The 452568-nt window shown below is 62.9% G+C and carries 445 protein-coding genes, 6 tRNA genes, 1 other RNA gene and 3 pseudogenes (2 of these 455 only partly in view); 239 read left to right on the forward strand and 216 right to left on the reverse strand.

Translation table 11 applies throughout. From position 1 onward, the window contains the following. A protein-coding gene (locus tag SVXhr_RS05590; RefSeq protein WP_275740222.1) for a hemolysin family protein crosses the window boundary here: on the reverse strand, window positions 1-928 show its 5' portion. It extends 395 nt beyond the left edge of the window; only the first 928 of its 1323 coding nucleotides appear in the window; the start codon lies at window positions 926-928; its stop codon lies off the left edge, out of view. Between the two features lie 148 nt (window positions 929-1076). Then, window positions 1077-2033 carry an L-lactate dehydrogenase gene (locus tag SVXhr_RS05595; RefSeq protein ID WP_275740224.1) on the reverse strand — a complete coding sequence of 319 codons (957 nt, stop codon included), beginning with the start codon at window positions 2031-2033 and terminating at the stop codon, window positions 1077-1079. A 610-nt stretch (window positions 2034-2643) separates the two neighbouring features. Between SVXhr_RS05595 and SVXhr_RS05600 the strand changes: the two genes are divergently transcribed. Together SVXhr_RS05600 and SVXhr_RS05605 are read left to right on the forward strand one after the other, a co-directional pair. Further along, window positions 2644-3534, forward strand: coding sequence for an NAD(P)H-binding protein (locus SVXhr_RS05600; protein ID WP_275740226.1), 891 nt, complete (start codon window positions 2644-2646; stop codon window positions 3532-3534). Further along, window positions 3531-4265, forward strand: a complete 735-nt coding sequence (locus tag SVXhr_RS05605; RefSeq protein ID WP_275740227.1) for a hypothetical protein — start codon at window positions 3531-3533, stop codon at window positions 4263-4265. The genes SVXhr_RS05600 and SVXhr_RS05605 overlap by 4 nt, the downstream gene beginning before the upstream one ends. Window positions 4266-4271: 6 nt before the next feature. Here SVXhr_RS05605 and SVXhr_RS05610 read toward each other — a convergent pair whose 3' ends face one another. Further along, a complete protein-coding gene (locus SVXhr_RS05610; RefSeq protein ID WP_275740228.1) occupies window positions 4272-4502 on the reverse strand; it encodes a UPF0058 family protein in 231 nt (76 codons plus the stop codon). A 135-nt stretch (window positions 4503-4637) separates the two neighbouring features. After that, a complete protein-coding gene (locus SVXhr_RS05615) occupies window positions 4638-4994 on the reverse strand; it encodes a thioredoxin family protein (protein WP_275740230.1) in 357 nt (118 codons plus the stop codon). A 133-nt stretch (window positions 4995-5127) separates the two neighbouring features. On the opposite strand from SVXhr_RS05615, the gene mutS reads away from it, so the two are divergent. Both mutS and SVXhr_RS05625 read left to right on the forward strand, forming a co-directional pair. Next, the gene (gene mutS, locus SVXhr_RS05620; RefSeq protein ID WP_275740232.1) at window positions 5128-7725 is read left to right on the forward strand and encodes a DNA mismatch repair protein MutS; all 2598 of its coding nucleotides are present in this window, start codon (window positions 5128-5130) and stop codon (window positions 7723-7725) included. 251 nt (window positions 7726-7976) lie between these two features. Continuing rightward, window positions 7977-8801, forward strand: coding sequence for a hypothetical protein (locus tag SVXhr_RS05625; protein ID WP_275740234.1), 825 nt, complete (start codon window positions 7977-7979; stop codon window positions 8799-8801). 18 nt (window positions 8802-8819) lie between these two features. On the opposite strand, the gene SVXhr_RS05630 is transcribed toward SVXhr_RS05625, so the two are convergent. After that, window positions 8820-9092, reverse strand: coding sequence for a hypothetical protein (locus SVXhr_RS05630; RefSeq protein ID WP_275740236.1), 273 nt, complete (start codon window positions 9090-9092; stop codon window positions 8820-8822). Between the two features lie 141 nt (window positions 9093-9233). Between SVXhr_RS05630 and SVXhr_RS05635 the strand changes: the two genes are divergently transcribed. The 8 genes from SVXhr_RS05635 (at window position 9234) to hisD (ending at window position 17469) form a co-directional block, all read left to right on the forward strand. Beyond that, window positions 9234-9494: an AbrB/MazE/SpoVT family DNA-binding domain-containing protein gene (locus SVXhr_RS05635; RefSeq protein WP_275740238.1), complete on the forward strand. Its 261-nt coding sequence runs from the start codon at window positions 9234-9236 to the stop codon at window positions 9492-9494. 1 nt (window position 9495) lies between these two features. Next, the gene (locus SVXhr_RS05640) at window positions 9496-9903 is read left to right on the forward strand and encodes a PIN domain-containing protein (RefSeq protein WP_275740240.1); all 408 of its coding nucleotides are present in this window, start codon (window positions 9496-9498) and stop codon (window positions 9901-9903) included. Window positions 9904-9980: 77 nt separating this feature from the next. Beyond that, a complete protein-coding gene (locus SVXhr_RS05645) occupies window positions 9981-12689 on the forward strand; it encodes an AAA domain-containing protein (protein ID WP_275740242.1) in 2709 nt (902 codons plus the stop codon). 44 nt (window positions 12690-12733) lie between these two features. Continuing rightward, complete coding sequence (locus tag SVXhr_RS05650; RefSeq protein ID WP_345799504.1) at window positions 12734-13417, forward strand: TIM barrel protein; 684 nt, start codon at window positions 12734-12736, stop codon at window positions 13415-13417. A 62-nt stretch (window positions 13418-13479) separates the two neighbouring features. Continuing rightward, window positions 13480-14703: a lactate racemase domain-containing protein gene (locus SVXhr_RS05655; protein ID WP_275740246.1), complete on the forward strand. Its 1224-nt coding sequence runs from the start codon at window positions 13480-13482 to the stop codon at window positions 14701-14703. Window positions 14704-14766: 63 nt separating this feature from the next. Then, window positions 14767-15396, forward strand: a complete 630-nt coding sequence (gene fer / locus SVXhr_RS05660; RefSeq protein ID WP_275740248.1) for a ferredoxin Fer — start codon at window positions 14767-14769, stop codon at window positions 15394-15396. A gap of 79 nt (window positions 15397-15475) precedes the next feature. After that, entirely contained in the window at window positions 15476-16108 is a 633-nt protein-coding gene (locus SVXhr_RS05665) for a helix-turn-helix domain-containing protein (RefSeq protein ID WP_275740250.1), read from the forward strand. Between the two features lie 86 nt (window positions 16109-16194). Further along, window positions 16195-17469, forward strand: coding sequence for a histidinol dehydrogenase (gene hisD / locus SVXhr_RS05670; RefSeq protein ID WP_275740252.1), 1275 nt, complete (start codon window positions 16195-16197; stop codon window positions 17467-17469). A gap of 17 nt (window positions 17470-17486) precedes the next feature. On the opposite strand, the gene SVXhr_RS05675 is transcribed toward hisD, so the two are convergent. Genes SVXhr_RS05675 through SVXhr_RS05685 form a run of 3 tightly spaced genes read right to left on the reverse strand, consistent with a single transcriptional unit; the run spans window position 17487 to window position 21490 of the window. Continuing rightward, window positions 17487-18449 carry a 3-hydroxyacyl-CoA dehydrogenase family protein gene (locus SVXhr_RS05675; protein WP_275740254.1) on the reverse strand — a complete coding sequence of 321 codons (963 nt, stop codon included), beginning with the start codon at window positions 18447-18449 and terminating at the stop codon, window positions 17487-17489. A 42-nt stretch (window positions 18450-18491) separates the two neighbouring features. Further along, a complete protein-coding gene (locus SVXhr_RS05680; RefSeq protein WP_275740256.1) occupies window positions 18492-19208 on the reverse strand; it encodes a bacteriorhodopsin in 717 nt (238 codons plus the stop codon). Beyond that, window positions 19205-21490, reverse strand: a complete 2286-nt coding sequence (locus SVXhr_RS05685; RefSeq protein ID WP_275740258.1) for a methyl-accepting chemotaxis protein — start codon at window positions 21488-21490, stop codon at window positions 19205-19207. The genes SVXhr_RS05680 and SVXhr_RS05685 overlap by 4 nt, the downstream gene beginning before the upstream one ends. Before the next feature lie 159 nt (window positions 21491-21649). Between SVXhr_RS05685 and SVXhr_RS05690 the strand changes: the two genes are divergently transcribed. Beyond that, window positions 21650-23134: a serine/threonine protein kinase gene (locus SVXhr_RS05690; protein ID WP_275740260.1), complete on the forward strand. Its 1485-nt coding sequence runs from the start codon at window positions 21650-21652 to the stop codon at window positions 23132-23134. A gap of 69 nt (window positions 23135-23203) precedes the next feature. After that, on the forward strand, window positions 23204-23935 hold the full coding sequence (locus SVXhr_RS05695) for a hypothetical protein (protein ID WP_275740262.1): 732 nt from the start codon (window positions 23204-23206) through the stop codon (window positions 23933-23935). Here SVXhr_RS05695 and SVXhr_RS05700 read toward each other — a convergent pair. Next, entirely contained in the window at window positions 23932-24594 is a 663-nt protein-coding gene (locus SVXhr_RS05700) for a glycerophosphodiester phosphodiesterase (RefSeq protein WP_275740265.1), read from the reverse strand. The two genes, SVXhr_RS05695 and SVXhr_RS05700, sit on opposite strands and share 4 nt — an antisense overlap. 128 nt (window positions 24595-24722) lie before the next feature. Here SVXhr_RS05700 and SVXhr_RS05705 point away from each other — a divergent pair, with 128 nt between their 5' ends. Further along, window positions 24723-25700 carry a permease gene (locus tag SVXhr_RS05705; RefSeq protein WP_275740267.1) on the forward strand — a complete coding sequence of 326 codons (978 nt, stop codon included), beginning with the start codon at window positions 24723-24725 and terminating at the stop codon, window positions 25698-25700. Between the two features lie 166 nt (window positions 25701-25866). Then, entirely contained in the window at window positions 25867-26931 is a 1065-nt protein-coding gene (locus tag SVXhr_RS05710) for a hypothetical protein (protein WP_275740269.1), read from the forward strand. 100 nt (window positions 26932-27031) lie between these two features. Here SVXhr_RS05710 and SVXhr_RS05715 read toward each other — a convergent pair whose 3' ends face one another. Then, the gene (locus tag SVXhr_RS05715; protein ID WP_275740270.1) at window positions 27032-27367 is read right to left on the reverse strand and encodes a hypothetical protein; all 336 of its coding nucleotides are present in this window, start codon (window positions 27365-27367) and stop codon (window positions 27032-27034) included. Between the two features lie 86 nt (window positions 27368-27453). On the opposite strand from SVXhr_RS05715, the gene SVXhr_RS05720 reads away from it, so the two are divergent. Further along, the gene (locus tag SVXhr_RS05720; protein ID WP_275740272.1) at window positions 27454-28254 is read left to right on the forward strand and encodes a hypothetical protein; all 801 of its coding nucleotides are present in this window, start codon (window positions 27454-27456) and stop codon (window positions 28252-28254) included. On the opposite strand, the gene sucD is transcribed toward SVXhr_RS05720, so the two are convergent. Together sucD and sucC are read right to left on the reverse strand one after the other, a co-directional pair. Then, the gene (gene sucD, locus SVXhr_RS05725; protein ID WP_275740274.1) at window positions 28251-29120 is read right to left on the reverse strand and encodes a succinate--CoA ligase subunit alpha; all 870 of its coding nucleotides are present in this window, start codon (window positions 29118-29120) and stop codon (window positions 28251-28253) included. The genes SVXhr_RS05720 and sucD overlap by 4 nt on opposite strands. Beyond that, on the reverse strand, window positions 29117-30262 hold the full coding sequence (sucC, locus tag SVXhr_RS05730; RefSeq protein ID WP_275740276.1) for an ADP-forming succinate--CoA ligase subunit beta: 1146 nt from the start codon (window positions 30260-30262) through the stop codon (window positions 29117-29119). The genes sucD and sucC overlap by 4 nt, the downstream gene beginning before the upstream one ends. A 157-nt stretch (window positions 30263-30419) precedes the next feature. Here sucC and SVXhr_RS05735 point away from each other — a divergent pair, with 157 nt between their 5' ends. From SVXhr_RS05735 to purM, 5 genes are all read left to right on the forward strand, one after another. Further along, the gene (locus SVXhr_RS05735; protein WP_275740278.1) at window positions 30420-30989 is read left to right on the forward strand and encodes a methyltransferase domain-containing protein; all 570 of its coding nucleotides are present in this window, start codon (window positions 30420-30422) and stop codon (window positions 30987-30989) included. Between the two features lie 67 nt (window positions 30990-31056). Continuing rightward, window positions 31057-32559, forward strand: a complete 1503-nt coding sequence (locus tag SVXhr_RS05740) for a TraB/GumN family protein (RefSeq protein ID WP_275740280.1) — start codon at window positions 31057-31059, stop codon at window positions 32557-32559. Beyond that, complete coding sequence (locus SVXhr_RS05745) at window positions 32556-33194, forward strand: metalloprotease (protein ID WP_275740282.1); 639 nt, start codon at window positions 32556-32558, stop codon at window positions 33192-33194. The genes SVXhr_RS05740 and SVXhr_RS05745 overlap by 4 nt, the downstream gene beginning before the upstream one ends. Window positions 33195-33231: 37 nt before the next feature. Further along, entirely contained in the window at window positions 33232-34416 is a 1185-nt protein-coding gene (locus tag SVXhr_RS05750; protein WP_275740284.1) for a GNAT family N-acetyltransferase, read from the forward strand. 116 nt (window positions 34417-34532) lie between these two features. Then, a complete protein-coding gene (gene purM, locus SVXhr_RS05755; protein WP_275740286.1) occupies window positions 34533-35564 on the forward strand; it encodes a phosphoribosylformylglycinamidine cyclo-ligase in 1032 nt (343 codons plus the stop codon). A gap of 28 nt (window positions 35565-35592) precedes the next feature. On the opposite strand, the gene SVXhr_RS05760 is transcribed toward purM, so the two are convergent. Both SVXhr_RS05760 and SVXhr_RS05765 read right to left on the reverse strand, forming a co-directional pair. Then, complete coding sequence (locus SVXhr_RS05760; RefSeq protein ID WP_275740288.1) at window positions 35593-36027, reverse strand: universal stress protein; 435 nt, start codon at window positions 36025-36027, stop codon at window positions 35593-35595. A gap of 83 nt (window positions 36028-36110) precedes the next feature. After that, window positions 36111-37973 carry a threonine--tRNA ligase gene (locus tag SVXhr_RS05765; protein WP_275740290.1) on the reverse strand — a complete coding sequence of 621 codons (1863 nt, stop codon included), beginning with the start codon at window positions 37971-37973 and terminating at the stop codon, window positions 36111-36113. A 184-nt stretch (window positions 37974-38157) separates the two neighbouring features. On the opposite strand from SVXhr_RS05765, the gene SVXhr_RS05770 reads away from it, so the two are divergent. After that, window positions 38158-38385 (forward strand): DUF2892 domain-containing protein, encoded by a 228-nt coding sequence (locus SVXhr_RS05770; protein WP_275740882.1) that lies wholly within the window; start codon window positions 38158-38160, stop codon window positions 38383-38385. Between the two features lie 54 nt (window positions 38386-38439). Here the strand turns inward: SVXhr_RS05770 and SVXhr_RS05775 are convergent, their stop codons facing one another. Continuing rightward, window positions 38440-39261 carry a PspA/IM30 family protein gene (locus tag SVXhr_RS05775; protein ID WP_275740292.1) on the reverse strand — a complete coding sequence of 274 codons (822 nt, stop codon included), beginning with the start codon at window positions 39259-39261 and terminating at the stop codon, window positions 38440-38442. Between the two features lie 100 nt (window positions 39262-39361). On the opposite strand from SVXhr_RS05775, the gene SVXhr_RS05780 reads away from it, so the two are divergent. The 5 genes from SVXhr_RS05780 (at window position 39362) to SVXhr_RS05800 (ending at window position 43573) form a co-directional block, all read left to right on the forward strand. Continuing rightward, on the forward strand, window positions 39362-40204 hold the full coding sequence (locus SVXhr_RS05780; RefSeq protein ID WP_275740294.1) for a hypothetical protein: 843 nt from the start codon (window positions 39362-39364) through the stop codon (window positions 40202-40204). A gap of 63 nt (window positions 40205-40267) precedes the next feature. Then, window positions 40268-41926, forward strand: a complete 1659-nt coding sequence (locus SVXhr_RS05785; RefSeq protein ID WP_275740296.1) for a CTP synthase — start codon at window positions 40268-40270, stop codon at window positions 41924-41926. Then, complete coding sequence (gene guaA, locus SVXhr_RS05790; protein WP_275740298.1) at window positions 41926-42843, forward strand: glutamine-hydrolyzing GMP synthase; 918 nt, start codon at window positions 41926-41928, stop codon at window positions 42841-42843. Before SVXhr_RS05785 ends, guaA begins: the two co-directional genes overlap by 1 nt. Then, window positions 42843-43169 carry an NAD-binding protein gene (locus tag SVXhr_RS05795; protein ID WP_275740300.1) on the forward strand — a complete coding sequence of 109 codons (327 nt, stop codon included), beginning with the start codon at window positions 42843-42845 and terminating at the stop codon, window positions 43167-43169. Before guaA ends, SVXhr_RS05795 begins: the two co-directional genes overlap by 1 nt. Window positions 43170-43276: 107 nt before the next feature. Continuing rightward, entirely contained in the window at window positions 43277-43573 is a 297-nt protein-coding gene (locus tag SVXhr_RS05800; RefSeq protein ID WP_275740302.1) for a hypothetical protein, read from the forward strand. Between the two features lie 70 nt (window positions 43574-43643). Here the strand turns inward: SVXhr_RS05800 and SVXhr_RS05805 are convergent, their stop codons facing one another. Next, on the reverse strand, window positions 43644-44255 hold the full coding sequence (locus SVXhr_RS05805; RefSeq protein ID WP_275740304.1) for a molybdopterin-binding protein: 612 nt from the start codon (window positions 44253-44255) through the stop codon (window positions 43644-43646). A 128-nt stretch (window positions 44256-44383) separates the two neighbouring features. On the opposite strand from SVXhr_RS05805, the gene SVXhr_RS05810 reads away from it, so the two are divergent. Beyond that, window positions 44384-44632: a hypothetical protein gene (locus SVXhr_RS05810; RefSeq protein WP_275740306.1), complete on the forward strand. Its 249-nt coding sequence runs from the start codon at window positions 44384-44386 to the stop codon at window positions 44630-44632. Between the two features lie 54 nt (window positions 44633-44686). Then, complete coding sequence (locus tag SVXhr_RS05815) at window positions 44687-46390, forward strand: histidine kinase N-terminal 7TM domain-containing protein (RefSeq protein WP_275740308.1); 1704 nt, start codon at window positions 44687-44689, stop codon at window positions 46388-46390. On the opposite strand, the gene SVXhr_RS05820 is transcribed toward SVXhr_RS05815, so the two are convergent. The 4 genes from SVXhr_RS05820 to SVXhr_RS05835 all read right to left on the reverse strand — a co-directional run bounded on the left by SVXhr_RS05820 (window position 46387) and on the right by SVXhr_RS05835 (window position 50032). After that, the gene (locus SVXhr_RS05820) at window positions 46387-46584 is read right to left on the reverse strand and encodes a heavy metal-associated domain-containing protein (protein ID WP_275740310.1); all 198 of its coding nucleotides are present in this window, start codon (window positions 46582-46584) and stop codon (window positions 46387-46389) included. The genes SVXhr_RS05815 and SVXhr_RS05820 overlap by 4 nt on opposite strands. A 139-nt stretch (window positions 46585-46723) precedes the next feature. Next, window positions 46724-47287, reverse strand: a complete 564-nt coding sequence (locus SVXhr_RS05825) for an NUDIX domain-containing protein (protein WP_275740312.1) — start codon at window positions 47285-47287, stop codon at window positions 46724-46726. A 71-nt stretch (window positions 47288-47358) separates the two neighbouring features. Continuing rightward, window positions 47359-49416, reverse strand: coding sequence for a PKD domain-containing protein (locus tag SVXhr_RS05830; protein WP_275740314.1), 2058 nt, complete (start codon window positions 49414-49416; stop codon window positions 47359-47361). 202 nt (window positions 49417-49618) lie between these two features. Then, the gene (locus SVXhr_RS05835; RefSeq protein WP_275740316.1) at window positions 49619-50032 is read right to left on the reverse strand and encodes an Lrp/AsnC family transcriptional regulator; all 414 of its coding nucleotides are present in this window, start codon (window positions 50030-50032) and stop codon (window positions 49619-49621) included. A gap of 102 nt (window positions 50033-50134) precedes the next feature. Here SVXhr_RS05835 and carA point away from each other — a divergent pair, with 102 nt between their 5' ends. Further along, window positions 50135-51181 (forward strand): glutamine-hydrolyzing carbamoyl-phosphate synthase small subunit, encoded by a 1047-nt coding sequence (carA, locus tag SVXhr_RS05840; RefSeq protein WP_275740317.1) that lies wholly within the window; start codon window positions 50135-50137, stop codon window positions 51179-51181. A 10-nt stretch (window positions 51182-51191) separates the two neighbouring features. Here carA and SVXhr_RS05845 read toward each other — a convergent pair whose 3' ends face one another. The 4 genes from SVXhr_RS05845 to SVXhr_RS05860 form a co-directional block, all read right to left on the reverse strand. After that, on the reverse strand, window positions 51192-51818 hold the full coding sequence (locus SVXhr_RS05845) for a hypothetical protein (protein WP_275740319.1): 627 nt from the start codon (window positions 51816-51818) through the stop codon (window positions 51192-51194). Between the two features lie 207 nt (window positions 51819-52025). Beyond that, window positions 52026-52874: an isoaspartyl peptidase/L-asparaginase gene (locus SVXhr_RS05850; protein ID WP_275740320.1), complete on the reverse strand. Its 849-nt coding sequence runs from the start codon at window positions 52872-52874 to the stop codon at window positions 52026-52028. 5 nt (window positions 52875-52879) lie between these two features. After that, window positions 52880-53332 (reverse strand): UPF0179 family protein, encoded by a 453-nt coding sequence (locus SVXhr_RS05855; RefSeq protein ID WP_275740322.1) that lies wholly within the window; start codon window positions 53330-53332, stop codon window positions 52880-52882. Between the two features lie 26 nt (window positions 53333-53358). Further along, window positions 53359-53745: a DUF5820 family protein gene (locus tag SVXhr_RS05860; protein ID WP_275740324.1), complete on the reverse strand. Its 387-nt coding sequence runs from the start codon at window positions 53743-53745 to the stop codon at window positions 53359-53361. A gap of 453 nt (window positions 53746-54198) precedes the next feature. Here SVXhr_RS05860 and SVXhr_RS05865 point away from each other — a divergent pair, with 453 nt between their 5' ends. From SVXhr_RS05865 to SVXhr_RS05910, 10 genes are all read left to right on the forward strand, one after another. Then, window positions 54199-56271 (forward strand): serine protein kinase PrkA, encoded by a 2073-nt coding sequence (locus SVXhr_RS05865; RefSeq protein ID WP_275740325.1) that lies wholly within the window; start codon window positions 54199-54201, stop codon window positions 56269-56271. Then, window positions 56268-58592, forward strand: coding sequence for a kinase anchor protein (locus tag SVXhr_RS05870; RefSeq protein ID WP_275740327.1), 2325 nt, complete (start codon window positions 56268-56270; stop codon window positions 58590-58592). The genes SVXhr_RS05865 and SVXhr_RS05870 overlap by 4 nt, the downstream gene beginning before the upstream one ends. Continuing rightward, window positions 58583-59893, forward strand: a complete 1311-nt coding sequence (locus SVXhr_RS05875; protein ID WP_275740329.1) for a YeaH/YhbH family protein — start codon at window positions 58583-58585, stop codon at window positions 59891-59893. The genes SVXhr_RS05870 and SVXhr_RS05875 overlap by 10 nt, the downstream gene beginning before the upstream one ends. Further along, window positions 59890-61908 (forward strand): SpoVR family protein, encoded by a 2019-nt coding sequence (locus SVXhr_RS05880; protein ID WP_275740331.1) that lies wholly within the window; start codon window positions 59890-59892, stop codon window positions 61906-61908. The genes SVXhr_RS05875 and SVXhr_RS05880 overlap by 4 nt, the downstream gene beginning before the upstream one ends. Before the next feature lie 40 nt (window positions 61909-61948). Continuing rightward, window positions 61949-62335, forward strand: a complete 387-nt coding sequence (locus SVXhr_RS05885; RefSeq protein WP_012795472.1) for a secondary thiamine-phosphate synthase enzyme YjbQ — start codon at window positions 61949-61951, stop codon at window positions 62333-62335. Window positions 62336-62403: 68 nt separating this feature from the next. Next, on the forward strand, window positions 62404-63243 hold the full coding sequence (locus SVXhr_RS05890; RefSeq protein WP_275740335.1) for an NOP5/NOP56 family protein: 840 nt from the start codon (window positions 62404-62406) through the stop codon (window positions 63241-63243). Then, window positions 63240-63866, forward strand: coding sequence for a fibrillarin-like rRNA/tRNA 2'-O-methyltransferase (locus SVXhr_RS05895; RefSeq protein WP_275740337.1), 627 nt, complete (start codon window positions 63240-63242; stop codon window positions 63864-63866). The genes SVXhr_RS05890 and SVXhr_RS05895 overlap by 4 nt, the downstream gene beginning before the upstream one ends. Before the next feature lie 80 nt (window positions 63867-63946). Then, window positions 63947-65029 (forward strand): glutamate--cysteine ligase, encoded by a 1083-nt coding sequence (locus tag SVXhr_RS05900; protein ID WP_275740339.1) that lies wholly within the window; start codon window positions 63947-63949, stop codon window positions 65027-65029. Window positions 65030-65093: 64 nt separating this feature from the next. After that, entirely contained in the window at window positions 65094-65609 is a 516-nt protein-coding gene (locus SVXhr_RS05905) for an ArsR family transcriptional regulator (protein ID WP_275740341.1), read from the forward strand. Window positions 65610-65737: 128 nt separating this feature from the next. Next, window positions 65738-66226 carry a phosphopantetheine adenylyltransferase gene (locus SVXhr_RS05910; RefSeq protein ID WP_275740343.1) on the forward strand — a complete coding sequence of 163 codons (489 nt, stop codon included), beginning with the start codon at window positions 65738-65740 and terminating at the stop codon, window positions 66224-66226. On the opposite strand, the gene SVXhr_RS05915 is transcribed toward SVXhr_RS05910, so the two are convergent. Then, window positions 66227-66535, reverse strand: coding sequence for a transcription initiation factor IIB family protein (locus SVXhr_RS05915; protein WP_275740345.1), 309 nt, complete (start codon window positions 66533-66535; stop codon window positions 66227-66229). 83 nt (window positions 66536-66618) lie between these two features. Here SVXhr_RS05915 and SVXhr_RS05920 point away from each other — a divergent pair. Further along, window positions 66619-66702 (forward strand) — tRNA-Leu (locus tag SVXhr_RS05920). Between the two features lie 148 nt (window positions 66703-66850). Here SVXhr_RS05920 and SVXhr_RS05925 read toward each other — a convergent pair. Beyond that, window positions 66851-68263, reverse strand: a complete 1413-nt coding sequence (locus SVXhr_RS05925; RefSeq protein WP_275740347.1) for a PQQ-binding-like beta-propeller repeat protein — start codon at window positions 68261-68263, stop codon at window positions 66851-66853. A gap of 161 nt (window positions 68264-68424) precedes the next feature. Between SVXhr_RS05925 and SVXhr_RS05930 the strand changes: the two genes are divergently transcribed. From SVXhr_RS05930 to SVXhr_RS05940, 3 genes are all read left to right on the forward strand, one after another. Further along, entirely contained in the window at window positions 68425-69180 is a 756-nt protein-coding gene (locus SVXhr_RS05930; RefSeq protein WP_275740349.1) for a DUF2797 domain-containing protein, read from the forward strand. An 81-nt stretch (window positions 69181-69261) separates the two neighbouring features. Beyond that, a complete protein-coding gene (locus tag SVXhr_RS05935) occupies window positions 69262-69660 on the forward strand; it encodes a hypothetical protein (protein WP_275740351.1) in 399 nt (132 codons plus the stop codon). 143 nt (window positions 69661-69803) lie between these two features. Beyond that, a complete protein-coding gene (locus SVXhr_RS05940) occupies window positions 69804-70946 on the forward strand; it encodes an outer membrane lipoprotein carrier protein LolA (protein WP_275740353.1) in 1143 nt (380 codons plus the stop codon). Between the two features lie 334 nt (window positions 70947-71280). Here SVXhr_RS05940 and SVXhr_RS05945 read toward each other — a convergent pair. Further along, window positions 71281-71354, reverse strand: a tRNA-Lys gene (locus SVXhr_RS05945). A 145-nt stretch (window positions 71355-71499) separates the two neighbouring features. Here SVXhr_RS05945 and SVXhr_RS05950 point away from each other — a divergent pair. Continuing rightward, entirely contained in the window at window positions 71500-72957 is a 1458-nt protein-coding gene (locus SVXhr_RS05950; protein ID WP_275740355.1) for a DHH family phosphoesterase, read from the forward strand. Window positions 72958-72972: 15 nt separating this feature from the next. Here the strand turns inward: SVXhr_RS05950 and SVXhr_RS05955 are convergent, their stop codons facing one another. After that, the gene (locus SVXhr_RS05955) at window positions 72973-73284 is read right to left on the reverse strand and encodes a PRC-barrel domain-containing protein (RefSeq protein ID WP_275740357.1); all 312 of its coding nucleotides are present in this window, start codon (window positions 73282-73284) and stop codon (window positions 72973-72975) included. A 107-nt stretch (window positions 73285-73391) separates the two neighbouring features. Here SVXhr_RS05955 and SVXhr_RS05960 point away from each other — a divergent pair, with 107 nt between their 5' ends. The 4 genes from SVXhr_RS05960 (at window position 73392) to SVXhr_RS05975 (ending at window position 78097) form a co-directional block, all read left to right on the forward strand. Beyond that, the gene (locus tag SVXhr_RS05960) at window positions 73392-74291 is read left to right on the forward strand and encodes a 1,4-dihydroxy-2-naphthoyl-CoA synthase (RefSeq protein ID WP_275740359.1); all 900 of its coding nucleotides are present in this window, start codon (window positions 73392-73394) and stop codon (window positions 74289-74291) included. A 254-nt stretch (window positions 74292-74545) separates the two neighbouring features. Then, entirely contained in the window at window positions 74546-75499 is a 954-nt protein-coding gene (locus tag SVXhr_RS05965; protein ID WP_275740361.1) for a 1,4-dihydroxy-2-naphthoate polyprenyltransferase, read from the forward strand. Further along, a complete protein-coding gene (gene menC / locus SVXhr_RS05970) occupies window positions 75499-76539 on the forward strand; it encodes an o-succinylbenzoate synthase (protein ID WP_275740364.1) in 1041 nt (346 codons plus the stop codon). The genes SVXhr_RS05965 and menC overlap by 1 nt, the downstream gene beginning before the upstream one ends. 61 nt (window positions 76540-76600) lie before the next feature. Then, on the forward strand, window positions 76601-78097 hold the full coding sequence (locus SVXhr_RS05975) for an AMP-binding protein (protein ID WP_275740365.1): 1497 nt from the start codon (window positions 76601-76603) through the stop codon (window positions 78095-78097). Window positions 78098-78172: 75 nt separating this feature from the next. Here the strand turns inward: SVXhr_RS05975 and SVXhr_RS05980 are convergent, their stop codons facing one another. From SVXhr_RS05980 to SVXhr_RS05995, 4 genes are all read right to left on the reverse strand, one after another. Next, complete coding sequence (locus tag SVXhr_RS05980) at window positions 78173-79195, reverse strand: AIR synthase-related protein (protein ID WP_275740366.1); 1023 nt, start codon at window positions 79193-79195, stop codon at window positions 78173-78175. Window positions 79196-79261: 66 nt separating this feature from the next. Further along, the gene (locus SVXhr_RS05985; protein WP_275740367.1) at window positions 79262-80317 is read right to left on the reverse strand and encodes an ABC transporter ATP-binding protein; all 1056 of its coding nucleotides are present in this window, start codon (window positions 80315-80317) and stop codon (window positions 79262-79264) included. Then, window positions 80310-82103 carry an iron ABC transporter permease gene (locus SVXhr_RS05990; protein WP_275740368.1) on the reverse strand — a complete coding sequence of 598 codons (1794 nt, stop codon included), beginning with the start codon at window positions 82101-82103 and terminating at the stop codon, window positions 80310-80312. The genes SVXhr_RS05985 and SVXhr_RS05990 overlap by 8 nt, the downstream gene beginning before the upstream one ends. 2 nt (window positions 82104-82105) lie before the next feature. Further along, on the reverse strand, window positions 82106-83185 hold the full coding sequence (locus SVXhr_RS05995; RefSeq protein ID WP_275740369.1) for a thiamine ABC transporter substrate-binding protein: 1080 nt from the start codon (window positions 83183-83185) through the stop codon (window positions 82106-82108). A gap of 190 nt (window positions 83186-83375) precedes the next feature. Here SVXhr_RS05995 and SVXhr_RS06000 point away from each other — a divergent pair, with 190 nt between their 5' ends. From SVXhr_RS06000 to SVXhr_RS06010, 3 genes are all read left to right on the forward strand, one after another. Further along, window positions 83376-83726 carry a MarR family transcriptional regulator gene (locus tag SVXhr_RS06000; protein ID WP_275740370.1) on the forward strand — a complete coding sequence of 117 codons (351 nt, stop codon included), beginning with the start codon at window positions 83376-83378 and terminating at the stop codon, window positions 83724-83726. Window positions 83727-83824: 98 nt separating this feature from the next. Continuing rightward, a complete protein-coding gene (locus SVXhr_RS06005; RefSeq protein ID WP_275740371.1) occupies window positions 83825-84271 on the forward strand; it encodes a hypothetical protein in 447 nt (148 codons plus the stop codon). 436 nt (window positions 84272-84707) lie between these two features. Beyond that, window positions 84708-84914, forward strand: coding sequence for a cold shock domain-containing protein (locus SVXhr_RS06010; protein WP_008527278.1), 207 nt, complete (start codon window positions 84708-84710; stop codon window positions 84912-84914). 75 nt (window positions 84915-84989) lie between these two features. Here the strand turns inward: SVXhr_RS06010 and SVXhr_RS06015 are convergent, their stop codons facing one another. The 16 genes from SVXhr_RS06015 to SVXhr_RS06090 form a co-directional block, all read right to left on the reverse strand. Further along, complete coding sequence (locus SVXhr_RS06015) at window positions 84990-86105, reverse strand: hypothetical protein (protein WP_275740372.1); 1116 nt, start codon at window positions 86103-86105, stop codon at window positions 84990-84992. A 243-nt stretch (window positions 86106-86348) separates the two neighbouring features. Beyond that, window positions 86349-87296: a DUF4268 domain-containing protein gene (locus SVXhr_RS06020; protein WP_275740373.1), complete on the reverse strand. Its 948-nt coding sequence runs from the start codon at window positions 87294-87296 to the stop codon at window positions 86349-86351. A 795-nt stretch (window positions 87297-88091) separates the two neighbouring features. Next, the gene (locus SVXhr_RS06025; protein ID WP_275740374.1) at window positions 88092-88751 is read right to left on the reverse strand and encodes a SprT family zinc-dependent metalloprotease; all 660 of its coding nucleotides are present in this window, start codon (window positions 88749-88751) and stop codon (window positions 88092-88094) included. 80 nt (window positions 88752-88831) lie between these two features. Next, window positions 88832-91801: a type I restriction endonuclease subunit R gene (locus SVXhr_RS06030; protein WP_275740375.1), complete on the reverse strand. Its 2970-nt coding sequence runs from the start codon at window positions 91799-91801 to the stop codon at window positions 88832-88834. 50 nt (window positions 91802-91851) lie between these two features. Continuing rightward, window positions 91852-93117, reverse strand: a complete 1266-nt coding sequence (locus tag SVXhr_RS06035) for a Fic family protein (RefSeq protein WP_275740376.1) — start codon at window positions 93115-93117, stop codon at window positions 91852-91854. A 190-nt stretch (window positions 93118-93307) separates the two neighbouring features. Then, window positions 93308-94657 (reverse strand): restriction endonuclease subunit S, encoded by a 1350-nt coding sequence (locus SVXhr_RS06040; protein ID WP_275740377.1) that lies wholly within the window; start codon window positions 94655-94657, stop codon window positions 93308-93310. Then, the gene (locus SVXhr_RS06045; RefSeq protein ID WP_275740378.1) at window positions 94654-96216 is read right to left on the reverse strand and encodes a class I SAM-dependent DNA methyltransferase; all 1563 of its coding nucleotides are present in this window, start codon (window positions 96214-96216) and stop codon (window positions 94654-94656) included. The genes SVXhr_RS06040 and SVXhr_RS06045 overlap by 4 nt, the downstream gene beginning before the upstream one ends. Before the next feature lie 821 nt (window positions 96217-97037). After that, a tRNA-Gln gene (locus tag SVXhr_RS06050) sits at window positions 97038-97110 on the reverse strand. Window positions 97111-97188: 78 nt separating this feature from the next. Beyond that, the gene (locus tag SVXhr_RS06055) at window positions 97189-97620 is read right to left on the reverse strand and encodes a metal-dependent transcriptional regulator (RefSeq protein WP_275740379.1); all 432 of its coding nucleotides are present in this window, start codon (window positions 97618-97620) and stop codon (window positions 97189-97191) included. Further along, complete coding sequence (locus SVXhr_RS06060; RefSeq protein WP_275740380.1) at window positions 97617-98096, reverse strand: ferritin-like domain-containing protein; 480 nt, start codon at window positions 98094-98096, stop codon at window positions 97617-97619. Before SVXhr_RS06060 ends, SVXhr_RS06055 begins: the two co-directional genes overlap by 4 nt. 330 nt (window positions 98097-98426) lie before the next feature. After that, a complete protein-coding gene (locus tag SVXhr_RS06065; RefSeq protein WP_275740381.1) occupies window positions 98427-100025 on the reverse strand; it encodes a carbohydrate-binding protein in 1599 nt (532 codons plus the stop codon). A 110-nt stretch (window positions 100026-100135) separates the two neighbouring features. Continuing rightward, window positions 100136-102100 carry a glycosyl hydrolase family 18 protein gene (locus SVXhr_RS06070; RefSeq protein WP_275740382.1) on the reverse strand — a complete coding sequence of 655 codons (1965 nt, stop codon included), beginning with the start codon at window positions 102098-102100 and terminating at the stop codon, window positions 100136-100138. A 287-nt stretch (window positions 102101-102387) separates the two neighbouring features. Then, window positions 102388-103599, reverse strand: coding sequence for a Fe-S cluster assembly protein SufD (gene sufD / locus SVXhr_RS06075; RefSeq protein ID WP_275740383.1), 1212 nt, complete (start codon window positions 103597-103599; stop codon window positions 102388-102390). Next, on the reverse strand, window positions 103596-105023 hold the full coding sequence (sufB, locus tag SVXhr_RS06080; RefSeq protein WP_275740384.1) for a Fe-S cluster assembly protein SufB: 1428 nt from the start codon (window positions 105021-105023) through the stop codon (window positions 103596-103598). Before sufB ends, sufD begins: the two co-directional genes overlap by 4 nt. A 12-nt stretch (window positions 105024-105035) precedes the next feature. Continuing rightward, entirely contained in the window at window positions 105036-105950 is a 915-nt protein-coding gene (locus tag SVXhr_RS06085; protein WP_275740385.1) for an ABC transporter ATP-binding protein, read from the reverse strand. 174 nt (window positions 105951-106124) lie between these two features. Next, window positions 106125-108839: a DNA-directed DNA polymerase gene (locus SVXhr_RS06090; protein ID WP_275740386.1), complete on the reverse strand. Its 2715-nt coding sequence runs from the start codon at window positions 108837-108839 to the stop codon at window positions 106125-106127. A gap of 95 nt (window positions 108840-108934) precedes the next feature. Between SVXhr_RS06090 and SVXhr_RS06095 the strand changes: the two genes are divergently transcribed. The 3 genes from SVXhr_RS06095 to SVXhr_RS06105 are packed head-to-tail and all read left to right on the forward strand — an operon-like array spanning window position 108935 to window position 109966. Further along, on the forward strand, window positions 108935-109120 hold the full coding sequence (locus SVXhr_RS06095) for a hypothetical protein (RefSeq protein ID WP_275740387.1): 186 nt from the start codon (window positions 108935-108937) through the stop codon (window positions 109118-109120). A 44-nt stretch (window positions 109121-109164) separates the two neighbouring features. Then, window positions 109165-109467, forward strand: coding sequence for a hypothetical protein (locus SVXhr_RS06100; protein WP_275740388.1), 303 nt, complete (start codon window positions 109165-109167; stop codon window positions 109465-109467). Window positions 109468-109519: 52 nt separating this feature from the next. Then, window positions 109520-109966 (forward strand): hypothetical protein, encoded by a 447-nt coding sequence (locus SVXhr_RS06105; RefSeq protein ID WP_275740389.1) that lies wholly within the window; start codon window positions 109520-109522, stop codon window positions 109964-109966. On the opposite strand, the gene rad50 is transcribed toward SVXhr_RS06105, so the two are convergent. From rad50 to SVXhr_RS06120, 3 genes are all read right to left on the reverse strand, one after another. Next, window positions 109963-112635, reverse strand: a complete 2673-nt coding sequence (gene rad50 / locus SVXhr_RS06110; protein WP_275740390.1) for a DNA double-strand break repair ATPase Rad50 — start codon at window positions 112633-112635, stop codon at window positions 109963-109965. The two genes, SVXhr_RS06105 and rad50, sit on opposite strands and share 4 nt — an antisense overlap. Then, window positions 112632-114017, reverse strand: a complete 1386-nt coding sequence (mre11, locus tag SVXhr_RS06115; RefSeq protein WP_275740391.1) for a DNA double-strand break repair protein Mre11 — start codon at window positions 114015-114017, stop codon at window positions 112632-112634. The genes rad50 and mre11 overlap by 4 nt, the downstream gene beginning before the upstream one ends. Window positions 114018-114100: 83 nt before the next feature. Then, the gene (locus SVXhr_RS06120; RefSeq protein WP_275740392.1) at window positions 114101-114367 is read right to left on the reverse strand and encodes a winged helix-turn-helix domain-containing protein; all 267 of its coding nucleotides are present in this window, start codon (window positions 114365-114367) and stop codon (window positions 114101-114103) included. Window positions 114368-114604: 237 nt separating this feature from the next. On the opposite strand from SVXhr_RS06120, the gene SVXhr_RS06125 reads away from it, so the two are divergent. The 4 genes from SVXhr_RS06125 to SVXhr_RS06140 all read left to right on the forward strand — a co-directional run bounded on the left by SVXhr_RS06125 (window position 114605) and on the right by SVXhr_RS06140 (window position 118069). Continuing rightward, a complete protein-coding gene (locus tag SVXhr_RS06125) occupies window positions 114605-115816 on the forward strand; it encodes a proteasome-activating nucleotidase (RefSeq protein ID WP_275740393.1) in 1212 nt (403 codons plus the stop codon). Window positions 115817-115891: 75 nt separating this feature from the next. Further along, a complete protein-coding gene (gene hisC, locus SVXhr_RS06130) occupies window positions 115892-116959 on the forward strand; it encodes a histidinol-phosphate transaminase (RefSeq protein ID WP_275740394.1) in 1068 nt (355 codons plus the stop codon). A gap of 1 nt (window position 116960) precedes the next feature. Next, the gene (locus tag SVXhr_RS06135) at window positions 116961-117464 is read left to right on the forward strand and encodes an adenylate kinase family protein (protein ID WP_275740395.1); all 504 of its coding nucleotides are present in this window, start codon (window positions 116961-116963) and stop codon (window positions 117462-117464) included. Further along, window positions 117461-118069 (forward strand): CDP-alcohol phosphatidyltransferase family protein, encoded by a 609-nt coding sequence (locus SVXhr_RS06140; RefSeq protein ID WP_275740397.1) that lies wholly within the window; start codon window positions 117461-117463, stop codon window positions 118067-118069. Before SVXhr_RS06135 ends, SVXhr_RS06140 begins: the two co-directional genes overlap by 4 nt. 27 nt (window positions 118070-118096) lie before the next feature. Here the strand turns inward: SVXhr_RS06140 and SVXhr_RS06145 are convergent, their stop codons facing one another. Both SVXhr_RS06145 and SVXhr_RS06150 read right to left on the reverse strand, forming a co-directional pair. Next, on the reverse strand, window positions 118097-120289 hold the full coding sequence (locus SVXhr_RS06145) for an LUD domain-containing protein (RefSeq protein WP_275740399.1): 2193 nt from the start codon (window positions 120287-120289) through the stop codon (window positions 118097-118099). Next, window positions 120286-120801 carry an LUD domain-containing protein gene (locus tag SVXhr_RS06150; RefSeq protein WP_275740401.1) on the reverse strand — a complete coding sequence of 172 codons (516 nt, stop codon included), beginning with the start codon at window positions 120799-120801 and terminating at the stop codon, window positions 120286-120288. The genes SVXhr_RS06145 and SVXhr_RS06150 overlap by 4 nt, the downstream gene beginning before the upstream one ends. 107 nt (window positions 120802-120908) lie before the next feature. Here SVXhr_RS06150 and SVXhr_RS06155 point away from each other — a divergent pair, with 107 nt between their 5' ends. Next, window positions 120909-121454: a multiprotein bridging factor aMBF1 gene (locus tag SVXhr_RS06155; protein ID WP_275740403.1), complete on the forward strand. Its 546-nt coding sequence runs from the start codon at window positions 120909-120911 to the stop codon at window positions 121452-121454. 23 nt (window positions 121455-121477) lie between these two features. Here the strand turns inward: SVXhr_RS06155 and SVXhr_RS06160 are convergent, their stop codons facing one another. After that, entirely contained in the window at window positions 121478-122029 is a 552-nt protein-coding gene (locus SVXhr_RS06160; protein WP_275740405.1) for a response regulator, read from the reverse strand. A 119-nt stretch (window positions 122030-122148) separates the two neighbouring features. Between SVXhr_RS06160 and tpiA the strand changes: the two genes are divergently transcribed. After that, complete coding sequence (tpiA, locus tag SVXhr_RS06165) at window positions 122149-122796, forward strand: triose-phosphate isomerase (RefSeq protein ID WP_275740407.1); 648 nt, start codon at window positions 122149-122151, stop codon at window positions 122794-122796. A gap of 107 nt (window positions 122797-122903) precedes the next feature. Here the strand turns inward: tpiA and SVXhr_RS06170 are convergent, their stop codons facing one another. After that, window positions 122904-123461 carry an FAD-dependent oxidoreductase gene (locus tag SVXhr_RS06170; RefSeq protein ID WP_275740409.1) on the reverse strand — a complete coding sequence of 186 codons (558 nt, stop codon included), beginning with the start codon at window positions 123459-123461 and terminating at the stop codon, window positions 122904-122906. 280 nt (window positions 123462-123741) lie between these two features. Here SVXhr_RS06170 and SVXhr_RS06175 point away from each other — a divergent pair, with 280 nt between their 5' ends. Next, window positions 123742-126777, forward strand: a complete 3036-nt coding sequence (locus tag SVXhr_RS06175; RefSeq protein WP_275740411.1) for a DUF1349 domain-containing protein — start codon at window positions 123742-123744, stop codon at window positions 126775-126777. A gap of 22 nt (window positions 126778-126799) precedes the next feature. On the opposite strand, the gene SVXhr_RS06180 is transcribed toward SVXhr_RS06175, so the two are convergent. Beyond that, entirely contained in the window at window positions 126800-127810 is a 1011-nt protein-coding gene (locus SVXhr_RS06180; RefSeq protein WP_275740413.1) for a patatin-like phospholipase family protein, read from the reverse strand. Window positions 127811-128351: 541 nt separating this feature from the next. Here SVXhr_RS06180 and SVXhr_RS06185 point away from each other — a divergent pair. Next, window positions 128352-128762 (forward strand): PH domain-containing protein, encoded by a 411-nt coding sequence (locus tag SVXhr_RS06185; RefSeq protein WP_345799508.1) that lies wholly within the window; start codon window positions 128352-128354, stop codon window positions 128760-128762. Window positions 128763-128764: 2 nt separating this feature from the next. Then, window positions 128765-130225, forward strand: a complete 1461-nt coding sequence (locus tag SVXhr_RS06190) for a PH domain-containing protein (protein ID WP_275740417.1) — start codon at window positions 128765-128767, stop codon at window positions 130223-130225. A gap of 30 nt (window positions 130226-130255) precedes the next feature. Here SVXhr_RS06190 and SVXhr_RS06195 read toward each other — a convergent pair whose 3' ends face one another. After that, the gene (locus SVXhr_RS06195) at window positions 130256-131884 is read right to left on the reverse strand and encodes a potassium channel protein (protein WP_275740419.1); all 1629 of its coding nucleotides are present in this window, start codon (window positions 131882-131884) and stop codon (window positions 130256-130258) included. 164 nt (window positions 131885-132048) lie between these two features. Here SVXhr_RS06195 and SVXhr_RS06200 point away from each other — a divergent pair, with 164 nt between their 5' ends. The 4 genes from SVXhr_RS06200 (at window position 132049) to SVXhr_RS06215 (ending at window position 135449) form a co-directional block, all read left to right on the forward strand. Beyond that, window positions 132049-132825: an ABC transporter ATP-binding protein gene (locus SVXhr_RS06200; protein WP_275740884.1), complete on the forward strand. Its 777-nt coding sequence runs from the start codon at window positions 132049-132051 to the stop codon at window positions 132823-132825. Continuing rightward, window positions 132822-134195, forward strand: a complete 1374-nt coding sequence (locus tag SVXhr_RS06205) for a hypothetical protein (protein WP_275740421.1) — start codon at window positions 132822-132824, stop codon at window positions 134193-134195. Before SVXhr_RS06200 ends, SVXhr_RS06205 begins: the two co-directional genes overlap by 4 nt. A gap of 147 nt (window positions 134196-134342) precedes the next feature. Beyond that, window positions 134343-134747, forward strand: coding sequence for a hypothetical protein (locus tag SVXhr_RS06210; RefSeq protein WP_275740423.1), 405 nt, complete (start codon window positions 134343-134345; stop codon window positions 134745-134747). Window positions 134748-134888: 141 nt separating this feature from the next. Next, entirely contained in the window at window positions 134889-135449 is a 561-nt protein-coding gene (locus tag SVXhr_RS06215) for a DJ-1/PfpI family protein (protein ID WP_275740425.1), read from the forward strand. 94 nt (window positions 135450-135543) lie between these two features. Here the strand turns inward: SVXhr_RS06215 and SVXhr_RS06220 are convergent, their stop codons facing one another. Next, window positions 135544-135909: a hypothetical protein gene (locus tag SVXhr_RS06220; RefSeq protein ID WP_275740427.1), complete on the reverse strand. Its 366-nt coding sequence runs from the start codon at window positions 135907-135909 to the stop codon at window positions 135544-135546. 113 nt (window positions 135910-136022) lie between these two features. Beyond that, window positions 136023-137000 carry a Gfo/Idh/MocA family oxidoreductase gene (locus SVXhr_RS06225; RefSeq protein WP_275740429.1) on the reverse strand — a complete coding sequence of 326 codons (978 nt, stop codon included), beginning with the start codon at window positions 136998-137000 and terminating at the stop codon, window positions 136023-136025. A gap of 126 nt (window positions 137001-137126) precedes the next feature. On the opposite strand from SVXhr_RS06225, the gene SVXhr_RS06230 reads away from it, so the two are divergent. Next, window positions 137127-138173 (forward strand): polymer-forming cytoskeletal protein, encoded by a 1047-nt coding sequence (locus tag SVXhr_RS06230; RefSeq protein WP_275740431.1) that lies wholly within the window; start codon window positions 137127-137129, stop codon window positions 138171-138173. Between the two features lies 1 nt (window position 138174). Here the strand turns inward: SVXhr_RS06230 and SVXhr_RS06235 are convergent, their stop codons facing one another. Then, window positions 138175-138930: a GNAT family N-acetyltransferase gene (locus SVXhr_RS06235; RefSeq protein WP_275740432.1), complete on the reverse strand. Its 756-nt coding sequence runs from the start codon at window positions 138928-138930 to the stop codon at window positions 138175-138177. Between the two features lie 264 nt (window positions 138931-139194). On the opposite strand from SVXhr_RS06235, the gene SVXhr_RS06240 reads away from it, so the two are divergent. Further along, the gene (locus SVXhr_RS06240) at window positions 139195-139884 is read left to right on the forward strand and encodes an HD domain-containing protein (RefSeq protein ID WP_275740434.1); all 690 of its coding nucleotides are present in this window, start codon (window positions 139195-139197) and stop codon (window positions 139882-139884) included. A 43-nt stretch (window positions 139885-139927) separates the two neighbouring features. Here the strand turns inward: SVXhr_RS06240 and SVXhr_RS06245 are convergent, their stop codons facing one another. Together SVXhr_RS06245 and SVXhr_RS06250 are read right to left on the reverse strand one after the other, a co-directional pair. After that, window positions 139928-140647 carry a LysE family translocator gene (locus SVXhr_RS06245; protein ID WP_275740436.1) on the reverse strand — a complete coding sequence of 240 codons (720 nt, stop codon included), beginning with the start codon at window positions 140645-140647 and terminating at the stop codon, window positions 139928-139930. A 76-nt stretch (window positions 140648-140723) separates the two neighbouring features. After that, window positions 140724-141461 carry a PAC2 family protein gene (locus SVXhr_RS06250; protein WP_275740438.1) on the reverse strand — a complete coding sequence of 246 codons (738 nt, stop codon included), beginning with the start codon at window positions 141459-141461 and terminating at the stop codon, window positions 140724-140726. A 109-nt stretch (window positions 141462-141570) separates the two neighbouring features. On the opposite strand from SVXhr_RS06250, the gene SVXhr_RS06255 reads away from it, so the two are divergent. Beyond that, window positions 141571-142479 (forward strand): RsmB/NOP family class I SAM-dependent RNA methyltransferase, encoded by a 909-nt coding sequence (locus SVXhr_RS06255; RefSeq protein ID WP_275740440.1) that lies wholly within the window; start codon window positions 141571-141573, stop codon window positions 142477-142479. Continuing rightward, a complete protein-coding gene (locus tag SVXhr_RS06260; RefSeq protein WP_275740442.1) occupies window positions 142476-143012 on the forward strand; it encodes a hypothetical protein in 537 nt (178 codons plus the stop codon). Before SVXhr_RS06255 ends, SVXhr_RS06260 begins: the two co-directional genes overlap by 4 nt. A gap of 3 nt (window positions 143013-143015) precedes the next feature. Here SVXhr_RS06260 and SVXhr_RS06265 read toward each other — a convergent pair whose 3' ends face one another. Both SVXhr_RS06265 and SVXhr_RS06270 read right to left on the reverse strand, forming a co-directional pair. Next, window positions 143016-144527 carry a DUF790 family protein gene (locus tag SVXhr_RS06265; protein ID WP_275740444.1) on the reverse strand — a complete coding sequence of 504 codons (1512 nt, stop codon included), beginning with the start codon at window positions 144525-144527 and terminating at the stop codon, window positions 143016-143018. A 57-nt stretch (window positions 144528-144584) separates the two neighbouring features. Then, window positions 144585-145934: a DEAD/DEAH box helicase family protein gene (locus SVXhr_RS06270; RefSeq protein ID WP_275740446.1), complete on the reverse strand. Its 1350-nt coding sequence runs from the start codon at window positions 145932-145934 to the stop codon at window positions 144585-144587. 110 nt (window positions 145935-146044) lie between these two features. Here SVXhr_RS06270 and grpE point away from each other — a divergent pair, with 110 nt between their 5' ends. From grpE to SVXhr_RS06290, 4 genes are all read left to right on the forward strand, one after another. Continuing rightward, the gene (gene grpE / locus SVXhr_RS06275; protein ID WP_275740448.1) at window positions 146045-146737 is read left to right on the forward strand and encodes a nucleotide exchange factor GrpE; all 693 of its coding nucleotides are present in this window, start codon (window positions 146045-146047) and stop codon (window positions 146735-146737) included. Window positions 146738-146896: 159 nt separating this feature from the next. Further along, a complete protein-coding gene (gene dnaK / locus SVXhr_RS06280) occupies window positions 146897-148822 on the forward strand; it encodes a molecular chaperone DnaK (protein WP_275740450.1) in 1926 nt (641 codons plus the stop codon). Window positions 148823-149027: 205 nt separating this feature from the next. Then, window positions 149028-149828 carry an aldo/keto reductase gene (locus SVXhr_RS06285; RefSeq protein ID WP_275740452.1) on the forward strand — a complete coding sequence of 267 codons (801 nt, stop codon included), beginning with the start codon at window positions 149028-149030 and terminating at the stop codon, window positions 149826-149828. Window positions 149829-149894: 66 nt separating this feature from the next. Next, a complete protein-coding gene (locus tag SVXhr_RS06290; RefSeq protein WP_275740454.1) occupies window positions 149895-150929 on the forward strand; it encodes a phosphate uptake regulator PhoU in 1035 nt (344 codons plus the stop codon). Window positions 150930-151020: 91 nt separating this feature from the next. Here SVXhr_RS06290 and uvrA read toward each other — a convergent pair whose 3' ends face one another. Next, window positions 151021-153996: an excinuclease ABC subunit UvrA gene (uvrA, locus tag SVXhr_RS06295; RefSeq protein ID WP_275740456.1), complete on the reverse strand. Its 2976-nt coding sequence runs from the start codon at window positions 153994-153996 to the stop codon at window positions 151021-151023. Window positions 153997-154127: 131 nt separating this feature from the next. On the opposite strand from uvrA, the gene SVXhr_RS06300 reads away from it, so the two are divergent. Further along, window positions 154128-154883, forward strand: a complete 756-nt coding sequence (locus SVXhr_RS06300) for a bacteriorhodopsin (RefSeq protein WP_275740458.1) — start codon at window positions 154128-154130, stop codon at window positions 154881-154883. An 88-nt stretch (window positions 154884-154971) separates the two neighbouring features. Here the strand turns inward: SVXhr_RS06300 and SVXhr_RS06305 are convergent, their stop codons facing one another. The 4 genes from SVXhr_RS06305 to SVXhr_RS06320 form a co-directional block, all read right to left on the reverse strand. After that, complete coding sequence (locus SVXhr_RS06305) at window positions 154972-155730, reverse strand: lycopene cyclase domain-containing protein (protein ID WP_275740460.1); 759 nt, start codon at window positions 155728-155730, stop codon at window positions 154972-154974. Window positions 155731-156309: 579 nt separating this feature from the next. Continuing rightward, window positions 156310-158349, reverse strand: a complete 2040-nt coding sequence (locus SVXhr_RS06310; protein ID WP_275740462.1) for a bacterio-opsin activator domain-containing protein — start codon at window positions 158347-158349, stop codon at window positions 156310-156312. A 74-nt stretch (window positions 158350-158423) separates the two neighbouring features. Continuing rightward, on the reverse strand, window positions 158424-160004 hold the full coding sequence (crtI, locus tag SVXhr_RS06315) for a phytoene desaturase family protein (protein ID WP_275740464.1): 1581 nt from the start codon (window positions 160002-160004) through the stop codon (window positions 158424-158426). Beyond that, a complete protein-coding gene (locus SVXhr_RS06320; protein WP_275740466.1) occupies window positions 160001-161077 on the reverse strand; it encodes a Brp/Blh family beta-carotene 15,15'-dioxygenase in 1077 nt (358 codons plus the stop codon). The genes crtI and SVXhr_RS06320 overlap by 4 nt, the downstream gene beginning before the upstream one ends. A 128-nt stretch (window positions 161078-161205) precedes the next feature. Here SVXhr_RS06320 and brz point away from each other — a divergent pair, with 128 nt between their 5' ends. Continuing rightward, window positions 161206-161388, forward strand: a complete 183-nt coding sequence (brz, locus tag SVXhr_RS06325; protein WP_012795384.1) for a transcriptional regulator Brz — start codon at window positions 161206-161208, stop codon at window positions 161386-161388. 23 nt (window positions 161389-161411) lie between these two features. On the opposite strand, the gene SVXhr_RS06330 is transcribed toward brz, so the two are convergent. Further along, window positions 161412-162149, reverse strand: coding sequence for an SDR family NAD(P)-dependent oxidoreductase (locus SVXhr_RS06330; protein WP_275740470.1), 738 nt, complete (start codon window positions 162147-162149; stop codon window positions 161412-161414). A 79-nt stretch (window positions 162150-162228) separates the two neighbouring features. Between SVXhr_RS06330 and SVXhr_RS06335 the strand changes: the two genes are divergently transcribed. Next, on the forward strand, window positions 162229-162936 hold the full coding sequence (locus tag SVXhr_RS06335) for a TIGR00266 family protein (protein ID WP_275740472.1): 708 nt from the start codon (window positions 162229-162231) through the stop codon (window positions 162934-162936). 18 nt (window positions 162937-162954) lie between these two features. Here SVXhr_RS06335 and SVXhr_RS06340 read toward each other — a convergent pair whose 3' ends face one another. After that, window positions 162955-164349, reverse strand: coding sequence for a DUF402 domain-containing protein (locus tag SVXhr_RS06340; RefSeq protein WP_275740474.1), 1395 nt, complete (start codon window positions 164347-164349; stop codon window positions 162955-162957). A gap of 183 nt (window positions 164350-164532) precedes the next feature. Continuing rightward, window positions 164533-164691: a preprotein translocase subunit Sec61beta gene (locus SVXhr_RS06345; RefSeq protein WP_012795389.1), complete on the reverse strand. Its 159-nt coding sequence runs from the start codon at window positions 164689-164691 to the stop codon at window positions 164533-164535. Between the two features lie 109 nt (window positions 164692-164800). Between SVXhr_RS06345 and SVXhr_RS06350 the strand changes: the two genes are divergently transcribed. Further along, window positions 164801-165067: a thioredoxin family protein gene (locus SVXhr_RS06350; protein WP_275740476.1), complete on the forward strand. Its 267-nt coding sequence runs from the start codon at window positions 164801-164803 to the stop codon at window positions 165065-165067. A 27-nt stretch (window positions 165068-165094) separates the two neighbouring features. On the opposite strand, the gene npdG is transcribed toward SVXhr_RS06350, so the two are convergent. Both npdG and SVXhr_RS06360 read right to left on the reverse strand, forming a co-directional pair. After that, window positions 165095-165763: an NADPH-dependent F420 reductase gene (npdG, locus tag SVXhr_RS06355; RefSeq protein ID WP_275740478.1), complete on the reverse strand. Its 669-nt coding sequence runs from the start codon at window positions 165761-165763 to the stop codon at window positions 165095-165097. Window positions 165764-165787: 24 nt separating this feature from the next. Beyond that, window positions 165788-166687 carry a TIGR01548 family HAD-type hydrolase gene (locus SVXhr_RS06360; RefSeq protein ID WP_275740480.1) on the reverse strand — a complete coding sequence of 300 codons (900 nt, stop codon included), beginning with the start codon at window positions 166685-166687 and terminating at the stop codon, window positions 165788-165790. Window positions 166688-166792: 105 nt separating this feature from the next. On the opposite strand from SVXhr_RS06360, the gene SVXhr_RS06365 reads away from it, so the two are divergent. Together SVXhr_RS06365 and SVXhr_RS06370 are read left to right on the forward strand one after the other, a co-directional pair. Then, window positions 166793-167314 carry an archaemetzincin family Zn-dependent metalloprotease gene (locus SVXhr_RS06365; protein WP_275740482.1) on the forward strand — a complete coding sequence of 174 codons (522 nt, stop codon included), beginning with the start codon at window positions 166793-166795 and terminating at the stop codon, window positions 167312-167314. A 111-nt stretch (window positions 167315-167425) separates the two neighbouring features. Further along, window positions 167426-169759: a response regulator gene (locus SVXhr_RS06370; RefSeq protein ID WP_275740484.1), complete on the forward strand. Its 2334-nt coding sequence runs from the start codon at window positions 167426-167428 to the stop codon at window positions 169757-169759. A 14-nt stretch (window positions 169760-169773) separates the two neighbouring features. Here the strand turns inward: SVXhr_RS06370 and SVXhr_RS06375 are convergent, their stop codons facing one another. The 6 genes from SVXhr_RS06375 to SVXhr_RS06400 form a co-directional block, all read right to left on the reverse strand. Beyond that, window positions 169774-171465, reverse strand: coding sequence for an L-lactate permease (locus SVXhr_RS06375; RefSeq protein WP_275740486.1), 1692 nt, complete (start codon window positions 171463-171465; stop codon window positions 169774-169776). 91 nt (window positions 171466-171556) lie between these two features. Then, window positions 171557-172321 carry a PHP domain-containing protein gene (locus SVXhr_RS06380; RefSeq protein WP_275740488.1) on the reverse strand — a complete coding sequence of 255 codons (765 nt, stop codon included), beginning with the start codon at window positions 172319-172321 and terminating at the stop codon, window positions 171557-171559. Window positions 172322-172386: 65 nt separating this feature from the next. Beyond that, window positions 172387-172947, reverse strand: coding sequence for a stage II sporulation protein M (locus tag SVXhr_RS06385; protein ID WP_275740490.1), 561 nt, complete (start codon window positions 172945-172947; stop codon window positions 172387-172389). A 37-nt stretch (window positions 172948-172984) separates the two neighbouring features. Further along, window positions 172985-173134 carry a hypothetical protein gene (locus tag SVXhr_RS06390; protein ID WP_275740492.1) on the reverse strand — a complete coding sequence of 50 codons (150 nt, stop codon included), beginning with the start codon at window positions 173132-173134 and terminating at the stop codon, window positions 172985-172987. Between the two features lie 114 nt (window positions 173135-173248). Next, window positions 173249-175081: a ribosome biogenesis/translation initiation ATPase RLI gene (locus SVXhr_RS06395; RefSeq protein WP_275740494.1), complete on the reverse strand. Its 1833-nt coding sequence runs from the start codon at window positions 175079-175081 to the stop codon at window positions 173249-173251. Between the two features lie 24 nt (window positions 175082-175105). After that, entirely contained in the window at window positions 175106-175399 is a 294-nt protein-coding gene (locus SVXhr_RS06400; protein WP_275740497.1) for a hypothetical protein, read from the reverse strand. A gap of 137 nt (window positions 175400-175536) precedes the next feature. Between SVXhr_RS06400 and SVXhr_RS06405 the strand changes: the two genes are divergently transcribed. Further along, on the forward strand, window positions 175537-175806 hold the full coding sequence (locus SVXhr_RS06405; protein WP_275740499.1) for a helix-turn-helix domain-containing protein: 270 nt from the start codon (window positions 175537-175539) through the stop codon (window positions 175804-175806). 27 nt (window positions 175807-175833) lie between these two features. Here the strand turns inward: SVXhr_RS06405 and SVXhr_RS06410 are convergent, their stop codons facing one another. After that, window positions 175834-176490, reverse strand: a complete 657-nt coding sequence (locus SVXhr_RS06410) for a dienelactone hydrolase family protein (RefSeq protein WP_275740501.1) — start codon at window positions 176488-176490, stop codon at window positions 175834-175836. A gap of 60 nt (window positions 176491-176550) precedes the next feature. On the opposite strand from SVXhr_RS06410, the gene SVXhr_RS06415 reads away from it, so the two are divergent. Then, window positions 176551-176703 carry a hypothetical protein gene (locus SVXhr_RS06415; protein ID WP_275740980.1) on the forward strand — a complete coding sequence of 51 codons (153 nt, stop codon included), beginning with the start codon at window positions 176551-176553 and terminating at the stop codon, window positions 176701-176703. Here SVXhr_RS06415 and SVXhr_RS06420 read toward each other — a convergent pair whose 3' ends face one another. Beyond that, window positions 176704-177132 carry a DUF5799 family protein gene (locus tag SVXhr_RS06420; protein ID WP_275740503.1) on the reverse strand — a complete coding sequence of 143 codons (429 nt, stop codon included), beginning with the start codon at window positions 177130-177132 and terminating at the stop codon, window positions 176704-176706. 62 nt (window positions 177133-177194) lie between these two features. Here SVXhr_RS06420 and SVXhr_RS06425 point away from each other — a divergent pair, with 62 nt between their 5' ends. Continuing rightward, a complete protein-coding gene (locus tag SVXhr_RS06425) occupies window positions 177195-178115 on the forward strand; it encodes an NAD(P)-dependent oxidoreductase (RefSeq protein ID WP_275740505.1) in 921 nt (306 codons plus the stop codon). Window positions 178116-178131: 16 nt separating this feature from the next. Here SVXhr_RS06425 and SVXhr_RS06430 read toward each other — a convergent pair whose 3' ends face one another. Together SVXhr_RS06430 and SVXhr_RS06435 are read right to left on the reverse strand one after the other, a co-directional pair. Next, complete coding sequence (locus SVXhr_RS06430) at window positions 178132-178410, reverse strand: C2H2-type zinc finger protein (protein WP_275740506.1); 279 nt, start codon at window positions 178408-178410, stop codon at window positions 178132-178134. A gap of 2 nt (window positions 178411-178412) precedes the next feature. Continuing rightward, window positions 178413-179831 carry a hypothetical protein gene (locus SVXhr_RS06435; RefSeq protein WP_275740508.1) on the reverse strand — a complete coding sequence of 473 codons (1419 nt, stop codon included), beginning with the start codon at window positions 179829-179831 and terminating at the stop codon, window positions 178413-178415. Between the two features lie 155 nt (window positions 179832-179986). Here SVXhr_RS06435 and SVXhr_RS06440 point away from each other — a divergent pair, with 155 nt between their 5' ends. Both SVXhr_RS06440 and SVXhr_RS06445 read left to right on the forward strand, forming a co-directional pair. After that, a complete protein-coding gene (locus SVXhr_RS06440) occupies window positions 179987-180838 on the forward strand; it encodes a heme-copper oxidase subunit III (RefSeq protein ID WP_275740510.1) in 852 nt (283 codons plus the stop codon). Window positions 180839-181873: 1035 nt separating this feature from the next. Next, window positions 181874-182017, forward strand: a complete 144-nt coding sequence (locus SVXhr_RS06445) for a hypothetical protein (RefSeq protein ID WP_275740512.1) — start codon at window positions 181874-181876, stop codon at window positions 182015-182017. Window positions 182018-182078: 61 nt separating this feature from the next. Here SVXhr_RS06445 and SVXhr_RS06450 read toward each other — a convergent pair whose 3' ends face one another. Continuing rightward, window positions 182079-183422 carry a cellulase family glycosylhydrolase gene (locus SVXhr_RS06450; RefSeq protein WP_275740514.1) on the reverse strand — a complete coding sequence of 448 codons (1344 nt, stop codon included), beginning with the start codon at window positions 183420-183422 and terminating at the stop codon, window positions 182079-182081. Between the two features lie 442 nt (window positions 183423-183864). On the opposite strand from SVXhr_RS06450, the gene dacZ reads away from it, so the two are divergent. Together dacZ and SVXhr_RS06460 are read left to right on the forward strand one after the other, a co-directional pair. Further along, the gene (gene dacZ / locus SVXhr_RS06455) at window positions 183865-184671 is read left to right on the forward strand and encodes a diadenylate cyclase DacZ (RefSeq protein WP_275740516.1); all 807 of its coding nucleotides are present in this window, start codon (window positions 183865-183867) and stop codon (window positions 184669-184671) included. Then, on the forward strand, window positions 184671-185453 hold the full coding sequence (locus SVXhr_RS06460; protein ID WP_275740518.1) for a mechanosensitive ion channel domain-containing protein: 783 nt from the start codon (window positions 184671-184673) through the stop codon (window positions 185451-185453). Before dacZ ends, SVXhr_RS06460 begins: the two co-directional genes overlap by 1 nt. On the opposite strand, the gene SVXhr_RS06465 is transcribed toward SVXhr_RS06460, so the two are convergent. The 4 genes from SVXhr_RS06465 to SVXhr_RS06480 form a co-directional block, all read right to left on the reverse strand. Then, window positions 185430-185987 (reverse strand): acyltransferase, encoded by a 558-nt coding sequence (locus tag SVXhr_RS06465; RefSeq protein ID WP_275740520.1) that lies wholly within the window; start codon window positions 185985-185987, stop codon window positions 185430-185432. The genes SVXhr_RS06460 and SVXhr_RS06465 overlap by 24 nt on opposite strands. 72 nt (window positions 185988-186059) lie before the next feature. Next, window positions 186060-188462 carry a DUF2309 domain-containing protein gene (locus SVXhr_RS06470; RefSeq protein WP_275740522.1) on the reverse strand — a complete coding sequence of 801 codons (2403 nt, stop codon included), beginning with the start codon at window positions 188460-188462 and terminating at the stop codon, window positions 186060-186062. Continuing rightward, window positions 188452-189933 carry a proton-conducting transporter membrane subunit gene (locus SVXhr_RS06475; RefSeq protein WP_275740524.1) on the reverse strand — a complete coding sequence of 494 codons (1482 nt, stop codon included), beginning with the start codon at window positions 189931-189933 and terminating at the stop codon, window positions 188452-188454. The genes SVXhr_RS06470 and SVXhr_RS06475 overlap by 11 nt, the downstream gene beginning before the upstream one ends. A 251-nt stretch (window positions 189934-190184) precedes the next feature. Continuing rightward, window positions 190185-190670 (reverse strand): AsnC family transcriptional regulator, encoded by a 486-nt coding sequence (locus SVXhr_RS06480; protein ID WP_275740526.1) that lies wholly within the window; start codon window positions 190668-190670, stop codon window positions 190185-190187. A gap of 189 nt (window positions 190671-190859) precedes the next feature. Between SVXhr_RS06480 and SVXhr_RS06485 the strand changes: the two genes are divergently transcribed. After that, window positions 190860-191540 (forward strand): carbonic anhydrase, encoded by a 681-nt coding sequence (locus SVXhr_RS06485; protein WP_275740528.1) that lies wholly within the window; start codon window positions 190860-190862, stop codon window positions 191538-191540. Between the two features lie 34 nt (window positions 191541-191574). Here SVXhr_RS06485 and SVXhr_RS06490 read toward each other — a convergent pair whose 3' ends face one another. Both SVXhr_RS06490 and SVXhr_RS06495 read right to left on the reverse strand, forming a co-directional pair. After that, entirely contained in the window at window positions 191575-192003 is a 429-nt protein-coding gene (locus tag SVXhr_RS06490; protein WP_275740530.1) for a CopG family ribbon-helix-helix protein, read from the reverse strand. A 132-nt stretch (window positions 192004-192135) separates the two neighbouring features. Continuing rightward, window positions 192136-194081 (reverse strand): annotated as a pseudogene (locus SVXhr_RS06495) (3-hydroxyacyl-CoA dehydrogenase NAD-binding domain-containing protein). Between the two features lie 272 nt (window positions 194082-194353). On the opposite strand from SVXhr_RS06495, the gene cysE reads away from it, so the two are divergent. Together cysE and SVXhr_RS06505 are read left to right on the forward strand one after the other, a co-directional pair. Next, window positions 194354-194908: a serine O-acetyltransferase gene (gene cysE, locus SVXhr_RS06500; RefSeq protein ID WP_275740532.1), complete on the forward strand. Its 555-nt coding sequence runs from the start codon at window positions 194354-194356 to the stop codon at window positions 194906-194908. 37 nt (window positions 194909-194945) lie between these two features. Then, window positions 194946-195518, forward strand: coding sequence for a DNA-3-methyladenine glycosylase 2 family protein (locus tag SVXhr_RS06505; protein ID WP_275740534.1), 573 nt, complete (start codon window positions 194946-194948; stop codon window positions 195516-195518). A 22-nt stretch (window positions 195519-195540) separates the two neighbouring features. On the opposite strand, the gene dnaJ is transcribed toward SVXhr_RS06505, so the two are convergent. The 7 genes from dnaJ to SVXhr_RS06540 form a co-directional block, all read right to left on the reverse strand. Beyond that, entirely contained in the window at window positions 195541-196704 is a 1164-nt protein-coding gene (gene dnaJ, locus SVXhr_RS06510) for a molecular chaperone DnaJ (protein WP_275740535.1), read from the reverse strand. 274 nt (window positions 196705-196978) lie between these two features. After that, complete coding sequence (locus tag SVXhr_RS06515; RefSeq protein WP_275740537.1) at window positions 196979-197674, reverse strand: molybdopterin-binding protein; 696 nt, start codon at window positions 197672-197674, stop codon at window positions 196979-196981. A 102-nt stretch (window positions 197675-197776) separates the two neighbouring features. Continuing rightward, window positions 197777-198541: a DUF5803 family protein gene (locus tag SVXhr_RS06520; RefSeq protein WP_275740539.1), complete on the reverse strand. Its 765-nt coding sequence runs from the start codon at window positions 198539-198541 to the stop codon at window positions 197777-197779. Then, complete coding sequence (locus SVXhr_RS06525; protein ID WP_275740541.1) at window positions 198538-199227, reverse strand: DUF2110 family protein; 690 nt, start codon at window positions 199225-199227, stop codon at window positions 198538-198540. Before SVXhr_RS06525 ends, SVXhr_RS06520 begins: the two co-directional genes overlap by 4 nt. Next, entirely contained in the window at window positions 199227-199751 is a 525-nt protein-coding gene (gene tfe, locus SVXhr_RS06530) for a transcription factor E (RefSeq protein ID WP_275740543.1), read from the reverse strand. Before tfe ends, SVXhr_RS06525 begins: the two co-directional genes overlap by 1 nt. 100 nt (window positions 199752-199851) lie before the next feature. Beyond that, entirely contained in the window at window positions 199852-200388 is a 537-nt protein-coding gene (locus SVXhr_RS06535) for a tRNA (cytidine(56)-2'-O)-methyltransferase (RefSeq protein WP_275740545.1), read from the reverse strand. A 43-nt stretch (window positions 200389-200431) separates the two neighbouring features. Beyond that, complete coding sequence (locus SVXhr_RS06540) at window positions 200432-201049, reverse strand: thioredoxin domain-containing protein (protein WP_275740546.1); 618 nt, start codon at window positions 201047-201049, stop codon at window positions 200432-200434. A gap of 195 nt (window positions 201050-201244) precedes the next feature. Here SVXhr_RS06540 and icd point away from each other — a divergent pair, with 195 nt between their 5' ends. The 6 genes from icd to SVXhr_RS06570 all read left to right on the forward strand — a co-directional run bounded on the left by icd (window position 201245) and on the right by SVXhr_RS06570 (window position 205965). Further along, entirely contained in the window at window positions 201245-202522 is a 1278-nt protein-coding gene (gene icd, locus SVXhr_RS06545; RefSeq protein WP_275740548.1) for an NADP-dependent isocitrate dehydrogenase, read from the forward strand. Window positions 202523-202782: 260 nt separating this feature from the next. After that, on the forward strand, window positions 202783-203463 hold the full coding sequence (locus SVXhr_RS06550) for a helix-turn-helix domain-containing protein (RefSeq protein WP_275740550.1): 681 nt from the start codon (window positions 202783-202785) through the stop codon (window positions 203461-203463). Beyond that, a complete protein-coding gene (locus tag SVXhr_RS06555; RefSeq protein WP_275740552.1) occupies window positions 203460-204146 on the forward strand; it encodes a hypothetical protein in 687 nt (228 codons plus the stop codon). Before SVXhr_RS06550 ends, SVXhr_RS06555 begins: the two co-directional genes overlap by 4 nt. A 101-nt stretch (window positions 204147-204247) precedes the next feature. Beyond that, a complete protein-coding gene (locus SVXhr_RS06560; RefSeq protein ID WP_275740554.1) occupies window positions 204248-204715 on the forward strand; it encodes a GNAT family N-acetyltransferase in 468 nt (155 codons plus the stop codon). 5 nt (window positions 204716-204720) lie between these two features. After that, window positions 204721-205245 carry a DUF5817 domain-containing protein gene (locus SVXhr_RS06565; RefSeq protein WP_275740556.1) on the forward strand — a complete coding sequence of 175 codons (525 nt, stop codon included), beginning with the start codon at window positions 204721-204723 and terminating at the stop codon, window positions 205243-205245. A 306-nt stretch (window positions 205246-205551) separates the two neighbouring features. After that, window positions 205552-205965 (forward strand): hypothetical protein, encoded by a 414-nt coding sequence (locus tag SVXhr_RS06570; RefSeq protein WP_275740558.1) that lies wholly within the window; start codon window positions 205552-205554, stop codon window positions 205963-205965. Window positions 205966-206009: 44 nt separating this feature from the next. On the opposite strand, the gene hmgA is transcribed toward SVXhr_RS06570, so the two are convergent. Genes hmgA through SVXhr_RS06585 form a run of 3 tightly spaced genes read right to left on the reverse strand, consistent with a single transcriptional unit; the run spans window position 206010 to window position 208335 of the window. Continuing rightward, complete coding sequence (hmgA, locus tag SVXhr_RS06575) at window positions 206010-207221, reverse strand: hydroxymethylglutaryl-CoA reductase (NADPH) (RefSeq protein WP_275740560.1); 1212 nt, start codon at window positions 207219-207221, stop codon at window positions 206010-206012. Window positions 207222-207275: 54 nt separating this feature from the next. Further along, window positions 207276-207524 (reverse strand): flagella cluster protein, encoded by a 249-nt coding sequence (locus SVXhr_RS06580; protein ID WP_275740562.1) that lies wholly within the window; start codon window positions 207522-207524, stop codon window positions 207276-207278. 34 nt (window positions 207525-207558) lie between these two features. Continuing rightward, window positions 207559-208335 carry a fumarylacetoacetate hydrolase family protein gene (locus tag SVXhr_RS06585; protein WP_275740564.1) on the reverse strand — a complete coding sequence of 259 codons (777 nt, stop codon included), beginning with the start codon at window positions 208333-208335 and terminating at the stop codon, window positions 207559-207561. 122 nt (window positions 208336-208457) lie between these two features. On the opposite strand from SVXhr_RS06585, the gene SVXhr_RS06590 reads away from it, so the two are divergent. The 3 genes from SVXhr_RS06590 (at window position 208458) to surE (ending at window position 211498) form a co-directional block, all read left to right on the forward strand. Next, the gene (locus SVXhr_RS06590) at window positions 208458-209219 is read left to right on the forward strand and encodes a prephenate dehydrogenase/arogenate dehydrogenase family protein (protein ID WP_275740566.1); all 762 of its coding nucleotides are present in this window, start codon (window positions 208458-208460) and stop codon (window positions 209217-209219) included. Beyond that, entirely contained in the window at window positions 209212-210630 is a 1419-nt protein-coding gene (locus SVXhr_RS06595; RefSeq protein WP_275740568.1) for a methyltransferase domain-containing protein, read from the forward strand. Before SVXhr_RS06590 ends, SVXhr_RS06595 begins: the two co-directional genes overlap by 8 nt. Window positions 210631-210697: 67 nt before the next feature. Continuing rightward, window positions 210698-211498, forward strand: coding sequence for a 5'/3'-nucleotidase SurE (gene surE / locus SVXhr_RS06600; RefSeq protein WP_275740570.1), 801 nt, complete (start codon window positions 210698-210700; stop codon window positions 211496-211498). 20 nt (window positions 211499-211518) lie between these two features. Here the strand turns inward: surE and SVXhr_RS06605 are convergent, their stop codons facing one another. From SVXhr_RS06605 to SVXhr_RS06615, 3 genes are all read right to left on the reverse strand, one after another. Next, window positions 211519-211692, reverse strand: coding sequence for a DUF5786 family protein (locus SVXhr_RS06605; RefSeq protein ID WP_275740572.1), 174 nt, complete (start codon window positions 211690-211692; stop codon window positions 211519-211521). A gap of 65 nt (window positions 211693-211757) precedes the next feature. Beyond that, window positions 211758-212591 carry an HD domain-containing protein gene (locus SVXhr_RS06610; RefSeq protein ID WP_275740574.1) on the reverse strand — a complete coding sequence of 278 codons (834 nt, stop codon included), beginning with the start codon at window positions 212589-212591 and terminating at the stop codon, window positions 211758-211760. A gap of 47 nt (window positions 212592-212638) precedes the next feature. Continuing rightward, window positions 212639-213115 carry a redoxin domain-containing protein gene (locus tag SVXhr_RS06615; protein ID WP_275740576.1) on the reverse strand — a complete coding sequence of 159 codons (477 nt, stop codon included), beginning with the start codon at window positions 213113-213115 and terminating at the stop codon, window positions 212639-212641. A 140-nt stretch (window positions 213116-213255) separates the two neighbouring features. On the opposite strand from SVXhr_RS06615, the gene tatA reads away from it, so the two are divergent. The 3 genes from tatA to SVXhr_RS06630 all read left to right on the forward strand — a co-directional run bounded on the left by tatA (window position 213256) and on the right by SVXhr_RS06630 (window position 215523). Next, complete coding sequence (gene tatA / locus SVXhr_RS06620) at window positions 213256-213540, forward strand: twin-arginine translocase TatA/TatE family subunit (RefSeq protein WP_275740577.1); 285 nt, start codon at window positions 213256-213258, stop codon at window positions 213538-213540. 73 nt (window positions 213541-213613) lie between these two features. Then, window positions 213614-213686 (forward strand) — tRNA-Arg (locus SVXhr_RS06625). Between the two features lie 304 nt (window positions 213687-213990). Further along, entirely contained in the window at window positions 213991-215523 is a 1533-nt protein-coding gene (locus tag SVXhr_RS06630; protein WP_275740579.1) for a cryptochrome/photolyase family protein, read from the forward strand. A 21-nt stretch (window positions 215524-215544) separates the two neighbouring features. Here SVXhr_RS06630 and SVXhr_RS06635 read toward each other — a convergent pair whose 3' ends face one another. Further along, window positions 215545-216579 (reverse strand): sulfite exporter TauE/SafE family protein, encoded by a 1035-nt coding sequence (locus tag SVXhr_RS06635; protein ID WP_275740581.1) that lies wholly within the window; start codon window positions 216577-216579, stop codon window positions 215545-215547. Window positions 216580-216582: 3 nt separating this feature from the next. Continuing rightward, entirely contained in the window at window positions 216583-216732 is a 150-nt protein-coding gene (locus SVXhr_RS06640; RefSeq protein WP_275740583.1) for a hypothetical protein, read from the reverse strand. 386 nt (window positions 216733-217118) lie between these two features. Here SVXhr_RS06640 and SVXhr_RS06645 point away from each other — a divergent pair, with 386 nt between their 5' ends. Then, a complete protein-coding gene (locus SVXhr_RS06645; protein WP_275740585.1) occupies window positions 217119-217958 on the forward strand; it encodes a universal stress protein in 840 nt (279 codons plus the stop codon). A 66-nt stretch (window positions 217959-218024) separates the two neighbouring features. Then, a complete protein-coding gene (locus SVXhr_RS06650) occupies window positions 218025-219998 on the forward strand; it encodes a PAS domain S-box protein (RefSeq protein ID WP_275740587.1) in 1974 nt (657 codons plus the stop codon). Between the two features lie 13 nt (window positions 219999-220011). On the opposite strand, the gene SVXhr_RS06655 is transcribed toward SVXhr_RS06650, so the two are convergent. From SVXhr_RS06655 to SVXhr_RS06685, 7 genes are all read right to left on the reverse strand, one after another. Next, a complete protein-coding gene (locus SVXhr_RS06655) occupies window positions 220012-221184 on the reverse strand; it encodes an inorganic phosphate transporter (protein WP_012795325.1) in 1173 nt (390 codons plus the stop codon). A gap of 21 nt (window positions 221185-221205) precedes the next feature. Continuing rightward, window positions 221206-221655, reverse strand: a complete 450-nt coding sequence (locus SVXhr_RS06660; RefSeq protein WP_275740591.1) for a YeeE/YedE family protein — start codon at window positions 221653-221655, stop codon at window positions 221206-221208. Next, window positions 221655-222146 (reverse strand): YeeE/YedE thiosulfate transporter family protein, encoded by a 492-nt coding sequence (locus tag SVXhr_RS06665; RefSeq protein ID WP_275740593.1) that lies wholly within the window; start codon window positions 222144-222146, stop codon window positions 221655-221657. Before SVXhr_RS06665 ends, SVXhr_RS06660 begins: the two co-directional genes overlap by 1 nt. A gap of 9 nt (window positions 222147-222155) precedes the next feature. Further along, window positions 222156-223349, reverse strand: coding sequence for an MBL fold metallo-hydrolase (locus SVXhr_RS06670; protein WP_275740595.1), 1194 nt, complete (start codon window positions 223347-223349; stop codon window positions 222156-222158). Window positions 223350-223653: 304 nt separating this feature from the next. Further along, a complete protein-coding gene (gene rpl12p, locus SVXhr_RS06675) occupies window positions 223654-224001 on the reverse strand; it encodes a 50S ribosomal protein P1 (RefSeq protein WP_275740597.1) in 348 nt (115 codons plus the stop codon). Between the two features lie 15 nt (window positions 224002-224016). Next, window positions 224017-225072 carry a 50S ribosomal protein L10 gene (locus SVXhr_RS06680; RefSeq protein WP_275740599.1) on the reverse strand — a complete coding sequence of 352 codons (1056 nt, stop codon included), beginning with the start codon at window positions 225070-225072 and terminating at the stop codon, window positions 224017-224019. Further along, window positions 225073-225711 (reverse strand): 50S ribosomal protein L1, encoded by a 639-nt coding sequence (locus tag SVXhr_RS06685; RefSeq protein WP_275740601.1) that lies wholly within the window; start codon window positions 225709-225711, stop codon window positions 225073-225075. A gap of 207 nt (window positions 225712-225918) precedes the next feature. Here SVXhr_RS06685 and SVXhr_RS06690 point away from each other — a divergent pair, with 207 nt between their 5' ends. After that, entirely contained in the window at window positions 225919-227688 is a 1770-nt protein-coding gene (locus tag SVXhr_RS06690; RefSeq protein WP_275740603.1) for a sensor histidine kinase, read from the forward strand. Window positions 227689-227824: 136 nt separating this feature from the next. On the opposite strand, the gene SVXhr_RS06695 is transcribed toward SVXhr_RS06690, so the two are convergent. Both SVXhr_RS06695 and SVXhr_RS06700 read right to left on the reverse strand, forming a co-directional pair. Further along, window positions 227825-228313, reverse strand: a complete 489-nt coding sequence (locus tag SVXhr_RS06695; RefSeq protein WP_275740605.1) for a 50S ribosomal protein L11 — start codon at window positions 228311-228313, stop codon at window positions 227825-227827. Between the two features lie 88 nt (window positions 228314-228401). Then, window positions 228402-228602, reverse strand: a complete 201-nt coding sequence (locus tag SVXhr_RS06700; RefSeq protein ID WP_275740607.1) for a hypothetical protein — start codon at window positions 228600-228602, stop codon at window positions 228402-228404. 116 nt (window positions 228603-228718) lie between these two features. On the opposite strand from SVXhr_RS06700, the gene SVXhr_RS06705 reads away from it, so the two are divergent. The 5 genes from SVXhr_RS06705 to artA all read left to right on the forward strand — a co-directional run bounded on the left by SVXhr_RS06705 (window position 228719) and on the right by artA (window position 232597). Then, window positions 228719-229831, forward strand: coding sequence for a GTP-binding protein (locus tag SVXhr_RS06705; protein ID WP_275740609.1), 1113 nt, complete (start codon window positions 228719-228721; stop codon window positions 229829-229831). Between the two features lie 9 nt (window positions 229832-229840). Beyond that, window positions 229841-230290: a TIGR04206 family protein gene (locus SVXhr_RS06710; protein ID WP_275740611.1), complete on the forward strand. Its 450-nt coding sequence runs from the start codon at window positions 229841-229843 to the stop codon at window positions 230288-230290. Between the two features lie 67 nt (window positions 230291-230357). Then, the gene (locus tag SVXhr_RS06715) at window positions 230358-231161 is read left to right on the forward strand and encodes a VOC family protein (protein ID WP_275740613.1); all 804 of its coding nucleotides are present in this window, start codon (window positions 230358-230360) and stop codon (window positions 231159-231161) included. Window positions 231162-231288: 127 nt separating this feature from the next. Beyond that, on the forward strand, window positions 231289-231528 hold the full coding sequence (locus SVXhr_RS06720; protein ID WP_275740615.1) for a hypothetical protein: 240 nt from the start codon (window positions 231289-231291) through the stop codon (window positions 231526-231528). 70 nt (window positions 231529-231598) lie between these two features. After that, window positions 231599-232597 (forward strand): archaeosortase A, encoded by a 999-nt coding sequence (gene artA / locus SVXhr_RS06725; protein ID WP_275740617.1) that lies wholly within the window; start codon window positions 231599-231601, stop codon window positions 232595-232597. 23 nt (window positions 232598-232620) lie between these two features. Here artA and dph5 read toward each other — a convergent pair whose 3' ends face one another. Then, complete coding sequence (dph5, locus tag SVXhr_RS06730; protein ID WP_275740619.1) at window positions 232621-233412, reverse strand: diphthine synthase; 792 nt, start codon at window positions 233410-233412, stop codon at window positions 232621-232623. Window positions 233413-233516: 104 nt separating this feature from the next. Between dph5 and SVXhr_RS06735 the strand changes: the two genes are divergently transcribed. The 4 genes from SVXhr_RS06735 (at window position 233517) to SVXhr_RS06750 (ending at window position 236678) form a co-directional block, all read left to right on the forward strand. Then, complete coding sequence (locus SVXhr_RS06735) at window positions 233517-234497, forward strand: class I SAM-dependent methyltransferase family protein (RefSeq protein WP_275740621.1); 981 nt, start codon at window positions 233517-233519, stop codon at window positions 234495-234497. A 99-nt stretch (window positions 234498-234596) separates the two neighbouring features. Further along, window positions 234597-234671 (forward strand) — tRNA-Thr (locus SVXhr_RS06740). Window positions 234672-235592: 921 nt separating this feature from the next. Next, window positions 235593-235841 carry a hypothetical protein gene (locus SVXhr_RS06745; RefSeq protein ID WP_275740623.1) on the forward strand — a complete coding sequence of 83 codons (249 nt, stop codon included), beginning with the start codon at window positions 235593-235595 and terminating at the stop codon, window positions 235839-235841. 6 nt (window positions 235842-235847) lie between these two features. Continuing rightward, on the forward strand, window positions 235848-236678 hold the full coding sequence (locus SVXhr_RS06750; RefSeq protein WP_275740625.1) for a hypothetical protein: 831 nt from the start codon (window positions 235848-235850) through the stop codon (window positions 236676-236678). Window positions 236679-237153: 475 nt separating this feature from the next. Here SVXhr_RS06750 and SVXhr_RS06755 read toward each other — a convergent pair whose 3' ends face one another. Then, entirely contained in the window at window positions 237154-237441 is a 288-nt protein-coding gene (locus SVXhr_RS06755; protein ID WP_275740627.1) for a DUF5789 family protein, read from the reverse strand. A gap of 141 nt (window positions 237442-237582) precedes the next feature. Here SVXhr_RS06755 and SVXhr_RS06760 point away from each other — a divergent pair, with 141 nt between their 5' ends. The 4 genes from SVXhr_RS06760 to SVXhr_RS06775 all read left to right on the forward strand — a co-directional run bounded on the left by SVXhr_RS06760 (window position 237583) and on the right by SVXhr_RS06775 (window position 239946). Further along, window positions 237583-238449 carry a hypothetical protein gene (locus tag SVXhr_RS06760; protein ID WP_275740629.1) on the forward strand — a complete coding sequence of 289 codons (867 nt, stop codon included), beginning with the start codon at window positions 237583-237585 and terminating at the stop codon, window positions 238447-238449. A gap of 53 nt (window positions 238450-238502) precedes the next feature. Further along, window positions 238503-238823, forward strand: coding sequence for a transcription factor S (locus SVXhr_RS06765; protein ID WP_275740631.1), 321 nt, complete (start codon window positions 238503-238505; stop codon window positions 238821-238823). Between the two features lie 3 nt (window positions 238824-238826). Next, a complete protein-coding gene (locus SVXhr_RS06770; RefSeq protein ID WP_275740633.1) occupies window positions 238827-239495 on the forward strand; it encodes a hypothetical protein in 669 nt (222 codons plus the stop codon). A gap of 67 nt (window positions 239496-239562) precedes the next feature. Beyond that, window positions 239563-239946, forward strand: coding sequence for a type IV pilin N-terminal domain-containing protein (locus SVXhr_RS06775; protein ID WP_275740635.1), 384 nt, complete (start codon window positions 239563-239565; stop codon window positions 239944-239946). Between the two features lie 141 nt (window positions 239947-240087). On the opposite strand, the gene SVXhr_RS06780 is transcribed toward SVXhr_RS06775, so the two are convergent. From SVXhr_RS06780 to SVXhr_RS06790, 3 genes are all read right to left on the reverse strand, one after another. Further along, window positions 240088-240819, reverse strand: a complete 732-nt coding sequence (locus tag SVXhr_RS06780) for a methyltransferase domain-containing protein (RefSeq protein WP_275740637.1) — start codon at window positions 240817-240819, stop codon at window positions 240088-240090. Further along, on the reverse strand, window positions 240816-241202 hold the full coding sequence (locus SVXhr_RS06785) for a nascent polypeptide-associated complex protein (RefSeq protein ID WP_275740640.1): 387 nt from the start codon (window positions 241200-241202) through the stop codon (window positions 240816-240818). Before SVXhr_RS06785 ends, SVXhr_RS06780 begins: the two co-directional genes overlap by 4 nt. A 71-nt stretch (window positions 241203-241273) precedes the next feature. Beyond that, window positions 241274-241735, reverse strand: coding sequence for a PUA domain-containing protein (locus SVXhr_RS06790; RefSeq protein ID WP_275740642.1), 462 nt, complete (start codon window positions 241733-241735; stop codon window positions 241274-241276). Window positions 241736-241886: 151 nt separating this feature from the next. Between SVXhr_RS06790 and SVXhr_RS06795 the strand changes: the two genes are divergently transcribed. Beyond that, on the forward strand, window positions 241887-242066 hold the full coding sequence (locus tag SVXhr_RS06795; RefSeq protein ID WP_275740644.1) for a hypothetical protein: 180 nt from the start codon (window positions 241887-241889) through the stop codon (window positions 242064-242066). A gap of 2 nt (window positions 242067-242068) precedes the next feature. Here SVXhr_RS06795 and SVXhr_RS06800 read toward each other — a convergent pair whose 3' ends face one another. Further along, on the reverse strand, window positions 242069-242566 hold the full coding sequence (locus SVXhr_RS06800; protein ID WP_275740646.1) for an NYN domain-containing protein: 498 nt from the start codon (window positions 242564-242566) through the stop codon (window positions 242069-242071). A gap of 307 nt (window positions 242567-242873) precedes the next feature. Between SVXhr_RS06800 and serB the strand changes: the two genes are divergently transcribed. The 3 genes from serB to SVXhr_RS06815 all read left to right on the forward strand — a co-directional run bounded on the left by serB (window position 242874) and on the right by SVXhr_RS06815 (window position 245388). After that, window positions 242874-243506, forward strand: coding sequence for a phosphoserine phosphatase SerB (gene serB, locus SVXhr_RS06805; protein WP_275740648.1), 633 nt, complete (start codon window positions 242874-242876; stop codon window positions 243504-243506). 74 nt (window positions 243507-243580) lie between these two features. After that, window positions 243581-244603 (forward strand): alpha/beta hydrolase, encoded by a 1023-nt coding sequence (locus SVXhr_RS06810; RefSeq protein WP_275740650.1) that lies wholly within the window; start codon window positions 243581-243583, stop codon window positions 244601-244603. Between the two features lie 74 nt (window positions 244604-244677). After that, window positions 244678-245388: a hypothetical protein gene (locus SVXhr_RS06815; RefSeq protein ID WP_275740652.1), complete on the forward strand. Its 711-nt coding sequence runs from the start codon at window positions 244678-244680 to the stop codon at window positions 245386-245388. 44 nt (window positions 245389-245432) lie between these two features. Here SVXhr_RS06815 and SVXhr_RS06820 read toward each other — a convergent pair whose 3' ends face one another. The 4 genes from SVXhr_RS06820 to SVXhr_RS06835 all read right to left on the reverse strand — a co-directional run bounded on the left by SVXhr_RS06820 (window position 245433) and on the right by SVXhr_RS06835 (window position 248574). Beyond that, window positions 245433-246629, reverse strand: coding sequence for an acetylxylan esterase (locus SVXhr_RS06820; RefSeq protein WP_275740654.1), 1197 nt, complete (start codon window positions 246627-246629; stop codon window positions 245433-245435). Window positions 246630-246659: 30 nt separating this feature from the next. Continuing rightward, entirely contained in the window at window positions 246660-247274 is a 615-nt protein-coding gene (locus tag SVXhr_RS06825; protein WP_275740656.1) for a class I SAM-dependent methyltransferase, read from the reverse strand. A 177-nt stretch (window positions 247275-247451) separates the two neighbouring features. Then, window positions 247452-247982 (reverse strand): hypothetical protein, encoded by a 531-nt coding sequence (locus tag SVXhr_RS06830; protein WP_275740658.1) that lies wholly within the window; start codon window positions 247980-247982, stop codon window positions 247452-247454. Then, a complete protein-coding gene (locus SVXhr_RS06835) occupies window positions 247975-248574 on the reverse strand; it encodes a hypothetical protein (RefSeq protein ID WP_275740660.1) in 600 nt (199 codons plus the stop codon). The genes SVXhr_RS06830 and SVXhr_RS06835 overlap by 8 nt, the downstream gene beginning before the upstream one ends. A 425-nt stretch (window positions 248575-248999) precedes the next feature. Here SVXhr_RS06835 and SVXhr_RS06840 point away from each other — a divergent pair, with 425 nt between their 5' ends. The 6 genes from SVXhr_RS06840 to SVXhr_RS06865 all read left to right on the forward strand — a co-directional run bounded on the left by SVXhr_RS06840 (window position 249000) and on the right by SVXhr_RS06865 (window position 252001). Further along, window positions 249000-249635: a hypothetical protein gene (locus tag SVXhr_RS06840; protein ID WP_275740662.1), complete on the forward strand. Its 636-nt coding sequence runs from the start codon at window positions 249000-249002 to the stop codon at window positions 249633-249635. A 60-nt stretch (window positions 249636-249695) separates the two neighbouring features. Next, entirely contained in the window at window positions 249696-250253 is a 558-nt protein-coding gene (locus SVXhr_RS06845; RefSeq protein ID WP_275740664.1) for a DUF1102 domain-containing protein, read from the forward strand. Window position 250254: 1 nt separating this feature from the next. Next, the gene (locus tag SVXhr_RS06850; RefSeq protein ID WP_275740666.1) at window positions 250255-250392 is read left to right on the forward strand and encodes a hypothetical protein; all 138 of its coding nucleotides are present in this window, start codon (window positions 250255-250257) and stop codon (window positions 250390-250392) included. Window positions 250393-250669: 277 nt separating this feature from the next. Further along, on the forward strand, window positions 250670-250948 hold the full coding sequence (locus SVXhr_RS06855) for a ubiquitin-like small modifier protein 1 (RefSeq protein WP_275740668.1): 279 nt from the start codon (window positions 250670-250672) through the stop codon (window positions 250946-250948). A gap of 74 nt (window positions 250949-251022) precedes the next feature. Next, entirely contained in the window at window positions 251023-251508 is a 486-nt protein-coding gene (moaC, locus tag SVXhr_RS06860) for a cyclic pyranopterin monophosphate synthase MoaC (RefSeq protein ID WP_275740670.1), read from the forward strand. 160 nt (window positions 251509-251668) lie between these two features. Further along, complete coding sequence (locus SVXhr_RS06865) at window positions 251669-252001, forward strand: hypothetical protein (RefSeq protein WP_275740672.1); 333 nt, start codon at window positions 251669-251671, stop codon at window positions 251999-252001. A gap of 19 nt (window positions 252002-252020) precedes the next feature. On the opposite strand, the gene SVXhr_RS06870 is transcribed toward SVXhr_RS06865, so the two are convergent. Further along, a complete protein-coding gene (locus SVXhr_RS06870) occupies window positions 252021-252707 on the reverse strand; it encodes a helix-turn-helix domain-containing protein (protein WP_275740673.1) in 687 nt (228 codons plus the stop codon). A gap of 237 nt (window positions 252708-252944) precedes the next feature. Between SVXhr_RS06870 and SVXhr_RS06875 the strand changes: the two genes are divergently transcribed. The 13 genes from SVXhr_RS06875 to SVXhr_RS06935 all read left to right on the forward strand — a co-directional run bounded on the left by SVXhr_RS06875 (window position 252945) and on the right by SVXhr_RS06935 (window position 266081). After that, on the forward strand, window positions 252945-253520 hold the full coding sequence (locus SVXhr_RS06875; protein WP_275740675.1) for a hypothetical protein: 576 nt from the start codon (window positions 252945-252947) through the stop codon (window positions 253518-253520). After that, window positions 253513-254142: a Rieske (2Fe-2S) protein gene (locus tag SVXhr_RS06880; RefSeq protein ID WP_275740677.1), complete on the forward strand. Its 630-nt coding sequence runs from the start codon at window positions 253513-253515 to the stop codon at window positions 254140-254142. Before SVXhr_RS06875 ends, SVXhr_RS06880 begins: the two co-directional genes overlap by 8 nt. Next, window positions 254142-255548 (forward strand): cytochrome bc complex cytochrome b subunit, encoded by a 1407-nt coding sequence (locus tag SVXhr_RS06885; RefSeq protein WP_275740680.1) that lies wholly within the window; start codon window positions 254142-254144, stop codon window positions 255546-255548. Before SVXhr_RS06880 ends, SVXhr_RS06885 begins: the two co-directional genes overlap by 1 nt. Then, complete coding sequence (locus SVXhr_RS06890) at window positions 255541-255726, forward strand: hypothetical protein (RefSeq protein WP_275740682.1); 186 nt, start codon at window positions 255541-255543, stop codon at window positions 255724-255726. The genes SVXhr_RS06885 and SVXhr_RS06890 overlap by 8 nt, the downstream gene beginning before the upstream one ends. Then, entirely contained in the window at window positions 255723-258578 is a 2856-nt protein-coding gene (locus SVXhr_RS06895) for a molybdopterin-dependent oxidoreductase (RefSeq protein ID WP_275740684.1), read from the forward strand. Before SVXhr_RS06890 ends, SVXhr_RS06895 begins: the two co-directional genes overlap by 4 nt. Then, window positions 258578-259627 (forward strand): 4Fe-4S dicluster domain-containing protein, encoded by a 1050-nt coding sequence (locus tag SVXhr_RS06900; RefSeq protein ID WP_275740686.1) that lies wholly within the window; start codon window positions 258578-258580, stop codon window positions 259625-259627. Before SVXhr_RS06895 ends, SVXhr_RS06900 begins: the two co-directional genes overlap by 1 nt. Then, complete coding sequence (locus SVXhr_RS06905; RefSeq protein ID WP_275740688.1) at window positions 259620-260468, forward strand: ethylbenzene dehydrogenase-related protein; 849 nt, start codon at window positions 259620-259622, stop codon at window positions 260466-260468. The genes SVXhr_RS06900 and SVXhr_RS06905 overlap by 8 nt, the downstream gene beginning before the upstream one ends. Further along, a complete protein-coding gene (locus tag SVXhr_RS06910; RefSeq protein WP_275740690.1) occupies window positions 260468-261202 on the forward strand; it encodes a molecular chaperone TorD family protein in 735 nt (244 codons plus the stop codon). Before SVXhr_RS06905 ends, SVXhr_RS06910 begins: the two co-directional genes overlap by 1 nt. Then, window positions 261202-262077 carry a hypothetical protein gene (locus SVXhr_RS06915; protein ID WP_275740692.1) on the forward strand — a complete coding sequence of 292 codons (876 nt, stop codon included), beginning with the start codon at window positions 261202-261204 and terminating at the stop codon, window positions 262075-262077. Before SVXhr_RS06910 ends, SVXhr_RS06915 begins: the two co-directional genes overlap by 1 nt. Then, window positions 262070-262855 (forward strand): HEAT repeat domain-containing protein, encoded by a 786-nt coding sequence (locus SVXhr_RS06920; RefSeq protein ID WP_275740694.1) that lies wholly within the window; start codon window positions 262070-262072, stop codon window positions 262853-262855. The genes SVXhr_RS06915 and SVXhr_RS06920 overlap by 8 nt, the downstream gene beginning before the upstream one ends. 48 nt (window positions 262856-262903) lie before the next feature. Further along, window positions 262904-263146, forward strand: a complete 243-nt coding sequence (locus tag SVXhr_RS06925) for a hypothetical protein (RefSeq protein WP_275740696.1) — start codon at window positions 262904-262906, stop codon at window positions 263144-263146. 236 nt (window positions 263147-263382) lie between these two features. Further along, window positions 263383-264615 carry an FG-GAP repeat protein gene (locus SVXhr_RS06930; protein WP_275740886.1) on the forward strand — a complete coding sequence of 411 codons (1233 nt, stop codon included), beginning with the start codon at window positions 263383-263385 and terminating at the stop codon, window positions 264613-264615. Window positions 264616-264962: 347 nt separating this feature from the next. Then, the gene (locus SVXhr_RS06935) at window positions 264963-266081 is read left to right on the forward strand and encodes a TIGR04053 family radical SAM/SPASM domain-containing protein (protein ID WP_275740698.1); all 1119 of its coding nucleotides are present in this window, start codon (window positions 264963-264965) and stop codon (window positions 266079-266081) included. 275 nt (window positions 266082-266356) lie between these two features. On the opposite strand, the gene SVXhr_RS06940 is transcribed toward SVXhr_RS06935, so the two are convergent. From SVXhr_RS06940 to SVXhr_RS06950, 3 genes are read right to left on the reverse strand one after another with little or no spacing between them, the layout of a single operon-like run. Further along, window positions 266357-266590, reverse strand: coding sequence for a DUF2249 domain-containing protein (locus tag SVXhr_RS06940; protein ID WP_275740700.1), 234 nt, complete (start codon window positions 266588-266590; stop codon window positions 266357-266359). 59 nt (window positions 266591-266649) lie between these two features. Then, window positions 266650-267426 carry an MOSC N-terminal beta barrel domain-containing protein gene (locus SVXhr_RS06945; protein ID WP_275740702.1) on the reverse strand — a complete coding sequence of 259 codons (777 nt, stop codon included), beginning with the start codon at window positions 267424-267426 and terminating at the stop codon, window positions 266650-266652. A gap of 48 nt (window positions 267427-267474) precedes the next feature. Further along, entirely contained in the window at window positions 267475-267708 is a 234-nt protein-coding gene (locus SVXhr_RS06950; RefSeq protein WP_275740703.1) for a DUF2249 domain-containing protein, read from the reverse strand. A 193-nt stretch (window positions 267709-267901) separates the two neighbouring features. Here SVXhr_RS06950 and nirK point away from each other — a divergent pair, with 193 nt between their 5' ends. Then, complete coding sequence (gene nirK, locus SVXhr_RS06955) at window positions 267902-268990, forward strand: copper-containing nitrite reductase (RefSeq protein ID WP_275740704.1); 1089 nt, start codon at window positions 267902-267904, stop codon at window positions 268988-268990. A 45-nt stretch (window positions 268991-269035) separates the two neighbouring features. Here the strand turns inward: nirK and SVXhr_RS06960 are convergent, their stop codons facing one another. The 10 genes from SVXhr_RS06960 to SVXhr_RS07005 form a co-directional block, all read right to left on the reverse strand. Beyond that, window positions 269036-270877 carry a molybdopterin biosynthesis protein gene (locus SVXhr_RS06960; RefSeq protein WP_275740707.1) on the reverse strand — a complete coding sequence of 614 codons (1842 nt, stop codon included), beginning with the start codon at window positions 270875-270877 and terminating at the stop codon, window positions 269036-269038. Then, entirely contained in the window at window positions 270874-272076 is a 1203-nt protein-coding gene (locus tag SVXhr_RS06965) for a molybdopterin molybdotransferase MoeA (protein ID WP_275740709.1), read from the reverse strand. Before SVXhr_RS06965 ends, SVXhr_RS06960 begins: the two co-directional genes overlap by 4 nt. 96 nt (window positions 272077-272172) lie before the next feature. After that, window positions 272173-272826 (reverse strand): molybdenum cofactor guanylyltransferase, encoded by a 654-nt coding sequence (locus tag SVXhr_RS06970; protein WP_275740711.1) that lies wholly within the window; start codon window positions 272824-272826, stop codon window positions 272173-272175. Further along, entirely contained in the window at window positions 272823-273641 is an 819-nt protein-coding gene (locus tag SVXhr_RS06975) for a molybdopterin synthase (RefSeq protein ID WP_275740713.1), read from the reverse strand. The genes SVXhr_RS06970 and SVXhr_RS06975 overlap by 4 nt, the downstream gene beginning before the upstream one ends. A 66-nt stretch (window positions 273642-273707) precedes the next feature. Further along, window positions 273708-274211 (reverse strand): MogA/MoaB family molybdenum cofactor biosynthesis protein, encoded by a 504-nt coding sequence (locus SVXhr_RS06980; RefSeq protein WP_275740715.1) that lies wholly within the window; start codon window positions 274209-274211, stop codon window positions 273708-273710. Between the two features lie 103 nt (window positions 274212-274314). Beyond that, the gene (locus SVXhr_RS06985) at window positions 274315-274584 is read right to left on the reverse strand and encodes a hypothetical protein (protein WP_275740717.1); all 270 of its coding nucleotides are present in this window, start codon (window positions 274582-274584) and stop codon (window positions 274315-274317) included. A 270-nt stretch (window positions 274585-274854) separates the two neighbouring features. Next, the gene (locus tag SVXhr_RS06990; RefSeq protein WP_275740719.1) at window positions 274855-276615 is read right to left on the reverse strand and encodes a cbb3-type cytochrome c oxidase subunit I; all 1761 of its coding nucleotides are present in this window, start codon (window positions 276613-276615) and stop codon (window positions 274855-274857) included. 106 nt (window positions 276616-276721) lie between these two features. After that, complete coding sequence (locus SVXhr_RS06995; RefSeq protein ID WP_275740721.1) at window positions 276722-279541, reverse strand: HAD-IC family P-type ATPase; 2820 nt, start codon at window positions 279539-279541, stop codon at window positions 276722-276724. 425 nt (window positions 279542-279966) lie between these two features. Next, window positions 279967-280239, reverse strand: a complete 273-nt coding sequence (locus SVXhr_RS07000; protein ID WP_275740723.1) for a DUF6684 family protein — start codon at window positions 280237-280239, stop codon at window positions 279967-279969. Between the two features lie 62 nt (window positions 280240-280301). Further along, window positions 280302-280691 (reverse strand): cox cluster protein, encoded by a 390-nt coding sequence (locus SVXhr_RS07005; protein WP_275740725.1) that lies wholly within the window; start codon window positions 280689-280691, stop codon window positions 280302-280304. A gap of 221 nt (window positions 280692-280912) precedes the next feature. Here SVXhr_RS07005 and SVXhr_RS07010 point away from each other — a divergent pair, with 221 nt between their 5' ends. Continuing rightward, window positions 280913-283474 carry a hypothetical protein gene (locus SVXhr_RS07010; protein ID WP_275740727.1) on the forward strand — a complete coding sequence of 854 codons (2562 nt, stop codon included), beginning with the start codon at window positions 280913-280915 and terminating at the stop codon, window positions 283472-283474. 75 nt (window positions 283475-283549) lie between these two features. Here SVXhr_RS07010 and SVXhr_RS07015 read toward each other — a convergent pair whose 3' ends face one another. Beyond that, a complete protein-coding gene (locus SVXhr_RS07015) occupies window positions 283550-283855 on the reverse strand; it encodes a hypothetical protein (RefSeq protein WP_275740729.1) in 306 nt (101 codons plus the stop codon). A 162-nt stretch (window positions 283856-284017) separates the two neighbouring features. Here SVXhr_RS07015 and SVXhr_RS07020 point away from each other — a divergent pair, with 162 nt between their 5' ends. Continuing rightward, window positions 284018-285397, forward strand: a complete 1380-nt coding sequence (locus tag SVXhr_RS07020) for an adenylosuccinate synthase (RefSeq protein ID WP_275740731.1) — start codon at window positions 284018-284020, stop codon at window positions 285395-285397. Between the two features lie 16 nt (window positions 285398-285413). Here SVXhr_RS07020 and SVXhr_RS07025 read toward each other — a convergent pair whose 3' ends face one another. After that, window positions 285414-286511 carry a Gfo/Idh/MocA family oxidoreductase gene (locus tag SVXhr_RS07025; protein ID WP_275740733.1) on the reverse strand — a complete coding sequence of 366 codons (1098 nt, stop codon included), beginning with the start codon at window positions 286509-286511 and terminating at the stop codon, window positions 285414-285416. Window positions 286512-286628: 117 nt separating this feature from the next. Between SVXhr_RS07025 and SVXhr_RS07030 the strand changes: the two genes are divergently transcribed. The 6 genes from SVXhr_RS07030 to corA all read left to right on the forward strand — a co-directional run bounded on the left by SVXhr_RS07030 (window position 286629) and on the right by corA (window position 290712). Then, window positions 286629-286823 carry a methytransferase partner Trm112 gene (locus tag SVXhr_RS07030; RefSeq protein WP_275740735.1) on the forward strand — a complete coding sequence of 65 codons (195 nt, stop codon included), beginning with the start codon at window positions 286629-286631 and terminating at the stop codon, window positions 286821-286823. A 33-nt stretch (window positions 286824-286856) separates the two neighbouring features. After that, the gene (locus SVXhr_RS07035) at window positions 286857-287414 is read left to right on the forward strand and encodes a hypothetical protein (RefSeq protein WP_275740737.1); all 558 of its coding nucleotides are present in this window, start codon (window positions 286857-286859) and stop codon (window positions 287412-287414) included. A gap of 51 nt (window positions 287415-287465) precedes the next feature. Beyond that, entirely contained in the window at window positions 287466-287942 is a 477-nt protein-coding gene (locus tag SVXhr_RS07040; RefSeq protein ID WP_275740739.1) for a hypothetical protein, read from the forward strand. Window positions 287943-288009: 67 nt separating this feature from the next. Further along, the gene (gene cysS, locus SVXhr_RS07045) at window positions 288010-289500 is read left to right on the forward strand and encodes a cysteine--tRNA ligase (RefSeq protein ID WP_275740741.1); all 1491 of its coding nucleotides are present in this window, start codon (window positions 288010-288012) and stop codon (window positions 289498-289500) included. Window positions 289501-289570: 70 nt separating this feature from the next. Then, entirely contained in the window at window positions 289571-289738 is a 168-nt protein-coding gene (locus SVXhr_RS07050) for a hypothetical protein (RefSeq protein WP_275740744.1), read from the forward strand. After that, window positions 289735-290712, forward strand: a complete 978-nt coding sequence (gene corA / locus SVXhr_RS07055; RefSeq protein ID WP_275740746.1) for a magnesium/cobalt transporter CorA — start codon at window positions 289735-289737, stop codon at window positions 290710-290712. Before SVXhr_RS07050 ends, corA begins: the two co-directional genes overlap by 4 nt. A gap of 684 nt (window positions 290713-291396) precedes the next feature. On the opposite strand, the gene SVXhr_RS07060 is transcribed toward corA, so the two are convergent. Next, window positions 291397-292638 (reverse strand): tripartite tricarboxylate transporter permease, encoded by a 1242-nt coding sequence (locus SVXhr_RS07060; RefSeq protein WP_275740748.1) that lies wholly within the window; start codon window positions 292636-292638, stop codon window positions 291397-291399. Window positions 292639-292750: 112 nt separating this feature from the next. On the opposite strand from SVXhr_RS07060, the gene pdxS reads away from it, so the two are divergent. Both pdxS and SVXhr_RS07070 read left to right on the forward strand, forming a co-directional pair. Continuing rightward, window positions 292751-293656 carry a pyridoxal 5'-phosphate synthase lyase subunit PdxS gene (gene pdxS, locus SVXhr_RS07065; protein WP_275740750.1) on the forward strand — a complete coding sequence of 302 codons (906 nt, stop codon included), beginning with the start codon at window positions 292751-292753 and terminating at the stop codon, window positions 293654-293656. Between the two features lie 112 nt (window positions 293657-293768). After that, window positions 293769-294956, forward strand: coding sequence for a mechanosensitive ion channel family protein (locus tag SVXhr_RS07070; protein ID WP_275740752.1), 1188 nt, complete (start codon window positions 293769-293771; stop codon window positions 294954-294956). A 30-nt stretch (window positions 294957-294986) separates the two neighbouring features. Here SVXhr_RS07070 and SVXhr_RS07075 read toward each other — a convergent pair whose 3' ends face one another. Beyond that, window positions 294987-295862 (reverse strand): homoserine kinase, encoded by an 876-nt coding sequence (locus SVXhr_RS07075; protein ID WP_275740754.1) that lies wholly within the window; start codon window positions 295860-295862, stop codon window positions 294987-294989. Between the two features lie 104 nt (window positions 295863-295966). Here SVXhr_RS07075 and SVXhr_RS07080 point away from each other — a divergent pair, with 104 nt between their 5' ends. Both SVXhr_RS07080 and SVXhr_RS07085 read left to right on the forward strand, forming a co-directional pair. Further along, window positions 295967-298156, forward strand: coding sequence for a histidine kinase N-terminal 7TM domain-containing protein (locus SVXhr_RS07080; RefSeq protein ID WP_275740756.1), 2190 nt, complete (start codon window positions 295967-295969; stop codon window positions 298154-298156). An 85-nt stretch (window positions 298157-298241) separates the two neighbouring features. Next, complete coding sequence (locus SVXhr_RS07085) at window positions 298242-299555, forward strand: NAD(P)/FAD-dependent oxidoreductase (RefSeq protein ID WP_275740759.1); 1314 nt, start codon at window positions 298242-298244, stop codon at window positions 299553-299555. Window positions 299556-299611: 56 nt separating this feature from the next. Here the strand turns inward: SVXhr_RS07085 and SVXhr_RS07090 are convergent, their stop codons facing one another. The 3 genes from SVXhr_RS07090 to SVXhr_RS07100 form a co-directional block, all read right to left on the reverse strand. Beyond that, on the reverse strand, window positions 299612-300019 hold the full coding sequence (locus SVXhr_RS07090; RefSeq protein ID WP_275740761.1) for a hypothetical protein: 408 nt from the start codon (window positions 300017-300019) through the stop codon (window positions 299612-299614). Between the two features lie 85 nt (window positions 300020-300104). Next, window positions 300105-300386 carry a hypothetical protein gene (locus SVXhr_RS07095; RefSeq protein WP_275740763.1) on the reverse strand — a complete coding sequence of 94 codons (282 nt, stop codon included), beginning with the start codon at window positions 300384-300386 and terminating at the stop codon, window positions 300105-300107. Between the two features lie 132 nt (window positions 300387-300518). Next, window positions 300519-301127 carry a DUF6149 family protein gene (locus tag SVXhr_RS07100; protein WP_275740765.1) on the reverse strand — a complete coding sequence of 203 codons (609 nt, stop codon included), beginning with the start codon at window positions 301125-301127 and terminating at the stop codon, window positions 300519-300521. A 567-nt stretch (window positions 301128-301694) separates the two neighbouring features. Here SVXhr_RS07100 and SVXhr_RS07105 point away from each other — a divergent pair. The 8 genes from SVXhr_RS07105 to map all read left to right on the forward strand — a co-directional run bounded on the left by SVXhr_RS07105 (window position 301695) and on the right by map (window position 311002). Then, window positions 301695-302936, forward strand: coding sequence for an FAD-dependent oxidoreductase (locus tag SVXhr_RS07105; RefSeq protein WP_275740767.1), 1242 nt, complete (start codon window positions 301695-301697; stop codon window positions 302934-302936). Window positions 302937-302988: 52 nt separating this feature from the next. Next, complete coding sequence (locus SVXhr_RS07110; protein WP_008525277.1) at window positions 302989-303405, forward strand: hypothetical protein; 417 nt, start codon at window positions 302989-302991, stop codon at window positions 303403-303405. Window positions 303406-303483: 78 nt separating this feature from the next. Further along, entirely contained in the window at window positions 303484-304014 is a 531-nt protein-coding gene (locus SVXhr_RS07115; protein WP_021029663.1) for a DUF5815 family protein, read from the forward strand. 160 nt (window positions 304015-304174) lie between these two features. Continuing rightward, the gene (locus SVXhr_RS07120; protein ID WP_008525271.1) at window positions 304175-304429 is read left to right on the forward strand and encodes a hypothetical protein; all 255 of its coding nucleotides are present in this window, start codon (window positions 304175-304177) and stop codon (window positions 304427-304429) included. A gap of 59 nt (window positions 304430-304488) precedes the next feature. Then, window positions 304489-306219, forward strand: coding sequence for a flippase activity-associated protein Agl23 (locus SVXhr_RS07125; protein ID WP_275740771.1), 1731 nt, complete (start codon window positions 304489-304491; stop codon window positions 306217-306219). A 77-nt stretch (window positions 306220-306296) separates the two neighbouring features. Beyond that, window positions 306297-309518: a carbamoyl-phosphate synthase large subunit gene (gene carB, locus SVXhr_RS07130; protein ID WP_275740773.1), complete on the forward strand. Its 3222-nt coding sequence runs from the start codon at window positions 306297-306299 to the stop codon at window positions 309516-309518. A gap of 7 nt (window positions 309519-309525) precedes the next feature. Next, window positions 309526-310047 (forward strand): hypothetical protein, encoded by a 522-nt coding sequence (locus SVXhr_RS07135; protein ID WP_275740775.1) that lies wholly within the window; start codon window positions 309526-309528, stop codon window positions 310045-310047. A gap of 58 nt (window positions 310048-310105) precedes the next feature. Then, window positions 310106-311002: a type II methionyl aminopeptidase gene (map, locus tag SVXhr_RS07140; protein ID WP_275740777.1), complete on the forward strand. Its 897-nt coding sequence runs from the start codon at window positions 310106-310108 to the stop codon at window positions 311000-311002. 44 nt (window positions 311003-311046) lie between these two features. Here map and SVXhr_RS07145 read toward each other — a convergent pair whose 3' ends face one another. Further along, window positions 311047-311247 carry a hypothetical protein gene (locus SVXhr_RS07145; RefSeq protein WP_275740779.1) on the reverse strand — a complete coding sequence of 67 codons (201 nt, stop codon included), beginning with the start codon at window positions 311245-311247 and terminating at the stop codon, window positions 311047-311049. Window positions 311248-311570: 323 nt separating this feature from the next. On the opposite strand from SVXhr_RS07145, the gene SVXhr_RS07150 reads away from it, so the two are divergent. Beyond that, complete coding sequence (locus SVXhr_RS07150; RefSeq protein WP_275740780.1) at window positions 311571-312113, forward strand: HIT domain-containing protein; 543 nt, start codon at window positions 311571-311573, stop codon at window positions 312111-312113. A gap of 36 nt (window positions 312114-312149) precedes the next feature. On the opposite strand, the gene SVXhr_RS07155 is transcribed toward SVXhr_RS07150, so the two are convergent. Beyond that, window positions 312150-312293 carry a hypothetical protein gene (locus SVXhr_RS07155; RefSeq protein WP_275740782.1) on the reverse strand — a complete coding sequence of 48 codons (144 nt, stop codon included), beginning with the start codon at window positions 312291-312293 and terminating at the stop codon, window positions 312150-312152. Between the two features lie 121 nt (window positions 312294-312414). On the opposite strand from SVXhr_RS07155, the gene SVXhr_RS07160 reads away from it, so the two are divergent. The 3 genes from SVXhr_RS07160 (at window position 312415) to SVXhr_RS07170 (ending at window position 315856) form a co-directional block, all read left to right on the forward strand. Beyond that, window positions 312415-313356, forward strand: coding sequence for a cation diffusion facilitator family transporter (locus SVXhr_RS07160; protein WP_275740784.1), 942 nt, complete (start codon window positions 312415-312417; stop codon window positions 313354-313356). A 275-nt stretch (window positions 313357-313631) separates the two neighbouring features. Continuing rightward, window positions 313632-314399 (forward strand): SDR family oxidoreductase, encoded by a 768-nt coding sequence (locus tag SVXhr_RS07165; RefSeq protein WP_275740786.1) that lies wholly within the window; start codon window positions 313632-313634, stop codon window positions 314397-314399. Window positions 314400-314473: 74 nt separating this feature from the next. After that, complete coding sequence (locus tag SVXhr_RS07170) at window positions 314474-315856, forward strand: phosphoglucomutase/phosphomannomutase family protein (protein WP_275740788.1); 1383 nt, start codon at window positions 314474-314476, stop codon at window positions 315854-315856. A 38-nt stretch (window positions 315857-315894) separates the two neighbouring features. Here the strand turns inward: SVXhr_RS07170 and SVXhr_RS07175 are convergent, their stop codons facing one another. After that, entirely contained in the window at window positions 315895-316341 is a 447-nt protein-coding gene (locus tag SVXhr_RS07175) for a metal-dependent transcriptional regulator (protein ID WP_275740790.1), read from the reverse strand. A 170-nt stretch (window positions 316342-316511) separates the two neighbouring features. Here SVXhr_RS07175 and SVXhr_RS07180 point away from each other — a divergent pair, with 170 nt between their 5' ends. The 3 genes from SVXhr_RS07180 (at window position 316512) to SVXhr_RS07190 (ending at window position 319120) form a co-directional block, all read left to right on the forward strand. After that, window positions 316512-317501, forward strand: coding sequence for a 5-methyltetrahydropteroyltriglutamate--homocysteine methyltransferase (locus SVXhr_RS07180; RefSeq protein WP_275740792.1), 990 nt, complete (start codon window positions 316512-316514; stop codon window positions 317499-317501). After that, window positions 317498-318550, forward strand: a complete 1053-nt coding sequence (locus tag SVXhr_RS07185) for a methionine synthase (protein ID WP_275740794.1) — start codon at window positions 317498-317500, stop codon at window positions 318548-318550. Before SVXhr_RS07180 ends, SVXhr_RS07185 begins: the two co-directional genes overlap by 4 nt. Window positions 318551-318679: 129 nt before the next feature. Then, complete coding sequence (locus SVXhr_RS07190) at window positions 318680-319120, forward strand: hypothetical protein (protein ID WP_275740796.1); 441 nt, start codon at window positions 318680-318682, stop codon at window positions 319118-319120. A 20-nt stretch (window positions 319121-319140) separates the two neighbouring features. On the opposite strand, the gene SVXhr_RS07195 is transcribed toward SVXhr_RS07190, so the two are convergent. Together SVXhr_RS07195 and SVXhr_RS07200 are read right to left on the reverse strand one after the other, a co-directional pair. Further along, window positions 319141-319614, reverse strand: coding sequence for an NUDIX domain-containing protein (locus SVXhr_RS07195; protein WP_275740797.1), 474 nt, complete (start codon window positions 319612-319614; stop codon window positions 319141-319143). An 80-nt stretch (window positions 319615-319694) separates the two neighbouring features. Next, window positions 319695-320666 carry a transcription initiation factor IIB gene (locus SVXhr_RS07200; RefSeq protein WP_275740799.1) on the reverse strand — a complete coding sequence of 324 codons (972 nt, stop codon included), beginning with the start codon at window positions 320664-320666 and terminating at the stop codon, window positions 319695-319697. Window positions 320667-320836: 170 nt separating this feature from the next. Between SVXhr_RS07200 and gatC the strand changes: the two genes are divergently transcribed. From gatC to SVXhr_RS07215, 3 genes are all read left to right on the forward strand, one after another. Continuing rightward, window positions 320837-321115 carry an Asp-tRNA(Asn)/Glu-tRNA(Gln) amidotransferase subunit GatC gene (gene gatC, locus SVXhr_RS07205; RefSeq protein ID WP_275740801.1) on the forward strand — a complete coding sequence of 93 codons (279 nt, stop codon included), beginning with the start codon at window positions 320837-320839 and terminating at the stop codon, window positions 321113-321115. Then, window positions 321112-322422, forward strand: coding sequence for an Asp-tRNA(Asn)/Glu-tRNA(Gln) amidotransferase subunit GatA (gene gatA / locus SVXhr_RS07210; RefSeq protein WP_275740802.1), 1311 nt, complete (start codon window positions 321112-321114; stop codon window positions 322420-322422). The genes gatC and gatA overlap by 4 nt, the downstream gene beginning before the upstream one ends. Before the next feature lie 120 nt (window positions 322423-322542). Next, the gene (locus tag SVXhr_RS07215; RefSeq protein WP_275740804.1) at window positions 322543-323178 is read left to right on the forward strand and encodes a hypothetical protein; all 636 of its coding nucleotides are present in this window, start codon (window positions 322543-322545) and stop codon (window positions 323176-323178) included. Window position 323179: 1 nt separating this feature from the next. On the opposite strand, the gene SVXhr_RS07220 is transcribed toward SVXhr_RS07215, so the two are convergent. Continuing rightward, complete coding sequence (locus SVXhr_RS07220; RefSeq protein ID WP_275740807.1) at window positions 323180-324289, reverse strand: glycosyltransferase; 1110 nt, start codon at window positions 324287-324289, stop codon at window positions 323180-323182. 97 nt (window positions 324290-324386) lie between these two features. On the opposite strand from SVXhr_RS07220, the gene SVXhr_RS07225 reads away from it, so the two are divergent. The 3 genes from SVXhr_RS07225 (at window position 324387) to SVXhr_RS07235 (ending at window position 325915) form a co-directional block, all read left to right on the forward strand. Continuing rightward, on the forward strand, window positions 324387-324680 hold the full coding sequence (locus tag SVXhr_RS07225) for a ribonuclease P protein component 4 (RefSeq protein ID WP_275740810.1): 294 nt from the start codon (window positions 324387-324389) through the stop codon (window positions 324678-324680). Between the two features lie 96 nt (window positions 324681-324776). Further along, a complete protein-coding gene (locus SVXhr_RS07230; protein ID WP_275740812.1) occupies window positions 324777-325025 on the forward strand; it encodes a YhbY family RNA-binding protein in 249 nt (82 codons plus the stop codon). Then, window positions 325022-325915: a mechanosensitive ion channel family protein gene (locus SVXhr_RS07235; RefSeq protein WP_275740814.1), complete on the forward strand. Its 894-nt coding sequence runs from the start codon at window positions 325022-325024 to the stop codon at window positions 325913-325915. Before SVXhr_RS07230 ends, SVXhr_RS07235 begins: the two co-directional genes overlap by 4 nt. A gap of 35 nt (window positions 325916-325950) precedes the next feature. Here the strand turns inward: SVXhr_RS07235 and SVXhr_RS07240 are convergent, their stop codons facing one another. From SVXhr_RS07240 to SVXhr_RS07250, 3 genes are all read right to left on the reverse strand, one after another. Continuing rightward, entirely contained in the window at window positions 325951-326967 is a 1017-nt protein-coding gene (locus SVXhr_RS07240) for an SGNH/GDSL hydrolase family protein (protein ID WP_275740815.1), read from the reverse strand. A 121-nt stretch (window positions 326968-327088) separates the two neighbouring features. After that, window positions 327089-327401, reverse strand: an RNA gene (gene ffs / locus SVXhr_RS07245) — signal recognition particle sRNA. A 62-nt stretch (window positions 327402-327463) separates the two neighbouring features. Next, complete coding sequence (locus tag SVXhr_RS07250; RefSeq protein WP_275740817.1) at window positions 327464-327847, reverse strand: hypothetical protein; 384 nt, start codon at window positions 327845-327847, stop codon at window positions 327464-327466. A gap of 89 nt (window positions 327848-327936) precedes the next feature. Between SVXhr_RS07250 and SVXhr_RS07255 the strand changes: the two genes are divergently transcribed. Beyond that, the gene (locus tag SVXhr_RS07255; RefSeq protein WP_275740819.1) at window positions 327937-328275 is read left to right on the forward strand and encodes a DUF5798 family protein; all 339 of its coding nucleotides are present in this window, start codon (window positions 327937-327939) and stop codon (window positions 328273-328275) included. A 58-nt stretch (window positions 328276-328333) separates the two neighbouring features. Here SVXhr_RS07255 and SVXhr_RS07260 read toward each other — a convergent pair whose 3' ends face one another. Then, the gene (locus SVXhr_RS07260) at window positions 328334-328747 is read right to left on the reverse strand and encodes a CoA-binding protein (protein ID WP_275740821.1); all 414 of its coding nucleotides are present in this window, start codon (window positions 328745-328747) and stop codon (window positions 328334-328336) included. 134 nt (window positions 328748-328881) lie between these two features. On the opposite strand from SVXhr_RS07260, the gene SVXhr_RS07265 reads away from it, so the two are divergent. Then, window positions 328882-328956: transfer RNA gene (locus tag SVXhr_RS07265), tRNA-Arg, on the forward strand. Between the two features lie 354 nt (window positions 328957-329310). Here SVXhr_RS07265 and SVXhr_RS07270 read toward each other — a convergent pair. Next, window positions 329311-329541 (reverse strand): hypothetical protein, encoded by a 231-nt coding sequence (locus tag SVXhr_RS07270; protein WP_275740823.1) that lies wholly within the window; start codon window positions 329539-329541, stop codon window positions 329311-329313. 259 nt (window positions 329542-329800) lie between these two features. Here SVXhr_RS07270 and SVXhr_RS07275 point away from each other — a divergent pair, with 259 nt between their 5' ends. After that, a complete protein-coding gene (locus tag SVXhr_RS07275) occupies window positions 329801-329986 on the forward strand; it encodes a TIGR00366 family protein (protein ID WP_275740825.1) in 186 nt (61 codons plus the stop codon). 159 nt (window positions 329987-330145) lie between these two features. After that, window positions 330146-330664 (forward strand): DUF21 domain-containing protein, encoded by a 519-nt coding sequence (locus SVXhr_RS07280; protein ID WP_275740827.1) that lies wholly within the window; start codon window positions 330146-330148, stop codon window positions 330662-330664. A 6-nt stretch (window positions 330665-330670) separates the two neighbouring features. Here the strand turns inward: SVXhr_RS07280 and SVXhr_RS14645 are convergent. From SVXhr_RS14645 to SVXhr_RS07290, 3 genes and pseudogenes are all read right to left on the reverse strand, one after another. Then, window positions 330671-330869 (reverse strand): annotated as a pseudogene (locus tag SVXhr_RS14645) (MFS transporter); the annotation flags it as partial. Between the two features lie 57 nt (window positions 330870-330926). Continuing rightward, window positions 330927-331802 (reverse strand): SDR family NAD(P)-dependent oxidoreductase, encoded by an 876-nt coding sequence (locus SVXhr_RS07285; protein WP_275740829.1) that lies wholly within the window; start codon window positions 331800-331802, stop codon window positions 330927-330929. A gap of 68 nt (window positions 331803-331870) precedes the next feature. After that, window positions 331871-332908 (reverse strand): FAD-binding oxidoreductase, encoded by a 1038-nt coding sequence (locus SVXhr_RS07290; protein WP_275740831.1) that lies wholly within the window; start codon window positions 332906-332908, stop codon window positions 331871-331873. Window positions 332909-333189: 281 nt separating this feature from the next. Between SVXhr_RS07290 and SVXhr_RS07295 the strand changes: the two genes are divergently transcribed. The 3 genes from SVXhr_RS07295 (at window position 333190) to SVXhr_RS07305 (ending at window position 336198) form a co-directional block, all read left to right on the forward strand. Further along, window positions 333190-334377, forward strand: coding sequence for a redox-regulated ATPase YchF (locus tag SVXhr_RS07295; RefSeq protein ID WP_275740833.1), 1188 nt, complete (start codon window positions 333190-333192; stop codon window positions 334375-334377). Between the two features lie 540 nt (window positions 334378-334917). Then, window positions 334918-335559 (forward strand): hypothetical protein, encoded by a 642-nt coding sequence (locus SVXhr_RS07300; RefSeq protein ID WP_275740835.1) that lies wholly within the window; start codon window positions 334918-334920, stop codon window positions 335557-335559. 204 nt (window positions 335560-335763) lie between these two features. Beyond that, entirely contained in the window at window positions 335764-336198 is a 435-nt protein-coding gene (locus SVXhr_RS07305; protein WP_275740837.1) for a hypothetical protein, read from the forward strand. Between the two features lie 533 nt (window positions 336199-336731). Here SVXhr_RS07305 and SVXhr_RS07310 read toward each other — a convergent pair. The 3 genes from SVXhr_RS07310 to SVXhr_RS07320 form a co-directional block, all read right to left on the reverse strand. Beyond that, complete coding sequence (locus SVXhr_RS07310) at window positions 336732-337841, reverse strand: DNA topoisomerase IV subunit A (protein ID WP_275740839.1); 1110 nt, start codon at window positions 337839-337841, stop codon at window positions 336732-336734. Next, window positions 337838-340270: a DNA topoisomerase VI subunit B gene (locus tag SVXhr_RS07315; RefSeq protein ID WP_275740841.1), complete on the reverse strand. Its 2433-nt coding sequence runs from the start codon at window positions 340268-340270 to the stop codon at window positions 337838-337840. Before SVXhr_RS07315 ends, SVXhr_RS07310 begins: the two co-directional genes overlap by 4 nt. Before the next feature lie 69 nt (window positions 340271-340339). Beyond that, window positions 340340-341410, reverse strand: a complete 1071-nt coding sequence (locus tag SVXhr_RS07320; protein ID WP_275736567.1) for a TrmB family transcriptional regulator — start codon at window positions 341408-341410, stop codon at window positions 340340-340342. A 261-nt stretch (window positions 341411-341671) separates the two neighbouring features. On the opposite strand from SVXhr_RS07320, the gene gyrB reads away from it, so the two are divergent. Both gyrB and gyrA read left to right on the forward strand, forming a co-directional pair. Further along, complete coding sequence (gyrB, locus tag SVXhr_RS07325; RefSeq protein ID WP_275736568.1) at window positions 341672-343585, forward strand: DNA topoisomerase (ATP-hydrolyzing) subunit B; 1914 nt, start codon at window positions 341672-341674, stop codon at window positions 343583-343585. Further along, the gene (gene gyrA, locus SVXhr_RS07330) at window positions 343582-346053 is read left to right on the forward strand and encodes a DNA gyrase subunit A (RefSeq protein WP_275736569.1); all 2472 of its coding nucleotides are present in this window, start codon (window positions 343582-343584) and stop codon (window positions 346051-346053) included. The genes gyrB and gyrA overlap by 4 nt, the downstream gene beginning before the upstream one ends. Window positions 346054-346074: 21 nt before the next feature. On the opposite strand, the gene SVXhr_RS07335 is transcribed toward gyrA, so the two are convergent. Further along, window positions 346075-346545 carry a hypothetical protein gene (locus SVXhr_RS07335; protein WP_275736570.1) on the reverse strand — a complete coding sequence of 157 codons (471 nt, stop codon included), beginning with the start codon at window positions 346543-346545 and terminating at the stop codon, window positions 346075-346077. A 208-nt stretch (window positions 346546-346753) separates the two neighbouring features. Continuing rightward, on the reverse strand, window positions 346754-347332 hold the full coding sequence (locus SVXhr_RS07340; RefSeq protein ID WP_275736571.1) for a hypothetical protein: 579 nt from the start codon (window positions 347330-347332) through the stop codon (window positions 346754-346756). Window positions 347333-347418: 86 nt separating this feature from the next. Here SVXhr_RS07340 and SVXhr_RS07345 point away from each other — a divergent pair, with 86 nt between their 5' ends. Both SVXhr_RS07345 and SVXhr_RS07350 read left to right on the forward strand, forming a co-directional pair. After that, window positions 347419-347706 carry a DUF211 domain-containing protein gene (locus tag SVXhr_RS07345; protein ID WP_275736572.1) on the forward strand — a complete coding sequence of 96 codons (288 nt, stop codon included), beginning with the start codon at window positions 347419-347421 and terminating at the stop codon, window positions 347704-347706. Window positions 347707-347709: 3 nt separating this feature from the next. Further along, window positions 347710-348291, forward strand: a complete 582-nt coding sequence (locus SVXhr_RS07350) for a VIT1/CCC1 transporter family protein (protein ID WP_275736573.1) — start codon at window positions 347710-347712, stop codon at window positions 348289-348291. Between the two features lie 31 nt (window positions 348292-348322). Here the strand turns inward: SVXhr_RS07350 and SVXhr_RS07355 are convergent, their stop codons facing one another. Further along, window positions 348323-349720, reverse strand: a complete 1398-nt coding sequence (locus SVXhr_RS07355) for a PQQ-dependent sugar dehydrogenase (protein WP_275736574.1) — start codon at window positions 349718-349720, stop codon at window positions 348323-348325. Between the two features lie 100 nt (window positions 349721-349820). Then, the gene (locus SVXhr_RS07360) at window positions 349821-350324 is read right to left on the reverse strand and encodes an RNA-binding protein (RefSeq protein ID WP_275736575.1); all 504 of its coding nucleotides are present in this window, start codon (window positions 350322-350324) and stop codon (window positions 349821-349823) included. Window positions 350325-350403: 79 nt separating this feature from the next. Here SVXhr_RS07360 and SVXhr_RS07365 point away from each other — a divergent pair, with 79 nt between their 5' ends. From SVXhr_RS07365 to sepF, 3 genes are all read left to right on the forward strand, one after another. After that, window positions 350404-351723 (forward strand): ribonuclease R family protein, encoded by a 1320-nt coding sequence (locus SVXhr_RS07365; protein WP_275736576.1) that lies wholly within the window; start codon window positions 350404-350406, stop codon window positions 351721-351723. Window positions 351724-351908: 185 nt separating this feature from the next. Then, window positions 351909-352883 carry a phytoene/squalene synthase family protein gene (locus tag SVXhr_RS07370; RefSeq protein ID WP_275736577.1) on the forward strand — a complete coding sequence of 325 codons (975 nt, stop codon included), beginning with the start codon at window positions 351909-351911 and terminating at the stop codon, window positions 352881-352883. Between the two features lie 96 nt (window positions 352884-352979). Next, complete coding sequence (gene sepF / locus SVXhr_RS07375; RefSeq protein WP_275736578.1) at window positions 352980-353339, forward strand: cell division protein SepF; 360 nt, start codon at window positions 352980-352982, stop codon at window positions 353337-353339. A 20-nt stretch (window positions 353340-353359) separates the two neighbouring features. On the opposite strand, the gene SVXhr_RS07380 is transcribed toward sepF, so the two are convergent. Both SVXhr_RS07380 and SVXhr_RS07385 read right to left on the reverse strand, forming a co-directional pair. Then, the gene (locus SVXhr_RS07380) at window positions 353360-353752 is read right to left on the reverse strand and encodes a DUF5611 family protein (protein ID WP_275736579.1); all 393 of its coding nucleotides are present in this window, start codon (window positions 353750-353752) and stop codon (window positions 353360-353362) included. Between the two features lie 48 nt (window positions 353753-353800). Continuing rightward, on the reverse strand, window positions 353801-354562 hold the full coding sequence (locus tag SVXhr_RS07385; protein ID WP_275736580.1) for a hypothetical protein: 762 nt from the start codon (window positions 354560-354562) through the stop codon (window positions 353801-353803). Between the two features lie 87 nt (window positions 354563-354649). Here SVXhr_RS07385 and SVXhr_RS07390 point away from each other — a divergent pair, with 87 nt between their 5' ends. After that, window positions 354650-354943 carry a DUF6432 family protein gene (locus tag SVXhr_RS07390; protein WP_275736581.1) on the forward strand — a complete coding sequence of 98 codons (294 nt, stop codon included), beginning with the start codon at window positions 354650-354652 and terminating at the stop codon, window positions 354941-354943. 5 nt (window positions 354944-354948) lie between these two features. Here the strand turns inward: SVXhr_RS07390 and SVXhr_RS07395 are convergent, their stop codons facing one another. Further along, on the reverse strand, window positions 354949-355311 hold the full coding sequence (locus SVXhr_RS07395; protein ID WP_275736582.1) for a hypothetical protein: 363 nt from the start codon (window positions 355309-355311) through the stop codon (window positions 354949-354951). 250 nt (window positions 355312-355561) lie between these two features. Continuing rightward, window positions 355562-356368 carry a molybdopterin-synthase adenylyltransferase MoeB gene (moeB, locus tag SVXhr_RS07400; protein WP_275736583.1) on the reverse strand — a complete coding sequence of 269 codons (807 nt, stop codon included), beginning with the start codon at window positions 356366-356368 and terminating at the stop codon, window positions 355562-355564. An 83-nt stretch (window positions 356369-356451) separates the two neighbouring features. Between moeB and SVXhr_RS07405 the strand changes: the two genes are divergently transcribed. Continuing rightward, window positions 356452-357057 carry a YIP1 family protein gene (locus SVXhr_RS07405; RefSeq protein ID WP_275736584.1) on the forward strand — a complete coding sequence of 202 codons (606 nt, stop codon included), beginning with the start codon at window positions 356452-356454 and terminating at the stop codon, window positions 357055-357057. A 35-nt stretch (window positions 357058-357092) separates the two neighbouring features. Here the strand turns inward: SVXhr_RS07405 and SVXhr_RS07410 are convergent, their stop codons facing one another. The 7 genes from SVXhr_RS07410 to SVXhr_RS07440 form a co-directional block, all read right to left on the reverse strand. After that, the gene (locus SVXhr_RS07410) at window positions 357093-358586 is read right to left on the reverse strand and encodes a carboxypeptidase M32 (RefSeq protein ID WP_275736585.1); all 1494 of its coding nucleotides are present in this window, start codon (window positions 358584-358586) and stop codon (window positions 357093-357095) included. 155 nt (window positions 358587-358741) lie between these two features. Beyond that, a complete protein-coding gene (locus SVXhr_RS07415) occupies window positions 358742-359560 on the reverse strand; it encodes a hypothetical protein (RefSeq protein ID WP_275736586.1) in 819 nt (272 codons plus the stop codon). Continuing rightward, window positions 359557-360462 carry a metallophosphoesterase gene (locus tag SVXhr_RS07420; protein ID WP_275736587.1) on the reverse strand — a complete coding sequence of 302 codons (906 nt, stop codon included), beginning with the start codon at window positions 360460-360462 and terminating at the stop codon, window positions 359557-359559. Before SVXhr_RS07420 ends, SVXhr_RS07415 begins: the two co-directional genes overlap by 4 nt. Then, the gene (locus SVXhr_RS07425) at window positions 360459-361493 is read right to left on the reverse strand and encodes an ABC transporter ATP-binding protein (protein ID WP_275736588.1); all 1035 of its coding nucleotides are present in this window, start codon (window positions 361491-361493) and stop codon (window positions 360459-360461) included. Before SVXhr_RS07425 ends, SVXhr_RS07420 begins: the two co-directional genes overlap by 4 nt. Then, window positions 361494-362492, reverse strand: coding sequence for an ABC transporter permease subunit (locus SVXhr_RS07430; RefSeq protein WP_275736589.1), 999 nt, complete (start codon window positions 362490-362492; stop codon window positions 361494-361496). It abuts the gene before it with no gap. Beyond that, window positions 362489-363502: an ABC transporter permease subunit gene (locus SVXhr_RS07435; protein ID WP_275736590.1), complete on the reverse strand. Its 1014-nt coding sequence runs from the start codon at window positions 363500-363502 to the stop codon at window positions 362489-362491. Before SVXhr_RS07435 ends, SVXhr_RS07430 begins: the two co-directional genes overlap by 4 nt. A gap of 4 nt (window positions 363503-363506) precedes the next feature. Next, entirely contained in the window at window positions 363507-364682 is a 1176-nt protein-coding gene (locus tag SVXhr_RS07440) for an extracellular solute-binding protein (protein WP_275736591.1), read from the reverse strand. 1913 nt (window positions 364683-366595) lie between these two features. Between SVXhr_RS07440 and SVXhr_RS07445 the strand changes: the two genes are divergently transcribed. Both SVXhr_RS07445 and SVXhr_RS07450 read left to right on the forward strand, forming a co-directional pair. Then, on the forward strand, window positions 366596-367003 hold the full coding sequence (locus tag SVXhr_RS07445; RefSeq protein ID WP_275736592.1) for a DUF5805 domain-containing protein: 408 nt from the start codon (window positions 366596-366598) through the stop codon (window positions 367001-367003). After that, window positions 367000-368061, forward strand: a complete 1062-nt coding sequence (locus SVXhr_RS07450) for a tyrosine-type recombinase/integrase (RefSeq protein ID WP_275736593.1) — start codon at window positions 367000-367002, stop codon at window positions 368059-368061. Before SVXhr_RS07445 ends, SVXhr_RS07450 begins: the two co-directional genes overlap by 4 nt. Before the next feature lie 73 nt (window positions 368062-368134). On the opposite strand, the gene SVXhr_RS07455 is transcribed toward SVXhr_RS07450, so the two are convergent. The 4 genes from SVXhr_RS07455 to SVXhr_RS07470 all read right to left on the reverse strand — a co-directional run bounded on the left by SVXhr_RS07455 (window position 368135) and on the right by SVXhr_RS07470 (window position 375624). Beyond that, window positions 368135-370402 (reverse strand): glycoside hydrolase family 3 N-terminal domain-containing protein, encoded by a 2268-nt coding sequence (locus tag SVXhr_RS07455; RefSeq protein ID WP_275740888.1) that lies wholly within the window; start codon window positions 370400-370402, stop codon window positions 368135-368137. Window positions 370403-370546: 144 nt separating this feature from the next. Then, entirely contained in the window at window positions 370547-373801 is a 3255-nt protein-coding gene (locus SVXhr_RS07460; RefSeq protein WP_275736594.1) for a family 78 glycoside hydrolase catalytic domain, read from the reverse strand. Window positions 373802-373859: 58 nt separating this feature from the next. Then, a complete protein-coding gene (locus SVXhr_RS07465; RefSeq protein WP_275736595.1) occupies window positions 373860-375341 on the reverse strand; it encodes a tagaturonate epimerase family protein in 1482 nt (493 codons plus the stop codon). Between the two features lie 133 nt (window positions 375342-375474). Then, window positions 375475-375624, reverse strand: coding sequence for a hypothetical protein (locus SVXhr_RS07470; protein WP_275736596.1), 150 nt, complete (start codon window positions 375622-375624; stop codon window positions 375475-375477). Between the two features lie 149 nt (window positions 375625-375773). Between SVXhr_RS07470 and uxaC the strand changes: the two genes are divergently transcribed. Together uxaC and SVXhr_RS07480 are read left to right on the forward strand one after the other, a co-directional pair. Then, window positions 375774-377138 carry a glucuronate isomerase gene (gene uxaC / locus SVXhr_RS07475; RefSeq protein WP_275736597.1) on the forward strand — a complete coding sequence of 455 codons (1365 nt, stop codon included), beginning with the start codon at window positions 375774-375776 and terminating at the stop codon, window positions 377136-377138. A gap of 77 nt (window positions 377139-377215) precedes the next feature. Next, on the forward strand, window positions 377216-378649 hold the full coding sequence (locus SVXhr_RS07480; protein WP_275736598.1) for a glycoside hydrolase family 4: 1434 nt from the start codon (window positions 377216-377218) through the stop codon (window positions 378647-378649). Window positions 378650-378660: 11 nt separating this feature from the next. Here the strand turns inward: SVXhr_RS07480 and SVXhr_RS07485 are convergent, their stop codons facing one another. From SVXhr_RS07485 to SVXhr_RS07500, 4 genes and pseudogenes are all read right to left on the reverse strand, one after another. Then, complete coding sequence (locus SVXhr_RS07485; RefSeq protein WP_275736599.1) at window positions 378661-379488, reverse strand: ABC transporter ATP-binding protein; 828 nt, start codon at window positions 379486-379488, stop codon at window positions 378661-378663. Beyond that, a complete protein-coding gene (cbiQ, locus tag SVXhr_RS07490; protein WP_275736600.1) occupies window positions 379485-380279 on the reverse strand; it encodes a cobalt ECF transporter T component CbiQ in 795 nt (264 codons plus the stop codon). Before cbiQ ends, SVXhr_RS07485 begins: the two co-directional genes overlap by 4 nt. Then, window positions 380266-380520: a PDGLE domain-containing protein gene (locus SVXhr_RS07495; RefSeq protein WP_345799509.1), complete on the reverse strand. Its 255-nt coding sequence runs from the start codon at window positions 380518-380520 to the stop codon at window positions 380266-380268. Before SVXhr_RS07495 ends, cbiQ begins: the two co-directional genes overlap by 14 nt. 69 nt (window positions 380521-380589) lie before the next feature. After that, window positions 380590-381198 (reverse strand): annotated as a pseudogene (locus SVXhr_RS07500) (energy-coupling factor ABC transporter permease); the annotation flags it as partial. A gap of 106 nt (window positions 381199-381304) precedes the next feature. On the opposite strand from SVXhr_RS07500, the gene nikR reads away from it, so the two are divergent. Continuing rightward, a complete protein-coding gene (gene nikR / locus SVXhr_RS07505) occupies window positions 381305-381787 on the forward strand; it encodes a nickel-responsive transcriptional regulator NikR (RefSeq protein ID WP_275736601.1) in 483 nt (160 codons plus the stop codon). Between the two features lie 45 nt (window positions 381788-381832). On the opposite strand, the gene SVXhr_RS07510 is transcribed toward nikR, so the two are convergent. After that, window positions 381833-382606, reverse strand: a complete 774-nt coding sequence (locus SVXhr_RS07510; RefSeq protein ID WP_275736602.1) for a helix-turn-helix domain-containing protein — start codon at window positions 382604-382606, stop codon at window positions 381833-381835. Window positions 382607-382778: 172 nt separating this feature from the next. Here SVXhr_RS07510 and SVXhr_RS07515 point away from each other — a divergent pair, with 172 nt between their 5' ends. Continuing rightward, window positions 382779-383438, forward strand: coding sequence for a hypothetical protein (locus tag SVXhr_RS07515; RefSeq protein WP_275736603.1), 660 nt, complete (start codon window positions 382779-382781; stop codon window positions 383436-383438). Between the two features lie 57 nt (window positions 383439-383495). Here the strand turns inward: SVXhr_RS07515 and SVXhr_RS07520 are convergent, their stop codons facing one another. The 4 genes from SVXhr_RS07520 to SVXhr_RS07535 all read right to left on the reverse strand — a co-directional run bounded on the left by SVXhr_RS07520 (window position 383496) and on the right by SVXhr_RS07535 (window position 385978). Beyond that, entirely contained in the window at window positions 383496-383747 is a 252-nt protein-coding gene (locus SVXhr_RS07520; RefSeq protein ID WP_275736604.1) for a hypothetical protein, read from the reverse strand. Between the two features lie 44 nt (window positions 383748-383791). Next, window positions 383792-384802, reverse strand: coding sequence for an FAD-dependent oxidoreductase (locus SVXhr_RS07525; protein ID WP_275736605.1), 1011 nt, complete (start codon window positions 384800-384802; stop codon window positions 383792-383794). A 76-nt stretch (window positions 384803-384878) separates the two neighbouring features. Further along, window positions 384879-385586, reverse strand: a complete 708-nt coding sequence (gene nucS / locus SVXhr_RS07530) for an endonuclease NucS (RefSeq protein ID WP_275740892.1) — start codon at window positions 385584-385586, stop codon at window positions 384879-384881. Between the two features lie 59 nt (window positions 385587-385645). Next, window positions 385646-385978, reverse strand: a complete 333-nt coding sequence (locus SVXhr_RS07535) for a hypothetical protein (protein ID WP_275736606.1) — start codon at window positions 385976-385978, stop codon at window positions 385646-385648. Between the two features lie 335 nt (window positions 385979-386313). On the opposite strand from SVXhr_RS07535, the gene moaA reads away from it, so the two are divergent. The 3 genes from moaA (at window position 386314) to SVXhr_RS07550 (ending at window position 389138) form a co-directional block, all read left to right on the forward strand. Beyond that, entirely contained in the window at window positions 386314-387417 is a 1104-nt protein-coding gene (moaA, locus tag SVXhr_RS07540; RefSeq protein ID WP_275736607.1) for a GTP 3',8-cyclase MoaA, read from the forward strand. 334 nt (window positions 387418-387751) lie between these two features. After that, window positions 387752-388666: a hypothetical protein gene (locus tag SVXhr_RS07545; RefSeq protein WP_275736608.1), complete on the forward strand. Its 915-nt coding sequence runs from the start codon at window positions 387752-387754 to the stop codon at window positions 388664-388666. A 319-nt stretch (window positions 388667-388985) separates the two neighbouring features. Beyond that, window positions 388986-389138 (forward strand): hypothetical protein, encoded by a 153-nt coding sequence (locus SVXhr_RS07550; protein WP_275736609.1) that lies wholly within the window; start codon window positions 388986-388988, stop codon window positions 389136-389138. A 32-nt stretch (window positions 389139-389170) separates the two neighbouring features. Here the strand turns inward: SVXhr_RS07550 and nasA are convergent, their stop codons facing one another. From nasA to SVXhr_RS07570, 4 genes are all read right to left on the reverse strand, one after another. Beyond that, window positions 389171-391258, reverse strand: coding sequence for an assimilatory nitrate reductase NasA (gene nasA / locus SVXhr_RS07555; protein ID WP_275736610.1), 2088 nt, complete (start codon window positions 391256-391258; stop codon window positions 389171-389173). Between the two features lie 136 nt (window positions 391259-391394). Then, the gene (locus SVXhr_RS07560) at window positions 391395-391694 is read right to left on the reverse strand and encodes a DUF6360 family protein (protein ID WP_275740894.1); all 300 of its coding nucleotides are present in this window, start codon (window positions 391692-391694) and stop codon (window positions 391395-391397) included. 1 nt (window position 391695) lies between these two features. Next, window positions 391696-393462, reverse strand: coding sequence for a ferredoxin--nitrite reductase (locus SVXhr_RS07565; protein ID WP_275736611.1), 1767 nt, complete (start codon window positions 393460-393462; stop codon window positions 391696-391698). Window positions 393463-393534: 72 nt separating this feature from the next. Continuing rightward, window positions 393535-394857, reverse strand: coding sequence for an MFS transporter (locus SVXhr_RS07570; RefSeq protein WP_275736612.1), 1323 nt, complete (start codon window positions 394855-394857; stop codon window positions 393535-393537). Between the two features lie 409 nt (window positions 394858-395266). On the opposite strand from SVXhr_RS07570, the gene lysW reads away from it, so the two are divergent. After that, window positions 395267-395431, forward strand: coding sequence for a lysine biosynthesis protein LysW (gene lysW, locus SVXhr_RS07575; protein ID WP_012795235.1), 165 nt, complete (start codon window positions 395267-395269; stop codon window positions 395429-395431). A gap of 37 nt (window positions 395432-395468) precedes the next feature. Here the strand turns inward: lysW and SVXhr_RS07580 are convergent, their stop codons facing one another. From SVXhr_RS07580 to SVXhr_RS07595, 4 genes are all read right to left on the reverse strand, one after another. After that, a complete protein-coding gene (locus SVXhr_RS07580) occupies window positions 395469-395732 on the reverse strand; it encodes a DUF2249 domain-containing protein (protein ID WP_275736613.1) in 264 nt (87 codons plus the stop codon). Beyond that, window positions 395729-396241: a hypothetical protein gene (locus tag SVXhr_RS07585; RefSeq protein WP_275736614.1), complete on the reverse strand. Its 513-nt coding sequence runs from the start codon at window positions 396239-396241 to the stop codon at window positions 395729-395731. The genes SVXhr_RS07580 and SVXhr_RS07585 overlap by 4 nt, the downstream gene beginning before the upstream one ends. 88 nt (window positions 396242-396329) lie before the next feature. Then, window positions 396330-397667 carry a hypothetical protein gene (locus SVXhr_RS07590; RefSeq protein WP_275736615.1) on the reverse strand — a complete coding sequence of 446 codons (1338 nt, stop codon included), beginning with the start codon at window positions 397665-397667 and terminating at the stop codon, window positions 396330-396332. Window positions 397668-397804: 137 nt separating this feature from the next. After that, window positions 397805-398092, reverse strand: coding sequence for a hypothetical protein (locus SVXhr_RS07595; RefSeq protein WP_275736616.1), 288 nt, complete (start codon window positions 398090-398092; stop codon window positions 397805-397807). 308 nt (window positions 398093-398400) lie between these two features. Between SVXhr_RS07595 and SVXhr_RS07600 the strand changes: the two genes are divergently transcribed. The 6 genes from SVXhr_RS07600 (at window position 398401) to aroC (ending at window position 405082) form a co-directional block, all read left to right on the forward strand. Further along, entirely contained in the window at window positions 398401-399258 is an 858-nt protein-coding gene (locus SVXhr_RS07600; protein WP_275736617.1) for a HAMP domain-containing sensor histidine kinase, read from the forward strand. 485 nt (window positions 399259-399743) lie between these two features. Continuing rightward, window positions 399744-402125 carry a rhodanese-like domain-containing protein gene (locus tag SVXhr_RS07605; protein ID WP_275736618.1) on the forward strand — a complete coding sequence of 794 codons (2382 nt, stop codon included), beginning with the start codon at window positions 399744-399746 and terminating at the stop codon, window positions 402123-402125. Continuing rightward, on the forward strand, window positions 402115-403389 hold the full coding sequence (locus SVXhr_RS07610; RefSeq protein ID WP_275736619.1) for a Coenzyme F420 hydrogenase/dehydrogenase, beta subunit C-terminal domain: 1275 nt from the start codon (window positions 402115-402117) through the stop codon (window positions 403387-403389). Before SVXhr_RS07605 ends, SVXhr_RS07610 begins: the two co-directional genes overlap by 11 nt. Before the next feature lies 1 nt (window position 403390). Then, window positions 403391-403537 (forward strand): hypothetical protein, encoded by a 147-nt coding sequence (locus tag SVXhr_RS07615; RefSeq protein WP_275736620.1) that lies wholly within the window; start codon window positions 403391-403393, stop codon window positions 403535-403537. Window positions 403538-403611: 74 nt separating this feature from the next. Next, window positions 403612-403818: a YMGG-like glycine zipper-containing protein gene (locus SVXhr_RS07620; protein ID WP_012795244.1), complete on the forward strand. Its 207-nt coding sequence runs from the start codon at window positions 403612-403614 to the stop codon at window positions 403816-403818. A gap of 64 nt (window positions 403819-403882) precedes the next feature. Further along, entirely contained in the window at window positions 403883-405082 is a 1200-nt protein-coding gene (gene aroC / locus SVXhr_RS07625) for a chorismate synthase (protein WP_275736621.1), read from the forward strand. 12 nt (window positions 405083-405094) lie between these two features. Here the strand turns inward: aroC and SVXhr_RS07630 are convergent, their stop codons facing one another. Then, entirely contained in the window at window positions 405095-405307 is a 213-nt protein-coding gene (locus tag SVXhr_RS07630; RefSeq protein ID WP_275736622.1) for a hypothetical protein, read from the reverse strand. Between the two features lie 102 nt (window positions 405308-405409). On the opposite strand from SVXhr_RS07630, the gene SVXhr_RS07635 reads away from it, so the two are divergent. Both SVXhr_RS07635 and SVXhr_RS07640 read left to right on the forward strand, forming a co-directional pair. Then, window positions 405410-406042 carry a uracil-DNA glycosylase family protein gene (locus SVXhr_RS07635; RefSeq protein WP_275736623.1) on the forward strand — a complete coding sequence of 211 codons (633 nt, stop codon included), beginning with the start codon at window positions 405410-405412 and terminating at the stop codon, window positions 406040-406042. Between the two features lie 144 nt (window positions 406043-406186). Beyond that, entirely contained in the window at window positions 406187-406927 is a 741-nt protein-coding gene (locus SVXhr_RS07640; protein WP_275736624.1) for a hypothetical protein, read from the forward strand. 12 nt (window positions 406928-406939) lie between these two features. Here the strand turns inward: SVXhr_RS07640 and SVXhr_RS07645 are convergent, their stop codons facing one another. The 3 genes from SVXhr_RS07645 to panB all read right to left on the reverse strand — a co-directional run bounded on the left by SVXhr_RS07645 (window position 406940) and on the right by panB (window position 410371). Beyond that, window positions 406940-409204, reverse strand: coding sequence for a CDC48 family AAA ATPase (locus SVXhr_RS07645; protein WP_275736625.1), 2265 nt, complete (start codon window positions 409202-409204; stop codon window positions 406940-406942). After that, window positions 409201-409428, reverse strand: coding sequence for a hypothetical protein (locus SVXhr_RS07650; protein WP_275736626.1), 228 nt, complete (start codon window positions 409426-409428; stop codon window positions 409201-409203). The genes SVXhr_RS07645 and SVXhr_RS07650 overlap by 4 nt, the downstream gene beginning before the upstream one ends. Before the next feature lie 136 nt (window positions 409429-409564). Beyond that, window positions 409565-410371, reverse strand: coding sequence for a 3-methyl-2-oxobutanoate hydroxymethyltransferase (gene panB, locus SVXhr_RS07655; protein WP_275736627.1), 807 nt, complete (start codon window positions 410369-410371; stop codon window positions 409565-409567). 77 nt (window positions 410372-410448) lie between these two features. On the opposite strand from panB, the gene SVXhr_RS07660 reads away from it, so the two are divergent. Then, a complete protein-coding gene (locus SVXhr_RS07660; RefSeq protein ID WP_345799477.1) occupies window positions 410449-410721 on the forward strand; it encodes a DUF5822 domain-containing protein in 273 nt (90 codons plus the stop codon). A gap of 19 nt (window positions 410722-410740) precedes the next feature. Here SVXhr_RS07660 and SVXhr_RS07665 read toward each other — a convergent pair whose 3' ends face one another. After that, entirely contained in the window at window positions 410741-411277 is a 537-nt protein-coding gene (locus tag SVXhr_RS07665; RefSeq protein ID WP_275736628.1) for an HAD family hydrolase, read from the reverse strand. Between the two features lie 44 nt (window positions 411278-411321). Then, window positions 411322-411930 (reverse strand): undecaprenyl diphosphate synthase family protein, encoded by a 609-nt coding sequence (locus tag SVXhr_RS07670; protein ID WP_275740897.1) that lies wholly within the window; start codon window positions 411928-411930, stop codon window positions 411322-411324. 102 nt (window positions 411931-412032) lie between these two features. On the opposite strand from SVXhr_RS07670, the gene SVXhr_RS07675 reads away from it, so the two are divergent. Continuing rightward, window positions 412033-413376, forward strand: a complete 1344-nt coding sequence (locus SVXhr_RS07675) for a DUF92 domain-containing protein (RefSeq protein ID WP_275736629.1) — start codon at window positions 412033-412035, stop codon at window positions 413374-413376. 3 nt (window positions 413377-413379) lie between these two features. Further along, window positions 413380-413823 carry an N-acetyltransferase gene (locus tag SVXhr_RS07680; protein ID WP_275736630.1) on the forward strand — a complete coding sequence of 148 codons (444 nt, stop codon included), beginning with the start codon at window positions 413380-413382 and terminating at the stop codon, window positions 413821-413823. Here the strand turns inward: SVXhr_RS07680 and dnaG are convergent. Then, the gene (gene dnaG / locus SVXhr_RS07685; protein ID WP_275736631.1) at window positions 413820-415334 is read right to left on the reverse strand and encodes a DNA primase DnaG; all 1515 of its coding nucleotides are present in this window, start codon (window positions 415332-415334) and stop codon (window positions 413820-413822) included. The two genes, SVXhr_RS07680 and dnaG, sit on opposite strands and share 4 nt — an antisense overlap. A 293-nt stretch (window positions 415335-415627) precedes the next feature. Between dnaG and SVXhr_RS07690 the strand changes: the two genes are divergently transcribed. The 3 genes from SVXhr_RS07690 (at window position 415628) to SVXhr_RS07700 (ending at window position 418458) form a co-directional block, all read left to right on the forward strand. Further along, window positions 415628-415840: a DUF3311 domain-containing protein gene (locus tag SVXhr_RS07690; protein ID WP_275736632.1), complete on the forward strand. Its 213-nt coding sequence runs from the start codon at window positions 415628-415630 to the stop codon at window positions 415838-415840. Between the two features lies 1 nt (window position 415841). Then, on the forward strand, window positions 415842-417320 hold the full coding sequence (locus SVXhr_RS07695; RefSeq protein ID WP_275736633.1) for a sodium:solute symporter family protein: 1479 nt from the start codon (window positions 415842-415844) through the stop codon (window positions 417318-417320). A gap of 220 nt (window positions 417321-417540) precedes the next feature. Further along, a complete protein-coding gene (locus SVXhr_RS07700) occupies window positions 417541-418458 on the forward strand; it encodes a DUF6293 family protein (RefSeq protein ID WP_275736634.1) in 918 nt (305 codons plus the stop codon). On the opposite strand, the gene SVXhr_RS07705 is transcribed toward SVXhr_RS07700, so the two are convergent. Continuing rightward, window positions 418455-418790, reverse strand: a complete 336-nt coding sequence (locus tag SVXhr_RS07705; RefSeq protein WP_275736635.1) for a glutaredoxin family protein — start codon at window positions 418788-418790, stop codon at window positions 418455-418457. The two genes, SVXhr_RS07700 and SVXhr_RS07705, sit on opposite strands and share 4 nt — an antisense overlap. A gap of 107 nt (window positions 418791-418897) precedes the next feature. Further along, a complete protein-coding gene (locus tag SVXhr_RS07710) occupies window positions 418898-419137 on the reverse strand; it encodes a BolA/IbaG family iron-sulfur metabolism protein (RefSeq protein WP_275736636.1) in 240 nt (79 codons plus the stop codon). Between the two features lie 274 nt (window positions 419138-419411). Between SVXhr_RS07710 and SVXhr_RS07715 the strand changes: the two genes are divergently transcribed. From SVXhr_RS07715 to SVXhr_RS07730, 4 genes are all read left to right on the forward strand, one after another. Further along, window positions 419412-422129, forward strand: coding sequence for a valine--tRNA ligase (locus tag SVXhr_RS07715; protein ID WP_275736637.1), 2718 nt, complete (start codon window positions 419412-419414; stop codon window positions 422127-422129). 238 nt (window positions 422130-422367) lie between these two features. Beyond that, complete coding sequence (locus SVXhr_RS07720) at window positions 422368-423819, forward strand: hypothetical protein (protein WP_275736638.1); 1452 nt, start codon at window positions 422368-422370, stop codon at window positions 423817-423819. Beyond that, on the forward strand, window positions 423816-425018 hold the full coding sequence (locus SVXhr_RS07725) for a hypothetical protein (protein ID WP_275736639.1): 1203 nt from the start codon (window positions 423816-423818) through the stop codon (window positions 425016-425018). The genes SVXhr_RS07720 and SVXhr_RS07725 overlap by 4 nt, the downstream gene beginning before the upstream one ends. Window positions 425019-425059: 41 nt before the next feature. Continuing rightward, a complete protein-coding gene (locus SVXhr_RS07730; RefSeq protein WP_275736640.1) occupies window positions 425060-426340 on the forward strand; it encodes a P-loop NTPase in 1281 nt (426 codons plus the stop codon). A 29-nt stretch (window positions 426341-426369) separates the two neighbouring features. Here SVXhr_RS07730 and SVXhr_RS07735 read toward each other — a convergent pair whose 3' ends face one another. From SVXhr_RS07735 to SVXhr_RS07745, 3 genes are all read right to left on the reverse strand, one after another. Then, window positions 426370-427065, reverse strand: coding sequence for a P-loop NTPase (locus SVXhr_RS07735; RefSeq protein ID WP_275736641.1), 696 nt, complete (start codon window positions 427063-427065; stop codon window positions 426370-426372). 396 nt (window positions 427066-427461) lie between these two features. Then, the gene (locus SVXhr_RS07740; protein WP_275736642.1) at window positions 427462-428829 is read right to left on the reverse strand and encodes a PGF-CTERM sorting domain-containing protein; all 1368 of its coding nucleotides are present in this window, start codon (window positions 428827-428829) and stop codon (window positions 427462-427464) included. Between the two features lie 929 nt (window positions 428830-429758). After that, complete coding sequence (locus SVXhr_RS07745) at window positions 429759-430238, reverse strand: hypothetical protein (protein WP_275736643.1); 480 nt, start codon at window positions 430236-430238, stop codon at window positions 429759-429761. A 78-nt stretch (window positions 430239-430316) separates the two neighbouring features. Here SVXhr_RS07745 and SVXhr_RS07750 point away from each other — a divergent pair, with 78 nt between their 5' ends. The 9 genes from SVXhr_RS07750 to SVXhr_RS07790 all read left to right on the forward strand — a co-directional run bounded on the left by SVXhr_RS07750 (window position 430317) and on the right by SVXhr_RS07790 (window position 442109). Then, complete coding sequence (locus tag SVXhr_RS07750; protein ID WP_275736644.1) at window positions 430317-431420, forward strand: DUF87 domain-containing protein; 1104 nt, start codon at window positions 430317-430319, stop codon at window positions 431418-431420. Window positions 431421-431593: 173 nt separating this feature from the next. Next, complete coding sequence (locus SVXhr_RS07755) at window positions 431594-432082, forward strand: hypothetical protein (protein ID WP_275736645.1); 489 nt, start codon at window positions 431594-431596, stop codon at window positions 432080-432082. Between the two features lie 84 nt (window positions 432083-432166). Continuing rightward, window positions 432167-434101, forward strand: coding sequence for an ATPase, T2SS/T4P/T4SS family (locus SVXhr_RS07760; RefSeq protein WP_275736646.1), 1935 nt, complete (start codon window positions 432167-432169; stop codon window positions 434099-434101). Next, window positions 434101-435807 (forward strand): secretion system protein, encoded by a 1707-nt coding sequence (locus SVXhr_RS07765; RefSeq protein ID WP_275736647.1) that lies wholly within the window; start codon window positions 434101-434103, stop codon window positions 435805-435807. Before SVXhr_RS07760 ends, SVXhr_RS07765 begins: the two co-directional genes overlap by 1 nt. Before the next feature lie 55 nt (window positions 435808-435862). Then, window positions 435863-436315 carry a hypothetical protein gene (locus SVXhr_RS07770; RefSeq protein ID WP_275736648.1) on the forward strand — a complete coding sequence of 151 codons (453 nt, stop codon included), beginning with the start codon at window positions 435863-435865 and terminating at the stop codon, window positions 436313-436315. After that, window positions 436312-437307, forward strand: a complete 996-nt coding sequence (locus SVXhr_RS07775; RefSeq protein ID WP_275736649.1) for a hypothetical protein — start codon at window positions 436312-436314, stop codon at window positions 437305-437307. Before SVXhr_RS07770 ends, SVXhr_RS07775 begins: the two co-directional genes overlap by 4 nt. Window positions 437308-437390: 83 nt before the next feature. After that, complete coding sequence (locus SVXhr_RS07780) at window positions 437391-440915, forward strand: hypothetical protein (protein ID WP_275736650.1); 3525 nt, start codon at window positions 437391-437393, stop codon at window positions 440913-440915. Window positions 440916-440921: 6 nt separating this feature from the next. After that, entirely contained in the window at window positions 440922-441437 is a 516-nt protein-coding gene (locus SVXhr_RS07785) for a hypothetical protein (protein WP_275736651.1), read from the forward strand. Window positions 441438-441581: 144 nt separating this feature from the next. After that, window positions 441582-442109 (forward strand): hypothetical protein, encoded by a 528-nt coding sequence (locus tag SVXhr_RS07790; RefSeq protein ID WP_275736652.1) that lies wholly within the window; start codon window positions 441582-441584, stop codon window positions 442107-442109. Between the two features lie 39 nt (window positions 442110-442148). On the opposite strand, the gene SVXhr_RS07795 is transcribed toward SVXhr_RS07790, so the two are convergent. Both SVXhr_RS07795 and SVXhr_RS07800 read right to left on the reverse strand, forming a co-directional pair. Continuing rightward, window positions 442149-442895 carry a DUF1405 domain-containing protein gene (locus SVXhr_RS07795; protein ID WP_275736653.1) on the reverse strand — a complete coding sequence of 249 codons (747 nt, stop codon included), beginning with the start codon at window positions 442893-442895 and terminating at the stop codon, window positions 442149-442151. 81 nt (window positions 442896-442976) lie between these two features. Beyond that, window positions 442977-443120: a hypothetical protein gene (locus SVXhr_RS07800; protein ID WP_275736654.1), complete on the reverse strand. Its 144-nt coding sequence runs from the start codon at window positions 443118-443120 to the stop codon at window positions 442977-442979. A gap of 92 nt (window positions 443121-443212) precedes the next feature. Here SVXhr_RS07800 and mutL point away from each other — a divergent pair, with 92 nt between their 5' ends. Then, window positions 443213-445309 (forward strand): DNA mismatch repair endonuclease MutL, encoded by a 2097-nt coding sequence (gene mutL / locus SVXhr_RS07805; protein ID WP_275736655.1) that lies wholly within the window; start codon window positions 443213-443215, stop codon window positions 445307-445309. 128 nt (window positions 445310-445437) lie between these two features. Beyond that, on the forward strand, window positions 445438-446376 hold the full coding sequence (locus SVXhr_RS07810) for a sugar kinase (protein ID WP_275736656.1): 939 nt from the start codon (window positions 445438-445440) through the stop codon (window positions 446374-446376). Window positions 446377-446406: 30 nt separating this feature from the next. On the opposite strand, the gene SVXhr_RS07815 is transcribed toward SVXhr_RS07810, so the two are convergent. Continuing rightward, a complete protein-coding gene (locus SVXhr_RS07815) occupies window positions 446407-447489 on the reverse strand; it encodes a geranylgeranyl reductase family protein (RefSeq protein WP_275736657.1) in 1083 nt (360 codons plus the stop codon). A 105-nt stretch (window positions 447490-447594) separates the two neighbouring features. On the opposite strand from SVXhr_RS07815, the gene SVXhr_RS07820 reads away from it, so the two are divergent. From SVXhr_RS07820 to SVXhr_RS07830, 3 genes are read left to right on the forward strand one after another with little or no spacing between them, the layout of a single operon-like run. Next, window positions 447595-447777, forward strand: a complete 183-nt coding sequence (locus SVXhr_RS07820; RefSeq protein ID WP_275736658.1) for a hypothetical protein — start codon at window positions 447595-447597, stop codon at window positions 447775-447777. Between the two features lie 37 nt (window positions 447778-447814). Beyond that, window positions 447815-448039, forward strand: coding sequence for a hypothetical protein (locus SVXhr_RS07825; RefSeq protein ID WP_275736659.1), 225 nt, complete (start codon window positions 447815-447817; stop codon window positions 448037-448039). Between the two features lie 36 nt (window positions 448040-448075). Beyond that, window positions 448076-448501, forward strand: a complete 426-nt coding sequence (locus tag SVXhr_RS07830) for an SRPBCC family protein (protein WP_275736660.1) — start codon at window positions 448076-448078, stop codon at window positions 448499-448501. Window positions 448502-448706: 205 nt separating this feature from the next. On the opposite strand, the gene SVXhr_RS07835 is transcribed toward SVXhr_RS07830, so the two are convergent. Then, on the reverse strand, window positions 448707-450806 hold the full coding sequence (locus SVXhr_RS07835; RefSeq protein ID WP_275736661.1) for an AAA family ATPase: 2100 nt from the start codon (window positions 450804-450806) through the stop codon (window positions 448707-448709). Window positions 450807-450908: 102 nt separating this feature from the next. On the opposite strand from SVXhr_RS07835, the gene SVXhr_RS07840 reads away from it, so the two are divergent. After that, on the forward strand, window positions 450909-451043 hold the full coding sequence (locus SVXhr_RS07840; RefSeq protein ID WP_275736662.1) for a hypothetical protein: 135 nt from the start codon (window positions 450909-450911) through the stop codon (window positions 451041-451043). A 75-nt stretch (window positions 451044-451118) separates the two neighbouring features. On the opposite strand, the gene SVXhr_RS07845 is transcribed toward SVXhr_RS07840, so the two are convergent. After that, window positions 451119-451556: a DUF5796 family protein gene (locus SVXhr_RS07845; protein ID WP_275736663.1), complete on the reverse strand. Its 438-nt coding sequence runs from the start codon at window positions 451554-451556 to the stop codon at window positions 451119-451121. Window positions 451557-451642: 86 nt separating this feature from the next. Between SVXhr_RS07845 and SVXhr_RS07850 the strand changes: the two genes are divergently transcribed. Together SVXhr_RS07850 and SVXhr_RS07855 are read left to right on the forward strand one after the other, a co-directional pair. After that, the gene (locus SVXhr_RS07850; RefSeq protein ID WP_275740899.1) at window positions 451643-452494 is read left to right on the forward strand and encodes a shikimate kinase; all 852 of its coding nucleotides are present in this window, start codon (window positions 451643-451645) and stop codon (window positions 452492-452494) included. Beyond that, window positions 452452-452568: the 5' end (the start) of a chorismate mutase gene (locus SVXhr_RS07855; RefSeq protein ID WP_345799478.1), read on the forward strand. It continues 189 nt past the right edge of the window; the window shows 117 of its 306 coding nt (coding positions 1-117); it begins with the start codon at window positions 452452-452454; its stop codon lies beyond the right edge, outside the window. Before SVXhr_RS07850 ends, SVXhr_RS07855 begins: the two co-directional genes overlap by 43 nt.

Consider the following 452568-nt stretch of genomic DNA (forward strand, 5'->3'; position numbering starts at 1 on the left):
GTCGCTCGCGCAACTCCGTCAACAGTTCGTCGACGTCTTTGGTTTCCGGGACGACGAGCGGCTCGCTGGCAACGGAGCGAACTGCCGAATCCTCGCGATTGAATCGCGCGTCAACCAGATCCCGAACGTGAACGGTCCCGACGACCGTATCGAGGACTCCCTCGTACACCGGAAGCTCGTTGAACTCGCTCTCCAGACACGTCTCGATCGCCGTTTCGACGTCCGTCTCGGCGTCGATAGCGACGACATCCAGCCGTGGAACCATCGTTTCCTTCACGATCCGATTGTGAAAGCGAAGCAGCCGCTGGAGCATCCGGTGTTCGGCTTCGGTGAACACGCCCGCCCGTTGCCCGGCCGTAACCACTTCCCGGACTTCCGATCGCGTGACGTACGCCCGCTCGAAGTCCTCTTTGCTCCCCATGAGTCGGTTGACGCCGTCCGTGAGCACGTCGAAGACCGCCACGAGCGGGTACATCAGTTGCTGTAAGCGGCGCAGTGGACGGGCGATCCGCAGAGCCCACGATTCGCTGTGGTCGACGGCGTAGGATTTGGGCGCGCTCTCGCCAAACAGCAACACGATCGACGTCACGCCGAACGTGGCGATCAACACCGACTGACCGGGATCGACGTACAGTCCCAGCAATCCAGTCGTGATGGCGGACATCCCGATGTTGGCGATGTTGTTCCCGACGAGAATCGTCACCAGCAACCGACGCGGATCGGATTTCAAAACGGATAGCGTCTTCGCGCCGCGAACCTCGTCCTCGACCAGCGTCGCGATCCGGTGGTCGGCCAGCGAGAAGATGGCGATCTCCGAGGACGCGAAAAACGCCGAGAACACCACGAGGATCACGACGGCAAGCGCTCCGACGCCAGTGATCATCCCCCGGGATACGTCGACCATTGCCACCAGCCCCCCGAGACTCATTGGGGACAGCATCGGTGTGTACATACAGGGGGATAGGGGACAGCCCTGAAAAGGACAGGGTGCGCGCTGCTGTGACGGTGCATCGGACCCACAATGTGCTCGATCTCCGTTGACTGGCGGCGACAAACGAGCGGAGGCGGATCGACAATCAGATGTCGAGTTTGGCGATCTCTTCGCTGAGTAGTTCGCCGGACTCGATGAACTGTTCGCGCTCGTGGTCGTTGAGGTCGAGGTCGACGACCCGTCGGATACCGCCGCGATTGACGACGGCGGGGAGACTCAGGTAGACGTCTTCGAGGCCGTACTGGCCGTCCATCAGTGTCGACACTGTCAGGATCGAGTTCTCGTCACGGATGATACTCTCGACGATCTCGGTCGTCGCCAGTCCGATCGCGTAGTACGTTGCCCCTTTGCGTTCGATGATCTCGTAGGCCGCACCCTGCACTTCCTCGGCGATCAGGTCCCGGTTGTTGAGGTCACAGTCCTGCTCACAGACGGGACAGTAGTCGTCGAATTTAACGCCGGCCATGTGGGTCGCACTCCAGACGAGCACCTCGCTATCGCCGTGTTCGCCGATAACGTAGGCGTGGATGTTCCGGGCGTCGACGTTGCAGTTCTTGCTGAGGACGTTCCGGAACCGGGAGGTGTCCAGTACCGTCCCGGTTCCGATGACTCGGTGTCGGGGGAGATCAGAAATCTTCCAGGTGACATACGAAAGCACGTCGACGGGGTTGGCGACCACGAGAACGACGGCGTCATCGGCGAGCCCGTCGGTGATGCGGGGCACCATGTCGTGGAAGATGTCGACGTTCCGTTCGAGCAGTTCGAGCCGGGTCTCGCCCGGCTTCTGACTCGCGCCGGCCGCGATGATGACGACGTCTGCATCGTGTGCATCCTCGTAATCACCGGCGTAGATGTTGACCGGCTTGACGAAGGCAGCGCCGTGACGCAAGTCCATGGCTTCGCCTTCGGCCTTTTCGTGGTCGATATCGACGAGTGCGATCTCGGAGACCGAGCCACTCATCATGAGTGCATAGGCGGTCGTCGCACCGACGTCGCCGGCCCCGATGATCGCAACTTTTCCCTTGACTGCTTGGTTCGCCATGATGATCTGGTCCGGGTTTGTTGACAGGCGGGGATAAAGATTCGGAGGTTGATCGACCGGGCCGGAGGGGTTTCCCCACCGCTGTACCGTTCCCGTCCAGTGTCCCGACCGGAGAAGCCATCAAGTAGCTGCCGCCCGCAGTCGCTGTTGAGGGCTGCGTGACACGAACTACCCATATCTGTGACGGCTGCGGGGCGACACTGGACAACGAAAAAGACCTCACACGGAATGAGGGCACAATGGCACCGGCCTGGAAGTGTACCCGTTGTCAGACGACCGTGCCGTCGATCGTCGCCGAGCGGATCAGCCACCAGTCCCAGCGCCCCCGCAAGTGAACTGGTCGCGTGGCGGTGTTCAGATAAGCACTCAGCAAGGAGTCAGTTTCTGCCCGCCAATTAGCCGAATCCTGGTGGACTGAAAGGGCGAGACAGTTCCGGGAACCCCGACGAAGTAAGCACTGCAGAGCCTGAAAGGCTCGAAGCGCACAACGAGTCGCGGGACCGGAACTGGCGAGGGCTTTTAGAGGAGTCTCACTCAGCTCAAATCCTTATCTGAACACTACCGGTCGCGTCGCCCGACAACTTATCCACTGTCGGCCCCGAACTCATCTATGCGCGTACTGGTCACCGGAGCGACTGGATTCGTCGGTAGCTCACTCGTCCCTGCGCTCCGTGAGGCGGGCCACGATGTCGTCGCGATGACGCGAGACGCGAGTACGTACGCTCCCCCCGACGGCGTCGATGTCATCGAGGGTGATCTGCTCGAACCCGAGTCGCTGTCGCTGCCCGATGGGATCGACGCTGCCTACTACCTCGTTCACTCACTGGAGACCGGCACTTCCTTTGCGGACCGTGATCGGCGGGCCGCGGAAAACTTCGTCGAGGCCGCCGACGGAGCCGACATCGCTCGTACTATCTATCTCGGCGGACTCGGCGAGGCCGGCGACGAACTCTCGGAACATCTCAAGTCACGCCAGGAAGTCGAGGCTGTCCTCGACAGCGGTGACTTCGACCTCACGACGCTGCGAGCGGCGATCATCGTCGGTGACGGCAGTGCGAGTTTCCGGATGGTGCGCCAACTCGTCGACCGATTGCCGGTGATGATCGCACCCCGGTGGCTCCACACCGAGTGCCAACCCATCGCAATCGACGACGTGGTCGCGTACCTGGTTGGCGTGCTCGAACGGCCCGAAACGGCGGGCAACACCTACGAGATCGGTGGCCCCGAGATATTGACCTACCGGGACATGCTCGAAAAGACCGCGGATATCCTCGGCAAGCGCCGGTACATCGTCCCGGTACCCGTTTTGACGCCGCGACTTTCCTCCTATTGGGTGGAGTTCGTCACTGACGTCCCGAAAGCGATCTCCCGGCCACTGATCCTGGGACTGAAAAACCCCGTCGTCGTCACCGATGCCAGCATCGAAGAGATTATCACTCTCGACAAAACCTCCTTCGAGGACGCCGTCCGGCGGGCGTTCGCCAGTGAGTCCGGCGAATGACGCCCCGGCAACCGGACGGCCGGGACGTGAGTGATCCCCGGAGCAACCAGCGGTGGGTGTACGAGAGCATCGTCGGATCGATCCCCGGTGTTTCACTCTCCAGGGGTGCTGCGCTGGTGCTCCAGCTCGTGATTTTCGAGGCCGGCGTGGTGGCGCTGGCGGCTGGGTACGGGCGCTGGGGCAGTCTGCCGGCCGGGACAGTGGCTGTGGTCGTCGCCTCGGCCGGGAGTGTCTTCATGCTGACTATCGGGCGGCGGACGCGTCGGCTCGACGTTCCCGAACAATACACGCACACACTGTTCGGTACCGGGATCGAGATCGTCCTCGGGTTGGTCGCCTTTTTCGCCCTCGTCACGTATCTGTTCGTGCTCGATCCCGGATCGGGCGGGGAGACGGTACTCACCGGCTTGCTCGGTGAGCCGCTTCCGGCACCAGCGGTGTTTTTCACGCTCGTGGTTCTCTGGGACGTGTGCTATCGCATCGGCACCGGCTGGTGGGCGAGCCTGATCGGGCTCTGGCGGAGTCTGTGGTTGTCCGAAGCGCTTGACCGGGAAACGGTCGACGAACTCCGACGGATCGACGCGATTACGATCGGCTTCGCCTGGATCCAACTCTCGCTGGTCCCGTTCGTTGTGGGCCATCCGATCCTTGTGGCTGCGGTCGTCGGCCACGTCGTTGCGATTACACTCGTCTCCGGTGCCTCGATCCTTGTGTTGCGCCGGCTGAAGTGACCGGGATCACTCAGTCGCCATCACGACTGTCTGTGTGTCTTCGAATTCCTCAGTGAGTGCTTCGGCCAGTGCAAATACCGCCGACCGATGTTGGTCTCTACCCTGGTGGATTGAGGCCTCGTCCGTGCCCAGCGACTCGTATTTCGAGAGATCGATCTGACGGTGGCCGTCCTGCTCACAGTACCGGCGTACCTCCGCGAGGAGGCCATGCAGGTGAACGAGCTCCTGTTTTCGCATAGAATATTTGAATTTCTTTCCAGTCGAGCATATCTGTTAAGCCTGGCACGCCAGGGATCTCTTATAGCTGTACGGCTCGACATTGTATCCGATTAGTGCCCGCTGAAACACCGCTCTGATTCGCTGCACCGATGCTTATCTCGCGCTTTCGAGCAACTGCATGACATCCTCGGCTGGCTGGAAGCCGTCGGCGACGCGCTCGACTGGTTCGCCGTTCCGGAACACGACCAACAGTGGGACGCTGCGCACGTCGAAACGCTCGACGAGCGGCGGATCGTCTCGCGGGTTGATCGTCCCGACCACGGCGTCGCTGTCTTGGGCGACGATCCCCAGGATCGGCTCCATCGACGCACAGACCCCACAACCGTCGGTGTAGAATTCGACGAGAACGGTATCGTACGTTTCGATGAGGGCGTCGAGATCAGCACCGTCGTCGAGTGCGACCGGCCGCTCGGGCGGATCTGTGGCGTCATACTGACTGGCGGCTGTCATTGTCTTCTTTCAGGCCTGGAGGTTCAAAGACCACTCGATATTGTCTGGTTAGAACAAGACCGCGGACCGCCAGCGGATCCCCGTCAGCCGACGACCAACGGGTATTTGTCCGCCGGCCCACACCCACTCTGGCATGGACGCGGCCCTGGGACCGCCGGCGAAGATGACCGACCGGCGCGAGGATCTCACGCCGATGTTGCGCCAGTACGTCGAGTTGACCGAGCGCTACGACGATGCCCTGGTGCTGTTTCAGTCGGGTGACTTCTACAAGGCATTCTGCGAGGCCGCCGAGGTACTGGCCCGGATCTGTGAGGTGACGCTGACCGAACGTGAAGACTCGACCGGGACGTACGCGATGACCGGTGTACCGGTCGAAAACGCCGAATCCTACGTCGAGAAACTTCTGGACGCGGGCTATCGCGTCGCGATCGCCGATCAGGTCGAAGACCCTGACGAGGTCAGCGGCGTCGTCGAGCGTGCGGTCACGCGGATTATCACGCCAGGGACGCTCACCGAGGACGAACTGCTCGGTGGTGCCGAGAACAACTACGTCGCCGCGCTGGCCGCTGACGATGGTCGATTTGGCCTGGCTGTCCTCGACGTTTCGACGGGGGACTTCTACGCGACCAGCACCGACGACCGGGAGACGGTCAGGGACGAACTCGGTCGATTCTCGCCCGCTGAGGGAATCCTCGGCCCCGACGTCCCGAACCTCTTCGATGGGGCGTGTACCGTCAGCCCCGTGGAGGGGACGTACTTCGCCACTGACCGGGCAGCCGAGCGCGTCAGCGAGTACTTCGGGACGCCTGATCGACTCCTCGCGACCGGTGCCGAGGTCCGGGCCTGTGGCGCGTTGTTGGCCTACGCCGAGTACGCCCGCGGCGGGGAGGACGGTCGGCTCGACTATCTCAATCACCTCACGCGATACGATCCGCGGGCGTACATGGTACTCGACGCGGTCGCGCTCGAAAGCCTAGAGATCTTCGAACGCCGGAGTGTCACCGGCGGCGCGGACCTGACGCTCGTGGACGTGATCGACGAGACGGCGTCTGCCCTCGGCCGTCGTCGGCTGACCGAATGGCTTCGCCGTCCGCTCATCGACCGCGACCGGATCGAGGCGAGACAAGCGGCCGTGGGCGCGCTCGTCTCGGAGCTCCAAACCCGCGAACGGCTCCACGAGCTACTATCCGACGTCTACGACCTCGAACGACTCATCTCACGCGTTTCCCGCTCGCGAGCCGACGCCCGTGACCTCCGCTCGTTGAAAGACACACTCGACGTGATCCCGGAGATCAAAGCGGCGTTGGACGGCATCGATGCCCCGCTGTTGACCGACCTTCGAGACCGTCTCGACGAGATGGACGACGTCCGCGGGTTGATCGACGACGCGATCGCGGCGGACCCACCGACCGAAATCACCGAGGGTGGGATCATCAGTGAGGGCTACGACGACCGACTCGACGAGTTGCGCGCGACCGAACGGGAGGGCAAGGAGTGGATCACCGACTTGGAGGAAAGCGAACGCGAGCGGACCGGCATCGACCCGTTGAAGGTCGGCCACAACGCCGTCCACGGCTACTACATCGAAGTGACCGACGCGAACCTCGATCGGGTCCCCGAGGATTACCAGCGCCGACAGACGCTGAAGAACGCCGAGCGCTACTACACGCCCGAACTCAAGGAGCGGGAAGACGAGATCCTTCGGGCGGAAGGGCAGGCCGACGATCTGGAGTACGAGTTGTTCGTGGAAGTGCGAGACGATGTCGCCGCCGAGTCCGAGCGCGTCCAGGCAGTCGCCGACGCTGTGGCAAATCTCGACGTGCTTGTTGGCTTTGCCACCGTCGCGGCCGAGCGGGATTACTGCCGCCCCTCGGTCGGTGGGGACGGAATCGACATCGAGGGAGGTCGCCACCCGGTCGTCGAGCGCACCGAGGACGGGTTCGTTCCGAACGACACCCATCTCGACGACGACGCCTTTCTCGCGGTGATCACCGGGCCGAACATGAGCGGGAAGTCGACCTACATGCGCCAGGTCGCGCTGATCGCGATCCTCGCCCAGGCTGGGAGTTTCGTGCCCGCCGAATCGGCCGACCTGCGGATCGTCGACCGCGTGTTCACCCGCGTCGGCGCGAGTGACGACATCGCCGGCGGGCGCTCGACGTTCATGGTCGAGATGAGCGAACTCGCGACGATTCTGGCGCAAGCGACCGACGAATCACTGGTGCTGCTGGACGAAGTGGGCCGTGGCACCAGTACGACCGACGGCCTGGCGATCGCCCAGGCAGTGACGGAGTTCATCCACGACGAGGTCGGCGCGACGACGCTGTTCGCGACTCACCACCACGAGTTGACTGACGTGGCAGCAGCACTGGATAGCGCACGGAATTTCCACTTCCGGACCGAACAGGCGGGCGAAGAGGTCTCCTTTCCCTACGATGTCGCTCTCGGGCCGGCAGCAGCCTCCTACGGTGTCGAGGTGGCCGGGGTGGCCGGCGTGCCGGACCCGGTCGTCGACCGCTCGCGAGAACTGCTCGGTGACAGTGACGCCGACGGCCGGGAACCGGGTCAAGAGCCCGATCGAACCGCGACGGAACGTGAAAGTGAAACGCTCGGGGAACCCGATCGAGACGATGTCGTCGCCGAACTCCGATCGCTTTCCGTCGCTGAGATGACGCCCATTCAGGCGCTGAACGCGTTGGCCGACTTACAGCGTCAGGCCAATCGGGAGTAGCGAGATGTCACGTTCCGCTTGTCCGTCCGGGTGAAGCTTGTCCCCAAACATAATGTTCTATTGCCATAGTTAGTATGTACCGGAAACACTTACAGGTAAGTATGGCATCGTATACGCGCCGAACCGTCCTGGGGTTCAGTGCGGCTGCAGTGGCTGGACTTGCGGGTTGTGGCGATGATACCGCTTCGTCGACGGATACGACGACGGAACCGGGAGGGACTCCGACGCCGACCCCGGAACCGACGCCGACAATGCCCTCGTCACTCGCAATCGAACACGTCCGGTTCTGTACGGAGCAGCCCACAGGCTACCGGCAGTACACCGAACAGCCCGGCCAGACCTACACACCGGACGACGTCGTCTGGGTGTACTTCGAACCGTCCACTGTGGGAACGGAACCCGCTGGCGAGGGTGAACGTCGGTTCGCCTACGAACTGAACTGGACGATCTACACGCCGGACGGGGACGCACTGGACACGATCACTCGGACGGTCGAACGAACCGTCGTCGAATCGGCGGACTTCTCCGAGGTGTTTCTGGTACTCAACTTCTCGCCGTCGATGGCGTTCGAGCCGGGTTCCCACCGCGTCGAGATCAACGTTCGGGACACGATCGCCGGCAACGAGGCTTCCGAGACGGCGACCTTCGACGTCGAACCCGCGCTGAAACAGGCCACCGCGTTCGAGGTGCCGGAGCTTGTTTTCACTGATGGGGAGGCCACAGGGTACGACGAGTACACGCCACAGCCCGACGCCGAGTACGGACCGACCGAGACCGTCTGGTACTACTACGAGATCCACGGGATGCACTACCGGGAGACCGAGGACACGATACGGACGAACGTCTCGATCTTTGAGACCCTTACTGGTCCTGCGGGAAGCGTCTGGGCCGAAAACGAGATCCCGGTCAACAACGAATTCCCGGCGGACACAGACCCATCGATGCTGTATATCGCCGATCGGCTGTCTCCCGCTGAGCAATGGGATCCCGGCACCTACACGATCACGCTCGAAGTGACCGACGGCTACGTCGACGAGACGATCGAACGGACGGGGACGTTCACCGTCGTCGAGTGACGGGCAGCCGGTTTCGGGCTACTCCTCGTCCAATTCGGCGGCGACGATTTCGAGCTCCGCCTTCCGGAACGGTCGTTCCTGATCGCGGTCGTCGTCGAGCCCGTCGATCCGGTGGGCGATCGCTTTGCGCATCTCGGCTTTGGCGGGGAGCTGTCCCGGAGCGACGTCCCCACCGACGGCCTCGCTGATCGCGGCGAGACTCTCCTTGGTGAACCCGACCGATCCCCGGCGCTCGAAGCGGTCGACTGCCAGCCTGATCTCGTTGCGGAGTTCGTCGACAGTTTTCGCCATATCCTCCGGGACGGGCGGCCGTGTCCTGTAGATTGCGGTCGTGGGGCCGATGATCCCCTGGATTGTGGGTGTGCGCGTAGTCCGTGTGTCTGCGTCGTCTCGCCCCGCAAAACTAAGGTATTACGGTGCGTATTACCACTCATGAGCGAGGCCACGCGTGTCACGGAGAAGGGGCAGGCGACGATCCCGAAGGAACTCCGTGAGAAGTACGATCTCGAACCGGGCGACGAGGTCGTCTGGTTGGACACCGACGACGGCATCGTCGTCAAAAAGCGAACGCGAACAACCGGCCGCGGGCTGCTCGTCCCCGATGAGACTTCCGAGGAAAAACGCACGGAGATCTCCGCGGAGCTACAGCAGCGTCTCCGCAATCGCCGCGACCGCAACTACGAGGATGCCTGAAATGGCGACCTACACCGCTGATGCCGTTTCGTTGCTGGTGTATCTCGTCGACGCGCTCCCGGCGCGAGCCGACCGTCTCTTTGCTGAGGCCGAAGCCGGTGAGACAGTCATCCACGCCCCGAGTACAGCCCTTACAGAAGTTCTCTACGCCGTCGCCCACGATAAGAACGTTCGAGGCGTCAGGCTCACAGGAACGCCGGAGGAAACGAGAGAGGCACTGGTGGGGAGCGGCCCGATCTCGATCGCACCGATTGACGAACCAGCGTTGAGCGAGTACACCCGGATAGTAGACGAAGTCAGTATCCACGATGGGCTGGTAGTTGCGAGCCATCGAGCGAGTGACACTGAAGCCATCATCACGACGGACGGAGCCATCCGTGAAGCTGGATGTGACACCGTCTGGGAGTGACGTCCTCCGCCGATCGGCTCGGTCTTGAGCCGCGGCCCACCGACAGCGTTTTTCCCACTCCAGCCCAGTCAATCGATGTGCATCTCCGTGGGCCAGTCCTCGAGGTAGGCGAGACGAAAACCGTCAGCACGGACTACGGCGAGCGGGACCTCGCCGAGGTCACGATCCGCCCCGAGGACGGCCGCGCGGAGCCAGTCACGGTCACGCTGTGGGGCAAGTGGACCGAGACGGCCGACGTCCTCGAGGCCGGCATGGATATCGCCGTCTTCGACGCAGAGGAGCGCGAGTATCGCGGCGAGACCACCTATCAGACCGGCGAGGACACGATGGTCGTCGTCGAACCCGATTTCATCGTCGACGTGACCGACGTCCGGTCGTGGGTGCAGTGTCCCCGGATGTACTACCTGAACAAGCTCTCGGGGACGCCACTGGCCTACCCGGTCGTCAAAGGGACGATCGTCCACGAAGTCTTCGGCGATCTCCTTCGCGGTCGGGACGTCGAGGACGCCGTCGCCGAACGCGTCGAGGAGGTCGGCCTCGAACTCGGCCTTCTGGGACGGGACGCCGAGACAGTCCGCCAGGACGCCCTGGATCACGCCAGCGCGATCGAGGGCTGGCTCCAGCAGGGCCACCTGACCGACGGCGGCCAGACCACCTTCGGTCCGACGGAAGGCGAGTGGCGCTCCGAACAGACGCTGATCAGCCAGCGCTACGGGCTGAAAGGGCGGGCCGACGCCGTCCGGCGGGGGATGCCCGTCGAACTCAAGACGGGCAAGAACACGAACCGCGAGCCCCGCTTTCAGGACAAGATCCAGGCCGCCGCCTACGCCCTCATTCTGGGCGAACACGGCGACGAACCGCCGAATACCGGGACGCTTCTCTACACCAAGAACGCCGCCGTCGAGCGGACCGAGGAGGGCGGTGACCTCTCGCCGGCCAAGGAGTTCTCCATCGGGTCGGGCCTGCTCGAGTTCGTCCTCCGGACGAGAAACGAGATCGCCGCGATGGAACACGGCATGGATGTTCCGACCGGCTACGAGGCCGACGCCAAGTGCGAGTACTGCTTCGAACAGGACACCTGCATGGCCGTCTCGGGGCGACTCGACCAGGAGTCAAAGGCCGGCCAGATCGGGAATCCCATCCCCGAGGACGAACGCGACTATTTCGAGCGTAACTATCGCGCGATCGAGGCCGAACGCCGGGCCGCTCACCGGGAGTACGCCAAGCTCTGGGACCAGGACAAAGAGGAGCGGGCCGACGACGACCGCGCGTTGATCGACCTCGAACCGGTGGGCCAGCAGGAACTCGACGACGGCAGCTGGGAACTGCGAGCCAAAGCCACGGGCGCGACCTCGAAGATCCGCGAGGGCGACGTCGTCCTGGCAAGTGACGGCGATCCGATCGAAGGTGAGGCGGAGCTGGCTCGCGTCCAACGGCTAGCAGATGAAATCGTCGTCACTGCCGACGAACCCGTCGAACTCCGGCGGCTCGACGTCTATCCCTCGGAACTCTCGACCGATCGCATGCTGACCGCCATCCACGACGCGCTCCTCCGGCAATCGAGCGACGAAAAGGCCGTCCTCTTCGGCCGACGGGAACCCGAATTCCGCGAGGCCGGGGAGACGTTCGTCGAGAACAACCCGGCACAGGACCGGGCTGTCAGGCGAGCAGTCGGCGCGGAGGACTTCGCGCTCATCCACGGGCCGCCGGGGACCGGCAAGACCTACACGCTCGCAACCCTCGTCGACGCGCTGGTCGAACGCGGCGAGCGCGTCCTCCTCTCAGCGTTTACGAATCGCGCAGTCGACAACGCCGTCGAGGCCCTGCTGGAGCAGGGCGTCGAGAGTGTCGTCCGGGTGGGGACCGAGACCGGTGTCCGTGATGACCTCCAGGACGTCAGGCTCGATCCGGCGGGCGATCCCGACGAGCGGGCGGCCGAGTTGACGGACGCCCCTGTCGTCGCGGGGACGACGGCAACCTGCGGCTCGCGGATCATGCGCGAGCAGGACTTCGACGTGGCGGTCATCGACGAGGCGGGGCAGTTGACCGAACCGGGCGCGCTCGCGGCGGTCGCCCGCGCTGATCGGTTCGTCCTCGTCGGCGACCACCAGCAACTCCCGCCGGTCGTCCGTGCGGAGGATGACATCGCCGACCGGGAGGCGACCGCCGACCTCTCGACATCGCTGTTCGAGCGCCTGATCGACGCCCATCCCGACGCCGGCGTGTTGCTCGATCGGCAATACCGGATGGCCCAGCGAATTCAGGCGTACTCCTCCCGGGAGTTCTACGACGGGCAGTTGCGGCCCGCGACCGGCGATATCGCGGGCCAGGTGCTCGCTGAACTCGACGGCGTCGACCCGGCCGCACTGCCCGACCGCCTCCAGGGCCGGGTGACGTTCCTCGACCCGGATGGGCAGGCAGTGGGGAACACCAATCCCGACGAGGCCGCGGCGGTGGCCGAAACCGTCGAATCGTACCTCGATGCTGGCGTCGATCCGGGAGACGTTGGCGTGATCGCGCCCTACCGCGCCCAGGTCGCCGAGATCGGCCAGCGCGTGCCCGACGGGGTGACCGTCGACACCGTCGATCGCTTCCAGGGGTCCAGTAAGGAGGTCGTTCTCGTCTCCTTCGTCGCCACAGGAAGCCTCGACGGGCCGATCTTCGAGGACTATCGGCGGATCAACGTCGCGCTGACGCGAGCGAAGCGTGCGCTCGTGTTGATCGGCGACGCCGAGGCACTCTCGACCGACGACCGCTACCGGCGGATGGTCGAGTGGGCGCGTTGAGAAAGACCGATACCGAAAAGGGCCATCCGACGCAATCGGTCGGCGTGTCACCTGCCACGGACGGACCGACGGTCGCCGGGAAGTGCGCACCCGAACCAGCGGCGCTCGCGGCCGCCGCTGATCGGGGGTTCGACGCCGTCGAACTCTATCTCGAACGCCAGCATCTCGACGCGCTCGAGGAGACGGTCGAGGTCGTCGAAGACGCGGCCGTCTCGGCTGCCTCGGTCCACACGCCCCACGTCACACCGGAAGAGCACGAGTACTACGAACTGACCGACCGCCTCGCGGTCGAACTCGATGCCTACCTCGTGCTCCACTCGAAGTACGTCATGCACGTCTTCGCGCCGGACGTGGAGGCGATCGGCTTCGATGCGGCCCACGGCCACGAGAACAACACCGGCGCGAGCGTCATGCACCTAGAGGAGATGATCCTCGCACGCGAGAACGATCTGGTGCTCGATACGGCCCACCTCTACACGGCCGAGCGCGAGTATCAGGATGCTCTGGAATATCTCCTCTCGACGTATCCCGACCAGATCGGACTCATCCATCTCACGGACAGCACGCGCCGGGACGACGGGCTTCCGTTCGGTGACGGCGAGATCGATCTGGCGGCGACAGTGAGAGCGATCCGCGAGTCGTCCTTCGACGGCCCGATCGTGCTGGAGGTCAGCCAGGACGCCCAGGCCGACGCGCTGGCGGTGTTCGAGGACTGCTGGGCGGACTGATCGGCCTCGGGCCGTCGTGGGCAATCCATTTGTGGCCCGCGTCCGTCTCGACACCCGAACAGATGACATTCGAAGTCCCACGCGGAGACGGCTACGTCGAGGTCGATCTCCCCGACTGTGACGTGACGATCGCGGAACTCCCCGGCGGCGAACCGGTCGACGTTCGCGAGGCAGCCGAGGAAGCCGTGGCGAATCCTCACGGACCGCTGCTGTCCGAACGCGCGAACGCCGACGACCAGGTGGCCATCGTCGTCACGGACGTTACGCGGGACGCCCCGGACGGGATTCTGGTGGACGTGCTCTTCGACGAACTCGAAGCCGCGGGCGTCGATCGCGACCAGGTCACCATCGTCCTCGGCCTCGGCCTCCACCGACCGATGGACGAGGCGGAGATCGAGGCCGAACTCGGCGAGTACGCCGACCTCGCGGAGAATCACGATCCTGACGACGTCGTCACGCTCGGCGAGGTGAACGACATCCCGATCGAGATCTATCGACCCGTCGCCGAGGCCGATTTGGTGCTCACGACGGGCCAGAGCGAACCCCACCAGTACGCGGGCTTCTCCGGCGGGGCGAAGACCGTCATCATCGGCGCGGGCGGCGAGTCCTTCATCAAGTACACCCACGGCCCGGACATGCTGGGCCAGGAGTCGGTCAAGCTTGGCAAGATCGACGGCAACCCCTTCCGCGAGGCCGTCGAGGAAGCGGGCGAACTGGTCGGCCTGGACTTCTGTCTGAACGTCACACCCGGCCCCGACGGGTTTCTGGATGCTTCCGCGGGTGACTCCGGCGCGGTGGTCCGGGACCTCGCCGAGACCGCCCGCGAGGCGCTGGCCTTCGAGGTCGACGGCAAGTACGACGCCGTCGTCTCGGGCGTCGGCGCACCTAAGGACGCCCAGCTCTACCAGACGACCCGCGGGATTACCTACGTCGTGCTCTCCGATGGCGCACCGGTCAGGGAGGGCGGTCGCGTGGTCGTCCCCGCCGTGCTCGACGAGGGCTACGGTGCGGGTCGGGGCGAAGAGCGCTTCTACGAGTGGCTCTCGGGTGCCGAGGACGCCGAGTCGGCCTACCAGGCGATGCTACAGGGCTACGAGCCGGGTGCCCAGCGCGGGTTCGTCACGGTGCGCTCGCTGCGTCACGCGGACGCCTACATCACGAACAGCGAGGACCCGGAACTCGTCGAGGAGTGTCTCATGCACGCCGAAGAGTCCGTCGAGGACGCGATCGAACCCGGAAGTGATGTCCTCGTGGTCCCGAAAGCACCGAAGACGCTGCTTGTCTGATAGTCCGGGGCCGACGTTACCGCCAAGCGAACGTTTAACCGCGAATTTTGGCTAGCTCCGCGCGTGCCGTCGCCGTACCAGATCCTGGAAATCGACCGGGCTGCGAGCGAAGATGCCATCCACCGTGCGTACCGCCGTCGCGTCAAGGAAGCCCATCCGGACCAGGGTGGCTCGGCAGCCGAATTTCGGGCGGTCCAGTCCGCCTACGAAGCGTTGCTCTCACAGTGCCGCGAGGACGGGGACAAACAGGCCCGCTCGGATCAGTCAGTCGCACACGTCACTGTCGAGTATCTCGATTACGATGTCCTGGACGATCACGGCTGGGATCTCGATGACGAGGATCTTTTCAGCAAGGCCGCCGGTGCGGATCTCGGTGGGGCTGAGCACGGGACGTTTTCAGTGACGTCCGAACGAACCCTGCTGGAATCCGCCGAAGCGACCGGTCACGAGTGGCCGTACTCCTGTCGCGGTGGGGCCTGTGCCAACTGTGCCGTGGCCGTACTTCGGGGGGAACTCTCCCAGCCGGTTAATCACATTCTGCCGGCCGACGCCATCGACCGCGGGATCCGCCTCTCGTGTGTCGGCGAACCGATCACCGACGAACTCACAGTCGTCTACAACGTCAAGCACCTGCCGTCGATCGCCGACCTCCGACTCCCGCCGCGGCCCGCCGACAGTCGCGGAATCGACTGACTCGACAGGGGCCGGGCCGATAAAATCCGCATTTGACCCATCGGCACACCCTTTACAGTGGCCGTTTTATCGATCGATCATGGGGAAGTTACTGCCACGCCGTGGTGAGCGGGCCGAGACCGCCGAGGAGCCGCGGGTGCTCGGCCTCAACGAGGGTGCTGCTGACGAGGCGTTTGCCGCCCTCTCCTCGGAGACGGCTCGTCGAGTCCTCTCACTGGTCTATGAGGAGCCCCGAACACCTGTCGAGATCCGCGAAGAGATCGGCACGTCGCTGCAGAACGTCCATTATCACATCGAGAAACTCGAGTCTGCGGATCTGATTGAGTCCGTCGGTACCGATTATTCAGTGAAGGGCAACGAGATGAACGTCTACGCGCCGACCAGCGAGGCGCTCGTCCTCGTCGCGGGTGAGAAAGCCGACGAATCGCTGCTAAAGAGAGCCGTCAGTCGACTGCTGGCTGGTGTGGGCGTCCTCGCCGCCGGGGCACTGGCGTTCGGATTCGCCGCCCAGCAGTTCCTGGCCGAGTCTGGGGTGGACGGAACTGATGGACAAAGCGGGACCGTCGGTGCGATGGACGCCGAAGCGACCGAATCAGCCGCTGAAGCCGCCGACCCGTCGACGCTGCTGACTGAGCCTGCTGTCGCCTTCTTCCTCGGCGGCGCGTTCGTCCTCGCTGTCGTCGGTGTCTGGTGGTACGCACGCAGGCGTTGACGGGTTCAGTGAGTCCTTCACTGTCGATAATCGCCATAGCGACGGATAGCAAGTAGTTTGTGACCTCGTCTGGAAGGCTACGGCGTATGGACGTACAGTCCATTTCCGACCTTTCGGACCGACGGCGGCGAGCGCTCTTCGAGCGAGATTCCGGGATCGGCGAGATCCGCGAGGACGTCCAGGGGATCGTCGAGACGGTCCATCATGACGGCGACGAGGCCCTCCGGGAGTTCAGTCGCCGATTCGACGGTGTCGAGCTTTCGGACTTCGACGTCACCGAGGCGGCCGCCGCGGCATACGAGTCGATCGACGACGAGATTCGGGAGGCCATCGAGACGGCCGCCGACAACATCCGCGCGTTTCACGAACGCCAGGTACCCGAGGACTGGGCGGTCGAACCGAGCGAGGGGCGGGAACTCGGTCGGAAGTACTACCCGCTCGATTCGGCAGGGGTCTACGCACCTGGCGGTACGGCCGCCTACCCCTCCAGCGTGTTGATGGGCGTCGTGCCCGCGAAGGTCGCCGGCGTCGAACACGTCGCCGTGGCGACCCCGCCCGCTGAGGAGATCAACCCGGTCACGATGGCGGCGATGCACGCCGCCGGCGCGGACGCCGTCTACCAGATCGGCGGCGCACAGGCGATCGCCGCGCTCGCCTACGGCACCGAGTCGATCGACCCCGTCGACGTGATCGTCGGCCCGGGAAACCGATGGGTGACTGCCGCAAAGGCCGAAGTACGGGGCGACGTCCGCATCGACATGCTCGCCGGCCCCAGCGAGGTGCTGACGCTGACTGACGCGACGGCAGATCCCGAGATCGTCGCTGCCGAAGTGGTCGCACAGGCCGAACACGATCCCAACGCCGGCGTCGTCGCGGTGACGCCCGACGCTGCCCACGCCGAAGCGGTCGCCGATGAGATCGATCGCCAGGCACCCGAGCGCGAACGCGAGGAGATCGTCCGTGAGGCCCTTGCAAACGACGCCAGTGGCGTTTTTCTCGCCGATTCGATGGACGAGGCGGTCGCGTTCAGCGAGGACTACGCGCCCGAGCACATCTTCGTCCACGCGGCGAACGAGCGCGATCTGCTCGACCGGATCACGAATTACGGGAGTGCGTTCGTCGGCGAGTTCACGCCGGTTGCCGCGGGTGACTACGCTAGCGGTACCAACCACGTGCTCCCGACAGGCGGCTCGGCAGCGATCGCCAGCGGACTCTCGGTTGACAACTTCGTCCGTCCGGCAACCTATCAGCAACTCTCCGAAGAAGGGCTCGAAACGCTCCGGGAGACGATCACGACACTGGCCGAGGCTGAAGGACTCGAAGCCCACGCCCACAGCGTCGAAACGCGCTTTGAGGACTGAGCCGGGGACCACGCCACTTACCGAACCGTAGAGTCGGCTTCGTCGACCGGTTGATCGTCCTCCCACTCGCGGAACCCGGACCCTGTTTTTTCGCCGAGTTCGCCGGCTTGGACTTTTGCCCGGAGAATCGCCGGGGGCTCGAAGCGCTCGCCGAGTTCAGCGGCGAGTCCGTCGAGTGTTTCCAGACGATTGTCCAGTCCGGCCCGGTCGGCGGCGGCCAGCGGTCCCTCGGCGTGCCCGAATCCCCCTTCGATGACAGCGTCGATCGCTGCGGGCGCGGCCACGTCAGCTTCGACGGCGCGCATCGCCTCGGCTTCGAGCGCGAGTTGGAGCCGACTCGATATTCGCCCCGGTGCGTCGTTGACGACGACGGGTGTCCACCCCAATCCGTCGAAAAACCCGGTCGTGGTGTCGACGGCTGCGTCATCGGTCTGGACAGCCCGGACCACCTCGATGACGGCACTAGCTTGCGTATCCGCCTGCGCCGGAGAACCGGGGACGACCATCGAGAGCCCGATCGCGCGCTCGGGGTTTTCCAGCGCGGCTGCCGCGGCGGTCGGGTCAGCGACGTCAGCCTGGATCGCGATGGTGGTCCCGTCGTCGAGGCGCTCTTCGACGCCGGCGAGGCGACGGCGGACCGTTTCGAGGTCGTCTGCCCGTGTTTCGATCACGATGTCCGCGTCGCCGACGGCGGTGTCGAGATCGGTTGTTCCATCGACGCGGTCGAGTCGGTCGGTCAATTCCGACTCGACCTGATTGTGGAGCGCGTCTTCGAGCGCGTCGACCGCATCCATCACTGCGCTGGCATCGGACCCATACAGCGTGACAGCCGGCGACTGGCCGGCGGCGTCCGAATCCCCAGTGTCTACCGTGCCTGTTTCGCCCGGTCCTGTATCGGACGACTCTTTGCCATCTCCAAAAAGACACGCGCGGGCGAATCGCTGACCCACCGCACCCGTTCCAAGGATCGCAACGTCCATGGGAAGTGGATCGACGGCGGGGCCGATAAGCGTTTGTCCCGGTCAGTCGTCGCCGGACCCGTATCCGGTCGCGTCGGCGACATCGAACGTTTCCAACGTCCCCAGGCCGTTCAGCGCGATCAGGCCGAAGCCGACCTTGGCCACCACGTCGATGTAGGTGATGACCAGCGACGCGGTTTCGTTGTCCATGAATCCGTAACCGGTCGGCGCGAGCAGCCAGATGATCGGATAGACGAGCCAGAGCACGATCACGAAGTTCCGGAGCTTCCGGTAGAGGCCCGCCGTCACGTCGTCGCGCTCCGCTGCGTCCTTGGCGGCCTCGATCACCAACAGGTAGACGACGCCGACGAACGCCAGGCTGCCGGCGATGAAGAACAGTTCCTTCAACGGCGTCGCGAAGACTGCGCCGAGAAAGCCCAGCACGATCGTCGCTGCCTGCAGCGCCGCGGCTTTCGCGATCAGCCGCCGCCCGGCCCCCGCGATGAGTGCGATGAAGACCACGTGCAGCGGCGTCGTCAGCAACCAGTCGACGTATCGCGGGACGAAGAGCTCCGCCCCGCTCGCCGTCGTGATCTCGCCGATGCCGAGGGCCATCAGTCCGTAGGCGACAGTCGCGATCAGCGTGACCACGACGACGTCGGCGTACTCGCGGTGCCGATCGCTCGAGAGAGTGACGAACCCGTAGGCGAGGCCGACGCTGCCAAGCGCCATTCCGAGCGTTCCGAGCGTAAACCAGAGTGTGATGTCGATGTCGATCATGCGTTATCCACCGTTGTTGCTTTTCCGCTGATTCCCGCATCCCCTGTCGATTGCTCGACCTCGAAGCGGTCAAGCAGCGACTGGAGTTCGTCGGCCCGATCGAGCAGGTCACCGGCCGAAGCCGTCACTTCCGCGATGGAGTCCGTCTGCTCGTCGGCTGCACTCGCGACCGTGTCTGCTTCCGTGACAGTCTGCTGGCTAATCGCCGTCAGGTCGTCGACCATCGCCATGACCTGCTGGGCCGTCTCCGCCTGGTCGCCCGTGGCGGCGTCGATCTCCTGGATCCCCTGGTCGGCCTCCTCGGCGCGCTCGACGATCGTCTCCAGGGAGTCGACCGTCTCGGTCACCGTTTCGACGCCGGCGGCCATCCGCTCGCTGGTCGCCTCCATCGTCTCGACGGTCTCGCCGGCCTGGGCCTGGATCTGTTCGATTCGCGCCTCGATGTCGCCGGCCGCTTCTTTGGTCTCTTCGGCGAGGTTCTTGACCTCGTCGGCGACGACAGCGAACCCTTCGCCGCCGTTCGAATGGGCGGCCTCGATCGAGGCGTTGATCGCGAGCATGTTCGTCTGCTCGACGATCTCGGTGATCACGTCGACGATCTCGCCGATTTCGTCCAAGTCGGCGTCCAGGTCGTTGATCGCCTGTCTGGTTCGCTCGGTTTCTTCCTCGATCGCATTCATCTCCTCGATCGCATCCTCGGCCGCCTGGCGACCGGTCTCACCGACTTCGGCCGCCTGCTGGGAGGTCTCGGCGACCTCCTGGGCCGAGCTGGCGACCTCCTCGGCCGAGGCCGAAAGCGTCTCCATCTCCGCGGCGATGTCCTGGAGGCGCTCGCTCTGCTCGCTCGCACCGTCGAAGATTTCGTCGATGGACTGGCTGACCTGGCGGCTGGCTTCACCGACGCGATCGGCGTTCCGGCGGACGCTATCACTCGATCGGGAAACCTCGTCGGCGAACGCTTCGACATCGGCGACGGTCGTCTCCAGGGCCTCAAGTGCGGCGTTGAGTTCCTCGCCGACAGTTGCCATCGCGTCGTTTTCGCTGTCGGGGTCGACCCGCTGGGTCAGATCGCCGTCGGCGACCCGATCGAGCACTTCACCGTAGGCAGTCGCCTTCGCTTCCAGATGCGTCGAAAGATCTTCCATCTCAGCGCGCTCGCGCTCTGCATCTTCTCGTGCTGCTTCGGCTTCTTCCTGGGCTGTCTCGGCCTCGTCGATCTTGGCTCTGAGCGAGTCGCGCATCTCCCCGAAGGAACGATACAGCGTTCCGATCTCGTCCTCCCGCTGGGTCGTGAGATCGACCTCGAGATCGCCCGCACCCATCTCACTCGCGCGGCTTGCGAGTCGACGCAGGGAGAGGGCCGTGTTCGAGCCGATCGTGACGCCGATCAGTCCCAGGTTGATGATCGCGAGCAACACCAGACCCAGCAGATCGGAATTGATCTGCGCCGAGAGGGCGTAGGCCGCGTCGGCCGGCTGCTGGGTCAGCACCGTCCAGTCGTGGCTATCCATCGCTGTCACCCCCATCACAGTGTCCCCCTGGCGGAGAAACGACCCGTTGGTCGCGTTGGCCGAATCGATCGCCTCGCCGTCGTACGATTCGAGGATCTTACTCGCGTTGGGATGGGCGACGTATTGCCCGTTGCCGTCCACCACGACGGTCGATGTCTCCTCGCTCGTCGAGAGGCCCGCCGCCCGAGATTCGAGATCGATCATATAGACCAGCGCGCGATCCTCGGCACCCTCGATCGGCGAGAGGACAGCCACGATCGGATGGTCGACGATGGGTACTGAGAACGGCTGGGAAATGTAGACGTCGTTTGGGCTGTCGAAGGTCGGCGGATCAGTCGCAAATGCCGCGCCCTGATCGGCCGGATTGACGCCCTCCATGGCGTCGCTCGAACTGGCCAGGAACTGCATGTCGGCCGTATCGAGATAGTGGGCGGCGACGACATCGCCGGGCAGGTCGCCGTCCGCGATCATCCCATCGAGTTCTCGACCTATCTGATCGGCGTCACCCGAAGCGAAGACGGGGAGTTTCGTCGTCGTTCTGACGTCTCCCTCGACGGCTGATAGCCACGTTTCGAGTTGATCGGCCTGTGCATTCGACTGTGTCATCAGCTCCCGTTCGACGTCGTTGCGCAGTTCACCCGACGTCTGGGCACTGATGACCCCACCGAAGGCGATCATGATGATCACTGCGAACGCGAGGGCCACCCCGAGCCGTGCGGTGTACCGTTCGCGCACGAACGAAGGGAGAGCTCCGTTGCGTTTCTCTGGCATTGTGCAACGCGACGATTCGAATTACCGTAAATGGTGACTTCCTATTCTCAGGCCTGATAACTTGGGGCTGGCCAGGCTCCCTTCGACCGTGTTGAACATACCGAAACGCTGATATTCCTCCCCGATGAGATTCAGCTAACACACACTACGTGGTACCATATGGCGGACGCCGGCGATACGCGGAGTCCAATCGAGACAGTCCAGTCGGTCCTTGCTGAGCCAGCGGACAGCGCCGATCTCCTGCCGTATCTGGTCGGGTTACTTGACGAAGACGAGTCAGCGGTCCGACTCGCCGGCGCGTTCGCACTCTGCGTGATCGCCGTTGCCGACCCCGACTCAGTTACGTATGTCACCGGTCGCCTGTCCGATCGCCTCGATACCGACAACGCGGAGGCGGAACTCGTCTTTGAGTACCTCGCCACGACGTTCCCGCGACGGGTCGATGCGGGACTGGGGGACGGCACCCGCCAGGAGCGTGACGGTCGGGAGAAGACCCAGGGGGACGCGGATGTGCCTCCGTCCAGGGACTCGCCGACGGACGAAGTCGGGCGGGTTCGGCCGCCGGGTGTTGGCTTCGATCCCCGAAACGTCGAGCCGAACCCGAGCGTCATCGATCCGGCGGATCCACAGCGTCACGACGATCCATCCCGCGAACAGACTGGGGGTGGATCGGACACCGGTGAGGCGGCGTCGGCCGATGTGGGGGGCCGATCGCCACAGCTGAGTACCGCGGATCGGCAGCGATGGAACGAACTGTTCGAACAACTGTCCGATATCGTCGCGTACAGTCGGTTCGACGAGTTGATGATGCTGTCGGGCCAGCAACGCGGTCGGTACGCCGATGTGGCACGCGTCCTGACGGTTGCCGACGGGAGCGAGCGTGCCCTTGGGATGCGGTTGTTCCACCGGCCGCCGTCGGACGCCCCGGAGTCGTTCCGTACCGAACTCGGGAACGCACTCGATCGTTGGCAAGGGATCGATGAGCACCCCCACATCGCCACCGTCTTCGACTGGAACCGCGCGCCACAGCCCTGGGCGGCGACTGAACTCTTCGAGGCGACGGTCGCCGATCGTGTCGAGCCGGTCGCTCCCGCCGCTGCGTTCGCGATCGCGATCGACATTGCCGACGCACTCGCATACGCTCATAGCCACGGGGTGGTCCACGGCGGACTCGATCCGCACACGGTTGGGCTTCCGGGCGTCGCGGACGAGCGAACCGAGAATACGGGAGCGACACTCCTCAACGTTGGCCTGCTCGAAGTGTATCGCTTTCACGTCACGCCGGCTTCGTGTCTCGATCCGCGATACGCGGCCCCCGAGTACTACGATCGGCAGTTCGGCCGGATCGATCACACGACCGACGTCTATCAGCTGGGGGCACTCCTTTACCGACTCCTCACTGGTCGACCCCCGTTTCTCGGCGAGTTCGACGCAGTTCGTGACGACATCTTGAACGCAGCCCCACCGACGCCGTCGCTCCAGACCGACGTCCCGGAGGCCGTCGACAGCGTGGTCACCAAGGCGATGGCCAAACGCACGCTCCGGAGATACGAAACGATAAATGACTTGCGGCAGGATCTGGTGCGTGTGCACGACGAGTTAACCGGACGTGGCGGCGATCGTAAACGGAGTGACCTGTCGTGACTGAGCGGGCGGGGTGGCAACGATGACCGATCGAGTGATCGCGTCGGACTTCAGGATCGGTGACTGGACATGATCGGCGGCGGGAACCTCTCGCTGCAGGAGATCGCCGGGAACCCGAACCTGACCTTTATCTATTTCGTCGGGTTCGTACTGATCGGTGTGCTCGGCATCCGGTTCGGGGTGTATGCCCTCTGGAACCGGCGGGCGAGTCAACTACCGTCCCAGGCGTCGATCTGGACGCATCTCACTGGTGTGGGCGCGGCGGCCTCCCTCTATGGTCTGGTCGGTGTCCTCCAGATCATCACGCCGGAGATGCCGGCCATCCGGCGGCCGATCCTGCTCGCATTCGTCTTCCTGCTTGCGTTGACGATGCGGCTCATCGCCCGCCAGGGGACGCCGGCGAACGACGAGGCTGACGACGAAGTGACCGCTCGCCAGCCGGCAGTCGCGTTCTCGCTCGTCGTCGTTGCGGTATTGGTGGCCGAACTCGCGGGCGTCAAGGAGGGGATCGTCGTCGGGATTGCGGGGATCGGCGCGGTGGTTTTCGCCGGATACGGCTTCTGGCACGGCCGAACACAGCTATCCCGGTCGATGGTCCAGGGGACGATGCTCGATACGCTGTTGCGTCATCTTCTGCCGGTGCTGGCGTTCGGTGCCTTCGTCCCGGCAGTCGAACTCGTGACCCTCGTGGGGATCGACCGCGCGATCATCCTCCACGTCCAGATCGTCTTCGTGATCATGGCCGCGACGGCGCTGATGACTGCGAACATCAAGCTCCGGCAGAACCTCGCGCGGCTCTAATGGCCGGGACAGGCCGTCGGTTCCTCGGCGACGATCCCGTCGACGTCCATCTTTTCCAGTGACTCCGCGCGTTCGATGTCGTTGATCGGCCAGGCATAGACGGACAGGTCCGACCGATGGGCGCGTTCGATCAGCGCGAAGTCGATGAGTCGCCAGTGGGGAGCGATCCCCGCACATCCGATGCCGGCCGCGCGCTCGATCGCGGCTTCGGAGGCGTCCTCGACGATCAACACGACCGGCCAGTCGGTCGTCTCCGCGGCGGTCCCAACCACGTCCGTGTCGAACGACGAGAGCCAAACATCGACGTCCGTCCCCGCGACGGCCGCCTGGATGTCCTCGATCAATCCTGACTCCTTGAGTTCTAAGTTCAATCCGACGGCCGGCGGCACAGCGTCAAGAACAGCAGACAACGTCGGCACACCTTCCCCGGAGCCGTCGACGTTCATGGCCGCGAGTTCCTCGACCGAATAGTCCGCAACCGCGCCCGTCTCGTCGGTGAGCCGATCGACGGCCTCGTCGTGAAAGACGACCAGTTCGCCCGACCCACATCGTCGGACGTCGACCTCGATCATGTCCGCCTGCGCGGCCGCTTGCCGGACGGCTGTCAGGGTGTTCTCGGGGTAGAGCCCGGCGAAGCCACGGTGAGCGATACAGCGCATACTGTCCGTTCCGCGCCCACCCTGAAAGGGCTTTTCGGGGTGGGTCCCGCGAGTGCGATCGATCGTCTCGGCGAGATGGCCCACAATAAATACCTATAATCCTGGCGCTTGAACCAACGCATGAACATATGAGTGGGGACGGGCCATCGACGAACACTGAGGAACCAGCACCCGGCGACGAGAACGGGTTGGTCGCAACGTACCGGCGATACGTCCGATCCGACGTCAGTCGCAGGGAGATCTACAGCGGCTTCGGGTTGTTCTTTGCCGGCGTGACGCTCGGTATTGCCGCGTTCGTCGTGTTTCTGTACAGTGGGACCTATCCCACCGGATCCGAGCCCTACTGGTACATTCGCGAGGTTGCGATCGTCGCCGGGTCACTGATGGTTCCCGCCGTCTCGTTGAGCGTCGTCATCCTGCTGCCGGTTGGACGTCGAACGCGCGCGGTCAGCGCGGTCGGAACGATCATCATCCTCCTGTCGGTCGTGTGGTTCACGCAGGTCTATCCCTGGCAGTGGAGCTCGGCCAACGACATGAGTGTGATCAGCCTCTACGCCGCGGGGGTCGCGTTACTCGTCGGGGCGACGGGGGCTGCGTTAGTTGCCCAGTACGTCGATCGGGTCACCGAACAGCCGGGCGAGGATGCCCAGGCCGGCGGCCAGGAGTCCTCGACAGACGACGTCAGCGATGAGGACGTCCGTGCGGACATCGACGACGCGATGGCTGATTCCTCGTTGACGTGGGGCGGCGTCGAGACTGAACCGACCACGAAACGGCTCAAATTCGACATGCCTGATGCCGCGGAGGTGGGCAACGTCGACGAAACTGTCGATGCTGTCACGGAGACCAGATCCGCCAGTGGATCCGTCGACGACGCAGTCGACGGGTTGCGAAAGCTCCAGGGTGGAGAGGATGCGACGGCACGGGCGGAGAGTCCTGACGAGCAGGTCTCCGCGCTTGCAGCGATGCGCGAGCAACAACAGGCCGAGGCCGACGTCGAGACTGGGGTCGAGCGCCCGGGCCTGATTGCTCGCCTCCGAGAACGAGTGTTTGGCGGTGACGGCGAAGGGCGACTCGCGGCACTCCGGCGACGACTGTTCGATTGATTTTCGGGCTCCGCTTATCGGTCAAATCCGACGCGGTACGACGAGACCGCCACGGACGCCCCTGTCGGGGGAACTTGGATCAGGTCGGCAGGACCGGGTTCACTGTTTCGTCATGCGAAATGAAAGTATGATAAATTATTTCTAACCCCTGGTGCAATGTCCCCTCATGGCAAAGGGACTTGACGTGGGGACGATGAATCTCCTGTCCGCCAGACAGGAAGGGAACGAAACGGTCTTCGTGCAACAGCGTAACTCGTTCGTCGAGATCGACTACAGCGACATGGCCGATCAGATGCTGTCTCGCAGCGACGTGTTGCACATCCGAAAGGACGATAAGGTGTATATCGTCGGGGACGACGCGCTCAACTTCGCGAACATCTTCAACGAGGAGACGCGCCGGCCAATGCAGGCGGGGATTCTTTCGAGCGACGAGAAGTCGGCGATTCCGATGATCAAGCTCATCACCGAACAGGTGGTCGGTGATCCCCAGTATTCAAGCGAGCGACTGTTCTTCTCGGTGCCGGCCGATCCGATCGACGACGACACCTCAACGTTGTATCACCAGAAGACCGTCGAGTCGCTGCTCAGCGACATGGGGTACGATCCCGAGCCGATCAACGAGGGGATGGCGGTCATCTACTCGGAACTGGCCGACAAGGAGTTCACCGGGCTGGGCATCAGCTTCGGGGCCGGCATGACCAACGTCTGCCTGTCGTACTACGCGGTGCCGGTCATGAAGTTCTCGATCGCCCGGGGTGGCGACTGGATCGACGAGAAGGCGGCCCAGGCGACCGGCACGCCCGTCGACAAGGTCACCTCGGTCAAGGAGGAGGACTTCGCGCTCGACTTCGAGACCGACGTGGGCGGGATCGAAGGTGCGTTGAGCATCTACTACGACAACCTGCTCGATTACGTCATCGAGAACATCATCAACGAGGTCGACGAGGAGGACATCGAGGAGGGGCTTGACGTCCCAGTCGTCGTCACCGGCGGGACCTCGACGCCGGACGGCTTCGAGGAACTGTTCGCCGAACGGCTCTCGGAAGCGGACCTGCCGTTCTCGATCCAGGGCGTCGATCGGGCCGATAACCCGCTGTACAGCGTTGCCCAGGGTGCCCTGGTGGCTGCCCGCTCGGAGGAAGAGCGCGACGGCACGAGGGCCGCAGTCGAGGCTGACGACGAAGTGGAAGACGAGCCAGAAGCGGAGGCGGAAGCCGAAACCGACGACTGAGGTCTCTTCACAGTTCGGTTTTTTGACCCGAGACGTAGCGATGCGTCCACGGACGAGACAGAGGCGGACGCGGACGCCGAAAGTGACGACTACGGTCTCGTCACGCTTCGTTTTCTGACTCGGTATGGAGCGACGCGGCTACGGTCACCGTCTCTTCGAAGTCGTCGATTTCGACTCGGGACTCCGTCTCGAAATCCGGATCGTCGACCGGGACTCGAACGCCTTCTTCCCGGACGACCAGACAGGTGTGCTCCGCCGAGAGATTCTCATTCTCGAACCGTTCCATCGCCCGATCCCAGCTTTCGGGGGCGGCCCCTTCATACCGGTGTGATGCTGGAACCCCACTGAACCCACAGGAATCACAGACCACAGCCGTCGCTTCGGTTCCTCCGACAGCGAAAGTCTCCAGGTTCCCCCCGCAACGTGGACACTCCATACGAACACTTAGGACTGTATGGTAATGAATGTGATGCGACCGTAGCAGGGACGGTATTATGGCTCAGGACTTCGTTGACTCCGAGTATGGCTGAGTTGTCCATTACCGAACGTCAACACGACCGACTGGAAGACGTGCGCCAGGAGGTCGAAGCCGCGTACGTCGAGTCCTACGGCGAGACCCGACCGCAGGATGCCATCGAGTACCTGCTCGATACCTACACGCCACCCGAGGAACGGGCGATCGTCGCCGCCTACGAGAAAGTCGCCACCGCCACGTACCCGACGCTACAGCAGATCGCGAGCGACGTCGAGGACGTCCCGGGCAGCGGCATCGAGGCCGCGGAGATGCGCGGGCGCTTGCTGGCGGCACTAGGCCCGGAGGCACTTGCCGAACGACTCCGGGCGGCGGAGACGGAGACTGACGAGGACGAGAGATCGCCCGCCGGCGAATCCGCGTCGGATAGGGAGCCAGATGTCGACAGTACGCCGACCAAGCAAGCGGGACCACCAGCCGAGAAGGGGTCGCCAGCCACGACCGAGGCATCAACGCAAGCGGGGACCGAGACGGACACCAGCGGGGCTGACAAGTCGACCGTCGACGGGGATGACGGGGACGGATCGCTGTCAGCAAGCCAGACCGGCTCGTCCGCCGAAAGCCACACCGAATCGGCGTCGGATGGCCAAGCTGAATCGGCATCGGACGATCAAACTGACGCTCCCTCGACGTCACCGCTCGCATCGGTCAACAAACTCCTGGATGACCACAGCGAGAAGTGGCGCAAGGGGCAAGGCGATGCCCCGTACGAGGTTGATCTGCCCGATGGGACGACGAAATCGGCCCGGACGAAGGACGACGTGCGCCAGTTACTGTTTCGCCATTACTAAGCGATGTCTTCGACCAGGTCGGCGACGTCGCTCGGCGTCTCGCCGACTTCGACACCCGCGGCCTCCAGGGCGTCGATCTTGCTCTGGGCCGTTCCGGTTCCGCCGCCGGAGACGATCGCGCCGGCGTGGCCCATGCGCTTGCCCGGCGGGGCGGTCCGGCCCGCGATGAACCCGACGACGGGGGTGTCCATGTGTTCGGCGATGTATTTGGCAGCCGCTTCCTCGTCCTCGCCACCGATCTCGCCACACATCACGACGGCCTCGGTCTCGGGATCGGCCTCGAAGAGTTCCAGCGCGTCGATGAAGCCCGTCCCGACGATCGGGTCGCCGCCGATGCCGACGGCGGTCGTCTGGCCGATCCCGCGCTCGGTGAGGCTATCGACGATCTGGTAGGTCAGGGTGCCGGACCGCGAGACCAGACCGACCGACCCCTCGCTGAAGATGTTGCCCGGCAGGATGCCGAGTTTCGACTCGCCGGGGGTGATCACGCCGGGGCAGTTCGGCCCGACCAGATGGGTGTCAGTGTCTTCGAGTTCGGCGTACACCTCGCTGACGTCCTGGGTCGGGATGCCTTCCGTGATCGCGACCACAACATCAAGTGGTGCATCGAGCGCTTCGAAGAGTGCGTCCGCAGCGAAGGCGGGCGGGACGAACACGACCGAGGCGTCGGCGTCCTCCTCGCGTGCTGCCCGATCGACGGTGTCGTAGACGGGGACGCCGTGGACTTCCTGGCCGCCTTTACCCGGCACGGCGCCGGCGACGACGTTCGTCCCGTACTCGATCATCTGCTCGGCGTGGAACTCGCCCTCCCCGCCGGTGATTCCCTGAACGATGACGCGGGTGTCCTCATCGACTAGGATGCTCATTGTGCCACCTCCTCGGCGTCGGCGACAGCACGCTGGACGGCTTCCTCGAGCGTTTCCTCGACGGTCACGAGATCGGTGTTGAGTATCTCCATGCCTTGCACGCTGTTGGTCCCCGCCAGTCGAACAGTGACTGGGTTGGGAATCGTGTCGAACTCTTCGAGGGCCTCGTTGATGCCGCGGGCGACCTCGTCGCCGCGGGTGATCCCGCCGAAGATGTTGAACACGACGCTGTCGACGTTGTCGTCGGCGAAGACGACCTCCAGGGCGTTGCGGACGCGGCCGGCTTTGGCGCCGCCGCCGATGTCGAGGAAGTTCGCCGGCGCGCCGCCGTAGTGATCGACGAGGTCCAGCGTCGTCATCACCAGGCCCGCGCCGTTGCCGATGATCCCGACGTTGCCCGAAAGCCGGACGTAATCGAAGCCGTACTCGTTGGCCATCGCCTCGAGGTCGTCGTCGGTCGTTTCCCCTTCCAGTTGGGCGATCTCGGGCTGTCGGAAGAGCGCGTCGTCGTCGACGTTGAAGACGGCGTCGGCCGCGATCACCTCCCCCTCGTCGGTGATCATCACCGGATTGATCTCGGCGTCGCTGCCGTCTTTCTCGTCCCAGAGGTCGTACAGCGTCGAGAGGATCGAGGCGACATCACCGGCCACCTCGCGGTCGACGCCCGCGTCGTAGACAGCCTTGCGAGCCTGGTAGGGGTGGAGGCCGTAGGCCGGATCGACGTGTTCGCGCGCGATGGCGTCGGGGTTCTCGGCGGCGACCTCCTCGATGTTGACCCCGCCCTTCGTCGAGACCATCGCGACCGGCTTGCCGGCCCCGCGGTCCATCGTCACGCCGACGTAGAGTTCGTTCACGAAGTCGACTGCCTGCTCGACGAGTACCCGGTCGACGGTGAAGCCTTTCAGATCCATGCCGAGGATGTCTTCGGCTGCCGCGCGGGCTTCCTCGGCGTCCTCGACGAGTTTGATCCCGCCGGCCTTGCCCCGGCCGCCGACGTGTACCTGCGCCTTGATCGCAACGGGGAATCCGATCTCCCCGGCGGCGTCGACCGCTTCCGCGACGGTCGTCGCGAGCGTCGCATCGGGGACCGGAATCCCGGCGTCGGCGAAGACGCGCTTGGCCTGATATTCGTGGAGTCGCATATCACGACCGGGGAGCGGCGGACGCTTAAATCCCGCTTTTTGCTACCGTTTCACATAGTCGCGGAGAGATCTGCCGGTACTGGCCGAAATGATGGGTTCCGGGTGGCATAGCAACCGCCGGCCGTCAGCTTTTGCGTCCACGGGGCAAAGGGGCCGTATGGGCCATCACACGTTCGACGCCGACCGGGCGGACGCGCTGGAAGACGACTCTCGGTACGCGTACCTCTCGGTCGACGAACTGCTGGGACTGTTCGACTTCGAAGAGACCGACTGCGTCGTCGACCTCGGCAGCGGGACCGGGTTTTATACCCGGTCGGTCGCCGCCCACGTCGATGCGGTGCTGGCGATCGACATTCAACCCGCCATGCACGCCGCCTTCGAGGCGTTCGGCCGCCCGGGCAACGTCCACCGGGTCACTGCCAGCATCGACGGGTTGCCGGTCGATACGGACGCCGTCTCGGCCGCGTACTCGACGATGACCTACCACGAATTCGTGAGCGAACGGGCACTTGATGAACTCACCCGGGCGATCGAACCGGGTGGCCGGGTCGCGATCGCCGACTGGTCAGCCGACGGGACTGGCGATCGCGGCCCGCCGCTTGCCGAACGATACGACGCGGCGACGGTCGCCGAGCATCTCCGCGAACACGGCTTCGCGATCGACACCGCGGACGAGCGTCGGGAGACGCTGGTGGTGTCGGCACGGTACGTCCCGCCGTCGGCATGATCTGCAGGACAGCCCCCGCAGGCGCGTCCCGACAATCGTAAGGATGCCCCGTGGTGTAACCTATACAATGAGCGACACGGTCGACCCACCGGAACCGTCTGAGACCGGTGGCGAGGGGTCGATACAACTCGTCGGGACGGCACACGTCTCGGCGGAGAGTGCCGAGCGCGTCGAGCGGACGATCGAGGACGAACAACCCGACGTCGTCGCCGTCGAACTCGACGAGGGACGCTTTCGCCAACTCAAAGGCGAATCGCCCGACGACATCGAGGCGAGCGACCTCTTGCAGGGCAATACGGTCTTTCAGTTCCTGGCGTACTGGATGCTTTCGTACGTCCAGGCGCGTCTCGGCGACCGTTTCGACGTGACGCCCGGCGCGGACATGATGGCCGGTGTCGAAACCGCCGAGGCCGAGGGAATCGACGTCGCCCTGGTTGACCGGGACATCCAGACGACGATCCAGCGGTTCTGGAAGCGCCTGACGGGCGTCGAGAAGGCGAAACTCTTTTTCGGCATGCTCGTCGGGATTGCCGGTCCGTGGACGGCGGCCTGGACGATCGGACTGATGGTCGGGATGTTCGCCGGCATACTCGGGTCTGCACTCGGGTTCTCCATTCTCGGGATACTCGGACTCACTGTGCCATACGCGTCAATCCTTGATGTATTCCTCTTGGCTGGAGCCGTCGGAACGGTGATCGCCCTGCCGCTGGTGGCCGCGTTTTCGGGCTTCGACGAGGACGAGGACCCCGAGGAGTTCGACATCGAGCAGTTAACTGACACGGATGTCGTCTCCGCGATGATGGAGGAGTTTCGGCGGTTCTCGCCGGGCGGTGCCGAAGCATTGATCGACGAACGCGACGCCTACATCGCCCACCAGCTCGTCGGCCTGCGCGAGGAGGGCTATCACGTCGTCGCCGTGGTTGGGGCCGGCCACCGCGCCGGGATTCAGGGGTATCTCGATCGTCCCGCGGAACTTCCGCCGATGGACTCACTCACCGGCACGATCTCCGGTCGGCGGTTTTCGCTGTACAAGCTTTTGGGGTATCTGTTCACGCTCGGCTTCGCCGCGTTCTTCGTCCTGCTGTTGCTTGGTGGAGCTGAACAGGGATGGTTGCTCAGACTCTTCGCAGCGTGGTTCCTCGTCAACGGCGTCATCGCGGCTGCACTGGCAAAGGTAGCCGGCGCACACTGGAGCAGTGCGGGCGTCGGTGGTGCGGTCGCCTGGCTGACGAGCGTCAACCCGCTGCTCGCCCCGGGCTGGTTCGCCGGCTACGTCGAGTTGCGCTATCTCGATGTCAACGTCTCGGACATCAGCCGGCTCAACGAATTGCTCGACGATCAAGAGCTACCGATTCCCGAATTGGTCGCCCGGATGCGGGAAGTGCCGCTATTCAGACTCATCCTGATCGTCGCGCTCACGAACATCGGGAGCTTCATCGCGAGCATGCTGTTTGCGAGCACGATCCTGCCACTCATGTCCAACGAGGTCGGCGGTGTCGCCGAGGTCGCCGAACTCCTGATAATGGGTGCGCAGAACGGGGCCGAAATGCTCTGGAACCTCCTCGGATGAGTGGACTGCGTTCGATTCGGTTTTCCCGGAAAGAGCTGTTCGATCTCCTCGCCGCGTGGCTCATCTTGAGCGTCGCCTTTACGCTGTTTTTGAACCCGGGGTTGCTCGATAGGTGGTCCTACGCCCCCGACCCGTCGGTCGTGATCGCGGCGTTCGGCGAATCCCTCGTGACGAGCCTTCTGACGGTCGGCGTCGGGTTCATGCTTCACGAACTCGCCCACAAGGTGGTCGCGATTCGATACGGTCAGGTCGCCGCGTTCCAGGCCGACTACGGCATGTTGTTTCTCGCACTCGTCTCGGCGATGGCGGGCTTTCTCTTCGCCGCCCCGGGCGCGGTCGTCCACCGCGGCCGGCTCACGCTCCGGGAGTCCGGACTCATCGCGCTGGCTGGCCCGGTGACGAACCTGGCGTTGGCGAGTTGCTTTGCGCCGTTCGCCCTCCTTGCCGGTCCGGGACTCGCGTCAGTCGCTTCCTTCGGCGTGACGATCAATTTGCTGTTGGCCGGGTTCAACATGATTCCCTACGGCCCGCTCGACGGACGCACCGTTCTCAAGTGGAACCGTGGTGTCTACCTCGCTGTCGCGGTCCCGTCGATCGCGCTCGCGATCGTCGGGTTGTTCGGCCTGGGCTTCTGAACGATACGCTCTTTTTCCCCGGGTGAGATCCTCGATCATGTGCGAGTTTCGCCCGATTTCCCCGGCGGAGATGACGGCGTTTGACCGGGTTCGGCAGTACGCCTTCCATCCGGAGGATGGGCCGCTCCCACAGGAAGACAGCGATGACGCCGACCCGCCGCTGGGCACCCGATATGGGCTCTTCGATGGCGGGGATCTGGCGAGCATCTGCATCCACTACACCTTCGAGACGCGAGTACGGGGGTCCTGGATCGACCTGGGAGGACTCGGTGCCGTCGCGACGCCGCCGGAGCGTCGCCGGGCGGGCAACGTTCGGCGGCTGCTCCGGGAATCCCTCCGGAGGTTCGACGACGATATCCCGCTCGTCGCACTGTGGCCGTTTTCGACGGCGTTCTACCGGCAGTTCGGCTGGGCAAGCGCAAACGAGATCACGCGATACGAAATCATGCCGGAAACGCTGACCGATTTCTCAACGGAAGGTGGTCAATTCCGGCCTGTCGATCCGGACGACTGGCGGGATCTCCGGAAATGCCACCTGGCCAGTGGCCGCGGGGAGACGCTGTCGATGCGTCGCAGCGAGCAGTGGTGGCGACGCCGGATCTTCCACAAGTGGGGTGAGGATCGGCGTCATGCCTACGCCTATTACCGGGACGAGACGCCCGCTGGATACGTCATCTACGATATCGAACAGGACGGCGACCGCAAACTCGATGTCAACTATCTCGGCGCGCGCGATCACGAAGCCTTCCGGTCACTGCTTGGATTTCTCGGCGATCACGATTCACAGGTCGACCGCGTGACCCTCGACCGCCCAGGTGATTCGGCGCTCTTCGACGTTCTCGGAGATCCTCAGGCCGCCGACGCCGAACTCCGACCGGGGCCGATGGTTCGTCTCACCGACGTCACGACGGCACTCCAAGCGGTTCCGTATCCCGACGACGTCGAGGGGGATGTCACGCTTTCAGTTCGCGATCCCCTTCTCGAAGACAACGACCGAACGTATCGGCTGGTCGTCGAGGGTGGCGAGGGTCACTGTCGATCGACACCCGATGGTTCACCCGATGCAACCCTCGATGTCGGGTCCCTGTCGCGGCTCGTCGCCGGCGCGCGATCGGTCGAATCCCTCGCGACGGTCGGCAACCTCTCGGCGGAGTCGGACGCGCGCGGGACGCTCGCCGAGTTGTTCCCGCCTGAGCGGGTGTTTCTTCGGGAGTTCTTTTGAGAAGAGCGAGGTCTCCCTCCGGTCGACCGGAGAGACCTCGGAACGGCGAGCGGGGAGGCCTCGAACCAGGCGAGCGGAGCGGTGGGCTTTTGGCCTCACCGGACGGCCACTCGGGTATGGCCGAACACGAGGCGGACGACGGCGACGAAGGGTCGTCGTCGGACGCGACTGACGAACCTGACGAGGGACTTACGTACGCGGACTCCGGCGTCGATATCGACGAGAGCGAAGCGGCGACCGACGCGCTGCTCGACGCGGCGGGCGAGTTCGCCGGCGACTTCGCCGGACTCGTCGACATCGGCGATCGATACCTCGCGCTGGCGACCGACGGCGTCGGGACGAAACTGCTCGTCGCCGAGGCCCTGGATGACTACTCGACGGTCGGCATCGACTGCATCGCGATGAACGTCAACGACCTGGTCGCGGCGGGCATCGAACCCGTCGCGTTCGTCGACTATCTCGCCATCGAAGCGCCCGACAGCACGACGACCGGCCAGCTCGGCGAGGGACTCCAGATCGGCGCTGAACTCGCAGATATCGCGCTGATCGGCGGCGAAACCGCGGTCATGCCGGACGTCATCGATGGCCTCGACATCGCCGGCACCGCGGCCGGACTGGCTCCTAAAGACGGCCTCTTTTCCGGGGAGGCCGAGGCGGGTGACGCCATCGTCGGGTGGCCCTCCAGTGGCATCCATTCGAACGGTCTGACGCTCGCCCGGGAGGCTGTCACGCGCGATCACGAGTACGACGACCCGTTCCCGCCGGATCCCTCGAAAACGATCGGCGAGGAACTCCTCGCGCCGACGCGGATCTACACCGACCTGCTCGATCCGCTTCGCGAACACGGCGCGCATGCGGCAGCCCACGTCACGGGCGGTGGGTGGCGCAACCTCACCCGCATGGGCCCCTTCCACTACGAAATAGAGGAACCGTTCGACGCTCAACCGATCTTCGAGTTCGTCCAGACGATGGGTGCGGTCAGCGACGAGGAGATGCACCGCACGTTCAACATGGGGACGGGGTTCGTCGCAACTTTCGATCCCGCCGACGCGATGAACGTCGTCGAGGCGACCGAGGACGGACGGATCATCGGCCGCGTCGTCGACGGCGAGGAGGGCGTCTCGATCCGCGGGCTGGAACTGGCCTAAGCGCGGGCTGATAACGTCGACAGCGTGCTCAGTTCTCGATATTGACGACGAACACCGGCACGTCGGCGTTCTCGATGACTCGCTGGGTGACGCTTCCCAGGTTGGCAAGTCGGTCCCGACCGGTCCGACCGTGGGTCCCCATGACGATCAGGTCAGCCCCGATGTCTTCGGCGTACGAGAGGATACCACGGTGTGGGATCCCCTCCTGGAGTTCCGTTTCGACGGTGACGCCCGCATCCTCGACCTGTTCACGGAGGCGAGCCAGGGCCTTCTCGCCGTCGCTCTCGAGGGACTCCATGACTTCGTCCTGGGCATCGTCTTCCGCAGCGAGGTACATTCGGCGGTCGAGAACGTATAGCCCGTGGATCGTCGCGTCGTTGTCACCGGCGATCGAGATCGCGTGGTCGAGCGTCTTGGCCGTCCCGCTGCTGCCGTCCGTCGGTGCGAGGATGGTCTCGTACATGCTCCGTCCGAAAATTGAATCGCCAGGCAAATAGTTGTATGTGCCAGTCTGACACGCCGGCCTGTCACCGCCTCAAGCGTCGATCACCGTCCGGTGAAGTTCGGATGGTTGCTGACGTGCCGGGGCAGATACCGGCTTTTCTGGGGGAGGCCGTCGACGTCGTCGAGGACCGCCTCGCGGAGTTCCGCGGGCGTCATGTCGATCTCGTCGTCGTCTGCGCGCACGTTGACGCCGATCGTCTCGCCCTCGATCTCTCGATCGCCGACGACGACGTAGTAGGGCACCCAGTCAGTCTCGGCTTTGGCGATACGCTTGCCGACGGACTCGTCGCGGTCGTCGATGTCCGCCCGTACGTCAGCGTCTTCGAGTTCGTCGACCAATCCTTCGCAGTAGTCCAAATGCGAATCAGGATTGACCGGGATGAACCGGACCTGGGTCGGCGAGAGCCACGTCGGCAACTGGGGGGTATCCATCGAGGCGGTGTCCTCGAGCAGGGCAGCCAGCACACGCTCGATGCCGCCGGAGGGCGAGTAGTGCAGGATCGGGGGGTGGTGGCTGTCGGTGCCGTCGGTGTACTCGATGTCGAAGCGCTCGGCGCTCTCGACGTCGATCTGGACCGTCGGGTTCTCGATCGGGCGGCCCAGGCCGTCGATCGCGGCGAAGTCGATCTTGGCCGACCAGTAGTGGTGGCGTTCGGGAATGATCTCGATGAGCGAGGGCTTGCCGAGTTCCGCGACCACGTCCTCGACCCACGCCTCGTTGTCTTCATAGAATTCCCGGGTCATCCGGATTGCCGGTTCGTAGTTGAGGTCGAGGTCCTCGGAGGTCTGGAGCGCGAGTTCGGCCTGCTTGCGGAGTTCCTCGCGGGCTTGCTCCATGCTCTCCGTGGCGGTGTGCATGTCCGGCATCGTGAACGCGCGCAAGCGCTTGAGGCCGGTCACCTCGCCGCGCTGCTCCCGGCGGAACGAATAGGTCGACATCTCATAGACCCGCAGCGGGAGGTCGTTGACCGAGATGTGCATGTCCCGCATGATCGAGAACTGCCCGAAACAGGCCGCAAAGCGCAGCATCATCCGACGATCGCCCGACTCGAAGCGATACTGGCGCTCGCCGAACTTCCCGGCGTGCTCGTCGATCGATCGCGCGCCGAGGTCGTACATGATCGGCGTCTCGACCGGCATCCCGCCGTAGTCGACGACGAGGTCGTTGACGTACTCCATGAGGGCGTCACGGACGAGTTTGCCGCGGGGGTACCACCGGAGGTTGCCGACGTCGCTCAGATCGTCGTAGCCGACCAGTCCCTTCTCCTGCATGAGATCGACGTGGGGTGGCTGCTCGCCCTCGTTGCTGGTGATCCCCTCGACCTCGTCTTCGATGAAGGCGACGAGATCCTCGCCAACCGACTCTTTGGCATCGACGGCGTTCGTTACGTCTCCGTCGGGCGTCATGACCTTCCACTCGCTGGGTTCGCGGTCGGGCTCTCCTTCGGATTCGGCTTCGTCGTCGTCCTCGTCGCGGTGGGCCGCGACGTGTCGGGAGAGTTCCGAGAGCGGGTGGCCCTTACACGAGACTTCGAAGGCCTTGTACCAGCCGAATGGTGCCCGGAGAATCTCGTAGCCGGCCGACTCCATCTCCGCTTCGAGTCGTTGCATGACTTCCTTTGCGGCGTCAGGGCCGGCGAGATCCTCGCTGAGGTGAGCGTAGGGATAGAGGACGACGTCGTTGGTGTTGAGCTGGCCGGCGACGTCTTCGAGCTCCGTCAGGGCGTTTTCGACGACGCCATCGAGGTCCGCCTCGTCGTCGCTCTCGACGGTGATGAATACCGTCACACAGTCCTCCATGCGGCCTTCCATCGGGACGCCTTCGGTCTCGGCGAGGCCGTCGGGACCCGCTTTATCGGTCGTCTCGAACTCCAGGTGGTCCGAGTGGACGAACAGTAGTTTCATAGCAAAACCGTTCCGGCGGCCGGTAAAAAGGGTGCCGAATGCGGTTACGTGACTTCCCCCTGATCGGGTTTCTTTGGCGGGGATTCCCTGCCATCATCTACTGATCTCTCCTGCCACGATACACGTCAACGAGCACCAATCCATAAGTAGACGGGGTGAGAGACCTTTTTCCGAGGTAATACAAATAGAAAAGAATTCTGGTAGAATGGACCGCATCGTCCGGCTCGTGGTCGCGATCGTGTTGCTCGCCGTCGCGCTTGCAGGCTTCGCCGAACTGATCACCTACGAGATCGGGCCGATCACCACGATGATCGGATCGGCAGTCCTCGCCGTCCTCGGCCTCGTCCTGATTGTCACTGGCGCGCTCAGACAGTGTGTCATCAATCAGGTGTTGGGAATCAACACCTACTGAATTGCCGAAATCACAACGCGTCCAGGTTTTTTCCGATACCGGGCGACGATATCCTCAGTTCTCCTCGTCTTTGAGCGTTTCCAGTTCCTCTTCGACCGCCTGACCGTCGACATCTTCGAGTTCGGTGTCGGCTGCGTCAGTTTCTGCGTCGGTGGAAGCGTCGGATTCGCTCGTCGATTCCGCCCCCACATCGGCCTTCAGGGTTTCCAGTTCGGCATCGACTTCACCCGAAGTGCGCACTTCTTCGAGCTCGCGGTCGAGTTGATCCTGATCGCCGATAGCGTCCTCGATCGCTCCCGTATCGCGAAGTTCGTCCATCGCTGCCGACCGCGCTTCCATCTCTTCGGTCTGCTCCTGGGCTCGCTCGATCGCTCGCCCGACGTCCTCGAACTGGTCGCCGGCACCTGTCATCGCCTCTGAGACGCGCGAGGAGGCTTCGGCTGCCTGATACCGTGCTTTCATCGTCTCCTTTTTCGTCCGGAACTGCTCGACCTGGCTCTGGAGTTCGTTTTTCTGCTCGATCAATCGATCCTGTTGGCCCTGGAGGTCGGCGATCTGGGTCTCCAGGTCCTCGATCTGGTTCATCTTCTGCTTTTTCTTCTCCAGCGCGCGGCGGGCGAGGTCGTCTCGCCCCTGCTCGACCGCCTCACGGGCCTGGTCGTTGTGTTTCTCGACGTTCTCCTCGAGGCGGCGCTTCTGGATTTCCAGGCGCTTTTTCTGGGTCGTCAGGTCGGCGATCCCCTGTTTGACGTCCTGGAGCTCGTCCCGGAGCTGTTCGTAGGAGTAATCCAGCGACTCCGAGGGGTTCTCCGCCCGGTTGAGCAGCGAATTGACCTTCGAGCGGATGACGTAGGAGGCGCGTGAGAGGATTCCCATATGTCTCCGTTGGTGGCTCCGGCCTTAATTTCTTTTATGGGGGTGGTGACCCACGAACACGGGCGAAAATTAAATTTGGTGTCCGCCGGCATTCCAAACGATGGGCCTCGCTGAACCGTTCGGCACGCAGGAACCAACTCATCAACTCGTCGTCCGCGAGCGTGATGCCATCGACGATGCTGACCCTGCAGGCGGTCTCGCCGTCGAGAATCGCGTCATCAACGTGTCCATGCGGCAAGCCACCGCCATCCACCTCTGTATCGACGACACGCTGAACGCGGATCGGCTCGCACATCTTCGAGAGACGCTCCCTGGGGTCGAGGACGACCGCGTTCTCGAAAACGCCACTCCCGAATACCGTGCCGAACTCCCTGCCGACGCAGATATCGTCACCACCGCACTTTCACTCCCGGAATCGGACACGGCTGTCTGGCTGGATCGGCTGTTCGGACTCGCAGAACTCGCCGTCGTGACCCACGATTCGTGGCTCTATCGATCCGTCCCACACGAGACGCATATCCGGGAGATCAACGCCGAGGCGGTCGAGGGGTATCTCGGGACACTTCACCGGGAACTCAGTGACATCCCGGGAACAGCGATCGTCCCCCATGGCCCACTCGCATCCTGGCATACGGACGGCTACCGCTACGAACTGACCTGGGACGCGCTTCGGGAACGCCGAAACGAGGATCAGTGGCGCTCGATCAGCCTCGAACGACTACGCCGGGTCAAGCCCGAACCCGAGCGATCGGAGATTGTCTTCCAGTGGGACCTTCCCACAGGCGGGTCCCGCGTGGTCCGTGGGCTTCGGCGCGCGTTCGGTCGTGAAGCGGACATCTCACCGATGCGAGTTTCGATCGCGACAGCGGAGGTTGCAACGGTTCTGGACGCGCTTGAAGATCTCAACGGCCGCCTCGGTTACGAGTACGAGATCATCGAGTGAGATAAACGAGCGATTCCGAATCGGTCCCGAAACGGTTTAGGTTCGCGCCCGCCCACCGTCGGTATGCCGAACGAGCCTGCAACCGACTACGACCCGGAACTGGGTCGGAAGTTCATTTTCGTCACTGGCGGCGTGATGTCCGGACTGGGGAAGGGGATCACCGCCGCGAGCACCGGCCGCCTGCTCGCCAACGCCGGCTTCGACGTGACCGCGGTCAAGATCGACCCGTATCTCAACGTCGACGCCGGGACGATGAACCCCTACCAGCACGGCGAAGTGTACGTCCTCAAGGACGGCGGCGAGGTCGACCTCGATCTTGGGAACTACGAACGCTTCCTCGACATCGACATGACCTCCGATCACAACGTCACCACTGGAAAGGTCTACCGCGAGGTCATCGAGAAGGAGCGCGCCGGCGACTACCTCGGCCGGACGGTCCAGATCATCCCGCACATCACCGACGACATCAAGCGCCGGATCCGCGAGGTCGCCGAAGGCAGCGACGTCTGCATCATCGAGGTCGGTGGCACTGTCGGCGACATCGAGGGGATGCCCTACCTCGAGGCGCTCCGGCAGTTCGCCCACGAGGAAGACGAGGACGACATTCTCTTTACCCACGTCACGCTCGTCCCCTACTCGAAGAACGGCGAACAGAAGACCAAGCCGACCCAACACAGCGTCAAGGAACTCCGATCGATCGGCCTCCAGCCGGACATCCTGGTTGGTCGGTGTGAGGACAGACTCGACCCCGATGTCAAGGAGAAGATCGCGCTGTTCTGTGACGTGCCGACCGAGGCCGTCTTCTCGAACCCCGACGTCGCGGACATTTATAAAGTGCCACTGGTCGTGCAGGACGAGGGCCTCGATCAGTACGTGATGGACGAACTCGGACTCGCGGACGAGGCGCTTCCCGCGAGCGAGCGCAGGAACGAGTGGCGCGACCTCGTCACTCAGGACACGACCGGATCGATCAACGTCGCACTCGTCGGGAAGTACGGCCTGGAAGACGCCTACATCTCGATTCACGAGGCGTTGAAACACGCCGGCCTCGAGACCAACGTCGAGGTCGAGACGACCTGGATCCACTCCGAGGACCTCGCCGAGGGCCACGACGGCCAACTCGACGACGTCGACGCCGTCGTCGTCCCCGGCGGATTCGGTTCCCGGGGAACCGAGGGCAAGATCGAGGCGACGCGGTACGCACGCGAAAACGACGTGCCCTTCCTCGGACTCTGTCTCGGCTTCCAGATGGCGGTCGTCGAGTACGCCCGCAACGTGCTGGACCTCGATGGGGCACACTCGGCGGAGATGGAGCCCGAGACGCCCCATCCGGTCATTGACATCCTCCCTGAACAGGAGGGCGTCGAGGACATGGGCGGGACGATGCGACTGGGGGCACAGGACACCGAGATCGAACCGGGGACGCTGGCCCATGACCTCTATGAAGACACCACGTGCCGGGAACGCCATCGGCACCGCTACGAGGTCAACCCAGAGTACATCGACGACATCGAGGCCGCCGGGATGACGTTCTCGGGCGTCTCGAACCGTCGGATGGAGATCCTGGAACTCGATCCGGACAGCCATCCGTACTTCATCGGCACCCAGTTCCACCCCGAGTTCCGGTCGCGACCCACGCGCGCCTCGCCACCGTTCGTCGGCCTCGTCGAGGCCGTGCTGAACAGTTCTGAATCGGACGAACCGAAGGAGGTCGAGTACTGATGGTCGACGTCGAGACGTTCATCCCCGAGGCGAAAGCCGAGATAGCCGAGGCGATCGGTGACGACAACGCCGTCATCGCCCTCTCGGGTGGCGTCGACTCCTCGACGGCTGCCGCGCTGGCCTACGACGCGATCGGCGATCAACTGACGCCCGTCTACGTCGACACGGGCTTGATGCGCAAGGGCGAGACCGAACAGATCCGCGAGACCTTCGAGTACATGGACAGTCTGCGGATCGTCGACGCCACGGACCGCTTTCTCGACGAACTCGAAGGCGTGACCGACCCCGAGGAGAAACGCCACGCGATCGGCGAGCAGTTCATCCGGGAGTTCGAGACGGTCGCCCGCGAGGTCGAGGCCGAGTACCTCGTTCAGGGGACGATCTATCCCGACCGCATCGAGAGCGAGGGGACGATCAAATCCCACCACAACGTCGGCGGACTGCCCGACGTCGTCGACTTCGACGGGATCGTCGAACCTATGCGGGACCTCTACAAGGACGAGGTCCGGGAGGTCGCTCGCGAACTCAATCTCGAGGAGATCATCTCAGAACGGATGCCGTTCCCCGGTCCCGGCCTCGCGGTTCGGATCATCGGCGAAGTCACCGCGGAGAAACTCGACGTGGCCCGGGAGGCCAACCACGTCGTCGAGGAGGAACTCGAAGAATACGAGCCCTGGCAGGCCCTGGCGGCGGTCATCGGCAAGGCCACCGGCGTGAAGGGGGACAACCGCGTCCACGGGTGGGTTGTCGCCGTCCGATCCGTGGAATCCCGGGACGGGATGACCGCCCGCGCCCAGGAGATCGACTGGGAGACGCTCCAGCGCATCCAGAGTCGCATCACCGGCGAGAACGACACCGTCTCGCGGGTCGTTTACGACGTAACTCACAAACCGCCCGCGACCATCGAATACGAGTGATGCGGGTAATTGTTGCTGGAGCCGACGAACGCGGGATCGGCGAGGCGATCAGCGCCGAAGGTCACGAGGTCACGGCCGTCGATGTCGCCGATGGTGAGTCACTGGAAGCCGCCGGTATCGAGGAGATGGACGCGTACGTGCTGACCGAGATGGCACAGGCCACCTCGATCGCCGTCGCCAAGGACCACAACCCCGAGATACGGGTCGTGGTGTACGCCGAGGGGTCGCTGCCCGATTTCGCCACCCGACAGGCGGATCTCGTCGTGGATCCGTCGTTGCTCGACGCTGACGCCGTCGCCGCGGAGTTCGATGCGGGTGCCAACTAATCGGCCGAACTCACACCGGCTCTGTGTGTCACTCGTCTCGACAGCCCGGTCGTGAAAGTCGCCTCATTCATAATCTTTTTTCATGATGGACTTGTACGCCCATACAGATGCGCCACTCAGAAACGAGACAGTTGTTCGAACAGACGTTTGAGTTCCCGGCCGACCACGACACGGTTGTCGAGCAGTTAGGTGACGTGGAGTTGACGTCGCCGGTCGGCGACGTTGTCACGATTCGGAGTATCTTAGATCGAACGAACGAAACAGCCTACCACTCGGCAGATGGGCTCTATACGACGCTTTTGGGCGGTCTCGAAGACGGATTCATCGGCCGGAAGTACTACGACGACCGCGGCGGGACGGCCATGGATTCGGACACGTTCGGCGGCGAGGCGGAATCGTTTTGACCAAGCGTCCGTCGTCAGCGACACGCTTGATGTGTCCCGCAGGGCCGGCGCGCGGTGACTGACTGCGCGCCTACGGGTCAGTGGCTTGGGCGACGAGTGAGTCGAGCGTGTCCGCGAGGATGGTTTCGACGGCAAAGCGCGCCGCGTCCGCGTCGCCGGGGAGACAGAACACGGGCGTCTCGTCGCTGACACCCGCTGTGGGTCGCATTCCGACGACGTTCGGTCCAGCGCGGTCGAAGTACTGCACTCGAAATAGTTCGCCAAACCCCGGCATCGACGTATCGAGTAGGGGCTCGATCGCTTCGACTGTGACATCCGATGGACCGATGCCGGCGCTGCCGACGGTCACGACTGCCGAGACTGCTCGCCTGCCGAGGGTCCGATCGACGGTCCCCTGGACGGCGTCGTAGGTACTGTCAGCTGTCTCGTGGGCGACGACGGTCCAACCGGCACGCTCGATCGAGCCCGCGACCGCGTCACTCGCCGAGTCGCTGCTTTCGGAGTCGCCATTTTCGCCGATGGCGACGATCGCCACGCCGAGTTCGACTTCGGTCTCGTCCGTCTCTTGGATGTCCCTCGCGTCAGCAGTGTCCGCTGCCTGCTCGTCGGCTGTCGATGACTCGTCCGATTCGTCGTCGGTCAGCGAGCCACGAGTGGTGTCACGTGACTGGAAATCGACCATGGTGGGGACGGGTCGCCCTGCCTCAAAAACCCGGTGGAGGCCCACGCCGGCACGGCTCGGATCTTTCCGTCCTCGATTCGATGCCCCAACCCCGAGGTTTTTGTCCAGCCCACCCCGACCCGCTGGGCATGGGTAACCCCTCGAGCCGATCGGAGAGCGAGACAACGTCCGCACGCGAGGGCTGGCTCATCGTCGTCGCACTGGCGATCGCGCTGGTCGTGATCCCGTGGTCGTTGATCGTTTTGCCGTCGGCGCAGGGGGTCGTCGAAGCCCTCGGGTTCACTCTCAGGGATGCGTATCTGGTCGTACCACTCGTGCCGGCGATCGGGCTGGGACTGGTCGGGGTCTGGACGGCGCTTCGATCCCGGCGCTCATGATGACGCCGATCGGTCGCCAATCCTTTTGCTCGCCCCGATGATGGTTCGAGTGTAATGGCGGTTATCTATCTGGCACTGGTCCTGTTTGCCGGGATACTCGGCACCGGCGTTGCGATGTACGCGCTCTTGCATCGGGATACTCCCGGTGTTGGGCCACTCGGCCTGCTGTTGCTCGCTGCCGCGATGTGGTCGTTCACCGAAGGGCTCAGCCTGGCGGCCAACGGCTTGGGTAGCACAGTGTTTTGGGCCAAGTTTCGGCTGTCGATCTCGACGATCATCCCTCTGGCCTGGCTGCTGCTGACGGTCGAGTATACCGGCAACGACCGCCATATCACACGCAACCATCTGATCGCGCTCTTGGTCGAACCGATCGTCTTTATTGCGATGGTCTGGACGAACGGCGTCCACAAATTGGTCTGGCAGTCGCGGGATCTCGTCTTCACTGCTGGTGGCTCTGGGGTGGTCGCGAACAGGGGCATCGCCTTTTGGGGCCACGTGAGTTACTCGTATCTGCTGGTTGCCCTCGGTGCCTTCCTGCTCGTCAGGCTATCGATGCGGACCGATCAGCTCTTTCGGTCCCAAAGTACGGCACTGCTCGCCGCGATCACCGTCCCACTTCTCGCCAACGCGGCGTTCCTGTTTCAGTTCACGCCACCGGGGATCGATCCGACGGGCGTCGCCTTTGTTGCAACCGGGACGATCATCACGGGCGCGATCCTGCGCCGACAGTTGCTCGCTGTCACGGCCGGCACGCGTGAGCACGGCCGGGACGAAATCCTGGCCGAACTCGAGGACCTAGTCTTCATCGTCGATACACGGGGCGTCGTCGTCGATTGTAATCAGTCGGCACTCCAGGCGCTTGAGACGACGGCTGATGACGTGATCGGACAGCAACTTGCGACAGTCGCCCCGTCACTCACGGAGCCCCTTCCGGACGACGCCACCGAGTATCATCGCGTCGAGGCGGTCAATCTTGACGGCTCCGTCCGAAAGTTCGACGTCCAACAGTCGCTTATCGAGCGGCCGTTTGGCGATTCGGAGACGAGAATTCTCAGCCTCCGGGACGTGACCGACCGGACGCGCAGAGAACAGCAACTCGACGTGCTCAATCGACTGTTGCGTCACAACCTGCGCAACGAAATGAACGTGATCCGTGGTCACGCCGAGTTACTTGCCGAAGCCGCCGACGGTCCGGCCGTTGATCGCCATCTCGACCGGATCTTCGACACCATCGATACTGTCACCGAACGCAGCGACAAGGTCGGGACGCTCACGCGTGCTTTCGACGCCGCTGGCCCTCAATCCGTTGACCTTACGCTCACACTCCGTGATGCGATCGGCACGGTACGGGAAGCGCATCCCTCGGCAACGATTCAGTTCGACCCCGACGAGGCGAGCGGCTTACGGGTCAACAGCGGCGCGTCTATCGGCCTCGCCTTCGAGGAATTGCTGTCCAACGCGATCGAGCACAACGACGGTGGTCCCACGGTTACAGTCGGTGTCGACTCCGACGCGACCGGCGTAACGGTGCGGATCGCCGACGACGGCCCCGGCATCGGTGAGCAGGAGCGAACGGTGATCGAGCGGGGACGCGAGACACCGCTCGCACACAGCAGCGGCATCGGACTCTGGCTGGTCGCCTGGATCGTCCGGACCGTCGGCGGGACCATCCGCTTCGAGACGACTGACGACGGGACGACTGTCGTCGTCCGGTTACCACGGGACGGGGATTCCGACCACGCCGCCACGGAGCGTTAGGCTTTGGCTTCGTAACCGGCGTCTTCGACCGCTTCGATGAGTGTATCCGGTTCGGCGTCGCCGTCGACGGTGGCCTGTTCGGACTCGTGATCGGCCGTCGCGCTCGCCACGCCGTCGACGGCCTCGAGCGCTTCTTGGACGGTCTGTTCACAGTGTTCACAGCTCATGCCGGTGACGGTCAAGGTCTGTGGCATACACCGACGTATGTACTGGTGGTTTTTCGGGGTTGCGACTATCATTCCACGCCTGGTTCGCCGGCACACGTTTGGAAAAGAAAATCAGATGCCGGTCAGGGCTGTAATTCGAACCTGGATCCGGATACTGACGATGCGCTTAGTCGAGATCCCGGCGCATTGCGATCTCGAACCACGGACACAACCGGAGTTGGCGGTACCAGCGCGGGTTCTCGTAGAGGCGGTCGTATGGGACCCACATCAGGCCGGCGACTTCCGCGGGATCGGGGTCGAGTGATCGGTCCGTCAGCGTCGCCTGCAACACCGAGCAGACCTCGTATTCGAGGCCCTCGTCCATGTAGTAGCGCTTGTACTCGAACCGGTCGGTCACCTCCAGACTGTCGTACTGGTCGGGCGTGACGCCGAGTTCTTCCTCTAACCGCTGGCGGGTCGCCTCGACCTGTGTCTGCCCCTGGACGGGATGGGAGGCGACGGTCCCGTCCCAGTAGGTGTCCCAGAGTCGTTTCTCGGGTGAGCGTTGGGCGAGTAAGATGTTGCCCTCGGTGTCGAACAGCAACGCCGTGAACGCCCGGTGGCGAATCCCCTCGCCGGTATGGGCGTCGAGTCGGTTGACGAGACCCTCCGGATTGTCCTCACCGTCGACCGCGATGACGTCCTCGCCCGCGTTCTCGTGTGCCACCGTCGAATCAGCGTCCGTACTCATTAGCTACCACGTAGGAAGGCTGGTTCAAACAGTCTTCGACTTCTCTACCGTCACTGTCAGTTAGACGTTGGTCACCTGAGCAACGCGAGGGCGCGATCCACGAGTGAGCCGATCGCTGCGAGCAGGCGTCTGAACTGTCCCGATGACGTGCCTTCGGCCCTGGCGGCCGGCGTCCAGACGACAACGTGCCGTGTCTGTTCGGCACCGTACTCGTCGGTCACCGTTACGTTGACGATACTCGGTGACTGTTCGAACGCGAACGCGACCGAACGGCCGGTATGAACGCTGCCGTTGGGAAGCCGCCAGGTCACAGTCGCGGTCCCGACGTCGTTCTCGACGGTCGCATTGAGTCGCGCCCGGGCCCGGTCCTGGGTCCGCCAGGCCGCAACGTCGGTCCTCACGTGGGGCCTGTCGTTCGAACAGGTCTTGATTGCGACGGTAGTCACGTTCCGGTTGCCGGCTGCGTCGACAGCTCCGATGCCGACTGAATAGGTGTGGTTACGTCGATCGAACCGGTAGCGTGTTGTCGGTTCGTCGGTCGTCCGGTCGACCGTCCCGTCGCCGTCGAAATCCCACAGATATCGTTCGATCCGTCCGTTGTCAGTGCTCGCACTCGCGTCGAGCAGGGTTGGACCGGTCGTCGCAGCCAGCCCGTTTGACGGATCGGCAAGCCCCACGGTGGGGGCCGTCCGATCGGCGAGTGTGATGGTGCTCGCGTTCGCCCGGTCGGCGTTCCCGGCTGCGTCGACGACGGTGACTGTCGGCGTGACCGTTCCCGTCTCGGTGTAGACGTGCGTGACAGTCGGCGTCGAGGTCGTCCGGTCAACGTTTCCGTCGCTGTCGAAATCCCAGCGGTAGGTCTCAATAGCCGTGTTGTCCGTACTCCCGTTGGCGGTGACTGCAACTGGAGTCCCGGTCGTTCGGACTCCCCCGGTCGACATCTGTACGGTCGCGTTCGGCGGCGTGTAATCGAGCGCGACGGCGAACGGGTCCCGATTGGTCGTCGGCCGCGACCCAGCCGTGACGTACGTCCCTGCTTCCGTCCGGATGACGTCCCGCAAGACATAGCCGTACTGCGCGGTCGATATCACCGTTCCGTCGTGATCGAAGCGCCAGACTCGGCCCGATTGATTGCCGGACTGTCCGACTGCGACGACCCCATCGGGGCCGGCGGCGACGCCGAGCACCCGAGTGTCCGCCGGGAGGGAATGCGTCCAGTCCACTGAACCCGTTTCGTTCGTCGCGATCACCCAGCCCCGACGGTCCTCGCCGTCGGATCGCGTGCCGCCGAACACGAACCCGTCATCCGCCGGCGTCGCCGCGTACAGCCGACTCGCTGTGGCATTGAATCCAGCAGCGAGACCGAACGTTTGTGTCCACTCGCGTTCGCCGGAGTGATTGACCAGCCGGATGCGCGCGGCGTCGCCGAACCCACCCGCCTGACGAGTAACCGTCCAGCCCGCCAGGACGTATCCATCAGCTGCCCGCGCACCGGCCCGATAGACGCTCCCGATGTCGGGCATCGAGTGTCGCCAGTGAATGGTACCGTTGGCTCCGATCCGGATGACGGCGCGGCTCCCGATTGCCACCACGCTCTCCTCAACCTCAAGCAGGTCGAAGAACGCACCGTCGCCCGACCTGATCTGCCAGGTATGGACGTTCCGATCGGAATCCGCGAGCCAGTAGGTTCCCGGTTCGAACCGGGACGGCGCGTTGATCGTCCCGCCGAAGACGTAGGTTTGCGGGCCGAGCTTGACCCCGTCGTGATAGACGCGGTGGTGCGTTCCCGCCGGCAAGACCGACCGTTCCCACACCAGCGATCCGTCGGTCCGGGTTTCCACGACGGAGGCTTTCACCTCACCGCCCGTCCCCACCAGCGAGTCCCGGCCGGATCCGACAAACAGATACCCCGCAGCCGTCTCCTCGACGCCATAGAATGATCGATTTCCACCGTCGTCCGCCGGATAGTTCAGGTAGGTCCGGTTCCAGATGCTCCGGTCGCTCGACACGTTCGTGTCGTTTTCATCACCCGGGTTTACAGCCTCGCCGTCCGCTGTCGTCACAGCGACGAGTCCCCACGAGGCGATCAGTAACAGAGCGACCACCAGTACCGTCCGACCCCCTCTCATTGACACGATTTCGGGAGCGGGAGTAAAGTAGCTTCTGCCGGTCATCTGGGCGATCGATCACGACTTTGTTACACAACCTGAAAATCATTCATCAGCCATACTCGGCGGATCCTCGATACATCCGACAACCGCTCACTATCCAACCCGCTCTTCGAGGATCAGCCATACTCGACGGATCCTCGACATCTCCGACAGCCGCTCACTACCCCACTCGCTCCTCAAGGATCAACCGCGTCTTCGTCCCCATGACTTCCTCCCGCTCCCGGGCCCGCGTGATCAGGTCGTTCACCTCTCCGGTGTCGGCACAGTCGACGATCAACACGACGTCTTCCTCGCCGCTGACCTCCCAGACGAAGTCGACCTCGGCCCACTCGACGAAGTCGTCCGCCAAGGCGTTGTGGTCGACGTCGACGTCGACGGCGATCTCGATCATCGCCTTGACATTACCCGTCCGAGTCGCGATCGTGAACCGTTCGATGACACCCTCCTCGGTCAGGCGTTCGACGCGGTTGCGGACCGTCCCCTCGGAGGTACCCACCTCGTCGGCGATCTCCGTGTAGGGCGTGCGGGCGTCCCGCCGGAGGATGCTCAGGATCTTGCGGTCGAGGTCGTCCATCGAGATGTGTGGCTACCGCGGGTCGGTACTTGAGAATTACGAATTTCGTAACTCTGCTTCGAAAGCAACGCTTATCTGCCGACCTTTCATACGGATCTCGTAATGACAGACGCCTATGTGGCCCTGGAAGGTGAGCGCGTCGTTCAAGCGCGTGCTCGCGCACCGGGAACGACCCGCGGCGAACTCGTCTTTACGACTGCCTACACCGGCTACGAGGAGAGCCTGACGGATCCCTCCTACGAGGAGCAGATCCTCACCTTCTCGTACCCGCTGATCGGTAACTACGGCGTCCGGGAGGAACGCTTCGAGTCCGATCACGTCCACCCGAAGGGCGTCGTCGCGCGTGAGTTGACCGACGACGTCGCCGAGTGGCTCCAGGCAGAAGGGCGGCCCGCCGTCGATCATATCGACACGCGCGAACTCGTCACGGAGATCCGGGACGAGGGCGCGATGAAATGTGGCATCGCGGCCGGCGAGGACGTCACCGAAGAGGACGCACTGGCCGAACTCCGCCAGTGCAAGCACATGAGCGATCACGCGGACATCGGGAGCCAGGTCAGTGTGAGCGAGCCGACGGTGTACAACGCCGATGGCGACGGCCCCGACGTCGCGCTGATCGACTGTGGTGCGAAGGGTTCGATCCAGGAATCACTGGTCGAACGCGGCGCGGTCGTCCACGTCCTGCCCTACGATACGACGCCTGCCGAGGTCGAAGAGCTCGATCCCGACCTCCTGTTTATCTCGAACGGGCCGGGCGACCCCGAGAACTTCGAAGCGGCGGCCGATCTCGTCGACGAGTACGTCGGTGAAACGCCGCTGGCTGGTATCTGTCTCGGCCAGCAAGTCGTCGCCAACGCGCTGGGTGGCGAGACCGAGAAGATGGAGTTCGGCCACCGCGGCGTCAACCAGCCCGTCCGGGACCTCCGGACCGACCAGGTCGTGATGACGACCCAGAACCACGGCTATACGGTCGCCGAACCCGGCGACACGCTCGAAGTGACCCAGATCAACGTCAACGACGACACGCCGGAGGGCTTAGAGAACGACGACCTGGGGATCATCACGCGCCAGTACCACCCCGAAGCGAACCCGGGACCCAACGACTCGCTGTCCTTTTTCGACGACGTGCTCGACCTGGTCGAGGGGTAGGACTCGCCGATCAGGAATCCTCGACCGGCTTTCCGCGATAGGTCACGGTGCGATCGCTGTCCGACTCTCCGGAACTCCCGGTCAACTGGTCGCGGTTTACAGGCCGCCCGCGGTACATGACCCGGCTCGCGTCGTCGCCGTCGGTCGGCTCCGGGTCCTCGGGCTGTCGCTCCTCGATGAACTCGGTCGTCGCATCCAGCAGCGCTTCCGTCGTTTTTCGGTGAATCCAGCAGTGATACTGCTGACGAGGCGTCCGGAGGGCGATCCGATTGGCACGCAGGCCTGTGCTGTAGGCGGCTTTGGCAACTGATTCGTGGGGGATCTCGATCACTTCGTCGTCGGATTCTCCCCCGACCAGACATAGCGTTCGCCGCCCAGTTACCAGGATCACTGTCCGGCGCTCGCCCGTCGGTGACGTCGTGTTTCGCTTCGATCCGAGTCCGATCCCTCGCTTCTTGTTCGTCAGAACGTACGCCGGGGCTTCCGTGTCTTGGAGGTATGTCACCGGCGGTGCGGCGAGCGGTGTCGTCGTCGAGAACCGCCCTTCCCGGCCAGCCAGTACTTCCGCAGTCACTGAGTCGTCCGGCGCCATCTTCGCGAGCGTTTCGGCTTTCTCGACGATCCGCTGGTCGATCATTCCGGCTCCCACCTGACCCGTCTCCCGGTCAGCCGTTGCATGACAGATCGATCCGGCGTCACTGATATTAGCGTTACGAACGTGTCGGTATTATCCGCTCAGGAGATTTATTATGGGGGTTTTCACCGGAAACAGAAACGTAATCGTCGGCATCACTCCGGGATTTCTTGAAACATCTGCAGTTTTACCTCCGCGGTCCGGCTTCGATCACCGCCGCGCCGTCGCTGTCTGCATCGCGTCACTGCTGTACGCACTGCCGGCGGTTCCATCCTCAGCCAGGACGATGACGCCCGCGGTGCCCTCGGCACGTTCCTCGAACGATTCGATCGCTTCCCGGGCTGCGGTTTGCGGGGTTCCCCCTGATTCAAGGCGTTCGACTGCGGCCCGCGCAAGCGCCTCGCGGGCGATGTCCTCGCCGGCCCCGGTCGCGCTCGCGCCGCCCGCCGAAGACGTATAGAAACCCGCGCCGATCTGTGGCACGTCACCGACACGGCCGGCGAGTGCGCCCCACCGCCCGCCAGTCGACGTCCCGGCGGCGATTCGTTCGCCGTCGGTTGCGACCGCGCCGACGGTGTCGTGGCCCCCGAAGTGGTCGGCGAGCCACGCGAGGTGGTCGCTGACTGACTCCCCTGGTGAGGCGTCCTGCCAGCGATTTCGTGTCCGTTCCGTCCAGAGGTTGCCGTCCGTCTCGATCCCGTGGGCGAAAGCGAAGTCCCTGGCCGGCTCCCCGGCCAGGAGGACGTGGGGCGTCTCTTCGAGGACGGCACGCGCGACGTCGACGGCGTGTTCGACGCCCCTCATCGCACAGGCCGCGCCGACCTCGCCGTCGTCGGTCATCAGCCCCGCGTCGGTCCGAATGTCCCCGTCGCTCTGGACTGCGCTCCCGACGCCGGCGTTGAACGCGGGGTCGGATTCGAGGACGTTGATGGTCGCGACGACAGCGTCGAGCGGGGTCGCCGCGTCGAGTCCGCGTGCGGCGGCATTGTCGAGAACGGTCTGGCGTGAGGACGGGTCGTCCGGCGGTGAACCGGCCCCGCCGTGAGCGATTACATCCACGGGCGTCACTCCGACTCGGGGGGTGCGAGTTCGACCTGTGTGAGATCGCGATCCAGCATGCAGTACTCGTGTGGTGGATCGCCGATCACGCTGTCGATCCGGTAGGTCGTCTCGAAGTCGGCCCCCGCCGGCTCACAGAGGCCGTGGCTCGGACACTCCTCGTGGGGACAGGGGCCGTCGAGTTCAACCTTACTGCCGGCGTAGGCACTTTGCTTCGGGACGTTCGCCTGGATCGGTGCCGGTTCAACCTCGACGGCGGTGACGCCGTCGTCGTGGACGGCACATTCGAGGGTGTTGGCCCCCTCGCGGATTGACGTGACCCGGTACCGTCGGCCGATGTCGAGATTGAGACACTGCTCACGGTAGGGACAGCCGTCGCAGGCGGGTGATTCTCCCTGATACACAAATTCCGTGTCGGGTTCGGCGAGACGGGTTCCGAGAAGCGTGATCTGAGCCATTACGGCGACTTACGCCGGCACGCCGATTAAGTCCCTCGGCCCGTAAGTTCGTCGAGACGATCGAGGTACGCCGATCGGGGCACCTGATACCACGAGCGATAGTCCAGATCGCCGGCGTCGAACGCCTTCGCGAGCTCGAGTGTACCGGAGAGCGCCCCCTCGCGATCGTCGTAGACTTCTCTGGCTCCCTCCACCTCGGGTTCGAGATAGAGCGTCACGTACCACGGATCGTCAGCGTCGGGATCCGGGCGACCGGGACGGCGGTCTCGTGATCCTTTTGTCACGTACAGCGTCGGCAGACACGGGGCAGGAAACGCCTCGGTGTCGAAAATGTCGGGTCGGTACACGACGACGAGTCTGGTCGGCTCCTCGCTCCAGACCTCCCACCCGGTCGGTAGCTCTGCAATGGTCACAGGTCCCGTTTGGCCCCTCGATGCAAGAACGTCTCGTTTGGAGTCGTCTCCCCGAGTGTACCGCGGCATGGTCCAAGACACTGTCCCCGGTCTCTGTCCCCGCCACCGATCCGCCGGTGATATCGTCGTCGGTTGTGGCCCCGCTCAGGTTTCCATCGAAGCCGATGCGACTTTCCGGCCCATCTCAGCGCAGTATCGATGTGCCCGGTCTGCTGGGGTTCTCGTGTGGGTCACGTCTCCCGTGCCAGGACAACGTTTAAGTACTTAAAAAACTTCTAGCATAAAACGTCGGTGGTTTCCTGCTATCGTCGCTCTGCCGGGATGCGTCTCTCTCGGGCCGGCCTTGGTATGCATTCGCATAACAATATATGCGCCCGCATCAATACCCGGCCCCGGACAGGTCGCTGGCGTGTCCCGGAAACAGGCGAGGTGGGATGAACCGATCGTGATAGCATGAATGGCACCAGAAACACCCTCGAAACGCTCAACGAACACTACCGGGATTCGATCCCGGCCGACCTGCGGGAAACCCGTTCGTTCCAGTGGTATCTGGACGAACTCCAGGCATCACCGAAGATCGCCCGCAACGCCCACCAGCGGGTCGCGGACATGTTCGACCATTACGGGACGACCTACGACGAGGACGAGGGCGTCGTCGAGTATGCACTCGCCGCGACAGACCCGCTCGACGACGGTGAGAACACCTTCTACGGCCGGGTGATCCACGAAGCGATCCACGAGTTCGTCAACAAGGTCAAGAGTGGCTCGCGGGGACTCGGCCCCGAGAAACGGATCAAACTCCTGTTGGGTCCCGTCGGGTCCGGCAAATCCGACTTCGACCGACAGGTTCGGCGGTACTTCGAGGATTACACCATGCGGGACGCCGGCCGGATGTACACCTTCCGGTGGACGAACCTCCGGGACGTCATCCCCGACCAGGACCCTGACGACGATACCGTGCGATCGCCGATGAATCAGGACCCACTGGTCCTGTTGCCCCAGGAACAGCGCGACCGGGTTCTCGAGGATCTCAACGAAGCCCTGGAGGCACCGTATACGATCCGTAACGAGCAGTCTCCCGATCCCGCCAGTGAGTTCTACATGGATCGACTGCTCGCCCACTACGACGATGACCTCCAGGCCGTCCTTGAGAACCACGTCGAAATCATCCGGCTGGTCGCCGACGAGAACATGCGCCAGGCGATCGAGACGTTCGAGCCCAAGGACAAGAAAAACCAGGACGAGACCGAACTCACTGGCGACGTCAACTACAGCAAGATCGCCGTCTACGGTGAAAGTGATCCGCGCGCGTTCGACTACTCCGGGGCGTTCTGTAACGCCAATCGCGGGATCTTCTCCGGCGAGGAACTCCTGAAACTCCAGCGGGAGTTCCTCTATGACTTCCTCCATGCGACCCAGGAGCAGACGATCAAGCCACGCAACAACCCCCGGATCGACATCGATCAGGTGATCGTCGGCCGGACGAACATGCCCGAGTACCGCGAGAAGAAGGGCGACGAGAAGATGGAGGCGTTCAACGATCGGACCAAGCGCATCGACTTCCCGTACGTCCTCTCCTACGCGGACGAGTCGATGATCTACCGGAAGATGCTGCACAATGCCGACTTGCCGGACATCCACGTCGAACCCCACACCCTGGAGATGGCCGGCCTGTTCGGCGTGCTCACCCGCATCGAGGAACCCGACGAGTCCGCCGTCTCGATCCTCCAGAAGGCAAAGGCCTACAACGGCGAGATCGAGGAGGCCGATGACGTCGACCTCAAGAAACTCCGCGAGGAAGCCGCCGAAACGGCCGACATCGGCGAGGGCATGGACGGCGTCTCGCCGCGGTTCATCGGCGACGAGATCGCCGAGGCGATCATGGACTCGATGCACCGCGATCGGGATTTCCTCTCGCCGTTGACGGCGTTCAACCACTTCGAGGCCAACCTCGAACACCACGGGTCGATCCCCGACGATCGCTTCGAGACCTACTACCGCTACCTCGAACTCACCCGCGAGGAGTACCGCGACCGGGCGATCGACGACGTGCGCCACGCGCTCGCCTACGATGTCGAGGAGATCCAGCGCCAGGGCGAGAAGTACATGGACCACGTCATGGCCTACATCGACGACGACACCGTCGAGGACGAACTCACCGGCCGGGAGGCCGAACCCGACGAGCAGTTCCTCCGTAGTGTCGAGGAGCATCTCGACATCCCCGAGGATCGCAAGGACGACTTCCGCCAGGAAGTGTCCAACTGGGTCTCCCGACGTGCTCGTGAGGGGGACACGTTCAGCCCGCAGGACAACGAACGGCTGCGCCGCGCCCTCGAACGAAAGCTCTGGGAAGACAAGAAACACAACATCAACTTCTCCGCGCTGGTCGCCAGTTCGGAGATGGACGACGACGACCGCAACGCCTGGATCGAGGCCCTGCTCGAACAGGGCTACTCCCGGGACGGCGCCGTCGAGGTCCTGGAGTTCGCGGGCGCGGAGGTCGCCAAGACCGAACTCGAAGAATGAGTCCCGAACGTAGCACTGACGGCGACCCGGGAAAGACGCGAACGGTCGCGGAGAGCTACGTCACCGCCGCTGACCGCCATCTCGCCGAGACCTACGAACCCCCGATGAGTCTCGAGGCCTACGTCGAGACGATCCTCGAACAGCCCCACCTGGCTGCCGGCGCGAGCACGTATCTCCTCGATGCGATCGAGGCCGCCGGGACCCGGACTGTCGTCGAGGAGGGCGAGGAGCGCGAGCGCTACTGCTTCTTCGACGATCCCTACAACGACGGCGAGCACGCCATCCTCGGGAACACGGACGTACTCAACGGATTAGTCGAGGACCTGCGGATGATCGCCGCCCGCCGCGGGAAGGCCGAGAAGATAATCTGGCTGGCCGGCCCGACCGCGACCGGCAAGTCCGAACTCAAACGGTGTCTGATCAACGGGCTACGGGCGTACTCCCGGACCGACGCGGGCAGACGCTACACTGTCGAATGGAACGCCTCGGGTGCCGACAGTTCGGGCGGCGGGCTGACCTACGGCGACGTGCCCGAGAGTGACGAGGAGGACTGGCTGGAGAGCCCGGTCCAGACCCATCCCCTCGCCACGTTCCCGCGGGAGATCCGCACCGACCTCCTCGCGGATCTCAACGACCGACTCGGCGACCATCCCGACGTGACCGTCGAAACCGACCTTGATCCGTTCTCGCGGGAGGCCTACGAGTACCTCGAAGAGCAGTACCGCCGGGACGGCATTGAGGGCCTGTTCTCGGCCGTGACCGACCCGCACCACCTCCGGGTGAAGAACTACGTCGTCGACGTCGGGCAGGGCATTGGCGTCCTCCACGCCGAGGACGAGGGCACACCGAAAGAACGCCTGGTCGGCTCCTGGATGGGCGGCATGCTCCGGGAGTTGAACTCCCGGGGCCGGAAAAACCCCCAGGCCTTTTCCTACGACGGCGTCCTCAGCCAGGGCAACGGCGGGCTGACGGTCGTCGAGGACGCCGCCCAGCACGCCGACCTCCTGCGGAAGTTGTTGAACGTGCCGGACGAACGCTCAGTCAAGCTCGATCGCGGGATCGAGATGGACATCGACACCCAGCTGTTGATCATCTCGAATCCCGACCTGGAGGCACAGCTCGACCAGCACGCCGAGCGCGGGGGCTCGGACCCGCTGAAGGCCTTGAAGCGCCGCCTGGACAAACACCGCTTCGCCTATCTCACGACGCTCTCCCTGGAGGCCGAACTCCTCCATCGGGAGTTGACCGGCGAGACGGCCGTCTGGCGGGCCGACTCCTACGCCGACCTCGCAGATCGCATCCGCGAACCCGTCCACGTCGAGGTCCGGGAAGCCGAGGGGACGACCGACGTCGAACTCGCACCCCACGCGATCGAGGCCGCGGCGCTGTATGACGTCGTCTCGCGGCTCTCGACGGCGGACCTGCCCGACGCGCTGGACCTGGTCGACAAGGCCCTGCTGTTCGATCAGGGCTACCTGGAGGAAGGTGACGAGCGCATCGACGCCGCGGAGTTTGCCTTCGAGGAGAACGCCGAGGACGGCGAGCGCGGCATCCCCGTCACCTACACCCGCGACGTGATCGCCGACCTGCTGTACGCCGACCGCGACCGTCACCACCCCGATCTGGACGTCGGATCGGTGATCATGCCCCGGGACGTGCTGGAAGCGATGGCCGAGGGCCTGTCGGTTGCGCCCGTCTTCGGCGAGAGCGAGGTCGAGACGTTCGAAGAGCGAGTAAATCAGGTCCGGACCCACGTCAGTTCTCGCCAGGAGGAGGACGTGCTGGCGGCGATGCTCAAGGAGAAGCGCGTCGAGCGCGAGACGGTCGCCGAGTACGTCGAAGCCGTCTACGCCTGGGCGACCGACGGCCGCGTCGAGAACGACCGCGGCGAGGAGGTGCCCCCGGATCCCCTGACGATGCGGGTCTTCGAGGTCGAACACCTCGGGCGCTTCGACGAGAGCCACTACGACGGCGACCAGCCGGGTGAAGCCGTCCGCGCATTCAGGAACGACAAGATCGTGACGGCGATCAACCGCCACGCCTGGGAGTCCCGCGACGAGGGCTTCGCCGTCGAGGCGTTCGACCCCGAGTCGATCCCGGTCATCGAGTCGATCCTCGGCAGTCACGACTGGGACGCCGTCCGGCGCACCTTCGAGGACTTCGATCCCCACCAGTGGGCCGACCCGCCGGCGGGAACCGAGACCGAGCGCGTCAAGGAGCGGACGATCGACGTGCTGGTCGGAGATTACGGCTACAGCCCCGCCTCGGCGGAGTTGACCAGCCGGTACGTCTTGGCGGAGGTGGCCCACCGATGGGACTGAGGGAGGACCTCGAGCGCTACCGCGAGGTGGGCGAGCAGCGCCGCCAGGACCTCGCTGAGTTCATCCAGTACGGCGACCTCGGGGAGAGTCGCGCCGACGCGGTGCGGATCCCCATCAAGATCGTCGACCTTCCGGAGTTCGTCTACGACCGCCGCGACCGGGGCGGCGTCGGCCAGGGCCAGGGCGAACAGCCCGATGTCGGCGATCCCGTCGGTCAGCCCGAACCCGGTGACGGCGACGAGGAGGGGGATCCAGGTGAGGAAGGTGGCGAGCACGACTACTACGAGATGGATCCCGAGGAGTTCGCCCAGGAACTCGATGAGGAACTCGGCCTCGACCTCGAACCGAAGGGCAAGACCGTCGTCGAGGAGACCGAGGGCGAGTTCACCGACGTCGCCCGGACGGGCCCCTCCTCGACACTGGACTTCGAGACGCTGTTCAAGCGCGGGATCACCCGCAAGCTGGCGATGGACTTCGACGGCGAGTACGTTCGCGAGGCGCTGAAAGTCGAGGGCTGGGGGCCCGAGGCGGTCTTCGAGTGGGCTCGGGAGTCGGGCATTCCCGTCTCGCTGGGCTGGATCGAGGGCGAATACGACGACCTGCCGGCGGGCGAACGCGGCAAATGGGACTCGATCGAGGCGATGGAGGCGGCCGTCGAGCGCGAAGGGGCGGTCGAGCGGGTCCGCCGGGAGGGGATCGACGACGTGCCCTTCCGCCGGCAGGACGAGCGCTACCGCTACCCCGAGACGATCGAACGCAAGGAGCGCAACGTCGTCGTGGTCAACATCCGGGACGTCTCGGGAAGCATGCGTGAACGCAAGCGCGAACTCGTCGAGCGGACGTTCACGCCGCTTGATTGGTATCTCCAGGGGAAGTACGACAATGCCGAGTTCGTCTACATTGCCCACGATGCCGAGGCCTGGGAAGTCGACCGTTCGGAGTTCTTCGGTATCCGCTCGGGTGGCGGCACCAAGATCTCAAGTGCCTACGAGCGAACCAGGGAGATCCTCGACGCCGAGTATCCCTTCAGTGAGTGGAACCGCTACGTGCTGGCCGCCGGCGACAGCGAGAACTCCAGCAACGATACCGAGGATCGCGTGATCCCGCTGATGGAGGAGATCGATGCCAACCGCCACGCGTACGTCGAAACCCAGCCGGGCGGGGAGGCGATCAACGCGACCCACGCCGAGGAGGTCAAGCGCCACTTCACCGCGAATGAGGACGTGGCCGTGGCGTTCGTCAACGAGCCGGGTGACGTCACCGACGCCATCTACGAGATTCTCAGCACGGAGGAATCATGAGCACCATCGACAACCGCACCGACGCAAAAGAGACTGCACGGCGACTCCGGGAGCCAGTCGAGGAGGCCCGAAAGCTGGCTCGCAGCCTCGGACTCGATCCCTACCCCGTCAACTACTGGATCGTCGATCACGACGAGATGAACCGCCTGATCGCCTACGGCGGCTTCCAGGAGCGCTATCCCCACTGGCGGTGGGGCATGGCCTACGACCGCCAGCGAAAGCAGGGGCAGTTCCTCGGCGGAAAGGCCTTCGAGATCGTCAACAACGACAACCCGGCCCACGCGTTCCTCCAGGAGTCCAACGCCCTGGCCGACCAGAAGGGCGTCATCACGCACGTCGAGGCCCACGCCGACTTCTTCGCCAACAACGAGTGGTTCGGGCTGTTCACCGACGGGACCGACCAGCGGGCCGCCGCCGACCGCCGCGGACCGGACGCCACGGCGATGCTCGCCCGTCACGCCGACCGCATCCGGGAGTTCATGGAGGGCCCCGAGATCGACCGGGAGGCCGTCGAGCGCTGGATCGACCACGTACTGTGTCTCGAGGACACGATCGACCAGCACGCCGCCTACGCGCCCGTCGAACCGACAGAGGAGGACGGAGAGATCGATGGCCCCGATCCCGAGGCGGCCATCGAGGAACTCGACCTCTCGGCGGAGGTCACGGGCCAGGTGTTCGACGAGGCGTTCTTCGACGAGCGGGCGGACGAGGACGCGGGCTTCCCGCCCGAACCCGTCGAGGATCTCATCGGTTTCCTGGCTGTCCACGGCAAACAGTACGACGAGGAGACCGACAGAGCCCTCGAGATGACCGACTGGCAGCGGGAGATCCTCGAACTACTGCGCCGGGAGGCCTATTATTTTGCCCCGCAGAAAATGACAAAAGTAATGAATGAAGGGTGGGCGGCCTACTGGGAGTCGATGATGATGGGCGAGGAGGCCTTCGCCGGCACTGACGAGTTCCTGACCTACGCCGATCACCAGGCTCGCGTGCTGGGATCCGGCGGGCTGAACCCCTACAAACTCGGCAAGGAACTCTGGGAGTACGTCGAGAACCGGACCAACCGCCGGGAAGTCCTCGAACGCCTGCTCCGGGTCGAGGGGATTACCTGGCGGAACCTCGAAAGCGAGGTCGACTTCGCGGCCGTCCGTGAGCGACTCGAACCGCCGGCCTGGGTGCAGAACGTCCCCGGGTGGCTGGAATCGATCGATCCCGACGATCCGCGTGTCGATGATGACGCGCTCTCCCGTGCTCGCGACGGTGACATCGATGTCGACCGCTACCCTTGGAAAGTCCTGACGTACGAAGGACTGGCCCAACGCCACTACTCGCTGGTGAAGCCCCAGCAACGGGGCTTTCTCGAACGGGCGAGCAAGTCGGACCTGGAGTCGATCGCCCGGTATCTCTTCGACGACCAGCGCTACGACACCGTCGAGGCGGCCTTCGGAGACGTCGATTACACCCGTGGCTGGGACCGCATGCGGGAGATCCGTGAAAGTCACAACGACGTGACGTTCATCGACGCGTTCCTGACCGGCGAGTTCGTCTCGGCCAATGACTACTTCGCGTACGAGCACAGTCAGAAGACGGGCGACTTCAGGGTTTCAAGCGTCGACCCCGAGGACGTCAAACGCAAGCTCATGCTCGAGTTCACCAACTTCGGGAAGCCGACGATCGTCGTCGAGGACGCAAACGAGGACAACAGCGGTGAACTCCTGCTCGCTCATCGGTACAACGGTGTCATGCTCGATATCGAGGAGGCAACCGACGTATTGAAGCGGGTTTTCGAGCTATGGGGTCGGCCAGTCAATCTGCTCACGATCGCGAAGGAATTCGACGATCGCGAGGTCGACCGGGCCCGACATGGCGATCGGGAGCCGGATCCCGTCGAGGTCGGCAAGCGACTCCGGTACGACGGCACGCAGGTGACGAAGGAAACTGTCGAGTGGGAGACTGTCGAACACCTTGCGGCCGACGACGTGGACTACGACACCAAGCCCGAGGAGTGGCTCTGATGGGGCAAGCGTTTTTGTCGGCAATCGCCCACAGTGAGGTATGGCGACAACGCTGTCTGTCAGTACTGACGAACGGCTCTCGGTCGTCGACGTGACCGACCAGGTCGCAACCGCGGTGCCGGCGAATGCGGACGGAACGGCAACCGTGTTTGTCCCCCATACGACGGCGGCAGTGACGATCAACGAAGGCGAACCCCGGCTCATCGGTGACCTCGAAACGGCACTCGACGGACTGGTCGAGGACGATGGCTGGGCACACGATCAGATCGACAACAACGCGGACTCTCACATCCGCGCGTCGCTGATCGGGCCGAGTGTGACGGTCCCCGTCAGCGACGGCACCCTGGAACTCGGGACCTGGCAGTCGATCCTCTTCGTCGAGTGTGACGGACCGCGAACCCGGTCGCTCACTGTCACGACCAGTTGATCGAGGGGGTGGGCCCGGAGTGTTTCGGCAGTCGCGTGCTTTTTCGCCGTGGGGGCCAACGGACGACCATGAACACTGAAGGCGCCTGGTTTCACGATGTTTCTGCCGGGGACGATTCGACCGCCCAGGCCCGAATCAGGGACGGTGAGACCGACGACCTCGCCGACTGGCCGGGACTCGCCGTCGAGACGGGCTATGCCGACGACGTCGACGCGTATTACGATGAATTACATTCGATCACGACAGCGGCGGCCGAGACAGCAGTCCGGGAGCGCGAGCGGGCCGACGATCAGCAACTCAAACACGCGGTTCGGGCGATGGACGACTGTGAACGAACCGCCAACGAACTCGCCGAGCGTGTCGCCGAGTGGGCCGGAACCAGACTCGCGGATGCCGGTTCCGGGGTCGGGTACGCTCGTGAGTTAGTAACCGGCGAGACCAGCGACCGGGCAGAAGCTGACCTCGTCTCGCTGGCCCAGCGCGTCGTTGCCCTCGACGACGAGGCTGCCGAACTCCGTCGAACGATCGAAACGACAGCGCCGGATGTCGCGCCCAACCTCTCGGCGCTCGCGGGACCGGTGCTCGCTGCCAGGCTCATCTCGCTCGCCGGCGGCCTCGAACCGCTGGCAAAAAAGCCGAGCGGGACTGTCCAGGTGCTCGGCGCGGAGGACGCGCTGTTCGCCCATCTGCAGGGCTCGGCCCCCTCGCCGAAACACGGCATCATCTACACCCACGAGTACGTCAGCGGAACGGACCCAGCCCAGCGTGGGTCGGCCGCCCGTGCACTGGCTGGCAAACTCACTATCGCCGCACGGATCGATCACTACAGCGGCGACCGACGACCCGAGCTCGACGCTGAACTCGACGACCGGATCGAGACGATCCGCTCGCGGGGTGAAACGGAATGAGTCTGCCCGACGGCGTCACGCGTCGGTCCTTCGACGGAACGCAATCGCTGGCAACAACGGGTGAACCGGTCTACGGCGAGTCGACCAGCGAGGGGTGGCGCCAGTGGGTGCCGGATCGATCGAAACTCGGGGCGATGTTCGAGCTCGGTGTCGACACTGGGCTGGCGGGCGGCGAGACTGTGCTCTATCTCGGTGCGGCGAGCGGGACGACTGTCAGCCACGTCGCTGACTTCGCCGGGCCGACCTATGCGGTCGAGTTTGCCCCCCGCCCGATGCGGGATCTGCTTGAGGTGGCTGCCGACCGCGATCGACTCTTTCCCCTCCTGAAGGATGCACGTGCTCCCGAGACGTACGCTCACGTCGTCGAGCCGGTCGATGCGATCATCCAGGACGTGGCGACGCGGGGGCAGGCGGACGTGGCCTTGGCCAACCGGCGATTTCTCACCGACGACGGGCGGCTCATCATGGCAATCAAGGCCCGAAGCGAGGACGTCACCCGGGAGCCGGATGCCGTCTTCGCGGACGTGATCGACCGGCTGGAGACCGGCTACGAGATCCTCGACCGCCAGTCTCTGGAGCCCTATCACGACGATCACCTGGCCGTGATCGCTCGTCCCCGCTGAGTTGCTGCCGTACCGATTCGATACGCCGTTCCGTCGGGGAACAGAACCCTTTAGCCGGCCCGAATCTAACGCTCGTAGCGATGGAGACGGCTTCGGAGAGTCCGTTTACGGAGCTGGGAACGCTGGGTATCGAAGAGGAGTTCTTCGTCGTTGATGAGTCCGGCCGGCCGGTCTCTGGAACTGACACACTCGTCTACGACACCGAACCGCCGGCGATCCTCGAGGACCGCCTCGACCACGAGCTGTTCAAGTTCGTGATCGAGTCACAGACGCCGATCATCGAGGAGCCGGGGGACGCTGCAGCCATGCTCGCCGCTGTCCGCGGGGCGCTCGTCGAGCACGCACGCGAGCACGGATTCGGTATCGCCGCGGCTGGATTACACCCCGGTGCCAGATGGCGGGAGCTCGAACACGCCGAAAAGCCCCGATATCAGTCACAACTCGATCGAATCCAGTACCCACAACACCGGAATACCACCGCAGGCCTTCACGTTCACGTCGGCGTCGATGACGCCGAGAAGGCGGTGTGGATCGCCAACCAACTCCGGTGGCATCTGCCGATCATCCTCGCGCTATCCGCTAATTCGCCGTACTGGAACGGGTTCGATACTGGGCTGGCTTCGGCGCGGGCAAAACTTTTCGAGGGGCTGCCCAACACCGGCATGCCGACGGCGTTTGATTCGTTCGCGGCCTTCCAGCGGTTCGAACGACGGATGATCGAGACAAACTCGATCAGCGATCGGGGGGAACTCTGGTTCGACGTGCGCCCACACACGGAGTATGGGACTGTGGAGGTGCGCACGGCCGATGCCCAGGCCGACATCGACCGCGTGCTGGCGCTCGTTGAGTACGTCCACGAACTCGTCCTCGATTTCGCCGCGCGATACGAGGACGGCGAGCGCGGCCAACCGATTCGCCGAGAACTGCTGGACGAAAACAAGTGGCGCGCGATCCGGCACGGCCGGGACGCCTCGTTCATTACTCGCGATGGTGCGGACACGATCGATCTCACAACGGCCATCGAACGTGATGTTTCACGCCTCACTCTGGACCGCGTCGCGCCGTTCTTGGCCGGCGAGAGCGGTGCAACCCGTCAGCGTCGTCGACATGAAGAGGGTGTCGACGCGCTGTACTCGTCGTTGCTGGTCGAAGATCCCCGGTGAGCCGAGCTATCTGAGGCGAGGACTTTTCACTTTCTGGACCTCCCGTCCTTATAGAGGCAACAGTATGGAGGACGACACCACCGACGAGGAGCACACTGATAGCGACGTTCGGTCGCGACTGGAGGAGGGGGCAGACCGGGCCGTCGAAGAGTTCGACGAGCGGCTGATCGACGTGCTGTCGTGGGTTCTGGATACGGAGACGCGCGCCAGACTCTACGTTCATCTGCGGGCCACCCCGGAGCAGACGAGCGAAGAGATCGCGAGCGGGACCGGATTGTACCCGAGTACCGTCCGGGAAACACTGGCCAACCTCCACGCCGAGGACATCGTCACTCGTGAGAAACGCGAACACGAGGGGACCGGAAACAACCCCTACGAGTACAGCGCGATCGCGCCGAGCGAACTCGTCACCGACGTGATCGGGGAGATCCAGGACGAGTTAAACACCGTCGTCAACCTGGACGCCTACCTGAGTGACGAGAACGAAGAGACGAACGAACCCGTCACGATAACGGTCACGGATGCATCTGAAGCAGACGATACTGGCGAAGCTGAGCCGAGTGAGGATGTCGACGACTAGATAGTGTCGACCGGTCACGTCGTGACACTTATGTATTGTCCGTAGTTCGGTGGATTTCCTGACCAGATAGAAACAGGTCCGCACCGAGCATCGTAGAAGCTAAATCGCCAGGCGCAGTTGCCAACGGTATGAAGGTCGCGCTGGGGGGTACGTTTGATCCGATCCACGACGGCCATCGGGCACTGTTCGACCGTGCCTTCGAACTCGGGGACGTGACAGTTGGGCTGACCAGCGACGAACTCGCTCCGACGACTCGACAGGAGGGCCGGCCCGTTCGCTCGTACGACGATCGACTCGCCGACCTCGACGCGGAACTCTTGGACTTTGCTACCGAGTACGATCGCGATTACACGATCAGAAAACTCCGGGAGCCGACCGGAATCGCAACCGAGGAGCAATTCGACGTACTCGTGGTTTCACCCGAGACCGAGACCGGGGGCAAGCGGATCAACGAGATTCGGGAGAAACACGGGCGTGATCCGCTTTCGATCGAGGTCGTCGATCACGTCACGGCCGAAGATGACAAACCGATTTCGAGTACGCGCATCGTCCGCGGCGAAATCGACGAGCATGGCAATCTCACACCGGACCGCGACGGACGCCAGCCGGCGGAGTGATCACCAGTCGGGCGCGTCGAATCCGGTTTCTTCGAGCAGTTCCTTCCAGCGTTGCTGGATGGTGAGTCGGGAGACATCGGCAGCTTCGGCGACGGCCGACTGCGAGCGCCGGTCGCCGGCAACCAGCGCGCCAACGTAGACGCTCGCCGCGAGAACTGCCCGTTTGGATCGCTTTTCTTCCGGCAGATTCGAGAGGAAAACGTCCGTGGCGCGTGACTGGGCGGTGTCACTGAGACCGAGGCGATCGGCAACGGATTCGATGGCCTCGATCCACTCTTCGTTGGCCAGTTGGTCGCGAGCGCGATACACAAGGTCGCTTTGGCGTGATGGAATATAAATCACCGCCCGGCGAAAGGTAAGTTTCATTTGATTCGGGTCGAAGGTGAAATTGCGCGCGGGTAGCCAAGCCAGGAAACGGCGTAGCGCTTAGGACGCTATCCCGTAGGGGTCCGCCGGTTCAAATCCGGTCCCGCGCACTTCTCCGCGAACAGTTCGTGAGCCGTAAATGCCAATTGAGGATTTGAACGTCGTCACGAGCAAAGCGAAGTGACGGAAGTTCACAATCCGGTCCCGCGCATTGCTGGCGGGTTCTATGACACGCTGGCCAACGAGTGCAACCCAGTGTCAGTCTTCGACGAGGCAGTAGGCGTGGCCGGGTTCGACGAGTTCGAATTCCTCATCGTCGTCGTAGTAGCCGTCGATGACAGCCCGTTCGGCGTAATAGATCCGTCCGTCGAGCGGGACGGGCGCGCTCGTGACGTCGCCGCGATTCTCGATACGCCATCGTCGCTTGCCCGTCTCCTTTTCGAGGGCGTAGACGTACGAACCGGAGGACCCGACCAGCACCGTTTCGTCAGTGACAGTCAGCGAACCGATGACGCGACCGCCGACGTTCGTCGACCACAGTTTCTCGCCACTTTCGGCGTCGAGCGCGTAGACGTTGTGATCCGAACTCCCGACGTAGACAACGCCCGCGTTCGGATCGGCACCTGGATTCGACATCACGATGTCTCCGGTCTCGAACGACCACAGCTCCTCGCCGTCCGTGACGTCCAGACAGTAGACGTGGTCGTCCCAGGAGCCGACGAAGACGCGGCCGTCGAACGTCGGGGCCGTGCCCTTGACCTGTGCGCCGTGGTTGAACTCACCGTCAGCCTTGGTTTTGCCGTCTGGCCCTCCCTCCGGACCCGTCTGAAACTTCCATTCGAACTCCAGACACGGAAATTTCCAGCAGTAAACGACGCCGTCGTTCGACCCGGAGATGAGCCGCTCCTCCTGGAGGTCGATCGTCGCCGAGGGATGTGGTTGACCCCACATGCGATCGTCGACGTGGATCGGCTCGCCGGTCTCGGCGTCGATGGCCCACAGCGCCCCGGAGGACGGGTCCCAGTACTCGGCGACGACGTAGAGAATGCCCTCGTAGTATGCTGGACTGGAGCCGATAGCCAGCGCGCCGGCGAGATCCTCCGACGTAGTGTGCCACTCAGGTTCGCCCGATTCAACGTCGAGCGCGTAGAGGTCGCCGTTGTAGCCGCCGATGTACGCGGTGCCATCCACGATGGCCGCCGAGCCGTGGAATCCCTTCTCCGTGGCGTTCGTCTGGGTCGACCAGTCCATCTTGCCCGAGGGTGCGTAGGATTCGACGCGACCGGTATCCCCGGCGAAGAGGATCTGCTCGCCGTCCGGTGTCGGGACCGGACTGGATTTGGCGGCGGTGTGACCGACGTAGTTGATCGGGAACGTCCAGTTGACCGAGACTGAATCGGGGACGGTCTCCTCGGGATAGTAACCGAGTCGCCGGAGCCCCCCTCGCCACATGCGCACATCGCCGTTCGGATGACTCCGGTACTCGGCGTTCGTCTCTTCGACATCGATCGGACATGACTGGAGTTCCCCAGCCCCCTTGTTTCCGCCGAGTGGCAGCGTACACCCGGCCAGCCCTGCTGTCACAGCAGCGCCGCCGGCACGGAGCAGCTTCCGTCTCGATGGCGTCGCTGTGGCGGGCTCCTTGTTTGGTTGCCGATCCGCTCGGTTCATTACTGTCCTATCTCGACGGGGACGATGCAAAAAAGATCACGGAATCGGGTCTGGGTGGTTGCATGCTGGGTACGGACCGACAGCCGGACGGGTTTTCAGTCAGAGGTCGTCACTGCATCCGGATAGCAACAGCCAAAGGTCGATGCCGACTACGAACGGCCGTGCAGATTGTGGGCTATCGACCGCGTGTCGAGGAATCAGCCGCGCTCCTGGTGAGTCGCGACGCCGATGTCCAACGCATCTGGCTCGAACCCGGTGGCGAACTCGCGTACACCCTGGCGAACCGCCACTGTGCAGGGACGGTCGACGACGGGACGCACATCGCTTGTGATAATGCAACGGCCCCGTACTGTTCGAGCCATACCGACCGCTGGCCGTGTGCTCGGTGTCAGGGGGAGTGCACGCTACCAGTAGCATCCTGTCGTGAGGAACATGCCATCTATCTCGCGGCGTTCGCGCCGGACGCGTTCAAGGTCGGCGTCACCCGCTCGTGGCGACTCGAAACCCGTCTCCGCGAGCAGGGGGCCGATCGTGCGGCACACATACGAACCGTCGAAAACGGTCGAACCGCCCGCCGGATCGAACGCGATATTGCGACCGCTGTCGGCGACAGCGTCCGGGTCGACCGCAAGCGGCGGGGACTTCATCGGACCGTCGATAGTGACGCCTGGGAGCGACTACTCGCGGACTTCGAAGTCATCGAGCGCTTTGCCTTCGAGCACGGGCTGGAGCTCACGGAGCGACCGGTCGCGGAGACGTTGGCAACGGGGACGGTTCGCGGGACCAAAGGGCGGGTGCTGGTCATCGAATACGGCGGGAGTACCTATGGAGTGGATATGCGGGACCTAGTCGGATTCGAACTGCACGACGGCAAGACCGATCGAAATCTGCAGGCAAGCCTCGGCTCGTTCTCGTGATGGACAACGCGAACGGCCGCTCGCCTTTTCAGTCGACATCGGACGGCAACGCTTTTCCGACGCCATCGCAAATTTCGCCCCATGACGGACGACGCCGAGGAGCCGACTGAATCGGATGGAGAATCAGGCGACGACGAACAGTCGTTCCGTGAGCGTGTCGAGGAGATCCGCCAGGAACGCGCTGAGGAAGGGAGCGAGGACATGGACATGGAGGATCGACGCGAGCGCATGGAGGAGGCCATGGGTGGCGGCGGTCCCGGCGGTATGGGTGGCGGCAACCCGTTTGCCCAGATGATGAGCGGCATGATGGGTGGCGGACCGGGCGGTCCCGGCGGACGTGGCCCCGGGCAGATGGGTCCTGAAGACGAGAGCGAGACCGGCGGGAACGAGGAACTCACCCGGGAAGTTCGCAAGCTCCGGGACGAAGTCCACGACGTGCGACGGGAACTCGGACGGATAGCCGACGCCCTCGAAGAGTAGCCGGTTGTCCTGCCGTTTCGTCGAGAATGTCACATTCCACGCGGTATACGTTATTTTCCGCTGATCGAAACGACTATTGGCTCGCTCGTTGCATATAAACCACGTAGATGGAGTCTTCCCGTCCGCGGTCGTGGATTCCGATAGTGGGGTTCGCCATCTTGCTGATCGGTAGTAGCGTCGCGGTCGGGGTCTGGGTCAGTGCTGACTCTCAAGCCCCGAACTTTGCGGGGTCCGTCAGCGAGCGATACGATTCCCTCGATGGATTTTCAGCCGAAAAGCGGACTGTGATCCATCGTGAAAACCGGACGTTCCGCTCGCTGGATCAAGTCTCTCGACGGCCGGGGACGGGGCAGTTTCGCATCGAGGACATCACGGATAATCTGACGGCTCGGGAAATACAGGTCTCCGATGGGAACACGCTATGGATCTATACGCACGGCGAGAGCGAAGCGAAACGGATCGACGGCGTGAACACCTCTCGATCGCTCCCGTCGCGTCTCGATCGATTGTTTTCGGTTGTCGAACGCGGGGCTTCGGCGGACGGGACCACCCACGACATTGAACCACTGCCTTTCGTGCCGGAAGGAAGCGACCGGACGGATGGAACCGCCGGATCGATGGCAGTGAGTTACGAGGGGGTCGAAACCGTCGACGGTAGGCCGACGTACGTGTTGTCTCTACACTCCAACGCCACCACGGCGGGCGTCGTCGAGGACTTCGAGCAACGATTGTGGATCGACAAGGAGTGGTACGTTCCGCTCAAGCGGACGACCGAGTACGTCCGGGACGGCGACGCCGTTTCGATAACCGTCTCGTACCGAAACGTGACGTTCAATCCAGGCTTGCCCGCGGACACGTTCCAGTTTGACCCGCCATCGAACGTGACTGTCGTCGACGCCGATAGCACACGACAGGAGCAGTTCGTCGATATCGCCGGTCTCCGTGCTGTCGCGTCGTTTTCAGTTCCAGATCCGGACGTTCCCGAAACGTTCCGGCTGGTCGAAGCGACACAGACTGTGACCGACCGCGTCCGAAGTATCGGCCTCAAGTATGCGAACGAAACGGCTGTCCTGTCGGTCTCGAAGAGTAACCTCACCGGATACGTCCCGAATACGGACGGACAGGCGGTACCGGTCGGCGACTACGATGCAACGCTTCGCAACCTTGGCACCGAGTTGCGCGTCTCCTGGACGACGCCAAACGCCCGGTACTCGGTTGCCGGGAGCGGCGTTTCGAAGTCGGTACTCGTTGAGTTCGCCCGTTCCGTCGCAAGAGCGGACTCCTGACTGCCTTCTCGGCCGGCCGTGAGTCCCTGCAATCCCCACGTAAGCCAGTCGCTCTCCAATTCGCCACGAGCGGGCCGGCGAGGCTTGAATCACGTCCAGACGTGCTCGCTTCATTGTGCGCGACTGGTCTCCGTCAAACCCTTTCGCCGACGCACAGCAGACGCTCGCGAGTTTGCGAGCGCCAGAGAGAGCGGGCCGGAAGGGATTTGAACCACGCCGAGACATTCCGGGTCGCTCGCTCCGCTCGCTTCCCGGGCTGTGACTCGTCTACTTCAAATCCTTCCTCTTGGTGAATACACGAGCCGCTCGAAATTTGAGCGGCGCGAGAATGTCACGGGCCGGAAGGGATTTGAACCCCTGACCGTCTGATTAAGAGTCAGACGCTCTGCCGGACTGAGCTACCGGCCCCAAGCACTCATGAGTTTCGTCGGGCGATTCAAATACGTTTCCTTTCGGGCTGGGCAGTCGCACTCGGGCGGCGGCTTCGGGGAGTTTTTCGAATCGAGAACAACCTCGATGATATAAGAGTCTGGGATCCCTCGGTTTCGTCACTATGAGTAGCGGAATCACGATGGCGACAATGTCTTCGTATGCTATCTTGGGGTGTGGAAGTGTCGGCCACGCCGTCGCGGAAGAACTCGAAATGGAAGGCAAAGACGTCCTCATTTTGGACCGCGACGAGAGCCGCGTCGAAGCCCTCCGAGATCAGGATCTCAATGCCAAGACCGCGGACATCCGTGACGAGTCGATCGTCGACGAACTCGCCGACCGCGACGTCGTGTTGATTCTCTCTTCGGACGTCGAGGCCAACGAGGTCGCCGTCGAGAACCTCCGGACACACAACGACGAGCAGTTCATCGTCGCCCGTGCATCCGATCCGGTATCTGCGGATGATCTTTCGGAACTCGGCGCGAACGTCGTCATCAATCCGTCTGCAGTGATCGCCGATTCGGCACTCCGCGCACTCGAAACCGGCGAACTCGAACATAAAGCCCGCCAGCTCGCTGCCGTCATTGACTCGACCGACGAACGGATGGCGATCTTGATCCATCGCGGCCCCGATCCGGACTCGATCGCCAGTGCGGTCGCACTGCAGGCCATCGCCGAACACCGTGACGTCGAGGCGGATGTCATCTACGAGGGTGAGATCGGACATCACGAAAATCGCGCGTTCGTCAATCTTCTCGGTCTCGAACTCGTATCGAGCGCGTCGGTCGACCTCGCTGATTACGATACGTCCGCCCTTGTCGATTATGCGAAAAGCGGCGAACTCTCCTCGAACGTTTCCGGGCCGATCGACATCGTCATCGATCACTACGAGGTCGAAACCGAGATGGACGCTGAATTCACGGACGTCCGGCCCAACGTCTCGGCCACCTCGACCATCCTCACGAAATACGTCCAGGAGTTCGATCTCAGCCTCGATCAGGAAGTCGCTACCGCGCTTCTGTATGGCATTCGCGCCGAGACGCTGGACTTCAAGCGCGACACGACGCCGGCTGATCTGACTGCCGCTGCCTATCTGTATCCGTTCGCGGATCACGACACCCTCGAACAGGTCGAATCGCCGAGTATGAGTCCGGAGACGCTGGACGTCCTCGCCGAGGCGATCCGGAACCGACAGGTCCGCGGCAGTCACCTGGTCTCGAACGCGGGGTTCATCCGTGACCGCGACGCCCTCACCCAAGCCGCTCAACAACTCCTCAATCTCGAAGGGATCACGACGACTGCGGTGTTCGCTATCGCCGACGACACGATCTACCTGGCCGCCCGCTCGAAGGATATCCGGATGAACATCGGGAACGTCTTAGAGGAGGCCTTCAGCGACATCGGCGAAACCGCCGGGCACTCCACAGATGCCAGCGTCGAAATCCCACTCGGTATCTTTACCGGGATCGAAACGAGCGACGACAATCGGGACACTTTGCTCGAACTCACTGAAGAAGCCGTTCGGTCGAAGCTCTTCGAGGCGATGGGCGTCGAAGGAAGCGACAGTTCAAACGGAAGTTGAGCCGAAAATACGCAGTCACGCGACGATGTCTTCACTGGAGCCGTCAGCTTCAGTCCCGTGAACGTGCTCGACGATGTCGTTGACGATGACGACGTCACCCACAGCCTGTACCCAGCGATACGGGACGATCGCCCCGCGGGCACTTGCCGTCTCGGCGTTGAACAGTTCCGTATTTAGCTGGTGGAGGGCAAGCCCAGTGACGGCTTCGGCGTCGAGATCAAGGCGTAGATCCTCGATTTCGCCCACGTAGACGCCGTTGCTCGAATACACCTCTCGCCCCACCAGTGATGTGATCTCCTGTGGTGTTGCCTCTGGGTCGATCGACATATACGGATCGTAGGGAGGGGGTCCCTTAACTTTTGGCAGAGCGTCAGACACCCGGCGTCTCCATGACGTCGGGGAACGCTTTTGCGCCGGCCGCCCGGATTCCCGGTATGGTTTCGGAGTTGTTCGACCCGGATCGATGGGACCCGATCGAATCGTTTGACTTTTCGGACATCACGTATCACCGGGCACGCGACGTCGGCGCCGTTCGAATCGCCTTCGACCGCCCCGACGTGCGAAACGCCTTCCGGCCCGAGACGGTTGACCAACTCTCCACTGCGCTCGACCACGCCAAGCGCCAGGCCGATGTCGGCACCGTCCTGCTGACCGGCAACGGCCCCTCCTCGCAGGACGGCGGCTGGGCGTTTTCCGCGGGCGGCGACCAATCGATTCGCGGCGACGCCGGCTACGAGTACGCTGAGGACGGTGACCCGGACGAACGTGACGGCCAGGAGGCCCCTCGCCTGCACATCCTGGAGGTCCAACGCCAGATCAGACACATGCCAAAACCCGTCGTCGCGGTCGTGCCCGGCTGGGCAGTCGGCGGCGGGCACTCGCTGCACGTGATCTGTGACATGACGCTCGCCAGCGAGGAACACGCGAAGTTCCTCCAGACCGATCCCGATGTGGGGAGTTTCGACGGCGGGTTCGGATCTGCCTATCTTGCCCGCCAGGTCGGCCAGAAGAAGGCCCGCGAGATCTTCTTCCTCGGAAAGACCTACGATGCCGAGGCAGCCGCCGATATGGGCATGGTCAACGAGGTCGTCCCCCACGAGGAACTGGAGGAGACGGCCCTGGAGTGGGCCGAGCGTATCGAAGGCAAGTCCCCAACCGCGATGCGGATGCTCAAGTACGCCTTTAACCTCCCCGAGGACGGCATGGTCGGCCAGCAGGTGTTCTCGGGGGAAGCCACACGCCTTGCGTACATGACCGACGAGGCGCAGGAAGGCCGGGACGCCTTCAACGAGGGGCGGGAACCGGACTTCGACGAGTACCCCTGGCACTACTAAACGACCTTTTTACGTCGGTGGGTTCGCAAGCGAACCCCCCTCGCAAAAAGCTCGATCAAAAACTCCTGCTGGCTCGTTGCTCACGGTTTCACCGTTCGCGTTTCCGAGACGCTCCCGCTGGTCGCGTCTCGTCCACTCGCCAGCAGTGAAACGGCTCGCCGGGGCGAGCCGTATGCTCAAAGCTGTCTGTCTCGGTGTTATTTCGATGACGCGCTCCGGTACCTTAACACGGACGCGGCCCCGAAACCGACCTAATGAGTAGGCCAGCGGCAGACGTCTCCAAGCGGAAAGCGTGGGTGATGGCCGCCAGACCGCACACGCTCCCGGCCGGGACCGCGCCGGTCATCGTTGGCGTCGGCGTCGCCGTCCACGACGGCGTCTTCGCCCTCTTCCCGACACTCGCGGCGCTGGTCGGCGCACTCCTGATCCAGATTGGCACCAACTTCGCCAACGACTACTTCGACGCCATAAAAGGGGCCGACACGGACGAACGCGAGGGCTTCACCCGCGTTACTTCGAGTGGCCTGATCGAACCCGACGAGGTCAAGCGCGCAATAATCGTCACGTACGGGCTGGCGATCGGCGTCGGGCTGTATCTCGTAGCGATCGGCGGCGTGCCGATCCTCTTCGTGGGGCTCTCCGGGATCGCCGCCGGCATCCTCTACACTGGCGGTCCGTATCCGTACGGCTACTACGGGCTGGGCGATCTGTTCGTGTTCGTCTACTTCGGCGTCTTTGCCGTGGTCGGGACATACTACGTCCAGGCAGCGTCGACGATGGCCGACCTGTTCCCGCTGTGGGTGCCGAGCGGGACGGTCAGCCTTGCGGTCGTCGTCGCGAGCCTGCCGGCCGCGACGCTCTCGACTGCCATTTTGAACGTGAACAACATCCGCGACATCGAGACGGATCGCAAGGCCGGCAAGCGGACGCTCGCTGTCATCCTGGGCGAGCGACTGAGTCGCCTCGAATACGTTTTCATGATCGGGACGGCGTACGTTGTCCCGGTCGTCTTCGCATTCGATTCCGACTTCGGATTGCCGGCGTTGCTCCCGCTATTGACGTTTCCACTTGCCGTCTCAGTCACACAGACCGTCCTGACTGAATCGGGGGGCGACATCCTCGATCCAGCACTCGAACGGACCGGCCAGGTGATGGTTGCCCACGCCGTGCTGTTCGCGGTCGGACTCGCCCTGCCGCAGGTGATCTGATGGAGGTCGACCCCGTTTCGTTGCCCCTCGCCTCGCCGCTCTCGACGGCTACTGGCACGATCGAACGCCGGGAGGGCTTTCTCGTCAGGCTCGAAGACTCACCGGGGATTGGCGAGGCGATGCCACTCCCTGGATGGACAGAGTCACTTGAGGACTGTCGGGACGCACTTCGGCGGGCGACGTCGGTGGCCAGGGAACGTGGAGTTGACGCGGCACTCGACGGCCTTGATCCGATAGAGACGCCGGCAGCGCGCCATGGACTCGATCTCGCGATCGCCGACCGCCATGCTCGCGAGGCTGGGCAGCCGCTGGCGGCGTCTCTGGATCCGTCCTCAAGTCAGTCCGTCCCTGTCAACGCAACCGTCGGGGACGGGTCCCCCGAAGAAACGGCCGAACGGGCATCAGCGGCCATCGATGCGGGATTCGAGACGGTCAAGCTCAAGGTCGGTGCTCGCTCGATCGGCGAGGACGTTTCCCGCGTCCGGGCGGTCCGTGATGCGATCGGCCCGAAACCGGAAGTTCGCGTCGACGCGAACGCTGCCTGGACGGTCGCTGACGCGCGCCGGGCGATCGACGGTCTGGCACCCCTCGACGTCTCGTACATCGAACAGCCGCTGGCCGCCGATGATCTCGACGGTCACGCTGCGTTGCGGGATCGCGGCGTCGAGATCGCACTCGACGAGTCGCTTCGCAAGCGAACCCTGGACGAAATTCTCGCGGTGGAGGCGGCGGATATCCTCGTCCTGAAACCGATGGCAGTGGGCGGGATTCGACGGACGCGGTCTCTGGCGGTCGAGGCGAGACAGCAGGGCATCGATCCGGTATTTTCGACGACGATCGATGGGGTCTTCGCCCGGACCGCTTGCGTCCACCTGGCGGCGAGTCTGGGGATCGAGCAGGCTTGCGGTCTCGCGACGGCCGACCGACTCGCGGACGATTTCGCGCCCGATCCTGCACCGGTTCTCGACGGCCGGATGCCCGTGCCCGATAGTCCCGGCATCGGGTTCGACCTCGATCGTCTTCAGACACCGGACGAATGACCTTCGAAGAATCTGAGAATCGTAGCGCCGTTCAAGTGTTGCGGGGTCTGAGGACATGCTAATGCGAACGCTCGACGCCTGGCCCCAGGTCGATCCACTGACTGCGCGCGCGAGTTCGACCCCCGATCGAACCGCAGTCATCGAGTCGGAAACGGGGGAACGTTGGACATACGAGGCGCTATTCGACGAAGCGGACTGGCTGGCGGGCCGGATCGAAACTGCCTGTGAGGGACGGCCCGACCGGCTCGGAATCGCCATGGAGACGGGGATCGATTTCGTCCGGGCGACGCACGCAGCCTGGCGACTCGGGACGGCGATCGTGCCGCTTGACACCCGCGAGCCGACTGAGCAACTCGAGTTCCTCGCCGAGAAGGCAGCCGTCGACGCCATCGTCGCGACGGATCGAACTGCCGAGCCGATCGCTGATATCGACGGATGCCCTCGCTTCAGTGTCGATGAGACGGACACCTCCGGGGTCGAGACGCTCCCGTCTCACGATGGTGGAACAGCCCCACGGGCGCGATACCCGTCGGATACCCATCTCATCATGTTCACATCGGGGACGACCGGCGAGCCGGCGGGCGTGAAACTTACGCTGACAAATCTCTTTGCAAGCGCGATCGCATCGGCGTTCCGACTGGGCCTCACTCGCGAGGATCGATGGCTGGTTTCAGTCCCGATGGTGCACATGGGTGGACTGGCACCGTTGATCCGGTCGACGTTGTACGGAACGAGTGTCGTCCTCCAGCGCGAGTTCGAACCGGCCGAGACCGCAGCAGCGATCGAGGATTTCGACGTGACCGGCGTCTCGTTCGTCCCGACGATGCTTTCCCGACTGCTCGAGGCGGGGTGGTCGCCGCCCGAATCACTCCGGTTCGTGTTGCTGGGTGGGGCCGCCGCGCCCCGGGACCTCATCGAACGGAGCGAGAAAGCCGGGGTGCCGGCGTATCCGACCTACGGGATGACCGAGACAGCGTCCCAAGTGGCGACCGCGACGCCCACGCAAGCCTTCGAGAACCCGGGCACGGTCGGCCAGCCGCTCATGTTCACGAAGGTCGCGATCATCGACGACGGCGCGTCGTCCCCGCCGGGCGAGACCGGCGAGATCGTCATCGACGGGCCGACTGTGACGCCTGGCTATCTCGATGACGACGCGACACGCCGTGTCTTCGACGAGCGTGGCCTCCATACGGGCGATCTCGGCTATCGGGATAGCGACGGCCGGCTCTACGTCGTCGGGCGGATCGACGACCGGATCGTCACCGGTGGCGAGAACGTCGATCCAAACGAAGTGCAATCGGTCATCGAATCACACCCGGGTGTCGCCGAATCAACCGTCGTCGGCATCCCCGACGAGGAGTGGGGCGAACGCGTCGGCGCGCTCGTCGTCCCCGAGAACGGGACCGAGCCGGCACCCGACGAGATCGAATCGATCTGTCGGGACGAACTCGCATCGTTTAAAGTGCCAAAGTCCATCGCCGTCAGCAAGACGATCCCCCGGACGGTCTCGGGGACGGTCGATCGCGAAACCGTCATCGAGCGGATTCGCCACGGCTGATCGACCGCGACCGTGCGGGCTCTGTGTATTCTCGACGGACGCTGTCCCGACACCGATTGCCACCGGTGTCTATCGTCATGTGGTCCGCTGGAGGCGCGCCATCGCGTCCCACGCCGGGTCACTCGCCGGCGGTTCGACCCGTTCTCCGTCGAGGACGACCCCCGGTGATTGACTACCGGCGTCGCGCACCGACCCGATGATCGCCGCCGGCGTGCCGCGTGATTCGAGGGCGGCAACGACGTCTTCGGCCGCCGATGGTGGGGCCGTAATGAGAAGGCTTCCCGCGCTTGTCACGGTCCACGGATCCACGTCAATCCCATCACAGACAGCCTCAACTCCCGGTTGAACCGGCGCAGCCTCCCGTTCGACAGCAAACGTGACGTCGGCCCCTGTCGCCATCTCGGCGAGGCCGCCGACCACGCCACCTTCCGTCGCGTCGTGCATCGCCGTCAGGTCGCCTGCGGCCGCTGCCGTCGTCGCGTCGGCGACACCTCGTATGTCCGTCACGCGCTCCTGGGCGGTCGCGACCGTCTCTGCGGGGAGATCGAGCGCTTCGGGAAACAACGTCCCGAACAGGCCGGCCGTCTCCGCGCCCGGTCCGGTCGCGAGCACGATCGCGTCACCCGGATTTGCGCCGTCCGGTCGAACGATATCGTCCGGATCACCAACCCCGAGCGCCGTGGCCCCACCGACCCAGGAGTACTCGACACCTTCGTATCGGGCCGTGTGTCCCGAGACGATGCTGACGCCCAGATTCTCCGCATGGTCGGCCATCCCTCGCCAGGTTTGCCCCAGTTCGTCGTCGCTCATCTCCGGTGGGAGAGATAGCGAAACGGTCGCATGGGTCGGTGCGATCCCGGAGACGGCGACGTCCGTCAGGACGATATCGAGGGCCAGTCGACCGGCCCGTTCGAACCCGAGTGCGGGGAGAATCGAGATCGGATCGGTCGCTACCACGAGTGCGCTTTCGTCGATCGAGAGCACGCCGAAGTCGACGCCGTGCTGTGGGCCGAGTGTCACGTCGTCTCGCCTGGCCCCGAGGTGTGGCGCGATGACGGCGTCGAACGTGTCGGTGTCGATCTTGCCGCGGTCGGGCATACGTGAGGTCGGCAGTCACCGGACAAGTGTGTCTTGCTTTTCGACGAGGGGGCTGCTCGCGGACCGTCACGGTTCGCGGGTGCCGACCACGGTCACGTCAGCGGCGTCGATCCCGAGGGTGACGGTGTCGCCAGTCGGTTCGGACCGGGTCTTCGCCAGCAGTGCCTGCCCGTTCCAGTCACAATGCACCCGGTAGGTGTCCCCGAGGAACTCGACGTGTTCGACGTTCGCGGCAAGGGTCACGTCTCCATCGCCGAGTGTGACGTCCTCGGGACGGACACAGACGATCACCTGGGATCGCGTCGGGAGTGTTCTCTCAAGCGTGAGCGTCGTTTCACCAAGTGACATTTGTGGTGGGTCACGCCCTTCGATTGTCGCGTCGAAGACGTTGTTCTCGCCCATGAACTCGGCGACGAACCGGGTCGCCGGGTTGTGGTAGACCGCCTGTGGCGTCCCGACCTGCTCGACGTGACCGTGGTTGACGACGGCGATCCGGTCGCTGATCGCCAGCGCCTCTTCCTGATCGTGGGTGACGTATACTGTCGTAATGTCGAGTTCGCGCTGGATCTCCCGGATACTGACCCGTAGTCGCTCGCGCAATCGCGCGTCCAGCGCCGATAGCGGTTCGTCGAGCAAGAGGACGTCCGGTCCGGGGGCAAGCGCACGCGCGAGGGCGATGCGCTGTTTCTGGCCGCCGGACAGCGACTCGGGGGTTCGATCACCCATGCCGGCCATGTCGACCAGTTCCAGCATCGCCGCCACTCGCTTATCCGGATCGGCGTCACCCGGTGGCGACCGATACCGGAGGCCGTAGGCGACGTTTTCCCGGACCGTCATGTGGGGAAACAGCGCGTAGTTCTGGAAGACGATTCCGATATCGCGGTCTTCGGGCGCACGGTCCGTGACGTCAACCCCGCCGATCCGGACCGTGCCCGCGGACGGCGTCTCGAAGCCGGCGAGCGTCCGGAGCGTCGTCGTCTTGCCACACCCGGAGGGACCGACGAGCGTGAAGAACTCGCCGTCCGCGACCGAGAGAGTCACGTCCGAGAGCGCGGTCACATCGCCGAAGGTGACCGAGACGCCGTCGAGTTCGACGCCCGCGGATACGGACCTCTCACCCATCGTATCGCCCTCCGACGCGGTCGATGACGACGAAACTGATGGCTGTCACCGTCAGCAGGACGGTCCCCATCGCTGTTGCTGCCCCCAGACTCGGCCCGAGCGATCGGTTGCCGACGTAGCGTTCGAGCGCGACCGGCATCGTGTAGCTGCCGCCACCCTCAGAGAGCAGCACGGTCGAGTCGAACTCGCCGATGCTGATCGCAAACGCGAACGCCGCGCCGGCAAGCAGTGCGGGGACGATCAACGGGACCGTCACGGTGACCAGCGCCCGAACTCGCGACGCCCCGAGTGATCGGGCGGCCTCGGAGAGCCGGTCGTCGAGACCCGCGAGCGCTGGGGTGACAGTGCGGGAGACGAACGGATAGGCGGCTACGGCGTGGGCCGCGACGACGGCGACCGGCCCCGTGACGGTGAGCCGGTGACCGAACACGGGGACGCCGAAGACGAGCGTCTGTAACAACCCGAGGCCGACGACGATCCCGCTGACGGCGATCGGTGCGCTCAACACCGCCTCGGCCAGGCGACCGCCTCGCCCCTCACCTGTCGCGATTATCGACACGATGACGCCCATTGGTACGGCAAGCGCTAGCGTCCCGACGGCAAAAAGCAACGAATTCCCGATCGCCGGCAACGGCTTGATCGTCCCGACCGCAGCCGAGGCCTGCTGGGCAAGGAGGAACTCGTAGTACGCGAGCGTAAACTCCCCGCCCGGTCCCGTGATGCTCTCCAGGATGAGACTGACCACCGGCCCGAGAAAGACGACCGCCGCGACGATTCCGTAGGCGAACACAGCGAGGCGGTGGGGATCAGTCAGCGTCCTCGCGCCCGCCACGAGCGGCCTGCGTGACTGGGTTGTGCCACCCGAACGGATAACGACCTGTGCGGCCTCGTAGCGGAGATAGAGATACATCAACCCCAAGGAAATCAGCGTTTCCAGAACCGCCAGCGCCGCCGCCTCTTCCAGCGCCAGCGACTGGACTTTCGCGTACAGCCAGACCTCGACCGTCTGGAGTTCAAGCCCGCCCAGCGCCAGCACGATCGGGAAAGACATAAACGAGAAGATAAACGCCAGCAGGCCGGCGGTCAGCACTGACGGACGCAACTGCGGTGCGACGACGTCCCGAAACGCCCGGAGCGGCGACGCGCCCATGGCCCGGGCCGACTCGATCTGCTGGGCGTCGATCCCTTCCCAGGCTGCTGTCACCAGGCGCGTGACCAGCGGCGCGTTGTAGAAGGCGTGGGCGACGATCACGATCGGCAACGAAAACAGGAATTCGATCCGCTCGAATCCCATCGCGGCCAGAACGTCGTTCAACACGCCAGTCTGTCCGAACATCGCCTGGAACCCGACCGCCACGAGGATCGACGGCAGGACGAACGGAACGATCGTCAGTGACCTGAGTGTTTCTCGGCCCCGGAACTCGTAGCGCGCGAGCACGTACGCGCCGGGCAGCCCCAGCGCGACACTGGCGAGCGCCGAGAGGCCGGCCTGGTAGGCCGTGAACCCGAACAGCCCGAACTCCACCGCCGAAAGCGGGACACCGTTGCGGATCCAGGCGAGAACTCCCGACGGAACGCCGAGCGGATCGGCGAAGGCGTGATGGCCAACCCCAACATAAAACGGATCGGCGAGAATCGTTCGGATCGGTCCGAAGAAGGCACCGCCCGGATCGATCGCAGCCAGAAGGACTCGGGAAACCGGATAGTAAAACACGACGCCGAGAACCGAGAGTGTCACCACCAGCCCGGCCGGCAGGGCGAGACGATCGGCCGAGGGCTGTCGCATCGTCAGTTTGCGATCTCGCGTCGCCAGTCCTCGATCCAGCCTTCGACGTTGCCGGAGAGTTCGTCGTAGCTGAACGTGACTGGCTCGGACGGCTCGTAGGCGTACTGTGAGAACTCCGCGCCGGGATCGACGCCTTCGACGGCCGGGAACTGGACGTTCCGGACGGCGATCTCGGCCTGGGCCACCGGCGACAGCATGAAGTCCATGAACGTCCGGGCGAGGTCCGGCGCGTCCGCATCGGCGAACAGCGCCATCGCCTCGGGGTTGGCGTAGGCCTGATCGTTCAGGAAGCCGACCTGATGTTTCTGGATATCGACGCCCTCACCGTGGTAGTACACCTGGTCGGTCGAATAGGAAACCACCATCGGGGCTTCGTCGTTCATGTACGCGTTGTAGGCTGGTTCCCAGTCCGAGAGGATCGTTACGTCGTTATCGAGGAGATCCCGCCAGTAGTCGAGATAGCCATCGGGGCCCTTTTCGGCGATCGTCCAGAGGAGAAACGCCCGGCCTGGATCGGAGTTTCCGGCGTCCTGGACGATGAGATCTCCCTGATACTCCTCGCTCGTCAGCGCGTCGAAGGTCGCCGGATTCTCGACTTCGTTGCCGTTGTAGACCAGCGAGATGTATCCCGTGTCGTACGGGATCGCCCGCCCGTCGGGATCGATCTGGAGGCCCGACTTGACGGTATCGGCGCGTGTAAGGTCCTCATCGACCGTCTCGAACAGTGACTCATCAAGTTCCTGGTCGGCTCTGACGAGCTCGGCTGTGTTGAGTCCGATATAGAGGTCGGCATCGATCTCGGCACCGTTCTGCTGACGGAGAATGTACTGGTTGAGGCCACTCTCGGGGGTGGTAAACTCGACAGTCACGCCCGGATGGGCCGCCTCGAAGATGGATTTCAGCCAGTTCCCTGCGGTGTCCTTTCCGGTGAACGACGAATACGTCGCCACCTGGAGTGTGCCGCTGAATCCGCCCGTTCCAGCCGATTCCGTGTCGGTCCCGTCGTTGCCAGCACAGCCGGCAAGCGCCGTTGCGCCCACGACACTGGCTCCGGCCGTTCGAAGAAACGTACGTCGTTTCACCACCTGGTGGTTTGACTGAGTGGTATTAAACCTCTCGTGTTCGCCACAGAGAGCTGTCAACGGACAGGAAAAGGGCGATCAGCCTCGCCATCTTCGCAGTGGTCTGACATAGCCGCTCGGTATCGCCTTGGATGGCAAGCCTCGCACATCGAAGGTCAGGTTTAAGCGCCAACCTGCCCCAGGTACTGACATGAGCACTGATTCGTCGGAGTCCGATCTGTCGGAGGACGAACGACGGGGCCTCGAACTCATCCGGGAAACTGGCGGTATCCACCAGAGCGACTTCTGGAAGGAACTCGACGTGAGTTCACGCAAGGGCTCCCGGATCGTCGATTCGCTGGCCGAGCAGGATCTCATCGAACGGACCGAAACGGTCTACAATGGCCACAACACCTACCATCTGACGCCGACAGCCAAGGATCTTGACTTCTCGTTGTTGATGGCCGGCGACATGCTCTCACCGTTCGTCGGCGACGACGAAGTCGACGCCCAGAGCGGGCAGTTCACCCAGTGGCTCATGAATCTCGCCTACGAGGAGTGATCGTGTAATCGTGGGCTGATCGTCCATCTCGGAGCACGGTACCCTATCCATGGACCTGTCAAGAGCGATCGAAATTTCCCATTCACCGGACCACCAGCATGGACATCGATCGATCCACCGTCCTGGTTGGCATCCTCCTTGCCACTGGCGTGGCTCTGGTAGCCCTCCCGATAGCTGTCCCGGCGGATGTCCCGGACAACCGCGTCGAATTTTACGTCGAGGCCAACTGGAGTGACTACTCCGGGCAAACGAACCTCGTGTACGCGACCCTCAATGAGTCCGCACGTGGCGTCTTCGACGAGGCACGTCGAGCAACCCCCGAGACCATCAACCGATCGATCGCGACCGCTCCCGAATCGGTGACGCCACCGCCGGACAGTATCGAACTCTACAACGTCCAGTACGAGGGGGCGTTCTATCTCCTCCAGGCCAGACATCTCACTTCCGAGGCTGATTTCCTGACTCAACAGGCCCCGCGCTTTGGCTCGATGGCTGTTGGATTCCTGTTGGTCGTTGGGGCGGCCTACTGGCGCTTTGAAGTCTGATCCCCGGCGATCTGTGGGTGGCTACTCCCGGGTGGTATTTCGCCATTTCGTCGGCTGTCCCTGTGATATGCCACCGGTACGCTCCGGCGGAACCGGTGAACCGAAGTACGATCTTCTGACTGTGAAAACACTCGTTCGATTTACATTACATACCGTCTTTTCTTCACATGGGTCGGTGCGCGCCCGACTGTCATCGACCCGGGCGATCACACCGTGGTCGCCGTCAAACCGACATGTCACCGCGACACTCCCCCCGCGGTGAACCGGACGACGACGCTCGTCCGATGCCATCAATTGCCAGCCCGCCGGGTTTCTCCCCCACCCGGCGTTTCGCTACCACACATCGGTTCCGACTCTCCCATTGTGTTCTGCAAAGCGTTGTGGTAACTCTCCTCTCGGAAGGGTTATCCCGCACTCGGTCCTACAGTTGGTTGTAATGGCAAACGGTAAGGTTGATTTCTTCAACGACACAGGCGGCTACGGTTTCATTTCGACTGATGACGGCGACCTCGACGAAGACGAAGACGTCTTCTTCCACATGGAGGATGTCGGCGGTGAGGATCTGACAGAAGGAACTGAGGTTGAGTTCGATATCGAGTCCTCACCGAAAGGACCGCGCGCGGCGAATCTCGTTCGTCAGTAATTCTGCACTACTCGTCGCTCACCGCGACGAACCAACTACTTCGATGTTTGAGAGCTATCTGTCCGAGCCCCGGCTTCATTCCTGGCGCTCGCGAAGTCGGTTGAGAACCGCTTCGAGCGGCGGTTCAGCGTACAAAACCGTCCTCCAGCGTGATTGGGTGCCCTCGATGTCGTTGACGGTAGACACGTGTTCGTAGGCTTCGCTCACTGCCTCGGATGACGTTTTCTCGACGGCATACTCAAAGGCAGCATATACCCGCTTTCGAAGTCCTCGCGAAGCTACCCAGTACCCGACGACGAGAGCCCCACTGAAAAGCACGCCCAGCGGATCGTGGGCCTGGCCACTGGCAATCATAATCCCTGCGATCGGGACCAGAAACACGGAGAACGCGATCAACCGAAGCACTCGATAGCGCTGTCGAACGAGTCCCGCCTGTTGAGCCAGCACTGCTCGAAGCGCCTCGCTGTCCATTTCAAGTGTTGGGGCCGCGATCACCAGTGCTCGATACAGTGGTGATCCCTGAACGTCGAACCCGATCATTCCATCGCTGTTTTCGACCACCAGATACGAATCGACCCGCAGATCGACACTGGTACACAGGTGATCGAGTCGTTCGGATTCCGTCCTTGTTGGGGGTCTGACGGTCCGTAACCGTCCGGACATCCATGGTTTGCCAATCCACATCACAAACTGGTAAATCCAGATCCCGATCATGGCCGCGGCAGCGAGCCCCCAATAGTGAAAACTCACCGTAGCGATCATGACGCACCCCAGTATGGACATTCCTGCTATTGCATAGTGCTGTATCAGATCGCGGAATTCTGCTGCAACGGACTTGTCTTTGTTTCGGACTTGATCGATTGCCGGGAGAAGCGCGATTTTCGTCGATGCGATCGGGAGCAAGCCGAACATAAACAGCAATCCCAGATCGAGACTCGTCCCAAAAGATTCCGGTAGCACTTCCATCGAACCCGGGCCACCGCTCACGTCACCGAAGACCCCCCAGAAGAAAATCACCATCGCTGAAAGTCCGCCGCAAAATTCTCCATACGTAATCCACCGACGGACCCCTTCCATCGCTGTCGTCGAATCCGACGCCCGGCGGACGATCCATTGCCCGATCACATACCAGAGCCCTCCCGCGACGATTCCCAACCCCACCCCCGTGACAGCGAACACCAACAAATTCATGTATGGGATAGCGTGCTAACCACTCACAAAAACATTTCGATGAGGTGATCGAACGGCAGCGGACGCAAGCGCCGGAAGGAATGTCGTCTCGCCCATTGGGACTTTTCCGCTTCTTGGCGGAGATGAAATTCCAACGTTTGCATCTTGCCAGCAAGAGGGCTCTGTGAGTCGGGTGCTCATCCCGAGATCAACAATTCGGGAACTTTCGCCATCCGAGTCAACGAGTGTGGCGAGGAGTTGAGCCTATGAAAGCTCTGTGACGCGGGGTTCGAGGACATCTTGAAATGTATCCATCGCATCTACGCCCCATTCAATCAGTTCAGTCTGTTGCTTACCGGATAATTCGGAGATCCTTCCGTCAATCGGTTTTGGCCATTTGATCCGGCACGCCTGCTTTTCCGGTAACCGCTGCCAGACTAGTTCAGTACCCAAGTTCGATTCAATCTCCTCTCGGTCTTGCTTCAGTGTCTCAAAGATCTCCCCGTTCCGTTCCTTATCCGACGTTGATATATACAACTCGATTGAAAATTCGGGCCCCTGGTGAAACACCCAACCGAAACTGACGCCCGAAATACCGGCGCTAAATGTCAGGTATCCTCTTGTCCCCGGAGTCAGTTTGTACCAATTCGGCCGGCGCTCGGCGTATGCATCCACCAGATTTCCGAAAAATTCCGTATAGTTTTTCTCGGTTTCCGTGAGCGATTCATCGGTAATTTCTCGCTCCCAATCATTTGGCTCGACAATAACCTCAAACTCGAACCCCCGCCTTTCTGAGTCCGCAATACTCACGACACGCGGCCTGATAGCGAAGAACTTCACATCTTTCGGTCCGCTCTCGTTGAGCCATTCGAGTACACTTCGATGTTCGGGGCGGAATTCCTCAGCAAGCCACATCGTAAATCCTGCGCGTTTTCCTGCCGAATACGTCAGTAATTTGCCCAAATGATCGTGGTTCGTCTTGTTATACTGGTTCTCGATAACGATGGTCTCACCGGAATTCATTTCTCGTGCCACAATGTCCGCTGAGAAGTCTCCAACCGCTTCCTCGGCGCGTGCGTCTTCGATCTCGATTCCAAGCTCTTCGCCTAACATCTCGATGTTCTCGGTTAACCACTGCGTGAAATCACGTTCCTCGTTCTCCCAGACGGACCGAAGTTCGTGTTCGTCAATCTCAGTGATGGGATACTCCATACGTATGCTTCAGCAGCCACTCGGTATATGCTTATTTGCGACACTATCAACTGAGGCACTCTCCATATTCCCAAAGGATAGAACCTCGGAGAGCCATCTCCGCGGGCACAGGAAAGTAACATGCAGGAGTTCGAAGAAGTCTGTAACCATTCGGCAAGTGAACGGCAGGGATTACACTTTTGTGGCGAGAGTGCCTGACATTTCCGACGATTCAGACGGTCGTGTTTAGTTTAGCAGGGATCGCCTGCAACAGCCAGAAAGCCCCGAGTGGCTCCGGTCGAGGGTAGCGAGGGACCGCCGGTCCCTCGGACAGTCGGACGGCGTCGCCGTCCGACGACCTCGCTGTCTCCGGAAATCGAAGATTTCCGGGATGACGAGACGGACGAAGTCCGTCTCGAACCACGCTCCTCACTGCGTTGCGGTGTCTGCTCACGGGCGCGCAGCGCCCGTTCGCACGGGCCGAGGCGGCTCTGCCGCCTCGCGGCTTACTTCGCCCGTCTTCCCGGTGCCACTCGCCCCTTTCAGTCCCACCCGAGGCCGGTTGGTCAGCTGGCATGGGCGGGACTGAAAGGGGCGAGGCGGTCGGCGACGGCGCGCACGAGCAAGCACTGTAGCGAGGGAGCCGGCGACCGAGCGAAGCGCGCAGCCGGCGCACCGAGCGAAGCGCGCAGCCGGCGCACCGAGCCGACCGCCTCGGGGGCTTTCTGGCTGTTCCCAACCGTGACTCGCGTAACTAAACACCACCATTCAGACGGGGCAAAATCCGAGCACACTCCAACTCGAGACGACGGACGATCAAACTGTCAGGGTCTCCCCGTTTAACCTGAGCCACTCACGGCGACTCTCATAGTTTGGAATGAGGCTTCCTACAGTATTCCAGAATGCGTCGGTATGGTCGTTGTGGACTGCGTGTGCCAACTCGTGGGCCGCCACGTAATCCTGAATGCGGACGGGTGCGAGAATTAGCCGCCAATTGAGCCGAACCGTTCTATTGTCATACTCGCCCCAACGACCATCAACCTCTCCAACCTCAATGTCGACCTCTTCGAGTCCCAACCTCGGTTCGAAGTGAGACGCTCGCTCTGGAAGTTCCTCTTCAGCGCGTTTGACGAACCAGTCGACAACGGCCTGACGCTTCCGGCGAACGCTGACCTTGTCGCCATCGGCATCAAAACGGTGGACACGTAGCCAAAACGTCTGGTCGTCAAACGACAATTCGGGCTGGGGAACATCCGCTGCAACAACTTCGAGCGGATAGTGACGCCCCCGATATTGAAGCTTCTCACCAGTCAGATATTCCTTCGGATACGGTGGCCCTTCTTGGTCTTTCAGGCCGTACAGTTTCTCCAGAATCCACTCCTGCCGAGAGTCGAGTACCGACTCAACGTCGGCGGTTGTTGCGCTCATCGGCGCTGTAACGGTCAACTCCAGTGATTCGTCGATCGAGAGGCTCATCGTCTCCCGATTCTCGGACCACTCGATTGCATACGGAACGACTGTTTGGCCAATGTGGTAGTGGCGTTGTAGTCGCTTGCTCATTGGTAGTGTGCCCGCGCCAATTCGATGACGCGGTTGGTGAGTTCACGCCGTTCCTCTGCCGAGAGGTCGATTTCAGATCGATACAGTTGCCCCGTCACTTCTTTCCGCATCGTATTCTGCAGGTGAGTTCGCTCTTTCCACTCTACCTTTGTGACGAACTTCTCGACAGTCCCGACCAACTCGGCCGTGAGTTCGACAAAGTCCTCTTCGCCGAAATCGTGTTCATCCAGCACATCCTCGACCGCGTGGTAGAACGATAGGTCTGTTTCGCCCCGGAGTCCTTTGCGACGGGCAGCCTTGTCGCGTGACCGGATTTCCTCCATCAGAGTCCGCAACTCCTCGATAGTCCCCTGTTCGCTAAGCCGTCCTTCCCGGTACTTTTCGATGAGTTCCTCAAGCCGCTCTTTGAGAGACCCGTATTGCACTGGGTCCTCATCGAAGCGAACGTTGATCTCGTGCTTGATCGCATTCTGCATCTCACTCGCACGGGCCTCGTCGCTCTCTAGGTCTTCAAGTCTCGCATCAAATTCGACCTCGTCCATGATGGATACCGGTTCATCGTTCAAGATCTCGATTCCCTGCGAAGTGATGTGGTCCTGGATGAGCTCTCGGACCTTGGCCCCCGCGCCTTCGAGGTTCATCGTCTCGTCGCGATAGCGCTCCTTCGCTTTCCCGTAGATCGTGCTGAGCTGCTCTAAATCGTCGCGGTAGGGGTTGGCCATCGGGTCCGGGAGGACGATGTCCATCAGTTTCGAGAAGCGTTTGAACGCGTTCTTGAACTCGATGCGCCGGTCGTCTGGTTCGAGCGACTGCACACACTTCTCCACTGCATCGAGATCGTCAAAGAACGATACCGCCCGGTTGTGGGCTGCTTCAAGGTCCTCCTGTTTGTCTTTGACCGGTACCATCGCCCGCTCGACGTCCCTCGAGCTGAACATCGCAAGTGCCTCCTTCAGCTCGTCCGAGACGCCGTAGTAGTCGATGATGAGTCCGTGGGTCTTCTCCTCGAAGGGCCGGTTTACGCGAGCGATCGCCTGCAATAGACTGTGCTCACGGAGCGGCTTGTCGAGGTACATCACCTGAGCTACCGGCGCGTCGAAGCCCGTCAGAAGCATATCGCAGACGATGAGTAACTCAACTTCGCTGTTGGGATCGACGAACGACTCCTTGTATTGGCTCTTCTCGGAACCGCTGGGCGTCCACTGCTTGATTTGTTCTGGGTCGTTGTGCCCCTCAGAGATGACGACGCGGGACTCCGGCCCGTTCAAGCTGTCGAGTGTTTCCTTGTAGCGGATCGCCGCTTCCTTGCTCGTGGTGACGACCATCCCCTTGAACGGCTGGGGGACTTCTTCCTCGAAGTGTTCGACGATGTCCAGCGCGACCCGGTCAATGCGAGGCTGGGCCTCAGCGAGGTCCTGTGTGCGGGCGTAGCGCTTCTGAATCTCGGCCTTTTCTTCCTCAGTCTTGTCCGAGAAGATGCGATCGAACAGTCGATCCAGTGTTTCACCTTCGAGGTGGATGTCGGCGAGCCGACCCTGGTACAGGATCTCGACCGTCGCGCCGTCATCCAGTGACTGGTCGATGGTGTACGTATCGATGTAGTTGCCAAACGTTCGGCGGGTGTTGACCTCGTCCTTCTCGATGGGCGTCCCGGTGAAGCCGACGTAGAAGGCGTTCGGCAGCGCCGTTCGCATGTTGTTCGCGAGATTCTTATCCTGCGTTCGGTGGGCCTCGTCGGCCATCACGTAGATGTTCTCGTTCCGGGAAAGCACCGGGAACTCGTCGTCATCGTCCTCGTCGTCGGTCGTCTGGAACTTGTGGATGAGTGTGGTGATCGTCTCGCCGGCGTCGTACTGGAGTCGCTCGCGAAGATCCTCGATGCTCCGGGCCTTCTTCGGGTTCGGGAAGCCACAGCGTTCGAACGTCGCGTGGATCTGGTCGTTGAGTGCCCGTCGGTCAGTGACGAGCACGAGCGTCGGGTCGTCTTCGAGGCGGCGGAGCTTCAGCGCGAGAAAGAGCATCGTGAGCGACTTGCCCGACCCCTGGGTATGCCAGACGACGCCGCCGTTGGCCTCGCGCTGGCCGCGCTTGTCGATCCGTTCGAGAGCCTTCCGGACCGCCCGGTACTGCTGGTAGCGAGCGACCATCTTGATCGTCCCGCTCTGACTCTCTTCGAACACCGTGTAATGTCGGAGTTGGTCGAGTAAGCGCTCGGGTTCAAACAGCGCGTAGAGCATCCGGTACTGGTCAGGCAGGTACCCATCGAGATCGAACCGGTCGATGAGTTCGTCGTCCTCCAAGGGATAGGCGTCGCGCCAGGGCTTGTACTGGTCCTTCGGTGTCCGGTAAGTGCCCATCACCGCGCCTTCCATCCAGGTGGCGACGGAGAACTGGTTGTACCGGAAGAGTTCTTCCGCGCCCTCGGCCTCACCCTTGCGTTCGTTCTGATAGCGGCTGAGTTGGTCGAGCGCTTCGGACTTCGGTTCGGGGATCTGTGGGCTCTTGCACTCGACGACGCCGAGCGGGATGCCGTTGACGAACAACACGATGTCGGGTTTGATGACCTCGACAGGTCCCGCGACGCGGAACTGATTGAGTGCGAAGAAGTCGTTGTTTTCGGGGTTCTCGTAGTCGATGTACTGGACCGTGTAGTGTTGCTTGCCATTGCCGCGGTCCTGCTCGACGGAGATATGGCGGACGAGCTTCTCGTGAATCTGCTCGTTCTCGTCCATCGTGCTCGTCCCGGCGACCTGCTGGATCTCCCGAACGGCCTTGTTCAGGTTGTTCTCGTTGAGCCAGGGGTTCAGACGTTTCACGGCTTTGCGAAGTCGCGGTTCGAGGACGGCCGAGGATTGGGTCTCGCGTGGGTCGGCCCAGTTGGCCTGTTGCTGGTCGAGGACATCCCAGCCAAGCCGCTGGAGGGCTTCGAGAGCCGGGCGTTCGGATTCGGCGTACTCGTCGGGCATCTAGTACGCCAATTTTCCGCGAGGCTGTATCAAACTACTCACTGTTCTCGTCAACGCTCTGGAAGTTGCCACGCCTGCTCGACATCGACGAGTGCACCTGGGTCTGGAAGCTCTCTGGCAGGTCGTTCGACGATCTCCATGATCTCTTCCGCGCGGAACACCCTGTTCTGTTTGTTCCCTGTGATTTCAGTGATGACCTCATCCGATTCGAGGCGTTCGACGGCGTTGTTCGCCGTCTGATAGACGACATTGATCCGCTCACTCGCCTCGCTGACGGTAAAGTAGGGGTCTTCGAACAGGGCCAGTGCGAGTCGGCGGGTCGATGGCGGGCCGTCCGCGTAGCGGGTTTCGTACTCGTGACGCAACTCGATGAGGAGCTTCGCCCGGACGAACGCCTCTTCGGCCTGCTCGCGGATCCCGCGGAGGAAAAATAGGAGCCACTCGTCCCACTCGCCGTCCTCACTGACCGCGAGCAAGCGATCGGCGTATTCGGTGCGGGAGCGCTCGATGTAGGAACTCAGATACAACAGTGGGTAGTTCAGCAGGCCACTGGCGACGAGCATCAGCACGATAAGCAGGCGACCGACACGGCCGTTGCCGTCCTTGAAGGGGTGGATCGTCTCGAACTGGTAGTGTGCGATGGCAATCTCGACGAGCGTGGGCCAGTCGCTGCCCTGCTGGACGAACTGTTCGAGGTTCTCCATCAACCCCGGAACTGACTTGGCCTTCGGTGCGATGTATCGAATCCGCTTGCCCGGTGCGTGTGGATTGTCCTCCTTGACGACGGCGTACCCCGGTCGAAACTCGCCGGGGAGTGGGTCCTCTTCGTCGGTGCGCCCGTGTTCGAGCAGTTGCCCGTGCAGCTCCTGAATCAGCGTCGTCGTGATGGACGCCCGATCCATCCCGGCCGTCTGGAGGTACGAGATGGCGTCGTCGAGGGCACTGATGTAATTCCGGGCCTCCCGCACGTCGGCCTCGTGGTCACTCTTCGGCGTCTCCCCGATGGCCAACTGGTCGATGTCGTAGCGGTAGATGTCCGAGATGGTGACCGCCGTCCCCTCGACCTGTGAGGACTGTTCGGCCTCCTTGTAGACGAACGAACTGAACACCGCGCCGGGGTTGTCGATCTCGCTGCCGAGGCCCTCCAACCGACCCAGCGCCCACATCGCCCGGCTGAGTTCCGCCGCGACGGCATCCGAGAACTCGAGCGTCGGCGGCAGGCGATCCGGAAAGTAGGCCTTCGGGAGTTGCTCGTCTGTCCGCAGCGGCATGTACTGGCCCGGTGCTTCTCCGGGCAAATCGTATCCGTCTTTCATTGGGTCTCGATTCGGGCCGATCAATTAAAAATATTTGGCGAATATTTGAATTGAGAGAGCGATCTCGTGATCCAATTTTAGAGAATGCGATCGAAATAGAAATCGGATTGGTTTGAGCTACGCGGTTGTCGTCATATCCGATGTTAGGTTGACTGGCAGAGCGAAGGATCTCGGCCAGAGGGCAACCGAATCAGTCTGGATCGACGCGAACCTTTCCGGTGAGAAGATCCTGCATGAGGCCGCGTTTGAGTTCTTGGAGTTCTGCTTTAGTCTCCTGTTCGTCCTGAAGCTTCATATTCACCCGGTGGAAGGCCTCCGAGATGGCCCGCTGTTCTTCGACCGGCGGAAGCAAAACCGGCATCGTCTGGAGATCCGTCTTCGAGAGTTCGATCTGTCCGGTCGAGCCGGCCACGCAGAACGCGTAGAGCATCTTCTGGCCGTGATTTGATTCCAGGTAGAACCGGAAGTACGTCGGATCTAACACGGATTCGTCAGGATGGACGCGCGTGATGTGGGAGTCGAGGGCATGTGTATCCGACTCGTTGGTCCACTCCAGCGCGCGTCCCAATGTTCCCTTTCCAGTCGAATTTATCAACACGTCTCCCTTCTTGACCCAATACTTGTCTTTCCACCCGGCCGCAACCTCCTCGTCGAGGCGTTTCAATCCTTCGGGGTGGAACCCGTCCCAGTAGATACACGACTGATTGAGTACTGGAACGCCTCCCTCCTCAACGTACGTGGGCTGTTTCCCGCGCGTGATGATCTTAGACACATCTTTGAGCCGGGACTTAGTCCAGTCTTCCGGCACCTCTATTTTCTGCGGCCCTAGGTATTGTTCCTCAAACGTGTCGTGGCCGATACCGCGAGTCAGAAGATCCTGCATCAGACCTGATTTCAATTCTTTCGTCTCCTCAATCATTTCGTCGGTCTGCTGAATCTGCTCGTCGACCGTCGAGAGGATGTCAGCGATGCGGCGCTGTTCGGGGAGTGGGGGGCACGGAATGTTGATTTTCGCCATAGTGGACCGACTGATCCGTTGACGCGTTGATCCCGTCGCCAATGCTTCCCCAGCGTCCGACAAGTGTTTAGAATTCAATAACTGCCAAATATATCGTTTGTCCCATTCTCTCTCATCGACTTTTGCAACAACAATATCGACCGCAGTAATTGATTTCTTTTCGAATTGAGGAACAATGATTGTTCGAAGCACTGGATCAGCAAGTCTTGAGATAAGCAGATCACCTTCTTCGACCAATGTGCAATTCTTCTGCTTGAAGAAGTCTTCCGAGACGAATTTGTCACATTCACCTTTGAAATGACCTTCCCCAATATTCCCCAACTGAATGAGTTGATACTCCCCATCAGCGACCATATCATCACTTTCCACCCAGTCTCCATCGATGAATGTCTCCTCGCCTTCTTGGGCAATCTCTTCGAGATCTGCCTTGTCCCAATCCTCTGGGATTGAGACAGCTTTCGGACCGATATAAATATCTTGATATGAGATGTCACAGATGTTTTTATTGACAGTCTCGCTCATCGATACTCCAACTCCTCCATGTACGCCTGCAGTTCCTCGTCGGTCTTCCGGCGCTCTTCGGCCAGTCGGTCCAACTCCTCAAGTTTCTCGCTCACGTCGATGGGTTCCTCCGGCTCGGTCGTATCGACGTAGCGGGGCACGTTCAGGTTCCAGTCGTTTTCCTCGATCTCGTCCAGATCGACCAGCCGACTGTGGTGGTCCTCCTCCCGGCCCGTCTGGAACGTCTCGGCGAGGTACTCGACGCCCTCGTCGGTCAGTTGGTTCTGGTTCGATAACTCCTCGAACACCTGCACGTCCGATTCCCGGAGCGTCTGGTCCTCGGCGTAGATGAACTGGACCTTGCCCTCCCGCTCGTCGGGCTTGTCCTTGTTCAGGATGAGGATACACCCCGGCGAGGAGGTGTTGTAAAACAGGTTCTCCGGCAGGGCGATCACGGCCTCGACGAGGTCGTCCTCCAGGACGGGCTTGCGGATCTTCTTCTCCGAGCGCGAGCGGAAGAGGACGCCGTTGTCCATGACGACGCCCGCCTTTCCGGTCTCGTTGAGCGACGCGATCATGAGCTGAATCCACGCCCAGTCGCCGCGGTTCGACGGCGGCAGGCCGTAGGGGAAGCGATTGTACGGCTCGTTCTCTTCCACCCAGTCCTTGTTCCACTCCTTTTGATTCCACATCGGGTTCGCGATGACCCGGTCGAACACTTCGAGTTCGTCGTGAGGGGTGACGCGCTGGGGATCGGTGATGGTGTCGCCCTTCTCTATTTTGGCGTCGTAGAGTTCGTGCAGCAGGACGTTCATCTGCCCGATCGCCCACGTGTTCAGGTTCTTCTCCTGGCCGTACAGCGAGATGTCCTCCATGTCGCCGCCGGACTCGCGGATGTGCTCGGCGGAGTAGATCAACATTCCGCCGGAGCCACAACAGGGGTCATAGACACGATGGCCCGGTTCGGGGTTGACACACTTCACGATGAGGCGGACCACTTCCCGCGGCGTGTAGAACTCGCCGCCTTTCTTCCCGGCGTCGTCGGCGAACTCGCGGATGAGGTACTCGTAGGCCCGCCCGAAAATGTCGGGGTCCTTGAGATCGACGTTCCGGTAGCGGTGCTTCGAGAAGTGCGAGACGAGATCGGCGAGGAGTTCGTCGGGTAGTCGCTCTTTGTCGTTGAAGTCGACCGTGGTAAGCACGCGGTCCGCGATCGGGTCGTTCTCGTCTTCGATCGCCGCGAGCGCTTTGTTCAGCGCCGCACCGACATCGGTCTCCTTGGCTTTGATGTGGTCCCAACGGGCACGCTCGGGAATCCAGAACTCCTCGTGGAGGTCCCGATCTTCCCGGGCCGTGGATTCATCAATCCCGAGTTCCTCGGCGACTTCCTCGGTTTCCTCTTCAAAGCGGTCGTTCGCCCGCTTGAGGAAGAGAAGCCCGAAGATGTAGTTCTTGTAGTCCGCGGAGTCGATGCTCCCGCGAAGCTTGTCCGCAGCAGCCCACAGATGGTTTTCGAGTGTATCGAGTGTGAGTAGATCCGATTCCGTTCCAGGCAGCGTCGCCTGGTCGCTATCAGACATACTCCAGCAGAGACACGCCGACGTAATAACACCAACGTCAAACGGACGTGAGATCTGAGCCGACAGCGACGCGACGGAAACCTTTGGATGCAAGGATTGGCCCCTCAAGTCACGGCCCCGGGTGTCCTCGTGAACAGCGTGAACGAGGCTGGGAAGACGAACAAAGCGAGTCTTCCGGCGTCGTGCTGAACAACGTGAAGCACGGCTTGAGAGAGCGGTTTTCTCTCAGCGGATTCGAACCGCGGTCACTTTGCTCGCTTCGCTCGCGTCGTTTCCTGGTTCAGAACTTCCGGACAGCTTTGAGATATGGTTGGCATACGGCGAGCGAAGCGAGCCGTTTCACTCGACCGAGCGTCGCGAGGCTCGAACGAAGTGAGAGCCTCGGTATTACGAACGGCGACCAACGGGAGCCGTGAGCAGCGAGGTCGAGGTCTTTTTGGTCCAGATTTTTCAAGTCGAGCGGGACCGAAGGTCCCGCTGACCGTGCGAACGGACGCTTTGCGTCCGTGAGCAGAGAGCGGGTCGCGCGTAGCGCGACCCCGACGCAGAAAAAGGTGGTAGCGATAGTCCCGGGCGTCCTCGTGAACGAAGTGAACGAGGGCTCGGAAGAGCTTCGCTCTTCCGGCGGATTCGAACCGCAGTCACTCCACTCGCTATCGCTCGTTTCGTTCCCTGTTTCGAATCCGGTTGTGACTATCACTGCTCGCTGTCGCTCGCAGGATAGTCCCGGGCGGATTCGAACCGCGAGGACTCGCATCCGCTCGTCCTCTGGATACGAACCGCCTTGGGATATCTCTCGCTCACGTCCGTTCGCGAGAAGATAGTCCCGGGCGGATTCGAACCGCCGTCAGAGGCTCCAAAGGCCTCTATGATTGGCCACTACACCACGGGACTGCGACCGAACCTTAACGATGAGTCTTTAATAGCGTTATCCTTGCGACCAGCCAAGACAGATCCACGTTGCTGTAGCGGTCAGTCAGACGCTTCAGCCTCGACATCGAGTCGACCACACACGTCCCCGTCGGCGTCGAAGCAGTCCGGACACTTCTCCGGTCGGTCGATGATTGTATCCAGTCGCTCGGCAACCGTCTCGTCGATGACACTTTCGAGTTGTTTCGCTTCGGTGCGGAACTCCGCCACGTCGAGAACTTCCACCAGGAAGCGCTCGATGATGCAGTACGTCTGGAGCGCATCCCGCGCACGGGCGATCCCGTCGTCAGTGAGCGTCACGCCAGTATATTTCTCGTGCTCGAGCAGATCGCGCTCTTCGAGTTTACCGACCATCTCGTTAGCGCTGGCTGGACTCACGCCGAGGCGCTCGGCGATCTGACCGGTCGGTGCTGGGCCGTTTTCCTGCTGTTGGACCAGATAGATCGCCTTGAGATACTGTTCGGCTGTGTTCATCGCTGGGCCTCCATGAGATCAGTGACCGTCTCGACGCCACGCGCCTCTGCCTCCCGTAGCGTTTCCAGGACAGAAACGAGTTCCTCGTGATCCACTCCGTAGTCGGTGTCACTCGTTTCCAGCGCCCCGAGCAGATCGTCGAAGAACTTGTAGGCCGTCTCGGCGTTACAGAGCTGATCGTAGAGGATATCGTCGAAGTTCTGATCGGCCTGGTACTGGGCCTCGACGAGTGGCTCGATGTCTTCGTAGTCGACGCTATCAGCGTCCAGATCGGCGATCAACGTCTCCAGACGAGCCCGGTGCTGATTTGCCTGCGTCACGGCGGTTTCTAGCAGCGTTTCCAGCTCCGCACCGATCGCCTCACTCGATTCGAGATGCTTGGTCGATCGCGCTTCGATAACCTCCTGAAGGACGACCCCTATCTGGAGGAGCCGGGCGAGTTGGTGATCAGAGCCGATCGGCTCTCGAAGACTCACCGTCTTTCCCCCCGTGGCGAACAACCGTTCATAGTGATTCTTCCGGGAGGCGTCCCCTTAAACCCGTTCCTGCGGGAAACGACCGACGTCCTCGAAAAGAGCCCGTGCCCACTCTCCCACAGTCCCAGGTAGCGTGGCCGGACAGAATCTATGCGCACCGAATTTTCATTGCAGTGATCGAGGCGCGACGACTGGGGCTCGGACGGACTGAAGCGATCGCCTGATGGACTATCTCAGAAAACTCGACTGCGGTTCGTTACGTATTCTCGAACCTGTTCGAGGATGAGAGACGGTCCGGTCGGCGCAGTACGACACGACCGGTGACTCCGTTCACTCGCTCTCGAACTGGTGGAAGATCGCCGAGAACTCGCCGTTCTCATCGTCGCCGAGCACCCATGGGGCGATGCTGTACATCCCTTTCTCCTCGGCGTATTCGAGCAGGTCCCGGGCGTCCTGGATCGAGAGCTCGTTGATGTTCGGCGTGACACCGACCATCGACCAGACCTCGTCTCTGGTCGTTCCGGGATAGACGTCCCCGCTCAGGAAGTCCACAGTCGATTCCAGCGCCGGCGGGATGTCCGCAAAGCTGCTGACGAAGTTCATCGTCATCGGCTGGACGTAATCGAGATCGACCCCTTTCTCGGCGGCGTCTTTGACCCAGGTCTTGCCGTGGGAGTGGCCGTGGCTGACGATACCGTCCGCGGTACACGAGACGGTGAAGCCAACCGTGAGGTCCGGCCGCTCGTCGTTGAGCATCGCCAGGGCTTCGTTGCGCATCTCGTAGACCGTCCGATCGCGCTGGTCGGCGTTCTCGTCGTCGATGTCGAGATGGTTGATCCCGAACGTATCCAGGATGGTCGCGTAGGCCTCCTTGAGTTCGGTGGCGTCGCTCGCGTCGCGTGCGACGACCGGGCTGTGCCAGCCGCCGATCGAGATCCCGACTTCGATGCCCTCGTCTTGCAGTGTCCGGATCGCATCGGCCTGTGCCGAGAGGGGACTCTCGTCACAGGACCCGGCGTTACAGCCCGACAGCCAGCCGGGATCGATCTCGCCGTCGCGCGTGGCGTCACCCACGAACGAGAGAATGACGCGGTCGGTGTCCGTCTCCAGTGTGTCCTCGACGACATCGTACCACGTGCCCTGGTAGGGTGAGTAGATCCCGCCGTCGATCGGGGACGACATTGTTCCGACCGAGATCGTTTTCGTCGTCGAGGCGGTGTTCCCATCCGCGTCCGTGACTGTCAGGGCGACGCTGTATCGCCCCGCCTCGGAGACGGTGTGCTCGGGCGTCTCCCCCCAGTCCATCGGCTCCCCGTCCAGGGTCCACTCGTAGGTGTCCCAGTTCTCCGATGCGGTCATGTCCATCCGGACGGTCTCGCCCGGGTCAATGCTCGTCGAGGAAACGCGAAAGCTGGCGTCCGGCATCGGCGTACAGGAACCGACTGCCTCCCACGGCCCCCACTCCGAACTCCCCGGTTCGTCACCCCGGGTCCACCACTCGGCTTCCCAGAGCGATCCCTCGTAGACGGCCCGGTCGCCACCCGTGTAGATAGCCTCGGCGTCCCATTCGACGACGCCGCGACAGTCGGCCCCGTCTCCGCCGTCGCTATCGTCGACGTCATCCCCCTCGTCACCGTTGTTTCCACCGCCATCGTCATCCCCAATATCGCCACCGCCATCGCCGCTGCAGACACCGACTTCCGCCCAGGGACCCCACTCGTCGGCCCCGGGTTCGTCACCCCGAGTCCACCACTCGGCCTCCCAGAGTGATCCGTCGTCGACGACCTGATCGCCGCTCGTGTAGGTTCCATTCGATTTCCACTCGGCGACACCGTCGCAGTCCGCCGCCGCTGAAACGCCGCTTGCGCCGATGACCGCTGCTCCCAGTGCCGATGCTTTCCGCAGTATGTCACGTCGCGTGTGTTTCATTGCTGTGTTCGTGTCCGTCGGTCGTCGGCCGGTACCCCCACGCCCCGTCGAGAGTCGAGTTCCATCGCAGTCGCCGGTATGTCCCGGTCGATCGCGGAGCGACAGCCGGACTAGCCGTTGAGGGTATCCCAGAGCGTGGTGATGAGCGTCCCCTCTTTCGTGTCGCCGCCGATCGCCCACAGCATCGTTCCGCCGTAGGGCGAGCTAGCCAGCCACTGCATCTTTGCCTCGATCGAGCGCTCGGTCGGATGGGAGATCATCATCCCGGCGCTCGGATTGTAGCTGTACGAACAGACGGCTTGGTCGTCGAAGTACGTCTCCCAGGCGGCGCTGTCGAGATCGATCGGATTCGACCCGATGCGACCGTCGCTGGTCTCACGACCGTCGCCCCCGAGGTCGAAGTACTCCCAGACGCCACTCACGTCGGTCCCCCGCGGATACGACCCGTCGCCGCTCGCGTCGGCCCCGTCGCCCAGATACTGCTGGAACAACCCGTCGTCGACGCCGTTCCCGAAGTCACCCTCTGGCGGCTGGACGTCGGTCCAGCTACGGCCGTAGAACGGGACGGCCATGTTGAGTTGTGCCGGTTCCCAGCCCTGTTGTTCGTAGAACGACAGTGCGTAGGAGGCGTTCCACTCCGGGCCCGTCTCCAGTGGGTCGTTGGGGTTCGCCTTCAACGGGGCGTGGTGGCCGGTCGTCTCGCTGAAGATCCCCCGGTAGTCGAAGGTCATCACGTTGACGAAGTCCAGAAGATCACTGAGGCGACCGTGTTCGAGACCCCGAACCGTCTCGGGCGCGGGACTCATCGCCGCCGTCAGTTCGTACGGTTCCGAGCGGTCCGGATTCGCTTCCGCGGCGGCGTCGAGCTGATCGCGAACCTCCTCCATGAGGAGTGTGAATCGTTCCTGGTCGCCCGCACGAACCGTGTTCCCCTCCTCGCCGCCACCGCCGGGGAACTCCCAGTCGACGTCGACGCCGTCAAGGTCGTTGTTCTCGACGAGGTCGACGCAATCGCTGGCGAACCGTTCGCGACTCTCCTGGTCGAGTGCGGCATCGGAGAAGTGTTCGGAATCCCCCCACCCCCCGATGGAGAGGACGAACGAGACGTCGTCCCGTTCGGCAGCGTAGCCGGCAAATGACTTGCCGCGATCGGGCTGTTGCCAGTCTTTCTCGGCCGAGAAGACGTTCTGGGCGTAACTGTCCCCCACGAGCGTGACTGACCCGTCCGATTCCGGCCGGGCGAACGCGTACTGGAGATGGGTGACGCGATCGAAGTCGATGTCGGCCGGGAGGTAGTTCCGGTCGAACTGCGCCCACTGGCGGTAGTATGCGACGACGCGTTGCTCGTCTGTACTGGGACGACCCGCGGTGATCGTGATCGAATCCGTGTCGGCGTTTCCAGCGCCGTCGCTCACTGTCAACGTGACCTCGTGTTGCCCCTGGGAAAACGACAGCGTGTGTTCGACGCCGGAGGCCGTCCCGACTCCCTCGATTTCCCACTCGGAGGAATCGATGTCCCCCGTCGATCCGGATCCGTCGAAGGTTACTTCCTCCCCGACGTCCGGGAACTGGGTCGAAACGTCGACGACGGCCTCGAGTTCGCTCGATCCGCCGTCCTCGCCGTCACCCGCTTGCACGGCCCGGATTTCCGTCCACGGCCCCCACTCGTCGGCCCCTGGCTCGTCACCCCGAGTCCACCACTCGGCCTTCCAGACGTATCCCGCGTGGGTAACTCGATCGCCGCTCGTATACGTCCTACTCGCCTCCCAGGAGGGGTACTCGGAATCCCCCTCTCCAGTGTCTCCGCTGTCGTCGGCACCGTCCCCGTCGTCGCCGGTTCCGTCACCCGCATCGACTGACTCGATCCGCTCCCAGACGGCAGCGTTTTCGGCCGGTTCACGGCCGCGCGTCCACCACTGGGCTTCCCAGATGTTACCGTTATGGACGACCCGGTCACCCCCCGAATAGGTGGTTTCCGGATCCCACTCTGACGGATTCCCTTCTGCCGATGCGACCGAAACGCCGGCGAGGCCGGCCAGTGCCGAAAGCGATCGTAAGTAGTCACGTCGTTTCATGGTTGCCAGCGGTGAGAAGTAACGACTGTGCCCGGTCACCGGTAGCGACAATGTATCGGATAGTAGCCCCCCATCCCGCGCTGGCCCCCGGCGTCGTTCTCCCCGCCGCTATGACAATTGAAAATCCATATTCACTAAACTTTATCGGAATGGTATACGACCTCGAGATGTGCTAGTTGATAGACGTCACGCGGCGTCACGATTACAGCACGTGGCTAATAGACAAACCAATGGCCGAATACGACAGGACGGGAGTTCGGTCGGGAATCGTGCGTGGGGCGAAAGACTCAGGAACTGAGCCGGTCGAGGACCAGTTCGTCCAGGTCCTCGCGCAGCTCGTCGACGGCGACTTCTTCAAGCACCGGGACGAAAAAGCCCTCGACGAGCATGTTCGTCGCCGACTCCTCGTCGACGCCGCGGGAGGTCATGTAGAACAGGTCCTCTTGATCGACCTGGCCGACGGTCGCGGAGTGGCTGGCCTCGGTGTCGTGGTTGTTGATGATGAGCTTCGGGCTGGCGTCGGCCTCGCTGTCGTCACTCAGCATCAGCGTGTTCTCGCGCTGGTAGGAGTTGGTGTCCCACGCGTCCGTGCCGACGTCCTGGACACCCTCGTAGACCGAGCGTGCCTCGTCGTCCAGCACGCCGCGGGTCACGAGGTCGGCCGTCGTGTGCTCGGCCTCGTGCCAGACCCGCGAGGCGATGTCGAGGTGCTGGTCTTCGTGACCGAAGAACGCACCCACGATCTGGGACTCGGAGCCGTCGCCGAGCAGCCGGGTCTCTACGTTGGTCTTGGTCAGTCGCGACCCGATGTTGCCCTCGATCCAGTCGACCGTGGCGTACGTACCGGCGTGGCCACGCTTGACCGAATAGTTGTACGTCTCCTCGCTCAGGTTCTGGAGGGAACCGTACTGGACGTGACTGTTCTCGCCGGCGACGACCTCGACGACGCCCGAGTAGTACTGCTCGCCGGGGAGCTCCTCGCCCGTTTCCTGGCGCTCCAAGATCGTCACGGAGGCCGATTCCTCGGTGACGACGAGCGTATAGTTGAACAGCGACCGGGAGTTCATTCGGGTCCGGATCTTGACGTCCTCGGCGGCGACGCCCTCGGGGACGTAGACCACCGTCCCGGCGCTGAACAGCGCGGTCGACAGCGCAGTCAGGTAGTCCCGCTGGGGATCGACGACGCTGCCGAAGTGTTCCTCGATCAGGTCGCCGTGCTCTTCGAGGGCCTCGGCCCACGGGAGGACGTCGACGCCCTCGGCCTCGATCCGGTCTTTCTCTTCCTCGAAGGCGAGCGGATCGACGAGACTCTCGTAATCGAGTGCATCGAGGTTCGTCCAGTCCCGACCGGGCGTCCGGATGACCGACGGCATGTCGAGGTCCGCAAGGGCCTCGAAGGCCTCGAGTCGCGTCTCGGTCAGCCACTCGGGTTCGCCCAGCTCGGCGGAGATCTGTTCGACCTGGTCGGCGGTGACAGTGGCGCGTACCTGCGTGCTCATCCCAGACTCCCCTCCATCTCGAGTTCGATGAGACGGTTGAGTTCGACCGCGTACTCGATGGGCAGTTCCTCCGTGATCGGCTCGATGAACCCGGCGACGATCATCTGCTTTGCGTCGTCGTCGTCCAGCCCCCGTGATTGGAGGTAGAAGACGTCCTCGTCGCCGATCTTGCCCACCGTCGCCTCGTGAGCGACGTCGACCTGACTCTCCTGGATCTCCATGTATGGCATCGTGTCCGAGGTGGACTCGTTGTCGAACATCAGCGCGTCACACTCGACGTTCGTCGAGGAGTTTTCCGCGCCGTCGGAGATGTGGACGAGGCCGCGGTAGTTGGTGCGGCCGCCGTCCTTGGAGATCGACTTCGACTCGATGGTCGATTTGGTGTCCGGCGCGTTGTGATAGACTTTTGCCCCGGTGTCGATGTTCTGACCCTCGCCGGCGAAGGCGATCGTGATGTGGTTGTCAGTCGCGCCCGGGCCCTTGAGGATCGTGGCGGGATACAGCATGGTTGCCTTCGATCCCATCGACCCCGAGATCCACTCCATCGTCCCGTCGGCCTCGACGATGGCGCGCTTCGTGTTGAGGTTGTAGGTGTTCTTCGACCAGTTCTGGACCGTCGAGTACTGGACGTGGGCACCCTCCTTGACGAATACCTCGACGCCGCCACTGTGGAGGTTGTGACGGGCGTACTGGGGAGCCGAACAGCCCTCGATGTAGTGCACTTCGGAGTTCTCCTCGGCGATGATGAGGGTGTGCTCGAACTGGCCCATGCCTTCCGAGTTCATCCGGAAGTACGCCTGGATGGGCATCTGGACGGTGACGCCCTCTGGGATGTAGACGAAGCTGCCGCCCGACCAGACCGCGCCGTGGAGCGCGGCGAACTTGTTGTCGCTCGGCGGGACGGACTTCGTCATGAAGTATTCCCGGACGAGCTCGGGGTGTTCCTGGACGGCCTTGTCCATGTCCATGAACACGACGCCCTTCTCCTCCCACTGCTCCTGCATGTTCTGGTAGACGATCTCCGATTCGTACTGGGCACCGACACCCGAGAGGGCCTGTTGCTCGGCCTCGGGGATGCCCAGCTTGTCGAAGGTGTCCTGTATCTCGTCGGGGAGGTCGTCCCACTCATCCGCGCCACCGCGGGTCTCGATGTCCGGGCGGATGTACGGGACGATCTCGTCGACGTTGACTTCCGAGAGGTCCGGCTGGCCGGGCCAGTCGGTCGGCATCGGCATCTGCTTGTAGTGCTCTAAGGCACGGAGCCGGCGGTCGAGCATCCACTCGGGCTCGTCTTTGTCTTCGCTGATCTTTCGGACTGTTTCCTCTGTGAGGCCCACCTCCGCTTCGTAGGCCGACTTCTGCTCTTTCTTGAATTCGAATCGAGCCTCCGTGTCGGTCGATTCGAGGTCGTTGTCTGAACTCATACGTTAGTCACCTCAGGCCGCCTCGTAGACCTGCTCGCGAACCCAGTCGTAGCCCTCGTCCTCGAGTTGCTCGGCCAGTTCCGGCCCGCCGCTCTCGACGACCTTCCCGTCGAGCATCACGTGGACGTGATCCGGCTCGACGTAGTCGAGGATGCGCTGGTAGTGGGTGATCTGGAGGACACCCGTGCCCTGGTCGTCCCGGAGGGAGTTGATCCCGTTGGCGACGTCCTGCAGACGGTCGATGTCGAGCCCGGAGTCGATCTCGTCGAGCACCGCGATATCGGGTTCGAGAATCGCCGCCTGCAGAACCTCGTTTTGCTTTTTCTCGCCGCCGGAGAAGCCGGCGTTGAGATATCGCTCCGCGAAGGACTCGTCCATGTCGAGTTGTTCCATCTTCTCTTTGAGGAGTTGCTGGAACTCGGCGACGCTGACCTCACCCTCGTCAGCGGGGCCCTCCATCGGCGAGGTGTCGTAGCCGGCGTCCTCGTCTGCGTCTTCGTCTGCTTCGGCTTCCTCGTCGTCCTCGAAGAGTTCCTCGCGTTCTTCGAGTTTGGCGTTCAAGGCCGTCCGAAGGAAGTTTACCATCGTCACGCCCTCGATCTCCGCCGGATACTGGAACCCGAGGAAGATGCCGAGTGCGGCACGCTCGTTGGGTTCGAGTTCGAGCAGGTTCCAGGTCTGTTTGTCTTCCGGGATCTCCTGATCGAACTCGTCACCGTCGAGGTGGATGAGCACTTCCCCTTCGGTCACTTCGTAGGCGGGATGGCCGGCGATGACCTTCGCCGTCGTGGATTTCCCACTGCCGTTCGGTCCCATCAGCGCATGAATCTCACCGGCCTCGACGGTCAGGTCGACGCCCTCGAGAATTCCTTCGCCTCCGTCCTCAGCGACTTTCGCGTGAAGATTGTTGATTTCGAGTGTTGCCATGTTCTAGGTCAACCGAAAATGGGGCTGTCGTACCCATAATGCTTTCGCATGACTACATACTTGCTTTGAGAATCTCCAAAGGAATTTTAACGAAAAACCAAGAACGTGGGCGAAATCCCGCACATGTACGGGACAGAATCCGGGCCAATACTGTCTCGGCTTCACCCCAGTGACTCACATATACTGTCCGAGTCCCGTCTGTTCCTGGCCGCTCTTTACTTCCTGCCAGGAAACGCCCAGCGCCTCGATAACGCGGGCGATCGGGCCTTTGAGTGTTTTCTCCAGCATTTTCTCCCAGTCGACCTCGAACTCCTCGGGGATTTGTTCGGCGACGTCGAAGCAGATCACGTCCGGATCACGCTTGAACTCGCCGTAGATGAGATCTCGGGAGGGATCGAGACCACGTTCGTCCTCGATCCGGCGAAAGTACTCGGGGTGGACCTTCTTGAGGTAGAGCCGTTTCGGCTTGCTGCCCCGCTGGAAGTTCGTCCCCAGAAGCTCGTTGGCGTACTTCGCTCCCCGAACGTGGGCCGTGTCGGTGTCGTAATTGTTCAGGCGCTTGCCGATCCCGCCGGGGATACCGACGTCCTCGATGTCGACGTTGCCCGCCTGAAAGTCCGCAATCACGTCGTGGAGGTACTCCGTGACGGCCTCGACGTCGCCCTCGGTGACGATCAGATCCAGAACTTCCTTCTGGACCCGCTTGGTGATCGGTGCGATGTCAGAGCGCTGGTATTCGAAGCCTGTGATGTCGATGTCGTCGACGTCCTTGCCCTCCTTCCAGACGATGTGGCCCGCATAGCGCTTTTTCTTGCCCGCCTGGAAAAAGCGCCGGTAGAGCTTCTCGAACTCGATCTGGAACCGATGCTCCTCAGCATTGAGCGTCTCGCTGGCGAACTCGTCGTAGGAGGCGTTGATCGCCTCCTCGATCTCGAACGAACGGTCGATGGCGTCCTCGACGGACATGTCCGTCCCCATACTTATCATAACGCTATCAGTATCGCCGTATGTCACGTCGTAGCCGAGATCGTTGACGGCCGACTCGGTGTACTCGATGACCGCTCGCCCTGTTGCGGTTACCGCCGCCGCGTTGTCCTTGTCGTACAGGCGAAATCGGTCCCACCCCGAAACGCCATACAAACTATTCATAATGACCTTGACAGCACCTTGCTGCCGGTCATAGAGCTCATAGTCCTCGGTTCCGGGCTCGTGATCGTTTCGGAGGGCTTTCTTTTCTTCGCGTTCTGACAGCAATTCCTCGACCATTTCACGGACGATCCCGTCGGGTTCCTTCCGGAAGTGCTGGCCGCTAGGGTCCGGTGCACGGAACGTCTCCCCGTCGAAGGTTTCGGGGTCGACCTTCGTCTCCGGGGATGCGTTAATCGTCACCATGCACATCGGATATAGAGATTTCAGGTCGTGGACACTTACCATCTCCTTGATCCCGCTGATGGGCTCGAAGACCGCGCCGCCCTCGAACTCCTCGCCGGACTCGACGGTGCCCTTCGAGGGCAGGACGAAGTTCCCGAAAGCCTTGTGGAGGACGTACATGTCGACGGCGTCGCCCGGCGTCGGGGCGTCCTCGAGTTTGCAGCCCACGAAGGTGGCTACCTCCTCGAAAAAGGCGATGATGTCCTGTTTGCGGTCGAGTTCGACACACAACTCGACGTCACGGAGGTTGTACTCGAGCAGTCGCTCGGGATCCTCTTCCCATAGCGTCCCGATGTCGCCGGTGTAGGTCTCCTTGCCCGCGCCGAGTTCCTCCTGGCCGACGTCCTCCAACCGATAGGAGTCGAGTTCGGTGAACTGCGTCCGCTTGTACGCCCGTAGCAGGTCGAAGACGACCCGGCCCTTGATGTCCGGGCCTTGCCAGTCGCTCTCCCAAACTTCGTTGACCCGGGAGAGCCGGTTCATGTCGAGGTTTCGGTCGGTCCCCGGGTCGAGTTCTTGCAAGCGGTCGATGAAATACGGCGCGTCGAAGTCGCCGAAGTTCCAGCCCGTCAGGATGTCCGGATCGGTCTCGTCGATATATTCGAGGAACGCTTCGAGCATCCGCTCCTCTTCCTCGAAGACGCGGACATCCGCCTCGAAGTCGTCCTCCAGGGGTTCGTACTGTTCGAGGGCCTCCGGCGGGTCGATCCCGACCGGCGAGTCGTACAGCCAGACGACGTACTCGTCGCGATAGGAGTCGTGGCTCGTGAGACAGATGATGGGTTCCTCACCGTCCTCGGGGAAACCCGATCGGTCGTCGACCTCGATGTCGAAGGTGTTGACTCTCGCGTCGGCGTCGTAGTCGATGGCTTCGATCTCGTCGTGTGGGATCCGGATCGTTCCGTTCTCCGTGCGACGATCGGGGACCCGGACGCCGCTGGTGATGTCCTTGTCGATGAGGAGGCGATTCGGGAAGAGGATGTCCGCCTCGTAGTGATCGAAGTCGTCACGGATCTGCCCGACGTCCCGCGGCGTCTGGCCGAAGATCCTGACGAGTTCTTCGCCACGAATGGACTCGTACGGTTCGCCATCGTCGCCAGTCCGTTCCCAGCCGGTGACGCTGTCGTAACTCGCGAGTCGTTCCTCGTCGACGTTGCCGGCCGGCGCATAGAAGTACGGTCGAAACTCGTAGACCTGCACGTGGAGGAGTTCCCGGTCCGCGGTGCGTCCGAAGACGTGGACGACGGGATACTCGTCGCTCCCACTCCCCTCGATGGTGTAGTCGACCTGTGTCACCGCGAGTTCGACGGTACCGTCGGCCTCGGGGTATCGCCATTCGTCGGCGTCGACGACACTCGCCTCGTGGCCGCCGTTGCCCGCGACTGCACGTGCCTCGGCAGCCGGTCTGTCGTCGTCGGCGAACGCGCCAAGCCCGCGCTGCTCCCCGGAATCGGTCATTGATGGGTTGGTTGCCGGCTGCCTCCCTAAAACCCCCCGGTCGGCCGCCGCCAGAAGGCTTATGCCACGACATACCATACCAGTTTCCGGTAGCTATGTCGAACCCCGCCAACGGTAGTCGGAACGAGCGTGCGACGACCGACAGGACGCCGTCGTTGCCGGCGACGGCAGACACGATCGAGCGATACGAAACCGACGACGGGACGGTAATTTACGATGCAGCAAATCCGATGGCGTGGATCTACAGCGACGACGCCGAGGCTCTCTCGGACTGCCGGTAGTCCGGATCGAAGTCGCTTTTAGCGACCCGGTCCCGACGTTGCATGTGGCCGATCGAGATCAGCCTGCGGCACAAATCGGTGAGAGCGACGGGCGCGCCGAGTCGCCGGCTCCAGGCGTCGACAGTTCCGAGGACGTAGAGAACATCACCGAAGTCGATCCCGAAGTCCGAAGCCTCTTCTGGCGGCTCGTGGTCGTCCTCAAGGTTGCGATTCCCGTCGTCTCGGTGGGCATCCTCGTCGTCACCTTCACCGACTGGATCCTGATCGGACTGGTGATCATTGCCGGCGGTTGCATGGTGGGTGCGTATGGACTCGTTCGTTATCGCCGCTATCACCGGACGGAGTGACCGCTGCTGCCGGGAACGGCAATCACATGTATTCGCAGTCGATACGTCCAGTGTGCGCACTGTCGAGGACGAATCGGGATCACGCTACGTTCTTTTGAAGCAATCCACTGATGGATGGCTCGTCCGGGACCCGGAGACGGGAAACGAAACGTACCGGTCACCGGACTCACTGACTATCGTCGAGGGCCAGTCACCGCTTGCGGTTGCAGCCACGGCCGTTCCTGAATCGGTCCGGGTGGTGCTGTCCGTGGTCCACGCCGAGCGCGACCTGGGCCTGCTTCTCGAACTCGCTCGCGACGGACCACTGTCTGTCCGGACGCTTCTGGACCGCTATGAGTACTGTGAGAGCGATCTCCACGGCCGGCTGGCGGAGTTTCGCGTCGCGGGACTGATCGTGGAGGAACGGGTCGCCGGCGAGCGCGGGTACGCGACGACCCCGGATGCCGAGGAGGCGACCGAACTGCTGACGGGCGAGCAGTTCGTGGCCGACAGCAACTAATCAGCCGGCAACTCCGGGCTGTCGCGACGCTCGACGCGCGAGCGGTTGGTCGTTGCGTCCTTCGCGACGTACACCAGGTCGTCGGCGGCGTCCACCAACTCGTCGTCGTGGCTGACGACCACGATCTGCTCGACGCCGACCTCTCCGCGCATGTACTCGATCAACTCCAGCAACTGCGAGACGTGACCGGAATCGAGGAAGACCGTCGGTTCGTCGAGGATCAGCGGCGGGGTGGGCGCAGCCCCTTCGATCCCCTCGGCCAGCAGCCGATAAATCGCCGCCCGAAGGCTGAGGTTGAACAGCGCGCGTTCGCCGCCCGAAAGCTGGTCAGGGTCGAGTGCCTCGCCGTCCTTCTGGTAGATCGTGAGGTGGTAGTCCTCATCGAGTTCAATCCGGTCGTAAGAGTCGTTCCGGTAGACGAGATCGAACGTGTCGTTGAGCATCCACTCCAAGGTCTCGACGTTGCGCTGGCGCAGCTCCGCCCGGAGTTGTCCGTACATCTCCTGTAACTGCTCGGCCTCCTCGTAGAGGGACTCCAAATGCTCGACCGTCTCGGCGAGCCCCTCCCGCCGTTCGCGGAGCGATTCGAGTTCCTCGATCTCGTTTTCGATGGCCCCGATGCGTGCCTGGAGTTCGTCCCGCTGCTCTTCGCGATCGTCGATTTCTTCGACGACTTCTTCGAGATAGGTCTCGGCACGTTTCTTGTCGTCTCGGGCCTCGGCCAGTCGGTCCTCGTCGATAGCCTCGGCTAGTTCCGAGCGGCGTTCCCGAAGGGTCCCGAGGCGGTCGCGGCGCTCGTCGTTCATTTCGTCGAGTTGCTCGCGACGCTCCTGACGGGTCTCAATCTCGTCGGTGAGGGCGTCCAGCCGCTCAAAGTCCGCGACGATATCTTCGAGCCCGTCGATCCGATCGGCGAGTTCGCCACGCCGCTCGTTGCATTCGGCGATGGCCTCCCGGCACTCCTCGGCTTCGTTCTCGGATTCCTCGGCGGACTCGCGGTGCTGTTCGGCCTGGGAATCCAGTTCGTCGGCTTCAGCCCGAAGTGTTTCGATGCGTTCCTCGGTTTCTTCGATCGAATTCTCGCGTTCCGCGATCAACTCCGCGAGCGTCTCGCGTTTCTCCAGGAGCCGATCCCGTTCGCTTTCCTGCTCGACCAGTGTCTCGGCACGGTCCAGCCGCGCCTCGACTGTCTCGCGGGTCTCCTCTAACTCCTCGCGCTCGGCCCGAAGGTCGGCCAGCCGCTCGCGATCGTCTCCGAGCGTCTCGACGCGCGGTGCCTCCTCGACGTCCTGGCCACACTCGGGACACTTTCCGGCGTCGAGTAAGTCCTGGGCCTCCTCGATGTCGCCTTCGAGGGACTCGATCGTCGTTTCGAGCGAGGTCAGATCGCTCTTGACGGCGTCCAGTTCGTCGGCGATTTCTTCGTGGAACGACTCTGCGTTGCCGAGTTTGACAGGTGCGTCCGTGAACGTCTCCTCGATCGATTCGATCTCGCTGTCCAACTCTGTGAGTCTCTCTCGGCGGTTCTCGAGATCAGTGCGTGTTTCTTCGAGGCCCGATTCGAGTTCCTCAGCCTGCTCGCGATTTTCGGCGGCACGCTCCTCGGCGTCAGTGGCGTCTTCGCGTTCACTCTCGGCGTTCTCACGGTGACGCTGGAGATCGAGACGGTGTTGCTCGATCTCGTCGCGAATCTCGTCGTCGCGTTCTTCGAGGGTATCAATCAGGGCATCGACGGCGTCCCGATCCGTGTCACTCGATAACTCGGTCGCGTCGAGCCCGGATTCGATCCGGTCGCTGATTTCCTCGCGGCGGTCCCGGCGATCGGATATTTCGTCGCCGAGTGCCTCCCGCTTGCGCTCGGTCGATTCGATCGTTTCAGTCAGCTCTTCGATCTCGCTTTCGATCTCGTCGAGTTCCTCGCGGCGCTGTTCGTACTCCTCGAGGATCGATTTCGCGTCGTCGAGCGTCTCGCGGGCGGCCTCGCGCTGGTCGTCGTAGCGGTCGAGCTCCTCCCGGATCGTCGCGAGTTCGCTCTCGGCGTCGTTGAGCTGCTCGTGAAGCTCTTTTTCCTCCTTGGCCTTGATTTGAGATTCCAGCTGAGAGAGGGACTCACGTTTGCCTTCCAGCACCCGCCCGACGCCGACCCGGGCGTCGCTGGCACGCTTTCGGTAGTCTTCGAGGCGGCCAAGCTGGAGGAGGTCGTCGATCATATCCTGGCGTTCGCTCGGCGTCGCGTTGATGAGTTTGTTGACCTCGCCCTGGCGGACGTACGCACAGTTGATGAAGGCCTCGTGGTCCATCCTGAGCAGCGACGCGACGCGCTCGCGAACGTCTCTGGCCCCCTCCACCACGCCGTCGGATTCGTCCAAGACGCATTCGACGGTCGTCGCCCGATCGTCTCGAACGCGGACCCGGCGTTTGATGTGGTAGGACTCGCCACCGTGAGCGAACCAGAGTTCGACTGTCGCCTCCTCGGCCCCGATCGTGACGAGTTCGTCCAGGGTGCGATCGAGGGCGCGAGCGCCATACAGCGCAAAGAAGCAGGCTTCGAGCAGCGAGGATTTCCCGCTCCCGTTGACGCCATGGAAGACCGTCACGCCGCGTTCCAGCCGCAAATCGGCGTCCGCGTAGCACTTGAAGTGCTCCAACCGGACGCGCTCGAACCTCACAGGTACTCACCCATGGTTGCCTGCCCCTCACCGTCGTCTGTCTGCTCGTCGTTCGGATTGCCTCCGTCTTTCTGGGTCTGCTCGTCGTTCGGCTGGTCTGGGCCATCTGTCCCCTCGCCGTTGGCTTGCGTATCGTTCGCTTTCGAGCCCTCCGACTCAGTCCCGTCTTCAGCGGGTGCGTCCGCGATACTGTCGCCAGCCGGCTCGTCGTCGCTGTCGCCGGCTTCCATGTTTTCCCCGTCGTCGGTTTCCCCGTCGCCTTCGGCCGGCGCGGGTTCGAACTGTTCGGCGTCTCCCTCATCGACCAGTTCACGGACCCGCGATTCGACCGAATCGTCGACGTTGGAATCCGCAACTTTGCTGGCCCGAACGACCTCGTCGAGTTCCGACGCGGCGGGACTGAGCCCAAGCTGGTCGATACGGTCGCGGACGGCGTCGTCGGGGTCTGCGAAACTCACGTCGTAGGCAGCTTCCTCCTCTATTTCGCGGCGGTCGTTGACCCGGGCGACCAGCGCGCCCCGCTCGCGGGCGAACTCCTCGATCGTGGCCGGCGGGACGCGTTCGCCCTCGCCCTCGATGGTGACGATCACGACTGCGTCCTCAAGGTCGTGCTGACCGACCCGGGTCCGGACGCGATCGGTCCCTTCGCCCGCGGCGAGTTCGAGGTCGACGAAAACGAACGGTCGCGTTTCGATGGATCGTCGGCGGATGTCGACCCCCTCCTCGAAGGTCACGAGGTTGTACCCCCGGGCCTCGCGTTCGGACGCACTCGCCCGCTCGGTCGACCCACAGTACGTGAGCCAGGTCCCGCCGACTTCGCGTCTGGCTGGCGTGTGATCGTCGCCGAGTAACATCGCGTCGAAGTCGACCGAGGATCCTTCGAGGATCTCGGTTGCGTCCCAGTCACCGTGAGAGAACGGCTGGAACAGGCCGTGAGAGACCAGTGCGGCGTGGGACGCGTCGTGCGGTTCGAAGTCGTATTCCAGGTCGTCGCGGGCGGCCCGGGCGACGAAGTCCAGTCCGTAGAAAGCGGTATCGCCGATGACGGTCGGGTTTTCGTCGAGTCGGATCGCCAACTCCAGCGATTCGAAGAGGTCGAGCCACTGGGCGTCGCGCTTGCCCTCGTGGTTACCCACGATCGCCAAGAACGGGATATCGGCTGCGTCGAGGTCTCGCAGCGTTCCCAGCGCACCCAAAATGTCCTGCAACCGGGGGCGTCGATCGTGAAAGAGGTCGCCAGCGTGGACGACGGCGTCGACATCCGCCTCGATCGCGTCGTCGATCACCTGCTGAAAGGCGGACAGAAAGTCCCCCTGGCGCTCCGGCGAGTGATACTGCCGGTAGCCAAGATGCGTGTCGCCCGTATGGAGCACCTGCGTCATTGTGACGTGGTACTCCGCGGGGTCCTAAAGGGATTGCGCGACCGGCGTGACAGTGAAATGAGGTAAGCAGTGACCGTCGATCGTCACTCGATCGCGAGCGAGTAGACGCGCTTGCGAGCGTCCGAAAACGAGAACCGTGACTCGACGACGCCGACGTCTTCGAGTCGACTGAGTGCGTACCGGACCGTTCTAGACGGCAGCAGCGTCTCCTCGGAGAGTTGACTCTGTGTCAAACTGCCCTGGTATTCGAGGGACTTCGCGACGAGTTTGGCGCTCGGCGGGAGGTCCGACACTGCGTCCCAACCGGGATTCTGTGCTGTCTCGCCCTGTGACGGTTCCGTGATGCTCATCGTAACACCTGCTTCTGGATACAGGGTAATAATATTTGTTATTCCTAAATATGCATAGTGGGCATTATTCGGTCGGTCACTCGCCCCTTCTGACATCCACCGCTACGGAATCGCAGGTCCGACTGGGTCTGTCGAGGGATGGCGATTTCCTCTGTCAGGCCGTAAATATGCCGTCCCCACCACCCACGTTTGTGCCGACCCGAAGTCTCTTACCGACCCATCCGCTAGGAGTGGGCAATGACAGATACGGTGGACGACGTCGACCAGCCGTACGACGACGACGTGTCCAAACAGGAGAAAATCGAGGCGTTAGAGGAACAGCTCGACGTTTTGGAGTCCCAAAACGAGGAGATGCGTGACGAGTTGCTCGACGCCAACGCCGAGAACAACAAGTACAAGCAGAAACTCGAGCGGCTGACCCACGAGAACAAGAAACTCAAGCAGTCGCCGCTGTTCGTGGCCACGGTCCAGGAACTCACCGAGGACGGCGTCGTGATCAAACAGCACGGCAACAACCAGGAGGCCCTGACCGAGGTCACTGAGGAGATGCGCGAGGACATCGAACCCGACGACCGCGTCGCCGTCAACAACTCGCTGTCGATCGTCAAGACCCTCGAAGACGAGACTGACGTTCGGGCCCGCGTGATGCAGGTCGACCAGAGCCCGGACGTCAATTACACGGATATCGGCGGACTCGACGATCAGGTTTCGGAAGTCCGCGAAACCGTCGAGATGCCGCTGAAAAGCCCCGAGATGTTCGACGAGGTCGGGATCGACCCGCCGAGCGGCGTCCTGCTGCACGGTCCGCCGGGAACGGGCAAGACGATGCTCGCCAAAGCCGTCGCCAACCAGACCGACGCCACCTTCATCAAGATGGCCGGCTCCGAGCTGGTCCACAAGTTCATCGGTGAAGGCGCGAAGCTGGTTCGGGACCTCTTCGAACTCGCCCGCCAGCACGAACCATCGGTGCTGTTCATCGACGAAATCGACGCGATCGCCGCCAAGCGGACGGACTCAAAGACCAGCGGGGACGCCGAGGTCCAGCGGACGATGATGCAACTTCTTTCGGAGATGGACGGCTTCGACGAGCGCGGCGACATCCGGATCATCGCCGCGACCAACCGCTTTGACATGCTCGACCGGGCGATCCTCCGGCCCGGCCGCTTCGACCGTCTTATCGAAGTGCCCAAGCCCGACGAGACCGGCCGCGAACAGATCTTCAAGATCCACACGCGTGGCATGAACCTCGCCGAGACTGTCGACTTCGCGGCGATTGCGGCCGAAGCGACCGACGCCAGCGGGGCCGAGATCAAGGCCATCTGTACCGAGGCCGGGATGTTCGCGATCCGCGACGACCGGACCGAAGTCACCGAGGCCGACTTCCGGGACGCCTGGGAGAAGATCCAGGCCGAGGAGAACGACGAGGAAGTGTCGAAGACCTTCGCCTGAGGCATTCGTTTCTCGCCAGTCCCTCACGCACCCGATGTATGCAGGCTTAAGACCGCCCGCCTGCTTGCCACCGGTATGGACACACGGGACCTGTCGTCGCATACGATCTATCGAGCGGGGCGGGGGATCGAAGAGACGGCCCGCGAACTCGGCGTCGATCCCGAGGCGCTGATCAAACTCTCCTCGAACGAGAACGCTCTGGGGCCGAGCCCGAAGGCCGTCGCGGCGATCCGGGAGCACGCCGAAGCGCTTCACTCCTATCCCAAAGCCTCCCACGCCGATCTGGGCGAGGCACTTGCCGAGCGCTGGGACGTCACGCCTGCCCAGATCTGGCTCGCCAACGGCGGCGACGGCGCGATGGACTGCCTCGCCCGGGCCATGATCGATCCCGGACAGGCCGCGCTCGTCCCGGATCCGGACTTCACCTATCACTCGATGAGCGTCCGGTATCACCACGGCGAGGTCCACACCTACCCGCTCGTCGAGGCCGACGGCTTCAAGCAGTCGCCGGATCGGATTCTGGACGCCTACGACGGCGAGCGGATGCTCTACCTCACGAGCCCGCACAACCCGACCGGCTCGATGGTTTCCCTCGACGAGATCGAGGAGATCGCCGACCGGACCGACGAGGAGACGCTGATTGTCGTCGACGAAGCTTACGGCGAGTTCGCCGACCGCCCGAGCGCCGTCGAGTTGGTCGAGAAGCGCGAGGACGTGGCCGTCGTGCGGACGTTCTCGAAGGTCTATGGCCTCGCCGGGCTCCGGCTGGGCTACGCCATCACACCCGCGGAGTGGGCCGACGCCTACGAACGGATCAACACGCCCTTCTCGGCCAGCGAGATCGCTTGCCGGGCCGGCCTCGCCGCCCTCGAAGACGATGACCACGTGGACGCAATCACGGATATCGTCGAGTGGGCACGGGAATACTACGACGACGAACTCGACGCGAAGACCTACGAGAGCGGCGGGAATTTCGTCCTCGTGGAGGTCGGCGACGCCAGCCGGGTCGCACAGGCGACGAAGGAACGCGGCGTGATCGTCCGGGACTGTTCGAGCTTCGGCCTCCCCGAGCACATCCGTGTCTCCTGTGGGACACGCGAGGAAACGAAGAGGGCCGTCGAGACGATCAACGAGGTGCTTTAGCGTGCGCGTCGCCGTGACCGGAACCCCAGGGACGGGCAAGACGACCGCGACCGAGCAGGTCGACGCACTCGACGTGATCCACCTCAACCAGGTGATCGACCGCGAGGGGTTCATCCAGGGCGTCGACGACGAGCGCGGCTCGAGTATTGCCGATCTCGACGCCGTCGAAGCGTGGCTCGACGGGCGCGACGACATCCTGGTCGAGAGCCACCTCGCCCACCACGTTCCCGCCGACCGGGTGATCGTCCTGCGGTGTCACCCCGAGACGATCGAGCAGCGACTCCGGGAGCGTGGCGAATCGCCTGAGAGTGCCCAAGAGAACGCCGAGAGCGAAGCCCTGGACGTGGTCCTCACCGAGGCTGTCGATGCCCACGGACCCAACAGCGTCTACGAGATCGAGACGACCGAGCGCTCGCCCGAGACCGTCGCCGACGAGATCGAGGCAGTCATCGCGGGGGATCGTGAACCGAATCCAGGTGTCGTTTCCTACATCGAGTACCTATGACACTGGATCAACTGCGCCCCCTCTCCGATCGGCTGCTCGAACCGTTTGTCGCCGTCAGCGTCCGGCTCGGGTTGACGCCGAACCTCGTCAGCGTGCTCGCCCTTCTCGTGGCGGGCGGGGCGGCCGGGGCGTTCTATCTCGGCGGGGCCGAGCCAGTCTGGTACGTCGTGGCTGCCGGGCTGGTGTTCGCCAACGGCTGGCTGGACCTCCTCGACGGCGGGATCGCACGGGAACTCGGTACCGACTCGTCGGCCGGCGACCTGCTCGATCACGTCTTCGACCGCTACGCCGATCTGCTGTTGCTCGTTGGCCTCGCGGCCGGGATCGACCGCTGGGACCTCGGCGTGGCCGCGATCACCGGCGTACTGATGACTTCTTACCTCGGGACGCAGGCCCAGGCTGTGGGCCTCGATCGTGTCTACGGCGGCCTGCTCGGTCGCGCTGATCGTCTCGCTCTCATGGGATTTGGGGCACTCTTGGCTGCTGTCGTGACCGACTCTCTGTACGGACTCTCCGTGATCGGGTGGCTGCTGGTGGTCTTCGCCGTTGTCGGGCACCTGACCGCACTCCAGCGGTTCTACCACGCCATGGGCGACCTCTCCTGAAACTATCCGGAACTGAGGCCGTCCTCCTCACTTCGCGGGTGCGATCAACTCGATCGGATGGGTGACGTCCCGTTTGAGGAGGTCACTCAACTGGTCGTGACAGGACGTTCCGCTCGCAACGACTGTCCGATCCTCGGTCTCGGGCGTCGTGAACTGCTCGCGGAGGTCGTCACCGACGGCCATACTCACGTCGTAGTACTGCTGTTTGAAGCCAAAGGAGCCGGCCATGCCACAGCACTCGACCTCCGAGGTGGCGAGATCGAAGTCCAGGCGGTCGAGAATCGCCTCCGTGTGTGCTGCCAGGCCGAGCGTCCGTTGTTGACAGTGGCTGTGATAGGCGATCTCCTCGCCGTCACCGTCGGCGAGGGCCTCGATGTCGGCCCCGTTCTCGACGAGGCCATAGACATACTCCAGCACTTCATAGCTGTTCGTGGCGATCCGGTCGAACGTCTCTGTGTCGAGCAACCGTTCGTAGTCGTTCCGGAGCATCGCGAGATCGCTGGGTTCGACCATGATGACGTCGCGGCCGGCGTCCAGGTGTGGTTCCAGCGAGTCGGCGACCGCTTCGGCCTGTTCGCGCGCCGTGGCGATCATCCCCTGAGAGAGTGCGGCCCGACCGCTCTCGGAGACGTCGGCGATGTGGACCTCGGTGCCGAGTGCTTCCAGCGCCCGGATCGTCGCCTTCCCACGCTCGACGTGCATGTAGTTCGTGTAGGTGTCCGCCAGCATGACGACCTCGCGGTCGGGGTCCGCTGGTGGCTCTCGCCCTTTGGCCCACTTGCGAAGCGTCCCACGGGTGAACTTCGGCATCTCACGACGGCGATCCACTCCCAGCAGCTTCTCGGCGATCCAGCGGGAGGGCGGGGCTTCGGCGGCCCAGTTCGAGACGGGAGCGAACGCACTCCCGAGCTTGGCGACGGTCGCAAAGTTTCCGAAGAAGCGTTTCTGGAGGTCGAGTCCGGCGGGTTCCGGGTCCGGTGTCAGTCCAGAGACGAGGTGGTCGAAGGCACCTGGGTCATCACCGCGATTGAGGCGGTCGCGAACGACGGTGTTGATCCAGGGGATGTCGATGCCGACCGGACAGGCTTCGGTACACCGGCTACAGCCGGTACAGAGGTCGTTGAACTCCTCGGCACTCTCCTCGCCGCCAACGGCGGCCTCCCAGCCGGTGGCGATCCCGCCGGTGTAGGTCTCGCCGCCGAAGGCGTGGCCGCCGACCTGCTGGAAGTTGGCACACGAGTTCGCACACGCCGAACACCGGATGCAATACAGCGTCTCTTCGAGGTCCTCGTCCTCGCGCATGGCCATTCGGCCGTTGTCGACAAGCACGAGATGGAACTCCCGATCGTCGGGGTCCCCGAATGCATCGTCCTCGAACGTTGGGGCGTCGATCGGCGGCGTCAACAGCGAGATGTAGGAGGTGATGTCGTGACCCGTTCCCGATCGGCCGATCAGTTCGACGAACGGCTGGAGGTCCTCGACGCTCGGGATGATCTTCTCGACGCCCGCGACCGCGACGTGTGTGTCAGCACTGGCGACGGTCTTGCGGGCGTTGCCCTCGCTGGTTACGAGCGCCATCGTTCCCGAGTCGGCCGTCAGGAAGTTCGCGCCGGTCATCCCGACGTCAGCGGCGGCGATGTCGTCGGCGAGTTGCTCCCGGGCGAAGTTCGTCAGGTCTTCGGCCGTCTCGAGGGGCACGTCGGGATCGAACCGTTCCTCGAAGAGTCGAGCGATCTCGTCGCGGGACTTGTGAATCGCCGGCGCAACCAGGTGTGACGGGGCCTCCTCGGCGACCTGGAGCACCCACTCACCGAGGTCTGTCTCGACGACGTCGACGCCCACTGCTTCGAGATGGTCGTTGACTTCGAGCTCCTCGGTCGTCATCGACTTGCTCTTGGCGACCAGGTCTGCGTCCGCGTCGGCGACGACCGATTCGATGTACTCGTTGGCTTCGGCTTCGTCATCGGCGAGGTAGACTGTGCCGCCGTTTTCCTCGACACTCTCCCGGAGTTCCTCGATCAATTCCGGCAGCCGATCGATCGCGTCCTCCTTGATCGCGCGGGCCTCGTCTTTGAGCCCCTGGTAGTCCTCGAGGCGGGCGACCGACTCGTAGCGGCCGTCGTTGAACCCCTGGGTGTTCGTTTCGATGGCCGCGCCTTCCTGATCCATGATCTCACGGATCTTCGCTGCCTTGGCGCGTTTGGAGGTTTTGCCGCTCATTGTTCGATGATGACGACGTGGACGTCTGTCGGTCCGTGGACGCCGCGGACGATCTCGCCCATATCCGAGGTCGCGCTCGGCCCCGTGGCGACGATCACCTCTCCCCGGTCCTCGCGCAGTTTCGGACCGAGTTCCGCGAAGGCATCCGCCATCGTCCCGACGATGTCGCGCTCGCTGACGACCGCGATATGGGTCTCCGGGAAGAGACTCATCAGGCCCGATCCGCGGTCATCCGATTCGAGCAGGACGCTCCCGTAGTCGGCGATCCCGATCGTCGCGGGCGTCACGCCGGTGGCGGCTGCCCGAACTGTGGCCGGGTCGGGGTCGGTCTCGACAGCCGAGGGCAACGAAACCCCGTCGATCGGGATCGGAACGCCGACAGCCGGTTCGTCGAGCAATTCAGCCACGGTCGATTCGAACCCGTCTGTATCCGTCCGGGTCCATGTCACGTCGATCCCATCGAGGGATGCCATAAACCGTTCGACGGGCGACCCGGTCTGCGTTGATGCCATTGTTTCGAGTGAGCTTCTGACTGGTATGAGGGTGGGGAAACCGGCAGCATCCGCATACTGTACTGCGGGGCGTACGATTTATGCCCCGGGGCAAGTAATCCACTCACATGGTTCAATGTGAGATGTGCGGGGCCGAGACGAGCGCTCCGAACACCGTCAAGGTGGAGGGTGCAGAGTTGGATGTCTGTGATGAGTGTGCCGACTTCGGCACGGAAGTGCGGACCCCCGACCAGTCGAGTCCGTCGACGAAGTACTCGACGGATTCCGGCAGTTCTTCGAGTTCCAGTAGTTCGGGCTCGGCCAGCAGCGGCAGTGGCTCCGGCGGGTCTTCCGGGGGCGGGAGCCGTCGAGACATGTTCGACGAGATGGACGAACTCGTCCAGGACTTCGATCAGCGGATCCGCTCGGCCCGCGAACAGACCGACATGAGTCAGGAAGATCTCGCCGACCAACTCAACGAGAAGGCCAGCCTTATCCGAAAACTCGAGCGCGGCGATCACCTCCCCAGTGACGAGGTTCAGACGAAACTCGAACGGGAACTCGACATCGAACTCACCGAAAGTGGCGGTACGGAGGAAGACGCTGATTGGGACAGCGGTTCGGCGGTCGGCGAGTACACGCTCGGGGACGTCGTCGAACGGAAAGATTCCTGATTGCCCGTCGGTCAAACCGTCGATTATCGATCGATCGTCGATTGCGTTATTTCCGTTTCGAGGGCCTGGACCTGGGCCTGGAGTTCTTCGATCTCCGCTTCGAGCGCGCTGAATCGCTCGCTGGCTTCTAGTTCCGGCCGGGCTTTCTCGACTTCGAGGACGTTTCGTTTGAGTTTCTTTGCCGTGAGCCGCTTCTGTCGGTCGTTGTACTCGGCGACGGTTTCGAGGCGTTCGACGACATCCACGAGCGTGTCTTTGCTGACGGGTTTGACGACGTAATCGTCGACGCCGAGGTCGATGATGTCAAAGTCGGGATCGACGGCCGTCACCATCGCGACGCGGACGTCGATCCCCCGCTCTTCGATGGACGCCAGGACTTCGTTGCCGGACATGACGGGCATTCGTCGGTCAAGCAATACGATGTCAACTGTTTCGTCGAGGACTTCGAGTCCATCAGCGCCGTTGTAGGCCGTCCGGACATCGTAGTGCTCGGGGAGATATTCGGCGTAGAGGTCGGCGAGATGCTGTTCGTCTTCGACGATGAGTACCGTCGTCGGCTCAGTTCCATCGGTCACGGTGGTCGGATAACCCTTCGAGAAGCGGTCTCTTAATGCCCACTGTTTTCGGGCCGACCCGGAACGACCGGCTGTGCTTCGAAACCTATTTTCCTGCGGTCAGAGAATCCGTAGCTGCAATGTTCGTTCTCGTCAATCTCAAGACGTACCCGTGTGATCCCGTCGAAGTCGCCGAGGCCGCCAAGGATGTCAGCGATGCGTCGGGCGTTCGCATCGGCGTCGCCGCACAGGACGCCGATATCGCGCGCGTCGCCGACACCGGCGTCGAGACGTGGGCCCAGCACGTCGACCCGATCGAGTACGGCTCGAACACCGGCCACACGCTCGCCGAAACCGTCGCCGACGCCGGCGCGGAGGGGACGCTGATCAATCACTCCGAGAACCGGCTCAAACTCGCTGACATCGACGGCTCCGTCGAGGCCGCCGAACGCGCCGGCCTCGAAACCTGTGTGTGTGCGAACAACCCTGCCCAGATCGGTGCCGTGACCGCGCTCGGGCCGGATTCGGTCGCCGTCGAACCGCCGGAACTCATCGGCGGTGACGTCTCCGTCGCGACGGGCGACCCCGACATCGTGACCGACGCCGTCGAGGCGGCCGAAGCCGTCGACGAAGACGTCGAAGTGTACTGTGGGGCCGGCATCTCGACCGGCGACGACGTCGAGTCCGCGGGCGAACTCGGCGCGACGGGCGTCCTCCTCGCGAGCGGCGTCGCCAAGGCCGACGACCCGCGCGCGGCCCTCGAAGACCTCGTCGAACCGCTCGCGTAGCGACGATCGTTTTCCCGTCGAGTCGGGTTTTGGATTCGGCGGCACAGCCGTTGCTATCCTGAAACGTGGAACGGAAAACGGGTCGCCGTCTCGTCCTCGATCGTCGATTACTCCGCGTCGGCGGGCACGTCGAAGTCGTGATAATGTTCGCCCTTCTCTTTGCTGAGGATGTTCAGCGCCGCTGCTGCGCCGTCTCCGGCGGCGATGACCGCCTGCCACTCCTCGGCGCGAACCATCGCGCCCGTCGCGTAGGCGTCCTCGACGCTGGTCTCCATGTTGACCGAGACGTCGACGATGCCCTCTTCGGTGGTCGCACAGCCGAGTTCCTCGGCAAGTGATCGGTCGGCACCGGTTGCCAGGACGACGTAGTCGGCGTTGTATTCGCCCGCGTCGGTCGTGACGGTGAACCCGTCCCCGGCGTCCTCGACAGCGGTGACTTCCTCGCCCTGGTTGCGTTGCACGCCGAAGCTTTCGACCTGCTCGCGAGAGACATCCATGAACTCGCTGCCGTCCATCGAGTCGATGCCGAGGTAGTTGAACAGGTGGGCCTTGTGCATCCAGGTCTCGTCGGTGTCGAAGACGATCGTTTCGAGGTCGTTTTTCGCGGTGAACAGTGCGGCGCTCAGGCCGGCGGGACCGCCGCCGACGACAAGTACATCTGCCATACTATACCAGTTGAATGCCTACCCAATAAACATTGGTTTGGTGGCACCGGCCGCTCGTCTGTTCGCAGATTCCTTTCCGGACTGCGAGAGTACCCGACGGTACCGCGCTCCGTGCATAGCCGCTTCACTGTTGGCTCCCCGTACAGAACTACAATGCTGTCACCATCGCCTGCCAGACTTCTATTCTGGGTTGCCCGGTTTGCCGGCGGGTGTCGGCGGGACCAGCCCGCAACAGACACTTTTATATAGTTTTATAAGACAATTTGAACTGGATTGCTGAATGATAGAGCACAGCCGACGCACGTTCCTGCGTGCATTTGGGGCAGGGGGCATCGGGGCACTGGGGGAAACACATGCGGTCAATCCTGGGCGGGCAGCGACCGCCATCACGATCGAGGGCGGTGGCGAAGATATCTGGGACGCGGCCGACGCCTTTCAGTACTACTATACCGAACTGGAGGGGGATTTCGACGTCACCGTGAAGGTCGAATCACAGGAAGCGACGGATGAATGGGCGAAAGCCGGAGTGATGGTCCGCCAGACGTTGACCGCGGACGCCGAGACGGCGATGATTCGAAAGACGCCCGGCCACGAAACCTCGTTCCAGTGGCGGTCAGACGATGGCGACCAGATGGTCAGTACGACGTCCGAGGGCGGGAGCGACGAGGGCGAGGTCGCCGGCGGCACAATGCCTGCGACCTGGCAACGCCTCGTGCGCGACGGCGATACCATCGAAGCCTACGGGTCGCCCGACGGCGCGAACTGGACGCGGATCGCAGCCATCTCGCCGAGCGATATCGATTTCGCCGAGTCGGCCTACGTCGGGCTGGCAGTCTGTAGCGGGGTGGCGGGCACGCGCTGTAGGGCAGCGTTTTCGAATCTCTCGGGTCTCTCGCCGACGAGCAACACCGATATCGGCGACGTCACCGTCCCGGGGAGCGTCTCGGAACGCACCGACAAGGACACGAGCGTCGTCGTCTCGACGGGGTCGGCTTCGGGGGTCACAGCCAGTGGCGCGACGATCACGGGGTCACTTGACGACCTCGGTGGCGCGTCCTCGGCGACCGTCTCCTTTGAGTATCGGGAGCGCACGGGGGGATCCTGGCAAACGGGGCCAACCCGGACCCGCTCGACGACCGGTTCCTACAGCGAACCCATTACTGGACTCGATCCGGCCACAGACTACGAGTTCCGGGCGGTTTCGACGGCCAGCGACGGCGATACCGATACCGGTTCCGCCAACACGTTCAGGACCGCAGCCAGGCGCGATGGACCCGACGTGATCACTGTCGAGGGAGCTGGTGGAGACATTTGGAACGAGGCGGATGAGGGCCATTTCTACTACACGCCGGTTGAGGGTGACTTCGACGTGACCGTCCGCATCGACAGTCTCGACGACACCGACGAGTGGGCCAAGACCGGGTTGATGGTCCGTGAGTCGCTGTCCGCCGACGCGGTGAACGCGATGGTCAGGAAGACCCCTGGCCACGAAACGTCGATTCAGTGGCGTGAGGGTGCGGGGGCGGAAACCACGAGCACGACCGCCGACGCCGGCGAGGGGGAGAGTGAACTATCGGGCGGCACGATGCCCGCACGGTATCAGCGACTGGTCCGGGCCGGCGACGTCATCGAGGCATACGCGTCCACCGATGGGAGCGAGTGGACGCTGATCGCCGCTCTGGATGACTCGCGGGTCGCTTTCTCCGAGACCGCGTTTGTCGGGCTGGCGGTCACCAGCCACAACACGGGCACCCTGTGTACGGCCGAATTTTCGGAACTGTCGGGACTCGTGCCGACGGACAACCGGGACATCGGCGATCCGGACATCTCGGGGAGCGTCACCCACGAACGCGACCCCGGCGATGCTGATCCAGTGGTTTCGACGGGTTCGGTCTCGAACGTCGGAACACATTCGGCGACGCTGTCAGGTTCACTCACGGACCTCGGTGGGGCCACGTCAGTCGAGGTCGCCTTCGAATACCGTGCGCGCGACAGTGCCTCGTGGTCCTCGACCGCGGCGCAGACGCTGTCCTCGACGGGATCGTTTAGCGAGACACTTTCCGGACTCGATCCGGATACCGACTACGAGTTCCGGGCGATTGGGAACGCGAGCGACGGTAATCCGGTCACTGGCTCGGCGACGACGTTCAGTACGTCGACCAGCACTGACACCGCCGGCGGATCATACTTCGACCCGTCGGACGGGTTCGCCGATCCGGCACCGTGGCTGGACGACAGTACGCAAGTCATTCGGATCCAGAACGCCACCCGCAGCGAGGTCGAACGTGCGTTCAGCACTTCTGGCCCGCGCGTGATCGTCTTCGAGACCAGCGGGACCATCGACCTCGGCGGTGAGGAACTGGCGATTACCGAGGACAAGTGCTGGGTCGCGGGCCAGACCGCGCCCTCGCCCGGGATTACGTTCATCAAAGGCCAGCTCCAGATCGACGCAAACGACTGTGTCGTCCAGCACATTCGGTCCCGTCACGGACCGGGGTCCGAGGGCAGCATCCAGAGCAACGACGCGTTCAACACGCAGGACGACACCACCAACAACGTCGTCGATCACGTCTCGGCCTCGTGGGGTACTGACGAGTGCATGTCCGTCGGGTACGACACCGACCGGACGACCTACACGAACTGTCTCATCTACGAGGGGCTGTACGATCCCTACGACGACGACGCCGATCACAACTACGGGACGCTCATCGGTGACGGCGCTGAGAACGTCGCGCTGCTGGGTAACGTCTGGGCGAAGGTCCGTGGCCGGGTCCCACGGCTCAAAAGTGGGACTCGATCCGCCCTCGCCAACAACGTGATGTACTTCTTCAACGAGGCGACGAACATGGACGGCGACACGGAAGCGTCCATCGTCGGGAACGTCTACGCCCCCCAGGACCTCGAGGACACGGCGATCGAAGACGGGACTGCCTATCTGGCGGACAACGTCACCGATCCCACGTCGACGCCGCTGACCGGCGACACGTCCGAGCTGTCGTCTCGGCCGCTGTGGCCCGATGGGCTCTCCGCGATGGACTCGAGCGAGGTCGAGAACCACAACCTGAATTACGCTGGCGCACGCCCGGCCGATCGCACTGAGGACGACTCGCGGATCATCTCCGAGATCGAAACCCGCGCTGGCGATCCATACACCGAGTCGCCGTACGACTACTGGATTCCCGACCACGAAGCAGTCGGCGGGTATCCCACCCTCCCGGAGAACACCCACTCACTGACGGTCCCTGACTCGGGCCTTCGTGAGTGGCTCGAACAGTGGGCGCTTGCCGTCGAGGAGAGCGGCGCGAGCCCGCCCTGAGACGAGCGCGACCGACGGGGCGTCAGGCGAGCTGCCGACGGAACGCCCGTGCGGCGTCCTCGCCATCTCCGTAGAGATCCGCAACGAACGACGGCCGCCGGTCGAGCTGCGACCGGCCGGCCCGCTCTCGCGGGAGGTCGATGTGCCGGATCGTCGTCTCTGTCAGCGACGGGTCGGCGAGTCGGCCGTCGGCGATCCACTCGTTGACGGTCTCGACGAACCGCCGTTCCTGGCGGAGCGACAGCGTCTCGACGAGCTGCCGGACGCGCCCGTCGATGGCTTCGGCGGTCGTCGGCATCTCCTCGACCGTCTCCGGTGTCAGGCGGACGATCCACAGTTCGTCCGGCGCCGGGATCGTCCCATCGGTCACGAACTCGCGGATCGGCGGGTTCTGGGAGAGGAAGCCGTCCCAGTACTGCTCGCCGTCGATGTCGACAGGTTCGAAAACTCGTGGGATCGCCGATGAGGCGACGACGGTCGCCGGCGTGATCTCGTCGTCACGAAAGAGTTGGGGGGACCCGGTCCGGACGTTCACCGCACTGACCAGCAACGCGGGCGCTCGTCGCAGATCGACGAGCTCCCCGAAGGACGTAAAGTCGACGTGCTCCTGAAGCGTCCGCTCGAGGTGGGCCCGCCCGAGGTCGCTGCCCGGATTGAGATACGGGTTCTCGGCCGGTTCGACGGACGCCGGTACCGTCGCCCCGAGGACCGCCATGCCGTTCACCCACCGGTCCCAGGGCGTGTTCGCAGCGATGTCGTCCCACACTGCCTCGAGGACACTACCCGAGGTTTCCCCGGCCGCGAGCAACCCGTACCACGCCGCGACGGCCGAGACGGCCCCACCGGAAGCGCCGCTGAGACCGACCAACCGGTGAGACGACGGGAACTCCCCGAGCAGTTCGTCGAGGACGCCTGCGGTGAACGCCGCGTGGCTGCCGCCGCCCTGGCAGGCGATCGCGACCGTTCTCTCGGTCGATCCGGACCCGGACCGACGCCGATCCAGGAGTTCGAGCAACCGATTCAGGCGAGTCACGTCCCACGCGAACGCTTTGAGAGGGAAGTACGCTTTTATGTGTCATCTTCTATGCTGGATCCATCACTTCCCGAGCGACGTCCCCACCTGTCGTCCTGGCGCGGCAGTCCCAGGCGTTCCACGCGGCGACTCGGGGCCGGATCGCGTCAGCCCGGTCCCACCCGGAAGGAGGAGCCGAAGGCGCTCGGCAGGACGTCGGCGGACTGTTCGGCGATGTCGCCCGGCCCGCTGTACTCCATGGCTGGTTTGACCTTCGGCCGCCCAGAGAACCCCACCTGTGGACTTTGGGTCCCGCAGCCGGGCAGCACCATTAAGCCGCTGCCAGTCAGACGTGTTTGTCATGACTGTGGACGGCGGGCCGCCAGAGGATCACGAATCCGAACCGGCCGACCGAACTGGAGAGCGCAACCCGAGGGAGGAGTCGGAGACGGGCACCGAATCGACGGAGCCCGAGGACGAGTCCGTCGACCGTAAAGCGCTACAGACGGCGGTCAGGTCGCTCGACTCACGCGTCCGCTGGCAGTGGTGTCTCAGGGCGACGATCGTGGCCGCGGTAGTTGGCACGATCATCGGGGCGATCAGCGTCTTCGCACTCGAATGGGGGCCGGTCCCGGGCGTCGGGGCCTTCCTTCTGGCACTCCTCGTCGGGGTCGGCCACGCACTCGCGCTGTATCGCACCTGGGAGTACCGGGTTCGCGAGGACGCGTTGTACCTCCAGCGGGGCGTGATCACGCACGTCAAGACTGTCGTCCCGTTCGTCCGCGTCCAACACATCGACACGAGCCGCGGCCCGATCGACAGACTGCTCGGCCTCTCGTCGCTGGTGGTCTACACAGCCGGATCACGAGGGGCCGACGTGACGGTCCCCGGCCTCACGCAAAGTGACGCTGCGGACCTCCAGGAACGATTGAAAGTGCTCGCGAAGGATTCCAACGGGGACGACGCTGTCTGACCATGCGACTTGATCCGCTTTCGATCCCCTATCGGATCGCCGAGAACAGCACCCAGATCGCGGGCGGTGTCGTCGTTGCCGGGATCGCCGGTTCCAGTGGCTCCGGCGGAAATCTCCTGCAAGGCGCGGCGATCTTCTTCGGCATCGCGGCGGTCGGCGTCGCTCTCGTCGCCGGCTGGAACGTCGCTTATTATCGGCGGTTCCGCTATGAGCTGACTGAGGACACGTTCGATATCGAGTCCGGTGTCCTGTCGCGTCGCGATCGCGAGATCCCTTACCGACGCATCCAGAACGTCGACATCAGACAGAACGTCGTCCAGCGACTCCTCGGCATCGCCGAGGTGCGCCTGGAGACCGCCGGCGGCGGCCAGACTGAGGCTCAACTCAAGTACGTCAACCGCGAGGAGGCGGGCCGACTCCAGGAGGAAGTCGGCCGCCGAAAGCGTGGGCAGGAGCCGAGTGTCGACGAGAGCGAAGCCGAACAGCAAACCGAGACGCTATATTCGATAACCCCCCGTGAGTTAGGGGTTCTCGGACTCGTCTCGATGGATCTCCGGCTGGTTCCGTTCCTGTTGGTGGCGCTGTCAGTGTTTGGCCCGGCGGCGATCACCAGCATGCTACCGGACGTCGATCAGTGGTTCCTGATCGGTCCGCTTGTCGGCCTCACTACCCTCGTCGGGCTGGCGATCCTCAGTGGGATCATCTCGATGCTACAGTATTACGATTTCCAGTTGCGATCGCATGGGGACGAGTATCGCTACGAACGCGGACTCCTCCAGCGCTACAGCGGTTCGATCCCCGTCGAGAAGGTTCAGACGCTGTCGATCCGGGAGAACGTCCTCGCGCGCTGGCTGGGCTACGCCAGCCTGACGATCGAGACGGCGGGCTACGCGCCCGGCCAGGGATCGGGCGCACGCTCACAGTCGGCCATCCCGATTGCCGAACGCGACCGGGTGGTTGAACTCGCCCGCTCGATCGAGCCGTTCGACGAAGTGACCTTCGAACGCCCCCCCAAACGAGCGAGAGAGCGCTACGCAGTCAGATACCTGCTGGTCGCGCTCCTCGTGATCGCCGGCACCTATGCAGTGACGCTCGTCCCGGATATCTCCGGCCCTTGGTTCCTCTCGGCGTTGGTTCTTCCCGTGGTGCCGATCGCGGCTCATGTAAAATGGCGACATCGCGGGTATTACATGGGTGAGGAGTACGCGATCACGCGAAACGGGTTCTGGTCGCGCCGGATCACGATCGTTCCGACCTACCGCGTCCAGACCGTCCTCTCCTCGCGGACGATCTTCCAGCGTCGCCGTCGGCTGGCCTCGGTTATCGTCGATACAGCGGGCTCGAGTAGTCTCATGGGTACGGACGCGGTCGCGGCGGACATCGACGCCGAGCAGGCTGATCGTCTCCGGGAGGCCGTCGCGGATCGGCTGCAGGTGGCGATCGGGCAGCGAGACAGTTCCTGAACTGTTGAGCCGTCGAGGCCGAACTGGCGGTCACTCGACTAATGCAGTGAACGCACTGACACGGTCGTCCGGCCCAGTGACGATTATCTCGTCGTCGTCTTCGAACGTGAACGTCGGATCGAAGTCAGTAATCAGCTCGCCGTTTCGCTGGATCGCGATGACGGTACACCCGGTCTTTGCTCTGATATCGGCCGAGGCGATGGATTGACCAGCCAGCGTGCCGACCGGGAGGCGGACGACTTCGACGCCCTGATCGAAGGTGATGACGTCCTCGCCGAAGATGGTCGAGGCGAGCATTCGACCGCTGACGGTTGCCAGCGCCAGCACGTAATCGGCCCCGGCGCGGTAGAGTTTCTGCACGTTGTCGGTCTCGTTGGCCCTGACGACCACTTCGACGTCGGGTTCGAGTTGTCGGACGACCAGCGAGGCGAACACCGCCGACGTGTCATCCGGCAGCGCCAGCACGACCGAACTTGCCTCGTCGATATCAGCTTTCTCTAACGTGTCGGGATCAGTCGCATCGCCGACGACATCGACACCAGGCTTCTCGTCGAGATCGATGACCGTCACCGGCAATCCTGCCCTGACAACCCGCTGTTTGACTGTCGATCCCACTTCGCCGTAGCCACAGATGAGGACGGGGCCGCGACGCTGTCGCCGTGCCTTCGCGCTGGCAAGCTCCTGAAAGGCCTGGAGTTGGGGTTCACGCCCGGCGACCAAAAGGACCGTCCGGGCGTTGATCCGATCCGCAGGCGATGGCGAACTCACAAACTGGCCACGGAACCACGCACCGATGACGTTCGCGCCGGTTCGCTCGCGGATGCGACTCTCGCCGATGGTGGTCCCGACGAGGTCACTCCCCGCCTCGATCGGAATCTCGACGATCTCTAACTCATCGCCGATCTCGACGGCGTCGGAGACCTCGTCGGTGACGGCCGTCGTGGCTTTCTGGGCCAGGCTTTCGCCGATCAGATGTCGTGGTGTGAAGACCTGATCGGCCCCCGCGTAGCGATGGTAATCCGCGAGCGTCGCGTCCTCGACGAACGTGATCGTCCGGGTCTCGGGGGCGAGTTGATCGACGGCGAGTGCGATCGAGGCGTTGACTTCGTCGTTGACATCGGCGACAAGCGCACGTGCATCTTCGATGCCCGCAGCGGTCAGAGAATCGATCGATTCCGGATCGCCATGCATGACGGCGATTCCCTCTTCGTAATAGTCGGTCGCGGTGTCTCGGTCCGGTTCGATGACGACGTACGATTCCTCGAGCATCCGCAACTCGTCGATCAACATCTCCGTTCGCGGGGTGTATCCGCAGATGACGACGTGATCGTCGGCGTCCTCGATCGAATCGGGGACGGTCGTCGTCAGTCGCTGTTCGATCCAGGGTGCGACAAACAGCGGCAGCGCCATGAATACGAAGAAGACACCGGTCGCTTGCATCGCGATCGCGAGCAATCGCATCTGGGGTGTGGTCCAGGCGGCGGCGTCCTCACCGTAGCCAGTCGTGGTAAAGGACTGGACGACCACCAGCAGCGACTCGGTCAACGTCCGGGAGGCGTTTTCGAAGATCGCCATCCCGGCCCCGTAGGCGATCGTATAGAGGATCGTCACGGCGGCGAAGGCACCGAGATAATAATACGCGCGCCGTCGCCGACTCATACCCACATCTGGAGGCGGGGGAGAGAAAACGGTTCGGATCCCGTCGGCCAAACAGCTAAGGGCGTTGGCCCTCCCACGATCGATATGGGTACGATTGACGCGGAACCGTGGGTCGCTGTCTCGAGTTCTTCGATGGTGTCCACCTCACGGGGGGCGGCCTAACCGTGCCGGCGGTCGAAACCGACGGACTCACCAAACAGTATGGCGATCTCACTGCACTCGCTGACCTCTCACTCACTGTCGAGTCGGGGGCGCTTTTCGGGTTGCTCGGGCCGAACGGCTCGGGCAAGACCACGACGATCGAGATCCTGACCGGCCAGCGCAAACCTGACGCCGGGACTGCCAGCGTGCTGGGTATCGATCCCGTCGCCAACCCGCGCGAGGTGCGCGAGGTCGTGGGCATTCTCCCCGAGCGCGAGGATCCGCCGAGTTTCCTCACGCCGCGGGAGTACCTCCGGTTTATCGGCGACGTGCGCGAACTCGACGACATCGACGATCGCATCGAGCGGTGGGCCGATCGTCTCGAGTTCACCGAAACACTGGATACCGTTGCTGCTGACCTTTCCGAGGGCCAACGCCAGCGCGTCATGCTCGGGGGGACGTTCGTTCACGATCCCGAGCTAGTGTTCATCGACGAACCGCTGGTCAATCTCGATCCGATCCTCCAGGAGCGAGTCAAACGCGAGTTGCGCGCCTACTGTAACAACGGCAACACGCTGTTTCTGTCGACACACTTCGTCGATGTGGCCGCCGACCTCTGCGATCGGGTCGGTATCCTCGACGGCGGACACCTAAAGGGGACACAGGAGACGGCCGAGTTCGACGACGATGACCTCCTGTCGTACTTCATGGAAACTGTCGAGGGCGGCGACATGGCGATGGCAGCCGGCCGATCCGGTGGTGTGGCGGCGGAACCGAACGAGGGGGGCCCGGATTCGTGAGTCTGCTTTCGGCGATGCTCGTCGAGGAGTGGCGACTCCATGCTCAGTTGTTCGGCGGGCGGCGCTTCGCCGCTTTTCCGGCAGTCATGTTCGTGCTCGGGGCTGCCGGACTGACGTTGCTCGGCGAACTGGGCGTCGCGCGCGGGGCTGTCGTCGGCGGATTGCACGCGGTGGTCGCCTTCCTGGGTTTGCAGGTCGGCACCATCGGGTTAGTCGGTCGGGACGCCATGCGCAATGTGCTGGGTGACGTGTCGCTGCTCGTCGGCAGTTCCCGGACGCTGCCGATCTCCTGGCGGCGCGTGCTCGCAACCTTCCTTCTCAAGGACCTGCTGTACTACGCGGGGCTCATTCTGGGACCGCTGGCGCTGGCCGACGCTGCCCGCGCACTGGTTCAGGGAACGAGTCCAATCGAGGTTGGCTTGCTCTGGATGACGCTCGTGTTCGCGTTCGCGTTGGGGGTGACCGTCAGTCTGGCGATGATCGCGGTGGCGACCCGGTCCGTGATCGCGTTGTTGGCCAGTGTGACCGGCTTCGTCGCCGTTGTCGTCCTCGGAAACGTCGATCCGATCACGTTCACGCCGGCGGGATTCTACGGCACACCGTCCGTCGCGAGTGGCCTGCGGGTGACCGGGCCGATCGTTGTGAGTGCGACGATCGCGCTGGCACTCTTCGAGCCGATCGAGACCAGCGAGCGGGCGTCCCGAACGCCACCGCTCCCGGTCGGGTTCGGTATCGCGGGACGGACGCTCCGTGAAGTCGCCCGGTCGAGCGGATCCGTCTGGAAAGTCCTGTTTTCGCTGTCGCTGTTCGGCGGGGTCACGGGCTGGCTGCTGGTCGCGGTCGCCGACGCTGGCGGGCTCGAAATCGCGCCCGGACTCGCCTTCGGGACACTGCTCGGGCTCGGGACGTTCACGACCTACGCCTGGGTGACGCAGTTCGACGATCCCGGTGAGTTCGATCGCTATCCCCTGGCCCCGCGAACGCTGTTCCGTGGAAAGTTACTCGCCTTTCTCACACTCGCGATCCCCGCCGGGCTGGTTGTCCTCGCCGTCGCAGCCGTCTGGTTCCCGCCGGCCGAACTGGCGATCGGCGTCGCCATACTGCCGGCCGTCGCGATCTACGTCTACGGTGTCTCGGCGACGGTTGCCGGCCTCTCGCCGACGGCGCTTTTGTTCGACGTCGCTCGCTTTGCCGTCTTCGGTGCGGCGATCGCCCTGGTCGCAGTCCCGCTCGTGGTGACTGCCTTGATCGGGAGTCGGTATCCGACGCTTGCGCCAGTCCTTGGGCTGGCTATTGCGGTACTCGCAGGAACGATCGGCCTCGTACTTGCGGAGATCGCTGGCCAACGGTGGGACCGACGACGGCGGTGAGGAATTTCGCTGCTGGTGAGAAGTCCGTAACGCTTTGTCCCGGCAGCGGTGGTCGTCGAATCGACTCATCTTCCACCATGTTTTATATAATATTTATTCGTAGCCGTCCTTATGCGAGTGGAAACCAGTCAGACTCGGCGGACGGTTGTGAGCGCAATAGCCACCGGTGCCCTTGCCACTGTCAGCGGGTGTGGACTGCTTGGCCGTGAGACACTCTCGACGCGATACGTCGTCGAGGAGGTGGACTCCCCCGGTTCCATGCTCGATGAGGAAGCCGATATCGAGGGTGGAAGTCATCTCGCCGACCAATTCGAGATCGAGGAAGCGACAGAGATACGGTACACGGCAGCAGTGCTCGATGGGCCGAATCTCAACGCGTTCTTGCTCGACAATGAGAACGCAACAGCACTCCAAGCCGGTGAGGACGTCACTGCGATCGAAGGGTCGATTGCGCTCGATACGGAAATCGCACGGATCAACGGTGTCGAGCTCGAAGCGGGCACGTACACACTCGTTGTCGACAACGGCGACGTACAGCCCGAGAACGCCTGACTGGAACCCGCTCGTTATTCGGTCCTGTGACTTTTTGGGACCCATCAACGTTCCGTTTGTGAGTGTTGGTCCGCTGTTCACGCAGAACGTTTATTTAACTAACATTCATTATAGAATCTGCGCACTAGCGCATGACATACAATGGCAACCAAACGACTGCTGATGATCGTCGGCGACTTCGGCGAAGACTACGAGATCATGGTCCCGTTCCAGGCCCTACAGGCAGTCGGCCACGAGGTCGACGCCGTCTGCCCGGAAAAAGAGGCGGGTGAGACGATCAAGACGGCGATCCACGACTTCCGTGGCGACCAGACGTATCTCGAAGAACGCGGCCACGATTTCGAGTTGACGGCGACGATGAGCGAGATCGATCCGGCCGACTATGACGGCCTTGTCGTTCCCGGTGGTCGGGCACCCGAATATCTCCGTGGATACGACGTGGTCATCGAGACCGTACAGCACTTCTTCGAGGCAGGGAAACCAGTCGCCTCGATCTGTCATGGCCCCCAGATCCTCGCCGCAGCGGGCGTCCTCGATGGCTACGAAATGACGGCCTATCCGGCAGTCCGCCCGGAGGTCGAAGCCGCCGGTTGTTCGTGGGTCGACGGCGTCGTGCGGGACGACAATCTGGTGACTGGCCAGGCGTGGCCGGATCATCCCGAATGGATCGCGACGTTCCTCGAACTCCTCGAAGAACGGTAGGGGGTCGTGTGACCCGCAGAGTCACATTTCCTCGGAACGGACTGTTCTGCTCGCTGATCAGCGTGTACGTTTCGGGATGGGGACTCGCTCGGTCTCAATCGGCTTTGGCTTCGCAGTCGTCCCCCCACGGCGACAGCCATGCGGTCGCGACGTCCCGGTAACTTTCCCAGAAGTTTTTCCAGAGCGCTGACCCGGTATCGGTAGTCGGGAACTCGAAGGCAGTTCGCTGGCCCGTTGGCGACAGTGGGGACGGGAACCGGGAGTTGTCAAGCGAGTCGATCGGCCGGGTCGAGACTGAATGCCCACACTCGGGGCACTGGTACCAGATCGACTGTGACCCATGGCGCTCGTGTAAGACCCAGTCCCCGTTGACGAGACTGTCGTGCCCGCAATTGGCACAGTGTAGGACCGACTTGCGCCCCCCGGCGTCGTCTCCGGTAGCCACGTGCTCTGAGGTCATCGTATCCACTATTAGGCGAGTCTCGGATAAAAACGTTCGTGTATAATAATTGGGGTCACGGCAAGAGACGGTCAATAGCATGAACTGTCAGGCGCACTCGAGAACCGTGGCCGCTACGATAGTGACACCGGTTCGCCACGGTCGGCACTCTCGTAGAGTGCGTCGATGACGGCCATGTTCCGGATCGACTCCTCCCTGTCGATTCGCGGTCCCGACCCGGAGTCAACAGCGTCGGCGAAGTGCGCGACTTCACGCTGGTACGGGTCGACGGGATCGAATTCTTCGACGGCGTGTCTGCCATCGACCGAATATTCCAGGGACACCGTCTGGTCGTGGTCGGCTCCAAAGACGTTCTCGGCTTCCAGCCAGCCGTTCTCGGCCTCGACGCGATAGGACTCGACGAAGGGAGTGTCGAATCCGGAGTGGATTCTGGCCGTCGCGCCCGAATCGAACTCCAAGATTCCGGTCAGCTGACTGTCGACGCCGGCGTTACGTGTGTCCGCGCTCGTCGCGTACGCTCGCTCGGGTTCACCCAGGAACAGCCGCATCGCACTCACGGTGTAACAGCCCAGGTCCATCAGCGATCCGCCGGCGAGGTCCGGATCGAGTCGGATATCGTCGGGATTTCCGCGAAGCGAGAAGGTGAACGTCGCGGACCCGGATCGAACGTTCGCCAGGTCCTCGCTAACGATCTCGGCCGCTCGTTCGGTCCGGGGATGGAATCGATACATGAACGCCTCCATCAGCGTTACGTCTTGGGCCTCGCAGTAGTCGTGCATCTCCCGGGCTTGTTGCGTGTCGACGCCGATCGGTTTCTCACACAGGACATCGTGACCGGCGTCGGCTGCGCGCATCGTCCACTCGGCGTGAAGCGCATTGGGAAGCGGGTTGTAGACGGCGTCGATCGGCGCGTCCGCGAGCATCGTGTCGTAGTTCCCGTAGGCGTTCGGAATCCCCAGTTCCGCGGCGACGGTCTCCGCCCGATCCACGTTACGTGAGGCGATGGCCGTCACCTCGTGTTCGCTTCGCTCGATCGCCGGAATCAGGGCCGTCCGGGCAATACCCGCCGTACTCAAGATGCCGAATCGCATAGTGGATACTGTGGCTGGCACGGTCTTGAAGCACGGGGTCGGCCGACAGGATACTCCGTCACGTAGTTTTCTGCTCGGCAAATCGTCTCCTATGTTTATGCTACTGCGGGTCGAATCCCGACTGAAATGGCAGCCGAACGATCTTTGTTCAGATCCAACGTCCGGACCATCACCGCCGTTGTCGTGGTGGTCCTCCTGTTGGCCTCGATCCCCGGCACTGCGCTGGCGGAAACCAGGACGGGTGGCTCGGTCGTCGTGGGAGCAGACGAAACCGTCGACGGTGACCTCACCGTGTTCGCCGGCTCGGTCGTCATCGACGGCACGGTCGAGGGAAACGTCCAGGCAGTCGGGGGAAGCGTCAGGATCGGCGGAACCGTCACCGGTGACGTGTCCGTGACAGCCGGTTCGGTCGTCATCGGTCCCAACGCGACGATCGAGGGCTCACTCCAGGGGGCTGGCGGCGACGTGGTTATCGCAGGCACCATCACCGACGACGTGCAGGTCGGCGCCGAGACGATCACCGTGACCGAGACAGCGGTCATCAACGGCGAGTTCACATACGACGGGAGCCTCGATCGTGCCTCGGGTGCGTCGATCGCGGGGACTGTTTCGGCGGACGCCGATCTCGGATTCGACTCGCCGCTCGATGTCTCGATCCCGGGGTGGATCATCAGTGCGTACGCCTTTATGGTCGGACTGCTGGGGGCAGTGGTTCTCCTGGGCCTGTTCCCGGAATTTTCGAGGTCGGTCGCATCGGCCGCGACGGACGATCCGCTTCGGACCGGTGGGGCCGGCGTGCTGGCGGTGGTCGGGATCCCCGTCGGACTGCTCGTTCTCGTTCTCACGCTGGTGGGCATCCCGCTGGCGCTGATCGGGTTGTTCGTCTACCTGATCGGGCTCTGGGTCGGGTCACTGTACGGCCGGTATGCGATCGGGACGTTCGTGCTGGCGCAATTCGAGACCGATAATCGCTGGCTTGCACTGCTTGCGGGCTTTATTCTCATAGCATTGCTCGTCCGCATCCCGCTCGTCGGCGGATTGATCCAGCTTGTCGTTGCGGTGCTTGGACTCGGCGGAGTGGCAGTGATGATGGTTCGGCGCTATCGGGCCCACCGTGGCGAGGAGAACAACGACGCATACTCATCGGACCAATCAGAGCGCGTCGTGCCCTGAATTACAGGTAGGCCGCGTCCCATCGGGTCGGCTTGCGCCGGTTCCCACAGGAGTTACACTCGATGCGCCCCATCGCATCCATCGCATTCGCGAGTTCGCCACAGTTGTCACAGTAGTAGCCAAAGCGGTGCTGGCGATCGTCGTCGGCGTAGACGATGTGAAACGGCGCAGTCGAACCCCGTTCGGACTCGTCGTGATCGACGTAGACTGTTTCGCCGCCGGATTCCAGCGGTTCGAGACCGGTCTGCTCGGCGATGTAGCGGTATTCGATCTGATTCCGACCGCCGATTTCGATCTCGGTGCGGCCCACTCGTTCGAACCCCTTGGATTCGAAAAAGCCCGTTCCGTCCTGGTTGTTCGCCAGCACGCGGCCCTGGATCGCCATCGCACCCTCGGTTCGAAGGCGATCGATCGTGTCGTCGAACAGGGTGCTCGCGATCCCCTCACCGCGGTAATCCGGATCGACGTGGAGCCACAGCAACATCGCGTCCCGTCCATGGTCGCTTTCGTCGACCACCCAGGGGCGACCGGCCGTCAGCGTACTCTCGGAAAACGCCACGACCTGATCGTCACGCTCTGCCACCAGCAAAATTCGGTCTCCCGATTCGAGGCTCTCTTCGAGCTGTGATTCACTGTACCATTCCTCGATCCCGGTTGTAATCGTCTGTGGGCTGAGTGTGTATGACGCCTGGAGCGATCGCCTGGCGACGTCACGGATCGCTGGCGTATCCGCTTTGGTGGCAGTCCGAATGTTCATGCACATGATTGTGGTGCGTGTCAACTTAAGCCAACCGGCGACTGCAACCTTTGGGACTGGTGTCGGCCGCCCGGGGAGCAACACAATACCGAAACGTGACAGGTTCCGGACGCGGACGGGCGACCGAGAACGCACTGATGCCCGTCGCAGATTGTCGTCCCGGTGGCCGGTCAATCAGTCCTGTCGGTGTCGTAACGCTAAAGAGTTAAAGCCGCTTCTTTTTAGGCAAGATGACCGAAACACGTATTATCCGGAGGTGGTTCTGTGGGTGTTGAAATCCGGGAGTCGCCAGTCTCCGAGGGGGAATTCGAGGAGATGAAGCAGTTCGTCCATGACTATCTCGAAGCCAGCGTCGAGAACGAACAGGCGGGCGGCCGGATGCGGTGGTACCCCTGGCACTCAGCGGAGTACCGGTTCAACCACATTCTCAATGTGGTTGACCTGGCCACGGACATTGCCCGCGAGGAAGGTGCTGACGTGCAGGTCACGCGAGTGGCCGCCTTGTTTCACGACGTGGCCAAACTCGAAGCGGAGCAGGACGAACACGCTGCGGCCGGCGCACGCATCGCCAAGGAGTTCCTGAACACGCACAGCGACTATCCCCAGTCGTTCGTCGACCAGGTCGTCGCTGCTATCCAGGATCACTCCTATCAGGGCGACCTCACGGACCTACCGCTGGAGACCCGGTGTCTCATCGAGGCCGATGTCCTGGACAAGGTCGGTGCCAACGGGACGGCGCTTTTGTTGTTACGCATGGGCTATGAATCCCGATCGCACGTCGACGCCCCCGAGATGGTCGAACGCGTCACTGAGCGAGGCAAGGACGCCCGCGAGCGCATCGAAAGCGATACCGCCGAGAGTTACCTCCACCGCCGGCTCAAGCGGGTCCGGTGGTTCAAAGAGTGGCTCGAAGAGGAGATCGCCGCTGTCGACGCCGGGGCGGACGAGGCCTGACAGACTCCGGTGAGGTGAGCGACAGTCGGATCACTGCACAGCGTCAGCCGAGGACGCCAAACGTCGATAGCGCATCGAACAGGAAGAACACGCCGAAGCCGGCCAGGAAAACAGCGCTGAGGCCCGCCACCGCCGGCGCAAAGCGGTCGATCCGTTTCCCGGCACTGACGAGTGTCGCCGGGAAGCCGACGATCCAGACGGCGATCCCAGCAAAGAGGCCGACCAGCAGCGTCGGCTCGCCGGTTCGGACCACGAGCAGGCCCGTAAGCTGTCCGCCGACGTAGGGCGTCTGGGCGAGGACATCGACCGTTCCGGGCGTGAGGAGGCCAACGCCGACGGTCAACCAGAAGATGATCTGATAGGGATTCGTGAGTGCAAGCACGAACGCTCGACGAAAGCCACGTGCGTTCGATCGATTGTCGCTGTCGCTTCCCGCTTCAGACTCGCCTTTCTCGAACGTGGTAAACGTTTGATCGAGCTCACCCGCGGCGTCGAACGCGAAGTACAACATCAACACGCCCCCGACCCCGATCATGGTCCCCTGAATGAGTGTCGCTTCGCGGACAATCGTGACGACACCCAGCAATGAGAGCGCCAAGAACGTCGCGTCGGCGAGCAAGGCACCCAGTCCGGCGGTAACCCCGGCACGGAAGCCCGAGACGACGCTTTCCTCGGCGATGACGGCGTTCATCGGCCCCGGCGGCGCAGCCAGCGCCAGTCCGAATATCGATCCGGCGAGTCCGGTTACCAGTACGTCTATCACGGCGCTAGTGAGTGGGTCGGGTGTTTCGGCGAAAAGCGCTTCGAGACTGCTCGGGCGGGGACACCCCTCGAAAGGCCTACTGGTACATGCCGACCGGTTCGGCCTTCGAACTCGCTTCCTGGGACTGTTGCATCCGCTGGGCGAGTTGCTGGCGTGTCGCCCGGATCTCCTCGGCGCGTTCGAGCAGCGATTCCGTCTCGACGGCAAGGTCGGTGATGGGTGCGATCGCCGTTTCGATCAGCGCGGTTGCCGCGGCGGGATCAGGGAACCCGGCTGACGCCTCGACGATCAACCCGAGGGCATCGATATCCTGTCGGTGGGCCTCATAGAGCAATGCACCGGTCGGGCCGCTAATCGAACCCCGCTCGTCGGGCGGGTCGATGTCGTGGGCCGACAGCAACGACGCCGCCTCACCCGTCGCGACGCCGTAGGTCGCCCGTTCGTCGTCTGGGTCCGTGGGACGCCCGCTGAGGTAGATCGGAAGCGCGTCCACCTCACCAATCCAGCCGGTGAGACACCCCGCGAACGCCTCGGCGGCCGTCGGCGAAACCGGGACGTCGCTCTGGAGCACGAGCAGATCGTGTCCCGGATCGGCGTACAGCCGGACCGGTCCCGTAAGTGCCGTCTCATTTTCGTGGTAGATAGCGACCTCCGGCAGCCCCTCACAATGGCAGGTCGCGTAATGCATCATGTCAAACGTCTCGATCAAATGGTCGGCGGCGATCTTCCCGACCAGTCCGACGCCCGGCAGTCCTTCGACGAGCGTCGGTTCCGACAGGGCAACCTCCGGCTGGTGAACCGAAATCTGTGCCATGAGAACTCTTCACACTTGTGTCCAAAAAACGTGCCGGCAGCCAGTAGTACGACCGAGGCGTGCACCTGGCGGTCGAAACCGACAAACGAGCGCCCGCTCAATCCTGTCTATGGACGTGTTGCAGCGCTACGAGTCGCTCGTCGAGGACTGGTCCGCGTTCCGTGCTGCCTGTCGCCGCCCGCTCCCGTCGGTCGTCCGCGTGAATACGCTCAAGACGACCGTCGAACGGGCGAAAGAAGCTCTCCAGGCCGAGGGGATTGCCTACGAGGAGGTCAAGTGGCACGACGGGATCCTCCAGTTGCCCGACGCCAATCCCGGATCGAACTGGCCGTATGTTCAGGGGTGGCTCCACGGTCAGGAGGAAGTCTCGGCACTGCCGCCGGTCGTGCTCGATCCCGACCCGGGTGATCGCGTCTGGGACGCCACGGCCGCGCCGGGCAGCAAGACGACCCAACTCGCTGCGCTGATGGACGACGAGGGTCAAATCGTGGCGACCGACAACAATCTCGGCCGACTCTCGGCACTCCGCTCGAACGCCGAACGCCTCGGGGTCACCAACCTCGCGGTCACCAACGAGGACGCCCGGAATCACTCGCTGAAACCGTTCGACGGCGAGCACTACGACCACGCACTCGTCGACGCACCCTGTTCGTGTGAGGGGACGATCCGGAAGAATCCGGACACTCTCGAGGAGTGGTCGCTCGATCACGTCACCGGCATCGCCGGCGCTCAAAAGGGGATCCTCCGGCGCGCTATCGAGGTAACTCGGCCCGGCGGGACCGTCGTCTACTCGACGTGTACCTTCGCCCCCGAAGAGAACGAGGCCGTCCTCGATTTCGCCCTCGAAGAGACCGCTGCCCGGCTCGTCTCGGTCGATCTCCCGCTCGAAAGTCGACCTGGCGTCACGGAGTGGGACGGCGAAACCTTCGATACGAGCGTCGAGAAGGCTCACCGGGTCTATCCCCATCTCAACGACACGGGTGGCTTTTTCGTCGCGAAACTGGAGGTGCCGGCATGACCGACGGGAGCGAATCGGGCGACGTCGAACACGGTGAGAACGACGGTGATCGATTCGACCGGTTGCCGGCGACGGAAGCCGAGCGTAACGTCGCTGGACGCCCCACTCGTCAAGCCGTCCTCGAATACTGGCAGGATCGCTTCGGCGTCCCGCCGGAAACCTTCGAGGACCACACCTTCTGGGAGCGCGGGTCGGGCAAGATCTGGGTCTTCTATGGCGACCTCCCGTCACCGGTCCACATCGAAGCGCTGGGCATGACGTTTCTCCGGACGCGCCAGGAACACTGGAAGCCGACGCTCGAAGCCGTTCAGCGCTTTGGACACCACGCCGAGGCGAACGTGATGCACCTCTCGAGCGAGCAGGCCCGGACGTTCCTTGCGGGCGATGATCAGGAGATCGAATGGGACGGCGACTGGGGCTACCTGATCGTGACCCACGACCTTGCCGGCGAGCGCGAACCGCTCGGCGTCGGGCTATATGTCCACGGCGAACTCCGGTCGCAGGTTCCCAAGGGCCGGCGACGCGAGTTGTAGCTGTCACTCGGATTGCCGCTTGCGGATCACGCCGCCGCCGAGCCCCTCCCACTCGACGCGATAGCCTAGCCGGGAGAGCGCGGCGCTAGCGTCGTCGATTCCGCACTCGTCGAGGACTTCCTCGGCCTCGGCAAGCGTCATCCCGGGTTCGATCCGCTGAGCCAGATCAGCAAGAACCGATGGCCGGACCAGCGTCCGGCCGACCCGCTCGTGGGCGGGAAAGTCGACCGTCTCGACGGCGTCCTGGCTCACGCCGTGAGTCTCGGCCAGTTCTGCGAGCGTGAGCACGTCGGCCTTTGGGTCGAGTTCCGCAGGCAGGTCGGCCGCATTTGCGGCGACGAGGTCGGCCTCGTAGCGCCGGAGTGCGTCCCGGATGTCCTTCACCCGGACCGAACCTGTGTAAGGGATCGCCCGGTGATCACGCGCCTCGATCGCCTCGCCGACGCCGAGGCTCTCGTCGTAGGCGACGAGCAATTCGACGCCCTCGATCGCGTCGAACTGGGCAAGCTTCTTCTCGACGTACTCCGGCGTCCAAAAGCCCATGATCTCGAAGAACACCCGAAAGTCGCCGTGGCGGTACTCGAACGCGAAGTCCGGGATGGCGACGCTCGCGCCAGCTTCGAGGGGCTCGGGTTCGCGGACCAGTTCCCACGGCAGATCGAGCGACGCGAAGCGGGTCGCGAAGTCGGCCTCGACGTCGCTGTCGTAGGTCGGCTCGACGACCGGCTCGACGTCGGGGACCGAGACGTCGGCGTCGGTGAGCGTCATCGTTCGCTCGCGACCGTCGTCGTCGATCGTCGCCTCGAGTCGCCACTCCCCAGTTTTGGCCACGCTCCGCAGGAGTCGGGCGAACTGAGTGCCGTACCGGCGCGTTGACTCGAACAAGGCGTCAGGGCCCGTTACCTGGAGTTCTCGCGTCTCATCATCGGTCTTTTCGACCTCGTAGAGAAGTCCGAAGCGTTTGACAGCGCTAACGAGTGCCTTCGGATCCGACGAGCGGATCCGGACTGCCGTCGCGTCGAACAGCGCCGTCCCCGCCAGCGAGAGATTGTACTGTTCGAGCAGCGCTGTCGGCGTCCATCCGCGGTCGATTGCTGCGAGAATCTGCCGCGCCTCGAGATCGGCGTACAGCGACGACGCGACGGCGTCGCGGTCGCTTCCGAGTCGATCGGCGGCCTGCCTGAGTGCCTGCTCGCGTTCGTCCTCGGTGACCACACCGACCGATTCGGCCGCCTCGAAGGTCGCCCGGCGTGCCCGCGCTGGCGGGAGGGGTGCTCGCGTCTCGAAGGTGGCGTCGCGCTCGAGGAGTTTGGCGAACCCGCGGACGAGTTTGAAGTCGTCGCTATCACGCTCTAGGTCGGTCAACGCCGCGGTGAGTGCCTCGCGGCGCTCGCCGACGTGGCCCTGAAAGACGCCGATCACCCGCGCTGCGAGGTCTCGGTGCTCTTCGTCGACAAACTGTGGCTGGTAGCCGCCGCCAGCCCGGGAGACGCGCAGCAAGTCCTTGCTCAGCACAGGGATAACTCGGTCGGTGGGAGACGAAAAGCCACCGGTGGATCGCACCGACTGCGCCTATCGTCGCCGACTCGCGACTCCCTCTTCGGCCGTGTCGGCACAGACGACCTCGTAGAGCAGGGCGCGCCCGCCGTCCTCGTTCGGCCGAAGAATCCGGCCAAGCCGCTGGGTGAACTCCCGCTGACTCCCGCTGCCAGCAAGCAGAATCGCCACGTTCGCGTCGGGAACGTCGATTCCCTCGTCGAGGACGTTCGCCGTGATCACCGTCGAGTAGGTTCCGGTCCGAAAGCCCCGAAGGATCTCTTTTCGCTCGGCAGTCGATGTCTCGTGGGTGATCGCCGGTCGGAGGAACCGCTCGGAGAGGCGATAGACGAAGTCGGTCGAGGCGGTGAAGACGAGCACCCGGTCGTCGGGGTGCCGGTCGAGCAATTCAGCGAGGGTGTCGACCTTGCTCTCGGCCGTCCGGACGATCGAGCGGGCCCGCTCCTTGGCGAGCAAGGCCTCCCGGGCCGCCGGGTCGGTCCCCGACCGGATGACGAGTTGCTGGTAGTCCTCGCCGCTATGCATGTCGATGTTCGAGCGGGCGAGGTAGTCAGTGAAGGTTTCCTGATCGCGTTCGTAGGCGGCCCGCTCGTCCTCGGTGAGCGGGACTTCGAGGCGTTTGATATCGTACGGTGCGAGGTGCTCGCCGGCCAGCTCATCAGGATCGAGGCGATAGACGACCTCGCCGATCAACTCGGCGACGGCCTCGTGGGCACCGTCCGGGCGCTCGAAGGTCGCCGTCAGTCCCATTCGTGCGGGCGCAGCGAGCAGTCTGGCAATATCGCGGTATCCCTGGCCACCGAGGTGATGCACCTCGTCGAAGATGACGAGGCCGAAGCGATCGCCGATTTCGTCGGCCCGGAGATACGCCGAGTCGTAGGTGGCGACGGTCAGGGGTTCGAGTCGCTGCTCGCCACCGCCGAGTTGTCCGATCGGGACGTCGAACTCCCGCTGTAGCTTCCCGCGCCATTGCTCCAGCAGGTCGATCGTCGGGACGACTACGAGCGTGGGCGTCCCCAGCGCTTCGATCGCGGCGATACCGATGACGGTCTTCCCGCTTCCGGTTGGGAGTTCGAGGACACCACGGTCGTCGGCCTCGCGCCAGGCCGCGAGGGCTTCCCGCTGGTAAGACCTGAGCTCGTAGGTCGAATCGAGGTCGAGCGTGGGGCGGTCGAGGACCTCGTCGTCGACTGTCGCGCCCGTCGCCTCGATGGCGTCACGGACCGCCGAATATCGATAGCTGGGTGCTCGCCAGGTCTTCGAGCGCTCGTCGGACTCGACGTCTGGAAGGGATTTGGCTGCCTCCGCATCCAGTCCCTCGATACGGATGGTCCCGTCTTCGTACGCCAGGGTGACCTGAGCCACGACTCGTGGTCAGCCCGCGCTGGCCTAAAGGGTATTCCTGGAGTGAGGAGTTCCGACCCCGTCTCTCGGCTTTCTCAACCCTTTTATCCACGAACCAGCATCTATGAGATATGACTGAGACCGAGCAGGACGGCGATTCAGCCGTGACGGCGGACGGTTCGGAGGGCAAGGAAGCGACCGACGAGCAGATCGCCGCCCTCCGCGAGGAGCAACTCGAAACTGTCCGGGAGACCGACGCCGAGGAACTCGCCGACGAACTCGCAGCGCAGCGACTCGAAATCGAACAACTCGAGGCAGCACTCGCCGATCTCGAAGCGACGGTCGAGCAAAAAGACGAGGAGATCGAGGACCTGACGAGCCGACTCAAGCGCAAGCAGGCTGACTTCCAGAACTACAAGAAACGGATGAAAGAGAAGCGCGAGGACGAGAAAAAACGGGCCACCGAGGATCTTGTCGAGCGACTGCTCGATGTCCGAGACAATCTGCAGCGAGCGCTCGATCAGGACGACGTCGCTGATCTCCGGGACGGCGTGGAGTCGACGCTCCGACAGTTCGAGACCGAACTCGATCGCGAGAACGTCGAGCCGATCGAACCCGAGCCCGGCGACGAGGTCGACCCCGAGCGCCACGAGGTACTGGTGCGGATGGACAGTTCACAGCCGGAGGGGACGATCGCCGAGGTTCACCGCGCAGGCTACGAGATGGCAGGGAAAGTGATCCGGACGGCACAGGTTGCTGTCAGTGACGGGGCATCCGCTGCCGCGGACGCCACGACGGACGAGACCGAATCGAACGGGAACTGACTGCCGCCGGAGACCTGTTGATCACTACTTCAATATAAAGCCCTCGACTGCGTCCATTATTCGACAGCAAAACCGCAGGACGTAACGCGATCCGTCTGAGCCGTTCGTTCGCGCTATCTAGTAATGTTTAACCGGGACAAGCCGGTACGTAGACACAACATGGCGAGCAACAAGATTCTCGGTATCGACCTTGGAACGACCAACTCGGCGTTCGCGGTCATGGAGGGTGGCGACCCGGAGATCATCGTCAACAGCGAGGGCGAACGAACCACGCCCTCGGTCGTGGCGTTCGACGACGGCGAGCAACTCGTCGGCAAGCCGGCGAAAAACCAGGCCGTCAAGAACCCCGACGAGACGATTCAGTCGATCAAACGCCACATGGGCGAGGAGGACTACACCGTTTCCCTCGACGGCGAGGAGTACACGCCCGAGCAGGTCTCGGCGATGATCCTCCAGAAGATCAAACGCGACGCCGAGGAGTATCTGGGCGACGAGATCGAAAAGGCCGTCATCACGGTGCCGGCGTACTTCAACGACCGCCAGCGCCAGGCCACGAAGGACGCCGGCGAGATCGCCGGCTTCGAGGTCGAGCGCATCGTCAACGAGCCGACGGCGGCCTCGATGGCCTACGGCCTCGACGACGAGTCAGACCAGACGGTCCTCGTCTACGACCTCGGTGGCGGGACGTTCGACGTCTCGATTCTCGACCTCGGCGGCGGCGTCTACGAGGTCGTCGCGACCAACGGTGACAACGATCTCGGTGGCGACGACTGGGACCGGGCGATCATCGACTGGCTCGCCGAGGACTTCGAAGACGAGCATGGCATCGACCTGCGAGAGGATCGCCAGGCGCTCCAGCGGCTGAAAGACGCGGCCGAGGAAGCCAAGGTCGAACTCTCCTCCCGGAAAGAGACCGAGATCAACCTGCCATTTATCACCTCTACTGACGACGGTCCGGTCCACCTAGAGACGGACATCACCCGCGCGAAGTTCGAGAGCCTGACGAGTGACCTGATCGAGCGCACCGTCGAGCCGACCGAGCAGGCCCTTGAGGACGCCGACTACTCGAAGTCCGACATCGACGAGGTGCTTCTCGTGGGCGGATCGACCCGCATGCCCCAGGTCCAGGAGAAGGTCGAGGAACTCACCGGCCAGGAACCGAAGAAGAACGTCAACCCCGACGAGGCCGTCGCGCTGGGCGCGGCCATCCAGGGCGGCGTCCTTTCGGGCGACGTCGACGACATCGTCCTGCTCGACGTCACGCCCCTCAGCCTCGGTGTCGAGGTCAAGGGCGGCCTCTTCGAGCGACTCATCGAGAAAAACACGACGATCCCGACCGAGGAGTCGAAGATCTTCACGACCGCCGCGGCCAATCAGACGTCGGTCCAGATCCGCGTCTTCCAGGGCGAACGCGAGATCGCCGAGGAGAACGAACTGCTGGGAGCCTTCATGCTCCAGGGCATCCCCCCGGCACCGGCCGGCACGCCTCAGATCGAAGTCACGTTCTCGATCGACGAGAACGGCATCGTCAACGTCAGTGCCGAGGACCAGGGCTCGGGTAACTCCGAGGAGATCACCATCGAGGGTGGCGTCGGCCTGAGCGACGAGGAGATCGAGGAGATGCAGCAGGAAGCCGAGGAACACGCCGAAGAGGACCAGCAGCGCCGCGAGCGTATCGAGGCGCGCAACGAAGCCGAGAGTGCCATCCAACGCGCTGAAACGCTGCTGGAGGAAAACGAGGATGCCGTCGACGACGACCTCCGTGAGGACATCGAGTCCGAGATCGAGGCCATAGAGGAAGTCCTCGACGACGACGACGCCACCACGGAAGACTACGAAGAAGCGACCGAGAGCCTGACCGAAGCCCTGCAGGAGATCGGCAAACAAATGTACGACCAGGCTGGCGCGGAAGGTGCTGCAGGCGCTGGTGCGGCCGGTGCAGGTGCCGGCGGCATGGGCGGTGCCGGTCCCGCAGGCGGTGCCGGTCCCGCCGGTGGGCCGGGCGGCGCTGGCGACGAAGCCGGCGAGGAGTATGTCGACGCCGACTTCGAAGAGGTCCAAGACGAAGACGACGACGAGGAGTAACGCGAGTCGAGTCGTCTTCGTCTTGGGCTCGCGAATCTCCGATTCGCGGTGTCTCGAAGTCCAAGCGTAGCGAGGACTTCGATAGACGACGAGGAGTAACACGAGTCGATCTGCCGAGACGACAGTTCGCCACGGCTGTGACTTGTGACGTGATTTCTCACCCCAAACAGTAACCCCCATACGTCCCGGTCGCGAAGGGATTTTCATGACGGATCTACCCGATATCGGACTCGGAACCTGGCAGAACGAGGATCCCGAGCAGTGTGCCGACAGTGTCGCGACAGCCCTCGAGATGGGGTATCGGCATATCGACACGGCGGAGATCTACGGGAACGAGGAGAGTGTCGGCGACGGATTGGCGACGGCCGACGTTCCGCGAGACGAAATCTTCCTCGCGACGAAGGTCCACGGTGAGTCGACCAGTCTCAGCTACGACGGCGTGATCGAGACGGCCCACAACAGCCTCGACCGGCTCGGCGTCGAGGCCGTCGATCTACTGTACGTCCACTGGCCGACCGGCGATTACGATCCCGAGGAGACCCTGTCGGCGTTCGAGGAACTCCGCGAGGAGGGTGTCACCGAGCGTATCGGCGTCTCCAACTTCGAGCCTTCGACCGTCGAGCGTGCACTCGACGTCCTCGATGTGCCGCTGTTCGCGAATCAGGTCGAGATGCATCCCCTCCTCCAGCAGGAGGAACTGCTCGCTCATGCTGAGGAACACGACTATCACCTCGTCGCGTACTCACCACTTTCCCGGGGCGATGTCTTCGACGTCCCCGAAATCACGGAGATCGCCGGGAAACACGACGTGAGCGAGGCCCAGGTCAGCCTGGCCTGGGTGCGCGAGAAGGGGGCCTATCCGATCCCGAAGGCTACCAGCGAGACACACATCCGGGACAACTTCGAGAGCCTTGCCCTCGAACTCGACGACGAAGACGTCGCGGCCATCGACGACATCGATCGCGAGACACGTCACATCGACTACCAGGCCGCTCCCTGGCATTAGTCTTGGTCGGTGGTTTTCCCCTGGAATATTCATAAACTTAAGGTAGCGAGCCATCCTAGGACACATATGGATACGAGAAAGGTCCAGCAACTCGGACCCTCGACGCTCGCGATGACGCTGCCGGCGGAGTGGACGACGGAGACAGATGTCGAGAAGGGTGACGAGATTTCCATCCGGATCGGTGACAAGGGGACGTTGACTGTACTCCCCGAGTCCGTCCAGTCTGGAGACACCGAAGCGACGATCTACGTCTCCGAACTTGACGCCGACGCCGTCGAACGGGCGATCGTCGCCCAGTACGTCCTCGGTCGACAGGTGATCCATGTCGAAGCGGAAGGGTCGGACACACTCGATAGCTCCCACATCAACGCGGTCTACAACGCCGAGACCCAACTGATGGGGCTGGGCGTGATCGAGGAGACGCCCGAACGCATCACCGTCCGGTGTTCGGTCGATCCCGGCGACTTCACTCTCAACAATTTGCTCGAACGTCTCGAGAGCACCGGCAGTACGATGCGAAACGAGGCGATCCGGGCACTCGCACACGGGAATCCGGATCTGGCCCAGCGGGCCTTGAACCGGGAGCGACAGGCCAACAAGATCTTCGTGTTGCTCCTCAGACTCATCTTCACAGCCCACCAGAACCCCAACGTCGCGCGCGGAATCGGGCTCGACGATGCGTTCCCGCTGATCGGCTATCGGTCGGTCGCGAAGAACCTCGAACTGGCTGCTGACAACGCCGAGGACATCGCCGACATCGCGCTCGAAGCGGAAGGCCACAGTCTCGATGTCGACGCGGGAACCATGGATCGGATCCGTGACATGGTCGAGAAAGTCGACGAAATTTCCGAACAGGCCGTTCGAGCCGCGGTCGAGCGGGATTACACCGCCGCCAACGAGGCACGCTCACAGTTCCGTGTGATCGACGAGCAGGGGGCTGACCTCCTCGAAGGTCTCGAGGAGATGCCCAACCAAAAGCTGCTGGCGATCCGGGAGGTGCTGGTCGCTCTGCAGGATACGGCGCAGTATTCGGTTCGGAACGCCGAGATCGCGACGAACCTCGCACTCAACGAGGAATCCGGACACATCACGCTCGAGTGAGACACCGTGTTCCGGACCGATCCGGGACCGTCTCGCACGGGTGCATTTGCCGTGTGATTACGGTGTAGTACGCTGTATACGCGACGGTCGATCAGTCGTCAGCAGCGGGCGGAGCGGACTGTTCTCGATCGGCGCGTGGGCCCTCCCTGTCGACTGCTGGCAACAGATCTCGCAAGTACTGCCCGGTGTATGATCCGTCCGTTCGGGCCACCCTCTCTGGTGTGCCCGCCGCGACGATCTCGCCGCCGTTCTCGCCGCCTTCCGGACCGAGGTCGATGATCCGGTCCGCGTTCTTCACGAGGTCGAGTTCGTGTTCGATCACGACGACCGTGTTCCCGTCCTCGGTAAGTCGGTGGAGCACGTCGATCAACTTGCGTTCGTCCTCGGGATGGAGTCCCGTCGTCGGTTCGTCGAGGAGATACAGCGTCTCGCCGGAATCTTTCTTCCCGAGTTCCTCGGCAAGTTTCACCCGCTGGGCCTCCCCACCGGACAGCGTCGTCGAGGGCTGGCCGAGTTTCATGTAGCCCAACCCGACGTCTCTGAGCAGTTCGAGTCGACGACGAATCCCCGGGTGACTCTCGAAGAACTCGTAGGCTTCCGAGACGGTCATCTCCAGAACGTCTGCGATCGTCTTGCCCTTGTAGGTAACGTCCAGCGTCTCGGCGTTGTAGCGGTCGCCGCCACACTCCTCGCAGGGTACTTCGACGTTGCTGAGGAAGTTCATGTCGATCGTGACGGTCCCCTGCCCGCCGCAGGCTTCACACCGCCCACCTTTGACGTTGAAGGAGAAACGCCCCTTCTCGTAGCCCCGTTGTTTCGCCAGTTTGGTCTCGGCGAACAGTTCCCGGATGTGATCGAAGACGTCCGTGTACGTCGCCGGGTTCGAGCGCGGGGTGCGTCCGATCGGCGACTGGTCGATGAGTCGGACCGTCTCGATCCGCTCGATGCCGTCGATCGCGTCGTGCTCGCCGGGATTGACGCTCGTGTTGTCGTTCATCTCGCGAGCCAGGCCCTTATAAAGGACGTCGTGCATCAGCGTCGACTTGCCCGACCCCGAGACGCCGGTGATCGCAGTGAACGTCCCCAGCGGGATGTCCACGTCGAGGTCCGCTAGATTGTGCTGACGGGCACCACGGATCGTCAGCGTCCCCTCGGGCTCCCGGCGCTCCTCGGGCACCGGGATCGACCGCTCGCCCGCCAGGTACTCGCCGGTGACGGATTCGTCGCTGTCGATGACGGCCTCGAGTGGGCCGTTGACCACGATCTCGCCGCCCTGTTTACCCGGCCCTGGCCCCATGTCGACGATGTTGTCCGCCCGGCGCATCGTCGCGGTGTCGTGTTCGACAACGAGCAGGGTATTGCCCAGGTCCCGGAGCTCAGCCAGGGTGTTCAAAAGCCGATCGTTGTCCCGCTGGTGGAGTCCGATCGAGGGCTCGTCCAGGACGTAGAGCACGCCCACGAGTCCCGAGCCGATCTGGGTCGCCAGCCGGATGCGCTGGCTCTCACCACCCGACAGCGTTGAGGCCTCCCGATCGAGGGTGAGATACGCCAGGCCGACCTCCTGCATGAACCCGAGCCTCGCGCGGATCTCCTTCAAGATCTCCGTCGCGATGGTGGCGTCCCGTTCGCTCATCCCCGCCTCCATGCCCTCGAAGTGTTCGAGGGCGTCGCCGATCGACAGCTCGTTGACCGCGGTGATCGAGGTGTCGTCGACGAGGACGGCCCGCGATTCGGCCTTGAGCCGCGTCCCCTCACAGTTCGGACACGTCGTCGTGGCCATGAACTCCTCGATGTGCTCGCGGGCGCGATCGGAGTCCGTCTCGACGTGGCGGCGTTCGAGATTCGGGATCACGCCCTCGAAGCGCTCGGTCTTCTCACGGGTGCCGTTCTTGGTTTGCCACTGGAAGTGGACCCGGTCGTCCGTGCCGTAGAGGAACTGTCGGCGGATCTCCGGATCGAGTTCTTCGAAGGGCGTCTCCAGATCGACGTCGAAGTGCTGGGCGACGTTGTCGAGTTGCCGGGAGTAGTACGTCCGGTCGTAACTCCAGGGCTCGAAGACGTGCTTGAGTGGCTTTTCGGGATCGGTGATCACCAGATCCTCGCTGACCTCTTTGGTCTCGCCGAGTCCCTCACATTCCGGACAGGCACCATGCGGGGAGTTAAACGAAAAGCTCCGGGTCTCGATCTCGCTGATGTCGATGCCACAGTGCGTACAGGCCAGGTCCTCGGAGAACTCGACGACGAGGCGGTCGTCGCGGCCGTCTCCGTCGTCGGAATCCGCTTCGTCGGCCAGATCGCCAGTCGAACGAGCGCTCGCCCCGCCCAACTCTGTGCCCTCGGGCGGATCGGGAACGATGACTTTGAGAATCCCGTGGGCTTCCTCGAGGGCGGTCTCGACGGAGTCGGTGATCCGCGAGCGGGCGTCCGGGGCGACCTGTACGCGGTCGACGATCACGTCGATCGTGTGGTCGTAGTTCTCGTCGAGGTCCGGGCGATCCAGCGTCAGATCGTATTCCTCGCCGTCGACCTCGACACGGCTGTAGCCCTCGCCGACGAGTTCGTCGAAGCGGTCCTCGAAGGCCCCCTTCTGGTCGCGGACGATCGGCGCGGCGATCTTGAGTTTCGTCCCTTCCGGCAGTTCGAGGATCCGGGAGACCATGTTCTCGGCGCTCTGTTCGCCGACTTCGCGGCCACACTCGGGACAGTGTGGCGTCCCGACGCGGGCGTACAGCAGGCGGAGGTAGTCGTGCAGTTCAGTGACCGTCCCGACCGTCGATCGGGGGTTGTTGGCGGCGTTCTTCTGGTCGATCGAGATCGCCGGGGACAGTCCTTCGACCGATTCGACCTGTGGCTTGTCCATCTGCCCGAGGAAGTTCCGCGCGTAGGCCGACAGCGACTCGATGTATCGGCGCTGGCCTTCGGCGTAGATCGTTTCGAACGCGAGTGAGGATTTCCCCGACCCTGAGAGGCCGGTGACGACCGTCAGCTCCTCGCGTGGGATCTCACAATCGACGTCCTTGAGGTTGTGCTGTTCGGCCCCGCGGACCTCGATGACGTCCTTGCTCATTCGATGAATTCCACGGTCCGGATCGGTGAAACCCTGTCGGTCCGTGCCCCGTCAATGGATAGCGGCATTTCTTACCGAATGGGTTTGGTACGAACGTTACCCGAGTCCCGAGCGAACATATAGCTTGTAGCATGACAGACCTAACCACCATTTCGCTGTGGGCAGGCACGGCAGGAATGTTCCTGGGAATGCTGTATTTCATCGCGACAGGATGGAACGTACGGGATTCCCGGCGAAAGAAATTCTACGTCGTCACGACGTTCATCGCGGCGATCGCCTTCGTCAACTACCTGGCGATGGCGACGGGGTTCGGGAAGCTCCCGATCGAAGTCATCGAAAATATCCTGGGGACAGAGTTCGGTAGCGGCGTCCCCGAGGAGATCTACTGGCCGCGATACACCGACTGGATCCTGACGACGCCGCTGTTGTTGTACGACATCGCGTTGCTCGCGGGCGCTGACCGTAACACGATCAGTACACTTGTTGGACTCGACGTGTTGATGATCCTCACCGGCGTCGTCGCGACGCTGACGTTCACCGGCGGGGCCGGGCTGGAAGTCGAGGGCGCTCGCATCCTCTGGTGGGGCGTCTCCACCGGCTTCCTCCTGGTGTTGCTGTACTTCCTGTTCTCGACGCTGACGGCAAAAGCCAACGAGTTGTCGGCTGACACACAGCGTACGTTCAAACTCCTTCGGAACATGATCGCCGTCCTCTGGCTGGTCTACCCGATCTGGTGGATCGTCGGCACTGAGGGGCTCGGCGCTATCGGGATCGGTCCGGAGACGGCTGGTTTCGCCGTGCTCGACGTGACCGCGAAGGTGATCTTCGGGATCATCCTGCTGCGGAGTCACGACGTCCTCGACGAGGGCGCTCCGTCGGCGAGCTAAACTGCACAGTCATCGACTGACAGTCGCGTCGCGGATTTTTCTGACACACGTCGGTTGAGCACACAACTGCACCGGGTGGCGATTCTGATTATTCGACCCGTTCGACGGTCGTATCGATGACGTCCGTCACGGCGGGCAGCGCGTCGCGTTCGACGACCCACCCCAAGAGGACCAGCCCCTGAACGAGAAACGCGTTCGTCACGAGAAAGAACAGGGCCTCCTCGACTGGCAATCCCAGGAGCGCGAGCCCCGTCGTCCGATCCGGCGAGAACGTCCACAGTCCGAGTTCGATCGCCAGTCGATCGGCGGCCCAGAGATACGCTGTCGGCAGCGCGATCGCGAGCGTGACTGTCCGACGCGCCCGAACGAGGATCGGCCAGCCGAATCCCCACTGGAGGGCGAGGACCGGGGCCGCCCACACCAGAATCGCACCCAGATACGTCCCGGACGGAACCAACAGGACGGCGAGTCCGATCACGCCGACCAGCCCGCCGGCGAGGACGCCGACCAGCCGCTGTCTTCGGGTGACCGACCCACGCCCGTCCGGGACGTCGACGAGCGTCGTCCACAGTCCAGTCAGCACCGTCTGGGTGAGGATGAACAACAGCTCCTCGTACGGGACAACGCCCAGTTGGCCAAGTAGCGTCGATCCGTACTCCCAGACGCCGATCCGGATCAACTGGCCGTCCCAGGGAACGGTATACACCAGCGCGACACCCGCAAGCAGCCCGGTCCCGAACAGCTGGGCCGGCCGAAAGCGCCGGCTCACGGCCAGCACCCCCGCCAGGATCGCGACCGGCACGACCACGAACGCCATCACGAACGACAGGTACGTGATCGGTGCCATCACGGCCCTCCGGATCGATTCCCCAGCACACCGCCGCCCGTCATCCAGAGACCACTGTCCGGTCGTGTGTCCTCCCGAATGTCGATTTTGACGGTCATTCCTAGGACATACGCGGGCAAGCCGACTCAAAGCGATACCTATTGTATTGGGGTGAGCGTGTCATAGAATCGTTCGTAAGTGTTCAGCAGGTGGGTATAGTTCTTGCTCTGGGCTCGGTCTGGGGTACGTGTCGGCGCTGAAACGAGAGACAAGTATAAGCATTATACAGCTGAACAAATGAACGTGTCAGAACAGCCCTCCAGCAAGTCGAGTAATCTGGTCAGCACGGAAACCAAGATTACAGCCGTTTTCGTCATACTCGCTCTCGTATCGGTGTACGGCACTACCGCTGTGACTGATACGCAATGGGTCCACTTCGCCGTCCTCCTCGGTGTTGGCGTTATCGCCCCGACAGTCATCAACGAATGGCGTAGCTAATCGGATTCCGAACCCGACACACTATTGTGGCCCCATGAGACGCTTTCTCTGAGACGTCCTTGGGGTTGCAATCCGGTTCGACGGTCGGTCTCGAACCGCCGATCAGGCGTCGAAAAACGCCCGGACGAGTTTCTTCTCCGCGGTCCGGAGGTGCTGGTAGTACGTCGAGGGGACGACGTCCATCGAGTCGGCCAGTTCGTCGCCCTCGCTTTCGCGAGGCCACTCGAAAAACCCGCTCACGTAGGCTTTCCGAAGGGCAGTTAGCTGCCGGTCAGTCAGTTCGGACTCGACAGCGCTCCGGAAGGCCTGGGGCGTTTCGCCGGGTTCGTCGGCTTCGGTATAGGAAATCAGCGTCGTCGTCTCGTACGTCGATTCGAGATCCTCGACGATCGCGCGACCGTTCTGTTCGGTCGCGACCCGAAACGCGAGCTCGAGCCCGTCGGCGTCGATCGAAACGTCCTGGATGTCACCGCCGTACCCGGAGAGGATCGTCACGAACGGTGTCCCCGCCGTGACGATCTCGACCGTACACTCCTGCTCAGCCCGGGAGAGTACCGTCATGCCGGTGACGGCGTCGTATCTATCGACCCCCGCTCGGACAGCCGCCTCGTCCCCGGCGTCGATCCGGAACAGGAACCGAACGCTTCCGTCGTCGGTCGCCCGGGCACCGCGGTAGGCGAGTTCGCCATCGAGTCGATCCGCCAGATCCGGTAAGAAGAGATCCTGATCCTCCAGCAAGACTTTGATCTCGAAAGTCGCGTCGGTCGTCACGGTTCGCTTGCTCAGGACGGCGTTGATGGCCGAGCCGATCGCCCGGCCAAGGGCAGCGAGAATCGTACGTTCGGTCTCGTCGAAGGCGTCCGGATCCTGGTCGTAGACGGCGAGGACGCCGTAGGTCGTCCGCCGGTAGACGAGCGGGATCACGACCCCCGAACCGGCCGATTCAGCATTTTCTCCGGAGGTCGATGCGCCGCCGACGGGCGATTCCAGTCCCGCGACATCCTCGAACCGCCGGACTTCGCCCCGGCGCAACGCCGTCCCGATCACGTCGGTGCCTGACGCGGCGTTTGGGTCATCGAGTTCGAGCGTCACGGGTTCGGTGCTCGTTTCGCTGTCCTCGGTGATCGTGATCGTCTCGGCGGGTGGATCGTATTCCCCGATCCACGCCCGGTCGAATTCTTCGCCGTCACCGATCCGTTCGACAGTCATCTCGTCGATGTCAGCGCGTGAATCGGCTCTGACGAGAATCTCGGTGACGTCGCTGACCAGCCCTTCGACGCGATCAAGCAGCCGTCGCAAGTTCTCCCGTTCGCGTCTGATCGCCGCCTCCGTTTCCCTGCGCTCGGTGATATCCTGTTGATAGCCGACAAAGTTGGTCACCGTCCCGTCGTCGTCACGGATCGGCGAGATCTCGAGGTTGTTCCAGAACGGCGAGCCGTCGGCGCGATAGTTCCGCAGTTCGACTGCGGCCGCCGCCTCGTCCGCCACGGCGTCCCGGAGTTCCAGGGTCGTTTCCGCGTCGGTCTCCGTGCCCTGGAGGAACCGACAGTTGACGCCGATCGCGTCTTCCTTCTCGTACCCCGTCATCTCCACGAAGGCGTCGTTGACGTAGATCAGAGGCTCATCCGGCGCGGTCGCGTCGGCGATCGTGATTCCGACCGGCGCTTCGTCGAGCGCTCGCTCCTTGAGACGCTGTTGTTCGGTCGCCGTGCGATCGTTGATCGGCATCCGGACCTGCCCCTCGCCGTCTGTCGGTTCCGGGACTGCGTCGTCGATGGCGTCGACGACGAGACTCAGTCTGTTCTCGCTCGTCCGTGGGACGTAAGCTGTAGCGTCGGCGGCGACTGCCCGGCGGGCGACCGCCCCTTCGGAAACGTCCGGGATGACGATGACCGGCAACTGCGGTCGATCCCGGCGAATCGACTCCAGCAGCGCCAGTCCGTCGAACCCCGACCCCACGTGGTCAGTCACGACGCAATCTATCTCGTCGGTGTCGACCCGTTCGGCGGCTGCCAGGAAGTCCGTCGCCGATTCGACGACGACGTTGTCCGCCGACTCCTGGATCCCGTCCGTCGATACCGGCGGGGTCTCCGGATCGTCCCCAACCCGAAGTATCCGCCGGACATCCCCAGCGCTGCTCATGACTTTCCTGTTAGCGGACGATCATTGTAAATGTGGGGCTCGAACCGAACAAACGCCGGTGGGTCGGCCGGCACTCACCCGAGCAACCGCTCGACGACGCCGCGCTCGCGTTCGTCCTCGATGACCGCCTGGGCGGCGTGCTCGCCGCTGATGATCGTCATCGGGACACCGATGCCCGGCGAGGTGAACCCGCCGACGTAGTACAGGCCGTCGACGCGCTTCGCGCGATGTGAGGGACGCATCGGTCCGGTCTGGAACAGTGTATGTGCCAGCCCCAGCGCGGTCCCTTCGGGGTAGTTGAGGCGTTCAGTGAAGTCATCGACACACATCGACGCTTCGGTGACAACTCGGTCCCGGAGGTCGACGCCGACGTTCGTGGCGAGGTCCTCGAGGATCCAGTCCCGGTATTCCTCGCGTCGTGCTTGGGTGTCTTCTAGCCCCGGCGCGATCGGAACAAGTACGACCACCGCGTGGTGGTCGTCGGGCGCGACGCCGTCGTCGGTGAGCGAGGGCACGGCGAGATAGTACGCGGGATCGTCCGGCCAGGCCGGGGCCTCGAAAATCGACGCGAAGTGAGGGTCCCAGTCGTCAGGGAACACCAGCGAGTGATGTTCGAGCGGGCCGACGTCGCCTTCGACGCCGAAGTACCAAAGCAGCGCCGAGGGCGCGTAAGTCTGGTCGTCCCAGTGATCGAGGTCGTGATCGCGTTTTCCGGGTGAGAGCAACTCGCGCTCGACGTGGGCCGGCGGTGCGTTGGCGACGACCCGATCGGCCCGCCGGCGTCCCTCGGTCGTCTGGAGGGCGAGCCCGGTCGTCGTTTCCTGGAGATCCGTCACCTCGACGCCCGTCCGATAGGAGACGCCGAGTTCCTCGCCGAGGTCGGCCAGCCCCTCGACGAGGCTGTACATCCCGCCGTCCGGGTAGTAGACGCCCATGTTGTAATCGACGTGGGACATGAGGTTGTACAGCGCCGGCGTGTTGTGTGGGGAGCCGCCGAGAAAGACCAGCGTGTACTGCAGCAACTGCTGGAGTTTCGGGTTCTCGAAGTACTCCTCGACGTGGTCCTGCATCGACCCGAGCATCGTCAGGCCCGGACCGGCCTGAACCACGCTGGGGTCCAGAAGGTCTCGAAACCGGGAGCGGTCTTCGTAGACGAAGTGTTCCATCCCCACGTCGTAGGTGTGTTCGGCCTCCGCGAGGTACTCCTCGAAGGCCTCGCCGCCGCCCGCTTCGTAGGCGGCGAAGATTCGTTTGATCTGGGTGCGATCCGGCGTGATCGTCACCCAATCACAGGGCGCGTCGACGTCCTCGTCGTAAGGCGTTCCGGCCCCCGGGACCGGATCACTGTCGCGGAAAAACACACGGTACTGCGGATCGAGCTTCAAAAGCTCGTAATACTCGTCAGGCTCGCGGTCGAACTGCTCGAAGAACCGTTCGAAGACATCGGGCATCAGGTACCACGATGGACCGGTATCGAAGCGGAACCCGTCGAGTTCAAGCAGGTTCGCGGCCCCGCCGAGACGGGGCTGCTTTTCGAGGACGGTCACGTCCGCGCCGGCGTCAGCGAGGAAGGCGGCGGCGGAGAGTCCACCGATCCCGCCACCGATGACGTCGACCGACCGGCCAGCGAGTGACCCGGCTGCATTTCCTGTCATGGCACGTACCAGATGCCGCGCTCGCGGTCCATAAATGAACCGACGACCACGTGCGGGAGTGCGATGATACTGATCGAGATGCTCCAGAAGGCGACCAAACCCGGTAACAGCGGCGCACCACCGAGCGGCTCGCTCGCGACGAACAGGATCGTCCCGACGACGCCGGCCGTCGCGATCGACCCGGCGATCAACACGCCCCAGGCAGTCAGCGCGATCACGCGTGGGTCGTCGCTCTCGAGGAACGGCGTGAGGACGCCGCCCTGTTCCGGGACATCGTCCTCGATGGAGACGTGTCGTCCGACCTGTCGCATGGAGTACCAAAGCGGGAAGTACAGCCCGACGGCGACGACTACGGGCACGACCGCGAAGAAGGCGATCAGCAGCGCCGTCTCGGCGGCGTCGACGAGCCACGACCGGGTGCCGTCCCGGCGAAGATACCCCAACCCGACGTGTGCGACGGCGAGTGCGGCGAACCCAATTCCGATGAGGGGCCGGGTGATCGCGAAGTACTGTGCGAACGGTTCGAGCCCGCCGGGCTGGAAGATGTTCACCATGTAGGCGCTGAACGTCTCGAAGGTCCCCGGCCAGGCGACGATCGGAACGGCCATGACGACACCGCCACGGACCAGTGCGGCGAGATGACGCTGGATGGGCGTCCGGAGGTGACCGCTCCCGGTCTCGGCGTCCATGACGTGGAGGCCGCCGTAGCCGCCTTTGAGGACCGCGACGAGGATCGCAAGCGCGAGGCCGGCCACCGGCGCGAGGGCGAACAGGGTGATGAATCCTGCGACGAGCGCGAGATATTCGACGACGTAGCGCCACTGGAAGGTGAGGCCACGCTGGCGGATGTTATTGAAGTGTTCGTACCCACCGTGGGGCAGGTTCAGCGCGACCATCCCGAACAGATAGATGGCCGCTTGGGTTGTCAATCCGAGGCGGACCCCCGCTGCCTGGCCCACGACGAATCCGATGGCGATCGTCGCCAGCGCCACGCGAGACGCCACGATCGGTCGGTTCCCCGGCCACGGGACGGAGCCACGGAGGACCGACGATTGACGTGTCGATTGTGCCATGGGCCGGGGTTCGCCCGGCAGAGTCCTCAAGTACCCGCCCAACTCGTTTGGGTCCCCCCGGGACCAGCCACGATCGATGGCCGGCGATGACAGACCATTTATTTCGCCGGGGGACTACCTGGGGGATAATGGGGATCGAACAGTTGTCGTGTCCGGCGTGTGGGGCGACATTCGAAATGGGGTTGCCCCGGGATGTGACCGTCCAGTCCGTCACGACGGAGGATCGCGAGGAACCCGACGACGACCGCGTGAAAGTTCGGCCCAACGCGTGCTCGAACGGCCACGAGTGTTACGTCATGTTCCGCTTTTGAGGGGGCGTCCCTCACCGACTCGCTCACACACGCTCGGGCAGCCATCCACCCGAGACCTCGACGTTCGCACCCGAGATGTAGTCACTGTCGGGATCGAGAAAGAACAGCACGGCCTGGAGCAGATCCTCGAAGTGAGCGGGACGACCACGCGGGAGTTCCTCAGGGAACTCCGCCGAGTTCTCGACGACGTACGGCGAGACCGCGTTGACGGTGATCCCATCCTCGCTGGTATCGGCCGCGAGCATCCGCGTGAACATCAGAACGCCCGCTTTCGCTACGAAATACGGGAAGTTCTTCGGGCTGACCAGCCCCTTCTCACTCGAAGCGTAGCCGACGTTGACGATCCGGCCGTCGCCCGCCTTTCGCATTCCCGGCAGCGCGCGTTTCGAACACAGATACGTCGCGTCGAGGTTCGTCTCCATGACTGTCTGCCAGGTGGCATAGTCGAGTTCGTCCCATCGCTCCGGGGCGAACGCGCCGACGTTGTTGATCAATATGTCGACAGCTCCGAGTTCGGCCTCGACGGCGTCGAACAGCGCGTCGACGCTGTCCGGGTCAGTCACGTCCGCCTGGACGGTCAATGCTTCGACGCCCGCCTCGCGGGCGACGTCGGCGACTACCTCGGCTTCCTCGGGGCTGGTTCGATACTGGACGGCCACGTCCGCCCCGCAGTCGGCGAGCGCGAGCAGCACCTCGCGCCCGACGCCGCGGGCGCTGCCGGTCACGAGCGCGGTCTGATCGTCGAGGGTCGGCGAGAGCATATTCCGGGTACGGGGGCCGACCACAAAATGGTCAGGACGGCGGGGTAGATTTATTGACCGGCCGGGAGACGCCCTCCTCATGGAGTACGACATCGAACACAGGCCCTCCTACGCGTTGCTCTCGGTCGAACTCGACCAGAGCGAGGCGATTCAGGCCGAAGCGGGCGCGATGGTCAGCCACACCGACGGGATCGTCATCGAGACCGAAGCCACGGGCGGCATCGTCGACTCGTTGAAGCGGACGGCCTTCGGCGGGGAGTCCTTCTTCATGAACACCTTCAGCGCTGAGCGACCGGGCCACGTCACGCTCGCCCCGCCCCTGCCGGGCGACGTGATCGGCAAGGAACTCGCGGACGACCGCCTGTTGGTCCAGTCGGGGTCGTTCCTGGCCGCCGAGTCGGGGATCGACATCGACACGAAGTTCGGCGGCGGGCGAACCTTCTTCGGCGGCGAGGGCCTGTTCCTGCTCGAACTCTCCGGCACGGGTCGCACGTTTCTCTCAAGCTACGGCGCGATCGAACGCGTCGACCTCGACCCCGGCGAGACCTACACGGTCGACACCGGCCACATCGTCGCCTTCGAGGGCTCGACCACCTTCGACGTCAAGAAGGTCGGCGGGCTCAAGTCGACGCTGTTCAGCGGCGAGGGACTCGTCTGTGAGTTCAGCGGCGAGGGGGCTGTCTGGCTCCAGACCAGGAGTACCGACGCGTTCCTCTCGTGGCTGATTCCGAACTTGCCCGCCGGTGACGGCGGGGATCACGACGAGGGGTTCAGTATCAACTTCTAGCCGCCCGCGGAACCGGGATCACGACAGCGCGCTCTCGACCGCACTCGCAACCTCGCGGGCCTTCTCGGCGAGTGCCTCGGGGACGTTGCCTGCCCCAACAGCCGCGTCGAGTTCGTCGTCGTCCACCCGCTCGACCGTCCCGTCTCTGTGTTTGACCACGTCGACGTGGAGATCGACGTACTGCACCTCCCCGGGGAACACCTCGACTGGCGTACAGACGTTGACGTACGTCCCGCGCTTTTGCCCGTCTTCGCCCCGGTAGACTGTCGGATACCACCACTTCCCTTCGGTGAACTTCGTGACGGCGACATCGCCCGCCCGGCGCTTCGTGCCCAGCGCGTCGTAGGTCCCACCGGGCGACATCTCGCGCTCGACGCGGATGGTCCCCGCCGGGTCGCGTTCGGTCACCTCGCCGCGCCCGAGACTGACTGTCCGACCGTCCGGCTTGCCGTGAGTTATGGAGACACGATCACCCACTTGCGGGCCGAACTGTCGGGTCACGACGTCGAACGGGAACGTTCCATCGAGGTCCGGGGCGAGTTCCTCGACGAAGTCCACGGCGGCGCTCGCTCGCTCGTCGCCCGCCTTGATGCGGTGATGGCCCGGCATCGTCGGCGTCACTTCCCGGCGATCCTCGTCGAGAGCGAAGCGGGATTCACGGCCAAAGAGTACCCACTGTGTCCCGCGACCGTCGACGATCCGACCGGTCGTCGTGCGTTCGTCGTGGGCCGCCAGTGCGTCGTCGATTTCGACGGCTCGATCGATCAATCCATCGAGGCTCGCTTCGAGCGCGTCGAAGTCGGCGTCGTCGGCGTCCCGACCCCAGGAGACCCGCCAGCCGTCGGGCACGTCGACGGAGAGGACGTCGAGCAAGTCCGGGCCCGCCGCGTCCGTCGGCTCCTCGCGGACCAGTGTCGCCATGTCGCCACGAACCGATAGCGTCGTATCGAGTGCCGGGCGGTCGTCGCTCCAGGGGGCCGCCGGTTCGGCGACCTGCACCCGGAGCAAGTCGTCGGTTTCGACGTGTGCAGCGGTCGCGTGGAAGGGGAGAAACCCCTCGCGCTCGCCCAGATCGACGACGGCTCCGCTCCCCAGCGTCTCGGTGACGACACCATCGAAGATCGCGCCCTGGGACGGCGGATCTGCCCAGCCGAGCGTGTCGATCGCCACATCGAGGCTCTCACGAACGCGCTCGACGCCGAGTTGCGTTCCGACGATACTGATCCCCCGTCGCTGGCCGTCGGTTTCGATCCGCACGTCGGCCGGTTCGTCGGCGAACGTCGTCTCGAAGCGTTTCTGAATGGGAGGGGATGCCTGGACGACGGTGACACCGTCCGCCGCGCTCAGGCGTTCGGTAAGTGCTGTCGCGTAGATACCGCGTACTCGTACGGTGACTGACTCTCCGTCGGTCATACTATCGGGGAACTCCGATCGACGGGTCGCCATCGGTTCCGCTGCGTAACGTCGATTTCGACGGTCGGTACCACCCGTCAGTGTCCCGTCCCGTAGCGCTTCGTTGGGGACGATTCGTGTCCATACGCGGCAAAATGGTTGTCTCGTTTGAAAGCGTCGCGGTACGTCCCGCCCGACCGCCGATCACGCGACCAGGTTCAAGACGAGCACCAGTACCCCAAAGAGTGCCCCGAAGGCAACGATCGTCTTTGGGTCGATTCGGATCGCGTTGCGGTCTTCGGCGTCGAAATACCTGACGAGACCGGCACTCGACATCAGCCCGCCACTATCGCTACTACTCATACCTGTACCTGCGTGATCAGCGCGCCTAAGTTTTTCGGCCTCTGGGTGTCGCTAAACCGCCGCAGTGAAAACGCTTATTTCGCCGCCTCGGCAACGTTTACTGGACATCATGACCGTTACCCTGATGGACTTTCATGCCGACTGGTGTGGCCCGTGTAAGACACAGGAACCCATTCTGGAGGAACTCGAGGACGACTGGCCGGAGGTCGACTTCGAGCGCATCGACGTCGAGGAAAAACAGGACATCGCCAACGAGTATCAGGTCCGGTCGCTGCCGACGCTGATCGTCGAGAACGACGATGGCGTCGTCGAACGGTTCATCGGCGTCACGCAGGGCGAGGACATCGAGACCGCACTCGAAGAAGCATCGGCCTGAGTTCTCCCGGGATTCCCGGACCGATTCTCACTCGAACCGGACGCCGACGTCCTGGAGGTCGTCGTTGTACATTGCCAGGTTGATCAAAAGCGGCGTCAGTGATTCGACTTCGGCGGCGTTGTCGATCGGTCCCGCCCGGAGTGGGCGGAGTCCATCGATCCCGTCCGTGAGCACCTCGACCCGTTCGAGGGCGTCCTCGTCGTCGCCGATCAGGATGGCATCGAGGGACAACTCGATGTCCAGATTCGCGAGTTCATCGGCTGCGAGGTTGTGAAACGCGCCGACGACCGGGACGTCCTCGGGGGCGGCCTCGGCGGCCAGCGCCGTGACACTCCCGGCTCCCGGTCGATTGTAATGCATGCCGCTCTCGTCGCGCTGCATGCCCACGGCCGGACTCACGAGCACGGTCTCTGCATCGAGGCCGTCGCTGACCTGTTCGATCGTGTCCACGAGGTGATAGGCCGGAACAGCGGCGACGACCACGTCGGCATCGGCGGCCGCCTCGACGTTCGCGGCTGCCGAGATCGTCCGTTCCTCGCCGCGACTCGACAACTCGGTCTCGTACTCGTCGGCTTTCGACCGGGCGCGCTGAGCATCACGCGATCCGATCACGACGTCGTGAGACGTGTGATACGCCCACCGGAGCGCCAGCCCTTCGCCGATGTCGCCCGTCCCGCCCAGAATGGCTATTCGCATATCTGACGTTACCGACCGCATCCGTTAAGCCTGCTGCGATCCGGTACAATTCTCGCCTGGTTCGAGCAGTTCCGGCAAGTCGTTGACCGACTCGACGACCGCATCCGCACCCGCGCGCTCGAACTTCTCACGTCCGGACTCGCCGGTCAGCCCGCCGGTGAGGACGCCGATCCCGTGATAGGTCCGGTCCGGATCGCCCTCGGCAGCGTTGACGGCGGTGCGAACGTCGTCGAGAGTGTCGCCGGCGAACGCAACGGTGTCAGCGTCGAAGCGCTCGGCCAGGGTCACGAGTGCGTCCGGATCGGGCTTGCCCGCGTCCCAGTCGTCCATGGTGAAGCGGTGTGCCTCGGGAAGGTCCAACCCGACCCGGTCCAGGGCGATGTCGGCTTCAGGCGCTGGCCGGCCCGTCAGGACCCCGACTTCGAAGTTCGCGAGGAGCGCATCGAGCGTCGAACGCTCGACGATGACGGTTTCATCGTGGATATAGCCTGCCTCCGACAGTGTCGGTTCCGTCCCCTCGATCGTCCGGTACTTGTCGCTTCCCAGGTACAGTTGCTGAAACACCTCACGGAGTTGGTCTCGATCGAGCGCCGCGTGGATCCGCTCGCGAGCCGCGGCGTCCATCTCGTCGTCGACGACCGATCGCGCCCCGGAAAACCCGCCGCCCGAGGCCGCAATCCGGTCGGTAAACTCTTCGACGCAGCGGTCGAACCCTTCGCTGCGTGCGAGGACGTAGAGTGCGAGTGCGTCCGTCAGCTCCCAGTCGTTGTTGAATCCCCCGGCGTCTTTGAATGCCTGCAGTGTGGACCGTGAGATGGTTTCGCCGTGGACGCGCGCGACGGTGTCGACCACGGCTCGCCGATACGAGTCGGCGACGTCTACGAGCACGCCGTCCACGTCGAGTACCACCGCATCTGACTGCATGGGTATGTCCGCAGACACGCTCCGGCGTAAAGCAGTTTCCGACTGTCGAAGGGGCCTCGGCCGATCGGCGAGGTTTTTAAGCGTCCCCCGTCCATATGCGAATACATGCACGTCGACATCGTGCCGGTCGGTGACCTCCCTGCGATGGTCAAACGCGAAGCCTCTGCCGGTCTGCGAGCAGTCTATGACTGTGACGTCAGCGTCCACGACACCCAGTCGATTCCGGCCGGGTCTTACGATCCCGACCGCGACCAGTACCGCGCAGAGGAATTCATCGACCTCGCCAAACGGGAGGGAACTGGCGAGAAGAACATCGCGATCACCGACCGGGACCTGTTCTACCGCCGCCGAAACTACGTCTTCGGGCTCGCGTATCTCGACGGCAACGGGAGCGTCATCTCGACCCATCGCCTGCAGATGACCTCTGACGGCGGTATCTCGAACAAGTCGAATACGGAGGTGTTCGCCGAACGCGTCCGGAAGGAAGTCGTCCACGAAATCGGGCACACCCTGGGGCTGGAACACTGCGATAACAAGCGCTGTGTCATGAACTTCTCGCCCAGAGTCCGTGAGGTCGACGTCAAAGAGCAGACGCTGTGTGGGAGCTGTCAACGTCGTGTTTTCTGACTTCCTATCGATCCGTGGCCATTTACTCCGGCCAACCAATTATTGGCAATGGCCCAGTTAACTAGGACGGTGATGAATGCATCCGTATCTGATACGATACGCGTCCTCTGCGTGGATGACGAGCCCGACGTTCTTGCGCTGACGGCCACGTTCCTCGAACGCGAGAATCCCGACTTCGTCGTCGAGACGGCAACGAGCGCGGATGCGGGGCGTGAACGCCTCGCGGACGGCACTTTCGATTGTGTCGTGTCCGATTATGAGATGCCCGGTGCAAACGGGATCGAATTTCTCGAAACGGTCCGTGAGGGCCGGCCCGATCTCCCGTTTATCCTGTTCACGGGGCGGGGATCCGAGGAGATCGCGAGCGACGCCATCTCGGCCGGCGTCACCGATTATCTCCAGAAGAGCGGTGGCTCCGAACAGTACACAGTGCTGGCAAACCGGATCGAAAACGCGGTCGAGCAGGCCCGGTCACGGCGGTTGCTCGAACGCAGCCAACGGCGGCTTCGGGAAGTCATCGATGCGTTGCCCCATCTGCTGTACATCGTCGACGAAACCGAGACGTATTTGCTGGCCAATCAGGCGCTGGCTGACTTCCACGGGACGACGGTCGAGGCAATCGAAGGAGCACGCGTCCCCGAGATCATCGGCGAGCCGGCCGCCGAGCAGTTTCGAACCCATCTGACGGACGTCTTGAACTCATCCGACCCAATATACGTCCCCGAAGTCGAACTCACTGTCTCCGAGGGGGAGACACACGTCTTCGAATCGCGTCTGTTCTCCCACGAGCTCGCTGGAACGGACACGCAGGCGGCTCTCGGGCTCGCGGTCGATATTTCCGACCACATCGACCGGGAGCGGCAACTCCAAGAGACGAACGTCCTGCTTTCGACGCTGTTCGATACGCTCCCGGTCGGTGTGCTGGCCGAGACCGAATCGGGAACGGTACTTTCGGTCAACCAGCGCCTGCTCGATCTGTTTGCCGTTACCGGTTCGCCGTCGGATATCGTCGGGACGGACAGCCAGCAACTCAAACGGGAGATACGTGGGAAACTTGCCGATCCGGATCGATTGCCGGATCGGACCGACGACCCGACTATGACGCCTGCACCGGAGGCTGCCCGGCAATTCGACCTTGCGGACGGCAGCACCTTCGAACGGAGCTACCGCCCGGTTGACCTTCCGGACGGGATGGGGCATCTCTGGGTCTATCGCGACGTGACCGAACACACCGAACGCAAAGCGGAGTTGGGCACGATCGTGGATCGCCTCGAAAACCTGCACGACGCAACCAGAGACCTCATCCGGGCTGAAGACCGGGAAACGGTCGCGAGGCTCGTGGCCGACTCGGTGCGTTCGATTCTCGATCATCCGAGCAACGTGGTTCGGCTCCGTGACGGTGCTGTTCTCCGACCGGTCGCCGTGACCACCGGAGCGAAGGCGGATCTCGGTGACCGACCGTCCTACGCGATCGGCGAGGGGTTTCCCGGAGAGGTGTATGAAACGGGCGAACACCGACTCGTCGAGGATTTCGAGGCGTGCGAACGCGACGTCGATAACGGCCCACATCGGTCCGCATTGTATCTCCCGATCGGCGATCACGGGACGCTCTCGATCGGCGACGACAGTCCGGAGACGTTCGACACACTCGATCGGACGCTCGCGACCGTCCTTGCCAACAATGCGGCGACTGTCCTCGACCGGTTAGCCGGCGAGCGGACGCTCAGACGTCAAAACAAACGGCTCGCGGAGTTTGGACGCGTCGTGGGCCACGATCTTCGAAACCCGCTCGAAGTGGCTCGAACGCGCTGTCGACTCGCACGCGAGGACCACGATTTCGACCACTTAGAGGCTGTCGAGCGGGCGCATGAACGCATGGAGGCGTTGATCGATGACCTCTTTGTGTTAGCCCGAAACGGGGAGATGCCATCTGACCAGGATTGGCTCGAATTCGGCGCACTTGCAAACGACTGTTGGGCGACTGTCAGTACGGGAGCTGCCACGTTCGTCAACGAAGCCGACGACCGGATTCGTGCCGACGAGGGTCGCCTCCGCGAACTGCTCGAAAACCTGTTCCGGAACGCCGTGGAACACAGTTCCACGAGCCCTGACTCGCAAGCTCGTCAGAACGCAGTCGAGCATCGCTCGACGAGTCCTCGTTCGCAAGCTCCGGAGGACGCTGTCGAGCACGGGGGCGAGACGGTCCAAGTCCGCCTGGAAACGACAGCCGACGGCTTCGTCGTCGCCGACGACGGCCCGGGGATCCCGGCCGGCGATCGCGACCGCGTCTTCGAGGTCGGCTATTCGACCACGGAGGACGGCACCGGGTTCGGCCTCAGCATCGTCTCACAGGTGGCTGATTCCCACGGCTGGGACGTGACGGTCTCCGAGAGCACACATGGCGGCGCGCGATTCGAGTTCACGGGCGTCGAGATCGAGCAGTAGCGTTCGGATCGTCCTCAGAACACGCCCGGCCCGACGATGTAGACCAGAAGCGTGCCAATAGTCCCCACGAACAGCGCGAAGATGACCGTCGGGACGGCGACCTTCCGAAGGATGTCACCCTCCCGGCCGGCGATGCCGACGACGCCACAGACCGCCGCGATGTTCTGGACCGAGATCATGTTGCCGACGCCGCCGCCGACGTTCTGGATCGCGACGATCATACCCCGCGAGAGGCCGACGTTCTCCGCGGCGTTGTACTGCAAGGCGTTGAACAGGATGTCAGAGACCGTGTTCGAACCAGTCACGAACGTCCCCAGTGCGCCGATCCAGGGCACGATCATCGGCAACGCGCCGCCGGCAGCCGTTGCCAGCACTTCCGAGAGCACCTGCATCATGCCCGCGATGTTCTCGGGATTGGTTGCCGACTCCTGCATCACCTGTGTGAGCGAGACGACGATGACGAGGGTGAGTGCCGCCGGGGCGACCTGTCGGACCGACTCTCGCCAGGCTTCGACGGTCCCCGAAACGTCGAGTCGATAGAGCAGTCCCGTGCCGATCGCGATCGGCATGAACGGCATCGTGCCCGGCAGGTACAGGTACTCGATATCCCAACCGAGTTCGGTCCCCAGAAGGTTGCCGATCTCGAAGGTCACCGCCTGCAACTGGCTTTCGATCCCGAGGCCGGGCCATCGAGTCACCAGGAGGAACCCGGCGACCAGCAGATACGGCGTCCAGGCCAGCCAGACCGGCATGTCCTTGGTCGGTTCGTCGTCGCTGATCGAATCGAGGCTCAGTCCGCCAAGCCAGGTGTCCGACCACCGACTGCGGTCGGGGAACGTCCAGGTCTTCTCGGGGACCAGAACGTCGTACTGTGCCATGACGATACCCAGACCGATGACCACGAACCCGGCGGCGATGTCGGGCAGCGAGTAGCCGATGAACCAGGCGACGGCCCACTGGACCAGCCCGGTGATGACGCCGAGAACCAGCGCGAACGGAACCATCGGGGCACTCGAGCGCGCTGCGCCGCCCAAAGACCGTTCCTCCTCGTCCCCGAACCAGTAGATCAGCAGGAAGACGCCCAGTAGTCCCCAGAAGACGAACGTCAGTCCCGTCATGACGCCGGTCCAGGCCGAGACGATCGACTTGAACTCCGCGACCCCGATGGTTCCCGAGAGCGTCGACGATAGCGTTTCGACGCCGGCGTTGATCGGCGTCCCCGCCGCACCGAACTGTGGATTCGGCGCGTTGAAAAACAGGCCGAAGACAGCCGCCGCGAGCGGCGGGAACCCCAGGCCGATGAACAGCGGCGCGGCCAGCGCCCCGGGCGTCCCGAAGCCGGCGACGCCTTCGATGATGGTCTCAAAGCCCAGTCCGATCAACAGCAACTGGACCCGTCGATCGTTCTCGACGCGCCGGAAGAACCACCGGATCGTGCTGATCGCCCCGCCGACCTCCAGATAGTTCATCAGCAAGATCGCGCCGAAGACGATCAGGATGATGTCGACCGCCTCGAGGACACCCTTCAACGCGGCGGCTGCCAACCACGTCCCTTCCATGCCCCACACGAAAAATCCAAGCGCTGCCGCGATCACCCAGCCGACTGCCATCGATCGTGCCGCCGACCACCGTAACCCGGCCAGCAGGACGAACGCAACCACGATCGGCAGGCTCGCCGCCAGCGCCAGGAGCACAACACTCGTCATATTGGGTTCACTGACACACTCGCCTGTAAATAGTCACACGGTTCTATCCGGGGTTTGCCACGATCGATCGGGTGTGTTTGTCGGCGAGTCCTTACGGGGGCAACTCGACGATCGGCAGGTTCCACTCCTCACGGACCTCGCGGAGTTCGTCGCTGCAGTCGATCAGCGAGTCCGGCGCGTGGGCGTCCGAACCGATCGTAAACGACACGCCAGCGTCAAGCAGCGTCTTCGCGAAGGGTTCGCTTGGATGGAACTCACCGTAGGCGTCGAGTACGCGGCCGGCGTTGATCTCGGGTACAGTCCGAGAATCGGCGAACGCCTCGGCGATCCGCCGGTAGTGATCCTCGGTCAGCAAGCCACGAAGCGCCCCGTTTCGCTCGACCAGATCGACGTGAGCGGCGATCTCGAACAGTTCCGAGTCGATCAGCGAGAGCAGGTGCTCGACGTACGTCTCGACGGCAGCCTCACGGTCCGCCTGTGGCAGGTCGGCGAAGTACGGTTCGTTGTGGACGTTTACCCCCTCGATCGCGTGGACGCTCCCGATGGCGTATTCGAAGTCGGCGTCTTCGAGGAAGGATTCGATCGTGGCCTCCCGATCGGCGTGGTAGTCCATCTCGACGGCGTCGAACAGCCGGAGGTCGGTCCCGTCCCGCGCCCGGTCGATTGCCCGTCGCCGGCGCTCGTAGGTGAGGTCGAGATTGAACCCCATGGTCTCGCGGTAGGACTGATCGGCGTCGAAAACATTGCAATGGTCGGCAAAGCCGACGCCATCGAGGCCAGCCCGCTCGGCGGCATCGATTATCTGGGGAAGAAAGGAGCCGTCGGAGTAGGTCGTATGGACGTGGTAATCGAACATGGTGTAATGTATCAAAGCTGGCGGATTACCGGTTTCGCTTCGGTCCCAATCGACTTCCGTGTCTGTCAGGACACTACCCGGGCGATCTGCAGGGTGAGATCGGCTTCGATAACAGCGGCGACAGCGAGTAACGCGCCGATGAGAATCATCCACCCCACGGTGTGCAGCAGGTGACGCGGGATCGGAATCTGCCGATTCTTGCCTGAGGCGACTTTCCAGAGGACGTGCGTCCAGCGAAATCCGAGGGCCGTGGCCAGCAACAGCGCAGGGATTTCAAAGAGCCCGTGTGGCACGATCAGGGCGGCGGTGACGCCTGGACCGAGTACCGTCGACGCTTCCCCCAGCACGGACCCGAGTGCAAGCCCGTTGAGCAGGAGAATCAACACCGTCGCGACTCCGATCGTCAAAACGCCCCCGATCAACTGCAGGCAGACGATACTGTTGTGAACGAACAAATCGAATGCCGAGAGCTGGATCGCCTCGAACCCGCCGTCCGGAACCGTCCGCACCGGAAGCGGTGACGTCGTTGCGTTCTTATAGCCCACAGCCACGCCAAGCACGGCGAAACAGCCGTACAGGACTGTCGCGACCCCAGCGTATGGGACGACCCCGCGGACAAACGGCATCGCAACATATCGACGGACGGATCGACGACCAACCATCTTAGAACCGAAACAGGATCGTCCCCAGGAGTAGGATCGAGGGGATCAACAGAAAGAATCCCAGTATCCCGCCGAACAGGAACATGACTCCGTTCAACCCTAGCGTGAGAACGACTGCGACCAACTTCTGCCCCAGTGTCAATTGCGCCATGATACGGATCTATTGACACAATCATATAAAATTACCTATGTCTGTTCTGAAAATATACTGGCTACATTGGTTGTGAGCCCAATCCGCAGGAGGTTTCCACCCACTCGACCGGCGTTATTCGGGCGCGTAGTAGTACTCGCCCGCGTTCTTCTGCTCGCGGTCCAGCCGACTCTCGGGCTTGTTGATCCGGGGGCGGCCCGTGCGTTCGTCGCGGCGGAAGGTGATGTCGAGGTTGCCCAGGAAGTCGTTCATGCCCGACCGCATCGACTGGGGGGTGCTGGCGTGGCCGGCGACGGCGGGTTCACCGTCGAAGACGAGCAGGCGGTCGGCCAGCAGGTCGATCATGTAGATGTCGTGGTCGATGACCATCGCCGTCGCGTCGTGGTTCTCGGCGTACCGCCGGATGGCCGACGTTGCGAGCACTCGCTGTTCGACGTCGAGGTGGGCGCTGGGTTCGTCCAGCAGGTACAGATCGGCGTCCCGGGAGAGACACGCCGCGATGGCGACGCGCTGGCGTTCGCCACCCGAGAGGTCCGTGAGTTGCTGTTCCATGATCCGCTCGAGCTGGAGGGGCTGAGCGATCTCGGTGTTCCAGTAGGAAGTGCCGAAATCGTCGGCGATCGAACCGAGGAACGCGTCGACGCGCATCGGCTGATCGACCTCGACGTACTGGGGCTTATACGAGATGTCGACGCTTCCGTCGAGTTCGCCCGTATCGGGTTCGAGCCGGTCGGCCAGTAGCTTCGCGAACGTGGACTTCCCGATCCCGTTGGGGCCGACGACGCCGAGGACCTCGCTCTCGCGGATGGTCCCGGCCTCGACAGAAAGCGAGAACTCACCCTCGCCGTAACTCTTCTCCAGGGCGGGGTACTCGATCACGACGTCACCCGTCGAGACCGCCCGTGGGGCGTGTTCCTCGAACTCGATGGCGTTCTGGCGGATCCGCATGTTCTCGTTTTCGAGGTATCCCGAGAGATACTCGTTGATGCCGTTCTTGACCGACTTGGGATCCGTGATGACACCGAACGCGCCGGGTTCACCGTACCCGACGTGGATCACGTCCGCGAGCAGGTCCAAGATTGCGAGGTCGTGTTCGACGACAAGCATCGAGCGGTCCTCCTCCTCGGCCATCTCCTGGATGAGTCGCGCCGCGGTCATCCGCTGGCCGATGTCCAGATACGGCGAGACCTCGTCGAGGAAGTAGAAGTCCGCGTCCCGGGCGAGCGCAGCAACGAGTGCGACCCGCTGAAGTTCGCCACCGGAGAGCGTGTCGATGTCCTGATCGACGACCGGTTCGATGCCGACGCGCTCGATCAGCTCGTCGAGGACGCCGCGCTCGTCGGTGCCTTCGAGGAGGGCGCGCGTCGTCCCGTCGAACTGGTCGGGGATCTCGTCGACGTACTGTGGCTTGCGGGCGACCGTCACGTCACCATCCAGCAGCGATTCGAGGTAGTCCTGGAGTGCGGTACCGCGATACTCATTGAGGACGGACTCCCAGTCGCCGCTCGTGGCGCTGTCCCCAAGGTTCGGCGTGAGTTCGTCCGCGAGGATGTGAACGGCCGTGGTCTTTCCGATCCCGTTGGGCCCGAGGATGCCGGTTACGCGCCCCTCGCCGGGGGCCGGCAGGCCGTACAGCGAGAAGGCGTTGTCGCCGTAGCGATGGACCGGGTCGTCGTTGAGTTCCTGAGGAAGATTGATGATCTGAATGGCGTCGAAGGGGCACTTTTCGACACAGATCCCACAGGTTTCGCCGAGACAGATCTCCTCGCTGATCCAGACCTGGTCCGGGTCACCTTCGAAGGGCTCCCCGTCGTCGTAGTGGTCTTCGCGCTCGACAATGCACTCCTTGCCCGTCCGGTTTGGCGGACAGAAGTTGACACACTCGTAGTTACAGCGATCGGGCTGGCATCGATCGAGATCGACGACCGCGATAGAATCATCTGCCATGTATTGAATTCTCCTGAGTCCTCGTTAGGCCGTGGTAAGCAGGATACTCCAGGTGACAAACCAGAGCGAAAACGTCATAAATCCGACGTAGAGGTAGTCTTTCGCCGAGAAATCGTCGAGGTCGACGCCCACGGCATACAGGATCGGGAACTGGGCGACGGCCGCGGCGATGACGAGACCAAGCGCCGACTGTGACTCCGCGACGGTAAACAGCATGTGGGAGGCGACGCCGGCGATCACCCCGCCGATCGTCGAGAGGGCGGTGACCGTGACGCTTCTGGCGTGGCCGGTCAGCCGGTGTGATGTTTCGGTAGCCATACCGCATCATCGGCTACGGGGGCTAAAAAGCCGTTCGTTCGAGTTAACGGGAGCCCTACGGGCCAGGGTCTCTTCCGGGGCCGCCACGAAAGACAACTCCTCAATATTTATACGGACGGCGACCGTTGGTTCGGTCAATGGCTGAATCTGACGAGGAAGACATCACAGACCTCCCGCCGAGTGCCAAACTCGTCTTCAAGGTCCTCGAATACAAGGGCCCGCTGACGCAGAAGGGAATCGTCGAGGAATCGATGCTCTCGGCTCGGACAGTCAGATACGCGCTCGAACGGCTCGAAGAGGTCGACGTCGTCTCCGAGGATGTCTACTTCGCTGACGCCCGACAGAACCTCTACGAACTCACGACCGAGGACGCCACCGAGCAACAGGATCAGGCCGTCTCGGACTGAGTCGACCTTCTCCGGCTGTTTTCTCTTCTACCGTGACGACTTCGTGTCAGTGAGGAGATCTTCGATCATCTCCCTGACGAACTCGCGTTCGTCGTCGTTGACGCCGTGGCCCATCCCCTCGTAGAGACGCTTCGTCACGTCGGCGTGTAAGTGCTCGAACACCGCTGCGGTCTCCTCGACCCGCTCGGCAGCGATGTGCGGGTCGACATCGCTACAGCCCAGAAAGACCGGCGTGCCATCGAGGTCGCCGTCGTAGTCTTCGACGTCGACTGTTTCGCCGATAAGCCCGCCGCTCAGCACGGCGAGTCCGCCGTATCGCTGTGGGTTGCGCGCGACGTACTCGCTGGAAAGGCATGCCCCCTGAGAGAACCCCAGAACCAACACGCGATCACGCTCGATGCCGGCGTCGACGGCCGCCTCGACGGCGTCGTCGATCGCCGCCAGCCCCGACGATCGGCCGGGTTCGTTCGACTCGACCGGCGCGGTGAAGGGGTTTGGATACCACGTATTCCGGGCAGCCTGTGGCGCGAGATACGCCACGCGCTCGTTGGGGAACCCCTCGGCCATCCTGACGATGCTCTGGGCGGTCGCGCCGCGGCCGTGGACGAGGACGGCGGCAGCATCGGCGTCTTCCAGCGGTGCACCAGCGGTGACGAGTGGTTGGTCCTGATGTGGTCCGGTCACTGCTAATCACGTCAGAACACGCCGCCACGTCGCTTAAGCTCGTTGCCAACGGAAGTTTAGGTGTATGCCGACAGTCGAACTCGAAGCCGAAACGATCAACGGCTGGACAGTCTTCGGGTCGACGACGAATCCGACGACGAGATCGTGACCGAGTTGATCAACATTGACGAGACGCAGGAGCTGACGTTGTTCCACGGCGGCGACGAGCTCTGATCACGAGCGGGCCAGTTCACAGACCTCCGCCCAGCGACCGCGCTCTTCGAGCCGCGTCTGTAGCGCCGTGGCGTACTCCGCGGCCAGATCCTCGGCCGTCTCACGGAGCTGATCGTCGGCTTCACTGCCGCCGAAGACGTCCTTGACACTATCGAGCAGGCCGCCGCTGTTGTCGGCTGTCGCCGCCCCACCGGGTTGGCGGTCGCCGATGCGTCGGATCTCATCCATGACACTCGTGAGTTTCTGCGCGTCGACGACCAGTTCGGCGGTCTCGGGATCCTCCGGGCCGTCGATCTCGAATTCGACTGCAGTCATGACCAGGCCCCATTGCTGGCTGGAGAGAGGCGAGGCCGCGACGCGGTCGGCGAACTCCTGGTCGGTCTGCATGCGTTCGGCGGCGATCCGCTGGGTCCACGATCCGTCAGTCATATCCTCGCGTTGGTCCCCCGGACCCATGAGCGTTTTCGCCACGGTTCGCAACGTTTCTGTCCATGGCGGCCGAACTAGCTGCCACCATGCAAACAGTTGGATTTATCGGGCTCGGCGCGATGGGCGCGCCGATGGCCGAGAACGTCGCCGACGCCGGCTACCCGCTGGTCGTCTACAACCGGACACGATCCCGTACCGAACCGTTCGCCGAACGTGGGGAAGAAGTCGCTGACTCCCCCGCGGCGGTGGCCGAACGTGCCGACAGCGTCGTCGTGATGGTCACCGACGACGAGGCGCTGGAAGCGGTCCTCGAGAGCGAAAACGGGCTGCTCGCCGGTCTCACGACAGACACTACCGTCATCCAGATGAGTACGGTCACGCCGGCCGCCACCGAAGCCGCGGCCGAGGCAGTCCGGGACGCCGGTGGGGAGTACGTCGACGCGCCGGTCTCGGGCACGGTCGGCCCCGCCGAGGAAGGGACGCTCACTGTTCTCGCGGCCGGTCCCGAGGCGTTGCTCGACGACGTCGAGGGCATCCTCGCGGCGATCGGCGACCCGATCGTCGACTGCGGCGCGATCGGCGACGGCGCACGCATGAAGCTGTTCGTCAACCTCCTGCTTGGGGACATGATGGGGGCCTTCGCCGAGGCGCTCGCCTTTGGCACGTCACAGGGACTCGATTACGACGACATGTTGACCGTCGTCGAGGCAGGGGCCGTCGACTCGCCGCTGTACTCGATCAAAGGCGAGAACATCGCCGACGGGGACTTCGAACCGCGGTTCCCCGTCGACCTCCAGTTCAAGGACCTCCGGTACGCCGTCGAGGAGGCCAACGACGCGGGCGTCCCGCTCCCACAGACTGCCGCCGCACGCGAGACGTTCAGCGCCACGAGCGGGATGGGCCACAGCGAGGAAGACATGGCCGCGGTCGTGAAGTTCTTCGAGAGCGTGGCCGGGCTCTCGGTCGGCGAGCAGGATTCCTAACGCGTCGAATCTCCGCCTACACCAGCGCGTAGGCCATCAACAGTCCGAAATACAGGATCACCAGTGCGATCAGCGCCTTGAGTCGAAATAGTCGCAGCCGCTCGGATTCCTCGTCGTAGGCATCCTCGAACGCATCGATATCGTTCGAGTCGAGCGCTTCGGCGTGTGCCTGCCCGCGATGGAACCGCAGGAGTTCCTCGCGGACGAACGGGCGGCCGCACTCTGGACAGCGCGCCGGCGTGGCGTCGTCGGGAACCTCGTACGTCGTGGGGTCGAACGATTGTGGTTCGGTCATGGTTACAGGAACGGTGGTTGAATCGTCGGCTGGGTCACGATCCAGAGGCTCGTCATCGTGTAGGCGACCATCACCAGGGTGAAGGGGTACTGGCTCCGGATAGCCTGCAGACGGCCGGGAAACAGGTCGAAGGCAGCTGCGTGGGCGATCCAGATCGCCAGCAGATGGCCGGCCAGCACGCTCGCGACCGAGATCGCACCGAACCATCCCGGCAGCGAGAACACCGGGACGACGGCGGGCGGCGACAGCGGCGACGTGAGGACCGTCGCGAGCACGGGCGCGAGCGAGAGGAAGTATCCGAGATAGTGCGCCAGATGGTAGCCCGCAGCGATCGCGATCAGCGGTGGGGCAAACCGTCTGGCAAGTTCGCCGGCCGCGAGGTAGGTCTCGCCGGTCGAACGCGCGGCCCGGGCGGCGAGTCGATAGACGCCGAGGAACGCCACGAACCCGATCGCGAGGGCCGCCGGATATATGAGGTGGGCCGGTACCCCCACCTCGATGAGCGGGCTGATCAGGGACTTCCAGGCTGGCGTCGCCACGAACCCGTCGTAGGTCGTCGACCACAGCAATGCGACGACGAACGCCACCTCGCTTGAATCCGTCACGAGATCGGTGCGCGTGAGGCCCACGCCCGGCGCGCGCACTGCCAGGCTGGCGTCACCGTGCTTGTTGTCGCTGATGCGCGTCGAGATGGTTTCGATCGGAGCCACGTGGCCGTAGTACTTGAAGACAGCCGAGATCGGGTCGACGCGGTCGAACCACCGGTCCGGCCCGAAGACGACCGCGCCGGCGATGGCAACGACGGTGTAACCAACAACGACCGTCGACAGCAATGCGGGATCGTCGGCGAGCGGGCTGACAACTTCGATCCAGATGAGCGTGAGCAACCCGACGACGGCCGGCCAGGCACCGACCGACGGGAGCGTTCGGTCCAGTGAAGGGAGCAGTTCGGCGACCGTCCGCCAGGGGTTCACTGTCGACCACGTCTCCCCAAGCAGGTACGCACTCATGGTGTAGCCGGCCCACCATCCGACCCAGACGAGCAAGATAGCGAGGTTACTCAGCCCACTTTGGGGGCCGACGTAGCCGATCGTGACCACGACGGCCACTCCGAGGACGGCACCGACGCGGGCGATCGACGCGAGACCGTCGCGGCCTGGAATCGGGACGGTCGCCCGCCAGCCGTGAAGATCATCGATAAGTCGGCGATCGGTGACGAAACTCGCCAGCAGGAACGACGCGCCCACGACGGCCCCGCCGGTCAGCAGGAACAGCCAGGTCGGCACGGTGACGCTCTCGCGCGCGCCCTCCCCGAGGCTTCCGCCGTGTCCGGCGGCCGTTGAAGCGAACAGTCCGGCCACTCCCAGGGCCACGATCGCGACCAGTCGACGCGCGAGTTCTCGGCTCCCCAGCGACGGCATTGGCTGCCCCTTCGTGGGTCCGGCCCGTGTAGGTTCCGGCTTGGGCAACGCGGTCGGGGCCGTCTCGGCTTCCCGCCGGACGCCCGGGTGAGGCGACGGCGGCAAAAGACTCCCCCGAAGGTGCCTTTTTGCCCGCTGCCGGGGAAGTCAGTTCCATGAGTATTGTCGAAGACTCGGATGCGGGCGACGGCCATCACCTGCCCGCCGAGGAGGACTGGCCACGCGGGTTCGGTGAGGCGAGCTGGTGGCCCTTTATCACCGCGATCGGAGCCGCAGGGATCTATCTGGGTGCCGCGCTCTGGCTCCTCGCCGGCGGGGACGACCCCCTGGTCGGATCCTCGGTCGGTCCGGGAACCATCGTCGCCAGCGTCTTCCTGTTTCTGGTCGGAATGTATGGCTGGCTGTATCACGCCTTCGTCGTGGACTTCTGGCATCGTGGGTCCGACACGAGTGGCAGTAGCGCCCTTCGGCTGGGTATGTTACTATTTCTCGGCTCGGAGATCGCCACGTTCGGTGCCGGGTTCGTCTACTACTTCTTTATTCGTGCCGGCGCGTGGCCACCGGATCACCTCCCTCACCTGCTGGGGAGTCTCGTCGTCATCAACACCGCCATCCTGATTGCTTCCAGTGTGACGCTACACATCGCTCACCTCGCGCTCCGGCGGGGCAACCGCCGTCGGTTCCTCCAGTGGCTCGCCGTCACGCTTGCGCTGGGCATCGTCTTCATCGCCGGCCAGGCCTACGAGTACTACCAGTTCATCGTCGTTGATGGGTTCTCGCTGTCGACCGGGACCTTCGGGAGCGCCTTCTACGGGCTGACCGGACTCCACGGCGCACACGTCACGCTCGGGGCGATCCTGCTTGGCATCGTCTTCGTTCGCGGCATGGCCGGTCAGTACTCCGAGCACCGCCACACCTCCGTCAGCACCGTCTCGATGTACTGGCACTTCGTCGACGCCGTCTGGCTATTCCTCGTGGCGGTACTGTACGTCGGCGCGGCCGCCTGAATCCGAGAATTGGTTTCCAGTCACATTCAGTAGATGCGTGGAATGACCGTTACTGGTCTTTAGCTGAATGCAGGCGCTAAGCCCCCTCCCTCAATTGAGCGACTGAAGGGAGTGAAGTAGGGTGGAGATACAGCTTCCCCAGAAATCGGAAATTTCTGGTGTGCGAACGAATTCCAAAGAAATTGGTTAACACCTGTGAAGACTGCGCTTCCTGTGGATACGTCCGTATCTGCAAAGCGCGTTCGTGAAATTACATCTCACGGGCTGTCTGACGGAGTCTGACAACGCCGTAGAAGTATAAAGGTCCCCTCAAGGAGCGAACGGCGCCAGCCGTGAGCGAATAGGGTAGGGTAGTTCACTAGCAGTCATTGATCGGAGCTCGTCTAAGGATCATCGCATCCCCGTGATTGTTCCCATACTCGAAGTAAAGATACAGACACACCTTGTCCTTTGAAGTGTCGAGATTATCAAACTCAAGGATACGTTCGCGGCCGTTGACCGTTCCATGAAACGCCACGAGGTTCGAATCTGTCGGTACGTCAATAGTCCCCACTTCGTGGGACTCGGGATCAAGGGTGCGAGATCTCCATTCTAATAACTTCTTGTCCGTTTCTAGCGCAAATCGAAACTCATTCGTGGAAATTCTCCAATTTTTAAAGATGACGTTCACTTCACGAACAGACGGGTTGCCTTGAAGCGCATCAAGACAACCCGCCAACGATGAAATACCGAGACTCCCACTTGCGATCAATACATTCCGACGGGAGGACATTATGTTCCGACAACTCGAGTAATGGAATATCAACCTTCTGGACGTTCTCAAGGCGGTGTTCAGACAAGCATCGATGAAAGAGCTACTTTCTGCGGGCTAATCAGCCGAATCCTGGTGGCCTGCGAAAATCGGAGAGTTCCGGCGACAGCGAGGCGCGGGATCGAAACTGGCGAGGGCTTTCAGAGCAGTCTCACTCGGTTCACATCTCCATCTGAACACCGCCGTTCTCAAATACAGTTCTTTCCGGTATTGACCGTCAATCGATGGCCATCACGTGGTTTTGCGAACGGTTCTGTGACACGCTGCAAACTCGCTCCGTCCGCTATCCTGAGTGTGGCTGGGAACCCGGGGAGATCGAGAGTCGTCTGAAGTACTACGAGGGTATCGACAACCACGACTGGGCGTGAGCGACTCTCCGGCGTGAGCGTTGCTTTTGGGGTGGACGCGGAAATACCGAGAATGGCTCTCTCAGTAGAGCTCTCTGAATAGTGCGAGGAGATCGCCGACGCCGACGGCCCCGTCATCGTTGAAGTCATAGGCGTGTGGGTTCGTCCGGACCGCCTCGGTATCGCGGTTGTTCAGGAGCCACCGTACGTCGCTGATGTCGGTCTCACCGTCGCCGGTGACATCCTCGATCCGGCCGTCGTTATCGGGATCTCGCCGCAGGAACTGCTTCACCGTATCGCCCATGTACCCGTCGCCGGTCTGGAGGTCCCAGTCGGCGGGTCGGTCGGTGACGTACTCCGGAATCGAACCGCCTGTGTATGGCGACCAGTCTTCTTCGTCGGGGACATCGAACCCACGCGTGAACATGTTGGGGTCCCAGAGCACGTCGAACACCCACGCGGTCGAATGCACCGGGCGCGTCGAGAGCCACTCGGTCACGTGGTGGCCGAAATCCGGATCGTGCTCCGCCCAGTCCGCGCCAGCTGCCGTTTCCTCGTTGACGCCGCCGCCCGCGGCCGGGTCCGCGTCGTAATCGAACCCCCACTCGGTCATGAAGACCGGCGCGACCTCCCAGGCGGGCGTCTCGTCGTCGTAGGGAACGTCTCCGCCGCCGTTGTTGACCGGCGTGACGAAGTCATCGTAGTCTCCAGGTGTCGTCGGTCCGTGTCCCGGATAGAGGTGGAGTGTATAGCCGAGGTTCTCCCCGTTGAACTCCTCGATCACCGCGCCAAAGGTCATCTGTGACCACCGCGGTGACCCGACGAGCACGAGATTCTCTGTGTACTCCCGAACGGTGTCGACCCACGGCTGGGCTGTGGCTTTCCACTCACCCCAGAAGTCCACTAATTCCTGGCCAGAGACGCCGTAGTTCGGGTTGCCCTGGGGTTCATTGTATACTTCGAAGATGACGTGATCCATCTCACCGTACCGCTGGGCGACGATGTCCCAGAACATCGTCACTTCCTGGCTGAGCCCGTCATCCGTCCACGGAATGTCGCGATGCCGGTGGTAGTCGATGATCGCGTACGCCCCGTTTGCCGCGCACTGTTGGACGGCCGGATCGAGATGGTTCTCGAGATAGTCCTGCAGCTGAGATTCGTCGAAGGCCGGCGGTTCCGGTCCCGCACCGGCTTCGTGTTCGCCGATGTCGACCGGTTGGACCGGCAGTCGAACGACGTCGGCGTGCCAGCCCTGGCTACTGTCCGTCGCGAGATCGATAGTCTGTGTGGCGTCTTTCCCACGTACCGGCGCGGTCACGTCGACCCGCTTGGGATCGGCAATGTTGACGCCGTGGAGTTCGACAGTGTCCCCGTCAGGCGTCTCCATCAGATTCCCGTTCCGTCGGAGCGGCGGGAGCGTATGCATATGGGAATCGGCTGCGACATTCCCTATCAGCCCCCCGCTCGCGACGACAGCGCCGGTACCGGCCGCGGCCTGTAAGAAGCGTCGGCGTGATGTCCCTGAACGGGTGGTTTCAGATCCGCTGGTTGGACCGTCGAACAATTGTGCGTCTTCGGTCATTCGATTACGTGTTTTTTCTTCGTCGATCATCGGCCTGCTCAGGCTAATCGTTCCAGTCGTTTGTACTTAATAATTGTCTATGTATTCATGGCAGTTTGCAGAAAGGGCCATCCAGCGTACCACTCTCCCGGACGACTCACCTGAGTCCGGACGTACCCAACGGGCGTGTCCGGGATCGGAACAGCCGAGGGGTTTCAGCGGCGTCGCCACTTCGGGTCGTCCGTTCTTGCACACGAGTCCTCGAGCGCCCGCAACCCTTTTTTCGTGTCCGATCGAAAATAGGACAATGAGTCAGATCGACGATGTGCTGGGACGGTTGACGGCGGATATCGACGCCGTCTTTCTGTTTGCGCCGAGTGATAGCCTCTACGAGGAATTTTCCGACGAGCAGACGGTCGTCGTCGTTGGGGCGGACAACGGCCCTGGCGCGGAACGGTTCGTCGAGTTGCCGCTGGATTTCACGGCGATCGGTGACCGAATCCGGTTCGGCGTCGAAGGCGCACTCGAAAAGGACTACGTCGTCGAGACCGACGACATTCTCTGTCTCGGGCGGACCTACGCCGACGAGCTTGACACCGCCATCCGTGTCCGCGCCGGCGAGTTCACGGAATCCGGCGTTTACGATCTGTTCGTCAATTCCCGGGCCGAACCGGGCGTCATCCGGAACGTGCTGGAGGTCGCCGTAGAGCTCGGGAAGAAAGGCCAGAAGGGCAAGCCTGTCGGCGCGCTGTTCGTCGTCGGCGACGCCGGCAAGGTGATGAACAAGTCCCGCCCGCTGAGCTACAACCCCTTCGAGAAATCCCACGTCCACGTCGGTGATCCGATCGTGAACGTGATGCTCAAGGAGTTCTCGCGTCTCGACGGCGCGTTCGTGATCTCCGACTCCGGGAAGATCGTCTCCGCCTACCGCTATCTCGAACCCTCTGCCGAGGGCGTCGACATTCCGAAAGGACTCGGGGCCCGCCACATGGCCGCGGGCGCGGTCACGCGTGACACGAACGCGACGGCGATCGTGCTCAGCGAAAGTGACGGGCTGGTACGGGCATTCAAAGGCGGTGAGCTGATTCTCGAACTCGATCCGGAGGAATACTGATGGTGGCCATCCCCGATGTCCTGCGGACCCTGTTTTCAGAGGAGACCGCGGTCGTCGTCGCCATCATCGTCCTGTTTATCGGCGCGGTCCTGAGCTATCTGGTCTGGCGCATGACGCGTTCGATTCTCGAACAGGCTGGGGTTCCCGAGGCCGTCGAAGGGACGTTTTTCGAGCGAACGCTCCAGAATGTCGGGTTTTCCACGGTCGGACTTGTCGCCCAACTCGCCGCGATCTTCGTCTATGCGCTGGCGATCTTCATCGCAGTCCAGACGGCCCAGGTCAACTATCCCTCCCAGTTCTGGACCGAATTCAGCGCGTATCTTTCGCAATTGTTCATCGCTGCGCTCGCGATCATCGTCGGACTTATTTTAGGTGACAAGGCGTCGTTGGCCGTCAGTGAACGGCTGCGGAGTATCAAGCTCCCACAAGTTTCCGTGCTCGCGCCCGCCGTCAAGTACAGTATCTTCTACGTAGCCGCCTTGGTCGCATTGGGGCAACTCGGTGTCGCGACGACGGCGTTGCTCGTGCTGTTGGGCGTCTACGTCTTCGGCGTGCTGTTCCTGGGCGGACTGGCCTTCAAACATCTGCTCGCAGCGGGTGCGGCAGGCTTCTATCTCCTGCTCTCGGAACCGTACTGTATCGGCGACGAAGTCGAAATCGGGGATCGACGGGGCGTCGTTCAGGAGATCGACATCTTTGTCACACACATCGAGAACGACGACGCCGAGTTTATCGTTCCCAATCAGCGTGTTTTCGAATCAGGCGTCACCCGATTCCGCTGACGGATCATCGCCCGCCGAGTCCCCATCGTTTTGTCGAGTGAGAACCTCCGCCGGGACACCCGCGACAGTCGCCCCCGAGGGAACGTCTTCGGTGACCAGCGAGTTGGCTGCCACTTGGGCGTCAGCACCGATATGGACTCCGGGGAGGACGATCGCACCGGCCCCGATCATGGCTCGCTCGCCGATCACGACCTCACCAGTCCGATACTCGTCCTGGAGATACTCGTGAGTCAAGAGTGTCGCGTCGTACCCCACGATGGCGTCGTCCTCAATTTCCAGGAGATCGGGCCAGAGCATGTCGGGCGTCGCGCCGAACGCCAGCGCGACCCCCTCGCCGACGGACGCCCCGAGCAACCGCAAGACGACGTTTTTCAGCCGGACGCTTGGCACCAGTCCGAGCGCCCAGATGATCGCCGGCACGACGAGCATCCAGAGCGGATTCCGGGTCCGGATCCAGTGGCGCAACGAGTTTCTGGACCCGTCGACCGGGTGTCGATCGAGTCTGTCGTACCGTGTCGGTACATCGTCGCTCACGTCGTCGGCTTGGTCGGCGGTGGTATTGAATGGCGTGGCCCGACCGGCGCCAGTGGCGACGCACGGACCGTCTCAATCGTCCGCGACAGCGGGCGCGTTGGGTGTCTCGGGAGTCGGTTCGGCACGGTCCGAGACCGCGCGCCACTCGAGGTTCGCCTCGTAGTGGAAGCGGCGATGGTCCTGCGTGGGATCGACGACTGACAGCGAGAGCCAGTCGTTGTCGAGCAGTTCGGTCACCGTCGGGTTGTTGGCCAGCACGTCGGTGACACGCTCGACGGGCGCGTGAACGGCGACCGAGAGCCGCAACGGCTGGTGGTAGGGCTGGTCGACGCTCGCTTTCAGCGATTGCAACGGGAGCCCGGTCAGCAGGTCACCGCCGTTGCCCTGGTAGACGCCGACGTTACCGACCGGATTCTGTGTGATCTTCGAGCCGCTTCCGTAGACAGCGGTATCGACCGTCGAGAAGTAGTACTGGGCGTTGATCCACTGTGTGACGACCAGCGGGCCCGTGAAGATCGACGCAAGCGCGTCACCGTCGGGATCGGTCGTGTAGTCATAGGAGTGTAAGAACGCGCGTCCGTCGAGGTCGAGGTCGCTCGTCAACTCGCGGGGCCCGATCACGAACCCGGCGTTACCGGCCAGCCCCCACTCCGGGCGCGTCTCGGCCCAGTCGCCAGCGCGGCGTTCGATCTCCCGGACGCCAGCCGAGTCGTCTGTCCTCATCGCCGCGGCGCGTTCGGAAGCGGCGTTCTCCCGAGCCACCGAGAGGTCCGCACGGAGCTTTTCGAGGTCCGCGGTGTGGGTCTCGGGAACCTCGTCGTCGAAGAGTTCGACCTCGTCGGTCGTGGTGTTGTGTTCGCCGGCGAGGAAGACGGTGTCGCCTGGGATATCGATACCGCGGTCGGCCAGGGCCGTCCTGACCGCGGAATCGTTACAGATGGCCGCGAGGACGCGCGCGTTCGGGCCCCCGGGGTTGCCGGCACAGGCCCCACAGTCCAGGCTCGAATCGAAGGGGTTGTTCGTCGTCTCGCTGGCGTGGCCGACGAAGACGACCAGGCGGCCGAACGCCTCGATACCCATCAACTCAAAGGCGGTCTCGGCGTATTCGACTTGCTCCTCGTGAGTCAACCCGACCGGGAGGTCCCCGGCGTAGGTGTGCTGGTGGTCGAGGAGTGGCTCGCTGAACTCGTGAGCGTCGGGAATCATGTCATCCGCGGCGTCGAACAGCCCCTGAAGGTGACGAGGCAGAAGGGTCCGTGCTGCGAGCGCCAGCCCATAGCCGCCGCCCGACTGCTCGACGAACCCGAAAGCCGTCGCCGGGTTCGCTGTCAACGTTTCGATCGCCTCACCGGCAGCTTCACGGATCGCCGACCAGCGGTCGTGACTCGTTCTGGCGTCCTCGCCGGTCGGCATCTCGGTGATCCGGTGTTCCGGATCGACGATGGGGGGAGCGGCGTCGACCGACACCTCGGCGTCGTAAGCCTGGTACTCCATCGGGACGCCGAAGAAGCCGGCGTAACCGTGGGTCTCGTAGTTCCCGGTCGCCTCGACGTGGCGGCGGATCACCTCCGACCGCGTGTCGATACAGAACACCAGTTGGGCGTCCGGGCGACCGGCGGGCTCGGATTCCGCGACGGACTCGCTTTCGGCGACGACACGGTCGAGGAGTTCGTTCCGGTAGCTGCGCTCCCACGCGGTCAGGAACGCCGGGGCGATGTCCGTAGCCGTCTCGGTCCTCGTAGTGGCCGAGTTCTGGGGGTGGATGTCGACGTCGAACGCCTCGAGCAGCGCGAAACGGGCCGCCAGATAGCCGGTCAGCGTGATCGGCGCTTTCGACTGCCAGGCGCTCCCGTCCCTGGCACGTTGCTTGATGAAGCCGGTCCAGCCGGGCAGGGCAGCCAGTTGTTCCTCGAGGATCGGCACCCACTGGCTCTCCGGCGACGACTCCATGACAGTCTCGACGGTGTTGATCGGGTCCGATGGAAGATCGGTAACGACGCCGCGCTCGGGGATCTGTCCGTCGTGGTCGGCCATCTGACGGAAGGCGGCGTAGAACCCGTCCTCGCGGTTGGGCATCGACCACGTCGCCTGTCCCGTATCGAGAAACGCCGACAGCCACTTCGTCAGGACGTGATCGACGCGGTCTCGATCCGTCTTGACCGTGTCTGACTCGGCGTCGACGTCCAGCTGTGCAAGCAGCCTTTCGGGCTCGGCGTCGTAGCCCCGATCCGCGAGTTCCGCGGCGAGGACCTCGCGGTCGATCCGCCCGTCTGCGAGCGCCGACCGGAACGTCTCCGGGGACGGGTACCCGCGCCCACCCAGCAGATCGCGTGCCTGTCGGACGGCTTCCTCGAACGGCACGTCCTCGAATCCCGAGAGGGGGTTGGCCGTCACGAACGAGTGGATCGGCCACGCGCTACCCACGGTACTCGCGGCCTTGTCGATGCTGTCTTCGATCGTGGTATCACTGCTCATTGTAGTCACCTCTGTCGGTCAGGAGGGTGTCGGTCGGCGGCTGACTCGCGTTCACGAGCGCGACGTAGAGACGCTGGCTGCGCTCGTAGACACCCGACTCCACGCCAGCGTACGCGAGGAGGAATCCGGCGACGACGACGCCGTGGACGACGGTCAATTCAGTCGGTGCCGCGAGGACCGGCAGGTCGCCGAGGAGCGTCGAGACGGCCGAGTAGACGAGCGCGTAGCCGGTGATTGCCGGGAGGAAGACGACTGGAACCGCGCCGTAGCGGACTGTCGCCGGCAGCGATGTCCGGACGACCACGGCTCGGGCCGCCTGCAGCGTCGTGAGGACCACGATCAACGCGAGCACGAGTCCGCTGTCGAAATGGAGGCCCTTGCCCGTCAGCAGCGCGAACACCGCGCCTCCTGCGACCCCAGTCAGGAGCGTGACGCCGAGGCCGACGACGCCCAGGTCGCGGGACTCGCCGCCCGGAGCCGTCTGTTCGACTTCCGCGCCCGCACTCAGGAAGTGATGGGCCTTGTAGAACCCGTGGAGGACGAGGTGGGTGATCGCGGCCCCGAAGAACCCCAGGCCGGCCTGCATGATCATGAAACCCATCTGTCCGACCGTCGAACAGGCCAGCCTGCTCTTGACGTCCGGCTGGACGGTCTTGAGGAACTTCCCGCCGAGCGCGCTGACCGCACCGAGAACGACGATCGCGAGCATGAACGTCGGCTCGACGGTGACGACCGGCGCGAATCGAGTCAACAGGATGCCGCCGGCGTTGACGAACCCGGCGTGCATCAGCGCCGAGGCCGGCGTGGGCGCAGTCATCGAGGCCAGTAGCCAGGTGTGAAACGGGAGCAGGGCGGACTGGATCATCGCCGCCAGGACGAGTGCCCCGGCCCCGACCAGCCACACAGGACCGGCCAGTCCCTCGGCAGCCGCGGCGACGCCCGAGACGGTCTCCGCACCTGTCGCCCACCACAGCGTCGCGAGCCCGATTCCGAGGAGCGCGCTACTCCCGAGGAAGTACCGGCGGGCGACGGTCGCGGCCGCCTGTGCCTGTGTCCAGTCCTCGACGGTTCCGACGAGGGCTGCCATAACAAGCCCCATCGCGAGCCAGAGCACCCAGAACAGCGCGAGGTGGTCGGCGGCGACCAGCGCCATCACGATCACCGTGAATCCGAACACGGCGGCGAAAAATGACGTTTCGTGGGCGCTGCCCGCCATGTATCGACGCGAGTAACTGTGGACGATCCCGCTGAAGAACGTCACGACCACCCACAGCAGGACGGTCAACCCGTCGACCGCGACCACTCCTGGGATCTCCCACGTCAGTCCGAATCGGATTCGTCCGAGGAGGGCGGCAACGCTCGCGGCGAACAACGACCACGCGAGCCACGTCAATACGACGGACGCGATGGCTGTCTTCGCCGTCGCGTCCGGGAGCGCTCCGACCGTCGGTTTCGAAGTGCGTCCTGCCATCGTTGGTTCCTCACGACCGCTCTCGGCGACTAAACGCAGCCACTGTCCGGATACGGTCGCATCTACACCCATACGAGAACAGATTGGGTGTTAACTCTTATTATAGTCACAATCTGTTCGTGTCATACCATATAATAGAACATTATGTTTATGGCGTACGCTCCGGAGGGATCCACTGACGGCGGACAACTAGCGCGACGTATTCGGGGCGGGGGACGAGGGGTGGACGCCGAGAACGTCGAAGACGTCGCTCAGGAGTCGTCTGCGGTCGACGTATCAGGGTCGAACCGGCCAAATGGAGTCGTTTCGTGGGTCCGGACCAGTACCTCGTCGGCGACCGTGAGTCCCATGTCCAGCAGTTCCTGGGCGACGGGCGTGATGTCGCTGTCGGATTCGCCGACGACGGTAACGAGTAAGTTCTGCTCGCCGGTGACGAGCTCCTGGACGGAGACGACGCCGTCGATGGCCAGGATCTCCGGGATGAGTTCGCCGCGTTCGGGGATCGACGCGGTGCAGTAGAGCAACATTCGGAGCGGATAGCCCGATTTCTGGTAATCGACGCGCGCGCTGTAATCCTTGATCACGGCCTCGGATTCGAGGCGCTGGATGCGCTTTCGGACGGTGCTGTCGGCGGTCCCGGTTCGCTCCGCGATGTCCCCCGAAGACATGTTCCGGGCGTCCTCCTGGAGGGCGTACAGGATCGCCTTGTCCACGTCGTCGATCGGTTCGTCAGCCATATCAGTGCATCCACGAGCGAGACACTTACCTTTGTACGTTACCCGGACGGGCAACCGAATTCCCTCGCTTGCTCGATCGGACTCGGCGTTGCGAGCGCCGCGATACCGGTGACCGACGACTGTCTCCCCGCAGCCCCTCCCGATCGGGAAATCTCAACCACTAAACCGGCGGCACGGTTTTGATCGCACATGCGCGATGTCGTCGCCGCCATGCTTGCCGGCAACACTGAACACGCTGTCGCCTTCGACGACCGGTTTGACACCCTTCAACACGGCCAACGGCCACCAGCAGTTACCGTCACCTGTTCGGACTCACGTGTCCTTGCTGATCACGTGTGGAACAACGACGAGCCAGGAACGATTTTCACTGTCAGCAACATCGGCAACCGCGTCGTTCAGCACGCTGATGGCGAGTCCGTCGTTTCGGGTGACGTGCTCTATCCGATCGTACACACCGGGACAGAAACCGCCGTCGTGGTGGGCCACACCGGCTGTGGTGCGGTCACCGCAACCTACGACGCGCTGACTGGCGGACTCTCCGAACCGCCGGGCATCGATCACTCCGTCGGGTTGCTCGAACCGCTGCTTCAGGCCGGTGTCGAGGCGCTCCCTGATACCCTGGACCGCGCGGCCGCGATCGACCACCTCGTCGAGTACAACGTCGACCGCCAGGTCGCGTTCCTCCGTGACAGCCCCGATGTCCCGGCGGACGTCGATGTCGTCGGCGTCGTGTACGACTTTCAGGATCGCTACGACGGGCGGCGTGGGGAAGTTCACGTCATCAACGTAAACGGCGAGACAGATCCGGACGCACTCCGGAAGACCCACCCCGAAATCAGCGATCGGATCGACCGTCTCTGGGAGTATTGATCGCTGGATACCCCCACCCAAAATCGGTCGTCACTTAGGCCGACCCGATCACGGTTTCAATGCTGTCGACGGGCGTGACCGAATAGTCGACCGTCAACGTGTCCTGGGTCGCACGGACCTGACCGACGAAGTCAGAGATATCCGATAAGTGTCCTTCCAAGATGAACACTTCCATGCAGTAGGCGTCGCCGACGTGGCTGTGGACGTTTGCCGTGACGAGCGAATCGTAGCGATGGCGCAACGACATCAGGCGTTGCTCGACACTGGTCGTCTCGTAGTTGAACAGGACAGTCACCAGTGCGATCAGGGCACGCCCCTCCAGGCGCTGGTCTTCGAACTCGCCCATCAGATTCCGCGCGGCCTCGCGCATGATCTCGCTGCGACCAGTGTATCCGTGTTCGGATGCGAACTCGTCGATGCGTTCGAGCAATTCCTCCGGCATCGAGACGCTGACAACGGTCATGTATTAACCTGTCTCGGGTCGAATAATAAACATTGGCAACATCCTCCACGTCCCCGAAGACACACCACAACAGCGAGTCGGGTTCACTCCCACCCGTGACCGACGACACGGAACCAAACGACCGGGAGCCGATCACTCGCCGGTGAATGCCGGATCGCGGTCCGCCTGGAAGGCGTCGATCCCCTCCAGCAGGTCGTCAGTGTCCCGCAACAACCCGAAGGCCCGTGATTCGATCTCCAACCCCGCATCGATGTCGTCCTGGCCTTTGTGCATCGCGCGTTTCGTCAATTCCTGGGCGATCGGCGGGCCCGCTGCGAGGTCGGTCGCAAGTTCGTCGACGCGGTCGTCGAAGGCGTCTTCGGGGCGTACCTCGTTGAGAAAGCCGTAGTCGGCCATTGTTTCCGCGTCGAAGTGCTCGGCCGTGAAGATGATCTCCTTCGCCCGCCCCTCGCCGACGATCCGCTGGAGGCGCTGGGTACCGCCCCAGCCGGGCATCAATCCGAGGTTGTGCTCGGTCTGGCCAAAGCGAGCGTCCTCGGTCGCGATCCGGAGGTCGGCGTGGGTCGCCAGTTCCATGCCGCCACCCAAACAGAAGCCGTCGATCGCCGCAATGACCGGCATCGAGCATTCCTTGACGGTAGCGAAGGTTTCCTGGCCTTTCCGGGAGATCTCCGCCACGTCGACGGCGTTGCCCTCGGTGATCACCGAGAGGTCCGCGCCCGCTGAGAACGCTCTATCGCCCGCGCCAGCGAGGACGACTACCCGGACGTCGTCGTTCGATTCGAGCACGCCGATCGCGTCAGCCAATTCATCGAGGAGCGTCGGGCTGATCGCGTTCATCCGTTCGGGCCGATCGATCGTGACCCGCCCGATCCTGTCCGCGATATCGACCTGAAGTGTCTCGTAGTCGGCGTCGCTCATGCGTCGAACCTCCCGGCCTCGGCGGCCTGGCGAAGGTATTCGGCAGCGACGTACCGCTCGGCTCCCGTTTCCTCGTGAGCGCTGTCGAGCACGTCGGCGAGCGTCTCCAGGCCGGCTTGCTCGGCCAGCGCGACTGGCCCTTCCGGGAAGCCAGCGCCGAGCCCCATCGCCTGGTCGATGGCGTCAGTCGTCGCGACGTCATCGTCGAGGAGCGTGGCCGTCTCGTTGGCCATCACTGCGAGGAGACGGTGTTCGACATCCTCGCGGGCGGCAGCGTCCTCGTAGTCGGCACCGCCGTTGTCGTAGTCGTAGAACCCGACGTCGGTCTTGCGACCGAGTCGGTCGTCGTCGACTGCCTGCTCCAGCATGGGTGCGGGTTCGTACGCGTCGCCCACGACATCCTGGAGGTATTCGAGGATGTGTAGCGTGACGTCGTTGCCGATCTGATCACTCAACTCGAAGGCCCCCATCGGCAGTCCGAGGTTTTCGGTCGCGGTCGCGTCGACTTCCTCGATCGTCGCTACCCCATCGTCGACCAGCCAGGCGGCCTCGTTGAGCATCGGAATGAGGATCCGGTTGACGATGAATCCCGGACTGTCCTTACGGACGCGGACCGGTGTCTTCCCGAGATCTTCGGCGAGTGCATCGACCGTTTCCAGGGTCCCGTCGTCAGTGTGGGCCCCGCGAATGACCTCGACCAGATCCATTCGAACTGGCGGGTTGAAGAAGTGCATCCCGCAGAACTGTGCCGGCCGATCGGTCAGCTCCGAGAGGTCAGTGATCGAGAGGCTGGAGGTGTTCGTCGCGTAGATGGCCTGATCCGGTGCGTACTCGTCGACCTCGCCGTAGACATCCGCCTTGATATCCCTGTCTTCGGGGACGGCCTCGATCACGATGTCCGCGTCAGTGACCGCGTCCTCGACCGGGACGACCGGGTCGATCCGGTCGCGGGCGGCCTCGGCCTCCGTTTCGGTGATGTACTCCCGATCGGCCATCTTCTCGAGGCTCCAGTCGATCTGTTCGTATCCGTCTCGGACAAGTTCCTCGTTGATGTCACGCAACCGGACTCCATATCCGGCGAGCGCGGCGACCTCGGCGATCCCGTGGCCCATCGTCCCCGCACCGAGTACCGCGATCGTGTCGATTTCATCGATCATCTGTCACTCAGCCGTAGGACTGACGGACAGTTAAATTTGGTTATAGATCATGAATCATATCGGATTGACGTTGCGGTTCGGGTGCCGTCGGGATCCTTTGCGACGGACTCCGGTTTGGGGAGGCCCGAAACCGGCAGCACCCCCAACCGATCTGATAGATTTAAGCCCGTGGGTCTACTAGGGTTGGTAACCGTGGCTTGTTCCCCGTGGACGGTCGTCGCGTCCGCGGCCCGGGCTGTCCGAGATCCCAGCCCGTCCACCCTTTGATACGCATGCTACAGCAACTACTCGACGACGTACGAACGGCCAAGGCGAAGGACCCGGCGGCCGAAGGCACAGCGGAAGTGCTGTTGACCTACTCCGGGCTTCATGCAGTCTGGCTCTACCGGATCGCTCACGCGCTCTGGGAGCGGGATTTCCACCTGACAGCGCGCATCATCTCCCATTTCGCACGGTTTTTGACCGGGGTCGAGATCCACCCGGCAGCCGAGATCGGCGAGCGGTTGTTCATCGACCACGGCATGGGGGTCGTGATCGGCGAAACCGCGGTGATCGGCGACGACGTTCTCATGTATCACGGCGTCACGCTCGGTGGGAATTCCATGCGCCGGGAGAAGCGCCACCCGACCATCGAGGACGGGGCGAAGATCGGCGTCCGTGCCTCCCTCATCGGTGACATCACCATCGGCGAGAACGCCACTGTCGGTGCCGGTGCGACGGTCCTGTCGGACGTCGACGCGGAGACGACCGTCGCAGGCGTGCCCGCTGAACCCATCGACGACGGGACGACTGTCGAGACGCGCGTCCCCTGCCGGGACGACGATTGATCGACGTATTTTTATCCGGCGGCTTGGCCCATCGGTCATGGCAGATCCACACGACATCCTGCGGGACGATCCGGCGATGGCCCCGCTCGTAGCCGAACACGGCGAACTCTCGATCGAGCCCGCCGAAGACCCCTTCGAGCGTTTGGTCACTTCGGTTGTCCGGCAACAACTCGCAGTCGCTGCCGCTGACGCGATAGAAGAGCGCCTTTACGAGCACTTCGACGTGACGCCGACCGAAATGCGGAGTGCTTCTATCGATGGACTCCGTGACGTGGGCGTCTCTGAACGGAAGGGAGAGACCATCCAAAATATCGCAATTGCATTCGACGAACGCGACTATTCACGCGAATCGTTCGATGGCCGGTCGGACGAGGCAGTCATCGACGAACTCACCGATATCTCCGGGATCGGTCCGTGGACCGCGAAGATGTTCTGTATGTTCGCGCTGGGCCGTGAAGACGTGTTTCCGGTTGAGGATCTCGGTATCCGGAAGGGGATGCAGACGGTTTTCGATGACGAGATGGAGCGAAGCGCCATGGTCGCCCGCGCCGAGCGCTGGCAGCCGTATCGCTCGATCGCCTCGATGTATCTCTGGCGCGTCGTCGACTGAGCGGGCGACCGATACAGCCACCCTACAGCGAGCTCTTCAGCCGGTCGAAAAAGCCCTGTTCGACGTCGATCTCCTCGCCGCTTGCCTCCGCAAACGCTTCGAGTGCCTCGCGTTGCTCGTCGTTGAGCGATTCCGGCGTGTAGACCTGGACGGTGACCAGCAGGTCCCCCTGCCCACGCCGGCGGAGCCGAGGCATGCCCTTGCCTTCCAGGCGGAACGTCTCCCCACTCTGGGTGCCGGCGGGGATGTCGACCTCGACGGGCCCGTCGAAGGTCGGCACCTCCACCGTATCGCCCAGCGCGGCCTGCGGGAACGTGATCGGTGCGGTGTAGTGGAGGTCGTCGCCGTCGCGCTCGAAGTCATCGTGCTCCTCGATCTCGACTTCGATCAGGAGGTCGCCATTTGGACCGCCGTGTTCGCCTGGTGCGCCTTCCCGTTCCATGCGCAGCGACTGGCCGTCGCGAATGCCGGCGGGGACGTCGACGCTGAGGGTCGCCTCGTTTCGTACGACACCGTCACCGCGACACGTCGAACACGTCTCCTCGTAGATGGTCCCTTCACCCTCACATCGCGAACAGGTCGTCGTCTGCTGGACGCGGCCCATCGGCGTCCGCTGGACGCGAGTGACCTGTCCACGGCCTTCACACTCGGGGCAGGTCCGGGAGTCGGCATCAGGGGGATGGCCCTCGCCGCCACAGTCAGAACAGGTCTCCGGGCGCGTGACGGTGAACTGCTTTTCGACGCCCTCGTAGGCTTCGTCGAGGCCGATCGAGAGGCGTGTCTTGAGATCCTGGCCCTGTCGCGGGCGGTCACGACGACGGCCGCCGCCACCCCCGCCGCCGAAGAACTGATCGAAGATGTCCTCGACGCTGCCAAAGCCTCCACCGCCGAAGGGATCGCCCCCACGTTGACCGCCGGCACCACCCCGTCCACCGCGGTCGTCGAAGCCCCCGCGCTTTTCGGCCTGCTCGAATCGATCGTGGCCCATGCGGTCGTAGGCCTGGCGTTTCTCCTCGTCGGTGAGGACTTCCTTTGCCTTCTTTGCCTGTTTGAACTTCTCTTCGGCGTCAGGATCGTCGCTCACGTCCGGATGATACTCGCGCGCTTTCTCGCGGTAGGCTTCCTGGATCTCCTCCTCGCTCGCATCGCGGGAGACACCCAGAACGTCATAGAAGTCCTCGCTCATTCGTTATCGAGCGATAGGCGATTGAGACACTTCAAAAGACCGGGTTGATGACGCCAGCGATCCCCGCCACCCGTCTCACTCCCACCCGGGAGTGGTTCCGGCGTGTTCTGCAACGGCGGGATGGTTTAAGTTCCGCGGGGTGCTACGGTTGGATATGTTCACTCCGCTCTCGTCGGGGGTCGATACGACGGTGATCAACGTCGCCGGTGCGGTCGTCGGCCTGGGCAGTGTTGTTCTTGCGCTGGCGTGGTGGCGCTACCTCGCCCGCTAACGGTCACTCTGTGGCTGAGAGCTCAACCCGGTCGCGGAGCCACGCCGTCGCGCGTTCGACGGCCGTTTGATCCGGACTGGAGATCTTGATGCGGACGGTCTCGCCCGGATAGCTTCCGACAGTTACGTCAAAGCGCTCACTGAGCGTTTCAATCCGATCCAGCAGCGCACTCTCGGGTTCGTCGACGTGGATGACTTCGACGTGTTGCTGTTCACCCGCAAAATCCGCGTTTACGACGCCGAACATGGCTTTCATCTCTTCCGGGACGCCCGGGAGGACGTAGACGTTCGCGAGCACACACCCCGGTGCGACCCCCTCGTGGTTGGGAATCATTCGGGCACCGGCCGGGATCGCCGCCGTCCCGTCGGCGAGGTCTTCGCGAGCGTAATCCCGATGGTCGGCGAGCCAGTCAAGGGCGGCCTGATCCTCGACGAGAGCAACGTCGAACGCCTCGGCGACGGCGTCCATCGTGACGTCGTCGTGTGTCGGCCCGATCCCGCCCGTCACTAGCACGGCATCGTACTGTGTCCGATACGCGTCGACAGTCTCGGCGATGTCCGCCCGCCGGTCGGGCACGACCGTGATTCGATCCACGTCGACGCCACGGTCGGTCAACTGCTCGGCGAGCCAGGCGGCGTTCGTATTGACGGTATCCCCCGCGAGAAGTTCGTCACCGACGGTGATCAGCGCCACGCGCATATCGCGTCTCGGCACCCGGCGAATAAAGGGATGACGCCCGCCCGTAGCCGGCAGCTTCCGGACATCGGGTACGAGACCGGGCTGAACGTTCGATCACAGTCCCTACCGCATGCCCGGCGGCGGCCCGCGGTCCCGCGGATCGTCGTCCTCGCTCTCGTCTTCGACATCGAGACCAAGCTCCGTTCGCTCGCGTCTGAGCTTGGCAATTTCCCGACGGTAGTAGAGCACCCCGATTACCGCGACCGCGACCGCGAGCGCCACAAGCCCGCCGAACAGCAGGATGTCCCGTTCGAGATAGGTCTTGACGGAGATCGTGTTCCGGTCAAGTGAGTCCCACTGGAGTACGACACGGTCCTCGACCTGCTCGGTTTCATAGCCACCGGGAACGACTCGCGAGACGACCGGCAACCCGACACGTTTGTTCGGCGGGAGCGCGACCTCGTGTGACCCCTCGACGAGCGTCCGGGTACGGAAGTTCGGCCCGGACCGCTCAGCGGTGAACGCGACAGTGCCGTTCCCGACGGGTGGTTCGAGGACCACTTCGGATTGGCCCGTCGAGACCTCGTAGACTGAGTCATTCCCAACCGTGCCATTTGGGTATTGGAACTTGAGTCCCGAAATCGGAATCGCCATTTTAGATCCGAGGCCGTCTTCGAGGAATAGCTCCAGCGAGTCCTGATTTCGAATCTCGATGACCGCCGTATAGTTGCCTCCATAGAGTCGGTAAGTGGCGTTGGCGTCGGTGTCCCAGTCGTAGGTCGCGTTCTCGGCGAGGTCGGCGTCGCTGACTGGCGAGAGACAGCCTGCTAGCGCGAGCAGGCCGAGCAGTCCGAGGAGGCCGAAAACAAGACGTGTTTGACCCTTCATGGCACGACTGCAAGCAGTTCCGCGGGGAGATACTCACCCACGCTGGCAAGCAGCCCGGGCGGATCCGTTCCCTCACGGCAGACGACACTCTGTTCGAGCAAGCCGAGGCGCTCGACGGTCACGATGTCCTCGGCGTGCCCCGCGCGGTTGACCGTCGCACGAACCTCCGCTCGGGTCGCGCTATTGACGTTCAGCCGGCCCGTCCCGCGGGTCCACTCGTAGAGCCGATCGCGTTCGTCGTCGGCGAGTCGCCCTGTCGGCGGCGTCTCGCCGTCCCCATCGGCAAGGCAGACGAACCGGAGCGGGAGGTGCTGGACGAGCCCGAAGCGCGTCCGAATCTGCTCGGGCGTTCCCGGCCCCAGTCCGATCTCGTCGGCCGGAATCCGGACGGGACGACCGGCATCGAGGACGAACCCGTCGTCATCCCAGGATTCGAGCGTCCCGACGTACGTCTCCTCGGGGACGAGATGGGGGGTGATCTCGCCGTATTCCTCCCGGAGGAGGTTCCGGGCGACTTCGGCGTCCGGTCCCGTGACCGTCACCGACGGGAAATCGTCGTTGCGGAGCCCGAGGTCGTATTCGACGTCGAGTTCGCCGAGGTCGTTGTCGAGAAGCGAGCCCAGTGAATCAAGCGCCCGGTCGCGAGCATCGCCGTCGACGTAGCATTTGGTTGCGAGGACGACCATCAGGTGTCGATATCCAGGTTGAGTTCGCTTTCGAGTTCGTCGATCCGTTCGTTCATCGCGTCGATAAGCGCCGTGTTCTCCATCGCTTCGAGCGAGGAGCCACAGTCCGGACACTCGAAGCTGTAGTCCATCGCGTCGGCGAACTCGAAGCGAATGCCACAGTTCTCACACAGGTAAAACTCGTGGTCGAGTTCGTACTCACGCCGTTCCTCGAGACCTTCAAAGAGGTCGTGCATCTCCGATTCGAGTTGCTCGGGGATGTTGTCGTATTCGAACGTCCACAGATACGTCAACCACCCCGAATCCTCGTCACGGAGCCGGCGGTAACTCGCCAGGTCGTTCTCGTAGAGAATGAACAGCGCCCGGCGAACGTCGTTGAGTTCTAGACCGAGTTCCTCGGCGAGTTCCTCGTCGGTGACCTCGCCATCGGGCGGTGCGGCCGCGACCGGCATGCCCGTCGGTCCCACGAGCTCGTGGAGGTACTTCTGTATCACGGGGTCCTCGAGATATTCCTCAAAAGCCATTAGATACCCATCGGAACGTGACTCGTTTAAATTCTCCGAACGATGGGCGCGAGATCCTGCGGCTGGCCAGCCGCACTCGATTCATGCTCCGAGGACTCCACTACTCGACCTCTTCGACTCGCTTGCCCGTCTTCTTCGGAACGACGCGCTTGTCGGCGTCTTTCCATTCTCGGTCGAGTTCGCGCCCGTCGAACAGCCGGTCGAGAAAGACCGAGAGCGCCGCGATCTCGGAGTGGGGCTGGTTGGTGACGCCGACGTTCCAGTCCGCCCGATCGTACACCTCGAAGGATACTTTCTCCGCCCCGACGACCACCAGCAGCGGCTCTTTTCGGTGGCTCGCCCTGATCTCGTCCTCGATGCGCTGGACTGGCTGGCCGTACATCGTGAGGTGGACGATCGATCCCTCCCAGGATCGCAGCCGGCCCAGCGGGGAGTCAGTGACTTCGACCTCGAAAGGGCCACCGAACCGGTCGGTGATGTCCTCGATCGTCTCACGCCGACCCTCGGCCGCTGATTCGAGGATGATCCGGTCGGCACCGAGCGCCCGTGCCGTGAGTCCGACGTGGGTCGTCATCCGTTCGTCGCGGCCGGGTCGATGGCCAAGGCGGAGAATGACGACTTCGGGTTCGTCCTGCATGTGCGTAGGAACTCGATCGAGCGGTTAGCCGGTTTCGAAACACTCACCGCTCGGCTTCGATCGCTTGGACGATCGTATTGAACCCATAACTCTTGAGTGTCTTTCCGTTGACAACGATGGTCGGCGTCGCGTCGACGCCCAGGTCGACGCCGTGCTGTCTGCTCTCCTTGACTGTCGGGTCGTACTTCCGGTCGGCGGCCGCGGACCGAACGGTTTCGGGGTCAGCACCGACTTCGCTCGCCAGTTCCTCGTACAGCCCCAGGCCAAGCCGGTCCTGGTTTGCGAACAGCGCGTGGGAGAACTCCCAGTAGGCGTCCAGACCGACCGTATCCTGGACGGCACGGGCGGCGTTCGGTGCGCGCCAGGACTCCTGGGAAAGCGGTATCGGCAGATCGTATTGCTCGTATCGAATAACCCCGGGTTCGATGTACTCCGATTCCAGCGCCGGAAGTTGTTCGAGCGTGTAGGCGGCACAGTGGCCACAGGCGTAGTCCTTGAAGACGCCAACTGTCACGTCGGCGTCCGGATCGCCACGGACTGGCGTCGGCAGCGTGTTCCCACCGAACAACCCGCTACAGCCGGCCAAGCCAACCGTGCCGGTGACCGCGAGCCCCCCGATAAATGCCCGGCGCGTCGACCGGGCAGCACTGTCGTCAGTCATGTGTCACTGTTCGGACAGCCACGGATAAAACGTCTGTCGTTCGCGGCCGGTGCTGCTCGAATATCCGTCAGTCGAGTGCACGTCCCCGTCGTCCGAGAAGTCACAGCCGGGAGTGGAATCGCGGAAAGGCGTGCCGGGAGTGCGGTTCTCGCGGAAAGCGGCAGGCCTTTGTAAGCCACGGGCGAGGGTCGGAACATGGCAGACGGATACGACCAGGTCTCTGTCCCCAGCGAGGGACAGCCCATCGAAGTCATCGACGAGGACGCGGACGAACTGGACATCCCCGAGAACCCGATCATCCCGATCATCCACGGCGACGGGATCGGCAAGGACGTCGGCCCCGCCGCTCAGAAGGTGCTCAACGCCGCCGCCGAGGCGACCGGCCGCGAGATCGCCTGGATGCGGGTCTACGCCGGCGAGTCCGGCCGTGAGCGCTACGACGAGAACCTCCCGGACGATACGGTCAACGCGATCGACGAGTTCCGTGTCTCGATCAAGGGGCCGCTGACGACGCCCGTCGGCGCTGGCTTCCGGAGTCTGAACGTCGCGCTCCGCCAGACGCTGGATTTCTACGCGAACGTCCGCCCGACGTACTATCTCGACGGCGTCCCTTCGCCGATGAAAGCGCCCGAGGAGATGGACATGGTGACCTTCCGGGAGAACACCGAGGACGTCTACGCCGGCATCGAGTGGGAGGAAGGCACCGACGAGGTCGAGGAAGTCCGTGACTTCGTCGAAGAGGAGATGGGTTTCGACGAGACGATGCACGACGGCCCGATCGGAATCGGCATCAAGCCGATCACGGAATACGGTTCAAAGCGCCTCGTCCGGAAGGCCATCGACTACGCCATCGAACACGACCGCGACAAGGTCACGCTCGTCCACAAGGGCAACATCATGAAGTTCACCGAGGGGCAGTTCGGTGACTGGGGCATGGAAGTCGCCGAGGAGGAGTACCCCGACGAGGAGGTCTTCGCTGCGCCTGATTCCCTCTGGGAGACCCAGGACGAGGTCGACATTCCCGAAGACGCCGTCATGGTCGAGGAGCGCCTCGCCGACGCGATGCTGCAGTGGATGCAACTCCGCACCGACGAGTTCGACGTGCTCGCGATGCCGAACCTCAACGGCGATTACCTCTCAGACGCCGCCGGCGCGCAGATCGGCGGCCTGGGCATCGCGCCCGGTGCGAACTTCGGCGACGCCCGCGTCCTGGCCGAACCGGTCCACGGCAGCGCGCCGAAACGCGCCGGCCAGAACATGGCTAACCCGACCGCGATGATCCTCTCCGGCCGCCTCATGTTCGATTACATGGGCTGGGACGAGGCCGCTGATCTCGTCCGTGACGCCGTCGAGGAGACCATCTCGTCGGGCAAGGTCACCTACGACCTCGAACGACAGCTCGAAGACGCAGAGAAGCTCGGCACCGAGGAGTACGCCGAGGAGATCGTCGCAAACATCGAAGAGTTGGCCTGAGGCCAACTCCTCGGGCTCTGGCGGCGTAGCCGCCAGAACATCGAGAAACTGGCCTGACGCATATCCCCTGTTTCTACCCGCTAATCAGCCGAATCCTGGTAGCCGGCGAACATCGGGAGGTACGAGTGACTAGAAGAGGAAGTCTTCTGATACAACCGGTGGGAGGGGGCATAGTGGTGTTCGCTTCGATCCATCTGTCTCTACACACGATCGTCACGGGACGCGAAGATTTATCCTTGTTATCTGTATAGAGATAACCAATGATGGACTACGTCGATGCCGCCCCAGCGAAGATCGTCTTGGCTGCGAGCGAGGGTGATTCGATCCGCCGGGTCGCCCAGAAGATCGACGGCACGTATTCGTGGGTCTACACCTGGGTCGAACGGTTGGAAGAGATCGATGTCGTCGAGCGCGCCGATGGGATTCGAGTGACTGCGCCAGAGGTCCGGGACGGATATGCGGAATTGATGGCCTCGATCGCCCGACAGACGTCGCCCGGTGTCGCGGAGTCGTACGTGATCCCACACTTCGCCGGGATGGACTTCGCGTTCACAAAGATCGATGCCGTCTACGTCTGGACCCATGGCGGGTACCAGGTCGCTCGCGGCGGCGACGCCTACCCGGTCTTCATCCAGGTCCACGACGCCGATGTCGAGCAGTGGCGATCCTTTTTCGAGCGGTACGACATTCCGTGCGTGATCGGCGAGCGCGACGACTCGGTCGTGGACGATGCAGCGGGCACCGTCTATTACAGCGTGTATCCGACGACGGATCCGATCGATCCCGAGTGGGTCGAGGGGGATCCCGTCGTTCCCTTGTCGGAAACGATCGAGTATATGCGGGAGTACCGGTGGAACTTCGAGCCGGCGTTGGAGATGGTCGCCGACGAGTACGACGTAGAAATCGACGTGGATAGCCCCAGCTACGCCCCAGCACAATGAGTCTACCCGCTCGCGAACAGGAATTGCCAACGACACTTGAGTCGATCAACGGCGCGTCCCTACCGTACGTTCTCGTCGGTGGCTGGGCCATCACCGCGTTCAATCAACGCTTCTCCACTGATGTCGATCTCGTCGTCCCCGTGGAAGCGGTCGAAAACTACGAGTCGTTTCTCGGCGACCGAGACTACGACCGGACGAGTGAGCACGATACGAATGGCATCTACGAAGGCCAGTTCATCCAGTATTCGAAGGATGTCGGCAATCCAGTGAGCATCGAACTGATGGTGGATGCGCTCCGCTGTCGACAGACAGAAGCCGAGTGGTCGTATCGGTATCTCGACCAGCACGCCCAATCCGTCACGGTCGGACGAACGCAATCGGTGACCACGCGGATTCCGGAGCGGGAACTGCTTCTCGCGATCAAACTCCACAGCGGGCGATTTACCGATGCCCGTGACGTGGTCGCAGCCGCTGACGACGCTGACTTCGATCGGATCGAAAAGCACCTTCACCGTGGGGATCCAGACGCGCTCGCCAAGCAACTGCGTACCATCGATGATCAACTGACGGACGAGTCGTTCGTCGATTCGTTCAAGGGCGAATTTCAACAGCAAACGGTGCCGGAAGGGACAATCGAACGCGTCCGTGAGTTTCTGGCCACACAGCGGGATCGACTCCAGTGACCGCCATCGCAAACGTAGAAATCATCGGCTTTGATCCCGGTCCGCGACCGACGAACGCAACGCCCTTTGACCGTCACCGCCTACACTGCTCAGTCACGAGCATGACCGCCACCGACTACCGCATCGAGGTCGACGGCGACCGCGAGGACGCCTACGACGTCCGCTTTGCCGTCTTCGTCGAGGAGCAGGGCGTCGATCCGGACATCGAGATCGACGAGCACGAGGATGCGGCGACCCACTTCGTCGCCTACGCCGACGGCGAACCGGTTGGTGCTGCGCGGTTGCGTGAACCCGAGGCCGGCGTCGGCAAGGTCGAACGCCTGGCGGTCCTCCAGCCCCACCGCGGAGAGGGACTCGGACGACAACTCATGGCCGCCGTCGAGGCCGCGGCGCGACGACAGGGACTAACGCGGCTGATACTCCATGGACAGCTTCGCGTCGTCGATTTCTACGAGCACCTGGGCTACGAACAGGTCAGCGACGAGTTCGAGGAGGCCGGCATCACGCACGTGAAGATGGCCAAGTCGATAGACCGAGCGGAGGATTCAAGCCCGTCCGGTCGGAGATGACGGCCATGTACTCGGTGGTCGGGTGTACGGAGTGCAGCGCGCTGTGGGTGATCGAGGGGCGACCCGAAACCTCACAGTGTCCACGATGTGGCAAGCGCCGGCAGTTCGACCTCCTGCGGAAGTTCGCCCAGACCGAAACGGCCGACGCTGCCCGGCAGGCTCGCGCGGCGATGCTCGCCGAACGCCAGGATCTGGGCGAGGCGTTCGACGGACTGGACTCCTACGCCGAGATGGAGACTCGAATCGACGAGGACGTGATCGATGACGACACGTATCTCGAATCGAAGGGCGTCGATAGCAACGAGGCCGCCGACGCGGGTCGACGCGCAACGGAAGGGGCCGGCGGATCGACCAGCCGCGAGGAAATCGTCCGTACGGCACTCGCCGAGCTGGAGGACCCGGACGAGGATGCAGTCGTCGAATACGCCGCCGAACATGGGGTGCCCGAGGATTATACCCAGCGAGCGCTCCAATCCCTCCTCAGAGCCGGCGACGTCAGCGAAAATCGGGGGACGTATCGTCTCGTTTGAGGACGCTATGCGATGCCGAGTGCCCTGAGCACGCCGTAGGCGAGCAACAGGATCGTCAACGAGCGCTTGATCACGCCGAGCCAGGGCTGGATGCGTCCGGGGATCGAGTTGTCTTTGGTGGCCATGTGTCTCACTTCTGGGGACGCCCGCCGGTGCTCGCCGACGGCCGCCGAGTTGGTGTTTGCGGGCGGCACATAAACCGCTCAGCCGTCCGCCCACGGCGAAAGTGAAGGTGAGCCCGTGGATCGTCCCGGCAATCGCCGATTTTCGCACAGTTTCAAGAGGATCGGGTCCCAATTGGGGGGTGTGAGTACTCGTGAGTCGACCGACTCGATGGCCATCGAGCCGTTGATCTGCGGGATCGCACTCGCCATTGCGGGTGTCGTTGCCGCCGGTGCATTCGCGCTTGATCTTCGCGTTCGCCTCGGGAGCTACGAGGTACTGAGCGTCATTGCGGGCGTCCTTGCGATCGGGCTGGGAACGTGGGGGCTGTATGCGGCAACGAAAGGGCGATACCGGACTGGTGTCGGGTCACTGTCGGGGGCGGCCGGGTTCACACTCGTCTTTCTCGCACCGCTCGCGAAGTCACCCCTCCTGTTCGCCGTCGTCGGTGGACTGTTCCTCGCGCTCAGTGGCCTCTTTCTCATCGCTACTGGATACGGCTACGCCGTTGTTGTCGACGACACGGCCGAGGCAACGACTGAGGCCGACGACGGGTGAGCATTTCCGCGTTGATCGCCGCTCTGTAGCTACGGGGCTGCTGTTCACCGACCGAGTTCCTCGTGGGCGCTGGAGAGATGCCGGGAAGCTAACGCGGCCAGCAAGGAGAGTTCGCCCGCCAGCGCGGTCGTCGCGATGATCTCTGCGAGTGCTTCGGCGTTCGAGCCGACTGGATCGCCGCCGCCGGCGACTCCCAGGATCGAGAGAGCTTCGGACTGGGTCGGGAGGGCCGTCCCGCCGCCGACGGTGCCCACTTCGAGCGAGGCGAGCGTTACGCTGGCGTAGAGGCCGTCCTCGCGGGCTTCGAGGCTCGTGATCGCGTTCGATCCCTCGACGACCTGGGCCTCGTCCTGGCCCAGCGCGAGAAAGGCCGCGCCGACGATGTTGGCGACGTGGGCGTTGAACCCGAGACTTCCGGCTTTTGCACTCCCCACGAGATTCTTCCGCGTGTTGACGGCCGCGATCGCCTCGCTGGTCGTGTGAAAGGTCTCCTCGACGAGGTCCTCTGGGAGGAACACGTCCGCCGCGACCGTATAGCCCCGTCCCTCGATGGAGTTGATCGCCGCCGGTTTCTTATCGGAACAGAGGTTCCCCGAAAGTGCAACCAGTTCCGCCGGCGTTTCTGCTTCGACCAGTTCGGCGGCTGCCTCGCTGGCGATAGTCACCATGTTCATTCCCATAGCGTCGCCGGTGTCGTACCGGAACCGGAGGAAAACCGAGTCGCCGACGACGTACGGCGTCACGTCCTCGAAGGCGATGTGTGGATCGGTGTCCTCGGCGACCGCCGCGAGTTCGGCCTCGTTCTCGCGGACCCAGTCGGCGACTTCCTTGGCCTCACCGACGTCCGCGACGCTGAAGACGGGGGCGCGGGTGATCCCCGACTTCATGATACGGGCGGTCGACCCGCCGGCGTTCCGGATCGCGGTGACGCCGCGATTGACACTGGCGACCAGGGCACCCTCGGTCGTCGCCAGCGGAACGTTGTACTTGCCGTCGGCCGCCTCGCCGTCGACGGGCAGGGGACCAGTGACACCCATCGGGATCTGGACCGTCCCGATCATGTTCTCGATGTTGGGCTCGGCGTCGGCGGCGTCGATCGAGTACGAGCCGACTGTCTCTAGATCGGCGTCGGTCTCCTCGGCGATGTACTGCCGGCGGGCGGCAGTCGCGTCGTCCGGATCGGCTATCTCTTCGAGTTCGTACAGCCGGAGCTCCCCGCTGCGGAGGCGCTCGACCAGGTCAGTTACCGCTGCCATGCCCCTACACTCGACAGCCTGGCCCCTAACAGTTTGCCTTCCGGGGAGACTGCGTCACTCCTGGTGAGTCAGCACAAGCAACTGCTCGTCCGTCCGAACCAGACAGAACGGCCCGGGCGGAGACGAGAACGTGTGCATCCGCTTTTCGGAAATGAGCAACCGTTCGAAGGGGCGGCCACAGGCTGGACACCCGAACCCCTCGCGGTTTTCGAGGTGCGTCGTCTCCCGATCGTCCTTCAACAACTTGAGTCCGTGACGGTACTCGTGCACGTCGAACCCGTCCGCGACGTCGAGTTGTTCCATTGTCTCCGTGGCGTCAGTGTCTGCTGGCGAGTCGTCACTCGGGGATATGGACGCCGTGTTCGAGCGTCCCGATCCCTTCGATCTCGATCTCGACCGTGTCGCCGTTTTCGAGTGGGCCGACGCCGGCCGGCGTGCCCGTCGCGATCACGTCGCCGGGTTCGAGGGTCATATAGTCGGTAATTTCGGCGATCAACTCGGGCACCGAGAACACCATGTCCTCACGGCTGCCCGACTGGCGAGTCTCGCCGTTGACCCGGAGTTCGATGCTCGCGTCCGCCGGTACTTCTTCCGGCGTTGCCAGTACAGGCCCCATCGGCGCGGCATTGTCGAATGCCTTGCCGCGGACCCAGTTGGTCTCGACGCGCTGATCGTCGCGGTTCGAGAGATCGTTGAAGCAAGTATAGCCCGCGATGACGTCCTCGGCCTCGCTCTCGCTCACGTCGTGGCAGGTCTCGCCGATGACGACCGCGAGTTCGGCCTCGTGGTCGATGCGTTCCTTGCCGGCCAAAAGCGAGACCGTCGAGCCGTGGCTCGCCACCGTGTTTGGCGGTTTCAAGAAGAGCAACGGACGATCGGGAACGTCGGCATCCTGCTCGTCGGCGTGATCGACGTAGTTGCGTCCGATACAGACGATCTTCGTCGGCTGTGAGGGTGGCAACACGTCGACGTCCTCGGCCGGGTACGTTCGGTCGTCCGTTGGGATGGACGCGGGATCCCCTAGTGCAGTCGTAACGTACGCTTGCCCCTCTTCGACGACCCACCGTCCCCCCCGAATCGTTCCTGCCGGGTCACGAAAGCGGACGCGCTTCATGCCCCCGACTATTTATTCGGGCGTGTTAGCGCTTTCGAAGGGGCATCGATCGTTATATTTCGCTGACGACACCGGCTGGCGAGGCGAACTGCTTTTGGGTCGTCCCGGAGTATCGAAGTGGCATGAACGTACTCGTCGTCGGGGCCGGGGAAATGGGCCAATGGTTTGCCCGGACTCTCGACGAACACGCCGCTGCTTCACTGGATTTTGCGTTCGCCGACACCGATTCGGCGGTGGCCCGGACCGCGACAGCGACCGTCGGCGGCCGAGCCGTCTCTCCGGACACCACAGAACGCTTCGACCTGGTCTGTGTCGCCGTGCCGATGCCGGTGACCGTCGACGCGATCGAAACGTACGCTTCGAACGCGAAACGGGCGATCTGTGACGTGGCAGGGATCATGGCCGACCCCGTCGCGGCGATGACTGACCACGCCCCGGACTGTGAACGCGTCAGTTTTCACCCGCTCTTTGCCCCGGCGAACGCCCCCGGAAACGTGCCGCTGGTGGCTGACGAATCGGGTCCCGTCACGGACCAGGTTCGTGACGCCCTGGCGGCGGCCGGCAACGACCTCTTCGAGACGACCTCCGAAGAACACGACGCGGCGATGGAGACTGTCCAGGCCAGGACACACGCCGCGATCCTGGCGTTCGGTCTGGCTGGCGAATCGGTCCCGGATCGATTCCAGACGCCGATCTCAGCCGGGCTGTTCGACCTGCTCGAAACCGTCACTGGCGGCGAGGCGCGCGTCTACGCCGACATTCAGGCCGCCTTCGAGGGGAGCGAGGACGTGGCGGCGGCGGCCGAGCGGCTCGCCGACGCCGACGACGAAACGTTCGAAGCACTGTACCGAGCGGCTCGACCGGACGAGGGCACCGATGAGTGACGACCAGCGGGACGCGATCCTCGACAGCGTCCGGTACCTTCGGAACGTCCGGCCGATCGATCCCGACGAAATTCAGGAGTACGTGGCCCAACGACCCCATCCGGGCGTCGTCAAACAGACAATTCGGGAGTCCGCCGTCGAACTCGGCCTGCGCGAGCGGGATGATGGCACCTTCGTGCCGGCTTCCGAGGGACCGCTCGACGCAACTGTCGACCAGGTCGAGGCGTTCCCGGAGCGGTACGCCCGGGTGCTCGAGAATCTGCTGGTCGGGGAGTTCGGGGCCGGCTGGCCGGATGGGGAATCCGGTGAGCAACTCCGCTCGCGAATCCGATCCATCAAGGAGTCGTATCTCCAGGGAGCCGACGTCGCATACGACCGGGTGACCGCGCTTGCGTACGGGATCTATCACCTCCCCGATTACTACGCCGTCGGGCAATACGCGCTGGAGCCATTGCTTGCCGCCGACCGCTTGTCGACACAGCTCCGGGTGCTTGATGTCGGGGCCGGCGTCGGCGGTCCGGGACTGGGGATCATAGATCTCGTGTGTGAGGGCGGCGGAATCGTCGACTACCATGCCGTCGAGCCCAGCGACGCCGCCGATGTCCTCTCGGAGCTGCTGGATGAAACTGGACGAAACGCACACACGACCATCCACCGCGAGCACGCCGAGGATTTCGATCCGGCCGGCACGTTTGATCTGATCATCTTTTCGAACGTCCTCGACGAACTCGATTCCCCGGCGGCCGTCCTCCGAACGTACGCCGACGCGCTCGAATCCGACGGATCGATCCTGGGACTTTCGCCTGCTGATAAGCGAACGGCGACCGGCCTTCGGACGATCGAGCGAGCCGTCGAGGACACCTACACGATTTACGCGCCGACAGTGCGCCTCTGGCCCGACGAGACGCCCGCCGGGAAGTGCTGGTCGTTCGATCGCAAGCCCGATCTGGCGGTGCCGCCGTTCCAAGAGCGGCTTGAGGACGCCTGCGACGATCCCGACCATGACGACGGCGAGTTCGAGAACGCCGATGTCCAGTACGCATACTCGATCCTCCGGAAAGACGACGCGACGGCGATCGAGTACACGCCGGATGCATCACGCGTCATGAAAATGGCCGACGCCGACGGGTATGTCACCGACCGGGTCGACGTCGTCGGGATCAAGCTCAGTCCGGATCTACGCTCGGGTCCCGACGCCAATCCGCTCTTTCTCGTGGGCGACGGCAGCGAGGGGACCGACCACTTCGCCGTCCTGACCCGGGAGTCGACGCTCAATCGCGATCTGGTCGCGAGTCAGTACGGCGACTTGCTCTCCTTCGAAAACACGCTGGCACTCTGGAACGACGACGAAGGGGCGTACAATCTGGTCGTCGACGCCGAAACAGTCGTCGACAGCGTGCCAGTTCCCTGAACGGCGGACGGCTCCGCGCTGGCACCCCGCGAGGAAGGTTTTTGCGCCCGCCGACCCGAGTACGCCCATGAACGACGAGCCGACGATCCTGCTGACGAACGACGACGGCATCGACAGCGTCGGTCTGGGGGCGCTGTACGAGGCGCTCTCCGCTGTCGGTGACGTAACTGCCGTCGCACCAGCCGACGACCGGAGTGCAGTCGGTCGGTCGATATCCACGAACGTCGGCGTGACTGAACACGAACTCGGCTACGCTATCGACGGCACGCCGGCGGACTGTGTCGTTGCCGGGATGGAAGTCCTCCTCGACGACGTCGACATCGTCGTCGCCGGCTGTAACGACGGCGCGAACCTGGGGGCGTACGTTCTGGGTCGGTCTGGGACAGTGAGTGCAGCCGTCGAAGCGACGTTCTTCGAGGTTCCCGCCATCGCCGTCTCGATGTACGTCCCCGTCCGGGACGACGACAAGTGGGACCCACTCACGGACGAACCGGAGTCCTACGCGAACGCGACTCGCGCCACCCGGTATCTCCTCGAGCATGCGTTGGAATCGGACGTCTTCGAGGAGGCCGACTACCTCAACGTCAACGCACCGCTGGCCGTCGACGGCGAGGCGACGGCCCCCATGGAGATTACGACGCCCTCACGGGTCTACGAGATGGGGGCCCTCAAAAACGGCGACGAGATCGAACTCCACGATCGCATCTGGGAGTGGATGGCAGAGGGCACCATTCCGGATCCTGATGGGACCGACCGCCGGGCCGTCATCGAGGATCGCGTCAGCGTCTCGCCGCTGACGGCACCACACACGACGGAGCATCACGAGACACTCGACGAACTCGCGGACGAATACGAGAGAAGAGGATAGAGAACAGCCTGTAGCCGCTTTCAGTCTTTCATGTCCTGGAGTTTGTCCAGGAGTTCGTCCTGTGAGGCGTCCGCTTCGAAGCTCACGTCCCCATCGTGGTCGGTCGCATCGACGTCGACGCTCTCGCTGTCGTCAATGTCCGAGCCACTGGCCTGATTCTCCTGTTCGGATTCATCGTAGCTTCCGAAGCCCATAACAATGGGATAGAGGGGGTCGACCCTCTAAAGCGGTCCGGTGTTGGATTCGGCGTGTGGCTCTTTCACAATTCGATGCGCTCGACGATCCGGTCGGTATCCTCGCGGGTGTTGATGGCCACGATCCGGAGGAACTCCTCGAGACCGGAGTTGTGGAGTTTCGATTTCAGGAGGTTATCGACCTGGTAAACGCCCGCGGCGTTGGTCATCTCGATTTCGACGAGGACGGGGACTCCGTCGCCGGTCCGGAGGTGGACTGCCTCGATCGCCTGGCTGGAGACGGTGTTGATCCCGCGGCCACCGTGTTCGTACGGAATCCGTGACCGGCCACTTTCCATGTCCAGCGCATCAGCCACCCGCACGACGCCGGCTTCGAGTGTCAGTGGTTCCTCCGCGGTGTCGTGACAGAGGATCGCATGAAGGACTTCACTCTTGACTCGGACCGCTTCGGCGATGTCGTAAAACGGCAACTCAGACAGAATACGGTCCAGTAGGTCCGCTGCCAGCGGAATCGAGTAGTAGGGATGGTCGTCCCGGTGGACAACGTGGCCGATGTCGTGTAGCGTCGCGGCCAGAGCGACGATGACGGGTTCGTCAGCCTCCGCAAGTCCCTGTTCGCGTGCGCCGTTGAACGTCACACCGCCTGCTTTCAATAGGTCGTACAGGCATAGCGCTCGGTTCCGGACGATCGTGATGTGTTTTTCGCCGTGGTCGTTGTACTGCTTGCGCGTCACGGGATTGACGTTCTGTGCCGATAAGTACGCCTGGATTTCGGCATCCGTCGTGACGTATTCCAGAACCTCCGTGAGCCGTTCGTCGGGGAACGTATGTTCCGCCTCCGGATCGTAGATTCGACCTGCGCTTTCAGCTTCACTGCCGGCATCTGACGCGTTGCTCATAGAGGCTACAGCGGCCGGGTCGAGAAAAATCGGTCGGCTGTGCGGCGTCAGGCTGCGTCGGCTGCGGCTTCGAGTACCTCGTCGTAGTCCGGCTCGACGCCGGGGTCGTCGCTGACCCACGCGTAGGTGACTTCGCCGTCCGCGTTGAGGACGAACACCGAGCGCTTGGCGACATCGTAGACGCCGAGGTCGTCGAAGTCCATCGTGAGATCATAGGCGTCGACGATCTCTTTCTCGGCGTCGCTGATCAGATCGAAGGGCAGTTCGAGTTTGTCACGAAACTCGTTGAGCGCGAACGGCGAGTCGACGCTGATGCCGTACAGCGTCGCGCCGGCTTCCTCAACCTCCTGGATGCGGTCGCGGAACGCGGTCATCTCGTGGCTGCAGACGCTCGTGAACGCGCCCGGGAAGAACGCGAGCACGAGCGGGGCTTCGTCGAGATGTTCCGAGAGGGTGAACGAATCGACATCGCCGTTTGCGAGTGGTGCGGTGAAGTCCGGTGCAGAGTCGCCTTCTGATACCATTGCGCTCCATGCTACGGGTGAGTCCCGCAAAGGTGTACCGCTCTCGACAACCCTGACCGCTGGTCGACCCCGGGCGCGTTCTAACGAGGGGGCGACTAGCAAAAAGACTATAATAGACAGTAGGTAAGAATCAAGTAGCGATGTTCGAAACAACAATCCTGCAAGTACCCGGCATTCCCGGCGGGGCGGAGGTACTCCTCCTCCTATTGCTCGCCGTTCTCCTGTTCGGGGCAAACAAGATTCCAAAGCTTGCCCGGTCGAGTGGCCAGGCCATCGGCGAGTTCCAGAAAGGACGTGAACAGGTCGAGCAAGAACTCGAAGAGATCCAAAGTGGCAGTTCCCTAGACGACGAATCGTCCGACGATGCTGGCGTGACGTCGGCTGACGCTGACGCCGACTCCGAAACCAGCACGAGCACCAACTGAGCGGTTTGGCGCGCGTCGAATCGCACGCCACAAACCCAACAGTTTTTCTTTGGCCTCACCCCATTTTCCGGTAGGACGCGTGGCCTAGGGGACAGGGCGAGAGGTTCCTAACCTCTCGATCGCGGGTTCGAATCCCGCCGCGTCCGTTCTCCGGCGAACGATAGTGAGCCGTAAGAACGACACTGGCGGGATTCGAAGTAAAGAAGACGCGCACAGCGAAGCGAGCACGTCTTCGTGTGGTTCGAATCCCGCCGCGTCCGTCGCGGTTCCTCGCGTCCGCTCGTCACACACGACGGACGCGGCGTAGTTCGCAAACGCTTCGCGTTTGCTCACTCCCGCCGCGTCCGTTCTCCGGTGAGCGATAATGGGTCCGGGTCGGCCTGACCGAAACGTGCCTTTACACATCATCGGTACGAACAGTGCATTCATGCGTTTCGGGAGGTCGAACCCGTGACCGTCTGGGTGCTTGGCGATCAACTCACTCGCGAACACGGCCCCGTCGCCGAACGGCCGGCCGAGCCAGTCTTGCTGATCGAAGCCCACGCCTTCGCCGAGCGCCTCCCGTACCACCCCCAGAAGCTCACGCTCGTGTTTAGCGCGATGCGTCATTTCCGTGACGCGCTCCGGGACGCGGGTCGAGATGTCCACTATCACCAGGTCGAGACGTTTGGCGACGGCCTCGACGCCCACTTCGACGACACCCCCGGCGACGACCTGACGATGATGTGTCCGGCAGGCGGCGACGCAGACAGGCTCCGGTCTCTCGTCGAGGAACGCGGGGGATCCCTCGAAATCGTCGAGAACTCCCTGTTTTGCTGTTCGCGGAAACTGTTCGACGACTGGGCAGCCGATCGTACAGGCGACAACTACCGCCACGAGGACTTCTACCGACACATGCGCCGGGAGACCGGGTATTTGATGGACGACGACGAACCCGTGGGTGGCGAGTGGAACTACGACGAGGACAACCGCGAGACGCCGCCCGACGACTGGACGCCACCCACGGCACCCGCATTCGATCTCGACGAGATAACTCGCGACGTGGATTCGTGGGTGGCCAACCGCTTCGACGGCAGCTACGATGAAGCGCCCTACGGCGGCTCGTGGGCCGATCCGGAGCCGTTTCGATGGCCGGTGACGCGTCAGCAGGCACTCGAAGCGCTCGCGGACTTCTGTGAGCACCGCCTCGCGGAGTTCGGTCCGTATCAGGATGCAATGCGACGCGAGTCGTGGGCGATGAGCCACTCGTTGCTCTCGACCAGCCTGAATCTCGGGTTGGTTCACCCTCGCGAGGTTATAGAGCGGGCGATCGACACTTACGAGCGCGGCGAGGCACCGCTCAATAGCGTCGAGGGGCTCGTCCGGCAGGTACTTGGCTGGCGGGAGTTCGTCCGGCACGTCTATCGACGGGAGCGCGACGAGTTGGGAACCGCAAATCAGTTGAATGCGACCGAACCACTCCCCACGTTTTTCTGGACCGGCGAAACCGACATGGCGTGTCTCGCCGACGTGATCGACGGGGTTCGCCGTCGCGGGTATTCACACCATATTGAGCGCCTGATGATCCTCTCGAACTTCGCGACGACGTTCGGAATCGACCCCCAGGCACTCAATCGCTGGTTCCACGCCGCCTACGTCGACGCCTTTCACTGGGTGACGACGCCCAACGTCGTCGGGATGGGTACGTTCGCTAGCGATGTCCTCTCGACGAAACCCTACGCGGCCTCAAGCAACTACGTCGATCGGATGAGTGACTACTGCGGTGATTGTCCGTATTATAAGACGAAAACGACTGGCGAGAACGCGTGTCCGTTCAACGCACTCTACTGGGACTTTCTGGGGCGCAACGAGGATCGCTTCCGGTCGAACCACCGGATGGGACTGGTCTACAGCCACTGGGACGACAAGGACGATCAGGAACGCGACGCCATTCGCGACCGGGCCGCGTCGATTCGACAGCAAGCGCGCACTGGCGATCTATGACAAGATGGCGGCCCGCTGGAGTCAGTCCGCCGGTGCCACGTCAGCCGATTCGGGGTCTTCCCGAAGCGCGCTGACGGCACTGTAGATGACGGCACTCCCGACCGCGAGCGCGGCGAGCATGATGAGCCCGAAGCTCACGACCTGGAGGGCGTCGATCCCGGTGGCGTTGCCGACCTGGCGGAGCGCGACCGCGATCGAGCCCCCGACGAGCATCAGCCCGAAGTAGATCTTGATCTCACTTTCGTCGACCAGGCTGGTGGCTGTCGACCCGATTCGAGCGCCGAGCGCGCTCCCCGCCAAGAGCGGCGCGACGATCGAGAGGTCGACGCCGCCCTCCAGTCCGTAGAGGAACGAGCCCAGCCCGCCCGAGAAGACGATCTCGAAGAGGTCGGTCCCGACGGCGATCGGGACGGGCACGCCGATCAGGTAGAACATGGCTGGCATCCGGATGAAGCCACCGCCGACCCCCAGGAATCCTGAGAGCAGCCCGGTCGCGAAGGCGACGCCGAGTACCATCCACAGCGAGACCTTGATGCCGCCGCCGATTGTCATCATCGGCGGGACAGTGTAGGATTGGATCTTCTTCGCGATGTCCGGAATGTCGTCCGGATCGATCTCCGCGTCAGCGTCGTGGTGGTCGTCGCTGCTCTCCTCGCCTTCTTTGAGCGCGTTCCGGGTGACGAACAGTCCGACTCCACCCAGCAGGACGACGTACGTGACGCCGACGATGAGGCCGGCCAGTCCCTGATCCTGGAGGAAATAGAGGCCGATCCGACCGACTTCGATGCCAGCAGTCGTCCCGACGATCATCAGCCCCCCGAGTTTGTAGTCGACCTGGCCGAGATCACGGTGCTTCAGCGTCGCGATGACGGCTGTCCCGAAGACGAAGGCCATGCCGCTCCCGACCGCGGTTGTGGTCTCGAAGCCCATGATCATCAGGGCGGGCGTCACGAGGAAGGAACCCCCCATCCCAAAGAATCCGAACAGCACGCCGACCATGAAACCGAAACCGACGAACAGCACCAGCATGCTCGCGGCGAGTCCGAACAGTTCCATGGGTTAGCGTGTACGAATGTGTTCGACGATCGGTTCCGCGACGACACTCGACAGTGCGCCATATCCCAGATAGAGGACCACCGCCTCGAGTAAGACTGCGCCCACGAGCGCGCCGGCCTGCAGCATCTGGGCTCCCGACCCGAGCCCGATCATGCGTCTCCCCTCGCCACCAGCGGCAGTTGTGTGCGGATCATGGTTTGTCGTTCAATACTCTCTACTCCATGGGTGGATAAAACGCTTTTGAACTGATTGCACAATATTACAAACGCGTATCCGCCACGTAACCGACGGAGATATCTCTCGAAGTTATGCGAATATACTGCCCCGACGCACCGGTCCGCCCCCAAAGCGAACTCGAAATTCGACCGAGGCCGTCAATACCGGATATTTTCACTGGTTCCTCGATCCAAGGTACCCCATGACCGTGCCGGGCTATCCGGCCCGTGGGGCCTCAGTTGTTCGGGAGTGGACACACACCGGCACCACGTAGTATTGAATGATCGAAGCAATATTATACTCCCCGTGCCCAACTGATTGATATGAAGGCCGTCTACGCGACAGACCTCTCGGAAGCGAGCGAAGCCACGATCGCCAACGAGACCTGTCTCGCTTGTCTCGACCGGATCGGCATCGAGGAGTTCCACCTCGTGACGGTCGTGCCGTCGAACGTCCACTCGGGCATGCCTGGAATGAACTTCGAGAAGCGCCGACAGCGTGCGCTCGATCGCTATCGGAAACCCTTCGAAGATGCCGGCTTCGGCGTCGAAACCCACGTGGTCCGTGGGACGCCACATCGTCGTATCAACGGGATCGCGGAGTCAGTCGGTGCGAGCCTCTCGATCGTCGGCTCGCGGGGATCGAGTCCGCTGGAGAACCGTTTGATCGGCTCGACGGCCCGCAATCTCGCCCGGACGTCGGTGACACCGCTGCTCGTCAACCGGATCCAGCGGGCGACCGAAGATCCGGCCGTGCTCGAAGACCATCTCTTCGAACGGATGCTGTACGCGACGGACTTTTCGGAGAACGCCCAGGAGGCCTTCGAGGCGTTCTCGTACCTGCGGCACGCGACGAAGGAGGCCACGCTCGTCCACGTCCGGACGCCCGCCGATCCGGATCTGGATGCCGCCCCTCGCGAGCAACTCGACGAACTGGCCGACCAACTCGCGGAGTGGGACATCGAGACGCGGATTGCGGTTCGGGATGGCGACCCAGTCGAGGAGATCCTCGCCGCCGAAGGGGAATACGACCCGACGACGACGCTGGTCGGCTCGCGCGGCCACAGTCGGCTCCGGCGACTCCTGCTCGGGAGCGTCTCCGAGGATGTCGTGGCAAAGGCAGACGGCAACGTGTTGGTCGTGCCGCCAAAGCGCGTGGCCTGACGGGCCGGCTAGCAGCCCTCTCGGCGTCGTCGAACTGTTTAACTTCGGGCGGCAGGTGAACCTGATATGGTCGAGACGATCCGCGTCCTCCTCGTTGCGGGCAGCGTGGACGCGGAAACCGCGCCGGCGACAGCTCTCGAACGTGTTGCCGATCGACTCGCCGTCGAGAGTGTGCCGGACGCCGATGCTGGAGTGGACGCTCTCGCCGCTTCCGGGTACCATTGTGTCGTCGCCAGCGACGACATCCCTGACACGACCGGAATCGAGTTCTTCGAGGCCGTCCGGGCGGACCATCCAGATCTCCCGTTCGTTTTGATCACTGATGTGGACTCCCCGGCCGCCGCCAGCGAGGCGATTTCCGCGGGCGTGACGGACTACGTGCGGCGGCCCGATGGGCCGGACGCCTACAGCGAACTTGCAACGCGGATCGTCACCGCCGTCGAGCAGCGTCGACAACGACCAGCGGGCGATTCCCCACCTTCGCTCTCCACGGCTGCGGGCGGCGCGCGTCTGGCAGAACTCGAGCGCACGGAGGCCCGCTTCGAGGCGCTGACCGGGCAGACGACGCTTGGCGTCCTGACTATCGACGAGGATAGCATTATTCAGTATGCGAACGATGCGATCACAGAATTGTTCGGCTATACGCCAGGGGAACTGGTCGGCGAGTCACTCCATACCATTATGCCCGAACGGTTTCACGACGAGCATACGGCGGCGATCTCTCGGTATCTCGAAGCCGGCCAGCGCCAACTCGACTGGGACTGGATCGAACTGCCGGGTCGCCATCGCGACGGGACGGAAATCCCGCTGGGCATCTCCTTTGGCGAGACGACGATCGACGGCGACCATCGCTTTACCGGGATTGTCCGTGATATCTCCGAACGGAAGGAACAGGAGCGCCAGCGCGAGGCGACGGTCGATCTGCTCCAGGAGCTCTACGAGATCACGGCCGACACCGACCGGTCGTTCGAACAGAAGGTAACCCGATTGCTCGAACTGGGGTGTGAACATTTGGATCTCGCGTATGGCTTTCTCTCCCAGATCAAACCGGGACCGAACGGTGATTTGGAGTCCGGAACACAGCGGATCGTCTATGCACACGGTGATCACGCGCTCCTCCAACCTGGAGAGACGTGTCCGCTCTCCGAGGCATACTGTCGCAAAACGATACAGGCCGACGATTTACTCGTGATCGCTGACGCCGTCGAAGCCGGATGGGAAAGCGATCCAGCCTACGAGGTGTTCGAACTGGGTAGTTACGTTGGTGGCAAAGTCGTTGCGAACGGTGAACTGTATGGCACGTTTTGTTTTGCCTCGAGTGAGCCGCGCGAGCAACCGTTCACCGACGCCGAGCAGACCATCGTTCGATTGATGAGCAAGTGGGTTGGTTATGAACTCGAACACGGCCTGGTCACCACTGAACTCGAACGCCAGAACGAGCGCGTCGACGAGTTCGCCAGCGTCCTGGCCCACGACCTGCGAAACCCGTTAAACGTGGCGGTGGGACGTCTCGACCTGCTCCGGACGGAGTGTAACAGCGACCAGCTGGACGATGTCGCGGACGCCCTCGATCGGATGGACGCGCTGATCGACGATGTCCTGACGCTTGCACAGGGCGGCCAGACCGTCACCGAGACGGGAGCCGTTGAGCTATCGACGATCGCCGCGGAGTCCTGGGAGACCGTCAAGACGGAGGGAGCGACGCTTCGAACGGAGGGGAACGTAACTCTGCAGGCCGAACGGAGCCGGCTCCGACAGCTCCTTGAGAACCTCTTCCGCAATTCGATCGACCACGTCGGCGAGGACGTGACTATCACCGTCGGGGATGTCGAGAACGGGTTTTTCGTCGCGGACGACGGGCCGGGCATCCCAGAGGAGGAGCGCGTGGATGTCTTCGAGAGCGGTTTCACGACCGCCGAGGACGGCACCGGGTTCGGCCTCGCGATCGTCCGGGAGATCGTCCAGGCCCACGACTGGACGATCACGGTCACTGAGAGCGAGTCCGGCGGTGCCCGTTTCGAGATCATGACCGGGACGTGACCGGCCGCCTGGGTCATCTCGCCACGAACAGTGTCGCGACACCGTATCCGAGTCCCAGCGCCACCGCGAGCGAGCCGATCCACGCGAGGACGGTCACCACGAGTTTTCGGCGGCTGACGTCGGCTCCGCCGACGGCCAGGCCGCTGCCAACGATGCCGCTGACGATGATCTCGTTGAACGAGACCGGAACACCGAGCAGGACAGCGATTTGGGCGATCAAAAAGGAGGGGACGAGCGTCGCGATCGAGCGCCGTGGACCCAGCGAGGCGTACTCCTGGGAGAGGGCGGTGATCATCCGGGGCGCGCCGGTCCAGGACCCGACGAGCATGCCGAACCCGCCGCCCAGCAGGATGGCGAACGTCGGGACCATCGACTGCCCCTCGAACAGGGGAACCAGCGGCCCGACGGCCAGGCCGACCTGACTCGCGCCGGCCGAGAACGCCACGAGCGAGCCGAGCGCGAGCAGGAATCGCCGGAGTCCGCCGGTCAGGTCGCGGGCAATATCCCATCGGACGACGAGTGCACTCGCGACGGCGGCGAGCGCCGTGACGAGCGGGACAGAGAGGCTGCGACCGGCTGGCATCACGCGCCCGCCCGCAGTCGCGATCGTCCCGCCGACACTGCCGAGGAAGGCGAACTCCAGATTGACGACCACTGCGCCGACGAGCGCGGCCAGGATGGGCACGCTCACGTCTTCGGGCACGTCCGGACGTGGGAGCGTCCGTGCGATCCCGAAGGCGACCGCCCCGCCGCCGATCGGCGTCAGGACCCACAGCGCGCCAATTTCCCCATATTTCGCCCAGGCCGGATCGCCCCCCATCGCGAGGCCGACGCCGATCACCGCCCCGGTCACGGTGAAGGCGGTCGCGATCGGATAGCCGGTCTTGATCCCGATCGCCATCAGCCCTGCTCCGATCAACAGGACTGCGATGACGCCCGTCGGCGGGAGGCTGACGCCCTTGATAAGTCCACTGCCGACGGCCTCGGAGACGTTGCCGCCCTGGGTCACCGCGCCGAGAAATCCGAGGACGCCAACGACGAGGGCCGCCCGGAGTGTCGAGATGGCGTTGGCACCCACGGCGGGCGCAAAGGGTGTCGCGCCGCTCGAGCCGGCCCCGATCACCCAGGCCATACCGAGACTCGAGACGGTCGCGACGCCGAACAGCGCTATCGTGGCAGGTTCCATGGAAAAGACGAAGCGAAACAGTCAGTTCGTTCGTGATCGCCAGACGCCCTGGAGGTACGCGCCGATGAACATCCCGGCGATCGCGATCAGGATCGGCCAGTTGCCGATCCCGACGCTCGCGTAGGCCGAGCCCGGACAGACGCCGGAGATACCCCAACCCACGCCGAAGATGGCCCCGCCGACCAGGACGTTCCGGTCGAAGGACTTCAGTCGACGGCCGTAGGTGTCGCCGGTCAGCGGCGCACGCTCGCGAAGCCGTGGAAGCACCGCGAAGGCGAGTCCGGAGACGACCGCCGCGCCGAACATCACGAACAGCAGGCCGAGGTCGGTTAGCTGGAGGAAATCCAGGACGACCTCGGGCCGGGCCATCTGACTCGCAGCGAGGCCGAATCCGAAGAGGAGGCCCCCGACCAGAATCACGGGCATGAACAGCGGATGCCGACCGCCGTCGGGTCCGTTCGCGCCCGTCATCAGGGGCTCACCCCCAGCGCCATGACGACCTGGGCCGTCGCGATCGCGACCCCCAGGAAGGTGATCACGCCGATCAGCGATGTCTTCGAGCGCGAGCCGATCCCGCAGACGCCGTGACCGGAGGTACAGCCCTTGCCGATGCGTGTGCCGATCCCGACGAGGATCCCGCCGGCCAGGAGCCGCCAGGGCTGGACGTCCGTCGTCCAGACTTCGCCCTGCCAGATGAGGGCGTAGACGGCTGCCCCGAGGACGATCCCCACGGTGAAGACGATCCGCCAGTCACGCGTGGCGCGGTACTGCTGGAAGCGCGATCGATCCGAGACGAACGTCAGCGTCGATTCGAGGAACGTGCTCGCGCCGGGGGCGATGGCCGTGGCTGCGTAGATGACGGCTGTCCCGAGACCGACGAACAGCCCGCCGATGGCGTAGCGGGCGATTCCTTCGGGGAACAGCGTCTCGAACAGCGACAGGACGATCGGGTCCGGGAACATGTGCGTCGATCAGTCCCCGGCGAGTGAATCCTGGCTGGCCGCACAGTTGTTCGGACCGAGTTCCAGCGTGAACGCTTCCTCGTCGTCGATCTGTTTACGGCCCAGATTCGTTTCGATGATGTCCACGTAGTTGGCCGGCCGGGGCGGCATGTCCGCGAGGATCAACTCCACGAAGTCAGCTCGGTCCATCGAGAGGGCGTCCATCTCCGTACGAAGGTCACCAAGCGGCGCGGTGTAGGTGCCGTCGGCGGCCGGTTCCGCGGCATCACTGGTGTGCCCGCCGGCGATCAGCACGTCGTCGTCGAGCGTCAAGATCCTGTCTTGCAATGTCTCGTAGAGTTGCCGAGCGGCGTCCTCGGCACCATCATCGCCAGCTTCCAGGTCCGGCCGGGCGACGCTTTCGACGAACAGGCCGTCCCCGGTCGCGAGCAGCGCGTCCCCCACGAGGTAGGAGGTCATCCCGGTCGTGTGGCCCGGCGTGTGAATCGCCTCGATCTCGATGTCGCCGACGGTGAAGACATCGCCGTCTTCGGCGGCAGTCAAACGGTCTGCGTCTTCGACGCCGCGGTCGATCGCCGCCGCTGGCAGGACTGCCTCGACCCCCGCGTCTGCGAGCGCACGGATCCCGGAGACGTGGTCTGCGTGGACGTGGGTATCCAGTGCGTAGACGAGATCCGCATCGTGGTCCTCGGCGTCGTCGAGATACCGATCAGTGAACGCACGGAGCGGATCGATCACTGCGGCCTCGTCGCCGTCGACGACGAGATAGCCCAGACAGCCACTGGACGGTCGTTGATACTGAACGACCGTTCCAGGGCCGTCGTAACCCTCGACTTCGACGGCCTCGTAGATCTCCGCCCAGCCGTTCATCCCCTTGGCGACGTTTTCGGCGTCGTAGCCACGCGCTTTCAATACGCCCGCGATGTACTCGCTGGCCTCCCCCTTCGCACACACGACCGTAACCGTTCGATCGTCGGGGATCGAGTCAAAGACGTCGCCGCTGATATCGTCGTCGAGGAACTCGTAGTACGGCACGTTGATTGTCTCGACTGAGTCCCCGTCGATATGCCACTCCTCGTACTCGCTGCCCATTCGAACGTCGAGGATCGTGACTGCCTCCCCGGCATCGATCCGGGATTTGAGGGTCTCCGGGGTGATCGTCTCCGCTGTCTCCGCCGGTGTCGGGAAGTCGACGTCAGCCATGTATCGATTCTGTGTATCACCCGAATCCACATAAGCGTTCCCATAGTATTGCTAATAATCCACAATTGTAACCGGTATTCGATATTCTATATCTGTCCGTCAACGCTCCATTTCGGATATTCGTAAGGGGTCAATCCCATATATTTGGGTCTTTTATACAATCTCAGTCTTGGCCGGGCTGTATCGGATCAAATAGTATTGCAACCTTTAAGCAATATTGCTGTCGCCGCTCAGCCGAACGGAATGCTGTAACTCGACGGGCAAGCAGATCGCATAAAAAGGACCGAAACTGCGGTGGTCAGTCTTAGCCGAAGAGTTCGCCGAGGCCCTCACCGCTGGCGTCGTCGTCCTCGTCGTCGCCGGCTTCTTCTTCTTCCTCAGCTGCGTCCGCTTCGTCGGCTTCGTCAGCTTCGTCGTCGGCCTCGTCGCTGGCTTCGACGTCACCGCCGGCCGAGCCACCCGTTGCTGCGGGGACGGCGGCGGCCTCTTCGACGGCCTCGTCGATGTCGACGTCCTCGAGTGCGGCCACGAGGGCCTTCACGCGGGACTCCTCGACGTCGACACCGGCTGCGTCGAGTACGTTCGTCAGGTTGTCTTCGTTGATCTCTTCGCCCGTCTCGTTCAGGATGAGTGCTGCGTAAACGTATTCCATTGTTGTCCTCCGTTGTTATCCGAACATCTCGCCGAGTGCGTCGCCACCGTCGTCGCCGTCATCATCGTCATCGTCGGCTGCGTCCTCGGCTTCGTCAGTGGTATCCTCGGCGTCGCTGTCTTCCGATTGCTCGTCTGCCTGTTCCGCTGTGGCTGTCTCAGATGCAGTGTCGACCTCGACGCCCTGTAGTTCTTCGGGCAGGGCCTCGTCGTCGTCGATCTGGGTCACGAGTGCGCGTACCTGTCCGTCGGCCTTGCTCACGAGGTCGTCCGCGAGGTCCGGACTCTCGATGGATGCCTGGACGCCGAGGCTCTTTGCCTCGCCGCGGGCCTTCTGGAGCAGTGCCGGCCCGGTCTCGGCCGTCGGGTAGACGGCGTTGACCGAGAGATTTCGTGCACGCGAGGCCGCGGCCTGGACGTCGCTGCGGTACTCCTCGACGTCGAGTTCGAGATCCTCTGGTTCGAAGAGCACGCCCTCTGCATAGACCGCACGCAGGTCGAGCCCGACCTCTTTGGGCTCGATGCCGAGTTCGGCCAGGACGTTCGCCAGATCAGCCGAGACTTCCCCGCCGGCCTCGAGGACGGTCGAGTCCTCGAGCACCTGGATCGAACCTTCCTGAATGCGTGCGTTCGCACCCACGGTCTGGAGTTCACCGACGAACGGCCCGGGATCGATCCCGGTATCGCCCTCGGTGATCACGATATCGTTGGGTGCGATCTCGCCGGCGTTGATCGGGGCCGAGGTCTTCGAGGCCTCGAGCTGCTGATAGAGGCTGAAGGGGTTGTCGTTGGTCCCGATGAGACCGACGTGGCCCGAGACGAACTCGACGAGTTGTTCGAGGCCATTGTCGACATCCGCCAGCGCTCGCTCGACGAGCGTGTTCCGGCTGACGCGCAGCTCCGCGGTGCCGTAGAGATTCCGGCGCATGTCCTGAAGCTGCTGGCTCGGAATGCCCGTAATGTCGACGATACCGACGCTGTCGTAGCGTTCGAGCATCCCGACGATGTCGTCGATCTCTTCGCGTTTCCACTCGGGGATGTGCTCGGTCTTGCGCTCGGATTCGGCGCTCATTTAGGCCACCTCCACGGCCGGCCCCATGGTCGTTTTCACGTACACCGTATCGAGATTCAGCGGTCCCTTTTCGAGATCGGCATGCAACCGCCGGAGGATCACGTCGACGTTGTCGGCGATCTCCTCGGCGTCCATGTCCTCCGCGCCGACCCGCGTGTGGAAGGTCCGCCGGTCACCACTCCGCACCTGCACGGTGTTTTTCATCCGTTCGACGACTTCGACGACGTCGTCGTCCGGCTGGAGCGGTTCGGGCATCTTCCCGCGCGGACCGAGAATCGTCCCGAGGTATCGACCGATGTCCTGCATCAGCGCGGCTTCCGCCACGAAGAAGTCGGTCTCCTCGGCGAGATCCTTCGCCGCATCCTCGTCGTCGCCCAGGTCTTCGAGATCGTCACCCTCGAGGACGTCGTCGGCGACGTCCTCTGCCCGGAGTGCGGTCTCGCCGTCGGCGAAGACCACGATCGTCGTTTCCTGGCCGGTCCCGGATGGGAGTACGATACTCTCGTCGATACGGTTCGACGGATCGTCAAGGTCGATGTCGCGCAGATTGACAGCAAGGTCCACCGTCTCACGGAAGTTCCGGTCGGGTGACTCGCTGAGTGCACGAGTTACTGCGTTCTCTATGTCCTGATCTGCCATTGTTCACCTCCGTAGTACGCCCGTTGGGCTTCTACGGGTCAGTGAAACAGGCACTTGCCTGTCTCCTTTGAAACGACGCCAAAGCGACACTTAAACCCGTCGAACCATCGCTCGGCTCGATCCCGGATCGCCCGGACATGTCGGCTGCCTATCCGTACTCGCTGGATTTACGTCACCACACACCAATCTGGAGGCAGACGCACACAGATGCGCCTCCGGACAACCCTCATCAGCGTCTTGGTTCTCATTGCGCTGGTGCTGTCCGGAACTATTTATGTTGGATTCACATTACATAAAAATGACGTTCGTGTACAGGAACAACAGGCAGTCGAACAGACAGCGACAGTCGTCGCGGATCGAATCGACACCTGGTTCGAGGCGACGACGGAAACTGTCAAACTCTGGACGGCGAACCTGAACGTCAGTACTGGCGCGCCCAGCCAGCAACCGGCACTCGAAACGTTTCTCAATCGGACAGCGTTCGACAGTGCTGGTGTCTACACCGCAGATGGATCGCTCGTCTCACTCGCCGGTTCGAACTTGTCCTCCGCGGAGCGAGCGGCACTCGTCAATGTCAACTACTCCGAGAAGCCGTTCATGCAACCGCCACTCTCCGGGAGGACCTACGTCGGTGACGTCGATCGAACCCTGTCCGGGGCGTACGTCGTCCGGGTCGCAGCCCCAATTCGGGACGACGACGGGACTGTGAGGGGGGTCTTCTCCGGGAATTTCGAGATCGGGCCGACCTCACTGTTCGGGAACATTACCGGGATTAGCCAGCGTAACGAGTTTGTCAGTATCGCCGCCGGTGACCAGTTGCTCTACAGGGGGTCCCGATCGATGAACGGCACAATTTCGGCCACTGCGACTGCCTCTCGGACCGGATGGATCGTCACTGCCCACCGGCCGGAATCGATCATCGCCGATCAACTCCAGGTGGCGACGGCGATGCAGTTCGGCGGTGTCCTCGTCGCATTACTCTCGATCGCGGTCGTCGGCGTCTGGGTGTCACGAACGACGTTCGACCGTATTCAGGAACTTCACGATGCACTCCACGCGCTTGAATCGGGTCAATATCGAACGGATCTCGATCTGGGCTCGATCACGGAGTGGCAGCAGATCAGCGATCGGTTCAATACGGTCTCGGGGATGCTCGAGCAGCGCGATTCACAACTGCGCGTGTTGAATCGCGTGCTTCGCCATAACCTCCGCAACGACATGAACGTCGTTACCTCCCATGCCGAGCGCATTCTCGCTGAGGAGGAGGTTTCCGACGCCGTTGAAGCAGATATTGAGAAGATCCATTCGACAGCTCACCGACTGATCAACACGAGCGATCACGCCCGGACGCTCTATGACGACCTGTTGGCCAAGCCCAAACAGGCCGTTGGCCCGGTAGATGTCAACTCGATCGTCGAGGAACGAACGGCGGATCTGGCCATGCAGTTTCCCGAAGCCACGATCGAAACGGACTTGCCATCGGACGCCTGGGCGCTCGATTCGGCAACGCTACCGATCGTTGTCGAGGAAATCGCCCGGAATGCGCTCATCCACAACGACCTTTCGCCCTCGGATCGACGTGTCTCCATCTCTGTGCGCCATCCGCAGTTGGCGCGTGACGCGGTCGACGCCAGCCGAGAGATCCGAATCGACGTCGAAGACAACGGCCCCGGCATCCCCATGGTCGAGGAAGCGCTGTTGACCAACCAACTCGAAGAAACGTCGATCGATCACGGCAGCGGTCTGGGCGTCTGGCTGGTCAACTGGCTCGTCGACCAGATCGGCGGGACTGTCTCCGTCCACACTGGCGTCGATCGCGGGACCACAGTCTCGATCCACGTTCCTGCTGCCGAGGAATCGCCGGAAGCTGACGGAGCTGCAGACACAAATGGTCGAGGCGTAAACGGTTCTGCCCACGGTGAGGATAGTACTCCCGACGGTTTCAGTGACCCTGAAGACACGAACGAGGAATCTTAGCGCGTTCCCTTTCGCACTGGGGCCGACTGTCACTGGAAGAGGAGCGACGGGTCACTGCACTCCTGGCACGCGCTACTGTCCGTTTTGATATCGCGAGAAACACGTGAGCGCCGATCGCTCGATCGCTTCGGCGTCGTTACGCTTCGGCGGCGTCAACCAGGACCCCGTCGTACTCGCCGTCGTCGATCTTGGCGGCGACCTCGCGGGGGTCGTCGCCTTCGATCGTGACGCCAAGCGTGACGCAGGTCCCGATGATCTCCTTTGCGGCCTGCTTGAGTTCGTAGGCAAGCAGGTCGGGGTGTTTCTGTTCGGCGATGGTCTTGACCTGTTCGATCGAGAGGTCGGCGACGAAGTTCTCCTGGGGTTCGCCGCTGCCGGTCTCGAACCCGGCTTCGTCTTTGATGAGTGCCGCGGTCGGCGGGACGCCCACGTCGATCGTGAATGCCCCGTCGTCCTCGTACTCGACCGTTACCGGTACTTCCGTGCCATCGAACGCCTCAGTCTGATCGTTGATCTCCTGAACGACGGCCTGCACGTCGACAGGGGTCGGCCCGAGCTCGGGACCGAGCGGCGGACCAGGGTCGACCTGTCCACCAGCAACGAGTACTTCAATCGTACCAGCCATACACGTTTGTCCGTGGGCGTGGATTTAAGAATTGTTTTTCCGTCCGGAGTCTCCCCGCCGCTTCGATCGCTGGTCACTCCCGGAAAAATCACTCGACTGCGACGCCGTTTCGGGTCAAAAACGCGCTCGCCTGCTTGATCTCGACGGGGCTGCCGATGATGCGAACCTGTGACTGCTCACGATGGATCGTGACGGTGAACCGATCGGCGAGATCCTCGGAGAGTCCCTCGATGGCGTCGGCTGGGAGCAGGATCTGCGTGCTGTCCCGGAGGCGAGACGCAGTTGACATCGAATGATCTGTCGGTCTGCCGTCGTATGAGTGTATCGAAGTCATCCCCTGGAGTCACGACGCATCAGCGACGCGGACGGAAGCGTTTTTGAGTCGGGACAGCCGACAGTCGGGTAATGGGGCTGCAAGCGGAGATCGAGGAACTCGAGGAGGAGATAGCATCCACGCCCTACAACAAGTCCACAGAGGAGCATATCGGCCGGCTGAAGGCGAAACTCGCCGAAAAGAAAGAGGAGTTCGAGAAGCGCCAGTCGAGTTCGGGCGGCGGCGAGGGCTACGCCGTCGAGAAGACCGGCGACGCGACAGTCGCGCTGGTCGGGTTCCCGAGCGTCGGCAAGTCCACGCTCATCAACGCGCTGACCAACGCCGACAGCGACGTCGGCTCCTACGATTTCACCACGCTCGACGTCAATCCCGGCATGCTCCAGTACAACGGCGCGAACATCCAGTTGCTCGACGTCCCGGGACTCATCGAGGGCGCGGCCGGCGGTCGCGGCGACGGCAAGGCCGTCCTCTCGGTCGTCCGGACGGCCGATCTCGTCCTCTTTGTCCTCTCGGCCTTCGAGATCCAGCAGTACGACCGCCTCCGGGAGGAGCTCTATAAGAACAAAGTCCGGCTGGACGTCGACCCGCCGCGGGTTAGCGTCCGCAAGAAACACAAAGATGGGATCACGGTCAACGCTTCCGTCGACCTCGATCTCGACGAATTGACCATCAAGAGTGTCCTCCGGGAGCACGACTTCGTCAACGCCGACGTGACTATCGGCGAGCAGGTCGATATCGACCGCCTGATCGACGGTGTGATGGACAACCGCGAGTATCTCCCCTCGATCGTCGCCGTCAACAAGACGGACCTTATCGATCCCAGCTACGTCGATACCGTCAAGAGTGACTTGCGCGCAAACGACATCGACCCCGATGACGCTATTTTCATCAGCGCCGAGGAGGAGCGCGGACTCGACAGCCTGACCGAACGCATCTGGGACGAACTTGGCCTGATCCGCATTTACATGGACAAACCCGGTCGGGGTATCGATTACGACGAACCACTCATCCTTACCGAGGGTGATACCGTCGGCGACGCCTGCGAGAAGATCGGCGGCCGCTTCGACGATCGCTTCCGCTTCGCGCGAGTCTCCGGGGAGAGTGCGGCCCACGAGGACCAGCAGGTCGGTCGCGATCACGAACTCGCCGACGAGGACATCCTTCGGCTGGTCATCGATCGGTGATCCAGGTCGATGCCGACGAACGACGGTCCCTGGACCCGTCTGCTTGCCGTTCTCGCTCTGCTGGTGGTCCCCTGGACGGTCTTGCTCAGTGGCGGATACGTGACGCTGGTCATGCCGTGGGGACTGTTCGATCCGTTCGGCCCGTACGTCACGCTCCTGCCCGAGTACCTCACAGCAACCGGCAGCGGGCCGCCGCCGTTTCTCTCCGCCTGGCCGCTCGGCGTCGGGATCTTCGTCCTCGCGATCGGCAGCGTCACCCTGGAACGGTTCGATCGTGGGGATCCACGGGTGACGGCTGGATTGCTCGTGCTCGTCGGCGTGACCCAACTCACCGTTTCCTGGGGATTCTTCCGCCGCGGTGGGTACGTGGTCGTCCCGCTGGGCACCCTCGTCGCCTGGACGATCGTGTGGTGGTTCTACTGGCCCGACCTGCGCGGGATCGTCGCACCGGCGAGATAGCGTTTCGATCCACGACGAACCGACCGCGTCCGGCACGTTTTTCGGCTGTCCGCCCGACAACGCGAACATGGACGGCACGCTCGATCACGTCATGATGCGCGTCGAGGACTTAGAGGAATCGCTCGAGTGGTACACCACCCACTTCGACTACGAGGAGAAGAGCCGCTGGGAAGCCGAGACGTTCACCAACGTCCACCTCGGCCCCGCAGACGTCCACGACGAGGGCGCGACGCTGGAACTGACCTACAACCACGACGGCCGGTCCTACGAGATGGGCGACGCCTGGGGCCACATCGCGGTCCGCGTCGAAGACGTCGAGGAAGCCTACGACGAGTTGATGGACGAGGGCGTCGAGGACTACCGCCCGCCCGAGGAGAACCCGGGCTACGCCTTCGTGACGGACCCCGACGGCCACGAGATCGAGATCGTCGAGCGCGACCACGGCGAAAAGTGGTCGATCGACCACACGATGATCCGCGTCGAAGATATCGAGCAGGCGATCGGGTGGTACACGCGCGCCCTCGAGTACGAGACGTTCCGCCGGAGCGAGCACTCCTCCTTTGCGCTGTACTTCATGAAGCCCGCCGCAGCCGCCGAGGAGGCGATGTCCGTCGAGTTGACCTACAACTACGACGGGCGTTCCTACGAACTGGGTGACGCCTGGGGCCACCTGGCGGTCCGTACGGACGAAGGCACGCTCGAAGACACCTGGGAGACACTCATGCAGCGCGACGCCGCGGACTACCGCGACCCCGAGTCCTGTGACTACAACTACGCGTTCACGAAGGACCCCGACGGCCACGAGATCGAAATAGTGGAACGCGAGGTCGACCGACGGGAGACCTCGGACCGCACGAGCGGGGAGCGGTAGCGACCCGCGAGGCGCGAACGGAGTGAGCGCCTCGGACACAGCGAGCGGGGAGCGGTAGCGACCCGCGAGATCGGGTGACGCGACGAGTTGCCCCACATTTTATGTTCTTATTGTCTGAAAATCACCCATGGAAGACATGCTCGGCGTCCGGCTTTACGCGGCGGTGTACGTCACAGCGGGGATACTCGTGGCCTGGATCGGATCAGTTCTCGGGACCGTCGGGACCGCGAACAGCAGCCTCGATGCGACGCTTGTCGGGTTTGCGACGTGGATCGCGTTCGTTTTCGCCGGGATCGTCATCGCTCTCAAAGGGATCGTCGTGCTGGTCGGGTCCACGATCGAAGAAACAGTACCGAACGCCGGGTGAGAAGCGCACGGATACAGACATGTCCCAACGGCAAGACATATAGTCGGAATCGTCCAACCACGACCAACGAATGATCGAGACGGTCGTCGACTGGTTGGCGGCGCTGAACGGCTATGCAGGTACGCTTGCGTGGGTCGTCCTCGCTATCTTTCTCGCGGGCGTGATCCTCGAACGGTACGACGAAACGTGGGCCCAGCGGGTCTACGCCGGGGCGTGGATCGTCCTCGCGGGCTACTGGCTCGCCTACGTCCACTATTTCGTCTTCGCCGAGAAGTCGATCACCGAAGGTATCGGCGTCGTGATCGGCATTCCGCTGTCGTTGTACGTAGCCTATCTGATCGCCAACGGCCGCCGCCGGTTGTTTGTCATCTCACGTGCGGTAGCGTTTGCCTGGCTGTTTTTCCTGCCGCTGTCCTCACTACCGTTCGTTCGCCAGCCACTGATCGAGACGGTCACGGTCCATACGGACTTCGTGCTGGGACTGCTCGGCGATAATTACTTCCTCGGCGACTGGTATCCGTATCTTCCCGCAGGCCTCGACCTTCCCGGCGGCTATGAACTACCGACCCAGAACGACCTGCCGGGCAAGCACTTTCCCTATCGGAACACGTTCTTGTATGCACCCGACGGGCATTCGATCACCTACACGATCCGGCTGGCGTGTACGGGCATCGGGAGCATGTCGATTTTCGTCGGGTTGATCGCCGCCGTTCGGGGATCGCTCCGCCGGAAGGCCAAGGCGATCGGGGTCGCGATCGGTGTGATTTACGTCCTCAACATCGTCCGGAACGTCTTCATCGCCCACACCCTGGGCAACCAGCGTCTCCACATCGTCCCCGACATCGTCATGTCGCTGTTCTCGACGAATGATCCGTACATGGTGTCGTACTACGTCGGCGATCGAATTCTCGCACAGTTCGGTTCGGTGTTCGCGCTGATCGCCATCACCTGGCTGGTCGTCCAGTGGGTACCCGATGTGCTGACCGTCGTCGAGGACGGGCTCTACGTCGTCACCGGGACGGAATACGACCTCAAGGATGCACTCGATGTCGAATCGTCGGACCACTGATAGCTCGCGGACCAACAGATGGGTTATTCGACCGTGTTCTCATCGAGGACAGCAGCGGGGCCATCGCCGATCGCCGCCAGGGCATCCCGTTCGAGGTAATGAAGCGACCCGGGAACAACCAGCAAATGGAGGGGGTCGCCGAAGTCCATCTCCGCAAGGTCGGCGAGGCGACCGGCCCGGATGACGGGATCGGCACTGCCGGCCCGGGCGACGACGGTTCCCAGGGCATCCGGTCGCCAATGCTCGGCGAGGAGGGTCGCTGCCCCATCGCCACGCATGTAGGTCCCCTCGTCGCTCTCGGCGGTGATGTCCAGAAAGACAAGTGTGTGAAGGCCGCGTTCCTGATTCGCTTCGATCGTCTCGATGACGCTCCCGGGGACGCCATCGCCACCGTGCGATCGCTCGAAGGGAAGCGTCGTGGCCTTGCCGAAGCGATAGTTCTGCAGGCCGGTGAGCGAACTCGCGGCGGCCTGGGCTGTCGTGCCGTGAATCACGCGCGTCTCGACTCCCCGATCCTCGGCGCGTAGCCGCAGATCGACGTGTGTCGTCGAGATCATCGTATCGCCCGCAGTCAGGAAGACGGCGTCGCCGCTGGCCGCGGCCGCCAGGATCGGGTCCGGATCCTGCTCGACGCCGGCCCGATCACGGACCTCGATTTCGATATCGTGGAAGTCTTCGAGGGCGTCGATGGTTGTCCCGGCAAGTTGGCTGGTGTAGAATTCAGCGAACACACGGTCGGCTCCGCGGATGGCATCTCGACCGGCGAGCGTAACCGAGCGTTCGTCATAGAGGCCGAGTCCGACGAAGGTGAGCATGCCCCTGCTGGGTGTTCTCCGGGCATAAGCGAACCGTTCTACGCTCCTGTCGGGACCGCGATTGAAACGTCAGGCTTACCGCCCGAACGGACGCAGCCTTCAGTATGGCTGTCCCCTGCGTTCGCGTGGCCCGGGAGGACGGCGAGGCGACGCGCGCCCGCCTCGCCGAGTCCGATCTCATCGACGACGAGCACGAGATCGATGTCGTCGACGGGGCGATCTTCATTCCGGTGACTGACCCCGAACGAGTCCCCGAAGCGCTCCCAGTTGTGGATCACGACTCGCCAGTGCGCGACCGTCAGACGATGCCCGCCGACATCCTCGGGTTCGAGCCGAGTTACGAGCGCCTCGGTAACGTCGTGATCATCGACGAGGACGATATCGATCAGGCACGCGACATCGCCGACGCGATGATGCGCTCGGATCTGCCCGTCGAGACGGTTCTCAACCGCGCCTCGAAAGTCAAAGGCGAGCAGCGCGTCCGGGAGTGGGACATCCTCGCCGGCGAGGGGACCGAGGCCGTCCACCGCGAGTACGGGTGTGAGTTCGTGCTCGACCTCGCGGACGTGTATTTCTCACCGCGGCTCGCGACCGAACGCCACCGTGTAGTTGAGCAGGTCGAGTCCGGCGAGCGGGCGTTCGATATGTTCGCCGGCGTCGGGCCGTTCGTCGTCCCGATGGCGAAACAGGGGGCGACCTGCGTCGGGTGTGACGTCAACCCCGACGCGGTCGAATACCTCGGAGAGAACGCCCGGCGAAACGGCGTCGCCGACCGGATCACCGCGATCGAAGGCGATGTCCGCGAGACCGTCCCGGAGTACGCCGACTGGGCCGATCGGATCGTGATGAACCTTCCCCACAGCGCCGACGAGTTCGTAGAGACTGCGTTTGCACTTGCGGGCGACGAAACCGTGATTCATTATTACGACATCCAGCATGAGGACGACCCCTTTGGACCTGGCGAGCGGGCGATCCGCAAGGCTGCTGGTGACACATACGACGTGACGGTCGAAACGCGGCACACAGTCCGGTCGTACGCACCCCACGAGTTGAACGTCGTCCTCGACGTGCGGATCACTCGCTAAGGGGCTTCGATTCGCAATCCTTATTGCGGTCATCGCCACTACGTGTGAGTACGCACCTGGTCGCTGCGAACCATGTGATGGTACAGCCAGGACGTGAATGCCGGTGTAGCTCAGACTGGCTAGAGCGAATCCTTCGTAAGGATTAGGCCGGGGGTTCAAATCCCCCCACCGGCTCTGCGCCAAAAGTTCAAAGCCGTATTTTTAAGCCCCCTTACGATACAAACAGCGGTTGGTATCTCCCAAGGGAGGGGCGGCGTGACGCCCGAGCGAACGGCCGTAGGTGATAGTACGGATCAATCAGGTCAGCACATCACTGAAGCACCGTACTGTCAGGGTAACGGCGAAACAGTGAGCGTCAACGGACTCGCGGACATCCTTGAGGAGGGCCCAACACGGACTGGCCGGCAACGTCAATCACCAGTATTTCGAGACGATCGCTGACGTATCAGTAGGTGTGGCCCGGTGTGGGATTTAGACGCTCCGGAGTGCCGAGGAGATCACCGGCGAACGCGAGGCTGGGGTCGAGTACGTGGATGTCGACGATGTGCTAGCAACCCGGCAGCGGATTAGACAAGCAGCGCTGGACTCGCTGCCGTTCCACCATCGGATTCTGTATTATCTTACCCGAAAAGAAGGGGTGAAAGGATTTCTCCTGGGGGCCTACACGAGCAATACATGGAGATTGTTGGAGACGTGTATGAGGGGCGTGATCTAACATCGATTGAACGATCGAGTTGAATAGGGCCCCAAAAACTCGCCGTACACGACCTGATTGAAGATGCTATAATCAGCACCAAACCTACGAAATACTCAATCCGAACGACACATCAAAAATAGACGAGTAGGCCTTATATTGGCCCGTTGTATCATTCCCAGCGGGTGATCACTTTTGAAATCTCAGCAAATCGATCTGAAAAGTGTCTTCTCCTCAACTATCATTCGACTTTTGAAAGCGATGATTCCTCTCTCAGAGAATTCCCAATTATTTATATTCATTCTCTCTTGCCGAGAATGTGTGTAGTATCACCAGCGGTAGTTTCAGAGAATTTTCTTCGACGGTAACTTATTAGTGGATGCCGACAAAGTATCATGGCAATGAGCGTCTCATTTGACCCAGACGAATGGGAGTTGGTCGACTTGTCAAATATGTCTCTATTAGATGGTTCTCTGAAAATATTTTTATTCTTAATATCAGGTGCTATATTATGGGTTGGTACTTTGGATCTGTACCCATTTTCGTTCTATTCTGCCATATTTGCATCAATGGCCGTTTCAATCCTCCTTCTGAACATGATTGGCCATTCATACGATACGTTGTATGAAAATATGAACCAAGAAGGATAAGTAAATATGCAGGCACTCGGAGAACCAATCCATATTATTGCCGCTACTTTACTGGCTGTTGTTGGATTTATCGTAGCTGGATCAAGAGGATTTCACTTATTCTACCGGGCTTTGTCTACCTATCACAAATTACCCAGCGAGTATGATCCAGTTGCTGAACTAAAAAATATAGATGAGCTGGAAAATGATGATAGGAATCCGGAAGACTATGTAAATCCCCATGACTTCACAGAGGAGCCGTCGGAAGACTATTGCTTCACTTCGGACGAGATCGAAGGCCTAGACCACAATCCCGAAATAGTTGTAGATTTTGCAATAATGAAAAAATTCAGACGAGGTGAAAGTTGGGAGACCAAATTTATCGAGGTATGGTTCTACAATTCTGTAGCAGTATTTTTCTCCAGCTTATTGTTTGTGGGATACCTTCAGCTCACAGTCGACTTTTTGCCGCCCGAAAATGTCGCTGTAGAAGTGATTGTGGTTGCTCTCGTTCTCATGATATCAACTGTGCATTTGGCTTTGCGTTTAACCTCGTTTGTGGATCTGAAGATGATGAAAGATTGGCCGGCAAGAGATTTCTGCGATGATGTATTTGATTTCGCATTTTCTTTCAACCTTTCCACGCTGCTATCCTTTCTAATTCTTTATTTTATGTTTATGACTATTCAGGATGCGAGTGGTGGTCCCATACTAAATTCTTCAGACGCTCTGATGCTAATTGGCACAACTGTCGTTTTTTCATTCATCGCCTCACTATGTGGTGAGATAGTCGTGTTGTTATCGGAAACGCCAGATAGTGTCAAGAGCCACCGTCTTGATCCAAACGAGATCGGGTGATCTCGCATCTTTATAATCAGATCTGGTAGCTAATCCTTATATTCATCTGACGGAGATACTGCCCCTTTTAAGCCACTTCCACCCGTCGGCCGTCAATGTATGCCCAACGAGATGGATCAAACTACCACCTCATCCCGCGTGAGATAGACCTCGCTGATCTCTCATTCAAGGGTCTAGTCTATGAATACCTGTGTGCGGCCACATATATTGAAGCTATTCGCCGGTTTTACTCCCCATCGCGTCGGCTATCGGGCAAGGCTACTCACGCTACGGCATGGACCAGTTATCCTCAATTTGCTGGAGAACTTCGCCCAACGAGAGGCCCTGCTCGGCGGCGAGCTCGTAGGCGCGGCGCTCGCGAGAGCTGTCGAGATTACGGGGGTTGCCAGCGTAGCCGATCAGTGCCTCGGGGACGGGCAGTCAGGGCATGGAAATCGAGCATCGGCAGCGGTGGGCTTCACTCCAGTCGTGAGTGTCACTCCGTCGAGACCGGACCGGTACCGATCTCCTCGCGGATCGCCGTCTCGAACTCCTGGCGTCGTTCGAAGTACGGCACATCGACCGCGTCCAGGATGTCCCCAAGCTCTCGGGGGCCGTCGGGCGTCCGGATTTCGGTGTCGCCCTCACGACGACGGACGGTACTCTGCTCGATTCCGTACGTAAGACGCGAGGATATCTGGGCAAGGGGAACGCCCGCAACGTCCGGGCCGTCGCCGAGTTCGATCGGCGGTCCTTCGGACTCCTCGTCGGTGTCGTCTGCCATACTGATCGGTTGGCCTCGGCGGCGATTAGTGTTTTCGGAACTGACACCGATCGGCGGCGCTGTCTTTCCCACGTCACCGGCGCTGACTGCAAGACATGTGTCTGACGCACTGTTTTGTAGGACAACGTGGTACCATCCGACATGACCAGTTTGACGGATGTCTACCAGCGGCGGATCGGCGCGGTTGCGAGCCGTCGCCAGGTGCTTGCCGGGTTGACGCTGTTTGCGGCTGGGTTGGGACTGGTAGCCGTCGGTGTCGTCCTCGCGACGACGGGACTCAGAACGACACTGGGACTCGGCGTCTACGACGCACGTGAGTGGGCCGGCATTTTTGCCGGCCTGGGACTTCCGGCGACGTTCGTCGGGTTGTTCGTCGTGCTCCCGACGAGTCGACTTACACGGGCGACGATCGCGATCGGGTCGAGTCTCACGGTCTTCGCGGTCGCGCTGTTCACCCATGCCTACCCGATGCAGTGGCCGGGTGCGCCGGCCGCAAACCCGGCACTGGCGCTGACGACGCTCGCGCTTTACTTCATCGGCGCGATCACGACGGGCTGGTGTCTGTTCGTTGCGATCGCGACGTTCAAAACCCGCAAGTCGCCGGGTGGTGCGGCCGAAATGCGAATTACGGAGGAGGGGACGGTCAGACTCGTCGAGCAAGCCGGAACGAACATGCCTGCTGTTGGTGGTGTCGGTATGTTCGGGACCGATCCCAACGGCGACGTTCCGACCCAGACAGGGACCGCCTCGACGGAAAGTACGTCCGCGCGACAGGCTGCAAGTGATGGCGGTTCGACGACGATCGACGCATCCGCGGACGATAGCGAGTTCATCGAGTCGGCGTCGGTCCGTGGGCAGCCGGACCGATATTGTGGGAACTGCGAGCAGTTCAACTACGTGCGTACCGACGACGGCCTCGAACCGTACTGTAGTCATCATGGTCGCTATCTCGACGATATGGACGCCTGTGACGCCTGGGCGTCCAACAGCCGCGATGAGTTGCGGTGAGCACGTGAGCGGAAACCCGGGGGCTTAAGTTCCTCAACTGGCATATCGCGGGTATGGAATTCTGCGACGAGTGTGGCTCGATGATGAAGACGGAAGGTGAGAAGTGGGTCTGTGGAAGCTGTGGGGCAGAAACGCCACGCGAAGCGGCTACCGAGAACGCCATGGTCACGACGGAAGGCCAACAGGAGGGCGAAATCGTCGACCTCAGCGACAGTGAAGCGGATGCCCGGCCGACGACTGAGATCCAGTGTGTGGAATGTGACAACGACCGTGCGTACTGGGAACTCAAACAGATCCGGGCCGCCGACGAGTCCGAGACGCGGTTTTTCACCTGCACCGAATGCGGACACAAGTGGCGCGAAGACGATCATTGAACCGTGACTGCTGAGATGGGTCCGGACGACGACGGATCGGAGTCGGATAGCGACGACGGCAGCGACCACTCCGAAGACGCGAACTATCCGACTGTCCCGACGGACGTACTCGAATCGGGTGGCTGGAGTCTCCGGGACACCCGCGTCGAGGTCAGGGCACGTGTCGCCGGTGTCGTTGCTCGCGCCCACGAGCGACGCTACGAGGACGATCGGCTTCGAGAACGGATTCGATCGGCCGGTGGGCCGGACCACCTCTGGCGGCTGTTCTACGCGACGCGACTGACATTTTCCCCGTCGTTACCGCCCGGGATTGGCCCGGCGATGGCACTCCCGAAAGTGCGAAGCGCCGCTCGCGAGGAGTTCGCCGAGCAACTCCGCGACAAGGGTCTCGTCGACGTCGAAGCCGGCGAGGACGACCGGATCGAGGTTGCGTCGGGAACGCGGGCCAAACGCACTCGTTTCGAGGCGGCGCTCCCGGTCGAGACGGCGGCGGGCGAAATCGAGGTCCCCATGGAGGGGTGGATCGCCATCTGGCACGACGGGGCGATGTTACTCGCCGGCGGATTGCATCCGACGGACCTGGATGACGTGCTTGCGGGGACAGAGATCAGTTTCGATCCAGCGACGAGCCGTGACGAACTTCGGACGCTGATTCGGCAAGTCTCCGTCTAGGTGTGTCACAGCGTCACCACGGAGAGTCGACAATACTAATAGTTCTGCTGTCAATACTGTTCGACAGATGCACTCGAAGGTACCACAGCCGTCGGCGAACCGTGGGGTGATTTCGATTCTCGCACTCTTGATGCTGTTCGGGAGTGCGATCCTGGGCACGTTTGTCCTCGGATTGGGTCCCGAGGAGCCAACCGCACCGAACGCACAACTGGATTTCGAGGCGGACGACGCTGGGGCGGTGACAATTAGCCACGAGGGCGGGGGCATGCTCCTGCAGTCCGAAATCGAAATTCAAAGCCCCGGGAGCGTCAGTGAGTGGCCCGGTCAGGAGATCACCGCCGGCGACGAGATCACGGTCTCCGGCCTCGAAACTGGTGATACAATCGCGGTCATCTGGAACTCCCCGGACGGCGATATGTCCGCGATCATCGCGACGTACACGGTTTCCTGATCGGAGCGTTCAGACAGACAACAGCGAGCAGCCATATTTGCGAAAACTGGATGCCAGGATGGCGCTTCCCGGACAGTAACCACTACAGGTGACGACGATTCTCTGGGATGCTGATTCCGAGCGAAGAGCGAAGTGCAGAACCTACACCAGCCGTGCGAAGGTCAGATAGCCGGTATGGCCCACGCCGGCAGTCGAGGGGCGTGACCCCCGGTCGTCGAAGTCCATCTCCCGCTGGATCGTCTCGAAGGTCTCGATCTCCGAGAGCCCGACCGCTCGGGCCGTCTCGACGACTTCCTTCGAGCTTTCGACGAACGGCGAGTAGACGGCGACGAACCCGCCATCGGCCAGCAAGTCGGGCGCGTGGCCGACCAGATCCGGCGCGTCGGCCGTGTCGAGTGTGAGGACGTCGAACGGCGCGTCGTCGTCGAGTTCGTCGAGGGTTTCGGTCGCATCGCCGGTCCGAACGTCGACGGCGTCCTCGACACCAGCAAGGACCATGTTCTCCCGAGCGACATCGGCGAAGTCCTCGCGCTGCTCGTAGGTCAGGACTGACGCGCCAACCCGGCCCAGATACCCGGCGAGGACACCGGTTCCGGTCCCCACGTCCAGCACGCGGTCACCACCCGCGACGCCGGTGTGACCGACGATCAACCCAACGTCGCGGGGCATCATCGGCGCGCCGGTCCGCTCGAAGTGCTCGAAGAGGTCCGGGCCCCGAAGCGCGCGGACGTCGAACTCGGTCCCCAGGTGCGTTTCGAGCGTCTCACCGGGTGCAGCATCTTCGGGGACTTCGAGGATGCCCAGATCAGTCTCTAAGGTCTCCCCATGAGCGACGAGGTACTCCCGCCCCTCGCCGACGAGAAGAACGCTCACTCGAGGCTGGCGATCGCTGTCGCGAGGTCGCCCTCGGCCTCCTGTAGGGCCTCGCGGGCTGTCTCTTCGCTGACCCCTGCTCGCTGGACGACGATGTCGACGTCCTCCTGCGGGATCGCATCCGCTGTGTCTTCGCTGTCGGAACTACTTGCAGCGTCATCGCCATCACCGCGCTCGCGGGATTCGGGCGAGCCGACGATCTGATAGGTCTGTTGGCCCTGGGCGTCCATGCGCTGGACTTCGGCGTCGTCGAAGACCAGTTCCTCGTCGGGCGTCTTGATCACGACCTCTTCGGCGTCGATATCTTCGAGGTCGATCCCCATCTGTTCCATCATCTGCTTCATCTTGCGCGGGTTGAGACCCCCGCCGCCTCCGCCAAACATATCCCCGAATCCGGGACGGGCAATAAAAAGCCTGGCGACGTGCCCTCGGAAGTTCGGTTCGCGTCGGCGACCTACTCCCCAGCCCCGTCCCGGACCGAGACCGCGACGCCACTCGCGAGGTCGGCCATCGCCGCTGCCGGGAGTTCCGCGCGGCCGACGCCAAGCAGAGTATCGTCTGCACGGACGACCAGAACCTCGTCGTCCGATCGAATCGACGTGTCAACCTCGGTGACGAACTTCGCGAAGGCGTTGCGTCCGTCCCGAACGAACGGATCGCTCTCATCGCCGACGTAGACTCGACCACTCGGCGCGTCTAACGCCGTTTTGAGTCTCCGTCCGCCGGCGAGCCCGAGCGTGAACCGGCCGTCGAGCCCCAGTGAGACCAACCGCCCGTCCGGGGCGTGGATCTGGCGTGGCCGACCTGATTTCGATCGGGTAACCGTTAGATCCGACGTGTCTCCGAAGAGCGCTTCGCTGGCCCCGGCACCGAATTGATAGTCCGCGATCCGTTCGAGACGCGTCCACTCGTCCATCGCTTCCGGCTTGCACTCGGGAACGCATAATCTCTGCCATCCGAGGACGCGGGACGCCTTCGCGTACAGGACCCACACTGCCCGCGGGCGAGACGGCAAACGACCACGGGTACTGGTCGATTTATGGCCGCCGCCGGCAAACGTTCGTTCAATGACGACAACTTCGATGCGGACGCGTGGCGGGTTCGCGCTACTCGTGGTATCGGCGGCGATCATTCTTGGCATCGGGTTCACCGACCTGATCCCTGCGTTCATCGCTGCCATCGCCGCGATCGGGTTGGCAGCCGGAACGTTGCTGGTCGGCACCGCCGGCGAGGGGGATCCGGTCTAGCGTTACAGCAAGAAACGGTCGGTATCCTCGCTCAGATCGGTGTAGTCCTCGGCCACGTCGAGCAGTTCCTCCGACGTGGATTCGCCGAAACTCAGTACTTCGACGCGGACGCCCTCGTGTCTGACGTGCGTGACAAGCCGGGCGAAGTCGCCGTCGCCGGTACACAGCGCGATCGTGTCCACGTGAGGGGCCAGCGTCACGGCGTCGAGGCTCATCCCCACGTCCCAGTCGGCCTTCTTCGAGCCGTCGGCGAACGTCTTGATGTCCTTTTCTTTGGTCTCGAAGCCGATGTCCGTCAGGGCGTCGAAAAACCGTTCCTCGTCGTCGGCGTCCGCCCGGATGACGTACGCGATCGCCCGCGTCAGCTGTCGGTCCCGGACGGCCGCATCGAGGAGTTCCTCGTAGTCGATGTTCTGCTGATAGAGGCTTTGTGCCGTGTGGTAGAGGTTCTGAGAGTCGGCCAGGACCGCGACCCGCTGGCCCGGATGTACGTCGGTCATACCGAACGATCCTCCCGGCGCGTCCAAAGTACTTGCGACCGGACGCGCGACCGCCCCGGAAGCCTCGGCACCGTCGGCGCTCTCCGCGAGTACACCGTCCGGAGAATACGATAGCGCTCTCCGTGTGCGCTCTCTGGCGTCGCGACGCTCACCGGCTTCCTCACGTATCGTCAGGGCCATGAAGGGCTTCGACCGGCCTGGTGGTTGTTCGGGCGTTCAGCGTGTCGGTCTGGTTCCTGCGTTCAGACAGTGATAGTCGTGAGTCCGAACCGGGACCTTTGAAAACGGGCCTCGCCAATCAGTGAGCATGATCGTTGCCTTCGACTTCGACGGAACGCTGTCCGCAGACGAGATGACGACCTTCCTCGCCGAGCAGTGTGGCGTCACCGAGCGCATGGACGAAATCACCCAGCGGGCCATGCGCGGCGAGATCGAGTACGCCGAGAGTCTCCGGGAACGCTGTGCACTGCTTGAGGGACTCGACGATGACCGAGTACAGGAGGCCTTCGAGCAAGTCCACCTTCGTCCGGGAGCGGCGGACGTGATCAAGGCACTCCAGGAGGCCGGTGTCACGGTCGCGATCTTCACGGGCGGATTCGAACGCGGCGTGGCCGCCGCCCTGGCACATGCTGACGTCAGCGTCGACACGATCGTCTCGAACCGACTGCCGGTCGCGGACGGGCAACTGACCGGCGAAGTCGAAGGCCCGCTGATCGAAGGGACGAAAGACGACGCACTCGAAGACTTTGGGGCTGATCGAGGCGTCTCGATGGACCGGACAGTCGCCGTCGGCGACGGCGCGAACGACCTGCCGATGCTCGAAGTCGCGGGCCTGGCCGTCGGATTCGATCCGAAGCCCGCCGTCGAACCCGCCTGTGACATCGTCGTCGAGTCGATGGCCGAACTCCGTGACGTCCTCGAAGCCGAAGGCGTGTTGTAAGTCTCCGCGACCCGCCAGCACGACCGCCCGAAACCCCGAACTACAAGGTTCGGGTGGTCGAATTTCGGTCACGAATGTCCCGATCCGACAGCGATCCGGCGGACGAACGGACGTCCGGAGACGTCGACGCGGTCGAATCCTACGAGGGCGTCACCTACGCGGAACGCGACGCGGGGGAAATGAAACTCGACCTCTTTGTCCCCGAAACCGACGCCCCGCCGCTGGTCGTCTACGTCCACGGCGGCGGGTGGGCCTACGCGACGCGTGCGAACACTCCTGATCTGGAGCGATACGCAGCCGAGTGGGGGTTTGCCTTCGCGAGTGTGAGCTACCGGTTGGCCCCGATTCCGGACGACTCGCCGTTCGATCCCGCCCCCGATAACCCGACGCCACGGGGCATCTTCCCGGCCCAGATCCTCGACGTGAAGGCTGCCATCAGGTGGTTGCGCGCCAACGCCGAGGCGTACGGGTTCGATGCCGACGACGTGGGGGTCTGGGGAGCGTCTGCTGGCGGTCACCTGGCGGCTCTCGCCGGGACGCTCGAAGACGTTTCAGCTCTCGGTAGCGACGTCTACCCTGCCGAGACCGTCGAAAAGCGCGTGGCAGCTGACCACTCCGGGCGCGTCCAGGCCGTCGTCGACTGGTACGGTGTCAGCGACCTCCGCGAACTCGACGGTGCTGGCCTCGAATCGCTCCTGCTGGGCGGCCCCGTGTCCGATAACCCCGAGAAAGCGCGGCTAGGGAGTCCGATTTCCCACGTCTCGGCGACGACACCACCGTTTCTCGTGATGCACGGCCGGGCCGACGAGGTGGTCCCGGTCGCCCAGACCGAACTGCTCGCCGAAGCTCTCGCCGACGCCCACGTCGACGCGACCGTGTACGCACTCCAGGATCTGGGTCACGTCTTCGGCGCTGACAGCGAGCGCTCGGCGATGGAGCGACTCACGGGATCGCCACGGCCCGCACAATCGGTGACGGCGACCGCCCACTTCCCGGAAGGTGAATCGGGTGGTGGGCTCGCAGGTGTTCCGCCCGCCGATCCTGCTGCGATCGAGCGGTTCCTGGACCGAACGATCAGGACCGAAAATCCGGAATAGTGGGACTTCTCACCCGGTTCTGACAGCCTGACTTGTAAAGCCTTAATATCTACCGCTCTGCACAACCTGCCCGCATGCTATCCAATACTGCGTTCGAGCGTGTCGAGACGGTACCGCTTTTCGTCGACCAGTTCGTCGCCTCCTGGGAGTCCGCGATCGAGTCGATCATCGCGGAACTCCCCGGGATCGTCGGTGCGATACTCATTCTGGTCATCGGAGTGCTGTTGGGACGAGCGCTCGGCAGAGTGGCCGAACGACTCGGTCGTCGGGCCGGGCTGACGGAACTGTTCGCCGACTCGGCGATCGAACCACTCTTCGGCGAAGACGGTACCATGGCAGGTGCAGTCGGCGTCGTCGTGCAGTACTATGTGATCGTCTTCGCCGCGTTCATCGCGGTCCGGTACGTCGGCTTTGCGATCCTCGAGGAGTGGCTCCGGGCACTGGTCGAGTACCTCCCACGGGCGCTCGCCGGCGTCGGTATCCTCTTGGTCGGGATCGTCGTCGCGGAGTACGCTGCGACCCAGACGGCCGAATCCGAGGCAGTCCGGGGAAGCGAGTACGGCGCGTGGGTGACCGCCGCTGTCAGGGCCCTCCTGTATTTCTTCGTCGCGGTCATCGGGCTGGATATGCTCCGGATTAACCTCGATATCGTCTATCTCACTGTTGAAGGGCTAACCTCGGCGATCGGCCTCGGGATCACGGCCGCGATCGCGCTCGCTGTCGGCGTCGCCGTCGGCTACGCCGCCAAAGAATACGCCGAGGAGCGGCCGGGAAGCGACGGATAACCGGTTTGGCTACTCTTTCGGTCGGCTGTGGATACCTGTGTGGGCTATCCGAGGTGGAGGTCGGCAAAATCGAGGATCGCGTCCCAGTACCCCTGGTTCAGGGTGTGTTCCGTCTCACGGCGATACTGCGCCAGCGTGCCGACCGTCCCCGCCGTCACCTTGTCGTCGCCGTACAGTAATCCGTCGCCGACGAGGCCGTCTTCCCCCAGGAGGTCGTAGACGGGATCGGCCGCCCGAATCGAGTCGAGCGCGCGGCCGGGGTTCGTCCAGTAGTCCCGGGTACCTTCGGTGTCGAGTAACGGCCTCGGGGCGACTAGAGCCACCAGCAGGTGCTGATCGACCGGGAGTCGCTCCGGTCGACCGCCGAACGCGGGAAACAGGTCGTTGAACCAGTGTGGGAAGGCCTCCGTGATCGCGGCGACGGTCTCCTGATCGTTGTCCCGGGCCGGCGTGACGCCGCCGGTCCCCGACTGATGGGGGACCACCAGATCGATGCGCTCGTCGAACGCCCCAGCGAGGAGCGCGGCCTTGCCGAGTCGGGAATGGCCGATGACGGCGATCCCGTCGTCACGAACCCGGGGGTTCTCCAGCAGGGCGTCGACGCCCCGTCGGAGGCCCCACGCCCACGCTGCGATCGTGCCCCATCGCGTCGGTGCCGGTCCGGGCAGGTCGGCATAGTACGGCTGGATCCCTTCGGTCGGGTCGTCACGATCCGGACCGATATCAGCCGGGTGGAAGGTGGCGAGGCCGTAGCCCCGCTCGATCAACTGCTCGACACACCAGTACTCGCTTGCCACACCACGGTCCTCAACGCCGAATTCGGCCGCTGTGTCGGTGATCGTCACCGCCGGATCGTCGATGATCGCGTGATTGCCGCCGTTGTTCAGGCCCAGAAACACCGGAACCGAATCTCGATCGGCCGGGGTAAACACGGCCAACTCGATCGTCGGCGCGTCGGCCGGGAGGTCGGTGAAATAAATCGTGCGTTCTTCGAGGGTCGCCCGTCCATCGAGCACCGCCGTCGACTGTCCCGTCCCGATCTCGATCGCCGGCGCGTCGGGTGCGTACCCGTAGACGTAGTGTTCGAACGCCCGCTGAATCTCCGGACGACGGCGGACGTCCCATTCATCGGCCGTTTCGACGGCCGTACCGTCGAAAGCGACCAGTGGATCCGGAAGCGCCGACCGGGCGGGAATCGCCGATGGAGTCGGAACATCAGCGGGGGCAGTCGTCTGGTCCATGCCGGCGGGGCGAACGCGGAGCGTGTAAAACTATTCCTCGATCCGGAACGTCCGACGAGTGTCCCGTTCGCCGACGACTGCGTCGACCTCGACGAGACCCCGATCGGTGAAAATACGCTTCCAGTCGCGATGATAGAGCGGGATATCCTCGGAGACGTAGGTCACGTCGTGCTCGTCAGTTCCGTCGCGGTCCCCTTCGTTTTCGACAGTGATGAGGAGGTCGTCGGTGATTCTGACCAGTTCGTCAAACACCCACGCCGATTCCGGGTGGATATGCTGGAGCGTCTCGACGGCGAAGACGGCGTCGAATCGCCCGTCTGTCATGTCACCGATCACTGCTTCGATCATATCGTGGTGAAACGTTCCCCGCGTCGCGAGTTCGGGATACGTCTCCCTCATTACGTCGAACGCGTCGTCGTTGACCTCGATGCCAGTCAGATCGGTGTATCCGTGTTCCAGCAAATGCGCGAGATGACGGCCCGAGCTACACCCGAGTTCGAGGATTGATGGGTCCGGCCCGAGGTACTGATCGAGAGTCTTCCGAATCGCCTCGCTCGTCTCGTTCGGGCCGTAGTACGCGTAATATTCGGGGGAGTACTCGCCGGACCGGTCGGCCCACTCACGACGAACGATGTCTGGATCCACACCTCTATCTCGTGACCGGAACGTAAAGACCTACGGAACGACCGGTCGGCCGTTGTCTCCTGGGCGGACGTTCCATGCCGTCGACGAGCGATAGCGGACCGTCGATCCGGACGGCCCAGCCCGGAACGGCGGCCCGGCCTGATTCCCTGTTGTGAACCCCATCGAGCCGTTCCTGTTTTAAGCGTTCTGTACGGCCTGATTTGCGGTTTCCGTGTCGGTGGGTGGCTCTCCGGGCCCGGGACACACCACCGAATACGTCACTGTGCGTGACGCCGATGTCTCCATCGATACGCTCTCGCCGTCGGCCCGAACCTCGAAGCTAACAGTGGCGGTGTGGGTCTCGTTCCGTCTCCCGGTACACGTCAACGACATCGGAACGGTGAATCGGTCACCGACAGTCAGCAGCTGCCCGTCAATCGACGGGACATCGACCGACAGGCCCCGACCGGCATGGGCAACTGCGGTAAGACTGATCTCGACGGGCTGTACGAACCGATTCTCCACGTTCACAAGCGTCTCTTCGGTATTCGGATCGACAGAAATCGTGCGGTCCGGATACGACAAGGCGAGATATGCATCCTCGTCGCCGACGACGTCAACGCTTACCGTCCGGTCAGCCGTCGTGGCCTCGTATCCAAGTGTGCTGGCAGAGAAGTACAGCCCCGCGATCACTGCGATTCCAGCGATCAGCCAGCGTGAATCACTCATTGGCCACCTCCGGCGGTGCGCTGTTCACCCCGAGTCGCATTCGTCGTGACAGATGAAAGTGGGCGCTTGATGAGACGAGAAACACCACGATAAGGAACGCTGTCCAGGCCACGGATGGAACCGTGGCGAACGGGCCGATGCCGAGCCACGATAACGCGATCACGACGCTACCGAGGACGCTTACGCTGAGATAGTAGGCGCTCCAGGGCAGCTCGTACCTGTCGACGAGTTCAAGGTAAATGTCCAGGCGCTGTGCAGCATCCGTCAGTGAGATATCACCCGTCCGTCGATCAAACTCGACCACACCCTTTTCGTCGAGTTTTGGCAGGTGAAACTGCTGTAACGATGTGTAGACGCTCTTTCGCTCCGATGACGTGACTTCGTTAGTCGTTCCGTGCTCCCAAGCTGCCACCTGTTCGGCGACATCGCTTAACGTCGCGTCCTCCCCGTTCTGTTTGAGGTAGTGCAACGTATAGCGCCGCCGTCGGTTGCTAAGTACCTCGAAGGCTTCGTCGCGGGTAAATTCCGCGGCGTCTTCGTTAGTCGGTCCGATACTCGGTCCTGCCGTCTGTCTGTCCCCCGGTTTTGACATAGCGTTCCCACCCCCATCGATGTGATTCGCCTGCGATACAGGTCGACACTGTTTTGGTCAATATATAAAACTTAGTGATGGATTAATCGTTATCCGGTACTGCAGCAGCATACCCGCTTTGGGGATCGATGTTGGAGCGGCTGTGGTACAATCCGGAGTAACAGGGCTCGAACCGCCGTCTCGTCGCCATCAATCGACCATTTCGATCCGCTGGCAACGCTTCAACGGGCGGTTGTCAGCCACAGGTAGCCATTGACCGAGTGGCCTTCAGTTCAATTCATCGTAGAACATTCTCGAACGGTCGTTGTCAAACCTTCAACTGGCTTGATACAATGTGGGTGGGGCCACTATGCGAGAGCAAGCACGCTCACCATGACGGTTTGTCGTGTATCGCCTGGGGGTGGGCGTGTGGAGGGAGAAAAACCATGGAACGACGAAAGTTTCTGATCGGAATGGGATCGCTCGCCGCCGGTTCGGCGGCTGCAATGGGGACGAGTGCGTTCACCAGCACATCCGCGAACCGACAGCTCTCCGTACAGGTGGCCAACGATGCGGCCGCGTACATGGGGTTGTCGGCCGTCGACGGGTCGCCGAACTCGGCGTACGTGAGCCAGGATGGATCGAACGGTGAACTCGCGATCGAGGTCGCCGATACGAGTGCAGGCGGCAGTGGGGTGAACCTCAACTCGCACACGCGCATTGATGATCTGTTCGAAGTCACGAATCAGGGTACCCAGCCTGTGTACGTGTTCGTCCGACTGACTGGCAATGGGTCGAAGACGAACGCGTACTTCTACGACTCCGATAACCCGAAGATGGCGCTCTCGCCGGATTACGGGAAACCCGGAGCGTACGCGGATCAGGGAGACGCCGACTCGCTCGGACCGAACCCCAAGGACATCAAACGGTCCGCGGCCAAACTCGAACCGGGGGAATCGATGGCCGTCGGGCTGGACGTCGAAGCGCTGGATACCGGGACGAAATTCGCCGCCGCGGGCGGGCTGCAGGTCAATGCCGTCGCCGAGAAGGACGCCGTCCCGGGACAACCGTATGATCCCTGAGGCGGTGTCCGACACGGAGTGTACTGATCAGCAATCGAAGACAACCATAGATACCAACGGATGAAACGACGAAACCTACTCTCAGCACTCGGCGCGCTCGCCGCCGGTGGGGCTGTGGCAACCGGCACGGGGGCGTTCACCGCGACCACCGCGGATCGGCAGTTCTCGGTGTCCGTCGCGGGGGATTCGAACGCCTTCCTCGGCCTCAGCCCGACGTCCGGGCCCAACGGTGCGTATGCGGACGGAGCGGACGACGGCGAGCTCGAGTTGGACTTCACCGAGGACAACGAGAACATCGGCAGTGGAATCGCGGGGGGAAACGGCATCAATTCGAACTCGATCACCCACTTCGACGACGTCTTCGAGGTCCAAAACCAGGGCACTCAGGAGGTCATCGTGTCGGTAACGCCGATCGGCTTCTTCGAAGCCGACAACGGCAACGCGATGTTCGTCCTGCTGGTGCCACCGGTTTGGGCATTCAACAAGTGGAATCTCACGAAAATGAAACTCGACGTTGGGGAGACTGCGAAGTTCGGTGTCATCGCTGCCAGTTCCAGTGAGTTCCCGCCGGGTCTCGCCATGAACGACGAGCTGACAATCACCGCGGAGGCACTCTGACATGACGGACGAACTATCCGTAGAGGCGTACTTCAGGGCGTCAGAACAGTACGATGCGGAAGACGTGACCGAGATCCCGGAGGATGTCCGTGAAGACATAAACGCAACACTGCGAGCGCTTGAGTCGAACGAAAACTGACGGATGGCAGTGCAAGTCGGGTATGCGGCCCGGCTCCACTGTTCGATCGATGGTGGGGCTGTCGTAGTTGGCGAAGGGATGATGAACCCGTTCGTCTTGGGGGCCAGCCGAACCGTCGCTCAGTTGGGGGACTGAGTAATCGGTTACAGTGGCCCGAACGAGCGGATTTTTGTCTCCAGATAGAGTGACTGTAACAGACGTCTAGTGGTGGCTTTCGGCTGCGTGTACGCTCGAATCGCCGGAACGTTCATTTCTCCCGGTGGTCTTACGGTCGGATATGCAGGTGTCTTGGAAGTTGTTCGCGACGCTGCGGGAGGCTGCTGGGGAATCCGAGATTGAGATTGAGATTGCCGACAGCGCGACGGTCGCCGACGCACTCGAGGTGCTCCTCGCCAAGCATCCCGTTGTCGAGACCGAAGCGGTCGATGGCGATGAACTCTATTCCCATATTAGCGTCGTCCACGATGGGGTCCGCGTCGAGGAACCACTGACATCAGACCGAGAGGTCTCCGTAAACGACGAACTCGCGCTGTTGCCCCCGCTAAGCGGCGGATGAGGACGGGAGCATCGCCGGGCGGCAATCAATGTGGCTCCGGAACCTACAATATTCCAGCGACCGATTCGTGCAGCATGACCGAAGCGTTCACGCACGTCGACGATGGAGCCGCCGATATGGTGGACGTCGGCGACAAACCCGCTTCCAAGCGTCGGGCGGTCGCTGAAGGCGAGATCGCACTGACCCCTTCGACTATCGAAGCGATCCGTGCGGACGAGATCGGCAAGGGGAACGTCCTCGCGACCGCACGCGTCGGGGCGATCCAGGCCGTCAAGCACACCTGGGAGACAATCCCGCTGTGCCACCAGATTCCGATCACGAACGTGACAACGGACTTCACTGTCGGCGAGGACGCGGTACAACTCCGGGTAACTGTCGAGACGATCGGGCAGACTGGGTGTGAGATGGAGGCCCTAGAGGGCGTCACCACGGGTCTGAACGTCGTCTGGGACATGGTCAAGGCCGCTGAAAAGGACGACGACGGATCCTATCCTGAGACGGCGATCCGAGACGTAACTGTTGTCGAAAAGACAGTCCAACAAGCAAGTGAGTCAGAGTAACCAGTATTGGGGTTGATCGCTGCGCCAGGATGGCAGATTCTTTGTGAGGTCACCAGCGCGTCGAGAACTGCCGCCGTCCGAGCCGACAGTCTACGGTGGCCACGGTGTGGCGAAGATGTTCGCTGCAAGGTATTTCATGATGAGTCTCGTGGATTCGCCCATGTCGGGAGCGATGGGAGACGATACAGCGGTCGATCCGGACGTGATTGCCCGCCGGGTGCGTGATCGTGCCGAGCAGACGAAACGTCGACAGGTGTCCGTCGCGGCCGCAAAACTCGACGGAAACCATCACGAAGAACTGGAAGCGCTCAGTGAGCAATTGACCGGCCGGCTTCTCGCGGGGCCGCTGGTTGCCCTCGAGGTGGCCGCCGACCGGGACGATCCAGCACTCGCAGGGGACGTGGCGACGTTGTTCGGTGTCGACCGCTGTGCGGAAACAATGGAGGCGACTGGTGACGACATCCAAAAGCAGGTCACATCACTCGAGCATTAAGTATCGCAGTGTCGCGTGGTTATTGTCCGTGACTTGATTGGATGGTCGTGTCGGACTGGTTATTTGACCCGTCCAGGAACCCTTCCAGGAGATTGTGTTGGGCGGCCGCCAGATGTTCGGTGAACGTCGGCGTCGCGACGTCAAGTTCCGTTGCGACCGCTTCAGCAGTGGCGTTCCGTGGATATTCGAAGTAACCCATTTCGTATGCAGTCTCTAAGACTTCCCGTTGGCGGGCCGTCAATTCGCCAGGATCAGTGACCCATAGCGGCCCCGATTCGCTCTCCGGCGGGGCTCGGACGAGTGTTCCCACCTGGACGCCATCACGGGATTCTCGAAGTGTTGAGACAATGGCTCTGATGCCATCGAGATCGGCGGCAAGGACGGTCACGAACAGCGTTCCGTCGACGACCTGTACGTCTCGAACGGTACAGCCCTCTCGCTCGATACATTCACAAGCACAGCCCTGGCCACGGGATCGCGCCAGCCGATAGATCGTCCGGCGATCATCCTGAAAGATCGCTGTGGCGTCACCCAGCGTGTCCGGACAATCGCCCTCGCGGACAGTGAACTCGTCGTGGACCCGCCCATCCTCGTCCGGGACGGCGCTCCGTGACACCGATGCCACTGGTCCACAGTCCCGGGACACAGCCGCGACGTCACACTGGGGTGGTTCCTCGATGACGAGTTTCGCCCGAATACCCTCCATTGGTGTACATACGGGCGGTGGATCCGTAACCTGTTTGGGCCGAACTGGTTCGGCTCTGCTCCCGCAGAGAGACTTAAAGGTCGTCCCGAATATATTTTACAAACTTTCAACATAAAACCCCTCAGCGTTGAGGGTCTACCTCTTTGGAGAGTGTCCATCTTTATCTAGGGGACCGGCGTCTTCACCCGACCAACCCCGGTGGTCGGCCGTGGGACGCGTCAGTACACAGTGATCACTATGAGACGGTCCACACTCGTCATCGCCATCGTGGTGCTCGCCGTTCTCCTGCCGATGTGGTTCGTGGCGCTACACGGCGAGCCCCCGTCAGAAGAGATCGCGATCGATCAGAGCGTCTCCGATATGAAACCATTGGAGGGGCTGATCGATACGCCGAACAAACTATCGCCGAGTCAGGTCGGGGTGATCGTCTGGATCGCGCTGTTCGCACTGGTTGGTGTCCTGGCCGGGGCTCATCAGTTCATGAACCGGGCAGTGAGACGATCGAAGCCGGGTGATTCCCCCTCGGTCCCGGACCGAATACTCCCCTGGTTCGAGACTGAGGACCGCTGGCTCGTCGCCTACGAGGATGCCCCGGACTCGATCGCGGGGCTGATCGCGATGGCCGGCCTGACGGTACTGGCTATCGCCTTTGGGGCGTTGTTCACCGGCGAGTACCTCACGCTGGCCAGGACGCAGTACTTCGGGCTGTACGCGACCGGGCTGTTCACCTCGTTGGCGCTGCTCACGGTCGCCTACTACGCCTGGTTCATGCCTCACGTCGCCGTCGCCGAACGGAGGGGTCACGGTGAGTGAGGATTGCCCCTGTGAGCACGACGGTGAGGAGTCCGGCCCCGTTCGACCGAGCATCTTCGACGACGACCGGGCGGAACTTCAGCGGCGTGACATCGCCAAGCTCCTGGCGACCGCGGGCGGTCTCACGGCGCTTGCGAGTCTGGCCGCGCCGCTCGCCGGCCTCCAGCAGGTCTTCCAGCGGACCTACACCGGCCCGATCTACGGCGACGGGATCCCGCTGGTCGACGGCGAGGGCAACCGAATCACGCCGGATCGCTTGGCTGAAGGCGAACAGCTAACCGTCTTTCCCGAGCCGCGGCCGGGGATCGGTGACGCGCCGACGCTGTTGGTTCGATTCCCTGAGACGGACTACGGCGACGGGACGGAACTTGCCTATACTGTCGAGGGTTACGCCGCGTACTCGAAGATCTGTACGCACGCGGGCTGTACCGTCTCGGATCGGGAAGACGATACGCTCGTCTGCCCGTGTCACTACGGGAAGTTCGATCCGAAGAACGGTGCGGTAGTGACCGGTGGCCCGCCGCCACGGGCCTTACCCCAGCTTCCAATCACGCTCGCCAGCGAGGGACACTTGATCGCAACAGCCGACTTCGACGGGCACGTCGGCGCGGGGGGTGAGTGATGTCCCGCAGCCAACGCGTCTATGCGTGGTTCGACGACCGCCTCGACTTGGACGAGGCCGAGAAGTTCCTCGGGAAGGCCTTCCCCGCCGAGGACTCGTTCCTGCTCGGCGAGGTCGCGCTGTTCTCCTTTATGATGCTCGTGCTGACCGGGATCTTCCTCGGCTTCTTCTACGAGCCCTCGACGACTGAAATGACCTACGAGGGTAGCGTCGCCCAGTTCCAGGGCGAGGACCTGCCGGCCGCGTTCGGCAGCGTACTCCAGCTAACCTACGACGTTCCCTTCGGTATGTTCATCCGCCGGTTCCACCACTGGGCGGCCCACCTGTTCGTCGCCTCGATCGGCCTGCACATGCTGCGGGTGTTCTTCCACGGGGCCTACCGCAACCCGCGTGAGATCAACTGGGTCGTCGGCACGACGCTGGCGATTCTGGCGATGGGTGCGGCCTACACCGGCTACGCCCTGCCCTTTGACGAGTTCGCTTCGACGGCGACCGGGATCGGGTACAACATCGCGGGCTCGATCCCGATTCTGGGCGACCCGATCGCGTCGATCGTCTTCGGCGGGGACTTCCCTTCCAGCGCGACGATCCCGCGGCTATACTTCCTGCACGTCTTCGTCATTCCCATCCTGATCGCTGGCGGCCTGGCAGTCCACATGGGCCTGCTGGTCAGACAGAAACACACCGAGGCCCAGCGTGACGCCGATGTCGAACCCGTCGCGGCGTCCTCCGGGCAGGTGAACGACGACCGCGACACCGTCGACAGCGAGGACGACAGCGTCGTCGTCGGGCTGCCGGCGTTCCCCAATCAAGCGGCGGTCAGCGCCGTCGTGTTCTTCGTGACGCTGGCGACGCTGTCGGCGCTGGCAGGGTTCCTGCCCGTCCACAACATCGCCGAGTACGGACCCAACAACCCCGCTGGCACGCCCGCGTTGATCATGCCAGACTGGTTTTTCATGTGGCTCTATGGCTTCCTGAAGGTGCTCCCATCGTCGCTGGGCTTTCACCTGGGTCCGATCGAGATCAGCGCGGAGTTCCTCGGCGGGGTCGCGCTGCCGTCGCTGGTCTTCCTGGCGGTGTTTGCCTGGCCGTTCATCGACCGCCGGCGGGACAGCGTTCACTTCACGGCCGACCCCTTCGAGCGGCCGGTCCAGACTGGCGTCGGCGTCGCCGGCGTCGTCTTCATCATGATCGCCTCGATCGCGGGCATGAACAACCTGCTCGCGGAGGCCCTCGGCGTCTCGACCGGGGTCGTCAACCTCCCGCTCCTGCTCGCGATGGTGATCGGCCCCGTCGTCGCGTTCGGCGTCGTCCATTGGACGATCAGCCACGAGCGCGAGGACGCCACTGTGACGGACGGGGCGCAAGACCGGGAGGATCCAGCGGAGGTGCCCGACGATGAGTGAGCGCCTCCCCGCACTGTCCGGCTGGATGTATCGACGCGTGGATACGGCGAGTAAGCTCCTCGGCCTGGCAGTGGTCGCCGCGGCCCTCGAAGTTGGGCCGATGACTGCTGCCGGAGTGACACTTGCCGTGATCGGCGCAACGCTCGCGACAGCAACCGTTTTCATCGACAGCCAATGAGTAACTCAGAACACACCGACGACAGTACAGACGGCCTCTCGCGCCGCGACTTCCTGCTGGGTGCCGGCGCGGCCGGCGTGGTCGGCGCGACCGGTTTGAGCGTCGCCGACCGGGCACTCGACGGTCTCCAGGCCGTTGACGATCCCATCGGCAGCTATCCCTACCGCGACTGGGAGGACTTCTACCGCGAGGAGTGGGACTGGGATTCGGTCGCCCGGTCGACGCACTCGGTCAACTGCACCGGGTCGTGTTCGTGGGACGTCTACGTCAAGAACGGCCAGGTCTGGCGCGAACAACAGGCCAACGACTACCCGACCTTCGACGAGAGCCTCCCCGATCCCAACCCCCGGGGCTGCCAGAAGGGGGCCTGTTACAACGACTACGTCGACGCCGAACAGCGCGTCCAGTACCCCATGCGCCGCACCGGCGAGCGCGGGGCCGGCGAGTGGGAGCGCATCTCCTGGGACGAGGCGCTGACCGAGATCGCCGAGCACGTCATCGAGGAGGTCCAGGCGGGCCGATACGACGCCATCAGCGGCTTCACGCCGATCCCGGCGATGAGTCCCGTGAGCTTCGCCTCGGGGACGCGGCTGGTCAACCTGCTCGGCGGCGTCTCCCATTCGTTCTACGACTGGTACTCGGACCTGCCGCCGGGCCAGCCGATTACCTGGGGCCACCAGACCGACAACGCCGAGAGCGCCGACTGGCACAACGCCGAGTACATCATCGCGTGGGGGTCAAACATCAACGTCACGCGCATCCCCGACGCGAAGTACTTCCTCGACGCGGGCTACGAGGGCGCAAAGCGGGTCGGCGTCTTCTCCGATTACTCCCAGACGGCGATCCACACCGACGAGTGGATCGCGCCCGATCCCGGTACCGACACCGCGCTGGCGCTTGGGATGGCTCGCACCATCGTCGAGGAGGAGCTCTACGACCAGGAACACCTCAAAGAGCAGTCGGACATGCCGCTGCTCGTCCGGAATGACACGGGCAAGTTCCTCCGGGCGAGCGAGGTCCCCGGCCTCTCGGTTGCAGCCGACGAACCCGAGAAGGTCATGGTCATGCAGGACGCGGACGGCAACCTCCGTGCTGCACCGGGGTCGCTCGGTGAACGCGAGGCCAAGTACGACGACTCCCTGTCGATCGAACTCGATTTCGACCCGCAACTGGCCGTCGAGGACACCGTCGGGACGACCGACGGCGAGGTGGCCGTCACGTCGGTCTGGAACAACCTCCGGGAGGAGCTGGCCAACTACACCCCCGAATACGTCCACGAGGAGACCGGCGTCGGGAAGGAGACTCACCAGAAGATCGCCCGGGAGTTCGCCGACGTCGACCGCGGGAAGATCATCCACGGCAAGGGCGTCAACGACTGGTACCACAACGACCTGGGCAACCGCGCGATCCAGCTGCTCGTCACGTTGACGGGCCACATCGGGCGGAACGGCACCGGCGTCGACCACTACGTCGGCCAGGAGAAGATCTGGACGTTCAACGGCTGGAAGACCCTCTCGTTCCCGACCGGTTCCGTCCGGGGCGTCCCGACGACGCTGTGGACCTACTACCACGCGGGCATCCTGAAGAATACCGACGCCGAGACCCGCCGGAAGATCGAGGAAGCCGTCGAGAAGGACTGGATGCCCGTCTACCCCGAGGAGCGCGAGGACGGTACCCGACCCGATCCCTCGACGATGTTCGTCTGGCGGGGTAACTTCTTCAACCAGGCGAAGGGCAACGTCGCCGTCGAGGAGGTCCTGTGGGACAAACTCGACCTCGTCGTGGACATCAACTTCCGGCTGGACTCGACAGCGCTGTACGCCGACATCGTCCTGCCGGCCGCGAGCCACTACGAGAAACACGACCTCAACATGACGGACATGCACACCTACGTGCATCCGTTCACGCCCGCGGTCGAACCGCTGGGCGAGTCCAAATCCGACTGGCAGATCTTCAAGGAACTCGCGGCGAAGATCCAAGAGATCGCCCGCGAGCGGGACATCGACCCGATCGACGACAGGAAATTCGACCGCCAGATCGATCTCCAGTCGGTCTATGAGGACTACGTCCGGGACTGGGTGAGCGACGAGGACGGGGCCCTGGCGGAAGACCGTGCGGCCTGTGAGGCCATCCTCGAACACTCGACCGAAAGCAATCCAGACGACGGCGGCGAGATCACCTTCGCCGACACCGTCGACCAGCCCCAGCGCTTCGAGGCAGCCGGTGACCACTGGACCTCCGACATCGAGGACGGCACGGCCTACGCCCCCTGGAAGGACTTTGTCCAGGACAAGGAGCCCTGGCCAACCCTGACGGGTCGCCAGCAGTACTACATCGACCACGATTGGTTCCTCGACGTCGACGAGCAACTCCCGACGCACAAGCGCCCGGTCGAAACGAACGATCAGAGCGAGTATCCGCTGCGGTACAACACGCCCCACGGCCGGTGGTCGATCCACTCGACGTGGCGCGACAGCGAGAAGATGCTCCAGTTGAACCGGGGCGAGCCCGTGGTGTTCATCCACCCCGAGGACGCCCAGCATCGCGGGATCGAGGACGGCGACACGGTCGAGATCTACAACGATCTGGCGACGATCGAGGCCAACGCCAAAATCTACCCGGCCAGCGAACCCGGGACCGTCCGGCACTACTTCGCCTGGGAGAAGTACCAGTACCCCAGCCGCGACAACTTCAACTCGCTGATCCCGATGTACATGAAACCAACCCAGCTCGTCCAGTATCCCGAGGATTCGGGCGAGCACCTCCACTTCTTCCCCAACTACTGGGGACCGACCGGAGTCAACAGCGACGTCCGCTGTGATATCAGGCCAAAGGAAGGGGGTGGTGACTGATGGCCCACGACGACGTCGACATCGCGGAGGGGGTCGACCACCAGGTCGCGATGGTAATGGACCTCAACAAGTGCATCGGGTGTCAGACCTGCACGGTCGCCTGCGAGACGCTGTGGACCGAGCGGGAGGGCACCGAGTACATGTACTGGAACAACGTCGAGACCCGCCCCGGATCTGGCTACCCACGCGACTGGGAGGAGAAAGGCGGTGGGTGGGAATCCGCGGAGCACAACCAGCGCTCCGTGGGCGAGATCCCCTCCCAGCAGGATTACGGCGAGGACTGGGAGTTCGACCACGAAGGGATCCTCAAGGAGGGCGCCGAGAAGGCCCTCGAACCCGAGAACGTCGATCCCGAGTGGGGGCCCAACTGGGACGAGGACCAGGGGGCCGGCGAGCATCCCAACAGCTACCACTTCTACATGCCCCGGATCTGCAACCACTGCACCCACCCATCCTGCGTGGAGGCCTGCCCCCGGAAGGCCATCTACAAGCGCGAGGAGGACGGCGTCGTCCTGGTCGACCAGGAGCGCTGTCGGGGTTACCGCTACTGCGTCGAGGGGTGTCCCTACAAGAAGGTCTACTACAACGCCGTGACGAAGCGCAGCGAGAAGTGCGTCTTCTGCTACCCGCGCATCGAGGGCGAGGGGCCCGACGACGAAGTCCACCCGCCGGCCTGCGCCGATCAGTGTACCACCCAGCTCCGTCTGGTCGGCTACCTCGACGATCAGGACGGGCCGATCTACAAGCTCGTCGAGCAATACGAGGTCGCACTCCCGCTGCATCCGGAATACAGTACCTCGCCGAACGTCTACTACATCCCGCCGACTGCGCCGCCACAGCACAGCGAGGACGGCGAGACGGTCGACGTCGAGCGCATTCCGCGGTCGTACCTCGAAGAGCTGTTCGGCGAGCAGGTTAACGACGCCCTGGACACGATCGAGCGCGAGCGCGCGAAGGTCGAACGCGGCGGCCACAGCGAACTCATGGAGATCCTCCAGGACAAGAACCCGGCCCAGCAGTACAGATTGGAGGTGTTTTCCGATGACTGAGATCGTTAGGGGAGGTCGACCGCTGCTCGTCGCCGGTCTCCTTGCGGGCTTGCTGGTCGCGAGTGCTGCGCTCGCGCCGCTGATCGCCGACGCCAGGCCCGCCCGCGAGATTCCCGTCGAGAACGTCGAGAACTCGCTGGCCGACCCTGGCGCTGACGGGTGGGGCGAGGTCCCGGCGGCGACGGTCCCGCTTGCGAGCGCACCGAGCAGCGTCCCGAACGCCGACGACACGACGGTCCGCGAGGTCGAGGTCGAAGCGGCACGGACAGATGGCAAGCTGTTCGTCCGCTTGCGCTGGGCTGATCCGAGCGCGGATCGATCGGCGAGTTCCCCGCGTGCGTTCGCCGACATGGCAGCGATACAGTTCCCCGTCAACGCGACCACGCAGCCGGCGATTGCGATGGGGAGCGAGCGGAATCTGGTGAACGTCTGGCAGTGGTCGGCGACCGACACCACCCAGGAACTGCTCGCCGGCGGCCCCGGTACGACGACGATTTTCGAGCAGCCCGCGGTCAGCACGGAATCGACCCGGAGTGACGTTGGCGAGGGCGAGGGCTGGAGCGTCGTCTTCGCGCGGGATCTGAATGCGTCAGTGGACAACCGGACGGCACTCGACGCTGACGCCGATCTGAGCGTCGCTCTCGGCATCTGGAACGGCGAGAACAGCGAACGGGCCGGCCAGAAGGCCGTCAGCGAGTGGTACTACTTCCCGTTCGGACCTGACGACGGGGGTACACCGTTCCAGACGGTCCTATGGGCGATTGCCGGCGCGGCGATCGCGCTGGTGATCGTCGTCACCGCACTCAGTGTCCGTCGAACCAACGAGGAGGGCAAACTGTGATGAGCCGGACTGATACTGGAGAGAAACCACCGCAAGGCGACCGCCTCGACCGGGAGGAAATCGCGGCGGATCCGGCAGCCAGAGGCGTCGTCTATCAGACACTCGCAACGGCGTTCGAACACCCGACCGAGGAACTCCACGCCGGCCTTCTCGCGGGCCAAGTGAAAAACGGCATGCAGGACGCCCTCGAGGCGACCGCACTTGACGTATCGGTGCCGGAATTTGCCCCCGCGGAAAGCTATGAGGAACTCAGTGCGCGATACAACCGTCTGTTCGCGCTCGGGTCGGCCGTCGTTACCGATCGGACGGACGGATCGGTCGACAAGGAAGGGCCGGCCGTCTCGCTGTACGAATCCAGCCATCGCGATGATGCGACGTGGCAGACGATCAACGTCGATCTGGCACGTGCCTACGAACACTACGGCCTCTCGGTCGACACCGAGGAGCGCGATCACCACGACAATCTCGGCCTCCAACTGGAGTTCGCGGGCTATCTCGCTCGCCGGGTGGCCCTCGGTGAGGCAGACGCCGGGGCCGCCCGCCGGGATTTCCTCGATCGCCATCTGACTGTGTTTGCGGGGTCGTTGCGGGACTCGCTGAACGATACTGACGTTGCCGGCGTGTATGCTGATCTGGCAACGCTGCTTGAACAGTTCGTCGTGGCCGACCATGCAGACTTGGCCGACCGATACGATGGCCCCTCCTCAACGGACCGGAGTGAGGTGAGCTTTTGATGAGCGGACGCGTCGCTACTCTCGGTTCGAACGGTGCCAAGACCCTGGACGGTGACTGGCTCGACGATATCGACCGAGAAGTACTGGCGCTGCCGGCTGTGATCGCGGCTGGGACGCTGTTCGTCAGTCGGGTCGCTATCAACGCCCGGGCGGAGGTTCCGATTGATCTTGTCGCACTCCAGGAGTGGCTTGTCCCACTTACGGCGATGGCATGTGCCGGATCGCTGCTCGCAATCGCTGTGGTTCACGGCAAGCCATTCGAGATGCTGGGGCTGGCGTTCGTCGGCGTCTTCGGCGTGGCCGGCACCGTCGCGCGTCCAGCGTACACGCCTACCGTCGTCGCGATTGTCGTTGGGACGCCGATCGCGCTCGGCGATCGACTCCGGACTGACGAGGGCGTTCGCGTCGGGCCGGCTCTCGTCACTGGCGTCCTCCTTAGCGGCTTGGTCGCTTCACTGGCCGGAACGCTGGGAGTCGATGTGGCGCTCAGCCGGTCGCTCGGCTCCCAACTCACGCTAGTGGGCGTGGCCGGGACGCCGGTCTTCCTCGCTCGCGGTCGTGGGGACTGGCTCGTCGGCGCGGTCGGTGCCGGGCTGCTGGTCGCCCTGGGCGTGTTCACACCGTTTCTCCTCGGGGCGACCGGGCTCGTGGCCGGCGCAGTTGTCGGGGCGTCCGTTCCCGTGATGGCGCTCGCTGTCGGCGGGTTGACGACGACCGCAAGCGCCGCGTTGCGAACGCGCCATCGTCCGGCCCTGCTGGGGGCTGGCCTCCTCTTGTTCGCTGGGATCCCCGCAACGATACCGCGGGCACTGCCGTTCGCCCTCGCGTTGACACTACTGGTCGGATCAGTGTCAGGAGGTGTTGGGGATGACTGAGCGTGACGAAGAGACGCCGCCGGAACCCAGCCCCGGCCCGGAGGGGTATCACCCGGACGTGACAGTTAGCCGTGAAGATATCGAGTTAGGAGAGTCCGGCGAAGCCGACTTCGCGGCGGCGGACACGAACCCAGTTGCCGACGAGAGTGTCGACGGACTGCTTGCAGCACTCGAAGCGGCGGACGCGACTGAACGCCAACGGGCGACGCTGGCGCTTTCCGAACGCGAGCCGGGCGAGGATGCCCTCGATGCGCTTGCCGAGCGCGCAGCTGACGATCCCGAGGCGCTCGTCCGGCAGTTCGCCGTCGAAGCACTGGGTGATCTCGCGGAGACGACGCCGGATGCAGTCGTGGCCGCCCTTTCGGACGCCGACCCATGGGTTCGCGCGGAGGCGGTTGTCGCCCTCGACCACCTCGACCGGGAGGCACATGCTGAACGGATCGAGGCCGGCCTTGACGATGACCACCATGCCGTCCGCCGGAACGCCGTCATCTCGCTATGGAAAAGCCGGAGTGAGGACGCCTTGCCAGCGTTGCTCGCACTGGCCGACGACGAGTCTGATCGGGTCCGGGAGTGGGTCGCCGAGCTGCTGGGTCGGATCGACCATCCGGACGCCGAAGACGCTTTGAAAGAACTTCGAGCCGACGAGGAGTCGGTCGTTGCCAAGACCGCCGCGAACGCACTCGATGGCCCTGACGCGACGCCAGGCCCGCCAGGCGGAACGGCTCCGGACGGGACTAACCCAGCTAGTTCGAAGGATCAACCGCCACAGCTCTGAGCAGTAGATCAAGATACCGACCCGACCAACCCACGACTGCTGTCACCAATGACCACAGACACGATCGCAATGGCGGTTAGACAAACGATCGCGGATCTCACGGCCGACCAGGCGGAGAGTCCGGTCGAACTGCTGTTCGTCGGTGAGCACTCGGTCTGGCTTGTCGTCGCCCCCGATCGGATCGAAAGCGAGGAGGCCATCATCGACGTGTTCCGGGAAATTGAATCTATTCCGGGCGTCAAAACCCTCTACGTCGAACGAGACGACACAACCCGGGCAGCGCTTCCCTGAATCATATCGAACAGCGAAAACACCGTTGTCTTGTTGCAATACACTTCCTAACGGAAAATTAAAAACAATAGGTATTTGTATTTGATCTTTTATTAGCGGCTATGGAACAGCGACGACGACGACATGTCCTTGAACGTCTCGGTGTCCTTGGGATTACGGCTCTCGCGGGTTGTAATACCCTCTCTAGCGATACAACGAATACAGAGACGGACACTCGTTCAGACCACAATTCGAGTATCACTTCACAGCACACTGAAGGACGGTCTCCCACCGCGCCACCCACACCGCCGTCCACTCAAACCACGAAACTATCGGCTGGTGATGGCGACGCAGACGACTCCTTGGGCCAATCAGTGGCGGTGTCGGGAGACGGGTCAACAGTTGTCGTTGGGACCAACGCTGATGAAGATCCAAACGGGAGAGGTTCGGGGTCGGCATACGTGTATTCGAACGCTGGCGGGTCCTGGATCCAGGAAACAAAACTCGCCCCTACTGATGGCGATTTGGAGGACTGGTTCGGCATGTCAGTGACAATATCAGGTGACGGGTCGATAGCCATCATCGGGGCTCCTGGTGACGAGGATCCGAACGGCCCGACGGCGGGTTCGGCATACGTGTTTGCAAAGGCGGGTGAAGATTGGACCCGCGAAACGAAGCTCGCAGCCAGCGATGGCGATGCAGGGGATCGATTCGGCAGGTCGGTGGCGATATCCGGAGACGGATCGACGGCGATCATCGGGGCCTCCTGGGATGCGGATCCGAACGGGACCTCCGCAGGCGCAGCGTACGTATTTTCACAATCGAGTGGATCATGGTCGCAAGAAGCGAAACTGTCCGCCGACGATGGCGAACCAAAAGACGGGCTTGGGAATCCAGTGGCCACCTCACGTGATGGATCGGTCGCGATTGCCGGAACCTCCGGTGGAACCTCGGCGTACCTGTTTTCGAAAACAGGGGGATCCTGGACGCAAGAAGCCAAATTGGCCATTGACGATGGCAATGTCACAGGCGGGTTCGGCTGGTCAGTGACGGTAGCAGGTGACGGATCAACCGCCATCGTCGGGGTCCCTTTCGAGGAGGATATGCTCAATGATTCGGGGTCGGCATACGTCTTTTCGAAGACAGGCGGGTCCTGGACACAAGAAGCAAAGCTAGTGCCCTCCGATCGCGGTGCTGGTGACTTCTTTGGCAGGTCTGTCGCTATATCCGATAACAGCGCAATTGCGACCGTCAGTGCGACCACCGCCACGAAATCGGGCACATTCTCAAGCGGTTCGGCATACGTGTTTACTAAGGCTGATGGGGACTGGACCCAGGAAGCGAAACTGGCAGCCGACGATAGCGATACGGGAGACCAGCTCGGCTTCTCGATGGCACTGTCAGGTGACGGATCGACGGCCGTCGCTGGGGCACCTGGTGATGATGATCCCAACGGTGAGGATGCAGGGTCAGCCTACATATTCGAGTAACCAGTTTCACGGAGACCTCAAGTCGGTACCAAACGGCGACAGTGTGAACGGTGATCTCTACGTCAGTCGATCGCTGTAGCCCGGATTGTTCGCTCCTATCAATCGAGAAGCGTCGCATTCGGGGACGCCATTCCTGTTTTCTGATAGCATTCAATCCATCGTAACTCGTGAGTGAGTTGTGCTAATGGAGGTGGAAGGTGCTGCCCTCCAAACGGAGGAGTACCGTATTGAACATATTCGGGAAGGTTGCCACTATCCCTGAGTGAAACATATCGGTATGGCCAATACTGGTGACTGCTTCACCCGTGATTCCGCCGAGCCGTCTCTGCCCGTGGGAGGGGGCTGACGTGCGACCGACCGATATCGATCCGAGCGAGCGCCCGATCGTCCTCATCTGGGAGCTCACCCAGGCGTGTGATCTCGCCTGCAAACACTGCCGTGCCGAGGCCGAAGACCGCCGTCACCCCGACGAACTCACGACAGCGGAAGGAAAGCAGTTGCTCGCCGACGCGTCGGAATTCGGCGACGACCAACTTGTCGTCCTCTCCGGTGGGGACCCGCTCTACCGGGACGACGTCACCGAACTCGTCGAGTACGGAACTGACCAGGGACTCCGGATGACGCTGACGCCGAGTGGGACGGCCTCGCTGACGCCTGAACGCATCGACGCGCTGGCGGATGCCGGTCTCCGGCGGATGGCAGTCAGCCTGGACGGCCCGGATGCCGAATCACACGACGAGTTCCGCCAGGAAGCGGGGAGTTTCGAGCAGACGATCGCCGCTGCACGGACCGCTCGCGAGAAGGGGCTGCCGTTGCAGGTCAACACGACGGTCTGTGCGGAGACTGTCGACGAGCTGCCGGCGATCCGCGACCTGGTAGCTGATCTGGGCGCGGTGCTATGGTCGGTGTTCTTCCTCGTGCCGATCGGCCGCGGGACGGTACTCGATCCGATCTCGCCAGAGCGTGCCGAAGACGTGATGGAGTGGCTCGCTGGTGTCCAGCGAGACGCTGACTTCGGCATCAAGACGACCGAAGCGCCGCACTACCGACGAGTTGCGCTCCAACGACGGCAAGATAGAGCAGGTGGTCACCCGCCCATGGGGCAGCAGCGTCACTCATCAAGCGGGGATCGGTCGACGGGAATCACCGCCGGCAACGGCTTCGCGTTCGTCAGTCACACCGGCGAGGTGTTCCCGTCAGGCTTCCTCCCGCAGTCAGCCGGCAACGTCCGCGAGACGAGTGTCGTCGACATCTACCGCAACGGGGACCTCTTCGAGCGACTCCGGGATCCTGATGAACTCTCCGGGAAGTGTGGGGCCTGTGAGTTCCGATTCGTCTGTGGTGGCAGTCGCTCGCGAGCGTTCGCGACTACGGGCGATCCAATGGCGAGCGATCCACTCTGTGCGTACGTTCCCGAGGGCTACGACGGTGCGCTCCCCGATGGAGCTCCGGAAACCGCGGACTGAGGAACAGCGACGACATTGTTGTGTGCCCGCTTAAAACTGCCCCGTGGTACGTCGGTAGTGTTCAGATAAGCACCGAGCAAAGAGTTTGTTTCTCCTGCTTTTCAGCCGGATCCTGGCGGAATGAAAGGGCGAGCCAGTTTCGGGAACCCCGACGAAGCAAGCACTGCAGGCCGCAAAGCGGCCGAAGCGCACAGCGAGTCGCGGGACTGGAACTGGTGAGGGCTTTCAGAGTCGTCTCATTCCGGTCAATTCCTTATTTGAACACTACCGGTACGTCACTTCTTCGGCAACTTCGCGACGAATTTGCCCTCGCCCTGACACGCTACCTCGTAGTTGTCCGCGTCGAAGGCGTCGACTTCGGCCTGGAATTCATAAAACAGCGGTTTCGGTTCGTGGTCGTTGATGATTTCGAGGGACTCGCCACCCTCTAGGTCCTCGAATGCGTCGTGAATCTTCGGATGGCGCTCCGGCGGCGGCACGTCCCTGAGATCTAGCGTGGTTGCTGGCATACAGGCGTCTTCTGGGATGTGGCCGTGAAGCGATTCCCCCGAACATATTCCGCCGGTCGTCATCCGAGGACCTTGACCGGGTCGCCGACCGCGATCTCCGATTCCCTGTCGGACTTGGGAATCGACGCGATGAGCATCAGCGTGTAGTAGTGATCGAACGCGTCTTCGTCGGCCCAGTCGGGGAAGGTCTGCTCGCGCATTTCGACGAACCGTTCGCGGAACGCGGGCGTCGGCTCCCCGGTGTCGGGATCGCGTTCGGGAACGACACATCTCCCGCACGGCGTCACACCGTCGAACCGGACGTCGGCAGCCTCGAAAATGGGGGCCTCATCGCCGACAAAGCGGTCCTCCCAGAACGCGGGCACGCCGGAAACTTCGACGTTGGCCCGGAGTCTGCGGCGCACACTCTCGACTGTCAACTCGTCGAACCACGACGCGACTGCCTCTAGGGTCGCCGTGGAGACGACCGACGGCCCCATGTCCCGGCGGTCGACGAATCCCAGGGACTCGTCCCGGCGTAGCGTCAGGTCGGCCTCGAAAAACTCGCCGAACCACGACTCCGCCTGCCGACGATCATCCTCCACGTCGAGGTCGAACTCTCGTTGGTCGCCGGCAGGGGTTTCGACCGTCAATACACCGGTCGCCGTCTCGAAATCGGTCGTCAACTCGTGGATTCGATCGGTCCGCTTGCCGTTGAAGACCTCGCCGTCGGCGTCAAACAGTGCATACTCCCGGTCGTGCTCGAGCGTCCCTCCTTCGAGAACGTGAGCGGTTTCGACGTCGATCCCGTCGAGTCCCTTGACCGGGAATACGCGGAGTCGCTCGATCCGTGCCATCGCTTTTTTCTTGGAACGATCCGGGGAAAATCTTGGCGTCCTCGACGTTCAGGCGTGCCGGATCTCGACGTGGTACTCCTGTGGACCGACTTGCTCGGTCTCATGGGTGAACCCGCGGGCTTGAAGAACGTCGTACAGCGGCTCGGGCTCAAAGCTATTGATCAACAGGAACGATCCATCTTCTGAGAGCGTTGCCAGGCCGTCCATGATTGCCTCGAAAGGTTCGCCGTCGATCTCTCGGGCGTCGAGCGTTGCCTCGTGAGCGTCGGCGTGTTGCTCCATGGGGTTCCTTGTGGATTCCCCGGTATTCGCGTTCTCCCGAACTTGTTCGTCTCGCCACTCGGTCTGCGCTGGACCTATCGAGTGGTGCTACCTGTCCAGGTCTCGCGCTAGTATTCGACGCCGCACCATCCGAACATGTTCTGCTCAACTCCTTTCGATGTCCGTCGACGACGTTCGATAGAGGCACAGACTGATGTCATCTATCCCGGTCGCCACACGACGGCGCGTTCTCCAGGCCCTCGGAGTCGGCGGCGCCGCGGCCCTCGCCGGCTGTGGTGCGTCGAGCGACACCGACGACCAGCCTGCCGAGAATACGTCACCCACCGAACCACGCATGAACGATCCCCAGACGACAGACGTCGACCGTATCGCCGCCGATCCGACCGACGTCCCTGATCCGATCGATCGATCCTCGCCGACGACAGTCAACGTCGAACTCGAAACGCGCGAACTCGTCGCCGAAGTCGAGCCGGGCGTCACTTACACGTACATGACCTTCGACAACCAGGTTCCGGGGCCACTGATCCGAGTCCGCAAAGGTGACACGGTGAATATGACGGTCACCAGCCACGAGGACAACACGATGCCCCACAACATCGACCTCCACGCGGTCAGGGGGCCAGGTGGCGGGGCCGAGGCGTCGATGGTCGCCCCCGGCGAAACCGAGACGTTCCAGTTCAAGGCGACCTACCCCGGCGCATTCATCTATCACTGTGCCGTTCCGAACCTGGACTATCACATCGCCTCGGGGATGTACGGTCTCATTCTCGTCGAACCCGAGGACGGGCTTCCCGAGGTCGATCACGAACTCTACTTCGGCCAGAACGAACTCTATACCACAGGCGACGTCTCCCAGGATGGCCACCACGACTTCGACATGGATGCGATGACGGCCGAAGAGCCGACGTACGTGCTCATGAACGGTGAGAGCCGCGCTATCACGGAGAATCGGTATGGCCCGGTAACCGTCGACGTCGGCGACACCGCCCGCGTGTACTTCGTCAACGGCGGTCCGAACCTCACGTCGAGTTTCCACCCGATCGGGTGTGTCTGGGACGAAGTCCATCCCCAGGGTGGGATCGGGGGCCAGCCCCATCGAAACATTCAGACGACGCCCGTCATGCCCGGCTCGGCGACCATCGCGACGATGCACTTCGAGGTCCCCGGTCCGGTGAAACTCGTCGATCACGCCCTCTCGCGGGTCGCCCGGAAAGGGCTCCTGGCCGTCGTCGAAGCCGAGGGCGACGCCCGTCCTGATCTCTTCGATCCCGATCCGGACTGACGCTCGCCCCGGCGGGTCGGTCCCGTTCCGTCCCGTTCGGCCGATTCACTCACTCGCCAGACGGTCGCGCAATGTCCGGACACCGGGTTTCTCCAGTCGGTCTGACGCCGCAACGATCTCGACGCGCTCTGTTCCGAGTGACACGAACGTCACGTCCAGGTCCGCAGCGGTTTCCGCCAGTGTGACCCCAACGTCGGCGTCCCCGGCAACCACCCGCCGCGCGGGGCTCTCGAACGATCGCGTCTCGATCGTCCGGAGCGAACGCTGGAGCGTGGCTTGCGCCTCATCACGAGAATTCGCGAGTTCGCCGATCGCCGCGTCGAAACTCCCAGCGAGTCCCCACTGGGAATCGACCGTCGCCACGAGGAGATCGCCGTCGATCAGGTCATCGAGACCGGTCACGTCGTCCGGATTGCCGGTGGGAACGGCCAGCCCCCACTCGCGCTCCCAGGAATCAAGGACCTCGCTGTCTGCCGGGGCTTCGATGGGACCGGCGATCACGGCCACATCCGTGACGCCGTCTTCGAGCAGGCGGACGCCGGTCCGCGATCCCTCAGCGAGATACCGAGGTCGGTCGAGTTGGTCCAGCAGATCCCACAGGTGTGGGTCGCCTTCGCCGGCCCCGAGCAACGACGGGATGGCGGCGGCAGCCGAGAACAGTTCGACGGTGACGGACTCGTCCGGATCGAGGTACGCAGTTTGGGCGTCGACGTCGACCACGCCGTCGGCGTCGACCAGTGTCGTGGTCGCGCCGCTGCCCTTGTCGACGGGATACGCGAGCGTCCGTCCGTCCCCATCTTCGACGAGTGCGACCGAGAGAAAGCGCCGTCGTCCTTCCTCGAAGCGTGCGCGAGTTGCCATGTCGGCCTCGACGGTCGCCGTCCGGCGATCAGGGAGTCCGGCGGCCGCGCGGATCGCCGGCGCGACGAACACCCGGAATATCGTGAGCGCGGACACCGGATATCCGGGAAGCCCGATGTACGCCGCGTCCTCAAACTCCCCGACGATCGTGGGCTTCCCCGGTTTGACTGCTGTACCGTGAAGCAGCAACTCCCCACGCTGCTCGATCACCCGATAGATGACGTCCATCGTACTCGCGCTCGTCGATCCCGAGGAGAGCACGAGGTCACACTCGTTTGCCGCCTGGGTGAGTGTATCCGCGATCGACCCCTCGTCGTCGCCGACGTGTGGGTACACCCGAGCAATGCCGCCCGCTTCTTCGACTGCTGCGGCGATCGTGTAGCTGTTGACGTCGTGGATCTGTCCGGCGGCACTGTCGAGAGTATCGTCGGGACGGACCAGTTCGTCACCGGTCGAGATAATGCCGACCGTCGGCGGTTCTCGAACCGTAACTGCGTCACAACCGATCGCCGACAACAGCCCGATCTCACGGGGCGTCAGTCGCGTTCCCGGACCGAGGACGCGCCGGCCGGCCGCCACGTCGGCCCCCGCCGGCATGACGTTCTCGCCGGGCGTCACTGCGTCCCGGATAGCCACGTTGTCCCCACGCTCGCTCGTCGCCTCGACCACGACGACCGCGTCCGCGCCCGGCGGCAGAACCGCACCGGTCGAGATCTCGACCGCCTCGCCCGCCTCGATCGATTTTGTCGGGTTCTCCCCCGCATGGAGCGTCCCAACTGTCTCAAGATCGACGGGGGACGCCTCGCCCGCGTCGACGGTGTCACCGGCTTTGACCGCGTAGCCGTCCATCGCTGCACGGTCGAAGCCTGGCACGTCAATTTCGGCCGTGATCCGCTCGGCGAGCACTCGCCCACGGGCATTTTCAAGGCTGGCTCGTTCCGTCCCGGCTTCGAGTTCGAGACCGGTGATCGTCGCGGCTAATTCCTCCCCCGAGGCCAGATCACGGAATTCCCGTCGATCAGTCACGGCGACCACTCCCAGTCCTCGACGCTGACCGTCGCTCCGGCCTCGATTCCCTCCTGTGATTCCGGGACGACGACCCACCCATCCGCCGCCGAGACGCTCGACAGGACGCCCGCCCCACCGGATCGGATTGGTTCGACACCCTCGGCGACGTGGCGAACGCGAACGTAGCTGCGGACGCCCGGTTCGCTGGCGATCTTGCGTGTCAGTTCGCCCGCTGTGGTCGGCGGGTCGGCCGGCTCCCGATTCCCGGCCCACGCGACGGCTGGATACAGCAACTGGACGGCGTTGACGAGCGCGGAGACCGGATAACCGGGCAGCATGAGCACCGGCGTCTCCTCGACGCTGCCAAAGCCGACCGGATGGCCGGGTTTGTGCGCGACGCCGTGGACTGCCACGTCTCCGAGCTCCGCGAGGACCTCCGGCAGGAGATCACGTTCGCCGACCGAGGAGCCGCCGGTGGTGACGATCACGTCGGCGTCGAGGTCGCGCTCGATCGCGTCGGCGAGGACTTGCTGATCGTCGGTGACGATATCTCGGTACCGCGGATCGCCGCCCCACCGTTCGACCAACCGTGTGACGACGAGCCCGTTGGTCTCGACGATCTCGCCCGGGCCGGGATCGGATTCGACCACTTCTTCCCCCGTCGGAATGACGGCGATCTCGGGACGCTCGTAGACCGGTACCGTCCCGATCCCCGTTGCTTTGAGGACGCCTAGATCCGACGGTCGAAGGCGGTCACCGGGCTCGAACAGCGTCGTGTCGGCGGCGACGTCCTCGCCGGTCGGGGCGACGTTTTCCCCTGGTGTGACAGCCGTCTCGATAGCGAGGCCGTCAGTCCGTTCGGTGACGTCCTCGACGCGGACGACGGCGTCGGCAGTGTCGGGCATCTCGCTGCCAGTGTGGACCCGGACGGCCTGTCCGGGCCCCATGCTCTCGGCCGCTTCGAGTCGCGCCGGAGCGCGTTCGCTCGCCCCGACCGTCTCCTCGGCGGTGACGGCGAACCCGTCCATCGCCGCCCGGTCGTAGTGTGGGACCGGCCGCTTCGGCGTGATTTCCGCCGCGATCACACGCCCGCCAGCCGCTTCGGTCGGCATTCTCTCGGTACGGTCGACCGGCTCGACGAGTGATCGCAACTGTTCCCGGGCCGCGTCGACTGACGCCTGCCGTTTGAACCCCGCCTCGTGTCGGTCACCGCTCACCCGGATCCCTCCCGGACGTATCGGTCATGTGTGATAGTGAGGTGCCGCCGGGTAAGAAGGCTCGGCTGATGGGGCACCTTGGCCGTGTGACCGCCTCTAGTTTGGATGCTGCTCCCCGGTGGAGCCCCCGTCGTTGATCGCCTGGAGGTCTCCCACTGTGTTGACGTTCGTGAGCGAGCGTTCCAGCGTCGAGGGGCCGGTATCGATACTGACGTCCTCGACGGTCGATAGGTCACCGAGCAGCGCGTGGAGCCCTGCGGACGCGGGGAGGTCTTGGCCGGCTTCGAGAATCGCGGTCCGGCGATAGCGTCCGTGCAAGGGTTCGCGACCGCCGGCGGTCCGGGGAACGAGTGCGTCCGCCGCCGAGTCGTCTTCCAGGAACCATCGCACTGCCGCGACGTCGAGCAGCGGCATGTCACAGCCAGTCACGAACAGCCACTCGGCGTCCGCCTGTCTTGCGGCTCCCATGACGCCCCCGAGCGGCCCGTCGAACCGCTCGTCGTCGACCGCAAAAGAGAGGTTCTCCGTCGGATATCCGTCGCCACCGAGCCGATCGGCGATCGATTCGCCCTGTTCGCGATCAGGGACGACCACCAGCGCTGAAGCGTCCGTCGCTGCTGAGACGGTCTGGAGTACCCGTCCAAGGATGGGTTCGCCGCCGACGGTCGCGAACGCCTTGTCCCCGTCCGCAAAGCGCGAACTCTCCCCGCCAGCGAGGACGACGCCACGGATTGAACGGTCGTCGGTCATCGCTCGTGGGCCCAGAACTCCTCGGAGACGGTGACTTCCTTCTTGAACAGCGGGACTTCGTCCTTGACCCGGTCGATCCCGTCCTCGACTGTTCTGAATGCCTCTTTGCGATGCCCGGCGAGCACGACCACGTAGACGACATCCTCGCCCGCTTCGACGACTCCCGTGCGATGATGGAGGCGGACGTCAAAGACGCCATCTCGGTCGCACAGTTCCTCACGGATCGTCGCCAGCTGCTCCGTTGCGACCTCGTCGTAGCGCTCGAATTCGAGGTATTCGGTCGGGTCGTCGTCCGGGCTATCCTTCCGGCGGACCCGACCGGTAAACGTCGCGATCGCACCGGCCCGGTCGGCGTCGGCGGAACGTTTGACGTCGGCAACCAGCGACGGAAGCGTCTCGTATGGTTCGACGGACTCGATCGCGTTGACCGCATCATCGACGTCGATGTCCGCGACACTTTCGGCGGCAAGGACCGCCGTAGCGTCATCCTCGCCCAGCACGATCTGCGGAAGGTCCATCTCGGCATATCCTTCGACGACGGCGTAGTCACAGTCCGTCGAGAGCTCCTCGAGGGCGTCATGGAGCGTGGTTGACTCACCGGTCCCAAACCACGATCCGTCGGCGATCCCGTAGGTTCGCTCGGCACCGGCCGCCCGGTGGCGGGCAGTGTCTTTCCCCTCGGTATCAATGGTCGGCTCGCAATCGACGTGCTTGACCGTTCCGACGGTCCCGCGCTCGCTCAATCGTTCGACGAGCGCTTCGACGAGCGTCGTCTTGCCTGCGTTCGACGGGCCGGTGACCCCGATGAGCTGCATGAACACACTTGCGGATAGGGGCGCTTGTAGGTGTCGTCTACGACACTCGCTACAGCCGGCGTCGACTTAGCTCTCATGGGCCAGGAGCCCAACGAGGTGGCCCAGTACTGGCATGACGAGTTCGGCTGTCCCGAAGTCCGCCGCGGACTCGCTGCCGGGGAGACAGAAGACCGGAACGTCGTCGACAATTCCTGCGGTGGCCCGAGTCAACATCGCGTGTGGTCCTGCCTGTTCGACCGATCGTGCCCTGAAGCGTTCGCCGAATCCCGGAAGTTCCCGGTCGAACAGCGGTGTAAGTGCTTCGATGGTCACGTCGTCGGGAGTGACGCCGGTGCCGCCGGTGGTAATGATCACGTCTACGTCTTCACGGCCGGCGAAGGTTCCCACGCGCTCGCGAATGGCGTCGACGTCGTCGGCAACCAGATCACGCGTGCTGACGGTGTGGCCCGCGTCTTCGAGCGCCGTGATGATCGCATCTCCGCTGTCGTCAGCGTCGAGAGAACGACTCGACGAGATTGTCAGAACTGCGGCGGTGACGTCACTTCTATCGTGCCCGTGGTGCCCGCTCATGGTGGCTGGTTCGGATCGCAGGCCGCTTGAAGGGACCGGTCGCGGTGGTCGGACGATGATTTCGACAGCGCTCTGGACTCTCTTGGCCGCTATGCGGTGATCACTACTTGCCAGGATCGCGGGTGTCGAACCGGTCGGCAACATACGAGACGGCGACCAACAGCACGCCAAGGCCGAGGCCGATGGTGACCATGCCATAGATAGCCATCCCCAGGGCTGTCGGCGGGAGCGCGATGACGCCGAACAGCTCCGGCTCGACGACGTCCGGCCGCGCCGCGCCCAGGATCGCCCCCATCACCCCGGCAATCACGGTGATAATCAGGTACACCCCGACGACCACGCGACGGCCACGGATCGGACTGGAAGTCGACACACCCCCCGATATGTGCCGGAGGCGATTAGGCTTTTCACTCCCGGCGGGTATCAGGGAGTATGTCCGAAAAAGAACTCATGCTCGTGGCGCTCGTCGCGATCGCGGTGATGATGGGGGTCGCCGCGTTCATGCTCGTGCTTGGATAAGCCAGTCCTGTGACGCTCCTGCATCGAGTGGATCCTGCGTCGCTTCTATTGGCCGGTGAAAACTCGGACGGGGAAGAGAAACCGCGATTTCAGATCGTGTGCGCCGCCTTTCAGACCGCAGCCGTCACTCGTTTGTCTCACGCTCGCCGCCGTCGGCCCACAGATCCGCGTCCGCTTGCGTATCGTCTTCGGCGATTCGAGCCTCGTTCCAGGCGAACTCACGGGTGAACAGCCCCTCGTCTTTGAGGTCCCACGGGTCGCCGTCCGTGAGTTTCGGGCCGTCGAGCCACGACTGGAGGACGTTCCAGACGAAGATGAGTTGGCCCACTAGCAGGATCAGAGCCCCGACGGTGGCCGCCTGATGGAGGAGCGTAATCACCTCGATCGGGCCGACCGTGATCGCGCCGTAGGTCGCGTACCGCCGTGGCAAGCCGAAGTAGCCCAGCAGGATCATGGCGAAAAAGGTCACGTTCGTGCCGATCATCGACAGCCAGAAGTGCCACTTCCCCAGTGTCCGCTGGTACATCCGGCCCGTAAAGATGGGGAACCAGTAATAGATGCCCGCGAACACCGCAAACGCGATCGCGCCCATGATGATGTAATGGAAGTGGCCGACGACGTAGTAGGTGTCAGTCAGGATCAGGTCGATCGGGATCGACGCGAGGAACACGCCGGTCACCCCGCCGATGATGAAGTTCGCCACGAACCCGATACAAAACAGCATCGGGGTCGTCAGCCTGATGCGGCCGTTCCACATCGTCGTGATCCAGTTGAACGTCTTGACGGCACTCGGTACCGCGATCGCTAACGAGACTGCCATGAAACTCGCCCGGAGGCGTGGGTCGATCCCGGTCGCGAACATGTGGTGGGCCCAGACGCCGAAGGAGAGGACGCCGATCGCCAGCGTCGAGTAGACGACGAACTTGAACCCGAACAGTTTCCGCCCGGCAAATCGCGGGAGGATGTAGCTTATCAGTCCCATCGGTGGGAGCACGAGGACGTACACCTCCGGGTGACCGAAGAACCAGAAGAGGTGTTGCCAGAGGATCGGATCGCCCGCGCCGACCGCGAAGAACATCGTCCCGAGGTTTCGATCGAGCAACAGCATGATGAGCGCGCTCCCGAGCAGCGGGAACGCAAAGAGGATGATTCCCGACTGGGTGAGCATCGTCCAGGAGAAGATATCGAGGTTCGCCCAGGAAACGTCGTCACCGCGTTCGGTGAAGATTGTGACGATGAAGTTGATCGCCCCCATCGTCGCCGAAATCCCGGTGAGATGGAGCCCGAGCAACATCATGTCCGTCCCGAGGTGAGCCTGCTCGACCGACAGCGGCGCGTACATCGTCCAGGATGCCTGGGAGGGAGCGATCCCGGGAATCAGAAAGCCACTCCAGATGAGCAACGCGCCCGGCGGTAGCAACCAGAATGCGATCGCGTTGATCCGGGGAAAGGCCATGTCGTCGGCCCCGATCAGGAGTGGGATGAAGTAGTTGCCAAAGGCCGCGATGATCGGCGTCCCGAAGAGAAACAACATGGTGATGCCGTGACTGGTGAGCAACGCGTTGTAGAAGCTCGCACTCACGATGTTCGAGGTCGGCGTGACGAGTTCCAATCGCATCACGACGACGGCCAGCCCGCCGACCGCCAGCGCGATCAGCGCAAACAGGCCATAGAGGAGCCCGATATCCTTGTGATCGACCGTCGTGAGCCACCGGAGCACCCCGGCGGGTTTCTCCCGGTGACCGTAGCCAGTCTCGCTGACGGTTCCGCCACTGCCCGCCGGTGACGCGTAGCTCCGCCAGTCTTCAATGCGCGTGAGAAACGCCGCGACCACGACCAACAACACCCCCATCAAAACCGTCAATGCGAGCTGTTCGCCTGCCATGGCGTACACTCCGGGAGGTTCCCACTAAAAGGGTGCGTTAGAGGCACCATTCGCTCCCGATTCCGTCCGTCGAATCAGGGACGTGACGTCGAAATCGGTACCGCCCTCAGTCGAAGATCAGCGCGTGTAGTTTCGTCCCGAGTTTGGGCGTCCCGAAGTGCCGGCGGAGTTCCCGCTCGATCTGACCGCCGAGCAACGGTAACAGGCTCATCCCGAGGACGACTGCCCAGCCCTCGAGGCCGATCGGTGCGGTACTCAGCGCCAGCGAGATGCCGGGCAGGTAGGTCGCCCCGAGCAGGATCAGCGTCGAGAGCGCGAGCGCGCCCCAGACGTAGATATTCTCGGTGACCTCATTTCGGAGGATCCCCGACGTAAGCTCGCGCATGTTGAAGACGTGCCACAGCTGGGCGAACGCGAGCGTGAGGAAAGAGACGGTGACGGCCGCCTCGCTGCCGAGTCCGCCGGCGTACATCCCGCCGGCGATCGCGAACGCGCCGACGACGGAGACCGAGATGAACAGGCCATAGAGCCCAAGCTCGGTCCAGTTGGTCCGCGTCATGATCGGTTCGTCCGGGTCCCGCGGCGGTCGCTGCATGATATCCTCGCCGCCCTCGCAGGCTCCGAGCGCGAACGCCGGGAAGATGTCGGTCACGACGTTCAAGAACAGAATCTGTAGCGGGAGCAGCGGCAGCGGGAACGCCAACAACGTCGCGAGCAGAATCGTCGTGAGTTCGCTGAGGTTACACGACATGAGATAGAGGACGAACTTCCGGATGTTGCCGAAGATGATCCGGCCTTCCCGGACCGCGTGATAGATGCTCTCGAAGTTGTCGTCGCTAAGGATCATGTCGGCCGCCTCCTGGGCGACCTGCGTGCCGCGTTTCCCCATCGCGACGCCGATGTCGGCCTTCTGTAGGGCCGGGGAGTCGTTGACGCCGTCGCCGGTCATGGCGACGATCGACCCGGCGCGCTGATGGAGGTCGATCAGGTCGAGTTTGTTCTCCGGATTGACCCGGGCGAAGATCGAGGCGTCCTCGAAGCGCTCTTTCTCCGCGTCCGAGAGGCTCTCCGGGTCGTCGAGTTCGCTGCCCTCGACGACTTCGGCATCGTCGGAATCGACGATCCCGACGCTCCGGGCGATGTTTTTCGCCGTCCCGGCGTGGTCGCCGGTTACCATGACGACGCGCATTCCGGCGTCCTTACAGCCCTGGATTGTCGACTTGATCTCCTCGCGTGGCGGATCGATCATCCCGACCAGCCCGATCAACTCGAGGTCGCCGTAGGGATCGTCCTCGGTATCCGTGACCGTTTTCCGCGCGAGTGCGAGGACGCGAAGACCGTCTGCAGCCATGCGGTCGGCCTTTGCGATCCACTCGTCGGTTTCCTCGGGGGAGAGGTCCGCGACACCCTCGTTCGTCACCTTCCGGGTGGCCGACTCGACGACTGACTCCGGTGCACCCTTCACGGCGACCCGGTAGTGGCCGTCCTCCTCGTGGTAGGTCGCGACGGACGGATCGCCCTTTGCGTGGTAGGTCGCCATCATCTTCACCGAGGGATCGAAGGAGACCTCCCGGGCTTCCGGCAGCGAATCGAGCAGGGATTCCCGATCGATGCCGGCTTTCAGCCCCGCGATCAACAGCGCGGCCTCCATCGGGTCGCCGGTCGTCTCAACTCCCTCGTCGGTCCCGGTCACGGAGGCGTTGTTACAGAGGACGCCCACCTCGAGGGCTTCCCGCAACGGCTGGTTCTGTGGCTCGTCGAGTTGGAGTCTTCCGTCGCCGATCGCGTGGTCGGCGTCATCGCTGGCCGAGTCAGCGCGCCGGAACGACCCCTCGGTGTCGAGGCCGGTTCCGGTGACTTCGATCGACCCGGACGCCAGTTCGAACCGGCTGACGGTCATCTCGTTTTCCGTCAGCGTCCCGGTCTTGTCCGTGGCGATAATGTTCGTCGACCCGAGCGTCTCGACGGACGCGAGATCGCTGATGAGGGCGTTGCGCTCGGCCATCCGCCACATCCCGCGGGCGAGCACGAGCGTGGCGACGATCGGCAGCCCCTCGGGGACGGTCGCGATCGCCAGCGCGATCGCCTCCTCGACCATGAGAAGGAGGTCCTGACCGCGGATCCACCCGGAGATCAGCACGATCGTAGCCACAACCAGCAGGAACGGGACGAGTTTGTGTCCCAGACTGTCGAGTTTCCCCTGTAGCGGCGTCTTCTCCTCGGCGGCCTCCTGGAGGGACTGGGAGATCTTCCCGAGTTCGGTGTCCATCCCGGTCGAGACCACGACGGCCTCGACAGAACCACGCGTCACGTACGTCCCCTTGTACAGCATGTTCGAGCGCTCGGCCAGCGGGACGTCCACCTCGAGTGCCTCGCTGGTCTTGCCGACGGGAACGCTCTCGCCGGTGAGGGCCGACTCGTCGGCCTGGAGCCGGGACGGTTCGATCACCCGGAGGTCGGCCGGAACGATGTCGCCGGCCTCAAGTATCACGACGTCCCCCGGGACGAGTTCCTCGGCCGGGATCTCCTGATCCTCCCCGTCGCGGCGGACCCGGGTCTCGATCTGGGTCATCTCCTGGAGGCTCTCCATCGAGTTCCGGGCCCGCATCTCGGTCACGAACCCGACGAGGCCGTTGATGACGAGGACAGCGACCACGGAGATCCCCTCGATGGTTTCGCCGATCGCGAGTGCGCCGATCGCGGCGATCCCCAGCAGGATGATGATGAAGCCGGTGAACTGCTCGACCAGGATCTTCCACCAGGGCTTGCGGTCGGTTTTCCGGAGTTCGTTCCGGCCGTACTGGTCACGTCGGTGCTCGACCTCCCCTCCGCTCAATCCGTCGTCCGTCGAGACGTCGTGATACGTGAGTATGTCGTCGACGGACTGTGTCCACGGGTGGTCTTCGTCGGTTTGGGCGTCAGTCATTGTCTGGCAGTCGTATCCGTACTGGCGTTTGCGTCACATGATCCACGTCTCTCTGTGCGAGTCGGCTCGCCGAATTAGCTGGATGCATGGTAGTACGATATCATATGTTTGCTGCTGTGTGAATGGCCGTTGGTAGTCGCTCCCCTGTTTGACTGTCTTCGTCCTCGGCGTGCCGGTGGTGACACTGTCGGCGTGTGATCCCTCTTATCTGCGGACGGCAGCGTCCCACCACCAGACGGGGTGGCCCTACTCGCGCGGGGACGTAAGCGATGGGCGGGGCGTGCCACCGTCGACACACCATCGCGGGCGACTGACGGACACGTCAGTACCATTTAGTAGCGTGCAACGGAGAATTTGCGCAAACTTCAAATTAAACGTTTTGGTATACCTGCTAAATTAACCGGTATTTCCTCAAGCGGCCCCGATCATTCCCGGGTTTCGGGCACGACGCCCGGCGGTTCTTCGGCTTCGCCATCGGCTTCCGCTCGCGAGACGGCCCGGCCGGCATAATAGGACAGCACCGCCAGCAGCACGATCATCGATCCGACGATCGCAAGCTGAATCCCGGAGGCGACGCTGTTCCACCCGAACGGACTGGCGACGACGAACGCGACAAAAAAGAACGTCAGGATTGCGAGCGGAATCGCATTGACCGTTAGATCGAGCACTGTCTCGCGATCGAGGTCCCCGAGTTGCATACGTGCGCGTTCGCCGACGGAGATAAATAGACTGTTGAAACCGGAAATCGGCGACCGGCCCGTTATTCGAAGAGGGAGCCCGTCAACCCGACGGCAACGAGAATCCCACCCGCTCCAACGACCGACAGCCCACGTCCGACGACGCCGCTTGGCTCCTCGACGAGAGCGACGATTTCGACTGTCGCCGGGTCAACAACGGTCGCGACGATGGCGACACCGAGAACGGAAAACGCCGCACCGAGTCCGGTTAGCGGCCGCCAGAGATCACGGACATACCCTGATTCCCGGAGGATGCCGGCGACGCTCGCACCGAGAAGCAAAAGTCCGCCCACGGCGACCGGATACAGACCGATGAAGATGCCGACTTCCGAGAGTGCGAACCCGAGTGCGACGAACACCGGCCACGGGCTGGCACGCCGGCTCTGGGTCCGCACGTTCGGTTGTTCGCTCATACCGTTGGTTGGGCTGGTGGCGTCAAAGGTCCGTCGGAGGCGACAATGCCGGCCGGAACGCCCACTAGCCGATGGTTGCGGTTCCTGTATCGGACCGACAATGGGCGATGGCACCGACGATCGGCGAACCTATCGAAGGGGGATTGTAATCGCAACTCTGTCATTATCAAGCTCGCGCGCTGGCGCAAAGTATATGGCGCGCATGGGATTTGTTAGGGATAATGACTACACGTGCGATCGAGCGCATCGACCAGTGGGAGACGCGCTCGTTTACTGGGGGATATCGCGGCGTTCACGACCTCGCGGATCGAGAATTCTCGGGTGTCGTGCGCGCAGACATCGCCACGCTGTGTATGCTCAACGGGGCTGTCGTCGGCGTTCTCGACGGGACGATCGAGGACTTCGAAGAAGCCGAAGGAACGGCCTACGTCGCGCCGACGCCCGCGTTGCCCCTGTTGATCGTCATGCAGGAACGCAGCGACGAGGTCCGGGCAAAGTACTACACTGAAGACACGCCGCTTTCGAAGGTCGATCAGACTCTCTCGGACGGGAAGTTCACCGGGTTCGTCGTCCTCTCGGAGAACGTTCTCAGCGGGGACTACTACCTCGTCTACCACGGCGGGCGCTCGATGAGCGTCGCGTTCGTCGGCGAGCGTGGGGAGCTCCTGACTGAACAGGAGGCCTTCGAGCGCGCCGACGGTGAGGTCGGCATCTACGAAGTTCGGCCGGTCGACATCGACGTCATCGACATTCCCGATCCGAAGTCCGGGGTCACGTCCACGCCGTCAGGCGTTGCCGGGACTGGTGGCAACGAAGCTACTGAGACGCCAACCGAGGCTGATTCGACTTCCGCCGGTGGCACGAATTCGGCGGACATCACGGACGATTCGTCGGACGGATCCGATATCGCCGCTGACAGCGGTGAGGAGGGCACACCTCCAGAACCGAGCAGCCAGGAACCCGCCGTCGAAGACGACCCTGATCACGCGGAGACTCCGGATGCTGAGGGCGATGGGTCAGGTGATGCCGATGTGAACGTCGAGGCGACTGACGGTGCCCCGGATGCATCACGGCGATCGGCCGACACCCCGGCTGAGGACACACCCGATCCGGACACACAAGACACTGCCGTCGCCGAACAGCCAAGGACAGATGAGCCCCAGTCGTCGACTTCGAGGTCTGAGCCACAACCGAAAGCGGCAACTGGGCCAGAGCAGGCCACCGAACGGACGCAGACAGAGACGACTCCTGAGGAGACCGCTGGCGAGCGGAATCAGGCCGACACCGCGCCGGCGACGGCAACCGACCAACGACATGGGCCGAGCAGTGACGCAGGCTCGACGACGGCGTCCGGGACGGAGTCACGTTCCTCCCGGGACGAGCGCGTCGAAGAGCGGAGAGAGGCGGTATCGCCAGACCATCCCGGTGCGGGTACGAGCGGGCGGATCCGGGCCGAATCGACTGCGTCCGCCGGGAGCGCGTCGGACCTCGAAATACGGACGATCCCGTCGCTCGATCCCGAGCGGTCCTGGGGTGAAGACGAGAACGGCTCAGGGGCCAGTGGCCCGCCGATACCGCCGGTCGATGCCGGGCAGTCACCGTCCTCCCGCCGGAGTGTCGACGGTCATCAGCAGGATCGGGACGGTTCGAACGGCCGATCGTCGGATGGCCAAACAGAGCAGCCGGCCCAATCGGGGTCGGCTGGACAAGCCGAGCCGAACGACCCGAAGGCGACCGCTGGGGACACCGAAACAGCCCATCAATCGCCCGCGGGGGCCCACCAACAAACCCAACAGACTGACGAGCGATTGCGTGAACTAGAGGAAATCATCGATCAGCGCGAGGCCCGAATCGAAGATCTAGAGGATCGTGTCGAGACGACAGCGGAACAGCGAGACGAACTCAAAGCCGAACGTGACGAGTTACAGGCCGAGCGCGACGAATTGCGTGAGGAACTCTCCGAGGTTCGTTCGGAACTGGCATCACTCAAGGAGGAACGTGATAGCCTCCAGGCCCAACTTGACGGCCTCGATGTGGACGCCGAGGGTGTCCAGCGTCGGATGAGCCGGGGCGAGGCGATCGACGGGACGAACCTGTTCGTCAGATACGGGTCGAAAAGCGAGCCCACGCTTGCGGCGGCCCGAGAGTCCGGCGCGAGCCAATCGGACGTCAGGCAAAACCTCTCGGTCGAATATCACACCCAGTTCGAAGTCGAGGGCACACACGTCGAGGGCGACCCCTTCGAGGCCTTCCTCGAAAGCACGATAGAACACCAGTACGTCTCGTGGGTGGTCCAGAACCTGCTGTTCGAGATCCGTGATACCGGCCATCGCGAGGCGCTGGCGGATCTTTACGACGGGTTGCCACATATCGACCGCGTCGAACTCAACGGCTCCGTCGGCGTCGAATTTACCGAAGACGGACAGACCAAACGCTCCCAGGAGTCGTTTGACGTCGTCTTCCGGGATCGGATGGGGAACCCACTCATCGTCGCCAACATGAACGACTCCCGCCAGGCGGCGACCGAGAGCCAGTTGAACTCCCTGGTCACTGCTGCAACCCGGGTTGGCGAAACCAGTGACTCACTCGCAGGCGCGATGTTCGTCACGTCGAGTTTCTTCGAACCGGCCGCCCTTGAGACGACAGCCGAGGCGACCGGCGGTGGCTTACTCAGTCGCGACAAACGGGAAAGCTTCGTCAAGCTCTCGCGAAAACAGGGGTATCATCTCTGTCTGGTCGAGGCACGTGACGATCAGTTCCACATGGCGGTTCCCGAATTGTAGGTTCCAGCCGATCCAAGATATCAGAAAGTCACGACTGGGGCAGTATCCAACTGCCGGCTTCCCAAGATGGATCTCTTAGCCTTCGACTTCGGCCGCATCCTCGATTTTCATCCCTTCGAGCTTTTCGATCGTCTGGTCGACCTTGTTGTCGAGGTCGTCGACGAACTCGTGGGTGTGGTCGGTGGTGATAGCACCCTGACTCGAGGGCTCGATGAGGTTCTCCTCTTCGAGAACTCGCAGCGAGTACCGTACCTTGTGATGGGGGTAACCTGTCTCGTTGGACATCTTCACGATGCCGATCGGTTCGTTCTCGATGACCATCCGGAGAACCTGGAGATGCCGCTCCAGCATGTCGACTTCCTTTTCGAGCCTATCTATCATGGCACGTGTTAACTTGTGTTCGGAGGGTTTAAAGGTTGCTGTCCGAACGTCAAAAACAACTGGTGTAGGTTTGCTGCTTGGAGATATAACCCTTGTGGAAGAGTGACTATCAGGACGCGCCGACCGTAATCTGTTTACCGGGGTGGAAAAAACGACCGAGTGATGACCGTTACGATCGTTGGGTCACAACTCGGCGACGAGGGAAAAGGCCGGGTCGTCGACCTCTATAGCGACGAGGCAGACGTCGTCGTCCGATATCAGGGCGGCGATAACGCCGGTCACACGGTGTGTCACAGTGGGGAGGAATACAAGCTGTCACTGGTTCCAAGCGGTGCGATCCGTGACAAAGTCGGTGTACTCGGAAACGGGTGTGTCATTAACCCGCGGACGCTGTTCGACGAACTACAAATGCTCCGGGATCGGGGACTCGATCCCGACGTTCGGGTTGCCGAGCGCGCACACGTGATCATGCCGTTCCACCGCGTCCTCGACGGGATCGAGGAGGACGTCAAAAGCGAGGACGACCAGGAGGTCGGTACCACCGGTCGTGGGATCGGTCCGACTTACGAGGACAAAGCCGGCCGTCGTGGCGTCCGAATCGGCGACCTGCTCGACCCCGATGTCCTGCGAGATCGACTCGAATACGTGGTCCCGCAAAAGCGTGCGATCGCCGAGGACGTCTACGGTCTCGATGTCGACAACCTCGGGGAGTATCCGAACGCCTTCGATATCGATGCGCTCTTCGAGGAGTTCAACGAGTACGGCCGCCGGATCGAACGCGAGGACATGGCCGTCAACGCCGGTGCGTACCTGAGTGAAGCACGGGCATCCGGGAAGTCCCTCATGCTCGAAGGGGCCCAGGGGACGATCATTGACATCGATCACGGAAACTATCCGTTCGTCACCTCCTCGAACCCGACCGCGGGCGGCGCGACGGTCGGCACCGGGCTCAGCCCCGGCGTCATCGGCGACGGCGAGGTCGTCGGCATCGTCAAGGCCTACCTCACGCGGGTCGGCAGCGGGCCACTCCCGACGGAACTCGCTGGCGTCGAAGGGGACACGCCGGGCTACGACGGCGAGGCCGATCCCGAGGAAGAGAAACTCGCAACCTCAATCCGCGAGGCCGGCGACGAGTACGGCACCGTCACCGGCCGGCCGCGCCGGGTCGGGTGGCTCGACCTGCCGATGCTTCGGCATTCGACTCGCGCCAGCGGGTTCACTGGACTTGCGATCAACCACGTCGACACGCTCGCGATTCTGGACGAACTCAAAGTCGCCGAAACCTACGAACTCGACGGCGAGGAGCGACAGACGATGCCCGCGACGACCGAGCAGTGGGCCGAATGCGAACCGGTCTACCGGACGTTCGAAGGCTGGGAGCAACAAGACTGGGAAGCGATCGCAGCGGACGGCTACGACGCCCTTCCGGCGAACGCCCGCACCTATCTCGATTACATCAGCGACGAACTCGACGTCCCGATCTACGCGATCGGCGTCGGTCCCTCGCGTGAGGATACGATCGTCCGCGAGACGCCGTACTGAGCGTCGAACGCCGAAACTAGTTCTCGTCGTCCGGACCGACCTCACCCGCTTGTACCATCGCCTCGAAGGGATTATCGTCGATATCCAGCGGGAAGTCGACGCGCCCACGACGACGGACCGACTCGTAGCCACCGAAGATGATCTCGGCGGTGTTCAACCCGTTTTGCGCCCGGAGTTCGGACTCGCGGTCGCTCCCGAGCGCATCGATCACGTCGTCGATCGCGCGCTGGTGATAGGCATTGCCGTACTCGAAGTTGCCCGTCCCGGCGTGATGGAGCGTCTCGCCGTCGACGTCGACAGTCTCCCAGGTCCCCGACCCGGCCCGCCGGCATTCGAGCATCGGCCCGTCGTCGGTATCGATCCGGATCGCCCCGTCGCTGCCGACGAGATGGAACGCAGCCCCGACCAGGTCGGATCGGTCGCCGGTCGAAAGGAGCCCATCGACGCCGTTGTCGTACGTCCACTGGGCGAGCATCTGGTTCTCCTGATGCATCCCGAATCGGACGTCTTCCTCGCGGTAATCGAGCTGGGCCAGCACCCACTCCGCCCCGGGCTCGCCGGCGAACATCCCCGCGAGGTCGATGCTGTGTGCGCCGGTGTCATAGAAGTCGTCCCACCCGATCTCGACCCGCTGGAGGTCGCCGATCTCACCCGCGTCGAGTAGTTCCGTCGCGGCCCGAAACGGCCGGCCGAAGCGACGCATTCGGTGGAACGTCAACTGGGCGTCGGCCCGCCAGGCTGCCTGTGCCATTCGCTGAGCGCCCCCCCACGTGGCATCCATCGGCTTTTCACAGTGGATCGCCTCGACGCCGCGACGGGCAGCGGCCACCGTGAGATCCGCGTGGGCCTCGGGCGGGACCGTCAGGCTCACCACGTCGGGCTCGACCGCGTCGAGTAGCTCGATCGCATCGTCGAAGCGGCCCTCCTCCGGGATGTCAAACCGATCAGCGAACGCGTCGACGCGATCGGGGTGTCGATCAGCGGCGGCAACGAGGCGGGTGTCGTCGTTTCGCTCGTAGGCCTCCGCGTGCCGATATGCCATCGACCAGCTGTCGACCGTCGGGTTCTCGGGCTCGGCACCGGTCCCGACGACGGCGACGTCGTAGGTTGCCATGTTCGTCCCGAGGGTCGGCTGGACCACGTAATGGCGTTTCGGTGGGGGCCTCTCTCACGCTCCCCACCGGGACCCATCGAGCGGCACGTTTTTGCCGAGGCGGGCGTAGACCTAGGTATGCAAGACGATCTGATGGACATCATCTGCTGTCCGCTCGACAAACACGATCTCGAACTCGACGTCGAGGAACGCGAGGACGGGGAAATCGTCGCCGGGACGCTGACGTGTACCGAGTGCGGCGAGACGTACCCGATCGAGGACGGCATTCCCAACCTGCTCCCACCGGACATGCGCGAGGACGCACCGGCCTAGAGCTTTTTTACCGGTCCCGTCGGAGAAACACGTGTGGTAGACCCGCTCCCCGTCCACGTCAACCGCGAGGAACTCCACGAGATAGCGGTGCCCACGTCCTTCGAAACCACCGGCACGTTCGACGTTCGACTCGTCAATCACGGCCAGCCACTGCACGTCCATCTCCACCTCGACGACGACCTCTCGACCGTCGCGAGCCTGGAGGCGACCAATCACTACGTCGACGGCGAGAGTGAGCGACGGGTTACGATCACGGTTCGTGATGGAGCGACCGTCCACGGCAAGCTCAAGGTCGTCAGCGGGTACGGCGCACAAACCCGCTACGTCGACGTGATCGTAACCGAACCCGACGAGGAGGAAGGCTCCGTTCGAGTCGACGAATCGCTTGCCGAACCCCAGCCTGTCGCCGCGGACCAGACCGAGGGGCTCGTTGCCGACGGGCCGGTCGTGCCGGTCGCTGCCCTCGCTATCGGTGCCCTCGTCGTCGCCGCCGGGATCGCATTTGCCCTCCAGGCGTTCGTCGTCGGTCTCGGTGCGCTCGTGGTTCTGGCCGGCGTGATCGTCGCACTGTACGTCCTTTTCGTCGAGTGAGCGTCACGGCCTCGCAGTACAGTTATGGTGGTGTCCGCCGGAGACGAACACATGACGTTGGCAGCGAGAGCCCGCGAAGCCGCCCGCGCCCACCCGTTCGTCCACGAAGGCCTGCGTACAGGCGTGATCAACTACTCCGCCGCCGCGCGGCTGCTCGACGTCGGTGACGAGGAAGCGGTTGCCGCTGCGCTTCGGCGATACGCCGCGGAACTCCCCGAACGTGATATCCCGGATGGGTCCCCACGGGTCACGATGCACAGCGGGCTGGGCGCTGTAGAGCACGGCGACGACGGCGACGGCGGGTTACTCACAGTCGGCGAGACGACGTATGCCGAGAACGCCGGGTCGCTGACCGGCGTGGCGGCCACTGGTGACATCCACGCGCAATCGCTGGCCCGTGTGCTCGCTCGACTCGACGCCGAGGACGTCGCCGTCGAGGCTGCCGCCGTCGCCGACGGGTATCTCGTCCTCGTCGTCGATCGCCGTGACGGGCCGGACGTGGTCCGGTTCGTCGAAGCGATGATCTGAGAGACGTGATCGGCGTGTCGGGCCGGCTTCGACGGATTGAAGCGCTCGCCCCGTCGACCGTCCCACGATGACCCTACGCGTGACGAACACGCTCTCGGGCGAACGTGAGGCCTTCGAGCCACAGGATCCGGACGCGGTCACCTTGTATTACTGTGGCCTCACGACGTCCGATCCGCCGCATCTCGGCCACGCCCGCGGCTGGGTGCACGTCGACGTGATGCACCGCTGGCTGTCGTGGCTCGGCTACGATGTCCACCACGTCGAAAACTTCACCGACGTCAACGAGAAGATCGTCGCCCGCGTCGGCGAGGTCGGCGGGAGCGAAGCCGACGTCGCCCGGACGTATATTCAGGACGTGATCCGGGACATGCGGTCGCTGAACCTCAAACGCGCGGAAGTCTACCCCCGCGTCTCCGAACACGTCCCTGAGATCATCGACCTCGTCGAGACGTTGATCGACCGAGGCTACGCATACGAGGCGAACGGCTCGGTGTACTTCGACGTCACCGCGTTCGAGGACTACGGCGAGCTCTCGAACCAGACGGTCGAGGAACTCGACGCCCAGGGCGATCCCGACGAGCGGGGCGAGAAGCGCCATCCGCAGGACTTCGCGCTCTGGAAGGCCGGCGGCGTCGACCCCGCCGACATCGAAGCGCACCGCCATGCTGACGCTGCACCCGCCGAGGACGCCTGTCAGACAGCGCAGACGTGGGATTCGCCATGGGGCGAGGGCCGGCCCGGTTGGCATATCGAGTGCTCGGCGATGAGCATGACCCATCTCGGCGAAACCATCGACATCCACGTCGGCGGCCAGGATCTGGTATTTCCCCACCACGAGAACGAGGTCGCCCAGAGTGAGGCGGCGACCGGCGATCGGTTTGCCAACTACTGGCTTCACGTCGGGTTGCTCGAAACCGGCGAGGAGAAGATGTCTTCCTCACTCGGGAACTTCGCGACTGTCGAGGACGCCATCGCCGAATACGGCCTCGGCGTCGTCCGGACCTTCCTGCTGTCGACGGCCTATCACAGCCGCGCAACCTACACCGAGGAGACGCTCTCGGAGGCCACAAAGCGGTTCGAGACGCTCGAACGCGGCTACGAACGCGCCGTCGAGGCGGCCGACAGCGTCGACGCGACCGCCAAGACGACCGACGACGCACTCCGGGACGCGGTCGAAACAGTCCGCGAGGCGATCCCGCGTGCGATGAACGACGACTTCAATACTCGCGAAGCACTGGCAGCGCTGGTCGAGTTCACGAGCGCGGTCAACCGCCACGTCGACGAGTTCGAGACCCACGACTACCGTGGCCTTCGACGCGCAATCGACGTGTACGACGAGTTTGCGGTCGGCGTCCTCGGTCTCCCGCTGGGTGACGGCGGGGACGACACCGGCGACGTTCGCCTGGCCGAGGATCTAGTCGAACTCGTCCTCGACGTTCGTGCCCAAGAGCGCGACGCCGGCAACTACGAGCGCGCCGACGAGTTACGCGACGAACTCGCCGCACTCGGTGTCGAGGTCCAGGACAGCGACGACGGCCCGACCTATCGGCTACCCTGAGAGAGCGGTTTCCCCGTTCGGTCGCGGTTCTCACGCCAACGCTTTTTTCACAGGCTCACGAGGAACGGATATGCGAATGCTGATGGCCGGAGTAGTGCTTTCGCTTCTCGGCTTCAGTGGCTACCTCGCGGGCATCGCCATCTCCTATCCCGGGCGATCAATCTCGCTTGCCGCGATCATGATCGGGCTCACGCTCGTTGCGATCGGTCGGGCGAGTGCGATGGAGGGATCGGCGTGATCGACGCACTCGTCTACGACGGGACGGGCGTCGAGTCCGCCGAGGATATCGCCGCCGCACGCGCGGCAGACGGAACAACGTGGGTCCACGTCGAGGATGCGAGCGACGCGGAGATCGATGCCGTCGCCGACGCGTTCGACCTGCACGCGCTGGCCATCGAGGACGTGCGGAACAACGTCCGGGCGAAATCCGAGGAGTTCAGCGCCTACACCTTCGCCCTGGTCAAGACCGCCCGCCTGACTCGGGGCGAGACCACCTTCGAGGAGGAGATCGACGACGAGCCGGTTGGCCTCTTCATCGGCGATGACTGGCTGGTCACCGTCGCCACCGGCAGTGCCGACCCGGTCGCTCGTGTTCAGGAGAGCGTCCGTCGTGGGGACGAACGGCTGCTCGAACGGGGGCCGGATTTCACCGCCTATCGAGTTCTGGACGTGCTCGTCGACAGCTACTTCGAGATCCTCGAACATCTAGAGGGCCAGATCGAGGCCATCGAGGACGAGGTCGTCGAGTCGCCCGACGCCGACCTGCTCGGGGAGATCAATAGCGTCCGCCGGGAACTGCTTTCCTTCCGGAAAGTCGTCTGGCCCGTCCGGGAGACGCTTGCGGTGCTCGCCCGCGGTGACGTCACCACGATCCATGCAGACACCCAGAAGTACTACCGCGACGTCTACGATCACCTGGTCCAACTCGTCGACCTGCTGGAGACGTACCGTGATCTGGTGGTCGGGACGCGGGATATCTATCTCAACGCCCTCTCCCAGTCGACCAACGAGGTTATGAAGGTCCTGACCGTCGTCGCGACGATCTTCATCCCGCTGACGTTCGTCGCCGGCGTCTACGGGATGAACTTCTCCGGCGGGCCGTACAACATGCCCGAGTTGACCTGGGAGTTCGGCTATCCGGCGGTCATGCTCGGCATGGCCGGCGTCGCGGCGCTGATGGTGATTTACTTCCGGCGGCAGTCGTATCTGTGAGAAGTAACGCTGTCTGTGGCCTTCGCTGCCACGTTAACGGCCCAATTGTTCAAGACGAACGCATTGAGTGTAGTCATGCTTCGTTGGATGCCCTTCGTATGTCACATTTCCCTGCTGTGACTGTCCGCTATCACTGAGAACTCATGAACAAACCACTTTAAAATAGACATTTCATGTTTGAGACTGTATCCTCTCTCGCAAAACAATAACAGCCACAAAAGACATAATCGTGAGAATCACGGATGGCAGAGATGTCCGTATACCCATGCGATAGACGCTGTCATACACCCATACAGAGAAAATGAGTGGGATAACGAAAAGCACGTTCCTTTTTGAAACAAATATGTCAAAATACGCGAGGGTGCCAGCAATCAGTGATAAGACGGCAATGACCTTCGTTGCAAGCATCTCTGGACCGAAAAACATAATCAGACATATGAATATCAAAATCCCAAATAACAGTCCTCGTATCTTTTGTGAATACAGTGGATTGTCGTGCATGGGTTAGGTATACTTTCGATCGTTTCTTTCTGGGTTTTCCGGTGTAATTGGTACTGTATCAACGTGAATTTTCGTGGAGACGGAATCGGTACCAAACGATATCGGATTATAGCATACTAAATCATTCTGTCTGAGTATCACTCGCTGTTTGAACGATCCAGACATACGTCGCCTCATTCTCACTCACACGCCCAAGATCAACGGGCCGATCAACACGCCCATCAGCGACACACGTCGGGCACCCAATCTGGCAGGGATCAGGCCGACCAGCGTGCTGACGGCGAAGACGGCAACGCCGATCGGCCCGGCGAACAACCCCGAGAGCAACGCCAGTACGGCGAGCACGCCGACCGATAGCCGGACGTGATCGAGCCGTCTGACTGCCCTGAGATACCAGTCGCCGACCACCACGACGAGGACGAAACCGACGGCCGCCGCAATGAGAACGGCCGCCACGAGCAGCGGCCAGGCGAGCGGCGCACCCGAGCGATCGAGCGCCACGAGAACCCCGGTCCGTGGATTGCCGAAGGCGATGAGTGCACAGAGTGCAAAGAGGGTATTCGACGTATTCACGCCACTGGTGGTCACGACGAACCCGCGGCTGCCGTACTTCGACGGCGCGCTGACGAGCGCCAGTGTCGCCGCGATGGCGCTGGAAACGCCCGGCAGGTACCCCACGATCGCCCCCGAGACGGTGCCCAGCAGCGCGAGTCCGCCGACTGACTTTCGTGTAGTTCGGACGGTGGGGTCGTCCTGGCTCGGGACGCCGGCGCCACGCATGGCGTCGATCAACACCGGCGCGCCGAACAGCCCGCCGAACAGCGGCGCGAGCATGCTTCCGACCGGAAGGACGCCGTCGGTGGGCACGTCGAGCGTGACGACGCCAAGGGCGGCACTGACGAGAAACGATAGCAATGCAGCCTTTCGGGCGTGATTCGTCGGCTCCGTCGCGATGACTGCGGCTGCGATGGCCGTCAATACGACTGGCAATCGCTCGGCAAGCATGGGATACACTTCGAGCATGACGAGCGTCACCGGGACCGCGAGCGGGAGCGCGAAGACGACGGCTAGTCCGCTTCCCAGCGCCGAAAGTCGAAGCGCCTCGCGACCACGGCCGCCGAGGACGAGACGATGGCTCGGCAGCGCGCTCGCGGCCATCGCGGGATCGGGGACCCCCAGCGCGAGTGCGGGCACGAAATCCAGAAATGTATGCACGACGCCGGCGGCGAGCATGGCTGCCCCGACCAGCCGCGGCGGGGCTGGTACGCTCGGCGCGACGGCTGCCAGCAACAACGCGAAGTTGTTCGCGTGCAGTCCCGGCGTCAGCCCGCTGATCGTTCCCAGACAGATCCCGCCGGCGATGGCCACGATGGCGAGGGCGGTGGCTTCCGGGGCGAACGCGAGTCTGACGCCGAGGTCGAACACGGTGGAAGTGGGCTCCCTCTGTGATTTAAACCTCCGTCAAGAGTGGGTCTCGATGCTCGCTTCCTCGACCGAAAGCGACTCGTTAAGTGAATCCACGACCAACCTTTCGGTAATGACGGAAACCGATCTCGAAGATCTACGTCGGGGTACTGATCTCGTCAAGCGTGGCTTCGCGAAGATGCAGAAAGGCGGCGTCATCATGGACGTCGTCAGCCCGGAGCAGGCCCGGATCGCCGAGGACGCGGGCGCTGTCGCCGTCATGGCCCTAGAGGCCGTCCCGGCTGACATCCGCAAGCGCGGCGGCGTCGCCCGGATGGCCGACCCGGCGGACATCCAGGAGATCATCGACGAGGTTTCGATCCCGGTGATGGGCAAGTCCCGGATCGGCCACACCAAGGAGGCCCAGATCCTCGAAGCCATCGGCGTGGACATGGTCGACGAGAGCGAGGTCCTGACGCCCGCCGACGACGCCTATCACATCGACAAGCGCGAGTTCACGACCCCGTTCGTCTGCGGGGCACGGAATCTCGGTGAAGCCCTGCGCCGGATCGACGAGGGCGCGGCGATGATCCGGACGAAAGGTGAGGCCGGCACGGGCGACGTCAACCAGGCCGTCCACCACCAGCGGACGATCAAGGGTGCGATCCGGCAACTCGAAGGCATGAGCCACGAGGAACGCGAGGCATGGGCACGAGAACACGAAGCCCCAGCCGAACTCGTCCACGAGACCGCCGAGATGGGTCGTCTCCCGGTCGTCAACTTCGCCGCCGGCGGGATCGCGACGCCCGCCGACGCAGCCCTGATGATGCACCACGAGTGTGACGGCATCTTCGTCGGCTCGGGCATCTTCGGCGCGGAGGACTCGGAAGCGATGGGCCGCGCGATCGTCGAAGCCGTCAACAACTACGACGACCCCGAACGGCTGGCCGAGATCGCCGCCGGAACAGGCTCCGGCATGAAGGGTGACGCCAACGTCGATCTACCCGAGGACGAGCAGTTGCAGGGACGGGGCGTCTGAGACGTTTTTACTACCCTCGTGTCGTCATTCGGCAAGACATTGTTTTTCACTGTGACCAACAGCCATCACCGTCACAGAAACATCCAAGTTCGCGCACCCCGCTTTGGCGGATATGGCCTCTCTCGTCTCTCTGGTCTCGGAATTTCAACAGTTTCTGGAGAGCCTGGCATCGACACAAGCGCGCATCGCGGCGACCGTTGCCGTCGGGATGCTTGCCATCATCGTCGCCGCGTTCATCCTGCCGGTCGGCCTCGATCGAGCGTATCGACTCATGTCGACCCGTCTCGGGACAAGTCGACTCGCCGATTGGATCCGACTCGTCGGTGAGTACGTTCCACGGACGGTCGCCGAGGCCTTTGTCCGCCTCGTTCAGGGTCTGGTCCTGGCGGCAGCAGGGCTTGCTTTGCTGGTTATCTGGGGGCTCGTTGATACCGCGGAGTTGGTCCTGCGATATCTCGGCGGGTCGTTGCCGGTTCTCGGTCGTGGGAGCCTAACGCTGGTGGTTGCTCTTCTGGCGTACGTCGGGGCGGACCAGTACAAACAGATGGTCGTCCGGATCGGCAAGGAGGCCACCTGGCTGACCGATCACCAGCAGGAGATCGTGATCCGGCTGGGACAGATTGGGATCCTCCTGACAGCCGGCCTTGTCGTTCTCACCGTCTGGGAGGTCAACTTACAGGGACTGCTGGTCGGGGCGGGCTTTCTCGGCATCGTCGTCGGTCTCGCCGCCCGCCAGACGCTCGGCGCGCTGATCGCCGGCTTCGTGTTGATGTTCTCGCGCCCGTTCGAGATCGGCGACTGGATCGAGATCGGCGAGGAGGAAGGGGTCGTCACCGACATCACGATCATGAACACGCGCCTGGAGAACTTCGACGGCGAAGTCGTTTATCTCCCGAACGACCGCGTCAACGAACAGGCGATCGTCAACCGGAGTCGCCGTGGCTCGCTCCGGCTCCGCGTCGACGTCGGCATCGACTACGACAGCGACCCCGAACACGCAAAGGCCGTTGCCCTGGAGACGATCAAGGAGATCGACGTCGTCGCGGACGGCCCGCCGCCACAGATCGTCCCGAAGTCCTTCGGCGATTCAGCCGTCATCCTGGAGATGCGCTTTTGGATCGATCACCCGACGCCGCCCCGGAAGTGGAACGCGGTCGAACGGGTCGTCACAGCGGTAAAGACCGCTTTCGAACGCGAGGGGATCAAGATCCCGTTCCCACAGCGCGAACTCAGCGGCCGCGCCGAAACCAACGGCTTCCAGGTCCAGGAATCAGCAAGTGGGAGCGAGGACGTCAGATAACAGCAGTACAGCCGGCTTTCATCGACGTGTTCAGTACAAGCGCGCCCCGTCGCCGATGCTGGTCTGATAGGCACGGGCGTCGATACCGCGATCGTCGAACGTATCGAGCATCGCGTTGGCAACAGCCCGCTGGTCGTGGTCTCGCGTGACTGCGAGGACGGCCGGGCCGGCCCCGCTGATCGTGACGCCGGTCGCACCGGCTGCAAGCGCTGCCTCCCGGACGGCATCGTAGCCGTCGATGAGCTTTGCCCGGGCCGGCGTGACGACACTGTCCTCCATCCCCTGCCCGACGAGCGCCGGGTCGTCACGGTACATCCCGGCCGTGAGCGTCGCCGCGTTGCCGACCGTCTCGACCAGTTGCTCGACAGTCGTCTCCGTCGGCACTACCTTCCGTGCGTCCCGTGTCGAGACGACGATTTCCGGGAGTGTCACGACGATGGAGATATCGGTATCGACCTGTGTAACGCCGCCGGGTGTGGCGATCGTGAACCCGCCGAGAATCGCCGGGGCAACGTTGTCGTCGTGGGCATCGCCGGAGACGACGGCTTCGCCCTTTGCGGCGATCGGGACGAGTTCCTTCCGGGATTTCCCCCGCTCGTAGAGATCGTTGAGTGCGACGGCCGCCGCCGCGGCGCTGGCGGCCGAAGAGCCCAGGCCCGATGCCGGTCGAATGCCCTTGTCGATCTCGATGTGGGCGGGCGCATCGAGTGCGTCGGCGACGGCTCCCACGGTGTTTTTCTCGGGATCCTCCGGAATGAATTGACTCCCGGCTCCAGTCACTTCGATGGTCGTCCGATCGGCTCGCTCGACGCGAACGACATCAGCCGGGCGGGAAAGCGCGATCCCAAAAACGTCGAACCCGCTCCCGAGATTCGCGCTCGTCGCCGGGGCTCGCGCCGTGCGCATACCCGTCATTTCCGGACTGCGGTCAAAAAGGTAGCGAACCCAACCGCGGCGATGACCCCTAAACATAAGCCACCGTCCCCCGAATCGGGGACATAGTAGCGTCGATGGTGCAACTCTCAGTCCCCGTCCTGGTTGCTGCTGGTAGTGCTGGTGGTGGTGTCATCTCCGCCTGGTTGGCCGTCTTCGCGTGGCAACGGCGTGCAGTTGACGCGGCCGGTCCCTTTGCCGCACTTGCCGCCGCCGTCAGCGTCCTGTCGTTCTGTTATGCGGGTGGGTTGATAGCGGACTCGACAACGACCGCGTCGATACTGCTGACGGCCGGGAACGTCGCTGGTTCGCAAGTGGCTCCGCTATGGGTCGTGTTTGCGATCGTCTACACGCGGTTCGAGCAGTATCAGCGACCGTCGATTTACGCGTTGCTGTGGGTCGGCCCGCTGGCCTATGTCCTGTTGCTGGTGACGGCACCGGTCCACAGCCTCGCGGACACGGCGGTACAGTTCCAGACCGTCGCCGGAATTACGGCGCCAGTTCCCGCCACCGACATCGCCTCGGAGGCCTATACGGCGTTTTCGTATCTGCTGTTGGTCGGCGGATACCTCCAGCTTGTGCGCTTTCTGATCGAATCCCGGAACGTCTATCGCCAGCAGACTGTCGCGATCATCATCGGGAGTGTCGTCCCGCTGACCGCCAACGCGTTGTTCGTGATGGGCTTTAGTCCGCATCCCGGCTTGAACCCGACGCCGCTGGCCTTCGTTATCACTGGTGGGATTGTCGGCTGGGCGCTGTTCGAGTACGATCTGCTCTCGATTGCGCCGCTGGCCAGCGATCTGGTCGTCGACGAGTTGCCCGACCCGGTGATCGTTCTCGATGAGAGCGATGTCGTGGTCGATCACAACACGGCAGCCGAGGCTGCGTTCGAAGCGAACGAACTGACCGGACGGGACATTTCGGCGGTCGTTCCCGAGTTCACCGAGCGTCAGGGCACCGATCGGCTGATTTCGGCCACCGCACCAGCCCAGTCGGACTCAACGGCATTGTACAACCCTCAGACGACCGAGATTACCGACCAGCATAGCCAGTACCGTGGCCGGCTGATCGTCTTCCGAAACGTGACGGCCCAGCAGCGGCGTCTCGACCGGATCGAAGCCCTTCAGGCGGCGACCGAGGCACTCATCGACGCACGTATCGACGACGAAATCGCCGAGGTCGCTGTCTCGTTCGTCGATCGGATCCTCGATCAGGAGATCGCCGTCGTCTTCGTCGCCACCGACGACGGCGCACAGCTCCGTCCGGCAGCAGTTTCGGAATCGATCGACGCAGCGAGCGACGGTCAGCCGCCGAATCTGACCGCCAACGACGGAACGCTCTGGGGCCGATATCAGCAATCGGATGCGGACGGTGTCGTCTCCGCGGACTGGGAGTGGGAACCGCTGACTGCGGTCGACCTCGACGAACTGCTGGTGCTATCACTGGGCGATCACGGGCTGTTCTGTATCGGCTCCGCCGAAACGGGATATACAGTCGGGGATCGACAGTTCGCCAGGATACTTGCCGACGGGACGGAAACGGCACTCGACCGCGTGGCCCACGAACAGGATCTCCGGGAGAGTCGCCGGGTCGTCCGACAGCACACCGAACAACTCGAATTCCTCAACGGCGTCCTCCGACACAACATCCGCAACGGGATGCAGGTCATCGAGAGTAACGTCAGCTTACTCGATGCACACATCGACACCGATCCGGACAGCCAACAATATCTTTCACGGATCCGGGATCGAACGGGAGAGCTCTCGACGCTGACCGCCAGGATCCGTTCGATCACCGATACCGTGACGACCGACCCGGGGAACCGTTTGTGGCCAGTCGAACTGCGCCCGGCACTCAAAGAGCAGATCGCGGAGATCGAACGGCGACATAAAGACACGTACATTGAACTACACCACGACGGAAACCCGGTCGTCCTGGCGAATGGACTGCTCGAAGACGTCTTCGAGATCATCTTACAGAACGCCGTCGAGCACAACGATGCCGACCGGACGCGCATCGAGATCGACGTGAAACACGTCGGGGACTGGATCCAGGTGCACATTGCCGATAACGGCCCTGGCGTCTCCGATCACCTGAAAGAGTCACTGTTCGAGCGGAACGTCTCGGTCAGTGAGACGGCACACGGGTTCGGATTGTATTTCGTGGCGCTGATTCTCGACCTCTTCGGCGGTGACGTCTGGTTCGAGGACAACGAGCCACGGGGCGCGATCGCCGTTCTGGAGTTCCAGCGCGCACCCGACGAGTAATTCAGCCCGGAATATCCGTTGCTGTCGGGAATCGCCCGGGGACCACAGCAAAAAGCATATTCACCGTACCGGCCAATTCCAGTCCATGATTGGCGTCGTCGGTGGCGGGGTCGCAGGACTGGCAGCAGCACGTCGTCTCCAGGAGGCGGGATACGACGTCATGGTGCTCGAAGCGAGTGACGACCTCGGCGGACTGGCGGCGACGTACGAAACGAAAGGGGACCCGATCGAGCGGTACTATCATCACCTCTCGAAGTCCGAAGAGACGATCGTCGAGCGGTTCGAGGAACTGGGACTCGGATCTGACCTGGTGTGGGGCTACGGCAGCGACGCCTACTACGTCGACGGTGTGGTCCATCCGATGGACAAACCCTGGGAGATTCTCGCCTATCCGCACCTCTCGCTGTATGACAAGTTCCGCCTCGGCCTGCTCGTGTTGGACGTCGATATCCGCGGGGGGATCCCCTCCTTTGACACCTACGAGAAACTCGAAGACTTCGAGGACGTTCCAGTCAAGGAGTTTATCCTCGATCACACGTCTCGGGGCTGTTTCGAGCGGTTTTTCAAGCCGTTGCTCGAGGCGAAGTTCGGCGAGCGCTGGGAAGACGTCAGCGCCGCGTGGCTCCTCGGCCGCGTGAAGTTCCGCGGCGAACGGGATCCGTTGCGGGGGGAACTGCTGGGCTACCCACTTGGCGGATTCGGCAGCCTGATCGACGCGCTTGTCGATTCCGTCGGCATGATGGACATCTTTACCGGGGAGCGTGTGACCGATATCGGTATCGAGGACGGGGCCGTTCAGTCGGTGACCGCCGAAACCGACCTGGGAGCCGTTCCTTACACAGTCGACGGCGTCGTCATCGCCACGATGCCCGACGTACTGGAGTCGATCACGGGCTATGCATGTGACATCGACTTCCAGGGCACCGTCTGTTCGGTCATCAGCATGGCGGAAGCGCTGACAGACACCTACTGGCTCAACATTGCCGACGACGCGCCCTTCGGCGCACTCATCGAACACACGAACTTCGTCTCGCCGGAGCAATACGGTGGCGAGCACCTGCTGTACGCCGTCAAATACATCCAGGATTTCGAGGACGAACTCTGGCAAATGGACGACGAACGCGTCGAGGAAACGTGGCTCGCCGGCATCGAGGATCTATTTCCCGACTTCGACCGGGCATCCGTCAACTGGATCGAAACCTCGCGAAGCCCGAAGACCGCGCCCATCTACGAGCGGGGCTATCTCGAGAAGGTGATCCCCTATGACCTGAGCGGGGAGGTGGCAGACGGCGTCTATTACGCCGGCATGGCCTCGCGGGCACAGTACCCCGAACGCTCGCTCAACGGCGCGTTCGTCGCCGGTGAGACAGCCGCCGAGCGACTCATCCAAAACCAGTAGCACAATCCGATTGACTGCCCGGAACCGCTACACGTGGGTTCGTCGATGGTTCTGCATTATCGCATCCGACAGTAGACCACAACCAGCACGATCACGCCGAGATACAGGCCAAACGCGGCCCAAACGGCGATCCACCCCGGCGAGTGCTGTTGGATTCCCAGTCCCAGATCCCCGATTCCATAGCCGAGCAGTACCACGAATCCCATCCGCCAAGTGGTTGGCCGGGACTCCGGACGCCACCGTGTGAGTGCCAGCGCCGCGACGACCGAGACAGCGGTAATTCCACTGTAGGTCTGTGTTATCGACACACCAGGTGCATGAGAACATGCAATCGCCATCGGGAACAGCACCATGTGGATCGCGACGTACGTGACGTCGAGGCGTTTCCCACGGCCCCAGCTCTCTGTGAGTGATGTGACCGGTTGCGGATCCCGCCGCTCAGTCGACTGGCGTGGGGGTGACACGGAAGAGATGACAGTCTACCGGAACAAAATAGTTGCGCACTTCGGGTTCCCTCGAAACGTTCGATCTTGGCCGCCACGACGTCCATCAGGAAACCAGCGAAACAAGCGACATGGCCACGACAGAGAGGAGTATCGCGATCGCCACAATTCGCAGCACGCTCGCGAGGCTTCGGCGATGGGTCGGCAGTAGCTCGGCGATCCCGCCTATACCCATACCGAGAGCGAGAACGACGCTTGAACTCGTTCCATTGTTAGAAAGAAGTTCGATACCGCCGAAAATGCTGAACGCGACCGCTGCCAACAGAAAGATTCGAGCGCTCTCCCACCCGCCTGGCTCGGAAAACAGTTCCTCGGAATGAAATTCCATACACATTCTTCTGACGGACCAGAGTTAAAACACGAGGTCGATATGGGAGCGGGCGACGATCGATTGATTGTGCCCCACCAGCCAGCACCTCGCTGAGACACGCAATCCGGACAGGATCAGTCCGCACACCGATCAGGACTCGATCTCTCCGTCTTCGGCAGCTCCGGGGTCGACGCCCGGGGCTGCCTCGACATCGACTTCCTCGGGTTCCTCGCCGCCGCCGATCACGACCTCGCCGTCATCCGTCTCGACGTAGACGTCGTCGGCGAACCCGCCGATCGCGTGCGGGTGGTCGGGATCGTCGAGTTTCTCCGGCGTCGAGGGTGCGTCCGGGAGTCCGCCCTCGGGTGCGAACTCGCCGAGGGGGTCGTCGATCGTGATGCCGTGGGATTCGAAGAAGTCGGCGTAGCGGTCGTAGTGGGCCTCGACTTCCTCGACGGGGAACTCCATCATCTCGGTCCAGCCGTGGTTATAGAAGTCGAAGTTTGCCTGCGCGTGAGTGATCTCGCGGGCTTGGGCCTCGGGATAGCCTTCCTGGAGTGCCGCGACATAGGTGTCCATGGTCGCGTCGAACATGGCCGCTAAGCGCTCGCGCCGCTCTTCCTGGCGTTGTTCATCGGCCCAGTCCAGGAAGAAGTCGGTGTGGATATCGACCAGTTTGTCGGCCACCATCTCACCGACGACCGGGGCAGTCAGACTTTGCTTGGCTGCCCAGTGTTTGACGCCTTGTTTGAGTTTCATCGTACCGGGGCCTATACCCTCCATTCACATCAATTCCGGGACGACGGCAACGACGCACAGGGCGCTCGTTGTCCCTCTCGGCGTGACTCTCGTCAGTTGCTTGGTCGTCGTTTACGGGTTGCGCTGGGCCGCCATCGGTTTCATGGCCGGCACACGGCAATCGGATCCGAACCCCGCGGTTCAGTTCACTCCGTTCCTCGGGCTCTTGCTGGTGGTGATCGGGCTGGGGGTGTAGGAACGCAGATGGACTGCGTGGTCGCTTGCTGTCATCATCTCTGGCGGGATACTCATCACATCTCTTCACCGGATGGCGTTCACCTTCGATGTCGTCGTGGCCGTGATCATCGTCGGCTACCTGTTCGTCAAACTGAACTGGTATTTCACCGCTAGGTTGGGGGCACGGCAGTCTAGCCCTGAGTAAATGCCCGTGTGGAAACGGGAACGGTCGAACTGGGCTAGACGGGGGAGACCCATCACAGGGTGTTCGGTCTCTCGCCTCGAACAGTTCCAGCCGATAGATTGTGACGATAGCAATCCACATTAGGCCCCGGTACGAACACCGGGAGCATGACCACGTCGCACGTGATCCTCGGCGACGGCATCGCCGGGAGTTCCGCCGCGGAAACGATCCGTGAAGCGGATCCCGACGCCGACGTCACGATCATCACCGACGAGGGCGAACCCCTGTACAACCGCATTCTCATCAAGGAGTTCGCCAAAGGAACCCTCCCCGAAGAACCCGTCTCGATCCACGAGGAGGAGTGGTACGAGGAACGGGACATCGACCTCGAACTCAATACCCGCGTCACGTCCGTCGATACCGACGCGAACGTCGTCGAGGCCCAGGACGGAGCCACCTACGAGTACGACAAACTTCTCGTGGCCACCGGCGGCACGCCGACGAGGCTCCCGGTCGAAAACAGTGACGCCGAGGGAGTCCACTACTTCTGGACGTTCAAGGACGCACGGGCGATCCGTGACCACGCTGCCGAGGCTGAAACGGGTGTGATCGTCGGGGCCGGGCTGCTCGGCATCGACCTCGCTGCGATCTGTGGCGCACAGAACGTCGAGGCCGACTACCTCATGCGTGGCAACCGGTGGTGGCGCTACGCGCTGAGCCTCGACGGCGCGGAAATCATCCACGAGGCGCTCAGGCAAAAAGGCGTCACGCCCGTCTTCGATAGCGGCGTCGAACGGTTCGAAGTCGACGACGACGGTCATGTCACGGGAGCTGTGGACGCAAACGGCGAATTTCACGCGGGAGAATTCGCCGCCGTCGCGATCGGCCTGGATTTCAACACGGCATTTCTCGAAGACACGGCGGTCGAACTCGATGACGGCATCGTCGTCGACGAACACATGCGGACAGGCGTAGAAGATATCTACGCGGCTGGCGATCTGACGCGGTATTACGACGTCATTCTCGACGAACGCGCCCAGAACGGCTCGTGGGGGAGCGCCAAAGAACAGGGCGTCGTCGCCGCCGAGAACATGGTCGCCGACGAGCCGGTCGAGACGTTCCGGTACGTCTCTTCGTACTCGATTACACACTTTGAGTTCCCGTTTCTGTCCTTTGGTCACCCGACGATCGGCGACGACGAGGCCGAACGGAAGTACTCAGACACCGAGTGGCGGCGGCTCACGTTCAAGGACGGCCAACTCATCGGCGGCGTCCTGATCGGCGACCTCTCCCAGCAACAGGCGTTCAAACAGATCATCCGTGAAGAGCGGCCTGTCGCCGACCAAATGGAGAAGCTCCTCGAACCCGACGTCGATCTCGACGCACTGCCAGCCCCCGCTGTCGAGTGATCGGACTCGCCGGATCGACACCGTTTTGCTCGCCACGCCAATTTTTCAGGACATGGACGCCGACGCCGATGGAGAGATGACGCTCGCGTTCGATCTCGACGCATTGCAGCACCTGGCACATCCGGACGCGGTATTCACCGATGCTCGCCAGTGGAGCAAGTACGTGGGTATCGTCTCCGATGAGCCGACCTACGTCGTGACGAACTTCGCCCGGAAACACCGGATTCGACAGGATTTCTTCTCCGGGCCACGCGGACGAGCCGAGAGCTTCGAGACGATCAAAGACCAGTTCGACACCCCGCGGTACGTCTACGTCGGGACCGACGACGCGGCTGCGGAGGCCGCCACAGCCAACGGCTGGGAATACCTCGACGTGGAAGCCGCTGCCGACGCTGCGGAGTGGACACTCGGTGACCCCGAGGTGCCTTCGGCGGCGGACGAATCCGAAACGCGCGACGACTGGCCCTGAACGATCGACGCGTTTTCGCGCAGTCGAATCCCTTCGGGTACCGCGTCGTTTAACCACCCGGACGCGCAATCTCCGCCGATGGCTACCCCCCGCGTGCCGAGCGACGAAGACCGCCTGGAACTCCCGTGTGGCGAGACCGTGGATGTCCACACCTTCGACATGGGCCGTCGTGAATTCGCGTGTCAGTGCGGCGAAACCCACGCGCTCGTCATGGACATCCACCCGCTGACACGGTTCTTGCCGACGTTTCTCGTCGACACTCTCTCCGAGACGGTCGAACCGAGCGGGGACGCCGACGAATTCGGAACCCCCCACCTCATGGGCATCGTCCTGGAGGAGTTTCCCGACGACGTGGTCGCGAAGGATGTCGAGGACGACGGCGCGATCGGTTGTGGCCTGTTGTGGGTGACGGACTTCGACTCGCGTCGCCTCCACGAAATCGTGGTGGAACTCGTCGTCGAGCTTATGGAACACGCGATCAGCCACGCCGAAGATGAGACCGCCCGGGACGCCTTCGAGGAGGACATGCGCGAGTTCGACGTGGCTGCGTTCGTCGACGCCTACCGGGCTGACCGCGACTTCGATGGCGAACGCGACACACCAGTCTGACTGGTTCTGGGTCGGGTTCGTCTCCGGCGCTGGAGGCCTGTGTCGTCTGACCGGCGTGTGTGACACGGCCGGCGTCGATTCCGTCTGTGTGACGAGTTACTCCGCTACTGTCCCCCGAATCGACGCCAAGGGCCGTCAGACGCTAGTCTGACGGTGTTTAATGGTGTTCGGGGACGTTTGTCAGACCATGCTGCGTCACGGCGAGTTCGAGCGGATCCGCGCCGTGCTTCGGGAGTCGGATCTCGACGAACCCCTCACCGCGCGTGAGATCCACGACGTGCTGGAGGCCCACGACGAGTCCTTCGAGAGCCCCCACGAGATCGCGACCGTGCTCGGCCGTCACGCCGAGACCGGCGCGGTCGAAGTGATCCGCGGCCACCCCTACCGGTATCGATTCGACGACCGCGGGCAATGAGCTCTCACGCGTAATTCTCGACCACAACACGTTTGAAACGACCCGGCGTGGCTCCGTTTGTGAATCGTGTCATCGATCGGCTGGGGCTGAAAGAACCGCGGCGAGCGCTCGCTCTTGTCGTGCTCGCCGCACTTGTTGCCCGACTTATCGCTCTGGACGTCCGGGTCGCCCACTGGGACGAGGCGCGGGTCGGGTACTGGATCCTCCACACTGCCGACACGGGATGGTGGGAGTACCGGCCGATCATCCACGGCCCGTTCGTCCAGCACGTCACGCGCTGGACCTTCGCCGTTGCGGGCGTCTCGGACTTCACGATGCGACTGCCGGTAGCTCTGATCGGGTCGGCGCTCCCGGCGACGGCCCTGCTGTTCCGGTCGCGTTTGCGCGATGTCGAAACCATCGCGCTCGGTGTCATTCTCGCGGCGAATCCACTCCTCCTCTACTACTCGCGGTTCATGCGCAGCGACCTGCCGCTGGCCGCATTCGCCTTCGTCACGCTCGGTGCGATCGTGGCCGCGATCGATACGGATCGGCGGCGCTATCTTCACCTCGCTGCGATCGCGTTCGCACTCGCACTGACGACCAAGGAGAATGCGGTCCTCTATCCCGTCTCGTGGCTCGGGGCCGGCACGCTGGTTGTTCTCTCCCGGTTGGCCGCGGATCACTACGATGGAGGTGATCCGATCGCGACCTTGCGAAGCTGGGTGACAGCGACCCGGCGGCGCGCGTGGGCCTGGCGACGGACGCTCCTTGCGCTTCCGTTTGAGATTCTCGCCGTAGTCGCGTTCTTCTATGCGCCGCGCTCGCCCGAGGCTGACGCCGGCCTCTTCAGTGCGCTTGCCGACCCGACGTTGCTCCCCGGCGTCCTGGGGCAGGCGACGGTCGGCGCGACTGGTGAACTCATGGACCTCTGGCTGTCGCCCAGCGTCCGTGGCCACGCCTACGCCCCGTATCTCGCGCACTTTCTGGTAGTTCTGGCCATGGCTTCGGCCGGCACTGCGGTGCTTGCAGTCCTGGCAGTTCGTTGGCAGCCTCGTCCCCTGGTAACGTTCTGTGGCTGGTGGGCGCTGTCGGGGGTTGTCGGCTACCCGTACGTCGCTGACATCAAAGCGCCGTGGCTCGCGATTCACGTCGTCGTTGCGCTTGCGATCCCGGCGGCTGTCGGGCTACTCGCCGTCGTCGAGCGGTTCCGGGCGGCCCGCATCGAGCGCCGTCAGCTTGCATCGGTCGGATTGGCGCTGCTCCTCGTTTTTTCGGGCGTATTCGCCGTCGCTTCGGCGGGATTCACGACATACCACCAGCCACCCGACGGCTTCAACGTCGTCGCACAGAGCGGTCAGCCGGGCGGGGATATTCGCCCAGTTCTCCAAGACATCCGTGCGGTGGCGGGCCACAACGATGGAACCGATGTCCTCTACTACGGGAACCTCTCGTTCAGGGACGAGACGTGGGCGAACCACCCCCCCGCGCCCAGCGACTGGTTCAACCGATTGCCGATACCGTGGTACACCGAGCGGGCCAACGCCACCGTCGATAGTGTTGAGACCGCCGAGGGACTCCCCACGAACCCGCCGCCGGTCGTGATCGCCGAAGGCCGCGATCGGGCGGAACTCGCGGCTGCGCTTGACGGATATGCGGTCCGCGAGGAGGCGATTTTGATCCGCGGCGGGCGACGGACCATCGAGGTGTTCGGGTTCGAATACCACCTCGGCGGGAAAACGTTCGCCTTTTTCATCGACCGTGACGCCCTCGAAGCCGCCACAGCCGGCCGTGATAGCGCGCCCTCGTGATACGATATTCGAAATCAAACTTCGAGGATCGTAACCTTTCGCCGGGTTTATTACGATGAGCGAACTCCGAATGCACAATGACAGCTGAGGACCAACCGACGATTCTGCTGATCGGGAGCGGCCCGATCAAGATCGGCCAGGCCGCGGAGTTCGACTACTCCGGCGCACAGGCGTGTCGCGCGCTCCAGGAAGAGGGCGCGCGTGTCGTCCTGGTCAACTCGAACCCGGCGACGATCATGACCGACCCGGAGATGGCCGACAAGGTCTATCTCGAACCCATCAACACGGAGGCCATCGCCGAGATCATCCGCAAGGAACAGCCCGACGGCGTCATCGCCGGGCTTGGCGGCCAGACCGGCCTGAACGTGACCGCTGAGCTTGCTGAAGAGGGAGTCCTCGACGAGCACGATGTCGACGTCATGGGCACCCCCCTGGACACCATCTACGCGACGGAGGATCGCGAGCAGTTCCGAAAGCGCATGGAGAAGATCGACGAGCCGGTCCCCGCCTCGACGACGATCAAGAGCATGGACGAGGTCGAGGCAGCCGTCGAGGAAGTCGGCGGGCTCCCCGTCATCATGCGGACGACCTATACGCTCGGTGGGCAGGGTTCGGGCGTCATCGACGACATGGACGAACTCAAGGAAGCCACACGCAAGGGGCTGCGGCTCTCCCGGGACGACCGCGTGATGATCACCGAGTCCATCGACGGCTGGATCGAACTGGAGTACGAGGTGATGCGCGACGCCGACGACTCGTGTATCATCATCTGCAACATGGAAAATCTCGATCCGATGGGGATCCACACCGGGGAGTCGATGGTCGTCACGCCCTCTCAGGTCATCCCCGACGAGGGCCACCAGGAGATGCGCGACACGGCGCTGAAAGTGATCCGGGAACTCGAGATCCACGGCGGCTGTAACATCCAGTTCGCCTGGCGCGACGACGGGTCGCCCGGCGGCGAGTACCGCGTCGTCGAGGTCAACCCTCGCGTCTCTCGCTCGTCGGCACTCGCATCGAAAGCGACGGGCTACCCGATCGCCCGCGTGACCGCGAAGGTCGCGATGGGCAAGCGCCTCCACGAAATCGAAAACGAGATCACCGGCGAGACCACCGCGGCCTTCGAACCGGCCATCGACTACGTCGTCACGAAAGTTCCCAGGTGGCCGATCGACAAGTTCCAGGACGTCGACTTCGAACTCGGCCCGGCGATGAAGTCGACCGGCGAGGCGATGTCCATCGGCCGGACCTTCGAGGAGTCACTGCTGAAGGCGCTGCGCTCGACGGAGTACGATCCGGCGGTCAACTGGGCCGAGATTGACGACGACGACCTCGAATCGGAGTATCTCGTCCGCCCGTCGCCCGATCGGCCCTACGCGATGTTCGAGGCCTTCGAACGCGGCTATTCGGTCCAAGAGGTCTCGGAACTGACCGAAATCCGCGAATGGTACGTCGAGCGCTACAAGCGGATCGCCGACGCCGCCGAGGCTGCCAGCGCAGGCGAACTCGACGTCGCAGCCGAGGCCGGGTTCACCAACCACGAGGTCGCGACGCTCGCCAGCGGCGGGGCCTTCGAGGACACCCACGCCTCCTGGCTGCCGGATCGCCTGCTCGACGAGCGGGGTGTGGTCAGCGACGACAGTGAAGCGACGCCACAGACCGACGGCGGCGGCGTTTCCGTCGCGGACGTCGAAGACGCCGCGCCGGCCCGGTCGTTCAAACAGGTCGACACCTGTGCCGGCGAGTTCGAGGCCTCGACGCCGTACTACTACTCCGCGCGGGAACCCCTCTCGGGACTCGAACGTAACGAAGTCCAGGTCGATCCGGATATCGAGAGCGTCGTGGTCGTCGGCGGCGGCCCGATCCGGATCGGGCAGGGCGTCGAGTTCGACTACTGTTCGGTCCACGCCGTCCGGGCCCTGGAAGAGATCGGCATCGACGCCCACGTCGTCAACAACAACCCCGAGACGGTCTCGACGGACTACGACACCTCGGATGGCCTGTTCTTCGAGCCGATCACCGCCGAAGAGGTCGCCGACGTGGTCGAGGAGACCGGAGCCGACGGCGTGATGGTCCAGTTCGGCGGTCAGACGTCGGTCGACATCGGCCATCCCCTGGAGGCCGAACTCGATCGCCGCGGCCTCGACGCCGAGATCATGGGAACCTCGGTGGACGCGATGGACTTAGCGGAGGATCGTGACCGGTTCAATCGACTCATGGACGACCTCGGTATCGCCCAGGCGGAGGGTGGCACGGCGACCAGCGAGACCGAAGCGCTCGAACTCGCGCGTGACATCGGCTACCCGGTGCTCGTCCGGCCGAGCTACGTGCTCGGCGGGCGTGCGATGGAGGTCGTCTACAACGACGACGACCTCAAGACGTACATCGAGGAGGCCGTCCGGGTGAGTCCGGACAAGCCCATCCTCGTCGACGACTTCCTCGCGGACGCCATCGAACTCGACGTCGACGCCGTGGCCGACGGCGAGGATATTCTCATCGGCGGCATCATGGAACACGTCGAGACCGCCGGCGTCCACTCCGGCGACTCGGCGTGTATGATCCCGCCCCGCAGCGGCGAGATCGAGGACGTCATGCCCCGGATCCGCGAGGTGACCGAACAGATCGCCGGCGCCTTAGAGACGGTCGGGTTGATGAACGTTCAGCTCGCGGTCCGGGACGGCGAGGTGTACGTCCTCGAAGCGAACCCGCGCTCCTCCCGGACGGTCCCGTTCGTCTCGAAGGCGACGGGCGTCCCGATCGCCAAGATCGCCGCCAAGGTGATGGCCGGTGCGGACCTCGACGAACTGGCGGTTACCGAACAACAGCCCGAGCAGGTCAGTGTCAAGGAAGTCGTGCTTCCGTTCGACCGGCTTCCCGGTTCGGACCCGCGTCTCGGCCCCGAGATGAAATCCACGGGCGAGGTCATGGGCACCGCTGGCAGCTTCGGGAAGGCCTACCAGAAGGCCCAGATGGCAGTCGACAAGCCGATTCCCCTGGCGGGAACCGCGATCGTCGATCTGCCGATCGTCGGCTTCGAGGAGCACTTCGAGACGCGTTCGCTCGATGACTACGAGTCACAGGAAGCCGTCGAGGCCGCCCTGCGCGACGGCGAGATCGACCTCGTCGTTTCGCGGAACCGAGACGTACTCGAAGTATGCGTCGAGGAATCGATCACGTATTTCTCGACGATCGCAAGCGGCAAGGCCGCCCTGGAGGCCATCGAGTCGGACGACCAGCCGCTGTCGGTCCAGGACATCGCAACGCGGCCGAAAACGACTCGGAAGTGGGGCGGAAACTAGCGGGCACATGGATCCCAGCGAACAGGCACTGGCATCGCTGCTCGATGAGGGTGAGTCCCTCGAAGAGACCTGGACAGTCGATACGATCTCCCGGGGCTTCGAGTTGGCCGCCCCCGGACTCGGCAGCCGAGAGACACTTGGCTTGACCGGCAAGCGGCTCGTCTGGCTCGACGAGGAGTTCGAAACGGTCGACCTCGAGGCCGTCGAATCGGTCGAAACGAATGCTGTCAGCCAGTCACCCACGTCGATCCTCATCGTGGTCGGGGTGTTGGGGATCGTGCTCGGGACGATCGTGACGCCGCTTCTCTGGGTATTTACCTCACTCTCGATGGAACTAACGCTTGCACCGCTGGTGGTTGGGTTGCTCGCGCTCGTCCTGGGTGTTGTCGGCACCCGTCTCTGGGACCGCGAGGATGCCGAGCAACAGCATTATCTCGACGTGAAGACCATGACGGAGACGATCCAGATCTACGCCACGGAAGCGACTGTCGAGACGATCACCGAACGCATTCGATCCGAGACCGAGTGAGCCCCGGCGGCTCCCAGCGACCGGCAAACACTTGCCCCCCTCGGTCGATAGGGAGAGTATGAGCGACGTGGATCTTTCGGCCGAGAAGTACGAGAAACACAGACAGGCAGGAGAGATCTTGGCAGAAGTACGCGACGAGGCCGCCGATCGCGTCGAAGTCGGTGTGAGCCATCTCGAAATCGCCGAGTGGGCCGAAGACCGCATCCGGGAACTGGGCGGGAAACCGGCGTTTCCGGTCAACATCAGTATCGATGAGGAGGCTGCGCACGCGACTCCCGGCATCGACGACGAGGCGACCTTCGGCGAGGAATTGATCAACCTCGACATCGGCGTCAGCATCGACGGGTGGCTCGCGGACACGGCCGTTACAGTCGACCTGTCGGGCCACGCCGAACTCACGGAGGCCTCTGCCGAAGCTCTCGAGGCAGCCCTCGAGATCGTCGAACCGGGCGTCGAGACTGGCGAGATCGGCCGCGTCGTCGAGGAGACCATCGACGGGTACGGCTTCAACCCGGTCGTCAACCTCACCGGCCACGGACTCGGCCAGTACGAACAGCACACCGAACCCAACATCCCGAACCGGGCGGTCTCCCAGAGCGCGACGCTGTCGGCCGGCGACGTCGTCGCCATCGAACCGTTCGCCACCGACGGGGCCGGCAAGGTCCGGGAGGGCAGCGACGAGGAGATCTTCGCACTCGACCGGGAGGGGTCGGTTCGCGACCGGCGTGCGCGCCAGGCGCTCGAACAGATCACCGAGGAGTTCAAGACCCTGCCCTTCGCAACGCGGTGGCTCGACGTCAAACGGCCGTCGATGGCACTCAAACGCCTGAAGCGCAACGACATCGTTCACGGCTATCCCGTCCTCAAGGAGGAAGATGGAAAATACGTCAGCCAGAAGGAACACACGATCATCGTGACCGAGGACGGGTGTGAGGTCACGACCCGGAGCCGGTAGGTCGCCGCGAGACGGACGAGTACAGTCGGCCGAGCGGGGAGTCCTCAGGCGTCGTTCATCCGGCGTTCGGTTCGCTGCCCGCAGGATCGACAGACAGACACCCGATACGGTTCCCGGGAGTAGGCGGCGTTGTCCGAGGCCTCGTTTTCGGTCAGCAACGTGATCGAGACGTCGTGTGGGTGTTCGCCACGACAGGAGGAGCAGTACTCGACGCGGGTATTTGTCGCCTGATTGGCGGTCGCCATAGAGGAGAGAAGTCGGCAGGTACCTTTTAATTGGAGAGTCGTTCGTACTGTTCAGCGGCTGTCGGGGGACCAATTTGGCTGTCACGGCCCAAAATCTTCCTACCGCGGCTATTGAGCGTTCTACGCTCGTTTCATGGGATAAAAACAGTCCGAAAACGGCCGATAGATATTTATATTTGGGTTAACGAAGCGAGGTCGCTTCTAATTTTGAGACCGTCAACCGCAACCGATCGAATCCGTCTCCGCTCAATTCGGTATTTCGACGCGAGTCGACGATACTCCCCTCGGAAGCTTCTTTGGACCCCAGCGGCGAGTGTCCCAGCATGGATCAGGTCTTCGCCCCATGGCGCATCGAGTGGGTCGAACGCGCGGAGAAGAACCCCGACGTCGAGGAGTGCGTCTTCTGTGAACTCCCCGCGTGGGACGACGATCGGGACCACCGCCTCCTCGCCGAGAACGACCACGCCTACGTTCTTCTCAACAACTACCCGTACAATCCCGGTCACGCGATGGTGATCCCGCGCGCACACGCCGGGGCCTACGGCGACCTCGACGACGCACAACTCCTGGATCACGCCCACCTCAAACAGCGGACGATCGACGCCATGGACGACGCCTTCGACCCCGACGGCTACAACGTCGGGCTGAATCTCGGCGGTAGCGCGGCCGGCGGGTCGATCGACGACCACCTCCACACCCACGTCGTCCCGCGCTGGTCGGGCGACAACAACTTCATGGCGGTGATCTCCGACACGAAAGTCATCGTCGAGGCACTTGAGGACTCTTACGACCGCCTCCACGACGCCTTCGCCGATCAACCCGGGGCAACCGTCTCCGATCCGGACGACGCCGTCTCCTTTTCGTGATCCGATTCGCCCGACAGCGATTCACGCCGCTGTCGATCACAGTCCCTGGTCGGTGAACCGACCCTCTTGCTCGTAGATGGTCACCAACTCCGTGAGGAACTCCTCGATCGTTTCGTCGTCTTCGAGATGTGGCTCGATCCGTTCGACCAGTTCGTCGTCGAGCTCGATCGTGTGTGGCATTATATACCGTACATACTATTGACTCTTATAGATGCCGACCGGGTGGCTAACGGCTGTCAGTCAGTCTTGCCCGGATGCAAACACGAAGTCACTTTAGGCCCGGATCACCAACTCACGATCGATGACTCGTCGCAGGACGCTTCGACGCGTCGGTCTGTTGTTGTTCGGAGCGAACCTGGCACTCTTCCTGTCAAAAGGCGTGGTCGCCGTCGAGACGGGGAGTCTCGCCGTCCAGTCCGAAGCGATCAACAGTCTCGCCGACACCGTGTATTCGCTGGTGATCGTCGGCGGGCTGTACCTCACGACGCGGCCGCCCGACTTCGAGCATCCCCATGGCCACGAACGGATCGAGCCGTTCGTCTCGTTGTTCGTTGCGGCCGGTATCTTCCTGGCCGGCGGCGCGGTGATCTACCAGTCCGGAACGGCTTTGCTTGCCGGTGACATCGAACCGTTACGGAGTCCAGCCGCCGTCGGCATCCTCGTGCTCACCATCGCCGCGAAACTCGCGCTCTATCGATACTGTCTGACTGTCGGGCGAACCTGGCAGTCCCCGGCACTGGTCGCGACGGCTCTCGATAATCGAAACGACGTGCTGACAGCCGGGGCTGCACTGGTCGGCGTCATCGGGGCAGCCGTCGGGGCACCGATTCTCGACCCGCTCGCTGCACTCGTGGTGGCCCTCGGGATCCTCCATACCGGCGTCGAGGTCGTCCGGGACAACGTCAACTACCTCGTCGGCGCGGCCCCGCCTGACGAACTCCGCAAAGAAATCCTCCAGACGGCGCTGGACCATCCGGACGTCGAGGGTGCCCACGATGTGATCGCCCATTATGTCGGTCCGGAAATCGACGTCAGCCTTCACGTCGAGGTCGAAGGCGATCGAACGCTCCGGGAGGCCCACGACATCGAATCGGCCGTCGTCACATCCGTCGAAGCCCTCCCGCAAGTCGACGACGCGTTCGTCCACGTCGATCCGCGGGAACTCGGCGAGTGGAAGGCTGACGAGGAGGTCGAGCAGTTCGTGGATCCAACGCCCGACGATGGCGAGACAGATTCGAAATGAGTGGATAGCTACACGAGGCCGCGGGATACGCTGACACGAAACCACCACACTCAGTGCCTACCGTCCGTTCTGCGGTTCGATACGGGCGGACGGTGTTGACGCGGAGGCCGATATTGAGGACATCTGGGCGTATAAATCGATATGCGGCGTTGTTCTGTCTATATAATTCTATATATGCGGGCATGTGCTGGGTATATTCATACGTTTGGCCGTTCTTTCGGGGAATTTGGCACAAGCCTTTTGGTGTATATCGCCGAAAATTCATACGGAGTAGTATGGCATTACTCGATAATACGGTCACCGTGGTCACCGGCGGTTCGAGTGGTATCGGTCGGAATATCTGTGAGACGTTTGCGTCGGAAGGCGCGTCAGTAGTGAACGCTGATATCCGAGAGGAACCCCGGGAAGGTGGAGTCCCCACCCACGAGATGGTGACTGAAGCGTACGGCGTCGCGGCGACGTTCGTCGAGTGTGACGTCTCGGAGAGGGCCGACTTGGAAGCCGTTGCCGACGCGGCTGAGGATCTCGGTGGGCTCGACGTCTGGGTCAACAATGCCGGGATCTTCCGCGGTGAGGAGTTCACCGAGGTCACGGAAGCGGAGTACGATCAGTTGATGGACATCAACGTCAAGGGGACGTTCTTCGGTGCCCAGGTCGCCATCGAGCGAATGGTCGAGGACGGCGGCGGGAGCCTGATCAACCTCTCCAGCGTGGCCGGCTTGGAGGGGTCGGGTGACTTCGTCACGTACTGCTCGTCGAAGGGGGCCGTCAGACTGATGACCTACTCGCTGGCGGACAAGTACGGGCCGGACGGCGTCCGCGTCAACGCCATTCACCCGGGCGTCATCGAGACGGAGATGGTAACCGACGACGTGCCGATCATCGGCGGCGAGAGCGAGGACGCGTTCCGCCAGCAAATCCCCTCTCGACGGTTCGGCAAGCCGGAAGACATCGGCAACGCAGCGCTCTTTCTCGCCAGCGACATGAGCGACTACGTCAACGGGGAGTCACTGGTCGTCGATGGCGGCCAGACGAACACCTGACGGGTTCCATCCGCCGCGTCGGGTGCCGAACCGCGGACCAGCCGTTTTTTAGGGACCGCGAGATTGGTGAGTACATGGACGAGGCGATCGAGTTCGGTACTGACGGCTGGCGCGCAGAGCTTTCGGAGTTTACCACACCACGGGTTCGAATGGTCGCACAGGGGATCGCGGACTATCTCCGTGAGGAGGCCGACCGCGCGGGCCATACCGTGGCTGTCGGCTACGACGCCCGGGAAACGTCACCAGGGTTCGCGGCGGACGTGACGGAAGTGCTGACGTCGAACGGGTTCAACGTGCTCCTTTCGGAGCGGGACTGCCCGACGCCGGTGACAGCGTATACAATCGTCAACCAGAACCTCGCAGGGGCAGTTGCGATCACGGCCTCGCATAACCCGCCGGAGTACAACGGCATCAAGTTCATCCCGGACGACGGTGCGCCCGCACTCCCGGAAGTGACCGAGGCGATCGAATCCCATCTGCGTGAGCCTGATCCGTTACCGGCCGAAGAGCACGGTGTCTATCGCGAAGACGATTTCATCGAACCGTATCAGGAGAATGCGTTCATGCTGACGAACGCCAATCTGAATGACCTGACAGTTGTCTACGACGCGATGCACGGGAGTGGCCGCGGCGTGACCGACGAGCTGCTCGAACTGGCCGGAGCGGATGTCCACAAGCGGCGTTGTGAGTACGATCCGACGTTCGGCGGTTCCTCACCCGAACCATCCGCTGAAAACCTCGAGGGACTCGTTGAAGCCGTCGAGGAACACGACGCGGATATCGGCATCGCCAACGACGGCGACGCGGACCGGATCGCCGTAGTTACGCCCGAACGCGGCTTCCTCAACGAGAATCTCTTTTTCGCCGCGCTGTACGATTATCTGCTCGAATACAACGACGGCCCGGCGGTTCGATCCGTCTCGACGACGTTCCTGATCGACCGGATCGCCGAAGCCCACGGTGAGGAAGTTTACGAGACGCCGGTCGGGTTCAAGTGGGTCGCCCAGGCGATGGGAGAACACGACGCGCTGATCGGCGGCGAGGAGAGCGGCGGGTTCTCGATCCGTGATCACGTCCGCGAGAAGGACGGTGTGTTGATCGGACTGCTCGCCGCGGTGATGACAGCCGAACGCCCGATCGACGAGCGAGTCGACGACATTCTCGACACCCACGGCGAGATCTACCAGGATCGACGGAGCATCGACTGCCCGGACGCTCGCAAGGAACCCGTCGTCGCGGCACTCGACTCACAACTTCCCGACACCGTCGCCGGCGTCGCCGTCGAACGCGTCAACGACGCTGACGGGTTCAAGATCCTGTTAGAAGACGGCTCGTGGCTGCTCGTTCGACCCAGCGGGACCGAGCCGAAACTTCGAGTCTACGCCGAATCGGACAGTCAGGAACGGATCGAAACGTTGCTGGCTGCGGGCGTCGACCTGGTCGAGCCGCTGGTCTGACGACGCACTTCGGCTTACCGGGTGGGGCCTCGCGGACGTCAGGCTTCGACGTCGAGATGGCGGCAGTGTTTTGCCTCGGCATCGTAGCAGTCCGGACACTCGGGCCGTCGCTCGACGTACCGGGTTAACCGGGCTGCGACGTCGTCGCTAAGGGCGTGTTCGAGCCGGCAGGCCTCGTCATGGAACCCCTCAGTCACGTCCAACCCCTCGACGAGGAACCGCTCGATCAGGCAGTGTTTGGCGAGGAGATCCCTGGCCTGTTCTGCCCCGGCCTCGGTGAGTTCAGCGCCGCGTCGCTTCTGATATTCGAGGAGGCCCTGATCTTGCAGCCGCGAGAGCATCTGCGTGACACTGGGTGGTGAGACGCCGAGTCGATCGGCGATGGCCCCGGTCCGGGCCGGATCACCGTCCCGCGAGAGGAGGTAGATCTCCTTGAGATACATTTCCACGCTCTCGCTCGTGGCGGACTCGCTGTGGTGACTCACAATTACCAGTATTACATGACGAGCCAAGAAATACTCACCGCTCCCCACAACCACGTTACTCGAGGGCGGCCCACAGTATCGCTCAGGTTCGACCGATTCACGGCTATATTACTACTGGACATTTTCATGAATAGGAAATATTAAGCCTCGTCATTTCCTACCCCGGTGTAATGACACAGGTGGTAGCTACCACGACCGGACTGTATCCCCTTCCGGACTGGGCGAAAGACGAACTGGCGAACCTGAAAGGCCACCAGCGAAGCGATCTGATCGATGGCGAGGAAGGGCCGGAGATCACCTCGGCGTACGATCAGGCGCGCGAGGACGTCATCGAGGCCCAACAGGCTGCGGGACTCGACCGGGTTGTCGAAGGACAACTCCGATGGGACGACATGCTCGCCCACCCGCTTTCGGTCCACGATGCCGTCGAGACCCGCGGGATCGTCCGGTATTACGACAACAACAACTTCTATCGCGAGCCTGTCGTCGAAGGCGAACTCACGTTCGACGGCGACGTCGGTGCGGAACTCGACGCGGCAGCCGAACTTGCCGAGGAAGGACTGCAAGCAGTGCTTCCCGGCCCGTACTCCCTGGCTGACCTGGCCACCGACGAGTACTACGGCGACGAGGCTGCCTTCCTCGACGCGATCGCGGACTTCCTCGCCGAGGAGACCGGATCCTTCCCGGATGTCGAGACGCTGTTCCTGCTCGAACCGTCCCTCGTAACCGACCCGCCGGCTGACGGTGGCGAGCACGCCAGCGAGGCGATCGACACGGTCGCGGACGCGATCGACGCCGACGTCGTCGTCCAGACGTACTGGGGCGCACTCGAGGAGAAAGTCCACGCGTATCTGCTGGACGCTGGGATCGACGCCGTCGGCTACGATCTCGTTTCCGATCACGAGCAGGCCATCCACAACGTCAACGAGTACGGGACGACCGACGACGTGGCGCTGGGGCTGGTCGACGGCCAGAACACACTCGTCGAGACGCCCGCGGAGATCCGCGAACGCATCGAGTGGTTCCTCGGCGAGACGACCAACGACTTCGAGACGATCTATGCGACGCCGAACACCGAGTTGCTGTATCTGCCCGACAACAAGTTCGAGGCCAAACTCGACGCACTGGCCGCAGCCACAACGGAGGCGATCGACCAATGAGCGACACACGCGAACAGTTCCGACCGGACGACCACGACAACGACCACTTCCTGCTGACGACCGTCGTCGGCTCCTACCCGAAGCCGGAATGGCACGATCGCGCCCGGGAACTGTTCGAGGCCGAAGACACCGGCTTCGACGAGGACGACTGGGAAGAATCCAAAGACGATGCCTCCCGCGTCATCACCCACGAGCACGAACGCGCGGGCATCGACGTCGTCACCGACGGCGAAATGCGGCGCAACGAGATGGTCGAGTACTTCGCCCACCGGATCGACGGTTACGAGTTCAACGGCCGCGTGAAGGTCTGGGGCCACAATTACTTCGACAAGCCAAGCGTCGTCGAACCGGTCGAGTACGATCAGCAATGGCTCGTCGAGGAGTTCAAGTTCACCGACGAGGTCGCCGACGTGCCGGTGAAGGTTCCGATCACCGGGCCCTACACCCTCGCATCCTGGAGTTTCAACGAGGCCTACGACTCGGAGGCCGAACTCGCCTACGACCTCGCGGACCTCGTCAACGAAGAGATCGAGGCCTTGGTCGAGGCCGGCGCGCGATACATCCAGATCGACGAACCCGCGCTGGCAACGACACCCGACGATCACGCGATCGTGGGAGAGGCGCTTGAACACATCGTTGAAGACGTACCCGACGACGTTCGCCTCGGACTCCACGTCTGTTACGGTGATTACTCGCGGATCTACCCCGAGATCCTGGAGTTCCCCGTCGAGGAGTTCGACCTCGAACTCGCCAACGGCGACTTCGAGCAGATCGACGTGTTCAAAGAACACGAGTTCACCAAGGACTTCGCACTGGGGGTCGTCGACGTTCACGACACCGAGGTCGAATCCGTCGCCGAGATCAAGGAAAACATCAAGAAAGGACTAGAAGTCGTCCCGCCCGAGCGACTGACCGTCTCGCCGGACTGCGGCGTGAAACTCCTGCCCCGTGAGGTCGCCTACGAAAAGATGGCCAATCTCACGACTGCCGCCCGCGAGGTCGAAGCCGAACTCGACGCCGGTGAAATCGACGTCCCCGCGGGGGAGTAGCGCGATACTCCGCCCCGAAAGCGACCGATCTTGTCTGTGCATGCAAACCCAATCGGGAGTATCGCTTTCGAAATATTGTGGTGAGCCGATAGATTGAATACTGGTCCGATAAATTACTTTTCCATTGCCATGACTGATCGAGATCCGAGCACCGGCCATGATTCCGGTGGACACGGCCCCCGACACGTCGGGGGCGCGTTCCTCGCGGTTCTCGCCGTGCTCGTGGTCGCGGGTGTGGGTAACGTCTCACCACGGACGGTCGGGGTTGTCGCCCTCGCTTCCGGCGTCCTGCTGCTCGCGGCGTCGCTGCGACGGCGGGCCGTTCGACCCTGGGGGGCCTGGACGCTGGTGGCCGGGGTGTTCCTCACCTTCCAAGTCGCCCTCGACGACCGCGGCGTGTGGCGCGCGGCGATCGGCCTCGGCGTGATCGGGCTGGGATATCTCCTCGCCGAAACGGCGCCCGTCCGACGGATCGAGGCCCGCATCGACGAGCGGGTCGACCCGTACGTCGAGGCTGCGGGAACTCGGCTCGGCCGCTGGCTCGCACCCCTCCTGTCCAGACTGAGTTAGGACGGGAACGGGGGACCGGATTATTCCGCTTCGACCGTCTCGATCGCCCGCTTGCCGATCTCGATCACGTCACTCGGGAGTCGGTCGCTCGCCGCGTCGAGGTCGGCCGGCGAGAACCACTCCCAGGCGTCGGCGGGCGCTTCGCCATCCCCGGGCTCAATATTTCGGCTGTCGGCTTCGCCATAGAAAATGAAGTCGACGTGCTGGTGGCCGACCTCGCCGTCGTGGACGTTGATGTCCTCAAGCAGGAAATGCTGGGGCTGGGGGATGCTCTCGACGGTCGTCGAAGTAATGTCCTCTTGTGGTGCGAGGAGGGAGACATCGAAGCCGAGTTCCTCACGGGTTTCCCGCTTCGCCGCAACGTGGGGGAGTTCGTCGCGGTCGATGTGCCCGCCGGGCGGGAGCCACATGTCCAATTTCTCGTGATCGTGTAGGGCTGTCTCGCCGTCGTGGACGACGTACACCGTCGCGACGAAATGACGCGTCGTTTCCATGGACGCTTTCGAGAACGGGCCGGAGTTGAACCTGCCGAAACTGGCGAAGGGCGAAAATCAGACTGACTAGCTGACGGTCCTCAGGCCGTCCGGATGTCCTGTTTGGCTTCCAGCAGTTCGTGATACCGGTTGCGGATCGTAACCTCGGAGATGTTCGCGACCTCGCTGACCTCGTTTTGGGTCACCTTCTCGTTGGCAAGCAACGAGGCCGCGTAGATCGCAGCAGCGGCGAGGCCGACCGGGCTCTTCCCGGAGTGGACGCCCTCCTGCTTTGCGTTCTCTAGGAGATCACGGGCGTGTCGCTCGGCTTCCTCCGTGAGTTCGAGATCCGAGGCGAACCGCGGGACGTAACTCGTCGGGTCCGCGGGCTTGACTTCCAGTTTCAGTTCGCGGACGACGTATCGATACGTCCGGGCGACTTCGTCTTTTTCGACCCGCGAGACGTTGTCGATCTCGTCGAGACTGCGGGGGTTGCCGGCCTGTCGGGCGGCGGCGTACAACGACGCCGTCGAGACACCCTCGATGGAGCGGCCGGGCAGGAGATTCTCGTCCAGCGCGCGGCGATAGATGACGCTTGCCGTCTCCCGAACGTTTTCGGGCAGACCGAGCGCCGAGGCCATGCGGTCGATTTCGCCGAGTGCCTGCTTGAGATTACGCTCTTTCGAATCGCGGGTGCGGAAGCGCTCGTTCCAGGTGCGCAACCGCTGCATTTTCTCGCGCTGGCGGCTGGACAGCGAATTCCCGTAGGCGTCTTTGTCCTGCCAGCCGATGTTGGTCGAGAGCCCCTTGTCGTGCATCATGTTCGTCGTGGGTGCGCCGACACGGGACTTTTCGTCTTTTTCCGCAGCGTCGAAGGCCCGCCACTCCGGGCCGGGATCGATTTCGTCCTCTTCGACGACGAGGCCACACTCGCCACAGACGGTCTCGCCGCGCTCGGAATCCGTTACCAGGTTGCCACCACACTCCGGACAGACCTGTGTCTCGGTCTCCTCATCGGTGGTAGTCTCGTGCTGATTCGCTCGCTCGTGGCTTCTGAGGGTCGTATCTGACATTGGTCAATTACGTAACGGGCACGATGCCCGGAGAACGCCATCACTCGATTCACTGTATTTTCTCTGAGAACTTAAATTCTTTGGTCAGCCAAAACCTTGGTTTTGCGGAAGGATAAACGGATCCCGGGGGTTTCGAAACCCTTAGTGGCAATCCCGCACTGAGCACAGCCATGAGCGAATCGGCCGTCGATCCTGATGAGGTCGAACACGTCGCGGACCTCGCGCGAGTGAATCTGGATGACAACGAGCGCGAGCGATTCACCGAACAGTTCGCCGATATCCTCTCCTCGTTCGAGACGCTCGACGAGGTCCCCGAAGTCGACCCCGAGACCGAATTGACCAACGTCATGCGTCCCGACGAGGTCGAGGCGAGTCTCGACCAAGACAGGGCACTCGAAAACGCGCCGGAAACCGAGGACGGCTTCTTCAAAGGGCCACGTGTCTCATGAGCTACAACGCCTACATTACCGAGGAGACGATTTCCGGCGACGGGGACACCGATGGTCCACTCGCCGGCCGGACCGTCGCCGTCAAGGACAACATCTCGACGGACGGCGTCCGGACCACTGCCGGTTCGGCGATGCTCGCCGAATACGTTCCACCCTATGACGCGACCGTCGTCGAGCGACTCAAGGAGGCGGGCGCGACGATCCCCGGGAAGACCAACATGGACGAGTTCGGGATGGGGACAACGACGGAGACCTCCGCCTTCGGACCAACCGAAAATCCTGCCGCCGAGGACCACGTTCCCGGCGGGTCCTCGGGTGGCTCGGCTGCCGCCGTCGCCGCCGGCGAGGCCGATCTCGCGCTGGGCAGCGACACGGGGGGATCGGTCCGGTGTCCGGCCGCATTCACGGGCACTGTCGGTATCAAACCCACCTACGGGCTGGTCTCCCGATACGGCCTGATCGCCTACGCCAACTCACTGGAGCAGATCGGTCCCATCGCGCCCACCGTCGAAGAAGCGGCCGAACTGCTCGAAGTCATCGCCGCTCCCGACGAAAACGACGCCACGACGCGAGTCGCCCACCAGCAGATCGGCGGCCCCGAGCCCGAGGACATGCGCGAGTACGCCTTCGCCGACGCCGCGGACGGCGACGTCGACGGGCTTGAGATCGGGGTTCCCACGGAACTGCTCGACGGTGCCGACGAGGACGTCGTCGAGACGTTCTGGGACGCCATCGACGAGCTGGAATCGCAGGGTGCGAGCTACCACGAGGTCGACCTTCCCTCCGTCGAGCACGCTGTCGAAGCCTACTACGTCATCGCGATGAGCGAGGCGTCCTCGAACCTCGCGCGCTTCGACGGCGTGCGATACGGTCCGGCACCCGACTACGAGGGTAACTGGAACGAGGAGTACGCGAAGGTTCGCGAGGAGGGCTTCGGCGAGGAGGTCAAGCGCCGCATTCTGCTCGGCACCTACGCGCTCTCCGCTGGATACCACGACAAGTACTACAAGAAAGCCCAGGACGCCCGCGCATGGGTCAAGCAGGACTTCGACGACGCCCTCGAAGACGCCGATGTCCTCGCGTCGCCGACGATGCCCGTCCCGCCGATGGAGCGCGGCGAGAGCCTGGACGATCCGCTCACGATGTACCTCGCCGACGCCAACACGACGCCGGTCAACCTCGCGAACCTGCCCGCCATCTCGGTGCCCGCGGGCGAGACGAGCGACGGCCTGCCGGTCGGCCTTCAGTTGATCGGTCCCGCCTTCGGCGAACGGACGATTATCCGGGCCGGCAGTGCGCTGGCGTAGAACACAGACGAGTCCCGGATGGGACAGCGTTCCGGTAAACGCAGTTTCTGACGGCAGTGGCGGCACTCATTCTCACGGACTGGCACAAAGCATTTACCGAATAAATGTGGGCCTGGTGATGTGAAGCGGCGATCAGTCATCACCGGGGCCGTGGCAGGCCTGGCTGCCGTTGGCGGCATCGGGACAGCAGTCCTGGGTTTAGAGGCCAGCGAGGAGGGGAGACAACCGGACGAGCAAAACGGAACAGCCACGCCGACGGGCGACGCGTCGACCGGTGACCAGTCGGCCACACCGGCGCGGACGCCGGCGGATCGTGTTGAACATGGACAGGAGTCGGAGTCAGCAGGTGAAGCGAACCAAACGGACACGGTTGAGTCAGATCGGATCAACGCCGGCGCGTCGATCTGTCTCCACCCCGGTGAATCCAGGGACAAGACGCTCATGGTGGATGTCGCCGAATCCTCGTTCGTTTCGGTCAGGACGAATCTCGTCACTGAGCATATCGAGGCGACGGTGACGAGGATCGATCCGTCGCCGAACGCGACACTGGAGTCGGACCCGCCAGTCTGGAGTTGGGGCCGGGATAGGACGGTCTCGATTTCGTATACCGTGTCCGTCAGCGACGATATCGAGCCGGGAACCTACACCGTCCCGGTGTCCATCAGAGAAGAGCTAACCCTGGAAGGGGATTCGCCTGAGCGTCGAGCTGACGTCCACATTGCTGTCAGGTCACCTGACGCGGACTGTCGCCCGTAATTCACAGCAGGTCCCGATAAACGTCTTCCAGCGTGTCGACGGCGTTCTCGATGCTGATCGCCTCCCGGCTGTCGAGACATGCCTCGCCGAGTTCCCCGCGTTCCGAAAGCACGCGCTCGATTGCCTCCCGGAAGGCCCCGATGTCTCCTTGGGGATACGTGTAGCCGGTGACGCCGTCCTCGATAGTGACTGAGAGTGCGCCGCTGTCGACGCCGGCGACTGGCGTCCCGCAGGCGTTGGCCTCCAGGGCGACCAGCCCTTGCGTCTCGACCGGGCTCGGGAATGCGAAAGCGTCCAGAATGGAGTAAAACGCGGGCAACTCCTCGCGCGGCAGGAAACCGAGGAACCGCACGTCCACGTCGGCCGCGGCGGCCCGGGATTCGAGGTCCTCGCGAGCGGGGCCGTCGCCGCCGAAGACGACCGTGACGTCCATGCCGTCGGTGGCGGCGACGATGTCCGGCAGACACTTCTCGTAGCCGTGGCGGCCGGTGTACCCGACGATCGGCCGGTCCTCGGGCAGGTCGTATCGATCACGGAAGTCGGCCGTCTCGACGGGCTTGAACCGCTCGATGTCGACGCCGTTCGAGACTACCTCGACGGGCGTTGACACGCCAACCGATTCACGGACGTGCTCGCGTGTCCGCTCGCTCGGTGTGACTACGACGTCGGCGCGATCGAAGAACCACCGCTCGTAGCTCTGGGCCGTCTTGCGGATCGTCCGCTCGACGCGATCACCAAGCGAGACGTACGACGCGTACTCGCTGGTCGGCGTATGATATGAGGCGACCAGCGGGAGATCCTGTGAACGTGCAACTCGCTTTGCACTCATTCCCAGCCCGAAAGGCGTGTGAGCGTGGACGAGGTCCATCTCGCCAACTTCGTCCGGGACCTGCGGGACACCGATCCGGAATCCCTCGTAGAACGGAAACGGCAGGCTCCGGACCGGATACTCCCGATCGTCGGGGTCGTAGTCGTCGGCGGCGGGGTAGATAATCGGCATATCACCGCCACGACGGTGCCAGGCGTCGCGCCAGGACTGGACCGTGTAGGTGACGCCGTTGACCGTCGGGAGATAGGTGTCGGTGAACGCGGCGACGGACGGCAGACTCATGCTGACCGTGGATTCGGCGACGAGTGATTAATGCGTTGTGTCTTGTTTCGACGGCGGATCGACATCCCTAACCCCCACACACCGTTATTGCATGCTAATGAGTGATGACGCAGCCATCGCCAGAGAGCGGATTCAGCGGCTGCACGAAGCAGCCCGCGAGGCTGCCCGTTCAGGAAATGACCAACGGGCTCGAAGCCACGTTCGCCGGGCGAAACGTATCGCCCAGCGCCATCGGTTGTCACTACCCGACCGGTTCGATCGATTCACGTGTGCGGACTGTGGGGCGTACTTGCTTCCCGGTCGATCGGCCCGCGTCCGCACGCAGAACGGCCACGTCGTGATTAGCTGTGACTGTGGTAGCCACGCTCGCTATCCCTACGACGACCAGTAGCCGATCGTTCGTCAACGACATTTTCTGCGCCGCTGTGGTGGCTCAACCCCGGTCCAGTGCCGAAGCTTCAAACAGTCTGGGGACGAACAACGGGGTATGAGTGACGTGACACCCGAAAACGCGATGCATGACCTGGACGTGACGGTCTGGGTCGGCAAAAAGGGGCTCGACGCGGTCGTCGACGAACTCGGTGATCAGTTGCACGAACGCGGCCTGGTCAAGGTCAAGTTCTTACGTGCGGCTCGATCCGAGGGCGAACCGGCGACGCTCGCCGCGGAGCTTGCCGAGCGGACGAACGCAACGGTCGTGGACACACGCGGCCACACAACTGTTCTCAAACGATGAGCTCGATCACGTTCGTGCCACTGGTGGGCGTCATCAGTGATCTGCTTGCCGAACAGAACGTCCCGTATGCGGGGGCGATCGGCTCGACGATCACGTTCGTCCTCGTGCTCGGGCTGGTGTCGCTTCTCGGTCGTGCCACAGTCCAGCCCATCGTCCGACGTGGCCTGCGATCACGTGGCGTGGACAAACACGCATCGATACCGATTCTGAAGCTCACGCGGGGCCTGATCGTCTTCGTTGCCGTCGCCGTCGCCTTCCAGATGGCCGGGTTCGGCAACTTCCTCACGTCGCTGGCGACCATCGCCGCCGCCGCGACGCTCGCCATCGGCTTCGCGATGCAGGACGTCATCGCGAACTTCGTCGCCGGCGTGTTCATCTTCACCGACAAACCGTTCCGAATCGGCGACTGGATCGAATGGGACGACCACTCCGGGGTCGTCGAGGACATCAGCCTCCGGGTGACCCGGATCCGCACGTTCGACAACGAACTGCTCACCGTCCCCAACTCCCACTTGACCGACGGCGTCATCAAAAACCCCGTCGCCAAAGACGAGCTTCGGATGAAGTTCACCTTCGGCATCGGGTACGACGACGACATCGACGCGGCGACTGAGATCATCATCGAGGAGGCCGAGGCACACGACGAGATCCTCGACGATCCTGAACCCTCCGTTCGACTCGTCGAACTTGGCGATTCCTCTGTGGGTCTGCAATCGCGGATCTGGATCGACAATCCAAGCCGGTCGGACTTCGTGAAGATCCGCGCTGAATACGTCAAGACTGTCAAGGAGCGCTTCGACGAGGCCGACATCAACATCCCGTACCCCAACCGCACGATCGGTGGTGAACTCGAACTCGCGGGCTCCGGTCCTCTCGCTACCGAGGAGTAAACGGCGTCCGCAAACGATCTGGGACAACGCGAGAATTATTTTCGGCGTTCGTCGAGGCGCGGTGCCAGCCCCGCCGCGATGGAACGCATCCCCTCGTCAGCAGGATGGAGGATGTCCCAGGTGAGTTCCGATGCGTCGAGAAGCTCCGTGCCGTCGACAAGGGAGACATTTTGGTGCGGTGAGTCTTCGACGACAGTTCCCAAGGCACTCCGGAACGCTTCGGCGCGCGCCGGATCGCCCGATTCGGTGACGTCGGCGAAGTACGGGAACAGCGTCACACAAACGACCGGTTTCTCGGGATGGGCTTGTGCGATGGTATTGACGAAGTACTCGGCGCGCTCGCGGAACTCGGCCCTCGTGAACTCGGCGTTCGCCATGTTGACCGACAGCGCCAGCGTCGCAACGTCCCAATCCTCGCGATCGGCGATGTACTCGGCCATCGCGGGGTCCGCGTACGCCGACCCGGAACAGCCGAGGTTCACCACATCGTAGTCATTCAGCCGGGCGAGCTGAGAGACGAAACTCAAGTGTGCCGCAGAAGCTTTCGCCCCCTCGGTGATCGAGGTGCCGTACGCGAGATACCGCCGGTCCGGGAGTTCCGCGGCCGTCGGCGGACGACAGTGCCCGGAGACGTCGTGGAGTGCGACGGGGACGAACCGCTCGAAGGCAATCCGGCAGACGCGCGGATCGAATCGGCCCTCGTCGACGCTGTCATCGAGTTCAGCCAATCGCTCGGGCACACCGAGCGTGAACGTCTTCGGCGTCGAATCGATCGCCTTGGCCTCCCACGGCTGAAACGACCCCCAGAAGATCCGAAGCTCCGCTCGCTCGGGAGCCGAGAGCGTGATCTCGATCTCCTCGGTGTCTTCTTCGGGGACGAACCGAATCTCGCTGTGCGTGGGATGGCGAACTCTGTGACGTGCCTCCTCGTTCAGGTCACTTCTGACTGATTCCGGGACGCGAGACAGTCGATCGCCCTGAGTTGTCCATTCCGCGTTCTCCAACTCCGCGACGTTGTGCAGCGAAACGGACGGGTACTTCTCCGTGGACATTGGGACACAGTGTGATCGATAGGGGCGAATAAATCCCTGGCTATTTCGATCGCGTGACGGCGATCCAACGGGATGGAGTTTTGGGACCCATCGCTCACGGATTGCTGAATCGGTATGAATGGAGTGGACGCCCGGGATGGCCCGGCGTTCGAGCGTGGGGAATCCCGCGTGCCTCCTCCACCCCGCGACCCTGCGAGCGGCAGGTGTCCGGGGGTCCGCTGCTCGCTTCCGCGCCTGGCGGATTGCCCCCGGTTAACGACACCGGCACGCCCCTGCAGGCGATTCAGCGTCGACCGCTACCCCCGCAGGACGAGGCTTCGACGTTGGCTAACGGGGCCCGCGCCCGTCTGCACGGACGCCCCCGGGGTTTGGCCCCCGCTGAAGACCATAGCGCGGGGAAAGAGCGGGGCCTAACCGCCCGGCCTAGTCCAGTTTACTCTTCCTCACTAACCCATAAGGGCCTTTCGGCTCGTGGATTTGCTGGCGAAACGACCGCTCACCAGATTCCCAATTCGCGAGCGTACCAGATCGCCGTGATCGGGATCGCGACCGCCGTCCCGGCGAGTGCATACCGGTGGAGCCAGGTGATCGAGAGGACGTCCGTTCGGGCGGTCACGAGCCAGAGAACGACGATCGCTGCGATCAGGATACCAAGCGCCAGTGCGACACCGGCTGCCAATGGCGGATCCGTGCGGTCTTCCCGACCCGCGGCGAAGACGATCACCGTGACCAGGGCAAATAACCCACCAAAGAGAGGGTTCAGCGCCCCTGACGTATAGTACGTGCTCACCGATCCAGCGCGGAACGGAAACACCAACGCGCCCAGAAACGACAGACACGCGAGGATCCCGACGGCTGGCGCGAGACGCATTCGGTTCATAGCAGGCAGTCCGACCGCCGGTATCTTAACACCGACGCTCGTCGATCCCCACCGAAAAGCGCACAAATCCCGAGTCGCAATTGCTGGGCATGGGATTCGGAGACACGGCCAAAAAACTGCAGAAAGTCACCAGTGCGGCAGAGGATCTCTACGAAAAGATGAACCAACTCCGCGGGCAAGTCCAGTCACTCCGCGAGGAGGTCGCGACCACGAGCGAGCAAGTCGACGAGATCGAGACTGATCTCGCCGAACAACGCGCTCTGATCGAAGCCATCGCCGAGAGCCAGGGCCTCGACGTCGAGACCGTGATCGCAGATGCCGACATCGACGCCGTCGAAGAGGGTGCGGAGGTCACCGACAAAGCAGGCGACACTGATGGGAACAGGAGTGAGGCAGCCGATGTCGACGCCGAAACCAGTGACGCCTAATCAGTGAACGCCACCACCTGGCAAGTGATGCTGGGCATCGATTCGGGCCCCGGACGGATCACCCGAGCAGCCGCTGGTGTTCGACCTTCATACACCGGTCCTGAACGAATTGGCGACCCGCAGCTTCCGCCTTTCGCGCGCTCTCGTCGTGGGTGATCCCCTCCTGAAGCCAGATCACGGCGTCGTCCTCGCGGTCGAGTGCACTCTCGACGATATCGGGGACTTCCTCGCCCGGGCGGAACACGTTGACGACGTCGACCTCGTCGGGGACGGCCAAGAGGGAGTCGTACGCATCACGGCCGAAGATGGTTTCGGCGAAGGGATTGACGGGGATCACGTCGTAGCCCGCTTCCAACAGGTACTTCGGGATATCGTGAGCGGCCTTGCCGGGTGTCGATGAGCAACCCACAACTGCGATTGTCTCGCTCGTTTCGAGGATCTCGGCCATTAGCTCGTCGTCAGTGACAGGCATTGGGAATATTATGGGCATAGTATGGAAAAGCGTGGCGCAATCTGGGAAATGAGGTGGGGTCGCCGGGACGGATAGAGACATTTTTTACAGTGGGTACGTTTTGGGGTAATGCGAAGGGTCGGCCACGGCTCCGTGGGCGCTTAGCTCAGCCTGGACAGAGTACTTGGCTTCGGACCAAGCTGTCGGGGGTTCAAATCCCTCAGCGCCCGTAGCATTTTGCTGCGAACAATCCGTTAGCAGCAAATGCGCCACCTGTGGGATTTGAGTAGAGAACACGCAGCACCGAGCGAAGCGAGGTGACCGTGTTCGCGTAGTTCAAATCCCTCAGCGCCCGCTTGCTATCGCTCGCACGAACGCGATCGACCTGTTCGAAATACAGAGTAGTTGAACCCCGTTCGATGAACGGCTACGGGGACCGGAATGGGAAGTATGCGCACCAATCGACCGCGACAGAGAGTTCGGCACGGATGGAAAGACCTCGCGGTTGCGTGGACCGGTCTGTCCAACCGGGGTGTCCAAACCTCACGACAGACGCAACCACTTGAACCGGTATCGGTGATTCTTCACTCCCCAGCGAGGCCGGTCAGCGGCGACGCGCCGCCGATGATCGCGGCAGCCGAAATGATCGCCGCCGACAACGTCACGAAGCCGGCGTCCGGTGACAGTCCCGCCAGCCCCGCGCCGGCGTCCACGATGAACATCGTCACGAAGAAGCTCAATATTGCGAACACCAACAGTACCAGGGCCGCGATGAGACTCGCGACCAGGCCGCCGAACGAATCGAGTATTGCCATTGGAATTTTCACTCCATCAATGTAGTCAGCCCGCGGACAGATAAATGGCCGTGCTCCGCTCGGCGGAATGCTTTTTACAGAACGTCTATCCTTTGATAGCATACGCCGATGTCCCTGCTCGATCCGATACGGCGGACTGGGGAGTGGTTCTCCGAATGGTCGTTGCGATACATTCCGGACCCATACACGATCGCAATAATACTCACGTTCCTGACGTTTCTGGGGGGCGCTCGCCGCTGGGACGGGCCCGCGGGCGACCATGGAGGGGTGGGTCGACGGCGTCTGGACGCTGCTGCCGTTCATGGCGACGCTGTCGGTCATGCTGATGGCCGGCGACGCCATCGCCAAGTCGCCGGCGCTGATGATGACCGACGTCTCGCTGATCCCGGCGTCCTGGCCCGCCGAGTTACGGGAAGTCATCCCGCTGGTCGAGACGATCGGCTGACCCGGAACCTCGACTGGCACACGAAGCTCGATCGGGATCCGCAATTCATCGAGACGCTGATCGAGGACGGACGGGAGTCGGCCCGGAGGTTCCTGTCGGACCGCGACGCCGGCTGACCGGCCGGCCAACGCTCTTGAGTGTGCGGAGGGATGGGTCCGTATGAGCGTCCTCTCGACACTGGTTCCATCGGTCGTCGCCGTCGCCATCCTGCTGGGCGTCAGCGCCTTTTTCTCCAGCAGCGAATCGGCGCTGTTCTCGCTACCCGAGGAGTGGATTCAGGCCACCGCGGCCGACGAGTCGGCGGCGAGTCTGACACTGCAGGAGTTACGCGGGAACCCACACCGGCTGCTGGTCACGCTGCTGGTCGGCAACAACCTCGTCAACATCGCGATCACGAGCATCGTCACGCTCCTGGTCGCGACGTACGTCCCGCCCGGGATCACGGTCGTGCTTTCGACGCTGGCGACGACCGTCCTCATCCTCGTCTTCGGCGAGATCGTCCCGAAGTCCTACGGACTCGGACACGCCGAAGCCTGGAGTCTGCGGGTCTCGCGCCCGATCGCCGCCGTCGAATGGATCCTGGGCCCGCTCGTCACGGTGTTCGACAGGGGGACGCGGTCGCTGACTGGCCTGCTCGGCGGCGATCAGGGGATCGAGGAGACGTACCTGGAGGACTGACACGTCACGCCGGCGGTCGACACGGTCGGCAAGTCGGCCGAACAGAATCGATCCCGGGCCCCCGACGATCGCGGCCGTCGAGGCCAACACGCCGAGCTGGACCGGCGACGCGCCCAGTTCGACGATGTACCGCGGCACGAGAAGCGAGGCACCTCCCGAACGCCACGGAGCCCAGTCCCCATGGATACAGCCAGCGATCTCTCATGTGGTGACGGCTCCGCGTGCGGCCGTCACGAGGGGGATCGACCCGCGTCGTCGCTCGTCAGTACGTCAGACTCATCCCACCCTCGTGGGTCATGTCGCCCCCGTTGAGGTGCCTGCTGTGTTCCGAACACCCCATCACGAAGAGGTTCGCGACCTCGTAGGGCTCCATCATCTCCTTGACGCGGGTGCGTTCGAGCATGACGTTCTCGACGACCTCCTTGACGGTCATTCCGCGTCGGTCGGCGGTGTCGGGGAGTTGCTTCGCGACGAGTGCGGTCTTGACGTAGGCCGTACTGACCGAAAAGGCCCGGACCTGCCCCTCGCCCTCGGCGGCGATCGACTGGGTCAGTCCACGGAGGCCGAACTTGATGGTGTTGTAGGCCACTTTGTCCCGGGTGACGATGTGACCGTGGACCGAGCACATGTTGCCCACGACGCCGCGGCCGTCGTCGTTCGCCCTGAAGTGCGGGAGACAGTGTTTGCTCAGCACGAGCGGCGCGCGCTGCATCACGTCGTGCATCAGGTCGTACTTCTCGATCGGGAACGCCTCGATGGGGGCGACGGTCTGGATCCCCGCGTTGTTGATCAGGTACCGGAGCGATCCGTGCTCGCCCGCCCGATCGACGATCCGTTCGAGCGCGTCGTCGTCGGCCAGGTCCCCGGCGACGGTGACGACTTCCCCCGGGAGATCCATGGCAGCCGCTTTTGATCGCGTGTCCGCGAGTCCCGCTTCGTCCCGGTCAGTGGCGACAACGGTCAGGCCGTTCGCCGCGAACGCGTGGGCGGTCGCGCGCCCGATCCCCGCCCCGCCACCCGTGACGATGGCGACGTTCTCGGGCGCGTAGTTCGGATCGTCGATCTCCAGGAAATCCGCCCGAGTCGTCTCGCTGGGCCCGTACTTCTCCAGGGCTTCGTCGGCAGTCATGTCAGCCATGGTGTTTTCGACGGGTGCGGAACAGATAATAGCTCGTCCGCCACCGGCGAGTGAACGCTCCGGCTCCGCTACCCGAACCCTTCGGCTTCGATCCGGGTTTGGGGGACACCGAGCTCTTCGACCACCCTGACGAGTCCATACACCATCGCGTTGATTCCGCAGGCGTAGACGTCCATGGTGGACGGATCGAGTCGGGCATCGACACCAGACCGCGGTCGTTTCCGGAGCCAGCCTTCGAGCGGCTTGCCGAGCCCTGCCGTCACGACCGACGGATCGACATGTTTGAGCAGGCTGTGCTGGACGAACTCCGTCTCCCCGTCCCAGTCGGCCAGTAGCGGCTCGAAGACGAGACACGGCACGAAGTGAAAGTTCTCGTGCGTTCGATCGAGTTCGCGGAGCTCCTCGCGGTATGGCAGATCGTCGTCCCAGTCGGCCCCGAGGAACAGCCAGATGTCACGCTTCTCCCCGGCATACTCATCGCGCCCAGTCTCGAAGATGTAGTCGATCATGCTCTTCAGCGGGGCGACACCCGTGCCGGTCGCGACGAACACCGTGTCCCGCGGCGAGTGATCGCCGAGGACGAGTTCGCCGTACGGGCCGCGGATGGTGACCGAATCGCCGGGTGAGAGGTCGTCACAGATCCGCGGCGACAGCCGGCCGCCCGGGACGCGCCGGACACAGATCTCGAGGTCCTCGCGCGTCGGCGAGCCCGACAGCGAGTAGGCCCGTGGGATGCCGTCGTACTGAAAGCCGACGTACTGTCCCGCGACGAAATCTACGTCCTCGTCGGTCTCGAACCGGACGCGCGTGAGCATCGGCGTCGGTCGATGATAGCGCCTCGACAACGTCGTCACGGTTCGAGCCACGTCCGCATGCCCGTCCTCGACAAGCCGTTCGGACAACTTGTCCCACGTTTCTGGATCGTCGAGCGAACCGTACGTACCTCCGAGCCCTGCCGTTTCGAGTTGTCGGGTGACGGCGTCCTCGACGTCCGAGCGGCGGTCGGCGTCCATCGCGACGACATCGGTGATCCGGGCCAACTCGGTCACCAGCGGGAGGTCCGCGATGGAATCGTGCTGTGACGCATGTTCACGAACGCCTGTCATTTCGATAAGGATACAGCCCGACGTCGAAAGTCCTTGTGCCTCGATGGCGGAAATCCGACATCCCCCGGGCAAGTGGGCAGTGTGGGCCACCGGCGGAACGCCTACCGCCAAATGACGCCGTTGGACGACCGGCGAGCCATCGCTTCACTCATGCCCGGATGGATGGGGCCGCGTGGGCTGGCCGAGTGCGTCCTGACGTGGGGCCACCCCATGTGTGGTACTTACACCCGCTGTCCCGTCGATTGAGAACGCTTTAGCCGCCCATGGCCCGCTAGTCGCCAATGAGCTACAAGATCGGTCTCGTGGGCAAACCCTCGGTGGGGAAGTCCACGTTCTTCAATGCGGCGACGATGAACGACGTGCCGGAGGGGGCCTATCCGTTCACGACGATCGACCCCTCGGTCGGCGAGGCGTACGTCCGGGTCGAGTGTGCAGCCCCCGAATTCGGCCACACCTGCACGCCGAATCACGGCTACTGTGACGATGGCGTCCGCTTCGTTCCGACGAAGCTGGTCGACGTCGCGGGGCTCGTCCCCGGCGCTCACGAGGGCAAGGGGCTCGGCAATCAGTTCCTCTCGGACCTGAACGAGGCGGACGTCCTGATCCACGTCGTGGACTTCACCGGCGAGACGGATCTGGAGGGTGAACCGACGACGGATCACGACCCACGCGAGGACATCGACTTCCTGGAGAACGAACTCGACATGTGGTATCTCGATGTCTTCGAGAAGGGGATCGAGCGCCACCAGACGGGGTATAATGGCGCAGATGGAGACATCGAGGCCGACCTCGCCGAACAGCTCTCGGCGTTCGGGATCGGTGAAGACGAGATCAAGCAGGTCATCCTCGCCGAAGAGTTAGAACTCGATCCCGACACGTGGGACGAAGCCGATCGGCAAGCTCTGGCCCGCGAGATCCGGATGCGGACCAAGCCAATCGTCATCGCGGCCAACAAGATGGACACCGAGGCCGCACAGGACAACTGGGGCGCGGTGACGAGCGATCCCGACTACGAGCACCTGACGTTCGTGCCTGTCTCGGCCCACGCCGAGAAGGCGCTGAAGAACGGCGACGAACAGGGTGTGCTGGACTACCGGCCCGGTGACGAGGACTTCGAAGTGACGGCTGACCTCCCCGAGGCAAAAGCAGCGGGCCTCGAAGAGATCCGTGAGTTCGTCGGGGCCTACGGCGGGACGGGCGTCCAGGACGTCATCGAAACGGCGCTGTTCGAAGTGTTAGACGCGATCGCCGTCTTCCCCGGCGCGCGCAAGCCACAGGACGACGGCACCTTTTTGCAGGACTGTTTCGTCCTTCCCGACGGCTCGACGGCCGAGGACTTCGCGTATTTCCTGCATACCGACATCGGCGAGGGCTTTCTTCACGCTCACGACGTCCGTTCGGAGCGGCAGGTGGGCGCGGAGACGGAACTCGATCACCGCGACGTCCTCGAGATCACGACGACGAACTAGCTTGACTGGGGAAACAGACGGCGCTGTCATTGTCGTCCAGAGTGTCATAGAACGGTTAGCGCACCCCTCTTCTGACCTCGCGAATCGCTCAATACAGCAACCTCTTTTACCGGGGTTCGACTGAACGAGCGCCGCGAGTGAGGGAGGGCCCCGGTAAAACCCGTTGATGCCAAAATACCGCCGTCGCGGGGTTTCACCCCGCTCCGGCGGCGAACCGCTCGCTTCGCTCGCGGATACTCGTGTACCGTTCCTGTTCAACAGGCACACGTAGCGAATAGGACGTTCAGCAGCTTCGACGCCAAACAAACACAGTCGGTGTGCTGCCTTCACTCTCTATATCAGTCACGCCAATTCCGACAGAAGTCGAATGGTTAGCAAAGACACTGCCGAATACAGGTGAAGCACGTATCGTTCAGTACAGGGCGCGTATCTTGCAGGAGTTGTACATGGGTCGAACCCTCCAAAACAGCCATAGCGAGTAATTCGGATCAAACGGTGAGACCAAAGACACTAATTCAGTTGTTTTCCAATTCGTTATGAATGCCTGATTCCCCGCATCCTCCACAAAACGATCACAGGAACCGGACACGTCGGCAGCTCCTAGTTACAGGAGGAATGGTTGTCGCCGCTCTTGGTGGGTGTAGTGGACTACCTGGAACCGGGTCACGAACGCTTGATACCGTCGTTCACGAAAACTCGACAGATGAGCTGTCGTGGGATTTCCCGGGTCAATCCGACGCAGATAGCATCGGGTACGTCGAAATCCGTCGGAAACCACAATTCGATTCGGCGGGATCGATTCCGTCACGGTGGTTCACCTTCAACGCGAGTATCGATCCGTCATTGTCCTACAAGCTGGATCGGTTCACTGCGACGTTCACCACTCCGAACACCTATTTCGAGCAATACGGAGAGCCCAGATATTTGGTAAGTCCACCAACGCAGAGTGACAGCTTCAAAACTTACTATCAGGGTCTCCAGAGTGCAACGACACACCGGCAGTTCGTGATAGAAATGAGTGAAATCAATATGGATGGGACGATCGAGTTCCCCTTCATAATTCGGGACGCACAAGCCCTCCCGTCGAAGTTACAGTGTTCGTTCTCGGTTCAGGCAACTGAATCAGGGACGTTTGGAGAGACAGTTACCGCATCGGATTCTGACACCTTCAAATTCGGTTGAGATGGGAAAGAAAGGAGATATTCAGTTCAACATCTGTGACTGAGATATGACGGAATCAGTCAATTCGATCCCCTCAAAGGGTGTCATAGAAGACTGCCCACACTTACACAGGAATCGCTCAGTACAGAAGATTCAGCTACAGCTGACAAGGGCCCACAATTTTAACAATACAGAATCATTTTCTTCTAATCTATGACTCGGCGCATGAATCGTCGGACGTTCCTTGCAGGTACCTCTACTGTTGTTACCGCCGCTCTTGGAGGGTGTACGATGATAGGCGATGGCAAGAATGGACGAGAGGGTGTGATTCTTACACATGTTGAACTCGGGAACGGGAGCGGTGAATCCCAGGTCTTTGATGTACTCGTTACCCACAACGATGACACAATTTACTGGTCGTCAGAGGAAGTCGGGAGTGGAGAGGGGGAGGGAGAGGTTATCGAGATAGACTCCCCCGACGAGTACGGGCATGTCGAAGTGTACGTCCGAGTTGGCGACGCATGGAGCCAGACCGACTTCGACACCGATAGATTTGACGGAAAGCACGTCATCGCGTCAGTCACATACGGGATGATAGAAGATGATTTGCTACGTATCAGCCGTCTTGTCTCTGACCGTCCAACCTCTACTGAGGGATGACTCCGGGCAATGCGCACCCGTACTGAGTGGCTTTTTCACCGCAAATCAGAAAACATCTCAATGTGGGAGTTGGCTCGGTAAGTGCAGGTGAAGCATGCATCATTCGGGACAGACGGTAAATTCACGTCGGTATTGTTCGATTAGATGACTGATGACCGATTGGGAACGTGTGAGACAAGAACTCGAAGAGGCGGGCTATTCTGGAGTCGAGTTCGATAGCGGCGATACGGCTGTACCGGGACTGTCCGGTGAGTGGGTGTCCGGTGAAATCGCACGCGAGGGTGGGCTAAAACACGAGAACCAATCCCTTTGGATACGGATTCTCGCGCTCCTGAGAGGTAGTGCCGTGGGAATTGGCCCAGAAAATGCCCCGGAAAGCATACGAAACATCGCTACTCAACACGGGTTAGAAGTCGTAATAATCAGTGTCTCTGCCGATGAAGCACGCATCGCACTTTGTGAGTCCTCGGAGCGAAGCGCATCTGCGTAACGGTACGTTCGGAGGTTGCGGACGCTGATCTCCTCGTGTCGGCCTAAAGGACGCCCATCTCGTCCAACCGCTCCGGAAGATACGTATCAGTCACGAAGTCCAGGCCGTAGGAGGCCAGGGCCTGCTGTTCGGACTTCTTGTCGATGTCGAGTTGGAGTTCGATCTGTTCCTCCCAGTAATCGGTCTGGAATCGCGGGTCTTCGAGTTCGGACTCCAGCGCGTTCACGTCCGAGTCCGCGAGCGGGTCGGTCGGGAGGTCGTACTCGACGATGTCCTCGGGCTGGACGCCGATGAACTGCGCTTCCGGCGTCGCGAGGTACTTCGAGAGGTGGGCGGACTTGATCGACCCGTAGGCGACCGAGCCGTAGATCCGGTAGGACCACGGGTCGCCGTCAGTGAACACCGTCACCGGCAGATCGAGTTCGTCGTGCAGGCGCTTGGTCAGCCGCCGGGTCGCGCGGGCGGGCTGGCCGCCGAGGTGGACGACCAGGGCGTTGTACTCGTCGTCGAAGCCGTTCTCGACGAGTCGATCGCGCATACCACCGGTCTCGACACAGAGGACGAAGTCGGCGTCGTTGTCAAGGAACTCGATGGTGTCGGGGTCGTTCGGGATCTGATAGCCGCCCTGGCCCACGTCGTCCTGGCAGTGGATCTCCCGATCGCCGCGGTTGGTTTGCTCCCGAAGTCGCAACGGCCCCATCACCTTCGCGCCGGACTCCTCGGGACGCATATGGAACTCCTCACGGCGCACGTCCGAGACGATTTCCAAGTCCTCGATGATCTGATTTGACTCGTCCTGGCTGTTGAACTGCGCCTCGTCGAGGTCCCAGGATTCGCTGAGGTAGTACAGTTCACGCAGCGTCGAAGAGCGGTCTTCTTCGAGTTGATTCGCGAGGAAGTCGATCGAATAGATGACCTTCAGGAGCTTCTGTGCCCCCCGAACGCTGTTGGCCGAGCGTGTACTCTTCCGATCGCCGTAGACCCAGACTTTCTGTTCGGGGTCGTACTCGATGTTGGTCTTCGTCCGGGTCGGGACGTCCATGTGGGGCACGTCACCGCGGTCGAACTGGTCGTAGAACTGTGCCGCCAGCTCGATCAACCGCTCGCGGGCGTCCCCGTCGGTTCCGTCGGTTCCGTCTGTGTCCGTGCTCATTGTTCACCGTCCACTGTGAGTTTCTCCTCGGCGATACCCTCGACCGAAATGTCGAACGCTGCGTCCTCGCTGACCTCGTAGGTCAGAACCGCCTCGTCGCCACTCGAAACGGTCGGCGACCACTTGATGAACCACTCGCCGTCCATCTCGACGATGCGGGCCTCGTCACCGTCGGCATCGACGTTCACCGGCTCGGCGGTCACGATCTCCGTGATCTCGACGTCGGCGTTCGTGCTGTCGTTGTTCTCGACGACAAGACTGACTGTCCCGTCCTCGCGCTCCCGCTCGAGGAGGACGTTGTTCATGATCCGGGCCAGCGAGTCGTCGATGTTCAACTCTGCGCGCCCGGTCACCGCAGTCAGCTTCGTCGCCATCTCCGGGAGGATCGTCCCGAGTTTGTCCTGCTTTTCGCGGCGCTGACGACGCGACCGCCGCTCGTTGAGGAACGACTTGAGTTCGCGGGCCGCCTCGCGGATCGCGAGTTCGATCTCGTCTTCGATCTCGGGGATGTTGGCGATGGCGTCCTTCGATTCGCTCGTGAAGGGGACGTTCGTCGAGGCGACGTGGACCATCACGACGGCCGGCCCGCTGGGAATGCCGCTGCCGCCCGGCTGGTCGAGCCCGTAGTTGCGCCAGTTGATCGTCTTGACGACGTCCGTCGTCGCACACGCCCCACGCTGGTAGACCAGTGGCACACGATTGGCGAATCGCATCACGTCGACCGGCCCCCCCTCCTCAAGTTCGCCGCCATAGGCGATCCCGGCCTCGACGATAAACGGATCGCCGCCGTGGACAGAGGCGTCCCGCGTGGATGCGGCGTAGAAGTCGGCGTCGAACTCCTTGCGGAGCCCTTCCTCGACGAGTCGCTCGGAGATCGGGGCGAGACAGCCGGTCGGCGGCGCGATGATGTCGGTCTCACGCATCGCTTCTAAGAGTTCGGCGGCCGCGTCGCGGTCGTCGGCAAGGGTCGTGACGTTCGGCACGTCGTCAGGGACCGTCGCCATCACGCTCCAAACCGCTTCGACGACGTTCTCGCGGGCGGTTTCACCGATCGTCGCGTCGTCGTACTCCTCGGTGTTTTCGGCGGCTCGCTCGACGTACTCGGCGAGCTGCTCGCGGGTGCAACGGTGGCGGTCATCCCTATCGGCGAACTTCGAGGCGATGCGGTCGGCCAGCCCTTCGATCGTCGCGTCGTCTTTTCGTTTGCTGGTGGCTTCGTCGACCAGGCCATAGAGGTCCGAGGCCAGCGTCTCGCGCTGATCGCCCTCGTCCGTGTCCCCGACGATCTGGGCCCAGGCTGCCGCCGTGGCTTTCTCCCGGACGGTGCTGCCGAACGTCGTCCCAAAGCCCTCGGCGGCGGTCTCGGCCGCCTCGTCGACGATCGTACGGAGCTGGTGATGGGCGATCCGTTCGCGACCATCGACGGCGTCGGCCACCTCACGGGCGAAGGATTTGGTGGCGTCTTTACCCTTGTTGGCGACGGCAGCCCTGACGGCCACCTCGACGTCACCTTCGTGAACCTGTGGTGGCTGCCAGGCCATCTCGCGGCCGAAGTGCCGATCCCGGAAGTTGTCGAGGATCTTGTCCGACGTCTTCCCGCCCACGCGGGTGAACTCCCCCTGCAAGAAGCCGGACACGGAATACGAATCGGTGGCATCGAGCATCTTGAGTACCGTCCCGAGTTCGACGCCGTGGGGGTGGGGACGGATCTCTTCGGTCTCGGCCGGGAGATCCGCGCCCTCGACGCGCTCGAACTTCGCCGGCTCGGCCATGTTCGGTTCGTGGAACTCGATACGGGCATGTGGATTAACCACGGCCGTGTGCTTGATGTAATCGTGCAGTTGCTGGCGCGCCCGGAGATTAGCTTCCAGTTCGAGTTCGATTCGCGTCCCGTGGGGGCGATCCCAGGCCGTCGTCTCGTCGACGTCGATCTCGGGCTCGTTGGTGTCGGTGTCGATGATCAACTCGAAGTAGTGGGCCTCCTCGCTGCCCTTCGTCCGGGAGGTGATCTTGGCGGGCTTGCCGGACGTCAACTGCGAATAGAGGACGGCTGCGGAGATTCCGATCCCCTGCTGACCGCGATTCTGCTCCCGTTTGTGAAACCGGCTGCCGTACAGCAGCTTCCCGAAGACTTTCGGGAGTTGTTCGCGCGTGATCCCCGGGCCGTTGTCCTCGATGACCAGCCGGTAGTACTCGCCGACGTCCTCGATTTCGACGTAGACGTCGGGGAAGATATCGGCCTCCTCGCAGGCGTCGAGGCTGTTGTCGACACCTTCTTTGACGGCCGTGACGAGTGCGCGGGCTCCCGAGTCGAACCCGAGCATGTGCTTGTTTTTCTCGAAGAACTCGGCGATGGAGATCTGGCGCTGACTTGCGGCCAGTTCCTCGGCGATCCCCTCTTCGCCGAGCGTTGACTGCATCGATGGCATTCTCTATCAAATCAGGGACCGCGGTCGGGTTAAAGCCTTCCGGGTGGTCGATGGCTCGGCCGTTGGCGCTCACTCAGCGGCCTCGAGTGTGACCGTCCTGGCGGCGTATTCCTCCAAGAAGGCTCCGTGGCCGCCGACCGTCGTCCGTCCCTCATCGGTCTCCAGCACGAGCGTGTGTTCGATCGGGAACTCGTTCGTAATCGGGTCGACGACCCCCTGACGGGTCGCGACGACCCGGCCGGTGACCGTTTCGGTGTCCGTCTCGGAAGCGGCCGGCGTCGCTTCGACCCGGGCAGTAATCGCAGTGTCATTTCGCAGGTGCAGCGTCGCCTGGAAAACGGCCTGTTCGATGCTCTCGTAGGTCCCCGGCAGCGACGCAGCATCGATCACGTACTGTTGGTCGGCGCTCGACCAGAAGTTCGCCAGGAACGATCCGAACAGCGTCGGGACGATCCGGTCCTGTACCAGCGAGATCGCGCGCTCGTCGCTGTTTGCGACCGTCATCATCTCCGAAGACGAGATGATGCCGAGTTCGTGATCGACGGCCAACATGACCGGAATCGGGACGTTCCAGCTCCGAACGACACTCGCGATCGGGCGATCGTACTCGGTGAAGTCAGCTGGGTCCGAGTCGACGTCAGTTACCAACAGGAGGACGAACACGCCGCGGTCGACGGCAGCCTGTAACTCCTCGACGACTTGGGGGAGCGTCGAATACGGGATCGAGAGTGCAACACGTTGCTCGGCGTCGTCGATGTACTCGCCGATGCGTTTGACCACTGTGACCCGGGACTTGATGACGTCGAAGCGCTGTGGGCGTGTCTCGGCTTCCGAAAAGCGGCGTTCGAGTGCCGGTTCGATTTCGTCGAGGCGATTCGAGAGGATCTCGATGACGTCTTCCGGTCGCTTGGCACGGATCTTCGTCGGGACGACGTGGTCGTTGACCTCGACGAATCCCTGATCTTCGAGTTCCTCACACACGCTGTAGACGTATCGCTTGGAGACGCCGGTCGCGTCGGCGATCGTACTCGCCTTTGCCTCTCCGTGTTCGAGGACAGCCAGATACGTCTGGATCTCGGTATCCGAGAGCCCGAAGTGTTCTAACTGCCGGGCAAGCGCCGAATCGTCGTTTTCGCTCATGCTTGGCCCTCGGAGGGGAACGGTCCACTTGATCGACGGTATCCTACCCGACCCGTCCCACGACCCACCGGGAGATTGAAGACGGTTGCCACTGATCTGTTAGTCAGTAGCCCACCACACTGTTCGTTTGCCATGTTGGTACCTACTTTCGGCGCCGATCGTATAAATTGTTTGTATCATTTCTTCCCAAATCCAACGCACATGCCCGCGCGCACGTGAAATTTAAGACCCCCCAGACGTAACTTCCCATCAAGGTTTTTTATGAGCGACGACAACGCCTACGGAGCCGGCCAGATTCAGGTGCTGGAGGGGTTACAAGCCGTCCAGAAGCGACCGGCGATGTATATCGGCTCTACCGATACCAGGGGATTGCATCACCTCGTCTACGAGGTAGTCGACAACGCCATCGACGAGGCGCTCGCGGGACACTGTGACCACATCGAGGTCACGATCCACGACGATGGCTCTGTCTCCGTGAGCGACGACGGTCGGGGGATTCCGATCGATATTCACGACGAGTACGACCGGCCGGCCGTCGAAGTCATCATGACGGTGTTACACGCCGGCGGGAAGTTCGACAACAAGTCCTACCAGGTTTCGGGGGGGCTTCACGGCGTCGGCGTCTCGGTCGTCAACGCCCTCTCGGAGAAACTCGAGGTCGAGGTGAGCCGGGAGGGGGGCGTCTGGAAGCAGACCTTCGACCACGGCGCGCCCGCGGACGACCTCACGGAGGTCAGTTCGCTGGACGACCCCGATGAAACGGGTACGACGATCAGGTTTTGGCCCGACGGGGAAATCTTCGAGACGACCGATTTCCAGTTCTCGACGCTCGCGAACCGCCTCCGGGAACTCGCCTTCCTCAACTCCGGGGTCGAGATTACGCTCGCCGACGAGCGCGAGGGGACTGCGGAAACGTTCAAATACGAGGGCGGAATCCGGGAGTTCGTCGAGTACTTGAACGAGACCAAGGACCCGCTACACGACGAGGTTGTGTACTTCGAAGACGAGGACCAGGACATCCAGGTCGAGGTGGCCCTCCAGGCGACCACCGAGTTGCAGGGTTCGATCCACGCCTTCGCGAACAATATCAACACCCGCGAGGGTGGGACTCACCTCACCGGGTTCAAAACCGCGTTGACCCGGGTCGTCAACGATTACGCCACCAGCAACGACCTCCTCTCGGATCTTGAAGAGACACTCAAGGGCGAGGACATCCGAGAGGGACTGACGGCAGTCATCTCGATCAAACACCCCGATCCCCAGTTCGAAGGCCAGACCAAGACCAAACTCGGCAACAGCGAGGTTCGGGGCGTCGTCGAGAGTGCGATGCACCAGAACATCGGGACGTACTTCGAGGAGAACCCCGACGTCGCCCAGGCGATCGTTCGGAAGGCCGTCGAGGCCGCCAAGGCCCGCAAAGCCGCACAGAAAGCCGAGGAACTAACCCGCCGAAAAAGCGCCCTGGAGTCGACGGCGCTGCCGGGCAAGCTGGCCGACTGCCAGACGAAAGATCCCAGCCGGGCGGAGCTGTTTATCGCCGAAGGGGACAGCGCGGGCGGGAGCGCAAAACAGGCTCGCGATCCCGACTTCCAGGCCGTCCTGCCGATCCGCGGGAAGATCCTCAACGTCGAGAAACACCGTCTCGACCGGATCTTGGAGAACGATCAGATCCGGAATATCATCACCGCGCTGGGTACCGGCGTCGGCGACGAGTTCGACCACGACGAGTTGCGATACGAGAAGATCATCTTCGCCACTGACGCCGACGTCGACGGCGCACATATTCGAACGTTGCTTCTCACGTTCTTCTATCGCCACATGCGACCGTTGCTCGAAGGCGGCAACATCTACGCGGCTCGGCCGCCGCTCTATCGGATCCGGTACCGTGGGGAAACCTACGACGCGATGACGGATGCCGAACGGGACGAGATCATCGAGGAGAAATGCAACGGCAATCCGACACAGATCCAGCGGTTCAAGGGGCTGGGCGAGATGAATCCCCAGCAGCTCTGGGATACGACCATGAACCCCGAGAACCGCTTCCTCAAGCAGATCACCATCGACGACGCCGCGGCCGCCGACAAGATGTTCTCGGTGTTGATGGGTGACGCCGTCGAACCGCGCAAGCAGTTCATCAAGGAGCACTCGCCGGAAGCTGAATGGGTCGACATATGAGTTCAGACGTGCCAGAAGGTCCGGACGTGAGTGCCGACGCCGCACGCGTCGAACACGTCCGGATCGAAGACGAGATGGAGCAGAGTTACATCGACTACGCGATGAGCGTCATCGCCGGACGCGCCCTCCCGGACGTCCGGGACGGCCTCAAACCCGTCCATCGGCGCATCCTCTATGCGATGCACGAGATGGGTGTCTCCTCGGGGTCGTCTCACCGCAAGTCCTCGTCAGTTGTCGGCGAAGTGATGGGTGACTATCACCCGCATGGGGACAGCGCGATCTATGACACCCTGGTGCGGATGGCCCAGGACTTCTCGATGCGGTACCCGTTGATCGACGGGCAAGGGAACTTCGGGTCGATGGACGGTGACCCGGCCGCAGCGATGCGGTACACTGAGGCCAGGATGGCACCGATCGCCGAGGAACTGCTCGCGGACATCGAGAAAGACACGGTCGACTTCCAGGCCAACTACGACGACCGCCTGGAGGAGCCCGAAGTGTTGCCGTCGGCGTTCCCGAACCTGCTGGTCAACGGCTCCTCCGGGATCGCGGTCGGGATGTCCACGAACATCCCGCCGCACAATCTCGGCGAAGTCATCGACGCGACGATCCACCTGATCGACAATCCCGATGCCGAGGTTGCCGACCTCATGGAGTACGTCAAGGGGCCGGACTTCCCGACCGGCGCGAACATTGTCGGGAAGAACGCGATCCACTCGGCCTACGCCACGGGCCGGGGTCGACTGACCGTTCGCGCCGAGTACGAGTTCGAGGAGACGGAGTCGGGCCGCCCCCGGATCGTGATCACGGAGATCCCCTTCCAGGAGAACAAAGCCCGCATGGTCGAGCGGATCGCCGACGACGTCAACGAGGGGATCATTGAGGGCGTCTCGGACCTCCGTGACGAGTCTGACCGCAACGGGGTCCGGATCGTCATCGAGTGCAAGCGGGGGGCGAACGTCGATGTCGTCGAGAACCAACTGCTCGATCACCACCTCGAATCGACTTTTGGCGTCATCAACCTCGCCTTAGTCGACGGCGAGCCCCGCGTGCTCACCTTAAAGGAGACCTTGGAGGAATACGTCGCCCACCGGAAGGAAGTCGTCCGTCGGCGCTCGGAGTTCGATCTCGCGGAAGCCGAGGACCGCGCGCACATCCTCGAAGGCCGACTGAAAGCCCTCGGGAACGTCGACAGCGTCGTCGATCTGATCCGGGACTCCGAAGATCGCGACGAGGCCAAGGCCGCGCTCGAAGAAACGTTCGACTTCTCGACGGAACAGGCCCAGCACATCGTCCGGATGCAACTCGGCAGCCTCACCTCGATGGAAACCGCCGAGGTCGAAGAAGAGTACGAGGCAGTCCAGGCCGAGATCGAACGGTTAGAGACGATCCTGAACGACGAAAGCGAGTTGCTCGACGTCATCAAGGACGAACTCCGGGCCGTCGCCGAGGAGTACGACGACGACCGCCGGACGAGCATCGTCGAGGACGACGGCACGGTCACCCGTGAGGACCTCATCCCGGAAGAGGAGTGTCTGGTTGTCGTCACCGAGGACGACTACATCAAGCGCATGCCTGCGGACCGCTTCGACGCCCAGCACCGCGGCGGAAAGGGTATCATCGGTGCCGATCCCAAGGAGGGCGACCGTGTCTCGACGGTCTTCCGCGCGAACACGCACGACTATCTGCTCGCCTTCACGAACCACGGCCAGGTCTACCGATTACGGACCTACGAGATCCCGGAAATGTCCCGGACGGCACGCGGGAAATCCGCCGTCAATCTCATCGACTTCGACGACGGTGAAGAGATCACCGCTGTCGTCAGTATGGACGAGATCGACGACGACGAGTGCATCACGATGGTGACCCGCCAGGGATACGTCAAGCGGACCTGCTGTTCGGCGTTCGAGAACATCCTCTCGACGGGCATCATCGCCGCAAAGCTCGAAGACGGCGACGAACTCATCGACGCTGTCGTGACCGACGGTGACAGCGACCTCGTGATCGCCACCGCAGACGGGATGACGATCCGGTTCGACGAGACCGAGGCCCGCCAGATGGGTCGGACGGCCCGTGGGGTCCGGGGGATCGATCTGGAGGACGGCGACAGCGTTGCCGGATTGGTTGCAACCGACGAAAGCGACGAGCAAGCACTGCTGACGGTCACCGAGCGCGGGTACGGCAAGCGAACGTCCCTCTCGGAGTATCGCACGCAATCTCGGTACGGCAAAGGGCTCATCGACATCAAGACCGGTGATCGGAATGGGTCGGTCACGGCCGTCAACGCCGTTTCCGACGACGATCACCTGATTGTCATGAGTGCCGCCGGACAGATCATGCGGTGTCCGGTCGAAGACGTCTCGACGGTCGGCCGGAACACGATGGGCGTCACGATCATGGACGTCGCCGCCGAGGACACCGTCGCGAGCGTCGATGTGATTCCAGGGACAGTGATCGAGGACACGTAGCGATCCCCTGGGTGAATTTTCTCAGTGGAGGGGCGGATTGTATTCGTGTGGGACGAGCATCCGTCGAAGGTTCGTCCCGACTGCACTCCCGATCATCCCCAATATGCCACTCACCGGGATCCACCCGATCCCACGAAGCGAAAACAGCCAGACAGCATTGGTCACACTCGTCCCGATCTCTCCGAGTGCTACTCCGAGACTGTCAAGCCCGATGAGGAGGATCAAAAGCACCACGCTCCCGACCCAGATCATGACAGCGGCAGTGATCCCGATACGGAATCCGACCCCCCCAGCGGCGAAGGTGTTCTTTCCGAACTGAAACCCGCCAGCGAGTCCACCAACCGCCGGACTCAGGAGGGCTACATCGAATCGGCCGATAGACGCCCCGACGACAGCCGTCAGCGCCATGATCGTGAACCCCACGACCACTGGGTGCGGGTTCGTACCGAAAACGCGGGTTTGGAGGGACTGCTGTTGAGCAGGGATGCTCATATTCGTGATTCTCAAAAATCACTATAAATCTTTATCATTTTTGACCGTGAGAACTAGACAGAATGCGGGACGTTCCTTCAGAGAATCGAACGAACGACTGAGTTCGATCGGACGGGTGGCAGTCGAATCGGTGTACCAACGGAGCTAGATAGTGGGTTGTCCCCGACGGACGAGCCGGGGGGTTCATCGCGGTCATTCCTTGATGGCCTTAGAAAAGCGGTGGATTGTATTTATCCGGGATCACCGCCTGCCTGACGTTCGTCCCGACAATACTTCCAATCAGTGCGATCAGCGCACTTGCCGGAATGAAGAGCATACCGAAAACGAGCAAAAATCCCATCGATATGCCGGCACTAAGTTCTTCGACGCCCGAGTCGCCTGTCGTTGCTTCGTCGACACCTGCTTCCCCCATATCCGATTCAGCCACGCCCGATTCTCCACCACCGATCCCTGACACGCCAGTCACGCCCGCGCCATCGCCGGTCGCGTCATAGACCAGCGCCCAGCTGCCACTTGCCATCAACACTAGCCCGATGCACATGGCCAGGCTAGCGCCGATCAACCCGACACGCAATCCGAGCCCAGTCGTCGCTGTGCTGTGCTTGCCGAACAAGAACCCAGCGACGAGTCCGCCAATTCCGGACGTAGCGAACAGGAGTTCCGGATTTCCAGTACCGATACTCAAAAGCCCAATCCCCAACATCACGGCAATACCAGCGACAACTGGTCGCCAGTTCTCGGTGAACACCCGGGAGTGGAGAGACTGAAGAAGGGCGAACAATACCATGCCAATTAATATCACTCATCTTATATAAATCTTGTCCACATTCGACCGTTTGAACTATACAGATCGACCCGCAACCGCTAAAAACAATGAGTACGATCAGACGGCTGGTCATCGACCTCCTGAAACCCAACGAGATCGAGAACGTCGAGTTCGCCCGGACGATCGCCGACCTCGACGGCGTCGAGGGGGCGAACGTCTCGCTGCTGGAATCGGACAAGGACGTCCAGAACCTCAAGATCACGATCGAGGGAGAGGGGATCGACGACGGGAGCGTCACGACGGCGGTCGAGGACCTCGGCGGGACGGTTCACTCCGTCGACGAGGTCGTCTGTGGCGATCGTATGGTCGAGGAAAGCGCGACCCACCAGGACTGACCCGTGTCCTCGAGATTGGCCGACCTTCGGGAACTCTTAGAGGACGAGGACGTCCGCTCGATCTCTCGTCGATACTTCATCTCGAACGGCTTCGACGGGACGCTCACCACCATCGGCATCATCGTCGGTTCGTTCCTGGGTGGGAGCCAATCGAGCATGGAGATCGTACGGGTCGTCGCTGGCGGGACCGTCGGGCTGGCCGCCTCCGGCGTCTGGAGCGTCTGGGAGATCGAGCGCGCCGAAAAGCTCGCCGAACTCAAGGCAGTCGAGGAGAAAATGCTCACCGGACTGGAGGGAACGGAACTCCACGAACGGAAAGGCGACGCCCGGAAGGTCAACGCCGCGATGAGCGGCCTCGGCCCGACGATCGGGATGTTGCTCCCGATCATCCCGTATTTTTTCGTCGGCGTCACACTCTCGATGCTGTGGGCGACGGTCATCGGCGTGTTGATCGGCGTCTCCCTCCTGTTCGTCTTCGGGGCGTACATGGGGAACCTCTCGGAGCAGAACTGGGTCATCGCGGGGCTCCGGACCGGCCTCGTGGGTCTCGTCGTCGGCGGCATTAACATCATCCTGCCTGGCTAATCCAGGGTCCGACTCACTGTCAGTCGGACTGTTATGCCTGTGTGAGTCGGCAGACGGCCCCCGTCGAACCGACTAGCTGGCCCCGGTCACTCGTACAGACGTAGATCTCGCCGGCCTCATCGCGACCGAACGCCAGCACCAGCGAGCCGAAGCTATCATCGTCAACCGGCAGCGTCGTCGTCTCCCAGAGCCCGTCCTCCGTCGGTGTGCCGACGAACAAGGTCCCGTCAGCTTGCCAGTCGGCGAAGAGGTATCGATCACGAAGCCCGGGAATCGACTCACCCGCGTAGAACTGCCCGCCGATGACCGCGACGCCGCTGACCGGCTGCCCGCTGTGAGGGTACTCGATAACCGGATCGAGCAGGGGTTCGCCGTCCGGGGTTTCGGTCGGGCAAGCATCGGCCGACGATCCGGGCGAGAAACAGTGTGTTCCCTCACGGACGTTCCAGCCGTAATTCCCGCCGTTCGTGACGTGGTTGACCTCCTCGAAGCGGCCCTGGCCGACGTCCGCCGCGTACAACTCGCCGTCGTGAAACGCCATCCGCCAGGGGTTGCGCAATCCCCAGGCGTAGTACTCGGAGCGTCCGTCCCGGCCAACGAGCGGGTTGTCAGCGGGGATCTGATACGGCTCGTCCCCGGTGTCGGTGACATCGATCCGGAGGATGCCCCCCAGGAGATTCTCGGTGACGTCCTGTCCGTTCCCGCCCGCATTTGCATCGTACCAGTCCGAAACATGCCCGTTGCCGGTATCGTCAGCCCCGCCACCGTCGCCGACGGCGACGTAGAGGTGTTCCTCCGGCCCGAACTCGATCGCACCGGCGTTATGATTTGTCTGTGGCTCCGGGAGTTCGAGGATCCGCTGTTCGGTATCAGGCGCCGCGAGGAGTGCGTCCGTATCGAGCGTAAACGACGAGAGAGCAAACGTATGGGAGTACCCCTCAGGGGTTCCGGGTTGCGGTGGGGCACTGTAGCGGACGAACAGGCGATCGTCCGCGGGATAGTCCGGGGGCAACGCAAAGCCGAGCAGCCCCCGCTCCTCGTAGCCCGAGACGTCGACCATCCGGTCCCGGAGATCGATCAGCGGTTCGTCCCGAACTGTCCCGCCCGAAACGACGTGGATCGTGCCGACCTGATCGGCAACGAGCAACACGTCGTCGTTCGGCAGGAACTCGACACCGACAGGTGCCGTGAATCCGTCGGCGATTTGCTCGACACCGACGCTCCCCGGCAGGGCCCCCTCTTCAGGTTCACTCGGTGCTTCGTCCGTCTCTGTCGTCGCTGTTTCGCTCGGGGTCGATGGGGTCTCGCTGGCGTCAACTGTCTCACTGGTAGTTGGCGTCTCCGATCCATCGGAACAGCCTGCAAGTCCACCCCCGATCGCTGTCATCCCCGCTGTGAGCATCTCCCGCCGAGTAAAATGTGAACTCATGACATAGTTGTCCGGCCCGATGGAAAAAACGGTTCGTGTGGCGGCAGGACGAACGCTGATCGCGAGGGGCAGGCGATCACGACCGGCGACCGTCGTCAGGTCACCCGGAAAACTCGTAGAGGTAGTCGCCGACGTGGTGGATCGTGTCGACGACCTTTCCTTCGTCGCCAAGCATTTGTGACCCGTCGACGCGTGCGCGGCCGACGGCCAGAACTTTGCCGTGGTTCTCCTCGCTGATGACGACCAGATCGCCACTCTCGATCGAATCGTCGGCGTCGACGATGCCGGGCCGCATCACGTCGGCCCCGTCGGAGACAAACGAAATCGCGCCGGCGTCGACGGTGACGACGTTCTCGGCGGGTGGATACGCGTTCGCGCCACGGACCGTGAGGAACGGATCGTCCGTGCTGTCCGGCGATTCGTCGTCGGGAACGTAGAAGACCGCGGGCTCGCCCTCGACGAGGACGACTTCCCAGTCGCTGTCCTCGAAGGTGACTTTCTCGTAGGTGTCGGCGTCCAGTTCGACGTCCAGTCCATCGGCGAGTGCGTCTTCGATCTCGTCGATCGCGTCGGCCCGAAGGTGGTGGCGGGATTTGACGTTCATGTGCGATGGCTGGTCGCGAGTCGGGATAAATCGATTGTTTGTCGAAACGCCTACCTAGCGGGTCCCCGTAGCGGGTGCCATGACCGCCCAGCAGGACGACGACCAGGCCGCCGCGGGCACGCCAGAGGGCCAGGGGCCCGTCGAAATCGACGAGGAACTCGCTCGCCACCTCGAGAACAAACGGGAGGAGCTCTTCGAGAAGTTCGAGATCCCGGACGGATTCCCACCGGAAGTCCTCGAAGAGGCGAACGCGCGAACCGAGGACGTCGGAAGCGAGATCGAAGACGAGATCGACGAGCGCCGCGACCTCCGGGAGATGACGACCTGGACGACCGACCCGATCGACGCCCAGGACTTCGACGACGCCATCTCGATCGAGCACCGCGAGGACGAGATCGTCCTGTGGGTCCACATCGCCGACGTGACCCACTACGTGAATCCTGACACCGCGATGTGGCGTTCGGCCGTCGAACGGGCGAACACCGTCTATCTACCGGGCTACACTGTCCACATGCTGCCGCCGATCCTCGCCGAGACAGTCTGCTCGCTGGTGCCCAACGAGGATCGGCTGGCCCACACCGTCGAGATGCACCTCGACCCCGAGAACCTCGGCTACGAGAACATCGAGATCTACAAGTCCGTCATCCGCAGCGATGCGCGACTGACTTACACTGAGGCCGAGCGGCTGCTCGACGAACCCGAAACGGCCGAAGACGTGCTGGAGGACCAGTCGGTCGACCTCGCGGAAAAGACCCAACTTGTGTGGGAACTGGCCGATCGGATGCACGAGCAACGGAAGGAAGACGGGTCGCTCGTGTTGAACCCCCGGCGCGACAGGGCACATACCATCATCGAGGAGTGTATGCTCAAGGCCAACAAGGCCGTCACCCACGTGCTGATGTGGGAGCAGGGTGTCGAAGCGATGTACCGCGTTCACCCACAGCCCAGTCCCGAGGAGTGGAACGAGGCGCTCCAGGAGATCCAGGACCTAGACGGCGTCTCGATCCCGGGCGGGGCCTGGGACGATCCCAGACAGGCTGTCAACGCAACACTTGAGGAGGCCCCAAAACGACAACTCGACAAGATCCAGTGGGCCGTCATGAAAGTGATGCCCCGGGCGAAGTATATGAACGACCCCTTCGGCGGCCACCACGCCCTGAACTTCGAAATCTACGGCCACTTCACGTCGCCGATCCGCCGACTCTCAGACCTCATCAACCACTGGATCGTTCACACCAACGACGTCCCCGAGGATCTGGTCGCACTGTGTGATCGCGCCAGCGACAAGCAAAAGGATGCCGAACAGTGCGAACGGGAGTATAAGAAGTTCCTCGAAGAAGTCGGTCTCGACCCGGCGGCGGTCAACAACCGCGGAATCGAGGTTATCGACGAGGAGTGACCGCGCCGGCGACACGACAAGTGGACCTACAGGACAAGTATGTAAAATCCGTCCGAACTGATTGGGTACGATACTTATGCTCTCTGGCGGAATACTGCGGTCGTAGTGAGAAGTTTAATTCGCGTTGCAGGTGTCGTCACCATTACAAGCGAGCCACTCTAACTGCGAGTCAACCGATTGTTGCTATGACAGGCCGATCCGTCAAAACAAGCAAGGCGATTCACCGGCGGACCGGGAAGACGTTTTACGTCGCCACCAGATTGCTTCCCGAACGAGTTCGTGAGGCAACGTACGCGCTATACGCGTTTTTCCGGATTGCCGACGATGTGGTCGACCGCCCGGACCCACCTGACGACGATACACAGCGACAGCATCTCGAAGCGATCCGTGCTGGCGCGAAGGGCGACACCCCGCCGTCGGACGTCCTCACGGAAACCGACCGTGAGGTCCTCGAGACGTTCCGGACGCTGGCGACCGAGGCGGACATCGATCCTGAAGAGATCGACGTCTTCATCGATGCGATGGCTCAGGACATCGATCACTCTCGATACGACACCTACGAGGAGTTGCGCGGGTACATGCGCGGCTCCGCGGCTGCCGTCGGGAACATGATGCTGTCGGTCATGGACCCGCCCGAAAGCGAGGCGGCCAAACCCCATGCCAGATCACTGGCCGAAGCCTTCCAGTTGACGAACTTCGTCAGGGACGTCCGTGAGGACATCTGCGAGTACGACCGGGTGTACCTGCCAGCGGAGACCCTGGACCAATACGGCGTGACGGAGCCACAGCTTCGAACGGGCGAGATGTCCCAGGATGTCGCTGCCGTGATCCGGACCGAACTCCACCGGACGGAGTCGCTGTACCGTCACGGCGTGGCCGGCATCCGGTATCTCCCCGAGGACTGCCAGTTCGCCGTCCTGCTCTCGGCTGTGCTGTATGCGGACCACCATCGACAGATCCGACAGCTCGACTACGATGTGCTCGGTGGAGACGCGTCGCTGACGATGACGAGACGGCTGTGGCTGGTCGTCCGAACCTGGTATCACTGGCGACGAACCCGGGATCCGGAGGCCGCGTTCTACGCAGCCAGCGCCATCTCCGAAGACGGGCCGGCGAGCAACCGACCGGAACCGCAGTTGCGCCCGGACCACGTACTCTAATCAGACGATCGTCGTCCCACCGGGACGACAACCGTGCCAACGAGCGCAATCGTGTCTGACGTAAAACCTATACCCGTCCCGAACACCGGATAAGATATGGGACTAATGAGCAAAATTCTGGGGGGATCAGGTTCCTCTCGCCGGACGGATGATTACGTCGAACTCGACGCCGGTGACGCGAATACAGCCGCCCAGGATGCGGAGACGGAAGTCCGAATCGCTCGAATCGGTGACAAAAAAGATGTCATCGAAATCAAAGACGCCGTCTACGATGGGGACATCGTCCTGGCCGACATCACGCGTCACACGACACAGGATCGAAAGATGGAGCACATCACCGACGAACTCAAGCAGGTCGCAAGCGAAGTCGGCGGCGACATCGTCCAGAAAGACGACGACCAACTCATCATCACTCCGTCCGACGTTGCGGTCAATCGCGAGCGACTCGGCCGGTAGACGCGTCCCGCCGACTTCGATCAGACCGAGTCAGGCGCATCCGCGTCGTCTTCGACCGATCGCTTCATCGAATCGCGACGGGATTTGGCGTCCCGGCCCGTCGCCATCTCCAGAAAGTCGTTTTTGACGTTGACCGCGTCCTCGGCGGCGTCGACGTGCCCTTCAGCGATAACCTCCTCCGCAGGCCGCTCTTCGATATCGAGGGCGAGTTTGTCCTTTTTGCTCCCGTACGGAACAGTCCCGACGGTAACGCGCTCGAACACCGGGTTGTCCGGATCCTCGACGATGTATAGTTCAGTATCGTTGTACGGTTCCGTTCCCGAGATGGGGCCGAAATACTCTTCGACCGTCTCTCGCATATCCGGAACCCTGTCTTCGAGATACTCGCCGCGCCGCATCTTGTACTCGCGCATAGGGGCCCGTTCGATACTGTCGGGTTTACCCTTTTCGCGTCGGATTGATCACGCCGCCTCGATGGCGAGCATCCCCTGATGACACTCGGGACAGTAATCCCCCTCACGGAGCGACGACGACTCGATCGGGGTCGTAAATCCACACTCGCGACACCGAAACTCGCCGTCAGTGACGGTCCCGGACTCGGCGTCCGTCCGTTCGATATCGGATTCCGCCTGTTCCAGATCCGGATCGCTGCCCGACCAGACCTCCGCCTGGTCGTCCGCCACCGAGGCGGCTTCCTCGGCCATGCCGTCGGCCGGGTGGTCCGATTCGTTGCCCGGCGTGTCCGGTTCGTTTTCCTCGGCGTGGCTGACTGTCTGTGTTGGAGCCCCGGCATCGGCCTGGGCTTGTTCGTCAGGTTCGGACTCGGGCCACTCGCCGGGATCGCGGTCGAGTTCCTCGTCTGCATCGTCTTCGAGAATAACGCCGTCGTCCTCGGCAGCGGACTCGAACTCCGTCGCATCCTTGGACGGTTCCGCCGTCGTCGTGTCGACGTCATCGACCGGTTCGCCCTCCTCGGCGTCGACGATTTCGGCGTCCGATTCTGTATCCGCTGTCGCTTCGTCGGTCGCTTCCTCGCCAACGTCGTCCGGTGTCTTGATCGTGGTTACTTCCGTGTTCTCGGAGACGACGCGCGTTTCCCCACACCGGGCGCACGTTTCGATCTCTCTGATCGTGCTAACGACCTCGTTTCCCTGTTCTTCACGGTCGCGCTCGACGGTGGTCTCACCGAAGTCGTGACCGAGCAGCGAACACTTGATACCCATTGCCATGAAGTGGCCACCTGCGAGTTATAAGCGTACTGCTTGGACAGTGGGGACAAGTGTAAGACCTGCCGCCGCAAACGTATTGGTATGCAAGCGAAGCCGGAGTATCGTGACCGGGATGAGACGGACGTGGCGGTGCTCGATGCCCTGGCCGAACGTGGCGAAGATGGCATGACCGTCTTCGAGTTGCGATCGTCCGTCGACGTCGATATCGACCAACTCGAGACGGCGCTGTCGAAGCTCAAAGCTGACGACCTCATCGAAGCGACCGACGAGGGCGAACAGACACGGATCGTTCCGGATAGCGACGTCATCGGTCCCGAAAGTGACGACGACACCGACACGTTCGTCGATCGAATCCGAGAGCGATTTTCCCTGTAATCAGGTCAGATCGTCACGAACACGACCGACAGATTCTGTGCCACGATCACCATTCCGGCACCGATCATCCCGAAAAACCAGAGTCGCCATCCGGGGACTTGCTTGACTTGCTCGCGACAGGCGAGCAGGACGAAACTGGCGTAGAGGGCGACGGCTCCCTTGAGGAACACGACAGCGAAGGGATCGACCGCGAGGAGCAGCCGAAGCAGGGGATTGATTTCACTGGCCAGCGATCCCGTGACGTTTGCGGCCAACACCGTCGAAAACGTGTCTCCGATGCCCCAGATGACACCCATCAGTAGCACTAAGACGCCATACCGAGGCGTCTCCATCTCGAGTGACTGGCGGACCCGATGCCGAACTGCCATGCAACTACGCTGAATTCCGGCAGCCGGGGTAAAAAACACCGTGGTCGAATTATTCCTTCTGATTATTGGGTCTGGTTTCAATTTGGCGGTCAGAGAGTCTGCTATGGATTTTACCCAAATAGATAATGGAATTGAATTATCAAATGTGGAAGTAGCCTACGTCGGCTCGTCCCCGGTGTGCGTGCCGGATCACCCCGGATCGCTCCATCGGGCATGATGGGGCCTCCGTGGTTGATCCCGATGCAGTGAGCTATCCTTCCGACGCCGGACTGTGTTTCGGGCCATCGCCAGCCGTTTCGACGGCCGATTGCTCGCCGCAGGTCTGACAGTCCGGCCGGGATTCGAACCCAACCTCGGAGAAGGACATCGACCGGGCATCGTATCTGAGTAGTCGCCCGGTAAGCGTCCCGTCGATATCCAGAAGTAGTTTTATCGCTTCACTCGCCTGGATCGACCCGATTACGCTCGGGACGGCACCCAGCACGCCCGCCGTTGCACAATCCGGAACCGCGCCGTCCGGTGGCGCCTCCGGGAACAGACACCGATAGCATGGGTCCCCGCCGTCGAATGTCGAAACCTGGCCGTCAAACCCCGAAACGGCCCCGTGGACGAGTGGCCGGTCGGCCGCCGTACAGGCGTCATTCAGCGCGTAGAGGGCCGATAGACTATCAGTCGCATCGACCACGACGTCGTACCCCTCGAGTATCTCCCCATCGCCGTCGAACCGCAGCTCGTAGCGATCGACGGTGACATCGGGGTTGAGTTCGGCGACGAACTCGGCGGCACTGTCCACCTTGGCCCGGCCGATGTCGCTGGTTCCGTGGACGACCTGTCGCTGGAGGTTACTCCGCTCGACGATGTCGTCATCGACGAGCCCCAGGGTACCGACACCCGCGGCCGCCAGATACTGGACGACGGGTGCGCCGAGCCCGCCGACGCCGACGACGAGCACGGACCCCTCAAGGAGTTTGGCCTGTCCGCTCGGGCCGATGTTGTCCATGACGATCTGTCGGGCGTAGCGATCGAGTTGCCCCTGATCCAGATCCGGTGATGGCATGGCGGAAACTACTGTCTTCCGCGTGGATAAGGGATCCGCCCTAATATGAAAATGCTTAGTACACATGAACTGTCACCATCGCTATGGCCCCAACCACGCCGCTTCGAAGCCCCTCCGAGTACTTTCAACGCAACGATCGCCCCTCGCTGTTACTCGGTGCTGGGATCATTCTGTCTGAAGCGATTCTCGTGGCGATCCTCGCCTGGCAGTTCCTTCGGGACGTCATGGCACAAATCGACATGTCCCCCGCTGAACGTGCCCGCGTGGAGGGTGTGATCAATAACGGCGTTTTCAGAATCTTCATCAGCATTTTTCTCGGCTGGCTGCTCATCGCCGCCATCTTGCACGTCTTCGTCTGGTTCGCCGACGGCGACCGGGGATTCGGGACGACGCTGGCGGTCGTCGGCGAGGCGGACCTGGTCTCGATCGTTCTCTTGCCGGTCACAGCCGCTGGGCTGTTTCTGATGGTTGGAACGGTCCCATCGGATCCCGCTGAAGCCGCCAGGTTCTTAGAGCGGACCGGGGTCCATTCGTCGGCGGTTGGGTTGTTCGCGAGTATCTTCGGACTCGTATGGAAAGCGAGCATCCAGGGGATTGGACTCGCCGAAGCCCACGATGTCTCCGTGAGCAAAATGCTGACGGTAACGTTCGTGCTCGGCTTTCTCGGTTTCCTGCTCAATCTGGCCTGAGCCCTGCTGACAGGGAGTGACTTCAGCAGAGAGAATCAGAGATCGTACAGTCCAGTGTACTTTTCCGTCACATACTCTAAGAAATGATCAGCGGTGTAGGCTTGCCCGGTCGCTTCCTCGATGAGGGCGTCGGTCGTGTATCGCTTGCCGTGTCGGTGGACGTTCTGCGTGAGCCACTCGTGGAGGTCCTCGAACTCACCGGCGCGAACGGCGTCGTCGATCGGGCCGATGGCCGCTTCGGCAGCATCGTAGAGTTGGGCCGCCAGCACGCTCCCCAGTGAGTACGTCGGGAAGTAGCCGAAGGTGCCGTTCGTCCAGTGGATATCCTGCAGACACCCCTCGGCGTCAGTGTCCGGCCGGATGCCCAGGTACTCCTCCATCTTGTCGTTCCAGACCGCCGGGACCTCGCTGACGTCCAGATCGCCGGCGATTAGATCGCGTTCGATCTCGAACCGGAGGACGATGTGCATGTGATAGGTGAGTTCGTCCGCCTCGACCCGAATGGGATTGTCGTCGTAGACCCGGTTGACCGCGCGGTACGCGTCTTCGGCACTTGCCTCGATACTGAGGTGATCCTCGACAGTCGGCATGAAATGCTCCCAGAACGCCTGCGAGCGGCCGATGTGATTCTCCCAGAGGCGGGACTGAGATTCGTGGACAGTCAGGTCCCGCGCATCGCCCAGCGGTGTGCCATACTGCTCGTCGGGCAATCCCAGGGCATAGGTCGCGTGCCCGAACTCGTGAATGGTCGAAGATAGCGAATCCAGGGGCTTTTCCTCGTCAAATCGGGTCGTGATCCGGGCGTCGAACTGCGTGCCGGAGGTGAACGGATGGGCCGAGGTATCCAGCCGACCGCGATCCCAGTCGAAGCCCAGGTCGTCCAGCGCCGCACGGACCAACGCCTCCTGCTCGTCGACGGGATACGTCCCATCGAATGGACGGGGCTGAGTCACCTCACTATCGGCTATCTCGTCTATCAGTGGGACGAGTTCATCTCGAAGTCGACCAAGAATCCGCTCGGCGGTGTCCAGCCCGAGATGCGGTTCGAACTCCTCGAAGAGAACTGCATATGGATCACGGTCAGGGTCGATGGCTTCAGCGTACTCCCGGCGAAGGTCCACCAGCTCCTCCAAGACGGGTGCGTACGTCTCAAAGTCGTCGTCCGCCCGTGCCTGCTCCCAGACTGGTAAGGCTTCCGACGTGGCCTCCGAGATCCGCTCGATGAGATCCCGCGGAACCTTCCGCGCACGTTCGTGTTCCCGACGGACCTCCCGGACCACCGCTTGCTGTTCGGGGTCGAGCGACGTATCTTCGAGGGTCGCGAGGTATTCGCCCAGATCGTCGTCCGTCAGGAGATCGTGATGAAGCGTCGAGAGTGCCGACTGCTGTTTGGATCGTGCGGGTGTCCCGCCCTCCGGCATCATCACCTGTTGGTCCCACTGGAGCAAGCCGCCTGCATCGGCCACGTAGCTGAGTTGCTGTACGTGATCGAGAAACTCGTCGTACACATCTGGCGTGTCGGCTGACATACCGAGCAGTTCGGTCGGCCCCGGCAAAGACCCGACGGTTCAGTCGGAACTCGCCGGCGACCGAACTCCCAGTTGCCCGTTCGGAGTGTGTGCATGGTCGAAAGCGGTGCAGTTCCGTAATCTGGGCCACCGGCGGAGCGAAACGCCGATCCTCGTCACTGTATACCCGGGAGATGTAGCTCCCCGACCCACTCGGGGGCATCCCCGCGCCACTCCTTGCTGGGTACTTCCGCCGGTGTCTTCGCAGTTTCGTACCAGGTGCTGTTCCCTCGGAGGGCCCCAAACTGTGCACGAAGCCGGGACACGTTACCAACGCCGCGTCGGACGTACAGCGCGGGGACCGACACCGGAGTGGACCGGTAGATCGAAAGCGATGACGGGGCACGGAACTCGTCGGTTGCCGCCAGCGCGACCCGTTCGTTGTCGAGTGCCTCCCAGGATGGGGCGGTATGCCACCGCACCCGTGTCGGCGGTACCCGCAAGTCCCCCACGCTGGAGAGCGCGGCGTGGGCCGGCGTCGAAAGCGGGTCGCCAACTGCAATCCAGCGATCCTCTGGCAGGCGGTCCAGGTCCGGGTTCCTGGTGACGATCCGCACGTCGTAGGTCATCCCGTGGTCGGTACCGCCGAGACTAGGCCACACGAGCGGGTCCACCAATTCCGCCTCCAGCGCGGCAGTCCCCGCGACGGCACCCAACTCGACCACGTCGTAGTCACCGTCGGCGAGCCCCCGGAGAAGTCTGTATTCATTGTGTGCCTGTTCGACACGCACGTTCATCAACAACGGTAGGGCGTTCTCGAGCTGGTCGATGATCGTCCGCCGAGCAGCGGCGCGATAGTCTGTAGGGACCACAGGGGCCAGGCCGACTCGGAGCTGGCCGCCGAAGGACCCCCATGCGTCATTAGTTGCCACAGCGGTCACCGCAAGCCCGCCGGCGCTCGTTCCCGCGAGCGCGAGCAGGCGACGGCGATTCATTGTGGCTCTGACCCCACGCGATCGGCAGCGAGTGTGACGACTGCCTGGCCGAGATCCGTCCCAGTCGCCCCGAGCGTGTAGGCCTCGGTCCGCTCTGCTGGAGTCGTGACAGGCATCCGGCGGACGGTCGTGCCCTTCGGCCCCACGTTGATGAGAAGATACGATGGCGGATACGAACACAGCGCCGGCGCGATCACCTCGTGAACGTCACCATCGCGCTGGACGGACGGAATGTGATGATGCCCGCTGACGACGAGCACCGGCCCGTGCCCGGTGAGAACGTCCTGCAGGGCGTCCGCGTTCTGGAGCGGAAAGTTCCGCCAGAATCCGCCGGTGTGTTCCGGCTGTGCGAACAGGTTGTGGTGGACGACGACCACCGGCACTCTGGGACCATCAAGCCGCTCGGCCAGCCAGTCTAGCTGGTCCTGGGAGACGCGTCCACCCCAGGTGTCACGGAGCGACCCGTCGGTGGTTGCCGCGCTGTTCAGACAGTAGACGTCGAGTCCACCGACCCGCTCACGGAACGGGTAGCCATCACGCGTGTACCGGTCGGCGAAATCTTCGACGGGCAGCACCTCGTGGTCGACGAACGACTTGGGGACGTCGTGGTTACCCGGAACCGTCAGTGGGCTCGAGAGTGGGGCGACGAGTTCGTCATAGCGGTCGAAATTAGCCGGTTCGCCGTCCTTCGTGAGGTCGCCCGCGACGACCGTGGCATCGGGCGACGCCGACTGGATACCGGCGACAGCCCGACTGAGGAACGTCTCGGTTCGGTGGTAGCACTTCCAGGTGCCCTGTGCTCGCGTCGACAGGTGCGGGTCAGCGACAACCCCCAATCGGGTTTCGTCGGCTGTCGTCAGTGTGGGGAGGCGGGCAAGGAGGTGCCCATCGTCCCCGTTCATGCGTTGGCGGCGTCCGTCGGGAGCAGGTGGACACGGTCCGAATCGAGCGAGAGTGTTACGTCGCCGTTATCAGGCGCGTTCTCGGGGTCAAAGCGCAGTGTCAATTGCTGGTCGTCAGGCGTTCGCGCGCTCACCCGGACGTGTTCACCCAGATAAAAGCGATCCTCGACTGTCGCCTCGACGGGACCGCCGTCGAGGGCGAAGGCTTCCGGACGGGCGACCACCGTCACGTCGCCCTCTGGGGCACCCGGGGGTGCCTCGATGGCCGCGTGACCCAGATCCAGCGTCCCGTTTTGGACCGTCGCGTCCAGCCGGTTCGACGTGCCGACGAAATCGGCCACGAAGCCATTGGCCGGTGACTCATATATCTCCGCCGGGGTGCCCACCTGTTCGATGCGGCCGTCGTTCATCACCGCGAGACGATCACACATCACCATCGCCTCGGCCTGGTCGTGGGTGACGTACAGCGACGTAACGTCGATATCCTCCAGCAGCGTGCCGATTTCCTCTTGCAGCCGAGATTTGAGTTTCGCATCCAGGCCGGTCATCGGCTCGTCGAGCAACAGGACGCGTGGCTCGATGGCCAGTGCCCGGGCGAGTCCAACTCGCTGCTGTTGGCCGCCCGAGAGTGTCGTCGGGTCGCGGTCGCCCAGCCCGCCGATATCGAGCAGGTCGAGCAACTCGCTCGCCCGCTTTGCCCGTTGTTCCGGGGACACGTCCCGCATCTGCAGGCCGAACTCGACGTTTTCCCGAACTGTCATGTTATCGAACAGCGCGTAGGACTGAAAAACCAGTCCGACATCGCGCTGTTCGGGCGGGACGTGGGTCACCGCCTCGTCGTCAAATAGTACCCGCCCCGCATCAGGTGTTTCGAAGCCCGCGACGGTTCGAAGGGTCGTGGTCTTGCCACAACCTGAGGGACCGACGAGTCCCAGCGTCTCACCCGGTTCGACCGTCAACGAGACATCGTCGACGGCGAGCGTTTCGTCGAAGCGTTTCGTGATGTCGTCGATTCTAACACGTTCGGCCATCTATTGGACACCTCCAACCGAGAATCCGTTCTCACCGACGTAGTTCAACAGCGCCGTCACCGCGGCCACGATGACGAAATAGATGGAGATGGCGGCCGCGGCCCGCAAAAACGGGTTGTTCGAGATGTTCTCGAAGAGGAACAACGAGAACGGACGTGGGCCACTCGCGTAGATCACGTACGAGAAATTGAATTCGGCGGCCGCAAGCGTCCAGCAAATGATCGATCCCGAGATGATCCCCTGCTTTGCGCCGGGGACGATGACCCGGAGAAACGTGGTCGTCCAGGAAGCCCCGAGCGACCGGGCGCTTTCCTCCATGCTGCGCAAGTCCATCGATTCGAACGCCGACTGGACCGCAAGCACCATGTAGGGAATCTTCAGCAACGAGTAGCCAAGCACCAGCGCGATGATGCTTGGCAAGTTGGGGTAGGTTTTCAGGAAGGCGATCCCGAGGATGATGCCCGGGACGATCGGCAGGACGGCGAAGGTATTCATCCACCGCCGGCCGGTGAACTCGTAGCGAGTCACCGCGTAGGCGATCGGAACGCCGACGAGGAGGTTGATACACACGCCCGCAAGCGCCAGCAGGACGCTGAGTCCGAGCGCCATCGGGATCGGCGTCTGTACGGCAAAATCGAACGGGAAGTGCACCGTCAAATCGGGCACCACGGGCAGTTGGAAGACGAAAAGGACATCCGGCGCGACGAACGTCCAGAACCCTCCCATCCCGCGCTGTGCGCCGAGGTCGCCTCCCGCGATGCCGAGCGCCTGCGCCCAGTTATCCAGTGTGAGTCCGCCGCTGGGCAAGATACCGGTCCAGTTCTCGAAGAACGATCCGACGACGGTTATCAGCACTGGTCCGATGAGGAAAGCCACGGTGGCAAACAAAAGCGCCGTGATCACCGTCCGGCCGTATCGGGCGGACAGCCGACCCAGCCGGCCCGGCGTGCGATCGGGGACCGTCCCCGTTACGATCCCCGTCTCGTCGGGAGCGGTCATCGCCCCACCTCCGCGCTGGTATAGCGCAGGCCGAGAAAGGTAAACAGGACCGTGAAGACAAAGAACACACTCGCGAGCGCGGAGGCGATGTTCAGTTCGTAGCCGACCCCGACCAGTTGATCGAACCGGAACGTCACGACTGACAGAGACTTCAGGACGAGGACGGTCCCGAAGATGGCGAGTGCTGTCCGGAATGTGAGGATGAGGGCACCGACGATACCCGGCCGAATCTGCGGGAGAGTGACGTACCGGAACGTCTGGAGGGGAGTCGCGCCCAGCGATCGGGCAGCCTCCTCGGCATCGGTGTTGACCTCCGCGTAGGTGCCACGCAACAACAGCGTCGCCCGGGGAATCATCGAGTAGATGTAGCCGAAGAACAGCCCGACGACGGCCAGGGTCGTTCCGGAAGGCTGGCCGGTGAGTTGGATGTCGACCGGTTCGGCACCGGTTATGACGGCGAAAACATTGGTCAGAAATCCAGTCTGACCGAACAGCACGATCATCATGAAGGCGGCGACGATCCCTGGCAGGCTGATGGGGAAGGAAATGAGCGTTATTAGCATGTCCTTGCGGGGGAGATCGTACTTCTCGAGCCCGTGGGCGATAGCGATACCGAGCGCCACACTCGCGACGGTAGTAACCGCGCCGAACCACAGGGAGTTCCAGATGGTCCGCCCGTAGACCGGATTGACGGCCTCGCCCCCGACCGCGATGGCGGCCGAGAGGTCCGTCCCGACGACCGGGACGAACGCAGCAATGGAGGCGAACAGTTGCCGGTAGGGCTCCAGGGTCCACCCCTGAACCTCGTAGAGGAACTGCTCGGAGACGCTGATCCGGAACATCTTCACCAGCGGAATGAAGGCCCCGAACGTCGCGAGGGCGAAAAACGGGACCGCCAGCAGCGCGATACGACGACGCTTGCGGCCCCGCTCGGTGGCTGGGAAAGCCAGCCGCCCCGGGCGGGTTTCCCTGATGCGACCACGCAGGCCGGACTCCTCAAGTGTGGACATGGACTCAGTAGCCGGTTAGGCCGACGCCCTGGCCGATTTCTTTGATGATGCTTTCCTGATTGTCGATCAGTTTGCCATAGTCGACCTGGAACTCTTTGCCCTCATAGCGGTCCTGGGATGGGAATTTTTCCGGCGTTTCGAGTTCGTCCGCGCGAATCGGGCGGACGAAGGCGTCGAAGAATTTTCGCTGCCCGTCCTTCGAGAGCACGTAGTCCATAAACAGCTTGCAGGCCTCAGGGTTGGGCGCATCCTTCAGCATCGCGTAGCCGTATGGCTGGTTCAGCGCACCCATGCCTTCGGGGCCGTTCAGGAACCTGACGCCGACCTGATCCTCGGAGACGGAGTCCGCGTTGTACTTCAAGTCCAGCCCGGTATAGTCATATTCGACGAAGGTCTGGATCTCGCCTTTGCTGAACTTCTGCTCGACGTTACCGGCAAAGACGGCGCCCTTGCGCTTGACCTCGTTGTAGAAGTCGATGACCGGCTGGACATCGTCCAAGGAGCCGCCATAGGCGTTGTTGATCGAGAGCGCCCCAGCTAGCCCGACGGCTGCCTGCGGGGGCTGGTACTGGGTCTTGGCAGCGATCTCCTCCTGTTTGAGATCCTCCCAGGTCTCGGGTGGATCGATATCCTGCTCCTCGTAGAGGTCCTTCCGGTAGATGACCGCGGTGGTCATCCGACGCGTCGCGGTGACGTGGCCGTCATCGGTCTTCAACGAGTCCGGCACTTTGTCATAGTTGGCCGGCTTGTAGGGCTGGGTGAGCCCCTCGTTGCGAGCGATCACGCCGAAGGTGTAGCCACCGTTCATCGCCGAGTGATTCGGATTCTGGGCGTTCTGGCGGGCATGGGAGAGTGCCTCGCCGGAGGAGCGCTGGTCGTCGTTGAGTGAGACGCCGTACTCATTCTCGAAGCCCTCCATAAGCGCCGCCCAGTTCGACCACCCCGTCTGGACGGCGTAGATGAAGAGTTTATCCGGAAAGGTACTCGCTGAGACCGTCGTCCTATAATCACCGTAGCCGACTTCATGAGTCCCACCGCTACCACCCGATCCATCGGCGTCACCGGGAGCATCGGTACCCGCACCGCCGCCCCCGTCATCACTGTTCGCCGAACAGCCCGTGAGTCCGGCCCCGGCTGCGATACTGATACCAGTCAAGAACCGCCGTCTGGTGGAGTTCATCCAGGTGGACCGGCGGACGAACCCAACAAAGGGGTTTATAATACCCGTATAGGGTAGTCGGTTCGGTTCATCCCCCCTGGTCTGTGATCCAGTCCCAGTGGGAGCCAACAAAACCGATCACGAGCAGTCTATAGATTATTGATCCACTATAGAGACTCTACAGCGGGCGATGGATGACATGAAACCCACAGTGAGTAGTCCTCACTGACGGGACTCACCGCTCATTTCCTGACCGGTCACGACCAGGCGAGCTACTCAAAGTCCGTATCTCCGAGATCTCCCAAGGTTCGCGAGCACTCCGATCAGACCACCAACTCTCGGCACGCACCTCATGAGACAACCAGTCTCAACTGCTGGAGAAGTCTGAGATCATATAGCGATATTTGGTTTACGAGTGGCAGATGCGAGGATAATACGTATACCGAGCATTGAGAACCCATCACTGAAAATTATAGTTTTGGGCTGGCCCTGGGGAACGAAGCACTGGACAAGGGCCCACTGTAGTTCTGGACTCGCCTCGAATGAACAATCAGCGCCATTCGCACGCCCATCGAGTCGCTACTGTGGGGCCCCCACACGAACTACAGTGAAAGCGCCCGAAAGGTGTGTCAATCGTTTCGTATACGGCCTGCGGATTCAACGTCGTGCCAACTGACAATGGGGCTCCAAAACGGACTGAAAGCTGAACGTATCCTCCTCACGCTGTCCCGGGTTGCTGTGTGTAGACTACGACATGATGCAAGCACGCCTCATCGGTAGTGGTTAGTTAAGCGAATTCGGCTGCGAACAGCCAGAAAGCCCCGGCCAGCGACCCTGGCGTCCGCGGCTATGCCGCGTCGCTCGGGAAAGCACCGCTCTGCCGGTGACGCACGCACTGGAGCGCAGCGGGCAGCGAGACCTCGGCTGTTCGACAAGGTTCGGCGCAACCCGTGAGAACGAAACGACCCGCCAGAGCCGCGGGAGCTGAGAATGCGGGGACTCGCTCTCTGAACTGCTTCGTGCTACCCGACACACGAGGCTCATCGACCGAAACTACCACGTCTCGGCTCCAGGACCCTCACCCCAAGTCGGCGTTGGGTTGGCAAGGCCACCAGCAAACGTAGTGAAACCACGAGAGAAGTCCACATTGGATCTCTTCGGCGGTAGCTCATCGACAATCGCCCATTCGACATCCGGGGATCTGAGAAACCGATACGCAATGCAGGAATCCACGCCGATGAGTTCAAACGCTTAGATCCGCCCGAAAGACTCAACCAGAACCACATCTTTCCTCTTGGGCTGCCCCGGTCGATGGGGGATGGATTTGGGAGCGATAGATGAACGAAACGACGCCGAGATGAAAAAGCATCCCTACGGAAGCAAAATTGTAACCGAAATATCGATCGACGGAGCCAATCGACATCGAAGCGTGATGTACCATAGAGGGTTCCAACCCGCAGACCACTGAAACCGTATCGAGAAACGGCCGGTAACCGAAGGCCTACAACCAATCAGCTGTCCGCGGATGCAATGCCAACCCATCTCGAACGCTGACGTGCCGTGAGTGGTTTTGAACCAACATATTACTGCCGCCCCATCACGGATGGACGATATCGGGACCGAAGATGCGCTCTGCCCCGGCCCCCATTCAGTATGGTGGAGCCGTGTTTTCGAACGGTGACCCCCAGGTTTGACCGCCGAAAAGAGGCCTTTGTGCACACGGGCATATTTATTAGTGTATCGTCAAGACACGGCCCTGTGCAACGGTGTATTTAGTTATCCGTGTATATGTAACTATACTATACCTCGTATACATAGATTTACGGAATAAAAACCGCATACCCCGGATAGAGATGGTGATATCTACACGGATAACCCCTCTTATCGGCAATTGTAGGGACAGGTTGAAGGCGGGACGAACCGAACGACCGAGCATGCCGGATGAAGAGTCGACGTCCCGAACAGCTGTCAAGACGTACGTCCCGGCCTACCAAAAAGATGCCTGGCAGTCCCACGCCGACGAACTCGGGATGAGCCAAAGCGAGTTCGTCAGGACGATGGTCCAGGCCGGACGGCGGCATTTTTCAGAGAGCGAGACAGTTGACGCTACTCGGACACCCCAGCCGAAACCCACTGACGTTAGCCAGACAGGCGAAGGTGGCCTGGCCGATCGCGTCCGCGAGCAGCTGTCAAGCGCTGGCGCACTAACATGGGACGAGCTGGTCGCTGCCTTGACAGACGACATCGAGGCACGGCTCGAAGATACACTGGACGAACTCCAGGAGGAAAACGCCATCAAGTATAGTGGCCGTGAGGGCGGCTACACCCTGGTCGAACCATGAGTGCCGGTACTGCCATTCCAGAGGAGGTTGAAGATCCGATCGAGTACTTCCTGACGGATATTACTTACCAGGGAAAGAGCCAGCGGACGAGTGACGCTTACGAACGGGTCCTCAGGGACTTCGAAGCATCACTCCGTGAGAACGGCGAGAAGCCCCTCGCTGTGGCCTCACATCGTGATTGTATGGCGTGGATCCATTCCCAGCGAGAAGAGCTCTCAGAGAGCACTGTGGCCACGTACGCGTCCTATCTACACCGATTTTACGCGTATATGACCCAGATCGGCGTCTTCGATTCGAATCCGATGGCGATCGTCGTCGAAGAGATGGACGAACGGATCGACGCAGATCCGGCACGTCGCGACGTTTCGATCCCGGAAATGCAGGGCTTCGTCTCCGGAATCGATCATCCGCTGGACCGTGCGGTAATCGTCACGTTGCTGAAGACCGGGATGCGAGTCGGCGAGTTGTGTAATCTCGATCAACGCGACCTCCATCTGTCCGATGATCCCCGCGAATCGGTAACGACACGACCCGCCCTCGATGGGCGACCCGACTCACTGTTCGTCGCAAGTGAGCCCTCCCGGGGTGCAACAGTGAATGGCGAACAGCGGGCAGCCTCGAACAAGCGCCGGCGAGATACAGTCGTTCCTGTCGATGACGATCTGGCCGAGACGCTCCGGGCCTGGCTGGATGTTCGTCCTGACCCGGTTTCGTCCGCGCGTCCGCTGTTTACCAGTACGACGGACAACTGGGGTCAGCGGATCACGACTGATGGGGTACGTCACATCGTCACCAGCCACGCAAGTGAGCATGGGTGGTACGACAACGGTGGCGGTGTCGAGGAAAACGTCACGCCACACTACTTCCGGCACTTCTTCACCACACACCTTCGAGATCGAACCGGTGACCGTGGGATCGTGAAGTATCTGCGCGGCGACGTCGCCCAGGATATCATCGATACGTACACCCACGATTGGGGAGATCGGGTTCGTGACGTATACGAAGATCACATTTACGAGCTTCCGGTGGCTGCATATCGTACGATGCCAGAGACATAAATCACATATCGCTATATGGATATCGGCTCCATCCGGGCCCCAATGGTTGCACCCACAAACGCGACAATGAGCGCTAGCTGATCGGCTCGATACTGGTTTGGGTGAGGTACGAGCGAGCGGAGCGCGGGACGGCCTTCGTGTCCGTCACGTCGAACGCAGCAGTGTCGACGATATCGGCCGCGGATGTGCCGACGCGGAGTTCGTATGGCCCTTCTTCGACGACGAGGTTCATGGCCAAATCGTGGTAGGCAAGCCGAGTCATGTCGATTTCGAAGCTGACGCGCTTTGACTCGCCGGATGCGAGATGCACGCGCTCGAAGCCGAGCAGTTCCTGGACGGGACGGGCCTGGCTCGGGTTCTCGGCGTGGTGGTAGAGCTGGACGACGTCGTCACCGGCGACGTCACCTGCATTCGTGACTGTGACTCTCGCAGTAAGTGTCCCCATCGGCGCAACCGTCTCGGCGTCGAGTTCGAGTTCGTCGTACTCGAAGTCGGTGTAACTCAGCCCGTAGCCGAACGGATACAGCGGCTCGCCATCGTCGTAGACGTGCTCCTCGTTCGCGGAATTGGGTTTCCGGCTGTAGTAGACTGGCTGCTGCCCGACGGATTTAGGGATCGAGAGTGGCAGGTGTCCGCTCGGATTGTGGTCGCCGAACAGCACGTCCACGATTCCGTTGCCGCCCTCCTCGCCGGGTAGCCATGCGTGAAGCAGGGATGGGACTGTCTCGGCGATCTCCGGAATCGCGTGGGGTTTGCCGCTGATCAGCACGACGATCACCGGCGTCTCCGTCTCGGCGAGGCAGTCGAGCAGGTCCGCCTGCACGCCCGGCAGCCCGAGATCGGTGACGTCGCTCCCCTCACCGCTGGTCGGGATCATCGACTGGTTGCGGTGCGCGAGATCGTCGTCGGAGAGATCGACGGCCGAGCGTGCGCCGACGCAGGCGATCGCCACGTCCGCATCCGTGGCTGCCTCGGCAGCCGCGTCGAACTGCTCGGTCGAGGGGCCGGACGTGGTACAGCCTTCGACGTATTCGACGGCGAACCCAGCGTCTGCACCGCGCGTTTCGAGGGCGTCACGTGGCGTCGTCGCCTCGAAGTCGGTTTCTTCCTGATTGAAGTGCGCGGGGTATGCGTAATCACCCAGGAGTTCCTGATCGTCGTCGGCCTTCGGGCCGAGAAGGGCGACCGTGTCGAGGTCGTCTCCCAACGGAAGCAACCCATCGTTTTCCAGCAGCGTGATCGACTCACGGGCCGCCTTCTGGGCAAGTCTGGCTTGTTCGTCGGTGTTGAAGGCTTGCGGGGCAGCTTCGGGATCGACGAACGGATCATCGAGCACCCCGGTTTCGATCTTCGCCCGGAGGACGCGACCGACGGCGGTGTCGATCGTCGCTTCGCTGACCTCTCCCGCCTCGAACGCTTCGAGCAGTGGGTCACTGTAGCAGTCGGTATTTGGCAACTCCACGTCGAGACCGGCCTCCAGTGCAGCCACGCCGGCCTCGCGTTTGTTGGCGGCGACGCCATGTTCGCCGTCAAGGAGAGCAACGCTCCCGTAGTCCGAAATAACTGTCCCGTCAAAGCCCCACTCTCCACGGAGGACGTCCGTCAGGAGCCACTCGGAACTGGCACAGGGGACGCCGTCGATGTCGTGATACGCGTTCATGATCGAGGCGGCGTCGCCGCTCCGGATCACCGCCTCGTAGGGGTAGAGGTGGACCTCCCGGAGTTCACGCTCGCCGATCTGGACCGACGAGCGGTTCTTGCCGCCTTCCCCCATTGCGTGGCCAGCGAAGTGCTTGAGTGTGGCGTGGACGTCACGACCGTCTCCCCGAACGGTGTCCGTGGCCTGTAATCCCGAAACGTAGGCACGCGCCATCGCTGCCACGAGTTGGGGGTCTTCGCCGAACGTCTCCTCGACACGGCCCCAGCGGAGGTCGCGCGCGACGTCGAGCACCGGCGAAAGACCGTGGACCGCACCGATCGCCTGCAGCTGGGTTCGGACCACGCCGGTGACCGATTCGAGCAGTTGCGGCGACCACGTGCTCGCCATGCCGATCATCTGCGGGAAGACAGTTCCCTGGGGGCCCATGTAGCCGCTCAGGCACTCCTCGTGTGGAATCGCCGGAATCGCGAGCCGCGTTTCCTCGATGAGGTACTCCTGGAGTTGGTTCGTGAGTAGCGCGGCCCGTTCCGGATCGAGATCGCCCTCGCCGGCAGTGCGGGTGAGATGACCGATCCCGTCGCGCAGCTGTGCTTCGACGCCGTCTCTCACGAGCGTTTCGTCCTCGATGAAATGCGACGGATTGGCCGAGCCGAGTTGTGCAACCTTCTCCTCGATGGTCATCTCGTCGAGCAGGTTCGAAACCCGTCGTTCAGTGCGTCCCGTGGTTTTCCGCTCCGAATGATCGTCTGATGGGGCCACAACGACGGTCCGTGCTCGGCACGCGGAGTTGAACGTTTCGGAGGCAGGGGGGACCGGGGAAGACGGTTACCGGACCGAGAAATCGAACTGGCCGGCCTCGACAGCCAGGACAACCACGTCATCCTCGTAGTCGATCGATCGGACTCCCTCGGGTGTGGGAGTCGTCTCGACGGGCAGATCGACTCCCGATTCGGACACCGACCTGCCGGCCGCGTCGGGGAGCCTGATGGTCGCCGACGTGTTCCAGGGCACCCACACCGACAGATCGTAGCCCCCGCCGGTCCGCTCCCAGTCGACGGCCAGTTCACCGTTGCGTGTCTCGTAGCTGGCTTCGACCCATTCCAGGTCCTCGACGAGCGAGGGCGCGATCGTGACGTGGTCCGTCACGGGCCGATCGCCGATCCGGATCCCGGCCAGTACCTCGTAGAAGTATTCCGAGACGTGCGTGAGCGGGGAGTGGTTCAGCGAGTTCATGCCCGAGCCGATGCTGTCGTCCGAATTCCAGCGCTCCCACATCGTGGTCGCGCCGTTGCGGGCCATGTACACCCAGCCCGGCCGTGCGGGCTGGCTGACAACCTCGTATGCCAGGTCGTCGTAGCCGTGTTCGGCGAGCGTCTGGATGAGTGGGCGAGTCCCCAGGAACCCGGTCTTGAGCTTCCCGCCGTCGGAACGGACCTTCTCGGCCAGCCCAGCCGCGACCGTCTCGACGTGTTCGTCGGGGACGAGCCCGAGGAACAGCGCCACGGCGTAGGAGGCCTGCGTCCCGGGCCGATAGCGGCCCGACGCGGGTTCGAAGAACTCCTCGTTGAACGCCGTCCGGAGCCGATCAGCCCACTCGCGGTAGCGGGCGGCGTCAGCCTCGTTGTCGAGGACATCGGCGATCTTCGCGAGGACATCCGTGATCTGGTGGACGAACGCCGTCGTGAACAGATCGTAGGGAAGCCCGCGCCGACCGTCGGTGTTCTCGAAGGCCAGCCAGTCGCCGAACTTGCCGTACGCACCCGGAACCAGATCGTCCTCGGTCACCGACAGCCAGTACTCGACGTGTGCGCGCATGCCCTCGTACTGTGCCGCGAGAATGCGCTCGTCGCCGTCGTGGCGGTAGCGATACCAGGGGATCACGACGCGGGTAATCGTCCACGTCGGGTCGCCCGGGTTCTCCGGGGCCTTGTTCGGAATGACGTCCGGGGCGTGACCCAGGTCGCTCGCCGCGTCGTCGTGATCGCGCGCCCACTTCTCGTGGAAGCGTGCGGCGTCGAAGTTGAACGCAAGCGACCGAGCGGCGATCTGTGCGTCCCCGGTCCAGCCAAAACGCTCGTCGCGTTGGGGGCAGTCCTCCGGGATCGAGTGAGCGTTGCCGGCCAGCCCCCAGACCGCGTTGTGCTGGACCTGGTTCAGATCGTCGTTCGAGCAGGCAAACTCCCCGCGTCGATCCATCGCCGTGTGGACCCCCGTCGCCGTGACGGCGTCGGGATCGAACTCGCCCGGATACCCCTCGATCTGGGCGTACCGGAATCCGTGGTAGGTGAATCGGGGCTCGTACGTCTCGCGTTCCGCGCCGCGGGCGACGTAGGTGTCGGTCGCGTCGGCGCTCCGGAGGTCGACCGTCGCGAGGTCGCCGTCGTCGGTCAGCGTCTCGGCGTGTTTGAGGGTGATCACGTCGCCAGCCGCCGGGTCCTCGATTTCGATTTCGAGCCACCCGGTGAGGTTCTGGCCGAAGTCGAGGATCGGCCCGTCCGGGTGTTCGTGGACCGCCTCGACGTCGAACGTCTCGACAACTTCCATGGGTTCGATCCGCTCAGGTCTGAGCGTTCCTCCCGGGGAGTCGACGATTTGGGCCCCGTCCCACCCGGACGCGTCGAAGCCCGGCTGTCGCCAGCCGTCGGCTTCGCGGCGGGCATCGTAGGTCTCGCCGTCGTAGATGTCGTTTTCGACGATCGGGCTCTCCCGGGCCGCCCAGTCGCCGTCGGTAGATATCCGGCGGGTCGTCCCGTCCGTGAACTCGACGGAGAGGACGGCCCTGGCTCGCGGGGAGCCGTCGGCAACCCAGTAGGCCCCGCGTTTGGCGAACCAGCCGCGACCGAGCCACAGCCCGACGGCGTTGTCACCCTCGGTCAGTTGTTCGGTGACGTCGTACGTCGAGTAGAGGACACGCTTCTCGTACTCGGTCCAGGCCGGGTCGAGCACGCGGTCGCCGACTTTCTCGCCGTTGATCGAGAACTCGCCGTACCCGACCGCAGCGACGTGCGCACGGGCCCGTTCGACCGGCTTCGCCAGTTCGAACTCCCGGCGGAGCTGCGGCGACGTCGAGGCCAGCCGCGAGTCGGTGTGGCCGTTCAGGAGATGCTCGCGGCCCCAGGTCGCCGTCTCGACCGACGAGGAGACCTGGACGGACGCGTCGCCGGTCAGATCCGTCCCCTCCCCGTCCCGGACGGTGACGCCGGCGAGGGCGAAACACTGCCAGGGGTGGACCCCCTCGGTCTTGCGGGAGTCTGCCGCGTCGCGGCTCGTCGAGGGGACGAACTCGAAGAGGTCGGTCGCCGTGATGCGGAGGTACCGCCCCCCGGCGTCGAGGCCGTCGTGGGTCTGGGGCGGCGTCGCGAGGTCGGTCGGGAGCCCATCGGTCGTGCTTTCGCCCTGGTCCGGCATCCTCCGCTCGGCGACGACCGTACTCTCGGCGAAGTCGGGATCGTCGGATAGTTCGATGCGATAAGTCTCGGGGAAGCCAAAGCCAGCGAGCGGGTTCGACGACCAGTGGATCGTCACCGCCACATCGTCGGGGGTCCGCACGACCGAGATCGGATCGGCCGGATGGAGCGTGATCTCCTCGACCGAGCGGGTCTCACCGAGGTCGATCTGGACCCACTCCGTGGCGTCCTCGTCGGGACGGTGCCACTGGCTACGCCAGCCGTCGGTGTCGCCGACGCCGGGCTGATGGGCGATCCACTCGCCCGACCAGTCTGCAGGCCGCAGTGCTGTCGAGAATGGTTCTGGGTCGGCCCACTCGGTCTCGCCGCGGTCCGTCCAGACTTTCACCGACCAGTAGTAGGTCCTGTCGGCCGCGAGGTCGGGACCGTCGTAGACGACGTTGGTGGCTCGATCCGAGTCGACCCGTTCGGAGTCCCACAGCGTTCCGTCGCCGCCGGCGACTGCCTCGAAGTCACGACCCACGACGAGGCGGTAGGCTCGCTGAGTCGCACCGCGACGGTCCGTGTCGAGACGCCAGGAGAAACGGGGCGGACGCGACGGGTCGACGTTCGTCGGCGACTTCTCGTACTCGACGCGGAGGTGGCTCGGTGTCGCGTCCGCCGGTGTGGTCATGGCCGCGGATGAGGATGGCAGCGGGCAAAACACTGTGGGTCGCGGGACAGCCCCTCTCTCAGTCCTCGATCTCGCCGGTCAACAGATCGACGTGGTGACCGAGGTGCTCTTCGAGAAACGCGTAGTGGTCGTCCTCGTGTTCCCGCAACGTCGCCAGCAGGTCGTCTTTGAACCGGAACACCCCGTTTTCATCCGTGGCTGACAGCACCGAGCCGTAGGTGATGTGTAGCAGCTGTCGGCCGTCGTCCTGATCGAGAATTTTGGGAAGTTCGTCGTCCGTCAGGTCGTCGATGTCCGGCACGTTCGAGAGGTCCGTGTTGACGTGGTAGGTGGCCTTGTCCTCGTCGAAGCGTTCGAGGGCGAACGCGTGGATCTCCCGATAGAGATCGGGATCGTTCTCGGCGACGACGCGGATCGCCTCGAGATAGCTCGTCCCGGCGGTCTTGACGTGCTGGTAGTCGCTGGCGTACTCCTCGAAGAAGGGGTAGATGCTGAACTTGTCCGACCCCGAGTGCAGCGAGAGCCGATAGGGGCCGTAGGTTTCGGCGATGGCGACGTGTCCCCTGAGATGTTCTTCGAACTCGTCGAGGTCGCCGACGTAGTCGATGCCCTTCTCCAGGGAGCCGACGAACCGCGGGGCGACGCTGGTAGCCTCGACACCGCGGCGGTCGAGTTCGCTGGCGATGAGCGCGTGTTCGAGGTGGGTCGTCGGCGTCTCGGTCTCGTCGACGGAGACCTCGAAGTCGAAGTCGCCGTCGACCGCCGCTTCGACCCAGCCATAGAGCTTCTCGGCAAACTCGATGGCCGCGTAATACTTCACTGCCGCCCGCTTGAGTTCGATCTCCGAGAAGGAGTCCGACCAAGTGTACCCGTCAGTCTCGGCCTCGAAGGTCTCCCCGGCGTAGCGATCGAGGATCGCCTCGCTGTCCTCGATCTCGGCGAAGGCAGCTTCGATGGCGTCGTTGTCCATGTGGTCGGCGTCGGCGACGACGTGCTCGCTGGGGTCGCAGGTGAACATCGTGAAGCCGACCCCGGCCGTGCGTTCGACGTCCTCGCGGGCCATGAGGTGGTCGGCATCGGCGACGAACCCCTCCTCGTAGCCCTCTTCGAAGACGCCGAAGATCGCGGTGGTGAGAACGTCCGCGGGCGAGCGCTCCGTTCGGTCCATCTCGCGGATCGACTGTTGGGCGAACACCGGCACTAGATCGGAGTCACGGACCGCACGGGCGTGGCCCGGCGTCGCCAGGCCGATCCGGTCGCCGAAGCCGAAGGCCGACTGCCGACCGGCGGTTGTCGGTTCGAGCCAGGGGAAGACATCGGCCAGCGCCATGGCGTTCCCGTAGGTCAGCGGGAAGACCTGGCCGTCGCCCTGGACTGTGCCACCGTCGAAGTCCGCGGCCGCCGGTCCCTCGACGTAGAGACGGCGGATGCCGTCCGCATCGTTGACGAGGGCGAACGTCGAGTCCCCCTCGCTGTAGACCGATCGTTCGTAGACAGTCACGTCCGGGGGTAACACCGCCTGGAAGTCTTCGGTCGCCATGGCGGGTCGTTCTCCGGTGGCCCCCATAAGCATTCATCCAGCCGGGCAGTGATATGAGCGAACGCAGAATTCGTTCACCAACGGCGTCGCAGAATCGACCGTTCAGTGAAGGGATTCGTGCTGGCGCTCGTGCTCATGACGAATCCCTGAATTCCGAGTCTTCCACCTCCTGATCGTACCCCTCTTTGAGCCACTTATACAGGAACGACACGACGAGTGCGAGAATCGGCAGGAGGATGATCAGCGACCCGACTAGCATCTCGGTTCCACCTGGTATCGGCATACGTCGGAGTTTTTTTCTATGCTGTTATATTTTTTTGGTAGTTGTTGGGAGCTAGCGATAAGCCATGAGGGGATCGGTGAACAGACGAAGAGACGGACCGAACCACGCGGTGGGGAAGATTGATTCGACCCTTCGCCGAAGGCCCTGCCATGGCGTTCATCGACGAGGAGTACCTCCTCGAGACGGAGACGGCCGTCGAACTGTACGAGGCGATCGGCGACGCACCGATCCTGGATCCCCACAGTCACGTGGACCTGCAGGAAGTCGTCGCAAACGACGGCTGGTCGGACATCTGGGAAGTCCAGGGTGCGACCGATCACTACGTCTGGGAGATGATGCGAAAGCGCGGGGTCCCCGAGGCGAAGATCACTGGTGACGCCTCGAACAAGGAGAAGTGGCTCGCCCTCGCGGAGATTTTCCCCGAATTGGTCGGCAATCCGACCTACGAGTGGGTCCACCTCGACCTCAAGCGCCGATTCGGGATTGAGAAACGGATTTCGCCCGAGACAGCCGAGGAAATCTGGATGGAGACGAAAGACCTCCTCGATCAGCCCGAATACAGGCCCCAGGCACTCCTCGAGGACATGAACGTCGAGGTGATGTGCTCGACCGACGATCCGACGGATGACCTCGCTCTTCACGAACGTGCGGCCGAAGAACTCGACGGGATCGCGGTCAAGCCGACCTGGCGGCCCGATCGGGCGATCAAGGTTTCCGAGGACGGCTGGCGGGATTTCGTCGAGGAACTCGAAGAAGCTCGCGGGATCGAGACGACTACGCTCGATGGGTTCCTCGCCGCCATGGAAGACAGCCACGACCACTTCGACGACCACGGTTGCGTCGCAAGTGATCTGGGAATCAAGCAGCCGATCTCGAAACCCGTCAGCGAGGAGCGCGCCGCGCGGATCTACAAGCGAGCAATCGCCGGCGCGAACCTCGATCCCGACGAAGTCCGGGACTTCGAGGCGTTCATGCTCGAGCAGATCGGCGAGTGGAACCGCGAAGCCGACTGGGTGATCCAGCTCCATATCGGGGCTGTCCGGGACTACCGTCAGGACCTCTACGAGGAGTTGGGTCCCGACACCGGCGGCGACATCTCCACACAGGACATCGAACTCGTCGATGCGCTGGAATACTTCCTCAATACCTTCGACAGAGAGCTCGATATCGTCCTCTACACCGTCGACCCGACGCACTACCCGACGACAGCGACGATCGCGCGGGCGTTCCCGAACGTCAGCCTCGGCGCAGCCTGGTGGTTCAACGACAGCCCGTTCGGGATGGAACAACAGCTGAAGTACGTCGGGACGGTCGATCTCCTCTCGAACTATGCGGGGATGGTCAGCGATTCTCGAAAGCTCGTCTCGTATGGCTCGCGCTTCGAGATGTTCCGCCGGAGTCTCGCCAACGCCGTCGGCGACATGGTCGAACGCGGGCAGGTTCCCAAGCCGGAGGCCCGCAATCTCGTCGAACGGATGGCGTACGACCGGCCGAAGGAACTGTTCGGGTTCTGATCGACTCCGCGCCAGACCGCTCTCTCCGAGAAGCCGGAACCAGTACTTTCCTGGGCTCTGCTTTCCTGGTGCTTGCTATGTGTGAGTCCCACGAGGAAGACGGCCGGTTCGAGGACATGACGATCGGGTTCGTCGGCGGCGGTTCTCGCGACTGGGCGAGCAAGATGATGACCGACCTCGCCAGACAGCACACTCTCGAGGGCGAGGTTCGCCTCTACGACATCGACCAGGCGAGCGCCGAACAGAACGCCCGCCTCGGCGCGCTGATCCAGGATCGCGAGGAAGCGATCGCCGAGTGGGACTACCGGGCCGTCCCGTCCCTCGCCGACGCGCTCGACGGCGCGGACGTCGTTGTCCTCTCGACGCAGGACCCGCCGGCCGAGACGTTCGCCCACGACCTCGACATCCCCGCCGAGTACGGCATCTACCAGTCCGTCGGCGACACGGTCGGCCCCGGTGGGACGTTCCGAGCGATGCGGGCCATCCCCCAGTACCGCGAGATCGCGGCCGCGATCCGCGAACACTGCCCCGACGCCTGGGTACTCAACTACACCAACCCGATGACGGTCTGTACCCGGACGCTCTACGAGGAATTCCCCGATATCAAGGCCGTCGGGCTCTGTCACGAGGTGCTCCACGTCAAAGACGACCTCGCGGAGTACGTCGAGAAACACCGGAACTTGGGGGAGGGTCAGTCGGTCAGCGGCGACGACCTCCGGGTGAACGTCAAGGGAATCAACCACTTCACCTGGATCGACGACGTCCGCTTCCGGAGCGAGGACGTCTTCGACGTGATCGACGCCGAACTCGATTCCCAGCGCCCACTCCTCGGCGGATTCGAACCCGGCGACCTCGACGACGAGACGTTCTACGTCAACAACGACCGGATCGCGCTGGATCTCTATCGTCGCTTTGGGACCTTTCCCGCCGCGGGCGACCGCCACCTCGCCGAGTTCGTCCCGTGGTACCTGAACATCGACGATCCGAAAGACATCCAGCGGTGGGGGATTCGCCTAACGCCGAGCGAGCATCGGATCGAGCACTGGCCGGCGAACGAACGGGAGCGTGAACGCTATTTGGCGGGCGAAGAAGCGTTCGAGTTCACCGACACCGGCGAGAAAATGGTCGAGCTCATGACGGCACTGCTGGGCGGCGAGGAACTGGTCACGAACGTCAACTTACCGAACCACGGGCAACTTTCCGGGGTTCGCGAGGGTGCGGTCGTCGAGACGAACGCGCTGGTGACGGACGACGACATCGTCCCGCACGCCGCTGGGGAGCTTCCGGAGCAAGTGCTGAGCATGGTCAGGACACACGTGAGCAACCAGGAGACGCTCATCGAGGCCGGGTTCGACGGCGACCTCGATCTGGCGTACCGGGCGTTCCTGAATGATCCACTCGTGACGCTGCCGCCCGAGGACGCCCGAAACCTCTTCGTCGACCTCGTCGACGCTGAACGCCCCTATCTCACTGACTGGAATCTAGACGAGGCAACAGTCCTCGAAGCATAACGCCGGGTCGGTTATTGCTCGCCCGGGTCGTCAGGTCCGGCCCGGAGCTCTCGTAGTCGTCCAACGGCTTCCGCGACGGACAGCGGCAGTTCGTCGAACCCTGCCTGCCGGAAGATTTCGACGAGTTGAGGCGGCGAGACGCCCACGTCCCGCAGGAGATCCCCGTCGGTGAGCACTGCCCTGACCGGGCCGTCCCGGACGATCGATCCCTCGCGATCCAGCAGGACGACGCGATCGGCGACTTGTGGGACCAGGTCGGCGTCCGGCGTCGAGACGACGATCGTCGTGCCTGCCTCGTGCCGTCGATCGAGCGCGTCGAGAATCGTCGCCCGGTGGTCGGCGTCCACGTCGGCGACAGGTTCGTCGAGCAAGAGCAGGTCGGGCTCGACGGCGAGGGCGGCCGCCACCGCGGCCCGGCGCTGTTCGCCGCCGCTCAGCCGGAACGGTGGTTTCTCCAGCAGATCCTCAAGGTCGAACTCGGCCGCGAGTGCGTCGACGCGCTCGTCGGCGTCCTGGCGATCGATGCCGAGCTGTGCGGGGCCGTACTCCAGATCCTCGCGGACAGTCGCGTTGAACAGGTAGTCCGCTGGCGTCTGCGGACAGTGGGCGATCCGATCCCGGAGGTCGTCGGCCGGTTCGTCCGTCCCGAAGTACCGAACCTCGCCACTCGCGGGGTCGCGCAAGCCCGCCAGCAGCGAGAGCAGCGTGCTCTTGCCCGCGCCGTTGGGACCGAGGATCGCCACGCGCTCGCCCGCCTCGATCGTCAGGTCGATCCCCTCCAGAGCGGTCGTCGCGTCGGGGTACGCAAACGAGAGATCGCGAGCGTCCAGAGCGTTCACGCCAGTAACACCCCCGCCGCGACGGTCGCGAAGACGATGAACGCGAAGGCGGCGTCAGGCAGGCCGATCGCGTGCTGTCGGGTGTACGCCCGGCCCGCCGTTCCGCCCCGCGAACGGGCCGCCCGCCCGACGCGCTCGCCGCGATCCAGCGCTCGCAGGAGGAAGGTTCCGAGCAGCGAACCGACTTCACGCCAGGATTCGGCGAGTGTGGCCCGGCGGATCCGGCGGCTGCGCCGCGCCAGAACCAGTCGCGAGAGTTCCTCGAAGACGACCAGCAGGTACCGGTAGGTGATCGCCAGCAGCGTGACGGCCGTTCGGGGAACGCGGAGCGTCCGCAGGGCACCCACCAGCGCGGCGAACCGCGTTGTCGAGAGCAACAGCCCGAGCAGCGAGACGCTCGCGCCGACGCGGAGGGTGAACGTCGCCACGTACGTCGAACCCGGAACGGTGACCGGCCCGGCGAGTGTTGCGCCCGGAAGGAGGACGGCCTGTGGCGCGACGATCAGCAGCGAGACGGTCATCGGCACGCCCGTCCGGAGCGCGTGGGTACCCAGCGGGACCCGGGAGAGGACTGCCGCAAGGACAGTCATTGCGAGCATCGCGGCGGGTGGCCCCGGCCGGTCGAACGTGACGGTGACGACCAGCAGGGCCAGGACGCCGAGCAGTTTCAGGACGGGGTGGACGGCCTGGAGCCAGCCCCGTCGATCGGCGACGCGCTCGTCGCGCAGGAGACTTCGTGCCCGATCGATCAGCGTGCCCGCCGATCGGCTGACGGGATCAGCGCGGGTCACGCTGGGCGGTCAGCGGGCGGCCGGCGAGCCAGCCGATCACGAGGACGAGCGCCGCGCCGACGACCCCCGAGACGAGCGTCCCAACGTAGGGATCGACGCCCGCGAGCCCGTAGTCCGGAAGCAGGGCGGGCAGCGTCGAGACGGTGTGGGCGGTCGCGCCGGTCGCGCTCGCGGCGTGTTCCAGCGGTTCAGTGTAGCCGACCTGACCGGCCGCCCAGGCGAACAGCGGCGAGAGGACCACCAGGCCACCGACGACGCCGGCCCCGCGACGGAGCAGACGTCGGCGGTCGATCGTCGGCGTCCGCTCGGCGAGCAGGTCGGGGCGGGTTTCGGCGACGAACTCGTAGGCCAACAGCGTGATCGCGCCCTCGGCGATCCCCAGGAGGACGTGCCAGCCACCGACGATCGCCAGGACGGTCGTCAGTTCGTAGGCGAAGGCCTCGGAGATGCCGAGCATGACCGCCGCGACGAGGGCGGCCGCCGAGATGCCGACCCAGCCGGCGGCGAAGACGGCCCCGCGCTCGTGATAGGGGGCCAGCGCCCGGTAGACGGCGTAGCCGACGTAGACCTCGACGATCGCCATCGCGAAGACGTTCCCGCCCATGACCACCAGGCCGCCGTCGCCGAACACCAGCGCCTGGATCGCGAAGACGCTGGTCATCGCCAGCGCCGCGAGATGGGGGCCAAGCAGGATGGCAGCGAAGGCCCCGCCGACGAAGTGGACGCTCGTCCCGCCGGGGATGGGGAGGTTCAGCATCTGTGCGGCGAAGATCGCGGCCGCCGTGACGCCAAGCAGCGGCGCGCGCGGCCCCTCAAGGTCGCCCGCCGAGCGCCGCGCGGCCCACGCCAGGGCGAGGACCGACAGCAGGCCAGCCCCGGCGGCGATCCAGAGGTCGAGGTATCCATCGGCGATGTGCATCGATGGACGGGAGTAGGCCACTCCAGGTAATAATACGTTTCGGAGTTTCGGTAATACTGGGAACGCGAGTTACAAGCCTGATATGGCCACCAGTCCAATCGGCCGTATGGCCGACGATCTCGACCGGGTGAGCCTCACCTTGCCGCCCGAGATGACCGACCGCCTCGACGGGATCGTGGCGGACTGGAACTATGGAAGCCGATCGGAAGCGGTCCGGGACGCGCTGCGGGACTTCTTTACGACGTACGAATGGGAGGGTGGCGACGAGACGCGCCATTACGGCACGATCGTTATCGCCCACGAACACGACCACGACAGTGACGTGGCGAGTCGGCTCCAGACGATCCAACACGAATACGCCGACGTTGTCACGTCAGTCCAGCACATCCATCTCTCGGAAGACCGGTGTATGGAAACCCTCGTCGTCGATGGCACCGCCGGCCAGATCGATGAACTCGCCAATCGCTTGCGAGCGCTTGCGGGCGTCAAGCAGGTGAAAGTCGTCGTAGTCGGCGGCGATGCCGACTCGGGCGACGGACATGAACACGATCAGGGCAGCCGCCGACCCGATCACGGTCACGAACACTGAGGCCATCGGTCACACGACACCGGTGAGTGCAGCCCCCCGGTCTTCTTAGGCTGAGGACTCGTCCGTCTGTCGTTGCCGTCCGGACTCCATGCCCGACTGCATGAACTGTGCGAGGATGCGACCGATACTCGACTCGGCCGTCCACAACGCCTCCTCCTCGGTGCCACCCTCAGTCCTCGCGACGGCAAGCAGGACCGTTGCCTCGTCGACCATCAGTGCCCGTCCGGCGAAATCCGCCGGATTGTCTTCCCCCATGACAATCACGTGGACGGGGTCAGCATCGAATCGATCACCGAGTGCCGGTTCAGCGGTGACAAGCACGACGTTGACGCCCGTGGTGGCCCGTTCGCGTAGCGATGCCGCAATATCCGGGGAAAGGGACGATCCCGCCGGTGCGACGAATACCGCAGAGTCCCGGGCAGTTTCGAGCAGTGCGATGATACGTTCGTCGATCGGTTGCCGCCCGCGCACCGTCGAGACGCCCTGCACCCGTCGGTCGTGGGCTGCTTCGTCCTGTAACGCATCGAGGTTCTCGAAGGCACGCTCACGTTCACGTTCGATCCGTGCGGTGAGTTGCTCGCGTGCCGCTGTGAGACTCACTGGCCGGTATTCCTTGGGGGTGGACTGAGTCACCTCCACCAGCCCACGTTCCGCCAGGTCGTCGGCCGCACCGTAGACCTGCGAGCGGGGCACGTCCGAGGTGTCGCTTATCGCTTCGGCCGTTCCCGATCCAAGCTGCTGGAGTGCAACGAAGACTCCCGCCTCGTACTTCGAAAGGCCGAGTCGCCTCAGGGACTCGACTGCATCTTGCGTGCTCATACAAAGACTGCCAATCCGATATTTGGGAACGAAACACATCAATCGAGCGGTTGTCCGACGGAGAGTCAGTATCCGATACCCGCCAGAGATGGTACCAAATGTCGACCAGGAAGGCATAGAAGTATTGGACTACCAATAGTTTTAAAAGGATATCCTGTTGATACTACACACTATGGCAGGCGATCTAGAACGCAACGAACAGGAGTATGAACAACACCGGGAAGAACTGAACGACGAAGTCGACGGCGGCGGGTGTGCGGAGACCTGGGAAACGCTCTCGGAGAAGCGAACTCCCGATGATGAGGCGAGTGACGAGCAGACTCAGGACGTCGAATCGATCCTGCTCGACATCGACTGTCTCCAGTTCACCAACGACAACAACGATTTCGAACTCGACCCCTCGTTTCGGCGTGCCTGGCGATCCGCGATCGACGATCTCGACGACTCAGCGCTCGATTCTGCCATTGCGGACATTTTCTCCGTCGACGAACCGGTCCAGATCGAGGAGACCGAACAGGCAGTCCATGCTAATCGAGACGGACGGCTGCTCGCCCAGTGGGTATCACATCCGGCGATGGTTGCCGACCTCGCCGCGTGTCGCGTGTTCGAACGCCGGGATGACGACTGGGACGACCGGTCACCCGGGAAACGGAGCCAATTGGCCGGTAGCGTCCGACTGTACCTGGAGTTCTGCCCCGACTGTGGCGGGCGAGCGACCTTCGATACGGAAGTCGTGACCTCCTGCTGTAACGATTTCGAGGTCGCAACCGTCTCCTGTGATGACTGTGAGGTAACACTCTTCGAGATGCCGGTGTCTACAGCAGAATCGTAAGATCTGGATGAAATAGTGGCCTACCGACGGAGCGATCGGTTGTTTCACACCGGCCGATCACCCACGAAAGTGATCGACCGTCCGGAAGCACACGTAGAGGATAGCGTTGAGGATCCCCGTCAGCCAGAATATCGACCCGACACTCAGACCGAAAGCTCCGGGGCGGCTCGCCGCGATGATGTCGTCGAACACCCAGGCGACCGCGACGGCGATGATCCCCCAGACGAGCAGGATTGCGGCGATTCGTGCGCCCTCTTCGATGTAGTCGGTGAGCGGATTCGCATCGCTCGTAGTCGAATCGAGTGGCATACTCATCCGTCCGCTCTATCCGGGATAAGTCTTCCCCAGAACACTCACTGGTTCCCGGCCAGCCGTCGCCCGGCGTCCAGTCCCGTCTCCAGGGCCGCGTGCGTTCGTCCAGTTCCCGCGAGCCAGTCCCCCGCAAGCCCGAGATCATGAGCGAGGGCTTGCTCGAACAGCGCTGGATTAACCCGGTCACCCGGCAGTGCGTGCGTGAACCGTTCATGATCCCACCAGTCCGGCTCGGCCAGTCGGTCGTCGCCGAGGAGCGTCGCGGCGTGAGTGCTCGCGGCGTCGGCCGCTTCCGTCGGCGTCGCGTCCGGGCGTCCGGCTGCCCAGGCTGGACTCAACTGGACGATCAGGATTTCCTCGCCATCGGGGACGTGGCCAGGTTTGCACGACTCCCTGGAGAGCCACCCGACGGCGTGTTCCTTGTCGGTGTTGACCAGGGCGTAATAAGGGACGTCAATTTCGAAGGGATAGTGCAGCGCGACCGAATCGATCGTCCGATAGGACTGTCGCTGCCGGGCGGCCACCAGCGTTTCTCGAAAGTCGGCTTCCCAGTCCGCGCTGGCGAGGAGATCCCCGGTCGGCGGCGTCACGACGATCGCATCGGACGCCAGCCGTTCGCCGTCGGCGACAACCGTCCAGCCGTCCGCCGTACGGGCGAGGCGGTCGACTGTCGTGTGCTCCTGAACTGTCGCTCCGCTGGCATCGAGGAACGCACGGACGATTTCGTCGATACCGTCACGCCCGGTCAGTTTGACCCCCTGATTCGGCCGCCCTTCCTCGATCTCACCGGACTCGTCAAAGATCCATACGTCGCCGGTCGTGACGGCGAGTTGCTTTCCGACGATCGAACGGAAGCGCTCTTCGACGCGGTCGTTCGGTGGATCGACGTAGTTGGCACCGTAATCGTAGATACAGCCGTCCCGGTGGCCCGAAACCATCCGGCCACCGACAGTCCCGGCTTCGAAGACCGTCACGTCGGCCGCTTCATCCAGCGCGTGAGCGGCACCTGCCCCGGCAATTCCGGCTCCGACGATGCTTACCTTCGGTGTCACGCGTTTGGATACGGGAGCCAGCGGGTAAAGGAATGGGGCGGCCCCTAGAGACGGCCGTCAGCTGTCGCCGCATTCATCAGGTCGGCAACGGGTCCAGCGCCACGAATTCCAGGTCGTTCTCGGCCAGGAGTTCCTGCGCTCGATCCGTCGCCGAGGGCGCAACGAGGATACCACGTATCTCCCGGTCGGCGTGAAGATCGCGGGCCAGCGCCCCCACGTAGCGATCAAGTTGGCCGACGGCATCCGGCCCGACGCGTCGGCGTTTGAGTTCGACCACGACTGCCCGGTTGTCGCTATCCTCACCGTAGATATCTATCGCGCCGGCGGGCGTCGGTCGCTCGGTCGCTAGCGGTTGGAACCCGGATTCGATCAACCCGGGCGACTCCAGAACCCGCTCGCGGAGGTCTTCCTCCGTGCCGGACAGCGAGAGGTCCTCCGGATCAGTCACGTCGACGGTCGTGACGTATTCGATCGACTCGAACGTGACTTCGAGGTATTCCTCGGGGCCTGTCCGGTGACTTTCGACCTGAAGCTGGTCGTCCTCGACCCTCACGTCGTGCGTCGAGCCCGGTGGCTGCCAGTTGACCGGCTGGTGGCCTTCGTCGGTATGGACCAGGGCCGTTCCGTCGGGCTTGAGTACGAGCAGTCGATCCCCGGGACCGAGTGTGCTTTTCGCACGGCCGTCGTACTCGACGCGACACCGACCGAAGACCGTCACCATGTCGCCCCGATCGACGGCTCGTGCGACCCGTTCACGCGCAGTCTCTGCCGGCGGATCGACCACGGGCTCGCGGTTGCCCTCGGCTCCCTGCTTGCGTCCGTCGCCCGTGTCAGTCACGGCCCTCAGTAGCTCGTCCGGTCACAAAAGCGTCGCGAGTCGCGATCACTCCCAAATTTCCCGATCGCCATTTCGCGATTTCCCGCTCGTTGGCGAAGGCCAACCAGCAACTGCCGTCGTCCGGCCATGATCGACAGCTCGTTCGCACGGACTGCATCGGCGACAGTCGCTTTCGCCCCTCGGAGCCAGGTTCGCAGTGCTGTCTCTTCCCGTGGGGAGTAGATCGCAACTACCGCCCCGTCACCGCATGGTTCCGGGACTGGCTTCCCCAGATAGTGCTCGACGGCCAGCCAACAGGCCAGAAACGCGGTCCACTCGCCACCAGCGCGACGGTACATGCCGTCAAATCGGGCGAAATCCAGCGACCCAACGACGTCCCGAAGCGAGTCTGACTCGAACGGCGTTTCTCGAGGGGGTCGCCAGCCATCCGGTGGTTCGGTTCGGCCTTCCCGCCAGACTGTTTCACCACGTAGCCACCCACTCTGGCCGGAAACGACGACGAGGGCACGATGACTCACCGTAGCTTCCCCCGTTGGCCGTTGGCTATGGACGCTTGTCCGATCATAGCGACCGTGGTTCCGGCACGGTATATGAATCTGCGGGGCGAAAGCGACGAATCACGAGAACGTCTTCGGCGTGGCCTATTTGACGTGGGATCCCGTTGTGTGGATAGATGCTGGAAGACGACTTCGGTCGCGAACTCACCGGCCTCCGGGTGTCGCTGACCGACCGGTGCAATTTCGATTGCGTGTACTGCCACAACGAGGGACTGGGCGACACGCGCGGGCCGATGGCTCCCGCAGAAGGCGAACTCTCGACCGGGGAGGTCGTCCGCATCCTCGAGGTCGCCAGCGACCACGGCGTCGAGGCCGTGAAGTTCACCGGCGGCGAGCCGATGCTCCGGGCCGACCTGGAAGAGATTGTCCGCCGGACGCCCGACGAACTGGAAGTCTCGCTGACGACCAACGGCACGTTCCTGCCCGACCGAGCCCAGGCACTCGCGGATGCCGGCCTCGAACGCGTTAACGTCTCACAGGACGCCCTCGATCCGGAGGACTTCGCGACGCTCACACAGTCGGGGGCTTACGACCAGGTACTCTCGGGCGTCGAGGCCGCCCTCGACGCCGGCCTCGCGCCAGTCAAACTCAACATGGTCGTCTTCGAGCACACGGCGGGCTACGTCCCGGAGATGGTCGAGCATGTCGCCGACGGCGACGGCCTTCGGCTGCAACTCATCGAGTACATGCCCGAACTCGCCGGCCGGCCCGAGTGGGCGATCGACATCGACCGCGTCCACGACTGGCTGGCCGAGCAGGCCACCGAAGTCACCGCCCGGGAGATGCACGACCGGACGCGCTACTGGATCGATGGATCGCCAGACGACGACAGGGGCGGCCTCGTCGAGGTCGTCGATCCCGTGGGCAACACGGACTTCTGTGAGAACTGCCACCGGGTCCGGGTCACCCACGACGGCTATCTGAAGGGCTGTCTCAACCGTAACGACGACCTCCGGTCACTGGGCGATCGCTCCCGGGAGGCCATCGAGGCCGCCCTGCGGGACACCGTCGCCGAGCGCGTCCCCTACTACGGCGAGTACCTGATTGAAGACGACAACGGCGAGTGGGTGCCTAATCCGGAATACGCGGACAGCGAGGGCGATCGCGCGCCCTACGAGTACGACCGGGAGGAGTCATCGGCGAGTGACGAGGCAAAGTCAGCACGGGGCGACGGGACAGGGAGGGCAACCCCCGACGGCGGTGATGTGGTTGAGGACTGATCGGGGCTTGAGGTCGATCTTAGACGTTCAAGCAAGGAACTGACCTGAACTTCCGATACCAGTCCTTGAGATATCGAAGCTGTCGTTAGCCTACCGACTTCGTTTGTTTCTCGTCAAACCCACTGAAACAGCCATTGACTAAGACTGCGTAGTGATTAATGAGGGAGGATATTTTATTTTAAAGGATATAGTTGAATATTTTGGTCGAGGGGGAAATCTGTTGGGTGAGTACAGTATTTTCGACGGTTTTTCTCTCAAGGAGTTCAAATAGCGGCGACGAACGTGGTTGGTGCCGATAGGTACTTGAATCTGGTAGTCTGCAACTAAAGACATCATGGTAGTTGATTTAACGAACCATTTTATAAGTAAGATCTCATCGCCTGCCAGTATTGAAACAATTGAAACGTATGAGAGTGAATTAGAATTCTATAGAAAGAACGATTACACGTACATCCCATTGCCTCTTGATCAGAAATATGTGAATTCAGAAACTGAAGAAGTCCATGATCTTGCACCTCAACAACTAATTAGCACGGATGCTCAGGTCTTCTCTGCAATGACGCATCTTCCCGGCGATGACTTTCTTCTAACTCACCCTGGCTATGTGTATGGTTTGGAAGATGGAGAACTTGCGTATGAACGGGGTATCCGTTCCGATTTTGATCAGACGATAGGTTGGCCATATTCAGATGAAGGATTAAGTAAAGAACAGAAAAACGAATTAGCGGAGTTAATTAGTCAAGAAGGACATTTGGGAATCATAACTCTTGCCGATATGAATAATAGAGCGACGAAGGAGGCTATATATCCCATTGTTGCGGAATTAGAATCGATCTTTGCTAGAAAAATTAGAGAAGAGTTGAGTGAGATTGATATAATACCATACCTGGATTCAGATACGATAGAACAATGGGCAGAGGCTCAACGCGAGGGGCTTGGTATTCATATATCGGAGTTTATGAGCATATCTGATTTGCTTAATGTCGCGAAGGAATATGAGGAAATCCGTTCAAAATTTGGATATGATTCGAAAAGAGAATTTGAGGAAACCGGTGGGATCGTCAAATTACGAAACTCAATTATGCATTTACCGAGGCCCCTAATTCAAAATATAGAAGAATTACACAAGACAATTGAAAGAATTGAGAGGTGTAAAATGATCATTGAAGAAGTTGGCGGAGAAGTACGTTTACAACATGACCGTCAATATTGGTTTGAGGAGTTTCCCCGATACTCGGATGTATCTTAACAAAGTTTGCGTGTACCGATCGGATCACCGCCATATAGCCCCAGAGCTAGCACATGCAGTGGAAATACAAGATCGTCCGGTTAGATTCGGGCGGCTACTTCAGTGACGCGGCGTCCCCGACGTAGTCAAGGCTGAACGAACTCAGTGAGACTGGCTAGGAACTGGCCGCCTCGCTGGCCAGTAGCGACATCAAACTTGGCGGCCAAGGTGGTTGCACCACCGCACTAGTGTGCAAACGTCCCGCTGAATAACGCCAAACCGAAGCGTAAGAGATGCTCCCACCAGCAGAATTTTGCAATTGTCGATCCAACAATGTGATATGGCCCTCACGTCAGACGATTTCAGAGACCTGATGGCAACGGACCCTGACGATGACGAAACGGTCCCGTTCGGAGATGCGCTTGCGGAGTTGGCCGTTGACGCTGAGATGGACTTCGTTGAGGCCGTTCGCGACGTTCGAGAACGCATCTGAAGTTCTTTCTCGACGGTAAACGATCCTAAAAGTCAGTCCGCCCGCCCGCTCTCGGCCAGTGCCGCGGCAGTCTCGACAGGTGCCAGCCGGACCGCACACTGCTTGAAGTTAGGTTCGTCCGAATCGGGATCGGTCGCGGGGATCGTGAGTTCGTTGACCGCCGGGTGGTGGATCGGCAGCCAGACGATCCCCGGCGGGATCGCCTCGTCTTCGTCCACCTCGGCGGTCACGCTGCCGCGCCGCGAGACGACCCGAACGCGCTCGGTCCCACTCGGGCCCGTGCAGTGGGTCTCGACTGTCTCGGGGTGGACCCGAGCCACGAGCGGATCTGGCTCCTCGGGGGCCGACCGCGAGCGAACCCCCGTGTTGTACCCGTCGGCCTCGCGGGCGGTCGTCAGCGTCAGCGGGTACGCCTCGTCGGGCGGTTCGGGTTGCTCGCGGCCGGTCCCGCCGGCGAAGCGGGCCCGACCGGAGGGCGTGGGAAAGTCCCACTCGCCGTGTTCGCCCCCGTAGTAGCGATAGCCCGCGTCGGCCGTCTCGTCGGGTGCCGGCCAGCGGATCGCCAGTTCCTCGGCGAGGCGGTCGTAGGAGATGCCCGAGCAGTCGGCGGCGGTGCCCGCGGTCAGATCGGCGAACTCCTCGAACACCGTCGCGGGGTCGGTGTCCGGGAACAGATCGTCCCGGAGGGCGTTGCCGATCGTCGCGATGATGTCCAGGTCGCTCCGGACGCCCGGCGGGAGATCCGAGGCCGCACGCACGCGAGAAACGCGACGCTCCATGTTCATCGTCGTGCCCTCGCTCTCCCCCCAGGTCGCCGCCGGCAGGATCACGTCGGCGTGTTCGACGGTCGCCGTCCGGAAGGCGTCCTGGACCACGAGGAAGGCATCCTCGAGAGCCTCCGAGACGAACCCGGCGTCGGGCGCGCCCGCGACGGGGTTGGTCGCGACGGCGTAGACCGCCTCAACCGGACCATCCTCGATGGCCTCGATGATACCGACGGGGCCCGGCCCCGTCTCATCCGGCAATCGCCCCGTCGGGATGTCCCAGGCCTCGGCGACGACCTGGCGGTGGTGCGGGTCGTCGAAGGCGCGGTGGCCGGGCCAGGTTCCCTTCGAGGAGCAGACTCGGGTGCCCATCGAGTTGGCCTGGCCGGTCAGCGAGAAGGGGCCCGTGCCTGGGCCGAGGTTGCCGGTCGCCAGACAGAGGTCGATCAGCGCGCCCGCGGTGTCGGTCCCCTGGACGGACTGGTTGACGCCCATGCCCCAGTAGATGAGCGTGTCCGATTCGAGCAGGCCGACCAGTCGATCGACCGCGTCCATGTTGACTCCTGCCTCCTCGGCGGCGTCTCTGGGATCGGGGAGGTCCGCGACCAGTTCGTCGAATCCGGTTGTCGCCTCCACGACGAAGTCCCGGTCGATACCGTCGGTCTCGACGAGTCGCGCGAGAACGGCCCGTGCGAGGTCAAGGTCGCCGCCGGGGTCGGGCGCGACGTGGCCGTCGGCGGCCTCGGCGGTCTCGCTGTGGACGGGATCGACGACGACCATCTCGCTCCCTTCGTCGTCGGCGCTGTCGGCGAGCCACCGGAACATGACCGGGTGGGCCACGCGGGGGTTGGCTCCCCAGACGAGGTGGGTCTCGGCGTCGGGGATGTCGTCGTAGGTCGGCGGCGGGGCGTCGCTGCCGAAGGCGTCGTAGTAGGCCGTGACGGCCGAGGCCATACACAGCGTCGTGTTGGCGTCGTAGTACTCGGTGCCGATGCCGCCGCGGGCGAGTTTGCCCAGCGCGTAGGCGGCCTCGTTGGTCTGCTGGCCGCTGCCCAGCACGGCGATGGAGTTGGGTTCGTCGAGTCGATCCCGGAACTCCGTGACGATCCGGCCGATGGCGACGTCCCAGGTGGTGGCCTCGAGCTCGCCGTCCCGGCGGATCACCGGCTGTGTCAGCCAGTCGCCCTCGGGTTCGGCGGTCTCCTTGATCCCGCGTCCGCAGGCCAGCCCCTGGTTGACGGGATGGGCCGAGTCGCCGCGGACGGTGTCGAGCCCGTAGCCGTCGTCGACGCCCATCTGGACGTGGCCACAGCCGACCGCACACCGCATGCAGGTCGTCGGTACCCAGTCGCTCACGGGGACACCGTCCTTCTCTCAGCCTGGCGGATCGGGCCGCGGCCACTCGTTCGCCCCCGGACACGGCTCCGACGCCCGTTCGTGAAGCAGTCGGCGAGCGAGTCAACTTCCTGTGTAGTGAGTGCTCGTGACATGATCAGTCACCGAGACGGCGCGGTCGCGTCACGTCACGTGTTTCGCCGGCCGCAGATTCGAGTGCAGCAGCGAGATCTCGGGCGCGATCCGGAGACAGCCTGAGCCGGTCCATGTGTTGATCCACGTGGGCCTGATCGGCCGGGTCGAGTTCGAACGCGAGGACGACTGCGTCGGGGTCGTCGCGCGGGGTGTACACGTCGAGGACGCCCACCCCCTCGTCAGTCCAGTCGGCTCCACGAGCGCTTCCCTGAACGTGGTCGAGGGTGGTGCTCGCTGTCACGTCGAGGAGTCGGCCCGCCATCTCAGTCACCCGTCTCGATCGGCGTCCCGTCGGGTTTGGTCGGCGCTGGGCTCGGGCCGGAATCGAAGGGGTACCAGGACTGTTTGGCGTCGTGCAGACAAGGGTCCTCGTACCCCTCGACCTCCTCGGGTTCCGCGAGGTCGACGATGGCCTCCTGTCCCGTGGCATCGACCCACTCCCTGAACGTCTGTCCCTCCTCCCGAAGTGCGGCGTACGCCTCGACCATGTTGGCGATCATGCCCGGCACTTCGTCGGCGGGGACGCGCTGGCGGACCCACTCGATGAAGCTGGGGTCCTCGCCGATCCCGCCGCCGACGCCGACGTCTAAGGCTTCGACCATCTCGTCGTCCTTGCGGGCCCGCATCCCCTGGAGACCGATGTCGGCGGTCATCGCCTGGCCGCAGTCGGCGGTACAGCCCGAGTAATGGATCTTGATCCGCTGGACGTCGTCGGGCAGGTCGGTGTTCGCGCCGAGCCAGCGCAGCATCCGGGCCATCCGGGCCTTGGTCTCGGTCAGTGCCAGCGAGCAGAACTCCGTGCCGGTACAGGCCATCGCCCCCCGGACGAACGGGTTGGGCTCCGGCGGGTACTCGGAGAGCAGCGGCTCGTTGAGCAGGTTCGCGAGGTTGCCGTCCGGCACGTCCATGATCAGGGGGTTCTGCCGGCGGGAGAGCCTGATCTCGCCGCTCCCGTAGGCGTCGGCCAGGTCGGCGAGTTCGATCGCGTCTTCGGCGGGCATCCGTCCTACCGGGACCGAGAGGCCGACGTAGTTGGTGCCGTCTTCCTGGTCGTAGACACCGACGTGGTCGTGGGCCCCGCGCTCGACGGGCTTGCCCGCGTTGTAGGTGTACTCCCCGCGGAAGTCAGTCCCGGCCGGCTCGGGCTCGAAGGAGAGCCGGTCGACCATCGCCTCGCGGATCTTCTCTGTGCCCCACTCGTCCACGAAAAAGCGCCCGCGGTTCTTCGAGCGGTTCTCGCGGTTGCCCTCCTCGTGGTAGAGTTCGACGAACGTCCGGACGGTCTCGTAGGCCTGCTCGGGCCGGACGAACATGTCCAGCGAGCGGGCCTTGCGGGGCTCGCGCCCGCCGAGGCCGCCGCCCGCGCGGACGTTGAAGCCCTTGACCTCCTCGCCGTCGATGATGGTGTGGGCCGCTTCGAGACCGACGTCGTTGATCGAATCCTGAGCACAGCCCTGCCGGCAGCCAGTCACCGAGATGTTGAACTTCCGGGGCATGTTCGCCAGGGCGTTGTCCCCGCGAATGCCGTCCTGGATCTCGTCGAGCAGGTCGCGGCTCTCGACGTACTCCTCGGCCTTGCCGGCGACCGGACACCCCGAGATGTTGCGCATCGTGTCCCCGCCGGCGGATCGCGAGGAGACGCCGACGGCCTCGAGTTTCTCCCAGATCTCGGGGATGTCCTCGAGTTTCAGCCAGTGCAGCTGGATCGACTGCCGCGTCGTGAAGTCGATCCAGCCGTTGCCGAACTCGGGGTTCTCGACTGGCCCTTGGGCGTACTCCTGAGCGACCTCGCCGATCGCCCGCAACTGCCCGGGTTCGAGGACGCCACCGCAGTTGGTCAGGCGCATCATGAAGTAGCTCTCCTGGCCGCCCCGATGGTGGAACACGCCCCAGAACTTGAACCGCGAGAACCACTTCTCGCGTTCCTCCTCCGGGATCGATTCCCAACCCTTCTCGGCGAACTCCTCGATCTTCTCGCGCACTTCGTCGCCGTACAGTCCGTCTTTCCAGTCTTCCTTCTTATGTGGCATTGTGTCACACACTCCGTTCGCACTCGCATCTGTTGTCGCCCGATACCGCCCGAACCGCGACGATCCCGCACATCAGTCGTCACCACCCGGTGGTGCCGACGTCGTCCCGGCATCCGATCCGATGAAGCCAGCCTCGTTGGCCACACTGGCGATCTTTGGCCGGAACACCCAGGCCGTCAGCGCGACGATGGGGACCATCGACGCGGCGACCACCGTGTAGCCCATGTGGAGATTTGGCATCGCCGCCGAGGAGTACACCAGCGGGTAGACGATCCCGCCGACGGTACCGACGCCGCCGACGACGCCCGCGACCGCGCCGGAGCTGTTCGGGAACATCGCCGGGACCTGCGCGAAGATCGATCCCTCGGCGAAGGCACACGCCATCCCGACCATGAAGCCGGCACCGACGGCTATCAGCACCTCACCGGAGAGGCCGGCGAGTGTCATCCCGACCATCGTCACGACGACGAAGCAGAGCGTGACGAACGTCCACTGCTCGCGGTACCGGCCGGTGAAGACCGGCAGGATGTTCTTCTCCTTGCGGGCGAGCACGTCGCTGACGTAGCCGCCGATCGGCCGCAGCAGGCCGGCCGCGACCGAGAACGTCGCCGCGAAGTAACTCGCCAGCTCGAGACTCTGGTTGAACCCTCGGTCGTAATAGGTCGCCAGCCAGCCGTTCATCGACAGTTCCAGGCCGAAGGTCATCACGTACGCCAGCGCGAGCACGACCGTCCCGTAGCGCGTGGCCGTGTGGATCCAGTCGTCGAAACTGGCCTTCTCGGCGGTGGCCTGGCGCTTGTGCTCGCTCTTTGCGGCCTCGCCCAGCAGGTAGTAGGCGATCCCCAGGAAGATGGCGACGACGCCCGTGTAGAAAAAGGCGGCCCGCCAGCGGGTATCGAAGATCGGCCCGCTCCATCCGGCGTAGAATACGGTCGGGAGGATGAGTGCGCCGGCAGCCGCGCCGGCGTTGCCGATCCCGGCGTAGATCCCCTCGGCCATCCCGAGGTTCTCCTCCTCGAACCACTCCGAAACGTGCTGGATCCCGATGACGAAGGTGATCCCCGCCGTCGCGACGATCAATCGCTCGACGAAGAACACCTCGTAACTCTGGGCGAACGCCGAGGCCATCGAGAACACACCGACGTATACCAAGACGATCGCAAACACTGTCGGTGCGCCAAACTTGTCCGAAAGCCACCCCGTCAGGATCCGCCCGAACGGGGCCAGCCAGATCGCCGCGCTCGCCAGGATCCCGATCTCGGCCGTCGAGAGGCCGAACTCCTCGGCCATCGGCCCCGTGAAGGGTGCGAAGGAGAACCAGATCAGAAACGAGAAGTTGAATCCGATCGTGGCGAGGATCAGCGTTCGCCACTTGGTCATCCTGATCAGACCCATGTCGATCCCCCCGCCGAGAATCCGGCGATGTCCGGCCACGACCGACCCGCCGCCCTCTCCGCCGGTGGGAGGATCTCCGCATCCGATATCTGACGAACGATTAATTCATGGCTGTACTTTACAATCATCGTCCACCTTTCGGACCCAGTGGTGGGGCTTCAGCTACTACCATTCGACTCTGTCGATCAATCGAACACTTATATCTGTTTTCAGCAAACACTCTAGGGAGATGGGTGAGATCTCTTTTAATAACCCCAAATATAAGGGGTTATAACGGTACATGTTCGGCACAGCGCAAAGGTGGCGCTACAGCGGAAGATGTTCGTCCAGCGACGGGCTAGGGGTCCGTCGCGACGCCCGGGCGACGAATCAATCCCTTCAAGTTACCCGCGAGCGTCGATTCACCCGTATGACAGACTGTCCGGAATGCGGGGCCGAGGTCTCCCTGCACGACGACGTCGAAGTCGGAGAGATCGTCGACTGTGCAACCTGCGGTGCGGAACTCGAAGTCGTCGCGGATGATCCCGCGACGCTCGAACCCGCCCCGGAACTCGAAGAAGACTGGGGCGAGTGAGGACGCTACCTTTTCGAGCAGACACCGACGACCAGCCCTAGTCCTCCCGCCAGATGACCGTGACAGTCGCGTCGTCTGTCTCGACAGTGTCGTGAGACAGGCCGCGATCGTCGAGTTTCGGATAGAGGTGCTGTGGCGCGCGATCGTTGTACTGGACCAGTACTTCGTCCTCGGCGAGGTCGGCTGTCGCTTCCAGCGTTTTCTGCAACGGCTTGGGCGGGCCGAGGTTCCGAACGTCCAATTCGACGCTTGAGCGACCGCTCGGTGCCTCACTCGCCGCCACCGGATCTTCGGCGTTCATGGCGATCCCTCCGTGAGGGCATCGGGACCGGGGACTTCGCCAGTCTCCTCGAAGATATCTTCAAGACGCTGAAGGTCGTCGTTCAGCGACTCGCTCTCGTTGTGCATCTCGGCGACACGGACCCGAACCAGATCGTAGTCGTGACGCTCGGAAAGTCCGTTCCAGGCCCGGAACGCGCCGATCGCCAGGGAATTGCCGGCCGGACAGAACTCCGTCGTCGGCGTGAACTCCGCCCTGAGGACGCCATCTTCGTCGGCGTCTTCGGCGTAGCGAAAGCCAGCCATCGGGTGGCGTGTGTCGAGATTCAGCTTCGCCAGGTTGTAGCCGAAGGTCATGTCGTAGACGCCGCGTTCCTCGAAGAGGTCCCAGGTCGTCGCGTGAAAGTCGACGTGGTCTTCGCCCGTCAGGACGTCGTGCCCGTCGAGAAATGCGTCCGGTTCAGGTACATTCTCGGGGACGAACGACCCCTCCTCGTCGAACGTGCTACCGCTTGCGCCGAGTCGCTTCATGCTTCCAGGTATGTCTCCGGGGCCCCCGGAGGTTGTGCCGAACGTGTTCGGGTTGCTTGTTGATATCGTCCTGTCACGCCGGTTGTCGTCAGGCGTCCTCGGCTGGCCCAGCCGACAGCGACGGGAGCAATAGCCCACTCAGCGAGTGCGGTCCGTGGTGGCGGACAGTGAGCGCGAGGTTGAGAGCGACGATCACAAAGCCAGCCCCAATAGCAACGACCCCTGCGAGTTCGATCGTGGAACCGACGTCTATGACTCCGCTGACGGCCTGAACGAGCACGCCAGCCAGGAGGACGACCAAATCCGCGCTGGCGAGCCGGCTGTCGTAGAGGTCTTCGACCATCGGCACTGGCTCGTAGCCGATGCGGTCGCTGTAGGTTTCCAGCCAGACCAGGAACGGCACAATGTGATACAATGTGCCGATGACGACGAACCCGAGCACGCCGACCAGCAGGACGGGCTCACTTGCCGGCGTTCCCAGTACAGTCATGCGGTTGGTCGGTTCAGCCAGCCAGGCCGGCAGTGTCAGCCCCGCCCAAGTGACCATTGCGACGGCAACGACCGCGTATCGCCTGAGAACGGTCGATATCTCGGTCCGGGCCCGGAATAGCTTCCGGGCGAGATAGAGTCCAACGATGGCGATCGACCCAGTCACGAAGACGACACCGATCCGGGCGACCGTGGCCTGACTGAGCAGTCGACCCAGGGCCAGAGCGGCGACAGCGAGCGGGTAGACGACGAGTTCGACGCGCTGGACGAGCCTGTCGAGGCGGTCGTCGTCAGCCTGCGTGAACATCTCGCCGAGCTGGTAGAGCGCGCCGATCACCGTCGTCAGAAAGGCCCCGAAGACGGCGACGGTCACGTGCGCGCTCGCCACGCCGGTTCGGGTGATCGCACGATCGACGAACAGCGGCTGGGTGTAATCAAGCGAGAGGAGGTACCCCAGTATCGTCAGGACAAAGAAAGCCAGCAGCGCGATGGCGAAGTGCCACTCCGTGATGTCGAGGGGCCGCGCCCGCCAGAGCGTTCGTGCGATGTTGTAGACGAATACCCAGATCCCGGCGACCAGCAGCGTCCCGGCGACGTGCAACATCGTCAGTTCTGCAGTAAGCATCGAGGCGACGAAACCGGCGAGGCCCGCAACGACCAGCCAGGCTTCGACCGCACTCAGCCGCTGGGAGTACAGTCCAACGCCGGACCAGACGGGGACGAACTGGGTCATCGCTCCCATGATCGTCACACCGACGAAACCGGCGAGAAACAGATGGGTATGAGCGATCCCTGAGAGTCCGATCGGGTTGTCGACGGTCGCCGCAGCGAGTATCTGCCCGGCGAGTGCGACCAGCACCGCAAGGGCCACGTGATGGAGCGTGATCGCGACCGGCGGCCCCTTTTCAGTATCTACGTCCTGCGTGAGGGTACGCATACGTCCCCGTTGGACCGCTCGCATCCTGCCACATTTGCCGAACATGTTCGATAGCGTTCCACCAGCCGCGTCGATGGGCAGCGATGGCACGGCGGCTTGCTATCGGGCCAGCGAAAATGGGGAAGGGAGCGATCCGATCAGGCTTCCTCGGGTTCGGGGGGTGCGTCGATATCGACCGCCGGCTCGTCAGTGTCGTCCTCGCCACGTTCGAGTAGCAGACCCGTGATTCCCGCGGCGAGAAGTCCAATGCCGGCCGCTCGCACCGCATCGAGATACCACGCTTTGGGCTCGAGTTCCTCGGGATTTTCGAAGCCACATAACGAGAGCCGTGTTGAAAGTTTCACCAGCTGTTTCGGCAGGAGGGCGGCGAGCAGTCCCTGCAGGGCGATCCATCCGTATCCAACGCGGCGGAGTATTCCGAGCATCGCGTTCGTTTGGACCCGGAAACCCCTCAACTTGTGGGTCCGGGACAGTAGGCACAATATCAGCCGTCGTCCAATAGCGATCAGTACGTACTCCGATCGGGATGCGCACTGAATCGGGCCTAATCCAGTCTTTGCGTTCCGAGACCCGGTACTGGTATTCCCCTAGTCTTCTTAGGTTTCTGGCAATAACTATGTGTATGGACTGGCTTGCATCGTGGTCAAATGAAGCGTGGCCTAAACAAGGGCTCGTCGCTGATTTCTGGGCATCGCTTTCCCGGTGGGAGCTGACACCCGGGCGTATCGCCATCGTGTACCTCCTCTTTGGATTCGTCGGGCTGTATATCTCAGATGTCATATTTGCCAGTATTTTCGCCGAGCCCCTTCGCAGTCAGATCCAGGCGCTCAAGGGCGCGGTCGAGATTCTGGTCACTGCCGGGTTCATCTACGCCATCAGCGTCGCGAGTCGCCACCAGCTCGAACGGACTAATCGCCGGCTCGAACGCCGAAACGAGGAATTGCACGTTCTCCATCGAGTACTGCGGCACAACCTTCGCAACGACCTCAACGTGATCGAGGGCCACGCCGAGTACGTCGTCGAATCACAACGTGATGAGGAGGATCTATCCGAGCCATGTAAGACGATTCTTCGGAAGACGGAGGCGATCATCTCCTACATTCAACGTGCGGGCCAGATCAGACGGTTAAACGAACGGGAGTCCGTCGAGACGTACGACCTCCCGGAGATCATCCCTTCTGTCGTCGAACGCAGCGAAGCGATCACGGATGCAGTGGATGTGACGACCGAGATACCCGAGGAAGCCACAATCTGGGCCAATCATATGTTTCCGGCCGCGCTCGATGAACTCCTCACGAACGCGGTCATCCACGCCGACAGCGATACACCCCAGGTTTCGATCAGCGTCTCGGAGACTGATGGACCAGACGGAATGACCGCCGTCGATATCGCGGACGATGGTCCCGGCATCCCCGAGTCAGTCCGACGCGTCATCGAGTCCGACGAACACGACCAACTGGCCCATCTCAGCGGGCTCGGGCTGTGGTTCGTCCACTGGACGCTCACCGACGCCGGTGGCTCCCTTTCGTTTGACACAGATGGGGACGGAACGACGGTCCGGATGCTGGTTCCGACCGCCGACAGTTCGTAACGTGCCCCCTGGAAGACGCCGTTTTCGCTTCGCTGTTTGATGACGCCGAAAATCTCGCTGTAGCCACCTCGACGGGCCCATGGTCCATGATTGTCCGATTTTGGAGTCAGAGCCCCCTCCCAGAAACCGGCAAAAATAACCGTATAATGCGACACAACTCGGCTTTGTCTTGCGTTTGGCCCCATATCAATAACGATTTATCAACCGGTATACAGTGGACAGACGGTTTCTGACGGCGCTCATAATAGCCCCCAATATCGGGGTTGGCCACTCACGGGAAGACAGCATCCCTCGGAAAGATAATATATTGGCGGACCTGGTGACCTGGGTCCAGAGATTGAAAGAATCAAACTCTGGTCGAATGTATTCCAACAAAGTGAATTATACCGCGGATAAGTCGATATATTTTCGTCATGGGGCGCGGCAAGAGATGGGCCGAAGCAGGCAACTATGACTGGTAAGGTTCGAATACTGAGTACTGTCACATGAGTGCTATCGAATTCATCCCGCCGACTGCGCTCGGCGACCGAGACGCGGCGATCGTCGACGTCCGCGAGGCGTCGGCGTACACCGACCTCAGTCACGTCCCGGGCGCAGCCAATATCCCCGTCGATCGGTTCCGGGACCCGACCGGGATCGCAAGGGGGATGCTGCCCGATCCGACGGACCTGGCAACGTGGCTCGGAGAGGCCGGAATCAGCCCCACCGATCCAGTGATCGCCTACGACGACGACTGTGGCGTCTACGCCGCTCGCTTCCTGGCGACGCTTGCGGCGTTCGGTCACGATGGCGACCTGTATCTCCTGGACGGGGACTACAGCGTCTACGAACGCGAGGCAGACGTCACGGTCGAACAGCCGGACGTCGAGCCTGTCGAATACGAACCGGACGATCTCGACGAGACTCTTCTCGCCGACCGCGAGGACGTCGAGGCGGCAGTCGACGGCGAGGCGATCGTCGTCGACACCCGGACCGAACCGGAGTTCGAGCAGGCCCACATTCCGGGGGCCGTCCAGCTCGACTGGGAGGCTTTCGTCGACGACGAGACCGGACGACGACGGAGCGTCGAAGCGATCGAGTCAACTCTCGCTGAACACGGCCTCGAACCCGATCGACCGGTCGTCCTCTACTGTAACACGGCTCGCCGACTGAGTTACGTCTTTGCGGTACTCGAAGACCTCGGCTACGGGGACGTCAGATTCTACGAGGGGAGTCTCGAAGACTGGCTTCGCACCGAGACCGACGACTGGGACCCCGCCGAGATCAAGCGCCGCGTCCGCGAACACGCCACCGAGGGACCGGAGGCGGTCAAAGAAGCCCTCGGGGAGGACGCCGCGGCGAAGCTCAAGCTGGTCGGCCTCTACGAGCAGAAGCAAAGCGGCTATTTCATGTTCCGGACGAAGATTCCGGGCGGTGTCCTGACAGCTGACGCGGCCAGGGCGCTCGGGACCGTCGCCGAGGAGTACGCCACGCTGCCCGAAGAGCGCGACCCCGACCGATCACCGTTCGGTGACGGCTATCTCGACGTAACGACCCGACAGGACGTACAGTTCCACTGGATCCGAATGGCGGACGTCCCCGAAATCTGGGAGCTGCTGGATCCGGCCGGCGTCTCGACCTTTCAGACTGGTGGCAACTCCGTCCGGAACGTCGTCTCGTGTCCGGCAGCGGGCGTCGCCGACGACGAGGTGCTCGACGCCCGCCCGGTCGCCGAGGCGATCACCGAGGCGTTTCTGGCCGACCGCCGGTACGCCAACCTGCCCCGGAAGCTGAAGGTCAGCGTCAACGGCTGTCGCGGGGCCTGTGCCCAGCCGGAGATCAACGACCTCGGATTCACCCCCGCGCGGAAGGGCGATCGGGTAGGCTTCAACCTCGCCGCCGGGGGCGGCCTCTCGGACAGCCCCCGCGTCGCCAGCGACCTCGATGTCTTCGTCGAACGGGACCAGGTCGTGGACGTGGTGCGAGCCACGGCGGACCTGTTCATCGAACACGGGAGTTATCTCGACACGGCAGTCAATCGCCTGCGCTTTCTCGTCGAGGAGTGGGGGGCCGAACAGTTCCGCGAGGAACTACAGCGCTTTGCCCCCTTTGAGTTCGAATCTGCCGGTGAGGATCTCGTCACGCATCACCACCCCGACCACGTCGGCGTCCACGAGCAGGCCGACGGAGACAAGTACGTCGGCCTCTCCATCCCGGTCGGCCGGATCGACGGCACGGACTTCCGGGGGATGGCCGATCTCGCGGAATCCTACGGGAACGGCGAGATTCGACTGACCACCCAGCAGAACCTCCTGCTCCCGGGCGTGGCCGATGGGGATCTCGACGACCTTCGGGCCGAACCGCTCCTCGACGAGTACTCCCCCGATCCCGGGCCGTTCACCCGGGGCGTCGTCACCTGCACCGGTCGGGAGTTCTGTAATTACGCCCTTGTCGAAACAAAAGCCCGCGCGAAACGCTGGGCCGCCGAACTCGACGAGCGGGTCGACATCGACCAGGATCGGGTCGGGCTGCGCTTCAGCGGGTGTACCGCTTCCTGCGCCCAGCCACAGATCGACGACATCGGCCTGCGTGGGGAAACTCGCCAGACCGACGACGGAGTGGAGAGTGCTGTCGACATCGCCGTCGGCGGCAAACTCGATGTCGATCCACAGTTCGCGACCTGGATCGCACCACGCGTCCCCATCGAGTCCGCCCCCGATGCGATCGAGCGACTGGTCGCGGTCTTCGAACGCGAAGGGCGCGATGGCGAGCAGTTCCACGAGTTCTGTCGACGGGCGGACGATGATCGACTCGCGGAGGTACTGCATCCAGCAGCAATCGATCCTGTCGAAGCCGCTGCAAACGGAGGGCGAACCGATGCCGACTGAGAAATCACCACAGCCCCGTGCGCCCGCAGTGGGCGACGATCCACGTGAAGCGACGACCGACGTACAGCCACCGGACGGGAAAGTGCGCTTTCGCCACCTCGACGAGGCCGTCATCGAGGCCGATCGCTGTGTGCAGTGTGGCTCGTGTGTTGCCGCCTGCCCCTCGGACTCGATCGGGATCGCCGACAGCGATCGCCGGCCGACCCTCGTGAAGATGTGTACGGGCTGTTCGCGCTGCTGGGACACCTGTCCGCGGGCCGGCCTCCGGTATGAAAGACTGCCGACGCTCGACGGTGCCGATCCCGAAACGGTCGACGGCGGCATCGGTCCGATCGAGGACGGCTACGCCGCAAGCGCGGCCGCCGACGTGGCCGGCGCACAGCACGGCGGGGTCGTCACTGCATTGCTTGCGGCCCTGCTCGAATCCCCCGATGGGATCGACGGGGCCGTTGTCGCCACGGAAGCAACGGACGGCACCGGACTCGCCGAGCCAGCGCTGGCGACCACGCCAGCCGAGGTTCAGGAATACGCCGGGACGTTGTTCACCCAACCGCTGCAACTTGCAGCGCTTGAGAAACTGCTCGCTGCTGCTGACTTGCCGGCGGACCCGAGCCTGGCACTTGTCGGCACGCCCTGCGTTATCGAGGGTGTGGCTGCACTCGACCGGAGCCCCTACCGCGATGACCGTTTCGACGAATCGCGACCGCTCGATCACGTCGACCTGACGGTCGCACTCACGTGCACGCAAGCGCTGGACGACGAGGGGCTCGAACACGTCCTCTCCCGGGAGTACGACCTCGATCCTGACGATGTGGCGGGCCTGGATCTCGTCGGCCAGGGGATCCGGATCGACCTGACCGATGGCGGAGACGAGCGCGCCCCGCTCGGGGACTTTCGGGGAGCGATCTTAGACGGGTGTCTGGAGTGTGCCGACGCGACGGGGGGGATAGCCGACCTCACGGTCGGGACCGTCGGCAGCGCACAGGGGGAGTCGACAGTGCTGGTCAGGACCGAGCGAGGGGCAGTGGCGTTCGACCGCGCCGAGGCTTCACTCGACGCCAAGCCACTCGAAGCCCTCGCGCCCGTCGAACAGCTCGCACAGTGGAACGCGGATCGCGCCCGAGAGGCGACGGCCCGCGATATCGACCCCGAGGGCGACCTGTGGATCCCCTACAGCGCCCACCGGGAAGCGTACGATGACACCGACCGCGCGCCGGTCGCGTTCAACCCGGCACGCGTTCACCAGTACGAGGAGTGGTGCTAAGATGTCCGACACGAAACAGTCGACGACAGACGACGAGCAGACGGACGGAGCACAGTCCACTGAAGACGACCACCTCGAAGATGTCGAGGACGGGTGTGGGTGTGCGGAGGTCTGGGAACATCTTTCCGAACAACGCGAGGACACCTAGGGGCGTCTCTGGAACGAAGGGGACACGGCAAACCGCTCGACACCATTATCAGCACACGGAACATATCCTCAGGTATGGGAAAGCGAATCGAAAAAGCGGTCAGTCGGGCAAAGTTCGCAGCCATCGGCGGGGCCATCGGGGCCGCTGTCGGCGGGTTCGTGAGCCGGAAGGCTGCCAGTACCGGAGCCGGCATCGGCGCGCTCGTCGGTGCGTCGATCGGTGAGAAACGCGTCGACCTCGGCGAAATGGCCGAGAAGGTGACGGATCGCTCGGGCGAGTAGCAGGGTTCACGAGAGAACCCCGGCATCTCAAAGCCTAAATGCGCCCGCGCCTCACACCGGGACAATGAACGGTAACAGCTTCGGTCGGCTTTTTCAGGTGACCACGTACGGCGAGTCACACGGCGAGGCGATGGGGTGTACGGTCTCGGGCGTCCCGGCGGGCGTCGAACTCGACGAGGACGACATCCAGCACGACCTCGACCGGCGCAAACCCGGCCAGTCGATGATCACGACCTCGCGGGACGAACCCGACGCCGTCACGATCAACTCGGGCCTGCAGGACGGCTACACGACTGGCACGCCGATCGGGATGGTCATCCAGAACAAGGATTCCCGTTCGGGCAAGTACGAGCCCTTCGTCACGGCCCCCCGCCCCTCCCACGGAGACTTTACCTACTCGGCGAAGTTCGGCACGCGCAACTGGGGCGGGGGCGGTCGCTCCTCGGCACGGGAGACGGTCAACTGGGTCGCCGCGGGTGCCATCGCCAAGCAGGTCCTCGACCAGAGCGAGTACGATGTCCAGATCAAGGCTCACGTCAACCAGATCGGCGAGATCGAAGCCCCGGATGTCACCTTCGAGGAGATGCTCGAACACAGCGAAGAAAACGACATCCGGTGTGCTCACCCGGAAACTGCCGAGGAGATGCGCGACCTCGCAGAACAGTACCAACAGGAGGGCGATTCCATCGGCGGGTCGGTCTACTTCGAATGCCAGGGCGTCCCGCGGGGACTCGGCGCGCCCCGCTTCGACTCGATCCCTTCGCGACTGGGTCAACTGATCTACTCGATCCCGGCGGTCAACGACTTCGAGTACGGGGTCGGCCGCGACGCCCGGACGATGGCCGGTAGCGAGTACAACGAGGACTGGGAATTTGATGAGAACGGAGACCCAACGCCCGTCGGCAACGACCACGGCGGGATCCAGGGCGGGATCACGACCGGCGACCCCATCTACGGCGAGATCACCTGGCATCCGCCGGTCTCGATCCCGAAAAAGCAGGAAACGGCCGACTGGGAAACGGGCGAGCGCAAGGAGATCCAGGTCGTCGGCCGCCACGACCCCGTTCTCCCGCCGCGTGCCGTCCCCGTCGTCGAAGGGCTCCTGTACTGTACGGTACTTGACTTCATGCTGCTCGGTGGCCGGATCAACCCCGACCGACTCGACGGCCGGCCCGGCGAGTACGACACCGACTACCATCCGTCGAGTCCCGTCAACGACCCCGACGACGCCGCGACGCAGGCCGAGACGATCGACGACGAGTGACGGCGACTCCTGTCACTCTCCAGCCGACGCGTCCCCAGCGACCAGCGACCCGTCCAGCGAGCGCCACCGACGGATCGCACACACCAGCGCGTCCAGGCCAACGATCGCGACGCCGACCATTCCGACCGCTTCGAGTGTCGGGTACTGGGCAAAAATGGACGTGAATTGCTGGATGGCGATGAACGCGACGAGGGACGCCACGCGGCCGATGCGACGCAGATTCATGGTCCAGTGTACGCGCGACAGAGCCAAGAACGTGTGGACTCCGGCAGCAGGCCGTTCGCCGCGACCGCGCGCGTTTTGAGTGGCCCGCCCTATCGACCACCCATGAGCCCAGACCTCCCGGATCCACGGAACCCCTACAGCATGGACGAGGACTGTACCAACTGTCCGGCACTGGTCCAGTCACGGACCCAGGTCGTCCATGGCTACGGTGATCCGACGGCGGACGTGATCGTCCTCGGGTCGGCTCCGACCCCGGGTGCAGACCGGACCGGCATCCCGTTCACTGGCGACGAGACCGGCGAGACAATACAGGAAATTCTCGGGGCGGTCGGACTCAGTGATTCGCCACCCGACACCACTGAACCTGACCTCACGGAGGTCTATCTCACCTACGTCACGCGGTGTCACCACTCGGATCGGAGCGCAACCGAGGAGGAACGGCACAACTGCGAGGGGTATCGCACGGCGGAACTTCGCCGGATCAACCCTGAACTGATCGTGGCTGTCGGGCAGGAGGCACTGGAAGCACTGGCGTTCGAGTACACAATGGAAAGCGCCGACGAACTTGACGTGACGGCCGAACACGCCACGACGATTCAGGGTCGCGGGTTCGAGATTCTGCCGCTGATCGAACCGGCGACAGCCAGCGAAGCCGAGCTGACGGCCTTCCGCGAACATTTCGCCGACGAACTCGACCGGGACTACCGACAGACGAAAGGGCAGCGTCGGAAGTAGGTGTTCGGAGTTACCCGAACGAGCGAGCGTCCTTGATCCGGAGGACCTCATACTCAAGCAGAACTCGGCCAGTGATGCATCGACAACCCAACACGAGCCTCGGGAACCAGCGCATACAAGAGCGCGAGTCACTCACCTACGCACATGGCCACCGTCGTCGTTCGCGCTGACGCACCGATTCCGGGGAGTGTGTTGCCACGACTCGTCGAAGGGACGCCACTGACTGAAGGTGACGTCGCCGACCTCTATCGGAGTGCACTACAGGACGTCTGTGAAGCTGTCGCCGGGAGCGGTGGGGACCTGCTCGTGAACTATCGCGAGCGCGAGGACCGCGACGAGGACGTCGAGGAAGTCCTTCGGGACGTGGTACCGACGGCGCTTGCCGATCCCGAAGCGGCACGCTTCGAAGTCCAGGTCGGCTCGACGCCCGGCGCCCGAATCGGCAATACAGTCACCCATCTGCTCGAATCGGAAGGCGAGTCCTCAGTCGCCATGCTGGATCCGACGGCCGTGCTGGCTCCCCGGCCCCGACTCGATCAGGCGTCGATGCAGCTTCGACGCAACGAGGTCGTCGTCGGGCCGGCGGTAAACGGCGAAGTATTCTACGCCGGCTTTACCGAACCGATCGATTTCAGCGACGTTGGGACTCGTCTGGGCATCGAAACGACCGTCGAGCGGGCAACCGACGCCGGCCTCTCGGTGAGTACCCTCGAGATGGCGCCGACGCTGCGAACGCCCGCACAGTTGCGTTCGGCCCTGCCGATTTTGCGCGCACGACGGGACGGCGGCCTCCCGGTTCCAGAACGGACGGTCGCGTGTCTCGACGCCCTCGGTCTCCGGACAGTCGAGACAGCGGACGGAGAAAACAGCATCGAACGAGCGTAATCGTCGGCGGCGTTACTGGAAGGTCTTGCCGACCTCGGGTTCGTCGAGTTCGTTCTCGCGTTTGTCGAAGCGCTGTTCGATCTCCTCGTATTCCTCACGGGTCTCTTCGTCGACGCTGGGGCCGACCTCGTTTAAGGCATGTTCGAAGTGACTCTCGTCGATGAGGACGTTCCCCACACTGTCGTCGACCTCCTCGGGGTCGACGCTGTGGATGAACTCCCGGGTGGCAGCCATCGCGGCCTCGCGGGCGACCGCTTCGATGTCGGCACCGACGTACCCGTCCATACGGGCCGCCAGGTCGTCGAGATCGACACTCTCGGCCACCGGCTTGTCGCGGGTGTGAACCTCGAGGATCTTTCGGCGTGCTCCCTCGTCGGGTACCGGGACGTGAATGTGCCTGTCGAGCCGGCCGGGGCGGATGAGTGCGGCGTCGATGAGATCCGGGCGGTTCGTGGTCGCCACCACGACGACGTCCTCCAGATCCTCGAGCCCGTCGAGTTCAGTCAGGAGCTGGGAGACGACGCGTTCGCCGACGCCCGAATCGCCCATGTTACGGCCGCGCTCGCCCGCGATCGAGTCGATCTCGTCGAAGAACACCACCGTGGGTGCGTTCTCCCGGGCCTTCGAGAAGACCTCGCGGACGCCCTTCTCGCTTTCCCCGACGTACTTGTTCAGGAGTTCGGGCCCCTTCACCGAGATGAAGTTGCTCTGGGCCTCGTTGGCGACGGCCTTCGCGAGCAAGGTCTTGCCGGTCCCGGGTGGGCCGTACAGGAGCACGCCCTTGGCGGACTCCATGTCCATCTGCTCGAAGACCCCGGGGTACTCCAGGGGCCACTGGATGGTCTCTCTGAGACGTTCGGTGGTGTCTTCGAGTCCACCGACGTCCTCCCAGGAGACGTCCGGGACTTCGACGAACACTTCCCGGAGCGCGGAGGGTTCGATGCCCTTCAGCGCCGCTTTGAAGTCGTCCCCGGTGATCTCCAGGTTTTCGAGGATCTCGGCGTCGATCTCGTCGGCTTCGAGGTCGATCTCCGGACGGATGCGCCGGAGGGCGTTCATCGCGCTCTCCTTTGCGAGTTGCTCGATGTCAGCACCGACGAAGCCGTGGGTCCGCTCGGCGTACTCGTCGATGTCGATCTCGTCGTTCAGCGGCATCCCGCGGGTGTGAACCTGCAAGACCTCCTTGCGACCCTTTTTGTCGGGCACGCCGATCTCGATCTCGCGGTCGAAGCGGCCGCCACGCCGGAGGGCGGGATCGAGCGCATCCAGGCGGTTGGTCGCGCCGATGACGATCACGTCACCGCGCTCCTCGAGGCCGTCCATCAGGCTGAGCAGCTGGGCGACGACGCGACGTTCGACGTCGCCGCTGGTGTCGTCACGCTTGGGGGCGATGGAGTCGATCTCGTCGATGAAGACGATCGACGGGGCGTTCTCCTCGGCCTCGTCGAACATCTCCCGGAGCTGCTCTTCGCTCTCGCCGTAGTACTTCGACATGATCTCCGGGCCAGAGATCGTCGTGAAGAACGCGTCGATCTCGTTGGCGACGGCCTTGGCCATCAGCGTCTTGCCGGTCCCCGGTGGGCCGTGCAGTAGCACACCCTTCGGCGGCTCGATGCCCAGCTGGTTGAACAGTTCGGGATGGCGCATCGGCAACTCGATCATCTCCCGGACCTGCTCTAACTCGTCGTCGAGCCCGCCGATGTCCTCGTAGGTCACGTCGGGCGTCTGGCGGGCGTCCTCGGGTGCCTCACCGGTGATCTCCTCGGCCGGCTGCTGGCTAACCTCGATTTCGGTCTGCTCGGTGACGACGACCGTCCCTTCGGGATCAGTCTCGGCGATCTTCAGCGGGATCTTCTGGCCACCGACACTGGAGACCGGGCCGAGTCCGAGCGAGAAGGGGACCGTCTGGCCGGTCGTCACGGCCTGCCCGGAGAGTTTGTTCCGGACGTGGGGGCCGATGTTTCCGCGAACCCGGAGGTTCTGGGGGAGGGCGACCGAGATCGAGCGGGCGGGCTTGACGTCGGCCTTTTCGACGTCGATTCGATCGTCGATGCCGACGTCAGCCTCCTGGCGGAGCTGGCCGTCGATCCGGACGACGCCGTCGCCGGTGTCCTCGGGATAGCCGGGCCAGACCCGCGCGACGGCGCGGCCCTCGCGCCCTTCGAGAACCACGTAGTCGCCGTTCTCCAGGTCAAGTTGCTCCATCGCCGCGCGATCGATCGCGGCCAGCCCGCGGCCGGCGTCCTTCTGCTTGAGTGGCTTGACGGTGAGTTTCATCGTTTCACCTCGATAGTAAGGACGCCGTTTTTCATAAACGCTGTCACGTCATCGTGGTCGGGAACGGCCACGTCGTACTGCTCGTCGTCAGTGACGACGATTGCCGTGTCGCCGACCACGTCAACGGCGCCGTCGCGGCCGATATCGGCCACAAAGGTCGTCGCATCCTCGTAGTCGAACCGGCGGATCGCCGCATCGCCGACCGTCTGCTGTTCGAGTTCCATGCTAACCTTGAGTTAGTTCTAGTAGTATTTAAACTTGTCGCCAAATTCGACTCCACGTGAGGGCATATTCGAAGTTGAGTGGAAAAGCGGTTCACACCATACAGTCAGTGGAGATCGGGGTCCACTGCAACGGGGGTCAGTCGAGATCGAGATCCTCCGCAACGTGGCTGTGTTCCCCGGATGGGAACTGTCCGTCCTCGACGGCAGCAACGTAGTCATCGAGTGCGTCGGTGTAGGCCGAACGGACCTCGCCGAACGCCTCGGCGAAGGGAGGGGTCGATTCGCTCAGACCCACCGCATCGTCGACGACCAGCACCTGGCCATCACAGTCCGGGCCGGCACCGATCCCGATCGTCGGAATGTCGAGTTCGTCGGTGACAGCCGCCGCGAGGTTCGCGGGGACGTGTTCGAGCACGAGTGCGAACGCGCCGGCGTCCTCGTGGGCTACCGCGAGATCACGGATCTCCTCGGCCGCGTCCTGGGAAGTGCCCTGACGGGTGTATCCCAGCCGGTTGACGTGCTGGGGAGTCAACCCGAGGTGGGCCATGACCGGGATGCCGAGATCAGTCAGGCGCTCGGTCAACTCGACGGTATGGGGGCCGCTCTCGAGCTTGACCGCGTTCGCCCCCGCCTCCTTGAGCAGCCGGCCGGCGTTCTCGATCGAGTCGCCACGGTCGGCGCCGATACTTAAAAAGGGAAGATCCGTGACGACCAGCGCGTCGTCGGTTCCCCGGACGACCGCCGCCGTGTGACTTGCCATTTCTTCCATCGTCACCGGGAGTGTCGAGTCGTGGCCCAGTACCACGTTCCCGAGGCTATCACCGACCAGAATCACGTCGACGCCGCTCTCTTCGACCAGTTCGGCCGTCGTCGCGTCGTAGGCAGTGAGCATGGTAATCGGGTCCTCACCAGCCATCGCCCGGAGATCTCGCACCGTGGTCATGCGTAGTATTCCGTCACGGCTCGCTATTACGCCTTCGGGTCAGCCAGAACGATCCGCTCGGCCGGACCAAGCTGTCGGTGACCGACAGACGCAAGAACACGGCCGACACAAACGAAATTGTGGCCGAACCGAGTGCGCGTACGGATCCGGATGGTGTCGATTACGGGTGGGTCCTTCAGACAACGTTCGTCGTCACCATCGTCGTCGGCGCGCCGATCGTCGCCGTCCTCTCGCTCGACCAGTCACTGCCGACGTGGACGACGCGGGCGACCTTCGCCATCCGTGTGGGTGCGGTCATCTGGTTTCTGACCGCAGTCGGCGTCTTCGCGTACGCACGGCATCAATCCTGAGTGGCGGAATCGTTATCGCCTACCCGTCGATCCTGTCTGTGACATACTGAAACGCCATCCCGGCTCGCTGGGCTGTCCGCTCGTCTTTCGCCGAATCGCCGACGAACAGGGTCCGACTGGGCTCGACATCGAGCCGGTCCGCGATAGCCAACAGCGGCTCAGGATCGGGTTTCTGGGCCGAAAGCGTATCCCGGCCCACGACGGTATCGACGGCGTCAAGCAGATCGTGCCGTTCCAGCGCCGTGCGAACCGCCGCCTCGGCGTTCAGCGAGCAGACGCCGACCGGCACGTCGAGCGGAAGTTCGGCCGCGGCGGGCAATCGTTCCGCCGTCCGTGCGCCGACACGTTCGTGCGTCGCGACGACGTCAGTTGCCACGTCCAGTATCCCGGCAACTTCGGCGCGTTCGAGTAACTCCCAGAGACTTGCCCCCGTAGTGTCGATCCCCCGATCGCTGAGGCGGGACGCGACCTTCTGGGTCACCAACGTCCAGTCGACATCGAGCTGAACGAGGGTCCCGTCGAGGTCATAGATCACCGCCTCGTGCACCACTGTCATGCCATTGCATACGTCACCACGTCCCAAAATTGCTTCGTCACAGTTCAGCGGCCGAAACGCCGCTGACGCCGCTGGTAATCCCGAATGGCTCGAAGATAATCTCGCTCCCGGAAGTCCCGCCAGTTGACGTCGGTGAAGTACAGTTCCGAATAGACGGATTGCCAGATCATGAAATCGGACAGTCGTTCGGCTCCCGTCTTGATCACGAGATCCGGGTCCGACCGGAAGACCAGCCGGCGTTCGATTTCGGCTTCGTCGATGTCCGCGGGATCGAGTTCGTCAGCCTCGACCTCCCGGGCAAGTCCCTGGACGGCGGTCGCAAACTCGTGTTTTCCACCGAGTCCGATGCTGATCTGAATCGGCGCGTCGGCCCGGTGGTCGTCGCCGGGACCGCGGACCGCCATGTCCCGCGAGACGTCGATCGATTCGAGTTGCCGACGCAACGTGGGCACGGCGGCTTCATCGAGCACACTGACATAGAGGATAAGCTCCCGGGCACCGTATTCAAACGCCCACTCCAGGACGGATTCGAGGATGTCGTAGGCTCCCTGCTCCAGGAGATCCTGCTCTGTCAGAACGATCGCGACGCGTTCCGGGATTGCAGCGTCGCTCAGCCGGATTCGCGTCGCGAGATAGCGGTCGTACAACCCCACGAGGACGGGTTGGCTGCCGACCAGTAAGAAGGTCACGGGATGGGATAGCGAGGACGACCGCGGGTCGGAACTGGTAAGTAGCTCTCGGGGAAACCGCCGGTAGTGACTTCCGCGCTCCGACGTGCGTCAGCGTTCGCACTCGTCGGGTTCGCGAGTGTGATCGCTCCCGTTGCGAACCGATTGTTCTCCCCGAACATCGGGACACTTCTGGCTGTCTCGCCGTTTTTGCTCCTGGCTGGGGGGTTGCACTTCGTCGAGTCGGGCGTCGTCTTCGAGTTGTTCGCGCGACCTGGCGACCGCCGGGATGGACAGCTCTACGGGCTGGCCGGCTTTTCGCTCTCGATCGCCGCACTCGTTTTGCTGGCGTTACAGTTCGACATGCCAGTGGCCGTTCCGGTGGCGGCCACGATGATCCTAAGCGTCGGCAATGTCGGCGCACGGCTGGTCCGGGCCACTGGCCGGGAACCGATCGCGGCGACGGCCGGTTTTGTCGTCGGTGGGTTCATCGCCGGTCTGGGCGGATTCGTGCTCTCGGGGTCGATCAGCGGCATGCTCCCCTCGTTCCCGGTGCTCGTCTTTCTTGCAGCAAGCGGTGCCTTGCTCGCCGCATTGCTCCGCTCGATGCTGTTCGAGCGCGACGATCCGCTGGTAATCCTGTCGGTTGGACTCCTCCTGTGGCTGTTTGCGGACCTTTCGATCTCGGTGACGACAACCGGCATCGCGATCGCACTCGGCATCACGGTCGCACTCGGATACGTTTCGTATGCCCTCGAGACGGCGTCGCTCCCGGGCATGCTGACCGGCGTCCTTCTGAGCCTGTTGACGATCGTTATCGGTGATTACGGCTGGTTCGCCATGCTCATCACCTTCTTCGGCGGCGGCGGACTCGCGAGCAAGTTCAGGTACGACGAGAAGGTTACCCGGGGCATCGCCCAGGAAAACGAGGGTGCCCGAGGGAGCGGCAACGTGCTCGCGAACTCGCTGGTGGCGCTCTTTGCTGTCCTGGCTGCCGCGGCAAGCCCGCGACTGACTGGTGTCCATCCAGACCTGTTTCTGTTCGTCTTCGCTGGCTCGGTCGCAGCAGCGATGAGCGATACGCTATCGAGTGAGTTCGGTGGCCTCTACGACGCGCCGCGACTCATTACCACGTTCGAGCCGGTCGAACCGGGCACCGATGGCGGCGTGACGTGGCAGGGTGAACTCGCCGGCCTCGCCGGTGCCGCCGTCATTGCCGCCATCGCGTTCGTCGCCTTCGACACGATCACCGTCGGTGGCGCCGGCGTGATTGTCGCCAGCGGATTCATCGGCATGACCGTAGACAGCGTGCTGGGAGCGACCATCGAAGGGCAGTGGGTTGGCAACCAGGGCGTGAACTTCCTCGCCACGCTTTCGGCCGGGGTCGCCGGGGCCGCCCTTGCACTCGCCACGAGTATCGTGGTGGTGTGACGAATGGTGGCCCAGCCCACTGTGGACCTCAGAGACGTGCGACCCGAGGATCACGAACACCTTCGCCCAATCCAGAACGCTGCGATCGACGAACCGTCGCCCCAACTCCTCAGGGCCGCGGTCGACGGCCTCGGGATCGGCCTCGTTGCCGTCAGCGATCGACCGGTGGGATACGTCTTCGCGCTGGTTGGCGAAACCGCGGCGTATGTCCCCGAGATCGCCGTCGATCCGGCCCACCAGCGGCGGGGCATCGGGACTGCCCTTCTCGACGGCATCGCCGAGCGAACGGCCAAAGCGGGGGCCTCGGCGCTTCGAGTGACTGTTCGCGTCGACGACGAGCGCGCGCGGGCCTTTTACCGGACACACGGCTTCCGCGAACACGAGCGCTTGCCGGAGTACTACGGGACGGAGCCGGCGGCCGGAGTGGTTCTCTCCCGTCCGCTTTAGGCCGCTCCGGGAATCGTCACACGGACCGACGCCGGCTGCTTGACGAGATCGCCACGCTCGCTGGCGACGATCCGGGAGACCCCGCGTTGTGCGGAGACATCCAGTAGACGCTGAGTCACCGGGCCGTCGATGACGACCGTCCCGGGAACCGGGTCGGCGTCACGGATCGTGCCGAACGCCTCCTCGACCGGGGCTTCCGATAAGGTTGCCAGTGATTCATCGAGTAATCTGACCGCGCCGGAGGACTCGCCGATGACAGTCCGGACGTGATCTTCGAGTGATTCCGCGACGGTGAGCACCTCGTCAGTCTCCTCGGCATCCGACTCGGGCGTGACTTCGGTTCCGTCGATCTCCTTGCTTTCCGTGTCATCCTCGGAGAGAGTCCCATTGGCCGTCGTCGTTTCGACGACTGCCTCCCCGTCGCTGGGAACGGGCACCGCTTCGCCACCCTCCGTCGTGATCGTGTCATCCGTCACATCATCGCCGTCGGCTGCTGTCCCGTCGAGGGCCGGAGGATCCTCGCCAGTACTGTCAGCACCCGAGCCATTCGCTTCAGCGTCCGCGATGGCTTCCGGTGATTCGTCGCTCCCGCCTGACGTGCCAGTTTCATCCGGGGACGACTCCTTCGATGAGTGCTCGGCCGTTTCTCCCGTTGTAGAACCCTCGTTGTCGGGGCTGTCGGGGGCGATATCCTCGAGGGACCCCTCGCCATCGGTGACAGACTCGTAGGGGACTTTCTCCCGAAGGGCGTCGGTAACGTCAGTCCGCGAGAGGTCCTCGACCGACCGGCCGGCCGGAGCAAAGGCGACGTAATCGACGCTGCCGACCTGTGCGAGTTCCTTCAGGATGAGATCGCCGCCGCGGTCGCCGTCGAGGAATGCCGTCACCGTCCGATCGTGAGTTAGTTCGGCGATCGGGTCCGGGACGTTCGTCCCCTCGACGCCGACAGCGTTCTTGATCCCGTACTGGAGAAGCGTCAAGACGTCCGCTCGGCCCTCGACGACGATGATCGCATCGCCGTCGGCGACTCTCGGACCTGCCGGGTATCCCTTGTACTCGGTAATACGTTCGACGCGGGCCCGGCGGCGAACCTCCTCGACGAGTTCGTGACTCGACATCACTTCCTCGTCGAAGCGCGCGAGCAACTCCTCGGCACGGTCGACGATCTGACGACGTTTTGCTGTCCTGACATCTTCGAGCTGCGTGATTTCCAAGGTCGCGCGACAGGGACCGACCCGATCGATCGCTTCCAGGGAGGCTGCCAGGATCGAGGTTTCGACGCGGTCGAGTCCGCTGGCGATCGTCACCTCGCCGATCGAGCGACCGCTTTCGGAATCGATCGTGACGTCGATGCGGCCGACCTTCGAGGATTCCTGTAACGTCCGGAGGTCGAGTTCGTCGCCGAGCAATCCTTCGGTCTGGCCGAAGATCGCGCCGACGACGTCACTCCGCTCGACCACCCCGTTGGCTTCGATCTGTGCGTGGATGAGATATTTCGCTGAATCTTGCATTGATGATCTGCCCGTCGTGCGGGCGTGATGTGATTGCCATGACCGAATCCATGGACGAAACAAGGTACGTGACGAGCCAGCAAATACCTGTCGGGAGAAAGACAGACGACGGATGAAGTGTCTGCATGCGGGACTATCGGAGCCCCGCCCCCGTGGACCACCCCTCTCAACCATAATATGACAACTGAGTGTGAAAAGCGGTACCGGGTTTTGAATAGGTATTTTTATCAATAGTCTACATTGATGGGTGGTAGTAACTGTTAAGCCACTCTATCGGCAACACACGTCTACAGATGGCCGAACGGACCGTCGCGTTGTTTTGGGGGGTCGTGACACTCGTCCTGAGTGGACTTGCGATCCCGTGGTTCCTGTGGGGCACCGACAATATCGTTGCCGGCCTGCCAGTGTGGCTGTGGTGGCACGTCGGCTGGATGTTCCTGACGTCGCTCGTCTTCTACACATTCACCAGACACGCGTGGGGTGTCGGCGTCGAGAGGGGTGTCTGAGATGGCGAACGTCGCCCTGCAACTCGGGATCGTCGTCGGCTACTTGCTGCTCGCTCTGGGCGTCGGGTTGGTCGCGTATCGGCTGACCGAGCGCTCGGCGGAGGACTACTACCTGGCGAATCGGACGATCGGAACAGTCGTGCTCCTCTTTACGACCTTCGCGACGCTGCTGTCGGCCTTTACGTTCTTTGGCGGTCCCAATCTGGCGTTCTCGGCCGGGCCGGAATGGATCCTCGTCATGGGGCTGATGGACGGCGTCATCTTCGGGATCCTGTGGTACGTGATGGGGTACAAGCAGTGGCTGATCGGTCGGAAACACGGCTACGTCACGGTCGGTGAGATGCTGGGCGATCGCTTCGACTCCCGGGCTCTGCGTGGACTCGTCGCCGGGATCAGCCTCTTTTGGCTGCTGGAGTACGTCATGCTCCAGCAGGTCGGGGCCGGCCGGGCGCTGGAATCGCTCACTGAAGGGGCGATCCCGTACTGGGCGGGGGCGACCTTGATCACCGCGTTCATGATCGGGTACGTCGTCCTCGCGGGGATGCGCGGCGTCGCCTGGACAGACACGTTACAGGGCGTGTTCATGCTCGTCCTCGTGTGGGTTGCCCTCGCCTGGATCGCCGTCTCGGCGGGTGGCCCCGGCGAGTTGACGGCGGCGATGGGCGAGGCCAACCCCGAGTTCCTCTCGCTTGGCGGCGGGCTGTACTCCCCGCAGTACATGCTCTCGATGGCGATCGCGATCGGCTTCGGCGTCGCGATGTTCCCCCAGATCAACCAGCGCTTTTTCGTCGCCCGGAGCCAGCGCGTCCTCAAACGGTCGCTGGCGCTGTGGCCCCTGCTGGTCATCCTGCTTTTCGTCCCCGCGTTCATCCTCGGGGCGTGGGCGACGGGACTCGGGGTCACGCCCAACGCCCGGGGGAACATTCTCCCGCCGTTGTTGAACGCCTACACGCCGACGTGGTTCGCCGCCCTGGTCGTCGCGGGCGCGATGGCCGCGATGATGTCCTCGAGTGACTCGATGTTGCTGTCGGGATCGTCGTACCTGACGCGGGACCTCTATCGCCCGTTCGTCGATCCGGACGCCAGCGACCGCCGGGAGGATTTCGTCGCCAGGTTGGCAGTCGTCGCCTTCGCGCTGATCGCACTGGCGATGAGCCTCGGGACGAACCTGACGCTGATCGAGATCGGCGCGACGGCGTTCAAGGGCTACGCCCAGCTGACTCTGCCCGTGCTGGTCGCGCTGTACTGGCGCGGGACGACGCGTGCGGGGATGCTCGCGGGCGTCGGTATCAGCCAGGCGTTCTACCTGCTTGCGACGTTCACCGACCCCGTCCCGGCAACCTACGGGGGTTGGCAGGCTGGGCTGATCGGGATGGGAATCGGTCTCGTGGTGACGGTCGGCGTCTCGCTGGTCACCCGTGCCGCACCCGAGGAGAACGCCGATCGGTTCCTCACGCCAGAGAGTACCGACGCTGACTAGGGGCCCTCGCAGCCATCACCGAGTACCAGTGAGGTTCCCAGCGTTTCACCCACCACATTCGTCCAGAACAACCAGCGAGTCGAGGACAGACAGGTCAAAATTCCGGTGAGCTACCGATTTGGGGATCAGATTCTTCAAAAATAGATTCGACGATGTATTCTTCCGACATTCCGCGACGTATGAGACTGGTTTTTTATCAAACCGGCCCGACATAGCGAGTATGCAAACACACATCGTCCCGGTCGGCTTCGATTACGACCGGCTCATCGCGCCGCTGGTCCGGGAGCAACGTACCGTCGATCGTGCGATCCTGCTGGAGGGAGCCATCGGCAACGAGGCCAACGCCGAGTACTCCCGACTCCTGACCAGTCAACTCGAAAAGGACTTCCAGAACCTGCTGGGTTCGAAGACCGAGCGCATTCTCGTCGAGGACGTCTACGATTACGACGCCGCCTTCGAGCAGGGCTTTTCGCTCATCAGCGACGAACTCGACCGGGAGCCCGACGCGGAAGTCTGGCTCAACATCTCCGCGATGCCCCGGACGGTCAGCTTCGCCTTCGCGACGGCCGCCCACTCGATCGCCGTCGAACGTGAGGGGGACCGTCACCGGATCCACACCTACTACACGGCCCCCGAGAAGTACCTCGAAACGGAACTCGCCGAGGAACTCCGCAAGCAGATCGACCTGCTCGAAGACCTCACGGACGATGTCGACGACGATCTCGTCGAGAAGCGCCTGGGAAGCGCACGGGATCTCATCGAGGAGTTCGACGAGCGCGGAACGACGATCGGGGCCAAGGAAATCAACGGCAGCTACATGGTCGAGATCCCCGTCGCTTCCTTCTCGAACGTCAAGCCTTTCGAGGAACTCATCCTCTTCACCCTGGGCGAACACGGCGAATTTGAGTCCGTCTCAGAGCTTGCCCAGGCCCTGGCCGTGGACCTCGGCGAGGAGTACACCGACAGCTTCCGGTCGAAGGTGCTCTACAACGTCGATCGCCTCGGGCCTGGCGGCAAAGGCTACATCGAGCAGGAAGAGCACGGCAAGTCCTACCGGACGCGGCTCTCACGCATCGGTGAACTCTGGGTACGTGCCCACTCAGGGGAACGCCCTGACCGCGCGCCGGCAACCGATTAGGGCGCTAGCGTCTCGGCGAGGTCGCCTCGCTGCTCGTGTTCGGCGAGAATGTCGCTGCCGCCGACGAACTCACCGTCGACGTACGTCTGTGGGATGGTCTCCCAGCCGCTCTGTGCTTCGAGCGCAGCCCGGTACTCCGGGAGGGAATCGAGGACATCGACAGTCTCGAAGTCCTCACAGTGGGCGCGTATCAACCCGACCGCTCGCTGGGAGAAGCCACACTGCGGACGCTGTGGCGTCCCCTTCATGAACAGCACCACATCATTTGCTTCGATCACGCCCTCGACGTGTTCAGTGACAGTTTCGGCGTCAGTGGGAGTCTCAGTTGACATCGTCAGATTCAGCGCATCGGTCCGCCTATGACTTGGGGAACAGTCAAGGCCTGCCTCTTTCTGCGACGTGCTATCAAATACCGTATATTGCTGGCCTGCGGGATGCCTCACTCGGCTTCCTCGGGCGTCCGGGTCGTCACCTTCAGGGCGTGGATCTCGGTCGTCAGGGCGTCCTCAAGCGCGTCATAGACCATCTCGTGTTGCTCGACGAGTGTTTTCCCGGCAAAGGCAGGCGAGACGACGGTGGCTGCAAGATGTTCGGTGTCGTTCGGCCGCGGATGGGTGACAGTCGCAGTCGCATCGGGGATCGCGTCCTCGATACGGCGTTCGACCTCAGCGGGTTCCATATCCGTGCTGGCCGACGGGCGGCCAAAGGGGTTGCGCTCGTGACAATTTGTGGCAGGCTGGCCAGCCCAGGAGGCGACCGTCGGGTCGAACACGAAACACTCAATCCGGATGAACTCACAGGGAAAGATATGTCACGCGTCCCGTCCGGCGTGGGCTCCGGATCGACGAATACGCAGTCTGCTCGTACCCCTCCCGTAGTAGGGGCGGCATAGCCCCACAGCTCCTTCTCACAGTCACGGACGGATCGCACGACGACCACTGACGCCACAAACCATGAGTACGGAACACGATACTGACGACGAGCCGACCGACGAATCGACACCTGACCCCGCACTCGCAGGGGACTACGATCCCCGCGAGACCGAGCCCAGATGGCAGGACTACTGGGTCGACAACGACGTCTTCGCCTACGAGGAAAGCGAGACGCCCGACGCCGACACCCAGTTCACCATCGACACGCCGCCGCCGACCGTCTCGGGCAGCCTCCACATGGGCCACCTCTATCAGTTCACCCTCCAGGACTTCGTCGCCCGGTTCCGGCGGATGACCGACGACACCGTCTACTTCCCCTTTGGCTACGACGACAACGGCATCGCCTCCGAGCGACTCACCGAGCGCGAACTCGGGATCCGCCACAGCGACTTCGAGCGCCGCGATTTCCAGGAGAAGACCCGCGACGTCTGTGCCGACTACGAGGCCGACTTCACCGAGGATGTCCAGTCCCTCGCCATCTCGGTCGACTGGGATAACACGTACAAGACGATCGAACCCCGCGTCCAGCGCATCTCCCAGCTATCGTTCCTGGACCTCTACGAGCAGGGCAAGGAGTACCGCCAGCGCGCGCCGACGATCTGGTGTCCGGACTGTGAGACCGCCATCTCGCAGGTCGAACAGGAGGATACCGAACAACACACCACATTCAACGACATCGAGTTCCCGCTGGTCGAGGACGGGAACGGCGAAGCTGACGACGGCGAGACGCTGACGATCTCGACGACGCGGCCCGAACTCCTGCCGGCCTGTGTCTCGATCTTCGTCCACCCTGATGACGACGCGAACGCTCACCTCGTCGGGGGGACCGCTGAAGTCCCGCTGTTCGGTCAGGAAGTCCCGATCATCGAGGACGAGCGCGTCGACTTAGAGACCGGCAGCGGCGTCGTCATGTGCTGTACCTTCGGCGACCAAACTGACATCGAGTGGTACCAGGCACACGACCTGCCCCTGCGGATCGCCATCGACGAATCGGGAACGATGACCGACCGCGCCGGCGAGTACGAGGGACTGTCGACGACCGAGGCCCGCGAGGCTATCATCGCCGATCTCGACGACGCGGGACACCTCCTGGAGAGTCGGGATCACCACCACTCGGTCCAGGTCCACGAGCGCTGTGAGACCGAAGTCGAGTATCTCGTGACCGAGCAGTGGTACGTCGACATGCTCGACTCCACCGAGGAGTACCTCGAGGCTGGCCGGGAGATGGACTGGTACCCCGAGAAGATGTTCACCCGGTACAAACACTGGATCGAGGGACTCGAATGGGACTGGTGTATCTCCCGCCAGCGTGACTCGGGTATCCCCTTCCCGGTGTGGTACTGCCAAGACTGTGGCGAACCCGTCTTCGCCGACCGCGAAGACCTGCCTGTCGATCCACTCAGTGACGACCCGCCGGTCGATAGCTGTCCGGAATGTGGCGGCTCGGACTTCGAGCCGGAGAGCGACGTCTTCGATACGTGGGCGACCTCCTCGCTGACGCCGCTGATCAACGCCGGGTGGGATTGGCAGCCTGCCGACGAGTCGGCAGAGACAGCCGACTCGGTGGACGCCGGAGAATTCACCTTCGACAACCCGGAGCTCTATCCGATGAACCTCCGGCCACAGGGCCACGACATCATCTCCTTCTGGCTGTTCCACACCGTCGTGAAGTGTTACGAGCACACCGGTGAGATCCCCTTCGATACGGTGATGGTCAACGGGATGGTACTCGACGAGAACCGCGAGGCGATGTCGAAATCGAAGGGCAACGTCGTTTCGCCGGAGGCAGTCCTCGAAGACTTCCCCGTCGACGCCACGCGGTACTGGGCCGCCGGAACCTCGATCGGCGACGACTTCCCGTTCAAGGAAAACGATCTCGAGGCCGGCGAGCGCCTGCTACAGAAACTCTGGAACGCCTCGAAGCTCGTCGATCAGCTCGCACCCGGAAACAATTACGAGGAGCCCGAGGACCTCGCCGCGATCGACGAGTGGTTGCTGGCCAAACTCGACGCAACGGTCGGGAGCCTGACCGAGAAACTCGATACCTACGAGTTCTCGAAGGCCCGCAACGAACTCCGGACGTTCTTCTGGAATACGTTCTGTGACGACTACCTCGAAATCGCGAAACAGCGCAACGACGAGTCGGCGGCTTACACGCTTGTGACTGCCCATAGAACCTTCCTCAAGCTGTTCGCGCCGTTCCTGCCACACGTCGTCGAAGAGATCTGGCAGGCCAAATACGCCGAGCAGGTCGACGCGGCGTCGATCCACACGACCGACTGGCCCGAACCTCGCGGCTACGACGCCGATCTTGCCGCGGGCGAGACGGCGATGGCGACGATCGCCGCGTTGCGGTCGTACAAAACCGACCACGACATGGCGCTGAATGCGGATCTCGACCGCGTCGAAGTCTACGGCGATGTGACCGGTTTCGAATCGGCCATCCAGCAAGTCATGCACGTCGACGAGATCGCGGTCGTCAAGGACGATCCCGAGATCAGTACCGAGATCGCGGATATCGACCTCGATTACGCCACCGTCGGACCGAAGTACGGCGAGAAAGTCGGCGACATCGAAGGCGCCCTCGCGACCGACGAGTACGAACTCGACGGCGAGCAGCTCCGCGCCGGCGACGTGACGCTCGAAGCCAGCGAGTTCGAGGTGCGCGAGGAGCACACCTACGCTGGCGAGGGCGAACTCGTCGAAACCGAGGACGTAGCCATCGTCGTCCAGGCATAGAGACTGGGTGGTTTCGGGGCACACAACGAGGGCCGATTTTTCGATTGTCGGTGTGACCGCTGGACAGTCCGGACGTTTATATCCGAAAGTCAGGCGAATAGGTTCTGTTAGCGACGGAGGGCAACACAAACCTTCCGTCGTCAGTTGGGTGAGCGATGCATATCGAACAAACCTCTCCGATGGCCGGGCGACAGGACCGACGAAAGGACGAATCACGATCGAAGCGAGACTCCCGCCGATGACGGCGACCGCGCTTGCGATACTGCTGGGCGCAGGCTTCGGTCTCATTGTCGGGACCATCGTCGCCGGCACAACGGGAAGCATCGGGTTCGCCAGTCGATACGACAGGGGACATCAGCTGTCGACCGGTGCCGTCGTCGTTGTGGCGGGTTTGCTCGTCGGCGTCCTGTCTCTCCTGATCGTGACCGTCTCGCCGGGGATCGAATTCACTGCGACCGAACAGTACCACCTGTCATTCCCAACAGTTCGGGCGATGGTGGGTTTCGGTGTCGAACACGCGCCGTTTGTAGGCGTATTCGGGGTCGTGTCGACGCTGCTTGGAGTGTACGGGTACAGCCAGGGTGACCGGATCGCCGGCGATATGCCGGCAACCGAGACGTCCCCGGGATACAATCGACGAGCACTAGCTCCGAAGACAGTGGCCTCGGCTGACGCGACCGGAAACATCTCTCTCGACGTGACCCGCGATAACCGGCATGTCGAGAACGGCTACTCACTTTCGCGGGGACAGTGGCATGCCATCGAATCCCGGGCCTGGACAGTCCCGGTCGATCTGCCGATCGTGGAACTCGAATCGAGACTTGCGGCTCGTATTCAAACGACGGTCGGCGTCGATGTCTCCGCCGTTTCGATAGACCAGCAGGGACGAGCAACGGTTACCGCCGAACACTCCTCGAAATCGGTCGGGCCACAGTTGTCCGACGGGCAACGGGCAGTCACGGTGCGGACAGTCGTCCCCGCCGAACTGCAAGCCGGCGATCAGGTCACCCTTGTCAGTGACGCAGACACTGTCGACGGTGTCGTTCTCGGGGTCGGTTCCGCTGGGCATCTGATCGATCCACCAGCGACCCAGCAACCGGAGACGTACCACGCCGGACCGGTGTCGCCGTCCGCTGGCCGGGCTGATCGAAGCGAAACCACCATCGAACAATCGGATCCCGCGACCGGCGAGGACCGTCGGGTTTCGGTTGCCGTCGATGTCGATGACGTCACCACGATCCTGACGTCGACGGGCGTCGATCTGTACGTGAACTCGTGTGATTCGAACGGGGCCCGCGGCGCATTTAGACAGTTGCAGCGCGCCGGACTGATTGTCCAGCACGTGACGGTCGACAAGCGGACCCGGGAACAGCTCGACGACCACGCCGGCGATATCGAGATCCTTGCATATCGTCGCCCGGCGGAATCGGGGGACCCAACTGCCTGGCAGTTCCGAACCGGCGAGCAGTCCGCACGCGTTGACGAATCCGACAGACCGATAGCTGAAAGTGAAGCCGACGGTGTGTCAGATCACTCCGAGAACCCACAACCGTCAGCAGCCGATACGACTGCGGGCGATATCGAGCCATCAATTCCGCCAGGAACGGAGGTATTCGTGATCGGCAACGAACGTGTCCTGGCTCGACTCGCTGATGGCAAACCGGAGCTAGCCACGGGGGAAGCCCAATGACGGTTGCGTTGCTTCCTGTGATCGGCGGTCTGCCGGGAGAACCCGCGCAACTCTCGGCGCTCGTCTCGCCGACCGTGCGCTCCGCAGCGATCAGTCTCGTCGGCTTCGCCGTTCTCGCAGTCCTCACAGCCGGCATCGGAGCGGTCGCCTATCGGCGTCTCACATCGCGACCGATACCTCTCGGCACGGCCATCCTCCTTGGCTGGGTGTCCGTGGCAACCTGGCTTACGGCCCGAATTGCGGCCGGGAGCGCCATCGTGTCCGATCTATCGATCGTTCTCGATGCAACCGGCTATTTTCTGCTCGCGGCGTTCGGCCTGAGTGGCGCTGTGTCGGTCGGCGGCCGACGACTTGGGGATGCCATCGCCGGTGAGGTCACCGAGAGTCCACCCGACGAGCAGTCCGAACAGACGGCAAAGAGACGGCGCTCGGCGAAACAGGCTACAAGCGTTGAGCTGCCTGACAGGATCCGAACTCGATCCGGAAGCGAGCCCGTCGAAGAGGATCTGAAACGCGAACTCGAAGGGGATACGTGGCTGTTTCCGAGTGGACTCCCACCCGCAGCACTCGAATCGCGCTGCCGAGAGCGACTTGAACGGGACTACGGGATAGACCGTGTTGGGATTGAACTGTCCGAAGACGGTGATATACGACAGCTCGCTATCGGGTATGAGCCGTCCGGGTTGAGTGTCACCCTCCCTCCCCGAACAGTCGGTGTCGCGATCCGAAATGCAATGGTTCCGGACGCGGCACCTGGCGATCCGGTCGAGCTATGGACGGCCGACGAGGAACGCGTCGAATTCGCCGGCAGCGCCACACTCCATTCGACACCTACCGATACCGCGACGCTCGTCCTTCCGGAACAGGCAGCCCGGACACTCGGCGATATCGATGGGTACAGCCTCACGACGAAACCGGCAGTCCCAGACGACGTCACTGAGTTCCTGTCCGTCCTGCGGGCCTGTGACCACTCGATTACGATGCTATCGATCAGTTCGGGAGAACCACTGGAGGGCGAATTCGTCGGCTGGGTGGCTGTCGACGTGCTCGCGATTGTCAGGGACAGTACGGTACTCCCATTCCCTGACGAAACCGAAACACTTCGAAGCGGCGACGACATCTACGTCTTCGGCGGCCCGGCCGCGTTCGAATCGCTTGGGACGTTCGAGCGTGAGCGCCGATCGGAACTTCGGGATTGAGACGGCTGTAGTTTATATTCCGAAACGAACCCATAGGCCCCATGCTCGCAGTCGCAGGGACAAAGGGAGGCTGTGGAAAGACCACAACAGCCATCGGCATCGCCGAGGGGTTCGCTCGGGCGGACATCCCGGCAGTCGCCATCGACGCGGATCGACAGCTGCCGAACATCCACGTCATCGGTGGGGTCGACCGGGAGCCGACGTTCGCTTCCCTCGCTGACGGCGACGGACTCTCAACGGTGTCACCGAGTCCCCGGGAACCGACGGCCGGCCTGCTTCCGGCACCGTTACCCACCGAGGACGTCGCGCTCGAATCCGTGCTCGATCGCCTCGCAAACAGCTCGGTTCGGACCGTCGTCGATTGCCCATCGGGTGCTGGCCCGGACGCCGTCGATCCCCTCTCAGCCGCCGACCGTGTCATCGTCGTCACGACGGACACGACCCGAAGTATCGAAGGGGCAAAAGCGACGATCGACATGGCCGACCGTCTCGACGTCCCCGTCGCCGGGATCGTCCTCAATCAGTGTGATCGTGTGTCGCCGTCGCTTGTCGAAGCCATTGACCAGCCGATTCTGGCAGCGATCCCTGACAGGGAATCACCACTCGAACATCCGGAGACGTGCGAGGCCTACGATCGGATCGCATCGGAACTCAGCAACCGATGGGCTGTGACGAACGGGTCACCGGCAGCAGCCGATCGGCTCACGACCGGTATCGAACCACTCGATGCAGCACTCGGCGGTGGCATTCCACACGGCAACGTCGTCGCCGTACTCGCGGAGCCACCGAGCCAATCCGAGCAGCTTCTCTACGCGCTGACGGCCGCCCGCGGCACGTTATATCTCACCGTCGAACGCTCACGGTCGCATATCGAGGAATCGATCGACACAGCCCCTGTCACCGCCGGGAATCCGTCGATTCGACAGCTCGATGCCCCTGCTGTCTTGTCCGAGGCGAACGACTATGTCGAAAGCCTGCCGGATGGTGCCAATCTCGTCATCGACTCGATGGATGCCTTCGAGCGAACCGATCGCGAGCAGTTTCAGGCGTTTATGAACGGACTCGCCGAGCACGTGAGACGGACTGAGTCGATCGCGTTCTTGCATTGCCTCGATAGCGAAAACCCGCCCGATCTCAGACCGCTGACGATCCACTTTGCAGATCTGGTCCTCGAGTTCGAGGCGTCGATGGACGTCACCGGAATCTCCCAGCAGGTGACCGTGCCCAAGGTCCGTGGCGAGCCACTCCCTGCGGAAACGATCGATCTTGATCTCGTCGCCGAATCAGTCCTCCCAACTCGAAGTCCCTCTCACGGGGACTGAATAGGGGGTCGGATCCGGAATCCGGCACATCACTGAACCCACCGGCCGTCGATCCGATGGCGACACTCCGCTAGACTCGCTGCGAGTTCCTCAAATCGTTCGACTGGGAAACTCTCGGGAAACGCATCACGAACGGGCACCCAATCTTCCTGAGCCCTGTGAATAGTCGTCCGCTGGGGGACGTAAGTCACAGGAGCGTTGAATCGTTTCCGGACCTCGGTCCGGCGTCGTTCGTACGTGGATTCGTCGGTCTGATTGAGAACGACGGCAACCACTGGGGTCTCGAGCTTGGCGGCGAGGTCGCGCGTCCGCGCTGCGTTGGCCAGTGCCGCCTCGCTCGGGTTCGTTACGAGCACCACAACGTCCGCACTCGCGATCTCACTGCCGACGTCTCGCGCCAGGCCGGCGGGGCAATCGATGACGACCGGACCAGACATCCGTTCGAGTCTTCCGACGACCGTCTCGAATGCCTGGAGATCAACTGCACGAGCCCCCTGAACAGTTCTCCCACAAGGAAGCAACTCCACGTTCCAGAACTCCTCGACCCCATCCATTGGATCGGCACGGCCAGCAAGCACGTCGTGAAGATCCGGACCGGTGCCACGAGGTAGGTCTGCAGTCGAGAGATCCCCATCGACCACGACGGCATCCAGTTCCGCAGCCAGATTCAGTGCGACCGTCGACTTGCCGACGCCGCCCTTGCCACCAGCGACTGCAACGATCATTGCCGATTTCGGACGATGTCCCTGGGCGGCCGCCACTCGTCAAGGTCACGAAGTACCGCCCCGGCGTCGTTTTCGAAGTCTGCTGGCGTTGCTCTGCGGATATCGACGACGGCTATCGGCGGGTCAGATGGTGTCGTCGGACTCGCAAAGCCAACTCCACGGGACTCTCCGGGCTGTAAAGCCGACTCCCAGCGGTCCCCATCCCATTGGGGCGCAGACACAGTCCCATACTGGGGGTGCCAGGTTGGGCCCGCAAGTTGACTCGCAAGCCGGATTACCTGGGCTGTCCCGCGCGTGTTCGTGACTGTCGCCTGGACGAACGTAACTCCCTGTTCAACCGTCGTGTCGGCGTTCAATTCGACCATGTGTGAGTGAAAGCTCCGGCCGATAACCGGGTCATTGCTGTCTGGCGACCACCAGCCCCCCACCCAGGAGCGCCACCAGTGCGACGGTCACCCCGAAGCCAGGGCCGTTGGTTGTTGTCGTCCCGTCGCCGTCCGGTGGGCCGGCAGTAGTCGCTGCGCCGTTGGAGTCACTGTCGCCACCAGCGGAACCGGTGGCTGTGGTGGTGTGGCTACCGGCATCCGACTGTACGGTTACTGACTCGGTCAGGGAATCGTCGCCGGCTGTGACACCGAATTCGAGCGTTCCGGCAGCGCCTGCGGTCACGTCAATATCGATTTCCTGAGTTTCGCCGGCTTCGAGACTCGTGTTTTCAACCGTCCGCTCGTCGCCAGCAACGTCGAGGCTGACCGCCGTCGACCCACCGATATCACCGGTATTCCGCACGGTGGCAGTCACCGTCATCGTCTCACCCGTATCGACTGTTTTGGGCACGTCCAAACCAGCAACTTCGAACGTCGCTGGGGCGAGAATCGTCGTATTGGCCCGCCGCGTCGTCTCACCGAGCGACACCGCGTGTGTGATGGTGCGACCGGTGGGCTTCGATGCGTTCACGTCGAAGGTCTGGGTCGTTTCACCCGGTTGGACGCGAAGTCGATCCGAAACGATCTGTCCGTCGCCACGGAAAGTGACCGGAACCGAGACGGCAGTATCGGCGGTGTTCTCGAAGATCGCTTTCACGGCGTAGGTACCGCCGGGCGTGACGGTCTTCGGCGCGATGACGTCCCGGAGCCTGACGCTGTCGTTGTCGACGACAGTCAGCTCACCAACATCGTGATCGCCGAGAGTGATATCGTATGAGCCCGCTTGTCCGACGGACCACGAGAACGTCGCTGTTGTCTCGTCGTGGCCGCCGACATGGACGGTATCCGAATGGACCGTCTCACCTTCGACGGTGGTCGAGATCGGCTCACTGCCGGGCATCCCACCGTCGTTTTCGAGCGTGGCTGTGACAGCAGCGGTCGAGTTGGCGAGGATCGCCGACGTGTCGAGTGCCGCGTCGGTCATGGAGATGTCTGCAGGCGTGCGAACGTCGAGCGTCGCCGTGTCGGTTTTGCCGTTGACGGTCACTGAAATGTTGGTTTTGCCCGTCTCGGCCGGGGTAAGGGTTCCATCTTCGATGGTGACGGCGTTGCCGTCGAGATTGTAGTCGGCAGTTGTCGTGGCCGTCGTCGTCGAGCCATCGTAGAGATCCAACCGGACGGTGATGTCGGTCGTGTCCTCGACGCTGACGAGCGAATTCGTCAGCGAGACGTCGACGTCTTTGACGTGCTGTTCGAGAACCGGATAGCTATCTGTCGTCATGAAGTCCGTCCCGACGAACAGATACTCCATGTGCTCTTTCGCGGCTGAGCCAGTCATCTGCTCCGTCGTGAGGCCGGTAACGCTTCCCGGTCCCGCTCCGATTCCTTCTTCGATGCCGCTCTGTTCTTTGTCCCAGTAAACTTCGGAGAGACTTGGTGGAGGATCCGTCACCTCACCGAATACTGCCCCTGTTTCAGTGTCTCCCATGACTGTAGCAGTCGAGAAGGAATTTCGGACCTCTTTTGAACGTCTTCCCGGGATACCAATTAATCCGCCAGACGCTTTTTCTTTTGAGAGGACTTTACCGTGAGAGGCTGACCCAAGAACCATTCCATCCGTAGACAAGAATCCGATGGCTCCTCCAACATATTCAGATCCAGAAACATTTGAAATTGACCTAGAGTTTTCGAAATCACCCTTATACACAGTTCCTACAATTCCACCGACTACTGAATTTCCTCCAATTTGTCCATGAGTTGATGACGATCGTATCTCTCCATTCTCAAGATAGCCCACAATACCACCTACGTGATTTTCTCCTTCAATTTTTATATTGTCCAAATGTATAGAATGGATTTCCGCTCTTTTTGTAGCTCCAAACAATCCAACATAATCTTCTGATATCCGGGTTATCGTTAGTCCCGATATCGTGTGGTTTTGGCCATCGAATGTTCCCTGAAATGGTGAATCTAAATCTGTGCCAATCGGATCGAATCCTTCTCCCTTATTCCATGTAGTTGTTATACTTGCATTAATATCGTTCTGAAGTGTGTAATGTGCATCAAGGTCAGATCTCACCGCCTGTAAATCAGTAATATTGGTTATCTGATACGGATCGTCAACGGTTCCAGCCCCTGTGATCTCTTCAAGAGGCCCAGCCCCCGACCCTACAGCGACCCCACTTGAAATTGTACAAATAACTACAACAATCGCACAAATAGCAATGTAAGATGGTTTTTTCAAGTGGAATGAGTTCATATTCAAATTCATCTATATATAACCATTTCAGAAGGGTTATCAGACGCCTGATAATCGGAATCGGAAGGAGGGATCACCTCAAATTCAAGACTTCCTCGGTTTTGATCGGCTCTAAAATCTATATTGGCCTTATTCGGACTATTACCACCTGAGATTATATCCAATTTGAACGATCCATATGTGGTATTGAGCTTCATTGGTTCTTCAACAAGTGTCAAGCTCCCACTGCGAACAAGCACATGCGCACCCTCAACTGGCTCACCCTCGCTCGTCACGACACTCACGTTCGTGGATTCTCCGACTTCCACCAGTTCGTCACTGAACTCCACGGTCACCGTTTCGTCCTGAAAGCTGTCGTCGAACTGTCCAAGGACGTTCATCATGAGCGAGAGGGCGGCGACGCCGACGACCAGTGCGATAACCAGTCGGATCGGTAGCCCCTCGATCGCCCGTTCGTCCCCCGCAAAATCGTCGTTTCTCCGTCGCATACCATTCGTGGCTGCGCTCTCTCTTATAAACTCCCGGACGCCCGGCCGTTCAAGTGCGATGGCGCGGCCACCGTCGCCATGACCTTCGTCATTGGCCGCGGGGAAGCGACCGACGAAGCACTGCCGAAAATGCGACTCGGTGCCTACAGAGCGCTCGACGGCAGTCACGGGGCCGACCTCTATCTCGATCTGGACGGCCCACACTCGATACTGGTCGTCGGCAAGCGCGGCTACGGGAAGTCATACACGCTTGGCGTCATCGCGGAAGGACTCTCGCGGACGGCTGGCGTCGCACCGACGGTTATCGATCCGATGGGGGTGTTCACCTCCCTGGCGAGCGATTCGAACGGCGACTCGGGCCACGATTCGATTGCCGGGACAGTCATGGACGATCCAGCAGTCGTCCCGGATTCGCTTGATCCTCGGTCGTGGTGTGGGCTTCTGGGTCTCGATCCCGAAAGCGGCGCGGGGAGTCTCGTCTGGCAGGCAGCACAGGAACGCTCGACGCTTGCGGGTATGGCTACCTCCGTCACCGAGCGCGATGCCCCCGCCCGGGACGAACGCGCTGCGGTCAATCATCTCCGACTCGCCGAATCCTGGGGCGTCTTCGACGAAAACGGCATCGACGCCGAGATGCTTTCGAGCGGCGAGATCACCGTCCTCGACGTCTCCGGGCTCGATTCCGCGCCGATGAACGCCGTCTGTCGCGGCGTTGGCGAGGCGCTGTACCGCGCCAGCGTGCGTGACACCATCGGTCGCCTGCCGTGGCTGTTGGTCGACGAGGCACACACGTTCTTCGACGGCGTTGCCCGGAGTGCCCTCGAAACGATACTCACGCGAGGGCGTGCACCCGGCGTGAGCCTCGTCTCGGCGACCCAGCGGCCGAGTGCTGTCCCGGACGTTGGGATCTCTCAGTCGGACGTGCTCGTCTCGCATCGACTGACTGCGGGGGCCGATCTCGATGCGCTCACGCGGGCGCAGCCGACGTATCTGAACGGGTCGCTTTCCGATCGAATGCCGACCGAACCCGGCAATGTCGTCATCATCGACGACGCGACAGAAACGGTCCACGCAGCCCAGGTTCGCGACCGCGAGACGCCACACGGCGGCGACAGCCCGTCTGTGAGCGAAATGGATGTATCGGACGGCAGTCCGTTCGAGAGCAAAACGGCCACGGATTAAATCATGCGGCTGACGCTCGTCCCTCGCGATTCGGCTCCGATGATGAGAGACAGGCCACTAATCTGTCGGTGCAGAGCGGACAAACTGCGTCGGTCAAATCCGCCGCGTTTCTCGACATACCGGTGGGAAGTGTCTCGACAGATGATGAATGAGTGTGAGCGTCCCCAGACGCAATGATCCGATACGTTCTCGCGATAATCCTGACCACTGCACTGCTGGGAATCGGCGTTGCAGGCGTCGATCACGCCGCGACCGTCAGGAGCGAACAGCAGGTCGAAAATCAGATCGCCAAACTGGAAACGGCGGCGATGTCACTCCTCGAAACCGAAGAGCCGACACCACGGGGACAGAAGGGTGCACGACGCATCGTCGAACTCGATCTCCCGTCCGCTGGGTTCGCGTCCAAAACAGTCGACACGTTCCGAATCCGTCCGGATCCACGTGGCGTCTCCATTATCGAATACCGCGTTGGCGAGCAAATGCCACGAACGGAACACGTTGAGGCCACCATCAGGAACACGGACAGCTCGAACGGGATGACAGCGTTCGGTGACCACACAGGAACCGTGACAGTCGCCCTCTCACTTTCGCAAGCAAGCGACAGCCCTGACAACGATCGCGAGGTGTACATCGCCCTTCGTGTGGTGTCGAGAAATGAGTGATGCCAGTGGGGAATCGGCACTGCACCGTCGCGATCGGGACGTGCGGTGCGTGCGTTTATAAAGGAGTGGGCAGCCAGCATCGCCATGCCGGATACGCCCGCTGGATCGTCGGCCACAGCCTTCGCCCGGAAGTTGGGGCTCGAAGCACTACTGGAGGTGATATCTGGAGACGGGGCAGACGCGTGTGACTGCCTGCCGGAACGAGACGGCGACCAGTTGCTCGTCGACGCAAGCGAGTGTGACGGCGATCTCGGGGGATCCCCGAACTGTCGGGAGACCGTCGTCGGAGAGCTCGTGGCCGATCCTGCCAAGGAGATCCTGGTCCGATCGAACGGCTTTCGCTATCGGTATCGACACGACGCGGCGGCGTTACTATCGGCTGCTGGTCGGTTTATCGGCCTGCTTGGCGACCGGGAGAACGCCGTCGAACAGCGGGTCGTGACTGAGCCGCTCGCGGTCGCTAGCGAGCTCCGTGAGCGAGTCGATCCGATCGCGGACATCGGCGTCGAATCCGGACTGCTGGAAACGGCCGCCCGAATCGACGACGTACCCGACGTGCTGACGCCGGAACTCGGTCTCACGATCGGCCATTACTTCGTCGACAAATCGATCGACGAGGATTCCCGACTCAAGGCGGTCGTCTCCCTCGATACCGGCAGTGAAGCGCGGATATATACTCGTTCTGACGGCGTCCCTCTGTACGCGGTCGATCCGGTCGACCTCAAGCTGTCTGCGTCAGAGAGAGGGATTCTGCTGGATGGATACGAGCGGATCGCAAACGGCGAGATAGCCGGTGAGAGAGCCGCCACTCACGCGATCGAAGAGGCAAGCGACGGCGCAGTCGATCCGATGGTGGCGTCGATCCTTCGGAAACACACACAGGGGTACGGGATTCTCGAAGACCTCTTCGCCGACCCGGAAATTACCGACGTATACGTCACCGCACCGGTATCGCGGAATCCGCTCAGAGTGGTTCGCGGTGGCGAATCGATGTCGACGAACGTCTTTTTGAGCATCGACGGTGCACACGCCATCGCATCACGGATCAGACGAACGAGTGGGCGGGCGTTCTCGCGTGCGACGCCAACGGTCGATGCGAAAGCGACACTCGACAGTGAAACGGACGTGCGGGTGGCCGGGGTGACCAAACCGGTCTCCGACGGGATCGCGTTCGCGTTCAGACAGCAGGCCGCGGACCAGTTCACCCTACCGAAACTCGTCCGGAACGGCACACTCTCTCCGGACGTCGCCGGGTTCCTGTCGGTCGCGGTCGAATCGAGTGCCGCAACACTCATCGCCGGCACGCGCGGGGCCGGAAAGACCACGCTCCTTGGCACATTGCTGTATGAACTCACAGCAGACACGCGAACTGTCGTAATCGAGGACACCCCGGAGTTACCGATCGAATCGTTACAATCCGTCGGACGGGACGTCCAGGCACTCCGAACGGGCACCGGCCACGGCCCGGAAGTGACGCCAGCCGAGGCCCTTCGGACGGCTCTGCGACTCGGAGATGGCGCGCTCGTGGTGGGCGAAATTCGCGGTGAGGAGGCCCAGGTGCTGTATGAAGCGATGCGGATCGGGGCAAATGCCAACGCCGTTCTCGGGACGATCCATGGCGACGGGGCGGACGACGTCTACGAGCGGGTCGTCTCGGATCTCGGTGTCGAACCCTCATCGTTCGCGGTTACCGATCTGGTAGTCACGACTCAGGCTACACCGACGCCACAGGGGCGTGATCGTCGCGTCTCCCGAATCGAGGAGGTGATATACGATGGCAGTGACGTGTGGTTCGAGCCGCTCTACGAGAGCGACGGCACCGCCGCACGACCGACTGGTCGGATCGAGCAGGGCGAGAGTCGATTTATCCATCAGTTGTCCGGCCCCGAGGAGGCCTACGCCGACGTCAGGGAATCGATCGCCGAGCGCGCCGACCGGTTGGGACGGCTCGCAGGGGACGGCCGAACCAAACCGACAGAGGTCGCCGGCGCGTACGCCGACCGCATCCGAGCCGACTGATGTCAGTTGGATCCATGCTGCTGGTTGGTCTCGCACAGCTGTATCCCGTCGACGTCGATGTGAGTGCCGAACTCGCCGATTCGGTGACGTTTCTGGATTCGACCCATGCGCCGGAAACCTACGTCAGAGCCGGGTTCGGTGCCGGCATCGTCGGTGCAGTGGCACCGGTTACCCTCGTACTCTGGCTGCCATGGTATGGCGCCACGTTCGCCTCGCTAATCTGCTCGCTGTCGGCGATACATGTGATACAGACGCTTCCACACGTACAGGCAGCGTTCAAACGGACCGAAGCGCTCGGCGACGCACCGAATCTGATCGGCCGGGCTGTCCTGCGAATGCAGATCGAACCCGCGACCGAATCCGCCGTCAGATTCGCTGCTGACACTGGATCGAGTTCGCTCGCGGCGAATCTGTCGACACATATCGACGCTGCCGTCGGCACACCACGAACTGGGCTGTTATCGTTCGCGGAAGAATGGGCCGACCGCTTTCCCGCGATGCGACGGTCGGCGTACTTGCTCGCAAGTGCACAGCAGGCCCCGGACGGTGAGCGAGCCCGGACGCTCGATCGGTCGCTCGCAGCCGTTCTGGATGGGACGCGTGATCGGATGGCTGAGTTCACGAACGCCATCCGTGGGCCGACGACGATGCTGTATGCCTTTGGCGTGATGGTGCCCCTCGCCCTTGTCGCGCTTGTCCCTGCCGTCGGGTTCGTCGGCTACGATATCAGCATCTGGTATCTCGTCGTGGGGTACGACATCGTCCTGCCGATTGGGCTTGCCGGGGCGAGTCTCTGGCTGCTCAAACGACGCCCGATCGCGTTTCCGCCGCCGAAGGTAACGCGTTCCCATCCGGACGTTCCCGCGCGGTTGCTCCCGACGCTTTTGTGGGGAATCATCGGCGTCATCGCCGGGTACACACTCGTGACGGTGCTGGGCGTGACACACCTGGCTCCAGTGACAGCTGCCGGACTCGGCATCGGAGCCATGTTGATCGCCTACGTCCGTCCGATCCTCCACGTCCGGACGCACGTTCGGGAGATCGAGTCAAATCTCACTGACGCACTCTATCTCACGGGACGGCTTGTCGACGACGGCAAATCCGTCGAGACGGCGATCCAGCGGGCTGGCGATCAGGTCCCGGCAGCGACGGGCGAGCTGTTCGAGCGAGCAGCCGGGCTTCAACGCCGGCTACACCTGAGCGTCCAAGAGGCCTTCCTCGGGGAGTACGGGGTCGTGAAAGACGTACCCAGCCCGCGGGTCCGGGCGACCGTCGAACTACTCGCCATCGCGGCCGAGCAGGGCGCACCGGCCGGCCGGGCGATCGTCTCGATGGCCGATCACCTCGACGAACTCAGGGACGTCGAGGCACAGACGCGGCGACAGCTGTCGACGATCACGGATACGATCGACAATACAGCCACCTTTTTTGGACCGATGGTCGCCGGAGCAACGGTCGGGCTCGCTGGCGGCCTTTCAAACGATGGAACGGCAGTGCTTGCGGAGGCAACGACGTTGCCGACCGATCAGCTCGGCCTCGTGATCGGCGGCTACGTCATCTCGCTGTCGTTCATTCTGGTACCGCTCTCGGTCGCCCTCGAAGACGGTCTCGACAGGCCACTCGTCGGGTACCGGGTCGGTCGGTCACTCCTCGGGGCCGTTCCGATCTACGTCATCACCGTGGTGGTCGTCGGCCTGACATTCTGAGTGTCTGCATCTCCGAGTTTAAGTACGATACCCGGGCCAGGGGGTGCAAGCGCATATGCAAGAGGACGAATCGCCGACCCGCGGACAGACCGAACCGCTGGCAGCACTCGCGGCAGTCGCACTCGTGTGTACGGCGATCACCCTGTATACCGGGTTGTATGGCGAGCTCTTCGACGGGGTCGGTCAGGACCGATCACTCGGTGAGGTCACGACCGAGCGGGTCTGGGAGGCGATCGGGGAGAACGCCATCTACGATAGTGACGACGATCTACCGACCCTGATCGAAGCCTCAACAGTCCCGCAGGGTGCGACCGTGAAAGTCACGGTAACGCACGTCGGCGACGGGGGGCGGATCGAAACAGCCGGGACAGCGACGTTCGACGCCCAGGGTGACGTGATCCGGACGGACCCGCCGACTGCCGCCGAGCGATACAACCGCTCAGTCCCGGTCCGAATCTCGCCGGGCGATGTCCAGCCGGGGACGCTCACGGTGGTGGTCTGGTCGTGATCGAGACGGACCGGGGGGTCAGTACTGTCGCTGACGTGACGCTCGCGATCCTGTTGGTCGTCGCTGCGATGGGCGTTCTCGTGACGGTCGTCGAACGCGAGGAAGCCGGCCACGACCCGATGACGGCGGAGTACACGGCCGAAACGATCGCGTCCGGGACGATGAACGTCACCTACGATGTCCGAGCGGCACTCGAAGCATACGACCGTCCGGGCGCGACCCACGACGGGACGGACTACACCGACGAAGAGCTCCGCCGGCTCGCACACCGGCCAATGGTTGCTCACGCTGCAGCAGCCGCCGTGTTGAATCTCGAATTCGATCTCGAAAGGCTTCGAGGGGAAGCCGATCATGGGTCCGTCGAACTGTCCACGGAAGCCGCCGCATACGAACGCGCTGTCGATGAAGCATTCCAGACGCGCCTCGTCGAATCGAGTTTCGACACGCAGGTGATCGCCGTCTGGGAGCCACTCGACGGTGGACCACTGCGCGGGACGGCCGAGTTTGGCCAGCGCCCACCTCCACAGGCCGACGTAAGTGCCACGACCATCACCGTCCCGGTCGACATGCCGTCGATCCGGGAGCAGACAATCGATCGAGTCGACGATCCGGACGATTTCGACGTCGTCGCGACCGCCCTCGCCCGGTCGCTGGTCGAGGGATATCTGCCGGCCCGACGATCACAGCGAGCACTCGAAAGCAACGGCGTCGCCCGCGACCTGACGGCGTATCGATACCAGCGGTTTGCACAGGTTCTGGAGACTGAGACAAACGACGTCGAATCGACCGTCGCCCCCGCGCTTTCGCGGCGGACTGCCAACGCGACGAAAGCAAACGCGGCGTTGACCCGGGCCTTGGCGGCCCAGCTCGAAGCCTATCTCGAACCCGACGATTCCATCCGGCCGGCCGCCGGGCCGCTCGGGAACGCAACAACCGCGGCCGAGCGCATCTCGACCGGGGCAGTGCGTGTTACGGTGAGAACATGGCAGTGAGAGACAACACCAGCAGTCCAAGGGCGCGTCGACAGGCAACTGCGACTCCCCACAGACAACTGGGGAACGATACTCGTGGACGGGTGCCGTTCGCGATCATCGGCGTCCTGCTATTGCTCACGAGCGTCACGTTCGTTGGCCACACCCTGACGCGATCGACAGTAACTCCGAACGTCGACGCGAGCGTCGCCATCTCCCAGACGGAGGGCGTCACCCAGTCAGCGATCCGGACCGGCGCACAGCATGGGATCGAAACCGCCGCGTCCCAACCGTTGACCGAGACGAGCGATACCAGGTGGGGAGCGGTCCTCAATGCGAGCGACCCGGACACCGCCAGGGAGTCACCGGACAAACTGGTCGACGAGTCCCTGGCATCCGGGACGTTCCGGAACTATCTCCGGGCGATGATCTATCTCGAAGTCCGATCGTCGCTGGAACGTGCTGGACAGCGGGTTGGCGACGTCCGGACGAATGTCTCGGTACCGAACGTGGGGAGTCCCGCTGCACTCCGGGCAGCGATCGATCGAGTCTCGCTTGGGGAGCCGGCCGAAGGCGTTCTCGAAGTAACGATCGAGAACGTGACAATCACCGCTCGGTCCGAGGGCCGGGTGATCGACGACCGCGAGACGGCGATCTCAGTGTCGATCGCAACGCCGATCATGCAACTACATCAGCGTGTCGAACGGTTCGAACGTGCCCTCGATGCTGGCGTGACCGAACGCGGGTTTTCACAGCGGTTCAACGCGCGGATCTACGCACTGGGCTGGGCACGGGGATACGCCCAGAACTACCAGGCACCGATCGCTCAGGTCCTCGCCAACAGACACATCGAACCCGCCGCAAACGACGCCGTCTACCGGACCCAAAAAGACGTCTTCGGCGCGGCCGACCCGGAGCTACAGGACGCCAACAGACTCGGCTGGACCTGTATGGCATTGAAAGACGGCGGGGCGATGTTCGACGAATACATGGGATCGAACGACGTCAGCTACCGGAACAGCACCTATACCGGTGACGAACTGGTTTTCGATCGTTCGAACGGATCGGATCTCTCGGCCAGCGTCCCGACTGACGGCAAAGGTGTTGCAGACACACTTTGTTCAGGGGCGGAACTGGCGCTCGGCGATCAGGTGACCGGTGAGCTACCGGAAGCTCCGGGAACTCGTGACCTCCTCGGGGACGCGCCAGGGATGAACGCGACCGATACCATCGGCGTCAACCAGACTGCCTATGTGCCCCTTGCCAGGATGGCATCCGCGGATAGTACGCATTCCATCGACAGTGCCATCGACCGGATCTATACGATCGATGGCCGGGCGCATACTCGAAGCACAGTCGTCGATCCGCTTGCCCTCTCCGGGAGCGCCACGTGCAACAACTCGGCCCACGCAGATGGAACGTACACGGTTACCGATCGGATATCAGTCGATGGCGAATCGATAGCAGAAGCTACCCCACAGGAAGAGTACTACGAGGCGACGTCGACTGTCGAAGCGAGGGTGACGAAGTACAAAAAATGTCATCCAGAGCCTGAGAACCCGATGATAGCCACTGATACCATGGAGCTGGAGGTCACAACGACGTTCGGGGAAGCCGATGCGAATCCGGCCGCCGAGATCGACGCGATACACTCGGTTCCGATCGGCGAGAACAAGTACAATCGAGGGAGTCGGATCGCCGGATTGCCGAGTGATTTCAGGAACTACGCCGGTGGGGGCAAAAAGGTGACAGCGTCGTTGCTCGGTGCTGATATCAGCCCGCACGCACACGCATCGTGGGTCGAATCAGCGGTACCGAACCGGATCGAGAGTGTAGCGGACGTTACTGCAGGGATCGACGCCGAGTTGAACGTCCAGAAACGAGTAACACTCGATCACGAGAAGTTTCTCGACGCGAAACTCGCTGCAGCGATCGCTTCCGATCTCGCCGAGATGCAGCGGGACGCCGCGGCCATCACACACGAGTATTCACGGACGGACTTGCTCAAACGCGGTGAGCAAAGTCCGTTCACCCGCCTCATCGAAAAGACAGAGACAACACTGAGCGAGCAATACCTCGACAGAACGAAACCCTACGATAGCGTGGGCCAGAAAGCCATCTACGAGGCGCGATACGCCTATCTTCAGGCGTTGCTTGCGGAACTCGAAACGGTCGAGGACGGCCACGAAAGCGCAGTTGAGGGAATCGACGACAAGTTCGAAGCGGTCGATTTGAGCCTGGACAAAGCGCTGACCTTTCTACAGGCAGGAATCGCAGCCAAAGAACCCGATCCAGTCCCACTCGATTCATCGAATCTGACCGGGACCATCTCCTACGAGGTCACGGGCGCGCCGACCTATCTCGTCGCGGCAAATCTCACCAAACGGGATGTCCCGGCGATCGAGGCAAACACCACGTTCACACCACTTGCAATGCGAAACGAGGAGCTATTCGATTCCCCGCTCGACGACATCGTCGACGGCACTGTCGGGGCCGTGCTGAACGCGATCAACCTGGGGGGACCGGACGCGACAGTCCCCATCAAGACGGCTGGGGATATACTCATGGCCGGGAATCTCGCAGAAGCCGCCGGCGATAATCCGATCACGAACAGGAGTTTCGAGCGGTCCCTGGACGCCTTCGAAGATAGCGTCAGCGAGTCGGTCAAGACGGTTAGCGAAACTGTCGCTGAGGACACGGTCCGCCAGTTGTATCCCACAGAAGCCGCAGCCTGCGTCGTGGGTGAGAATACGCGTGGCCGGAGAGTCGCGTGTTCGAGCCAGTATAGCGAGTCGCTGCTCGAGACGATCAGGACTGCTCACGCGAAGATCAAACGGAGCACAGACACGGCCCTGGACAGCTACGACACGACGGCCCAACGAGCGGTCGCGATCGGCAACGGCACGGCCACAGAACGGATCGTTACAACGGTCACGCAAACCATCGATTCGGACGCCTATCGCCATCCGGCATTCACCGAGTCGTACGATGACGGACAATGGCGTCTGCTGGTCGAATCAGCGCTTCGCCCGGCGATCGAGAACGCCAGTGCGATCGAAGTTGACGTCGGGAAGAACAAAAACGTCGAAATCATCGAGGAGACGGTCAAGTCGAAGATCGGGGATGTCGCGTCGGAGGCTATCAAAAAACGGCTCGGCGATGTCGCGAAAAAGGCCAGCAAGCGGGTGAGCGACAAGATGGAGCAGTGGGCCGGATCGTGGTCGAAAAAGGCGAAGCGACCGGCCAGAATCGCAGCGGGGCTGCCGCTGCTGCCGGTTCCCACTCACTGGTACGCGACGATGAACGCCTGGGACGTCACCGTCGCCGGCGAGTACGCACGCTTCGAAGTGACAGCGAACGTCGGGTCGCCAACGGAGACGACCGCGACGACGTACGTCCGTGAGAACCGGACCGTTACCGCCGACATCGCGGGTGAGTCACGCAGACTCGGCAGCGTCGAACCGATCAACTTCACTGGCCGCTCCGTCCTTATCGTCATCACGCCGACCGGCGTCGGTGTCGGTGATACCGACGGTGAGAACCCCGAGTGCTCGCCGACGTATCCGGAAGTGGGCGTCGTCGATCCGGAGGCCATGTCGTGTGCTCGATTCGGCCTGGGTGGTGGATGAAATCACATGGACTTCGAAGCACCAGTCGACGCGTGGTATGTCTGGATCGGCGTCGCCGTCGTGAGCGTGACGCTGGTTGGGTTCGTGCTTGGATTGCCGTCCCAGCCGCCGCCGGACGCAACGAAAGCCGTCAATACGATCGATCGAGTGGCTGGGTCAACCCAGGAATCAGCAGCGAGCTACTCACACGACGCCGCCGAAATCAGGATCGATACCCGGCGAGTTGCAATGCGAAACGACGGTGGCACCACCCGTGAGTCCGTCGCCTTTGGCTCACTCACACCAGTGAAAGCAGTCGAAAACGCCACTATGCGGGAGTCATTCGACAGAATCGTTCACGGTCAGCGGCCGGAATCCGTCATCGCGGAATACAGCTTCAACACGACGGCATTGCTCTCGAAAGCCGAGCGGACGCGCAAGCGGATCGACACCAACGGTGTCGAGTGGCGGCGGACCGACGGCGAGCTCGTCGTTCGTCGGATCGAGATCGACGGGACATCACTCGTGCTCATAGACGCATGAACGACAACCGAACTGCAGAGATCAGGGACGGACAGGGGACGACGACCAGCAGGGACATGGTGAATATATGAAAATTAACACGACAGTTAGCGAGGAAGTGGGAGGGGAACCGCTCAGAGCCGACAGTGGGGGGGACGAACAGCCGTGACTGATATCGACAGCCTCGAACAGCGGCTCGCAGCCATCGAGCGGACCGTCGTCGACGGAGACCACGATGGGACAGTGCTCAATGCGGATGCGATATCGAAGGTGGACATCGAACAGCTCGAATCCAGACTCGACGCACTCGATGCACGGGTCGCCGACCTCGAATCGACCGTTCAATCGATCGATGGCTACGTTTCGAACGTTGAATCGGTGAACGAGGACGTCGAACGACGGGCGGACTCGGCGATCGCGACGGTTGATCGACTCGAACACCGGCTCGAAGAAGTCGAAGAGATGGCGACCGAGACGGCAGAGCGCCTCACGGAAATTCAACGGCACGGAGGGGAAAACGACAGTCCGGAGGCCGACAGAGAAGCTAGCAATCTGTCCGACCAGACAGCCCGGAACACCGCCAGCGCAGAGACAGCCACCGCAGAGACAACAAGTCAAGAGGCAAACCCCATTCGTGAATTTGTAGGATCGATCCGGCGGGGAGTCACATCGATCCGGGACAGGCTCACGTAGCTGCGTGGGAATCTACACGCTTCGATAGAACAGTCCCCGTTATGTCTGGGCTCGATACGTCCCAAGCGCCAGCACGATCGCTGCAACCGTGAGAAAGACCGCGGCGGCGGCCGCCAGATCGTGGGCACCGACAGTATGGTCGAACGCGCCGTCGACGTACGGCTCAGCACGAAGCACGGTGTGATGGGGCCCGTCCAGTATCGGCCAGAAGTAATCGACCAGATCGTTGAATCCGTACCAGGCGGTGGCTATAGCGATCGCCGGCAGCGTGAACTGCGCGTAGCGATGAATCAGGAATGCCTCAACAGCCATCGCAAGGTGGCTCGTGATCAAAAAGACGTACAGCCAGGTGGCGATTCCCTCGGAACCGTTGACGAACAGTTGCACGAACGGCGTCCAGAACCCCAGCTTGATACAGCCAAAGAAGGCGAGCACGTGCAGCCAGTTGGCCTGGAGATCCAGCCGCCAGGCGATCAGCGAGAGGGCGATGAGCAGGGTTGCGAGTGGGCTATCAGGGATCAGCGGCCAGGCCGAGAGGGGGGCAGCGCCAAGTTGCCCCTCGAGTATGGGCGGCTCGACGTTGAGTGGCCGTCCGGCATAATACCAGAACCCGAAGACCGTCCCGACGAGGTTGACGATCGCAATCGGCCACGCGAGCCGGAGGCCGATGTCTTCGAGCCAGGTGGGAAGCGGTGCGATGAAGCGTGACCGCTTGTGGGTCGGCGGAAGTTCGACGTCAAAGAAAACTCGGAGAGTCCGTTCGAGGCGACGACCGACACCTGCCATAAACGGCTGGACGGAAGCCGCGCTCAAAACGATAGCGGTCGCGGGACCGTCTCTCGGGCAGCGTCGAGACGCCGCTGTGAGTCACTCACGCCATTCGTGGCCACAGGACTGACACTCGAAGTAGCGCCAGTCGGTGCCACCGGGAACGATGTCGGTTCGGACGCGATCACGGTCGTCGCTGCCACATGCCGGACAGCACCGGAGTTGGGATGTTTTCGTCGACATTGACATATCCTTCGACACGATCATTAAAAATTGTTAGAGAAGCGGCAATCCGCGCACCGTACGTTTTTCCGGGCAGGTGACGGACCAGGAACATGGACGAGATCCGGGAACTCGATGGGACGACGATCGAGCGTATCGCAGCGGGAGAGGTGGTCGAGCGCCCGGCCTCGGTCGTCAAGGAACTGGTCGAGAACAGCCTCGACGCCGACGCTTCCCGGCTTCGAGTCGCCGTCGAAGCCGGTGGGACTGAATCGATCCGGGTCAGCGACGACGGCGTCGGCATGACTGAAGACGACGTGCGTTCGGCGGTCCGTGAACACACGACGAGCAAGATCCAGGACATCAGTGATCTGGAATCCGGTGTGGGGACACTCGGATTCCGGGGTGAGGCGCTGCACGCGATCGGTGCGGTATCACGAATGACGATCACGACACGCCCTCGCGGTGGCGATCGCGGGACCCGACTCCGCGTCGAGGGTGGCGACGTGACGGCCGTTGGGGCCGCGGGCTGTCCCGAGGGAACGACCGTCGAGATCGAGGACCTCTTTTATAATGTCCCGGCCCGCCGGAAGTATCTCAGTCGGGACGCGACCGAATTCGACCACGTCAACACGGTCGTGACCAATTACGCACTGGCCAACCCCGACGTCTCCGTCGCGCTGGAACACGACGGCAGGGAGACCTTCGCCACCACGGGACAGGACTCGCTTCGCGAGACGGTCATGGCCGTCTACGGCCGCGACGTGGCTGAAGCGATGATCGACGTCGACCCCGGTGAATTGCCAGATGGACCACTCGACGGCATCGACGGACTGGTGAGCCACCCCGAGACCAATCGGGCGGACCGTGCGTACGTCGCAACCTTCGTCAACGGTCGGTACGTCCGCTCGAACGCGGCACGCAACGCTATCGTCGAAGCCTACGGCAATCAGCTCGCTCCCGATCGCTATCCCTTCGCTGTACTTGATCTGTCACTGCCCGCGGAGACGGTCGACGTCAACGTTCACCCCCGGAAGATGGAGGTCCGGTTCGCCGACGAAGCGGGACTTCGCGAGCAAGTGCGGACGGCCGTCGAGGAAACGCTGCTGGCGGAAGGACTGGTCCGCTCGAGCGCGCCCCGGGGGCAGTCGGCCCCTGAGCAGACTGAGATCGATCCCACGGCGTCGGCAACCCCCACCAGTTCGCCCGACGATGTGAATGATGACCAAAGCGAGCCCGCAGCGACCAGTCCTGCTGAGGAGGATCCGGCCCGGTCGACCCCCGGGCAGTCGACTGATTCGGCTGGAGGCGCAGACGAATCAAGAGAGAAGCGGACTACGGATCGCCGCCCGTCCACGGGGACAACGCCCAGTAGCAGCGACACTGCCGAACACGCATCCGATTGTGACACCGCGACAAGCGCACAGACGAGCGATCCGACAGCGGACACCCGGCCACCGACATCAGCCGGTCGGACCTCATCTCCCGAAGCCGGGGCGTTCCCGAACGGCGCGACAGAGGTGTCGAAAACAATCAACAGCGGTGCACAGACCCGTCTCCAGGCTGGCGAACAGCCCCTCGATCGGGAGTTCGAGTCACTCCCGTCGATGCGAATTCTCGGCCAGTTACACGGGACGTACGTGATTGCCGAGACCGATACTGGCCTTGTGTTGATCGATCAGCACGCGGCCGACGAGCGGATCAACTACGAGCGCCTCCGGGAAGCGTTCACTGGGGAAACAACGACCCAGGCGCTTGCCGAACCGGTCGAAATCGATCTCACCGCGCGAGAGTCGGCCCTGTTTGCGGATTTCGAGCCGGCGCTCGCGCGACTCGGGTTCAGCGCCGAACGGATCGACGATCGGACTGTCGCCGTCACGGCCGTCCCCGCACTGGTTGCCGAGACTGCCGACCCCGAACTGCTTCGGGACGTGCTCTCGTCGTTCGTCGACACCGACGGTGATCCGGCGGCAACCGTCGAGGCGGCGGCGGACGAGGTCCTCGCTGATCTCGCCTGCTATCCGTCGATCACTGGCAACACGTCGTTGACCGAGGGATCGATCGTCGACCTCGTCGACCGCCTCGATGCATGTGAGAACCCGTATGCGTGCCCACACGGTCGCCCAGTCATTGTCGAGATCGACGCCGACGAACTCGCCGAACGCTTCGAGCGGGACTACCCCGGGCATACGACCAGGCGCCTGGATTGAACGACAGAACGGGAGATTGGATTCGGGTATCCGCCGGGGGCGGCCCCGTAATTTCGTCCGGCCGTCCCGTCGGAAAATGTGCTCGCCGTCTGAAAACAATTAAGCATGATGCCTCGGATGACTACGTTATGTCTACTCTCATCACGGTCGGTGAAACGCCACTCAGACTGAGTCCGCCCGGAAACCGCCGATTCGTCGGCAGTGAGACGGCCCGGATGACTGCGACAGGGACCGAAAGCAACGTGGCGATCGCGGCTGCCGCGCTGGATGCGGACGCAACCTGGGCGTCGAAGCTGCCGGCGACCCAACTTGGCAAACGCATCGTCAGCGAACTCAGGGAATACGGCATCGAAACTGACGTCTCCTGGACTGATGAGGGGCGTGTCGGACTCGAATTTCGACAGCCGGGTGTCCCGCCGAGAGATCCCGTGATCATTCACGATCGTGCGGGGGCAACGGCCGAATCGATGACGCCGTCGGACATTCCGATGGACGCTGTCGAGACGGCCGAAGGCGTCTTCGCATCCGGGAGTACGGCAGCACTGTCTGAGACGGCAGCAGAGACGATCTCAGCCGTTCTCCGGGCCGGTGGCAACGGCGATGATCTGGCGGTCTTCGAACTCGACTATCGGCCGCGTCTCTGGTCGCCGGAGGCGGCCAACGACGGGCTGACGCCGTTGCTGGAGCACGTCGACGTCTTGATCGCCACAGAGGACGAGTTGCGGACCGTCTTCGGACGGACCGGTGACCCGCGCGAGATAGCCCATGGAATCGCTTCAGAGTGGGACCTCGACATGCTCGCGATGACGCGGGGCGAATACGGTGCACTCGTCATCGACGACAGCGTCGTCCACGAAACCGAGAGCGTCGAGGCGGAGACCGTCGATGCCGCCGGGCAACACGACGCCTTCAGTGGGGCGTTCGTCCAGCGGCTTCTCGACGGCGATCGTCCGGACGAAGCACTCGCCTATGGCGTCGCCGCAGCCACATTGACCCGGACGACCCCGGGACCGATCCCCGCGTTCGACCGAGCGGACGTCGAAGGTGTCGTGGAACAACTGCAATAGGCGGTTCCCATTGAGGGGTCGACTGGCCGATCAACGTGAGAGGAGTGCGCGCAACTGGGCACGCGAGAACAGCGAGGATGGCTCGTCCATGTGAACGCCGATTTCGCCGGCGAAAAGTCCGAGTCCGACACGCTGAATCGGTCTCGGCAGTGAGTAGCCACGACGGACCCAGGTTCCGAGGCGGATTTCCCGGCCCAGATCCCGCCGCCAGGCGCGTTCGTAGTCAGCCAGCGTGGCGGGATCGGCTGGATCTATCTCACGTGCGGCGTGATCGGCAGCCGTCATCCCGTAGCGGATCCCGCCGCCGGTGAACGGTTTGGTCTGGGCGGCCGCATCGCCGAGCAGAAACGCCCGATCGCTCGTGACTGACTCCGGCGAGCCGATCGGGATCAGTCCGGAACACCGGCGATCCGTCTTTACGCCGTAAGAATCGGTAAAGGTCTCAAAGCGCTCGCCTGCGGCTTCGCCCGGCGGCACCGCAAGCCCGTACTCGACGCCGGCGTCGCCACGGGGGATCCGCCAGGCGAAAAACCGAGGGACAGTCAGGTGGACGTCGACGAAGTCGCCGTCGTCGGAATCGGCGTCGAATCCCAGGACCCCGTGGAGAAGTTCGGCAGGGTCCGGGAGAGAGACGGCGTCCCGAACCCGGGACTGTGGGCCGTCACAGCCCGCAACCATCCGAGCGCGATGGGTTTCGACGCCATCCGGGCCGGAAACCGTCACGACGATGCAGTCCTCGCGTTCCTCGACGTCGGTGACCGTGTGTTCGTCCCTGACCTCCGCGCCAGCCTCGCTTGCAGCGCGGGCGAGCACCTTGTCCAGTTCGACGCGATCGATGACGTGTGAAATGACGGCATCCTTATAAAACGGGTACGCACGGCTGTCCGGGCCGCCGAGATGAAAGCGCGCGCCGTGTATCTCGTTTTGATGCAGCTGATCGCGGTCCTCGGGCGGCACGAACTCCAGGACGTCCGTACTGACGTGGCCCGAACAGGCCAGTGGCTCGCCGATTTCGCCCTGTTCGAAGACCAGGACATCGTGTCCATCACTGGCAGCCTGGCGGGCATAGCGACTGCCTGCAGGTCCGGCCCCGACCACGATCACGTCACGCATATACTGGCGAAACAGGTCGATGCCTATAGGTCTTGACGGTCCGGCGCGTTTCGAACCTTCTCCGCCAGGCAAACTTACAAACGGGATGGACGCGAATCGAGGACTATGGCAGCCACGATCGACTCCGAGAAGGGCTTCGGGCTGACGATTCTCTTCGGCGTCCTCGCACTCGTCGGGGCGCTGGTTATGCTTCTGGGCGCAGCCGATAATCTGGTCGCCGCAACGGGTTTTGCCGTCGCGGTCGGTGCCGGATCGGCGGCCGTCGCCGCCCGTCACACCTTCGCGTGAACAAACGGCTTTTATCGCTACAGCCGTACTTTAGAGTATGGTCGAGTTGAGCGAGGAGGAACGGCGCATCCTGGAGTACCTGCGCACGCAGGTCGCCAGCGGTGACAGTTACTTCCGCGCGAAGAACATCGCCGAGAGCATCGGGCTCTCGGCCAAGCAGGTCGGCGTTCGGCTCCCACATCTCGCCGAGAAGGCCGACGAAGTCGACATCGAGAAGTGGGGGCGAGCGCGTTCGACAACCTGGCGAGTCACTCGAAGCTAACGGCGGATTTTTTGGCATCCCGCCCCAGGGATCGGTATGTCGATCCGTCTGGAGCAGGTGATCGAAGTGTCAGCGACGCCAGAGGAAGTGTGGCGGTTTATCGCTGATCCGGAGCAACGGGCCAAATACATCAGCGTCGTCGAGGATTACAGCGTCGACGGCGATCGGTCTGCGACCTGGCACATCTCGCTGCCGATCCCTGTCATCAACCGGACGATCACTGTCGAAACCGAAGACGTCGAGCGTCGAGAGCCGGAGTTCGTCAAGTTCGTCGGGCGCTCGAAAGCGGTCCGGGTCGTCGGCGAACACGAACTCACGCCGACGGAGACGGGCACGCGCCTCACGAACACCTTCACTGTCGAGGGGCGGATCCCTGGCGTCGAACGGTTCTTCAAGAAAAACCTCGAAGCCGAGTTCGAGAACCTCCGGGACGGGCTCGATGCGTTTCTGGACGGCGAGTGAGTGAAATCGCCATGAGTGACTGGGTTTCTCGGGATCGGGATGCAGACATTTATTTGTCCAGAGATCGAAAATCCGGGTGCCGGCGCGGCGCTTTTCTCGCCTAGCCGGCAACGCCCGCCACGCATCCGCCACGCTGCTCGGCCGCAAGTCGACGCCGGTTGTCCGGACAACCGGCACCCGCCTCCTCGTCGGCCATCGGCCCGGATTAGACCTGTGACGGCTCGATCCGCTCGCGAGCCGCCGCGAAGTCCTCGCTCTGGATCGTTACCTCCTCAGCGCGTTCGTTGGCGACGGCTGGCATCTGGTCGTCAGCGACCCGCCTGATCGCGCGCATCGACGCATCCCGGACCAGCGCGTCGAGATCCGCCCCGGAGTAGCCGTCGGTCGCTGCCGCGATCTCATCGAGATCGACAGCTTCTCCCAGCGGCTTCTCAGCCGTGTGCACCTCGAGGATCGCCCGCCGAGCCGCCTGGCTGGGCGCGGGGACTTCGATATGGGTTTCGAGCCGTCCGGGCCGGAGGAGTGCGTCGTCGAGTGCATCCCGGCGGTTGGTCGCCGCCAGGACGACGAGGTTCGGATCCTCGCCCGCGGCGTCGAGTTCGGTGAGCAATTGGGAGACCACACGCTCGGTTACCTCGTGACCTTCGCCACGTCGGGCGGCGATCGCGTCGATCTCGTCGAGAAAGACGATCGTCGGCGCGGTCTGGCGGGCGCGCTCGAACAGTTCCCTGACTGCCTTCTCGCTCTCGCCGACGTACCGGTCCAGTAACTCGGGACCAGCAACGCGAATGAAGTTGACGTCGGTCTCTCCAGCCAGCGCACGAGCCAGTAACGTCTTGCCGGTTCCCGGCGGACCATAGAGGAGGACGCCTGTTGGTGGGTCTGTATCGGTCGCTTCGAACAGCGGGCCGTACTGGAGCGGCCATTCGACGGCTTCCCTGAGTGTGTCTTTGACGTCATCGAGACCGCCGACGTCTCCGAAGTCGACGGTCGGCGACTCGGCGACGTAGGCCCGCATCGCCGATGGCTCGACGGCTGCCAGCGCCTGTTCGAAGTCAGCCCAGGTGACAGAGGGATCCTCGCGTTCGCGCTGGAGGGCGGCCATCGCGGCCTCAGTGACCACCGACGCCACGTCTGCCCCGACGAACCCGTGCATCCGGCCGGCGAGGCGATCGAGATCCACGTCATCGGCGAGCGGAACGCCACGGGTATGGACTTCGAGAATCTCCTCGCGACCCTCTCGATCGGGGACGCCGATTTCGATTTCGCGATCGAAGCGTCCGCCGCGCCGCAGCGCCGGATCCACGGCATCGACCCGGTTGGTCGCGCCGATGACGACGACCTGGCCGCGGGATTCCAACCCGTCAAGCAGGGTGAGCAACTGCGCAACCACGCGGTTTTCCATGTCGCTGTCGTCGTCGCGCGCGCCGGCGATGGAGTCGATCTCGTCGATGAACAGGATCGACGGGGCCTCGTCGTCGGCCCGTTCGAAGGCGTCCCGGAGCTGTTCGGCACTTTCGCCCTTGTACTTCGAGACGATCTCCGGCCCGGAGATGGCCTCGAAGTACGCGTCGACTTCGTTAGCGACGGCACGGGCGATCAGTGTTTTTCCCGTGCCCGGCGGACCATAGAGCAGGACGCCCTTCGGCGGGTCGATCCCGAGGCGGGTGAACACGTCGGGTTCGGATAGCGGGAGTTCGATCATCTCCCGGACCCGGTCGAGTTCGTCGTCGAGTCCACCGATGTTTTCGTAGGTGACGTCGCCTGGTTCGTTCGTCTCTCCCGACCCCTCGGTCCCGGTATCGGGACTGTCGTCGGCAGCCATCGGCTGTCCCACGGAGATCGTGGTCCCATTGACAACCCTGACGGTCCCCTCCGGGTCCGTGTCTTCGACGTGGAAGGTCCCGACCTCCGGGACGGTCACCCGGTCACCGACCTGGACGGGGGTGTTCCCGAGTCGATCGTCGATCGTCGACTCGATGCTGCCTTCGATCGTGCCGTCGATCGGTCTCAGGTCGACCCGGTCGGCGTCCTGGAGCGATGCTCGCCGGAGCGTCACGTCCGAACCGACGGTCACCTCGGCGTTGGATCGCGTGTCGGCGTCGATACGAACGTACGACCCAGTACCGTCCTCGGGCCAGACTTTCGCGACAGTCTGGCCGTCACCCTCGATGCGGACCGGGTCGCCACTCAGGACGCCGAGTTGGTTTCGAACTGGTTCGGGAAGCCGGGCGATACCACGGCCCGCGTCGCGCTTTTTCGCCCCCTTGACGGTGGCCGAGATCCCGTCGTCGGCGTCTACCATGCAGGCTCATTTGAGTCGCTGGCCCTTGAGAATTCCCACCGCGTGATCGTATAACCGACAACCACGAAAACGCCTTTATTCACGCACAACGGACGCATACATATGGTAACAGAAACCGAGCGCGACGGCATGACCTGGTACCAGTGTGAGGGCTGCGGGATGCTCTTTGACAGTCGCGAGGACGCCCAACAACACGAGGACAACTGCGACGCCGAGGACCCTTCGTACATCCAGTGACGGCGGCACCGACAGCGGATCTGTCGATGGCACCTCGGTTGTCGGTCATGCACCGATCTCCCAGTGTTTGCCGGATCACTCGCCGTCTTTCGCCGGAGTGAGTTCGAATGATCGCTCGCCCATTTCGTTCTCCTCGAAGACGAACACCCGGCCGTCGACAGCCTCGAAATCCGCTTCGATGACGATACGCCGGGCCTCGTTGCGCGCTCGTACCCCGGGGAAGACAGTCGTCTCCTCGCCCGGTTCGAGCACGACGCGGCCGACGCCGGTCGATTCGAGAATTTCGGCTTCGGTGATTCGATCGTTGACGTACACCAGGACACCCTCCGTCTCGCTTTCGGCCGTCACGAGGACGTGGACCTGTTTGCCAGGCATCGTCCGTATCGATCCCTCCTGTCGGTTCGGAATCCCGTGATAGAACGTCTCTCGCCCGTCGACGTACTCGACGACGACCCCCTCCTCGGTCAACTCGACACCGACAGTCTCCGGTGGGACATCCGCTCGAATGCTCATATCGGGGCTGGGAACCGTGGATGGAAAAACGCCCCGCTGTGGGCGAACCAGCACACGTAAATATCGCCGCGGAGACCACAGCGTACATGGACGGGACGGCTGTCGCGCCGGCCGCCGGGACGGTCCTCAATGCGCTGGCGACGGGGACGGGATCGGCGTTCGCCATCGACGCGGAATTGCGCGCCGAGGTGAGTCTCGAACCCGACGGGCCGGTCACCGGGACGATCGCGGGCGAGCCCGACGGCGACACGACGTTGATCGAACGCTGCGTCGCGTTGGTCACCGATCGGTTCGGGGACGGCGAGGGTGGGACAGTCCGCACCGAGAGCGACATTCCGCTGGCTGCCGGCCTGAAGAGCTCAAGCGCTGCGGCAAATGCGACTGTTTTGGCGACGCTATCAGCACTTGACGCGACGTCAGAAGTATCCCGGGCGGACGCCGCACGAATCGGCGTTCAGGCGGCCAGAGAGGCCGGCGTCACCGCGACGGGAGCGTTCGACGACGCGAGCGCGAGCATGCTCGGGGGCGTTACGGTGACGAACAACCACGAGGACGAGCTGCTCGCCCGCGACACTGTCGAGTGGGACGTGCTGGTGTGGACGCCGCCCGAGCGAGCTTACAGCGCCGAAGCCGACATCGAACGCTGTCAGCAGGTCGCGCCGATGGCTGACCTGGTTGCCGACCTCGCGCTCGATGGCGCATACAAGCAAGCGATGACCGTCAACGGCCTGGCGTTTACGGCAGCGCTTGGGTTCTCCCCGGAACCGCTGATCGAGGCGATGGCCCACGCCGCCGGGGTCTCGTTGTCGGGGACTGGCCCGAGCGTCACGGCAGTCGGAAACCGGGACGATTTAGAGCGCGTCCGCGAAATCTGGGAACAACGAGAGGGCACGACATGGCTAACGACGACACAGACCGACGGTACCCGGACGAGATGAGTCTCGACGAGCTCCGCGAGGAGATCGAATCCATCGATCGCGAGCTCGTGGAATTGATCGCGCGACGGACGTAC

This window comes from Halorhabdus sp. SVX81 (genome assembly GCF_029207715.1).
GTDB lineage: Archaea > Halobacteriota > Halobacteria > Halobacteriales > Haloarculaceae > Halorhabdus.

What these genes read in the sequence shown, in the direction of transcription:
- SVXhr_RS05595 (WP_275740224.1), bottom strand. Translation starts at nt 2,033, where the DNA reads ATGGCGAACCAAGCAGTCAAGGGAAAAGTTGCGATCATCGGGGCCGGC.
- SVXhr_RS05600 (WP_275740226.1), top strand. Translation starts at nt 2,644, where the DNA reads ATGCGCGTACTGGTCACCGGAGCGACTGGATTCGTCGGTAGCTCACTC.
- SVXhr_RS05605 (WP_275740227.1), top strand. Translation starts at nt 3,531, where the DNA reads ATGACGCCCCGGCAACCGGACGGCCGGGACGTGAGTGATCCCCGGAGC.
- SVXhr_RS05610 (WP_275740228.1), bottom strand. Translation starts at nt 4,502, where the DNA reads ATGCGAAAACAGGAGCTCGTTCACCTGCATGGCCTCCTCGCGGAGGTA.
- SVXhr_RS05615 (WP_275740230.1), bottom strand. Translation starts at nt 4,994, where the DNA reads ATGACAGCCGCCAGTCAGTATGACGCCACAGATCCGCCCGAGCGGCCG.
- mutS (WP_275740232.1), top strand. Translation starts at nt 5,128, where the DNA reads ATGGACGCGGCCCTGGGACCGCCGGCGAAGATGACCGACCGGCGCGAG.
- SVXhr_RS05625 (WP_275740234.1), top strand. Translation starts at nt 7,977, where the DNA reads ATGCCCTCGTCACTCGCAATCGAACACGTCCGGTTCTGTACGGAGCAG.
- SVXhr_RS05630 (WP_275740236.1), bottom strand. Translation starts at nt 9,092, where the DNA reads ATGGCGAAAACTGTCGACGAACTCCGCAACGAGATCAGGCTGGCAGTC.
- SVXhr_RS05635 (WP_275740238.1), top strand. Translation starts at nt 9,234, where the DNA reads ATGAGCGAGGCCACGCGTGTCACGGAGAAGGGGCAGGCGACGATCCCG.
- SVXhr_RS05640 (WP_275740240.1), top strand. Translation starts at nt 9,496, where the DNA reads ATGGCGACCTACACCGCTGATGCCGTTTCGTTGCTGGTGTATCTCGTC.
- SVXhr_RS05655 (WP_275740246.1), top strand. Translation starts at nt 13,480, where the DNA reads ATGACATTCGAAGTCCCACGCGGAGACGGCTACGTCGAGGTCGATCTC.
- SVXhr_RS05665 (WP_275740250.1), top strand. Translation starts at nt 15,476, where the DNA reads ATGGGGAAGTTACTGCCACGCCGTGGTGAGCGGGCCGAGACCGCCGAG.
- hisD (WP_275740252.1), top strand. Translation starts at nt 16,195, where the DNA reads ATGGACGTACAGTCCATTTCCGACCTTTCGGACCGACGGCGGCGAGCG.
- SVXhr_RS05675 (WP_275740254.1), bottom strand. Translation starts at nt 18,449, where the DNA reads ATGGACGTTGCGATCCTTGGAACGGGTGCGGTGGGTCAGCGATTCGCC.
- SVXhr_RS05680 (WP_275740256.1), bottom strand. Translation starts at nt 19,208, where the DNA reads ATGATCGACATCGACATCACACTCTGGTTTACGCTCGGAACGCTCGGA.
- SVXhr_RS05685 (WP_275740258.1), bottom strand. Translation starts at nt 21,490, where the DNA reads ATGCCAGAGAAACGCAACGGAGCTCTCCCTTCGTTCGTGCGCGAACGG.
- SVXhr_RS05690 (WP_275740260.1), top strand. Translation starts at nt 21,650, where the DNA reads ATGGCGGACGCCGGCGATACGCGGAGTCCAATCGAGACAGTCCAGTCG.
- SVXhr_RS05695 (WP_275740262.1), top strand. Translation starts at nt 23,204, where the DNA reads ATGATCGGCGGCGGGAACCTCTCGCTGCAGGAGATCGCCGGGAACCCG.
- SVXhr_RS05700 (WP_275740265.1), bottom strand. Translation starts at nt 24,594, where the DNA reads ATGCGCTGTATCGCTCACCGTGGCTTCGCCGGGCTCTACCCCGAGAAC.
- SVXhr_RS05705 (WP_275740267.1), top strand. Translation starts at nt 24,723, where the DNA reads ATGAGTGGGGACGGGCCATCGACGAACACTGAGGAACCAGCACCCGGC.
- SVXhr_RS05710 (WP_275740269.1), top strand. Translation starts at nt 25,867, where the DNA reads ATGGCAAAGGGACTTGACGTGGGGACGATGAATCTCCTGTCCGCCAGA.
- SVXhr_RS05715 (WP_275740270.1), bottom strand. Translation starts at nt 27,367, where the DNA reads ATGGAGTGTCCACGTTGCGGGGGGAACCTGGAGACTTTCGCTGTCGGA.
- SVXhr_RS05720 (WP_275740272.1), top strand. Translation starts at nt 27,454, where the DNA reads ATGGCTGAGTTGTCCATTACCGAACGTCAACACGACCGACTGGAAGAC.
- sucD (WP_275740274.1), bottom strand. Translation starts at nt 29,120, where the DNA reads ATGAGCATCCTAGTCGATGAGGACACCCGCGTCATCGTTCAGGGAATC.
- sucC (WP_275740276.1), bottom strand. Translation starts at nt 30,262, where the DNA reads ATGCGACTCCACGAATATCAGGCCAAGCGCGTCTTCGCCGACGCCGGG.
- SVXhr_RS05735 (WP_275740278.1), top strand. Translation starts at nt 30,420, where the DNA reads ATGGGCCATCACACGTTCGACGCCGACCGGGCGGACGCGCTGGAAGAC.
- SVXhr_RS05740 (WP_275740280.1), top strand. Translation starts at nt 31,057, where the DNA reads ATGAGCGACACGGTCGACCCACCGGAACCGTCTGAGACCGGTGGCGAG.
- SVXhr_RS05745 (WP_275740282.1), top strand. Translation starts at nt 32,556, where the DNA reads ATGAGTGGACTGCGTTCGATTCGGTTTTCCCGGAAAGAGCTGTTCGAT.
- SVXhr_RS05750 (WP_275740284.1), top strand. Translation starts at nt 33,232, where the DNA reads ATGTGCGAGTTTCGCCCGATTTCCCCGGCGGAGATGACGGCGTTTGAC.
- purM (WP_275740286.1), top strand. Translation starts at nt 34,533, where the DNA reads ATGGCCGAACACGAGGCGGACGACGGCGACGAAGGGTCGTCGTCGGAC.
- SVXhr_RS05760 (WP_275740288.1), bottom strand. Translation starts at nt 36,027, where the DNA reads ATGTACGAGACCATCCTCGCACCGACGGACGGCAGCAGCGGGACGGCC.
- SVXhr_RS05765 (WP_275740290.1), bottom strand. Translation starts at nt 37,973, where the DNA reads ATGAAACTACTGTTCGTCCACTCGGACCACCTGGAGTTCGAGACGACC.
- SVXhr_RS05775 (WP_275740292.1), bottom strand. Translation starts at nt 39,261, where the DNA reads ATGGGAATCCTCTCACGCGCCTCCTACGTCATCCGCTCGAAGGTCAAT.
- SVXhr_RS05780 (WP_275740294.1), top strand. Translation starts at nt 39,362, where the DNA reads ATGGGCCTCGCTGAACCGTTCGGCACGCAGGAACCAACTCATCAACTC.
- SVXhr_RS05785 (WP_275740296.1), top strand. Translation starts at nt 40,268, where the DNA reads ATGCCGAACGAGCCTGCAACCGACTACGACCCGGAACTGGGTCGGAAG.
- guaA (WP_275740298.1), top strand. Translation starts at nt 41,926, where the DNA reads ATGGTCGACGTCGAGACGTTCATCCCCGAGGCGAAAGCCGAGATAGCC.
- SVXhr_RS05795 (WP_275740300.1), top strand. Translation starts at nt 42,843, where the DNA reads ATGCGGGTAATTGTTGCTGGAGCCGACGAACGCGGGATCGGCGAGGCG.
- SVXhr_RS05800 (WP_275740302.1), top strand. Translation starts at nt 43,277, where the DNA reads ATGCGCCACTCAGAAACGAGACAGTTGTTCGAACAGACGTTTGAGTTC.
- SVXhr_RS05805 (WP_275740304.1), bottom strand. Translation starts at nt 44,255, where the DNA reads ATGGTCGATTTCCAGTCACGTGACACCACTCGTGGCTCGCTGACCGAC.
- SVXhr_RS05810 (WP_275740306.1), top strand. Translation starts at nt 44,384, where the DNA reads ATGGGTAACCCCTCGAGCCGATCGGAGAGCGAGACAACGTCCGCACGC.
- SVXhr_RS05815 (WP_275740308.1), top strand. Translation starts at nt 44,687, where the DNA reads ATGGCGGTTATCTATCTGGCACTGGTCCTGTTTGCCGGGATACTCGGC.
- SVXhr_RS05820 (WP_275740310.1), bottom strand. Translation starts at nt 46,584, where the DNA reads ATGCCACAGACCTTGACCGTCACCGGCATGAGCTGTGAACACTGTGAA.
- SVXhr_RS05825 (WP_275740312.1), bottom strand. Translation starts at nt 47,287, where the DNA reads ATGAGTACGGACGCTGATTCGACGGTGGCACACGAGAACGCGGGCGAG.
- SVXhr_RS05830 (WP_275740314.1), bottom strand. Translation starts at nt 49,416, where the DNA reads ATGAGAGGGGGTCGGACGGTACTGGTGGTCGCTCTGTTACTGATCGCC.
- SVXhr_RS05835 (WP_275740316.1), bottom strand. Translation starts at nt 50,032, where the DNA reads ATGGACGACCTCGACCGCAAGATCCTGAGCATCCTCCGGCGGGACGCC.
- carA (WP_275740317.1), top strand. Translation starts at nt 50,135, where the DNA reads ATGACAGACGCCTATGTGGCCCTGGAAGGTGAGCGCGTCGTTCAAGCG.
- SVXhr_RS05845 (WP_275740319.1), bottom strand. Translation starts at nt 51,818, where the DNA reads ATGATCGACCAGCGGATCGTCGAGAAAGCCGAAACGCTCGCGAAGATG.
- SVXhr_RS05855 (WP_275740322.1), bottom strand. Translation starts at nt 53,332, where the DNA reads ATGGCTCAGATCACGCTTCTCGGAACCCGTCTCGCCGAACCCGACACG.
- SVXhr_RS05865 (WP_275740325.1), top strand. Translation starts at nt 54,199, where the DNA reads ATGAATGGCACCAGAAACACCCTCGAAACGCTCAACGAACACTACCGG.
- SVXhr_RS05870 (WP_275740327.1), top strand. Translation starts at nt 56,268, where the DNA reads ATGAGTCCCGAACGTAGCACTGACGGCGACCCGGGAAAGACGCGAACG.
- SVXhr_RS05875 (WP_275740329.1), top strand. Translation starts at nt 58,583, where the DNA reads ATGGGACTGAGGGAGGACCTCGAGCGCTACCGCGAGGTGGGCGAGCAG.
- SVXhr_RS05880 (WP_275740331.1), top strand. Translation starts at nt 59,890, where the DNA reads ATGAGCACCATCGACAACCGCACCGACGCAAAAGAGACTGCACGGCGA.
- SVXhr_RS05885 (WP_012795472.1), top strand. Translation starts at nt 61,949, where the DNA reads ATGGCGACAACGCTGTCTGTCAGTACTGACGAACGGCTCTCGGTCGTC.
- SVXhr_RS05890 (WP_275740335.1), top strand. Translation starts at nt 62,404, where the DNA reads ATGAACACTGAAGGCGCCTGGTTTCACGATGTTTCTGCCGGGGACGAT.
- SVXhr_RS05895 (WP_275740337.1), top strand. Translation starts at nt 63,240, where the DNA reads ATGAGTCTGCCCGACGGCGTCACGCGTCGGTCCTTCGACGGAACGCAA.
- SVXhr_RS05900 (WP_275740339.1), top strand. Translation starts at nt 63,947, where the DNA reads ATGGAGACGGCTTCGGAGAGTCCGTTTACGGAGCTGGGAACGCTGGGT.
- SVXhr_RS05905 (WP_275740341.1), top strand. Translation starts at nt 65,094, where the DNA reads ATGGAGGACGACACCACCGACGAGGAGCACACTGATAGCGACGTTCGG.
- SVXhr_RS05910 (WP_275740343.1), top strand. Translation starts at nt 65,738, where the DNA reads ATGAAGGTCGCGCTGGGGGGTACGTTTGATCCGATCCACGACGGCCAT.
- SVXhr_RS05925 (WP_275740347.1), bottom strand. Translation starts at nt 68,263, where the DNA reads ATGAACCGAGCGGATCGGCAACCAAACAAGGAGCCCGCCACAGCGACG.
- SVXhr_RS05935 (WP_275740351.1), top strand. Translation starts at nt 69,262, where the DNA reads ATGACGGACGACGCCGAGGAGCCGACTGAATCGGATGGAGAATCAGGC.
- SVXhr_RS05950 (WP_275740355.1), top strand. Translation starts at nt 71,500, where the DNA reads ATGAGTAGCGGAATCACGATGGCGACAATGTCTTCGTATGCTATCTTG.
- SVXhr_RS05955 (WP_275740357.1), bottom strand. Translation starts at nt 73,284, where the DNA reads ATGTCGATCGACCCAGAGGCAACACCACAGGAGATCACATCACTGGTG.
- SVXhr_RS05960 (WP_275740359.1), top strand. Translation starts at nt 73,392, where the DNA reads ATGGTTTCGGAGTTGTTCGACCCGGATCGATGGGACCCGATCGAATCG.
- SVXhr_RS05965 (WP_275740361.1), top strand. Translation starts at nt 74,546, where the DNA reads ATGAGTAGGCCAGCGGCAGACGTCTCCAAGCGGAAAGCGTGGGTGATG.
- menC (WP_275740364.1), top strand. Translation starts at nt 75,499, where the DNA reads ATGGAGGTCGACCCCGTTTCGTTGCCCCTCGCCTCGCCGCTCTCGACG.
- SVXhr_RS05975 (WP_275740365.1), top strand. Translation starts at nt 76,601, where the DNA reads ATGCGAACGCTCGACGCCTGGCCCCAGGTCGATCCACTGACTGCGCGC.
- SVXhr_RS05980 (WP_275740366.1), bottom strand. Translation starts at nt 79,195, where the DNA reads ATGCCCGACCGCGGCAAGATCGACACCGACACGTTCGACGCCGTCATC.
- SVXhr_RS05985 (WP_275740367.1), bottom strand. Translation starts at nt 80,317, where the DNA reads ATGGGTGAGAGGTCCGTATCCGCGGGCGTCGAACTCGACGGCGTCTCG.
- SVXhr_RS05990 (WP_275740368.1), bottom strand. Translation starts at nt 82,103, where the DNA reads ATGCGACAGCCCTCGGCCGATCGTCTCGCCCTGCCGGCCGGGCTGGTG.
- SVXhr_RS06000 (WP_275740370.1), top strand. Translation starts at nt 83,376, where the DNA reads ATGAGCACTGATTCGTCGGAGTCCGATCTGTCGGAGGACGAACGACGG.
- SVXhr_RS06005 (WP_275740371.1), top strand. Translation starts at nt 83,825, where the DNA reads ATGGACATCGATCGATCCACCGTCCTGGTTGGCATCCTCCTTGCCACT.
- SVXhr_RS06010 (WP_008527278.1), top strand. Translation starts at nt 84,708, where the DNA reads ATGGCAAACGGTAAGGTTGATTTCTTCAACGACACAGGCGGCTACGGT.
- SVXhr_RS06015 (WP_275740372.1), bottom strand. Translation starts at nt 86,105, where the DNA reads ATGAATTTGTTGGTGTTCGCTGTCACGGGGGTGGGGTTGGGAATCGTC.
- SVXhr_RS06020 (WP_275740373.1), bottom strand. Translation starts at nt 87,296, where the DNA reads ATGGAGTATCCCATCACTGAGATTGACGAACACGAACTTCGGTCCGTC.
- SVXhr_RS06025 (WP_275740374.1), bottom strand. Translation starts at nt 88,751, where the DNA reads ATGAGCCTCTCGATCGACGAATCACTGGAGTTGACCGTTACAGCGCCG.
- SVXhr_RS06030 (WP_275740375.1), bottom strand. Translation starts at nt 91,801, where the DNA reads ATGCCCGACGAGTACGCCGAATCCGAACGCCCGGCTCTCGAAGCCCTC.
- SVXhr_RS06035 (WP_275740376.1), bottom strand. Translation starts at nt 93,117, where the DNA reads ATGAAAGACGGATACGATTTGCCCGGAGAAGCACCGGGCCAGTACATG.
- SVXhr_RS06040 (WP_275740377.1), bottom strand. Translation starts at nt 94,657, where the DNA reads ATGAGCGAGACTGTCAATAAAAACATCTGTGACATCTCATATCAAGAT.
- SVXhr_RS06045 (WP_275740378.1), bottom strand. Translation starts at nt 96,216, where the DNA reads ATGTCTGATAGCGACCAGGCGACGCTGCCTGGAACGGAATCGGATCTA.
- SVXhr_RS06055 (WP_275740379.1), bottom strand. Translation starts at nt 97,620, where the DNA reads ATGAACACAGCCGAACAGTATCTCAAGGCGATCTATCTGGTCCAACAG.
- SVXhr_RS06065 (WP_275740381.1), bottom strand. Translation starts at nt 100,025, where the DNA reads ATGAAACACACGCGACGTGACATACTGCGGAAAGCATCGGCACTGGGA.
- SVXhr_RS06070 (WP_275740382.1), bottom strand. Translation starts at nt 102,100, where the DNA reads ATGAAACGACGTGACTACTTACGATCGCTTTCGGCACTGGCCGGCCTC.
- sufD (WP_275740383.1), bottom strand. Translation starts at nt 103,599, where the DNA reads ATGAGCACGCAGGTACGCGCCACTGTCACCGCCGACCAGGTCGAACAG.
- sufB (WP_275740384.1), bottom strand. Translation starts at nt 105,023, where the DNA reads ATGAGTTCAGACAACGACCTCGAATCGACCGACACGGAGGCTCGATTC.
- SVXhr_RS06085 (WP_275740385.1), bottom strand. Translation starts at nt 105,950, where the DNA reads ATGGCAACACTCGAAATCAACAATCTTCACGCGAAAGTCGCTGAGGAC.
- SVXhr_RS06090 (WP_275740386.1), bottom strand. Translation starts at nt 108,839, where the DNA reads ATGACCGATTCCGGGGAGCAGCGCGGGCTTGGCGCGTTCGCCGACGAC.
- SVXhr_RS06095 (WP_275740387.1), top strand. Translation starts at nt 108,935, where the DNA reads ATGTCGAACCCCGCCAACGGTAGTCGGAACGAGCGTGCGACGACCGAC.
- mre11 (WP_275740391.1), bottom strand. Translation starts at nt 114,017, where the DNA reads ATGACGCAGGTGCTCCATACGGGCGACACGCATCTTGGCTACCGGCAG.
- SVXhr_RS06120 (WP_275740392.1), bottom strand. Translation starts at nt 114,367, where the DNA reads ATGAGCATCACGGAACCGTCACAGGGCGAGACAGCACAGAATCCCGGT.
- SVXhr_RS06125 (WP_275740393.1), top strand. Translation starts at nt 114,605, where the DNA reads ATGACAGATACGGTGGACGACGTCGACCAGCCGTACGACGACGACGTG.
- hisC (WP_275740394.1), top strand. Translation starts at nt 115,892, where the DNA reads ATGGACACACGGGACCTGTCGTCGCATACGATCTATCGAGCGGGGCGG.
- SVXhr_RS06140 (WP_275740397.1), top strand. Translation starts at nt 117,461, where the DNA reads ATGACACTGGATCAACTGCGCCCCCTCTCCGATCGGCTGCTCGAACCG.
- SVXhr_RS06145 (WP_275740399.1), bottom strand. Translation starts at nt 120,289, where the DNA reads ATGAGCGGCAAAACCTCCAAACGCGCCAAGGCAGCGAAGATCCGTGAG.
- SVXhr_RS06150 (WP_275740401.1), bottom strand. Translation starts at nt 120,801, where the DNA reads ATGGCATCAACGCAGACCGGGTCGCCCGTCGAACGGTTTATGGCATCC.
- SVXhr_RS06155 (WP_275740403.1), top strand. Translation starts at nt 120,909, where the DNA reads ATGGTTCAATGTGAGATGTGCGGGGCCGAGACGAGCGCTCCGAACACC.
- tpiA (WP_275740407.1), top strand. Translation starts at nt 122,149, where the DNA reads ATGTTCGTTCTCGTCAATCTCAAGACGTACCCGTGTGATCCCGTCGAA.
- SVXhr_RS06170 (WP_275740409.1), bottom strand. Translation starts at nt 123,461, where the DNA reads ATGGCAGATGTACTTGTCGTCGGCGGCGGTCCCGCCGGCCTGAGCGCC.
- SVXhr_RS06175 (WP_275740411.1), top strand. Translation starts at nt 123,742, where the DNA reads ATGATAGAGCACAGCCGACGCACGTTCCTGCGTGCATTTGGGGCAGGG.
- SVXhr_RS06190 (WP_275740417.1), top strand. Translation starts at nt 128,765, where the DNA reads ATGCGACTTGATCCGCTTTCGATCCCCTATCGGATCGCCGAGAACAGC.
- SVXhr_RS06195 (WP_275740419.1), bottom strand. Translation starts at nt 131,884, where the DNA reads ATGAGTCGGCGACGGCGCGCGTATTATTATCTCGGTGCCTTCGCCGCC.
- SVXhr_RS06215 (WP_275740425.1), top strand. Translation starts at nt 134,889, where the DNA reads ATGGCAACCAAACGACTGCTGATGATCGTCGGCGACTTCGGCGAAGAC.
- SVXhr_RS06220 (WP_275740427.1), bottom strand. Translation starts at nt 135,909, where the DNA reads ATGACCTCAGAGCACGTGGCTACCGGAGACGACGCCGGGGGGCGCAAG.
- SVXhr_RS06225 (WP_275740429.1), bottom strand. Translation starts at nt 137,000, where the DNA reads ATGCGATTCGGCATCTTGAGTACGGCGGGTATTGCCCGGACGGCCCTG.
- SVXhr_RS06230 (WP_275740431.1), top strand. Translation starts at nt 137,127, where the DNA reads ATGGCAGCCGAACGATCTTTGTTCAGATCCAACGTCCGGACCATCACC.
- SVXhr_RS06235 (WP_275740432.1), bottom strand. Translation starts at nt 138,930, where the DNA reads ATGAACATTCGGACTGCCACCAAAGCGGATACGCCAGCGATCCGTGAC.
- SVXhr_RS06250 (WP_275740438.1), bottom strand. Translation starts at nt 141,461, where the DNA reads ATGGCACAGATTTCGGTTCACCAGCCGGAGGTTGCCCTGTCGGAACCG.
- SVXhr_RS06255 (WP_275740440.1), top strand. Translation starts at nt 141,571, where the DNA reads ATGGACGTGTTGCAGCGCTACGAGTCGCTCGTCGAGGACTGGTCCGCG.
- SVXhr_RS06260 (WP_275740442.1), top strand. Translation starts at nt 142,476, where the DNA reads ATGACCGACGGGAGCGAATCGGGCGACGTCGAACACGGTGAGAACGAC.
- grpE (WP_275740448.1), top strand. Translation starts at nt 146,045, where the DNA reads ATGACTGAGACCGAGCAGGACGGCGATTCAGCCGTGACGGCGGACGGT.
- dnaK (WP_275740450.1), top strand. Translation starts at nt 146,897, where the DNA reads ATGGCGAGCAACAAGATTCTCGGTATCGACCTTGGAACGACCAACTCG.
- SVXhr_RS06285 (WP_275740452.1), top strand. Translation starts at nt 149,028, where the DNA reads ATGACGGATCTACCCGATATCGGACTCGGAACCTGGCAGAACGAGGAT.
- SVXhr_RS06290 (WP_275740454.1), top strand. Translation starts at nt 149,895, where the DNA reads ATGGATACGAGAAAGGTCCAGCAACTCGGACCCTCGACGCTCGCGATG.
- uvrA (WP_275740456.1), bottom strand. Translation starts at nt 153,996, where the DNA reads ATGAGCAAGGACGTCATCGAGGTCCGCGGGGCCGAACAGCACAACCTC.
- SVXhr_RS06300 (WP_275740458.1), top strand. Translation starts at nt 154,128, where the DNA reads ATGACAGACCTAACCACCATTTCGCTGTGGGCAGGCACGGCAGGAATG.
- SVXhr_RS06305 (WP_275740460.1), bottom strand. Translation starts at nt 155,730, where the DNA reads ATGGCACCGATCACGTACCTGTCGTTCGTGATGGCGTTCGTGGTCGTG.
- SVXhr_RS06310 (WP_275740462.1), bottom strand. Translation starts at nt 158,349, where the DNA reads ATGAGCAGCGCTGGGGATGTCCGGCGGATACTTCGGGTTGGGGACGAT.
- crtI (WP_275740464.1), bottom strand. Translation starts at nt 160,004, where the DNA reads ATGACAGGAAATGCAGCCGGGTCACTCGCTGGCCGGTCGGTCGACGTC.
- SVXhr_RS06320 (WP_275740466.1), bottom strand. Translation starts at nt 161,077, where the DNA reads ATGGCACAATCGACACGTCAATCGTCGGTCCTCCGTGGCTCCGTCCCG.
- brz (WP_012795384.1), top strand. Translation starts at nt 161,206, where the DNA reads ATGGGGATCGAACAGTTGTCGTGTCCGGCGTGTGGGGCGACATTCGAA.
- SVXhr_RS06330 (WP_275740470.1), bottom strand. Translation starts at nt 162,149, where the DNA reads ATGCTCTCGCCGACCCTCGACGATCAGACCGCGCTCGTGACCGGCAGC.
- SVXhr_RS06335 (WP_275740472.1), top strand. Translation starts at nt 162,229, where the DNA reads ATGGAGTACGACATCGAACACAGGCCCTCCTACGCGTTGCTCTCGGTC.
- SVXhr_RS06340 (WP_275740474.1), bottom strand. Translation starts at nt 164,349, where the DNA reads ATGACCGACGGAGAGTCAGTCACCGTACGAGTACGCGGTATCTACGCG.
- SVXhr_RS06345 (WP_012795389.1), bottom strand. Translation starts at nt 164,691, where the DNA reads ATGAGTAGTAGCGATAGTGGCGGGCTGATGTCGAGTGCCGGTCTCGTC.
- SVXhr_RS06350 (WP_275740476.1), top strand. Translation starts at nt 164,801, where the DNA reads ATGACCGTTACCCTGATGGACTTTCATGCCGACTGGTGTGGCCCGTGT.
- npdG (WP_275740478.1), bottom strand. Translation starts at nt 165,763, where the DNA reads ATGCGAATAGCCATTCTGGGCGGGACGGGCGACATCGGCGAAGGGCTG.
- SVXhr_RS06360 (WP_275740480.1), bottom strand. Translation starts at nt 166,687, where the DNA reads ATGCAGTCAGATGCGGTGGTACTCGACGTGGACGGCGTGCTCGTAGAC.
- SVXhr_RS06365 (WP_275740482.1), top strand. Translation starts at nt 166,793, where the DNA reads ATGCACGTCGACATCGTGCCGGTCGGTGACCTCCCTGCGATGGTCAAA.
- SVXhr_RS06375 (WP_275740486.1), bottom strand. Translation starts at nt 171,465, where the DNA reads ATGACGAGTGTTGTGCTCCTGGCGCTGGCGGCGAGCCTGCCGATCGTG.
- SVXhr_RS06380 (WP_275740488.1), bottom strand. Translation starts at nt 172,321, where the DNA reads ATGTTCGATTACCACGTCCATACGACCTACTCCGACGGCTCCTTTCTT.
- SVXhr_RS06385 (WP_275740490.1), bottom strand. Translation starts at nt 172,947, where the DNA reads ATGCCGTTTGTCCGCGGGGTCGTCCCATACGCTGGGGTCGCGACAGTC.
- SVXhr_RS06390 (WP_275740492.1), bottom strand. Translation starts at nt 173,134, where the DNA reads ATGGCGCAATTGACACTGGGGCAGAAGTTGGTCGCAGTCGTTCTCACG.
- SVXhr_RS06395 (WP_275740494.1), bottom strand. Translation starts at nt 175,081, where the DNA reads ATGGCAGATGATTCTATCGCGGTCGTCGATCTCGATCGATGCCAGCCC.
- SVXhr_RS06400 (WP_275740497.1), bottom strand. Translation starts at nt 175,399, where the DNA reads ATGGCTACCGAAACATCACACCGGCTGACCGGCCACGCCAGAAGCGTC.
- SVXhr_RS06405 (WP_275740499.1), top strand. Translation starts at nt 175,537, where the DNA reads ATGGCTGAATCTGACGAGGAAGACATCACAGACCTCCCGCCGAGTGCC.
- SVXhr_RS06420 (WP_275740503.1), bottom strand. Translation starts at nt 177,132, where the DNA reads ATGACTGACGGATCGTGGACCCAGCGGATCGCCGCCGAACGCATGCAG.
- SVXhr_RS06425 (WP_275740505.1), top strand. Translation starts at nt 177,195, where the DNA reads ATGGCGGCCGAACTAGCTGCCACCATGCAAACAGTTGGATTTATCGGG.
- SVXhr_RS06430 (WP_275740506.1), bottom strand. Translation starts at nt 178,410, where the DNA reads ATGACCGAACCACAATCGTTCGACCCCACGACGTACGAGGTTCCCGAC.
- SVXhr_RS06435 (WP_275740508.1), bottom strand. Translation starts at nt 179,831, where the DNA reads ATGCCGTCGCTGGGGAGCCGAGAACTCGCGCGTCGACTGGTCGCGATC.
- SVXhr_RS06440 (WP_275740510.1), top strand. Translation starts at nt 179,987, where the DNA reads ATGAGTATTGTCGAAGACTCGGATGCGGGCGACGGCCATCACCTGCCC.
- SVXhr_RS06445 (WP_275740512.1), top strand. Translation starts at nt 181,874, where the DNA reads ATGGCCATCACGTGGTTTTGCGAACGGTTCTGTGACACGCTGCAAACT.
- SVXhr_RS06450 (WP_275740514.1), bottom strand. Translation starts at nt 183,422, where the DNA reads ATGCATACGCTCCCGCCGCTCCGACGGAACGGGAATCTGATGGAGACG.
- dacZ (WP_275740516.1), top strand. Translation starts at nt 183,865, where the DNA reads ATGAGTCAGATCGACGATGTGCTGGGACGGTTGACGGCGGATATCGAC.
- SVXhr_RS06460 (WP_275740518.1), top strand. Translation starts at nt 184,671, where the DNA reads ATGGTGGCCATCCCCGATGTCCTGCGGACCCTGTTTTCAGAGGAGACC.
- SVXhr_RS06470 (WP_275740522.1), bottom strand. Translation starts at nt 188,462, where the DNA reads ATGAGCAGTGATACCACGATCGAAGACAGCATCGACAAGGCCGCGAGT.
- SVXhr_RS06475 (WP_275740524.1), bottom strand. Translation starts at nt 189,933, where the DNA reads ATGGCAGGACGCACTTCGAAACCGACGGTCGGAGCGCTCCCGGACGCG.
- SVXhr_RS06480 (WP_275740526.1), bottom strand. Translation starts at nt 190,670, where the DNA reads ATGGCTGACGAACCGATCGACGACGTGGACAAGGCGATCCTGTACGCC.
- SVXhr_RS06485 (WP_275740528.1), top strand. Translation starts at nt 190,860, where the DNA reads ATGCGCGATGTCGTCGCCGCCATGCTTGCCGGCAACACTGAACACGCT.
- SVXhr_RS06490 (WP_275740530.1), bottom strand. Translation starts at nt 192,003, where the DNA reads ATGACCGTTGTCAGCGTCTCGATGCCGGAGGAATTGCTCGAACGCATC.
- cysE (WP_275740532.1), top strand. Translation starts at nt 194,354, where the DNA reads ATGCTACAGCAACTACTCGACGACGTACGAACGGCCAAGGCGAAGGAC.
- SVXhr_RS06505 (WP_275740534.1), top strand. Translation starts at nt 194,946, where the DNA reads ATGGCAGATCCACACGACATCCTGCGGGACGATCCGGCGATGGCCCCG.
- dnaJ (WP_275740535.1), bottom strand. Translation starts at nt 196,704, where the DNA reads ATGAGCGAGGACTTCTATGACGTTCTGGGTGTCTCCCGCGATGCGAGC.
- SVXhr_RS06515 (WP_275740537.1), bottom strand. Translation starts at nt 197,674, where the DNA reads ATGCGCGTGGCGCTGATCACCGTCGGTGACGAACTTCTCGCGGGGGAT.
- SVXhr_RS06520 (WP_275740539.1), bottom strand. Translation starts at nt 198,541, where the DNA reads ATGAAGGGTCAAACACGTCTTGTTTTCGGCCTCCTCGGACTGCTCGGC.
- SVXhr_RS06525 (WP_275740541.1), bottom strand. Translation starts at nt 199,227, where the DNA reads ATGGTCGTCCTCGCAACCAAATGCTACGTCGACGGCGATGCTCGCGAC.
- tfe (WP_275740543.1), bottom strand. Translation starts at nt 199,751, where the DNA reads ATGGCTTTTGAGGAATATCTCGAGGACCCCGTGATACAGAAGTACCTC.
- SVXhr_RS06535 (WP_275740545.1), bottom strand. Translation starts at nt 200,388, where the DNA reads ATGCAGGACGAACCCGAAGTCGTCATTCTCCGCCTTGGCCATCGACCC.
- SVXhr_RS06540 (WP_275740546.1), bottom strand. Translation starts at nt 201,049, where the DNA reads ATGACTGACGACAGTGCTGCCCGGTCGACGCGCCGGGCATTTATCGGG.
- icd (WP_275740548.1), top strand. Translation starts at nt 201,245, where the DNA reads ATGGCAGACGGATACGACCAGGTCTCTGTCCCCAGCGAGGGACAGCCC.
- SVXhr_RS06550 (WP_275740550.1), top strand. Translation starts at nt 202,783, where the DNA reads ATGATGGACTACGTCGATGCCGCCCCAGCGAAGATCGTCTTGGCTGCG.
- SVXhr_RS06555 (WP_275740552.1), top strand. Translation starts at nt 203,460, where the DNA reads ATGAGTCTACCCGCTCGCGAACAGGAATTGCCAACGACACTTGAGTCG.
- SVXhr_RS06560 (WP_275740554.1), top strand. Translation starts at nt 204,248, where the DNA reads ATGACCGCCACCGACTACCGCATCGAGGTCGACGGCGACCGCGAGGAC.
- SVXhr_RS06565 (WP_275740556.1), top strand. Translation starts at nt 204,721, where the DNA reads ATGTACTCGGTGGTCGGGTGTACGGAGTGCAGCGCGCTGTGGGTGATC.
- hmgA (WP_275740560.1), bottom strand. Translation starts at nt 207,221, where the DNA reads ATGGCAGCGGTAACTGACCTGGTCGAGCGCCTCCGCAGCGGGGAGCTC.
- SVXhr_RS06580 (WP_275740562.1), bottom strand. Translation starts at nt 207,524, where the DNA reads ATGGAACAACTCGACGTCGCGGACGGGTTCGACGTGCACGAGTACCGT.
- SVXhr_RS06585 (WP_275740564.1), bottom strand. Translation starts at nt 208,335, where the DNA reads ATGAAGCGCGTCCGCTTTCGTGACCCGGCAGGAACGATTCGGGGGGGA.
- SVXhr_RS06590 (WP_275740566.1), top strand. Translation starts at nt 208,458, where the DNA reads ATGAACGTACTCGTCGTCGGGGCCGGGGAAATGGGCCAATGGTTTGCC.
- SVXhr_RS06595 (WP_275740568.1), top strand. Translation starts at nt 209,212, where the DNA reads ATGAGTGACGACCAGCGGGACGCGATCCTCGACAGCGTCCGGTACCTT.
- surE (WP_275740570.1), top strand. Translation starts at nt 210,698, where the DNA reads ATGAACGACGAGCCGACGATCCTGCTGACGAACGACGACGGCATCGAC.
- SVXhr_RS06605 (WP_275740572.1), bottom strand. Translation starts at nt 211,692, where the DNA reads ATGGGCTTCGGAAGCTACGATGAATCCGAACAGGAGAATCAGGCCAGT.
- SVXhr_RS06610 (WP_275740574.1), bottom strand. Translation starts at nt 212,591, where the DNA reads ATGAGCAACGCGTCAGATGCCGGCAGTGAAGCTGAAAGCGCAGGTCGA.
- SVXhr_RS06615 (WP_275740576.1), bottom strand. Translation starts at nt 213,115, where the DNA reads ATGGTATCAGAAGGCGACTCTGCACCGGACTTCACCGCACCACTCGCA.
- tatA (WP_275740577.1), top strand. Translation starts at nt 213,256, where the DNA reads ATGTTCGAAACAACAATCCTGCAAGTACCCGGCATTCCCGGCGGGGCG.
- SVXhr_RS06635 (WP_275740581.1), bottom strand. Translation starts at nt 216,579, where the DNA reads ATGGAACTGTTCGGACTCGCCGCGAGCATGCTGGTGCTGTTCGTCGGT.
- SVXhr_RS06640 (WP_275740583.1), bottom strand. Translation starts at nt 216,732, where the DNA reads ATGATCGGGCTCGGGTCGGGAGCCCAGATGCTGCAGGCCGGCGCGCTC.
- SVXhr_RS06645 (WP_275740585.1), top strand. Translation starts at nt 217,119, where the DNA reads ATGAAGGCCGTCTACGCGACAGACCTCTCGGAAGCGAGCGAAGCCACG.
- SVXhr_RS06650 (WP_275740587.1), top strand. Translation starts at nt 218,025, where the DNA reads ATGGTCGAGACGATCCGCGTCCTCCTCGTTGCGGGCAGCGTGGACGCG.
- SVXhr_RS06655 (WP_012795325.1), bottom strand. Translation starts at nt 221,184, where the DNA reads ATGGAACCTGCCACGATAGCGCTGTTCGGCGTCGCGACCGTCTCGAGT.
- SVXhr_RS06660 (WP_275740591.1), bottom strand. Translation starts at nt 221,655, where the DNA reads ATGACGGGCGCGAACGGACCCGACGGCGGTCGGCATCCGCTGTTCATG.
- SVXhr_RS06665 (WP_275740593.1), bottom strand. Translation starts at nt 222,146, where the DNA reads ATGTTCCCGGACCCGATCGTCCTGTCGCTGTTCGAGACGCTGTTCCCC.
- SVXhr_RS06670 (WP_275740595.1), bottom strand. Translation starts at nt 223,349, where the DNA reads ATGGCTGACGTCGACTTCCCGACACCGGCGGAGACAGCGGAGACGATC.
- rpl12p (WP_275740597.1), bottom strand. Translation starts at nt 224,001, where the DNA reads ATGGAATACGTTTACGCAGCACTCATCCTGAACGAGACGGGCGAAGAG.
- SVXhr_RS06680 (WP_275740599.1), bottom strand. Translation starts at nt 225,072, where the DNA reads ATGAGCGCCGAATCCGAGCGCAAGACCGAGCACATCCCCGAGTGGAAA.
- SVXhr_RS06685 (WP_275740601.1), bottom strand. Translation starts at nt 225,711, where the DNA reads ATGGCAGATCAGGACATAGAGAACGCAGTAACTCGTGCACTCAGCGAG.
- SVXhr_RS06690 (WP_275740603.1), top strand. Translation starts at nt 225,919, where the DNA reads ATGCGCCTCCGGACAACCCTCATCAGCGTCTTGGTTCTCATTGCGCTG.
- SVXhr_RS06695 (WP_275740605.1), bottom strand. Translation starts at nt 228,313, where the DNA reads ATGGCTGGTACGATTGAAGTACTCGTTGCTGGTGGACAGGTCGACCCT.
- SVXhr_RS06700 (WP_275740607.1), bottom strand. Translation starts at nt 228,602, where the DNA reads ATGTCAACTGCGTCTCGCCTCCGGGACAGCACGCAGATCCTGCTCCCA.
- SVXhr_RS06705 (WP_275740609.1), top strand. Translation starts at nt 228,719, where the DNA reads ATGGGGCTGCAAGCGGAGATCGAGGAACTCGAGGAGGAGATAGCATCC.
- SVXhr_RS06710 (WP_275740611.1), top strand. Translation starts at nt 229,841, where the DNA reads ATGCCGACGAACGACGGTCCCTGGACCCGTCTGCTTGCCGTTCTCGCT.
- SVXhr_RS06715 (WP_275740613.1), top strand. Translation starts at nt 230,358, where the DNA reads ATGGACGGCACGCTCGATCACGTCATGATGCGCGTCGAGGACTTAGAG.
- SVXhr_RS06720 (WP_275740615.1), top strand. Translation starts at nt 231,289, where the DNA reads ATGGAAGACATGCTCGGCGTCCGGCTTTACGCGGCGGTGTACGTCACA.
- artA (WP_275740617.1), top strand. Translation starts at nt 231,599, where the DNA reads ATGATCGAGACGGTCGTCGACTGGTTGGCGGCGCTGAACGGCTATGCA.
- dph5 (WP_275740619.1), bottom strand. Translation starts at nt 233,412, where the DNA reads ATGCTCACCTTCGTCGGACTCGGCCTCTATGACGAACGCTCGGTTACG.
- SVXhr_RS06735 (WP_275740621.1), top strand. Translation starts at nt 233,517, where the DNA reads ATGGCTGTCCCCTGCGTTCGCGTGGCCCGGGAGGACGGCGAGGCGACG.
- SVXhr_RS06745 (WP_275740623.1), top strand. Translation starts at nt 235,593, where the DNA reads ATGAGCGTCTCATTTGACCCAGACGAATGGGAGTTGGTCGACTTGTCA.
- SVXhr_RS06750 (WP_275740625.1), top strand. Translation starts at nt 235,848, where the DNA reads ATGCAGGCACTCGGAGAACCAATCCATATTATTGCCGCTACTTTACTG.
- SVXhr_RS06755 (WP_275740627.1), bottom strand. Translation starts at nt 237,441, where the DNA reads ATGGCAGACGACACCGACGAGGAGTCCGAAGGACCGCCGATCGAACTC.
- SVXhr_RS06760 (WP_275740629.1), top strand. Translation starts at nt 237,583, where the DNA reads ATGACCAGTTTGACGGATGTCTACCAGCGGCGGATCGGCGCGGTTGCG.
- SVXhr_RS06765 (WP_275740631.1), top strand. Translation starts at nt 238,503, where the DNA reads ATGGAATTCTGCGACGAGTGTGGCTCGATGATGAAGACGGAAGGTGAG.
- SVXhr_RS06775 (WP_275740635.1), top strand. Translation starts at nt 239,563, where the DNA reads ATGCACTCGAAGGTACCACAGCCGTCGGCGAACCGTGGGGTGATTTCG.
- SVXhr_RS06785 (WP_275740640.1), bottom strand. Translation starts at nt 241,202, where the DNA reads ATGTTTGGCGGAGGCGGCGGGGGTCTCAACCCGCGCAAGATGAAGCAG.
- SVXhr_RS06790 (WP_275740642.1), bottom strand. Translation starts at nt 241,735, where the DNA reads ATGGACGAGTGGACGCGTCTCGAACGGATCGCGGACTATCAATTCGGT.
- SVXhr_RS06795 (WP_275740644.1), top strand. Translation starts at nt 241,887, where the DNA reads ATGACGACAACTTCGATGCGGACGCGTGGCGGGTTCGCGCTACTCGTG.
- SVXhr_RS06800 (WP_275740646.1), bottom strand. Translation starts at nt 242,566, where the DNA reads ATGACCGACGTACATCCGGGCCAGCGGGTCGCGGTCCTGGCCGACTCT.
- serB (WP_275740648.1), top strand. Translation starts at nt 242,874, where the DNA reads ATGATCGTTGCCTTCGACTTCGACGGAACGCTGTCCGCAGACGAGATG.
- SVXhr_RS06810 (WP_275740650.1), top strand. Translation starts at nt 243,581, where the DNA reads ATGTCCCGATCCGACAGCGATCCGGCGGACGAACGGACGTCCGGAGAC.
- SVXhr_RS06815 (WP_275740652.1), top strand. Translation starts at nt 244,678, where the DNA reads ATGCTATCCAATACTGCGTTCGAGCGTGTCGAGACGGTACCGCTTTTC.
- SVXhr_RS06820 (WP_275740654.1), bottom strand. Translation starts at nt 246,629, where the DNA reads ATGGACCAGACGACTGCCCCCGCTGATGTTCCGACTCCATCGGCGATT.
- SVXhr_RS06830 (WP_275740658.1), bottom strand. Translation starts at nt 247,982, where the DNA reads ATGAGTGATTCACGCTGGCTGATCGCTGGAATCGCAGTGATCGCGGGG.
- SVXhr_RS06835 (WP_275740660.1), bottom strand. Translation starts at nt 248,574, where the DNA reads ATGTCAAAACCGGGGGACAGACAGACGGCAGGACCGAGTATCGGACCG.
- SVXhr_RS06840 (WP_275740662.1), top strand. Translation starts at nt 249,000, where the DNA reads ATGGAACGACGAAAGTTTCTGATCGGAATGGGATCGCTCGCCGCCGGT.
- SVXhr_RS06845 (WP_275740664.1), top strand. Translation starts at nt 249,696, where the DNA reads ATGAAACGACGAAACCTACTCTCAGCACTCGGCGCGCTCGCCGCCGGT.
- SVXhr_RS06850 (WP_275740666.1), top strand. Translation starts at nt 250,255, where the DNA reads ATGACGGACGAACTATCCGTAGAGGCGTACTTCAGGGCGTCAGAACAG.
- SVXhr_RS06855 (WP_275740668.1), top strand. Translation starts at nt 250,670, where the DNA reads ATGCAGGTGTCTTGGAAGTTGTTCGCGACGCTGCGGGAGGCTGCTGGG.
- moaC (WP_275740670.1), top strand. Translation starts at nt 251,023, where the DNA reads ATGACCGAAGCGTTCACGCACGTCGACGATGGAGCCGCCGATATGGTG.
- SVXhr_RS06865 (WP_275740672.1), top strand. Translation starts at nt 251,669, where the DNA reads ATGTCGGGAGCGATGGGAGACGATACAGCGGTCGATCCGGACGTGATT.
- SVXhr_RS06870 (WP_275740673.1), bottom strand. Translation starts at nt 252,707, where the DNA reads ATGGAGGGTATTCGGGCGAAACTCGTCATCGAGGAACCACCCCAGTGT.
- SVXhr_RS06875 (WP_275740675.1), top strand. Translation starts at nt 252,945, where the DNA reads ATGAGACGGTCCACACTCGTCATCGCCATCGTGGTGCTCGCCGTTCTC.
- SVXhr_RS06885 (WP_275740680.1), top strand. Translation starts at nt 254,142, where the DNA reads ATGTCCCGCAGCCAACGCGTCTATGCGTGGTTCGACGACCGCCTCGAC.
- SVXhr_RS06890 (WP_275740682.1), top strand. Translation starts at nt 255,541, where the DNA reads ATGAGTGAGCGCCTCCCCGCACTGTCCGGCTGGATGTATCGACGCGTG.
- SVXhr_RS06895 (WP_275740684.1), top strand. Translation starts at nt 255,723, where the DNA reads ATGAGTAACTCAGAACACACCGACGACAGTACAGACGGCCTCTCGCGC.
- SVXhr_RS06900 (WP_275740686.1), top strand. Translation starts at nt 258,578, where the DNA reads ATGGCCCACGACGACGTCGACATCGCGGAGGGGGTCGACCACCAGGTC.
- SVXhr_RS06905 (WP_275740688.1), top strand. Translation starts at nt 259,620, where the DNA reads ATGACTGAGATCGTTAGGGGAGGTCGACCGCTGCTCGTCGCCGGTCTC.
- SVXhr_RS06910 (WP_275740690.1), top strand. Translation starts at nt 260,468, where the DNA reads ATGAGCCGGACTGATACTGGAGAGAAACCACCGCAAGGCGACCGCCTC.
- SVXhr_RS06915 (WP_275740692.1), top strand. Translation starts at nt 261,202, where the DNA reads ATGAGCGGACGCGTCGCTACTCTCGGTTCGAACGGTGCCAAGACCCTG.
- SVXhr_RS06920 (WP_275740694.1), top strand. Translation starts at nt 262,070, where the DNA reads ATGACTGAGCGTGACGAAGAGACGCCGCCGGAACCCAGCCCCGGCCCG.
- SVXhr_RS06925 (WP_275740696.1), top strand. Translation starts at nt 262,904, where the DNA reads ATGACCACAGACACGATCGCAATGGCGGTTAGACAAACGATCGCGGAT.
- SVXhr_RS06940 (WP_275740700.1), bottom strand. Translation starts at nt 266,590, where the DNA reads ATGCCAGCAACCACGCTAGATCTCAGGGACGTGCCGCCGCCGGAGCGC.
- SVXhr_RS06945 (WP_275740702.1), bottom strand. Translation starts at nt 267,426, where the DNA reads ATGGCACGGATCGAGCGACTCCGCGTATTCCCGGTCAAGGGACTCGAC.
- SVXhr_RS06950 (WP_275740703.1), bottom strand. Translation starts at nt 267,708, where the DNA reads ATGGAGCAACACGCCGACGCTCACGAGGCAACGCTCGACGCCCGAGAG.
- nirK (WP_275740704.1), top strand. Translation starts at nt 267,902, where the DNA reads ATGTCATCTATCCCGGTCGCCACACGACGGCGCGTTCTCCAGGCCCTC.
- SVXhr_RS06970 (WP_275740711.1), bottom strand. Translation starts at nt 272,826, where the DNA reads ATGACCGACGACCGTTCAATCCGTGGCGTCGTCCTCGCTGGCGGGGAG.
- SVXhr_RS06975 (WP_275740713.1), bottom strand. Translation starts at nt 273,641, where the DNA reads ATGCAGCTCATCGGGGTCACCGGCCCGTCGAACGCAGGCAAGACGACG.
- SVXhr_RS06980 (WP_275740715.1), bottom strand. Translation starts at nt 274,211, where the DNA reads ATGAGCGGGCACCACGGGCACGATAGAAGTGACGTCACCGCCGCAGTT.
- SVXhr_RS06990 (WP_275740719.1), bottom strand. Translation starts at nt 276,615, where the DNA reads ATGGCAGGCGAACAGCTCGCATTGACGGTTTTGATGGGGGTGTTGTTG.
- SVXhr_RS06995 (WP_275740721.1), bottom strand. Translation starts at nt 279,541, where the DNA reads ATGACTGACGCCCAAACCGACGAAGACCACCCGTGGACACAGTCCGTC.
- SVXhr_RS07000 (WP_275740723.1), bottom strand. Translation starts at nt 280,239, where the DNA reads ATGCAACTCGGGGACCTCGATCGCGAGACAGTGCTCGATCTAACGGTC.
- SVXhr_RS07005 (WP_275740725.1), bottom strand. Translation starts at nt 280,691, where the DNA reads ATGAGCGAACAACCGAACGTGCGGACCCAGAGCCGGCGTGCCAGCCCG.
- SVXhr_RS07010 (WP_275740727.1), top strand. Translation starts at nt 280,913, where the DNA reads ATGACTACACGTGCGATCGAGCGCATCGACCAGTGGGAGACGCGCTCG.
- SVXhr_RS07015 (WP_275740729.1), bottom strand. Translation starts at nt 283,855, where the DNA reads ATGATAGATAGGCTCGAAAAGGAAGTCGACATGCTGGAGCGGCATCTC.
- SVXhr_RS07020 (WP_275740731.1), top strand. Translation starts at nt 284,018, where the DNA reads ATGACCGTTACGATCGTTGGGTCACAACTCGGCGACGAGGGAAAAGGC.
- SVXhr_RS07025 (WP_275740733.1), bottom strand. Translation starts at nt 286,511, where the DNA reads ATGGCAACCTACGACGTCGCCGTCGTCGGGACCGGTGCCGAGCCCGAG.
- SVXhr_RS07030 (WP_275740735.1), top strand. Translation starts at nt 286,629, where the DNA reads ATGCAAGACGATCTGATGGACATCATCTGCTGTCCGCTCGACAAACAC.
- SVXhr_RS07040 (WP_275740739.1), top strand. Translation starts at nt 287,466, where the DNA reads ATGACGTTGGCAGCGAGAGCCCGCGAAGCCGCCCGCGCCCACCCGTTC.
- cysS (WP_275740741.1), top strand. Translation starts at nt 288,010, where the DNA reads ATGACCCTACGCGTGACGAACACGCTCTCGGGCGAACGTGAGGCCTTC.
- SVXhr_RS07050 (WP_275740744.1), top strand. Translation starts at nt 289,571, where the DNA reads ATGCGAATGCTGATGGCCGGAGTAGTGCTTTCGCTTCTCGGCTTCAGT.
- pdxS (WP_275740750.1), top strand. Translation starts at nt 292,751, where the DNA reads ATGACGGAAACCGATCTCGAAGATCTACGTCGGGGTACTGATCTCGTC.
- SVXhr_RS07070 (WP_275740752.1), top strand. Translation starts at nt 293,769, where the DNA reads ATGGCCTCTCTCGTCTCTCTGGTCTCGGAATTTCAACAGTTTCTGGAG.
- SVXhr_RS07075 (WP_275740754.1), bottom strand. Translation starts at nt 295,862, where the DNA reads ATGCGCACGGCGCGAGCCCCGGCGACGAGCGCGAATCTCGGGAGCGGG.
- SVXhr_RS07080 (WP_275740756.1), top strand. Translation starts at nt 295,967, where the DNA reads ATGGTGCAACTCTCAGTCCCCGTCCTGGTTGCTGCTGGTAGTGCTGGT.
- SVXhr_RS07085 (WP_275740759.1), top strand. Translation starts at nt 298,242, where the DNA reads ATGATTGGCGTCGTCGGTGGCGGGGTCGCAGGACTGGCAGCAGCACGT.
- SVXhr_RS07095 (WP_275740763.1), bottom strand. Translation starts at nt 300,386, where the DNA reads ATGGAATTTCATTCCGAGGAACTGTTTTCCGAGCCAGGCGGGTGGGAG.
- SVXhr_RS07100 (WP_275740765.1), bottom strand. Translation starts at nt 301,127, where the DNA reads ATGAAACTCAAACAAGGCGTCAAACACTGGGCAGCCAAGCAAAGTCTG.
- SVXhr_RS07105 (WP_275740767.1), top strand. Translation starts at nt 301,695, where the DNA reads ATGACCACGTCGCACGTGATCCTCGGCGACGGCATCGCCGGGAGTTCC.
- SVXhr_RS07110 (WP_008525277.1), top strand. Translation starts at nt 302,989, where the DNA reads ATGGACGCCGACGCCGATGGAGAGATGACGCTCGCGTTCGATCTCGAC.
- SVXhr_RS07115 (WP_021029663.1), top strand. Translation starts at nt 303,484, where the DNA reads ATGGCTACCCCCCGCGTGCCGAGCGACGAAGACCGCCTGGAACTCCCG.
- SVXhr_RS07120 (WP_008525271.1), top strand. Translation starts at nt 304,175, where the DNA reads ATGGTGTTCGGGGACGTTTGTCAGACCATGCTGCGTCACGGCGAGTTC.
- carB (WP_275740773.1), top strand. Translation starts at nt 306,297, where the DNA reads ATGACAGCTGAGGACCAACCGACGATTCTGCTGATCGGGAGCGGCCCG.
- SVXhr_RS07135 (WP_275740775.1), top strand. Translation starts at nt 309,526, where the DNA reads ATGGATCCCAGCGAACAGGCACTGGCATCGCTGCTCGATGAGGGTGAG.
- map (WP_275740777.1), top strand. Translation starts at nt 310,106, where the DNA reads ATGAGCGACGTGGATCTTTCGGCCGAGAAGTACGAGAAACACAGACAG.
- SVXhr_RS07145 (WP_275740779.1), bottom strand. Translation starts at nt 311,247, where the DNA reads ATGGCGACCGCCAATCAGGCGACAAATACCCGCGTCGAGTACTGCTCC.
- SVXhr_RS07150 (WP_275740780.1), top strand. Translation starts at nt 311,571, where the DNA reads ATGGATCAGGTCTTCGCCCCATGGCGCATCGAGTGGGTCGAACGCGCG.
- SVXhr_RS07155 (WP_275740782.1), bottom strand. Translation starts at nt 312,293, where the DNA reads ATGCCACACACGATCGAGCTCGACGACGAACTGGTCGAACGGATCGAG.
- SVXhr_RS07160 (WP_275740784.1), top strand. Translation starts at nt 312,415, where the DNA reads ATGACTCGTCGCAGGACGCTTCGACGCGTCGGTCTGTTGTTGTTCGGA.
- SVXhr_RS07165 (WP_275740786.1), top strand. Translation starts at nt 313,632, where the DNA reads ATGGCATTACTCGATAATACGGTCACCGTGGTCACCGGCGGTTCGAGT.
- SVXhr_RS07170 (WP_275740788.1), top strand. Translation starts at nt 314,474, where the DNA reads ATGGACGAGGCGATCGAGTTCGGTACTGACGGCTGGCGCGCAGAGCTT.
- SVXhr_RS07180 (WP_275740792.1), top strand. Translation starts at nt 316,512, where the DNA reads ATGACACAGGTGGTAGCTACCACGACCGGACTGTATCCCCTTCCGGAC.
- SVXhr_RS07185 (WP_275740794.1), top strand. Translation starts at nt 317,498, where the DNA reads ATGAGCGACACACGCGAACAGTTCCGACCGGACGACCACGACAACGAC.
- SVXhr_RS07190 (WP_275740796.1), top strand. Translation starts at nt 318,680, where the DNA reads ATGACTGATCGAGATCCGAGCACCGGCCATGATTCCGGTGGACACGGC.
- SVXhr_RS07195 (WP_275740797.1), bottom strand. Translation starts at nt 319,614, where the DNA reads ATGGAAACGACGCGTCATTTCGTCGCGACGGTGTACGTCGTCCACGAC.
- SVXhr_RS07200 (WP_275740799.1), bottom strand. Translation starts at nt 320,666, where the DNA reads ATGTCAGATACGACCCTCAGAAGCCACGAGCGAGCGAATCAGCACGAG.
- gatC (WP_275740801.1), top strand. Translation starts at nt 320,837, where the DNA reads ATGAGCGAATCGGCCGTCGATCCTGATGAGGTCGAACACGTCGCGGAC.
- gatA (WP_275740802.1), top strand. Translation starts at nt 321,112, where the DNA reads ATGAGCTACAACGCCTACATTACCGAGGAGACGATTTCCGGCGACGGG.
- SVXhr_RS07220 (WP_275740807.1), bottom strand. Translation starts at nt 324,289, where the DNA reads ATGAGTCTGCCGTCCGTCGCCGCGTTCACCGACACCTATCTCCCGACG.
- SVXhr_RS07225 (WP_275740810.1), top strand. Translation starts at nt 324,387, where the DNA reads ATGAGTGATGACGCAGCCATCGCCAGAGAGCGGATTCAGCGGCTGCAC.
- SVXhr_RS07230 (WP_275740812.1), top strand. Translation starts at nt 324,777, where the DNA reads ATGAGTGACGTGACACCCGAAAACGCGATGCATGACCTGGACGTGACG.
- SVXhr_RS07235 (WP_275740814.1), top strand. Translation starts at nt 325,022, where the DNA reads ATGAGCTCGATCACGTTCGTGCCACTGGTGGGCGTCATCAGTGATCTG.
- SVXhr_RS07240 (WP_275740815.1), bottom strand. Translation starts at nt 326,967, where the DNA reads ATGTCCACGGAGAAGTACCCGTCCGTTTCGCTGCACAACGTCGCGGAG.
- SVXhr_RS07250 (WP_275740817.1), bottom strand. Translation starts at nt 327,847, where the DNA reads ATGAACCGAATGCGTCTCGCGCCAGCCGTCGGGATCCTCGCGTGTCTG.
- SVXhr_RS07255 (WP_275740819.1), top strand. Translation starts at nt 327,937, where the DNA reads ATGGGATTCGGAGACACGGCCAAAAAACTGCAGAAAGTCACCAGTGCG.
- SVXhr_RS07260 (WP_275740821.1), bottom strand. Translation starts at nt 328,747, where the DNA reads ATGCCTGTCACTGACGACGAGCTAATGGCCGAGATCCTCGAAACGAGC.
- SVXhr_RS07270 (WP_275740823.1), bottom strand. Translation starts at nt 329,541, where the DNA reads ATGGCAATACTCGATTCGTTCGGCGGCCTGGTCGCGAGTCTCATCGCG.
- SVXhr_RS07275 (WP_275740825.1), top strand. Translation starts at nt 329,801, where the DNA reads ATGGAGGGGTGGGTCGACGGCGTCTGGACGCTGCTGCCGTTCATGGCG.
- SVXhr_RS07280 (WP_275740827.1), top strand. Translation starts at nt 330,146, where the DNA reads ATGAGCGTCCTCTCGACACTGGTTCCATCGGTCGTCGCCGTCGCCATC.
- SVXhr_RS07285 (WP_275740829.1), bottom strand. Translation starts at nt 331,802, where the DNA reads ATGGCTGACATGACTGCCGACGAAGCCCTGGAGAAGTACGGGCCCAGC.
- SVXhr_RS07290 (WP_275740831.1), bottom strand. Translation starts at nt 332,908, where the DNA reads ATGACAGGCGTTCGTGAACATGCGTCACAGCACGATTCCATCGCGGAC.
- SVXhr_RS07295 (WP_275740833.1), top strand. Translation starts at nt 333,190, where the DNA reads ATGAGCTACAAGATCGGTCTCGTGGGCAAACCCTCGGTGGGGAAGTCC.
- SVXhr_RS07300 (WP_275740835.1), top strand. Translation starts at nt 334,918, where the DNA reads ATGCCTGATTCCCCGCATCCTCCACAAAACGATCACAGGAACCGGACA.
- SVXhr_RS07305 (WP_275740837.1), top strand. Translation starts at nt 335,764, where the DNA reads ATGAATCGTCGGACGTTCCTTGCAGGTACCTCTACTGTTGTTACCGCC.
- SVXhr_RS07310 (WP_275740839.1), bottom strand. Translation starts at nt 337,841, where the DNA reads ATGAGCACGGACACAGACGGAACCGACGGAACCGACGGGGACGCCCGC.
- SVXhr_RS07315 (WP_275740841.1), bottom strand. Translation starts at nt 340,270, where the DNA reads ATGCCATCGATGCAGTCAACGCTCGGCGAAGAGGGGATCGCCGAGGAA.
- SVXhr_RS07320 (WP_275736567.1), bottom strand. Translation starts at nt 341,410, where the DNA reads ATGAGCGAAAACGACGATTCGGCGCTTGCCCGGCAGTTAGAACACTTC.
- gyrB (WP_275736568.1), top strand. Translation starts at nt 341,672, where the DNA reads ATGAGCGACGACAACGCCTACGGAGCCGGCCAGATTCAGGTGCTGGAG.
- gyrA (WP_275736569.1), top strand. Translation starts at nt 343,582, where the DNA reads ATGAGTTCAGACGTGCCAGAAGGTCCGGACGTGAGTGCCGACGCCGCA.
- SVXhr_RS07335 (WP_275736570.1), bottom strand. Translation starts at nt 346,545, where the DNA reads ATGAGCATCCCTGCTCAACAGCAGTCCCTCCAAACCCGCGTTTTCGGT.
- SVXhr_RS07340 (WP_275736571.1), bottom strand. Translation starts at nt 347,332, where the DNA reads ATGGTATTGTTCGCCCTTCTTCAGTCTCTCCACTCCCGGGTGTTCACC.
- SVXhr_RS07345 (WP_275736572.1), top strand. Translation starts at nt 347,419, where the DNA reads ATGAGTACGATCAGACGGCTGGTCATCGACCTCCTGAAACCCAACGAG.
- SVXhr_RS07355 (WP_275736574.1), bottom strand. Translation starts at nt 349,720, where the DNA reads ATGAGTTCACATTTTACTCGGCGGGAGATGCTCACAGCGGGGATGACA.
- SVXhr_RS07360 (WP_275736575.1), bottom strand. Translation starts at nt 350,324, where the DNA reads ATGAACGTCAAATCCCGCCACCACCTTCGGGCCGACGCGATCGACGAG.
- SVXhr_RS07365 (WP_275736576.1), top strand. Translation starts at nt 350,404, where the DNA reads ATGACCGCCCAGCAGGACGACGACCAGGCCGCCGCGGGCACGCCAGAG.
- SVXhr_RS07370 (WP_275736577.1), top strand. Translation starts at nt 351,909, where the DNA reads ATGACAGGCCGATCCGTCAAAACAAGCAAGGCGATTCACCGGCGGACC.
- sepF (WP_275736578.1), top strand. Translation starts at nt 352,980, where the DNA reads ATGGGACTAATGAGCAAAATTCTGGGGGGATCAGGTTCCTCTCGCCGG.
- SVXhr_RS07380 (WP_275736579.1), bottom strand. Translation starts at nt 353,752, where the DNA reads ATGCGCGAGTACAAGATGCGGCGCGGCGAGTATCTCGAAGACAGGGTT.
- SVXhr_RS07385 (WP_275736580.1), bottom strand. Translation starts at nt 354,562, where the DNA reads ATGGGTATCAAGTGTTCGCTGCTCGGTCACGACTTCGGTGAGACCACC.
- SVXhr_RS07390 (WP_275736581.1), top strand. Translation starts at nt 354,650, where the DNA reads ATGCAAGCGAAGCCGGAGTATCGTGACCGGGATGAGACGGACGTGGCG.
- SVXhr_RS07395 (WP_275736582.1), bottom strand. Translation starts at nt 355,311, where the DNA reads ATGGCAGTTCGGCATCGGGTCCGCCAGTCACTCGAGATGGAGACGCCT.
- moeB (WP_275736583.1), bottom strand. Translation starts at nt 356,368, where the DNA reads ATGCCATCACCGGATCTGGATCAGGGGCAACTCGATCGCTACGCCCGA.
- SVXhr_RS07405 (WP_275736584.1), top strand. Translation starts at nt 356,452, where the DNA reads ATGGCCCCAACCACGCCGCTTCGAAGCCCCTCCGAGTACTTTCAACGC.
- SVXhr_RS07410 (WP_275736585.1), bottom strand. Translation starts at nt 358,586, where the DNA reads ATGTCAGCCGACACGCCAGATGTGTACGACGAGTTTCTCGATCACGTA.
- SVXhr_RS07415 (WP_275736586.1), bottom strand. Translation starts at nt 359,560, where the DNA reads ATGAATCGCCGTCGCCTGCTCGCGCTCGCGGGAACGAGCGCCGGCGGG.
- SVXhr_RS07420 (WP_275736587.1), bottom strand. Translation starts at nt 360,462, where the DNA reads ATGAACGGGGACGATGGGCACCTCCTTGCCCGCCTCCCCACACTGACG.
- SVXhr_RS07425 (WP_275736588.1), bottom strand. Translation starts at nt 361,493, where the DNA reads ATGGCCGAACGTGTTAGAATCGACGACATCACGAAACGCTTCGACGAA.
- SVXhr_RS07430 (WP_275736589.1), bottom strand. Translation starts at nt 362,492, where the DNA reads ATGACCGCTCCCGACGAGACGGGGATCGTAACGGGGACGGTCCCCGAT.
- SVXhr_RS07435 (WP_275736590.1), bottom strand. Translation starts at nt 363,502, where the DNA reads ATGTCCACACTTGAGGAGTCCGGCCTGCGTGGTCGCATCAGGGAAACC.
- SVXhr_RS07440 (WP_275736591.1), bottom strand. Translation starts at nt 364,682, where the DNA reads ATGAACTCCACCAGACGGCGGTTCTTGACTGGTATCAGTATCGCAGCC.
- SVXhr_RS07445 (WP_275736592.1), top strand. Translation starts at nt 366,596, where the DNA reads ATGCCGGATGAAGAGTCGACGTCCCGAACAGCTGTCAAGACGTACGTC.
- SVXhr_RS07450 (WP_275736593.1), top strand. Translation starts at nt 367,000, where the DNA reads ATGAGTGCCGGTACTGCCATTCCAGAGGAGGTTGAAGATCCGATCGAG.
- SVXhr_RS07455 (WP_275740888.1), bottom strand. Translation starts at nt 370,402, where the DNA reads ATGACCATCGAGGAGAAGGTTGCACAACTCGGCTCGGCCAATCCGTCG.
- SVXhr_RS07460 (WP_275736594.1), bottom strand. Translation starts at nt 373,801, where the DNA reads ATGACCACACCGGCGGACGCGACACCGAGCCACCTCCGCGTCGAGTAC.
- SVXhr_RS07465 (WP_275736595.1), bottom strand. Translation starts at nt 375,341, where the DNA reads ATGGCGACCGAAGACTTCCAGGCGGTGTTACCCCCGGACGTGACTGTC.
- SVXhr_RS07470 (WP_275736596.1), bottom strand. Translation starts at nt 375,624, where the DNA reads ATGCCGATACCAGGTGGAACCGAGATGCTAGTCGGGTCGCTGATCATC.
- uxaC (WP_275736597.1), top strand. Translation starts at nt 375,774, where the DNA reads ATGGCGTTCATCGACGAGGAGTACCTCCTCGAGACGGAGACGGCCGTC.
- SVXhr_RS07480 (WP_275736598.1), top strand. Translation starts at nt 377,216, where the DNA reads ATGTGTGAGTCCCACGAGGAAGACGGCCGGTTCGAGGACATGACGATC.
- nikR (WP_275736601.1), top strand. Translation starts at nt 381,305, where the DNA reads ATGGCCGACGATCTCGACCGGGTGAGCCTCACCTTGCCGCCCGAGATG.
- SVXhr_RS07510 (WP_275736602.1), bottom strand. Translation starts at nt 382,606, where the DNA reads ATGAGCACGCAAGATGCAGTCGAGTCCCTGAGGCGACTCGGCCTTTCG.
- SVXhr_RS07515 (WP_275736603.1), top strand. Translation starts at nt 382,779, where the DNA reads ATGGCAGGCGATCTAGAACGCAACGAACAGGAGTATGAACAACACCGG.
- SVXhr_RS07520 (WP_275736604.1), bottom strand. Translation starts at nt 383,747, where the DNA reads ATGCCACTCGATTCGACTACGAGCGATGCGAATCCGCTCACCGACTAC.
- SVXhr_RS07535 (WP_275736606.1), bottom strand. Translation starts at nt 385,978, where the DNA reads ATGTACCGTCGCGCTGGTGGCGAGTGGACCGCGTTTCTGGCCTGTTGG.
- moaA (WP_275736607.1), top strand. Translation starts at nt 386,314, where the DNA reads ATGCTGGAAGACGACTTCGGTCGCGAACTCACCGGCCTCCGGGTGTCG.
- SVXhr_RS07545 (WP_275736608.1), top strand. Translation starts at nt 387,752, where the DNA reads ATGGTAGTTGATTTAACGAACCATTTTATAAGTAAGATCTCATCGCCT.
- SVXhr_RS07550 (WP_275736609.1), top strand. Translation starts at nt 388,986, where the DNA reads ATGGCCCTCACGTCAGACGATTTCAGAGACCTGATGGCAACGGACCCT.
- SVXhr_RS07560 (WP_275740894.1), bottom strand. Translation starts at nt 391,694, where the DNA reads ATGGCGGGCCGACTCCTCGACGTGACAGCGAGCACCACCCTCGACCAC.
- SVXhr_RS07565 (WP_275736611.1), bottom strand. Translation starts at nt 393,462, where the DNA reads ATGCCACATAAGAAGGAAGACTGGAAAGACGGACTGTACGGCGACGAA.
- SVXhr_RS07570 (WP_275736612.1), bottom strand. Translation starts at nt 394,857, where the DNA reads ATGGGTCTGATCAGGATGACCAAGTGGCGAACGCTGATCCTCGCCACG.
- lysW (WP_012795235.1), top strand. Translation starts at nt 395,267, where the DNA reads ATGACAGACTGTCCGGAATGCGGGGCCGAGGTCTCCCTGCACGACGAC.
- SVXhr_RS07580 (WP_275736613.1), bottom strand. Translation starts at nt 395,732, where the DNA reads ATGAACGCCGAAGATCCGGTGGCGGCGAGTGAGGCACCGAGCGGTCGC.
- SVXhr_RS07585 (WP_275736614.1), bottom strand. Translation starts at nt 396,241, where the DNA reads ATGAAGCGACTCGGCGCAAGCGGTAGCACGTTCGACGAGGAGGGGTCG.
- SVXhr_RS07590 (WP_275736615.1), bottom strand. Translation starts at nt 397,667, where the DNA reads ATGCGTACCCTCACGCAGGACGTAGATACTGAAAAGGGGCCGCCGGTC.
- SVXhr_RS07595 (WP_275736616.1), bottom strand. Translation starts at nt 398,092, where the DNA reads ATGCTCGGAATACTCCGCCGCGTTGGATACGGATGGATCGCCCTGCAG.
- SVXhr_RS07605 (WP_275736618.1), top strand. Translation starts at nt 399,744, where the DNA reads ATGAGTGCTATCGAATTCATCCCGCCGACTGCGCTCGGCGACCGAGAC.
- SVXhr_RS07610 (WP_275736619.1), top strand. Translation starts at nt 402,115, where the DNA reads ATGCCGACTGAGAAATCACCACAGCCCCGTGCGCCCGCAGTGGGCGAC.
- SVXhr_RS07615 (WP_275736620.1), top strand. Translation starts at nt 403,391, where the DNA reads ATGTCCGACACGAAACAGTCGACGACAGACGACGAGCAGACGGACGGA.
- SVXhr_RS07620 (WP_012795244.1), top strand. Translation starts at nt 403,612, where the DNA reads ATGGGAAAGCGAATCGAAAAAGCGGTCAGTCGGGCAAAGTTCGCAGCC.
- aroC (WP_275736621.1), top strand. Translation starts at nt 403,883, where the DNA reads ATGAACGGTAACAGCTTCGGTCGGCTTTTTCAGGTGACCACGTACGGC.
- SVXhr_RS07630 (WP_275736622.1), bottom strand. Translation starts at nt 405,307, where the DNA reads ATGAATCTGCGTCGCATCGGCCGCGTGGCGTCCCTCGTCGCGTTCATC.
- SVXhr_RS07635 (WP_275736623.1), top strand. Translation starts at nt 405,410, where the DNA reads ATGAGCCCAGACCTCCCGGATCCACGGAACCCCTACAGCATGGACGAG.
- SVXhr_RS07640 (WP_275736624.1), top strand. Translation starts at nt 406,187, where the DNA reads ATGGCCACCGTCGTCGTTCGCGCTGACGCACCGATTCCGGGGAGTGTG.
- SVXhr_RS07645 (WP_275736625.1), bottom strand. Translation starts at nt 409,204, where the DNA reads ATGAAACTCACCGTCAAGCCACTCAAGCAGAAGGACGCCGGCCGCGGG.
- SVXhr_RS07650 (WP_275736626.1), bottom strand. Translation starts at nt 409,428, where the DNA reads ATGGAACTCGAACAGCAGACGGTCGGCGATGCGGCGATCCGCCGGTTC.
- panB (WP_275736627.1), bottom strand. Translation starts at nt 410,371, where the DNA reads ATGACCACGGTGCGAGATCTCCGGGCGATGGCTGGTGAGGACCCGATT.
- SVXhr_RS07665 (WP_275736628.1), bottom strand. Translation starts at nt 411,277, where the DNA reads ATGACAGTGGTGCACGAGGCGGTGATCTATGACCTCGACGGGACCCTC.
- SVXhr_RS07680 (WP_275736630.1), top strand. Translation starts at nt 413,380, where the DNA reads ATGGTGGCCCAGCCCACTGTGGACCTCAGAGACGTGCGACCCGAGGAT.
- dnaG (WP_275736631.1), bottom strand. Translation starts at nt 415,334, where the DNA reads ATGCAAGATTCAGCGAAATATCTCATCCACGCACAGATCGAAGCCAAC.
- SVXhr_RS07690 (WP_275736632.1), top strand. Translation starts at nt 415,628, where the DNA reads ATGGCCGAACGGACCGTCGCGTTGTTTTGGGGGGTCGTGACACTCGTC.
- SVXhr_RS07695 (WP_275736633.1), top strand. Translation starts at nt 415,842, where the DNA reads ATGGCGAACGTCGCCCTGCAACTCGGGATCGTCGTCGGCTACTTGCTG.
- SVXhr_RS07700 (WP_275736634.1), top strand. Translation starts at nt 417,541, where the DNA reads ATGCAAACACACATCGTCCCGGTCGGCTTCGATTACGACCGGCTCATC.
- SVXhr_RS07705 (WP_275736635.1), bottom strand. Translation starts at nt 418,790, where the DNA reads ATGTCAACTGAGACTCCCACTGACGCCGAAACTGTCACTGAACACGTC.
- SVXhr_RS07710 (WP_275736636.1), bottom strand. Translation starts at nt 419,137, where the DNA reads ATGGAACCCGCTGAGGTCGAACGCCGTATCGAGGACGCGATCCCCGAT.
- SVXhr_RS07715 (WP_275736637.1), top strand. Translation starts at nt 419,412, where the DNA reads ATGAGTACGGAACACGATACTGACGACGAGCCGACCGACGAATCGACA.
- SVXhr_RS07720 (WP_275736638.1), top strand. Translation starts at nt 422,368, where the DNA reads ATGACGGCGACCGCGCTTGCGATACTGCTGGGCGCAGGCTTCGGTCTC.
- SVXhr_RS07725 (WP_275736639.1), top strand. Translation starts at nt 423,816, where the DNA reads ATGACGGTTGCGTTGCTTCCTGTGATCGGCGGTCTGCCGGGAGAACCC.
- SVXhr_RS07730 (WP_275736640.1), top strand. Translation starts at nt 425,060, where the DNA reads ATGCTCGCAGTCGCAGGGACAAAGGGAGGCTGTGGAAAGACCACAACA.
- SVXhr_RS07735 (WP_275736641.1), bottom strand. Translation starts at nt 427,065, where the DNA reads ATGATCGTTGCAGTCGCTGGTGGCAAGGGCGGCGTCGGCAAGTCGACG.
- SVXhr_RS07740 (WP_275736642.1), bottom strand. Translation starts at nt 428,829, where the DNA reads ATGACTGGCTCAGCCGCGAAAGAGCACATGGAGTATCTGTTCGTCGGG.
- SVXhr_RS07745 (WP_275736643.1), bottom strand. Translation starts at nt 430,238, where the DNA reads ATGCGACGGAGAAACGACGATTTTGCGGGGGACGAACGGGCGATCGAG.
- SVXhr_RS07750 (WP_275736644.1), top strand. Translation starts at nt 430,317, where the DNA reads ATGACCTTCGTCATTGGCCGCGGGGAAGCGACCGACGAAGCACTGCCG.
- SVXhr_RS07755 (WP_275736645.1), top strand. Translation starts at nt 431,594, where the DNA reads ATGATCCGATACGTTCTCGCGATAATCCTGACCACTGCACTGCTGGGA.
- SVXhr_RS07760 (WP_275736646.1), top strand. Translation starts at nt 432,167, where the DNA reads ATGCCGGATACGCCCGCTGGATCGTCGGCCACAGCCTTCGCCCGGAAG.
- SVXhr_RS07765 (WP_275736647.1), top strand. Translation starts at nt 434,101, where the DNA reads ATGTCAGTTGGATCCATGCTGCTGGTTGGTCTCGCACAGCTGTATCCC.
- SVXhr_RS07770 (WP_275736648.1), top strand. Translation starts at nt 435,863, where the DNA reads ATGCAAGAGGACGAATCGCCGACCCGCGGACAGACCGAACCGCTGGCA.
- SVXhr_RS07785 (WP_275736651.1), top strand. Translation starts at nt 440,922, where the DNA reads ATGGACTTCGAAGCACCAGTCGACGCGTGGTATGTCTGGATCGGCGTC.
- SVXhr_RS07795 (WP_275736653.1), bottom strand. Translation starts at nt 442,895, where the DNA reads ATGGCAGGTGTCGGTCGTCGCCTCGAACGGACTCTCCGAGTTTTCTTT.
- SVXhr_RS07800 (WP_275736654.1), bottom strand. Translation starts at nt 443,120, where the DNA reads ATGTCGACGAAAACATCCCAACTCCGGTGCTGTCCGGCATGTGGCAGC.
- mutL (WP_275736655.1), top strand. Translation starts at nt 443,213, where the DNA reads ATGGACGAGATCCGGGAACTCGATGGGACGACGATCGAGCGTATCGCA.
- SVXhr_RS07810 (WP_275736656.1), top strand. Translation starts at nt 445,438, where the DNA reads ATGTCTACTCTCATCACGGTCGGTGAAACGCCACTCAGACTGAGTCCG.
- SVXhr_RS07815 (WP_275736657.1), bottom strand. Translation starts at nt 447,489, where the DNA reads ATGCGTGACGTGATCGTGGTCGGGGCCGGACCTGCAGGCAGTCGCTAT.
- SVXhr_RS07820 (WP_275736658.1), top strand. Translation starts at nt 447,595, where the DNA reads ATGGCAGCCACGATCGACTCCGAGAAGGGCTTCGGGCTGACGATTCTC.
- SVXhr_RS07825 (WP_275736659.1), top strand. Translation starts at nt 447,815, where the DNA reads ATGGTCGAGTTGAGCGAGGAGGAACGGCGCATCCTGGAGTACCTGCGC.
- SVXhr_RS07830 (WP_275736660.1), top strand. Translation starts at nt 448,076, where the DNA reads ATGTCGATCCGTCTGGAGCAGGTGATCGAAGTGTCAGCGACGCCAGAG.
- SVXhr_RS07835 (WP_275736661.1), bottom strand. Translation starts at nt 450,806, where the DNA reads ATGGTAGACGCCGACGACGGGATCTCGGCCACCGTCAAGGGGGCGAAA.
- SVXhr_RS07840 (WP_275736662.1), top strand. Translation starts at nt 450,909, where the DNA reads ATGGTAACAGAAACCGAGCGCGACGGCATGACCTGGTACCAGTGTGAG.
- SVXhr_RS07845 (WP_275736663.1), bottom strand. Translation starts at nt 451,556, where the DNA reads ATGAGCATTCGAGCGGATGTCCCACCGGAGACTGTCGGTGTCGAGTTG.
- SVXhr_RS07850 (WP_275740899.1), top strand. Translation starts at nt 451,643, where the DNA reads ATGGACGGGACGGCTGTCGCGCCGGCCGCCGGGACGGTCCTCAATGCG.